This is a genomic window from Paenibacillus sp. FSL R7-0128 (assembly GCF_038002245.1).
Classification (GTDB): Bacteria; Bacillota; Bacilli; order Paenibacillales; family Paenibacillaceae; genus Paenibacillus_AQ; species Paenibacillus_AQ silagei.
Map to the genome: position 1 here is coordinate 6,742,748 of NZ_JBBOCD010000001.1, position 461,373 is coordinate 7,204,120.

Consider the following 461,373-nt stretch of genomic DNA (forward strand, 5'->3'; position numbering starts at 1 on the left):
ACAGATTAATATCGTACGGTTTGACTTCTGCCTGCACAGCCTCCACATATTCTGCGGTTCTGGCTGCTGCGCCTGCCCGGACTTCCCCGTGAACCAGCGGGGAAGAGGACAAGCCGGAAGGTGTCCGATGGCTGGCATGCCGGCCAAGTCCTGCGGCATAAGCCGCAGCCCCTTCTCCGGCGAAGGAGCCGGAGGACATGGCCCAGGCTGCATTGTGGCTCCCGCCTCCTGTGAATCCGCCGCAGATCAGCTCGCGGGTAGCCGCATCCCCTGCTGCGTACAGGCCGGGAACCCCTGTACCGCACTGCTCATCCGTGATCCGAATGCCGCCTGTGCCGCGCACGGTCCCCTCCAGCCGCAGAGTTACCGGGAAGAGGTCCTTGAAGGGATTAATTCCCCGCCGGTCGAACGGCAGGAAGAAATTCGTCTGCGCCACCCGCAGCAGCGGCTGCAAGGCCTCATCGGCTCCGTCCAGCTTCGCGAACACCTGGCGGCCCGCCAGCAGATTCCTGGCAATGACCGAGCGGCCCTTCTTGGAGCCCGCTCCTTCCACCACGCTGCCGTCCTCATAATAGAAGCTGGCATAGCTGTAATATGCGGTCTTCGTTACAGAGGAGAAGGTCGGGCAGATCGCATAGGCATTGGAGAACTCCATGCCGGACAGGCTTGCCCCTGCTTCAGCAGCGAATAAGTAACCATCACCCGTCAGGACGTTGCAGCCCAGCGCCTTGCTGAGGAAAGCGCAGCCCCCGGTAGCGATAACCACCGCCCCGGCATGCACACTCCAAGCTTCTCCGTTCTGGGTCTGCACGCCGGCCGCTCCGGCTACCCCGTGCTCATCGGCGAGCAGCTCCAGCACGGGACTGTGGTCCAGAATCTTCACACCTGCCTTCTTTACCAGCTTGCGCATCAGACGCATATATTCAGGTCCCTGCAGGCCCCGCCGGTATGGATTGCCTTGCTCATCCACCGGGAACGGATAGCCGCTGACGCCCAGTCTGTTCATATTCTCATAAGTACGGTCCAGCACCCGGTCCATCCAGCGGTGCTCTGCCAGCTTACCGCCCATAGCATAACGGCTGGCCTTCGCGGCCTCGCGCAGCTCCTCCTCCGGCTTCACGTACCATACTCCTGTGCCCGACGGGGCAGTCGCGCCGCTGGAGCCGCAGTATCCTTTATCGGCCAGAATCACCTTCACTCCCTTGGCTGCGGCTGTAAGTGCCGCCCATGTTCCTGCCGGACCTCCGCCGATTACCAGTACATCTGCCGTCAGTTTCAATGCTTCCTTCAGTGCCGGTTGGCTCATGTTGTTGCCCCCTTGGTTTCATTAGCGTTAGCGTTGCATTAGCCCGTCTTCAACCTTGATAGCTGTCACGCCAGTACAGGAATTTGCGTTCGATGACGCGGAATAGAGAATCGATTAGCTTGCCGACCACGGCGAAAATAAGTATTCCGACAAAAATCACTGCCGTATTGGAATTCTGCTTCGCTTCATTAATGAGAAATCCAACCCCGGACTGTGATCCGATCAGTTCAGCAACCACCAGACCGATCCAGGCCACAGCCATCGACAGGCGCAGTCCCAGGAGAATGCCGGGCAGCGCAGCCGGCAGGATCAGCCGCCGCACCTTCTGCAGTGGACTGAAGCCCAGTACCCGGGCCACTTCGAACAGCTTGTTATCCACTCCCCGGATGCCCATGAAGGTATTAACATAGAGCGGGAAGAAGGAGCCGCTCATGATAATAACCACCTTCGAGATCTCGCCGAAGCCAAACCACAGAATAATTAGCGGGGCAATCGCCAGATGCGGAACCAGCCGCAGAATCTGAACACTCGGGTCCAGCAGATAGGCTGCGCTGCGGAACAGGCCGGTCAATGTCCCCAGCAGCAAGCCGAGAATCCCTCCAATCAGGAACCCGATGCCCGCCCGTCCAATGCTGACACCCACATGATGGACGAGTTCTCCCTTAACGGTCAGATCCGCAAATGCAGAGAGGATCGTCAGCGGTGCCGGAAGAAACTCCGGCGAGATCCAGCCTGCGCTCCCGGCAAGCTGCCACACGGCCAGCACCGCTACGGGAATGGCTGCCCCGGCTCCCCAGTCATACAGAAGCTTTTTCCAGAATACTGAATCTGTCTTTCTCTTGTTGTTAGCCGTAGTAATTGAAGCAGTTCCGCTATAATCACGGGCTTCCCTTACCCCCTTGGCTGTCTTGATTATGGCTTCGATCCCTTCACTCATGCTGTTCTTTCCCTCCTATCCCTGATAACTGTCCCGCCACCGGAGCAGATGCTGTTCAATCAGGCGGACAATCGTGTCACTCAGCAGTCCGACAGCGGCAAATACAATAATTCCGACAAATACAACAGGCGTATCGGCAAACTGGCGGGCATCTGACATCATGTAGCCGATCCCCGAGGTAGAAGCAATAAGCTCCGCAACCACCAGTCCCAGCCAGGAGAGTCCCAGCGACAAGCGCACCCCGAGCATAATATTCGGCACCGCCGCAGGCAGCACCAGCCTTACAATCTGCTTCCCTCTGCTGAAGCCAAGCACTCTGGCTACCTCAAACAGCTTGTTATCCGTCCCGCGTATACCGATAAAGGTATTGATATAGACTGGGAAAAACGCCCCTTTGGCAATCAGCAGCACCTTGGATTCTTCGCCGATGCCGAACCAGAGAATGAACAGCGGCACTACGGCAAGGCTCGGAATCATGCGGATCATTTGCAGCGAGGGGTCCAGCAGCTTCTCCGACCGGCGGAATAATCCGACCAGGATGCCGAAGAACAGACCGAGCCCGCCGCCAAGCAGAAATCCTGACAATGCCCGCACGACACTAATTCTCAGGTTGCTCCATAAATCCCCGGTAGACGCCAGCGCAATGAACGACTGGGCAATCGTATAAGGTGTCGGGAACAGCATCTCCGAGATCACTCCGTAATAGCCCAGAATCTGCCACAGGATCAGCACCCCTGCCGGAAGCAGCAGCCCCAGACCGGCAATGACCACTTTTCCGGGTCCATCAGGCTGTCCGGTTTTTCCGGCATTCCCTACAGCTACAGTCCGCTCTGCCATGGCTGTCCCTCCTTCTGAATTAATTAATATATTCTCATGGATTAAGTCGGATATTAATTAGCACTTACCCTCACTTTTCCACAATAAGCATCTGGATTCACTTTATATTCCGGCCCCGTCCTTCAGCTCAAGCTCATCCACCTTCTCGAAGTAATTCAATACCTTGAGCCGCAGCTCTTGAAAGGAGGTTGTTGTTTTGGAGCGCGGATACGGCAGGTCTATGGGAACGATCTTACGGATTCGGCCGGGACGAGGCTCCAGAATCACCACCCGGTTCCCCAGGAACACGGCTTCATCTATATCATGGGTCACAAAAATCATCGTCGTCCGGTTCCGCTGCCAAATGTCGAGCAGCACCGCCTGCATATGCGCCCGGGTAAAAGCATCCAGCGCACCAAAGGGCTCATCCAGCAGCAGAACCTTGGGACTGCGCAGCAGTGCCCGGGCAATCGCTACCCGCTGGGCCATCCCGCCCGACAGCTCACGGGGATAGGACTTCTCGAAGCCGCTGAGCTTCACCAGCTCAATCAGCTCATCTACCCGCTGCCGGATATCCGGCCTGCCCAGCGGCAGATCCGAGGCAATATTCTTCTCTACCGTAAGCCAGGGAAACAAGCGGTGCTCCTGAAAAATAAACCCCTTATCGATTCCCGGCCCGCTGATCGCTGCCCCCTCCAGGGTAACACTGCCGGTATAGCCGGTATCCAGACCGGCAATGATGCGCAGCAGGGTGCTTTTGCCGCAGCCGCTGGGTCCAATCACCGTGATGAACTCCCCCTCCTGCACCTCCAGCTCGACATCCTCCAGCGCCTGCACCTTGCCTCCAGCGGTATCAAAGTGCTTATTCAGTTCTGTGATAGACAACAATGCCTCTCCCATATCTGCTCCTCCTTCTGGCTGAATTCCCTTAGCAACAAAAAACAGAGGGACCTCGCGCAACAATCACGCAGGCACCTCTGTATGAACAGTCGGTAAAATATAATCCAAAGTAAGTTGATTGGAATTTGTAAATTTAAAATATCATCCATCAGGTAATCTGTCAATAAAAATACACAATATCCGGGCGGATTAATTTGATTTACTGCTGACATTCTTCTGAAACTATGAAACAGTAACGATGAACCAGACAATGTTAATAGCTATTCGCAAACTTCCACTCATATACTTACAATTAGTAAGTAATTGTGATATACTGGGCTATATCCTTGCACTAACGGACAAGCTTACAAGTAACTGCTGCTCACCATTCTGGATGATAAGGGGTCTGTACCATGAACAATCAAGGGAATACACAAGCTAATGCGCAAGCAAATACACAAGCGGATGCTCAAGAAAAAGAAGCAAGCCTGCCGGAGTTTGAATTCGGCATTTATACATTGGGCGATATTGTTACCGACTGCCATACAGGGCAGCGGATCAGCCCCGCTCAACGCCTGCAGGAAGTCATTGCAGCCGCGAAGCTGGCCGATGAAGCCGGACTGGATGTATTCGGCGTAGGCGAGCATCACCGGCTGGATTTCGTAATCTCATCGGTGCCCGTTGTCCTGGCAGCTATCGCCCAGGTTACACAGCGGATCAAGCTTACCAGCGCTACGACCGTGCTAAGTACCATTGATCCGGTCCGTGTCTTCGAGGACTTCGCCACCCTGGACCTCTTGTCTGGCGGTCGGGCCGAGATCATTGCCGGACGCGGCGCTTTTCTGGAATCCTTCCCGCTGTTCGGCTACGAGCTGGAAGATTACAAGCAGCTGTTCAGCGAGAATCTCGACCTGCTGCTCACACTGAACCAGCATGAAGTCATGAACTGGAAGGGCAAATTCCGCTCCCCGCTGCATAACGCCGAGATCGCTCCACGTCCGCTGCAGCAGAGACTGCCGCTCTCGGTCGGCATCGGCGGTTCAGCCGAAAGTGCCGAGAAGGCCGGGGCCCTTGGCATAGGCATGGCTATCGCTATCCTGAGCGGCAGCCCGGAGCCCTTCCAGAATCTGGCCGGCACCTACCGCCGCGCCGGGGCAGCCGCCTGCCACCAGCCGGAGGACCTGAAGATCGCCATCACCAGCCATGGCTACATCGCCAAGACCTCTCAGCAGGCACTGGATGAGTATTACCCTTATTACTACAGCTACCGTAATGCGATCAGCCCGCGCCCCGGTCAGGAGTACCGGATCTCCCGCAGCGAGTTCGGCCGGTTCACCTCGCCGGACAACACCCTGGCCGTGGGCAGCCCGCAGCAGATTATCGAGAAGATTCTCTATCAGCATGAGCTGTTCGGCCATAACCGCTTCATGACCCAGCTAGACATCGGCGGCCTGCCTTACGCCAAAGTAGCCGCCGCTATCGAGCTGCTCGCCACCGAGGTCGCCCCGGTGGTGCGCCGCGAGGTTGCGAAGAAGCAGCGCGGAATTTCCTCCGCGCAATAGGGGCCATTGCGCTGGATGGGGGGTCGTCTAACTGATTGGCTCATTTAGCTAACATCTGGTGGATTCAGGGGCACTTGTGCTCCTCATTCGCTCATTTAGCTAACTTTTGCTCGATTCAGGGGCACTTGTGCTCCTCATTCGCTCATTTAGCTAACTTTTGCTCGATTCAGGTGCACTTGTGCTCCTCATTCGCTCATTTAGCTAACTTTTGCTCGATTCAGGTGCACTTGTGCTCCTGATTCGCTCATTTAGCCAACTTTTGCTCGATTCAGGGGCACTTGTGCTCCTCATTCGCTCATTTAGCCAACTTTTGCTCGATTCAGGGGCACTTGTGCTCCTCATTCGCTCATTTAGCCAACTTTTTCTCGATTCAGGTGCACTTGTGCTCCTGATTTGCTCATTTAGCTAACTTGCACTCCTCATCCAGCCTACCTTCAGCCCACCAACGGGATTTATCCCTTTAATCCCCCCGTCCAGCCCACTTTTCAGCGTCACCAAAGGGATTTATCCCTTTAATTCCCCCGTCCAGCCCACTTTTCAGCGTCATCAATGGGATTTATCCCTTTAATTTCCCCATCCAGCCCACTTTCAGCGCCATCAATGGGATTTATCCCTTTAATTTCCCCATCCAGCCCACTTCCGGCGCCACCAATGGGATTTATCCCTTTCATTTCTCCATCCAGCCCGCTCCCAGCGGAGTCCACATATCACCCTAATTCCTTATATTAGTTTGAGTTCAAGACCCGGCTGACGGAGGATGCCACGGATGTGAGTGAGCAAGCCCATCAGGAGAGCGCATAACTTCGCATTCCCTAAGTCGTTGGCCGCCGTTCCTCAAACAGCAAAAAAAGCCCCCAGCGATTGCTGGGGACCTGTTCAATAGTATGATTTAGCCAATATTCAGGCAAATGATGGCTTGTTATTATCCACTTTACCGCTGACCAGCTTCTTGTACTCGTCGTCTCCACCCTCCACGGATGGTGCCAAATACACGCTTGACGCTGAGGGCGTAAGCTTGGGGCCGGATTTGCGTCTGGAGCGGCCTTTGCCTCCCGCGCTGTTGCCGTCACCGCTTGCAGACCGGCGGACAGTACTGGATACACTAACGGCATTCTTCATATTCTTCATCCTGTTAGTCCCCTCCCACTAAATGATTGACGGTGCGGAACAAATCCCGGTTATAGGCCACGACTGCTGTAATGTCCTCTCCCGATAATCTCTGATTTCCCGAGAAGTGCACGGACAGCACATGGTTCTCCCCTAAAGGATAGCATAGGATATATACCTCCGCAACTTCCGTACGCTGTAAAAAAGTCCATTCTTTTGCCAGAAAAGCATCCAGCACCCCTGGCTTCACGCTTCCGTCCTCGAAGGCGGCGAACGGATACATCTGCCCGCGTCCCACATTGCCGCCGACCTGCTTCAGGCCCGCTTCCGCTTCGGCCCGCCACATGGCGGCTCCGATGACCCGGCAATCCTCCGGGGGCAGGAATGAATTGCGGACGGCTTCGCTCAGTGCCTGATATTTCTCGGCTGCCTGGGGTGGCGTTACATTATTATTATATTGCCAAAAGAAGTGAAGGATACTTTCTTTTCGCCTAAGCTCTGCCCGAAGCTGCAACAGCTCTATAGCCGGGTCGTGGTACATCCCCTGCGCCTGAATGCTGTCGATGATCTTGCCACAGCTTACATCCACCGCTGCTGTAACATTCTCGTGCTGCCACTCATATTCCAGCGGGGTTAGTCCCGACAGATCCGACAGCAGATGATACTCTTCCACATTCTCACCCGGAATCAGATCACTGCGCGCGGGTACCTGATCCGGCAGCAGGCAGAAGACCCGGCCACGCCGCAGCCGCGCCCAGAACAGGCCCATTTCGAACTGGGTGTTGTCCCGGGTCACATAATAATATTTACCCCTAATCCGGGCTACATCATCCGGCGAGAACACAAAGACGGCAAAATCGCTGATATCCAGATTCCGCTCCAGCGCTTCCATGGTGTATTCATTCGGCCGGAAAGCAGCGGCATACCACGGATGGACCTCAGCGGTCCGCTTCAGCTGTTCGTGGATAGCCCTGGCATAGCGGATAGATTCTCTGGAAGAACCAATGAATAATCTAGGTCTGATCACGGCGGCACTCCTTTGTCTGTTTCCCCAATATGTAATAATTATACAGACATTTCCTGCCAACGAATAGGGCTTCAGGCGATATTGGGCAGCCGCAGAGGAAGATGATCAGATGCGTTGTTAGCTGTATTTGGAGTAGGTATTTATCTTCAATTTTAAATTTTCGGTGTTCTCCTGCCGATGAAACGGGTAATAGATTGTTATCTCTCCGGGAAATGAGGATTTATTTGTATGCGACAAAAATTACATACTGCAGTCCTGTCAGCCTGTTTGCTGACTTCATCCATACTGGCACCTGTCCTGCCGTCTTCTACCGTTTATGCTGCAACTGCTTACACGGCCAAAGTGTACGCTAGCTCCCTGAATGTACGCAGTGAGCCTGCTGCAAGCGCTGCCGTCACAGGCTCTCTGGCTGCCGGAGCCACCGTTACCGTCACTGAAGAGCAGCATGGCTGGCTCAAGGTCCGGGCCGGCTCTGTCTCCGGCTGGGTAGCCGGTTATTATCTGAAGCGTACCAGCGGAAGCTCGTCCACCAGCACTTCTTCCGCCAGCACCTCTTCCAGTGCCACCGCCTCCAAGGCATCGGCCACGGCGGCGGTTAAGACCACATCGGCCTCCAGCGGAACGGCTGTCGTGACCGCATCTTCCCTGCGCATCCGCAGCGGGCCGGGAACCGGCTATGAGGTGGTCGGTTCCCTGCAATCCGGCAACAAGGTGACACTCCTGCTCCGGCAGGGAGAATGGTCGCGGGTCCGCACCGCCGGAGGAACCGTCGGCTGGGTATCCTCCGGGTATCTGTCAGGCGGAACTGTCCGCAGCGCAAGCACTATCAGCTCAAATAGCCAGACTCCGAGTGTGGTACGGAAATCCGGCAGTATCCGGGGCAAGCTGATCATAGTGGACCCCGGCCACGGCGGCACCGATCCGGGCATGCTCGGGACAACCTATAACACGATGGAGAAGGATCTGACGCTCCAGACCTCCCTGTATCTGCGGGATTATCTGACCGCCAAGGGAGCCAGAGTGGAGATGACCCGGACCCGCGGGGACCAGAAGCCTGCGCTCTCCCAGCGGGTGCAGCTTGGGCGGTCGCTCGGTGCGGACGCTTTTGTCAGCATTCATTATAATTCATCACCGAAGAATGTCTCCGGCACGCTGACCTTCTTCTATTCGCAGCAGAATGACCTGCGGCTGGCCCGGGCAGTGGAGACCCGGCTGGGTGAGGGCATCGGCCTGCGCAGCAACGGCCTCTCCTTCGGCGACTATCATATTCTGCGGGAGAACCCGCTGCCGGCCACCCTTGTAGAGCTGGGCTTCCTGTCGAACCCGTATGACGAATCGATTGTGCGCAAGGCGTCTTATCAGCGGAAGGCAGCTCAGGCGGTCGCTGAGGGAGTGGCCGATTATTTCAACAAGTAGCCAAGAATCAGAGGCTGATCTCCCGGATGTTAAGCTCCGTTCTTTTGCTGAGGTCAATATATTCATCCCCGATGCGGATCAGCGGAGTCTCGATGTCATGCGGGTTCAAGTAGACAATCTCGCCGACCCGGCCATCGGTTAGGACCACTTCACGCCCAACAGACCGCTTCACGATATTTTCCAGAAAAACGGTTACAATATGCGGGTCCAGCGCGCCGAAGCTGCCTCTTCTCATCTGATCCACAATCATATGGAACGGCGTCGGTTCATGATACGGGCGCTTGCTGGACATCGCATGAAAAATATCCGCCACGGCCACAATTTTGCTGTACGGATCGATCTGTTCGTCCTTCAGCCCCAGCGGATACCCCTTCCCGTCATTTCGCTCATGATGCTGAAGCGCCACCAGGGCAATGCGTGAATTGGCTCCGGTGGTTTCTTTGAGGATCTCGTAGCCGTAGACCGTGTGCTTCTTCACCTGGGTGTATTCCTCGTCCGTCAGCTTGCCGGGCTTATTCAGCAGCTCTGAGGGTATCTTCAGCTTGCCGATGTCATGCAGGGTTGCAGCCATGGAGAGCACGGACAGCTCCGCTTCACTCATCTCCAGCCATCTGCCGATCAGGGTAGAGAGCACTGCAACGCCGATGTTATGCTCATATGTATAATCATCCTTGCCCTGCACCGAATGGAACAAGGCGAAGATATCCGGGTTGCGCGAGATCTCCTGGATGACCGGAAGCACCTCCTTGCGGATATCCGCCAGCGGGATTTTGCGGGAGATTCGGTAAGATTCGAATAATTCCTTGGACAGGTCCACTGTACTGTTGACCATCTTCTGGTAGGGGGGCGCCTGGTCAGCCTCATCTGCAAAAAGAATGTCGAACCTGTCGATTTTTTGTTTGCGGATAAGCTCCAGATGCTCGGCATTCAGTCTGCTTCCTGCCGGAATTACAGTCACTCCGTAGGCATTAATCAGGTCATTCTTAATCGTTCTTCCCAGATCATTGTCCATACTATCCAGCCCTCCCCAATAACCGCAGCTATGTATTTATTGCCCATATAGCTATTATCGGTTGCAGGCCGGGAAATACTGACAGGCAGTCCGTGAACCTTACATACTCAGGCTTCTTCCTCCTGCTTGCGGTATTCTCTTGGCGTGATTCCGGCGTTTTTTTTGAAGACACGGCTGAAATACTTCTCATCCTCATAGCCTACCAGCTCCGCGATCTGTGACAGCCGCAGATTCGTATTCTGGAGCAGTGTCTTCGCCTTCTCCACCCGGAGGCCGGTCAGATAATCCGACAGATTCTCCCCGGTGATCTGCTTGAACTTGCGAGATACATTCTCCCTGCTGATGAAAAAGCGTTCCGCAATATGCTGCAGCGTCATCTCCTGCGCATAGTTCCGGTCCAGGTACTCCCTGATCTCCTGGACGAGCCGGCTATCCGGCGTCTGCGGGCTGCCCTTGGACAAGTGGTGAAGCAGCGATTTCAGCCGGCACTGCCAGTTCTCCACCGAGAACAGCCCTTCAGCGTCATAACAGCGCTCCAAGCTAATCTCTGCCTCCGGCCGCCAGCGCTTCAGAACGTCCAGCATCTCCGTCTGCTGATGCAGCAGACTGCTCTCCGTGAGCAGCGGCAGCCCGGCCAGATGTCCGGCCCACTCCTCCGCCACCCGCTCCATCCGTTCCAGATCGCCGGACAAGACGGCGACTCTAAGCTTGTCCAGCCGTTCCTCCAGGCCGTAGTCGTTCACAGGTCTACTCCCTTCCCCACGCTTCCTGAAGAGATGAATACGCCCGTCCCGCTGCAATAGATTCCGTTCCGCAAGCGCCTGGCCTGCCTGTTCCAAAGCTGGCCGCAGCCCCTCCGGCAACGGGTTCAGCGGACTAAGCCCGATATCCAGCTGAACACCGAACGCCTGGGCGATAGCTTCATTCATGCGGGTAAGTATCTCCTCCGCCTGCACTACAGCGCTCCACAGCAGCACTACAAGCTCGCCCCCGCCCTGCCAGTTGCGGAAGGCGTAGCCGCTCTGGCCCTCTGCCATCACTTCATTGCAGACATTGGCCAGCACGAAGGCCGTCAAGGCCACATCACCGCGAAATCTCTGGAGCAGATGACAATCTGCGCCTTGCAGCGGGATGACGGCGATCCTGCACTCCTGCGCCCCAATCGGCATTCCCAGCTCTTCACAGAGGGCCAGCTTCAGCTCATGGAACGAGGCCTGTCCGCTCACCAGATCGGACAGCATCTTGTCCCAGTAGAGCGGACGCAGCGCGTTGAGCTGCATGTTCTGGCGCTGGCGCCGCTTCCGTTCCGCCTCCTCCTCCATCCACAGCTTGAAGGCATGCTCCGCAGAGGCAATCAGCTGCTTGCTGTTCAGCGGCTTCAGCAGATAATCCGTACCGCCGTATACGATAGCCGGCTTCACATAATTGAAATCCTGATACCCGCTGATGACAATCGTCTTCGTATGCGGATAATGACGGTGCAGCCATTCCAGCAGCTCCGCCCCGTCCATCAGCGGCATCCGCATATCCGTGAAGACGACAGCCGGCTGATGCTCCTGCATAATCCGTGTCGCCTCCTGCCCGTTGGTTGCCTCATAGATCCCAGAGATGTTATAGCTGTCCCACGGAACAAAATACCGGATGGCCTCCCGCACATGCTTCTCATCATCTACAATCAGCACCTTCATCTCAGCCGCTCCTTCAAGAAATAGTCTCTATTCGCAAAAGCCGCCGGAATTAACCGTCGATCTCCTCCAGCGGAATAATCAGCGTAACAGTAAGCCCCTGGCCGTCTTCATTATTCTTAAGCTGCATCTCCGCTGCGCTGCCGAACTGCAGCCGCAGGCGGGCCAGCACATTGTACAGGCCGATCTCCTCCTGGTCCGGCTGGCTGCTGCCTCTGAGGCAGGCCGTAATCTCCTCCAGCCGCTCCGGGCTCATGCCCCGGCCGTTATCCTTCACGGCAAGCACCAGCCTGGCCGCCCCGTCCAGCCTGCACTCTATCTGGATCAGCCCCCCGCTTATCCCGTCAGCGAAGGCATGCTTGAAGATATTCTCTACAATCGGCTGCAGGATCATCTTCGGCAGGATCAGCTCCAGAGTCTCCGGCCCCGCCTCGACCGCAAGCTGCAGATTCTCTTCGCCGAACCGCTCCGTCTGCAGAATCATATAGTTCTGCACATGCTCAATCTCATCCCGCAGCGGCACCTGGGTCCGCTCGGTATTCATCGAATAACGCATCATACTGCCCAGGGAATAGATGAGATCATACACCTTCGGCGCATTATAGCGCAAGGACAGGCTGGCGATGGATTGCAGCGCATTGTAGAGAAAATGCGGGTTCACCTGGGCCTGGAGCGCCTTCAGCTGATTCGTCTTGTTCGCCAGCTCCAGCCGGTATTCCTTAACGATCAGCTCATTGATCGTGCGGGTCATGCCGGTGATCTTGCGGGTGAGGAGCCCGAACTCGTCCTCCCGCTCGGCATCCATATGCGCATCCAGCTGGCCGGTCTGCACCTTCTGCGTGAAGTGAATCAGCTTCTTGATCGGACGGGTGAAGCCGATCGAGATCAGCACGGCACTGATGCCTCCGATCAGCAGGAACAGCAGTCCGATGCCCATATTGAACCGGGTAATCACCCTTGCGTCTGTGTACAGATCCTCATAGGGCACCAGCTTGATAATGCTTCCGCTGAACAAAGGGGCCTTGATCTGCTTGTACATTACGATCCCCTGGAAGCCGTCCTTCTTCCAGGCGAAATGCCCGCTGTCCTGCTCTGCGGGGAGACGGCTCCAGCCCGCTGCGACCGGCTTCCCGATCCAGTCCGGATCGGAAGCGAACAGCGCCTCGCCTTGCTCATTCAGCACATACAGGCGCTCTGTGTCCGAATTGTACATCGACTCCACGATCCCCTCCAGCTCCCCCAGCGTATAATCGATCGACAAATCTGCCAGTACGCTGTCACTAGGGGTCCGGTAGATGGGAAAATGGGCCGTGAAGACCGGCACGCTCCCCGGCTTCAGATTGGGGAAGCCGGACTTCACTCCGTACTGATGATCCATATGCGTCACTTCGAGATACGGGCGGTAAGTCCCTCCAGCCTGCCCCTCCGCAGCATAGCTGGCATTATCCTCACGGCGGAAAAATCCCTTAAGCAGCAGATTGGACTGCCTGGCGGCCCTCACATACAGATGAATCTGATACGTATTGCGGTCGGAGAGAAACAGATTGTACAGCTGGGTGGAGATGATGGCCCGGGTATCCGGCAGAATCGTGCCGGGCGGGGCCTGGGCAGCGCTTTTGGCGGTAAGCAGGGTGGTATAGAAGGAGCTGGGAACATTGATTCCGCTGTAGAGCGACATCGCCTGCTGGTTCATGCCGCTGAAATAGCTCCGGAGATTCGCCTCCCCCAACGTCAGCAGCTTCGTATTCTGCTTCACGGACTGGTCCGTAACCGACTGCCTCGTATAGAGATAAGAGAAGGTCACAGAGATGCCTGACGGGATCACTGACGCCAGTAGCACTAAGGCCATCAGCCGTGTCCGGATGCTGTTCTTGAACATGGGGGAACCTCCTACAAGTTGTGTGAGCCGTATGGGCTGCAATATAATCCACTTTTCCCGGCATGAAATGAAGTGTTAGCGGTGGCCCGGGCTTTCTATAATCAAGCTGTGAACCCGTAGTTATCTTACCCTAAGGAGAATCCATATGAGAAAAACTCTGCGTATGCAGCGCGGCTGGGGACAGCAAATCGTATTTCTCGGCCCCTGTCTGCTCTTTTTCCTGACCATTGTGGTCACCCCGTTCTTCCTCGGCTTCTACTACTCCTCCACGGACTGGAACGGGCTGGATCTGGACAAAGCAGTCTGGACCGGCGCGGCCAACTGGAAACGGATTTTCATGAATGACGATAAGTTCTGGGAGTCCCTGGTCTTCACCCTGCGCTTCACCGTGATCTCGGTTGTGGCTGCCAACGTGCTTGCACTGCTGCTGGCCTTCATTCTAATGACGACGCTGAAGACGAAGAAGCTGCTCCGTACCGTCTTTTTCATGCCCAATGTGATCGGCGGTATTCTGCTGGGCTACATCTGGCAGTTCATCTTCACCAAGGGCTTCGCTACAATCGGCGAGCTGACCGGGATTTCGTTCTTCCAGCTGCCCTGGCTGGGCACGCCAAGCACCGGGTTCTGGGGTCTGGTAATCGTGTTCGTCTGGCAGACAGCCGGTTATATGATGGTCATCTATATTGCCGGGCTGGCCGGGATTCCGAAGGATCTCATTGAAGCTGCCCGCATAGACGGTGCCCGCGCTCCGCAGCTGTTCAAGAGCGTCTACATCCCGCTGATTATGCCGGCGATCACCATCTGCCTGTTCCTGACGACCTCCAATGCCTTCAAAATGTTCGACCTCAACCTGTCGCTGACCAAAGGCGGACCCGGCACCTCGACTCAGTCGCTGGCCTATAACATTTATGCGGAGGCACTGATCAACAACCGGTATGGCCTCGGTACAGCCAAAGCGCTGCTCTTCTTCGCCGCCGTCTCCCTGATTACCGTCACCCAGGTCTGGCTTACCAAACGAAAAGAGGTGTCCGCCTAATGAACAGCAGCCGCTACCGCCCGGGCAACTTCATCCTCGAAATTGCCGCCATTCTGCTGGCTATTGTCTTCCTGTCACCGTTCTATCTGGTCCTGAGCAATTCGGTTAAAGGGCTGAAGGACATCCTGATCGATGCCGCTTCCTGGCCGCAGGTGCTCCACTGGAGTAACTATTCCAAGGTATGGGATGCCATTAACTTCCCGCAGGCCTTCTTCAACTCTCTGACCATTACGATTCTAAGTGTAATCTTCATCGTCCTGTTCAGCTCGATGGCCGCTTACCAGATTGTACGCAAGCCGACGCGCTTCAATTCCTTCGTGTTCCTGCTGCTGGTCTCGGCGATGATCATTCCGTTCCAGTCACTCATGCTGCAATTGGTCCGGGTGACCAGCCTGCTGGAGCTGCGCGGCGAGCTGTACGGCATTGTGGCCTGTTATCTCGGCTTCGGGATGCCGCTGTCGGTCTTCCTGTTCCACGGGTTCATTAAGACGGTGCCGCTGGAGCTGGAGGAAGCCGCGCGGGTGGACGGCTCGAATCCGTACGGCGTGTTCTTCCGGATCGTCTTCCCGCTGCTGCTGCCGATTATTGTAACTGTCATTATCCTGAATACACTGTGGATCTGGAATGACTATCTGCTGCCTGTCCTGGTGATCGGCGGGAATAAGGATCTGACGACCCTGCCCGTAGCTGTGACCAAGTTCTTCGGACAGTACACCAAGAAGTGGGATTTGGCCCTTGCGGGTCTCGTCATGGCGATCACGCCTATTCTCTTGTTCTTCCTGTCGCTACAGCGTTATATTGTGGAAGGCGTGACTGCAGGCTCCATTAAGGGATGATCACTCGGCCAGCTTTCCTTTGCAGCAATAATATCCACTTTTTCGAGCAACATATGAAGTGTAAGTCATCTATCCATTCCTTTACGCTCTAAGAGCAAGAACCACAGACCAGGGAGGTTATTCTATGAAAAGAAAGTTCGCGTTCATCATGGCAACCGTTTGCACCCTCATTATCGCAGGTTGCGGGAACAGCGGCAATACGAATTCCGCAGGCAATGGAAGCGCTACGAATGCTCCTAACGCGTCAACCGAATCCGCAGCACCGGAAGCCGGCAAAGCGCCTGCCAAGGATGTCACGATCAAGATGTTCCAGTTCAAGGTGGAGATTGCCGAGCAGCTGAATGCACTCGCTGAAGAATATGAGAAGGAGACAGGGGTGAAGGTGGAAGTCGAAACGCATGGCGGCGGTGAGGATTACGGCGCGCTGCTGAAGGCGGAGATTGCCTCCGGCTCTGAGCCTGAGATTTTCAATAACGGCGGGTATACTGCTCTTGTTCCTTATATGGACCGTGCCACTGACCTGAGCAATGAACCTTGGGCCGCCCAGTTGATTCCGACCGCCAAGACACCGGCAACCGTAGACGGCAAGCTCTATGGTATGCCTATGAATGTAGAAGGCTACGGGCTGATCTACAACAAGGATCTGTTCGCCAAAGCCGGCATAACGGAAGAGCCCAAGACACTCCCGCAGCTCAAGGATGCCGTAGCCAAGCTGAAGACCGCCGGCATCACGCCGTTTGAAGCGACCAATGAGTGGTGGTCGATGGGGATTCACCTCGTTAACGTGGGCATGGCGCACCAGCCTGATCCGAAGCAGTTCATTGACGATGTGAAGGCGGGCAAACAGACTATTAAGGGCAATGCTGTCTTCAAGCAGTGGCTGGATCTCGTAGATGTGATCTTCGATAATGCCCAAGATAACAAGATGACTACCGATTACGCGACCCAGGTGGCTGAATTCGCCTCCGGCAAGGCCGCCATGATGCTGCAGGGGAACTGGACGCAAGGCGATATCGACAAAATCGATCCGGCGCTGAACCTGGGCCTCCTCCCGCTCCCGATCAATAACGAAGAAGGCACCATCCTGGTAGGCGTGCCTAACAACTATATCGTGAACAGCAAATCCGCACATCCGGAGGAAGCCAAGGCCTTCCTGAACTGGATGGTCAGCTCGGAAACCGGCCAGAAGTATCTGACCAAGGAGTTCAAGTTCATCCCGGCGGAAGCAAATATCACCGCAGACGCTGCTGATATCGGCCAGGTTGCCGTTGCCGTGCAGGAGAAATCCGGGAACGCGCTGGGCTGGAACTGGGATATGTTCCCTGACGGCGTGACCCAGGGCTTCGGCGCTGCCATGCAGGAATACCTCGGCGGCCAGCTGAACCATGATCAGCTGCTGGAGAAGCTGGATAAAGCGGTGCAGGATATTGTGAAGCAATAGGGGGCTAATCCTTTAACAGAAAAGAGGTGTCTTCAGAAGCCGGCAAACGGCAATTGAGACACCTCTTTTGTTATGCGCATGATTTACGTACGATGCTCGGTGAGCACGCTCCGCTGTTTAAGAGGGAAAGTTACAAACACAGATTCAAGTGCACTTCTGCTCTTCATTTACGTTCGCCGCTATCTCTTGCCAATTCTGAGCGTTTTCTCTCACCGACCGATTGTATGGATAGCATTGGAGCATGGAGCCCATACTTCATCGCAGCAGCACCGATTGTATTCGGATTTCCGCATAGAGTCACTCTACGAATCCTTCACCCTTTACTGGGATTAGGTTTGTTCAGAATCCGCTCTATTCATAACAGCGCACTTCATACACCGCCGCAGAGGGGTCGCCGTTCGTAGCTTCGATCACGATCCGCAGCCTCTCCGTCCGGATGGAGTCCGGCAGCGTATGACGCACATGACGCTGATAATTATCCGTGGCATGAATGACATCGTTCCACTCTCCGCCCGTCCATGACTGGATACGGTACTCCTTCACACACTGCGGATCACGGTAGAAGGGCCCGTAGGCATGGTACTCACGGAATATATGTCCGGCGAAGGTGATCTCCACCGTACCTATCTGTTGTTCTTTTTCCCAGGATAGCTGCACCCACTGCGGCAACGGCTGCACAGGATCGGAGCGCCAGAGGTTGGTGTAGCGGTAAGGACGGGTAACCCCGCTCACAATATTCTCTGCGCCGAACGGCTGCTGCGGTGGAGCGATGCGGTAGCTCATCGTCATGCCCTTCTCGAAGCGCCGCATTCTGCCGCCGCCCATCTCGAAGGCGCTGATATGGCCGGGGATTATCGAGCCTGCCGCATGCCAGATGACCTGGGGATTCGCGGCCAGATCCAGCCGGATATACCTGCCCGGCTTCAGCCCCTGTGCAGCTCCGGCCGGGCTGGCCCATTCGATCCAGTGCCTGCCTCCCGGCGGAACGGTCAGGGTGCAGGAGGCCAGCTGCCCCTCCTCTGGCTCCAAACGGTAGTCCCATATATGGTCCACCTGGAGCAATACAGCTTCCACCTCCTGCGGCTGGTCCGTAATGTTGCTCAGGCAGACCGCCAGGCTGTCGAGCTGCGGGGAGGACACGGCGATCCATTGGCCGCGTCTTCGAAGCAGCAGCTCATCCTGCCCGCTCCAGTCCTTGCGGTCATTCCATTCGCTCAGCTTCGGCAGGTAAGTCCCGGTCTCCGGCCCTGCGCCGTAGACCGCTACCTCGCTGCTGGCCGAGACCGCAGCCTGCCGGGCCAGATCACCCGCATCGCGGTTCTCTGCGTTCGGCAGGAAGCAGCCGTCGCGCAGCAGCGTCTGCTGCAGCTCCTGCATGCCCTCCGTGGTCATTGCCTTGATGCCGATGTCCTTCTTCAAGGCAATGGCCGCTGCGGTTCCGGCAGCCTGGCCCATCAGGGCGCCGGTTGCCATGACGCGCACAGTTCCCAGCGCGGCGTGCGTCACGCTGACATTGCGGCCGGCCATCATCAGATTATCCACATCCCGGGCCAGCATGATGCGGAAGGGGATGCCATAGGGGCCGCAGTAGCTTTTGACCGCATAGTCGGAAGTCTCGTTGTAGCCTTCGGAGCTGGCATGCTCACTGGTCGCGGCCAGCAGGCCGCCCGGGGTATGCAAATCCAGGAACCAGCCGCCGTAGGCGATCTCGTCCTCGAACACCTTGCGGTTCACCGGATCATGCTCGGTCATGAAATATTCGCCCATAATCCGCCGGCTCTCCCGCTTGCCCGGCACCTGCCCGATCCAGTCCAGCGCGTAGTTCGCCGCAAGCTCCTTCGTCCGGGGATCACGGTTTTTGATCCAGTCCCAGATGCCCAGCGTATGCTTAGTCAGCTCATGCCGGATATCCTCGGCTTCCGTAATCGTATGCCAGGGCACGCCGATCTCGATCCACCAGTATCCGCTGCGGATATCGTAGGGTATGCGACCCTGGTCGTAGAAATACGCCGCATCCTCATATTTGGTGGCCCACTCCGGGGCTGTGTAGGGCACCGGCCGCCCCATATCCTTGGCCTTGAAATGTATCGAGTTCCCCATCGTGTCCCCGCTCGCCTGCTCGGGCGCATGAGGCTCGTTGAACTCGTCCCGCCCTTCGGTGCCCATTCTCCACTCACAGCCGGCGAGATCGGCAATCACGCCATCCCCGGTGCAGTCAATGAACAGATCCGCCGTGATCTCCAGATTCGTCTCCGCATTAGCAACCCGGGCCAGGATAGACTTAATGGTCTTGTCATCCTTCATCACGACCTCATGAACGGAGGTATTCAAATGAAAGGACAGATTCGGCGTGCTTAAGGCCATATCATACATCGTCATATCCCAGACGCTGTTCGTCCAGCCGTTCTCGGTAATCTCCTCATGGTTGCGCGCCCGCTCCTCGATGAACAGCTCGGAGATGATCCCTGTCTCCCTCGCGTACGTATGAAAGGCCGCTGCCCCGTGGAGCGTCACCCGGATCTCCGACGAGCTGTTGCCACCGAATACCGGCCGGTCCTGAATCAGGCAGGTCTTCGCCCCGTGCCGGGCAGCAGCAACGGCTGCGCAGAATCCGGCCATTCCCCCGCCGATTACTGCGAACTCATACTGTTCCTTTTTGTGCATCATAACGTCATCCCTCTCCTGTTTGTAACTGCAAATTTGCAGCACCTTAGCTCCTCATCTCTTAACTCTCCAACGCACCTCTTAGCTCCAGCTCCCTAGCCCTCCAGCTTTCCAACTCTCTAACTCTCCAGCCCTCCAACTCCTCAACTCCTCAGCCTTTAAGCCCCGTACTGGCAATCCCCTCAACGAACCAGCGCTGGAAGACGGTAACCACGAGCACAAGCGGTGCCAGTGCCGATACAGAAGCGGCCATAATCAGCGGATAATCCGTGCCGTTCTCATCCGTGAAGGTGGTCAGTCCAAGCGGGATGGTGAACAGATTGCGGTCCCGCAGCAGAATCAGCGGATTCTCATATTCATTCCAGTGCCAGGTGAACGTCAGGATCAGCAGGGTGACCAGCGCCGGCTTCGTCAGCGGAAGACAGATCTGCCAGAACATCCGCCAGTACCCGACCCCGTCTACCCGGGCTGCTTCCAGCAGCTCGCCGGGCAGCGTGCTGAAGAATTGCCGCATGATGAAGGTACCCAGCACCGTGAACATCCCCGGCAGAATAATCGCCAGATGCGTATTGACCATACCCAGGCTGTCGAACAATATGAACCGCGGGACAAAGAACACCTGGGCGGGAATAATCATGGTTGCCAGATACAGCAGGAAGATCGTCTCCTTGCCGCGGAACCGCAGCTTCGCGAAGGCATACCCGGCCATCGAGCTGGTAATCAGCGAGCCCAGTACCTGGAAGAAGGTGATTTTGACTGAATTCTTGTAATACACACCGAAGGAAACGGCCCCGTTCCAGACCTTCTCATAATTGGCGGTGTTCAGCGTATCCGGAATCCATTCGATCGGATAGCGGAACAGCTCCGAGGTGTTCTTGAAGGATGCCGAGAGCATCCAGATAAACGGCAGCAGCATCACAATTCCGATCAGAAGGAATCCAGCTGTAATCGATATTTTTGCGGCCACCAGATAAGTACTGCGCTTGTTCAACTACCTCACCCTTCCTCCCTAGAATTGATCCTGCCAGTTTTTCTGCGAGCGCCACTGCACCAGCGTCACAACGAAGATGAAGAGGAACAGCAGCCAGGACACCGTGGCTCCGTAGCTCATGTTCCGCAGCTCAAAGGCCTGCTCATAGATATACAGCGCAAGTACGCTGGAGGAGCGCATCGGCCCGCCACCCGTCATCACCTGCACCGAGGCGAATACCTGAAAGGATGAAATAATCAACGTAACCGCTGTCAAAAAGGTTGTCGGCTTCAGCATCGGCACGGTGATGTACAGAAAGCTTTTCAGGCCGCTGGCTCCATCAATCTCTGACGCTTCGTACAAATCCTTGGAAATCCCCTGGATACCGGCCATATACAGAATCATTGCATAGCCGATATACGTCCAGATGGTCATGATTATGATTCCCGTGAGCGACCAGTCCGGACTGGACAACCAACCCGGCGGATGGTCTATTCCCAGCGCTTTCAGCACCGAGTTGACCGGGCCCTGGGAAGGATTGTAGAGTACCCTCCAGACCACGGAAATGGCCACAATGCTGCTCATATACGGCAGAAAAATCATGGTACGGATCGCTGTCTTCATATAGACGAACCTGTTCAACACCACGGCCAGCAGCAGGCCCAGCACCAGCGCCACAGGCACACTTGTCAGGGAGAACACTACGTTATGCAGCAAGGATCTCCAGACAATGGGATCGCCCCCAAGCTTGAGGATATTGTCAAGACCGGCGAAGCTGAAGCCGTCCATTCCTTTGAGGTAGTCCCAGTCCGTGAAAATAAGGACGAAGCTGAACACCATAGGAAAGAGGATGAAGGCGGCAAAGCCCAGCAGGTTCGGAAGAATAAACAGATAACCGGCAATATTCTCCCTCGTTTTTTCTCTCATACACTCAACTCCTTTTACCAGTATTATAGAGGCGGGGCCCCGCTCCCTGAATGTCATAAACTGTGCTTAAACCGTGATATTCTTTGGAGTTGCCTGCTGCTGAACCGGCGGTTCAAAAAAAGCCGCTCCCCTACATTCAGGGAACGGCCATGTATCGTATTCATCTGTCTCAGGGGTTGCACCCGGTCCTATTTCGCCGCGGCAATCGCCTCGTCAGCCCGTTGCTTAATCGTCTGTACGGTAGTATCCAGATCCTGCGCATCCATGAAGTACTTCTCGGCTTCTTCCATGAAGGCCTTGCGCATCTCGGTCAGCCCCGCCGTCTGGGTGATCTCTGTATTCGTATACTGGGTGTTCAGCAGCTTCACGAAGGATTCCTTGTCAAAATACTGGGCCTTGTCGCCCATAATGGCTTCCGCCACCTGCGCGACATCGGCCTTCTTGCTGGAAGGAATACGTCCGCCGGGCAGCATTTCGGTATTCCCCTCGGTGAGGAACCAGCTCAGAAACTTCATCGACGCCTCCTTGTTCGGGCTCTTGGCATTGATCGAGGTCATGTCATTCAGCTTGCTGTTGTTGATATTGCCCCCCGCCGTCCACTGCGGCATTGGCGCAAAGGCAATCTGATAATCGCGGTTCGGGTACGCGGTGTCATCCTTGATATAGCGGACAAAGTAAGCGGATGTATAGGTTGAAGCCGCTCTTCCGTTCAGCAGCTCATCCTGAGGCTGGGCTTTGTTCGCTACCCCTTCCGCATAAGGCATCACATTCTTGCCGTCAATGAGCTTTTTCTGCAGCTCAAGCCCCTTGCGGAATGCTTCATGCCCGAAGTTGGATGTGCCGTCGGCGGCATAATAAGCATCCTTCGGCTGGGCAGAATTCAGCACATCGAAGGCAATCGGCTCCCAGGTAGGCGTGAAGAACGCCCCGTACTGTCCGTCCCGGGTCAGCTTTCCGGCCAGTGCTGCGTAGTCATCCCAGGTCCAGCCCGGCTCCGGGACGCTCTCTCCGATAGCATCCAGCGAAGCCTTGTTGAAGGCGATGAACTTCACATCCCTGGACCCCGGAAGGTTATAGATGGTTCCGTCGACCTTCGTAATGTTCTCCGAGCCGATGATTCCCTCCAGGTCGAACCCGCTGGACTCGATCAGCCCCTCCAGCGGCTCTACCATACCGGCCTTAATGCGCCGTTCCAGATGGGCGTCCGCGTAGCTGACAAATAAGTCAGGAGCATCCGTATTCGACAGGAGCGCCGTCTCCAGCTTCACATTGCCCGGATCATCATTCACGAACCGGACATATTCCACCTGAATGTCAGTGTTCTCCGCGTTCCAGCGGTCTACAACCGCCTTGGGCCCGTTCTCTTCAGGCACGCCGCCCCACCATTTTAGTGTAACCGTTTTCGAATTCCCGGAGGTCTGTGCGCTCTGCTGCGGCGTATTGCCCGGTTCGCCAGCCTGACTCCCGTTATTGCCTCCGCAGCCGCTTAACAGCACACTTGCCAGCAGGACAGAGGACAGGCTTAATGTGAATCCACGCTTCATTATGATTTCCCCTTTCGTTAGTTGAACAGTAAGCACACCTTAGTTATAACAAAGCGCTGCCCAATAACGAACGGCTTATTCTTTGGTCTTCGAGGGATTTTCCAAGCTGGATGGCTTGCGGCCGATCACAGTTTTGCGGTATTCCAGCGGAAATAATCCCTCTATCTTCTTAAAATACTTACTGAAATGATTGGAATCGGCATAGCCGACCATTTCCGAAATTTCATAGATTTTATAGGTGGGATTGCGCAGCAGCTCCCGGGCCTTCTGCATGCGGATCTGCGTCAGATAATCCACAATCTTCACACCTGTCTCCTTCTTGAACATGACACTGAGATAATTCTCGGCAAACCCCGTCCTTCTGGCCAAGTCGGCCACCTTCAGTGAACTGGCGTACTCCTCCTCCATGATGGCGATCATCTGCTTCACCTCATCACGGTATACCGGCTGGCTGTTCCGTCCCGTCAGGGTTAAGGCTTCCGGAAGCCAGCCCAGAAACCAGCTGCCGATCTCCCCGAGCGTCTCCGCGTTGCGGATCACATCGAAGGGGTATCTTCCCTGATGCTCGGGCATGACATACAGAATATCCCCCGACTGCCCCATATGCCGGAAGACCAGATGCAGCCACTGCAGCCACTGCTCCCTGACCCAGGCGGCCCCCATCGCCTCTTCCGCCTGCAGCCGGGCAGTCCAGTGCCGTAATTCCTCCAGAATCACAGCCTCTTCCGCCGTTTCCAGCAAGGTATCCCAGTGCCCGCTTCTCAGAATACTCACCTTGGGCTGAACTTCTCCCGCCCCGGCCAGCGGGTACAAGATATGACGGTCTTCATGAAAAAACCGCCGCCCGAGCGTCAGCTCCGCCTGCCGGAAGCCTTCATTTAACTGATACGGGCTGCAGCTGTCCCCGGACACGCCGAAGCTTACATTGACCTTGGCAAAGGTGCTGCCTGCAGCCTTAAGCTCATCCAGCATCCCTTCCGCATAGGAGCCGGCCAGGATCACCAGCTTGCGGTTATGCATATCCACCAGCTGGCACTTTTCATATTTTTTCAATATTTCCGCAAAAATATTGCTGACCGTATAGATGAGCAGCTGCTCACTCTGGAACCGGTTCTCCTCCAGGACCTGCCGGTAATGGTCGACACCCGCCACAATCACCCGGCAGCCCTCCAGGACGAACGCCGGAAGGTTCCCGTCCCGCTGCAGATGGTCCACCTCCAGCCTCGACCTTTGCTTCACAAGCAAGTCAAGCAGCGTCAGCTCGGCGGATTTCGACTCCAGCACCTTGATCCGGTAATCCAGCTTATGCTTCTCCGAGCGCTCCTGTTGTTCACTGTGGAAGGACTGCTGAAGCCGCTTGCATTTATCAAGCAGCTCTTCCGGCGTATAAGCCAGCTTCAGCGTATAATCGGCAGCCCCCAGCCGCAGCGCCTTCTGCACATATTCAAAGTCATTATGGTTGGACAAAATAATAAACTTTATCTCCGGCCACTTCACCCGGACATGATTCATGAGATCAAGGCCATTCATCTCCGGCATCCGGATATCGGACAGAATGATATGGCAGACTTCGCGTTCCAGCAGCTCCAGAGCCTCCACGCCGTTCGCGGCTTCACCGATAATCTCAAAGCCGTGCTCCTCCCACTTAATCAGCGTCTTGAGCGCCACCCGCACCAGAATTTCATCATCCACAATCAACACGCGTGTTGTCATCCTTCAAGCTCCTTCCGATAAGGAATCCGCACCGTCACCTGAAGTCCGCCCCCGTCCGGCCGGGACAGGAGGATGCCGCAGGTCTGCCCGAAGTGGATTTTGATTCTCCTGTCCACATTCAGCAACCCGATGCCGCTCGTCTTCACATGATCCTGCTGCAATTGATTAGAGATTACCTGCATGGTCTCCTCAGAGATCCCCTTGCCGTTATCCCTAATATGAATGAGCAGGTAGGGACCGGTGCATTCCGCCTCGATGCGGATATGCAGCGGCAGCTGCGAGCCATGGATAATACTGTTCTCCACCAGCGGCTGGAGCGTGAATTTCAGCACCGTGCAATCCAGCAGCTCTTCCGCAACCTGAATAGAGACGGTGATGTCGTCGTGGTACCGGATCTTCTGCAGTGACATATACAGCTCCAGATATTCCAGCTCCTGCCCCAGCGTTACGAATAGCGTATTCTGCTTCATGGAGAACTCCATCAGCTTACCCAGCGCGGTAATCATATCGCTGACATTGCGGTTGGTCCCCGAGAGCATGGCCATCAGCTTGATGGAATTGAGCGTATTGAACAGGAAGTGGGGATTAATTTGTGCCTGGAGCGCCTGAAAATGCGCCTCCTCCTTATGCCGCTGCTCCTCCGCCACATGATGGACCAGTTCCTCCAGCTGCGCGACCATTTTATTGAAATGGCTTCCGAGTACGGCGATCTCATCCTTGCCGCGCACCTCAACCTTGGTGCTGAAGTTGCCGCTGCCCACCCTGCTCATGGAGCGCACCAGTGCATAGAGCGGCTTCGTCAGGCGCAGCAGGATGTAGATCACGATCATGATCCCCACGCCGAAGAACAGCAGGAACAAGGCAATGGACTTCGTCCGGGAGTTATCCAACTGGGCGGAGAAATCCCCGATCCGCTGCAGGGAGACAATGGATATGCCCACCTGCGGGACTGAAGCCGCATTCATTAGATAGGTTTCCTTGCCCAAGGACAGCTTCCTCGTTACAGACGGACTCTTCCTTAAGTCTTCCAGCTGCTCCGGCGTCAGGGAATACTGCTGCTTGCCGTATATATCATACAGGGCTCCGGCCGTGTCCATCACCAGCAGCTGCGTATTATCGGGCAGCCCTTTGGCGGGGATGCCATAGAATTGACTCACTGGAATGGCTACTACACTTAATCCCCAGTTACGGATGGAGGATTCGAACGCAAAGGAACGCGACAGCAGCATGAACTCCTTATCCGGCGCATTCTCGGTATACCCCAGGGCTGCGGGCAAGCGGTAGACCCGCTCCCAATAGGGATAGCCCTTCTGCTCCATCCCCGTCTTGAACCAGGGTTCGCGGATAATCGTACCCGTTGCCTGGCGGTTGAAATTGTATAAGGTCGTCACCACACTGCCCTCCGCATCGACAAGTCCGATGAAGGCGCTGTTATCCAGCAGGATATCCCTTAAATAGCCCATCTTCTTCTGAATTTGAAAAATAGCCCCCATCGCCTCCGCATTCCCGTAGTCCCAGTTGAAGGTATTGGAGCCGAAAGACTGGGCCATATCCGCCTCCAGCAGATAAGTCGCCTGAATCATCCGTTTAGCTTTATCATTAATCGTCAAGGCTGCCTGCTCGATCAGGCTCTGATTGGCAGCATACACTTCCTGCTCCACCACGCTGACCGATGTTGTGAAGTAGCTGTACAGCACGATCAGCGTCGGCAGGGCAATCACGATGAGTACGGTAGCGATCAGCTTGCTGCGGATCGAACGCAGCCCTCTCCAGCTTCCGGTTATGGCGGCTTCCTCCCTGGCTCTGCGACCTGTAATCCCGAAATATCTTAAACACATTAATTATAGCAAAGGATAGGCCGTGCAATGAATGGGATATACTGTTTAAAAACAGGGGAATTCTGTTTCGGGTCAGGCACATCACCTGTGATCAGCAGCGCCAGCAGCAAACAGAGCAGCGACCCTCTTAGGAGGACCGCTGCTCTGTTACAATACACATGCTTCAAGTTCAATGCTTTACACAAACATCTCCACAACCAGGAACAGGTTCAGCGCGACCACCAGGGCGGAGATCATCCAGCCGAGGATGGTGGTGATCCGGTGATTCACCAGTCCCTTCATGATCTTGCGGTCGCTGGTGAAGATCACGAGCGGAATCAGGGCAAAGGCAATCCCGAAGGAGAGGACGACCTGGCTCATGACCAGTGCGCTGGTAGCATTAATGCCCATGGCGATGATAGCCAGCGGGGGGATGATTGTAATCGCCCGCCGGAGGTAGAGATTAATTTTTTTATTAATGAAGCCCTGCATGACCACATCACCGGCCATCGTACCAACCGACGAGCTGGATAGCCCTGCGATCAGAAGGCCCAGGCCGAAGGAGACTGCCGTCACGGGACCGGCCAGATTGCGGAACTGCTCGAAGGCGACATCCAGATCCTGCACCACCAGACCGTTCTTGAAGAACAGCGCGGCCGCCACAATGACCATCGCCATATTGACCGCACCGGCAATCAGCATCGCGATAAGGATATCGATGAATTCCAGCCGGAAGATCTGCTTCTTTTCCCGTTCATCAATCCCGACGATCCGGCTCTGGGTTAGCGAAGAATGCAGATAGATTGCATGGGGCATTACGGTAGCTCCGAGAATTCCCGCTGCCAGCAGGACGCTGTCCACGCCCTCGAACCTTGGAGTGAACATGCCGGCAACCACACTTCCCGCATCCGGCTTCGCCATAATGACCTGGAACGCAAAGGCCAGCACCACGATCATCACCATCCCGGCGATTCCGGCCTCCAGGGTACGGTACCCGCGCCGTTGTAATTCCAGAATCGCGAAGGAACCCACTGCGGTAATCAGGGCCGCTGGCAGCATCGGGATGCCGAACAGCAGATACAGTCCGAGCGCGGCCCCGATAAACTCGGCCAGATCGGTTGCGATAATGACCAATTCACTCTGTATCCACAGGAAGATGGATACGCCCTTCGGGAATTTCTCCCGTGCGACCTCCGGAAGATTCTTGCCGGTGGCAATGCCCAGCTTGGCGGATAAGGATTGTATCAGTACAGCCATCAGATTCGAGGCAAAGATGACCCATAATAACAGGTAACCGTATTTCGAGCCTGCCGTAATATTAGTGGCAAAATTGCCGGGGTCCAGATAAGCTACGGAAGCTATAAAAGCCGGGCCCAGAAAAGGAAGAAGTCTCTTCAGTCCTTTGACATCTCCATTAAGCACGGATTGTGCCGAATGTGTATTGATATGACCTTTTAGTATAGGGGATGATTCTACTGCGGTATTTTGCTCCATCATGTTCTGTCCTCCTCTTGCCCGGAAAAAGTTGTCTATACACACGAAAGTTTCCCTGGTGCAACATTTGATCTGGTTTTATTATAATCCGCAAGTTGAGAATTGTAAATGTATTTTCATTGGGTTTTCATGTAATGTCTCGACCCATATTATGTAAGGCCACTCTGTTAAGTGAGGCTCTTGCCGTATGTTATTACCCGCTCCCATTATCGAGTTGACTCCTCTGCCGGGGGTGATTGTACTTTGTGCAGTAGATTACACAATAATTTGCGATAAAACTCACTCTGTTGTATTTCATACATTTGATTTTCGTTTTTTTGTTTTCAAAGGCCATTTTCCCAGTAATCTGCTGTATAAGCTACAATAAAAGCTGCTTTTTGGTCGATTATAATGAAATTTAATGTACAAAGTGCAGCCAACGCTTTACTCCCAACCCGATATTTCTCCCACTTGTCGACCATTAGCCTGGCAGACGCATACGCAAATCAGCGATCCTCCAGTAACAGGAGCACCGCTGCTTGTGTAACATTCTAAACTTTTTAAGAAGTTAGCCTGGCATAGCCCGCACAACCCGCCAAATTCTAGATTCATCCACTACTTATTCGCTGCTGCTTACGTGTCCTGCGTTGCCCTTCCAGGTGTCCTTAAGCGGAACGATTCGGTTGAACACCAGCTTCTGAGCTGTGCTATGCTTGCTGTCGATGCAGAAATAGCCGTGACGCAAGAACTGGTAGGTGTCCCCGGGCTGAGGGTTGCCCGCAAGCGGCTCCAGCAGGCAATCTGTAAGCAGGGTCACGGAACCCGGATTGATGTATTCCTCCCAGCTCTCTCCTTCCTGCTTCGGCCCGTTGTTATCCGTCAGCAGCTGCTCATACAGGTATACGTCACTCTTCAGCGCATGAGCAGCCGAGACCCATTGCACAGTCCCCTTCACCTTCCGGCCGCTTAGAGGGCCGCCGCTGCGGGTCTCCGGGTCGTAGGTACACCGCAGTTCGAGGATTTCTCCCGTCTCTGCGTCCTTCATGACTTCATTGCAGCGGATAATGTATCCGCCCTTAAGCCGCACCTCACCGCCTGGGACCAGTCTGCGGAAGCCCTTCAGAGGCACCTCCATGAAATCGGCCCGCTCGATGTAGAGCGTGCCGGAGAACGGTACTTCTCTTGAACCCAGCCCGGCATTCTCAGGGTTGTTAGGGATCGGAAGCAGCTCAGAGGCCCCGGCGGCGTAATTGGTAAGCACGACCTTCAGCGGGTCCAGTACCGCCATGACCGCCGGCACCTTCGCCTTCAGGTCCTGTCTCAGGCAATGCTCCAGCAGCGAGAAATCCACCATCGCCGTATTGCGGACCATGCCGATCTCCCGCACGAAGGCCTCGATGCTCTCCGGCGTGAATCCCCGTCTGCGCAGCCCGCTGAGCGTAGGCAGGCGCGGATCATCCCAGCCGTCCACGAAGCCTCCGGCTACCAGTGCCCGGAGATGCCGCTTGCTTGTAACCACTCCGGTCAGGTTCACCCGGCCGAATTCCCTCTGTCTCGGCGGTTCCGGGGTGCCCAGCTCGTTCAGCACCCATTCGTACAGCGGCCGGTGATCCTTGAACTCGATCGAGCAGAGCGAATGCGTCACCCCTTCCAGCGCATCCTGAATCGGATGGGCGAAATCATACATCGGGTAGATGCACCAGGCAACGCCCGTGCGGTAATGCGCGGCATGAATAATCCGGTACAACACCGGATCTCGCAGATTCATGTTCGGCGAGGCCATGTCGATCTTGGCCCGCAGCACTTTAGCGCCATTCGGATAGCTCCCCGCACGCATCTCCCGGAACAGCCGCAGATTCTCCTCCGGCGTTCGGCTGCGGTAAGGACTGTCCTTCCCCGGCTCGGTTAAGGTCCCCCGGTAAGCCGTTACCTCTGCTGCCGTCATATCACAAACATAGGCTTTCCCCTTCAGAATGAGCGTCTCTGCCCTGCGGTAGAACTCCTCCGAATAATCGGAGCCGTAGTAGATGTGTTCCCCGGGACTGCAGCCCAGCCATTCAAGGTCACGGATGATCGCTTCCACATACTCCTTATCCTCTTTGAGCGGGTTGGTATCATCGAAGCGCAGATGGAAGCGTCCGCCATATTTACGGGCGATCCCCATATTCGTGTGGATGGCAAAAGCACTCCCGATATGCAGATAGCCATTGGGCTCCGGCGGAAACCGGGTGCAGATCTCCCGGCTGAAGACTCCCGCCTCCACATCTTCACTAATCAGCCTATCCATATAATTCTCCGGCAGAGCCGGTCCATTATTCTCTGTCATTCCAATCTCCTCCTGTTCATGGGTGGTACGCCGCCTTATCTGGATACAACAAAAAAGAACCTCACCTCCAAGACCGTAAGTCTTGGGGACGAAATTCTCGCGGTACCACCCCAGGTTCATTAATATGTCACCATATTAATCTCATCAAGTACGGCGCTGCCGTCCGGCAGGCTTATACTCTAGCTCTGTAACAGGAGCTCCTGTCGTACCATCCCCGGCTGCTGCCTGGTTCCGGTAAGCCGCTCAGAGGCTTGTTTCCATCCAGTCTTCCCTGCTCCTTCACACCAGCCGGAGCTCTCTGTGAGGGAAGAACCTGAATGTACTCTTCTCGTCATCGCGTTTGCGTTATTGGATACAGAATAACAAAACTCACAACGGGTGTAAAGGGCTGCACCGGACTGCCGGGAGCAGCAGCCTAAGCCTCTGCCGGGTCCTGGCTTAGCGCCGCGAGCAGCTCCAGCGCTTCCTCATGCTCCGGCTCAATCAGCAGCGATCTGCGCGTATAATCCAGCGCCGCCTCATCATCCTCCTGCTCGTAGCTGCAGATCGCCAGGCAGTACAGCACGGTAATTACCGGCTCCTCCTCACTGGACTGGAGCGAATGCTCCAGGAAGCGGCGGGATTCCCCGTACTGCTCCATCTCGAACAGCAGCAGGCCGCAGTCCAGCGCCAGATCATACTTTTGCGGCATCGGGTAGAAGCCCCGCCACATCCGGTCGATCCCCCGCTGAAGGTCCAGCAGCTCCTCGTCGCTGGCATCCGGCAGCAGCGCAGAGATCCGCTCGGCACTCTGAATGAACAGCTCCGCGTCATAGCCCCCCAGCCGCCAGAAGGCCAGGATCTGCTGCATGCCGATGGTGTCGTAATTCTTATCGATCCACACCTTCAGGCTGAAGAAATCATCCGGCCCGAACCGCTCGACAAACCGCCGGTAGGCCAGCCGGGTATGCGGATGCAGCATCGGCTCCTCCAGCATCAGGATGCAGCCCACATTGAGATTTTTATAATGATGCTGCGTGAACTGGGATTGTGCGCCCTTCCGCTCAAAATAATGCACCAGCGCATGATAATTCGCTGTAAGCGAGATGCTTCCGTGATGAATCAGCTTCGGCGGCTCGGCAAACTCCCAGTTCTCCAGACGGTGGTCTCCCTTATCGGCAGTGAGCAGCAGGAAGCTTCCCCGGGAGAGTGCACCCAGACGCTCCATACAGGACAGGGCTGCCTCCGGGAACAGCACATGTGAATCCTCCAGCTTGTCCAAATAGAACGAGATCACTTCATGATAAGGATACGAGCTGTCCTCATAGCCCGCTGCACGCTTGTAATGGTATTCCGGCACCAGATCACGGAGCACCTCGGACGGCCCCATGGTAGCAGACTGCTCAGGATATTTCAGCGAGACCTCACATTCATAGATCTTGCCTTCATCCACATAGAGCAGCTCCTGAGGGATACTGTCGAAGAAGTAGTTGGCGATCACCATCAGCGGCTGCCCCAGCTCCCCTGGCTTAATTACCAATCCGCTCTGCGTTAAGCTCAGCTCCGTATCCCGGACCGCATCGAAGCGGGCAAAGTCCAGCATTCCCTGTTCTACAAAAGGCTTCAGCCCCTCATGCTGCTGCCAGCCCTCAATGTTTTTCCAGGGCAAATCGCTCATCACATAGCGGAACGGCGGCAGCGGCACGCCCGCATACTGGATCAGCTCACACAGCTGCTGGAGCACATGGAACGCCAGACGCCCCACACCTGCACCCAGCTCCAGTACCACTACCGGCTCTGTAGTGAATCCCTTCTGCGCACGGTCCTGAAGAAAGCCGAAGATGATCTCCGCATACGCTGTTCCAATCATCGGATTGCTTGTAATATACTGCGGAACCTGGTCGTTGGCCCAAGCCTGGAGCCCCAGCTGTTCATAGTAGGTGCGCTGCAACTCCCATATAGGCGCTTCGCTGAAGCGGTAGCGTTCTTGTCCACTTAATGTCATTGGTTCTAACCCTGCTCTCTGATTATCGTACGGATCTTTGTCCGGTAGTCAAATATTATCACATTTGCGCATATATTTTCTTGAAATGCTGTGCGTTCCAGAAAGGAGCCTATGTGATGAATCCTGAGCATCCCCGTTCTCCAGGCCAGCCCGTCATTCCCCAGCCCATACGCAGTGACGGTGCAGGCAATATCGACCTGGGTCCACGTGACATCATGCGCGACCGGGAGAATCCCGACATGTTCGTTCCTCCGGTCACGGACAACGGGCTGATCCCGAATCTGAAGTTCTCGTTCTCCGACGCCCACATGCAGCTGAATCATGGCGGCTGGTCCCGTGAGGTGACAGTCAGGGAGCTGCCGGTAGCCACTACGCTTGCGGGCGTAAATATGAGCCTGACGCCGGGCGGCGTACGTGAGCTGCACTGGCATCAGCAGGCAGAATGGTCCTACATGCTGCTGGGCAGCGCAAGGATTACAGCTGTGGACCAGAATGGCCGCAACTTCATCGCCGATGTCGGTCCCGGCGATCTGTGGTATTTCCCTCCAGGCATCCCGCATTCCATTCAGGGTCTGGCTGAGGGATGTGAATTCCTGCTTGTGTTCGACGACGGAGGCTTCTCGGATCTGAACACCCTGTCCATCTCCGACTGGTTCGCCCATACGCCGCGTGAAGTCCTGTCCGCGAATTTCGGCATACCTGAAACCGCCTTCGCCTATCTTCCCAAGGAGCAGGTGTACATCTATCAGGACCAGGTGCCAGGTCCAATTGCGAGCCAGCGGATCGAATCGCCTTACGGGGAGATTCCGCTGAGCTTCAAGCATCGGCTGATGGCCCAGCCGCCGCTCAAGACCCCGGGAGGCAGTGTGCGGATTGTCGACTCCAGCAATTTCCCCGTCTCACGGAATATCGCCGCAGCCCTGGTAGAGATTGAGCCTGGGGCGATGCGGGAGCTGCACTGGCACCCGAACAATGACGAGTGGCAGTATTACCTCAGTGGGCAAGGACGAATGACCGTCTTCGGAGGCAACGGCGATGCGCGCACTTTCAATGTAAGGGCCGGGGATGTCGGCTATGTGCCTTTTGCCCAGGGGCATTATGTTCAGAATACCGGCACAGAGACGCTCTGGTTCCTGGAAATGTTCAAGAGCGACCGGTTCGCCGACGTCTCCCTCAACCAGTGGATGGCGCTCACGCCCCATGAGCTGGTCAGCAGCAATCTGCATGCCGGGCCGGAGCTGATGAACGCCCTGCGCAAGGTGAAATGGCCTGTGGTGAAGTACCCGGAGCAGCAGGAGCAGCCGCAGGGAAAGGAGCATGGGAGCAGAAAGGGTAGCGTTGTTACATTTTTCGCAGCTCCAATCACCCCGGGACACGCCAACAACAAAAAGCGGCCAGACTCACCGTCTGCACCGCTTTTTCTTATATCAAATTTCCAGTATATCACACAATTCTCACAGTACTTAGCTATTCACCGGTCACTTCAAAACGCTTGATCCGCTTAGATTAGAGCCACTTCAGCTCCAAATATAGACCGAGCAACGTGATGAACAGTGTGGGAACCGTCAGGATAATCCCTATTTTGAAATAGGAGCCCCAGGAGATCTTCACACCCTTGCCGGACAGCACATGCAGCCACAGCAGCGTGGCCAGTGAACCAATCGGTGTAATCTTCGGGCCCAGATCCGAACCGATAACATTGGCGTAGATCAGAGCCTCCTTCACCAGACCCGCGGCATGTGCGGTATCAATGGCCAGCGCCCCGATCAGCACGGTCGGCAGATTATTCATCACGGAGGAGAGCAGCGCGGCCAGGAAGCCCATCCCCATAGTGGCTGCGAACAGCCCGTGCTTCGCAATTTCGCTGATCATCTCTGCGAGCACATCCGTCAGTCCCGCATTACGCAGGCCATACACCACTACGTACATGCCAATAGAGAAGAAAACAATCGCCCAAGGCGCCCCCTTAACCACTTCCATCGTCTTCACGTAAGGACTTCTGCGGGCCATCAGCAGGAAACAGATTGCGATCACTCCCGCTACCACGGATACCGGAATGTCCAGGAATTCACTGACAAAATATCCGGCTACCAGAAGCGCGAGTACGAACCAGGATAGCCGGAACATCCGCTGGTCCTTAATGGCATCCCCCGGAAGCTTCATTCCGGCGGTGTCATACTCCTTCGGAATGCTGCGGCGGAAGTAGAGATATAAGACCAGAATGCTTGCTCCAAGCGAGAACAAGGTAGGCAGCCACATGTGTCCTGCATACTGCATGAAGGTGATGCCGAAGAAATCGGCAGAGACAATATTCACCAGATTGCTGACGGTCAGCGGCAGCGAGGTGGTATCGGCAATGAAGCCGCTGGCAATAATAAAAGGAAAGACTTTGCGCTCGTCCAGATTCAGCGCCCGGACCATCGCCAGCACAATCGGCGTCAGAATCAGCGCTGCCCCGTCATTGGCGAACAGCATCGCCACGACTGCACCCAGTACAATCACATAGATGAACATCAGCGTGCCGTTGCCGCGTGCCGCCGCCGCCATATGCAGCGCCGCCCACTCGAAGAAGCCGACACGATCGAGAATTAAGGAAATTAGAATAATCGCTACAAAGGCAAGCGTTGCATTCCATACAATCAGCGTCACATCACGGACATCCCCGAAGCTGACCACTCCTGCCGCAAGCGCGAGAATCGCCCCGCCGCAGGCGGACCAGCCAATTGATAAATTCCGCGGCTGCCAGATCACAAAAACCAAAGTCACAACAAAAATCAGGCAGGCTATCACAACCATAATTCAGCCCCCCATTTGATCTGCAGCATTCCCTGATGCACTCCTTACAGTAGATATAAATATAAGCCAATTTATATATACTAAAGCAGCCTCATCCGAAGTACAAGATAAAAATTGCTGGAAGGTTCACCTGCGCTACGCAAGCCTGTTCAGAGACATTGCCGCCCGACCGGCAGCCGTCTGCTGCAATAATATTTATATGCTTAAGTACTAAGTGTATGTATGAATACATAGGCTGGATTAAGGGGAACGAAGCAGCTTCTTGGAGAGGAGATGCAGGTCCGTAAAGAGCCATCCTTGTTACGGGATTGGAGGTTCGGACTACCATGAGTACAGACCAGCTCATCGCACTGCTCGTTCTTGTTATTATGATTGTACAGCTTGCCGTCAAGAAGGATAAATCCTGAATCCTGAATCCTGAAGACAGCAGGCCGCCGAAGAGGCCGGGGGAACCCGGTCTCTTTGGCTGTTATCCTGTTCAGCAGGTTATTTCATGAAAATACGAATCTGGCGTTCGCCCGTACGCTTCATTACCCGGTATCCGTCTGCCGACGATGTTGCTGCGCCGTTTTGATCCGGGCGGCAGTATCCTCCAGGCACGCAAGTGCCGTCATCGCGGACAAGCAGCTTGCCCACGATTCCGACCGCCACCCATTCCTCCCGCTCTTGGCGGGGAATGTACTCCTGCGCGGCATCCCACTCCGGATTAAGTACCGGTTCTGTCTTCGTTCCTGCTTCGCGTACGACATGACCATATTCATTCCTTACCTCCGGGACCTTCACCTCATGATACAGAATCCGGTCCCAATCATCCGTAGCGAACATGCCCTTCCAGCGCAAATCACTCGAATCCGCAACGATAGCCGGTCTTGCGCTAATGACCCCAACAATGTACTCATCTGCCGAGTTGGCCTTACGAACCCTGTCACTGGCGCTATCGAATGTAACGAAATACCCCGGTTCAATGGATAAGCCGTCCGAAGTCTCGAACATTTCCGCATAATCAGCCGCACCTGGAGACATCAGAGTACCATCCAGATACATGTTCCCCGTAAGTCCTTCAATGACTGCCGAGTTAAAAGTCGGCCCTACGGCCAGCCCATTAGCCAGATGCCACGAATAAGGGAACCGGGTGGACCCGTTCTGTCCCATGATATGGGCACCGGTATGCTCCGCCAGTACAACTGTCGCCTCACCCTCGGCATGCGAATTCGGAGCAAGGGCCTGGGTCTGGAGCCCTTCAGCATGCGAAGCCTGGCCGGAAGCTATCGCATCCGCACCTTCGGCATGCGCATAAGGCGCATTCGCCAGAGTCCCCACCCCCTCGGCATGGGAAAAGGAACCGCTAGCCTGTGTATTAGCCCCTTCCGCATGGCCGGAAGCCCCGCTGGCCAAGGTCTGGAAGCCCTCGGCATGGGAAGCGGTTCCGCTGGCTGTCGTATTCTGTCCTTCCGCATGCGCTCCCACATTGCCGCTCGCTGTTGTTGCTAATCCTTCCGCATGCGCTGAAGTACCGCTGGCTACCGTGTTCTGCCCTTCGGCATGCGAGAAATCGCCAAGGGCAGAAGGTCCGGCGCCCTGTGTGATATCTGTTGTTCCGCCTTCCGCATGGGACGCTAAGCCCATGGCGGTGGTTCCCACCCCTTCGGCATGGGAAGCGGAGCCGCCAGCGAAGTTCGGGGCCGGATTCCCAAGCGGATCTAACCCGCCGCCTTCCACATGGGAAGCCCTCCCGCTGGCAGAATTCCCTTCTCCTTCTGCATGCGCGTTGATTGCCGTCGTCTGAGTTGAAGTATTCAACCCTTCTGTATGGGAGCTGTCCCCCCAGGCTTGGGTGCCGCTCCCTTCGGCATGTGCCACCAGCCCGGCGGCCACCGTCATGGAGCCTTCTGCATGAGAGCTTTCACCTGTAGCATTGGTCAAATAACCCTCGGCATGCGCCGCGACTCCGCTGGCAATACTAGTAGATCCTTCGGCATGTGCCGTATCATTAGTCGCCTGGGTCAGATACCCCTGCGCATGCGATGCGCTTCCGCTGGCAGTCGTAGTATTGCCTTCCGCATGCGAGGTTTCTCCGCTGGCCAGCGTGGTATACCCTTCAGAATGAGCTGCTGTACCGCTTGCCGTCGTACTAAGTCCCTCCGCATGCGCAGCGAAGCCGCTAGCTGTGTTCCCTGACCCGCTTCCCATCCTCATCACCGCTTTCTTCGTATTAACATATAATTATGTCGCCGGACAGGCGGCAGCAACGGCGAATGGGACAGGTGATAAATTACTTTTCACTTTCATTTCACTTACTAAAGTTGAGAAACATTAAAAAGTATAGTAGAATGATGACATGAAGAAAGGGGCGGATGAACATGGCCGATGAGAAGAAGATTATGGAAATAGGAATAAGCACGTTTTTGGAAACTACACCTGACCCGGTGACGGGGGAGACAATCAGCCATGCAGAACGGCTGCGGGAAGCTGTCGAGGAGATTGTGCTCGCTGACCAAGTGGGCCTGGACGTATATGGAATAGGCGAGCATCACCGTAAGGATTATGCAGGGAGTGCCCCGGCTGTAGTCCTCGCCGCAGCGGCAGCGACAACCAAGCGGATCAGACTGACCAGTGCGGTCAGCGTCTTGTCTTCGGATGACCCGGTGCGGGTCTATCAGGCGTTCGCTACGCTGGACGGCCTCTCGAACGGCCGGGCAGAGATTATGGCCGGACGCGGTTCCTTCACTGAGTCCTTCCCGCTGTTCGGTTACAGTCTGGAGGATTACGATGAATTGTTCGAGGAGAATCTGGAGCTGCTGCTGGCGATCCGCGCCTCCGAGAAGGTCACTTGGCGCGGTGGGCACCGTCCGGCTATAAATAATCTGCCGGTCTATCCCCGTGCCGTTCAGGACCCGCTTCCGGTCTGGATCGCCAGCGGCGGCAACCCTGAATCCGCTGTACGGGCTGGAACCCTTGGTCTGCCTATCGCCTTCGCGATTATCGGCGGAATGCCGGAGCGGTTCGCTCCGCTAGTGAACTTGTACAAGGAGGCCGCAGCACGCGCCGGACATAATCCGGACAAACTGCAGATCGCCACACACTCCCACGGCTTCGTAGGTGAAACTAACGACCAGGCTGCGGCCTTATTCTACCCGTCCACCCAGGCACAGATGAATGTCATCGGCCGCGAACGGGGCTGGGGCGGAACCTACAACCGCGCAGCCTTCGATGATGCCCGCAGCTTACGCGGAGCACTTTATGTCGGTGACGCAGAGTATGTCGCCGAGAAGATCATTCTGCTGCGTAAGAATCTCGGCGTGACCCGGTTCTTCTTGCATGTGAATGTCGGCTACATGCCGCACCGCGAGGTCCTGCGTGCCATCGAGCTGCTAGGCACCAAGGTTGCCCCTATCGTGCATGCGGAGTTAGCCCGTACTGAGGGGAAATAAAGTCCGGCTTCACTCTAACCGGGAATATTTTACTCTATCCGGAACAAAATCACCCTGAGGGCTGCGCGCCACTTATCCACAACAGAAGAAAATCATAATTTCCTAAACAACAAGAAAGCCTCAAGCGCCAAACGGTGCTTGAGGTGTTTTTCGTTGAAAACTAAGACTCCACCAACGCTTGAATCACAGGATATGAAACCAGATTCCGGTCCCTGTACGCCGCCGTGATTACATCCTGATGAGAGCTTAGAATCCCATTTTGCAGCAGCACCGCCTTGATTCCCCTTTCGGCAGCCCCGTTATAGGTGAACAGAACGCAATGCTCGGCGGCATAGCCGGAGAGAATCAGCAGATCGATGCCTTGCTCCCGCACAAGCTTTTCCAGATCCGTCTTCCAAAAGGCATTCGAGTATTCCTTCTTCACGTTGAAATCCGTCTCCTGAACCTCAACTCCGGAGAGGATCGCGAACTTCGCTTCCTCAGAGGGCTGCATCCCTTCAATGTCCTGAATATGAATCACGGCATGGCCCTTGGCCCGCAGCAGCCCGGAGACATAATTGATATACTCGCAGGCGCGGTCAATCTCCTTCTGCTCCACCCCGCTGACATGGACCTCTTGCAGATCAATAATTAACAATCCGATTTTCACTCCTGCTTCCCCCTATCCGCTTATCCTTCAACATTACCCGATGCCGGCTGTTCATTCAACCAACCGCATACAAAAAACTGCAGTAGAATGATCCACCGGAATGGACCTTCTCTGCAGTATGGTTTGTCTTCACAGCTATCCTGATCCGGTTATTCTTTGACTCCGCCCAGTGCTACACCTGCGATAATATAACGGGACAGCAGGAAGTAGACTATGAACAGCGGCAATGCGGTCAGCGCCAGCCCCATATAGATAGAGCCGAATTCCGTCTTGTAGATGTCCCCGCGCAATAAGCTGACCATGATAGGCATCGTATATTTCTCCTTCTGAGTAAGGAGGATTAACGGCATGAACAAGTTGTTCCAGTTGGCAACAAAAGCAAAAATGGCTTGTGTCGCAATGGCCGGCATCATCAGCGGCATAATAATCCGGTTGAAGGTTTTGAATTCACCAGATCCGTCAACACGAGCAGCTTCCACGATCTCAATGGATAGTGTAGCGAGCAGGTATTGACGCATGAAGAACACCACTGCAGGCGCTGCAATGGCCGGCAAGATCAGCGGAAGGAAGTTGTTGGTCCAGTGCAGCTTATACATGAATTGATAGAAGCCGATCGCACTGGCTTGGGAAGGAATCATCATCACGCACATAATGAAGGTGAAGAACGCGCCCCGCAGCTTCCAGCTGTAGGTTACCAGTCCGTAAGCAGCCAGTGAGGAGAAGTAGACGGTACAGAGCGTTGCACCGCTGGCAATAATGAAGGAGTTCATGAAGCCTTGCAGTGGATCAAAGCTCTTGTCGAGCAGCACCTTCAGATTGCCCATCATGTGGCTCGAGGGGAGCAAAGAAAGTCCGCTCTGGATCTCCGGTGTAGAGCGTGTAGCGTTCACGAACATAATCCAGAACGGCAAAATGCTGAGTACTGCCAAAGCGATGCAAACCACGTAGATAATCGTCTTGTTGACAGTTTGGGTGACTTTACTGCTTTCCCGATTCTTCTCCATGGATTACACCTCCCTAGCCGCTGCCTGAGCAGCATTTCTGTGTGTTTGTTTTTGGATCTTCTTCAACTTGGCTGCGTCCCGGTCACGCATCACGTAGAACAGAAGGCCGGACAGTACAGCAGAAATCAGGAACATGATCATACTTGCGGCTGCAGCACGGTTATACATGTAGCTGCCCTTGAACGCCTGCCCGTAGATGAACATGGACGTAGTAAGCGTAGAGTCATCCGGTCCGCCCGCCAGGAATAATTGCGGAATATCGAACATGGTCAGACCGCCGACCATTGAGGTAATCAGGGTGAACAGCAGGATGGTACGCAGACTCGGCAGGGTGATCCGGAAGAAGGTCTGGAACCCGTTCGCGCCGTCAATCGCCGCCGACTCGAACAGCGCCGGGTTAATCCCCATTACGCCTGCAATCAGGACGATCATCGTGTTCCCGTACCACATCCAGAACTGGATGAAAGCGATAATGCCGCGGGCTGTCGTCTTATCCTGCAGGAAGAAGATCGGAGAATCACTCCAGCCCAGCATCTGAAACAGGCTGTTGACCGGACCCATAGGATATGCGAACAATGTACTGAACAGCACGGCAATCGTACTTGCAGTGATGATATTCGGCATATAGAGCAAAACCTTGAACAAGCCTTGTCCTTTGACGTTAAGCCGCTTGTTCGTGAACCAGGCGGTCAGCAAAAGCGCAAGGGCCATCTGCGGAATAAAGTTGGTAATCCACAGGAGGAAAGTATTGATCAGGGACTTGCGGAATGAAACATTATCGAACAGGAGATCCTTGAAGTTCTGGAACGGGTTATCAAGGATATGTATAGGCTTCGGAATGAGCCCCTTCATATCCGTGAACCCGATGACTGCTGTATACAGAATCGGGTACAGCGAAAAAATCAGAAAGGCAAGTACAAATGGAAAAGTAAAGATATAGCCGAATTTCGCATAGCTGACATCCTTGCGGCGCATGCTCTCACCTCTTTAGTTGATTATAGGGGCGGGGATAATCCCCCGCCCCCTTCGAATTCCTCTTATTCGCTTTCAATACCCAATTGGTCTTTGACTTGCGACTTGAAGGTTTCGATTGCTTTTTCCTTGGTCTTATTGCCTGCAGTGTACTCACGTACCTGTTCGCGCCAGGCTTTGTTAATCGTTTCGTCGAATTGGGTCAGGTTCTTACCTGAAGCGTTCGCGTTGGCCGGAACGAAGACGTCGAACATGTTCTGTCCGCCGAGCAATGGAACTTCACCATTGGACTTGGACATCACCACAGAGGAAGCTACGCTATCCTTCGTGCCTTGTTCGCCCGCTTTCATCGTACCGTTAGCCCAGTAATACTGGAGGCCCGTCTCGGAACTGTCGAGCGTAACCCATTTAACGAAGTCTGCAACGGCTTGCTTCTTCGCTTCATCCTTGGTTACTTCGGCATTGGCCAAGAGCCAAGTACCGCCCCAGAAGAAGCCAGTAGTCGGTTCAGTTACAGCCCAGTCGCCGTTGGTATCCTTCACCTGACCGTTCATCACGTAGTTGATGAGCCAAGCCGGACCGAAGAATCCGAAGATAGGTTGAGCGCCTGCACCGGACATATCGGCATACCATGCTTCTGTCCAGTCTGTTGTATCGTTATGATAGCCGTTGTCTTTCAGCTTTTTGGAGAGATCCATGAATTCTTCACGCTTCGGATCGATGTGCAGCTTGCCGTCCACGATCCAGCCCTTGTCCGAGCTATTCTCGATCGGGTGCCAGATATCGCCGTCGCCGGATACGATACCATAGCCTTTAGCCTTCAACTTCTTCGCTGCATCGAAGAATTTATCCCAGCCGGGCCCAACCTCTGTTTTGATCTTAGCCGGATCATCGGTTCCGAAGACATCCTTGGCAATGGAGCGGCGATAGATGAAGGCACCGCCTGTAGCCTGGTAACCGAGGCCTTTCAGATGACCGTCAAGGCTGCTGCCGATATCTACAGAATACTGGGCGATGCCAGCATCTTTTACCATTTGATCATCAAGTCCGAGGTCTGCATAATTTGCAGCATAGGTGGATGCATCGCCTTGCGTGTATTTAAGTACAAATGCGGATTCCGCTGCGTAAATATCCGGGGCATCCTTCCCGCCGCCTGCCAGCGCCTGGTCAAGTGCAGGCTGATAAGCACCGTCTGTAGTTGCAATTACCGTAGTTTTGAATTCCACATTCGCATCAGGATGCGCTTCCATATACTTCTTGGTCATGTTTGGAATTTCGTCGGTGAAGCTCCACAGATTGATCGTTACCTTCTCACCGCTACCCGCTTCCGGAGCTTTGGTAGCCTCTGCAGCATTCGATGCGGCCGGAGCCGTTGTCGCGGCTGCGCCGGATGAGCTGGAATCCGAATTCCCGCCGCCGCATCCTGCCAGAGCAGATGACATCACGAGTACTGTTGAGAGCCCCGTTAAAACACGCTTCATACTTTTCATACTTTGCCTCCCCTTTTATATTCATCCTCGGTTTTTTGTAACCGCCTTCATATTATAGTGCTTGTCCTTCTCTCGCATAAGGAACCCCTCATTGGGAAAAATACCACTATTTATGGATTTTGCTCTAAAAAGTACAAAAAAGACGCCAGGGCTATATGCCGAAGCGCCTTAACACATAGGAGAAGAATCAATCGTGATGGATCTCTCTACTCTTCATAATTCTTGCCAGAAGCAGGCCGTCGCTAAAATAGTATGCCTCATTCCTGGCAATGATAGATGGGTATAGGCTGACTGCAATGGTCCAGCCGTTCAAAACGAGGAAAATCAGCGGAAGGAAATAATTGTCTTCGTTGCCGATTCCCATTGTAGTATAAACCAGAATTATTGCAGCAAGCTGGAACAGTACCCCGCCAAGAGCAAATATGGAAGAACGCAGCCTGCTGACCTTGTCACTGCTCCCCATAAGCGTTAACCCGCCGAAGCCATAGCAGAAAATAAATAAAGTTCCGCCAAAAGAGACCTGCCAAAACGGCTTTCGTTCTCCAATGGTTACTAATGGTACAGGATAGCCCACGAGTTTCCCAGCCAAATAATGCCCAAGTTCATGAATCAATGTGACCAGATATTTTAACAATGTCACCATAACCGTAAGGAACACCGTATTCACCACTGACGGCTCCTTAATGGATAACAGGAGAATAAAGACGATAAACAGCATCACATATGCAAATGTCCGATTCAAGCAGAACCCTGCCTTTACGAAATATTTTTCACCATTAACGAATAATTATCTTCATTCATTCTATCTAACTATGGCCTATTGGGGTATAAGTAATTAGTCGCCCGAGCTGAGAATGCTGAAACTTGTCATCATTCCTAACGTAGATTTGAACCATACAGACAAAGAAACACGGGAGAGGAGCTTGTACCTGATGGAGTATTACCGCCGCAATAGTTCAGACACCCTGGAAGAAGTCAACAGTTCCGCAAGCGGGCTTACGTCTGCTGAAGTAGACAACCGGCTGGCCAAGGAAGGCTACAATGAGTTGAAGGGTAAAGCGAAGGACCCGCTATGGAAGCTGTTTCTGGAGAATTTCAAAGATCCTATGGTCATTGTGCTGCTCATCGCGGCTACAGTTCAGATCGTAATGGGACATATTATGGAATCCGTTATCATCTTCGTGGTGCTGATTCTGAATGCTGTAATCAGTGTAGTTCAGACCCGGAAGGCGGAGAGCTCACTGGACGCCCTGCGCAAAATGTCCGCACCCGAAGCCAAGGTCATGCGGGACGGGGCCTTACTGTCGATTCCGGCAAGGGAGCTTGTCCGGGGCGACATCGTCTTCCTGGAAGCTGGCGATTATGTGCCTGCGGATGGACGGATTATTGAATCCGGGAGTCTGCGGATTGATGAGGGCATGCTGACCGGCGAATCCGAAGCCGTCGATAAGCATACCGAACCGATCCTGCAGGAGGCTCCGCTGGGCGACCGGCGCAACATGGCCTTCAGCGGTTCGCTGGTCGTCTATGGCCGGGGAACGCTGGTCATTACAGGAACGGCACTCGGCACCGAGCTCGGGAAGATTGCCGGGCTGATCGAGAGTGCCGAAGCCAAGCAGACGCCCTTGCAGCGCAAGCTGGAGAGCTTCGGCAAAAAGCTGGGGATCGCCGTCCTGTTGCTGTCGGTGCTGATCTTCGGCATTCAGGCCGCACGCGTCTGGCTCTCGAATGACACGGTGGACACCACCGAAGCCATCCTGAATGCCCTGATGTTCGCTGTAGCAGTAGCCGTTGCCGCTATTCCCGAGGCGTTGTCTTCTATCGTGACCATTGTACTCTCCGTGGGCACGAATAAAATGGCCCGGCAGCATGCCATTATCCGTAAGCTGCCTGCTGTAGAGGCACTCGGATCAACGAGCGTCATCTGTACGGACAAGACCGGGACGCTGACCCAGAATAAAATGACGGTTGTCGATTATTTTCTCCCCGGAGGGCCAGAAGAGCAGTTCAAGCTGAAGGCCGATGACTGGTCGGAGGAAGCCCGCAAGCTGCTGCATATTGCCGTGCTCTGCAACGATTCCAACATTAATGAGGAAGGCAAAGAGCTGGGCGACCCGACCGAGGTAGCGCTGATTGCCTTCAGCAACAGCAAAGACAGGGATTACCGCGAGATCCGCGATAACTTCCCGCGCGAGGCCGAGCTGCCGTTCGATTCGGAACGCAAGCTAATGACCACGCTGCATACGTTCGAAGGACAGAAAGCTCTGCTTACCAAAGGCGGCCCGGATGTTCTGTTCAGCAGATGCTCCCATGTCCTGCTGGAGGGCCAGGAGGTTCCGCTGACGGCAGAGGTCCTGGAAAACTTCAATGAAGCGAATGAACAGTTCTCCGGCAGAGCGCTGCGCGTGCTTGCTTATGCCTATAAGAACGTGCCGGACACAGTGACTGAGGTGGGGCTTGACGATGAGCAGGACCTGGTGCTGGTCGGCCTGTCGGCGATGATTGACCCGCCGCGCGAGGCCGTATATGGCTCTATCGCCGAATCGAACAAAGCCGGTATCCGCACAATTATGATTACCGGGGACCACAAGACTACGGCCCAGGCGATCGGCCGCGACATTGGGCTGATGGCAGAGGATGAGATCGCCGTCACCGGCCAGGAGCTGGATGCCATGTCCGATGAGGAGCTGGACAACAGACTGGAGCAGATCGGCGTGTATGCCCGGGTCTCCCCGGAGAACAAGATCCGGATCGTCAGGGCGTGGCAGCGTAAGGGCAAAATCACCGCCATGACCGGGGACGGCGTCAATGATGCCCCGGCACTGAAGCAGGCCGATATTGGGGTTGCGATGGGCAGCGGAACCGATGTCGCCAAGGATTCGGCGGCTATGATCCTAACGGATGATAACTTCGTATCCATCGTCAATGCGGTGGCCGTGGGCCGGACGGTGTTCGATAACATCAAGAAGGCGATCGCCTATCTGTTCGCCGGCAATCTGGGTGCGATTATCGCCATCCTGTTCGCCCTGATCTTCGACTGGATCAATCCGTTCACGGCCATTCAGCTGTTATTCATTAACCTGGCGAACGACTCCCTCCCGGCGATTGCGCTGGGCATGGAAAAGGCCGAGCCGGATGTAATGAGCCGCAAGCCGCGGGACATCAGCGAGGGCATTTTTGCAGGCGGGATGATGCAGGCAGTGATCACCCGCGGTCTGCTGATCGGGATTGCCGTGATTATCTCCCAGTATATCGGGCTGCAGCATTCGGATGAAATGGGGATTGCGATGGCCTTCACCACGCTGATTCTGGCGCGCACCCTGCAGACCTTCGCTGCCCGCTCCAACAGCCAGACCTCTGTGGAGGCCGGCTTCTTCAGCAACAAATATGTAATCGGCGCGGTCTTGATCTGCTTTGCCTTCTACGGCATTGCGGTCCTGCCAGGTGTCAGAGAGATCTTCTCGATCCCTGCCACCTTCGGGATGAACCACTGGCTAACCGCCACCGGACTCGCCCTAGGCGCAGTCATTGTGATGGAGCTGGCGAAGCTGATCCGCCGGCTGCTGCCTGCGAAGCAGGCTGCTTAAGCTAGGCTAAGTTAACGAACCTTAATAACAGCAAGAAGCCTGCACTCCCGGCATGGGGTGCAGGCTTTTTATACTCAATCACTTCTTCAAATGATAAGGCACTGTAGTGACAATCACATCGCTGCGGAACAGCAGACGGGCGCGTATCAGCAGACTCGATTGATTATGAAGGATATTATGCCAGCCTTTCTTTGGAATGAACTGTGGAATAATTACCGTTACCCTATGGTTCAACTCTGCGGCCTTCCAATTCACTTTATCAATAAACTTGGTCAACGGCTGTACAATGCTTCTATAAGGAGTATACAGGGTTACTAACCTTACGTCCGGCTGCCACTTTCTCCACTTCTCCTCGAACACCGCTTCATCTTCCCGCTCGAAGGGCACGTAGACGGCTATAATCTGCTGCGGAGACAGCGACTTGGCATATTCCAGGGAGTTCATCACGACATGAGTGATTCCGGCGACCGGCACGATAATCACATTGCCTTCAATCTTGATCGTTTCCTCACAGGTAGTAATTCTAAGCTGATCCGCAATGGCCTCATAATGCTTATGAATCCGGTGGAACACCAGAAGCAGAATCGGCAGAAAGACAAATACCGGCCATACCTGAGTAAACTTGGTCATGAAGAACATCATCGTCACAACGAAGCTGATTAGAGCGCCAACGGTGTTGATGATGAACTTTTGCACCCAGCCTGCTGGCTTTTCCCGGAGCCATTTCACCATCATTCCGCTCTGCGACAACGTAAAGGGAATGAACACACCTACAGCATATAAAGGAATCAGCTGCTCCGTTTTCCCCTCAAAGACATAAATCAGAACCATGGACAGAACACCCAATATGATAATACCGTTGGAGTAACCCAGCCGGTCTCCCCGCATGGTGAACATTCGCGGAATGAATTTATCCTTGGCAAGGTTCACAGCCAGCAATGGAAAGGCGGAATAGCCGGTATTGGCAGCCAGTATCAGGATTAATGCAGTCGTTCCCTGGATAAAATAGTACATCGCATTCCGGCCAAAGGTTTGCTCGGCAATTTGCGATACCACAGTGACGTCAGCACGGGGAGCAATCCCGTAATAATAGGCTAACACCACAATGCCTGAGAACATCACGGCCAGTAACACTCCCATGGCGATTAAGGTTTTGGAGGCGTTGGACGCTTCCGGGCTTTTGAAATTCGGTATGGCATTGGAGATCGCTTCGACCCCCGTTAACGCAGAGCTCCCGGAAGAAAATGCGCGCAATAATAGAAATAGGCTGATCCCCGCTACCGGAGTACCCAGTGAGGTATGCAGTTCTGCCGGAACGTTACCTGACAAGATGTTGTACAGACCTGTACCAATCAGGATGAATAAGGCCAGGACGAATAAATAGACCGGATAAGCGAGGACGGAGGCAGATTCCGTGACCCCTCTTAAGTTCAAAATCGTGATCAGAAGCACAAAAGCAATGGCAATCACCACTTTATGCTCATGCAGGCTTGGAAACGCTGAGGTGATGGCATCCGTACCCGCCGAAATACTTACAGCCACCGTTAAAATATAGTCAACCAGCAGCGAACCGCCGGCTATTAACCCCGGATACTTGCCCAGGTTCTCCTTGGACACCACATAGGCGCCCCCGCCGTGGGAATAAGCAAAAATAATCTGCCGGTAGGACAGAATGAGTGCGGTCAGCAGGATCAACACACCCAGCGCAATCGGGATCGAATACCAGAAGGCGGCTGCCCCAATCGTAACCAGAACAATCAGAATCTGCTCCGGCCCGTAGGCAACGGATGACAGCGCATCTGAAGACAGTATAGCCAGCGCTTTCTTTTTATTTAACTTTTGCTCTCCCAATTCACTGGACTTTAAGGGCCTGCCAATTAAAAATCGTTTTAAAAATGAAATCACTCGGTTTCACCACTCGCTTATTATTTGTAGGATCTTGTTTGTACCCCATCTGCTCCCATTCTCGGACACAACAAAAAGACCACAGAAGAATGTTCTGTGACCTTCAACATATCATGTCCGGCATTAATATAGCGTTAAGGATTACGCATAGATATTAAGATTGCATTAAGATATTGAGGCTGGCTGATGGACCCATAGCCTCCGCTTGTTCGGCTTCAGGTGTGTCCCAGTCTAGCTTTTGAATAAGTGCTTGAATATCTTCCACGTGCTATCCCTACTTTGCAATAGTCTATTCCCTCTGTTCTTCCACCCAAGTTCCATCCTTATAGATGAAATAACGGGGATTCCCCTCCCGGTCGCGTGCAACAATCTCTCCGGCAGGCCCTTCCCCGCTCTCCTCCATCACTTCAAATGAAGCCTCATCCCCGGCAGGGAGCTTCCGGTATACTTGCTCCAGCCCGTCTTTTCCCGTCTTGCTGCGGACAACGTCACTCTTAACGGCAAAGATCATATTCAAGTCTAAACGGACCTCTCCGCCCAAGACAGGCAACACCCCAAGCACCCTTCGCTGGGAGTCGATGACGTCAAACCCCATTTTCCAAAAATCACTCAGCTTGTGAATCTGATAATCCCCGAGCGAATACACCTGAACGGCTGCCTGTGGAGTGAGTGTGAATTTACGCGGAAGCCCTTGTTCCAGTTGCATTAGCATGGCAAGCTTAAGACTGAGATACAGGACAATAAACACAGCACAGCCCGTACTTAGCACCCGTCTCCTGCCCAACGACACCGGAAGCACAAAACTCATAACCCCCACTAACATAGGCATCCAAACCGTAGGATCACCAAGATAGATCAAGGGCAGAGTATAAGCTTCGCTGGACAGCGGATAGACCAAATGGACCCCATGTCCCAAATAATCCACAAGAATATGCCCCAGCACACTCCCCGCTAGACACAGATATAACTGGGTATACGAATATTTTTTCAGCAGCAGCCTGAACAGGAACACAATCGGAACCATAACCAGCCCCATGACTATAATGGAATGCGACCAAGGAGATACATACCTGTTCCCCAACAGATCCGGCACAATTCCAAGGAACGAGGTCAGTCCGAGCAGAACCACTTTTTCCTTAAAAGAAATCGCCTTGCGCATAAGCACAATCGATACAATAAAACTGCCCGTAAGCAGATGTGTAGCAATATGCATTGCCAATATCATAGACACCTGTAATCCCCCCGCTTTGGTTGTTAAGCTTCACTACTCAGAGCCTGGCAAGTTATAAACAAACGGAGCGGGGAAAAGGTTCATTTGCCTAGTTTATTCTTATATGTTTGTACCGTTATACTCATTCTGTACGGTTAGCTTAACGAAGCCCCTGGACCTTCAACCCCTCTGAAGCATCCAGCGTCACTTCACAGACATCTGTCCTGATCGTTAGCGGATGCGGATAGGCTTCCTCCTGATCAGACATGAACCAGACCCGGCCTTGCTTCACAGCAATAATCAGCCCATGCTCGTCACCGGCAGCAGCGAACTGGTTACTATAGTCCTGCCAAGGAACGATCCCTACCCGGGATAGCTTAAGGAGTGCTTCCTCCACATCGGGTACAGGCAGACCAATCTCACTGACACATAACAGACTGGCCGGAGAAAAGGCTTCATTGGCGGAATTGTTCAAATTGTGCCGGGCAATCAGCTCTACAATGTTACCTGACGGATCATAGAAATAGATGGAATCGGCATTCCAAGACTCGAAGCGCACAACCTCCTGCCCTTCGTCGGGAATGACAGACACCTTAGGAGTAATCCAGCGCAACGCTTCATTGATCTGGTTCTCAGGAATATTAAAGGCAAAATGATATTTCGGCTGTCTGCTTGGGTTAGACTCAGTAAAGGTTAGAGTAGACACTCCCGCTTGTACACTGAAGCAGGCTGAATGTTCCTGGACTACCGTCAGCCCAAGAGTATTCTCATAAAAGTATTTCATTTCTTCTAAGGTATGGGTCCACATCTCTACTTCTTTTATCATCTAGGATCACCTCTGTTTGTGGCATAACAGCCAGATCTTTGCTTCCATGGTATCCATGAAGAGCATTGAAGTCAAACCCGCATCTGCAACTTCTGTGCAGCATCCGCGTCCATAACAATATGGAAAATCTATCTATTCTCTGAAAACAATAGGACAATCGAACATTACAGGAGGTTTCTATATGCGCTATATGGCAGCAATTGTGCTGGCGGCAGCTCTGCTCTCAGGGTGTCAGGGGGCAGACAAGGCCGGTGTGAACGGCTCTTCCCCGTCCCCATCCTCACCCGCAGAAGGGTCACCCACGGCTATGTCAGCCACACCTACCACTTCAGCACCTTCAAGCGAGGAGGAGCCGCTGCTCTATATTGAGCAATTGAAAGTGATCGGCGGCGGTGGACAACTGATACAAGTGAAGTCGAACAGCGATATCGATAAAAAATCATTGGAGCAAGCGATAAAGAATAGTCTGCAGACCAGTGATCCCGAGACTGAATTCCGTTACACGCTGGAATGGGAGTCCCCGCGGTTTTTGCAAATCCGCCTGCATCTCGATGAGGGCAGTGTCTGGTCCGGGACGTTCAATCTGGACGAAGCCGTCACCACAGACGGGCGCAAGTATGCTAGTACAGAGCAGCCGTACCGTAACACGGTAGTGATCAGAGCTGGAGACGGCGAGGGCAGTCTGTTGTTCCAAGGCGTCACCTCCGGTACCCGGCGCGTAGTACCTGCCTGGAACACGGGCTGGATCAAGTCCATTCAGACCCGGGAATCGGTTGCCGCTTCCTATCTGTTCTACGGACAGGAGAAGCATCATCTGGTGCACGCCCTGACAGGCGAGGCGCTGGAGATTCCGGTTTTTGCTCAGGAGAAGGATGCCTACGGCAATGACTATGGTTACCATGAGATGTATTCTGACCGCTTCTATGGGGACTTTACTTATATGATCTCAGGCAATAAGACGCTGTATCGGGTAGACCTGAAGGGCTTCACCCGTACGAAGCTTCATGTATTCAGCAAGCCGGTCTACGGCATGTCCTCCTCGCCTGACGGCAAGCGCATAGCTGTATTAACTGCTCATGACGAATACATTGGACCTGGGGCGGACCTGACGGTGCTGGATCAGAAGGGGAAAATACTGCATTCGCAGCAGAACGCCGCCTTCATCTCCCATAGTGACGGCTTCCTGTTCGTCTATTCTCTGACTTGGGAGGACGATTCAAATCTGATCCTTCCCGCAGACAGAGGTGAGCATAACCCGCTTGGACAAGTCCGTTACAACACCGGAAGCGGAACGTCCACGGTGATGCAGGATCAGCGGATCACGGACCAGCTAAAGAAGGATCTCGCAGAGCATGAGCGTCAGCCGCATAATGACCTGTTGCTATCCGGGCTGAATTGGTCACCCGACAACCGATTCGCAGCCTTCAAATCCGGCACAGGCGCCATTCAGGTGTACGACACACGGGAGCGGACCTTTACGTTTGTATCCGCAGGCACATTGCTGGGCTGGATGCCGGACGGAACGCTGGCCTGGGCGGATATTAAGGATCATGTGTATACCTTTTGAGTAAAAGTGACGGACATTGAGATCATATCCTATATCTAGTTCCGCAAAAAGCCTGCAATCCCGGTATGGGGTTGCAGGCTTTTTAGCAGAAAAGAAACCTGAATCGCAACAGCGAACGCTACTTCTTTATGCTCCACTTTCCTATCTAAAACTGGTCTGTTATAAATTTTTGTGTAATGAAGTGAGAATAATGAATGGTATTTTGCATCTTAGAAGTAGAACAGCAGGAAAGGAGGATTACAAATGAATGACAGGGAACAGGAGCTTAGCATAATCCAGGATATTTTAAGAGGAAATAAGGCCTCCTACACTTTCCTGGTAGACAAATACAAAAACAAGATTTATGGCCTACTTTTAAAAATGGGTGCCTCTTCTGAAGATGCAAAAGATATGACACAGGAGGCCTTTATAACAGCTTATCGGAAGCTGGGAAGTCATCGCACAGACCGAAGTTTTGCAGGATGGATTTATACCATTTCGATTCATATCTTCCAGAATAGATACAGAGGAAAAAAGCACCAGGTTCATCTAGAAATCACAAACGATCTCTTAAGCTCGTTACCTGATCCGGAAAGTGAAGCTATACATCAGGAGAATAGAAAAGAGCTCTCCGTTCTAGTCAACAAGCTTCCAAGCAAATACAGATTAATGATACTACTGAGATATACAAATGACCTGACTTATGAAGAAATGGAGCAAATTACAGGGTACAGTATTAATCAAATCAGAAACGGATTGCATCGGGCTAAAAAAAGACTTCATAAATTACTCATAAAGGAAGGGGTGAACTTAAATGAAATGTTGGAGCATTGCGGAGATGGAAGAGTATCTCATTAGGGGGCACCTGGATGAGTTGGAGAAGCATATTGAAAACTGCCCGGGTTGTTTGGCTCGTTATAATCAGCTCCTGCAAGAACAATCTGAATTCTCTGATGCCCTATTCCCGGAAGTATTGCCTTCTTCATTCACAAACAAAATCATGGATGAAATACAAGAAACCGTAATAGAACCTGTTGGAGATCCAGTGCAAACGAATCTCCCTTCTAAAAATTCTCCTCACCGGACACATAGAACCTTACAACGATGGACGGCTGTTGCGACGATTCTTATATTGTGTGGATCCTTAGTATTTGCAAGTCCATCTATAGCGGAATTCGTTCGATCCATGTTTTCATCTAACGCCTCGTTAGACCCTGGACTGCTACAATCCAGAGAATTAGGGCTGATTCAAGATCCAGGAATAAATGTTAGTAATCACGGTTACAGAATTCAGGTAAATGAAGTTTCAGCAGATGCGGTCAGACTCACCATAGCGTTGAAGATCACTGACCGTTTTGGACAACCGATTAAAGACGGATTTGATCCAGAGAAACTTATCGTTAAAGATGAGCAAGGAAATGAAGTCGGCTTAGGGAGTGGGATTGCAGGATATGCTGGTGGTGTATATGTTTATAAATATACTTATAAAGGGGAACTTACTTCATCAACAATTATTGTAGAAAGCCATATTGATCAGATCAAAGAAACCAAAGGGAACTGGAAATTTTCTTTTCCTGTGGATTTGACTATAGCAGCTTCTCTGACTACTGTAGATGAGTTGAACGAGCGTTATGTTACCCCAGAAGGCCTGACGATTCAAATGGACAGACTGACCCGTACCCCGAGCGGAGTTAAATTGGAGCTTACAACAACACTAAGCCAACAATTAAGAAATAAAGTTCCGTCTGATATGGAAGAAAAGCAGAAGCTGATGTTTCACTTTGAAGATGAACAAGGAAAAATAATATCACAAGTTAATGGACTGGGTTCTTTTAATATGTTGGTGGGAGATATATCAGAGCGTACTGAAAAAGGGGTTCATTGGGCTTATACCTTTATTGATCTGCCTTATGATACACAACACATAAAGATGGTTTTAGATGGATACTCCCTACCCGAGAAGAGCGAGGGTTCCATAGTCATTTATCCATCAAAGCTAAGCAAAGAAAATGCCGTATTTAATAATTCTGGTGATATAGTAAGGTTCAAATCCTTTAAAATCACTCAGGACCCTGATCAACAAGCAGCAATAGCGGCTGGAGTTATCGAGAATCAAGAACCAAAATCGGCGGGAGTTTTCGAAATTAAGGGTGCCTATGTAAATACGGGCAATCCTGATATTGATAAGTGGCAAGCCATTGATGATAAAGGCAATAATTATCCTGTAGAATTTCGAGGGAGCACGAGTCTAGAAGAGAAAGAACAAGATGGAATTTTCATCGTTAAAGGGTTAAACAGTATACCAATGAGATTAACTTTACTTCGAAGTATTGTTGATCGATATTATTCAGATGTTCAATGGTCTTTTGACCTTCCAAGAGGCAAACCAATCCCCGGATTGAAAAACAACGAAACCAAATAATTGGCAGTAATGAGAAAACTACATTTTGACACTAATATTGATTTATTCTGAGAAGGAACAACGCAGAGTTGTTGATTACAACTCTGCGTTCTCGATTATCCATTTATCCGTTTCTCAACCTTCAGCGCCAGTGTTAATGCGCCCTCGGTTTACACATCAGCCAACCTATACCTTTTAACTATACTTCTCCCCAAAAAATCTCAGTCTCATATTCAAATGGAACCACACCGCCCTGATTATGCCTGTCAAATATATTCTGCAGCTCTGTCATCATCGGATTGTAATTCGGATGTCCGGGAACAGGGCTATAGGAGGAGGATAACAGCCGGCCGCTCAGACCCTCGAAATCGAACTCCTGAGTCATTTCAAACTGGCTTTTATGCATCGTATTCTCTTTAAAAAAAGAGACAAGCATCGCCTGAGAAATGTTTTTATGATTCACTTGTTCATAGTCGGTTCCGTAGGTGTGAAGCAGTTGATCGTACTCTTCACGAAATGAAGTACCGTTTGTAAGCCGGGAATTCCATATGAGTATGACTTTCCCGCCAGGCTGTAGTATTCTGCGGAACTCCGTTTGCGCGGCTTGCCGGTCAAACCAGTGAAATGCCTGCGCACAGACAATAAACTCAACCGACCGATCCGGTAACCCGGTAGCTTCCGCAGACCCTGATCTACTCTGGAAGCTCGGGTTTCTGTTGAGCCTTTGCTCTGCGGCTTCACGCATGCCCTGATTGGGCTCGACCGCGATGACCTCGCTGCCGCGTTCCAGAAGCAGCTTGGACAGGCTCCCTGTGCCTGAACCGATATCTGCTATTTTACTGTTCGGGCGCAGACCAATATTGTCGTACAAATAATCAATAGCCTTTTGTGGATAGCTTGGGCGGTACTTCAAATAGGAATCGACCCGGTTCGAAAACCTTTCATCACTGTTCATCGCTGTTCACTCTCCTATTTTGTTTTCTTCGGAAAACCGTATACGAATAGTATCACACCAATTAACGTAAGGATTGGGACAAAGATATTATCGAAGAAGCCTGCGATATGAGTATTAGGCTGGACATCGTACATTTGCGCTTGGTATAACGCAGAAATTTCATAATTTCGAGCGATCAATGTACCTACACGTTCGATCGTGTAGATTAATGCGGCCGTAATCAGAAAGGCTGCCCCTAGTTTTCTGTATAAGTCGTTGCCCATGGAATATTATTGCCTCCTCTACCCTTGATCGATTAATTTAGTTACGGTTTCACCACTCCGCCCGGAAGCTCGGAAGCCGGCGGCCAGACGATGGTTCCGCTGCGGTTCATGTACCCTCTGATTTCCTCGCGAGTATCTGGAACCAGCAGGGTGATTTCTGCCAGTTCGCCTTTAAAATCAGCGGCCCAATAGAGTTGCGGCTTAACCACGAAGCGTCCGGAGGTATTAATATAGCCGTACCTCTGCCCCGGGCTTGCCGGTGCCAGACCACCCTTGAACAAACCTCCAGCCGTGAATCCCTGAATGACCTTGGCGCCCTTCTTATTAATATAGAAGGTGGCTCCATTGCGCTCGACGAACGCCAGACCTTCCGAGAACGGCTGGGCCATGCTGAACTGCGGCTTAATCAGGTAATTGCCTGTTTTGTCGATGTATCCGTATTTGCCGTTCACATACACAACTGCCGCCCCGCCGGAGAACGGTGTGGCGTAATCATACCTTGGGGTGATGCGAAGCTTGCCGGTGGTGTCGATATAGCCGTATTTGCCGCCAACGGCAAGTGTAACGGCCGCCATGCCTTCCGAGAAATCAGAAGTAAAGCTATATCTGTAAGGAACGATAAGCTTGCCCTTCGTGTTAATGTAACCCGAGGCTTTACCCATATTGACCCGGGCCAGACCTTCGGAGAAATTAAATGCCCGGACATAGATTGGCTGTATGGCCACCTTGCCTTGGCTATCGATATACCCGTACCGGGTCGCCGTGGCCCCGCCGGCGAGTTGAACCTTCGCTGTATACAGCGCGCGGTCATTATACAGAATACCGGCATCTCTCAGCTTATATTCGAACAGCTTCGTACCGGCCGAACTGAAATAATATTGCTTTTTGGCTGCATGGTCCTCGACATACACCGTCCCTCCGGGCATTCCTGAGTAACCATAACTATCATACACCGCTTCAATAACCACCTTGCCCTTGCCGTTGATGAAGCCGTATTTCCCGTTCACTTCAACCGGATATAATTGATCTGCTGTCTTGGCCTGCACAGTACCAGCACCGGCAGCCTGGGCCTTGTCCTGCGCTGGACCCGCTACGCCTGCACTGAACACCATCGTCGTCATTAGTAGGGTTAAAGCCAGTTTCTTTAACACTTGCGGTTCACACTCCTTTGAGACTATTTTCCATTCTTTATGTATAGACGGCGATTGTACCGGTTTTGTTGTGCATGATTTGGAAGAAAAAATAGGGCTGCCCCAAGCAGCCTCTCGTGGCTATCGGGACAACCCTGTGTAATTCCAATCAGCGAATCTCGCCTCTGGAAGCAATCAGCTTCTGATACCAGTAGAAACTCATCTTACGGATGCGGCGCAGCTCCTTCAGGTCGAACTCCTCGCGGTCTACATAGATGAAGCCGTACCGTTTACTGGAGCCCTGGTGGGTGCTGACCAGATCAATCGCAGACCAAGGACAGAAGCCGAACACCTCTACTCCGTCGGTAAGCGCGAGCTGAATTTGCTCAATATGCTTGCGGAAGAATTCAATCCGGTACGCATCATTTACCGTTCCGTCTTCTTCCAGCTTGTCGAATGCCCCTAGACCGTTCTCCGTAACAATCAGCGGCAGGTGGTAACGGGAATAAATCTGGCGGAGCGTTGTTCTGAAGCCCACCGGATCAATCTCCCAGCCGAATTCTGTGGTCTGAAGGTTAGGGTTCACTGACCCCCGGTATGCTCCCGGCTCGCCAACGATTTCGTGCTGATCGCCCGTGTGGGAGAAGTCGTTGCCATCATTTTTGCTCTCCCCAACGGTCTGCGAAGTGTAATAGTTGAAGGCGATGAAGTCCGGATGGCCTTGCCGGAGGATGTCCATATCCTCTTCCTCAATCTTCGGCTCATAGCCCTTCTCCACTAGATAACTCCAGGCAATATGGTTATAACGTCCATAGACCGCCATATCCAGGTAGAGCCAATTGCGGATCGCAGCATAGTTATCTGCGGCCAGCATATCCTCTGGCTTGGAGCTGGCCGGATAGATCACACCGATGTTGGGTGCAGGACCAATCTTCGCTTCAGGCAGCATCTGATGGCACAGCACCATGGCCTTTGCCTGCGCAACAAGCATATGGTGGTTCTGCTGGTAGAGCTCTTTTTGCGGATCGGTCATATTCTCATTCAAGGTTCCGATCGATCCCGGATGCAGAATCAGCATATTCTGTTCGTTGATGGTCAGCCACCACTTTACGCGGTCCCCGTAATTCTCATACAATGTCTTGGCATATTGTTCAAAAGCATCGATCGTCGCCCGATTGGACCACCCTCCACGCTCTTCAAGCCCGTAAGGCAGATCGAAGTGGTACATCGTGACGATAGGCTCAATGCCGTATTTGAGCAGCTCGTCAATTAGATTGCTGTAGAATTCAAGCCCCTTCGGATTGACAGCACCGTCTCCATGCGGATAGATCCGGCTCCAGGCGATGGAGAAGCGGTAGGCTTTGAAGCCCATCTCTGCCATAAGGGCCACATCCTCTTTGTACATATGGTAGTGGTCACTGGCTACCTTGAAGTCCGTCACCCCTTCCACATGGTTGGCCAGATCAATCACCGAAGGCCCTTTGCCGTCCTCATCCCAGGCACCCTCCAGCTGATAAGCCGAAGTGGACCCGCCCCACAAGAAATTCTCTGGAAAAGCGTGAAGTTGTTTGTGCAGCATACCTTATTCCTCCTCAGTCTTGTATTAATCCACCAATGTCAAAAGCACTTCGTTCTGCTCAATCTGCTGCTGGTCCGTTTCGAAAATCTCGACTTCTTTGGTCGTCAAGGTTACGATCACCGGCGTAATCGTCTGATACCCGGCCGCCCGGATCTGCTCCAGATCGAAGCGGATCAGCAGATCACCTTGGCTCACCCGGTCACCTTCCTTGACCACTGGTGTGAAGTGCTTGCCTTTCAGGCCAACCGTATTAATTCCGATATGAATCAGCACCTCTGTTCCGGCTGCGGACGTGATGCCAATGGCATGACCTGTCGGGAAAATGGAGGTCACCGTCCCGTCCACAGGGGCTACCGCTTCTCCAATTACAGGATCAATCGCCAGCCCTCTGCCCATGGCCCCGGTGGAGAATGCATCATCCGGCACTGTGCTAAGCGGGAAGGCTGCGCCGGTCAGCGGGCTGAAGATCAGTTCCTTTTTCAAGTCCACCACTGGTGCTGCCGGCTTGTCCGGCTGAATCTGTTCAGTTACTGTTGCTGGAGCGGAAGCCTCCAATTTGTTCTTACTCTCATATCCGAACAGCCAAGTCAGCAGCAGCCCTGTACCCATGGAGACCACCATCGAGACAATGAAGATCGACATCGGCTGCTCCACCGGAATCGAGAAAATATTATGGAACACATACGCCGTATACAGCACACCGAAGTGTCCGTTAATCGCTCCGCCCAGTGCCCCGGCAATAATAACGATTGGAATCACCCGCTTGTAGCGGAGAATCAGGCCGTACACAATCGGCTCGCTGACACCGGCCAGCAGTCCGGTAATCCCGGAAGAGGCGGCGATACTCCGCAGGTTCCGGTCTTTCTTGGCTCTCAGGAAGATCCCGAAGGCCACCCCGATCTGGGCGAATACCGCCGCTGAAGCCATCGCTTCAATCGGGTCACCGCCGTTCGCAATATTTTGCAGCGTGATTGGAGTGAAGCCCCAATGGAGTCCGAACACGACCATGAAGGTCATTCCCCCGCCAAGTACAACGCCCGACAGGATGCCGCTTACGCCAATCAGCCAGGTCACACCGGAAGCAATCCAGTCGCCGACACTTGTACCGAATGGACCGAAGGCGATCACCGACAGCGGCACCATGATCATCAGGGAGAGCATCGGAACCATGAAGATTTGCAGATCCTTGTGAATGATCTTCTTCAGCAACTTATCCAGTAAGGCATAGATGCTGATCGCAATGAAAATCGGGAAAACGCTGGAGGCATAACTGACCATCACCACCGGAATTCCGAGGAAGGAATGTCCCCCATCCCCCTCCAGCATCGCCGTAAAGTTCGGTTCCATTAGCGCTGCGCCGATTGCTCCTGCTACGTATGGGTTCGCTTTTAACTTGATGCCCAGGGTAATTCCCAGGAAGATCGGCAGGAAGTAGAAGACGGCATTGCCGGCCGCAGACAGAATCTTGTAGGCATCGCCTGAATCAGACATCCAGCCCAGCAACGTAAGTACCGTCAGCAGTGCCTTCAGCATCCCCGATCCGGCCATTACAGGAATCAGCGGGGAGAAGCTCCCTGAGATGATCTCGAACACCTTCGATACCGCCGAGGTCTTCTGGCCGGAATTCTGCGTATCTGTGGAGGTGCTGGACAGGAAGCTGGTGCTTTTGACAATTTCGGCATATACATTCGCTACGTTGCTTCCCACGACAACCTGGAATTGCCCTCCGCTCTCCACCACGGTAATGACGCCCGGATGCTTCTCCAGCGTCTCCCGCTCGGCCTTCTTGTTATCCTTGAGGCTGAATCTCAGCCGGGTGGCACAATGGACTAGGTCGTTAATATTCTGTTCTCCGCCTACGAGACGGATGATGTCTTCCGACATTTTTCGGTTATCCATGCTGATTCTCCTTTGCTTTACCGCCAAAAATGGGCATAAAAAAAACCTAAACGAAAGTTGTGAGATCACACCGGTGTGATCCACATCTCGTTTAGGTATCGCCTGCTGTAGCAGTAACAATCCTTAGATTTAAGTTGTGACTCCAATATAGCGGATTAAGTAATCGTTTGCAAGCCCTTTTTGACTTCCTTTTTAATCCAACGGGTTCATATCTCTTGAGGTTACCCGCTGAATATGAATCGTCAGATAGACCTTCTCGTCAATGGACATGGCATTCCCGTACGTCTGCTCCAGGTAGCGGTTGATCTTGCCCGTACACGCAAAAGCCTGCGGAAATTTCACCTTAATCTGATCGTACAAGAAGTTGTCGCCTAATGCGGACCGCTCCTGTTCCCCGCTGATCATGCGCTGGAGGAAGTACTGAAGATGGGTGAGGAACCGGGAATAATTGAACGAATTCTCATTAAGCTTAACCTGGTATTCCTCCGTCAAAATGCTGAAGATATCGCTCATCGCCTTGGTCACCTCGACCGTCCGCTGCATCTCCTGCCCATCCTGCCGGGCATTGACGAAGTGCATCGCAATGAAGCTCGCCTCATCCTGATCCATCTCGATGTCAAAATGCTTGCGGATTAGACTCAGCGCCTGCACACCGATAGCGAATTCCTTGGGATAGAACTTCTTGATCTGCCAGAACAAGGCGTTCTTCAGATTCATCGACTTCCGGTAGCGGGCAATCGCAAAATGAATATGGTCAATTAATGTGATATAGATATTGTCATTGAAAATGTCGCCCATCTCCGCCTTGGCATAAGCGATAATCTCATCGGCCAGCGAGAAATATTCAACAGACGTCTCCCCAATCAGATCAATCAATTTGCGCGGAACCTTCTCAGGTTTGAGCATGAAGGTCTTCTCGATCCGTTCCTCTTCGACCCGCTGCCCCGCCTTCTTTTTAAAGCCTAATCCGTTCCCAATGACAACGTATTCATGTCCGACCTGATCTTCAGCCCGAATCACGTTATTATTGAATATCTGCCGGATAATCATGGTGCTTCACCTCTTCTGTATGACTCCCTGAAAATATATCCTAAGATAACACAGTGGTGTTAGAAAAGACAAGGGGTGGGGGCTTCCATTCCGGCCTGGACGGCTGCCACTGCTGCCTCGGCTTGGCTTACATCGCTCTCCTCCAGACGCCTCCAGCGCTAGGGGTGAATCCGCATCCGGTATAAAAGGAAGTATGCTTGACATCATAGGTCAGGGTGACAATCTCTAGTCCGAAACGCTCCGCTTCCTGAAGCAACCTCTTTACCAGAGGTTGCCCCAATCCCTTCCTCTGATATTCAGGATGCACCAGGATGTCCTCCATATATCCATGCTGCAAGCCCATTCCGGCAACATAACCGAACGCTACAAGCTCCAAATTCCTCTCATCCCGTACCCCCGCCCAAAAGTTACAGCGCTCGAATACCGCCGGGTAATCCGCCTGCCTGCCCTCCCACCCCGCCAGTTCTCTTAACATTGGTACTTCATGGGGTTCGATTGGGGGATTGATTATGACCTTAAGGTCCATGGGTGTGGCTCCTTTCGTATCTTCAGTTTAAAATTGAGCAAAATCACTGTGGATGATAATCAGCGAATCCCGAAATCAGAACTCTAGACCCTTTAGTGACGCTATCCACCTTCCACGTTCCTTTCGCGAATACTAGCGAGACTATCCGATCTTCTGCGTATTGGTCTTCACCTGTAAGACCATTTGCCACTATCACAGACTGCGAAAGTGTAGCAGCATTCTTACTAGTATAAACGGGTAAAGTGACAGGCGCTTCATAAGTACCCGCTGTTTCCAATCCTTTGTTCTGAACAATAGACTTCATGAATCTATCCGTGAAGTACGGTTTTAAGGTTGAATTTACATTCTTAATGGAGGATACCTTTGAGGCTTGATTTAATTTATCAGATAGGAGCTTCAAACGCGCGTCAGAAATTTTATTTTTTTCCGGAATTTGAATGGGCGGGGTCTCCATATGAACAACCAATCCTTTGTTGCCCATTGTTACTGCAGCTTGTTTAGACAGTTGGTTCCACATTACCGTTGCCCCTAACGACTGACTAACAAAACGAAGAGGAACATAAGTTGTTCCATTGATGACTTGTGTTGCAGTATCCAAATCGACATATTTCCGTGACGGTGTATCTGGAGTTTCACTCGATGGAGCAGATTCAATAATCACACGTTTGAAATTTGCCGCAAGCCATATCGTCGAATTCCCGTTTTTGATTTTAACAACTTTATCTGTTTGAAACCATTCCAAACTTGCGCCAAGATTTTCGGAGACAGCACGTAGGGGGATTAATACTCGACCATTGTTTATTTGACCATTGTTAATCGTTGTAGATGTTTGTACCTCAGCCGCATAACTAGACCCAGTTGTTAAAGATAGCATAAGAAATGCTGATGAAAGCAATGCAATTGTCCATTTTTTTATCATAATATTTCCTCCTCTTAAATAATTCACCACAAATTACTCTCACGTATCTGATTTCTCTATAAAATACAATTCGGTCAAACAGAAACTCCCCACAAAGTATCAGGCCTTATCTCGCCTGTCTACCATATGGGGAGCTAATCAGTACAGAAACACTGTCTTCTTATGGTGTGAATCAGCCTTTACTATGAAGAGTTATCAGGTAACCGTCCGGATCAGCGAAGGTAAAGGTACGTCCGAATGGACCGTCGATGGGTGCGGATGTGATTTTCACGCCTGCTGCTGCGAGTTTATCGTGAATGTCTTGCGTATCCGGGGCATAGAGCCATAGCGCAACACCAAGTCCAGGCTGAGTCCCCGTACTGAGTTCGACTCCCGGCATGAGGTCACGAAGTGCAAATGCAATGGGCTTGGTGTCAAAAACCACCGCATGAGGCGGGCCCGCCTGTGAACGGACGAGTCCAAGATAGTGTTGATAAAATTCAGCAGAGCCTTCAAGATCGCTTACCTGAAGGGAGATGAAATCGGGTCCAATAGCTGACATAATATAGCCTCCTAATATTCGCGTTTGTAGGTTAATATAGTCTTCATTATAACCACCCTTCCTGACAACGTTATGTCAGTAGCTGATGTTATACATTATTGCACTATACAGAAAATCTGCTGCCCCCTCTTTGAATTGATTGAAATAGTTGTTGAACCGGGCATCGTATTTGTAATTATGGGCAATACAAGCTAGCAACTCCGCATCACACGGCATGAATTGAATTGGAATTATTTTCCACTCTTCAATCAATTGCTGGACTTCATCAGAGGAAGGTTCCTGACCGGAACAAGCCACAATTCGCTTGAATATTTCCTCAAAACTGGAGAAGTATCTCTCTTGATCCTCTGCCGACATCTTGGCCATCACTTCATCATAGGCATGGTACGCCTCTGTTTCTCCATAAATAATCTCCGCCTCATTCGCATACTGTTCCTTCAAGGGCAGGATCGGAGAATGGTCGAAAATATGCAGAGTACTAACATCATTCCCTGAAACATATTCATCCAGAGCTGTCATGATATTTACCAGTCTTTGTTTTTTTGCTAATAACGTTTGTCTGTGCTTCTTCAATACTTGCTTCTGTTCTTCCCGGGTCAGCTTTACAATGTCCGCAATTTCTTTCAGGGAAAAATCCATTTCCTTCAAGATCAGGATGGTTTGCAGTTTCTCCAGACTGCTGCGGTCATATAAGCGATATCCTTTTTCCGTTAGCTGTGCCGGTTTAAATAAACCAATTTTATCGTAGAAATGCAGAGACCGCGCCGTAATGCCTGTAATCTGAACGATCTCTTTAACCGCTAATAATGGTTTCTTCATCCCAATATCCCTTTACTTCTTCCAGTATTTGCGCAGCAGGCATTATGGTAGCCTCCCAAATTGTCTTGCCTGTTTTTCTCAAGTAATACTTGATTAGATGATACCCGCATGCGTAACCAGCACTGTAAGGCATATTGACCGGCTTAAAGTTCTGAAGCTCCGCAAGCTCGTCACCGTAAAGATACGGGGCAAAATGATGAAATCCGGTTAGTTGAAGCTGCTCGCGGAGCACGGGCTTAATACGCCTGTTAAGGGTTTCCGTATCAGTTCTAGTTACCCAAGGCCCCAGCAATTCTTCACCAAACAGGGAGGTGGCATAATTCTCCGCTAATCCTTCACTTACAATAAGCTCGCCCAGATCAACAGTATGGTCCCACTGAATGTATTGATAGCGGACATTATGGTTGCATTCATGCGCCAGCGCTGCTTTTATCCGGGAAAGGGTATGCTGATTGGGCAAGAGCGTAATCCAGATAAACCCGGGAATCCCCCCAAAGCCGCTATACCCTTCGTTGATAATCAAGGCACGACTCCCCGGATCTCCCAGTTGGATGGTGAATAAATAATCAGATACAGGAAGACTTATTCCATGTTCGATAAATTGACGGAGGCTCGTGGTTACGGCTTGCTCACACCCGGACCAGAACGAATTCACAGAGATCCACTCGACCTCAGGTAAAATATTCGGAGTCATCTGCTCAGGTGCACGGTTCATCATACTATTAAACGAAATCACGTCGAAACCTTTGGCTTCTTCCGCTCTAAAAGGAATCTGTTGAATTTGCCATTGTTTCATAAAGGGAGCCAACATTTCGTGTCGGAATAGCTCCTGCTTGTCTTCCGGCGAGGCTTGAATCACCTTTTGATAAATGTGGTCTGAACGCAATGCTGTTATATTCATCTTAGTCACTTCCAGTCATCTATTCTTACAGTGAATTATGCACTATGACGCAACGTCATAGTCAAGCACATAGCAAAAACTCCCCATAGAGTTAACAGGTTTAACCATCTCACCTGCCTGCCATATGGGGAGCATCCACTTACAGAAGCCTGTTCTTCATGCCGTTAATTAGGCTCTTTTACGCAATTTCTGAAATGCCGAGTATTCCTGATTGGACTTAATGTAGTGTGAACTACCATCCACCTAAGAGGTGGCGGCTTCTTGGTCAATGAAGCTACTGCTCCAAGTTTACCCAAGCTCAAAGGCTAGTCCCTAGCCCAATCATTGCAATATCACATTGCTAGTTTCAGTAGGTTTTGAGCAGCGTTTACATCGCGATCATGATGCACGTTACATTCTGGACAAGTCCACTCTCGCAAGGCGAGATTCTTCACCTCTGCGTTCTTATAACCGCAACAGGAGCAAAGCTGACTGCTTGCATAGTGCTTTGGGGCAATAATAAGTTCTCTGCCATACCATTGAGCCTTATATTCAAGCATCGAACGGAACATACTCCAAGATACCTCGCTAATCGCTTTTGCAAGTTTGTGATTCTGCATCATATTCTTTACACGTAAGTCTTCCATCACGATAACTTGGTTTTCGTTTATCATTTTGGCAGACGTTTTATGCAAGAAGTCTTTACGCTGATTCGCTATTTTTTCATGTAGCTTGGCAGCTTTCAGCCTAGCCTTATGACGGTTATGGCTTCCCTTCTTCTTCCGCGATACATCCTTTTGCAGCTTCGCTAATCGCTTTTCAGACGTACGCAAGTATTTAGGATTGGATATGATTTCGCCATTTGAAGTCATAGCAAAGTCTTTCAGCCCAAGATCAACGCCAATCTTCGTATGCATTTTGGGCAACTGGACGATATCCGTTTCAACCAATACGGAAGCATAATACTTTCCCGTTGGTGTTTTTGAAATCGTGCATGATTTGATCAGCCCCACGAATGGGCGGTGCAGCTTGATTTTAATGCCAGTCTTTAGCTTTGGAATCTTGAGATATCCATCCTCTATAGCCACGGTTCCATTTTGGTTATTCGTTGTGAAGCTATGATTATTCGTCTTCTTGCTCTTGAATTTAGGAAATCCCGTTTTCTTATCCCGAAAAAAATTCTTATAAGCCTTATCTAAATTCAGTTGTGTATTCGCTAAGGCAAGGCTATCGACTTCTTTCAGCCAGTCGAATTCCTTTTTGTATTGTGCGGGTGTATTCCTCAGCATCGTTTCCGTTTGCTTGTAATGTTCAATTTTATCTGCAAGCATTCTATTGTAGATGAAGCGAACGCATCCGAACACTTTAGCGAAGTAGTGTTGTTGCCCATGGCTTGGATAGATACGGTATTTGTAGGCTTTCAGCAATGGCGATCACCCTTTCACCCCTTGGGTTTCGATGTATTTTTGAATGACGTCTATTGGCGCTTCACCCGTGGTAAGCAAGCAATAGGAGCGTGACCAAAAAGCCTCTTTCCAAAGTGATTTTCGGACGGTAGGAAACTCCTTCTTGATCAACCTAGATGATGCACTCTTATAAGCGTTGAGAAATTTAGAAATGTCAGTATTAGGATGAGTTTTCATTAGGATATGAACGTGATCCCTGTCATGATTCCATTCCTGCAAAGTCACATTGTAAGTAGGCTGAATGGATGCAAATATCTCTTTCAGACGTTCGGATATGGGATCTGTAATGACTTTCCTACGATACTTGATGACTAGAATAAGGTGAAAGTGAAGGGAGAACACTGAATGGTTATTTGAGTCTAATTTCATTAACTTCACTGACCTTTCCAAGATACGACTGAATACTTTAATTATAGCATCTTAGGCGGTTAGAATCCATGTAGATTAGACCGTTTCCATTCATCCCCCACTTAAAGAAGATAGGGGAATTCTGTCAACTGATGGTTAAAATCTGTTCGGCGCATTCTGCCGGATTCAGCTCTTCTGTGTTCACTTCGAGGTCATATTCATCAAAGCCATAGACGATGTCGAACTGTGCATCCGCCAGTCCAATCTGCCGGTCCCCTCTGGCCTGCTCTCTTCGGATAAGCTCTTCCCGGGAGCATAGGACACCAACAAATAGCGTAGTAGTCCGATCAGCAAAATGATCCCAAAACTCATTAAATCTCTTATCGTTGTCGAATACGGTATCCACGATGACATTGAATCCCATTTCCGCTAACAGCTTAATCGTCGAATAGTACACGGAGACTATGGAGTCATCCAGTATTTGCGAGACCGCCTGATGGTCTATTTCCCGTACAGGCTCGTCTGGAAATTTATAATTAATGAAATCATTGTAATTCATGAAAAAATCATCAATCGATACATGATAAAATGGAATCTCTTTCTGCTTTATCAATTCAGCCGAAATGGAGGTCTTTCCGGAGCTTGAAGTTCCATTTAGAACAAGCAACATGCCTTTATTCATTTCGCCGCCTTCCTTTCACCGGATAACCGATTTCCTGAATGTCCTCTGCCAGATCAGCAAGGTCCAATTCTTCGTTTAGCCCCTTCAGCATCTCCTCATCCAGCGGCTCCATGTCGAAGATTCGCTGCACCAGCGAACGGTCCAGTGAGATCTCGTAATATTCCTGGGCCCAAGTATAATAATAATCCGCTTTGCCAATTAAAAGCTCCAACAGCTGGTAGGCCTCAGCCTCCAGTTCCTTGCCTGCAGACCACGCCCGGCCGCCCTGCTTCCATGTGCAGAATGTGGTCGTATCCATCATAAAGGCAGGTTCTTGAAGGAATCCCTCAAAATCGTCAGGCACGCCTTGCAGCACATCTTGCGGACCGTACATCCGGCCAAACTGGCGGTCATATCCTTTGATAATCAGCCCCTCCGGCTGAAACAGCGCAAAATAGTGCTCCCTTCACCGTCCCGCATTGAAGCCATTTGTTCATTTTTATCCCAATGGGCATTGTACGAATAATACCGGTATTCCCATTCCGGCATAAGGATGGCCTCCAGCATCGCTGCCGCCTGGAAAATACATCTGCTCTCCTCCACGTCCGGAAGCCGGTTAATGAAGTGTGAATCCGTCATGAGTTCCCTCTCCTCTATCCCCTCTTGCAAGTCATTCCCATTATAAACCATAGGCGATAGAGGAAGGAACTCTCAGCCGGATCAGTTAAACCCGCCGTTGACGCGAATCGTCTGCCCTGTAATCCAGCGGGACTTATCACTGACGAGCAATTCGATTACATTCGCAATGTCCTCCGGTTCGCCAAGCCGTCCAAAAGCATTCATCCGGCGGAAGGAATCCACCAGCTCCTCAGATTTCCCGTTCAGGAATAGCTCCGTCGATACTTGCCCGGGTGCCACACAATTCACAACGATATCCTTCGCTCCGAATTCCTTCGCTAACTGGCGGGTTAACTGCTCGACTGCCCCTTTGGTTGCGGCATAGACGCTATAGGTTGGCAGCATCGCTCCCGATACAGAGGTCGAGAAGTTAATAATCGTTCCGCCCTGCTCCATATGCTTCATCGCTTGCTGACAGGCGAAATAAGTGCCTTTGACATTGACAGCAAATTGACGGTCGAACATCTCCTCTGTTACGTTTGCGATAGGCACACATTCCATAACTCCGGCATTATTCACCAAAATATCGATGCGCCCGAATTGCCCGATTGTCTCCGAGAACAGGGCTTCGACCTCACTCACCTTGCTTACATCGCCTTGAACGGCTATCGCTTCCCCGCCAGATTCCTTAATAGTTTGCACGACCTCGTCCGCTTTTCCCCGGTTAGATGAATAATTGACAGCCACTTTTATTCCTAACCCGGCCAGTTGAATGGCGATTTGTCTTCCAATACCCCGTGACGCACCTGTAACGATGGCTACTTTTCCGTTCTGACTCATTAGGACCACTCTCCTTAATCTCGTTTTGGCCGGATGATTATCCTGTTGGCCTTATAGATTCATTGTAAAGCAATCGAAGAGCATTTCGTTATAACAGACCTGTTCACTTCTTGCCTATTTCTCTTCTAATCGCTATGATTAACAGCAAACCCCACGTATACGGGAAAAGGAGGCTTCTAACTTGAAAGATTCATTGCGGACCAAGCCGCTTTTACAGCAATTGGCTGCCCTGATCCTTCGCCATGCTCCATCGGCAGGCACCCACCAGACGCATATCCCTTCCTTGCAGTTGATGCACGCCACGGATGCAGCGGAACCGCTGGAGTCTGTCTATAAGCCGTCGATCTGTGTCGTTGCCCAAGGAGCCAAAGCAGCCACCCTGTCCAGCGAAACTTATCATTACGATCCTTCCACTTACCTGGTCACTTCGGTTGAACTGCCGATCAACGGAAGAATAACCGGAGCTTCGCCTGATCATCCGTTTCTGGGCATCAAGCTAAGCTTCGATCCTGGCACCATCCTGGACATTGTAAAAGAGATGAATGACTCCACCCTAGTTCCGGGTGAAACATCGCTTGGGATAACGGTTGCCCGAACCTCTGAGCCCTTACTTGCAGCCATCGTACGGCTCATTCAATTACTCGACGCGCCGCAGGATATTGCCATTCTGGCCCCGCTCGTGATCCGCGAAATTCTCTATCGCGTTCTTCAGAGCGACCAAGGCGCACACCTGCATCAATTCGCCATCATCGGCAGCCATGCGCACAGGATTGCTCAAGCCATTCAAGTGATCACTAAGCAATATTCCGAGTCCCTTGTTGTTGAACAGCTTGCAGAGTCTGTGAATATGAGTACATCCGCCTTCCACAAGCATTTCAAACGCGTTACCGCCATGAGCCCACTGCAATACCAGAAGGTTATCCGTTTGCAGGAAGCCCGCCGCCTCATGCTAACCGAATCCCTCCAAGCCTCCGATGCCGCCTTCCGCGTAGGCTATGAGAGCCCCTCCCAATTCAGCCGCGAATATGCACGCCAGTACGGGAGACCTCCGATGTCGGATGTCCAGGGGATTCTTGGGTTATCTAAGTAGCTAACTTCTTCAGACCTAGCTGTTCACGTAACGACATCCAGCTTTCCGTCACGGTCTGATGCGCTGTATCGATCACGATGTGGTCACGGTCCCAAGCCTCGTAATGTCTGTTCTTCACCTCACTCCAAGTGGGGAGGGTAAAGCCGGGAATATCCGTTGTACGAGTGGTAATTCGATGCTTGTGTGTACATTCGTCCGAACAGACCACTTCGATTTCGACAAACGGAATTCCTAGAGACTCTGCTACATTACGCCAAGCTTGGCGGGTATAGTGAATGGGATTGACCGTGTCCGCGATCACGTCCAGACCCAAAATGAGATTCTGCCTCGCTATCTCGTAACAAACGATGTAACCCTCAGGTCCATCAACCTTACCCCCGGCCACGCGCATAGCCTGTTCTACAACATCAACCCGAAGATACGGTGCCCGAAGTTCGCTTGCTAAAGCTGATGCTAATGTAGACTTACCGGTGCCTGGCAACCCGCCGAAAATATAAAGCATATGGATTCCCTCCTTCATGACAACCTGTTTACTGTTCTATGCCTACTGTCTCTTTGAAAATGATGATACCTTAACTACCCTAGGCCCCTCAGGATGTAATCGTTTACACATCATAGCAGACTCTACCGGATTTAACGATGAAGTTTGTTTTTTTGTACCTTTTCATCAAAAATGAGCCGTCCTAATTTCTCAGGACGGCTCAAGATGAATTAACTTAATCGATGAATATTTTCATATCAACTTTGATCAAAAAACATATCCAATTTCCCAAATCCTACTCCACAGTAACACTCTTAGCCAAGTTTCTTGGCTTATCCACATCATGACCCAGAGCCAGAGACGCATAGTAAGCCAGCAGCTGCAGGGTAACTACAGACAGCGCAGCGGTAAGCAGCGGCAGGGTCTGCGGGATCACGAAGACCTGGTCAACGGAGCGGAGCAGGTCGTCTTTGTGCTCTTCGTGGGTGATGGCCATGACATGGGCGCCACGGGCTTTTACTTCTTTGATGTTGCTGACGGTCTTCTCCAGCACAGATTCCAGGGTAGCCAGAGCGATGACCGGAACACCTTCTTCGATCAGTGCCAGGGTACCATGCTTCAGTTCACCCGCAGCATAGGCTTCCGAGTGAATGTAGGAGATTTCCTTGAGTTTGAGCGAGCCTTCTTGAGCTACTGCGTAATCTACGCCGCGGCCGATGAAGAACAGGTGCTTGTGCTCAGCGATTTGCTCAGCGTAGGCTTTGATCGCGTCTTTTTGACCCAGAATGACTTCAACTTGCTCCGGTAGAGACTGCATAGCGGCCAGAATCTTGGTAACCTCAGCATCAGACTGTGTGCCGCGTACTTCAGCCAGATACAGACCCAGCAAAGTGAATGCGATCAACTGGGAAGTGTAGGCCTTGGTCGAGGCTACAGCGATCTCTGGACCAGCCAGCGTAACCAGAACACTGTCTGCTTCCCGGGCAATAGAGCTGCCCACTACGTTGGTGATCGCCAGCACATGGGCTCCGTTTGCTTGACCTTCACGAAGAGCAGCCAGTGTATCAGCAGTTTCACCCGATTGGCTCACTACAATAACCAGTGTCTCCGGAGTTACGATTGGCGAACGGTAACGGTATTCAGAAGCAATATCATTCTCTACAGGAATGCGTACCAGGGACTCAATCAGGTTACGTCCAACCAGACCGGCATTATATGCAGTACCGCAAGCTACCACCTGGATATTGCGGATGTTCTTGATTTGTTCTTCTGTCAGGTTAAGCTCAGGCAGAATGACTTTGTTGCCTTCCGCATTCATCCGTCCGCGCATGGTATCGCGGTATGCCTTAGGCTGCTCGTGGATTTCTTTCAGCATGAAGTGCTCATAACCGCCCTTTTCTGCGGTAACGGCATCCCAATCGACAGTAATCATTTCCCGAGAAATAAAATTGCCTTCAATCGTCATCAGTTCGACAGCATCCCGTGTCAATACAGCCATTTCGCCGTCGTTCAGAATATATACGTTACGGGTGTATTCCAGCAGTGCAGGAATATCGGACCCGATAAAGTTCTCGCCTTCTCCAAGACCTATGATCAGCGGGCTGGCTTGACGCACAGCTACCAGCTTATCCGGTTCATATTCAGTCAGTACACCCAGGGCAAACGCTCCGCGCATGTAAGAAATCGCCTGCTGTACAGCCTTAACGATATCTCCCTTGTATTCACGGGCAATCAGGTGGGAGATGACTTCTGTATCTGTCTCCGAGGTGAAGTGGCATCCTCCGGCAATCAGTTCTTCCTTGAGATCCAGGTAATTCTCGACAATCCCGTTGTGTACTACCGAGAATTTGTGGCTGTTGTCAGTGTGAGGATGGGAGTTCTCATCGGACGGCTTGCCGTGTGTTGCCCAGCGGGTGTGGCCGATGCCGGCACTTCCTGTCAGTGGAGTCGCATCCAGACGGGATTCCAGGTTCGCCATACGTCCCTGTGCTTTTACCACCTGCAGACCATCCTTCGTGAATACGGCAATCCCTGCGGAATCGTACCCGCGATACTCCAGCTTCTTCAGACCCTCTACCAAGATCCCCTGCGAATTCTGATTACCAATATATCCTACAATACCACACATTATAATTTCCTCCGTCCAATTTATCGTAATTAGGCGCGCATGAGGAAAGAAACGTGCCGTGCGGCATGTTTTGAAGAAAAGCAAATATGATGTTGTCCATTACACCCAACATGATAACCTGTCAATTACATCGTTAGTCACGATTATGCACAGTCTTCTCCTCTGCCGTGGCAGAACCGTTTGCGTTCCTGCAAATGCGCATACCCATGATTTGTACATCTTTAAGTTAGCACCCACAAAAGCGTTGTGTGCAAGGTCGCCCTCGCATTTTCCGCTTCCATTTACGGCTCTGGTGCATCACCGGGAGGTCCCCGCCGAACATTTCGAACACCTCCACCTCGTCAGCTTACATCTGCCGTGATCCGTTCAGACCGTCCTGTACTGCTTACGCAGCCACCGGTCCTCCCTTCTCTCCCGCGCAAGATCAAGCTCTGGCGCTTGTGTTGCAATAACCTTACAATCCCCGCTTTCCTTCTGGAATGACACTTAGTCTATTATATGCACCTCAACCCGTTTTTGCAACGATGTGGCGAAGAAAACCTTTTTCATCCATTTCACACTTTTTCCAAACAGCCATGACCACATTAATCATTCAGCCGGTGAATGAATCGGATTGATCCATCCACCGGCTACCCGTTCCTGCTACTTCAGTGAGTGATTACACCAGCTCGCGCTGAACCACTTCAACAATCTGCCCTACAAAAAGATCCAGCTCCGCCTTATCCGGCCCTTCGGCCATTACACGGATCAGCGGCTCGGTTCCCGAAGGACGCACCAAGACACGCCCGTTGTCGCCCAGCTTGCTTTCCACTTCTATGATCGCGGCCTCAATGGCCGGATTGTTCGGATAATTGGTTTTGTCCTGCACGCGCACATTGACCAGCACCTGCGGATATTTAGTCATCATGGACTTCAGTGTGCTTAGCTTTTTGCCGGAAGACTTCATGGTATTCACCAGTTGAATCGCAGTCAGAATTCCGTCACCTGTAGTATTATAATCCAGGAAAATCACATGGCCGGATTGCTCCCCGCCCAGATTATAGCCGCCGCGGCGCATCTCTTCCATCACGTAACGGTCGCCGACAGCAGTCTTCGCTGTATTCAATGACAGTTTCTCTGTTGCCTTGTAGAAACCGATGTTGCTCATTACTGTAGATACAATGGTGCCATCCTTCAGCTTCCCTGCACGGTTCATCGCATCCCCGCAAATGCAGAGAATGAAGTCGCCGTCCACCTCGTCGCCGTTCTCATCGATAGCGATCAGGCGGTCCGCATCCCCGTCAAAAGCAAGCCCAAGATCCGCACCATGGCGCAGCACCTCTGCACGCAGAGTCTCCGGGTGTGTGGAGCCGAAGCCGTCATTGATATTAAGCCCGTCCGGCTCTGCCCCAATGGCAATTACTTCTGCGCCCAGTTCCTTGAATAATCGCGGTGCCAGCTCATAGGCTGCACCGTGTGCGCAGTCGAGCACCACCTTCGTGCCCTTGAAGCTCTGGTCGATGGTGGTCTTCAGATACTCCAGGTAGAGATATTTCGCTTGATCATCGACCCGCAGCGTGCCCAGACCCGATCCTACCGGACGCGGCAGCTCATCGTGCTCGGCATCCATCAGCTCCTCGATGCGCAGCTCCGTTTCGTCTGTCAGCTTGAAGCCGTCTCCGCCAAAGAACTTGATTCCGTTATCCTCCACGGGATTATGTGAAGCAGAGATCATCACTCCGGCATCCGCCTGGAGCAATCTTGTGATATAAGCAACAGCAGGTGTAGAGACTACACCCAGACGGATCACATCTGCCCCAATGGACAACAAACCCGCAATGAGTGAAGATTCCAGCATTGGACCCGAGATCCGTGTATCCATGCCGATGACCACTTTAGGCTTTTCCACATTTCCTGCCAGCACATATCCCCCGCAGCGTCCAATACTGTAGGCCATTTCTGCTGTTAATTCACGGTTAGCCACCCCGCGTACGCCATCTGTTCCGAAATACTTACCCATCTTTTTTTCTCCTTTAGAATACGCTGCTTCAGCTTAATAAATTATAGTATGAATGATTCGATAATTCGTGTATGTCAGGTGCATATAAATAGACTTTTACATGCCCGGAAGGTTACGTTCCGCCCGTACTGTCGGCATTATTGCCGCTTGCGGGCGGCGTTGGTTCAGCAGTCTCCGGCGGAATATGTGTCGGCGTCGGGGTCTCCTCTATAATCTCGGTGGTGTGCTCCGGGGTTGGCTCTACGAGCGTCTCGTCCCCGGATGCAGGCTCAGCACTGGGCTCCGGCGTAGGCGTCGGGATAGGGCTACTGTCCGGCACGGCAGTCGCGGCCGGAGCAGCAGGCGCTACCAGCTCCACCTTCGCAACAAGCTGCGAGGCGGCATTCTCCAGGGTAATGAACCGGGGGAGCGACACCTGCAGCGTAATATCGTAAACACCGGCCGTAAGCCCCACGACATCTGCAACCACACTGATGCTATCCTGGTCGAGCTGGTCCAGCAGTGTTGGCGCACCTGATAGGGTCAGATCCATAGTGGCGCTTCCAGGGTCTATGACACGGGCTGTCAGCCCGCTGCTGACGCCCTCCAGCTTAATGGGGATAGCAGAGAGGGTCCGCTGGGTAATCTCCGCCGCAGAGACCGCTACGGTCATTGCCGCAGGTTCAATCCTGCCTGTGCCCTCCGGCGGCTTAAGCTCCAGCTTCATCTGCTCAGTACCCGCATTCTTGATAGCGCTCAAATCCAGGACAGCCTCATACGAGGATAAGGTCTTAAGGGTCTCTGCACTGCCGTACACCGTTACCATATCCTGTTCAGGCGTTACCCTGGACAGCACTAGTGAACCGGGCAGACTTCCGGTGAAGCTGATGTCTAGCGGCAAGGTTTTGGATGGGAGGGTAACAGGCACTTCTACCGCTACTGTAGAGGGTTCAATGACCGCATCCTCCAGCTCATTCCCCTTACTGTCCAGAGCAAAGAGCTTCAGCCTCTTCTCACTAAAAGTCTCATTCTGCCCCTCCAGTTCCACCTTCCCCTGCACCTTCGCTACCCGTCCAAGATCACTTGCCGGAAGAGTAACCTCCACGGATACCGGGTCAATCACAGGACTGCCTACTTCATAGCCTGCTGCCGGCTCTCCCGTAATATTCAGCGAGACGGGAAAAGACTTCGTCGTCCGCGGCTCGATATGCACATTCACCTGATTCGGGACCATAGCTTCCAGGGTTACACCACTCGGAGTCGAATACATCAGCGGAAGCGTGTTATCACCGGGCTTCACATCCTTCAGATCCAGCCATACCCGATAAGCATCGGAGAATTTATAGGTCAGATCGGACTTTTTGCCCATTACCTCCATCCTGACGCTGTCCACATCCTTGGTCAGTACATAATTCTCACTGTCGAAGCCCTCAATCTCCACTTTGACATTCTCAATCGTCTTCGATTCGTTATTAACCGTAGTCTGGTACGTTGGCGCTGTATCCACATGCACAATAGTCCACAGAATAATCCCCAGAGCCAGGGCAAGGATCTTGTTGAAGTTATTGTTCTTCATCCATTTATCCATTGTCTTTATTCCCCCTCCGTTTCCAGAAAGCGGAGCTCTTCTCCATCAGGGGCGAGCTGGTTGCGCTCAGCTCTTGGTGCAGCTTCGAGATCAGGGACTCTTCCTTGATATCCCGGACAATTTGTCCATTGATGGCCAGCGAGATCAGGCCGGTCTCCTCAGAGACGACCACAGACACCGAGTCTGCCACCTCACTGATACCGATTGCGGCCCGGTGCCGGGTTCCCAGCTCCTTGCTGATGAACGGATTCTCCGAGAGCGGCAGGTAACAGGCTGCCGCAGCGATCTGGCCTCCCTGCATAATCAGCGCTCCGTCATGCAGCGGCGTATTGGGGATGAAGATATTAATCAGCAGCTCGGAGCTGACCTCAGAGCGCATGGCGATCCCGGATTCCGTATATTCATTAAGCCCCGTGGCCCGTTCGAATACGATCAATGCCCCGATTTTGCGGACAGCCAGATAATTCACGGCTTTAATCACTTCACCGATTAATTTACTGATCTCCTCATCATTCTCCGCATTCCGCCCGAAGAACTTGCCCCGGCCGAGCTGTTCCAGCCCCCGCCGCAGCTCCGGCTGAAAAATAATAAAAATCGCGAGTATCCCAAAAGTAAACACCTGGTTCATCAGCCACCTCAGGGTATACAGATCCAGTAGAGTACTGCCGCCCCAGATGACGACCAGGACCATAATCCCCTTCAGCAGTTGAACCGCCCGCGTCCCGCGCACCATATTGAGCACTTTATAGATAATGTAGCTGACAATTAGAATATCAATTATATCTTTAATGGATTCTTTCCATGTAAGGTCGGTAAAGTAGCTCATGGCCGAAAACCCCCGTGATTTCAAATTAACTGGGTTTATGTAAATTGTCTGTTAAGCTTGAATCTTATTCTAGGTTATAACGTTACGCCTCCGGTTGCAAGTTTGGCGGCTGGTAAATTGATGAACCTGTCATTTCAGGCAACAAAAAAGCGCCATCTTTCCGGAAAAAGAGGCGCAAATGAGTTATCTGCTACAAGCGACCAACATTTAGCTATCGGTAGGCAACTTCAGAGAACATGTTCGTCACTTTATACCAGATCCAGCTTACGGCTTGGTCTATACTTTTGACTTGCCCGGAGATATGGGCGGTTGAAGCCTGATACAGCGAGCCGTCGATGACCGTTACGTTTCCGTTGACTTCCCCGTAGACTTGAGTCTTACCGTTCTCCACCGTCAGATCGCCGGAGATAATTTTGCCGGAGGGTACAATCACCGTATTCCCCTTGATCACAACCTGGTCGAGGTCTGCCCCTCTAACCACAAGCTGCCGATCCTGATTCCAAAAAGTTACAGAGCTCATCAGCATCACAAGAATGAACATAGACGCCGCCGTCAGGGCCGGATGCCGCTTGATCCAGGTGATGAAGGCTCTTTCCTTCTTGGGTTTCGGTAATGAATCCATAATCCGGCCAACCAAATCCTCCGAGGCCACAGGTGTCTGGTGCATCAGGGAAAACATCAGCATATCGGTCTGTTCCAGTTCTTTGAACCTCGCACGGCACTCCGTACAGGATAAAAGATGCTCCTTCAATTCCCTCTGCTGCAGGTCGGGCAAGTCGTCATCCAGGTAGTCGTGCATCATAGAGACGGCCAGTTTGCATTCCATAGGAGCCAATCCTTTCATACGTGCTAATTTAGTGCATAAGACTTGCTTAACTTACATACGTCCCTGCAATGCAGGAGTTTCATAAAAAATAATCTATTTTTACAATTTGGGTCCTAACTTCTTACGTAAAAACTCACGGCCACGATGCACCCGGGTCTTGATCGTCGTTACAGGCATATCCAGCACATCGCCGATCTCCTGAAGCGACAAATCCTGCAGATAGCGCAGAATCATAACCGACCTGTACTTCACGGGCAGGCTGTCGATGGCTTCATAGATGAGTCTCTGTGTCTCCGAGAGCAGCAGCTCCGTCTCCGGGGTCACATTATCGCTCGGAATCATCGAATACCCGTCAATCCCCTCCTGGTCGTTCATCTCGGCATCCAGGGAATAGGTCGGGCGACGCTTACGCAGCCGGTCAATGCAGAGGTTCGTGCCAATCCGGTAGATCCATGTCGAGAACTTCTGCTTATCATCATACCTGTCCAAATTTCTGTAGACGCGCAAAAAAGTCTCCTGAACAACATCCTCCGCCTCATGGCGGTTATTCAGCATACGGTAAGCCAAATGATAAATTTTGTCTTTATATAGTTCCACAAGCTCGGCAAATGCCCTTTGGTCACCCTTCAGGGCGAGCTTTGTCAGTCTGCCTTCCAGATTCTCCACCTGTTAACTCCCCCAGACTTGCCGCCCTTGGACTTTCAGCTCTTCGAAGACCACGGTACAAGCATTTAAATCGTAAATCATGTGCTTGCAAAAATCAAGGTTTGTATTGTTACCTTCTATATAATGTGCTGGAAAAGCTTGCTGCCGGGTTGCTGGCGGCTGATCGCTGGAGGAACCCCCTGGCCCCCCTGGCGGCTGATTAGTCGGGGGCTGCGCAGAACATTTGGACTTCCGGTCGCTGTTATTGGCAGATTTCTTGATTGGAACCGCACGCTGCGGTTGAAATCTGCCAATAAAGGCGAACGCTATCGCTCCTACAGTTCCAAATTTCCGCTCCGCCCCCTCCATCAGCCTGGTTCCCCCCACTGCTTTTCTTGTTGCCCAGGTATATCTCAGGCAACAATGGGGTGGGGCATGGGCTCGGCCGGGTCTGCGACTCCCGGCCTCCCTTCCTTTACAACAAAATCCTCCTAACACATAGAGCATGACGTTGCCTTATGCCCCTCTTAGGGCAGCACCCCACTGTTTTGCATCCACCTGCTTTATCCTCATTCTATTTCTATTCGGTTTTTCACATACATTGGCTCATATGTGCCTTCGTGACCGCCAATTCCTATAAAAAAAGCCCACCTCCGGTTAGGAAGCGGGCGGGGAATTCTGAAGCGGCTTAGGGCAGGCTTCAAAGATTCAAGACCGAAAGACCAGGGCCTAAGATCGGAAAATCAAAACCTTAAAGTGGCTTCGCCGACTTTGAGATCCAAAACCTTAAAGCGGCTTCGCCGACTTTGAGATCCAAAATCCTAAAGCGGCTTCGCCGACTTTTTAGATCAAGATCGTCAGAGCGGGTACTCACAAACCATCAGCCGGTATTCCGAAGACCGGCAGCAATACCATTGATCGTGAGCAGTACCTCACGCAGCAGCTCAGCGTCATCCCCCTCAGCCTCACGCAGGGCGCGAAGCTCGGCGAGGAGCTGAACCTGGAGGTAGCTGAGCGGATCAACATACGGATTGCGCAGGCGGATGGATTCCTGAATGACCGGAACATTATCCAGAATGTCCTGCTGGCCGGTGATCTGGAGAATCAGCTCGGAGGTCAGCTTGAACTCAGCCTCAATCTGGCCGAAGATTCGCGCACGTGCTTCCTCGTTCTTGCCCATTCCGGCGTATTCCTTGGCGATGACAAGATCCGCCTTCGCAATAGCCATCTGCAGCGTATCGATCAGGGTCGTGAAGAATGAGAAGTTCGCATACATATGCTGCATGATCTTCATATTCTCTTCCTTGCCCTCATAGAAGCTCTGCAGACCAGTTCCGGCGGCATACCATGCTGGAAGCAGATAACGGCTCTGCGTCCAAGCGAATACCCAAGGAATCGCACGCAGGTCCTCGAAGCGCTCGCTATTCTTCCGCTTCGAAGGGCGTGAGCCGATATTCAACTCGCCTACCTCCGGCAGCGGGGTTGATTCTTTGAAGTACGTCAGGAAATCCGGATCACGGAAGATCAGATCCTGATACTTGTTCAGCGAGACTTCAGAGATACGGGCAATAATCTCATCCCACTTGGCTTCGTACAGATCCGCTTGCGGCGATCTGGCATGAATAGCGGCCGTAATCAGAGCGGATGTCGCCTGCTCCAGACTGCGGTAAGCAATGCCTTTCATCGAATAACGGGAGGAGATAACCTCACCCTGCTCGGTAATCTTAATCCCGCCGCCGATGGTGGAAGCCGGCTGGGCCAGAATGCTCCGGTTGAGCGGCATACCGCCGCGTCCCAGGGCGCCGCCCCGTCCATGGAAGAATTTCAGCTTAATGCCGAACTCATCGGCAGTCGCTGTGATCTGCTTCAGGGCCACTCGCAGCTCCCAGTTCGCGGTAACGACGCCGCCGTCTTTATTACTGTCGGAATATCCCAGCATAATCTCCTGCAGATCATTCATCGCACGGACCGCATCGCGGTAGATCGGCATGTTGAGCAGCGTACGCATAATCTGCGGCGCATCATGCAGGTCGTCAATCGTCTCGAACAGCGGCACAGCCTGCAGAGTACAGACTACCGTACCGTCGTTGTCTTTGCGGAACAAGCCGACTTCCTTGGAGAAGACCATAACCTCCAGAATATCGCTTGCCGCCTCCGCCATACTGATCAGATAGCTTGTGATACACTGCTTGCCGTATTCCTCCTGCGCCTCATAGATCGCACGGTATACCGCCAGGCATTCCTCTGTCCCTTCACTATACGACTGGTAAGGGGAAGTCAGCGGACGCGGATCATTCAGCAGCTTCTCCAGCAGCACAATCTTCTCTTGCTCCGACAGCTTGGAGTAATCCGGTGTAACATTCATCTTGGCCAGAACCTCTGTCATTGCATTCTCATGCTCCTGGCTGTGCTGGCGGACATCCAGCGTAGAGGTGTGGAAGCCGAAGAGCTCCACCTGACGAATCAGCTTCTTAATGTAGGTATCTGCTACATAATCGGCGTAGTGATGCCGCAGGCTGCGGTCAATCACGTTCAGGTCGTCGATGAATTGCGCCGGGGTTGCGTAGCGCTCTGGTGTTCCTTTTTTCTCATCGTCCAGCACATTCTGTGTCTTGGAGATCATATAGCTGAGCTTAATCCGGTAAGGCTCGTTATCATTACGCCAGGCATCGACCCGGTTAAGATTGATAATATTCCGGTCTGCCTCAATCGATTCCAGCAGTTCCGGCGTCACATTCACAATGCTTGTACTAAAGCTCAGGTACTGCATCAGCTCGCGCATAATACGCTGGTATTCACGAATAGCCAGCTTGCGCTGCAGACGGAGGGTCTGCAAGGTAACGGATGCCTTCACGGAAGGGTTGCCGTCGCGGTCTCCCCCGATCCATGAACCGAAACGCAGATAGGTCGGTACGTGCCAGTTCTGGCCCGGATAATATTTGCTCAGACAGCGCTCAAGCTCCTGATATACATCCGGCAGCACTTCAAAAATCGTCTCATGGAAGTAATACATCCCGTTACGCACTTCATCCAGCACCGTTGGCTTACGGTCACGCAGTTCATCGGTCTGCCACAAGGTAATAACCTCATTCAGCAGCTTCTCCCGGAGCTGTTCCCGTTCGCGGAACGTTAGCGTCGGATTATCCAAGCCCATGACGTCGTCGGAGATCCGTTTGTGGATATCGAGAATCGCACGGCGCATAGCTTCAGTAGGGTGAGCGGTCATAACCAGCTCGAGTGACATGCCGCTCATAATCTCAAGAACCTCTTCGTGGGAGAAATCCCGTTCGCGAAGCTCCTGAACCGCGCTCTCAATCGACCCCGGCTGTACAGTCTCCCCGGCAGAACGTTCGTAGTCGCGTTTACGGCGAATCCGGTGGTTCTGCTCGGCGATATTCACCAGCTGGAAATAAATCGCAAAGGCACGGATCACCTGATGGCGATTCTCCGGGTCCAGTGAGCTAATCAGCTCTTTAAATTCGTTGTGCAGTTCAGGCAAAAACAATGAGCGCAGCGATTTGCTGGTCTCCCGGATTTTCTCCACAATATCCAGCAGTTCGTTGCCGCCTTGGTGTACCAAGACTTCGCCCAGTATGTTCCCCAGGAACCGTACGTCCCGCCGCAGCAGATTGTTGGAGTTGCTTTTGCTAACGGTAGTCGTAAGTTCGGTCATGCTGCTCCCCCCATCCTCTTCCGGATCAATGCTCTTAACATTGTCTATTTGAAAAGCTTCCTCATATCATACAATAAAACCGCCCGGAAATCTTCAACTTTATTGCGCGGTAAAGCAGTGCAGTGATTTCGATTATACACCAAACCGGCCATTTATGCAGTCCCAAAAAATTATGTATTTCTTCCTGGTATATTCTCTCTTTGATATGTACTTTATGCAGTGTTCATGTGAAGTTATATGACGTAAAACGACAAAAACAGCCAGCTCCGCAGAGCCGGCCGTTGATCACAGGTTAACTTTTATTTCATTGTGTGCCCTGAGCGGTTGTTGAATGCCAATTCGAATAATCCGGTAGCCGATAACCCGGCCAATCCGCCTGACCATAGACGCAAGATCAACTCCAGCTCTGTAAAAGGATACGCCGCCGCTCCAACCAGCAGCCCGATGCCAAGTCCGATAAAAGGGATGCTGTTACGCGGCAAACGGGTATTATTTTTGATCAGCTGCACTAGGGTAAGAATAAAGACCGACAGGATTGAGGCAAAAGCCAATACATTATCCAGCAGTTCGCTGTTCATCATGAGATTGCTCCTTTCTGCGGGATGGTGGTGATATCAACGGTGTTGGCAGCCGGATGGTAGGCAATCTGAGCGCCCAGTGCCTCCGCAATTTTACGTGCAGGAACATAGGTAACCCCATTCTCCAGCCACCCGTCCGCAATCTTCCTCCCATTCACCTGTACTGCAACTTTCATCTGAGTCCTCATCGCTTGTTCCTCCTTGGGCTTGATGCGTTCAACCACCGCCTCCACGGCCGCAGCCGTAGGCTTTTTCCCCGTTCGCAGATCTGCCAGACTTAATCCGAAGCTCATCTGCAGATGCGGGTAATCCTTGAAGCTGGTCCAGTCGCCGCCCCATTCGAACCCGATGGCCTTAGCGTGCTGCACCACCTCCAGCCAATCCCGGGTCCCATTCTGGTTCTCATCCCTGTTCATATCCCAAGAGACACTTGAACCATCCGGAAGCAGCAGCGCAAAATCCGCCGCCAATCCATAATTGTGATAGCTGTACCCGCCGCGCGCATTCGTCACGATTGCTCCCGGCCGGGTTCGCCCCTGGGCATAGAGCGCATCCTGTTCGGCAATCGTCCGCAGACCTTGCGTGATCAGGATGGGAACTCCAACAGCATAACTGCGTTCAATCAGTGCAGTCGCTGCGGCAAGGACGGCGGGATGAAGTCCGGACAGGCGGGCAGCGGATTTATTCAGGACTTGAGCCAGCGTCAGCATGCGATTCCTCCCCTTTCCTGATTTCAGAGAGGACCACGAACAGATCCCGGCGTCTGGTGTACATCAAGAGGGTTAGAATGACTAGCCCTAGGGTCGTTCCCGTCTGGGCAATAGCCCAGGCATCCGATTGCAGCGAGCTTCGTATAGCGTCCGGGGCGGGAGCGGAGCTGAATCTGATCCAGAAGGCCACCGCCATTTTTACCGTATACGCCCCGAGGAAAAAGAACGCCGCCAGCATAAACAGACTGACCACGCGCACCCGGAATCTTCGGCGGAAATACAAAAAAAGCGCAGCCATCAGCAGCAGCGCACAGATAAAGGATATAGAATAGGCCAGTAACAACACAATATCAATGCTGCTCATCTTCTGCCCCCCGATCATAGATTAGGAACTCGGCGAACCCGTTGTTCCTGATTTCATCCTGAATGTCCTGAGAGACATTCTTGTACCTGCGGATAGAGAGCGAAACTTTATGTCCGGCAAGCGCCAGCCTCCGCTCTCTGTCCCGGTGCAGGGGCGATAGACGCTTGATCCACGCACTCAGCACGTTATCCCCCCCTGTCTTCTTCATTAATACTATTACTACCCGTATGGTTGCCCGCGGAATGGTCTATCTTCAATCGCTGCAGGACTTCAAGCGTGGGTGCCATGAAGTCTGACCGCTCTTTGTCGAGGATATTCTGCAGCCGGTCCCGGTCTTCCTCAGCACGCTCCAGCAGTTCACGCGGCACCAGATTCCCCTTCACAATTGACCGTAAAAGCACAAGCATAATCATGAGCAGAATCAGAGCGATGATATAAGCCAGTCCATACTTATCCGCAAGCGGCAGCAGCTTCTCCAGATTCGCAACATCGTTGCTGTCCATTGCTTCACTCCCTTCTGTGTGGTTATTAAAGTGGTTATTAAAGTGGTTATTAAAGTAGTTCTATAAGACGCACTTAAGATTTAAACTTGAAGCTTCATCGTCACTGTGGTGAATATTTGGACTTAGCCCCCGGACGAGTCCGAGGGCAAAATAAAAACGCCCTGAGCGGCGCCTGTGGCAATCTACTCTTCAGTTACAAGGAACGTAAGTCCGTTCTCCACCAGAATCTGCTTGACCGCAGGCTTCAGCGTAGAGGGGACCTCGCTATACTTCGTCTTCCCCAGCATGACGCGTTGTGCGAAAAATAATGCCATTGCTCTCACCACCTTTCTATAATAGAGGTAATGCGCAGGTTAGATCCGCTGAACGATTACGTGTAGACTTGCGTGGCCATCTCCGCAATGAGATCCTCAATGAAATCCGCCCGTTCGCTTAGTGCGTTATTCTGCGCCTTTAGCCACAGATTCTCCTGCTGAAGCTGTTCCATCTCCGTAAGTACCGGCGGCTTATTCGCTTCTTCTTCTTGATACGCTTCCCACGCCGCCTGTAATTCAGCCTCTGTCGGCTGTGGCGCGTCCAGATTCCAGACGGCGATATATGGGCCGCGCTCCACCAGATCATAGTCCTCGCCTTCGATCAGCAGATTATAGTCAATGCCATGGCGGTAGTGGACGCCCTCTACGAGTTGTTCGCCGATTTCTGGCGGCTTGATCTCGTAGCGTACCTGGCCCTTGGTTTCGGCTTCCGGCCGCAGGACGGGTTCTGGGCCGTTGTCTTGGACGATGAAGTCGTGCATGGGGTTGGCAGTTGGGTATAAATAGTTAATTGCTTGTGCTAGGTTCATTTATTCATCTCCTTTATGCAACTCGAATTAAAGATACATGTGTGTATGGATCATGAGCAGAAATAGAAATATTTTGAGTAGGGTTTATGAATATTTCTACGTACTCTCCCGCACTAAGGCGCAAAAGCGAAGATCCACCCAATGATAGCCCTAATTGACTCGCATCACTCGTCTGTTCTATTAAAAGTCCATTTAGATTCCCATTTACGAAAGCTCCAATAGCGGCCCGCCCTGCTCCTGAATTAGATATCGCTACACGGACATTCAATAGATATACTCCCGTTTCAGGAGAAACAAGTCGACTGTTTGCTATGTCCGCAACATTTTTAATACTGTAAAGAGACTGGTTTAATGTAACCTTGCCCCATACTCCAGCACTTAACAATTGGTCAGAGAGAGGCTTCATTTCAGCCATAGGCCGATTTAATGTTGTATTATCCCCCCATGGGTTAATAACCCCAGGCCCCATTGAAATAGTTGCTCCATTTGAGGTATATGAAACTCCCGACAAGGAATTTCCATCTCCACCGATTTTCGCCGATTCCATTGCATAATATGCGTTAGAATTCGAAACACCAGAACACCAAATTACGTAGACATTTGACCCACTGCGAGCCAATATAGCCGCCCATTTATTAGATATAGTACACGTTGCAAGAACTGCAGTTCCGCCATAGATAACGAACGCAGAGTTTGAATTATCAACTGCTAACGCTGAACATTTATTAAAATATGTCCAAGAGCAATAACTAAATTCAAAACAATTCGAACTGTTTGTAGTACTGGTAAGTGTAGATAATGTTACAGGAATTGTATTTGCGCTGCCTAAAACATTTAATATATTCACGGTAGCTGTTCCCGAAATGCCAAAAGAACCTTTTCCTGTAAATCCTTTAATTACTATTGTTTCAGCATAGTTACCTGCCGCAACATTAATATTCACATCATGGTTGATTACTTTAGGGAGCGTATTAATTGCTTTTGTAATCGTCTTAAAAGCCCCACCCGCCGTATTAGAAAGCCCGGTGTTATTGTCATTCCCATCAGTACGGACAAAGTAGGTAACATCCGCCGTAGTCTGCTGCGGTGTAGTCACTAGATTCGCCTTGCCATTCCAGGCCGTCTTCTCCGCATCGGTTACGAAGCGGTTGGACGAGTCCTGGACGATGACCGATGGCGAATGCGTGGAAGGATGCACATAATTATTAGCCCCCTGTGCCACGCTATCCAGCTTCGACTTGTCTGCTCCAGCCATCAGCCCGGCAGCAGTCGTGGTCGCAACTGACGTAGACGCCTTGGCATTCCATGCCGTGCGCTCCGCGGCTGTGATGTGCTTGACCGCATCCGCAGAGTGATCCTGCGCGGCCTTGACGGCGGTGTCCAGAATATCCATATTGCCGTTCAGGTCGGTGATATCTACAATGTCTGTACCATCGGGCTTTTTCAGCCCCAGATTACCCGTTGTTTTCATCGCTCACACTCCTATTCATATACTCTTAGTTCATTCCAGGTCTTGCCGTGCGCACCGTTCCAGGTGAGGGACTTCAAGGAGTCCCACCAGGTGTAGCTGTACACGAAGCTATAGTCCAGATGGGCCGGCTTAATCTCTTCCATAATCTGAATCAGCCCTGCCATATTGGCCGGGATACCCAGTGTGCCGACGAAGCGCACCTCGAAGCTGTACGCTTCGGGCACCTCGACTACCTCCACATCTCCCCCGGAAAAAGCAGACGCCGTCCGCCTAATCATTTCCGGCGTAGTTGTTCCGCTGCCTCGCAGCTTGGCCTTGATCATCTCCCGGCGGGTGGCGTAGGACTTGTTCGGATCTGAGGCCAGTCCCAGCATCCGCTCCCAGCGGGACAGCCCCCAGGTAGCGGACTCCAGTGTCTTCTGATTATCACTGTCGGCCATGGCATAAGCCACTTCACCGCAAGCTGCACCGGCGCTGGCCTGCACAGCCTCCATCTCAGGCACGCCCTGATAATAATCTGGCAGGTATTTCATTAGATCGGGAGCGGTAATCTCCGGCCCTTCCCCTGTCACACCATCTGCCGAATACGTCATAAGTCCATAGATACTGTCTCCATAAGCCACAGCTACACCCCCTTCAGCTGATTCCAGGTCAGCGGACCCTTCGGCATATAATCATGGGTATGTGCAGCCGCCGGATAGACCGAAGGCTTGCCGTCCACACCTGACCACGGAACCGTATCCGCAGCCTGGGCATAATCGACTTTACCGTTGTTATTCGTGTCGTAGATGCTTTTCAGCATATCGCCTGTGCTTTGGCCTGCCGCCAGCAGCATATTGCTGCTGCCGCTGCCGATGAACAGCTTACCGCTATCCGTGCAGTAGCCCAGCTCGCCTGCGGCTAGCGTACCCAGCGCACTCTCCAGGCCGCGGCGGATTTGAATCAATGTCTTCCGTGCCATGGTCACCGCCTCCTAGAATGTTCCGCCATCGATAGTGCTTACCGTGAGCTGGTTGCCATTGGCCGAATCGTAGACGATACTTGAGCCGTCAATGTTGACCTCAATCCCCGTCGAGTTTACCAGAATACCCTTACCCGGCTTGGCCGCAACACTGGTTGAGCCGACAATGATCCCGTTGCCTGCCCCGACGGTCAGCGTGACACTGTCCGCCTGCCCGCCGCCGGTAAGACCATTCCCAGCCGTGATCGTCTGCAGCGCGCCGCCCGTCCGCACCCAGGCGCTCCCGTTCCAGCTGTAGATCTTCTGCTCATCGTCCACATAGGCCGTCCAGCCGACAGCCGGAACATAATAAGCCCAGGCACCTGCGGCATATTCCGCAATCTGACTGGTTTTACCTGCCCAGACGCCGGTAGCGCCGGAAGGAATAATATACCGGTCTGCTTCCACGGGACTTACGGGCGGAGCCGTCAGGTGCTGATCCTTCACCGAAGCCTGCGGCTCAATATTATGCTTGGCCAGCTCGATTTCGTTTTTGATTTTTTGCGCGGACCACAGATCCGTAATCGTCGAACCGCCATCGTTAATAATTCGGTGCTTCGCGGCATCGTTAAGATGCGTTGCAATTTCTGCGGCAGTCTTGGTATTCGTGCCGTCCGACACTTTATTGGGATGCCCTGCTGTAAGATCTGCCTTGAGCACCTTGGCATACGTGGAGCCGTCAGCGATATCGTCCACCGTTCCGCTCACATCTGTTAATTTCTGCGCGTTAACCCGGCGCCAGGCGGCCCCGTCATCGAAATACAAATACCCGCTGTTACTCCCGCTGCTCACATAGTATAGACGCCCAACCGAGGCTGCCGCAGGACGCGAAGCTTCGGGACCGGACAAGGCCCGGCCCACCATGGAGTTGGAGCTACCGTCTCCGATATAGACCTCCTTCGTATCTGTACAGAAGCCCATTTCGCCCGCCTTCAGCATCCCGTAAGTGGACAGCTCGGCCCGGGTACCGCGTTTGACCTGAATGGTCTGTGCCATATTACACCTCTCTTCTAAAAGATCCGCCGTCAATCAGACCGGCCTGTTTATACCGCTCCAGTTCACGCTGCGTAGCCGTAAGCCCGCCCTGTAACTGGTTCACATCATCCGCTTCCACAGTGTCTCCCGGTGTCTCGTAAGTCACATAGACTTCGGGCACATCCGCATAGATATTAATGAGCCGCCGCCAAGGGGCCTCATCCGGGAAAGAGACCGAGTAATTCCGCACCTCTGTCCCGCTGAAGCGGGAGCCTGTGTACACGGCCAGCGTCTCATTGTTAATATTGTCGTGGGCCAGCAGTCCGCTGAATACACCACTCGTAAGCCGAAGCTTCTCCTCTACAACATGACTGCCGCCATTTGCCTTTTTGTTCAGCTTATCCTGAAAAACATCGATCTGCTCCGGATATCCCATACCTACACCTCCAGTACGACATTGCCGAACAGCGGCACTTCTGTCTCAAGCAGAGGGATATTTGCCGTTCCGCCGTTCAGCTTCAGCCCGCTATAGTCCACTACGCCCTCCGTATTCAGCAGCAATGCGCCAATGACCGATTGACTGATATAGGTAGCGGCAAAAGCCTTCTCCTTACGATACTTCTCCAGGAGCGCCGTAAAAGCTTGAATAACCGGCTGCAACGCATAGCCGGCTGCCAGCGTAACCTTAGCTGAGACATCAACCACCTTGCCTGTGGCCGATTCCACCGTCACCACCGCGCCCACCGGAGCCTGGCCCTCGCCAAGGCCCGGCGCAGGGTCAATGAACTGCTGCACCTGGGAGACCAGCAGCGGGGAAGCAGGCTGATGCTCCGCGTTCACAATGACCACCTTGACCGTCTTCGGTCCGGCCCACAGCGGGAAGACCCGCGCTCCCCCTACGCCCTGGATCTGCTGTGCCCACTCCATGTAATGATATTTATTGCCGCTCGTTGCAGGCCGCCGGGCCGAATCGAAGTACCGCTGCCGCAGCGCTTCATCCGTCTCCGCATCCGTGCCGGGAACCAGCAGGCCCGTAACCTCCCCCCGGGCCAGTCCCGGGATATAATCAATCGGCAGCAGCGCGCCTGAATACTGATTCCCCTCAGCCCCGGCAGTCTCACTCTCCAGGCGGTACGTCCCGGGAGCAAGCTTCTCCGCAGCACTATAATGGAGCAGCCCCAGGGAGAATCGGCTGCCCAGCGGAATGTCCAAGGGCTGTTCGCTGCTGGTATAAAACCTCGCGCCAAGCTGCGCTTTGCCTGCGGGCTGACGCTTCAGTCCCGTCCAGGCAATGGTTCGTTCCAGATATTCGCCGTCCGCCGTATCCGGGAAGAACAGATTATTGCTGACCTCAAGCTCCAGATACATCTGGGCCATTTCAGCCGCCGCCGGCGCAAGCGCATCATAGATAATACTTCCCTCACGCTTGTCCAGCCCCTCTGGAACCCGATCCAGCATGCGTTCCAGCAGAGCCTCGTACGTCTGATCCTCATACATTACCAATCCCCTCCTTTCTCAGCTCCACATCGCCATATACCGTTACAGCCGTACAGCTGAAGCTTACCGTATCCCCTTCAAAAAGAATCTGTACCTCCTCAAGCGCCTGAATCCGCTCATCCTGAAGCAGCGCATCGCTGATCAGCCGGCGCAGCTCCGGCCGGGCCAGCAGCCTGTCCTGACCCAGCACCAGCTTCCACTCCGTTCCGTAGTCCGTGCTATAGATCAGGTGCTCATAACGGCTGGTTTGCAGCACCTTGATTGCTGCCTGCTTCACCGCTTCGAGTCCGTCTACCCGCCCGCCGATCCGCCCCCGCTCCCAGTCCATCCGGTACGTCAGGCTCGGAGCATTCCCCGCAGCGGTCACATTCCCTTCCAGAGCTCCCGTCACCGGACCGGATCTGCCTATCGCCGGAATCATAGGTCCACCAGCCGATCGAGGACAATATAGCTCTGTCCGCCTTGCATCCGCACGAGCAGCACGCGGTCTCCCGCTTCAAGTCCACGCCGCAGCAGGATCTCCCGGCCTTCGATCACAGCCTTGCTCTCCATCACGGATTCAACCACCACCAGTGCGGCTCCTGTCAGCAGCAGCCGCTGCTCCACCTGAATCTGCAGCGGCTGTGCCAGAACCACCGTCCCATAAGACAAAGCCACCGGATTCGTATTCGATACAGCTCCGAGGCTTGCCTGTTTAATAATATCGAGCATGTTGTCTACACCACCTTAATGTCTAGGGACATCGTATGCTCCCCTCCGGAAATTTTATGGCTGCATTGATCCACCAGGAACAGCTGTGTCTGGAATTCATCCAGCAGCACGTAGATGAAGTTCCCCGCCCTCACCCGTATATCGCCAAGAGCCTGCACAGAGAGACTGACCTTCTCCCGGTTGTGCTGCTTAAGCAGATTGCCTGCCTTTTCCTGAATCTGCGCAGCATTCGCATTATCGTCCGCCTTCTGGTAGAGATGCAGGATACCCCAGCGCTTTACATTTTCTTTATCTGTGACCGGATAGAACTCGCGTTTACCGGTTTTTTCGTTGTCCTGGTAGAGTAGAATCGTATTGTACGTATTATCGTCGATGCTTCTTTTCAGCGAATAATCGTACAGGTAATGGCCTGCCCCCAGAATCACCTTTAGCAGCATGGACTGCGGACTGCGCAGCGTCAGCTTGCCGAAATCATCATAGAACGCCATCAGCTGGCCCTTATACTGCAGCTCACTGCCGACCGCACCCATAATAATATCAAGCAGCTTCTTGCCGTCTTCGATCAGCGAGGGGATCTTGTACTCCGCCGGTTCCAGTAATCCAAGCCGCAAGCCGCGGTCCTTGGCAATGGTACTGATGACCTCAGCCGCAGTAACATCCTGAAGCACATAACTGCCATTGCCCAGCAGATAGCGGATCTGATCGTACGCCGTCAGCTTGATCTCCTGATTCGCACCCGTGTCGATACTGAAGACGAAGCCGTAGAATACATCGACTCCGTCTCTGCGGAACTGCACAATATCCCCGTTGCTGATCGCGAACTTTTTATGCTGATACATCCCGCTGTCCACCAGCGTAAGCTCAAGCGTTGCAGGCTTGCCGGTCCGGGTGGTTTTCCACGTGATATCCGTAACGATTCCGGCAATATTCCAGATGGCGCCTTCCTTATTAATTATGATTAATTCCATCGCCACGGCCTCCTAAGACAGCTTGATCACTCGGCCAATTTTGAGCTTCTTCAGTTCGCTGTCCGAGATATTGTTCAGCTTTTGCAGCGTTTTGGATTTACTGCCGTCACCGAGCAGCTTTTGGGCCACCGACCAGAGCGTATCCCCGGCTTTGAGCGTATAGGTAGCGGGCGCTGCCTTCTCGCTTGCCCGTTTCTGCTGCTTCTTCACTTCACCGGTGCTGCCTACCTTCACAGCTAACGCCTGATAGAACACATACTTTTTGAGTCCAAGTGTATAATCGATATCCCCCGAGGACCCCGCACTGAGCTTCCAGGAGAAGTTCTCAATACTGACCGCCATATTAATGCCAATATCCCCGGTAAAAGTCTGTTGCGCCTGCGCCCTGGCCTGCCTCAGCCAATCTGGGGTCTGCGTATTCTGCACATTCGCCGATTTCAGCCCTGAAAAAACAAACCGGACCGGCCTGCGGCTGAGCATCCATTTGCGAATCAGCTCTACATACTCGTAGGGTTTCAACAGCTTACCGGCATTCTCTCCGGAGTACACCACAAACGGATAATACTGTGCCGGGAACATACTCTCAATCGTAATCTCCGTCAGCTTCGGATATGCAATCGCGTTGATTTCACCAAAATCCACAATCGTATAGCTTTTGCCATCGCTGTTCTCCTTGATCTCCAGCGTCTCAGGGTTCACCGGAAGCCGGATCACCTCTTCATAATTATTGAAGCTCAGATAGAATCCATACTCCTCCATGTTACGTGTACACCCCCTGCGCCGTAGAGACGAACTCCTCTTTCAGCTTTTGCCCAATCTTCGTGATGATGGAGTCAATATCGCCCGAATTATTAATATTCCCTGTTGTTACCTGCACCGTTGGCGTTAGCTCAACAAAATTCTGAATCGACTGAATCTCCGCCAGCTCCCGCAGCATATCCAGATCATCACTGGAGATATCGACCTTTTCATTGATCTTGCCTACCTCGCCCACCTTGTTGACGTTGTTCAGGCTGCCGTTTTGGTTGGCGAAAGCATTAGTAGAACCTCCCGGGATATTCTTAAGAGACTTAGGGTTAGTTAACTCCTTGGCTTTATCCGCCATTTGTTGTCCCTTATCCATGAAATTGTTCATGGCATTCTTTCCTATTTCATTCCCCTTGCCATATGCCGCTTTTGTATCCTTATAATCTGTTAGCTTGGATATTTCCAAAACTACCTTGTCTGCTGGTTTATATGCTTCAAGGCCTTGACGATATTTCCCAATAATATCACTGGCACCATGAGGGGTCTCCGGTTCCTCTACATCTAGTTTGACCTTACTGATCCCTAATGTGTCGAAGAATGGAATGTTGCTCAGCATATCAACCAGTGAGTTGAACTTGTCGAGCACCCACTGAATAGCCTTAGCCATTACCTTCATGAATCCTCCGGCGAATCCTTCTGCGCCTACAGCAATACTATACATAACATCCAGCGCACCAGCGGCAAGACCATAAAAGAATCCCTGTACTTTATTGACAGCTGAATTAAATATATAAACTAACACATCGCCAGCCAAAGTGAAAAAATTCTGGATACCAATGGCTATATTCTGCACAACTGCAGCCAGGTAGTAGAACGATCCCACAATAAATCCAATCACCTCGCCCGCCGAGACGCCAAGATGCTGCAGAATCATCAATAAGACTGCTATTACGGCAATGACGATTAAGATCGGCCAGTTAGCCACCAGCCAGGCGGCAGCAAGCATATAGACCTGAACAATCATGGCTGCCAGGAAGACAACGGCTATCGCTTCAAGAATAGGCTTAATAAATGACCAGTTATCCTGAACCACCTGAGCCAGCCATAATAGCCCGTCAACCACCATTGAGATCACATTTGCTATAAAAAGAAACCCGTTAGCCATCGCATCAATAAGCGGCGCTAGCTGCCCTGAAGTTAATGCTGTGTTAATCGTATCCATTACCGGCCGCAGAGCACCTAGAGCCTTGGTGCCTATCTGCCCAAGGGCAAGATCAATATTCTTATTCATCTTGTTCCAGTTGGCAATATCCTCAGGCAGTGCAGCTTCCTTCACAGCCTTCTCCCCGAAGGACTTAATCGCGTTAAAAGGCTTAACCACATCAGCTGTTTTGAGAAACTTCATGATCTTGGAATCGCCGCCCGGTGGAGATGGAGGTGGCGGCGGTGGAGGTGGCGGCACCGGGTCTTTCTTCAAATTAATCTTCGGCTTCGGTAGGACCTCGGGTACTGGCGGTTTAACATCCTCTTTTTTCACCTCAGGCTTTTTTTCTTCCTTTTTCTTTTTTTCTTTAAGCCCTTTCCACCAGTTCACTTTTTTGGCCTCTTCTTCCTTCGTCTTCTCTACAGCAGGCGAGGCCTCAAGCATTCGGACCCCCAACTGTTGGGATTGCGCAGCCCTTTGGCTTTGCTGCATCACCACTGTTCTGGACACATCCACTTTGACAGGCAGCCGTTTGAAGCCTTCCAGCAGCGTGTCATTAATCTGTTGCAAGGATTGAATGATCCGATCCTCTGCACGGATGATTTGTTCACTGGAACGTTTCACCGCCGCCTGAAAACCTTTTACCGACCGGTTAACCATGTCGAGATTATTATTCATCCGCAGGCTTTGTTTGTGGACGGCTTTCCAGATCGTAACCGACCTGCGCGAGATAATGACTGCTTTGGAGCTATCGATTTCCATTCTTTCACCCCCTTCATCTCTTTTTCCCCTTGCTCCGTGCGCGCTCCCGCTTCTCCTTGTCAACGCGTACAGAGATCATGGCATAGATCGCCGCGCGTTCGCGGACGGAGAGCTTCATCAGCTCATGTGGGAGAATATGCAGCTCATGGAGGGCGTAGTAGGCCAGATTGGCCTCACCATCGCCCTCGTTGATTAGTTTTTTACGTCATCCACCAGCTCGTTCATATCTGTGGCGAAGCCGTTCAGGGCCTGTACCCGTTCCCCAAGCGCAGCGAATTCCCCGGGCAGCAGCATTTTGCGCAGCAGCGATTCGGCGCCCATCACCCCGTAGGAGCGTTGAAGCTCCGTATTCTTCAGATCCGGATGCACAATGCTTGCCGTCATCAGCTTCGCCATATATTCATTGGGATCAATATCCGTAGTGTAAGTGCCGTTCTTTCCTTTGACCTTGCGGGTAGCCGCCTTGCGGCATTCCTGGTTCTCTTCCTCATTCATACTGCGCAGCTTCCAGACGGCAGGGTTACCTTCCTTGTCCTTGAACCGCAGCGAGACCGCGAATTCCTCTGTTGTATCACAAGCCGCATTTTGCGCAAAAAACAAACTTAATTCACTCATGTTGTTCCTCCCGGATTCTTATTGTGTTAGGGCAGCGAAGAGGCCCGCCGCAGAATACCGCCGCGCAGCGGCCATGGCTTCAATGAATATCCAGATACTTTGCGGCGCCTCCCGAACCTATTCATTCAATTACTCTTTTACAACCTGCGGATAGCCCGCTTAAGCTTTATTGGCCGGCATTAGCCGGAGCCGCGAAGGGCTGCACCAATTCCACATCCTCGAAGGTAAAAGCAACCTCTTCCTCCAGCGCATCCGACTCCGTATCCAGAGAAGCCATAATGACACTGTCCAGGTTGACATCCTTCAGCATGATGCGCTGAGCGCCCACGGTTGAGGACGGATCTTCATTGGTCACGATAATGCTGAAATATTGGTCTATCCCAGTCTTCATGTACTCCAGCATCATCTGGCGGAAACGGCTCGTCATATAAAAAATCGTCATCGTACCGCTGCCCGACCAGCCGGTCGCCTTATGCTGCACCCCGCGGCGTCCAAGCGTCTTCACTTCCGCCTTCTGCTTCTCTACAGTGGCTTCCAGGGTTTTAACATAGAACATTTCTTCCGTCTGTCCGTTAATCGTGGCATACGCCCGGCCCTCCTGGCCGGACAGCGTATCGCTGGCTCTCAAGAATGTCATCTTAGACCACCTTCACTTTCATATATACTTTTTCTACGGAATCTACCGGCTTCACAGCTACCTCCAGCACTACGCTGTCACTGTCCGCTCCAGGAGTCACTACAATATCGCTCTGTGCATTGAAGTTCTCAATCGCACCAAGGTTCTGCAGATCATTCATATAAGTGACGCACTGCGACCAGAACAGCGCACGCCCGTCCTCATTATTCGGCAATTTGCCAATGAAGTAGCTCTCAAAAATCCGCTTCAAATCACCAGCGATCCCATCCAGCACCCGCAGCACGCGGTTCTTGGAGAAGGCCTTACCTTTGTCTGTGGAGAAGGAGGTGAACGTGTTAATGTCCTGCTCCACTACTGCACGGCCTCCGCTATAGGTGAACAGCAGCTCTCCGTCTGTAAGTGCTTCTACAGTCTCGGAATGGCTGAAACGCACATCCGCATCTACAGCATCGTCATAGGCCTGATAAGTCAGAGATTCGTTCACAGCAGCGGCGGCAGTTGCCCCCGCAACCCAAGCCACGGCATGAGCTTTATCCACTACCGTTCCATCACTCAAAATGACGCCGTTCGCCACACTGATGATGCCTTCATGGTCAGCCGTAGCGTAATCGGACAAGACCGCCTGCACCTTCTTGCCTTCCGTATTACGCAGACGCTTCACATAGGCGCTATACAGGGACTTCAGCGTGTTATCCTGCGATACCAGACCTACCGTCTGGAAATCCTGAACCTCCAGCGCCGACAAGAACGCACTATGCTCCGCATTTGTGACTGTTCCATTCGCTCCGCCTGCCAGCGGCAGTCCAGCGGTCACCGTCAGCGCACCGGCTTCATTCGGCTTAAATTCTACATAAGCGTTCGCAACCAGATCGGCAGCAGCACTTACCGTCTGCTTGTCCACTTCTGCCCCGTCCAGCAGCGTCCGGACATCGAACTGATTAGTGTCATCGATATTTTTCTCGATTACTACCTTAAGTGAATTCCCGCGTTCTCCGCCATACCGCGCAGTCGCCTGAATTCCGTTATTGGTCACAGCAGCCTTCACACCCTGATTCAGACGGTAGAGCAACAGTGTGCCTGCCCGCTTCAGCACCTCTCTTACCGGCAGCAGCTCTGCTGCCGTGAGATCGTAGCCCAGCTTTTGCTGAAAATCATCCTGTGCCGTAAGCTTTAGAATGACTCCCGCAGGCCCCCAAGGCAGTGCAAGTGCCAAGGCAGCCGTACCGCGTTCTCCCATTTTCCCTGCCACAATACCGTTCGAGGCCACATTTACGTATACCCCCGGACGCACCTTGTTTTGTGTTGTCCATGTTCCTCCAGCCATTAGATAACCTCCTTATTTAGATACAGCTCCATCAAATGCTTAGCCTCTTCCAAGGTGTAGCTCCCGTCCTCTTGCAGAACTACCTCCAGTACATCCTTTTCCTTAGGGCCGAACAGGGCCGAGTTCCTGATCTGCTTTTTCCCAAAAACATCCGGTCCCCCGCTCCCGCGTCCCTGCTCACTTGCCGTCATTTCCTTAGAACTCATTTCAGCCGCGCCCCTTCTGTGAGGTGTCCCATCAGCTCTGCCTCTTCCTCCGGCTGCTTCTGCTTCTGGAGATAGAGCATATAGTCCACGGTGAACAGCGCCCCCCGTCCCTCTGCTCCGGCCACCCAGGACTGGCGCACCACCCGATAAGCGGGATTCACACTTTCTCTTGCGTCCAGCGCCTCACAGAGCCCGTCAGCTATAGCCTCTGCATCCAGCAGACTGCCTTGTTCATAGCGGATACCGAAGCGGTAGACCGCCATGTATCTTCCTTCACGCTGCCTGTCGTAGGTTGCCGAGAGCAGCTCCAGCCTGAAGTAGGCTGACTGCGGCTTATCCCCTTCCACATATACAGGAATATCCGGGAAAAACTGCTCCAGCGCAGCAGTGATATTCCCCCGTAGATGTTGTACCGTCATGATTTCATTCCTCTCATGATTAGATGTGGTAATCCCTCCTGCCTTTCTTGAAGTCACCCGCGGATTCGATTCAGGAAGAATAGGACCCGTCTTGTATCCGGCAATGACCGAAGGAGCTTTCACCGCGCTTGTCTGCCGGCCTGTCTTAGGCTTCGATGAGGTGGAGCATTCATGCTCCTGCGGTGTCCTTCTGCTTCATTTGCCATGTTATAATCATAGACCCCCTGAGACCTTGCGCAGGCGCTATTACAGAGGAATTAGCGATAACTTCCGGTGGTACTAGGGATGGTAAAAGGCGGTCACCTCATCTGAAACAAAAAGCCGCATCACCCCGGCGGGCAATACGGCCATGTCGATTACATATGGTAGCTGCATGTTGTCAAAAGGATTTCTGCTCCTTAGACACGTTCCCTCCAGCCGGGGTCTTCGTGAGCGTGGCCAGAGACAACAGCTGCAGATCGGCAAGCGCCAGCGCCATCTTATAGAACGCCTTCGACCTTATTTTCACATAAGTATCCTTGCTCACCGGAGGATCGAACACATGATTGTATATCGTGTAGTCGTAGCTCTCCTCTCTGCGCATGTATCTCTCCCGCACCAGTTGTTGTTCCCTCTGGGTAAGCCGCTCTACAACCGAATCAATCACAGCACAGTACGCCCGTCTTGCAGCAGGCACATCTACATTATGCGTGGCAATCGCTGCTGTCTGATCAGTAACCGTATGGGTTGCGCCATGGAACCGTTCCGTATAGGAGTACGTAATCCCGGCCTCTTTAGCCTCAAACGTTACAGATTTGAAAATCCGGTACTTCTCCAGCATATTCTCTATAGTGACCTGAGTCCGGCGGCGGTCAAGCTCGGGCAGCGAAGATAGAATCATCATTTATACCACTCCTTAGATGTTATACAGATTTAAGAACTTTGTTGCGGACCTTTCCGGCCAAATGTGTTAAAATTCTACTTGTTCGTATACTGTTCGCCTTTTTTCATAATATACCACTTATCTACCAATTCAGTAAAACCTCATTTTAGCCCGTTTTGCAGCACAAACAAGCTAAATGCATGCCCATTCTTACCTTTTGGCAATAATAGACTCTTTATTGTTTACCTATTGGCATAAATAGCTTATAGTAAGTACAACAGCTTTTTAGGTGATTAGGGATAAGGAGTGGTTATCGATGGCAGAGGAATTCGGATACTATCTGAGACAGCTTCGGGAAGGAAAGGGATTGACCATTAATCAGCTGGCAGCGCTTGCCGGTATCAGTGGAGCCCAAATCTCACGAATCGAGAATGGATTACGGGGTGTCCCCAAGCCGGCTACCCTGCGTAAGATTGCTGAAGCGACCGATGTGTCGTACGAGGAGCTGATGGGCCATGCCGGTTATTTAACCGAGACGGAGAGCAGTACAGAGGGCGCTGTGCCTGCCTGGGCCACCAGCAAGGATAAGCGGGACTTCCGCCAAATGCTGGAGGATGATGGTGAGCTGATGTTTGATGGAATTCCCCTGAACAAGGAGGATAAGCAGCGGATCAAGGACGTATTAACCGGCTTATTCTGGGAGGCAAAGCAGATGAACAAGCGGACCAAGCCCAAGCACGATCCAGGCAAGGAGTAAGTACCAGGCAATCCAACTACTATTAACATGCTGCGGGTGAAGAATATGGATGAGCTAATCAAGCGTTTGGTCAAAAAATACAATACCAGCAGCCCCTTCGAGCTGGCTGAAGCACTGGGGATTCACATCCGGTTCATGCATCTGGGTGACGGCACCAAGGGCCTCTACTATCGGAAGTTAAGAAGAAGGTTCATCGTCATTCATAACCAGCTGCCGCTGGAGTGGCAACGATTCGTATGCGCCCATGAACTCGCGCATGACCGTCTGCACAAAGGGGTCAACCGTTTTTTTCTGGAGGAGAATTCGTATTTCTCGCCAGGCAAGCTGGAGCGGCAGGCTAACCTGTTCGCGGTTAAGCTGCTATCGGTCGGCACTGCCATTGAGCAGGATGAGTCCCTACAGAGCTATTATGCAAGGATTGGCATCCCGGCTGAGGTTGTCTTTTTTTTAGACGATTAAAGGAACATACGTTCCTTTAATGACGCAACAAAAAACTCTTACCGCAGTAAGAGTTCATTGGCCAGCCGTAAGCTGTTCGATCGGGATGACACGATTTGAACATGCGACCCCCTGGTCCCAAACCAGGTGCTCTACCAAGCTGAGCTACATCCCGAAACTATGAAATTATTATGGAGCGGGTGATGGGAATCGAACCCACGCTATCAGCTTGGAAGGCTGAAGTTCTACCATTGAACTACACCCGCAAAGGTGAAATATCGGGATGACACGATTTGAACATGCGACCCCCTGGTCCCAAACCAGGTGCTCTACCAAGCTGAGCTACATCCCGTTAATAATTAATGAAGTAATAATGGCGCGCCCTGAGAGATACGGATGCTGCGCATCCGATTGCGAAGTAATCCTATCGAAGCCTATGCTCCAACGAACTCGTTCGAATCTAGAGGACACTTTGAATATTCAAGAAGTAATAATGGCGCGCCCTGAGAGATTCGAACTCCCGACCTTTTGATTCGTAGTCAAACGCTCTATCCAGCTGAGCTAAGGGCGCAAAAAATTTGGAGCGGACGACGGGAATCGAACCCGCGACCCTCGCCTTGGCAAGGCGATGCTCTACCGCTGAGCCACGTCCGCAAATAAGTGGTGCGCGTGAAGGGACTTGAACCCCCACGTCTTACGACGCCAGATCCTAAGTCTGGTGCGTCTGCCATTCCGCCACACGCGCATGAATCAATACAAGTGAGCCATGAAGGACTCGAACCTTCGACACCCTGATTAAAAGTCAGGTGCTCTACCAACTGAGCTAATGGCTCATATTTGGCAGGGGATATAGGATTCGAACCTATGATGACGGAGTCAGAGTCCGTTGCCTTACCACTTGGCGAATCCCCTACAATAGATACCTATATAATGCCCACAATCTCCCTCAAATATCAAGAACATTATGGTGGAGGCTGAGGGGTTCGAACCCCCGACCCTCTGCTTGTAAGGCAGATGCTCTCCCAGCTGAGCTAAGCCTCCATATGTATGGTGACTAATAAGGGTACTAGTTAAAAATGGTGACCCGTATGGGATACTCTTCACTCCATTACGAGATTGCGAAGTATTCCTTACGATGCCTATGCTTCAACGAACCCAGGGATTTCTCATCCCATAAAAAATGGTGACCCGTATGGGATTCGAACCCATGTTACCTCCGTGAAAGGGAGGTGTCTTAACCCCTTGACCAACGGGCCTTAAAAAATTTGTGGAGCTCTCAACCGGATTCGAACCGGTGACCTCTTCCTTACCATGGAAGCACTCTACCTGCTGAGCTATGAGAGCATGGCTCCCCGAACAGGACTCGAACCTGTGACAACTCGATTAACAGTCGAGTGCTCTACCAACTGAGCTATCAGGGAATATTGTCCGCTTGGCAACGTCCTACTCTCCCAGGACCCTTCGGTCCAAGTACCATCGGCGCTGGAGGGCTTAACGGTCGTGTTCGGGATGGGTACGTGTGGAACCCCTCCGCTATCGCCACCAAACGGGCATTTACAGCGTAAATGCTTCAGGAATTTGATTCCTGAAAACTGAATCCGAAACGAATCTGCGTTTGCCCTTCTTACGGGGCCCCCGGAAAGTACTCGGAATCCGCTTCGTCAGCTTCATCTTCACTTTTTGGGGTAACTTTTGGATAAGCCCTCGACCGATTAGTATTGGTCAGCTCCATGCATTGCTGCACTTCCACCTCCAACCTATCTACCTCGTCGTCTTCAAGGGGTCTTACATACTGGGAAATCTCATCTTGAGGGGGCTTCACGCTTAGATGCTTTCAGCGCTTATCCCGTCCGTACGTAGCTACTCAGCCATGCTCCTGGCGGAACAACTGATGCACCAGCGGTACGTCCATCCCGGTCCTCTCGTACTAAGGACAGCTCCTCTCAAATTTCCTGCGCCCACGACAGATAGGGACCGAACTGTCTCACGACGTTCTGAACCCAGCTCGCGTACCGCTTTAATGGGCGAACAGCCCAACCCTTGGGACCTACTTCAGCCCCAGGATGCGATGAGCCGACATCGAGGTGCCAAACCTCCCCGTCGATGTGGACTCTTGGGGGAGATAAGCCTGTTATCCCCAGGGTAGCTTTTATCCGTTGAGCGATGGCCCTTCCATGCGGTACCACCGGATCACTAAGTCCGACTTTCGTCCCTGCTCGACTTGTAGGTCTCGCAGTCAAGCTCCCTTATGCCTTTGCACTCTGCGAATGATTTCCAACCATTCTGAGGGAACCTTTGAACGCCTCCGTTACTCTTTAGGAGGCGACCGCCCCAGTCAAACTGCCCGCCTGACACGGTCCCCGTACCCGATAAGGGCACTAGGTTAGAACCTAGATACGATCAGGGTGGTATCCCAACGGCGCCTCCGCAGAAGCTTGCGCTCCTGCCTCCACGGCTCCCACCTATCCTGTACAGATCGTACCCAAATTCAATATCAAGCTGCAGTAAAGCTCCATGGGGTCTTTCCGTCTTGTCGCGGGTAACCTGCATCTTCACAGGTATTAAAATTTCACCGGATCTCTCGTTGAGACAGCGCCCAAGTCGTTACGCCATTCGTGCGGGTCAGAATTTACCTGACAAGGAATTTCGCTACCTTAGGACCGTTATAGTTACGGCCGCCGTTTACTGGGGCTTCGGTTCACAGCTTCGGGTTTAACCCCTAACCGCTCCCCTTAACCTTCCAGCACCGGGCAGGCGTCAGCCCGTATACTTCGCCTTACGGCTTCGCACAGACCTGTGTTTTTGCTAAACAGTCGCTTGGGCCTTTTCACTGCGGCCCCCTCGGGCTATTCACCCTACCGAGGCACCCCTTCTCCCGAAGTTACGGGGTCATTTTGCCGAGTTCCTTAACGAGAGTTCTTCCGCGCGCCTTAGAATTCTCTTCTCGCCTACCTGTGTCGGTTTGCGGTACGGGCACCTTCTCCTGACTAGAGGCTTTTCTTGGCAGTGTGAGATCATGACCTTCGCTACTATAATTTTCGCTCCCCATCACAGCCCAGCCTTAACGATGTGCGGATTTGCCTGCACACCAGCCTCACTGCTTAGACGGACATCCATCAGTCCGCGTCACTACCCTCCTGCGTCACCCCATCGCTCATAGCGGATTACGGTGGTACAGTAATTTCAAACTGTTGTCCTTCGACTACGCCTGTCGGCCTCGCCTTAGGTCCCGACTTACCCTGAGCGGACGAGCCTTCCTCAGGAAACCTTGGGCTTTCGGCGGATCAGATTCTCACTGATCTTTTCGTTACTCATACCGGCATTCTCACTTGTATACTCTCCAGCGCTCCTTACGGTACACCTTCAACGTATATACAACGCTCCCCTACCCCAGATGCAAAGCATCTAGCCATAGCTTCGGTGGTGTGTTTAGCCCCGTTACATTTTCGGCGCAGAGTCACTCGACCAGTGAGCTATTACGCACTCTTTCAATGGTGGCTGCTTCTAAGCCAACATCCTGGTTGTCTGTGCAACTCCACATCCTTTCCCACTTAACACACACTTGGGGACCTTAGCTGATGGTCTGGGCTGTTTCCCTTTTGACAATGGATCTTAGCACTCACTGTCTGACTCCCGGCAAGAAGTAAATGGCATTCGGAGTTTGACTGAGCTTGGTAACCCTTGCGGGCCCCGCACCCAATCAGTGCTCTACCTCCACCACTCCATTCACCGAGGCTAGCCCTAAAGCTATTTCGGGGAGAACCAGCTATCTCCGAGTTCGATTGGAATTTCTCCGCTACCCCCACCTCATCCCCGCATTTTTCAACATGCGTGGGTTCGGGCCTCCAGTGCGTGTTACCGCACCTTCACCCTGGACAGGGGTAGATCACACGGTTTCGGGTCTACGTCCACATACTGAGTCGCCCTATTCAGACTCGCTTTCGCTGCGGCTCCGGCTTCTCACCTTAACCTTGCATGTTAAACGTAACTCGCCGGTTCATTCTACAAAAGGCACGCCATCACCCATAAAGAGGCTCTGACTTTTTGTAAGCACACGGTTTCAGGTTCTATTTCACTCCCCTTCCGGGGTGCTTTTCACCTTTCCCTCACGGTACTGTTTCACTATCGGTCGCCAGGTAGTATTTAGCCTTAGCAGATGGTCCTGCTGGATTCATACGGGGTTTCACGTGCCCCGCACTACTCGGGATCCGTCTCGGAGAGAACACAGTTTAGGCTACAGGGCTTTTACCTCTATCGCGGGCCTTTCCAGACCTCTTCACCTACTGAATTCCTTTGTAACTCCATGTGAGACGTCCCACAACCCCAAGAGGCAAGCCCCTTGGTTTAGGCTGTTCCGCGTTCGCTCGCCGCTACTGACGGAATCACTATTGTTTTCTCTTCCTCAGGGTACTTAGATGTTTCAGTTCCCCTGGTCTGCCTCTGCATTTCCTATGTATTCAGAAATGAGTAACTGCGAATTACCACAGCTGGGTTTCCCCATTCGGACACCCCCGGATCAAAGCTTGCTTACAGCTCCCCGAGGCAGTTTCGTTGTTCGCCACGTCCTTCGTCGGCTCCTGGCGCCTAGGCATCCTCCGTGTGCTCTTAGTAGCTTAACCAATGCGTTTTCCCTAAGGAAAATCGCTAGTATCGCCATTAATATGAAACTTGTTTACACAAGTTCAGCTTAAAGGAATGTTCTAAAACGCAAATTCGTTTCGGTATCCAGTTTTCAAGGATCAAGTTGCTGTTATTATGAAACAATCACGACTGTGATGTTCGAAATAACAGACAATGTGCATATACTGTTGTAAAACATGATTGGTGGAGCCAAGCGGGATCGAACCGCTGACCTCCTGCTTGCAAGGCAGGCGCTCTCCCAGCTGAGCTATGGCCCCATATAATCACCCCAAAAAAAGGTTAATTCCGATTACTTTTCGGGGACCCCAGCTATTCAATTTAGATTGTTATATGGTGGGCCTTGGTGGACTCGAACCACCGACCTCACCCTTATCAGAGGTGCGCTCTAACCAACTGAGCTAAAAGCCCATATAACAAAACTTGCAGTAGTGAAGCAATCAATGAATTGATTGTTCGCTTGGCGGCGTCCTACTCTCCCAGGACCCTTCGGTCCAAGTACCATCGGCGCTGGAGGGCTTAACGGTCGTGTTCGGGATGGGTACGTGTGGAACCCCTCCGCTATCGCCACCAAACGCATACGAAAGAGACTTGCTCTTTCAAAACTGAACACGAGTGAGTGTTCGAACCCGAAGGTTCTATTGTGGAAGCAAAGCTTCCGATTTGAATGTTTCCGTTGCAGGAAACGATTCTCCATAGAAAGGAGGTGATCCAGCCGCACCTTCCGATACGGCTACCTTGTTACGACTTCACCCCAATCATCTACCCCACCTTCGGCGGCTGGCTCCCTTGCGGGTTACCCCACCGACTTCGGGTGTTGTAAACTCTCGTGGTGTGACGGGCGGTGTGTACAAGACCCGGGAACGTATTCACCGCGGCATGCTGATCCGCGATTACTAGCAATTCCGACTTCATGCAGGCGAGTTGCAGCCTGCAATCCGAACTGAGACCGGCTTTGCTGGGATTGGCTCCACCTCGCGGCTTCGCTTCCCGTTGTACCGGCCATTGTAGTACGTGTGTAGCCCAGGTCATAAGGGGCATGATGATTTGACGTCATCCCCACCTTCCTCCGGTTTGTCACCGGCAGTCACTCTAGAGTGCCCAGCTCACCTGCTGGCAACTAAAGTCAAGGGTTGCGCTCGTTGCGGGACTTAACCCAACATCTCACGACACGAGCTGACGACAACCATGCACCACCTGTCTCAACTTTCCCCGAAGGGCACCTGATGCATCTCTGCTTCGTTAGTTGGATGTCAAGACCTGGTAAGGTTCTTCGCGTTGCTTCGAATTAAACCACATACTCCACTGCTTGTGCGGGTCCCCGTCAATTCCTTTGAGTTTCAGTCTTGCGACCGTACTCCCCAGGCGGAGTGCTTACTGTGTTAACTTCGGCACCAAGGGTATCGAAACCCCTAACACCTAGCACTCATCGTTTACGGCGTGGACTACCAGGGTATCTAATCCTGTTTGCTCCCCACGCTTTCGCGCCTCAGCGTCAGTTACAGCCCAGAAAGTCGCCTTCGCCACTGGTGTTCCTCCACATATCTACGCATTTCACCGCTACACGTGGAATTCCACTTTCCTCTTCTGTACTCAAGTCACCCAGTTTCCAGTGCGACCTCAGGTTGAGCCCAAGGTTTAAACACCAGACTTAAATAACCGCCTGCGCGCGCTTTACGCCCAATAATTCCGGACAACGCTTGCCCCCTACGTATTACCGCGGCTGCTGGCACGTAGTTAGCCGGGGCTTTCTTCTCAGGTACCGTCACTCCGGCAGCAGTTACTCTACCGGACGTTCTTCCCTGGCAACAGAGCTTTACGATCCGAAAACCTTCATCACTCACGCGGCATTGCTCCGTCAGGCTTGCGCCCATTGCGGAAGATTCCCTACTGCTGCCTCCCGTAGGAGTCTGGGCCGTGTCTCAGTCCCAGTGTGGCCGTTCACCCTCTCAGGTCGGCTACGCATCGTCGCCTTGGTGGGCCGTTACCCCACCAACTAGCTAATGCGCCGCAGGCCCATCCCCAAGCAGCAGATTGCTCCGCCTTTCATTCTTCTCTCAGGAGAAAAAAGAAATTATCCGGTATTAGCTACCGTTTCCGGTAGTTATCCCAGGCTTGAGGGCAGGTTGCCTACGTGTTACTCACCCGTCCGCCGCTAAGTTTGAAAGGAAGCAAGCTTCCTCTCAAACTCCGCTCGACTTGCATGTATTAGGCATGCCGCCAGCGTTCGTCCTGAGCCAGGATCAAACTCTCCAAATTGGTATTTAGAAAGAGCGATTGCTCATTTTCAAACATCTGACGAGAATTCACATTCTCATTTTTGGATCTCACCGAAGTGATTTCCCACTCACTCGTTGTTCAGTTTTCAAAGATCAATGTCTCATTTTAGCTCTTCACCGCATCTCAGCGGCGACCTTCATAATATATCATAGTGTTTCGTTGTTTGGCAAGCTTTTTTTTGAAAAAGTTATTTTTCATTATTTCTTGCCTGCGTCTTCTCTTTAAACATTCAAAAGGAGCGCGAGATATAATGTATCATGTCGGCTCCCTTTTCGTCAAGCTATTTCATTCATTTTATTTATTCCGGTTATCAGCCTGCTTCAGCCTAGTGCTTGAACTGAGAAGAACGTCCACCCCATGCATACTTAGACAGCTCTTTCTGTGGAGCAAATCGTGCATACATACGGAAAACTGTTTTATATCGATTGGCAATCGCATGCCTAATGTTCTGATCTAAACGCTGATCACTCATATCCAGTAGCATCTCATCCAGCTCTTTGCGCAAAACATAGTCCAGCTCCTTGCATTCCTTCTCATTGAATAACATCCCCAACATATGCTTGGCCTCCTTCATGAAATTCATAATTATCCAAAACCATCAAACGCCGTTTCATCTCACTCAAAAAAGCCATTTGATGTGGGAAGCTCTATTGAAGTGCTTACACTAAATTAACCGGAGTATTGAACCTATAACCATTATCATAAGAAAATTCCATTTATGGACTCTCTTTATTCAACCTGGCAGCAGATCCAAATGTTTCGGCTTTACTGTTATGCACAATTCCCCAAGATTTTATGATAAAAGCCAAAATGTAATTGTGCTCTCGATGATTGCTGCCACAAATAACAGAATCACAATCCAGACCGAAGCGGTGAAGGTCTGCCGCATAAAGGCCTGCCAATTCATTGCCCCTTCCCCGCTCCGCTTCATCGCTCCAAAGAGTGCAGAGAGCACCTTACTGCCGAACTTCAGCCCAAAGGCGCAGGCAATGATGATGGCCGGAATCTCAATGATGCCATGCGGCAGCAGTCCTTTTACAATCAGCGTGAACAGATCCTGTCCCTGTATCGCGGACAAATGAATCAGATAGCCGATAACGGCACCGTTGATGAGCAGGAAGAATGCCGGCAAGAGGCCGAATAAGGCGCCCAGATAAATGATGACTACGCTTTTGATACTATTGTTCAGAAAAATGAATACAAAAAAGCTCCACTGCGGATTGGACGACTCTCTAAGGTTCCCGCTAATCTTACTGATCCCCTTCAATTGCTCATTCAGCAGCTGCTGAAGACTACCTGTGCCGAGCCAGCCCAAGATTCCCCCGGCTATGAACAGGATTGTAGCCATTAGGAGCGCTGTGCGAATTGTCCTTAGATCCTTAATAAATGTATTAAAAGATAACATGCGTACCTCCTGATTTGGATTCTGCCGAATTGCATTTCGTATGGAATGATTCATATCTAAGGTCATAAGCGCCCTGTACGAGCATACATTTAGAACAAACAAGCATTTCGCATGGGAGAGGAGCGCTGACATTATGAATTCTTTTTATGTATTTAGCGGCAAAAAGATCAAACGGTTCCTGTACATTTTTGCTGCTGCGCTTCTTACCGCCGGCGTTGTCTATGTGGAGAGGGGCAATATCACCGTATTCTCTGAAGCTGCCCCTTCTGCCATTTACAGTGTGCCGACGGAAAAGAAGCTGATCGCCTTAACCTTCGATATCAGCTGGGGAGAGAAACGGCCTGAGCCGATTCTGAAGGTGCTGGAAGACAAGAAGGTGGATAAAGCGACATTCTTCCTATCCTCACCTTGGAGCAAAACCCATCCTGAGATCGTTACAAGCATCAAAGACGCCGGGTTCGAGATTGGCAGCCACGGTCACAAGCATGTGAACTACAGTACGCTAAGCAATGATGAAATCCGCACGCAGATTAGTACTGCCCATACAGTATTGACGGAGCTAACCGGTTCTCAGCCCAACCTGATCAGAATGCCTAACGGTGATTTTGACAAAAGAGTCCTGCAGGTGGCCACCGATCTCGGCTATAAAGTCATTCAATGGGACACGGACTCACTGGACTGGAAGAACATCGGTGTGGATAACATCGTTAACCGTGTAACGAGCAAAGCCCATCCCGGAGATATTGTGCTGCTGCATGCCAGCGACTCCTGTAAACAAACGCATGAAGCCTTGCCTCAGATTATTGATAAGCTCCGCAGCCAGGGGTATGAGTTCGTAACCGTCTCTGAGCTAATCAGCCAAAGCAGTGCAAACGGTAAGGAAGTCCGCGATTCCGCCTTGCTGAATAATGGCCTGGAAGACGCTGCAGGAATGTAACTCCCTTTCCTTTACCTGTGTATGGCATCAGTGACGCGGTGAGATCAGCTGAGAGATATCAGGCGTCGGTGTATTCAGCTTCGGGTAACTCAGGTCAAGCCCCTCCAGCGTTTTGACCACAATCTTCATGGCCAGATAGTTGCGGTACCAGCGGTGATTCGCCGGAATCCAGTACCATGGAGCCTTATCTATACTGCTCTCCTGGAAAACATCCTCATACGCCTTTTGATAATCGTCCCAGTATTCGCGTTCCTGCAGATCACTGGCATCGAATTTCCAGTGCTTCGCCGGATCTTCAAGCCGCTCCTTAATCTTCTCCAGTTGCTTCTCCTTAGAGATATGCAGAAAGAGCTTAATGACCGTCGTTCCCTCTTCCGCCAGCATCTCCTCGAACTGGCGGATGTAGCGGAACCGCCGCTTGGCATCCTCCTTGCTAAGACTGCCATGCACGCGGGGCACCAGCACATCCTCATAATGCGAACGGTTGAATGCGGCAATATAGCCTTTGGGCGGGGTCTTCATATGAACTCTCCACAGGAAATCGTGCGCTTCTTCCTCCAGTGAAGGCTTCTTGAAGCTGGTTACGATGAACCCTTGCGGATTGATGCCGGAGAAGATGTGTTTGACGGTTCCGTCCTTACCGCTTGAATCCATTCCTTGCAGGATGACCAGCAGCGAATGCTTTTTCTGTGCAAAAAGGATATCCTGCAGCTTGACCAGCCGTTCCTTCAGCTTCTCCATTTTGGCTTCGGCTTCTTCTTTGGATTTGAAGTCTCCCCGTTCATCAGGATCGAGGTCCTTCAGGCGTGTTTCACTGGTGTCTTTTATCATATAGCGCTTGATGTTCATATATTCCCTCCTCCACTCTGTTCTTTAAGATTAACCTCTTCATCTTCATTCTAACCGCTCCCCACAGGCAATGCCAAAACCCCGCCTCCCTGGTTGTATACAGAGGGGCGGGGTTTTGAGCATGTTGCTATGGTCAGATTGTGGCCGGCTTCAGTACACGGTGCAGCATCAGAATCTGGAAGGCATTACAGGCGATAAGTGGTACAAGAATAAAGATGGTGGCGCTGTCCACGCCGATCCGCAGCACACCGATAATCTCCACTATAGTGATGGCTGTCATGAAAAAAAAGGTCGGGACCCAGGCTGATGCGTTCGTGCTGCGCATTTTGAGCCAAGATACAATAAGTGCAGTGAACAGAATAGCCACGCCTAGCGTCAAATCCGTCCGGGCGCTCTGGTCTCCGCTGACAAAGGTGCGCAGGAACATCAGCTCAAACAGCGCCAGCACGGCCAACACCAGCTGTATGTAACGCCACGCCTTGCGCGGGAACACCCCGATGCCCGTATAGTTGAGGATCAGATAAGCAAAAAATCCGAGCTGGGCGTATACGCTTACAAGCACTCCGTAGCCCAAAAGAATCAGGGAGTACAGGAGAAGATCGGCAGTGCCTTTAAATTGTATACCGCCATTCCCTATCTGCAGAGCAAGTCCAGCAATGACAGCCCCGCCTGCACCGATCAAAAGCGTGGTCCAGAACAAATAAAACCATTTTCTCAAGCTCAGCACTTCCACCTCCCCGTGTCAGATTTATTTTACCAAGGTTACCGTCAAAAAACCATTCCGCTTCAACATAAATGTGCCCTGGCGCGGCATACTACAATCAGTAATTCTATAAAGGAGGGCAGCGCCAATGAAATGGAGGGCTATCTGGTCTGGAGGCTTGGCACTTGGCTTGATAATCACCTTGACGGCCTGCGGGGGCGAACAGAGCAGTTCTTCTTCGGGACAAGGCGGATATAAGGAAATGAAGACGATGGTTGTCGATATATTGAAAAGTGATGAAGGGAAAAAGGCTGTAGAGGAGGCCTTGTCTACTCCAAGCTCAGAAGAGGGCAGCGCCGCCAGCGGCTTAAGCATGAAGATGATGCCTATGCAAACCACGGAGCAGATCCGGCTCGCTGTTAAAGATACCCTCACCGCGCCGGAGTATCAGAAGGAAATTGAAAAAATCATGACTGATCCGCAGTTTGCCGGCGATTTCGCCAAAGCGATTAATAAACAGAGCAAGGAACTTCATCTTCAATTGATCAAGGACCCCACTTATCAGAAGTCGGTTGGAGAAATTATGAAGTCGCCCGAAATGACGAAAATGTTCCTCGATCTTACGAAGACTCCGGATTACCGCAAGCAGTCCATGACGATTATGCAGGAGGCTATGCAGAACCCGCTATTCCGTATGGAAGTACTTACGCTTCTCAAATCCGTGGTCCAGGATGAACTGCAGCCTAAGGTTGAGAAAAAGGATGGGGGTAAAGGCGGCAGCGGCGGGGAGGACAAGCAGGGCGGTGACAGCCAGAAGCAGGAAGGCGGAGACGATTCCGGTTCGGGTTCTTAACCTCTTATATTTTAAAATAAGGCCTTGCCCCGTGGATGGGACATGGCCTTATTTGTTTATTTGTTTATGTGCGTTCAAGGTCAAAGGGTGATTATTGCTCGTACTTGGCAATCAGCTTGTCTGCAATGTCTGCGAACAATATTCCTGTAGCCGTATCCGCCTTATATATTGACGGTGAGAAGTCCGGCTCGGAAATATGGTTGTCCGGGGCACCCAGCGGCACCTGGGCCAGCAGCTCTGTATGCAGCGTTTCCGCCAGACGGGCTCCGCCGCCTCTGCCGAAGATATAATCCTTTTTGCCGCAGGAGGAGCATTCGTAGTACGCCATATTCTCAATGACGCCAAGAATCTCATGCTCGGTCTGCAGAGCCATAGAGCCTGCTCTCGCTGCCACAAAGGCAGCTGTAGCATGAGGGGTAGTGACAATGATCTCCTTGCTGTGCGGCAGCATCTGGTGGACATCAAGGGCCACATCGCCCGTACCTGGAGGCAGATCCAGCAGCAGGTAATCGAGTTCCCCCCAGCCGACATCGGCGAAGAACTGGCGCAGCATTTTGCCAAGCATCGGTCCTCTCCAGATCACCGGACTATTCTCTCGGATGAAGAAGCCCATCGACATGACCTTGACGCCGAAGCGTTCTACCGGAATAATCGTTCCTTCTTCCACGATCGGCCCTTCTTCAATTCCCATCATGTCCGGGATACTGAAGCCGTAAATATCTGCATCGATCAGGCCGACTCTCTTGCCCTTACGGGCCAGTGCCACGGCCAGATTCACAGTTACTGTTGATTTCCCGACCCCGCCCTTGCCGCTGGCGATCGCGATGAAGTTCACCCCTGAGTTCTCGTTAATCAGCTCATGCCCCTCAAGGCCTGCTGCGTGTCCTTTGAGCTTCTCCCCTTCATCTGAATCCGGCTCGTCCCCGCTGCCCTCTCCGCGAAGCATAGCCCGTTCATAATCGGTGGCATCACGCAGGCGGATATGAATCTGTTCTGCCCCGCCCGCCGTAAGCAGGTCACGTACCTGCTGCTCCAGCTCCATCCGCTTCTTCTCATCCGAATCCAGACATACGATGGATAACGAAATACGGTCCTCTTTGATCATGATATCGCGGATTAACTGTAGTTCGATCAGGCTTTTTCCGGATTCCGGGTCTGTAAGCGGCTGTAAAAGTTCCTGAATTTGTTCCCTGGTCTGCATGGAAAGCACCTCTGTTCCTATCCGGCGGTAAGCCCCGGGATTTGTACCTATTATAGCATTACCCCCGGAGGGAAGAGTAGTCCCACCCTATGCCGCTATGGCTGCTCGGAGCTGTACCGCAGGATGCCCCGGTAGATGCTGGTTGCCACCTTCCGCTGATACAGATCATCCCCTAGGAGCAAGGACTCCTGAGGATGTGACAGGAAGCCTACCTCAACGAGCACGGACGGCATCTTTAACACTTTTAACAAATAAATGGTATTCGCCGTCTTCGCCACGCGGTCCGTATTCTCAAGTGTAGCTCTCAGCTCATCCTGAACCAGCCCGGCCAAGGCCTTGTTCCTCTCGCTGCTTGGATAATAGAAGGTCTGCGCCCCGCTCCAACGGTTGGAGGGAATACTGTTCATATGTACGCTGACAAACAGATCGGCGCCCTTCTCTTCAATGCTCCGCACCCGCTGCTTCAGATCCTCCGTCTTGCGTCTTGCGTACCCTTTGGTGCTGTCCTGGGCCAGATCATAATCGCCTTCACGGGTCATCACCACAATCGCCCCAGCCTGCTGCAGATAATCGCGCAGATACAGCGACACGGAGAGATTGATATCCTTCTCAATCAGGCCTGAGCGGCTCACTGCTCCCCCGTCCGGTCCCCCATGACCTGCATCAATGGCAATCACCTTGCCGGAGAGCGGCAGGCTCCAATAATTGACCGTCCTCGCAGTCGGCATGTCGTAGGCAATGATTCCGATCATTATCGTGAGCAGCACAGCGCCCAGGATACCTTTTTTGATGCTGCGCCAAGAGATCCAGACCGAGACTTTATGCTTCTGCCCTCCAGACATAACAAAGACCCCCTCGTCCCGATAGATTCTACTCATCTATATGGGACAAGAGGGCCAAATAGTACTGGCTGTCAGGAGTTTACAGAGACTTCCGGTGACATACCTTCAATCAGAATCTGCGCCACCTCAGGGCGAGTGAATTCAGGAGGCGGACACTGTCCGTCACGCAGCAGCGCACGTACCTTCGTACCGGAGAGAGTCAAGTGCTGGTCAGACGGATGCGGGCAGGTTTTGCTGGAGGCCATATTGCCGCACTTCACGCAGAAGAAGCTGTGCTCGAAGAACAGAGGCGTGATGCCCAGCTCCTCGGCGGTGAAGTTCGCAAAGATCTCCTGCGCTTCATACGTGCCGTAATAATCACCAACACCCGCGTGATCACGGCCGACAATGAAGTGTGTACAGCCGTAATTCTTGCGCACCATGGCATGGAAGATGGCTTCACGGGGGCCCGCATAACGCATCGCTGCCGGGAAGACGCCAAGGAAGGTACGGTTCTCCGGATAATAATTCTCCAGTAAGGCCAGATAACTCTTCATCCGCACGTTGGCCGGAACATCATCCGACTTGGTCTCACCAACCAGGGGATTGAGGAACAGAGCGTCTACAACCTCCATAGCGCATTTCTGGATATACTCATGGGCACGATGTACCGGGTTACGCGTCTGGAAGCCTACAACCGTTCTCCAGCCCTTATCGGCGAAGATCCGGCGGGTCTCGGCGGGGTCAAAATAGAATTCAGCGAACTTCTCCGGCTGCGGGCGGTTGAGCACCGTTATAGGTCCGCCTACATAGGTTGCCGGCCGGGACAGCAGCTTACTGACTCCGGGATGCGCGGGATCGGTTGTTTTGAACACATTGTGCGCCTCAACCTGTTGGTCTACCGTATAAATACTCTCAATATCCAGCAAACCGTAGATGATATCATCGTGTTCGCCTTTGAGTGCCACTCTGTCGCCTATTGCAAGAGTCGCTGCCTGCTCGTCACCTATAGCCAGCGTAACCGGTATACTCCATACGGTTCCGTTAGCCAGGCGCATATTGCTTACTACCGAGTGATAATCCTCTTCGTTCAGGAATCCGGTGAGCGGCGAGAAGGCACCTACACCAATTAAATCCAAGTCAGATAAGGTCCATGTATTGAGGGCAATCGATTGATGGCCTGAAGCTTGCTTCAGCAGTTCTTCTCTCTCTTCTCCGTCTGCGATGCGCCGGATCAGCGTTCCTCCGTGAGGAAGTATTGAAGTCATCCCTGTTCTCTCCTCCTGTGCAATGCCTGTGTAGTGCTGTATAGAGTGCTGGTAATTTAGTGCGTGCGGGTAAATAAGTGCGGATAAATTAGTGATCATATCTGAGCGATATTTATTTAGGCGTGTCTTATTTGTGTAGTCCGCATTCTGTCTTGTCCGAACCGGACCATCTGCCGGCACGCGGATCTTCACCAGGCATAACAGCCCGGGTGCATTGCTCACAGCCGATACTCGGGAAATTTCGGTCATGCAGCGGATTGTAGACTACATCATTCTCGCGGATATAATTCCACACATCCTCTGTAGTCCAGTTCGCAATCGGATTGAACTTGACCAGCCCGAACTTATTATCATATTCTATCTTCTTCGCATTGGCCCGGGTAGGAGCCTGATCCCGGCGAATCCCGGTAATCCAAGCGTCGTATTGTGAGAGAATACGGGTCAGCGGTTCTACCTTACGGATCGCGCAGCACTGGTTAGGGTCAGTATTCCATAGGGCCTCCCCATACTGCAAGGCCTGCTCCTCCACCGTAATCTGCGGAGACACCCGGACGAATTCCATCCCGTACTTATCAGCCATAATATCTCTAGTCTCATAGGTTTCCTTGAAATGATAATCCGTATCTAAATAGAACACATCTGTCGAAGGACTCACCTTCTGGATCATATCCACCAGCACTACATCCTCCGCCCCGAAGCTGCAGGCAAAGGTTATATTCGGAAAGGTCTCCACCGCCCAGCGGATAATCTCCTCGGGAGAAGCATTCTCCAGCTCTTCCGCTTTCACTTTGATTAAATCCTCTTTCTCGAGCAGGTTCATCTTAGTTTCCTCCATCCGGATATCGTCAAGATCGAAACCTACGAGGCTAATCCCGACTAATTCTATAAGATATAGTATATCCGTTTATCCGGCGAAGTCAATGGGTTTTGTTCAATTTGGAATAAAGTTTGGAGTGGAATTTAACCCTGATCAAGATTAACTTGGTTTAAGACAAAAAAAGACCTCTCCGTTTCTGGAGAGGCCTTTTTGATGGATGAAATTAATATCTCATTTTGGAAATTAAAAAACAAAGTGTGCCTAATCCAATTTGTTATTGTTTGATATTTGGTCAACACTACTTCGGCTCTTTAACTGATTCATAATTAAAACTCCAGTTCTTCTGTATCTAGATTAATCCGGTAACCGCTTGCTGCTGCGAAGTCCTCGCCATACTGACCATACCCCAATTTAATTACCCCAACCGATTCAGGTACTCTCTGCACAAGTAATTTAAAGGATTCAAAATCCTGCTCTTGCGTAGTTTCGATTACATCACCAGATCTTTCCCCAGTATCTACGAGGACATTTCCTGTAGACTTTTCATAATAAATTTTCCTACCAATATTCATTATCTCAATCCTTTCTCAGCCCCATGCTGACCATAAATAATTTTGGGTAGCGATTTGATTGTAGCTATTGGATATGGTAATTCCATTATCTAAAATAGTAACATTGGCACTTATAGATCCTCCGGAATCATAAACGCTTAAAATCTCTCTGCTATAGGGAGAGGCTAAAATTGAACTATCGATAAAATAGCCCCAAATATTAGTCCATGATTCTCCATTGGGATTATAAGAAAATGAAAAAACTTTAGGCCTGAATCCTAACCCTGAAATTGTAATTGATCCACCTGCCCATATGATTCCGCTTGCCGAAGATATAGGTTTTAGATTTCCAACAACTCCGAATATGTTAACTCCACTTCGAATGTTACCAGAAGTAAAGTTTCCATTAGTAATTGCAACTGATGCAATACCTGCACCAAAACCGCTACTCGTGAGATATGCCCCAGTAGGAAAACCAAGGGACAGTGCACCAGCTCCGTTAGTCCATGAAGTCACAGCCTGTTGGTCATTCGTTCTATTCGGAATATTACCTTTCATCCCAAATATAGATTTCCCTGCAAGTACATTTTCAGGCAGCATGTCTGCAGAATCAGCAGAAATCCAGGTAGATCCATTATAATATCCCGCAGGGGGACGAAAGTGCACTTTGGCATACGGATTATTATAAGCTCCCACTGGCCAATATGCCGTTTCCTGTGGAGGCATATTGTTATTTTCCGCTGATCTGTTTGGCATTGTTCCTAAACTGCCAGCAATAGTTGTTCCATTTAATACTTTATCCACAGGAACCGCTACTCCAGAGATCGAAATAGCGCTACTATAAAATCCCGCTGGTTTTGTTTGTACATTAGCGTTTGGGGTTATTGTTCCACCAGGACCATTATTACTTATTTCTCCGTTCACGACTCCATTCTCTGTGCCAATAGAATACCCACTTAAAACATGGGATGCAGTTGCTGTACCATACTCACCCCCTTCACCCTGTAAGATAAAAGCCGTTCCATCATAGACTACCGTGTACACCCCGCCCTGCACCAACGGCGGGTTATTGCCGTTTGGCTTTTTGATGGACTTGGCCCCCAGGCCATTGACGTTAAGCGTGATCGGGCCGGAGGTGGATGATAACGCCTTAAAGGATAGCCGCTGCCCAGATGCAAGCGTCACAATAGGTGGGTTTGCGGAAGCAGTGAAATTAGGCGAGCTGCCCGCGATGGTACCAAGGTAAGACAAAGAACCCTGAACCACTTCGGCCAATGTTTTACCTGCGTGAAGGTCGGCATCAAGACCACTGCCTGCACCGTCATTCTCTTCTGTCCACATTTTGAACCAATTGCTCCAACTGCCGGAGCCCCCTACATTAGTCGGATTTCCTCTACGATACATAGGGCCAAAACCCGTGTAAGGATATACAATCTGTGTTATGGTATCTGAATTGGGTGCGTGTAACACAAGCATCTGTCCGTAATAATAATTCGGACCAGGGTGATTCTTCATTGCGGATGCCATCAGTCTATAAACTCCTGTCGACACAATTGTGTTAAGGTCTGCATCTCCTGCAACAGTATCGGTCCGCATATAGTTGATCCCATGAAGTCCATCTAGCAAGTCTGCTTCCAATCCACTTCCTGAACCATCCACTGTAATTAATTTGGAAAGCACATCAGCAGCAGTGTACTTTGCAGAGTCGAGCGGAACATACCCTAATGAAGCCCCCATGACTGGGTTGTTATGAATACCGACCCCGATATCGCCTGCAGTCACAACAGGTAAAGCTATTTGAACCACATCACCAGCAGTTGCAAATATAGCAGGGGCACCATTACTGTACCCACTGGCCGCAACTTCAACTCGCTCAATGTGTACCCATCCATCCGCTGTGGTTAGTTGCACATGAGTAGCCTGAGTTACTCCGTTCTTCTTCAGTCTTCCACTCTTATTAATTATTACTCGTGTGCCTGACTTTACACGTATCCAGAATGAGGTAGTAAAACTCTTGTTAAGCCCACCTGCTGGTAAGGTGCCATTAGCTGTCATCAAATTGGTTGATGGTATAGTACCATTGGGGTTACCTGTACCGCTCCCCATAGTGTAAGACGCTATATGGTATTCTGTACCGTAACGCGTGCCTACACCTCCTGCAATTGATCCTATGCGATTCAGTAAGCTTGTAATATCATCAGTTAAAGCATTCCTTGTACCTCCGAAGGTAGAATTATCAAAATAGAATTTCCCTCCGCTTGACACACTTGTTCCATTCATTGGTGTGAAAAATCGGTTATTGACAAATGTGTCTGAGCAATATATGTCATGAGCACCATTTTCTGGGCCTACAAACCTACCAGAGTCCCCCAGTATGTTAGTTACACTTCCAAAGGGTAGATTATCGACGGAAATATTAGCTGTAGCATCCAGACCAGCATAACCTCCGGCTGCATTTTTCTTATTGGAATTCTCATTTTCAACCCAAGAATTCCACGTTCCACCTGTGATACGACGAGACCAGCCGATGAAAGTGGGAGTCAGTACGACCTCTTGAATAACGTTTCCCGCATCAATGGCCCGTACTCTAAGGTAACCAGATGGTGTAGCAACGGGACCGTTTTGCATAACTGACCCAATAAGGGAGTACTCCCCAGATTGAAGAATGTTATTGAAGTCTGAAGATAGTAGGGCTCTGCTATATCCAGTCTTTTCCGTCAATTTGAACTTTTGAATCGTATCAGGCAACGCCGAAGCATCAGCGATCTCCAGCTTCAGATTATCGACCTTGGCCTCGATATAATCATCAGCGAAGTCCTGTCGATCATTATCCTGTCGCAACTCCGCGACACTCTGGACCACCTCGGAGACCACGCCGCCCAGGCCCGTCCGCCAGCTTGCGGCGACCTCTGTGACGTTAGCCGTGAGCATGAATTTGTCCCGGGCCAAATAAGTCACATAGTATGCGGCTTTAGAGTCATAGTCTTCTGGAGCGAGTGATGCCGTAGCTACTTCGTTGGGAACCGTAAACCTCCACTTTGGATCAATATCTGCCCCTCTATAGACCGCTAACATCTTAGATGATAGCTTGCTCAGCCGGGCAGCTCCCCAATAGCTATCCGTTTGTGCAAGAATATAGTATCTTCCTGAATCTAACTTCGGAACAACGGACTCCCTTTGAATTACGCCCGTCTCCACGCTTATCTGATTGCCACCCGGATGGAGCGTAATACTTCCCTCAGCATTGGGAAGCGATACTGGCTGCGCCGCCTGTGCCAGCATGTAATCCAGCGTATACGGCTGCCAGACTGTTGTAATAGGTGCCTGTGCTGCCGGCACTGTAGTCACAGCACCGGCATTGCTGGTAGCTCCGATAACTGTCCACGTCTTCATGCCGCTTCCATTGTACGGAGTACCAAAGGTACCGTTATTCATACGGTATCCATAAAAATAGGCTGAAATTTCAGCTGCTGTTGGGGAATAACTAGCTCCCCAACCACCGTCAGTATTAGCCACCGAAAGATAAAAGTCCCTTCTGCTAGACGCTTCTGTAAAATACGCTTGATCTGCGTCTGTCATACTAGAAACAGAGCTGAGAATACGTCCGTCATATTTCATGGCTATAAAACTGTTATATCTGAGGGCTCCCTCTAAACCTGACAAATACACCCTTTTCACATCTCCTGAAACATTTCCTGCAAGCATCCAGGGGGCAGACCCACTCAGAATCCGCTTTTTTACCCGCTCCAAATACATCCACTCAACCCCTGCACTATACACACTATCCCGAACATCCCCTATCTGCCCAAGGGTGACAGGGAGAACAACGGACTGCGGCTCTGCTGGTGTAAAAGGTGTAGTGGTGCTGCCAAGTTCGATCTGAATATTATCATAGCGTTTGGTTTGCGCAGTGGAAGTTGCGACTGATCCATAAGCGAACAAGATTATTTCAGTTTCACTGCCTGAATTAAAGCTGATATTTTTAGCTCCAGTACCAGAAAGTACTGCCCCTGTAATACCACTATAGCCCTCATCACTGCCTTTTCTCACACTGATTTGCGGCGCATCCGAGCCTGCAACATTGGTTAAGACTGCTGACAAGGTATACACCGTATTGGGTACGACTGTATAGCTCTTTGATCTCATATAGCTGTACGCTGCTGTCCCAGAGGTGACAGTTATACTACTTTTAGCTAAATCCTCAATCAACGCTGTTCCAGCGCCATTCCCTAGCGAATAGCCCCCGCCACTGTACAGGTTACGTCCCTGCTTAGTGACGGAAACACCTTGAATGTGCTGCCTACCCGCGACAAATGGGTAGTAGTCATCAAAGTTATCGGCTGTTAGTGATGTACCAATACGATCATATTCGTCCTTAGAAATCTCATAAAATCGGAATCCTGTACCAATCGCAGACTGGAACGAGAGGTTTGCTTCTCCAAACACCTGTAGGTGGAAGTAGAATTTTGTCTTTCCTGCGAGTTCGAGCGGGCCCACTTTTCCGAAAGACGTTTTCCACTGTCCGGGGCCACCAAGCGTTACAGAGTTACCTGCTACCGTCCCGTTCGGAAGCGTTCCTGTACCGAACTCAAATAATGCCCGGGCAGACACCGCCTCCACTACTTGGATGTCAATGGCGAACACATAATACTTTGTCGGGTCAATTTGACCATTAGGAAGTAATTGGTATCCCGTACCACTTCCAGCGGTTGATCCTGTATAAGCTACTTGGATTGTCTCTACGTCTGAGTATTTGGTGGAGAATGTATCTCTTGAAACGGTGGAATTTCCCCCATTAGCCATAAAATCTGCTGCTTTATTACGAAAAATAAGATTAGCCAGTGTGCGCCCATGTACCACCAAATCCAATTCACTACCGTTCTGGTCCGCCTGGATCACTGATGTGCCCGTCCCCAGGGTTTGGGTCAGATCTACCCGGCCTAATTGACTAGAATCGGCCTTGGCATTCCAAGCGGTCCGTTCTTCTGCTGTAATGTGGACCGTTGTATTCCCGGTATGACTCGTTAAATTGGCTTGAACTGCATTTGCCTTAGTACTTGCATCCGTTGCAGCAGCAGCCTTCACCGCATCCGCCTTGGCCTGCGCTCCTGCAGTTGTCTCTTTGGCGTTCCATGCGGTACGCTCCGCTGCCGTCAGGTGCCGGGTAGTATCATCCGCATGCGCCTTAGCCGCCTCCAGTGTTGTTGCAGGCGCTGTCCTCCAGGAAGATTTGCCTGTAATCGACTTGATCGTGTTCGCCAGCCAACCCAGCAGATTGGTGACGGTGCCGCTGTCTCCTGTTGGCGCTGTCGTATCTGAGATCGTCCGGTTTCCAATAACCGCATCCGTGGCAGTGCCTGCCCCGCCTGCTCCTGCGGTGATCCCGGCCAGCTTATTCTTCTCAGCCGTGGTGTAATCATTAGCAGACAACCCCTTGCCAGATACCTTATCCACCTTGGCGTCAGCAAGAGCGTCCAGTTCGGTCTTCTTCGCAAACACCAGCGACTCATCAATGACTGCGGTAATATTGGCGGCTGTGCCTACCACTACGACACAATCGAACGTTTTCTCGATAATGTCTGATCCGCCGCCTGGTGGAATGTAGTCTGCGGTTACTCCGGCATTAGCGTAGGCGTAGAGAATTTCCCCCGCATCCGGGTCTTGTGCGAAGACTCCTACTTCACGCCAGTAAAATCCTGTAGAGACATCCGCGTTCCGCAGCACCGAACCAATAATCGCCTTATTAGGCGGCTGTGTGGTTATTCGTGTAATCGGCAAACTGATTTTTTGCGAAATCAGGCCATTCATCGCCGGAACAGCTTGTCCTGTAAGTGAGCCGTCGCCTACAGCAATGCGGGTATAATTCAACTTGCCCCCCGCTTGGGCTTTCCCTTGCAGCACAAGACCTTTATTGGTCAGTGTCATGCCTCCAAATACTGCCACATGATTCCCTCCCTAAATCTGAATATGTTCCCCGAAATGTAAAAAGCCGCCCAAATAAAGAGGCAGCGGCTCCGCTTGTGAAATAGTGACGCTATCCAGTACAGCAGACAACCGCTTAACCGCATCAACAGCGGCAATGAATTCCTGAGCCCGTGCAGCAGTCACATCTGCATTGTTGGTGACCACCCGGAAATGATAAGGATCTCCTCCATATTGCCACCATTCTTCCACTGCACCCTGGCCAAACAGGATGGCGATCAGATCTTCTACTGCACCGGCAGTCCCTTTGTGCCTATGAAAGGGAATTGCATTTTGAATCAGCAGCTGCTTCTGTTCAACAGGCAGAGCCGGATCATAATACGGCGGCTTGAATTGCCAGGCCAGCTCATCCGTTTCCGCATCTGTCCATTCCGCTGACCGGCTGAATATATTCAGACCGGCGATCATAGCGGTTGTCTCTTGCAACTGTATATCTAACGCAGCCGCGGCCGCGGCCATGGCAGGGTCCTTACGAATGGAAGGCGGGAGCAGATCGCTCAGGCTTAGGGTCTGGATATTAATCATCTGCCAGCCCCCCATAAGTCAGTGCCGTTGTGCCGGATCGAGCCACTTGGGTTGCGGACATGGTTTTATACACGGGCTCTGTTACCGTCACCCGTAGTGTCCCGGCAGCCATAATACGGGATATTAGCTCTGACGGGTTGATATCCCGGCCAAGCTTGGAGCGCTGCCATAGCTGATAAGCAGCAACAGCTGCCGATACTGCCGCCTGGATACCCGGAACCTCAGCAGCCCGGCTGCGGCTAATATAATAGGTCAGCGCAGTATTATAACTGACAGGCTGCGGCGCACTCACGGTTACCTGATCTGTCAGCGGCCGGATTCCCCTGTCCTCCAAAGTCTCGGCAATTGAATTCAGGACATCCTCGTTTGGAATCTCCCCCTCTGCCAGTAACGGAACCACGGTTACACGCCCGGGCGCCGGAGAGAAGGCATGAACATCCTTAATTGCCGAGGAAGCGGACTTGGCCCAGAATTCATATGCTCCCTGAGGCCCGGCCGTTGAATATGATTCCGGCGCATGGCGTATGCGTTCCTTGAATGCTTCATCTGTCTCAGCAGCAGCGCCGCCAGAGCTGGTGGTCAGATTCGTTACCGACTGGACAAAAGGCAGCGGGTCCATTAGAACATTAATCTGCCCGGGCAAGAACCCGTTCCCTGTTGTCCCCGATTCGGAGCATTTTGCCTTGATCATTCCCGCAGTCTCTCCCGGAGGAATCTCCAAGTACTCCATGGTTATAAAATAAATCGTGCCCTTCCCTCCCTGTACTCCGACGCGTGTCCCTGCCGGTATCGGGGTCGCTGAAGCCAGCGGGATGGACAAAGCAAACTCAAGCGTAACGATTGCCGCAGATGCCTCTAACCGCTTCGATCCTTGAAAAGCCCCCATGTGATCCAATAATGTTCCGGAGGCATACCGCAGTAAATTTCCTTTGGCTGTCTGATTGATCAGCACCTTTTGCTGGATAATCACCGCTGCGAGCGAAGACAAAAAAAGCCGCACCGGATCGGCAGGCTGTAGAGTGCGTCCGGCAAGGCCTTCATATACAGTGATGACATTCTGCTGTATGGCTGCTGCATCCTCCTCCGAAAAGCGGATATCCGGTAATTCAGCATATTCCAATTCCTACTCCTCCTCTGCCAGGCTATATTTCAATACAACGGCCAAGCTGCCTGTAAGCTGTTCTTCTATATCCTTGTGAAAAGAAATATCGGCCACGATTGCGCGCGGCTCCTGCTCTGTAATGGCTGTGATGATCGCTGCCGTCAGGCGGGATTCAGCGATGTATGCCGGTTCATCAATAATCGAGTAGTCCAGACCAACTCCACGGGCCAACGGTGCGCTCCCAAGCGGAGTAGCCAGGATCATCCTTATATTCTGAGCCACTTCCTCTGCTACTGTTACCGGGCTAAAATCAATCAGGCTAGGCTGAGTCATATCAATGGTATACATCATTTCACATACTCCTCAAGCGAGATCGTGACCTGTGCGTCCAGCACATTGCCGATGCTATCCAGCCTGTTCCAATCCTGCGACAGACTGCTGATCACCCATAGCCCAACCCCGACATTCTTGCGTCCTATGATTAACGGCATCGCTTTGCCGGCACGGTCCAGCTCGGTAAGCCTGTCAAGCTCTTTGCGCGGATTAAGGCCAAGCGCCGCCGAGAAATGAACCGAGAATGAAACCGAATCTGCGCCCGGTCCCAGAAATTCCTTCTTGGGCTTCTTGCCGATAATGTCATGCTGCGCCCACCGGCTGGAGCTGCTGCGTTTGAATTCATCTATGGTACGAATGGCGCCTTCCGCAACGACAAAGACCACCGGGCCTAGACTGCCAATTTTATTCATCTTATAATCTTGCTTCTGGTCATTACTGCCCTTATTGCTCATCCGGTTCTGCCTCCTCCATCATGAACTGAGCTGGCAGACAGCTTGCCGGTAACCGTCAAGTCTCCCTCGATCAGCACCCCGCCGGTTGCCTTAACATTCAGCTTCTGGGCTGTTCGGTCATAATAGACATAGCTGCCATCCTCAAACCATACTCCCCGCTGATCCTGGGTGCCGGAAGGCTGACCGTCATCCGCAAAATAGGTTCCCAAACAGATGCCAGCGGAACGCGCATGATTCAAAAAAGCACACACGACCCGCTCTCCCGGCAACGGTACTGCATTGCCTTTTCCCCAGCCGCCCGGTGTTAGAACCGGTAACTCGGCGGAAACTATATCATCGCGGTCTGCAAAAGTAACCCTGACACTTCCGGCTGCCAGATTAGCTGTAGATACCCTGCCAATAAGTATCACCATTCACCACCCCAATACTTTACGAATGTCCAGACTGGTTGTATATCCGCTGCTTCCAATTGAGTGCCTTGCCGATTCAATAATGTATTTACCGTCAAACCGCTTCCAGCCTTTGATATTAATCGTGAGTCCTGTGGCCATCCTTAGATCTCCCATAAGCGAGAGAGTACCTTTGCCGCCCTCTTTATTCTTTTCCCGGAGCCTTTTACGGGCCAGCCGCATAGCATCTGCTTGCGAGTCGACCTGTTCATTAATCTTAAGAATTGGACCGCTCTTAGGCGCGCCTTGAGGGGTATACGTGGCCTTCAAGGACTCTTTGCCCTGTGATGGAGTATACGTCACTGTACATGCCCGGAAAGCTGCAAAGGCAGTATTATAAGTGAAGCTGTAATCTGTCACATTAGTCTCCCCCCGCACGATCGTGGCCACCGCTTCTTTCTGTTCATATTCCTGTTCATCAAAAAGCACCAGGCTTCCAGAAGATACTTTAATCGCGATACCTTCTTGTGTAGCTGTGTTCAGCAAAAAGGCCAAGTCCGACACCTCCGACTGCTCCAGCCGATCATAAGAGGGGTTGTCCTGTGCCTCGTAGATTAATTTGAGCTTCGCGCGTTTGGCTACTTGGGCAGCTACTGTTTTCAGATTGGTTTTCTCCCAGCTGCGTGAGCTGCGCTGCATCCGAACTTCGGAGGTCACGGGAAGCGAGACCGCCTTAATCGAGATCGTGTCGGGAGGACCGCTAAAATCAATACTGTCTACCTCAAAGGTGCCCAGCGGAAGCTTCTTAATTTCACCCGGCTTGTCCCAGTTGACCGTCCGTATCGCAGCAACCAATTGATCGCCTTCAACCGGTGACCAAGGCCCCTGCCAATTGCGCTCCCTGTCCTCAAGCGTAACTGTAAGATCATCTAACGAACCCGAGGCAGCATCATTATACTGAAAGTCTGTCAACGATTTAGTGATATCCTGCGTAACGTCCTTTCCGTTATAGCGCAGCTCGAATACCGCTCTGCGTGCATCCTGCATAAGTTCCACGTGCTTCACTCCCTTCGCCAAGGAGGTAATGAGCTGGATATGTCGGAGGGCAGCTCCGGTACATTCAGTACAATATTGCCTGAGAATACACTGACAGCAGCATGTGCCGGATTAGCATTCAGGAGCAGCGTCAGGAAACGGGCATCTCCATAGATTTTAAAAGCAATCCCATCCCACATATCGCCTTGTACCGTTCTATAGATCATTGGAAGCTCACCCGCCTCTGTTGCACTAGCATCGACTTGAACCGGCGTTCGAATCCGTCCTCAGACTGCCTTAAAGCCTCCCGTACCTGTTCAGCTACAGATTTATCGCCACCCTGAAGGGTTACACTAGGCGCCCAAGTTACATGGATATCCCCATTGTTAACGGAATTATTATTATACCCCATTAAATCATTTGCCTTCTCAAGCAAAGACCTCGACCGGGGCTTGCGGTTTAAGGGAATAGCAATTTCAGGGCCAGCCTCACCAAAAATAGAGGGCACATATGCGATACCGCCTTCAGCGTATTCTGCAATGCTTGGCCCACCATAGAGCGGGTGGTATGGTTTCACTTTCGGTTTGACACCTTCTTTGCCTTCTCCCCCTGGAACTCCAGTAGCATTCGGAACTTTCCCTATCTGCTCCCAAATAAGCTGCAAATTCACTTTCATTTCAGCAGGCAGCTTATCAAGCGCAGCGTTAAGAAGCATCACCTTATCCAGAGCCTGCCTAAATCGATCTTGTTCAGCAACAGACATATCCTTGTACTTGGCTGCTTGCTCTTGCAAGGTACCACCAAGATCAAGTTCAATTATTTTTTTCTGAGTATTATAATAATTGACCAGACCATCTTCTGCCTCTTTCCTATCACTATCTGTTTTCTTAAGTTGGTTGTTCTTCTTATTAATGGATTCCTCCATTTTAAAATAGTCATCTTCAAAGTGATCTATTATTGTATAATCTTTCCCAGTCACTTGGCTTGCTTTTTTAGAAAAAGCTAAAAACTTCTCGCCTTTTTGATTAGGATCGAGATCACTATATTCTATTTCGTTGTACTCCTCCATAAGCACGACGTAGTCCCTATACTTTACCTTCATCTCCTCATAGGCGGCACTTTGATCTTTAAGATTCTGAGTCAGCTCTGAATAATTATTCTCCAATTCAGGCAATTTGGCTTGTGCAGTAAGGGCCTCATGTTCTAGTTCACGACGTCCCATTTCTTCTCGGGCTTTGGCAATATCTCCGACAAGACCCATCTGTTCTCGGAATTTATCATTCTTGGAGCCTTCAGCAGACAAAATATTAGGATTCATATCGATAAGTGTTTGCTCTACATCCTTCAGTTTTCGTCTGGCTTCTAACAATTCATCAGCTGGAGTTCTTGCATCCTTAATCTTCCCTGTCAATCGGTCATGCTCAGTGATTAGATTCTGGGTTTTGGAATTAGCCTCCTCAATCGCTGAATAATTAGCATAGGATTCACCCAGCACATCCCCCATATTCAAAAGCTCCTGGCGCGCATCCTCCTGATGCTTTTTGAAGGCGATGACACCGGCCGTGACCAGTCCGACACCGGCAACAGCGAGACCTACGGGATTCGTCAGCAATCCCAGTGCACCTGCAAATCCTCCAGCCGCTCCGCTGGCCGCGCTGGCCGCCTTAATGATCGTGGAGAACCCCTGAACAATCTTCACTGTTTTTGTGGCCAGCATCGCAGCAGGAACAGCGAGACCGATGACCATCAGCACTTCTTTGTTGTCTGACGCCCAGCTGGTCAACCCCTGAAGTGCAGGCATCACGCTCTCTCCCAGAGGAACCACAAGACCGGACATCAACTCCCGCCCTATGGCTGCAAACTGCTCGGTTAGCGTATTATCCTTAATCGCAGACACTTCATCCATCGTCTGCCGGGTCATATCAAACTGATGCCGAGTCTGGCCCAGCGACAACACCGCTTTGTTACCTATCTCCTCAAACTGAGACCCGAATATAGCGCTGGCCAGGGCCGCTTGATGAACCGGATCTTTAATTGCTTTTAGTTTCGCAATCAACTGATTCATGGCATCCTTACCGGTCATAGACCCGTCTGCCAGCCCCTTGAAGATTTCATCCCCATTGCCCATTGTCTTGCGCAGTTGAAGCATGGCCTTGCTCGCCGAATCTCCGCCCGCCTTCAAATCCTTGACCAGGGCAACAGCTCCATTCTTCCCGGCCACTTTCACCAATTCGCCGAATTCCTTCGACTTCGTTCCGCCACTTACAAGCGCAGCACTGAATTGATTCAGCTGCTCAGGTGCAAACAGCTCATAGACAGCGGCCTTTGTGGAATCCGAACCCTCTTTTACGGTGGAGCTGAATTTCTTCACAAGCCCGGCAAGACCCTCAAGGGAATTCCCCCCATTGTCCATGCCAGAGCTTAATAATTCAAACATCTCGTCAGCAGAATATCCCATCTTCTTGAAGTCAGCGCTGTACTTCTCTACGGCACTTAGAAGCCCGCCGGATGTGTTCATGCCCTTCTGCGCACCTTGGGCCATCAGATTATAGGCCTGCTCTGAAGAGATGCCGAACTTTTGCATCATCGCGTCAACGGCTTGTACTGAGTCTGATATATCCCCCTTAAAAACATCGCGATACGTCATAGCCGTCTGGGTGGTCTTCTCCAGCTCATCTCCGGTTTGGCCCAGAACTTGCTGTACCGTTCCAACCGCCTCACCGATATCTTCGAAGTTTTTACCGTAATTCTGACTGTACAGGCTATCGGAGATTTCTTTCATTCCGCTCATCTCAGCGGCGGTTAATCCGGTTGATGCCTGAAGCTGCGCCATTGCCCCGGCAGAATCATTTACAGCCGTCCAGACGGCTTTTAGGGGTTCAACCGCTTTAGTCAGCATGGAGAAATCCACTTTTTCGAAAGCAGCCTTAAGTTTGTCACCAAGTTGTTCGGCTTCGTCGCCAGCGTCCTCAGCATCTCCGCGCAGTTGATCGAAGTAGCCTGCCCTGGCCAGCCCCTTAAGCACGTCTTCCAAATCCTTAATTTGCTGTTCCACTTCCTCAACAGAGCGGGGAACATTTGGATTCACCAATACATTCAACCGGACAATAAGCTCACTGATGCTGCTTGGATTGCCTGAACCTGAACCTGCCATAAGTTACCTCCCTTCTTTAATTCTCGCCACCCGCTCTGCCCAATCCCCCAGTTCCTCAACAGGCAGGCCGAGAAAATAGGAGATTGGAGTATGGGTAAGCATGGCCAAAGAGACGGCGATGTCTTTGATCCCATCGCCGTCTCCGCAGCCTACAGCAGCAAAAAACTTTGTGCCTGTAAGGTCAGTTTTGTGAAATCCTTAGCAGGCAGAGCTTTAATCAGCCCCACATGAACACCAGCAGCCCTGGCCACAATATAAGCCTGATAAGCTTTATTGGTCTCTTTAATCAATTCCCCGCCAGATTGACGGGCAGATTCCATCTGATATTGCCGGTCACAGGTAAGGATGTCCTCACCGGTTAACTTGTCAAAATCAATACTCAGGCTTTCAAACGTATCGCCCTCAAAGTTGACGGGCCGGGCGAAAGTGTATACTTCCGCTCCGGTCTCCTCCAGTTCTTTTGTTCCCATCATGCTCTCTCCTTATAGACCAAGATTCTGTTTAGTAGCCGCAAGGTAATCCACTTCGTATACTTTATGAATGTAGTTATACTTATCAATTTCCAGTACCTGAACACCATCCAGGGTGACCTTCAGATAGTTAACCGAGAAGTTGTTGGTAGTATCCATTGCTGCTCCAGTCTCCAGATTACCGAGTGTCAAGCCGAGCGGTCTCGCCCGAACAGTAACCTTGAACGGCACCTCGCGGTATTCGCTTGTCGCAGTATCGAATGTCTGAATGGAAGCACGCAGATCCAACGTGTGGACCTTGGGTGCCAGTAGAGTGGCTGCTGCATTCTCAATCGTACGCCATTTAAGCGCCAGACTCATCGCTCCCGTATACCCTGGAGAAGGCGCCGCCATTTCTCCGGCAATCCCGCCCCCTTTGATGGTATCTACCAGGTACGTAATTTCCGGCAGAGTCGCGGTTGCTGTTCCCAAGTAATCGACGGCATTCAAGTACACTGAATAATCAATAACCCGTTCTGATCTTTTTGGCATTATTGCTCCTCCTTCTACGCTACCAGCGCAGCTAAATATGTTGTGTCGTATTCAAGCAGGAAGGAAATCTCCTGTGCTGGTCCAGGCGGGGTAAGATGCAGATGGAATGTAATTTTACCGGCCATCAGATCTGTCACCGGATTCTCGGCTTCATTGAAGTCTACCCGTCCGCCCAGCAGTGCTCCTGATGCCGTCAGGCCATTCAGCCAAATGTTAACGGAATCCGTAACCGCAGCAACCAGTCGCTTGTTCATCGGATCATCCACCTTCTGCATGTAAGTCAGAATGAGACTGTTTCCGATCCAATTGAACATCCGGCGGACCGGAATAAAGCTATCTTTAGGATCGGTTACGCCCGGATACGCAGCGGTGTTGTTCCCCCAGCTCTTCCAGCCGCTTGTTCCCAAATTAAGTGCTGTTACAATGCCTGCACTATTCAGGAAGCTGGCCTGATCAATTCCGAGGAATTGGCTTGTCCCATCGGATAGTGCAGTGCCATCCGCTTGCAGAGGCTTATTTGAAGGCGATACAAAAGGGATACCGCCATTATCGGCATCCGCCGCAGCAATAAGGCCGGCAAACTGAGTGGAAAAATGATATTTTTTATCCCCAAGCGTCAGCATCGGGTAAGCAGCAACTTGCAGAGCACCCGTATAGCTATTGTTAGCTTTCCAAGTACCGACCTCTGTATAAGATCGGGATGGATCAATATCCGTCAGGGCAATCGCTTTGAAATTCCCGTTAATATTTCCGGCCTTCGCCTTCATCACTGCGGCAACTGCAGGCAAATGCGACCAGCCCGGGGCCAGCAGTAGATCCGGAAGGATCCCGAAACGCGGGTAAGCCTGATGAATCAGTTCAAAACCAGTGTATTCACCCGAAGCGGTTACGCCTCCAATGATATCCTCAGCTTCTACAGCACCGGGATTCAGTTTGTCATATCCCACAGATAGCTGATCTGCACTTGCTGCAATGGCTCCAGAAGACTTCGTTGTAATCAATACATGACCATTCTCATCAAAAGCAGCTGTGTAATCCGTACCGGACACATAAGTGGAAGTGCCATCTGAAGATTTAACAACCAGCGTTGACAGCAGCACGCCTTCGGTCTGCACGGTTGCCAGCCGGTTACTGACTGCCACCGTTTCAGGAGCAACCGTTGTCTTATGGATAGCCGGGTCAAGCACATTGACCAGGATCATTGGAGCTCTCTCGTACAAGGCAAAATGAGAATATACTAACTCACTCAGCGTGTATTTTGACCAGTCTTCACTATATCCTAGAGCCGCAACGGCTTCCGCGTAGTTATTCACAAGCACGGGAGTATTAACGGGTACAGCCTTCGTCGCCAGATGGAGCGGAGCCGTACCTACTGCAAAAGGAATACCGCTTGTTGCTTTTGCCGGAGCCAGAACCGAAGTTGATTGTTCAATAATGCTTACACCATGTTTAAATGCCATTGATTAGTTCCCCTTCCCTAGAAGCCTTTGATAGACTGTATATTCAGCGGTACCCGCTTGAAGGATGCGCTCCTGCACTTCCGTCATTTCATCAACAGGTACAATCAGTTCTGCCACATCCGGCTGTTCAGCCATTAACGGCGTTAAATAAGATGGAATACCTGAACGGAATACGGTGGATTGCAGCAGTTGACCGCCACGCAGGTTAGGCCCCAGATAAATCCGGATCGTCTCCCGCTGGGTTTGTTTCTGGTCTTCATTTTCAATAGAATTCACAATACTACCTCCTGTCGAATTTGGGGCAATGCCCAGGTTGTTGTAAGTTCGCCCCTCCAGACTGCTGAAGGGTGCTCTTCGTCAAGCTTCCATGTCCAACTGGCCTCCAAACTGAATTTCTGTTCAAGAACTCTCTGGCGCAATAGCAGGATACGTACCCGCTCCATCAGATTAAGCAGCTCAACCAGGCCTGTGTCATCTTCAGAATAAGTACCAAATTGAAGCTTCATTTGAATTTGCCCTTGGCCAGAATCTCCTTCACCCTCAGCAGGCCGAATCATAATTACCGGATATACCGGATTTACGCTTGTATTCGGTGAAAGATATCCAAGCTGCACTGGGGGCACGGGCTGCGTATCATCAGCCAACTCCTTTTGCAGAAACTTTTGAATGGCCAAAATTAATAATGTGATGGTCACTGTCGCCCTCCTTATTTACGTTAGTTAACCTCCCTTCTATTTATTAGGGGCTTTCACTAGACAAACCCATTTAATTATTTATAATAAGCTCACTTTGTTAGATAAGGGACCTATACTCCTCCATTACGGAGCTGATCTTTTTTTGTGCCCGCTGGATGTACTCACTTACACTGCCTGCCGAAATCATGAGCATTCCAGCAATAGCAACATGCGAGAATCCTTCACCGTTAGCCAGCATATAGCACTCCCGCTCCCTTCTGCTTAACAGCCCCAATACATATTCCAATTGAAAACATTGATCCTCAGTGAGTCCTTCAGAAGGAACTGCATTGAACCCGGCGGTAAAGTTCTGCATACGAACCGGCTCTAACAGAATTTCCCGCTCATATCCCGCACGCCGTTCAATCCCCCGCTTGTTCCCCGGCCGCCGGCCGCTGCTCAGCCACTCAATCACATACTTGCAGTCACTGACCATTCCGGCGATTACCTTCTTATCATCCGCATCTGCATTTCTGTATAATTGCTCTACACTCTTTAAAGAAATTTGATATTCCGGAAGCAGTTTTTGCACAAAATTCGAATCCAGAAGTTCCAAATCCTCCTGCTCTATACACCACATGTTTACTCCCCCCTTATCGAAAATAGATTTAAATATACTCAATTTCGTATTTTTAAATCATAATATGCTCAATTACGCATTATGTCAAGCCTTGTACCCGAAATAATACGAAAATGCATATTTACATTTGAATTCAAACCTTTTACAATAAACTTAAGAATACGAAATAGCGTATACACTGATGGATTTTGAGGAGGACTGCGTGTGCAACGGGCTGAAGTCTTAAAGCGATTAATCGAGGAAACCGGCCTGAACACCAAGGCTTTTTCAGAAAAGGCAGGAATTCCTTATACTACGCTGAGGTCTATTCTAATTCGAGGTGTCGGAGGAGCTTCTGTTGATAATGTTCTTAAGGTTTGCCGTGCTTTAGGGATCACTACCGAAGAAATGGATCGTCTGGCCAATGGAGGCGCAGAAGACACTTCGTCTTCATCATTATCTGAGTTGTCTGAATTTGAAGCTTTTTTAAACAATCCGGAGCATGGGCTATTTTTCAAGGATTACCTGGATGCACCCGAGGAGCGTAAACGCGAAATGTTAACCTTCTGGCAATTCATCAAAGACCAAGAAAAGAAAAAAGCCAATTCTTCAGACACCAATTAAAAAGTAGTACAAATCGTGGTTTCAGCCAACGGGCTGATTCCGCATATCCATATATACGAACATACATTCTATTTTGGAGGTTTATTATGTTTATTCATTATACAAAAACACATTTGGAACATTTCGTGGAGGACCTCTACATAACACATTCGATTCTGCAACCAGAGGACATCACGATTCCTAAGCTTTCAGAGGAGTTAGATGTGCTTGTTAATTATGCGCCGATGACAAGCCGTGCCTATGAGTCCTCATTAGGTGTACGTTATATACTTCTGGATAATCGGAATTCTCCTATGAAGCAGCGGTTTGATTTTCTGCATGAGCTATGCCACATCCTGAGACACGCTGGCAATCAGACGGTAATGCCTGTCCCCTTCATCAAAGCTCAGGAGGAGGATGCCGAGAAATTCGTTCTTTATGCTACTTTGCCCTTTTTTATGCTCCAAACGTACAGTTTATCCGATGAATATTCTATTGCAGTTCAGCAGATTTCAGAGCTCTTTGGTGTACCCATAGATATGGCCAAAATCCGGTTTGATCAAATCTTACGTCGGGAGTATGAAGGAGAAATGTGGCCTAAGAAGAGAAAAGAGCATCCGTATGCCTTTTATCAAGCTGAAGAGGAATGGTGCCAAGCTTCGGATCAACCAGCAGTCTTTGCCTATTATGATCCTCACAGCACTTTGGATGGCCCCGATCAGCTTATTGTCTGTCTTGATCAACACACGTTATCTACACGAACTGAATGGAGGATTCCTTTAGAGGAGAGGTTTCAAGAAATTGAGCTGGATGCCCTGAGGAATTTCGAACTTGCGCCAGCCGCAAGGGGAGATCTGATCTGCTTCGATGGACAGCTTACCTTACAGCTTCACCAGCTTGTACACCGGTATGGTTCATCCAAACGAAACTTTGTGCTCCAAATGAGAGATGTTGAACAGATCTTTGAAGCGGATCAAAGTACAGTACGAAGATTTCTGTGAGGGGTAACAAAAACAAAGCTCCCGGCCAATAGGCCAGGAGCTTCTTTTCCTTGAAAACAAGGGAATATTAACGTTTCGAGAACTGAGGTGCGCGACGAGCAGCTTTGAGGCCGTATTTCTTACGTTCCTTCATACGTGGGTCACGTGTCAGGAAGCCGGCTTTCTTCAGCGTACCGCGATATTCAGGGTCTACTTTGAGCAATGCACGGGAAATCCCGTGACGGATTGCGCCAGCTTGACCAGAAATGCCGCCACCATGTGCAAGTACGATTACATCGTAGCTGCCCAGAGTTTCAGTCAGGTTCAAAGGTTGTCTTACGATCATTTTCAGTGTTTCAACACCGAAATATTCGTCCATCTCACGTTTGTTAATGACAATGCGTCCTTCACCCGGTACAAGGCGAACACGTGCTACCGAATGTTTACGACGACCTGTCCCATAGTATTGTACTTGTGCCATGAAACTGTCCTCCTTTATTCTTATCCGCGAAGTTCGTAAACTTCAGGTTTTTGTGCTGCATGTGGATGTTCAACGCCTGCATATACTTTGAGTCTCAGCTTCATGTGATTACCTTGACGAGTCTTAGGAATCATACCATGAACTGCGAATTCAATCATACGCTCAGGTTTGGTCTTGAGCAGTTCTTCCGCAACGGTAACTTTCAAGCCACCTGGGTGCATCGAGTGACGGTAGTATTTCTTGTTTTGCATTTTCTTACCTGTGAGGTGAATCTTCTCAGCGTTGATAACAATTACGAAATCACCAGTATCAACGTGTGGAGTGAATTGCGGTTTGTGTTTGCCGCGGATCAGGGCAGCGGCTTCGCTTGCCAAACGGCCAAGTGTTTTGCCTTCGGCATCAATGATGTGCCAATTGCGTTCAACTTCGTTCGGCTTCGCCATGTAGGTGGTACGCATGAATGTTTCCTCCTTGTTCTCGTACGAAAATCATCTGTTTCGTATATCTTGTTTCGCGATTGAATTACAATTTAGTGAGTTAAAAAAATTATTTGTTGGCATTTCCTTGATCGGGGCTGTGGGATAGCCATCAAGAAAACACAACTTTTATATTACAGTATAAACATGACAAGCGCAAGCGATTTTTAAACAATCAGTACTTATTTTCATAAAAAATATAGTATCGGCCGTTTAGTCGTCTATCTCGTCATATTCCACACTCCAGAGTGCCAGCCCCTTAGACACAGCCGTAGGTCCGGCCGCTGCACGATCACAAGCCGCAAGAATGACAGGCATTCTATCTGCGCTGATTTTACCTTGCCCCACCTGCATCAGCGTGCCCATAATAATGCGTACCATATGCTGCAAAAAGCCACTGCCTGTAATATAGGTATGGATCACTCCCTGGTCAGGAGAGCCCGGGCGGCACATACTGCGGTCTACTTCAAGATAAGCCTCATAAATGGTCCGCACATGCGAAGTCTTGGTAGACTTCCTGGACGCAAACGAGGTGTAATCATGGGTCCCCAGCAGCGCGCTTAGCCCCAGCTCCATTGCAGGAACGTTCAGCTTCATCGGATGATGATGCTGCCAGCGCCGCTGGAACGGGTCCGGGAACCGGTTGCCGTTAATCGTGTAGCGGTAGGTTTTACGCTTCGCCCCTCTACGGGAGTGGAACGAGAGCGGAACCTCAGCAGCCTCAGTAACCACGATATCCTGCGGCAGCCTGGCATTCAGCGCCAGACACCAGCGCTCCAGCGGAATCTGTGAGGAGGTTATGAAGTTAAAAGGTTGGCCATAAGCATGCACCCCTGCATCAGTCCGTCCTGAGCCCGTGATTTTGAGCGTCTCACCGGTCAGATGCTGAATTGCATGCTCCAGCTTGTCCTGAATCGTATTGCCCTGAGGCTGGGTCTGAAAGCCATCATAGTGGGTACCGTCATAATTGACTTTCATCAATAGATTGCGCATTTCATTCTCCTGTTGGTCCATATACTTAATTTATTCTCAAAAAAAAGAGCCCCGGCGGGAGCTCCTTCTACTCTATACAAGGTGATTCCCGCGGTTATTTGCACGGCAGGGTACTATGCCCTGCAGTACAATAACGTTAAATACGTAAAGCGTACATCCGGAAATCATGGCTTGTGAAACTACGCGCGGTCTACCAGTTCAAGATAAACCATAGGCGCAGCATCGCCACGGCGAGGTCCCAGCTTCAGGATACGAGTGTATCCGCCTGGACGCTCTGTGTAACGTGGAGCAATGTCAGAGAACAATTTTTGGATTGCATCTTGTTCACCATCTACAGTCTCACGACGAACAAATGCAGCTACTTGACGGCGAGCATGAAGATCGCCCTTTTTCGCTTTAGTGATCAGTTTCTCAGCGATGGAACGAACTTCCTTCGCTTTGGCTTCTGTTGTCTGAATACGTTCGTATAGGAACAGATCCGTTACCATATCGCGGAACAAAGCTTTACGCGCGCTGGAATCACGGCCCAATTTTTGGTATGCCATTTGTTTTCCCTCCTTCACTCAAGTCTCAAGAACTCCGGGGTCCTATTCTTCTGTACGAAGTCCCAAACCAAGTTCCTCAAGCTTCTCTTGAACCTCTTCCAAAGATTTGCGGCCCAGGTTACGAACCTTCATCATATCTTCTTCAGTTTTCGTAGTCAGCTCTTGCACGGTATTAATACCGGCACGTTTGAGGCAGTTGTAGGAACGGACAGAAAGATCAAGCTCCTCGATCGTCATCTCAAGTACTTTTTCTTTTTTGTCTTCTTCTTTTTCAACCATAATTTCGGCGTCTTTCGCTTCATCCGTAAGACCTACGAACAGAACGAGGTGCTCGTTCAAAATTTTGGCTCCAAGGCTAACGGCTTCTTCCGGTCGGATACTGCCATCTGTCCAAATTTCCAGCGTCAACTTGTCGTAGTTAGTCACTTGACCAACACGGGTATTATCAATACCGTAATTCACACGTGAAATAGGAGTGTAGATAGAGTCAACTGGAATTACACCAATTGGCTGATCGTCGCGTTTGTTCCGGTCCGCTTGGACGTAGCCGCGACCACGGCCTGCAAAAATGCGCATGTGCAGTCTCGCGCCAGGTCCCAGCGTTGCAATATGAAGATCCGGGTTCAGGATCTCAACATCGCTGTCCGCACGGATATCACCCGCGGTAACGATGCCTTCTCCTTCAGCATCAATCTCGAACACTTTCTCTTCATCCGAATGAATCTTCAGAGACAGAGCTTTAAGGTTCAGGATGATTTCCGTCACATCTTCCATTACGCCGGGAACGGTCGAGAACTCATGCAGAACGCCGTCAATTTGGACCGAAGTCACTGCGGCTCCCGGAAGGGAGGAAAGCAGGATCCGGCGAAGCGAGTTCCCCAGAGTCGTGCCATATCCACGTTCCAGCGGTTCAACTACGAATTTCCCATAGGTCCCATCATCATTGGCTTCTACGGTCTCAATCTTCGGCTTTTCGATTTCTATCACGAGTGTACCCCTCCTTCAAACGTCGCTCCTATATGAAACAGTCACCCCATCAGGTGTATCATGTAGTATGCCTAAACACCTATTATTAGCAGATGCGTCAGAATTATACCACAATCACAATTCTGATTGTACTAAACGCGGCGACGCTTCGGCGGACGGCATCCATTGTGAGGAACTGGAGTAACGTCTTTAATGAGGTTTACTTCAAGACCAGCGGCCTGAAGGGAACGGATGGCTGCTTCGCGGCCCGCGCCCGGTCCTTTAACCATAACTTCAACGGACTTCATGCCGTGTTCCATAGCTGCCTTAGCAGCTGTTTCGGCTGCCATTTGCGCTGCAAATGGAGTCGATTTACGGGAACCTTTGAATCCTTGACCGCCGGAGCTTGCCCAGGAAATTGCATTTCCGTGGGGATCCGTGATCGTAACGATAGTGTTATTGAACGTGGAACGGATATGTGCCACGCCAGACTCGATATTTTTCCGGTCGCGACGTTTCGTACGTACGACTTTTTTCGGTTTAGCCATTGTCTCTTATCACCTCTTCTTATTTCTTTTTGTTTGCTACAGTACGACGCGGGCCTTTACGGGTACGAGCATTGGTTTTGGTACGTTGACCGCGAACAGGCAATCCACGACGGTGACGAACACCGCGGTAACAGCCGATCTCAGTAAGACGCTTAATATTCAAGGAAATTTCACGACGAAGGTCACCTTCAACCTTAACCTCTTTGTCGATCGTTTCACGCAGTTTGCTGACTTCATCTTCCGTCAAATCACGGACACGTGTGTTAACGTCAATGCCTGTTTCATTAAGAATTTTCTGGGAAGTCGTTTTACCGATTCCGAAAATATAAGTCAAGGCGATCTCAACGCGCTTATCACGTGGCAAATCCACTCCAGCTATACGAGCCATTTTACGCTACACCCCCTTCTTAACCTTGTTTTTGTTTGTGTTTCGGATTTTCGCAAATTACCATAACAGTCCCTTTGCGGCGGATGACTTTGCATTTTTCGCAAATGGGCTTTACAGAAGGTCTTACCTTCATGTTAATTACCTCCTCAAAGTTTTGCGAAGCAAAACTTTTGTTGTAGTTCCCATCTATTTACGGTAAGTTATACGGCCTTTTGATAAATCATAAGGCGATAACTGCACGACCACTTTGTCTCCGGTTAGGATACGGATAAAGTGCATCCGCAATTTCCCGGACACATGGGCAAGTATTTGATGACCGTTCTCAAGCTCAACCTTAAAAGTTGCGTTAGGCAACGGCTCAATAACCGTTCCTTCTACCTCAATGACGTCTTCCTTAGCCACAGTTAGTCTCCTTTCTCATTAGCACTTTTTCCAGCGGGCTGGCCATACTTCATCACTGCAAACCGCAGCTTTCCGTTGGTGACCCGGCCGGTTTCTTCCAAACTGTCTACAATCTCACTGCTGATGAAGGGTATGAGCTCCAAATGCTGAATATTCTTCTTCTTTGGGCTGTCAAACTTACGTTTGTCCCCATCAGCAATATATACAAATCTGCTATCCACAACTGCGATAACAACGGCAGCCTCTCCGGCATCCTTGCCTTTGAGAATTCTCACGATTTGACCAACCTGCGGGCTGCTCCCAGTATTCACGTGAAGATCACCTACGCATTCAGTTTTGTGAAAATTTCCATGCCGTCCGGTGTAACTGCTACTGTATGCTCGAAGTGAGCGCACAGTGAACCGTCTACCGTAACGACCGTCCAGTTATCATCCAGCGTTCTGACATAACGTTCTCCAGCGTTAACCATCGGCTCAATGGCGAGTACCATACCCGGCTTCAGACGTGGTCCGCGGTCCGCTATGCCATAGTTCGGAATTTGCGGTTCTTCATGCAGTTCTGCCCCAATGCCATGACCAACATACTCGCGGACAACGGAGAATCCGGCGTCTTCAATGTATGACTGAATGGCATGGGAGATTGTAAACAAGCGCACATCCGGTTTGACTAACGCCAGTCCAGCGTACAGGGAGCCTTCCGTGACGTCCAGCAGACGCTGAGCCTCTTCGGAAATGCTGCCCACCCCGTATGTCCAGGCGGAATCACCGTGATAACCACGGTACTCTGCACCGATATCCAGCGTAACGATGTCGCCTTCTACCAGTTTGCGTTTCCCTGGAAATCCGTGCACCAATTGTTCGTTGACTGAAGCGCAAATGCTGGCAGGAAAACCGTTGTAGCCTTTGAAAGACGGCACAGCACCCTGACTGCGAATGTACCCATCGGCGATTCTGTCGAGCTCACCGGTAGTAATGCCTGGCTGGATAGCTTCAGCAATAAGACGGTGACTCTCGGCAACAATTCGACCAGCTTCCCTCATAAAGACAAGTTCCTGTTCGGATTTGCAAATGATCATTACATTAACCCCGCAGCATAGATACGATTTCAGAAGAAACGACATTGATTTCGTTTTCTCCGTTGACCTGACGCACAAGACCTTTATCGTCATAAAATGCAAGCAGCGGCGCTGTCTTGTTATCGTACTCATCCAGACGCTTGCCTACACTTTCTTCGTTGTCATCCGGACGCTGATACAATTCTCCGCCATCAATGTCGCAGACGCCTTCTTGCTTCGGCGGGTTAAAAATTAAATGGTAGGATGTTCCGCATACTGAGCAGATCCGGCGTCCGGTAAGACGCGCCATCAGCAGTCCGCGGTCCACATTCAAGTTGACAACGTGATCCAGTGAAGTTCCAAGCCGGCTGAGGATTTCTCCCAGCGCTTCCGCTTGCGAAAGGGTTCTTGGAAAGCCATCCAATAAAAAACCTTTTTCGCAATCGGACTGCTGCAGCCGTTCTTCGACGATTCCAATAGTCACATCATCAGGTACAAGCAACCCTTGATCAATATAAGATTTGGCCTTAAGTCCAACCGGTGTGCCTTGCTTAATAGCCAAGCGGAATGCATCACCAGTCGAAATATGAGGAATACCCAACTCTTTTACAACAACAGCGGCTTGTGTTCCCTTGCCTGCCCCAGGAGGGCCCATGAATAATATGTTCACGATTCTCTTCTCCCCCCGAAAGTTCGCCACCAAGCAAGAAACAGCACAATAGGTACCGGGAAGTTTAAAGCCTTAGGTACTTCTCCGGAACCTATCGCCTATTTATTGATGAAGCCTTTGTAATGGCGTTTGATCAATTGGCTCTCGATCTGCTTCATGGTATCCAGCGCAACACCAATTACAATCAGCAGTGCCGTACCACCAATCTGCACTTGCTTCGGTAACCCGGACAACGATCCAAATAATACTGGCAGTACAGAGATTAATGACAGGAAGAGCGCACCGGACATGGTCAGACGCGACATAACTCTAGTCAGATATTTCTCAGTAGCCTTACCTGGACGTATACCTGGAATGTATCCGCCATTCTTTTTCATATTGTCAGCCATTTGCTGCGGGTTCATCTGGACAAACGTATAGAAGAACGTGAATCCGATGATCATGACTACATACAGCAGCATGCCGAGCGGCTTGGTATGATCCAGATTGGCCGAGACCCATTTAGCCCAAGCGTGGGTGGACCAGAAGCTCGATAAAACGACCGGGAATTGAAGCAGTGAAACGGCGAAGATAACAGGAATTACACCAGCCGCATTAATTTTAAGCGGAATGTGCGTATTCTGTCCACCGTACATTTTGTTACCGACTACGCGCTTGGCATATTGTACAGGGATTTTACGGATACCTTGTTGAACAAAGATCACCCCGACAATAATCGCAACAACCACGATCAGTACAATAACGACTTTAAGAATATTCAGGAACATCTGACCCGGCTGAATGAAGCTTGATTGCGCCGTAGTGGTGATATATCCCGGAAAGGCGGCGACGATTCCCGCAAAAATCAGGATCGAAATCCCGTTTCCTATACCCTTTTCAGTGATCTGCTCACCTAACCACATCAAGAACGATGTACCCGCCGTCAATATGATCGCAATAAGCAGGTAATCCGCAAAGGTTGCATTTGGAATCATCTCAGTGCCATAAATCCGGTTAAACCCGATAGATGTGGCAAACGCTTGGATCAAACCTAGCACTACTGTGCCGTAACGCGTAATTTGCGCCAGTTGCTTTTTCCCGTGTTCCCCTTGCTTAGCCCATTCGGCAAACTTAGGGACAACATCCATCGAAAGCAATTGAACGATGATGGATGCTGTGATATACGGGTAAATGCTGATCGCAAAAATCGAGAAGTTTTTGAGCGCTCCGCCCGAGAAGGTGTTCAAAAGACCCATCAAAGCGTCTCCGCCCTGATTTGTTGATTCCAGTACTTCTTTGTTCACACCGGGAACCGGTACAAACGAACCGATGCGGTAAATGATCAGAACGAACAGGGTAAACAGGATCTTTTTGCGCAAATCTTCAACATGCCATATATTCTTAAGCGTCTTGAACATTAGATCACCTCGGTTTTACCGCCGGCAGCTTCGATTTTCTCTACCGCAGATTGAGAGAACTTATTTGCTTTGACAGTCAATTTAACAGCCAGTTCACCATTGCCGAGAATCTTGATGCCGCTCTTAGTGTTGCTGACAACACCAGTTTCAAGCAAAAGCTCAGGAGTTACTTCTGTTCCTTCTGCAAAGCTATTCAGATCTTCCAGGTTCACAATCGCGTACTCTTTACGGGTAGGATTGACGAAACCACGTTTAGGCAGACGACGATAGAGTGGGTTTTGTCCACCCTCGAAGCCTGGACGTACACCACCGCCGGAACGGGAGTTTTGACCTTTGTGTCCACGGCCCGAAGTTTTACCGTTACCGCTACTTGGTCCACGACCAACGCGGTTGCGTTCTTTCCGTGATCCAGGAGCTGGAGCAAGTTCATGTAACTTCATCGTTTGCACCTCCTTATGTTTGTTAATTTATGCGAGGCTTATTAGCCTTCAATTTCAGTAACGGACAGCAAGTGGCTCACTTTGTTGATCATCCCGCGAATTGCAGGAGTGTCGTTGTGAACCACGGACGAGTTGGTTTTGCGCAGGCCGAGCGTCTTAACAGTAACACGTTGTGTTTCTGGACGTCCAATTACACTGCGTACGAGGGTAATTTGCAATTTAGCCATTGACGTTCCCCTCCTTAACCGCGTAATTCTTCGACAGATTTGCCGCGAAGCTTCGCGACCTCTTCAATGCGCTTCAGACGGGAAAGTCCCTCTAGAGTAGCATTGACCATGTTCATGGAATTCGAAGAACCCAAAGATTTTGTCAAGATATCGCCAACGCCTGCCAATTCAAGCACCGCACGAACCGGTCCACCAGCGATAACGCCGGTACCTTCGGATGCTGGTTTCAGCAGAACGCGTCCTGCGCCGAAATGTCCAGTAACCAGGTGAGGAATCGAAGTTCCTACGATTGGAATGTGGATCAGGTTTTTCTTGGCGTCTTCAATGCCTTTACGGATGGCATCCGGAACTTCGCCGGCTTTACCGATACCAGCACCAACGTAGCCGTTGCCGTCGCCCACAACAACAAGTGCACTAAAGCTGAAACGGCGTCCGCCTTTTACAACTTTTGCAACACGGTTGATGTGTACAACTCTTTCTGTCAGTTCTAAACTGTTCGGATCTACACGCAAGTCGTTAACCTCCTTTTAGAAATATTCTAGAATTCAAGACCAGCTTCGCGAGCTGCGCTAGCCAGAGCCTGAATCCGTCCATGGTACAAGTATCCACCGCGGTCAAATACAACCACTGCATAACCCTTTTCTTTGGCGCGCTCAGCGATCAATTGACCCACTTTGCTTGCAGCTTCAACGCTGCCGCCATTTCCGATTGTAGCACTCAATTCCTTATCAAGTGTGGAGGCCGATACGATAGTAACGCCAGTCACATCATCGATCAGTTGAGCGTAGATGTGTTTCGAAGAACGGAACACATTCAAACGTGGACGCTCAGTAGTACCCTGGATCTTCTTACGAACACGCAGGTGTCTTTTGAGACGAGCCTTGTTTTTATCCTCTTTTGTAATCATGACTTCCCTTTCACTCCCTTCAGTTTGCCGTAAACAGCTTCACTTTAAGATGCACGGGGTATCTTACAATTAAGGTAGAGCTGGTTATTTCTTCTTACCAGCTTTACCTTCCTTGCGGATGATACGCTCGCCTTCATATTTGATACCTTTACCTTTGTATGGTTCAGGTTCACGTACGGAACGAATTTTGGCAGCATAAGCGCCAACGCGTTCTTTGTCAATCCCTCTAACGATGATCTTCGTGTTCGCAGGAACATCGAACTCGATACCCGCTTCCGGTGTAATTTCAACCGGGTGGGAGTAACCAACGTTCAATACGATCTTATCTCCGGATTTGCTTGCACGATATCCGACCCCAACCAGTTCCAGAGATTTCGAGAAACCTTCAGTCACACCACTCACCATGTTGTTGACAACGGAGCGGGTTGTGCCGTGAAGTGAACGATGCAATTTGTTGTCCGACGGGCGAACAACAGTGATTTCGTTATTTTCAACTGTAATCTTCATGTCTTTATGAAGCTCACGAGTCAAAGTGCCTTTAGGACCTTTTACTGTAATAACGGCGTTGTCCAAAGTGACATCTACACCGCTAGGTACTGCGATTGGTTTGCGACCAATACGAGACATGTGTTGCACCTCCTTATCTTGTGACGTTTATTACCAAATGTAGCAGACAACTTCTCCGCCGGATTTAGATTGACGAGCTTCTTTGTCGGTCATAACTCCCTTAGATGTGGAGATAATCGCGATTCCAAGACCACCGAGTACACGAGGCACTTCATTGCTCTTCGTGTATACGCGAAGACCTGGTTTACTGATTCTTTTCAGACCAGTGATAACGCGCTCCTGGCTTGGGCCGTATTTCAGGAAAATACGGATAATCCCTTGTTTGCTATCTTCAACGAATTCAGCATCACGGATGAAGCCCTCACGCTTCAAGATGTCCGCGATTTGTTTTTTCATAGTAGAAGCAGGCATTTCTACTGTCTCGTGACGCACAGTGTTGGCGTTACGAATACGAGTAAGCATATCTGCAATAGGATCAGACATAGTCATGTGTGTAAACCTCCTTCCCGTTTATAAACTTCTTACCAACTTGCTTTTTTCACGCCAGGAATCTGGCCTTTATAAGCTAATTCACGGAAACAAATTCTGCAAATTTTGAACTTTTGCAGTACCGAATGTGGACGACCGCAACGCTCGCAACGTGTGTATGCACGTACTTTGAACTTAGGCTCGCGTTGTTGTTTAACTTTCATTGAAGTCTTTGCCACTTAGACTGACACCTCCTAAACATTTTCGGAGAAATGGATGATTCTTATTTTGTGAAAGGCATTCCCAGCTGATTCAGCAGCTCACGGGATTCCTCGTCCGTCTTAGCAGTCGTTACAATAACGATGTCCATACCGCGAACCTTATCCACTTTGTCATACTCGATTTCCGGGAAGATCAATTGTTCTTTAAGACCCAGTGTGTAGTTACCACGGCCATCAAAGGCTTTGCTGGAAACACCACGGAAGTCACGAACGCGTGGAAGCGTTACGTTGATCAATTTATCCAGGAAGTAATACATACGCTCGCCGCGCAGTGTTACTTTAACCCCGATCGGCATATTCTCGCGCAGTTTGAAACCGGCGATGGATTTCTTAGCTTTAGTGATAACCGGCTTTTGACCAGAAATCAGTTGCATATCGTTAACTGCAGCGTCAAGTACTTTGGAGTTTTGAACAGCGTCACCTACACCCATGTTGATGACGATCTTCTCGATCTTAGGCACTTGCATAACTGTTGTGTAGTTAAACTTCTGCATCAAAGATGGTGTGATTTCATTCAGATAACGTTCTTTCATTCTTGCTGCCATGAAGATTTACCTCCTTTCATTAGGACTGTATTAGTCGATAATCTCTCCGGATCTTTTTGCTACCCGAACCTTCTTACCGTTATCTAGTACTTTATAGCCGATACGCGTAACTTTCCCGCTCTTCGGATCAATGTGCATTACGTTAGACACATGAATCGAAGCTTCCTGTTCGATGATTCCGCCTTGCGGATTCAACTGGTTAGGCTTCTGGTGTTTCTTCACCATGTTCACGCCTTCTACCAGGACGCGGTTTTCACGAGGATAAGCAGCGATGACACGGCCTTTTTTACCTTTGTCTTTCCCGCTGATCACAAGCACCACATCATCTTTTTTAACGTGCAGTTTATTGTTATGGGATTCCAGAACTTTTTTAACTCTAGGCATTGATTACACCTCCTATAACTGACCTTTTCAAGTACAACCGAGCATCACTCGGATTTTTAGATTACTTCCGGTGCCAAGGAAACGATCTTCATGTAGTCCTTGTCGCGAAGTTCGCGAGCAACTGGTCCGAAGATACGTGTTCCGCGCGGGCTTCTGTCGTCTTTGACAACAACAGCTGCATTTTCGTCGAATGCGATGTAAGATCCATCTTTACGGCGTACCGAACGTTTTGTACGAACAACTACCGCTCTAACAACATCACCTTTTTTGACAACGCCGCCTGGTGTTGCTTGTTTAACGGAACAAACGATCAGATCGCCGATTGCTGCTGTACGGCGTCCAGTACCACCCAGTACGCGGATACACATCAGTTCCTTCGCACCAGAGTTGTCAGCCACATGCAAACGTGTAAATGGTTGAATCATTATTATTTTCCTCCTTCCGGAAAGGGATCTGCTTCATGTCTTAGATGATTACCGCTTTTTCTACCACTTCAACCAGTCTCCACCGTTTGTCCTTCGACAATGGACGAGTTTCCATGACTTTCACGACATCACCAATTTTAGCTACATTCTCTTCATCATGTGCCTTGAATTTCTTCGTGGACTTGATGCGTTTGTGATACAGATTGTGCTTTTTATAGGTTTCAACAGCAATTACGATGGTTTTATCCATTTTGTCGCTGACTACTTTACCGATCAGCACTTTACGTGCATTACGCTCTTCGCTCATAATTAGCCTCCTTCCTGATTACGGATTATGCATCCGCCGTCACTTAACTAATCCCAAGTACTCTTTGATGGATAACGGTTTTAGCACGAGCTATTTCCTTACGCACATCACGAATCCGAGTCGGGTTATCCAGTTGGCCTGTTGCCAATTGGAAACGGAGATTGAAAAGTTCTTCCTTAAATCCGGCGATTTTCTGTTCAATCTCAGCAGTGGTTAAGTTGCGAAGTTCATTAGCTTTCATTTGCTTCACCACCCAATTCTTCACGTTTCACAAACTTAGTCTTTACAGGCAGCTTGTGAGCGGCAAGACGCATCGCTTCACGAGCGATTTCTTCCGACACGCCTCCGAGTTCGAACATAATCTTACCCGGTTTAACTACAGCTACCCACTTCTCAACGTTACCTTTACCACTACCCATACGAACCTCGAGAGGCTTCTGAGTGATTGGCTTATCCGGGAAAATCTTGATCCAAACCTGACCGCCACGTTTGATGTAACGTGTCATTGCGATACGAGCAGCTTCGATCTGACGGTTAGTGATCCAAGATGGCTCCAGTGCCTGCAAACCGAATTCGCCGAAGTTAAGTTCGGTTCCGCCTTTTGCCATACCCTTCATGTGACCGCGTTGTTGCTTGCGGTGTTTAACGCGCTTTGGTACCAACATGATTAGTTGCCTCCTTCCTGAGCAGCTTGTTTCTTAGCTGGGGGAAGAACTTCTCCACGATAAATCCATACTTTTACGCCGATACGGCCGTAAGTTGTATGTGCTTCAGCTGTTCCGTAATCGATATCAGCACGAAGCGTATGAAGTGGAACTGTTCCTTCGCTATAACCTTCTGAACGGGCAATCTCAGCGCCGCCAAGACGTCCGCCAACCTGAGTTTTAATTCCCTTTGCGCCGGAACGCATAGTTCTTTGAATCGCTTGTTTCAGAGCACGACGGAACGATACGCGACGTTCCAGCTGTTGTGCAATGCTTTCAGCAACAAGAATAGCATCCAGTTCAGGGTGTTTGATTTCATTGATGTTGATGTGTACTTTCTTACCGCCGGCGATAGTTGTAACTGCGCTGCGAAGTACTTCTACTTCTGCTCCGCCTTTACCAATTACCATACCTGGCTTGGCAGTGTGAATTGTAACGTTCACTCGGCTTGCCGCTCTTTCGATCTCGATGCGGGAAACAGAGGAATCTTTCAACTTGCCTTTAAGGTATTCCCGGATTTTGACGTCTTCCATTAAAAGAGTACCGAAATCTTTGCCTGCATACCATTTTGATTCCCAATCGCGAATAATACCGACTCGGAGTCCGACTGGATTTACCTTTTGACCCACGTGTTATCCCTCCTTATTTCTCAGATACCACCAAAGTAATGTGGCTGGTACGTTTATTGATCCGGCTTGCGCGGCCCATGGCGCGCGGACGGAAACGTTTCATTGTAGGACCCTGGTTAACGAAAACTTCGCTTACGAATAAGCTGTTAACGTCCATAGAGTAGTTATGCTCAGCGTTCGCAATCGCCGAGTTCAGTAGCTTCTCAACAACCGGAGAAGCGGACTTCGGAGTGTGGCGAAGAATTGCAATTGCTTCCCCCACTTGCTTGCCGCGAATCAAGTCAACAACCAGTTTCGCTTTACGAGCGGAAATCCGCACCGATCTTGCATGTGCTTTTGCTTCCATTGTTTTCCCTCCTCTCAAACGAAGACGTTAATTATCTTCTGGTTTTCTTATCGTCACCCGCGTGGCCTTTGTAAGTACGTGTTGGCGCGAACTCGCCCAACTTGTGACCTACCATATCTTCCGTTACGTATACAGGCACGTGTTTGCGGCCGTCATATACACCAAACGTATGTCCGATAAACTGAGGGAAAATGGTTGAGCGACGGGACCAGGTTTTTACTACGACTTTCTTGTCTGACTCGTTCAAATCCTCAACTTTTTTCAGCAGGTAGCCATCGATGAACGGCCCCTTCTTTAAACTGCGACCCATGTGTGAATCCTCCCTTCATCCGGTTCTTCAAAACCGCGAATCGACGCTTCGCGCTTAACTAACTTCCCTGAAGCGTCTTATTTCGTGCGGCGGCGAACGATATATTTATCAGATGCTTTGTTTTTCTTACGCGTTTTGTAGCCGAGGGTTGGTTTGCCCCAAGGTGACATTGGCGATTTCCGTCCGATAGGAGCGCGGCCTTCACCACCACCGTGTGGGTGATCGTTAGGGTTCATGACAACACCGCGTACTTCAGGACGACGTCCGAGCCAGCGGCTGCGTCCGGCTTTACCAATCTTGATCAGTTCGTGATCTCCGTTACCTACGGCTCCGATAGTCGCACGGCAAACGCTGAGGATTCTGCGAACCTCACCCGAGTTCAAACGAACAGATACGTATTTATCTTCTTTACCCAGCAGCTGAGCTTCAGTACCTGCAGCACGAACCAATTGTCCGCCTTTGCCTGGTTTCAACTCGATGTTGTGGATAACTGTACCTACCGGGATGTTGATCAACGGAAGGCTGTTACCAATTTTGATGTCCGCAGCAGGGCCGGACTCAACTTTGTCCCCAACTTTAAGGCCTTTAGGAGCGATGATATAACGTTTCTCTCCATCAGCATAGTGGATCAAAGCAATATTGGAAGTACGGTTCGGGTCATACTCAATTGTAGCAACGCTACCTGGTATGCCGTCTTTAGTCCGCTTGAAGTCGATGATACGGTATTTACGTTTGTGTCCGCCGCCATGGTGACGAACCGTAATTTTACCTTGGTTGTTGCGTCCGGCATGCTTGAACAGCGGGGACAGCAACGATTTCTCTGGCTGGTTTGTTGTAATTTCTTCAAACGTAGACACAGACATGTTGCGTCTTGCCGGAGAGGTCGGTTTGTACTTTTTGATTGGCACTATAGTTTCCTCCTTACTTTAAGAGTATTATTCTACCGCTTCAAAGAACTCAAGCGGCTTGCTGTCCGGGCTAAGCTTCACGATGGCTTTTTTCCACTCCGGAGTATAACCGGAATATTTGCCGTAACGTTTCAGTTTACCAGGTACGCGCATTGTGTTCACACTAACGACTTTTACTTTAAAAATAGCCTCGACAGCTTTTTTGATTTCGGTCTTGTTAGCACGGATATCCACTTCAAAAGCGTACTTCAGTTCGCTCATGTATTCGGATGTGCGTTCCGTAATCACTGGACGCTTGATTATATCACGAGGATCTTTCATTACGCGAACACCTCCTCTACCTTCAGAACTGCTTCTTTAGTGATGATCAGTTTGTCGTACGTCAGTACGTCAAGAACATTGATGCCGTCAGCCGCTACGAATTTCACCCCAGGGATGTTACGAGCGGAAAGTGCTACGTTGTCATCATAGCTAGGAGCTACGATCAGGGCTTTGCTGCCCACTTTAAGGTTGTTCAGAATCGCTGCGAATTCTTTCGTCTTCGGAGCATTCAGAGTCAAGCTATCCAATACGATGATGTCATTCTCAAGCACTTTTGAGGACAACGCGGATTTGATGGCCAACCGGCGAACCTTCTTAGGCAATTTCCAGGAATAGCTGCGTGGTGTTGGTCCGAAGACTACGCCGCCGCCTTTCCATTGTGGAGAACGAATGGAGCCTTGACGAGCACGACCTGTACCTTTTTGTTTCCAAGGCTTACGTCCGCCGCCACGCACTTCAGAGCGTCCTTTTACTTTATGTGTACCGCGACGAAGGGAAGCTCTTTGCATAAGTGCAGCTTCATGCAGCACATGTACGTTCGGTTCAATACCGAAAACTGAATCACTCAGTTCAACTTCGCCAACTTCGTTACCACTAGTATTGAAAAGTGTTACTTTTGGCATTTCATGTTCCTCCTTTCTTCAGTAATTATTTCTTAACGGTTTGTTTAACTTTCACGAAGCTGTTCTTAGGACCTGGAATAGCGCCTTTAACCAGCAGTACATTACGTTCTACGTCAACCCGGATGATTTCAAGCTTTTGAACCGTTACGGTCGTGTGACCCATATGTCCTGGCAGGCGTTTGCCCTTAGGAACACGGTTAGCCTGGATGGAACCCATCGAGCCCGGTCTTCTGTGGTAACGCGATCCGTGTGCCATTGGTCCGCGGCTTTGTCCCCAGCGTTTGATGTTACCCTGGAAGCCTTTACCCTTCGAAGTACCTGTTACGTCAACAAACTCGCCTTCAGCGAAGATGTCAGCCTTAAGCTCTTGTCCAACCTCGAGTGACCCGAGGTCAACACCGCGAATTTCGCGAACGTAGCGCTTAGGTGTTGCATTTGCCTTTTTGGCGTGACCCTGTTCAGGCTTGTTGGAGCGACTTTCCTTTTTATCGGAAAAGCCCAACTGCACTGCTTCATATCCGTCGATATTCAGGTCTTTCTTTTGCAGTACCACACAAGGTCCAGCTTCGATAACAGAAACCGCGATTACGTTACCTTCTGGAGTAAACACTTGAGTCATACCGAGTTTTTTTCCTAAGATACCTTTCAATGTTGACACCTCTTTTCTTTTCCTGATTACTTAATGAATTACAATTTGATTTCGATATCTACACCGGACGGTAGATCCAAGCGCATCAAGGCATCCACAGTTTGTGGTGTTGGGTTCACAATATCAATCAAACGTTTGTGAGTCCGTTGCTCAAACTGTTCACGGGAATCCTTGTACTTGTGTACCGCACGGAGAATGGTAATGATTTGCTTCTCAGTTGGCAGCGGAATCGGCCCGGATACACCAGCACCCGAACGTTTTGCTGTTTCAACGATTTTCTCTGCGGATTGATCAAGAATTCTGTGGTCGTATGCTTTCAAGCGAATACGAATTTTTTGCTTTGCCATTTTAGTCCCTCCTTCTATCGCCCAATTTATTATCGGACATACTCCGTGAAAATTTTCTGACGTCGACCTCATGGCAAAGGGGCCGGGTGTGTCAGTAACCTCTCACATCATCGCAACGTCTCAGAACAACATTTATTATTATATCTAATAGGCGGCTATATTGCAAGAGCCTTTGCAAAACAAATCACCTTTTCCAGAAAAAAAGTTTAAAAATACACGGTTTTATCTGAAAATTGTTAATGACTGATTTCAGCGAGCTGAATTAGAGTCTCCATCTCCAAAATATTTACAGTTCTTTTATGCATAGCGATGATCTTCAGCGCTTCCAGCTTGTTCAGCTTACGGCTTAGGGTCTCGGCAGTAGTGCCGATCATCGCTGCCACTTCTTTTTGCGCCGATGGGAGATCCACGGAATGTCTTAAAGCTTGCATTGTCAGAGCTGATTCTGGTAGATTCCTCGTGTACAAGTAGACTAGAAGCCGGGCTAACCGTTTTTCCACTTCAAACATATGCAGTGCCCCTGCTGTTTCTTCCGCCAGATGCAGCTGCTCACTAACAGACATCAGAAAGCTAAACGCCAGGCCCGCATTCTGCTCCAGCAGGGGAATGAAATCTTTCCGGTGCATCCGGCAGACCACTCCACTCTCAATAATCTCCGCCGTTACATCATTATTTTTATTGTGAAGCAAGGCAAACTGACCGAAATAATCCCCCGGGAAAAGAAAACGGAGAATATGCTGCTTCCCTTCTTTACTGTTCTTCGTCAGTTTGATAAGCCCGCTCTTCACCACAAACAAGGCTTCAGACGGCTCCCCTTCTCGGCAAACTTGGCTACCCTTTTTATATGAATGGGATTCTGTGATTGATTCTATGATAACCAATTCTTCATCGGACAAACTCCTGAATACCGGAACCTGGCGCACACAGGCATGAGAACTGCACGTATTGCATTCCATACATCATTCCTCCTCTACTGTCGCTTATCCCACCATATCAATGATCGAAGCGCTGCCGGGTGACTGGACGCACAAATTTTCATAAAACTTGATCTATATCAAGGATTAACGCGCCGGCTGTCTATACAATAGGTTCATAGAGAGAAAAGGAGTTGATGGGCTTGCAGCAATACACTTTTGAGGACATGCGCCAGATGAATAGAACAACTCTGGGCAATATGGTACCCCTTGAACTATTCCGGACCATCCGTCTAATTGGAATGAACCAGGGATTGCCGTTAGGCGGAAAGGGAACGACTGTGACCATTGGCAGAAAGATCGGCGAGAGCCTGCCTGTCCAGTCCGTGGAAGAGCTGCTGCAGATCTTTGAGGAGCTCAAAATCGGGATTCCCCGAATTGTTCATTCCGATGAGCGCAAAATTAATATCGCTGTTGACGATTGCTTCTGCAAAGGACTACCTTCCCTTGAAGATGAAAGAATGGTCTGTGATCTGGAGGGAGCTATCATTGAAGGTGCTCTGTGCCGAATTCTCGGCCGCAAGGTTTCAGTGAAAGAGATCAAATGTAATGTCACCGGTCATCAGCACTGCGAGTACGAAGTTAAGCTTTAAATAATACTCATATAATGAAAGCAGGGATTTATAATGGAAAAGAAAACACTAGCTGAGGCTGTACAGTATCAAGAGGAACGCTTTACCAAAAAGATCATATTCCAAAAAGGCGATAGCGTAGTATTTGTGCTTAATTTCATGCCTGGGCAAAAGTTGCCCGTTCACAAGCACCCCGGAGCAGATGTGTATATCCTCGCCTTACACGGTGACGGTACCATTCATGTTAATGAGGAAGAGTTCTCCTTCATCCAAGGAGAGACCATCTACATTGCCGGTGACGAGTCATTCGCTTATACGAATAATAGTTCATCGCCGTCCAGCCTGCATGTGGTTTTATCCAAGTTGCCAAGTGCGGACTATGCGAAGGAAATCTAATTCTCAATCTTATCTTTAAAATAAAACAGGCCCCCTTCAAATGAAGGGGGCCTGACTTATATTCAGTCTATCCTAACGGATAGAGCCTGAATTATTTCTGGATGGAAGCTACGGAACCGGCACCAACTGTACGTCCGCCTTCGCGAATGGAGAATTTAGTACCTTCTTCAATAGCGATTGGGGAGATCAGCTGAACAGTTACAGTGATGTTGTCACCAGGCATAACCATTTCAGTACCTTCTGGCAGGTTGATGATGCCAGTTACGTCAGTTGTACGGAAGTAGAACTGTGGACGGTAACCAGTGAAGAATGGTTTGTGACGTCCGCCTTCTTCTTTAGTCAGAACGTAGATCTGAGCAGTGAACTCAGTGTGTGGCTTAACGGAGTTCGGCTTAGCCAATACTTGGCCACGCTCGATGTTGTTACGGTCAACACCACGCAGGAGTGCGCCGATGTTGTCGCCAGCTTGAGCGGAATCAAGCAATTTGCGGAACATTTCCACGCCAGTAACTACAGACTTCTTAGTTTCTTCGTGAATACCAACGATTTCGATTTCTTCTCCGACTTTAACTGTTCCGCGTTCTACGCGACCAGTTGCCACAGTACCGCGGCCAGTGATGGAGAATACATCTTCGACAGGCATCAAGAAAGGCTTGTCAGTCTGACGTTCTGGAAGCGGGATGTATGTGTCGATCGTTTCGAACATTTCAACGATCTTCTGTGCATACTCGCCATCAGGGTTCTGCAGAGCTTCACGAGCAGATCCACGAACGATTGGAGTGTCATCGCCTGGGAAGTCGTATTCGCTAAGCAGATCGCGAACTTCCATTTCAACCAATTCAAGCAACTCTTCGTCCTCAACCATGTCGCATTTGTTCAGGAATACAACGATGTAAGGAACGCCTACTTGACGGGACAGCAGGATGTGTTCACGAGTCTGTGGCATAGGGCCGTCAGCTGCGGATACAACCAGGATCGCTCCGTCCATTTGCGCTGCGCCAGTGATCATGTTTTTAACATAGTCGGCGTGTCCAGGGCAGTCTACGTGAGCGTAGTGACGGTTAGGAGTTTCATATTCAACGTGAGCGGTGGAGATAGTGATACCGCGTTCGCGTTCTTCAGGAGCCTTATCAATTTGGTCGAATGCTACAGCAGCACCACCGTATTTTTTGGACAATACAGTTGTGATTGCAGCAGTCAGAGTTGTTTTACCATGGTCGACGTGACCAATAGTACCGATGTTAACGTGCGGTTTGTTACGTTCAAACTTTGCCTTTGCCATTTGAACAGTTCCTCCTTATTGTGGGGTCCATATATTTGAGCCGTCCGCCTATTTGCAGTTCTAAGGTGACTTAAGTGTTATACCCGGACGGCAAGTTAAAAATTAAGCTTATTCTCCGCCTTTGTTCTTGGCTACGATTTCTTCAGCAATGGATTTAGGTACTTCTTCATAGTGAGAAAGCTCCATTGAGAATACGCCGCGTCCTTGAGTACCGGAACGGAGTGTTGTGGAGTATCCGAACATTTCGGACAAAGGCACCTTCGCACGGATAATTTGCGCTCCACCACGGGAATCCATACCTTCGATTCTACCGCGACGGGAGTTCAGCATACCCATTACATCGCCCATGTATTCCTCAGGAACAGTTACTTCCACTTTCATGATTGGCTCAAGCAATGCAGGTTGACATTTTTCTTTTGCAGCTTTAAGCGCCATCGAACCGGCAATTTTGAACGCCATTTCGTTGGAGTCAACATCATGGTAAGAACCATCTACGATGGTAGCTTTAACGTCAACAAGCGGGAAGCCTGCAATAACGCCGTTCTTCATTTGCTCTTCAATACCGGCAAGTGCAGGAGCGATGTATTCTCTTGGAACCGAGCCACCGACAACTTTACTTTCGAATTGGCTGCCAGTACCTGGCTCGAGGGGTTCAAACTCAACCCATACGTGACCGTACTGACCGCGACCGCCGGATTGGCGAACAAACTTGCCTTCTACGCGGGCAGATGCCTTGAACGTTTCGCGGTAGGCAACCTGCGGTTTACCCACATTGGTTTCTACTTTGAATTCACGACGCATACGGTCGATGATGATGTCCAAGTGAAGCTCACCCATACCTGCCAGGATGGTTTGGCCTGTTTCTTCATCAGTGTGAGCACGAAGAGTAGGATCCTCTTCAGTCAACTTTCCGAGAGCAACACCCAGTTTATCTTGGTCAGCTTTGGTTTTTGGCTCGACTGCGATTTCGATAACCGGATCTGGAAAGTTCATGGATTCCAGAATGATCGGATGCTTCTCGTCGCAGAGTGTATCGCCTGTGCTAGTGTCCTTCAGACCAACGGCTGCCGCAATATCACCAGCGTAAACGATGGAGATTTCTTGACGGCTGTTCGCATGCATCTGCAGGATACGCCCAATACGCTCACGTTTGCCCTTAGTAGCGTTAATTACATAAGAACCTGATTCCAGGATACCGGAGTATACACGGAAGAACGTGAGTTTACCAACATAAGGGTCTGTCATGATCTTAAATGCCAAGGCACCGAATGGCTCTTCATCCGAAGGATGACGTTCCGCTTCTGTTCCATCCTCCAGATGACCCGTAATAGCCGGTACATCCAAAGGTGAAGGCAAGTAATCAACAACAGCATCCAGCATAAGCTGAATCCCTTTGTTCCGGTAGGAAGAGCCGCAAATTACTGGGAAAATTTTAACTTCAACTACGCCTTTGCGCAGAGCAGCTTTGATTTCCGGAATAGTAATTTCTTCGCCTTCCAGGTACTTCATAGTCAGATCTTCATCAAGTTCAGCAACTTTCTCGATCAGCTCGAGACGCAGTTCCTCAACCTTTGCCAAATATTCTTCCGGAATATCCGTAACTTCAATATTTTGGCCCAAATCATCTCTGAACATATGTGCTTTTTGCTCAACGAGGTCGATGATACCTGCGAAATCATTTTCTGCACCGATTGGCAGTTGAATAGCAACTGCATTGGCTTGAAGACGATCACGCATCGTTTCGATAACGTTAAGGAAATCCGCACCGATAATGTCCATTTTGTTCACATATGCGATCCGTGGAACGTTGTAACGGTCAGCCTGTCTCCATACGGTTTCGGACTGAGGTTCTACGCCCTCTTTCGCACTAAATACACCAACTGCCCCATCCAATACACGCAGGGAACGTTCAACTTCAACGGTGAAGTCAACGTGTCCTGGGGTATCAATGATATTGATGCGGTGACCCTTCCATGCAGCAGTTGTAGCAGCGGAAGTAATCGTGATTCCGCGCTCCTGTTCTTGTTCCATCCAGTCCATTGTAGCAGCACCCTCGTGAACTTCACCGATTTTGTGCGTACGGCCTGTGTAGAATAGAATCCGCTCAGTGGTAGTAGTCTTACCAGCATCAATATGCGCCATGATCCCGATATTACGTGTATTTTTTAAGGAGAACTCTCTTGCCATGAAATGGATCTCCTTTCAAAATAGAAGTTATTTGAACGACTGCAATCCTACCAACGGTAGTGAGCAAACGCTTTGTTCGCTTCAGCCATCTTGTGTGTGTCTTCACGTTTCTTAACGGAAGCGCCTGTGTTGTTGGAAGCATCGATAATCTCAGCCGCCAAACGTTCTTCCATAGTCTTCTCACCGCGGTTGCGTGAGTAGTTTACAAGCCAACGTAATCCCAAAGCAGTACGTCTTTCAGGTTTAACCTCAATAGGTACTTGGTAGTTAGCACCGCCGACACGACGAGCTTTAACTTCCAATACAGGCATGATATTCTTGATGGCAGCTTCGAAAACTTCCATCGGCTCTTTACCTGTACGTTCTTGAATCAACTTGAACGAATTGTACAAAATGCTTTGAGCGACACCTCTTTTACCACCCAGCATAATACGGTTGATCAAACGAGTAACCAACTTGCTATTATACAATGGATCTGGCAATACATCTCTTTTAGTAACTGGACCTTTGCGTGGCATGGATATCCCCCTTTCTTATATGGTTATTATTCTGATAAGCTCATCTTATTTCTTGACTTTAGGACGTTTCGCACCATATTTGGAGCGAGCCTGCATCCGGTTAGCAACACCTGCAGTATCCAGTGCACCACGAACGATGTGGTAACGAACTCCTGCAAGGTCCTTAACTTTACCTCCGCGCAGCAATACTACACTGTGCTCTTGAAGGTTGTGTCCGATACCCGGAATGTAAGCAGTCACCTCAAGACGGTTCGTCAGACGAACACGGGCATACTTACGAAGTGCTGAGTTTGGTTTACGTGGAGTCATTGTGCCTACACGAGTGCATACACCGCGTTTCTGCGGAGCGCTCAAATTTGTAGCCTCACGCTTGAGGGCGTTGAACCCTTTTTGAAGAGCGGGAGATTTGGATTTTTCGATTTTGGCTTGACGGCCTTTACGAACCAATTGATTAATAGTTGGCATGTTGTGCCACCCCCTTCCTGAAATGATAGTCAATTTACAAACATTAAGTCCACAGACCCAGGTGGTTCATAAAAAGACAAATGAAAAGTCCTTGCTGCCGAAGTGTACCCCGGTACAAAAACGTTCTCTTGCTGCTATTGTTTTAAGACGGCTGCCATCGCAGCACCAACTTCTATACCGCAGGCCTTGCCCAAATTCAGCATCGTGTCCACATAAGTGACCTTCACACCTTGTTTGTTGCAAAGCATTACAATTCTGGAAGTAAGCCGTTGATCTCCGTCCTCTGCCACATAGACTTCTGCGGCTTGGCCCAACTCCACCGCCTTAACGGTTTGCTTGGAACCGATCTTGACCTGAGCATCCTGTAACCCTCTGTCATCAGTCATGAAAATCATTACCTCCACTGAATAAGAATGACAAGACTACTCACGCACCTTAGACATATTAGCATCCTCAGCACATGATGTCAAGAAAAACGACAATAAATTTATTAATAATCACAGCAGACAGCCGCGTCACGCCAGATTTCTGCGTGACGCGGATACTGCTTGCCATGAGTATTCAATTATTCAGCGGGTACCGGCTCTAAAGCTTCTTCACTGCTTTCAGCATTCGGATCGCTCAGCTTCACATTACGGTAACGATTCATGCCTGTACCTGCAGGAATCAGCTTACCGATGATTACATTCTCTTTCAGACCGAGCAGCTTATCCACTTTACCCTTAATAGCTGCATCTGTTAAGACGCGGGTAGTTTCCTGGAAGGATGCCGCAGACAGGAATGAATCAGTTTCCAGGGAGGCCTTGGTGATCCCGAGCAGAACCGGTTTGGCGACTGCTGGTTCATTTCCGGCAAGAATAGCTTCCTTGTTGGCTGCTTCATATTCATGAATATCCGCAAATGCACCCGGCAGGAGACTGGTATCTCCGGCATCGATAATACGGATTTTGCGCAGCATCTGCTTGATCATAACTTCAATGTGCTTATCATTGATTTCAACGCCCTGGTTACGGTATACACGCTGTACTTCTTGCAGAATGTAGTTCTGTACCCCGCGGATCCCTTTGATACGCAGCATTTCTTTAGGGTCAATTGAACCGTCTGTTAATTCATCGCCGGCCTCAATCTCCTGGCCTTCGCTGACACGCAGACGGGAGCCGTAAGTGATGGAATACGTTTTGGACTCTGCTTCACCCTGGACTTCGATCTCGCGGCGGTCCTTGGTTTCGCGGATTTCCTTAACTACCCCGTCAATCTCACTGATTGTAGCCTGACCTTTAGGGTTACGGGCTTCAAACAGCTCCTGGATACGCGGCAAACCTTGCGTAATATCGTCTCCGGCTACACCGCCGGTATGGAACGTACGCATGGTAAGCTGTGTTCCCGGTTCACCGATGGATTGTGCGGCAATAATACCGACAGCCTCCCCGATTTCCACGAATTTACCTGTTGCCAGGTTACGTCCGTAGCACTTCTTGCAGACACCGTGACGGGCACGGCAGCTCAGTACAGAGCGGATCTGCAGCTTGGTCACGCCAGCATTCACGATTTCTTCAGCCTTATCCGAGTCAATCAGATCGTTACGGTGAACGATGATTTCCTTCGTCTCAGGATGACGGACGGTCTCGAAGGAATAACGGCCTTCAATACGGTCGTAGAGATCCTCAATGACTTCCTTGCCATCCTGAATCCGGCTAACCATGAAGCCTTTATCAGTACCACAATCTTCTTCACGGACAATAACATCCTGCGCTACGTCAACCAGACGGCGTGTCAGGTACCCGGAATCCGCTGTACGCAGCGCTGTATCGGCCAGACCTTTACGCGCTCCGTGAGTGGAGATAAAGTACTCGAGGACGGTTAGGCCTTCACGGAAGTTCGCTTTGATTGGCAATTCAAAGATTCGGCCCGAAGGTGTTGCCATCAGACCACGCATCCCACCGAGCTGGGTGATCTGCGATTTGTTACCACGCGCCTTGGAGTCGACCATGAGCATGATGGAGTTGAAGCGGTCCATTGATTTAAGCAATACGTTAGTCAGATCATCCTTGGTCTTCGACCAAATCTCGATAACGCGGTCATACCGCTCATCATTGGTAATCAGACCACGGCGGTATTGATTCGCAACCACATCAACCTTAGCTTCGGATTCCTTAAGAATGGTAGCTTTTTCTTCAGGCACGATAACATCCGATACGGCAACCGTAACGCCGGAACGTGTAGAGTACGTAAAGCCGAGTTGCTTAATTTTATCCAGAATCACTGAAGTCTTGGTGGTGTGATACGTCTCAAAGCAGCGGGCGATAATGAGGCCCAGATATTCTTTACCTACAGCACTGGCTTCCGGAGCTGCCATGATCAGTTCGCGGACATCCGCACCCTTTTCATAGATGAAGTACTTCTCAGGAGTTCCCTGCAGCAGGTTAGTTTTGGTAGCTTCGTTGATATACGGGAAGCTGCTTGGATAGATTTCGTTGAAGATAATCTTACCCACAGTAGTGATCAGCAGAGCATTCTGCTGCGCTTCTGTGAAGCTGGTTTTACCCAGAGCCTTAACAGGAATAGCAACACGTGCATGCAGACCTGCAGTTCCGCGCTGATAAGCAGAGACCGCTTCATTCACGTTACGCAGGATCATCCCGGTACCCTTTTCTTCCTTGTTGTCCATGGTCAGGTAGAACGTACCAAGGACCATATCCTGGGAAGGGGTAACGACCGGCTTACCGTCCTTAGGGTTCAGGATGTTACCGGACGCCAGCATGAGAATACGGGCTTCAGCTTGAGCCTCAGCGGACAGAGGAACGTGTACCGCCATCTGGTCACCGTCAAAGTCGGCATTGTAAGCCGTACATACGAGCGGGTGAAGACGGATCGCGTGACCTTCTACCAGAATTGGTTCGAACGCCTGGATACCCAGTCTATGCAGCGTAGGGGCACGGTTCAGCAGAACCGGATGCTCTCTGATTACCTCTTCAAGCACATCCCATACTTCAGGACTTACGCGCTCAACCTTACGCTTCGCGCTCTTTATGTTGTGGGCTAGCCCTTTGTTAACCAGTTCTTTCATTACAAACGGTTTGAACAGCTCCAGTGCCATCTTCTTAGGAAGACCGCATTGGTACATCTTCAGGTAAGGTCCTACGACGATAACCGAACGGCCGGAATAGTCAACACGTTTACCGAGCAAGTTCTGGCGGAAACGTCCCTGTTTACCTTTCAGCATATGGCTGAGCGATTTGAGCGGACGGTTACCTGGTCCTGTTACAGGACGGCCGCGGCGGCCGTTGTCAATCAGCGCATCTACAGCTTCCTGAAGCATCCGTTTCTCATTCTGAACGATAATGTCAGGCGCGCCGAGGTCCAGCAGTCTTTTCAGACGGTTGTTCCGGTTAATTACACGGCGGTACAGGTCATTAAGGTCAGACGTAGCAAAACGGCCGCCATCAAGCTGAACCATTGGACGAAGCTCCGGAGGGATAACCGGGAGTACATCCATGATCATCCAGTCAGGCTTGTTGCCGGAGTTGCGGAAGGCCTCAATGACTTCCAGGCGTTTGATCGCCCGGTTGCGACGCTGGCCTTGAGCCGTACGCAGCTCTTCTTTGAGGAATTCCAGTTCTTTATCGATGTCGATATCCTGGAGCAGCTTTTTGACAGCTTCTGCACCCATGCCGGCCTGGAATCCGTAGCCATATTTCTCACGGTAGCTGCGGTATTCTTTCTCGGACAAGAGTTGCTTCTTCTCCAGCGGAGTTTCCCCTGGATCAGTTACAACATAAGATGCAAAGTAGATAATCTCTTCGAGCGATCTAGGAGACATATCCAGCGCCAGACCCATACGGCTTGGAATACCTTTGAAATACCAGATATGAGATACAGGAGCAGCAAGTTCGATGTGGCCCATACGTTCGCGGCGGACTTTAGCGCGGGTAACTTCCACGCCGCAGCGGTCGCACACTACGCCCTTATAACGGACGCGTTTGTATTTACCACAATGACATTCCCAGTCCTTTTGCGGTCCAAAAATACGTTCGCAAAAGAGACCCTCTTTTTCCGGTTTCAATGTACGATAGTTAATGGTTTCCGGTTTTTTAACTTCTCCGCGGGACCAAGAACGAATTTTTTCCGGGGAAGCAAGCCCGATTTTCATAAATTCAAAATTGTTAACGTCCAACAAGGAGCAACCCTCCTTAACCTATATCCTGATTTAGTACCACAGCCCTCTCTTGACGCTGAAGTCAACAGAGGGCATGGTCCTTTGTGTAATGAAATTAGTGGCTTGCTGGTGAACTACTCTATGCCGACTTCTGCGCCTTCCAAATTGAGGCTCAGCTTATCGCCTGACGTCTCGTCCTCATCGTCCAGTTCCTTCATCTCGATCTCCTGCTCGTCACCGCTGAGGATTTTGACATCCATCCCGAGCGACTGCAGTTCCTTGATCAATACCTTGAACGATTCCGGTACACCCGGTTCTGGAACATTTTCACCTTTGACAATGGATTCGTACGTTTTCACACGGCCGACCACATCATCGGATTTCACGGTCAAAATCTCTTGCAGTGTATACGCCGCGCCGTAAGCTTCAAGTGCCCACACTTCCATCTCCCCGAAACGCTGTCCGCCGAACTGAGCTTTACCGCCCAGTGGCTGTTGTGTAACGAGTGAGTAAGGACCTGTAGAACGGGCATGAATCTTATCGTCAACCATGTGCGCGAGCTTGATCATGTGCATGACGCCGACAGTAACCTCACGCTCGAAGCGCTCGCCTGTACGTCCGTCATACAGCACTGTCTTACCATTACGCTGCATACCGGCTTCTTCCATCGTATCGAACACGTCATACTCACGGGCTCCGTCGAATACCGGAGTAGCCACGTGGATACCCAGACGCAGTGCAGCCATACCGATATGGACTTCAAGCACCTGTCCGATGTTCATACGGGAAGGAACGCCCAGCGGGTTCAGGACAACCTGTACCGGCGTACCGTCAGGAAGGAACGGCATATCTTCTTCTGGCAGGATACGGGCAACGACACCCTTGTTACCGTGACGTCCGGCCATCTTGTCACCTTCAGAAATTTTACGCTTCTGGGCGATGTAGACACGAACCAGCTGATTCACGCCAGGAGGCAGCTCATCGCCGTTCTCACGTGTGAATACTTTGACGTCAACGATAATACCATCACTACCATGCGGAACGCGCAGGGAGGTATCACGAACTTCACGGGCCTTCTCACCGAAGATCGCATGCAGCAGGCGTTCCTCAGCAGTCAGCTCAGTTACACCCTTCGGAGTAACCTTACCTACCAGAATATCGCCGGCATTGATTTCCGCACCGATACGGATAATTCCACGCTCATCCAGATTGCGAAGCGCCTCTTCACCGACGTTAGGAATATCACGTGTGATCTCTTCAGGTCCGAGCTTCGTATCACGGGCTTCGGATTCGTATTCCTCGATGTGGATCGAAGTGTATACATCTTCCTTCACCAGCTTCTCACTCAGCAGGATCGCATCCTCGTAGTTGTAGCCTTCCCAAGTCATGAACGCAACGACTACGTTGCGACCAAGCGCAAGTTCGCCCATTTCTGTGGAAGGTCCATCTGCCAGGATGTCACCTTTTTTGACGATATCCCCACGTTTAGCCAGTGGACGCTGGTTAATACAGGTACCCTGGTTCGAACGCATGAATTTGTGTAATTTATATTTAACGATATCGCCTTTGACTTCCTTGCCTTCAACTGCCTCAACACGGCGCAGCCAGATTTCATTGGCAGAGGAGCGTTCGATAATACCGTCATATTTGGAGACAATACATACGCCGGAGTCTTTAGCAGACTTATGCTCCATCCCTGTCCCTACAAGCGGAGCCTTAGGAATAAGAAGCGGAACAGCCTGACGCTGCATGTTCGATCCCATCAGTGCGCGGTTGGAGTCATCGTTCTCAAGGAACGGGATGAGCGCCGTTGCGACCGATACGACCTGTTTTGGCGAAACGTCCATGTAGTCTACACGGTTGCTAGGCATAGTAGTGATGTTGTCTGAATCCTTGTTGTAACGAACGATAACCTGGTCTTCCTTAAAGGAGCCATCCTCATCGATCAGTACATTAGCCTGTGCAACTACATAGTTATCTTCTTCATCGGCAGTCAGATAATCGATTTGCTCAGTTACCTTACCTGTCTTCGGATCTACCCAACGATACGGAGCTTCGATAAAGCCGTATTCATTGATGCGGGCGAAGGTGGACAAGGAGTTGATCAGACCGATATTCGGACCTTCTGGAGTCTCGATAGGACACATACGGCCATAGTGACTGTGATGGACGTCGCGGACTTCAAAGCCTGCGCGTTCACGAGTCAGACCGCCGGGTCCGAGTGCAGACAGACGGCGCTTATGCGTAAGCTCGGCAAGCGGGTTCGTCTGATCCATGAACTGGGACAGCTGCGAACTGCCGAAGAACTCTTTGATCGATGCGATAACCGGACGGATGTTGATCAGCGCCTGCGGTGTAATCGCATTGGCATCCTGAATCGACATTCTCTCGCGGACTACGCGCTCCATACGGGATAGACCGATCCGGAACTGATTCTGCAGAAGCTCACCTACAGAACGCAGACGGCGGTTACCCAGATGGTCAATATCATCCGTGTTGCCGATACCATGCAGCAAATTAATAAAGTAGCTGATTGAGGATATAATATCAGCCTGAGTAATATGCTTAACCGATTTATCAATGTTGCCATTGGCGATCAGTTTGATGATACGGCCTTCTTCGATTGGCGAGAATACGTCAATGGTCTGAAGCGGAATATCTTCGCTGTCCATTACACCGCCGGTTACACGGTAGTTTTTGGCAGCCATACTCTTCTCGAAATAAGGAATCAGCTCATCAAGCAGGCGGCGGTCCACCATTTGGCCGGATTCTGCCAGGATTTCTCCGGTAGATTCATCAACCAAAGGCTGTGCCAGACGCTGATTGAACAGACGATTCTTAATATGCAGCTTTTTGTTGATTTTGTAACGGCCTACATTGGCCAAATCATAACGTTTCGGGTCAAAGAAACGTGCGACGAGCAAGCTCTTGGCATTATCAAGTGTAGGTGGTTCGCCCGGACGCAGACGCTCGTAGATTTCAATAAGCGCCTTCTCCGTGGAATCCGTGTTGTCTTTATCCAGCGTGTTGCGAATATATTCATCATTGCCAAGCAGTTCCAGAATTTCAGCATCACTGCCGAAGCCCAGAGCACGCAAGAGGACTGTTACCGGGATCTTACGAGTCCGGTCGATACGGACATACATGATGTCCTTAGCGTCGGTCTCAAGCTCCAGCCAGGCTCCGCGATTTGGAATTACTGTGGCGGTGTAAGTTTTTTTGCCGTTCTTATCCACTTTTGTGCTGAAATAGACGCTTGGAGAGCGAACCAACTGGCTGACAATAACCCGTTCCGCACCATTGATAATAAAAGTGCCGGTTTCCGTCATCAGAGGGAAATCTCCCATGAACACTTCCTGCTCTTTAACCTCACCGGTCTCCTTATTGATGAGACGCACCTTCACACGCAGAGGTGCTGCATATGTTACGTCCCGCTCTTTAGCGTCGTCAACCGTGTACTTCGGTTCACCCAGGCTGTAATCAATGAACTCTAGTACCAAATTCCCTGTGAAATCCTGGATCGGCGAGATGTCCTGGAACATTTCCCGCAATCCTTCCTCCAAAAACCAATCATAAGATTTTTGTTGGATCTCGATCAGGTTCGGGACCTCGAGTACCTCGTTAATTCTCGCATAGCTCCGCCGAGTGCGTCGACCATACTGAACAAGATGTCCTGCCAACTTTACTCACCCCTCATGTCTACTCACTTAAAAATTGATTGCGAACCCTTGTTTGGACCCGTATAATGGAACCATAACACAAGGATTCAGCCATAAATACAGAAAAGCCCCTTATCGAAATCTTTCGAAAAAAGAGCACATCTATCCACGGCCAAAATACTCCTTATCCAGTAGATTTGCCCAAAACGTGCGTATTATACGTCACCAGGCTACAGTTCATGCGCTATTATCTATTGCCCCGGCGACCTTCGCCGTGACAGGAACATAGAGAACGGAATTCGCAAAAACCTGCCGTGCGGCATGCGCTTACCGGGCGACAATATATCACTTGACATTTCAGCAAACTAAAGACATGGAGCCTAGCTTAATACTGACATTTTATAATAATACCACTACGGACATCGCATGTCAATGAGTATTATTATTTATTTTTGAGCTTTTAAGATTCTATAGCCCTTGTCTTTCCCTACTTCTTCTACCACTGCAAACATACTCTCCAGCTTGGCAACCGCCGACGGCGCACCCTGCTTCTTCTGAATGACAACCCACAGACAACCGCCCTCATTCAAATGATCATACGCCTGTTCAAAAATCGCATGCACTACGGCCTTGCCGGCGCGAATCGGCGGGTTGGTTAGAATCACATCGAAGGTCTGCCCCTCTACTGCCGATAGCACATCACTTTCCATCACCGTAACATTGCGGATTCCATTATGCTGCGCATTCTCGCGGGCAAGTTCTACCGCACGGCTGTTGATATCAATCATCGTTACATGTCCCTTGGAAGCGAGATGCGCCGCACTAATCCCTATAGGCCCGTAACCACAACCCACATCCAGCACCTTCGCATCCTCCGGAATCTCCATCGCCTCAATCAGAACACGGCTGCCATGATCAATATCTCCTTTTGAAAAAACACCGGCGTCGCTGGTAAAGCGTAGGCGTTTGCCTCTCAGCTCCGTATCGATGCTGCGTCTGTCATGACGCGCTTCCGGCTGCTGCGAGTAATAATGCTGCGACATACTATCCTCCCTTTCACGTTGAACTACACATACCTGCAAGGCTCCCTTATAGAGCAACCCCCTTGAACAAGTTCAAGGGGGTTGCGGAAACCGGAGAGAATGACTTCTGCCCCGGGGCAGTACCTATTGAATCAACTTATTTTACTTCTACAGCTGCGCCTGCTTCTTCCAATTTTGCTTTGGTAGCTTCGGCTTCTTCTTTGCTTACTTTTTCTTTGATTGCTTTTGGAGCGTTGTCTACAACTTCTTTAGCTTCTTTCAAGCCAAGACCTGTGATTTCGCGAACGATTTTGATAACGTTGATTTTGGAAGCGCCAGCGCTTGTCAAAATTACGTCGAATTCGGACTGTTCAGCTTCAACAGCTGCTACAGCGCCGCCAGCTGCTACTGGAGCTGCTGCAGTTACGCCGAATTCTTCTTCGATTGCTTTTACCAGGTCGTTCAGTTCCAGTACGCTCATGCCTTTAATTTCTTCTAAGATTGTTTCTTTGCTCATGATTGAACCTCCATTATATTTGAATTGGTATGTGGTCTTGATTATGAAGCTGGAAGCAAAGGCTTACGCGCTTTGTTCTTCTTTCTCAGCAACAGCTTTAACTGCAAGCGCGAAGTTGCGCATTGGAGCTTGAAGCACGCTAAGCAGCATGGAGAGCAAACCATCGCGGGATGGCAGTTCAGCCAGTGCTTTCAGTTGGTCCGCATCGATAACTTTACCTTCTACAACGCCGCCTTTCAGTTTCAAAGCGTCGTTCTTCTTAGCGAAGTCATTTAGAATCTTAGCTGCTACTACCGCATCAGTCTCGCTGAATGCGATCGCTGTAGGACCCGTCAGGACAGCGTCCAGATCAGTCAGCTCAGCTGCCGCAGTTGCACGGCGAAGCAATGTGTTCTTCAGGACTTGAAACTCAACGCCAGCTTCACGAAGCTGCTTACGCAGTTCAGTCACTTGCGATACGTTCAATCCGCGGTAGTCTGCAACAACAGTGGAGACACTGTTCTGCAGTTTGCCAGTCACAACATCAACCGCATCCTGTTTAGCTTGGATTACTTTTGCATTTGCCAATTATATACACCTCCTGAAAATTTATGTCACGGCGGTTATTCCGGAGAAACTCCGCCGTTCCTACGCAGGCATTAGAAAAGCCTCCGCAGATTCACGAAGGCTTGATAAAACGGAAAGTTAATCAGGCGAGCCTGGCACTTTTTGTTTCTATCACAACACCTCGGTAGGAAATTAAGCCCTACGGCACCTACTGTCTACGGTAAGCATATTCACATTTAAGATTGATCACCTTAATGTTTACAACTGTTATAGATTATCAAAGATAACTCGAGGAGTCAACCTTTAATTATCTGAAAGCAGCCGCGTTCACACGAGCGCTAGGTCCCATTGTGGACGAAATAGCGATGCCTTTAAGGTATACACCTTTGGCAGCAGCCGGTTTCGCACGGTTCAGAGCGTCCATAAGAGCTTTAAGGTTCTCGTTCAGTTGTTCAGCGTTGAAAGACACTTTGCCGATTGGCGCGTGAATTTGGCCCGCTTTGTCAAGACGGTATTCGATCTTACCGGCTTTGATTTCTTGAACAGCCTTGGTAACGTCGAAAGTAACTGTACCTGCTTTAGGGTTAGGCATGAGACCTTTACCACCGAGCAGACGACCCAGTTTACCGACTTCACTCATCATATCAGGTGTAGCTACGCAGACGTCGAATTCGAACCAACCCTGTTGAATCTTGTTGATCATATCAGCATCACCAACAAAATCAGCGCCAGCAGCTTCCGCTTCCTTCGCTTTTTCACCTTTTGCAAATACAAGCACGCGTTGTGTTTTGCCTGTGCCGTGAGGCAGGACAACAACACCACGAACTGCCTGGTCTTGTTTACGCGGGTCTACACCCAGACGAACTGCTGCTTCAACGGTTTCGTCGAATTTGGCAGTTGCCGCCTTTTTCACAAGCTCTACAGCTTCTGAAGGCTCGTAAGTCGCTTCGCTGTTGATCAGCTTCGCGGATTCTTGGTACTTCTTACCATGTTTAGCCATGAAATGTTCCTCCTTTGTGGTATTAGCGGAAATTCCTCCCACATATTGCGGTCATGAATGACCGGTTCATCGAATACATATTAGTCTTCGATTGTGATTCCCATACTGCGGGCAGTACCTTCAACCATACGCATTGCAGCTTCAACAGATGCAGCGTTCAGATCGGGCATTTTGGTTTCAGCGATTTCACGAACCGCTGCGCGGCCCAGCTTCGCTACTTTTTTCTTGTTTGGTTCACCGGAGCCTTTTTCTACTTTTGCAGCGATGCGAAGCAGAACAGCAGCCGGAGGAGTTTTGGTGATGAAGGTAAACGAACGGTCTTCAAATACTGTAATTTCAACCGGGATGATCAGACCAGCCTGGTCGGCAGTACGAGCGTTGAATTCCTTACAGAATGCCATGATGTTGACACCCGCTTGACCTAACGCCGGACCTACTGGAGGCGCTGGATTCGCTTTCCCTGCAGGAATCTGCAGTTTCACCATTTTAATAACTTTTTTAGCCATGAGTGACACCTCCTTGCGTAAATAGTGGTATTCGAATGCTAAACAGCATTCTCCCACAAGAAACCCTTGTGCTTGTTATATCTTCTCCACTTGAGTGAAATCCAACTCCAGCGGGGTTTCCCGTCCAAACATGTTGACATGTACCTTGATCTTGCTTTTGTCTGCCAAAATTTCTTCCACGGAGCCCACAAAATTCGCAAATGGACCGACCATAATACGTACGGATTCCTTAATTTCGAAATCAATCTTCGCTTTAGGTTCAACCATGCCCATATGCTTCAGAATCTGTTCAACCTCTTCGGGTAGCAGAGCGGTAGGCTTAGAGCCCGAACCAGTTGAACCGACAAATCCGGTAACGCCCGGTGTATTGCGGACAACATACCAGGAATCATCAGTCTGAACCATTTCGACCAAAACGTAACCAGGGTAAACTTTGCGCATGACAGTTTTTTTCTTGCCATCCTTGTTTACCAGCTCTTCTTCCATAGGAACAAGAACGCGGAATATTTTGTCTTCCATGCCCATGGACTCAACGCGTTTTTCCAAATTGGCCTTGACCTTATTCTCATACCCGGAATAGGTATGAACAACGTACCATCTTTTTTCCATATCAAGCCACCTGGGACCTCTCTAAATAATCGCTTCAATCACAGCGGAAATACCGATGTCCAGAACCCAGAAGTAAAGAGAAATAACTACAATTGTACCGAGAACGATCAATGTATAGTTCTTCAGTTCTTTACGGCTAGGCCAGCGAACCTTTTTGAGTTCACTCCAGCTCTCAGTGAAAAAGGAAAACAAAGACTTGAAACTACGTTTCACGCCGACTACACCTCCAAAAGACTATCTGGTTTCGCGATGAGGAGTTTGCTCGTTACAGAACTTGCAAAATTTCTTCATCTCCAAGCGGTCGGGGTGATTTCGCTTGTTTTTGGTTGTTGCATAGTTTCTTTGTTTGCAACTTGTACAAGCCAAAGTGATAATTACCCGCATGATGTGCACCTCCCGAAGACGTACTTCTAATCATCAAATTAGAAGACGTAGATATTGATTCAAAAAAAAGCCGCGAATTTAGGCCTACCTAAAACACTTTAGCATAATATCAATGTCTGTGTCAACGAAAGTTTCCCCCATCGCACTGGGTAATTCCGGGTGCTGTAGCCTTATGCCATAAGTCATCTTTGATCCTGTTTCTTCTTTTACCGCTAGCTGTCTTCCATAATCATTATGCTGCAATCCGCTTGTGTATAAACCTGCCATCATCCAACGTTTCAGCAATTGTAAATTCGTCGTATCCAAATCTAGCGGACACTAAAAAAAGACTCGAGTCCCGAGCCTTCCTAGTCATTATATCATTAATTGTCACGCACTTCCAGATATCTTTCCAATTTACGTTTCACACGCTGCAAAGCATTGTCAATGGACTTCACATGCCGCTTCAAATCCTCGGCAATCTCCTGATAGGAACGTCCATCCAGATAGAGCATCAGAACCTTGCGTTCCAGATCACTCAGAATCTCAGCCATCTTATCTTCCAGTCCGATGAACTCCTCCTGGTTGATAATCAGCTCTTCCGGGTCCAGCACCTGACTTCCGCATATCACATCCATCAATGTCCGGTCGGAGTCCTCATCATAGATGGGCTTGTCTAACGAGACATATGAATTAAGCGGAATATGCTTCTGGCGGGTAGCGGTCTTAATGGCGGTTATAATCTGACGGGTAATGCACAGCTCGGCAAAGGCCTTGAACGATGACAGCTTGTCACCCTTGAAGTCACGGATGGCCTTGTATAAGCCAATCATGCCTTCCTGCACAATATCTTCACGATCTGCCCCGATCAAAAAATAGGAACGGGCCTTGGCACGCACAAAATTACGGTACTTGTTAATTAAATGCTCCAATGCGCCACTGTCGCCACCACGGAAGATCTCGACAATTTCTTCATCACTTATGAAATCATACTCGGACAGCATTATTTCCTTGAGGTCGACACTCACCAAGAATCCCCCCGGCTGCAACGCAAGACACATCGTTACTTCTCGAAATATAGGAACAGTATATATTATGTTACCTTACACCGTCAACCGGATTTGTCCAAAAACAATCTTCAATAACATATTATGTCATTTTCTCGCGAGGGGCAACTGCTATTCCTGTCCTACTGCCTGCGCCAGTCCTCCAGCCGTTTACGTGTCTCCGGCGGCAGCTTGTCTTCAAGTGAGTGACGGGTTCCGCTCACGCTTCCCGGCTCGATCGCCTTCTTCACCTGCTTCTGGTTCTCCTCAATCTCAAGCCTCAGTTCCCTGGCTGAAATCCGGAGTGCGCCCTGGGCAAAAACGACATGCTGCTCCACAAAATCGCTGGTGGCTACCGAGATCTGTCTGCGGCGGTGCGTGAATTCCCCAACCAGCCGTTCGATGCATTCATCTGCCGTTTCCTTCTCCTTGGTGAAGAAGACCTGGATCTTCCCTTGTTCAAACGACCTGCCCAGTCCCGGCACACGGTAGGCATCGAATACGGCAATGACGCGCAGCCCGGAGAATGCCTGATAATCGGCCAGCATATCGAGCAGCCGGTCGCGTGCCCCCTGCATACCGGTCTGCGACAATGCCGCAAGCTCCGGCCAGCCGCCGATCATATTGTATCCGTCCACGAGCAGGATATCGCGCCAGTCTGCCATAGTTATCCCTGTTCTTGGCGGCGGCGGAGTACCTCGTACATGATTACGCCCGCTGCTACTGAAGCATTCAGAGAGTTGATTCTTCCGGCCATCGGCAGCTTAAGCAGCACATCGCATTTCTCACGGATCAGGCGGCCCATCCCCTTGTTCTCATTGCCGATCACCACTGCTACCGGCCCGGTGACAATATCCGATCCGAACAGATTCTGATCGGTATCCACATCCGTGCCGACTACCCAGACTCCCAGCTCCTTCAGCCGGTCAATGGTCTGTCCCAGATTCGTTACGCGGGCCACAGGCACATATTCGACTGCACCAGCCGAGGTCTTGGATACGGTAGCTGTAATCTGCGCAGAGCGGCGCTTCGGCACAATGACTCCGTGCACACCTGTGCAGTCAGCCGTACGCAGGATAGACCCGAGGTTATGCGGATCTTCAATTTCGTCCAGCAGGAGCAGGAACGGCGGTTCTCCCTTGGCTTCAGCAATTGCCAGAATATCAGCAACCTCCGTGTAGGCAAAAGGCGCCGCTTGCGCCACCACTCCCTGGTGCTGAACGCCCGGTGCAAGCTGATCCAGCTTACGCTTGTCTACATGCTGAATAACAATGCCCGCCTTGCGCGCTTCCGCAACGATAGGTGCGGTCAGGTGCTTTTGTGCAGTTTCAGCGATCCATATTTTGTTGAGTGTACGTCCTGCTCTAAGGGCTTCAAGCACCGAATGCTTGCCTGCCAGTATTTCCTCTTCAGTTCTCAATTCTTCCATTGTTTTATCTCCTGTTCTGTATACTCACTTGGGGCGGTGCATCATATATTCGATACTGCTGTGAACAAGCTCCTGGATTCTCGCTTGCTGTCCTGTGTAATATAAATAGCCGATCATGCATTCAAAAGCAGTGGCGTGGCGGTATTCCAGCACATCCGCATTTTTGGGAATGCTGCCGGATTTGGCATTGCGCCCCCGTCTGACCACATCCTTCTCATCCTCGGTGAGCACCGGGTCCAGATAAGCAAGAATGTTGCTCTGAGCTCTGGCGGAGACAAGTCCGGTCGCCGACCGGTGCAGATGCTGGGGGCGCAAATTAGGCAGCGAGATCAGATACTGCCGGACTGCAACTTCGTAGATAGCGTCACCTGCATAAGCAAGGACGATTGGAGGCAGCAGATGGGCCGGCTTAGAGGGTTCATACGGGAACCAGGCGCGGTTCAGATCAAACAGCCCGTTCATTTGCGCCGCCACCGCATTCCCTGTGGAGTATCTTCCAGCAGAATTCCCAGCGCATTCAGCTCATCGCGGATTTCATCCGACCGGCTCCAGTTCTTGTTCTTGCGCGCTTCCACACGCTCTGCAATCAGGCGTTCCACCTCTTCACTTTCCACTTCTTCCTCAGCCTCTACCGTGAGGCGAAGCACCGCATTCATCTCGGCAAAAGCCTTCAGCAGCGCGGCGAAGTCAGCCGGATTCGCCTCAGGATCAGCAAGCGTAAGGTTCGCCAGGCTCACCCAGTCGAACACCGCCGTAATAGCGTCCGGTGTATTGAAATCATCCTGCATCCGCGCATGGAAGTTGCTAAGGATAGCGGCCAGCCGCTCCGTAACCTGCAGACTTGCCTCACCCTCTGCCCCCTCCGCCGACAGCTCAAGGCGGTGCTTCACATTGCCTTCTGCCAGAGCGATCCGCTCTACGCTTTTCTCAGCAGACAGCAGTGCTTCCTCGGTGAAGTTCAGCGGATTGCGGTAATGGCTGGATAGCATGAAGTAACGGATAGCACCCTGCTTGAAGCGCGCGCGGATATCCTTCACGAGGAGGCCATTCCCCAGCGACTTTGACATTTTCTCGTCACCGATATTCAGAAAAGCATTATGCATCCAGTAATTCGACAGCGGTTCACCCGTCAGCGCTTCGGTCTGGGCACATTCGCATTCATGATGCGGGAATTTCAAATCCTCTCCGCCGCCGTGAATGTCGATCGTTGTACCCAAATATTCACGCACCATCGCCGAGCATTCAATATGCCAGCCTGGACGGCCCTCTCCCCATGGACTGGACCAGTGCACTTCGCCCGGCTTGGCTGCCTTCCAGAGTACGAAATCCTCCTGGTTCTCCTTGCGCGAATCCACCTCGACACGGATACCGAAGCGCAGCTCCTCCAGATTCTGGCGGGACAGCTTGCCGTAATTGGCAAATTTCCCGGTACGGTAATACACATCTCCGCCGTTCTCATACGCGTAGCCTTTGTCTTCAAGCTCCTTAATGAACTCGATAATCGTGTCCATGCTCTCCGTAACGCGCGGATTCATCGTCGCCGGCTTCACGCCCAGCCCGGCCAGATCCTCCTGGTAGGCGGCAATGAACATTTCAGCAACCTCGGCTACGGTGATGTTCAGCTCCTCCGCCTTGCGGATCATTTTATCATCCACATCGGTGAAATTTGTCAGATAGCGGACCTCATTACCAAGCGTCTCCAGGTAGTTGCGCACCATGTCAAAAACAATGACCGGTCTTGCATTCCCGATATGCATATAGCCGTAGACCGTGGGTCCGCAGACGTACATCTTCACCTTATCCGGCTCCTGCGGTACAAATTCTTCCTTCGTGCGCGTCATTGTGTTGTAAATGTGCAAAGCCATTCTTGTCCCAACCCTTTCTATTGTCCCCGGATTTCTGAAATGCCGGTGCTCTTAAATTTCGTAATCGCCGATATATTGCTGGCTTTCGAGCCGCCGCTGTTCCTGCTTCTGCTTATCTTCAGCACCCATCTTTTCTCTTAGCTCCTCAATCTCCTTCTGCAGGAACTTAAGGGAATCGATTAGCGGGTCAGGCATCTTGGTATGATCCAGCCGGTCGGATACACGTTCGCCGTTACGCTTGACTACACGCCCGGGATTGCCGACTACCGTGCTGTTGTTAGGCACTTCACGCAGCACGACTGCGTTAGAGCCGATATTAGAATTATCGCCGATCCGGAAGGAACCCAGTACTTTGGCACCAGAGCCGATGACTACATTGTTGCCGACGGTAGGGTGCCGCTTGCCTTTCTCTTTGCCGGTCCCCCCGAGTGTAACTCCCTGATAGATAATAACATCATCGCCAATCTCACAGGTCTCACCAATGACAATACCCATTCCGTGGTCAATAAACAACCGGCTGCCGATGACCGCGCCCGGATGAATCTCCACTCCCGTCATGAATCGGCTGATCTGCGAGACCATGCGTGCCAGGGTAAACCAGCGGCGTTTATAAAAAGAGTGGGCCATCCGGTGTGCCCAGATCGCATGAAGCCCGGCGTAGGTGAAGACGACCTCGAACCTGCTGCGGGCAGCGGGATCATTGTCGAATACTGCCCGAATGTCCGACTTGATATGCTTAAACATCGCGGTTCCCCTCTTCTTTGGATGCTATATTTCAAGTTACATTCTTATATTTCAACAAAAAACGCCCCTGCAGCATGATAGCTGCAGAGACGTTTAACCGCGGTCCCACTCTGCTTGAACATTCGTATATGCCAGAGCTGTTAAACTTCGCAGCCGCTGTATCCGGTGTTCCTCTTGGTGTCTGTAACGGCGACAGCCCGGCACAGTCTACAGCCCCGCACAGGGACATTCAACCATGCAGCTCACAGGTGCATCTTCAGCGGCAGACAAATGAATAACTCCCAGCCTGCTAGGGCATTCGCCCTTAAGCGGTTATTCTCTCTGGTAATTGTCTGTACACGCCTACTTTTCCTGATCCCAGCTATTCTTATATCCTTCTATCTTAGCGAAAAGCCGCAGAACTGACAAGGGTCTTCTCCCCCCGCTTGTCCTGCTTAAGCGCCTTTGATTTGTGATTTCAGGCGTTCGATCACCCGGCTGCGGCCAAGCAGCGCAATCGTTGCATTCAAGTCGCGGCCATGCATCTGTCCGGTAAGAGCGACACGAATCGGCATAAACAGCGCTTTGCCTTTGTGACCGGTCTCCTTCTGCACTTCCTTGATTAGAACAGCCATATGCGGGGCGCTGAAATCTTCGGCAGCCTCCACTTTGGCCAGAAATGCGGACAGCACTTCAGGAACCTGAGCTTCGGCAAGCACCCCTGCCGCTTCGGTCTCCAGCTCCAGGTGGCTGCGGAAGAACAGCTCGGAGAGGGCGACAATATCCGACGCAGCTGTCATTTGCTCCTGGTACAGTGCAACCAGGCTCTCCGCCCAGCTCTGCTGCTCCTCACTGAGCACCTCAGGCAGACGGCCCGCCTTCTGCAAATGAGGAATGGCAAGTGCAGCAATCCGCTTAGGATCGGCATGCTTGATATAGTGATTGTTCAGATGCGCCAGCTTGTTCGTATCGAACACTGCCGGACTCTTCGACAGACGGTCCGCCGTAAAGATCGAGATCAGCTCTTCCTTGGTGAAGATCTCCTCTTCACCCTCAGGTGACCAGCCCAGCAGGGTGATGAAGTTGAATAGAGCTTCCGGCAGGTAGCCGAGCTGATCGTACTGTTCAATAAACTGAATGATCGATTCATTCCGTTTGCTCAGCTTCTTATGGTCATCGCCGACAATCAGCGTCATATGTCCGAAGAGCGGAGCTTCCCAGCCCAGTGCCTCATAAATCATGAGCTGGCGCGGAGTATTGGAGATATGATCTTCTCCGCGCAGCACATGGGAGATAGCCATCAGATGGTCATCCACCGCTACAGCGAAGTTATAGGTCGGAATACCGTCCTTCTTCACGATGACGAAGTCACCCATTTCTTTGCTGTTGAACGAAATGCTGCCTTTTACGATATCATTGAAGGTATAAGTGCGGTCTTCCGGAACAAGGAAACGGATGCTGGCCACGCGTCCCTCTGCCTCAAAGGCCAGGCGCTGCTCCTCGGTCAGATTACGGTGTTTGCCGGAATAACGCGGGGTTTCGCCGCGTGCCGTCTGCTCCTCGCGTTCAGCCTCCAGCTCTTCCTCTGTGCAATAGCAGCGGTAAGCCAGACCGCGGTCCAGCAGATCCTGCCAGTAGACACGGTACAGATCCAGACGTTCAGTCTGGCGGTAAGGCCCGTATTCGCCGCCTACATCCACGCTTTCATCCCAATCGATTCCCAGCCACTTCAAATACTTCAGCTGGCTCTCTTCACCTTCTGCAATGTTGCGCTTAAGATCCGTATCTTCGATCCGGATAATGAATTTGCCGCCCAGATTGCGGGCGAACAGATAGTTAAACAAGGCTGTTCTGGCATTTCCGATATGTAAATGTCCCGTAGGGCTCGGTGCGTAACGCACCCGAACTTGATCCGCCATGGGTTTCCCTCCGCTTCATATTGGTTGAAATCAGGCCTTTACTTACGCTAAAGCCATCTCACGATGATATCACATCTTGCAGCAGACAAACAATAGATTGGGCGGCAATTCCCTCTCCGCGCCCTGCGAAGCCAAGCTGCTCGGTCGTTGTTGCTTTTACATTCACCTTCGATACGTCAGCGTTCAGCGTGCGGGCAATAATCTCCGTCATCTGCGGAATATAAGGTGCCATCTTCGGTTGTTGCGCTATGATGGTTGAATCGATATTCCCCAGCCGGTATCCGCGCTCACGCGCAAGTGCCCATACCTGCTCCAGCAGCTTCAGGCTGTCTGCATCCTTGAAGGCCGGATCGGTATCGGGAAAATGTCTGCCGATATCCCCAAGGCCCAGCGCTCCCAGTATAGCGTCGCTTACCGCATGCAGCAGCACATCCGCATCGGAATGCCCCAGCAGCCCCTTCTCATAAGGAATCGTCACTCCGCCGATAATACACGGCCTTCCCTCGACCAGCTGGTGTACGTCAAATCCTTGTCCTACAGCAATCATCTGTGTCCCTCTCCCCTGCTTCTTACTGTGAATTCAGCGAAATCCAAGTCCTCCGGCGTCGTGATCTTAATATTCATGTAGCTTCCTTCTACAACTGACACGGTAATGCCGCTGCGTTCCGCCAGACTGGAATCATCTGTCCCGAGAAAACCGTCCCGCTCTGCCTCCTCATAGGCGGACAGCAGATCGGACAAACGAAAAGTCTGCGGGGTCTGAATCGCCCACAGACTTCGCCGGTCCGGCGTTGACAGCACCTTGCCTTCACTGTCGACCTGCTTGATCGTATCCTTAACCGGTACTGCAAGCACCGACGCTCCGGCGGACTGCGCCCGCTCGTAGCAAGCTTCTATCTCGCTGTCCTGTACGAACGGCCTTACCCCGTCATGAACCATGACCCAATGGGTCTTAAGTTCATCCAGTCCGCGGCGTACCGAGTGCTGGCGCTCCGTTCCCCCGGGAATGACCGCAGCCACTTTATCCAGCTTGAAGGCTTGTACCCACTGCTTACAGCGCTGCACATCCTCTTCCCCGGTGACAAGCACAATCTCGGAGATCAGCTTATGCCGCTGGAATACCTCCAGGGTATGCACGAGTATCGGCTTGCCCTGCAGCAGCAAATATTGCTTGCTCTCTGCCGTTCCCATCCGGGTTCCTCTGCCTGCCGCTACGATAACGACGCCAACACTGTTTGACATGCTTTCGGCTCCTGTCTTTCTTTCACGTATACTCCCATCATAACGTGTTTGGCTGGCATTTCCAAGCCCGAAAGGGTGCTGCCGGAGGCCACAGCTGAACTTATTGTGCTTTTTCCAGAAGCTTCGGTTTGGCAAAAATCATCCGTCCTGCCGATGTCTGCAGCACGCTCGTCACCAGAACCTCCATCGTAGTGCCGATATAATCCCGGCCGCCCTCCACCACAATCATCGTGCCATCGTCCAGATAGGCTACGCCTTGTCCATGTTCTTTGCCGTCCTTAATCACCTGAACAATGATCTCTTCGCCCGGCAGAACCACCGGCTTCACTGCATTCGCCAAGTCATTAATATTCAGCACCGACACTCCCTGCAGCTCGCATACCTTGTTAAGGTTAAAGTCGTTGGTAACGACCTTGCCGTGCAGTACTTTCGCCAGCTTGACCAGCTTGCTGTCCACTTCTGAGATCTCCTCGAAATCCCCTTCATAAATCAGCACCTTAACGTCCAGCTCTTTCTGAATCTTATTCAGAATATCAAGCCCTCTGCGTCCGCGGTTACGCTTCAGCAGATCCGATGAATCCGCAATATGCTGCAGCTCCTCCAGCACGAACTCAGGAATAACAATCGTGCCTTCGATGAAGCCCGTTTTACAGATGTCAGCAATCCTCCCGTCAATAATCACGCTGGTATCGAGGATTTTATGCTCCTGAGTTCCACGCTCCTCCGGTTCAGCAGAGCGTGCCCAGCGTCCGGTATTCCAGAGCGAAGCCAGCTCCTCCTTCTTCTCCAGCCCGATCCGCAGGCCCATATAGCCCAGAGCAAGCGTGGCAGCTACCTGCAGCAGCTCCCCTGCTTTGCCCAGCCAGGACATGGCGGGATACAGCAGCAGAGACAGCAGCAGACCTCCCGTAAGCCCTGCTGCACCTGCAGCAAGCTCATTCATCGGGATACCCGAGCAATACGCAACCATCTCCCGCAGCTTTGAACTTGCCCATTCCGCGCATAAAGTCCCCGCAATCAGAAAAATAATGGCACCCAGCACCGCAAACAAAATGCTTCCTTCCATAGGCAAGCTATCCTCCAGTTTCCCAAGGCCTACCGGGAACCCTCTTTCTGCCGCGTGATATAGCGAATAACCGGACCAGGCTCCACAACACCCGGCAAGTATCAAAACAGACTTTTTCCACATAACCTCGCACCTCCTTTTATTCATCCATCAATCCTCTATACCTCACCAGTATGTTCCAATTTTTAGGACGATAATCCGGGGGCGCGTTATTTTTTCTGCAAGCCCCGAATTTCGTCCGGTTCTGTTGCCGTAAACTGCTATTCCTGGTTGAAAATGAGGGAGACCCTGGCATATAATGAATTCAATTCGAACCCAGGGGTGAATGGAAAATGAGCGCACCAAGTTTACAGGCCTTCCAGGATCAAGTCTCCGAACTGCTGCTCCGTCACCGTAGTCTTCTGGATGTCATGTCCAAGAACGGACAGAGCAGTGCTTCCGTCAACCGGGCTGTCGTCAAAGCCATTACCGAATGCGGCTGCATTCAGCTGCATGCCACCAAGCAGGTCTTTGAGCCCACTCTAGGCCTTGAGCAAGCCAAGGAGCTTGCCGGAACCCATCTGGCAGGGGAGCTGTGTGAGAACTGCCGGGAGGTCATTGGCTCCGAGCTGGGCCGCGAGCTGTTCTACATGTCTGCACTCTGCAATTTGCTTGCTATCAATATGGACGAGGTTGTCGCCAAGGAATCGCAGAAATGCGCAACACTCGGGTTGTTCAACTTGTCCTGAGCAGACCGTCCGCGCTCTCCTTCATCCATTCCGCCAGCTCCGGGGGAACCGTATTCCGTATAATACTTCCCTTCCCGCAGGCAGCAAAAAGGCATTGCACTCTCCTGATATTCAGGAAAGGCAATGCCTTTTGTATATAGCGGTCTATGAATGAAATAAGTTCTGAAGAAGGGCTAACCGTTCTTGGAATGATATACCTTATCCTCTGAGCGTCTTCTGCGGCGGCGTTGCCGGCGGACCTTAAACAGCCCTAAGCTCTGTCTGAAGCCATATAAGGCGTACAGCGCCAGAAGTCCAAAGATCAGCTTGGCAATCTGTTCAGGGAAGACCACCGCAACAGCTACAGCGATCACGATAACTACAGGTGCGCCTATAACCGCTTTTTTTGGAAAACCAATCTTCTTGAAGTTGGGATACTTCACTGTGCTGACCATCAGATACGACAGCAGCAGGGTAGCCATAATCATGAATGGTGCAGATACATCCTTATGGAAAAGTGCAAGCGTGGCCAGAACCCCGCCCGCAGCAGGAATCGGCAATCCTACGAAATATCCCGGAATCCCCGGGCGGACATTGAACCGGGCCAGACGCAAGGCTCCGAATACAGGGAAGATCGCTGTGACGGTCCATCCCAGTGCAGGATTCAGCTCCTGCAGACTTGTTAAATACATAATCAGCGCCGGGGCGACTCCAAACGAAACTACATCGGATAGAGAATCCAGCTCCTTGCCGAATTCACTCTCACATTTCAGCGCACGGGCCATCCGGCCATCCAGCCCATCGAGCAGCATCGCGATAATCACCATGATAGCGGCCATGCTCAGCTTGCCGTCAAACGCCATCATGATACCAAACATTCCAAGCATCAGATTACCAATCGTAAAAAGACTTGGAATTGATTTTTGTATCATTTCTTCACCTCAATTTTCCTACTTGTACTGCATGGGACTGCAACATTACGTGATTGTATGGTATTTACATTTGTCTGTCAATAAGAACTTGTTTCTGGAGCCGCTTCAGCCCGTCCTGAATATTGCGTGCGCGGACCTCGCCAATGCCGTCCACTTCATCAAGCTCAGCTATGCTTGCCTTCATCAGGTTAGGCAGCATTTCGAAGCGTTCCACCAAATTGTGGATGATTACATTCGGCAGCCGTGGAATCTTGTTCAGCAGGCGGTAACCACGCGGAGTTACAGCTTCTTCGGAGGAAATGGCTGTTGAGGAATAGCCCAGCAGGCGGGCAATATGGTTGTCATCCATCAGTTCATCATCGCTGCTGCGCTTCAGCCCGGCAATGATCTCACGAATCTTCTCCTCCTGCTCTTCTCTGGCATAGTCTCTGTACAGCAGCCATGCTTCTTCCTCTGTATTTCCAACCAATTCTTCCATCTGCATACTGATCAGCCGGCCTTCATTGCCAAGCTCGTTGATGTAACGCTTAATTTCCATTTTGATTCTCAGCACCATCTCCACGCGCTGGATCACACCGACGACCTCGGCCACCGTCACAAGCCCCTCATATTCAGAAGCGGACAGGTTGGTCAGCCCTTGTGTCAGAACGGCTCTGTACTTCTCCAGGGTCTGGATCGCCTGGTTGGCTTTGGCCAGAATCGAACCGATTTCCTTGAGTGCGTAACGGATGGAGCCCTGATACAGCGTAATAATATTACGGCGCTGGGAAATGGAAACGACCAGCTTGCCGGTCTGCTTCGCTACCCGTTCTGCCGTCCGGTGCCGGATTCCTGTCTCGATCGAAGAGATCGAGGAATCGGGGATCAGCTGCGTATTGGCGTACAGAATCCGCTTCAGATCCTCGCTCAGAATAATCGCTCCGTCCATTTTGGCCAGCTCGTATAAATAGTTTGGTGAAAAATCGCAGTTAATGGAGAAGCCGCCATCGACAACCTCCATGACCTCCGGACTATATCCGACAACAATCAGTGCCCCGGTCTTCGCGCGAAGCACATTCTCCAGCCCTTCCCGGAAGGGTGTTCCGGGTGCAGCCATTCTAAGCAGATCATTCATATTATCTGATGGATTATATTCTTTCATGTCCCTGTGCCCCCTAATCTAACGCGACCGCTAGTGCCTGTGCTACTGTGCTGACGCCTATAATCTGGATATCCTGCGGATGCTTCCAGCCCTTCAGACTCTTCTCGGGCATAATGACCCGCCGGAAGCCAAGCTTGGCCGCCTCTTTCACCCGCATCTCTGCGCGTGATACCCCTCTCACCTCACCGGTAAGCCCTACCTCCCCGAAAAACACATCATACGGCTTGGTCGGAAAATCACGGAAGCTGGAGGCAATGCTGATAGCGACAGCCAAATCCACCGCCGGCTCATCCAGCTTCACCCCTCCCGCAACGTTGAGGTAAGCGTCCTGATTCTGCAGGAACATGCCCATCCGCTTCTCCAGTACAGCAATGATCAGCGCCATCCGTTGATGATCCATACCTGTGCACATTCTGCGGGGCGAAGGGAAATGTGTCGAAGCCACCAGCGCCTGCAATTCAACAAGAACGGGTCTTGTGCCCTCCATGCTGGCTACCACCGCTGACCCGGCCACTCCGAGCGGGCGCTCAGACAGGAACAGCTCCGACGGGTTCTCCACCTCGGTCAGCCCGATTTCCCCCATTTCAAAGATCCCGATCTCATTGGTGGAGCCGAAGCGGTTCTTCACTGCCCGCAGCAGACGGTACGTATGATGGCGCTCCCCTTCAAAATAAAGGACACAATCCACCATATGTTCCAGCATACGCGGGCCGGCAATAGCGCCTTCCTTCGTTACATGACCAACAAGCACTGTGGCGATCCCCCGGATCTTGGCGATCCGCATGAATCTTGTCGTACATTCCCGCACCTGTGCTACACTGCCCGGCGCACTGGTTACCTCCGGCATAAATACAGTCTGGATCGAGTCAATGACCAGAAATTGAGGCTGAATCTGCTCAATCGCTTCCTCAATGCTCTCCATGTTCGTCTCACATAGAACGTACAGTTCCGCAGACAGCGCTCCGAGGCGGTCGGCCCGCAGCTTGGTCTGCCGCACAGATTCTTCCCCCGAAATATACAGCACGCGCAGCCCTTGTGTAGTCAGGGCATGCGAGGTCTGCAGCAGCAGTGTCGATTTCCCGATTCCGGGGTCGCCTCCGACCAGCACCAGCGAGCCGGGAACGATCCCGCCGCCAAGCACGCGGTTAAGCTCACCGATGCCCGTCAGAATACGGGGCTCCTTGTCACTTTCTATATTTATGATCGATTGCGCCTTTTCTTTACTCTGAAAAATAGGTGCATTCATGCCTTGTGTTTTGACTACGCTTTCCGTTTCCTCTACCATCGAGTTCCATTCCTGGCAGCCCGGGCACTTTCCGAACCACTTCGGTGATTCGTAGCCGCACTCGGTACAGAAAAATTTTGTTTTAGGTTTAGCCATGTGCACTCCTTACCGTCCGAACTTGCTAAAATTGCGGATATTTTACTCTTATTCAAAGTTTACCATTTCTGCACACTGAACGGAAGGACACTTAAGATCTAGTTTTTATTTGCATCTTCTTTTAGGCGTGTTTGAGTATGTCTGAGGGACGAAAACAAGTAAAGCTCCCGCCCCTCTATACGGAGGAGCGGGAGCTTTGTTTCATTTTCCGGAACAATTATTCAGTTTCGACTGTTTTCTCCAGGGAGACCTCGGCCGGTGCTTCAACGGTGGTTACGACCAGTTCGCCGTTCACCTCATCAATGTTCAGGGAATCCCCCTTCTTGATGTTGCCCTTGAGCAGCTCTTCGGAGAGGCGGTCTTCGATATGCTTCTGAATCGCCCGGCGGAGCGGACGGGCACCGAAGGCCGGATCATAGCCCTCTTTGGCAAGGAATGCTTTGGCGCCGTCAGTGAGCAGGAAATCTACATCGTACTCACGCAGACGCTTGCGCAGCTCCTCGGACATCAGAGTCACGATCTCTGCGATATGCTTCTCATCCAGCGAGTGGAAGACAATGATCTCGTCGATCCGGTTCAGGAACTCAGGCCGGAAGCTCTTCTTCAGCTCTTCCATAACCTTGCCCTTCATGTTGCTGTAATCCGCGCCCGCATCCTGTACTGCGGTGAATCCAAGCGTCGAATTCTTCTTGATCGCCTGTGCCCCTACGTTCGAGGTCAGGATGATCAGGGTATTGCGGAAATCGACCACGCGGCCCTTGGAATCGGTCAGACGGCCATCTTCCAGTACCTGCAGCAGAATGTTGAACACTTCAGGATGGGCCTTCTCAATCTCATCCAGCAGTACAACCGAGTAAGGCTTGCGGCGCACCTTCTCTGTTAATTGTCCGCCTTCTTCATACCCTACATACCCTGGAGGCGCTCCGACCAGCCGGGAGGTGGAATGCTTCTCCATGTACTCCGACATATCGATGCGGATTACCGCATTCTCGTCACCGAACATCGCTTCGGCAAGCGCCCGCGCCAGCTCGGTCTTACCAACCCCGGTAGGTCCGAGGAAGATGAAGGAGCCCATCGGACGTTTCGGGTCCTTCAGACCCGCACGCGCCCGGCGGAGTGCCCGGCTGACCGCCTTAACGGCTTCGTCCTGGCCAATTACACGTTCATGCAGCAGGGCTTCCATATTCAGCAGGCGGTCTGTCTCTTCTTCCTTCAGCTTGCTGACCGGAATGCCGGTCCAGCTGGCCACCACCTGTGCGATATCCTCAGGTGTAACCTGGGAATCGGTGCGGCCCTGCTTTTCTTTCCACTGGTTCTTCGTAGTGTCCAGCTCTTCACGAATCTTCTGCTCGGTATCGCGAAGTGCAGCAGCCTTCTCGAACTCCTGGCTTTGTACTGCGGAATCCTTCTCCTTGCGGATATCATCCAGACGCATTTCCAGTTCCTTCAGATTCGGCGGGATGGTGTAAGAATTCAGTCTTACCTTAGAGCCTGCTTCATCAATCAGGTCAATGGCCTTGTCTGGCAGGAACCGGTCAGGAATGTAGCGGTCAGACAGCTTGACTGCTTCCACAATGGCTTCATCTGTAATCTTCACCCGGTGATGAGCTTCGTACCGGTCACGAAGACCGAACAGAATCTGTACAGCTTCCTCAGGGGAAGGCTGATCCACTGTGATCGGTTGGAAGCGGCGCTCCAGCGCGGCGTCCTTCTCAATATATTTGCGGTATTCATCAAGCGTTGTGGCACCGATGCATTGCAGCTCACCACGGGCGAGGGCAGGCTTCAGGATGTTGGAGGCATCAATCGCGCCTTCCGCACCACCCGCTCCGATCAGCGTATGAAGCTCATCAATGAACAGCACGATGTTGCCCGCCTGGCGAATCTCATCCATGATTTTTTTGAGGCGGTCTTCGAATTCACCGCGGTATTTCGTACCAGCCACTACAGAACCCATATCGAGGGTCATGACACGTTTGTCGCGCAGCGTCTCCGGAATTTCATTGTTGATGATCTTTTGGGCCAGACCTTCGGCAATCGCCGTTTTACCAACCCCAGGTTCACCGATCAGCACCGGATTATTCTTGGTCCGGCGGCTCAGCACCTGAATGACACGCTCAATTTCCTTGCTGCGGCCGATCACAGGGTCGAGGTTACCGTCCTTGGCATAGGCCGTCAGATCGCGGGCCAGGCCGTCCAGTGTTGGCGTGCTGACGTTAGCCGGAGCTCCGCTGTGGCTGGAGGTGGCTTCACTGCTGCCCAGGAGCTGCAATACCTGCTGGCGGGCCTTGTTCAGGCTAATTCCGAGATTGTTCAGCACACGGGCTGCTACGCCCTCTCCCTCGCGGATCAGACCGAGCAGGATATGCTCTGTTCCCACATACGTGTGACCCAGCTTGCGGGCCTCGTCCATGGACAGCTCGATCACCTTCTTGGCACGAGGAGTATACGCGATGTTGGTCGGTTGTTCCTGACCTCTGCCAATCAGTGTTTCCACTTCATCCTGTATCTTCTCCAGACCCAGACCAAGTCCGATCAATGCCTTAGCGGCAATGCCGTCTCCTTCACGAATCAGTCCGAGTAAAATATGCTCTGTCCCAATGTTGTTGTGTCCCAAACGTACGGCTTCTTCCTGCGCCAGCGCCAGCACCTTTTGTGCGCGTTCCGTAAATCTTCCAAACATCATATCTCCTGCACCTCCACGGATAATAAATATCTATAATTTAATGTTGTGATCCCAGTGTCTCCCGGAGCAGCTTCGCCCGGTACATATCGCGTTCAGTAGGCGACAGCTCGTCACCGAACAGCTTTTGCAGAAAGCCCGGCTGAGTCTTGACATTCAGCTCATTGAGCACTGAAATCGAAGGCCCTTCCAGAATCCCCAGATCTACACCAAGCCGCAGATCGGAGAGCCGCTGTGCCGATTCTTTCAGTTCCATCACAGCAGCATAGGCCAGAATTCCGTAGGAGCGCTTGATACGGTCCGTAATCCGCAGAGCGGAATCGACCAGCAGGCGTTCGCGGGCGTTGCGCTCATGCTCTATAATCTGTGTGACTACGCTGTGAAGATTCTCAATAATCTCATTTTCGGTCTGTCCAAGCGTAATCTGGTTGGAGATCTGAAAGATATTCCCTACTGCTTCGCTGCCTTCACCATAAATTCCTCTAACGGTAAGCCCCACCTGATTAACTGCGGACAAAATGCGGTTGATCTGATGCGTCATCACCAAGGCCGGCAGATGCACCATAACCGAGGCTCTCAGCCCTGTTCCCACATTGGTGGGACAGCTTGTTAAGTAGCCTCTGCGGTCATCGAAGGCGTAATTGACAGCAGCCTCGAAAATATCATCGATGGCGGTTGCCCTTACCCAGGCTTCTCTGACCTGCAGCCCCGGGAACAGGCATTGAATGCGGAGATGATCCTCCTCATTGATCATAATGCTGACCGACTCGTCCTCATTAAGAATGACTGCCCCGCCTTTGGAATCATCCGCCAGGTTAGGACTGATGAGGTGCTTTTCCACCAGTACCTTTTTGTCCAGCTCACCCAGCTCATCCAGTCTCAGCAGCTCGAAGCTGCCGAAGTCGGCCGAAGCTTCACCCTGAAATACGGGGGCAAGCTGCTCCAGCACCTCCTCCGACTGCTCTCTTGAAGCGAGCAGCGGGAACGGAAGATGCTCCAGATTACGGGCGATCCGCATACGGCTGCTGATGACAATCTCGGAATGGCTGCCGCCGCAGCGCATCCAGTCACTCAGTGCTTGTTCGGTAAACCGGAGACTTGACATGCCCGGATCCCTCCTATATATCAAAGACTTTACTCTTGTGGCATTTCTTTTTCAAGCTTGCGGATTCTGTCCCTCAGCTCAGCTGCGGTCTCGAACTCCTCCTGCACAATACTCTGCTGCAATTCATGCTTCAGCTCATCAATCTGGCGCTTGCACATAATCTGTGCGCCCGCCCGCTTGGGCAGCTTGCCGACATGCGCTGTACTGCCATGCACCCGCCTGAAGAGCGGGTCAAGCGTACTGTCGAAATACTTATAACAGGAGCTGCAGCCGAACCGTCCCAGCTTGCTGAACTGTGAATAGGTCATGCCGCAGTTTTCACAATGCAGCCCCTGCACACTTTGTGCGGCTGCTGACTTTCCCTTGCCCGAGCCTTCCAGATCCAGGAGACCGGAAAGCAAGCTGTGGATAGAGAAGCCTCCCGCAGTTCCGGGAATCAGTTCACCCTTCTCCCGCGCACAGCTTTCGCAGATATGAAATTCCGTCTTTTCCCCGTTCACAATCTTCGTGAAGTGGAGTGTAGCCGGTTTGACGCCGCATTCCTGGCATAGCATGAGCGGTGTCCCTCCTTACCATTTGACAAATTATTTGCCCAATAAAGAGATTAGCATAGCCTTCATAAGCTTGGCACGAATCTCATCCCGGTACGGCAGATTAACCGTCAGGCATTCCCGGGAAACCGCAGAACGCATCAGACACGCTTCACGTTTGGAGAGGAAACGGGCCTCCTCCAGCTGATAAATCAGCCCTTCGGCAGAATTCTGATCAATATCATTCCCTATCGTGGAGTTCAAATGTGCGTATAAGGCGACATTCTGAGGCAGCTCATAGCGCTGAATCCGGATATATCCGCCGCCGCCGCGTTTACTCTCCACCACATATCCCTTTTCCAATGTGAACCGTGTGCTGATGACATAATTGATCTGTGACGGGACACAGGAGAACTGGTCCGCCAGATCATTGCGCTGAATTTCCACCGTACCTTCGGGACTTTCATGCAAAATATTCTTCAGATATTGTTCAATAATATCGGAGATATTACGCATCACTCATCCTCCAGTGTATAAGCATTGGTTAAATCTGTGCTGCGCCAACGCCTGCCGTCAGAGACATGCTCTTAAGAACTTAACCCGGGCAATGTAATAAGAATCGGCTGCAATAGCCTCTGCCCTGCGCTTTTCTCTAAATGTTACATTCCTGAGAACGATGATATCCGGCCTGCGTTGACTTTGACTTTCTTTGACTTTTTCATATTATAACATATTCTCGCTGAATGCCAAGGGGTTACTCTTATTTTTTACGTTTTGGCTGTATTGTATTCCGGTTGCCTGCTTCGTTCACTGAAATGGAGGCGTTATGTATAGGACAGCTCCTCCCTCCCAGGGGAAGAGGAAGAGCCGTTCTCTGTCAGAAAAAATCGAATAATGCCGTCTCGGCCTGCGGAATCAGCGCTTCAAACCAAGCTGTCGCCTCAGCAGTCCCGGATAATTGTCCGTACTTTGCCGCCTGAAGCGGACGCTTGTATCCCATCAGCAGCACAGTAAGCGTGCCGATACTGCATTCCAGGTCAGCCTCTGACCGCTCGCCCTGAATCCGGGTGAACGCCGCTCCCCCTTGCTCCGACACAGTCCACCGCCATAACCCGTTGTTCCATGACGCATGCTTATCTTCAATATAAAGCACCCGCTCCCGGTCACCCTCCGGCACATTGAAGGTCATGTTCTCCACAAAAGCCTTAGCATTGACGATACGCGCCATGAAGTATGGATAATTCTCCTGCGCAATCCGCGGATCGGGAAGGAGGAAGGGAAGAATATCGTCAGCAGGCACCAGCTTCAGCTGTGCAGCCGTAATCATGGAGTCATGATTGGCCAGGAAGGTCCACAAGCCCTGGCGGGCAAGTTCGTTCCCATAGATAAACTCATCTATGACCAGCTCCTGCTGCACTATTTTATACAGCACATAGCCCTCCGGTTCACCCTGCTCTGAATAAAACACACAGGAATGCGTATCGTCATCAAGCACACTTTCCTTCCACCAGGTCTCAGTGCGCTGGAGAGTCCCGTTATACTTCATAGCGAATTGGTCGTACAGCTGCTGAAATACTGCAAGATCCGGGATATCGCGCTTCACGCTGCCCTTAATCTCCGTCTTGTGCGGGAACTTCCCTACCGGAAGAGTATACTTCTTATATTCACAGTAGATCTCCCAGCCGAATTTACGGTAAAAGGGAATCAGGAACGGATGCAAAAAGGACAATGTCTGACCGGCTTCATTCATCGTCTCGAGCGCATGGGTCAGCAGATGGGCTACATAACCCTGCCGGCGGTTCTCCGGCCAAGTGGCTACACCGGCGATGCCCCCCATAGAAATGGGCTTGCCTTGTATATATACCTCTAACGGAAGAAGCGTCAGCTTCGCACCGATACTGTCCCCTTCAAAAATCGCCCAGGTTTGTTCCGGTTTGAAGCTCTCCTTGGCGCGTACTCTGTCTTCTGCAGAAACCTTATACTTAAAAGCATATTCGGACAAGCTTAAGCTGTCCTCAAATTCTCCGGCACGTAATTGCCTGATTTCCATGCTGTTCCCTCCGTTACATTCCATAAATTAGCTCCAGATATTTGCTTAATAGAGAGTATAACAAGCCAAGCCGCCGGATGCTAATAAAGGCTGGCCACCAGTTGCAAAAAGAATAGTTATCCACAGCTTTTGCACAGCAAAGCAAAAAACCGGAAAGAGTTTCTTTCCGGCTCAAAAGAGTTATCCCCGATTACATTTTATCTATCCACAATATTCACTTTTTATCCACAAAATCGGTGTATTACTTATGTTTTCGCTTGACTCATCCACAATATTGTGCGTAATTCCTCCATGATCCGGGGATCATTCTGTTCCTGTAAAGGTATCCACATGTGCGCAACTTTTCTGTACTTACTGAAATCTATCCACAGCTTTTCCACAGCCCTGCCCGCACGCAAAAAAACCACTGTCGATTGCTCAACAATGGCTCATGTGCTTGGCAACGTCCTACTCTCCCAGGACCCTTCGGTCCAAGTACCATCGGCGCTGGAGGGCTTAACGGTCGTGTTCGGGATGGGTACGCGTGGAACCCCTCCGCTATCGCCACCAAACGGATTTTTTCCGGTCGGCTTACTCCCTGAACTTCTTCAGGAAAATAATGAACCTTCCAAAATAATCGCTACAGAAAATATCAAACCATCGGTTTAACTTCCTGCCAGGCTTGATCGCCTGAAAACTGAATCCGAAACGAATCTGCGTTTGCCCTTCTTACGGGGCCCCCGGAAAGTACTCGGAATCCGCTTCGTCAGCTTCATCTTCACTTTTTGGGGTAACTTTTGGATAAGCCCTCGACCGATTAGTATTGGTCAGCTCCATGCATTGCTGCACTTCCACCTCCAACCTATCTACCTCGTCGTCTTCAAGGGGTCTTACATACTGGGAAATCTCATCTTGAGGGGGGCTTCACGCTTAGATGCTTTCAGCGCTTATCCCGTCCGTACGTAGCTACTCAGCCATGCTCCTGGCGGAACAACTGATGCACCAGCGGTACGTCCATCCCGGTCCTCTCGTACTAAGGACAGCTCCTCTCAAATTTCCTGCGCCCACGACAGATAGGGACCGAACTGTCTCACGACGTTCTGAACCCAGCTCGCGTACCGCTTTAATGGGCGAACAGCCCAACCCTTGGGACCTACTTCAGCCCCAGGATGCGATGAGCCGACATCGAGGTGCCAAACCTCCCCGTCGATGTGGACTCTTGGGGGAGATAAGCCTGTTATCCCCAGGGTAGCTTTTATCCGTTGAGCGATGGCCCTTCCATGCGGTACCACCGGATCACTAAGTCCGACTTTCGTCCCTGCTCGACTTGTAGGTCTCGCAGTCAAGCTCCCTTATGCCTTTGCACTCTGCGAATGATTTCCAACCATTCTGAGGGAACCTTTGAACGCCTCCGTTACTCTTTAGGAGGCGACCGCCCCAGTCAAACTGCCCGCCTGACACGGTCCCCGTACCCGATAAGGGCACTAGGTTAGAACCTAGATACGATCAGGGTGGTATCCCAACGGCGCCTCCGCAGAAGCTTGCGCTCCTGCCTCCACGGCTCCCACCTATCCTGTACAGATCGTACCCAAATTCAATATCAAGCTGCAGTAAAGCTCCATGGGGTCTTTCCGTCTTGTCGCGGGTAACCTGCATCTTCACAGGTATTAAAATTTCACCGGATCTCTCGTTGAGACAGCGCCCAAGTCGTTACGCCATTCGTGCGGGTCAGAATTTACCTGACAAGGAATTTCGCTACCTTAGGACCGTTATAGTTACGGCCGCCGTTTACTGGGGCTTCGGTTCACAGCTTCGGGTTTAACCCCTAACCGCTCCCCTTAACCTTCCAGCACCGGGCAGGCGTCAGCCCGTATACTTCGCCTTACGGCTTCGCACAGACCTGTGTTTTTGCTAAACAGTCGCTTGGGCCTTTTCACTGCGGCCCCCTCGGGCTATTCACCCTACCGAGGCACCCCTTCTCCCGAAGTTACGGGGTCATTTTGCCGAGTTCCTTAACGAGAGTTCTTCCGCGCGCCTTAGAATTCTCTTCTCGCCTACCTGTGTCGGTTTGCGGTACGGGCACCTTCTCCTGACTAGAGGCTTTTCTTGGCAGTGTGAGATCATGACCTTCGCTACTATAATTTTCGCTCCCCATCACAGCCCAGCCTTAACGATGTGCGGATTTGCCTGCACACCAGCCTCACTGCTTAGACGGACATCCATCAGTCCGCGTCACTACCCTCCTGCGTCACCCCATCGCTCATAGCGGATTACGGTGGTACAGTAATTTCAAACTGTTGTCCTTCGACTACGCCTGTCGGCCTCGCCTTAGGTCCCGACTTACCCTGAGCGGACGAGCCTTCCTCAGGAAACCTTGGGCTTTCGGCGGATCAGATTCTCACTGATCTTTTCGTTACTCATACCGGCATTCTCACTTGTATACTCTCCAGCGCTCCTTACGGTACACCTTCAACGTATATACAACGCTCCCCTACCCCAGATGCAAAGCATCTAGCCATAGCTTCGGTGGTGTGTTTAGCCCCGTTACATTTTCGGCGCAGAGTCACTCGACCAGTGAGCTATTACGCACTCTTTCAATGGTGGCTGCTTCTAAGCCAACATCCTGGTTGTCTGTGCAACTCCACATCCTTTCCCACTTAACACACACTTGGGGACCTTAGCTGATGGTCTGGGCTGTTTCCCTTTTGACAATGGATCTTAGCACTCACTGTCTGACTCCCGGCAAGAAGTAAATGGCATTCGGAGTTTGACTGAGCTTGGTAACCCTTGCGGGCCCCGCACCCAATCAGTGCTCTACCTCCACCACTCCATTCACCGAGGCTAGCCCTAAAGCTATTTCGGGGAGAACCAGCTATCTCCGAGTTCGATTGGAATTTCTCCGCTACCCCCACCTCATCCCCGCATTTTTCAACATGCGTGGGTTCGGGCCTCCAGTGCGTGTTACCGCACCTTCACCCTGGACAGGGGTAGATCACACGGTTTCGGGTCTACGTCCACATACTTAGTCGCCCTATTCAGACTCGCTTTCGCTGCGGCTCCGGCTTCTCACCTTAACCTTGCATGTTAAACGTAACTCGCCGGTTCATTCTACAAAAGGCACGCCATCACCCATAAAGAGGGCTCTGACTTTTTGTAAGCACACGGTTTCAGGTTCTATTTCACTCCCCTTCCGGGGTGCTTTTCACCTTTCCCTCACGGTACTGTTTCACTATCGGTCGCCAGGTAGTATTTAGCCTTAGCAGATGGTCCTGCTGGATTCATACGGGGTTTCACGTGCCCCGCACTACTCGGGATCCGTCTCGGAGAGAACACAGTTTAGGCTACAGGGCTTTTACCTCTATCGCGGGCCTTTCCAGACCTCTTCGCCTACTCTATTCCTTTGTAACTCCATGTGAGACGTCCCACAACCCCAAGAGGCAAGCCCCTTGGTTTAGGCTGTTCCGCGTTCGCTCGCCGCTACTGACGGAATCACTATTGTTTTCTCTTCCTCAGGGTACTTAGATGTTTCAGTTCCCCTGGTCTGCCTCTGCGTATCCTATGTATTCAGATACGAGTAACTGCGAATTACCACAGCTGGGTTTCCCCATTCGGACACCCCCGGATCAAAGCTTGCTTACAGCTCCCCGAGGCAGTTTCGTTGTTCGCCACGTCCTTCGTCGGCTCCTGGCGCCTAGGCATCCTCCGTGTGCTCTTAGTAGCTTAACCAATGCGTTTTCCCTAAGGAAAATCGCTAGTATCGCCATTAATATGAAACTTGTTTACACAAGTTCAACTTAAAGGAATGTTCTAAAACGCAAATTCGTTTCGGTATCCAGTTTTCAAGGATCAAGTTGCTGTTATTATGAAACAATCACGACTGTGATGTTCGGAATAACAGACGATGTATCCAGTATTTCAGACATACAAATAGATGAAGTTTGTTGGTGGAGCCAAGCGGGATCGAACCGCTGACCTCCTGCTTGCAAGGCAGGCGCTCTCCCAGCTGAGCTATGGCCCCGCAAATTCCATCAAAACCGAACAAATGGAAACGCTCGAGGCTTTACGAAGTAAAGCCTGCTTCAGGAAGTAATCTTCCTGAAGACTTTTATTTGAATGTCTTCATTGCAGAAGACGATTCTCCATAGAAAGGAGGTGATCCAGCCGCACCTTCCGATACGGCTACCTTGTTACGACTTCACCCCAATCATCTACCCCACCTTCGGCGGCTGGCTCCCTTGCGGGTTACCCCACCGACTTCGGGTGTTGTAAACTCTCGTGGTGTGACGGGCGGTGTGTACAAGACCCGGGAACGTATTCACCGCGGCATGCTGATCCGCGATTACTAGCAATTCCGACTTCATGCAGGCGAGTTGCAGCCTGCAATCCGAACTGAGACCGGCTTTGCTGGGATTGGCTCCACCTCGCGGCTTCGCTTCCCGTTGTACCGGCCATTGTAGTACGTGTGTAGCCCAGGTCATAAGGGGCATGATGATTTGACGTCATCCCCACCTTCCTCCGGTTTGTCACCGGCAGTCACTCTAGAGTGCCCAGCTCAACCTGCTGGCAACTAAAGTCAAGGGTTGCGCTCGTTGCGGGACTTAACCCAACATCTCACGACACGAGCTGACGACAACCATGCACCACCTGTCTCAACTTTCCCCGAAGGGCACCTGATGCATCTCTGCTTCGTTAGTTGGATGTCAAGACCTGGTAAGGTTCTTCGCGTTGCTTCGAATTAAACCACATACTCCACTGCTTGTGCGGGTCCCCGTCAATTCCTTTGAGTTTCAGTCTTGCGACCGTACTCCCCAGGCGGAGTGCTTACTGTGTTAACTTCGGCACCAAGGGTATCGAAACCCCTAACACCTAGCACTCATCGTTTACGGCGTGGACTACCAGGGTATCTAATCCTGTTTGCTCCCCACGCTTTCGCGCCTCAGCGTCAGTTACAGCCCAGAAAGTCGCCTTCGCCACTGGTGTTCCTCCACATATCTACGCATTTCACCGCTACACGTGGAATTCCACTTTCCTCTTCTGTACTCAAGTCACCCAGTTTCCAGTGCGACCTCAGGTTGAGCCCAAGGTTTAAACACCAGACTTAAATAACCGCCTGCGCGCGCTTTACGCCCAATAATTCCGGACAACGCTTGCCCCCTACGTATTACCGCGGCTGCTGGCACGTAGTTAGCCGGGGCTTTCTTCTCAGGTACCGTCACTCCGGCAGCAGTTACTCTACCGGACGTTCTTCCCTGGCAACAGAGCTTTACGATCCGAAAACCTTCATCACTCACGCGGCATTGCTCCGTCAGGCTTGCGCCCATTGCGGAAGATTCCCTACTGCTGCCTCCCGTAGGAGTCTGGGCCGTGTCTCAGTCCCAGTGTGGCCGTTCACCCTCTCAGGTCGGCTACGCATCGTCGCCTTGGTGGGCCGTTACCCCACCAACTAGCTAATGCGCCGCAGGCCCATCCCCAAGCAGCAGATTGCTCCGCCTTTCATTCTTCTCTCAGGAGAAAAAAGAAATTATCCGGTATTAGCTACCGTTTCCGGTGGTTATCCCAGGCTTGAGGGCAGGTTGCCTACGTGTTACTCACCCGTCCGCCGCTAAGTCTGAAAGGAAGCAAGCTTCCTCTCAAACTCCGCTCGACTTGCATGTATTAGGCATGCCGCCAGCGTTCGTCCTGAGCCAGGATCAAACTCTCCAATTAGGTTTTTCCGAGCGGCTGCTTCACCCGAATCACTTCGAGGAAATAACCATCCGAAAACTATCGAAAAGAGCGATTGCTCATTTTGAAACTGACGATTCATTGAATGAATCTTGTAAAAATTAAAGCGTTCCATTTGTTCAGTTTTCAAAGAACTTGCTCCCGGCATTTCAACGTTATGTCTCTTGCACAGGAATTATATCATATCATTTTATTACGTTTGTTGTCAACTTATTTTTCTTCCGCCGCTCAATTCAGCGTCGATGTCTCATAAGCACAAGAGATAATATATCACGCGCTCCAAGCGTTTGCAAGTCTTTTTTTATAATAGGATTAAGCACTGCTTTTTTTGAGTTAATAATGAATAGTTCACCGCAGCCCTGCACAAATTGATTCCCATAATACTTCATTTGTCGCTACAATAGAATTTATCTTCGTATCCATAGATAACTTATTTATTAACTGTTCCTGAAAGGAGTTCAAATGTCCAACAAGACCCTGTCTCAAGCTCCACCCGGCCCTCTGGGGGAATCACGCAATCTGCAGCAGGCTACCATCTACCGTATTTTGCTTGCTGTTAGCTTTGTTCATTTATTCAATGATTCCATTCAGGCACTGATTCCGGCGATGTTCCCTGTACTAAAGGATAACCTGGTGCTCTCTTATGCCCAGATCGGCTGGATTGCGTTCGCGCTGAATCTCACCTCTTCGGTGATTCAGCCTATTATCGGCTTCGCCGCTGACCGGAAGCCGCATCCGATCCTGCTCCCGCTGGGGATGTGCTGTACCTTTGCCGGGGTGTTCCTGCTCGCTTTTGCAGGTAATTATGTATTAGTGATTGTATCCGTAATGCTTGTGGGCTTCGGATCAGCTGCGTTCCATCCGGAAGGGATGCGTGTGGCTCATATGGCTGCCGGTCAGCGCAAGGGGCTGTCGCAATCTATATTTCAGGTGGGCGGCAACGCCGGCCAGGCCTTGGGTCCTCTATTAATGAAGTGGGTATTCATTCCCTTCGGTCAGATGGGTGCTCTCGGCTTCACCGTTATCGCCGCTGCCGGAGTCGCCATCCAGGCCTATGTGGCCCGCTGGTACCGAGAGATGCTGGATGCCGGATACACCTTCCGCAAAAAGTCAGCGTCACGCTCTATCGACCCTGCCCGCAGCAAACGTATTCTGATTACAACGGTTATTCTGGTCTTCATCGTATTCGTGCGATCCTGGTACGGCGCCTCCATAGGCGGCTATTATGCCTTCTATTTAATGGACAAATACGGGATGACGCTGGATAAGGCTCAGATCTATATCTTCATCTATCTCGCTGCCGGCGCTGTCGGCACCTTCTTCGGGGGCCCGCTGGCAGACCGCTTCGGCCGCCGCAATCTTATTCTGGTGTCGATGATCGGGACGGTGCCGTTTGCGCTGGCCCTGCCTTTTGTGAACCAGTTCTGGGCGGCCGTGCTGCTGATCATCTCCGGGTTCATTCTATTATCCAGCTTCTCCGTCACTGTGATTTACGCTCAGATGTTGTATCCAGGTAATATCGGTACGGTCTCGGGTCTTATTACCGGCCTTGCCTTCGGGCTTGGCGGAATTGGCTCTGTCGTAATTGGGCATCTGATCGACACGATCGGAATAGCCACGGTGTTCGTGGCCTGCGGCTTCCTGCCGCTGCTCGGTCTGCTGGCCCTGCTGCTGCCCGGCGACAAGAAGCTGGAGGAATGGGCAGCGGAATAATCCGCTGAATCTGGATAACGGCAGAGAATTATTCAAGGGACACTTTTTGCGTTACAATTAATTAAAACTTGAATTAATCACTCTAAGGTGGAGGCACCAGAGGAGGCTAAGCGCTTGAAAAACTTACTTACAACCCTTCGCAAAGGATACGGCAAGAAGCTCGTCTCGATCCACACGTGGAATGCCTGGCTGGTCTTAATCCTTGCCGTTAGTGGTCTAATGCTGGTAGGCGGCTTCTGGAGAGAGCTGCTGGGGGAGGGCAGAGTGTGGCTGAAATGGGGCCATATCGTGTTCGGTCTGGCGCTGTTGATCCCTGTGGTCTATTATCTGCTCCTGGCGGCGAAGCACTGGAAGCGGCTCAAGGGTAAACCTGCGCAAAAAGCCAACGTCCTCTTCGTGCTGACGCTTTTGATCGGCTGGCTGATCTCAGGGGTTGTGCTCTGGCTGTTCAGGCTTGCCGGGCCGAGAGCAGCGAATACTGCGTTATTCATTCATGATCTGCTGACCTGGGTCGGCCTGCCCGTCATCATCTATCACTCCATTACACGGGTGAAGTGGCTGAAGGAGCCCAAGAAGCGCACGATTGTGGCAGAAGCTGTACCTGTTGAAGAGGCCTCTTCTCCCGCAGGACGGGCTCGGCGCGCGGCTCCTTCTGAAGCCCAGCCTATGTATTCACGCCGCGGGTTCATTAAGGTTGCGGTAGGCGCAGGGCTTGCTGTCACGCTCGGCCCAACTTTTGTCCGCTGGATCGGTAAATCCCTGCAGTTTCCCGGCACAGCCGACTATGCGGCAAGCAATGCCAATGCATTGGTTCCCGATCCTATTCCGCTGGCAGAATCTGCACCTCCTATCGGCGGGGGAGCCGAGGGCAGCTTTCGCGTATATACAGTCACGGCCATTCCCGCATTCGACAACTCCAACTGGTCTTTTACCATTGATGGCCTGGTGGATAAGAAGCTGAGCTGGAACTGGGAAGAGTTCGTCAAGCTGCAGCGCGAGGTGCAGGTCAGTGATTTTCACTGCGTAACAGGCTGGTCTGTGTACAAAAATACATGGGAGGGCCTCCCCCTCTCAAAGCTGCTCGATATGGCCGGTGTGCAGCCTGGGGCCGTCATGGTCAAGTTCTACTCGGGAGACGGTGTCTATACGGACTCACTCACTCTGGATCAGGCGAGGATGGACGATATCATGGTGGCTGTGATGCACGATGGCAAACCTATCCCCAATCAGCTCGGCGGGCCGGTTCGTCTCGTTACTCCGCAAATGTATGCTTATAAATCAGTCAAATGGCTGAACCGGATTGAGTTAATCAATGAAGATTATGTCGGGTACTGGGAACAGCGGGGATACGATAAAGATGCCTGGCTGCCGGGTGCGAAGCGGGTATAATGTAGCTTCTGTCCTCTATTTCAGAAAAAACCTCCTTTCCCAATCCGGGATTTGGAGGTTTTTTGTTCTTGCTTAATGGATCACAGGCTTTTGAAGGAAGCGTCGTACAGGCGGAACATGGTTTTGTAGCCGGACTCGTCAATCTTGATTCCGACATCCAGACGCCCCGATATTTCCAGCGGACCAGAGGTGTAGCGGAGCTTACTGCCTTCAGGAACAAACACGATCATAATCTTGTTCCAGTAGGTCTCATCCCCATTATCGAACGGACACTCTGCACCCGGTTCGGGAATAAGCAGAAACCAGTTTTTCTCAAAAGAAAGGACCTCACCCATGAAGCCCTTAATGGTAACCTGCTGTCCGCTAAGATCCCAGAAGTGCTCTGAGGGCCGGGTCTGATCGTCTCCGTCAAAAAAACCGTTCCAGTCTATGGCCTTATTCCCTGTGGAGGCAGCACTCACGGTAGCCGCTGCCGCAGACGGTGACGGTGATGGGGATACGCTCAATGCCGGAGCAGATCCAGCCTTGACGGGCTCTGCTTCAGCGCTGCTCCCCCGGTACCCTTAGACGCTGCCGCTGGGCGGGGGCTTTGTACAGAAGAAGAGGCGGCCGGACTCGGCGTAATGGTTACATTCTTCCCGGAGGGCTTCCGGGTAGCCGTTCCAACAGGTGCAGCAGTAGGCGATGGAGACGGCTTGAACGTAACCGTCACCTTGGTCCCGGTATCCGTACCTTTGGATGGAGCAGCGGATGCAGCAACTCCGTCTTTGGCTGCTGGAACAGTGGCCTGCGGGGAAGGGGATGCGGACGACTCAGCCTCCGCCGTGACTTCCTCAGTGCTCTGCGGAGTTTCCACCACCGCCGCAAAGGACTCCCCGTTCCCATTAGCAGCAGTATTCTGGCCACATGCCTGAAGCAGCAGCATACCTGTCACAGCTCCCGACAGCAGAAGCATTCTTCCTTGTAGTCGTATCAATTGAACGTACCTCCTATGATTTGAACAAGGCGAGCGGATGCATCCGGTACATCCGGAAGGCCGGTCCAAGCGAGGACAGCAGACCTATAGCCAACGCCCCAAGCACAATAAACCAATGCTCCGGTGTCCAATGGTAAGGCTCGATTTGAATGCCCGCCTGCGAGAACAGCATGTCCTTGAGCAGAAAGGCACAGAGATGACCGATCACAAGCCCCGAGATGAGTCCGGTTGCTGTTACCACCAGGCCTTCTGTGGTCAATGTCAGCAATACATAGGCCCGTGATTTTCCGAGAAGACGTAGTATTCCGACATCCTTGGTCCGCTCCGAGGCTGCTGCAACGAGAGATAATAGAATCGCAATACCTGCGAGAAGTACACAAATGGCGGTCAGCATCCCCAGCAGCCGGGAGCCCTGATCCACTGCATTCAACACCTCGGACACGGCCTTGCTGGTAAACGCCGCCTGGACACCATTGCTGCCATCGAACGCCTGCTTCAAATCATGGGCCCCCAGCAGACTGGCCGGCTTAACCAGCACCGCCGTAATCTCCCGTTCCTCAGGGGACAGCCCGTGCACAACCCAGGCATAGTCTACTGTCGTAAAGACCGCACGGTCATCCGGAGTATGGAGTTCTGGAAGAATACCTGCTACCCTGTAGCGAAAATCATCATGGGCATGCCCGGCTTGCTCTCCCGTCCCCTCATCTTCGGCTGCCGCATGTCCTCCTGCTTCTTCGGCCTCATGATCACCTTCATGCTCAGCCGCTGCGGATTCGTGGTCTTCTCCCTGCACAAGTCCATGCGCCCCCGCAAAGGTATCGCCTACCTTCAGTCCCAGCGACCGGGCCACGTATGAGCCTACAATCGTATCACCAGTATCGGCATACATCTTGCCTTCCTGTAGCCGGCTGCCACCGTAACGGGTGAAGAAATACCCGGAATCTATCCCGACAATCGGATAGCCCTTGTAGTTGTCGCCCGTAGTCATCGCAAAGGCAGCTTCCACAGACGGGTCACGCCGGGCCTCATCCAGTACAGCGAGCGGGATATTCCCGGTTGGTGCACCGATATGATAAAAAGTATTGAGCACCAGTTGTGTCTCACTGCCCGCTGCGCCTATGACAAGATCAAAGGGGCCATAGCCTTTCTTAGCCCCCTGCTCAACACTCTGACGGGATAGAACAAGTAAAACAATAAAGGCAACTGTAACCGACACAGCACACACGGTAAGCAGAGACAGGAACCGCCGGTGCAGCACATTGCGGAGGGTGAGCCGGAACAGGCTCATAGTGAAATCCCCTCCCTGTCTATCCCGCTGAACGAAGACCGCTGCCGGGCTAATACCTCCCGGCGTACTTCATTGATATCTTGAATGTTCAAGCGGCGTGGAAACCGTTCAGCCATATTGAGGTCATGGGTTACCACGATTAAGGTGTGTCCATGGGCCTTGCTAAGCTCCAGGAGCAGAGAGGATATCTCATCGGCCGTCTCCCAGTCCAAGCTGCCTGTCGGTTCATCTGCCAGCAGAAGCGGCGGGTGATTGATCATGGCCCTTACAATAGCAACGCGCTGCTGCTGCCCGCGTGAGAGCTGGGATGGCAGATGCCTTCCGCGGCCCCCAGGCCCACCTGCTCCAGCCAGCCGTCCACTATGCGCCGTCTCTCCTTTTGCGGAAGCCGGGCCGTCATGGCAATCTCGACATTCTGCCGAGCGGTCAGCGAAGGAATCAGATGGAAGTCTTGAAGCACATAGCCTATAGCAGAAGCACGGAAGGCATCGCGCTTCGCCTCAGTTAACTCGTGAAGCAGCTGCCCATCTACGGTAATTCTGCCGCTGCTGCACTCATAATGCCGCTGATCAGATGCAAAAGCGTGCTTTTACCGGACCCGCTGGGTCCGGTAATGGCTACACGCTCTCCTTTTTCAACATTCCACCGGGGGATATCGAGGATCGGCACAGCTCTGCCGTCCACTTTGAATTGTTTGGTCAAATTCTGAATCTGGAGCAATAAGAGCCACTCCTATCTGAGCACAATGCGTTCGGACAGCGCATCCCAGGTTAAGGTCGTGCCCTTCAACTGGTTGAACGCACTAAGCGGAAGGTAGAGTACGTTGTTATCCACATCCACCGTGTATGCGGCCGCTTTACTGTTCAGCTTCGCTGTTTTACCGGTCAGGTCGACTTCAATCGTATTCTTTCCAATAGTAAGCTTGGCAGCAGAAGTGCTCCCTGTATAGGTTCCTCCAAGCGCCTTCACCAGAGCCTGAGCCGGATAGAGCACTTCATTGTCGCGGCTGATTTTGAATTTCGGATAAACATATTTCGACTGCAGCTCTGCGGAACGCTTGTTCAGATCCAGTCCCAGTATTCCCGCTCCCATAGTTGCGATCTGCGTATTGTCAATCTGCCCCTTCACCTTGTCAGCAATCGGGCCATACGCCCACACCCCAACATCCACCGCAGAGTGGCCGTGACCCGACCAGCCGACCAGCAGGCGCTTGGAAATCACTGCATTATAAGCGCCTTCCCGTTTGTACGAAGAACCGTCACCGTTCATAATCTGGGTAACTTCTTCATCCGTCAGATCTGTAATCCAGGTGTTTGCCGTTACGATTTTGCGGATCTCTTCCGGTGTCTGTGCTGCTTCAAGATCGGCTGCCAGACTCTCGGAGGAGTGCTTCTGCTTATTCCACAGATCGATGTTGATCTCATAGATATTGTCACGCGAGAGTGAGAGACCGCCTGTCTCATGGTCAGCAGTAACCACCACGGAGGTATTGCCGTTTTTCTTCGCAAATTCAACCGCTGTCTTGAAGGCTGCGTCGAAGTCGAGCGCTTCCTGCACGAGGGTCGGCAGATCGTTGGCATGACCGGCATGGTCGATACGCCCGCCTTCAATCATCATGACGAAGCCGTCTTTATCGGTGGACAGAATATTCAGTGCCTTGGAGGTCATCGCCGAGAGGCTTGGAATTTCCGGAGTGCGGTCTGGAGTGTAAGCCACATGGGAGTTACCGAACAAGCCTAACACCTTGGTATTCTTGGAAGTAAGGGCATTTAAGGCTGCGGTATTCTCAACAACCGTGTACCCTTTGGCTTTGAAGTCAGGCAGCAGGTTCTTATCCGTACGTTTGCCCTTCTCATCTTTGGTCAGGAAGAACTGCTTCCCGCCGCCCATGAGCACATCTACACCGCTCTCCAGGTACTGCGAGGCAATCGCCGATTCATTGTCACGGTTACGGACATGGGAAGCGTACACGGCAGGTGTGGCATGGGTGATACGGGCAGTGGTCACAAGGCCGGTGGCCTTGCCCGCGCTCTCAGCAGCTTCGATAATGGAAGCAAAGGGCCTCGAGACATCCTCATTAGAGACGCTGATGCCTGCGTTATAGGTTTTATGGCCTGTAGCAAATGCAGTACCAGCAGAGGCGGAGTCTGTAACGATCCCGGAAACGATTTTACCGCTGTCCTCTCCCCGGTCTGCATATGTAGTAGCTTGTCCCACGTAGTATGGATCGAGGTTCAGGTGCTTGACTCCCTTGGTATATTGCTGAAAATATCTTGCCGCAGACACTTGGGCCGGGCCCATGCCGTCGCCGATCAGAACGATAAGATTCTTAGACTGGGCCTTGGCAGCGCCCCCGGAATTAGCCGGGCTCTTGGCCGCCCCTGCAAGGGTTGCTCCTGAGACTACGGCTGCCGCCAATCCTCCAAAAATCATGCCCCTCATTAACTTGTTCATCATATACCCCTTTCCTCATTGTGACGGTTCTAATCCCAAGCTTACCTTGGAAAGATTAACTAACTGTCAAAATAAGTATGGAGTTGTATTAAATTATCAAATGTTCACATGAAAGCGGAAGGGTAGCCGTCTGCACAACAAAATCACCCTACCAGGTGACAACTACTGGTGCCTTATCCCCGTACATCCGGCCCGTTCACCCTCGCTTGCCGCAATGTGGTCAGTTTTTCGATTACATCCGGCCCGTTCACCCTCGCTTGGCGCAATGTGGTCGGTTTTTCGATTACATTCCGCCCATTCACCCTCTCTTGGCGCAATGTGGTCGGTTTTTCGATTACATCCGGCCCGTTCACCCTCACTTGGCGCAATGTGGTCGGTTTTTCGATTACATCCGGCCCGTTCACCCTCGCTTGCCGCAATGTGGTCGGTTTTTCGATTTCCTATACATCAAAAAAAAGCCCTGCGCCCCTCCGCTCATAAGCAAAGGAAACACAGGACCTATATATTCTCTTACATCTCTAGCAGCCGGATCAGCTCGTCTTCATCCTCAATGACTTGAATGCCGAGCTGCTGGGCTTTGGCCAGCTTGCTGCCCGCCTTCTCCCCGGCGATAACCAGATCCGTCTTCTTGGAGACGCTGCCGGATACCTTCGCCCCCAGAGCCTCCAGACGTTCGGCGGCTTCCTCGCGGGTCATTTTTTGCAGGGAACCGGTGAGGACGACTGTTTTGCCGCTGAAATAGGTATTGGTATTAACTACACGCGGAGCTTCAGGAGCCTTGGCCTCTACCCCCAGCGCCCGCATACGGTCGATACTAACCACTACGAACGGATCGGCAAAATAATTCACGATGCTCTCCGCCACAATTCCCCCGATATCCGGCAACCCGGCCAGTTCCTCCGCTGTAGCAGACATGACGGCTTCCAGGCTGCGGTAATGGTCGGCCAGCATTCTTGTCGTGGCTTTGCCGGTATTAGGAATACCAAGTGCATAGAGGAAGGATGCCAGATCTCTGCCTTTGCTGTCTTCGAGTGCCTTCAGCAGATTCGCCGCCTTCTTCTCTCCGAACCGCTCCAGCTTCACCAGCTGGTCGAAGGTTAGCTCATACAGATCCGCAGGCTCCCGTACACTAAGCTCCTCATGCAGCTGAGCCGCTGTCTTCTCACTGAACGTCTCGATATCCATGGCATCTCTGGAGGCAAAATGGGTAATCCGGCTGACAATCTGCGGCTTGCAGTCAAGCTTGTTATTGCAGAACAGATGAGCACCGCGCATCTCCAGCGGGAACCCGCAGGCCGGACACTCTTCGGGGAAGATAATCTCCCCGCCGTCACTCTCTTCTGTCACCTTACCCAGAATCTCGGGGATGACATCATTGGAGCGGCGGATGAACACCCGTGTGCCCAAGGCAAACTTCAGATTCTTGCGCTCAATATCGCCCACGTTGTTAAGGGTGCAGTTCTGCACCGTAACCCCGGCTAGTTCTACAGCCTCCACCCGCGCGAGCGGCGTGACCTTGCCCGTGCGTCCGACATTCCAGCTGACCGACTCCAGAATAGTTGTGGTCTCTTCCGCCTCGAATTTATAGGCTACGGCCCAGCGCGGGAACTTGTCGGTATAACCCAGCGCCTCACGGATGCGGAAATCTGTGACCTTAATAACTGCCCCGTCAATCAGATAATCCAGACCGGAACGGCTCTCTTCAATCTCTGCCAGTTGCTCGGTTACATCATCGAAATTGCTGAAGTAGTTGAGGTAAGGGTTAACCTTGAACCGGTTGCTGCGCAGGAAATCCATCATCTCCTGATGATCGGCGAACTGTGCGCCTTCTGCATACCCCACATTATAAAAGAAAGCATTCAGCCTGCGGTCGGCAGTCATCTTGGGATTCAGGTTGCGCAGCGCTCCCGCCGCACCATTGCGTGCATTCTTCAGCGGCTCTGCTGCGCGGGTATTATAATCCGCCAGTACTGACAGGTTCATAATCCCCTCGCCCTGCACTTCAATAACGCCTTCCTTGAACGGAATATTCAGCGGAACGGACTTGATCGTCTTCACCTGAGCCAGAATCCCCTCACCTGTCACCCCGTTGCCACGGGTAGCTGCTTGTACGAGCGCCCCATCACGATAGGTCAGGTTCAGCGTCAGGCCATCGAACTTCAGCTCTACGGCATAACACGGCTCCGGCAGCGGATTCTCCGGGTTCTTGGTATTATAATCATTCACCAGCTTCAGCACACGGGTGTTCCAAGTACGGAGCTGTTCAATATTCTGCGCCTTGTCCAGACTCCACAGCGGTGCCAGATGGCGGTGCGGTGTGAAGCCCTTCAGCAGCTCCCCGCCTACCCGCTGGGTTGGGGAATGCGGCAATACAATTCCGCTCTCCGCTTCCAGCGCTACCAGCTTGTCGTAGAGCACATCGTATTCCTTGTCGCTGATCTGCGGAGCATCCAGCGTATAGTAGTGATAATTGTATTGATTCAGCTCGGCTACAAGCTCTTCCATCGTGAACATCATATCCATCCGGCATATCCCTCCGTCAAATAGGTTTCCTACGGTTAGCGTGATCCAAAAGCACTGCCGTTAATCGCAAGCTTGATTTATTCAACTTTGGTGATCGGCGCAAAGCCGGCCAGCAGCCGCTTAACGCCTACCGGCGCCGGGAAGGCAATCTGCAGCTCCGTATCGTTGCCGCTGCCCTTCACGGCCACAATGGTGCCGGTGCCCCATTTGCCGTGGGCGACCTTGTCGCCCGCTTTGAAGCCTCCGGCCTCCGCAGCCGCCCCGGCCCCGCCCGTCGTGCGCTGCGCGCCTCCGGTCGTCACCACCACACGGCCCGCGCCAGGCACCGCGCTTGCCGAGCTGCCGCTGCCGAAGCTGGCGGACCCGCCGCCTCCCGGCGCGTTCCCGGCAGCAGCGGTGCGGCTGCCGAAGTTCCCCCGGCTGCCTCCGCTTCCGCTGAAGCCCCGGCCGCCATAGGCACCGCCAGCCTCCGCGCCTCCGCGCCGGAAGCGGTCCGATTCACGGACAGTATCTTCCTTCAGCTCCTCCGGAATCTCCTCCAGGAAGCGGGACGGCGCATTCGCGTTCGTCCGCCCGAACAACGTGCGCATCCGTGCGCAGCTGAGGAACAGCTGCTTCTCCGCACGGGTAATGCCCACATACGCCAGCCGGCGTTCTTCTTCCAGTTCATCATTGTCCTGGAAGGCACGGCTGTGCGGGAACACCCCTTCCTCCATCCCGATGATGAAGACGGTCGGGAACTCCAGCCCCTTCGCGCTGTGCATCGTCATCAGCACCACCGCATCACTGCGTTCTTCTTCATCATTCACGCTGTCGATATCCGCAACCAGCGCCAGATCGGTCAGGAAGGAGACCAGCGACTTATCTTCATTGTTCTTCTCGAATTCCATCGTAACGGACAGGAACTCGTCAATATTCTCCAGGCGTGAACGGGACTCCAGCGTATTCTCATTCTGCAATTCAAGGCGGTACTGCGACAGCTCGAGAATCTTCTCAGTCAGCTCTGTCACCGAGAGGAATTCCACCATCCGGTGCAGGGCTTCAATCATATCGTAGAATTCCACCAGCGTGTTGCGAGTGCGTCCGGCGAACCCGAGATCATCCACCGTCTGCAGCGCCCGGAAAATCGAGACGCCCTGGGCCGCAGCCGCTGCCGCAAGCTTCCCAACAGTTGTATCCCCCAGCCCGCGCTTCGGAACATTGATAATCCGCGTCAGGCTTATATCATCATCAGGATTGGACAGCAGGCGGAGATACGCCAGCAGATCCTTGATTTCCTTACGGTCGTAGAACTTGATCCCCCCGACGATCTGGTAGGGAATATCTGATTTGATCAGAATTTCTTCTATTACACGGGACTGGGCGTTCGTACGGTACAGAATCGCATGGTTCTGGTAAGCCTGCCCCTGCTTCACATTCTTGCTGATCTCCCCGGTGACGAAATATCCTTCGTCATGCTCAGTGTCACCGCGGAACACCTTAATCTTCGCGCCTTCATCGGAGTCGGTCCACAGCTTCTTCGGCTTGCGGCCCGTATTGAGGGCAATCACGCCGTTGGCGGCATTCAGAATGTTCGAGGTGGAGCGGTAATTCTGCTCCAGCAGAATCGTCTGGGCTTCGGGGTAATCCTCTTCGAAGTTCAAGATGTTCGATATATCCGCCCCGCGCCAGCGGTAGATGGACTGGTCACTGTCCCCGACCACGCAGATCCGGTGGTGGCCTTCAGCAAGCATCCGGCAGAGCATGTACTGCGCCCGGTTCGTATCCTGATACTCATCGACATGAATATACTTGAACTTCTTCTGATAGAAATCCAGTACATCCGGCTTCTCCTTGAACAGCTCGATCGTCTTCATAATCAGGTCATCGAAATCGAGAGAGTTATTGCTTCTCAGCCGGTGCTGGTATTTGGAATACACCTTAGCCACCAGGCCTTCAAAATAATCGCCAACCTTCTGCTCATACTGCGCCGGTGTAATCAACTCATTCTTATTCGTGCTGATGACGGCCTGGATGGCCTTCGGCTCGAACTTCTTGGTGTCGATGTCGAGATCCTTCATACAATTGCGGATGACGGACAGCTGGTCTGTCGAATCCAGAATGGAGAAATTCGAGGTGAAACCAATCTGATCGATATCCTTCCGCAGAATCCGCACACACATGGAGTGAAAAGTGGATACCCAAATATCCCGGCCCTCCGGCCCTACCAGCTTGGAGACACGATCCTGCATCTCTCGGGCGGCCTTATTGGTAAACGTAATCGCCAGAATCGCCCACGGCGGTGCCTTACGGTTCGCGATCAGCCAGGCAATCCGGTGGGTCAGCACGCGGGTCTTGCCGCTGCCTGCGCCAGCCATGATTAGCAGGGGTCCTTCAGTTGCTTCTACAGCCTGACGCTGCGGGGGATTCAGACGGCTTACGGCGTCCTGTATGTTAACAAGTTGCATGTGTTACATGCTCCTTTCTGAATATAAGCTACGCTCATGATCTATCAATTCTCCCAGTCCATCTGCGGTGTATCCCGCACAGCCTGGACCGTCAACAGCGCTTGCTCCACATTGCTATAAATAATATTGCCGACCACTACTGTATCACATAGCGTGGCTACATGCATGGCTTCCTCTGGACCTGTAATTCCGCCTCCGTAGAAAAGCTGGCTGTGCTCAACCACTTCCCTGACCTCGCGCACAATCTCCAGATCTCCGTAACGTCCGCTATATTCAAGGTAGACCACCGGGAGGTTCATCAGCTTGTCTGCAATCTGCGCATAGGCTCCCGCACCAGCCGCATCCAGCGAGCAGTCGGCACCGGTCAGGCGCGCTACCGAGGAATCGCTGTTCAGCACAATATAGCCCTCTGTCAGCAGCAATTCCCATGGGATCAGACTGCCGAAGCGTTCAATCGCCCGGCGGTGATGGCCGAGAATCCATGAAGTATCGTCAGTGTTGAGCACCATGGGAATCATATACAGGTCAAAACCGGGCACAGCGGCCTCCAGATCCGAGATCTCCAGTGCGCAAGGCAGGTCATACTGCCGGATTCTCGCAAGCAGACTCACCGTATTCTCATAAGTCACGCCGGTAGAGCCGCCTACGATAATCGCATCGGTTCCCGACTGGCACACAGCGGCCAGCTCCTTGTCACCAAGCACACGGTCCGGGTCCAGCTTGAATACATGCCGCCATGGCCTGATCATTTGCCGCATCTCGTTCATCTTTGTCCATCCTCATTGTTCATCTAAGTGAATATACACACTCCTGCGCACGCACAATCCGTATCTCTAGTCTAAGTCAGTACGAAGGGGAGTGTCAATTTAAAAGAGAACAAAATGCGAACATTTTTTCGCATATTTGCCTTAGCCTTCTCCTCGATCAGCGGAGACCCTTGATCCGGTTCAAATCATTTTCCGGGACAAAATCAGTATAGAATCCATTGACGCCCAGCCGGGACAGCTCCACAATCTCCTGCTCATCGTTCACGGTATGCACGTAGACTCTGGCGCCCGCTTTTTTCAAGTTACGCACGAAGCTCTTGGTAGCCCTGGTTGTCGGCATCGTGATGTCCACGCCGGTCTGCTTGACGAATTCAATGACCACCTCGTCGCTGTCCTCTGTCTGGTATAGGGTATAGATGATTTCCGGAAAAGCGTACACCTGCTTCACAACCTCCAGCATCTCCCGGCTGTAAATCTGCGGAACAATCCGCTCCAGCAGCGCTGGGTCCTTCTTCCGGGCGGCTTCTACAATGAGCTGAAATTGCTTCGTTACCTGTTCCGGTTCCAGCTCCTTCGTGTCCGTAACAATATAGGTATCCGGGTAGATCTCCATCAGATTGACGATTTTCTCAATATCCAGCGGAGAGTAGAGCTCCAGCACCGGGCTGTTCATCACTTCATCGTGAGTCAGCACCTCCCCCTGCTTGTCAGGAGGAAGAACCTCCTGCTGACCCAGCTTTTTACTCATACCTGAAGTCCATTCATGACGGGCCACGAGCTGTTCATCACTGGTCAGCAGCAGGTCCGCCTCAAAGATCCGGGTCCCCTGCTCATAGTTCGCAATAAAAGCGTCCTTGGTATTGGTATACGCCTTGTCATTGATTCCGCCCATGGCATGGGCAATGACCCTGTGGGCCGCGAAGCCTGTAGCTGGCTGTTTTTCTTTTCCTCCAAGCATCAATACAAGCAGAAGTGTAACAGCCCCGATCATAGTAATAGAAGCAATAAGCTTTGTTCTCTTCATGATGGCAGTCTCCTTTGCAAGTAGTAGAGAGTCGGCTGAAAAAAGCAAAAACGGCTGTGTCATCCTCAAGGGGCAGCAACCGTTTTTTAGCGGAGAATAGAATATAGATAAGACCGTGTATTAATAAGCGTTCTTGAAGCCATTACGAATAGTCTTGGCAATAATCCGGATGTCGAACAGCAGAGACCAATTCTCGATATAGAAAATATCATGCTTGATCCGGTCCTCAATCGAGGTATCCCCGCGCAGACCGTTACTCTGAGCCCAGCCGGTAATCCCCGGCCGTACATGATGCTTAACCATATACTTCGGAATCTCGCCGCGGAACTGCTCTACAAAATAAGGGCGCTCCGGCCGCGGACCAACCACACTCATCTGCCCGAACAGCACGTTGAAGAATTGCGGCAGCTCATCCAGACTCGTTCGGCGGATAAACGTACCAAAGCGGGTCCGGCGCGGATCTTCCTTCGTGCTCCAGCCTGTGTCCACCTCACCGTCCGTCTGCATTTTCATGGAACGGAACTTGTACATCATGAAATTACGGCGGTTCAGCCCCACCCGCTCCTGCTTGAAAATCACCGGTCCCGGTGAGGTCAGACGCACTCCGAGCGCAACAATCAGCATCACCGGAGACAGCATGAGAATGGCGAACAAGGCGAACAGAATATCAAACGCACGCTTTGCCATTTTGTTCCCGGCCATATCCAGCGGAATATCGCGCACATTAATCATCGGCATTCCGGCAAAGTTATCGAAATACGGACGGGCCGGCAGGTAATCGAAGAAATCGGGGATAATCAGCGTCCGCATCCCTGCCTTCTCACAAGTAGCAATAATAGCGGGATATTTCGAGTGGGCATCCAGCGGCAGCGCCAGAATCACCTCATCGACAGGGAGCATCTCCAGCATAGCCTCCAGCTGATCCACGGTACCCAGAATCGGCTTATACCGCTGCTCTTCAATACCATCCCATTGATGGAAGTCATCCAGGAACCCGATGGCCTCATAGCCCAGCTCCGGATACTGCTCCAGGTTGTTATAGAATCTTTTACCCAATGTGCCTGCTCCAAGAATCAGGACGAACTGGCGGTTGAAGCCTTTTTCACGCAGCGACTTCAGCATCTTCTTCAGCACATAACGGTACAGCATAATGGACAGAATATTGAAGCCCATGTAGATTGCTAGGTATTGCCGGGAGATATCAATTTCTCTCAGGAAGAACATCAGGCCCAGCAGGATAAAGATCCCCATGGCATGAACCTGAAAAATCTTGATGAATTCATCAATGAACCGCTTCTTCCGCTTAGGCAAGTATAGAGACACTACAATACCGATCAGTACGGCTATGGCCCCATAGATAATACTCCAGTACCCATAGGATTCTATAGGCAGCGTCCGGTAGGATTCCAGCAAGCCGCTCTTGAACTTCAGCCACCAGGCCGCAAGGAAGGACAACTGGATCACGATAAAGTCGGCTACCATATATAGTTGGGTCAAAAATTTTTGATTCCGGCGAATCATAATCTCACCTCAGCCTTCGATTCATTGCGGATACCGGCTTCCCCGGGAACATTCAGACTCTGCGCGGGTGTAGGTACCTTACGCGGGGCAATCAATGCGTTGCGCAGCAGTGACAGAGTGAACTTAACGCCGACGCCCGCATAGACCGCTCCATTTATCATACTGTTGTAGCGGCTGCTATAATGCTTCTTATGAAATAAAATCATGGCCCGGTGAAACTCATACACAATCTTGAACGGTCTGCGGCGCGCGCTGCCACCCTTCAGATGTACGATGGATGTCTGCGGATAATAATAGATCCCCCAGCCCGCTTCCTTGATCCGGTAACACCAATCCAGATCCTCTCCATACATGAAAAAGGTCTCATCCAGCCCGCCCACCTGCTCAATCGTCTCCCGCCGCAGCAGCATGAACGCTCCAACCAGACAATCTACCGGATATTCATCGTCCGGGTCCAGATAACCGAGCTGATAGCCGTTAAACTTCGGACGGTCCGGGAACAGCTTGCTGAAGCCAAAGGCATAATAAAAGGACGCAGACGGTGTCGGAAACCCTCTCCGGCAGGCCTTATCCAGCGACCCATCCGGCAGAATCACCTTACACCCGGACGCGCCAAGATCCGGACGGCTATCCATGAACGCAAGCATGGTCTCCAGCGTATCCTTACGGATCACTGTATCCGAATTGAGCAGCAGCACATAACGCCCGGAAGCGACCTCCATCCCCTGGTTATTCCCCTTGGCAAAGCCTACATTCTCCGAATTGGCGATTAACAGCACCTCCGGGAACTCCTTGCTTATCATCTCCACCGAGTTATCCTGGGAGTTATTATCTACTAGAATAATTTCATAGGAATACCTTGTCTCCGAATCATATACCGACCTCAGACAATCCATCGTCAGGCGGCATGTGTTGTAATTTAGAATCAATATACTAACATCTACATTCACTGCTATACTCTCCTGACAAATATAGTAATCTATCGACAATTATTATAACACAAAAACCCCGCTGATAGGCAGCGCCTGTTCAGGGAGGTTTTTACAAGGCTATCAGTCATTCCCCGGCAGGCTTGACTCTCTCCTGAATATACCGGCGCTTGCGCTTCAGGGCTGCTCTCTGTGCAAAAAAGGATTTCCAAGCTCCCAGCAGCTTAGGCTCTTTCAATAGCGAGTAGCCATGTGCGGCGATCTCGTAAGGAAGAGAATTTAGCAGAGTGAGCAGCAGTGTGCGGGAGGGCTCGTTCTTGTATATCATTTTATACCGATTAATATAAGAGATCCGCTTGATGAACATCGCTTTACCACTCCGGCCGGACGTCTTCCACCCCCGCTCATGGTAGCCTAGCGCTTCCGCATCATAGTAGGCCTTCCAGCCGAACAATTCCGCACGCCAAGCCACATCTACATCTTCCTTATACGCAAAAAAATCCGCGTCGAAAAACTCCCCCTCCACGCTGATATCCTCAATCATCCGCCGCGAGTACATCGCCGCTGCACCGGAGACACCCAATACTTCGCCAGACTCATTCCACTGGTCAGCAGGCTCTCCCGCTCCACGGTCAAACGCCCTCCGCGCCTTATTCATCCGCAGTCCGGTACTGTCCACCAGCGAATGATCCGCCTTCAGCAGCAGCTTGCCTGTGGCACTCCCGATCCGGCAGTCCGCTTCCATCCGGGCGACCAGCCTGGATATATAGTCCGGGGCCAGCGTAAGATCCGGGTTCAACACCAGCACATAATCGGTCGTAGTGCCGGCAATCGCCTGGTTGTGCGCAGGGGCGAAGCCGGTGTTATGTTCATTTTCCAGGAGGACTAGGGTTGGGGGAGGGGGGCTGTCTTTAGAATCTCCATAGTTGGTTGCTGCTTCGGTTGTAGATAAGGTTGCTGTTATGTCAACGGAGTATAAAGGATCTAAGCGCGTATGCGCTGAACTCTGACTACGCTTATGGTGGAACGCTCTGACCTTCTCAGCTGAACCATCCGTGGACGCATTATCCACCACCACAATCTTTTTGACCGGATAATCCTGCCCGAGCACAGCCGACAAGCATTCCGCTATATCATCTGCGCTGTTATAAGTAACAATATGCACACTGACCGTTTTAAGTTTCATGGGGTACCTCGAGTTCCATATATTCATTGTTCGAACCTGTTACTCCCCATTATAACGAAAAGAGAGGTGCCGGGCCATGGAAGGTTGTTCAATTGCCCCCACCAATACTATCAAAACACAGCAAAACCCCTAACCATTAAGATAGATTAGGGGTTCTTCAACATAACCTGAGCTACTTCAGCTCCAGCAAAAATTCTCTCAGCCCTTCACGCCATGGACGGATATCCTGGAATCCGTTGGTACGGATCGCCAGATGCTCCATCACAGAGTTGCGCGGGCGCGGCGCTGGACGGGGAAATTGCTCCGTAGCACAAGGCTCAAGTTTCGCCGTGAACTTAAGACCCAGTAATTCTTCAGCTTCAACGAAGATCGCCTGAGTGAATTCATACCATGTGCAGGAATCACTATTGGAGGCATGGTAGACTCCATACTTTTCCGTCTGGATCAGCTCCAGCAAGAATCTGGCCAAGTCCACAGTGTAGGTAGGCGAGCCTTTTTGGTCATCAACAACTTGCAGCAGCGGCTTTTCCTGCCCCAGCTTCAGCATGGTTTTAACAAAATTATTGCCGTATTTGCCGTAAACCCATGAGGTGCGTACGATGAAATACCTGGAAGATAACGACTGAACCAATACCTCTCCAGCACGCTTGGACTTCCCGTAGATACTCTTAGGATCGGTATTATCATATTCATGGTAAGGCTGCTCCCCCATGCCGTCGAACACATAATCCGTGCTGATATAGACCAGCTTAGCCCCTGCCTTCTCAGCAGCGAGCGCCACATTGCGGCTTCCAGTAGCATTAATCAGGTACGCTGCATCCACATCAGTCTCAGCTGCATCCACCGCCGTATGAGCCGCACAATGAATGACCGCATCGGGAGCGAACGCACCAATAGTCTGCTCACACTGGTCCAGATCGGTAATATCCATCTCCTGACGGTCACAGCCCAGCACCTCATACCCCTGCTCTTGAAGCAAAAGCATAAGATCTTGCCCCAGTTGCCCGCCAGAGCCTGTGACAAACACCTTCATCTTCGCCATTACAGAGAATCCCCCAGACGGGTACCGTACTGGAGTGCGGCATATTTCTGGTATTCGCCAGACTGAATGCGGGTCCACCATTCTTTGTTGTCCAGATACCATTGAATCGTTTCCTTAATGCCGGTTTCGAACGTGTGCTTAGGCTTCCAGCCCAGCTCATTCGTAATCTTCGTTGGATCAATGCCATAACGGCGGTCATGTCCGGGACGGTCCTGAACATACGAAATCAGCGAATCCGGCTTACCTAGCTCTTGAAGCACTGTATTCACGATATGCACATTCGTCCGCTCATTGTTGCCGCCGATGTTGTACACTTCACCATTCACGCCTTCATGAATAACCAGATCAATTGCGCTGCAGTGATCCTCAACATACAACCAGTCACGGATATTCATGCCGTCTCCATACACAGGCAAAGCCTGATCTGCCAGCGCACGCGAGATCATCAGCGGAATCAGCTTCTCCGGGAACTGATAAGGACCATAGTTATTTGAGCAGCGCGTAATATTAACCGGCAACCCAAAGGTTTCATGATAAGCACGCACCAGCAAGTCTCCGCCTGCTTTACTTGCAGAATACGGGCTATTAGGCGTAAGTGGTGTTTCTTCTGTGAAGAGACCTGTAGCACCAAGCGATCCATAGACTTCATCCGTGGACACTTGAACAAATTTAGTAACACTGTATTTCTTAGCTGCATCCAGCAGCACTTGAGTGCCCAGCACATTCGTCTTCACGAACACTTCCGGCTCCAGAATACTCCGGTCTACGTGAGACTCCGCAGCAAAGTTAACCACTACATCTACACCGTCACCGATCAGCTTATCCATCGCCGCGACATCGGTAATGTCTGCTTTGACGAACGTATAGTTCGGATGATTCTCAATGGATTTCAGGTTCTCCAGATTCCCTGCGTAAGTCAACGCATCGACATTGACGATCTGGTAATCAGGATGTTGCTGCAGCATGTAGATTACGAAGTTGCTGCCGATGAAGCCGGCCCCGCCGGTGATTAGGAGTTTCATTTGTTGACCACCTTTTGTTCTAATGTTATTAATTAAAGCTAAGCCCCTGATCATACATGATATGCTGAAGAATGTCTCCTGGGACTAGAGGAAGCCTACTTGTATAGCGTTTAGAGGAAACAACACAACCTATAACCCATCCTCCTGTTTTCGCATAATTCCCACTTGTTAATTGACAGTTGAGTAAAACTATCAATCCAAACTCAACTTACCCTTCTTCTCATGGATTATAGGGTATCCAAGCCTTCATCTTTATAAAACTTACTAATATAATTATGAGAAACCAATAAACCCGTTATTATAACCTCAAATTGAATTGATAAACAAATAAGATCCGTTACTTGAAGTATATCCAAAAATAATAATCCAATCATCTAATCAATGAAGTTTCAACATTGTCTGTCCCATTTTATAACACCGGTACCCTTCGATTTATATATTTTTCATCTTGTAATTCCATTTCCAAATCTTCCACACTTAGAATTTTATAGCGGTTGTGTCTAGCTATTGGAACAAAAACTCTTTCTAATGCGTGTGCTAGAGTTCCATCCTGCAAACCTTTTTCAGAATCAAAATCCTCTGTTGTAATATTTAATTTTTTCAAGGCACTAATAGCTTTTGGATTAAACCAAAACATGGTACCTGCAAAAAATCTCAAAGAAATTTCTTCTGGCGTAAGCCCTACCTTCAAACAAATTTCTTCAACTTTTTCTTTATTAGCACCCCAGAACTCCTCATTAATTAAATAAGATTGTTCTGGTCCGATAATCCCCATACGCGAGTCATTTTTAAATTGATTTATAATAGATAAAACTCCGCTTGTAGAACCTAATAATTCACCATAAATATGCTGTCTCCAATTGGTTCCTTGAGTACTGTATAAACTTTTTTTGGAATGAACCTTACAAATGCTCTTATATCTATCTAAAATTCCAGTATTAAATAGAGAAAGAAAAGGAGCAACATCCCTTCCTTTATTCTCAACACAATAAACATAAACATTAGCATTAGTAAATCGTTTCAACTTCTTTTCAACTTCAAAAGCAGCCCCTAAACTTACTACTGAAATATATAAATCGAAGTTAACCGGTATATTCCTTAAGTAAGAAACAATTTCTTCTAGAAGTTCCATATAAAACAAATGGAGGACGACGGCAGTTTGATTAGAATCATCGATTAACCGGCTGGAGAGATTTTCAACAGAGAAAAAAAGCTGCGTTGATGTTTGGCTAGAATCAATCAATACATCATCAATTTTCTTTTCTTTATAAAAAGATGCTTTGTTCATCATGTAGGCTTCCACCTCAAGTGCATCTTCTCCACCTTTATTCTTAATGTACTCTATTGCTTCTGGATAATCCCGGACAGCCTCCCACTTGCAGATTGCAAACTGGTCATAAATATCTTTCCACAGCAAATGGCAGGCGTTTCCTTCTCTCAAATACTTCAAACTAAAAAAGCTTAGCACTATCAATTTCCAATTTTTATTCTTATAGCTATTAAGCAACGCATGTCTATAACTTTTAGTTGACCATTTAAAACAAGAACCTACAAGCAAAGAATGACTGATCGCACTTTGAGACATACCTATCTCATATTTAAAAATAATATCCATTTTCTTGTCCAGTACCGACACATTATCCCAAAAATTTTTAAACCATACACTAACCAACGCCTCTTTTTTCAGCACAACAAAGAAGCTCTGCACATGATAATTAAATTGATAAGAATCTACTAAGCCACAAATATCATATATACTTTCATCAACAATCCTCAAGACTTTATCAATACTGAAGGAAGAAGAGACAAAGAAACTATCATTTAGAAGTATCAACTCATCATAAATATAAACATTATCAATTCTCTCTATCCCATGTTTATAACTGTAAAAATCATATCCAACGTTTTCTCTAACATAGCATTCAACTTTAGGAGGCAACAGCTTTAACTGATCATTGTTTAAGTTTGTCGAAACCATTATTATCCGGTCACAAACTGTTTCAAGATGCGTTAAAAGCTTTAGTACATTATTAGATAGAATTGCGTCTTTATCATAGTGCGCAAATACAGCGATTCTTCTCAAAGTACTACCTCCTAACCCGCTTATATATCTTTTTGGTCAGATTAAACAATCTCGGATACCTTCTCAACTTGTATTTGATTTTATCTTTTGTAAAATAGGTCCAAGCAGTTTTGTCCTGCAATTTCATATTCAAATTTCTATTTTCGTTTGCATAAAAAATCGACATATTAATAGCCCTATTGTATTCATCAGTAAAGGTTTTCATCTCATTATTAGTAAGTGTTATATGCTCAATAACCTCTTGCAAATCAAAGTCTTGTTTCTGCAACGCCTTTGATGTTGCTTCAAGATAAGCATGACCATATTTTAAATCAGGCTCAAGATGACAACCCTCCCCCCATTCATTCCAAGCATTAATAAAAATAAACTGTTCGTGTTCTGAATTAGTATTTTCGGTGTACTCAACTAGATATCTCAACCAATATCTATATAGAGCTGGAGATGAGTTTATAATAGAATGCGGATTGTTCTGTCTGCGAGCCGTGTTATCCCAAGAAGGAATTATTCCTCTGTACCAAGTATAGTCCTTGGACTTAGCCTGAATTCCTTGAGCTGCCACTTTGGGATAATCAACAATCCCCCCAGCAAAATTCGGATTGGTTATATTAGGCATATTAGAAGGTCTATTTTCTGGTGTTATAAACTTGTGCGGTGGAAATTCAATTGCTGAATCAAACCCCCATTCCGTAGGATCCTCTATCCCATAAAATTGCACTGCACTCAAATGAATATCCTTAAAACCAGCTTTTTTGGCTTCTTCTCTCCATATACGCACAGTGTTTTTCATATCTGGAAATAGATCTACCCTGTAGACTATAAACATTGGTTTTCCGTCAACTTTAATATAACGTTCATCTTTAAAAACAGGTATCAGACTCCTAATTAAGTTACGATCATCCTCTGGAGTATGATTTTGTTCCAATAAAATTTCTTTATCTAAACCATCCCATGTACGCGTCCAATTCTCGTTAGCCCAGCAAAAGCAGAATGGAAAATTTATATCCGAAGCAAAATATTGATCTAGTGGTTTCTCTAATATCCTTCTACCATTGAACCAATAATAATAGAAACAAAAACCATAAACACCATATAACTCAGCCATTTTTGTTTGCTCTCTCATAACTTCCACGTTACTCAAGTCGTAGAATCCTAGATCCTTGGGTACATGCGGCTGATAATGGTCAGGAAAATTAGGTTTTCCCTTTGCAACATTTGTCCATTCAGTAAAACCTTTTCCCCACCATTGTGAATTTTCTTTAACATGATGATATTGTGGTAAATAAAAAGCTATCGGCTTCGCTTTGTTCATTTATATCCTCCATGTGGCTGTTTTAGGTTTCAGACGAGTCAAGAACTTCTTCCGTCTGCATAGATATGCTTTGAGGGCTATCATCTATTTGTCCCACGCCATTATTAATTCCGCCCAAATAACTGTTAATTTCGTTCAAGCATAGATTAAAATCAAATTTATTAATTTTCAGGTCAATATATATTGAAAGTTCTCCTTTATGCTCAATAGGTTGGCTGTCTAATAAAAGTTGAGGATCATCAGACATAGAAATAAAATCAATGAAAGTATCATCAGAATTTAATCGTACAAGTCCTATAGCATCGCTGATATTCATCGGTATCAATGCCACTTCATTTTCAAATTTAAATATTAAATCTTTTTTTATCTGAAAAATTGAAGGCCTATTCCCTATATCCAATCTAATTTTTCCTATCGAGCAATTTGGTATTTTAAAACAATAAGTTTGAAATTCATCACTATATGCAAATTTAGCCTTCCTTGATTTAGACTCATTGAACCCATCATTCTCACTTGCCCAGTAAAGCTGCAAATAATCCTCATTTTGTTCACTTTCAATGTTAACTGCTGGATTCTCATATAACGAACTAATAGAAATGTTCTTTGGAAGCTCTTCATTACTACATACAGCAATTATATATTTCCCTTGTTTTTGAGAATTTGTTGTGTTAATTAACCTGATATTTTCTTTCGAGTCATCATTCCGGTTAGCAATTAAACCGTATACACTATAGTTTTGATTGTAGAAATCAACATATTTAAACTGCTTCTCCAAAAAATCTTTATATTCAGAAAAATAAAACTCTTTTACGTGATAAGGATTTCTATGATTAGGCACATCAGAATATAAATATTTATCAGGCGTTGACATTACTAGAATACCATTATTTTTCAAAACCCTATTTGTTTCCTTTAAAAATTTATCTTGTATTACTTCATCGACATGTTCAATTGTCTCAAATGACACGATCATATCAAAAAAATCATCTTCGAAATCCAAGTTTTCTACAGAGCCTTGCTTATAATTCAAATTATATCTATTATATCGTTCTTTAGCATAATTAATAGCCTCGTCGCTAATGTCCACTCCCCAAACATGTGCTGCCTTTCTCGCTAAAATAGCCGTTCCAAATCCTTCACCACATGCAATATCCAGAATATTCTTCCCACTAGCCATTTCCATGATAGCATTATATCTATGCAAGTGTTCTGTCTCAATTTCTCCTTCAGCTTTCCCTAAAACGAACCGTTCGCCAGTATACTCCATTCAGCACCTCTCCTCAAAAATACTATTCTACAACTACAAATTCCTTCTTATATTTATAAAGCTTTGTATCAGCTTCAATCTCTACCAGAGAAAGGTTATAGCTCGGGTTGTTAACAATGATTTTTTTCACATTAGTTAACCAAGTGAGAGTAATATGATTTTCTTGTGTACCTTGAGCAATTGCAGGGCTTAGAAGATAGTCACCTTTCATTATTCTTGGAAGCCTAAAGCTAAAAATTATCTCAACAACATCGCCTTTCTTTGCATCAAAATTCGCACCACTTTCGATGAAGGTGTTCACGGCAAATAAAGATACTCCTCTATTACTTTCCCAAACAAACCCAGCAATCAAATGATCCATATCTTCTTTAATATTAGCAACAATATGACAGTCATACGTATTATCAACATCAAGTTCCTCTGTTATTTTATCCTTACTGTCTGAGAGAAAAAACGAAACAATTTCAATGCTATCTGAAAAAACGCTATTCTCTCTCGGATCAACCTTTGGAAATTTTGCAAGTTGGACAGCACCGTCATTTAATTTAATGTTGTTATATTCAAAACTTCCTATTAGTTCACTGTTTATTTCATTATTCTCAGCAAAACGCTTATTAAGGTATTGTGCACAAACTATTTCTCTATCATCATATAAAACCTGTGATGATGCATCCAGCCATAAAACCCTGCTACACATTTGTCTTATACTTCCAATATCATGTGATACAAAAATAATAGTTGTATTTTTTTCCTTAAGCTCATCAAATTTTTTAAAACACTTATTCTGAAAGAAAATGTCCCCTACACTCAAAGCTTCATCGACTATTAGAATATCGGGTTCAACATTAATGGCAACAGCAAATGCTAATCGTGCAAACATACCACTAGAATATGTTTTCACCGGTTGGTTAATAAAATCTCCAATGTCAGCAAATTCAAGAATTGCCGGAATCTTTTTTTCCACCTCAGCACTGGAATATCCCATCATAGTTCCGTTCAGATAAATGTTTTGAATACCAGTGAATTCCATGTTAAACCCTGCACCCAGTTCCAATAAGGCAGAAACCCTACCGTTAACCGTCACCTCACCCGAAGAGGGTGAGAGCACACCAGTAATAATCTTCAATAACGTTGACTTTCCTGATCCATTCTTACCAATAATACCTACAGTTTCTCCTCTTTTTACATCAAAGGAAATATCATTCAGTGCATAAAAATCTCTATGAAAGCACTTTTTCGAAATACTTAATGATTCTTTCAATCTGTCAATTGGTTTGTCGTACAATTTATAAATTTTACTCACATTCTTAATATTAATTGAAATATCGCTCATTATTGTAACTCCTCACAATACATCTGAAAAATGCATTTTTAACTTTTTGTAGACAATAGTTCCAATTACGAAATAGATAAGTGTCAAATTCCAGAACCATAATGTCTCATTCATTTTTTCCCAAAACCAGACATGATTAAACATTGCGTCTCTATATCCTTCTACCACATAATACATTGGATTTAATTTAAAAACCCAACGCCAGTTTTCAGGGACCATCTTGTAGTTCCACATAATTGGTGTGACCCAAATTCCAAACTGCATTACAATGGCTACTATTTGTCCAAAATCTTTAAAGAAAACAACTATTGAAGAAGTGATGTAACTCAAAGAAGTTGTAATAAAGATGAGACATAGTACATAATAAATTAGTTGAAGGCTATACATTGTAGGGTATTCACCATACGCTAAAAATATCAATATCATGACCGCGATAAAAAAGAGATGCACAAAAAAGGAAGATAATATCTTTACAATTGGCAAAATACTGATTTTAAATAGTACCTTTTTCACCAAATAACTATATTCAAAGAAACAGTTTGTCGCACTAGTCATCGCTTCATAATGAAAAAACCAGGGGATTAATCCAGACATCAACCACAAGATAAACGGAACCCTTTCCACTTGTCCAGAACGAAATCCAACCTGAAAAACTGCCCAATAAACCAGTATAGTAACAATAGGTTGAATAAACGCCCATGTAATTCCTAAAAATGAACCTGCATATTTCATTTTAAAATCATTAACAGCTAAAGATGTAATCATTTTCCTGCTATTAAAAATCTCCTTTAAAAATCCATTGAAACTAAACATACTTTATTCACCTATACTTTCTTTAGACCAATATAAACCGCCTGCTTTGTCATTTTTTACATAGATTCCAATTTTATATTTTTTATTCTGCGAATTTTCTAATACTATTCTCGATACAAAACCTGTTGAATCTAAGTTCCCCCCCTCTCCAAAATAAGCGGTCACATCTTTACGGATTTGGGAATCAGAGTCAAAAAAGGTTAATTGATTATTTTTCTGATCTTTAAGAACTATATAAATTTCACTTGATTCATGGGAGACCCCTTTCAAGAACGCCCAACCTTTGATCTTTACATAACCTTCTCCATTCCTTACTTCTTCTATATTGGCTTTAACTTCATTAGTAGATTGAACCAATTTTAAATCTGTCCTATTGTTCATAATTTCTAAGATTTCAACTTTTTTATTTTCAACATTTACTGACATACTTGAAAGATTAAGTTTTTTCTCTGATCCATTTTCAATATAAAACCCAATTCTATATGAACCTTTCTCAACCATACTCATATCAATCAGAGTCTCCAAACCTGCGTTTTCTATTTTGTTTTGTTTATCGTTTAATGCATCAGGTAAGTCTGCACGAAGTACTTTTTCAGTGTCAAATATATACTGTGACTCACTGGAAACTAGCGTTATATACACTTTTTGTTGTGTTGCATCAATGTCATTAATGTACGCCCAACCATTTATATTAAGAAGTTCTTTAAACTTTATTTTTCTTACTCCTATATTATCTATTCCTGCATTAATATCCTTATCCCGATCTGGCAGTGATACATTATAGGCTTTCGCACTCCCAAAGACATGAGTAATCTCGAAATATATTAAACTCAACATTCCCAACATAAGTATTATAAGTAGTGTTTTTCCCTTTTTCATGCAAGTTTCCTTCTCTTCTTTTGTATTTATGTTCCTCACATTTAATCAAACAATTCCTACAACCATTTTGTCGCATCAAATTTAGTATAAGGTAAAAATTGCCTTCCGTCATGAAATGACGAATATAGTTCTTTTCTATCATTTATTTTAATAAACCCATTTTCCCTTCCTTGTACTATGACTCTGCATTTTTCAGTAAGCACATCCCCCAACAAAAGTTTGACTTGGTCATGAAATAATAAAAAAACATTTTCATGTTATTACATCCAATTAAAACCTTAACATGGTTTAATCAAACAATAGAAATATGGGTAGACATAGAATATTAAAGATAAAATAATCAACGAGCATACAGAAACGCCCCTATTTCTAGCAACAATTAAAACAAGCCAAAAATCTTCGTCTTAGTCTCAAAAGAAAGTTAAGCTTCAGGCTATACTTATTGTTAAATCTGAAATATAGAGTTGTCCAGTGGTGGAGGAACATTCATTATGCTAAAATATCCTCGTACCTACAGATAAAGGAGATTATAAACGTGTCGAAACCAGTATACGGTAAAAATGCGGTTCAGTCGAGAAATGTTGAAAAGATATCCAGTTACATATGGGCGTTAGCGATAGGGTTCATTGTTTTTTTGGTCTGGGCCCCGTTTCAAGTGGGATTATTTAATGGGCAGCAGATTGACTTTGAGAAGCCGATCTATCTGTCTTCACTCCTAAGCAGCCTCTTGTTGCTGGTGTGGGTAGGCCTATACTTCACCAAGTTCAGACTTGAGGGACAGCGTGATGCGCTGGCTGTGGCCTCGCTGCTGTTGCCTGCTACCTACGCATTGTCGCTTATTGGCGCTGCTTCGCATTATATGGCGATGAACCTGCTGTTTGTGCAAAGCATGTACGCCGCAATATTCATTATAGCGTTATATTTGCTTCAACAAAAGCAACTAAATGTTGTCATTCAAAATGCTATTCTGGCGATTGCGTATTTCATCGTAGGTTTCGGTCTGCTGAACTGGCTTGGGAGCTGGAAATTCGCTGGTGGGCTGGTAGGCTGGTTCTCCAATACGGTGCGTGGTGATAAATATTTGGATGCAGTCATGACGGACTCTAACGGGTTGCGTCTGACCTCTATTTTCCAGTATGCCAATACTTATGCTGCCTTCCTCATGGCCTTCCTGTTCGTGGCGGTATATGCCCTGGTACGCTCCAAAAAGTGGTATGGTACGCTGACGCACAGCTTCATGCTGGTGCCGATTATTGTATCTCTGCTGCTGACCTTGTCCCGTGGGGGACTTGTCATGCTGCCTGTAGTGTTCATCCTGCTTCTGCTGTTCCTGAAGCCTGCGCAGCAGATTCTCTGGATTATTCATCTTGCGTTGTCTGGCCTTGCGGCTCTACTGGTCACTAACCCGCTGACTACTCTTGGAACAGAGCTGAATACTACTTACACCTCATCAGCAGCACTTAAGGCCTGGGCCTATCTGATCGGAGCCTCCGCAGTAGTGGCCGCACTAGGATGGGTGATTCAACGTTATATTGCACCTTGGCTGCATGAGAAGCTGGGAGGCTCAGAAACCCGCAAATTCACAGGACTATGGATTCCACTCGGCTCAGTCGTGGCTGTAGCTGTCGTTGCTTTCCTGCTGATTGGGACCAGTGTCCGCAGTGTATTGCCGGATAACATCGAGACGCGGCTGGAGAACATTAACTTCAAACAGCATAGTGTACTTGAACGGTTCACTTTCTATAAAGATGCCATGAAGGTAGTAAAGGATTATCCGGTTCTCGGGTCGGGCGGGGGCGGCTGGTCCGCATTATATGAAGAGTACCAGAACAACCCTTATATAAGCCGTCAGGTTCATAACTTCTTCCTGCAGTATTTGATCGAAGTTGGGATTGTCGGGTTCATTGTATTTATGGGCTTTATCGGATATATTTTCTACAAATACATCCGTGCCTACCTGAAGCGTGACAAGGATGAGTTCCATAACGGGTTCTTTTTCTATATTATTGCACTGTCAATTCTAATACACAGTCTACTGGACTTTAACATGAGTTATGCGTTCATGGGTATTATGGTGTTCATCGGTTTAGCTGGTATGGGCGCTGTAATGGATAACAAACCGCTCCGCCAGAGCTGGAATAAAGCCGGAATTCGGATGGGATACATGGCTGTACTGACCATCGGGACGATATTCCTGCTGTTCCTGTCGATCAACTACATCGGGTCCAGCGATGCTGCTCTCAAGGGTAAAAATTTAGTTTCGGTTAGTACTTCTTATGAGGAGATCAAAACTCCTTTGGTCAAAGCATTAGATGCCCGTCCATACCATCCGGAAGCAGCATTATACTTGTCCACTCTTGACATGCAGGTATTCAAGCAAATTCAAGATGAGCAGTATCTGTCTGAAGCATCCAATGTGTTGACGCGCGCTCTGAAAGATGAGCCTTACAACAAAAATCTATTGGCTCAATTGGCCAGCTATTACGATCTGAAGGGCCAACCTGACATGGCATTGGCAGTATACAGTGACAATGCCTACAAGTTCAACTGGGATATCACGTGGTATGAATCATTGATTACCCGCGCCCAGACACTTGCTACAGCAGCTAGTGAGCAGAAGGATGAGGCCAAGAAACAGGAATACCTCACCGCTGGACTGGATGCGTATAAGCATGTTGTGGATGGCGTAGAGCATTTAAAAACCTTGCCTCCTGAGCAGCTGCAGGGCCGTCCTTTCTCAGTTACCCCTGCCATTGCACTAAATGTGGGTAAGCTACAGGTCATCTCAGGACAAAATGATGTGGCTGCTGCTACGTTGAAGCTTGGTTTAAGTGACGATTACAGTGATACCGCTAACCGCGAAGTAGCCCGCTGGTATTTGGCGGCACTGAAGAAAGCAGGAGCAGCAGTCGATCAGCCAGTCTATGACAAGCTGGTTGCCGCAGATCCGGCTGAGGCCGCAGCCATTGAGGCTGTTGTGAATACGCAGTACTGATCGGAATAACAAAACGGATATTCAAAAAAGCGGCTTACTGCCTGAGTACAGTGGGCCGCTTTTTTATGATGATTAAAGGGGGGAAAGCAATAAGTATGAACATAAGTGTAAATAGATTGAACTTGAAAATTCATGTTAAGTGAAAAGTGGCGGAGGAAAATTTGGGAACTGAAGGAGCGGTAGCGACCGGAATTCCTAACACAAAAAATCTCTCTAGTCACGACCAATCCCAAAACATAGTTTTTTACCTGCTAATCAGTCTCTCCTCGTTCTCAATAACTTCCTTCAAATACTCTAGCAGCCCTTCCTTAAGCTCCTCATGCTGAAGCGCGTAATGAATGCTTGTCTGGATAAAACCCATCTTCTCGCCGACATCATGTCGTCTGCCTTCGAAGTCATAAGCTATAATCCGCTCCACTTCACTTAGACGGGAGATCGCATCCGTAAGCTGAATTTCCCCACCTACACCTACCTGCTGTTCACCGAGCATATCAAAGATACGTGGAGTCAGTATATAACGTCCCAGGATCGCCAGGTTGGACGGAGCGTCCTCACGCTTAGGCTTTTCTACAAGCCTGTTGGCTTTATAGACACGTTCTGCTAATTCAGATCCGTCTACCACCCCGTAACGGGAAACATCCTCCCAAGGTACGGGTTGAACGCCGACGATGGAGGATCTGTACTGCTCGTACACTTCGATCATCTGCTTCAGGCAGGGCTTGTTCGACTCCACGATATCATCCCCCAGCAGGACGGCAAAGGGCTCGTTACCGATGAACTTCCGTGCACACCAGATAGCATGTCCCAGGCCGCGCGGTTCTTTTTGGCGGATATAGTGAATGTCGGCCATCTCTGAGGATTTGCGTACCGACTCCAGAAGTTCCCACTTCTGCTTCTCTGCCAAATTGAATTCCAATTCGAATGAATTATCGAAATGGTCTTCGATTGCGCGCTTGCCTTTACCCGTCACAATAATGATATCTTCAATCCCAGAAGCAACTGCTTCTTCCACAATATATTGAATCGTTGGTTTGTCTACGATGGGCAGCATTTCTTTGGGCATCGCTTTGGTCGCAGGCAGGAAGCGTGTTCCCAGACCGGCAGCGGGAATAATCGCTTTACGGATCTTCATCTCATATCTCCTTTAACAGATATACTCATAATCTCAATTATAACAGTTCCTGCTGATTTTGGGCAGTATACTGAGGCAGGGACAAATAGGGACAATGATCTCTGGGTGAACGCCCGGCGTTGACGTTCCCAATGGATGTTGATATAACAGCACTATACAGCACTTCCATTCGAAGAGGAGGGTATCCATGTTAGACTTATCCAGTCCGGTATGGCAACAGCTGCACGGCCCTTTTGGTACGGCTGAAGCGGTACCCGGGTTATTGCAGCAGTTGCAGGACGATTATACCAAAGAAATTAAGGACGAGCTGTACTGGGAGCATCTGTTCCATCAGGACACGATTTACAGCATCACTTTTGCCGCATTGCCTTATTTGTCGCAGATTGCCACGCAGTCGGATGATCCTGAAGTTCGATTGGATATCTACGTGACCTGCGGGATCTTCGTGACGAATCAACTAACAGTGCAGAGCGGAAATCTTCCTTCTGAGTTTGCTCACCAGAACCCGCCGCTTGCTGAGGAGCTTGTCCAAGAGATTTATACGGCCTACCTCACTGCTATTGAATACCTGGGCAAACTGTCGGAAGAGATCTTCCGCTATGCGGAATCGGCACAAAAGGATGACCAGGAGAAGCGATACATCCTCGCTGCGGATGCTGCTTACCGGGGAGATCGGGCAGTAGCGGGTATATTGTTGACCTATTCGGAAGGCGATGAATACATGGTCGGATGCCCGAGCTGTTATGAGGAAATGTATATCTGGCCGGATGAGAACAGCCCCGGGATGACCGCCTATTCTGACGACCCGGTATTCAGCGGCAAGGAGAATGGTCAAGCTGTTACGCCTTCCGAGATTGGCAGTGTCCGGCCGGAAGACAGCCCGTTAGCACGCCTATGGCAAGCAGCTCATACCATCAAGAACGGTCAGCTGATGGAGCAATTGCCTTATCTCACCGGAAAGGTGAACTGCCCGGCCTGTGGTGAAGCTCTGGACATCTGGCCGGAGCTGTTGCCGTTGTAAGGGAGCACGGGTGGATAAAAGACTTGGCGGGATAGTTAGGGATACAAAAACAGACCCGGCAGAATCGGGAGCCATCTGATTGGATGGCCCCGATTTCTGCCGGGCCTTTTATTATGGCCTTAGCCAGTTATATGCGTGAAACACACGAAACCAGCCCTCTTGCGATTGGGTATGATTCATTTACTTCGCATTCACCAGTTGCCCGCGCGTAACGCCAAGCTGGTTGGTAGCCTTCAGGCTCTTCCAAACCTGGGTGCCGGAGATTTCGCCACGTAGTGCGCGGCTGTAGAGGCTGATAACCTCTGCCACCTGCTCTGGGGTCTCCTCCAGGAACTCAACACGGAAAGAAGCTACGCCTAGCTCACGGAAGTGATTGAGGTATTCAGCACCCGACTGCTCTACCGCGTTATAGACGGTGTTGCGGCAGCCTTCATCCACACGGACGGGATGGGACATGCCGATGCGGTCCTGTAAGGACGCACGCTGCTCCTCACAAGGACGGCCACAGTTGGTGTAGTCCGTGCCTTCACTCATGAAGGTACAATAGACGCAGTGTTCTGTATGGAACATCGGCAGATGCTGGTGGATAACAACCTCCATGCGGGAGGTGTCACTGTGCCCGAGCAGATCGACCATCTGCTGAATGTTCAGGTCATACGACGGTGTCACCCTGTCACAACCGGCGTCCAGGAACAGATCCACGGCTCTGTGATTGGCGATATTCAGCGAGAAATCGCCAATCAGCCGGGGATGCACAGCATCCGGGTGCTCCATCCGGTGGCGCAGGTAATAATACAGCGCACCGGTGTTGCGCACCAGCACAGCATCCGGCTGCAGCCGCAGGATGTTGGCATGGTAGCCGTTCTCGTTCGGCATATGGATGCGCGGGGTGGCCAGCGCAATGCTGGCCCCAGCAGCCCGCACAGCGTCTACTGCCGCCGGGAACTGCTTGATGAACTCGAAATCGGCGTAAATATTCGTTACGCCGGCTTCGAGCGCAGCCTGCACCTGCGGCAGGCTGCGGCACAGCGCGGTGAGCTCCGCTTCACCGCTGCCCGCTGCGGCGCCCCTGCGGGACGCGCTGCCGTACACCTCAACCTCCCGTTTCACATACACGGGAGGCTTCGGGCGCTCGCCAGCAAGCAGCTCCACCGCCTGGCGGCGGATGCTGTTCAGCTCGCGCATGGGCACGATCACGTCGCCTTGCAGATGCGACTCCAGCGCTTCAAGCTGGAACAGGGTCCCGCCCAGGCGGCCGAATTGTTCTTCCAGCAGCGCGGTATCCATCGGACGCTTCTGCGCTGCCTCCAGCGCCAGCTCCGAATCCACACGGACAGTGACGTTCTTCTGAACGTCTGTCCACCAGGTCGTCAGCTTCTCGCCTGCGCAGCCCTGCACCCGCACATGAACCGGGAATACCCGGTACGGCTTCTCGGTCTCGTAGGACTGGCGCAGCGCCTTGTCCAGCGCCGGGTCATTCGTCTTCCAGATGCGGTCCCCCACATGCAGACGGCGTAGATCTACGTCATTACGGCCCGGAACGATATCAATGATCCAGCCCTCACCGGCTTCGCCTTCCAGCTTGACACCCTTGCGGCGCAAATCGTAGATGCGGCCGCCTTCTTCCTTCTTCGTCGGATCTCCGGCGTCGAACACAATGCCGTCTCCGCGTTTAAGCGGAGCATGGATACGGCAGACTACTCCATCACGCAGGATCTGCTCCACGGTGCCCAGGTACACCCCACGGCTCTTGGGGAAGGTACCATCGACTAATTTCTTATTATTGGTGCCTTCAAGGAAACCGTTCGTGAACCCGCGTGAGAAGCTCTGTTGCAGCTCACGCATATCCTCCTTCGAGGTAGGCGTCCAGTTACCTTCAAAATACTTATCGATCGCCTTACGGTACTTACTGACCACATTAGCGACATACTCCGGGGTTTTGAGCCGGCCTTCGATTTTGAACGAAGTCACTCCGGCTTCAATCAGCTCCGGCATCAGGTCGATGGCAGCAAGATCCTTCGGAGACAGCAGGTAAGTCACATCGCCCATCGGCTTCACTTCACCGTCAATCATCAGATCATACGGCAGACGGCAAGCCTGGGCGCATTCCCCGCGGTTCGCCGAGCGTCCGCCCCACATTTCAGAGGTTAGACACTGGCCCGAGTAGGATACACAAAGCGCACCATGCACGAAGACCTCCATCGGCAGGCGGGCTTGTTCGCCAATCGTGCGGATTTGCTTCAGATTATTTTCACGGCCGAGTACGACGCGTTCCAGCCCCCAAGGCTTCGTGAATTCCACCGCTTCCGGCGAGGTAATAGTCATCTGCGTAGAACCATGAATCGGGAAGTCCGGCGAGATCTCGCGGATCATCTGCACCAGCCCCAGGTCCTGAACGATAACGGCATCCACACCCGCATCCACGCAGGCATCAATCAGTCCCTTGGCATCCGGCAGCTCATTCTCGAACACCAGTATATTAAAGGTCAGGAACCCCTTCACTCCATAGCTGTGCAGAAACGCCATAATCTCCGGCAGCTCGTCCATCCGGAAGTTGTTCGCTCTGGCCCGTGCATTGAATTTCTCTACGCCAAAAAAGACTGCATCCGCCCCGTTCGCCACCGCTGCACGCATGCAGTCCCAATCTCCCGCCGGAGCCAGCAGCTCTACGTCTTCTCTGCGTATTCCTTGCTCTTTCATTTATATCCTCCCAAACCGCCTGTTCGGCGGGTCATTTACAGCTTTTTAACTTATTAATTGTATCAAATATCACAGCTGTCTGCCAGTAAAATAGAAACACTTGGGTTTTGCTTTCCCTAGGGATCTATCTTAAAATAGGCCAGGAGTTCCTGCTTGAATAGACAAATGAAGAAGAACCAGCGTAAAATATGAATAGAAAAGAATAAATACGCAAAAGATCTCACGGTTCCCAAAATTTATATGCAGCAAAAGGAGAGTTGAAACAGTTATGAAAGGCATAATTCTTGCGGGAGGAAGCGGCACCCGGCTATACCCTCTCACAATGGTAACCAGCAAACAATTACTGCCGGTCTATGATAAACCCATGATTTATTATCCTCTGTCCACATTAATGCTGGCAGGCATCCGAGAAATTCTTATCATCTCTACCGCCGAGGACACTCCACGGTTTGAGCATTTGCTCGGCGATGGCTCGCAATTCGGAATTTCACTGCAGTATATCGTCCAGCCGAGCCCGGATGGATTGGCACAAGCCTTCATTCTCGGCGAATCTTTTATCGGTGAAGACTCTGTGGCTATGATTCTAGGTGATAATATATATTACGGCAACGGCATGACTAAGATGTTGAAGCAAGCTGCCGATAAAACAAGCGGGGCGACTGTATTTGGCTACCATGTTCCCGATCCCGAACGTTTTGGCGTGGTGGAATTTGACGGAGACGGCAAGGTCCTCAGCATCGAAGAGAAACCGGAGCATCCAAAATCTAATTATGCGGTTACCGGCCTTTATTTTTATGACAACCGGGTAATTTCTATTGCTAAGGAAGTTAAGCCGTCACACCGTGGCGAGCTGGAAATCACTTCAATTAATGAAGCCTATCTGAAGCTGGATGAGCTGGATGTTGCCTTGCTTGGACGCGGGTTTACTTGGCTCGATACCGGAACCCACCAGAGTCTGGTGGATGCCACCAACTTCGTCAGAACGATTGAAGACCATCAAGGGATCAAAATCTCTGCACCCGAAGAAATTGCTTATGTTAATGGCTGGATCACCAAGGAACATCTCCTGGAATGCGGACATAAGCTGAGCAAGACCGGATACGGCCAATATTTAATTAAGGTCGCTACAGGTAAAATCCAATTTTAAACCATAGAAAGAGTGGATACGATGAAGTTTATCAAAACCCATCTGGAGGACGTTCTCGTCGTTGAACCGGCAGTCTTCGGAGACCATCGCGGCTGGTTCATGGAGACCTACAGCGAGGCTAAATTCCATGAACAAGAGCTCCGATATCAGTTCGTTCAGGACAATCAATCCTATTCCGCTGTAAAAGGCACTCTGCGCGGACTTCACTTCCAGCTAAACCCTAAGGCACAGACCAAGCTTGTACGTTGCACACGCGGTTCGATCTTTGATGTAGCTGTCGATATCCGTCAAGGCAGTCCTTCATATGGCAAGTGGTTTGGCATTGAACTGAACGCCGAGAACAAGAAACAGCTGCTCATCCCCAAAGGGTTCGCCCACGGCTTCATGACACTAACCGAGGATGTTGAAGTTCAATACAAATGCGATGAGCTATATGCGCCTGAATGTGACGGCGGTATTCTGTGGAATGACCCCGACATTGCCATTGAATGGCCGATGGATGTAATTCCTGTACTGTCTGCTAAGGATGAACAAGCGCCGCTGCTAAAGGATGTTACGCATAATTTTGTGTATTAACCAAATAAAAAATTTTAGTTTAATTCAGCAAAAAACGTCCCGGCTCTTAGTAGCCTGGGACGTTTTTCGCTGTTTTTCCACTTACTCAAGAAACTAATTACCCTTCTACTCCCCCACCCACCCAAACGACCCCTGCACCCGCTCCAGCACCGCCTGCTGGCTCGCCGTAGCGTTGGCGGTGTTCAGTGTGATGGTGAGCGTATAGACCACCTCATTGCGGCTGAACACAATAATCTTCGTGCTCGCCGGGATGCTGTTCTTAGTCTGCTCTACTGTGAGTATGGTGGCTGGCATACCGGCAAAGGTGGTTTCTGTGACGCTTTTTACCTGCGGGCCCTTGGGATCTTGCTTGGTGTTCTGGTAATAGCTCTGCAGCTGGCTGACGGCATATTCCGGCGTGACCTCAGGGCTGGCGTAGAGCTGGAATCGGCCGCCGGTGAAGCGGTATTCCACGCTCTGGCTCTCGAAAAGATCCTGAACCGGGCTCCACAGCCGCGGAATCTCGAGCTTGTAGCCGTAGGTCTTGGAGATCTTGGTGACCGACTTCTGGCTGAGCTGGGTATAATCCTCTGACGCCAGGCGTCCGAAGTTACTCTTCGTCTGGGCAAAATCAATATCGATCGAGTTCAGTACCTCTGTAAAGCGCGCCTGATCACCACTCTGCCCGGGCCCGGAAGCCGCAACATATTCAAAATAATAACGGTACCCGTTCTTCAGCAGCAAAATCTGATATTCGGTACTCCACCCGCTGCCTGGGTTAAGCCCGATCTCGTTAATCAGCACCGGTTCACCGGAGACCTTGCCCGCTACGCTGTCCTTCAAGGTATAGGCCTCAGCCACATAGGTGTCACGGAGCTGAGACAGCAGTTCCTGGTTCCAGCTTGCCAGCGTGGAGCCCGCAGGGGCGGAGCTTACTTTTACACGCAGATAACTCCCCTGTTTGCCCGCATAGTAGAGCTGCTGGTCATCCGCACTCCAGTCGGCAGGGACCTTAAGCGCAATCCCATAGTCATCGTTGTAGCCTTCGCGCAGCCCGTTGCGGACCGTGGAGAGATCGCGGATGCTCCGGTCGGATGCGTCAAAAGAGGGCTGAAAAGAATTCAGCAACGCCGCATATTTGCCCAGATCCTTATAATTGGCTGCATTGTCATCTGTCAGATAGATCTCATACAGCCTGCCTCCGGCATAATATTGCCTGCCCTCCCAGAGCGCGCCGCTCGAATCCTTGCTCACGGTCCGGGCGTAAGGAACCTTGGCCTTAGACACAGCCTCCCGGTCCAGCACAATCTCCCCGCCCTCCTCCGAGGAGCGGACCAGATTCTCCAGCAGCCCTTCGGGATCAAGAGGAACGGCGAGCGGCGAAGCATGCACCTCCAGATAGTACCCGTTCTCTGCACTCGTAAAAGTCGCTACGCTCTCATTCCCTCCACTGTCGCCCACGACCAGCCCTGGCGGATAGTTCATGCTCCACTCCAGATAACTGTTGCCGATCCGGGTTTTGCCAGCGTCACTGTCAATCCCGCTTTGCGCTTCTATGCCTACTGCTGCCACTGGGGGAGATATCGTAACTAGTATCCCTCCGCCCTCCGCCGGAGTCATCCGCGCACCCAGCACTCCAGCTACGAATCTCAGCGGCACCATCAGCACACCGGATACCATGCGCGGCGGCGCGGCGAGCTTGATTTTGACACCATCCTTCCAGGCAGTCATGCTGCCTATCGTCATCGCACCGGTATGCGGCCCGTACATAACCTTCACCACATCATCGCCTTGCAGGGAGACGGTGCTGCCGAAAGCTTTTTTGAAAATACCCAGCGGGACCAGCAGCGTTCCATTCTCAGCAAAAGGCTTCGGAATCGTGACCGGCTTCCCGTTAACCGTTGCAGAAGCACTGCCCGCTTGAAGACTAAGCTGTAGCAGAGCCCCCTCCGCCGCCTGGGCCCTTCCCGCAGGAAAGAGACTGAGCAGTAATAATAGCACTACAATAACAGACACTCCGCGCCGTAGATGTGCCAACCTCCTCCCCCGCCCGGCTGTACCTGCCGCCTCCTCACTCTGTCGTCTGATCATCGGTCTCCCCCTCCGTCTTAGCGGCACTCACCAGAGGGTCGCCTTGTCCAAGAACAAGGCTTCTGGCTACGATATCGCCTTCACTCTGCATCAGCAGCTTGACCACTGCCCCCGGCTTGTACTGTCTGAATAACTCATTAACATCGACAAGTGAAGTTACCCGATGTCCGTCTATGGCATACAGTGCATCTCCCGTAGTGATTCCTGCCTTGCGCGCTTCTGCCGTAAGCACCTTCGTCACCGTCAAGGGCTCCTGCCCCGGCAGTCCGACAATTACGGGCCAGCTCTCCTCAAGCTCAATTCCGAGGCTCGGACGCCGGACCTCTCCATATTGGAGCAGCTGATTCATGATGTACTTCACCGTATCTGCGGGAATCGAGAAGCCCATATTTTCCACACCCACAGCTGCAAACTTCATACTGTTAACCCCGAGTACCTCCCCCTTCATATTGACCAGCGGTCCTCCGCTGTTGCCGGGATTGATGGCCGTATCGCTCTGGATCAGCCGGTACGCCGCATCTACCGAACGGTTAAGACCGCTGATCACGCCTACAGTAGCCGAATTTCTCAGGGAAAAAGAGATCGGTGTCCCGATCGCTATAACCTTTTCGCCTACCTGAAGATTGGCGGCACTGCCTGCGAAGGTTGCGGGCTTTAGGGCTTTGGCTTTGATTTTGACCAGTGCAAGATCACTGAATTCATCCGAGTATGTATCTGTGATGTTATAGCTCGTCCCGTCTGAGGTGACCACTACCGCCTTCTCCAGCCCAGCCATCACATGGGCATTGGTAATGATCCATCCGTCTGCTCTGACGATAATCCCCGAGCCGTGGGTCAGATTGTAACGGTCATCCGGTCCGCCGGTTTCTCCTCCCGCTTTGCCGATAATGCCGACTACAGACGGCGAGACTCTGCTTATGATTTGCGGAACCGGGTCTGCTGTTGCGGGCTGGCTCCATTGCCCCTTGCTCTCCTTGTGCACCGTACCTGCTTGTCCGGCCTTCATCACGTTGACAGCCGCGCCTCTCTCAGCCTCTAATGTTCCTATCCCGCTGTAGACCGCCCCATGAACAACACCGGCTGGACTTACGAATCCCGACAACACCAACAGTATAGTGCCCAGCAGTACTACCCTACTCCGGGCAGTCCAGTTCCTCCCCATTCCCATGGCTCTCCCCTTCTTCCCTGCACAATATGTTCCAAATGGAAACGGCATTGCCTTTCTTTTGAAAGGACGTTACCGTTTCAGCGAGAAAGATAATGATAATTATAGCGCGAAGCATATAGATTCTTTTCTTCAAAAAAAGACGCCTTTAGGATCGCCGCTGGCGGTAAAGGTGTCTTTAAGATGAGCTTGCATCTGAGGTTATGTGTGTCTTACTCTAGCTGAACCAGTTCATAATCATTGCATAATCGGATACCACAAAAACCAGCAGGCTTACCACTGCAAAACCAATGGCAAATTTGTTCTTCTGCGGAGCTCTAAGCAGCCGGACCACACCGATAAGTATCAGGATCGTGAATACAATCATAAACGCATCGAAGGTATGAAATTTAGACGGTTCTTGCGCGGCAGCTTCTGCAAGCAGCATGGCAATCCCTCCCTGAGAGTGTTGTCAAGCAAGTTTCTCTAATCCATATCACCTTCTATGTTATCGTTACCATTTCCGTCACGCAATAGAAATATTTTAAAAACGGCGTATTTGTCACAAAAAATATTCCTTATGGCTAAATCACGCCTCGGATTGGCGATATTCATCATTGACCGCTGTTATTTTTTTAATTTTCAAGGAGCCAATCCACCTCAATCCAGCCTACAGCTGCTGCTATCATTCAACGTAAAAGCTTCTCATTGAATCTTACGGCGGACATGCTGTAGATATGCCTGTTTGGACTTGGTGGACTGAGTGGACTGGCTGGACCTCAATACTACGATTACAATACTTTATCACCTTTAATTAAATCTTCATTGATGAGCGCTAAATCGCTATCCACCATCATCTTGATCAATTGCTCAAATGTAACCTCCCGTTCCCAGCCTAGCTTTTCTTTAGCCTTGGAGCAATCACCAAGCAGTAGATCCACTTCAGCAGGTCTAACAAACCTCTGATCAACCACAACATAATCTTTCCAATCCAGTCCTACATGCGTAAATGCGATATCTACAAGTTCTTCAATCGTATGCGTCTCCGCAGTCGAGATTACAAAATCATCCGCTTTATCCTGCTGAAGCATCAGCCACATCGCTTTAACATAATCCCCTGCAAAGCCCCAATCTCTTTTTGCATCCAGATTTCCCATCCGGAGTTCCGTTTGCAGACCCAGTTTTATTCTCGCCACAGCATCAGATACTTTGCGGGTTACAAATTCAATGCCACGACGTGGCGATTCATGGTTGAATAAGATCCCAGAGCAAGCAAACATGTTATAGCTTTCTCTATAATTAACAGTAATCCAGTGACCATAAACTTTAGCCACACCATATGGACTTCGTGGATAAAATGGGGTCGTTTCTTTCTGCGGTGTTGCTAATACTTTACCGAACATTTCACTGCTTGAGGCTTGATAAAATCTCGCTGCCGGTTTAGTCAAACGCACCGCCTCGAGCAAATTGGTAACACCCATTCCAGTAGCTTGAGCAGTTGCAACAGGTTGAACCCAGGAGGTTGCTACGAAAGACTGCGCGGCCAGGTTATAGACTTCATCCGGATCTGAGATGCTCACCGCTCTCATCAGTGACCCCTGATCCAGCAAATCTCCTTCAATAAATTCGATTTCATTCTTTAGATGTCCGATGTTATCCATAATTGGTATACTTGTTCTGCGGCGCAAACCAAATACTTTATATCCTTTTGACAACAGAAGCTCTGCCAAATAAGATCCATCTTGTCCTGTAATCCCTGTAATTAATGCACGCTTTGTCATTTAAATCCCCTCATTTTCATAGGTAGTAAGGCTTACTGATACCTATTAACAAAGCCTGCAGAATATGTCTAAGCGCTTTCTTGTCCAGTACAATTATAAAAGTGAAAGCAGCCCAATTGTTAATCATATCTGGAAAGAACGGTGACCCCTTCTTGAAATACATCGAATTTGGAATCGGAAACACATGGCTGGTGCGAACAGAGATTGAACAGCCGGATGGGACAGAGGTCGAAGTACAGGGGATCGTCCGGCCAGTTATCTTCCGTTCCTTCTACATCCGCGTCTGGATCGGAAGAACCGTCTGGATTGTAGACTCACGGGAAGGGTTCAAACGGGGATCTAAAGCTACCCGCCGTTTTAAGATTATCTTGGGCATCCGCAGTGAGTTGTAGCGGGGAGCAGACACTATAAATTACTGATCGGGCAGCATTGCTGTTGCGTGTGTTTTTGCTTACCGCCGTAGTGTGAGGGCGAGGGATATTTAGTGGAATTAGTACATCTAGTTTGGCGCAACCGTTGCATTTATATCAAATAGTTGGAAAAACAACACTTGTTGAACCCGATTTTTGGTGAATATACAGAGTTCTATGGAGAGAAGTGTACTTTTTCCAACTACGTTAGTCCAACACTCCGCTTCGGCAGTATTAAGTGCCATATTTCCAACTACGTCCGCTCTATAGCTTAGAGACTCAATAGAGGGCATTCTGACTCCCCAAAACTTATCAGCACTTGTGAAACCTGCCGCAATATTAAAATACCCCGTGCCCCCTTTGTAAGAAGGGGGCATGGGGTATTCGGGTTAATGAGGTTATTAGGTTTTATACCGCTCTTCCTACAGTTACACCGTCTCCGAAGGCTGCAACTCCATAGCCTGCGTACGTTCCGTATCACGGATCAGGACAGGCTTCAGGTAGCGGCCCGTATAGGATTCCTCCACACTGATCAGCTTCTCGGGCGTCCCGGTCGCAAGGACCGTGCCGCCGCCGCTGCCGCCTTCCGGTCCCATATCAATGATGTAGTCGGCTGTCTTGATGACATCGAGATTATGCTCGATGACCAGAACCGATTCGCCGGAATCGACCAGGCGGTGCAGTACCTCAAGCAGACGCCCGATGTCGTCCACATGCAGACCGGTTGTCGGCTCATCCAGGATATACAGCGTCTTACCGGTGCTGCGGCGGTACAGCTCGGAAGCCAGCTTCACACGCTGGGCCTCACCGCCGGACAGGGTGGTTCCCGGTTGGCCGATGTTGATATAGCCCAGGCCTACATCCAGCAAGGTCTGCATTTTGCGGTGAATTTTCGGAATATTCTTGAAGAACTCCGTTGCATCCTCCACCGTCATCTCCAGCACATCCGAGATATTCTTGCCTTTATATTTCACTTCCAGCGTCTCGCGGTTATACCGTTTGCCTTTGCAGACCTCACAAGGAACGTATACATCCGGCAGGAAGTGCATCTCAATCTTGATAATGCCGTCTCCACGGCACGCCTCACAGCGGCCGCCCTTCACATTGAAGCTGAAGCGCCCCTTCTGGAAGCCACGCACCTTGGCCTCGTTCGTCTTGGAGAACAGATCACGGATATCATCGAACACACCTGTATACGTAGCCGGATTAGAGCGCGGTGTACGCCCGATCGGGGACTGGTCAATTTCGATGACCTTGTCCAGATTCTCCAGGCCGCGGATTTCTTTGTGCAAGCCGGGACGGACCTTGACCGCCTTGTTCAACTGGCGGGCCAGACTTTTGTAGAGAATCTCATTAATGAGCGAAGACTTGCCGGAGCCGGATACGCCGGTTACCGCTGTGAAGACACCGAGCGGAATTTTTACATTCACATTCTTCAGGTTATTCTCCTTCGCTCCACGGATCTCGATCCAGCGTTCATTATCGGTTGGCCGCCGCTTGGAAGTCACCGGGATGAACTTACGTCCGCTCAAGTATTCACCGGTCAGGGAACCCGGGTCCTTCATAATCTCCTCCGGGGTCCCCTGAGCAATGACCTGTCCGCCGTGTTTCCCGGCACCCGGTCCAATGTCGATAATATAGTCAGCCGCCATCATGGTATCCTCATCATGCTCAACGACGATGAGCGTATTACCGAGGTCGCGCATATGGGCAAGCGTGGCAATCAGCCGGTCATTGTCCCGCTGATGCAGGCCGATACTTGGCTCATCCAGAATATAGAGGACACCCATCAGACTGGAGCCGATCTGGGTAGCCAGCCTGATGCGCTGGGCTTCCCCGCCGGATAATGAGCCTGCTGCCCGGCTAAGGGTCAGATAGTTCAGCCCCACATTCACCAGGAAGCCGAGCCGGCTGCTGATTTCCTTGAGGATCAGATTGGCAATCGCTGTTTCTTTCTCACTAAGCTTGAGATCTGCGAAGAAGTCCAGACAATCTCCAATCGAAAGATCCGTCACATCCGCAACATTCTGCTCATTGATGGTCACCGCCAGAATCTCTTTTTTGAGCCGCTTGCCCTTACAGGAATGGCAAGGCTTAGCGCTCATGAAGCCTTCAATGAACTCACGGATTCCTTCGGAGGCTGTATCGCGGTACCGGCGCTCCAGATTCGGAATAATGCCCTCAAAAGCAACCAGGGCGTCTTTGCGCTGGCCGAAGTCATTCTCATACCGGAAACGGATCTTCTCGCTGCCTGTTCCGTGCAGCAGCTTGTTCATATGCTCCGGCGACAGGCTGCTTACCGGTACATTCTGCGGAATCTTGAAATGCTCGCACACCGATTTCAGGAACTGCGGATAGTAGTTCGAGGTACTGCCTGTCCAGGCCAGGAAAGCTCCTTCTTCGATGGATTTCTCTGTATCCGGGATCAGCAGATCGGGATCGACAACCATATTCATCCCCAGCCCATCACATTCAGGACAGGCTCCAAATGGACTGTTGAAGGAGAACATACGCGGCGCCAGCTCTTCTATGCTGAATCCGCAGACCGGACAAGCAAAGCTTGCACTGAACAGCAGCTCTTCCTGGCCCATCACATCAACGAGAATCTGACCACCGGACAGCTTCAGCGCAGTCTCCAGGGAATCGGTAAGCCGGGTCTCAATATCATCCTTAATTACAATCCGGTCAACAACAACCTCAATCGTATGCTTTTTATTCTTCTCCAGTACAATATCTTCCGTCACTTCGCGCAGCTCACCATCCACACGTACACGGACGAAGCCTTGCTTCGAGATATCTGTGAACAGACCCTTATGCTCACCCTTACGGCCGGAAATGACCGGGGCCAGAATCTGCAGACGGGTCTTCTCCGGGTATTGCATGATCCGGTCCACCATCTGTTCAACGGTCTGCGAAGTGATCTCTATGCCATGATCCGGACAATGCGGATGGCCGATCCGGGCAAAGAGCAGCCGCAGATAGTCATAGATTTCGGTAACCGTCCCTACCGTGGAACGCGGGTTACGGCTAGTCGTCTTCTGGTCAATTGATATGGCCGGGGAGAGTCCGTCGATGGAATCTACATCTGGCTTCTCCATCTGGCCCAGGAACTGGCGCGCATAGGCAGACAACGACTCGACATACCGGCGTTGACCCTCGGCGTAGATGGTATCGAAGGCCAGGGAGGATTTGCCCGAGCCGCTCAGTCCCGTCAGCACGACGAAGCGGTCACGCGGAATCGTTACGTCGATGTTCTTGAGGTTATGGGCCCTCGCGCCCTTGATTACTATACTTTCATGTGCCAACGGTACCTCTCCTTTAAGGGGAATTTAAAATGGAAAAACATTTTGGGAAATATTTTCGATCCCTCCCAAACCCTCCCTTCCAAGGGAGGGCCCCAAGGGTTGCACCCTCTGGACACCCGCAAACTTGGCGGAAGGAATTAGGCGGGTGGATGGACGACTACTGTGGCATTAGGCCCGCTAACCCCTACGGGGCCGCTATACTTACAGAGCAGGGTACGGCTCGCTTCCGCTTGCCGCAGACGCTGTCCCTTCGGGATACGCGCTATGGCTTAACTGCACACTCTCCCTGCGGGATACGTGCTTAGGGCTTGAGTGCACGCTGTCCCTTCGGGATTCGCGCTAAGGGCTTAACTGCGGGCTGTTCCTGCGGAATGCGCAAAGAACTTTAACCATACTATCTTCAAAAGGAACGGCCTGAATAGCGCCGTTCCCTGGATCGTTAACTTCTCGGCCGGGTTACTCTGCCCGTAGCTCAAGCAAGGCATCACGCAGCTCGGCGGCGCGCTCAAATTGCAGGTTCTTGGCGGCATCCTTCATCTCGGCCTCCAGACGCTGCATCAGGCTCTGCTTGTCTTTCTTGTTGAGCTTGCCGCCAACACCAGTGAGGTAATCAGCCTTAGACTCGGCCACCTTGGTCGCCTCGATGATATCGCGCACCTTCTTGTTGATGGTCGTCGGGGTAATCCCGTGCTTCTCATTATGGGCGATCTGAATCTCACGGCGGCGCTGGGTCTCGCTCATGGCCTTCTCCATGGAGTCCGTAATGCGGTCCCCGTACATAATGACCCGGCCCTCCGAGTTACGGGCGGCACGGCCGATCGTCTGGATCAGCGAACGCTCGGAACGGAGGAAGCCTTCCTTGTCAGCATCCAGAATCGCGACTAGCGACACCTCCGGCAGGTCAAGACCTTCTCTGAGCAGGTTAATACCGACCAACACATGGAAGGTGCCTAGACGGAGATCACGCAGAATCGCCATCCGCTCCAGTGTCTTGATATCGGAGTGCATATAACGTACCTTGATGCCAATCTCCTTGAAGTAGTCCGTCAGGTCCTCAGACATCTTCTTCGTAAGGGTGGTGACGAGAACACGCTCATCGCGTTCTACCCGGTCACGGATTTCATTGATCAGATCATCGATCTGCCCTTCGGTAGGGCGCACTTCAATGATCGGATCAAGCAGACCGGTAGGACGGATAATCTGCTGGACCATCGTATCGCAATGCTCCATCTCATAAGGTCCAGGTGTTGCGGACACGTATACAATCTGGCTCACCTTGTCTTCGAATTCCTCGAATTGCAGCGGACGGTTATCCAGTGCAGACGGCAGGCGGAACCCGTGTTCTACAAGGACTGTCTTACGCGCACGGTCACCGTTATACATCGCCCGGATCTGCGGCAGCGTCACATGAGACTCGTCAATCACAATCAGCATGTCATCCGGGAAATAGTCCATCAATGTATAAGGAGTCGCTCCCGGCTCCCGGAAGGTAAGCGGACCGGAATAGTTCTCGATCCCTGAACAGAAGCCGACTTCCTTCATCATCTCGATATCATAACGGGTCCGCTGCTCCAGCCGCTGGGCCTCCAGCAGCTTGCCTGCTTCACGGAGCACAGCCAGCCGCTCCTCCAGCTCACGCTCAATATTGACCAGCGCTACACGCATGGTCTCTTCCTGGGTAACGAAGTGAGACGCCGGGAAAATCGCGATATGATCGCGTTCGCCGATCAGCTCGCCTGTCAGAACATCAATTTCCGTAATCCGTTCGATCTCGTCTCCGAACAGCTCTACCCGGATCGCATGCTCGCCCTGGGATGCCGGGAAGATCTCAACGACATCCCCGCGCACACGGAACGTACCGCGCACGAAATTAATATCATTGCGCTGATACTGGATATCTACGAGCCGGCTCAGAATCTGATTACGCGGCTTCTCCATTCCTACACGCAGCGAGAGCAGCAGGCTTCCGTATTCCTGCGGCGAACCGAGACCATAAATACAGGACACACTCGCCACAATAATGACATCACGGCGTTCGAACAGCGAGCTTGTTGCCGAGTGGCGGAGCTTGTCGATTTCTTCATTTATGCTGGAGTCTTTCTCAATGTAGGTATCGGAGGAAGGAATGTACGCCTCTGGCTGGTAGTAATCGTAGTAACTGACGAAGTAATCCACGGAATTGCTCGGAAAAAATTCTTTGAACTCACTCGCCAGCTGCGCAGCAAGCGTCTTGTTGTGCGCAATAACCAGCGTGGGGCGGTTCAACTTGGAAATCACTTGTGCGATGGTAAAGGTCTTGCCTGTACCGGTCGCTCCCAGCAGCGTCTGGTGCTTTTTGCCCTGCCGGATGCCGTCCAATAACTCTTCTATGGCATGAGGCTGATCGCCCTGGGGTGTATACTCGGACTCCAGTTCAAAAGTCTTCGTACTGACGACAATATCACTCATTTGCCCGTCTCCCCTCTATCGTCTAGAATATATGAATATATTATAATTTTAACCCTAATCATCCTTCATCCATACCAAGCTGAAAAATATGGAAGATAGGAATGCACGTTCCCGTTTATTATACAGCGTTGCCCAGACTGTTGCAAACCATAATATATAGAAATTTAAGGAGCCTGAATTTATGGATTTCATTACAATACTCGGCCTGCTGGCCGGAATTGCCGCTATGATCGGCGGTTTTCTGTGGGAGGGCGGCAGCCTGTCCGGCCTGCTGCAGCCCAATGCTGCCCTGATCGTATTCGGCGGCACCCTTGCGGCTGTACTCATCAGCTTCCCGGCGTCCAAGCTCCGCAGCATTCCGGCGGCGCTCCGCCTGGCTTTTGGCAGACAACGGGATACCAGCCGGGAACAAGCCGAAGAATTGATTGCTATGGCTGCACTAACGCGGCGCGGCGGTGTTCTCGCCCTGGAGAAACGAGCGGAGGAACATCCCGACCCCTTCACCCGTGAAGGCCTGTTTCTGATTGTCGACGGCAATGACCCGGATCAGGTCCGGCAGATTCTGGAGCTTGGGATGGATGCCAAGGAACTGAAATATGAAGGCTATGCCAAAATATTCGAAGCCGCCGGCGGCTATGCACCGACCATGGGCATTATCGGTACCGTTATGGGCCTGATCCGGGTTCTGAGCAACTTAACGGACCCTTCGAATCTGGGCGCGTCCATTGCCGTAGCTTTTACAGCAACGCTCTATGGCGTAGCCAGCGCCAATCTAATCTTTTTACCCATTGCCTCCAAAATCAAATCCCGCAGCCAAAGTGAGCTAGGCACCATGGAGATGCTGCTCGTCGGCATTCTGTCCCTGCAGAACGGGGACCACCCGCATCTGGTCCGTCAAAAGCTGGCCCCTTTCCTGGCAGACGCCCCTAAACGCAGCGCCAGCACCAGCACCAGTCCGGGAGACCCGTTATGAGACAAAGAAACCGCCGGCAGCACCGCGCCGCCGCAGGGAAAGAGAGCCGGGACCGCTGGATGATTACCTATGCGGATCTGATCACGCTTCTGCTTATTTTCTTCGTGATTCTGTATGCCATGAGCAGTCTCGATTCGCAGAAATATGCCATTGTCAGCGGCTCCTTATCGGATACCTTCAAGAGCGGAAGTACAGTACTGGAAGGCGGAAGCGGCGTTCTGGAGGGCAATCAGGGCATTACAGGGACTGACGTTTCGAAGGGTCATAATGAAGACGGCAGCACCGCTGACACGCCTTCGGCCACAGACTCTGGGGATGCGAACGGACTCAATGGACACGGGGCAGATACACCTGCAGCCGGACAAGAAGGAGATGGGGCTGGACACCAGCCGTCTGCGCGCGAGCTTGCTTTTCGTGAACAGGAGGCGAAGCTGGCTGCGCTTATGGGCGTTATCACCCAATACGTGGAGGAGAATAACCTGGGTGAGCAGATTTTTGTTGCCGATAAGCCGCAGGGCATTGCGATCACGCTCAGTGACCGCTTCCTGTTCGATGCGGGTAAGGCTGAGCTGAAATCGCCTGCACTCCCTGCACTGCGCCAGCTCTCCGGCCTGTTCCGCGGCATCGGCGCCACCATCAGCATCGAAGGCCACACCGACAATGTTCCCGTGACGCCAGGCTCAGTGTACAAAGACAACTGGGAGCTATCGGGCGCCCGGGCGCTGTCGGTCCTGCGCTTTTTTCTGGACAAAGAGGGGCTGAGCCCCGATACCTTCCAGTACGCGGGTTATGCCGATACCCGGCCTGCATATGATAATGCGACCACCGAAGGCAGACAGAAGAACCGCCGGGTCGAACTCATTGTTCTGCGCCAGCTGCAGGAGACGGAATAATATACAGACGCAAAAAGACAGACCTCTCACATTAGTAACATCTAATGTAATAAAGAGAGGTCTGCCGTATTAACATCCGCTTCCGCAAATAAGCTAACTTTTATTCCCCAACCAGTTCCTTGTACGCAGCCGCATCCAGCAGGCCGGTTACTGCCTCTGCGAACTCAGCATCAAGCTCCAGCTCAAAAATCCAACCGTCTCCGTAGGGCTGATCGTTGATCAGCTCCGGGCTGGCCTCCAGCGCATCGTTGATCTTGGTCACCTTACCGGATACGGGTGAATATAGCTCCGATACCGTCTTCACGGACTCAATACTGCCCACGCTGTCACCAGCGGAGATTGCCGCGCCGACTTCCGGGAATTCTACAAACACGATATCGCCGAGCAGATGCTGCGCATGATCCGTAATCCCTACACGTACTACGCGTCCCTCGCCCTGCTGCGCCCACTCATGCTCTTCGCTGTATAGCAGGTTGTCAAGCACTTCACTCATGTCCAAGCCGCCTCTTTTCCGTAATTGGAGTTCTAAATTTAGTTATAGCCTAAGTTATCGGCTTGCCTAATGTCAATATAACTGACAGTAAAATTAAATTTGTCAACTTTTTGACGTTTTTTGATTGACAGGGCGGAGGGTTACCCGGTTTAATGGAGTCAGTAGAAAAACATATGGTTTGCGAATGATGGCATAGGGAGAGACTGTCTCACAGGAAGACAGCGCCGAAGGAGTAAGCCCGGGATGGGTGAATCTCTCAGGCAAAAGGACCTTTGCCGGACGCATCTCTGGAGAGCATCCGGATGCCTGCGCCGCAGGCTTCACGGATCACCAACGGGGAAACCTGCGCTGCAATGCAGGGTAACTCTCAGGTACCAAGGACAGAGCGAAAGTCCATTTATGCATACGTGCATAATGGCTTTCGCCTGTCCTTTTTCGTATGTAATCAAAGCCAAGGGAGTGACGAGATGGAGTCTTTGAGAAGAACGCCTTTTTATGATCTCTATGCCGCGTATGCGGAGTCCAGATGTATTGATTTTGGCGGCTGGGAGCTGCCGGTTCAGTTCACAGGGATCGTGAAGGAGCATGAAGCCGTCCGCAATCAGGCCGGACTGTTCGATGTCTCCCACATGGGAGAATTCATGGTTACCGGAGAGGGCGCAGAAGCCTTCCTCCAGAGAATGACCACGAATGATGTCAGCCGCTTGGAAGACGGCGCGGCGCAGTATACGCTGATGCTCTATCCAAGCGGCGGAGTGGTGGACGATCTGCTCGTATACCGTCTGGGCGAGGAGCGTTACATGCTTGTCGTCAATGCGTCGAATATCGACAAGGACTTCCAGTGGCTGCAGGAGCATCTCACCGCTGAGTTCAGCGGGGTCACTCTGAACAATGTCTCGGATGAGACCCTGCTGCTTGCCTTGCAGGGACCGCTGGCTGAGACCATCCTTGCCAAAGTGACGGACGCTCCTCTAACGGAACTCAAGCCTTTTCACTTCATCGAACACGCCGAGGTCTGCGGCGTCAGCGTCCTGCTCTCCCGCTCCGGATATACCGGTGAGGATGGCTTCGAGCTGTACGCTCCTGCTGATACGGCGGCTACCCTCTGGAAGGGCCTGCTGGAAGCAGGCGCTCCGCATGGCCTGACTCCTGCCGGACTCGGCGCACGCGACACGCTGCGCTTCGAGGCCAAACTGCCGCTGTACGGCCAGGAGCTGTCGGCGGATATCACTCCACTCGAAGCCGGTGTCCAGTTCTTCGTGAAGTTGGATGCAGGCGACTTCATCGGCCGTGACGCCCTGCTGAAGCAGAAGGAAGCCGGTCTGCCCCGTCGTCTTGTGGGCCTGGAGATGATCGACCGTGGCATTCCCCGCTCCCACTATCCCGTATACGCGGATGGAGTGAAGATCGGTGAAGTAACGACAGGCACCCAGTCCCCGACCCTGAAGCGGAATCTCGGACTCGCCCTGCTGGATACTGCCTATACGGAGATCGGTACAGAGGTGTACGTAGAGATCCGCGGCAAGCAGCTCAAGGCTGCCGTCATCAAAGCCCCATTCTACAAAAGAAGCCAAGGAGTGAAGCCGCAATGAAGCACCGCTATCTGCCTATGACCGGGCAAGACCGCGCAGAAATGATGGAGACCGTAGGCATACAGTCCATCGATGAGCTGTTCGCCGATATTCCGCAGTCTGTCCGTTACCAGGGAACCCTGCCGATGTCCGGCGCCCTGGATGAGTACGCACTGCTTCGCCATATGAAGGGGCTCGCCGACAAGAATGCCGATTTCGACACCCACGCCAGCTTCCTCGGTGCCGGATTATACGATCACCACGTTCCGGTCGTCATCAACCATGTGATTTCCCGTTCGGAATTCTATACCGCCTATACCCCTTATCAGCCGGAGATCAGTCAGGGTGAGCTACAGGCGATCTTCGAATTCCAGTCCTATATCTGTGAACTGACCGGGATGAAGGTCGCCAATGCCAGTATGTATGACGGTGCAACGGCCCTGTCCGAAGCGGCTGTGCTGGCCGCAGGTGCCACCAAACGCAAGAAGCTGATTGTCTCCCGTACGGTTCACCCGGAAGCGCGTCAGGTGCTGCGTACCTCCGCCAACGCCTGGGGCCTGCAAATTGTAGAGATTGATTATGCTGACGGGGTAACTGATCTCGCCAAGCTGGCTGAAGCCATCGACAGCGATACGGCTGCCGTTCTGGTTCAGTCGCCCAACTTCTTCGGCGGTATTGAAGATCTGCGCCAGATCGAGCCGCTGATCCATGCGGTCAAGGGACTGCTCGTGGTCAGCGCGAACCCCATTGCACTTGGCGTATTGGAGTCCCCCGGACGGCTTGGCGCAGACATCGTAGTCGGCGACGCGCAGCCGCTGGGTATCGCCGCATCACTGGGTGGACCCACCTGCGGATTCTTCGCAGTGGCCGAACCGCTCATGCGCCGGATGCCGGGCCGGATCGTCGGCCAGACCGTTGACCGGAATGGCAAGCGCGGCTTCGTGCTGACGCTCCAAGCCCGCGAACAGCATATCCGCCGGGAGAAGGCGACCTCAAATATCTGCTCCAACCAGGCGCTCTTGGCGCTGTGCGCTTCCGTCTACCTGTCCGTGATGGGCAAGGAGGGCATGCGCGAGGTGGGTGAGCTGAACATCCGCAAGAGTCACTATGCCGCTGGGCGGCTGGCTGAAATCACCGGCGCTGAGCGCGTCTTCACGGCCCCGTTCTTCAATGAATTTGTCTTGAAGCTCCCGGAGGGCAGCAGTGTGAGTGCAGTGAACTCCAAGCTGCTGAAGGAAGGCTATCTGGGCGGTTATGACTTAGGCCGGGATTATCCCGAGCTGTCCGGACATATGCTGGTTGCCGTAACGGAGAAACGAAGCAAGACCGAAATTGACGAATTCGCAAGCGCACTGGAGGGCTGTGTATGAAACCGGAACAAAGTCTGATTTTTGAATTAAGCCGTCCCGGCCGCTCGGCCTACTCCCTGCCTCAATGTGATGTGCCGCAGGACGAAGGCATTGACTCCCTCCTTCCCGAAGGGCTGCTGCGCAGTGAGCCGGTCGTACTGCCGGAGGTATCCGAGGTGGATGTCATCCGCCACTATACCGCCCTGTCCCGCCGCAACTTCGGAGTCGATAACGGCTTCTATCCGCTCGGCTCCTGCACTATGAAATACAACCCGAAGATCAACGAGGATGTCGCCCGCTTCCCGGGACTCTCCAGGATCCATCCGTACCAGCCGGAGGAGAGCATCCAGGGTGCGCTTGAACTGATGTACACGCTGCAAAAGGATCTCGCCGCCCTGACCGGCATGGATGCCGTATCCCTGCAGCCTGCTGCCGGAGCCCATGGCGAGTGGACCGGCCTGATGATGATCCGCGCCTACCATGAGAGCCGCGGAGAGGTCCGCTCCAAGGTCATCGTGCCCGATTCCTCGCACGGCACCAATCCAGCAAGTGCCGCCGCAGCGGGACTCGACACCGTGACCATCCCCTCCAACGACAAGGGAATGGTCGATCTCGAAGCGCTGAAGGCAGCTGTCGGCAGCGACACCGCCGCGCTGATGCTCACGAACCCGAGTACTCTTGGACTCTTCGAGACGCAGATCGTCGAGATCGCCGCAATTGTCCATGAAGCGGGCGGCCTGCTCTATTATGATGGAGCGAACTCCAACGCGATTATGGGCATTACCCGCCCGGGCGATATGGGCTTCGATGTCGTGCATCTCAACCTGCACAAAACGATGAGCACACCGCATGGCGGCGGCGGACCGGGAGCCGGACCGGTCGGCGTGAAGGCGAAGCTGATCCCGTTCCTGCCGCAGCCTACTGTGGTCCGCAGCGAAGACGGCAGCTTCTCGCTGGACTGTGGCGGGCCGGAATCGATCGGCCGCGTCAAAGCCTTTTACGGAAACTTCGGGATTCTCGTCCGTGCTTATGCGTATATCCGTACCTACGGTCCCGACGGCCTCCGCGAGGTGTCCGAGAACGCCGTGCTGAACGCCAACTATATGATGCACCGGCTGGCTCCTTACTTCGAGATTCCCTTCCCGGGCGTCTGCAAGCATGAATTCGTCATGTCCGGTAAGAACCTTAAGCAATACGGTGTACGTACCCTCGATGTAGCCAAACGGCTGCTCGACTTCGGCTATCATCCGCCAACCGTCTACTTCCCGCTGACGGTAGAGGAATGTATGATGATTGAGCCGACCGAGACCGAGAGCAAGGAGACGCTCGACGGTTTCATTGAGACGATGATCCGAATCGTTAAGGAAGCGGAGGAAACCCCGGAGATTGTCATTAACGCACCGCATACGACTGAAATCAGCCGCCTGGATGAGACGCAGGCCGCGCGTAAGCCGGTACTGAATTGCTCCTGCGGTTAACCTTCTGCCTTTCAGTAAGAAATAGAAGGATAATGGATAGCGTAAAACATATAAATTCTATATTTTCAAATAGCCGGGTCAGGGATACATTAGTATCGCTGACCGGCTATTTGATGTATGTATCTGATGCAGATTCCTCCGGCTACGGCGTAAGGCGCTTCACGAACTGGAAGCGGTCATTCACCCGCATTTTACTATAGATACTCTTCAGCATATTGCGCACGGTGCCTTCACTGATCCCCAGGTCGCTTCCGATATGCAGCGCACTCTTCTCCATCAGCCATAGCCTTGCTACCTCCTGCTCCCGCGCGGTCAGCTTATACTCCAGTAATGTGGATTCAAGCCGGTACTGCTGCATCTCCGGGTTCTTTTCCATCCACTTCTCCATAATATTCTCAGCAATCTGCTGCACGAATGGAATGGCGAATTCAATCGGCTCTCCTCTATTAAAAGAAATATCAACATACCCGTAAACGCTATCATCATCCTGCAGCGGAGCGCATACACAGTTCCAGTCGCGGAAGGTCTGATCCGTATGCTCCGTTCCCCGCACCACCCCGATGCAGTTCATCTCCATCGCCAGCGATACGGCATTCATCCCCGCCTGCTGCCTGCTTAAGCTGACCCCCGGACGCAGCTCCGCCTGCTCCATCTCGGCCTGCGTCTCCGAAGAAGAATAGACCAGCTCCAGAATAGTCCCCGCCTTGTCCGTCAGGAACACCACATATGGAATCGAGAGCAGCTGGCTTAATTTGTTCATTTCACTGCGGATCGAAGAAATCATAGCTCTATGGTAGATATGCTCCCTGGATTCTTCGGAAGTACCCGCTACGGACATTCCGCTCTGGACATCAACTTGGGGTGCATCCAGCGGCCGGAAGGCTTCAAGTTCGCTTGCTTCTAAATCCCCAGGCATACTCCATGCTCTTGATTGATTAAAGACTCTCACAAACGATCCCTCCATTTTTACCAATTACTATATAATCAATTTTAAAAGAAAGCATTATAACATACAATTACGGAATAATGAACATTCAGTATTGGATCTGTAAATCCCCGCGTTAGCGCTGTAAAATGTAGAAATCTGTTCACTCTTATATTTCTACATCATTCCAGGAGGTTCGACATGCTTCGCATCGGCTATCTATCGGCTGCCCTTAATCTGGCTACCGCCATGGTGTCATTCCTGCGCTTCGGAAGTAATTATGCCCTGCTCATCATGGCCAGCTATTCACTCTTAACCCTTGCGGGATATCGGCTGCTGCAGAACAAAAGAACATTATATCTGATCCCTCTGCTTACCTTCAGCTGTTCATTCCTCTTATACAACGTGACCTATGTATTGTTGAAGCAGATTAACCTCGTAGACCTGTATGCTGTAGACTGGAGACTTGAAGTTCAGCTGGCGCTTCCCCTGCTGGTAGGGTTCGCCGTCCAGACTATCCTTAAGCGTAGCGGCAAATCCCGACTGGTGTAGGCTATACGGGGCTGCCGCTTTTTTTTGCAAAATCGACCTAATCTGATAGTTTTCGACATCGGCTCAGTGATATATTTACTCTTACGTCATTCAGAGCGCTGAGGATTCAGTATTTTTCTCCGCAGCCATCTGCGGTAACGCTTTCAACGTAATGAACAGGAGGGTTAAGCTTGAGTATGATTGAAGCCAAAGGGCTGAGTAAGTCCTTTATGCAGGCGGTGAAGGAGCCGGGCCTTAAGGGAGCGGTGAAGCATCTGTTCCTGCCCCGGCATATCGAGAAGGTGGCCGTCAAGCCAGTGGATCTGAGGATTGAAGCGGGGGAGACGGTGGCCTACGTGGGACCGAATGGTGCCGGTAAATCGACCACCATCAAGATGCTGACCGGCATTCTGATGCCTTCCTCCGGGAGTATCTCGGTGAACGGGATCAATCCGTACCGCAAAAGAATGGAAAACGCCGCCCAGATCGGCGCAGTCTTCGGGCAGCGCACCCAGCTATGGTGGGATATTCCGATTGCCGAGTCCTTCTCGCTGCTGAAGGATATCTACCAGATTCCGGATGCCCTCTATAGGAAGAACATGGACTTGTTCACCGAAATGCTCGGGATGAGCGAATTCATCCACCTGTCCGCGCGGAAGCTCTCGCTGGGTCAGCGCATGCGTGCCGATCTGGCCGCAGCCCTGCTGCATAATCCGCCGATTCTGTATCTCGATGAGCCGACGATTGGCCTTGACGTATCCGTGAAGGAGAAGATCCGCGGGTTCATTAAGCAGATCAACCAGGACCACCAGACTACTGTGATGCTGACAACCCATGATCTGGGCGACATTGAGGACCTGTGCAAGCGGCTGGTCATTATTGATCACGGCGCGATTATTTATGACGGGACGCTGAGCGAGGTCAAGGCCCGCTTTGCCAAAAACCGTATCATCTTCTTCCAGGTACGCTCCCCCATGCCCGAATTGTACGAGCTGCTGGAGCAGAGCCCGGGGCTGAAGCTGGAACAGCAGAGCAGCCAGGAGTTCTCGGTCACTTTTGACCGGTATGAATATACCGCCAGTGAAGTGGTTAGCCGGGTGATGAAGCATGGGGAGGTACTCGATTTCCGCATGGAGGACACCCATATTGAGCAGGTCATTAAGGCGGTCTATGACGGACATCTGGACCTGAACGAGCACCGGGGAGCAAGGGGGCAGGCACACCATGACGACAGCAGCCCGGCTTAACAAATACAGAAGCATTGCCAATCGCTCTCTGCAAAATGTGATGGCCTACCGGAACTCCTATATCATTAATTTACTCGCAAACTCAATTAATCTGGTCGCGATCTTCTTCCTCTGGCAGGGAATCTATGGCGGGCGCGAGGCGGTGGGCGGCTACTCCTGGGATCAGATGAAGACCTATCTGCTGGTGACCTTCCTGGCCAATTCCGTCTTATCCTGGTATTCCGAGACCGCTATCTCCGGCAAAATCCTGGACGGCAGCGTCGCCATGGACCTGCTGAAGCCGATTGATTTCCAGACGACCCGATTCGCCGAGACCTTGGGTGCCAGTCTGCTGGAGGGGGCGATGAGTACGGTTCTGCTGATCGTGTTCGCCACCTTCCTTACCGGAGTGACCTTCCCCCACTCGCCGATCGTCTATCTGCTGTTTGCGGTCAGTCTGCTCTGCGCGGTTGTGGTCAAATTCGGCGTGGTCTATCTGGCGGCTCTGTTATGCTTCTGGTCGACGGGTTCACTGGGGATTGTCTGGACGCGGATTGCGCTCACTAACCTGCTGTCGGGCGCGCTGGTGCCATTGGCCTTCTTCCCGGACTGGCTGGAAAAGCTGGCGCTGCTGCTGCCCTTCCAGGCCATCATTCATACGCCGACGATGATCTTCCTGCAGCAGGCAGATACGTGGGAAAGCCTGCGGCTGATCGGGATTCAGCTCTTTTGGGGGGCAGGGCTCTGGATGGCGGGCAAAGCCATGTGGAACTGGGCAGTCCGCCAGGTGACCATTCATGGAGGCTAAGGCGGAAGGAGGACGCAGAATGAAAATATCGCAAATGCTCTATCTCTATAGAAGGCTGTATGTGCAGCAGCTTAAGGCGATTCTGGAGTATAACAAAGACTTTTACATCCTGATGTGTTCGGCAGCCTTGACGCAGGTACTCGGGTTCGTCTTCCTGTGGGTGATCTATGACCGGATTCCGGATATTCAGGGCTGGCAGTTCTGGGAGGTTACCTTCATGTACGCTATGATCTTCCTGACGGAGGGGGCGGGTTCGCTGTTCTTCGAGGGCAGCTGGCGGCTGGGCAGGCTGGTCAACACAGGGGAGCTGGACCGTTATCTACTGCGGCCGGTGCCGGTGGTTCTTCAGGTGTTCTGCACGGGGATTGGGATTAACGGACTCGGCAATCTGCTCATCGGCGGGGTGATCATCTGGCAGTCGCTTGTGCACAGCCCTATCCACTGGACAGCGGGCAAGGCCGCTATTCTTATCCTGTTATTCGTCACAGCGGTCATTATCCGGGTATCCATTAACCTCATGGGTAACTCGGCGGCCTTCTGGATTCGCAATGCCGGGAATGCGTTCCCGCTGATGGTACATAATCTGTCTGATCTGGCCAAATATCCGATTACCCTGTTTCCGCAGGCGATCCGCATCTTCATTTCTACGGTGCTGCCCTATGCGTTCATCAGCTTCTACCCGGCAACCTATATTTTCGGCAAAAGCGGCTGGTCCGGCTGGTGGCTCCTCGCCCCTGTCGCGGCTATCGGAAGCGCGGCAGCGGCTTACGGAGTCTTCCGGTACGGGCTGTCCCGGTATGAGAGTACGGGGAACTGAATGTTAGTGTAAATCACCTCTAACGCGCGATAAACAGCCGCTTCTCCAGATCTAAATCGTATACCCGTGGCTTCAGCTCCGGGTCACCGCCAGCACCCTCAGGCGAGTGCACCACTAACTGTTCGTTCTGGTTGGCCGGGAACGGCGGCAGCTCGGAGTAGACCAGCGTATCGTGTACGATTTCTCCCTGCTTGAAGGATAAGGGAAATACTTCTCCGCTTATCTTATTGACCGCAAAGGCGTAAGCAACCAGTCCATGCCCGGACTTGTATTGGGGAGCAAGCAGATACACTTCTGCATTCTTGAAGCTGAATTTATCGAACTCCAGGACCTGGTCTGATGGGCGTACGAACAAGAAGGCAGGCAGCTTAAGCAATACCTGGTCCTGCTTCCCCGACCGGTACACGATGGAGTAATCAGCCTGATACGTCTGCTCCCCTTCGAGACCGTCATTGCTGGATGCCTCCAGATGTCCCCGCTCTTCGGAGCTGCTTGCGATCATCAGCAGCTCGCCTTGCCCTGCTGCGCTTCTCGCGCGGATGGTTCCACTGGCATTAATAGAATCGACAACCACAGAGCCGGCGATACCCTCCAAGGGGAACTGGCTGGTGAGGCCAGCTGTAGTTATCGGAGTCGCTGAGGATGCAGTTTCTGCATCTGCTGGTGAAGCACTTGGTGCAGATGAAACAGTCTGTGCAGGGGCAGTAGGAGTTGCCGATGGAGACGCAGAAGCAGATGCCAAGGCAGACGGAGCCGATTCTGCCCCCGGCGTACCGGTGACGGATGTATTTTGGCTGCTGCACCCCAGCAGCAGGCTAAGCGACAGGACCGTGCCTGCTGCCAGTGTTGTAGCTGTAGACCGGATTGGACTCATTCCCCTCTAATCGTTTTTTGAGTACAACCCATTATATAAGATTATCACGGTCCACAAATTTAGAGATTGTCTTATTTTCTTTAAAAAATAGTCACATTCCTATATACCGGACTACTTCAGATAAAAGACCTCCCGCAGCGGCACCATCGGAACCGCATCGTTGAAATCGAAGGAACCCTCGACCATCTTCGAGGTGATCGCATTCCAGCGGTTGCAGGCCTCACTCCCGGCGATGTAGGCGAATGCGGCTTCTGTATTGTCACATTCAAAGCAATAGAAGAACTGGTTGCCGTTCTGAAAAATAGAGTAGTTACGGATGCCCGCCTTGCTGTGCTCCTCCAGAATCTCCGGCCACGGCTCCAGATGCATCTGTACGTATTTCTCTAAGTATTTCTCTTTCACCTTCCAGGTCCAAGCCAGCTTATTGCTGCCCATCCTCGTATCCCCCTGTCATATCTTCCTTTGATTCGATCATATCACATAATTATATAATTTGAATATGTCCGATTTAGACATGGAGGGCAGCAAAGATACGCTTCGACCTCAGGTACTGATTCCGGCTTCATTCGGACGAAGAATGGCAGAGCCAATCGCCAGCAGAACGGCAGCCATCAGGCCCAGGATCGCAAACGGCATCCACAGCTCGTTCCAGCCGCCACCGGTCGCGGCAATGTCTACCGCTTGTATCGCCCATTTCTGCGGTGTAAAGTTGGCCAGCTTCTGCATATATTCCGGCATGATGGAGACGGGCCAGAAGCAGCCTCCCAGCATGCAGGTAGGGGTAAGAATCAGCGAATTCAGCATCCCGGCATTGCGCGGATTGCGGATCAGCCCAGCAACGGTGCTGGCAATCCCCATGGAGACCAGCATGAAGGCCGCCAGAACCAGGAAGTAGAGAAAGAGCGGCATCTCATAATCGTAGCGGAGCACCCATTTGCCCAGCACCAGCACGACAAGGATCTGAATCATTCCTACAAGAAAGCTGCCCAGGAAGTTGCCAAGCGCAATTTCATAGGAACGGACTGGAGCGCTGAACATGCGCATCATGGTACGCCCTCTGCGGTCATCCGTGATCTGGGAGACGGAGCTGGTCACCAGCGCCATCAGGAACATAAGCGTCATCCCTGTAACTACGCCCAGGGTCTGCCGCGGATAGAGATCATAATCGGTACGGGTGCTGCCCACGTTGTGCTGCTCCGACTGCTTCAGTACAGCAGCGAGCTGCGCCTGCATATCGCCTGTTCCTCCGCTGGCGGCAGCAACGGTATGTGCTGCTTCGGCAATTTGAGCGGCAGTGGCGGTGATCTTCATCTTCATCATGATTGAGCTTTCGCTTGCCCGAAGCTCATAGATGCTGATCTGCAGCGGGTCCCCCGCCAGCAAGGCGGCAGTGTACCCGGCAGGAATGAACACCCCCACCGTTCCCTCCTGCTTAATTGTCGCTTCCTTCAAAGCGGCCTCATCCCTGCGCGGCTCGAACTTATATTCTCCGGCCTGCTCCAGCTCCGCAATCAAATGTCTGCCGGCTGCTCCCGTATCCGAGTTGGCATATAGAACGGTTGCCGGTCCCTCCGCCATCCCTCCGGTAAGGGAGATAATCGCTGCCACCACTATACCGGGAAGCAGAATGAATACCATAAGTCCCCTGAAGGTGCCAATGCTTCGTCTGATCATATTCCAGGCAATGATTAATATTTTATCCACGGTAACCCACCTTCCGGTATGAGACAATCACTGCCGCGAACAAGGCCGCGCTGATGAAGCACATCACCCACAGATTCGGCAAAAGCTGTTCCAGACCGGAATGCAGCATCATCCGGATGACTGCCTGCTGCACCCAATGGTTAAGCGTGAATGCACCTGCACTGTTCACCCAGGAATCGGGAAGCGGCGCCATTCCGCCGCTGACGAAGGTCATCACTATAGTCAGGACACTAATGATGTTCGTAGCCGTCGCCGAGGTCCGGCTGAAGAGGCAGATCAGTACGCCCAGCGTCATCGAGGCGGCAATCATCAGCAGACAGAACAGCAGCAGCAGTCCCGGGCGGTTCCCCCAGTAGACGCCGAACAGCCAGTCAGACAGCAGAATAATCGTAAGGCACTGCAGGATGCTGACCAGGCCTACGCCGAGCATTTTGCCGATGAATAGATGACTGTCTTTTACCGGCATGGAATGGATTCTGAACAGCGTATGGTTCTCTTTATCGTTAAAAAGTGAGGCTGTCACAGTAAGTCCGCTATACATCAGGAACATCAGCAGCATGGACGCTGCATAGAACTGGGCCGCCGAATAGGTCTTCCCGCCATTGTTCAGATCCCCCAGCACCACCCCCGGCTTCCCGGCAGGTGCCGCAGTCGCTGTAAGAGCCTGTGGTCCAAGGGTTACGGCTGCCGCCTGCTTATAATTCAGCTCCATCAGCAGATTGTCGAAGGCTGTTCCGGCGACCCGGTTATCGTCATGGCTCCTGCCCAGAATGAACTCCAGGCTCGCTTTCTTACCGCTCTGCACCTCCTGGTCGAAGCCCGGGGGAACAATCACCCCATAGGCATATTTACTGGTACGCAGCCCGCTCTCCGCAGCTTCACGGCTCTCTGTCTTGACAGGAATAATGAGCCCCTTCACCTCAGCCGACTCCAGAAAAGCCGTAAGGATCGCAGATGCCTCTGCCCCTCCGCCTCCGCTATTCACAATAGCTACACGTACAGGCTTGATTTCATCTGCCCCCTGTACCCCGACCACCCCGGAGAGCGAAGCGCCCAAGAGGAAGATCAGCACCAGCGGCAGCAGAAACATATTGAGCAGCAACGTGCGTGAACGGAGCTGTCTGCGCAGCTCAAATTTCATAATAATCCAGGTATTCACGTTTCTCCCCCTCTCTAATCCCGCAAGGTGCGGCCGGTCAGACTAAGGAACAAGGTCTCCAGATCCGGCTCTTCAATATTCAGGGAGGCAATGACCCCTTCGTGCTTGGAGAAAATAAACAGAATATCCTGGAGCGCACTTTGCGAGGAGGGAAGATACAGCTCTATCGCATCCTGCACCGCTTCTACCCGGTTGATCCGGGGATGCTGCCCCAGCTCGTTCACTAAGGCAGGGGTGATGCCCGCTGCCTTCACAACAATTTTCTCCTCGTGGGCCACCCGTTCGCGCAGCTCGTTCTCCGTACCGCAGGCAATAATATGCCCCTGGTCCATAATGGCCACCCGGTCACAGATCGCAGCGACCTCCTCCATATAATGGCTGGTGTAGATCACCGACGACCCCATCTTATTCAAAGCCTTCACGGATTCCAGAATATGATTGCGTGACTGCGGATCAATGCCGACCGTGGGTTCATCCATAATAATCAGGCGCGGCCGGTGCATGATGGCACAGGCGATATTCAGCCGTCTTTTCATCCCTCCCGAGAAGGTTGACGGTTTATCCCTCGCCCGGTCGCTTAGGCCGGTGAACTCCAGCGCTTCTTGGGTCCGCTCCTTCAGCAGTTGTCCGCGCAGCCCATAGAGTCTGCCGAAAAAGCTTACATTATCGCTTGCCGTCATATTCTCGTATAATGCCAGCTCCTGGGGCACAAGCCCGATGCGCTTCTTCACCTCAAGCGGCCGCTCCCGTACAGACAGCCCGTCGATAATAATATCGCCGCTGTCGGCTTGAAGCAGCCCGCAGATCATGCTGATGGTCGTGCTTTTCCCGGCACCGTTCGGGCCCAGCAGGCCGAAGATTTCACCCTCCTGTATATTGAAATTCACGTGATCCACAATTAGCTTACCGTCATATCTCTTCACAACATCGCTCAGTACTGCTAGTGCCATTGCCGATGCCCCCTGTTCCTTCATTCTCGTATTCTTATTGTACAGTAGGGCGGACACAGCCGAAGGTACTAAAGGTCATGATCCAGAGGTGACGAAAGTCATCTCCTGAAGGGCAGCACTCTTATGCTAAGATGGTTATACCTGAGAAGAATGTTGACCGATTAGGGATATTTTATCTAAAAGGATGAGCTTACTTGACCAGAGAACTTATTCTGCTGCGCTACAGCCTGCTTATAATCCCGGCGATCCTCTCGATTCAAGTCTATGAATTCGCGGACTATGACTGGTTCACTTTGCATTTCATGCTGCTGATGCTGCTGGTCACACTGGGTGCAAGGCAATCCGGGCCTCTCTCCACACTGACCGGAGGCATGGAGCTGATCCTCACCGCCTGGCTTTGTTACGAATACGGGCCTCTGATGGTTTTTCCGGCCTTGTCTGCGGTGATCTCCTATACCCGGCGGCAGCCCAAGAATACGGCCCTTCCCTTCTTCTGTATTCATCTGGCCCTGCTGAATGCCGCCCTGCTTCATGGTGCTCCGGCAGTGCTTGTGTTCACGAACCTTACCTTCCTGCTGTGTGCCGGCTTGAATCTGCTGCTGCTCCGCACAGGACGCGGGCGTGCCGATACCTTATTCCTCTATGATGAGCTGCGCAAAAAGCATTTCGAGCTGGAAGAGGCCCGCGCAAGGCTCCTCCAGTTCACCTCGCAAATAGAGGTGGCTGCGCAGGCAGAAGAACGTGTGCGGATCGCCCGCCAGCTGCATGATGACATCGGCCACCGGCTGATCCGGGTCAAGATGATGACCGAAGCGGCCATCCACACCCTCCCTGCCGCACCGGAAACGGGACTCCAGATGATGAACCAGATCCGGGATCAGCTCTCGGGCAGTATGGACGATATGCGTGCGGCGCTGAAGCGGATTAACCCTGCTCCGCAGCTTGAAGGAGCCTATGCGCTGGACCGGCTGCTGGAAGAAGTGGGCCGCGATACAGGTGTTTCCACCTCCTATACGGTGCAAGGGATTCCTTATCCGCTCTATCCGAGCCTTCAGGTTGTGCTGTACACCAATGCCCGGGAGGCCATCACCAATGCGCTGCGGCACGGGCAGGCCAGCTCCGTATGGGTGGAGGTCACCTATACGGAGCATGAGGTGCGGATGGAGACCGGCAATAACGGGAAGCTGCCCGAGGAGGAGGCTCTGTACAAGCTGCACCATACTGGCGGAATGGGCCTGAAGGGCATGCACGAACGCAGCGCCCTGATTGGCGGAACGCTGGAGCTGCGGCTGCAGCCGCAGTTCACGGTCATCACCCGGCTGCCCGTGTATCGGCAGCCGGAGGGAGTGCTGCGCTGAATAGGTGCGGCAGGGGTGAGTGGGGGCAGGGGTGAGAGTGTGGGGCAAGGGTGAGAGTGAGGCTGTGGGAAGCTGGCTATAGCCATAGCGTACATATAACTGACGGGGAACTGATGGGAAGGCGGATCGAGATACAGGTGTTATATGCTAACAACTTGTGGATCTGGGGGGAACTGCTCCCTCTCTGGCAGAAGCAAGTGGAAAAACGTATCTTAATTTAACTGTTTCTGATGTTTCCAGGGTATTAGTTGGAAAAACAGCATCTACTGTCGATGATTTTACTGCTGCGGGGCAGATTGGGAACAATTAAGTGTTGTTTGTCCAACTGTTGTCCCCAGAGAGGCCACTCGTTGATCAGCAAGTGCTCAAAATCCAACTAAGAGATGGAGCCAACCGGGAGATCATACACCACACACTCATCAACTTAGCCGGGGACGGGCAGCGGGAGTATATTCACAGATAAGAGGTGCTGATTCATGATTAGAGTATTGATTGTTGACGATGATTCTTTTATCCGCGAGAGCCTGAAGGTATTGATCGGGCTGGATGCCGGTATCGAGGTGGCCGGAACCGCAGGGAATGGCCGGGAGGCCTTCTCCTTGCTGGGGGAGCTGCCCGGCGGAGCGGATGTTGTACTCATGGATATCCGGATGCAGGGATGTGACGGGGTGGAAGGCACACGGCTGATCAAAGAAGCCTATCCGGCCGTAGCCGTCCTGATGCTGACCACCTTCGATGATGACGAGTATATTATTGAGGCTCTGCGCGCCGGGGCGAGCGGATATCTGCTCAAGAACATCCCGCCGGACCGGATCATTCAAGGCATCAAGACCGTACATGAGGGCAATATGCTCATTCATCCCGAGATTGCCCGCAAGCTGGCGGGCTTCCTCCAGCCATCCGCGCGTCAGGAAGCTCCCGAGGCTCAGCCGCTTGCTTCCTATGGCCTGACCAAGTCCGAGCAGGCAGTCATCACCTCCATTGCAGAGGGACTCACCAACAAAGAAATCGCCGCCAAGCTGTTCCTGAGCGAAGGCACCGTCAAAAACTATATTACCGACATCCTCAGCAAGCTCGGCGTACGCGACCGGACACAGATTGCGATTCTGTATCTGAAGAGTACGCAGGGGAACCATTGAGCCACAGAAATGCTATCTCTCGCCAATTCTAAAAGTTCCCTCTCACGGATCGCTTGTATGAATCGCATTGTTGCACATTTTGCAGGATTCTTCTAAAAATGTTACGGACTACGGGTACATTGTTACATCATTTGCAGGAATTCTGGTGCTTAGTGCGACTTAGCGTTGGATTTGTTGCATTTCATGTAAGCGTGTTGATTTGCCAAAAAAAGGGACAAGAAAGGCCGCCATTTCGGGTAATGGTAAGTACGACCAAACCAAACCGAAATGAGGCGACCTCATGAATAATAATACCCCATTCCTGGCCGTGTTCAAACAAGTATTAACTCCGGAAGAAGTCGAAATGGTGACTGGGCAAACCAAGAACTACGAGGATACAGGAATCAAAATGACTGTCGGTGTGTTGTTCGACTACTTTATCCAAGCCTGCTACCACAAATGGGATGGCTTTCGTCAAAGTGCTCGGGTGGGCTCGAACTACGATTTGCCCAAGGTTCATTACTCCACTCTTTCGGGCAAAGCTGGTGAAGTGCCTTACGATATCTTCAAGCGTTTGTTTCAAATGCTCGTCCAGAAATGTAACCGGCAAACCCGGCGGCACCTGAATCTGCCTAAAGATCTTCTGCTTATTGACTCTACGACGGTTACGGCGGCAAACTCCCGTATGTCTTGGGCTCCATATAAAAAATTCAGAGGAGGTATCAAGCTGCATGTGGCCTTCTCGCATGGACAGCATTCACCCGTGAAGGTGGTCGAATCGATTGCCCGGCGCAATGACGCTCCATTTGGAGAAGTCTTGGCCGATAAGGACTACCTTCTAGTCCAGGATCGAGCGTATGGAAAAATCGGTCGATTGGATCAATATGTGCAGCAAGGTCAGTCCTTTGTGATTCGTTTGAAAGACAATCTCCATTTGGTGATGCCGCGAAAGCTTCAGCGACCGGCGGAGGGAGATAGCAAAATTGTACGCGATATCACCTGTTATATCGGTCAAGGGAAACACCAATCCGCCCAGCGCCACCGCGTCGTTGAATTTGAAAATGACCGGGGTGAAGTCGTAAGGGTTGTGACCGATTTGAGAAAAGAGTCCGCTCATGTGATTGCTGAAATTTACAAAGCACGCTGGGAGATTGAAGTCTTTTTCCGCTGGGTGAAACAGCATCTGAATGTCCCTTGTCTATTTGGAACCACCGAAAATGCAGTATATAGCCAATTGTTTGTGGCCCTTACCGCGTATGTGCTTCTAAAATACATTTTTGATGAAGTTCATCCGAAGGTACCGGTCTTTGCTAAGCTGACTCTTTGGGAATTTATGCAGTACTGGCGTATATTTAATCTTCCGCTGGAGTGGCAGGTTCAGCTTAATCAGCTCAGGCGTAAAGAACATTTAGGTGTTTTTGTCATCCCATAATATGGGTAATCAACACGCCTGCATTTCATGCAAGATTTCAGCCTCGGCCGCTTCTATTGGTCATTATTCCTGCACTTCTTGCAGGATTTCTCTACAATGTTGCGGGTTGCGGAGCATAGGCCCCCCTCTTCGCAGCAGCACCGATTGCGTTCGGTTTTTCGCATATATGAGGTCCACAAGCCCCCATGGTTGCGCATTGTATTCGGTTTGTCGCATACATTCCAGGTGCCTCACATCACTTCCTTATCAAATATAAAAGGCCCATTCCCCTGAACTTAGTTCAGAAAGAACGGGCCTCTTTAACCTTCCGCGCCAGCAGCCGCTGGGGGAACCAATTACGTTGATAATCATCCGTCAGACGCCGGCAGATTCCTGCTTGGCCTCTGCCGGCGGCGTCTGTTTGACCTCCGCAGGCGGCGTCTTCTTCGCCCGGCCCAGCCGGTCGCCCTGCACTCCCCGCTGCCGGATGCCTGTCCGCATCCCGATGATGCTGAAGATACTGGACGGCTTGGTCTCTGCGGTGATGCCCCCGTCCGGGTCCGGCACCAGAATGATGCCGAGCTGATGATGGTCCCCGGCATAGATCGCGCGCTGCAGATACTTGCTCTCGCCTTCGCGGTTCTGCACCTCCAGCTTGCAGAACGCGGGGTTCATGCGCAGCGCTTCATGCAGCTGCGCCGCGCTGGTCAACAGGACCCCGTTGACCTTCAGCAAGATCTCGCCGGGCAGGATGCCCAGCTCCTGCGCGGGGCTGCCCTGCAGCACGGCCAGCACCTTGCGGCCGGCCGGGGGATGCACGAAGATGGGGCTAAGGCTGCGCTCCTCCAGAGCGCTGTACCAGCTTAACCCTTCGTGCATCAGAATGGCCGCGAGCGCCGCGACAACCGTCAGCGGGCTCCATAGGTCCGCAAGCAGGCTGAGGCCGAGCAGGACGGCGCTGTAAATCAGCAGCCGTCCGAACGTCCGGGCCGCCTTGCGTCCGGGCAGCATGCCCTGGGTCATCTCGCTGAAGCCGATGATGACCGGCAGCGAGACCAGGCCGAGGCCCCCGCCCAGCAGCGGATGCCACGGCAGCTCACCGATTCCCGTGCCTGCGGGAATCAGCACGAACAGCGGCAGCGGCCAGAAGGCCTGCAGCTGGTAGCCTCCCACCACCTTGCCGCGCTTGCCGGCAAGGAACAACGGCGTCGCCAGCCGGGGCCCCTGCCAGCGCGCCAGCAACGCCTCGGCCACGTGGAGCAGCGCGGCGAGCGCCAGCAGCGCCGGGATGTCCATCTCCCGCACGGCACCGGCAACCGTTCCGGCGGCTCCGCTCTGCAGCGTCCCAGGGAAGAACGACAGCACAAACTGCACGATTCCAAGCGCGCCTATGGCATACGCAAAGCATAAATAACGCACCCGAAACAGCATTAAGATAAGGCTGACTACCCAGATACAGGCAACAGCCATATAAGTCACTGATACTCCCAGTGCAACAGCGGCAAGGGAGACCACCAGTCCCATGAGTCCGCCAGTCCACACGGTCCGCCAGGTTTCTGGTCCCCAGCTATGCAGCTTCACATGAATAAGCTTCCGCTCCAGGGCCACCTGTCTGCGGTAATATAGGGCAATAAATAGAATAGCGATATAGTAATAGGGCTGAATCAGCAGATGAAGGACTGCTGTGCCCCAGCTGGTCAGCAGCTCCGGGAGTACATTCAACGGTTCGCACACTCCTTTTCATAGCCTATAGCAAATAGGGATTATCTGCGCGCCAGCACAATATATGCTGTTTTTCACATACATTCGGGCCACAATTAAAAACAGAATTAAATGATAATATCCCATTCAAAGAAAAAAAGAAGGCTGAAATCAGCCCTCTTACTTGTTCGACGCCGCAGCCTTGATTTCCTTCTGAATTTCTTCGATCCCCTTATTCCGCTGATTGTCATTCACCGGATCTTGGATGACCTTAATCAGCGCCAGCTCCAGCGCTTCCGCGGTCTTGGCATCAATCGAGCCTGTCGATTTCAGCTTGGCTGCGCTCTGGAATTTCTTGACCGCTTCTTTGGTCCCGGCATCGAAATAGCCGTCCTTGCGGCCCGGTTTGTAGCCTAGCCCATCCAGCATGGTCTGCGCACTTTTGACATCTGCATTGTTCATATTATATTGCAGCGTAACGCTCTTGTTAATCGGCGCCACCGAGAAGTAATCCGGCTGGGCTACGGCGATATCCGGCTTAATGCCCTTGCCGTGAATCCAGGTGCCGTCTGGCGTCAGCCACTTGGCAATCGTAATCTTTAGCAAGCTTCCGTCACCGAGCTGCTCCTCGAAGCTGGTCTGCACGGTGCCTTTGCCGAACGAATTCTCCCCGATCAGCTTGGCTCCGGCAGATTGCTGCAGGGCTCCGGCCATGATCTCCGAAGCGCTCGCGCTGCCCTTGTTCATCAGCACGACTACCGGATACTTTTTGCTTGATCCCTTCGAGGTACTGATCTCGCGCCGCTTGTTCTTATCCTCCACCTGTACGATGGCTTTGCCGGAAGGAACGAACTGCTCAACCATCTCAATGACGACCGGAAGCACACCGCCCGGGTCATTGCGGACATCAATAACGAGTCCCTTCATGCCCTGCTTCTCCAGCTTCGTCAGCTCTTCCTTGAACCGCTCCGAGGTGTTCTGTGAGAACTGCGTAACCTCGATCACACCGACATGCTCCTTCTCCATCTTCGCATAGACCGTCTCCAGTCTGACATCATCACGGGTGATGACGAATTGCAGCGGCTCTGCTGTTCCGGTCCGCTGGACCTTCAGGGTCGCCTTGCTGCCCTTGGGACCGCGGATTTTGGCTACAGCCGCATTCAGCTCCAGCCCTTCCAGCGATTCACCATTAACGGAGAGGATCACATCCTTGGCTTGAATACCAGCCTTCTCTGCCGGTGAGCCCTTGATAGGGGAGACTACAACGACCTTACCGTTGTCGGAGGAGACTTCAGCGCCAATCCCCGAGAAGGAGCCTTCGATGCTCTCCTCGAACCGCTGTGCCGTCTCCTTGCCCATGTAGTTCGAATACGGGTCGCCCAGCGCTTCCATCATTCCGTTGACCGCACCGTCAATCAGCTTCTCCCGGTCGACCTTCTCATAATAATTGCTCTCGATCAGGCTAAGAGCGGTACCCAGCTTCTTCGATTCCTTCTCCTGTAGTCCGGCAGTCTGCAGGACCGTTGCCAGCCCTTCACCTGCGGCTTGTCCGAATACCTGTACATAACCGGTCACGCCAAGGGTCAGCAGACTGCCGCACAGCAGTGCCGCGACAATCATAAAGGCCGCAGTGCTTTTCTTTAACATGATGTTCCCACCGTCCCTTCTTGTCCATCTTAACACCAGCATGGGCCCGTTCCATGAGAAACGGCATCTCTTCCAGTATATGCCGCAGCATGAAAATATATTTATCAGTTCAGCCAAACTTATAATTTATCCGCTTAGTCCACTTACAGATAAGGCATAGGATTCACCGGTTTCCCGTTGATCCGCACTTCAAAATGCAGATGCGGGCCGGTGGAACGTCCGGTTGAGCCGGATTCGGCGATCGTCTGTCCGCGCTCCACCCGTTGTCCCTGGCTCACCTTGATGCCGCCCTCGCGGATGTGTCCGTACAGCGTCCATACCCCGCCGCCATGATCAATAATGACACAATAACCATAACCGCTATACCACTCCGCTAACACAACCGTACCGGAATCCGCCGCATGGATACTCGTACCCTGCGGCACGGCAAAGTCTATACCGGTATGCAGCTTGCCGACTTCATGCGTCACCGGATGGGTCCGGTAGCCAAAAGGAGAAGAGATCCGCGCGTAGCCCACCGGCCGCAGGTAAGGACCGTCTCCGCCCGAATAATCTTCTGCGCTCGCAACGGAGGAGCTGTCGCCGCCGGAAGACTTGGAGGCCTTCGCCTTCTCCGCCGCCTTGGCTGCGGCTACTGCCGCCCGGCGCTGCGCCTCAGCCTTCGCGGCTGCCGCTCTGCGCGCTGCTTCCTCCGCCTTAATCTTGTCCTTCTGCGCTTCCAGCGCAGAGCGGCTGCTGGCCAGCTCTACCAGCTTGGCATCCTGCTCAGCAGAGATGACCTCCGAATTCTCAATCTCCTCATCATAATAAGCGATGAGCTCCTGCTTCTCCGCTTCCTTCTCCTTCAGCATACTGCGCTGGGCTTCCAGATCGGTATACAGCTGCTTCGCTGTTGCATATTGCCCTTCCAGCTCCTGCTTCTTGGCAATCACCGTCTGCTTGTCCAGCTTATGCTGCACCAGCAGATCCTGATCCTGATCCACGATCATCTTCAGGGAATCGGCCCGGTCCAGGAAGTCAGAGAAGCTGGTCGAGGACAGCAGTACATCCAGATAGGAGACTGCGCCATCCGTGTACATAAGACGGACACGGGATTCCAGCAGTTTTTCGCGGGAGGCCACGCGCGCCTCAGCATCATCCAGCTCCGTTGCTGTCACGGTAAGCGACTTCTCCGTACTGGCAATTTTGCCGGATATCGTGGTCATCTCACCCTTCACCTGGGCAATCTGCCCCAGCACATAGTCCAGATTCAGCGTGGTCTTATTCTTATAGTGCTTAGCCTCCTGATTACGGGAGTCCGCCTTCTCCTGCGCCGCCTTGGCCGCCTGGACCTCCTGCTGCAGCTGCTTCAGCTGCTTATCGATTTCGGCAACGCTTGTTTTCTTCGCATACCCGTCAGAGGGCCCGAACATTGTGACAGCCAGCAATATTACGGCCATTCCGGCAGCAATTCTTTTCAACTTGCACTCTCCGTCCTTTGTTCAATAATGTGAATAATACAGGCTATACCTTCAAGAACTTGCGGATCGACACCGTGCTGCCCCATACGCCAATCAGCACCCCGAGGCCCACCAGCAGCCCGCATAGCAGCAACCAGATATCCTCGAATGGAATCAGCTGCAGTCCCAGCATCGGATCTCCCTTCACGGAAGCCACCAGACTGCTGTAACCGGCGTAGAGCGCGCCCGAGGTTACCACTGAACCAATCAATCCGATCAGAGCACCTTCGATAAAGAAGGGCCAGCGGATGAAATAATTCGTTGCTCCCACGAGCTTCATAATGCCGATTTCCTTGCGGCGGGCGAGGATCGTTACCCGGATAGTATTCGAGATCAGGAACATCGACATCAGCGCCAGTCCTGCTACAAAAATAAACCCGATATTCCGCACCGCCTTGGTCACCTTGAATAAAGTCTCCACAGAGCCTTTACCGTAGTTCACCTTGTAGATCGGCTGCTCTTCATGCGTCTTGTTCAGTGCTTCTATCTTCTCCGCTACAAACGGAACCGTGGTCGGCTCAATCACTTCAACGAGCAGCTTGTCCGGCAGCGGATTATTGTCTTCATCGAAGCCTTCCAGGAGCTCGGCGGCATCCGGCCCCATATCTTCACGAAATTCCTTCAAGCCCTGTTCTTTGGAGACGAACTCCACCTTGCTGACTTCCGGCATATTGCCGATTTCGTTTTCCAGCTTCTCCCGCATCTTCTGGTCCGTATTCAGCGTCAGATGCACATTGATCTGCACCTGGCTGTCTGCTTTGTCCGCAATTTGATTGACGTTGAGCACCAGCAGGATGAACACTCCGAGTACGAAGAGAGAGACAACGATGGAAGTGATGGACGCCACCGACATCCAGCCGTTGCGGAATACGTTTTTGAAGCCTTCCCGCAAATGCCGCAAGAAGGTTTTAAAACTCATAACCGTATTCCCCTCTCAATTGGTCTCTGACGATCGTTCCATTCTCAATCGCTAGCACCCGTTTGCGCATTTTGTTCACAATATCCCGGTTGTGGGTCGCCATAACGATCGTGGTACCGCGAAAATTAATCTCATCCAGCAGCTGCATAATGCCCCACGAGGTCTCCGGGTCCAGATTGCCGGTAGGCTCGTCCGCAATAATAACGGAAGGATTGTTGACGATGGCTCTGGCAATCGCGATACGCTGCTGCTCCCCCCCTGAGAGCTGTGAGGGCTCACGCCCCGCCTTGCTGCGTAGTCCCACCAGATCGAGCACTTCATTCACACGCTTCTTGATAATCTTCTTCGGCGCCTCAATAACATCCATCGCAAAAGCCACATTCTCATACGCCGTCATCTTCGGCAGCAGCCGGAAATCCTGAAAGACCACACCGATATTGCGGCGCACATAAGGGATCTTACGGGGCTTCAGCTTGCCGATATTGAACCCGCCTACGGAGATCTGTCCTTTGGTGGGCGTTTCTTCTCTATAAATTAATTTCATGAACGTTGATTTCCCTGCGCCGGACGGTCCGACAATGTAGACGAACTCATTGCGGTCGATTTTGACCGATATTCCCTGCAATGCATGGGTCCCGTTAGCATAGGTCTTCCATACATCCTGCATCTCAATCATTTTCTCACTTCCCGATTCTGACATCTTCCGCCGGGCCACCGGGCCGGGGGAGCTTCCATAAACTGCATGATTATCGCAGGCGTATCTATTGTAACAAATCCATAACCCCTTGAGTACCCGAAAGTTTTACCGAATCCTTACATATACATAAAAACATCAGGTTTCGCCCCCATAGAAGGAGAGATTATTTATGAAAAAAATACACGCCGCTCTCATCGCGGGTTTCGGTCTGATGCTGGCCGGTTCGCTGGCTGCCGGAGGACTTCATCTATACGGGACCCAACCTACCCTACCTGCAAACACCGTTATCGCTGGCTGGGAGGTTGGCAGAATGAACATCGCTGACGTAGCGGCCGGAATGGATGCAAGACTTCAGGCGCTGGAAGCCACTCCACTCATGCTGAAGGCAAAAAATAATGCCGGACTCCAGGTTACCCTTAAGCAGGCAGGTGTGACCTATGAAGCCGGGGACTTCCTCCATGCGCTGAAGACGCTGTCGGACGGCACGCTGATGGAGCGGGTACAAGCCCGGCGCAGCTGGTCCGGCAGCTGGAATATGGAGATTCAGCTGCAGACTGCGCAGCTCAGAAGTCTTTTGAATCCCGAATGGGAGAAAGCCTCCTTCGGCGTTCCGGTCGATGCGGTCCGGCGGATCACCGGAGATGACCGGGTCGTCTATACGCCGGGCACCTCCTCCTACGAGGTGGACTGGCAGGCGCTGGAGCTTGCGATGCAGGCGGCGGTGCCCACCCGGTTGGCCGCTGACGGCACACTTCAGGATCAGCAGATTCAGCTGGAGGTTCCCCTTGCCGTCAAGCAGCCGAAGATCACACTACAGGCGCTCAAGGATCAGGGCATCGATCGCAAAATCGTCCAGTTCAGCACCTCCCTCGGGGCCAGCGGCCCCGGGCGCAGCTTCAACGTGGAGGCGGCCGCCAAAGCTGTAAACGGCACGGTGCTGCCGCCGAATGCGGTTTTTGATTACGGAAAAGCGATCCAGAAGGCCCAGACCGAATACGGCTTCCGCGAAGCCCCGGTCATCGTGAACGGCAAGCTCCAGCCCGGCACCGGCGGGGGGATCTGCCAGGTCTCCAGCACCCTGTATAATGCCGCGCTGCGCTCCGGGCTGGAGATCGTAGAACGGCGCAACCACTCGCTTCCGGTCAGCTATCTGCCGAAGGGGCAGGACGCCACTTTTGCCGAGGGGTATATCAATTTCCGCTTCCGTAACAACACCGGCAAATATCTGATCATTAAATCCGAAGTCCAGGGGCGCACGCTGACCATCAAGCTGTTCGGCACGTTCCCGAAGAACGTCACCTATTCCATTGAATCCAGAACCGTCGAGGTGCTGCCCCCTACAGATAAATATGTGAGCGATGCCTCGCTCCCCAAGGGCGGAACCCGGGTACTGCTTGCCGGCAAAACCGGCTATGTAGTTGAAACTTACATTACCCGCCACGTAGATGGTAAAGCCGTAGAAAGAAATCTGCTCTCCCGCGATACCTATTACGCCCAGAAACGTGTCATTGCCATCAACCGCGGCGGGATGAGCAAATCCGATCAGCCCGAATCCCCGCGCAGACAGCTGGTCGAGGACGGCGTGAAGGTGCGGTAACTTCCATTTTCCTCAAAATGTATAGCAAGCAGAAACGGCTGTGCCCTCCTTATGATAAGGTCGGCACAGCCGCTCTTTATGAAGTGTTAGACGGACTGAAGCCTCTGTCTAGAACAAAGTATCCGGTGACATGTCAATTCTCCAGTAACCGTTAACCTTCTTCAGCTTCACTGTTACTACCTCGGACGACCCGTTCGCTCCTTCCGCAGGTACAGTCAGCTCGAACACTGCCGCCTGTGCAGTCTTGGAGACCATCCGGGCAGTCGCTCTAGTGAAATCCAGCGAGTTGCCCAGATCGGAATTGACCTGCGCCATTCTGCCCTCATGCTCCAGGAACTGTGTCTGAGCGTAGAAGGCGGCCGCATTATGCGTGAACCCTTTCTTGATATAACTCATCAGCTGCTGCTTCGAGCCCAGATCACTGGACAGATAGCGGTACTCCTGTGCTTTATAAGTGAACAGCTCCGGGTTGAATACATTACCTCCCCGGCTGGCATACGTATATAGCTTTTTGGCATGAACCACCAGCGGAACAACACTCCGTTCAGTGAGATTGTTAATGGTCGCCGGCCCTTCCTTGCCCGGTGCAGACGCCGCAACCGTTCTTACGCCCTCAATGCTTGCCACCGGTGAAGCCGCAAGCGCTCCGCCCCCTGCAGAGACAAGACCCAGTGATAATGCCAGTGACCCGATCATCCATTTTTTGTTCTTCATCTTGAACGCCTCCTCGTATTCCTGTGTGGTAGCCTGAAGCGTACTTCAGACTAAGCTGCTGCGATAAGTACTGTATAACATTACAATAGCCCGTAAGCTGTAATACCCAAACCACCTGGGGGTATAAACGGGTAATGGGGGAAATGCGTAAAAAAACTCCGTTCCCCATAAAGAGGAAGCGGAGTAACTTATAAATTAACGGCTAGTTATTTTCGCTCATCGAGATTGGTGCAGGATTCACATCAGCAGCAGTTGGAGCTTCACCTTCCGCACTCTCGGCATCCTCGAAGTAGGCTGTAAACGAGACATTCGCCGTGATAATACTGGAAGTTCCTCCTGCACCCCCGCCGTCCGAGGACCGCTGAAATGTTAATGTATCGACATTCACTATGCGGGGCAGCTGTTGCAGTGCACTCAGCCAATTACTGATACTAGAATAATCCCCCTCGACTACAGCCGTCATAGTGAGCGGCTTGACCGTGGGGTATACCGCCGTACCTGAACCTGTCATTGTCTGAATCGGATTCTCTTGACCTATACTGAAATTGACATCCTTTAGTTTCGCCCCGGATACTGATCCGATAGAGCGCAGATCCAGAATCATTTGTTCACTGTTGTCACCTTCCGGAAGCTGGGTGAGCAGTGCAGCCTCTTCGGCTTGCTGTGAGGTGTCGTTCTTGCGTTCATCAATTTTGCGCTCAAGCAGGCTATTCTGTTCATTCAACTGGCTCAGCTCAGATTCCTGATCTTTGACAGTTCGGCTGGTAGGCTGTAGACCAAGCATGAAGAAGGCGAATAGCAACAAAAACAGGATAAGCACGCCCAATGTAATAGGTGACCTGTATTTATTAATTTGTTCCATTGCCATCCCCCTCCCCTGACGCTGCCTGTTGGTCTATTCCAGCTGCTGTATTATCAGCCTTCGTTTTTAGTAAGCTCACATGATAAACCGCAGTATACGCACCATATCCTGAGACCGAACCGGACTGTACGGTGGTATCCCCTTCTGTCAGCTTCTGAATTTCGGCTCCCTTGGTTAAAGACATTTTGCGCAGATTGGCCAAATAAATCGAGGAAGCTTCCATACTCGGCACTCTTAACGTGAGATCGATGGAATCATGATACGTATAGTTTATACTTCGCAGCAAGCTATCCTGCGGCAACCCCGCGGATAGCTCATTCAATACAGGTACAATAATTGTCCTATATGCGAGAATTTCATCCACTGCAGCTTTTCTATTCAGAATCCCGGAACTTCCATTGATCTTGGCGAGTTCGCTTTGAAGCATCAGTGAGCGGTCCTGGGCACCCTGGATTTGTTGCTCGTTCTCTGCGATCCGCCCTTTATTCGTTGCAAAGAATATACCGACTCCTACCGCACCGACCAGCCATATTCCAACAAGAGCGACAGCAACATACGGGAAAAGTATGGCCTCCCGGTCTTCACGTGGCAGCAGGTTAACAGCAAGGGTATTACTATCCTGCAGGGCTGCCCCGGCAGCTATACGATAATCATTCAGCTCTGGATCAGGAGTGCTGTCTCCCGCGACATCTTCCAGTCCGATCGTTGCTACCTCAAGCTCCGTCAAGGATTGTTGCAGCTCCTCAAGCAGCTGGTTGCGAATCTGCAGTGGACCTGTAATCAGAACACTTTGAATTCTCGTGCTTCCGTCATGAAGACTGTATTGATAGAAGTTCAGCATGCGCGAGATTTCAGCGGTGATCTCCAGCATCCGCCCAGGCGCAAGTAAACTGCCGGCCAGACTAGCAGACGTTGCCGCAGCTTCTCTCATATATTCTATCCCAGCTTGTACAGTGGGCTGTATACCGCTGTTCAAATCCATTTGATTAATGGTTCGGATAAACACCGGATTACCGCTGCGAAACATGTATACGTCAAGAACATTCTGCTCGATATTAATAAGCATCGTATCCTCAAACTCTGCCTTGCGGCCAATGGTCAAGCTACGGGCAAGTGCAGTTGCTGCAATCTCCACAGTACCTACGCGCAGACCCGCTCCTTCAAGCACATCAATATAATCTTGAATCGGCTTCCTGGGGGCAGCGAACACCAGGAGATGACTGTTCTCCTCATCCACATCAATCGTGACATAATCATAAACAGGGCTTTCAAAGGGCAGATGCATCCCCGTCTCTACTTCCAGCTTAACAAGCTGCTCTACTTGCTTCGGATTAGCGCTGGGAATACTCATTTTACGGATGATGATCTGCGATGGCGGAATCGACAGCGAGATCCGTTTACCGCGCAGTCTCTCAACCTTTACCCAGTGCTTGACCGTTTCCAAGAGAGCTTCACTATCGGCTACCTGATTCTCAACAATTAATCCTGGCGGGAGCGGAAGGTAGCGCTTTTTGCGTACTTCCCATGACTTTTTGTTCTTAAAGCTGATATAGCGGATTCCCGTCTGCTCAATCGCAAGACCGGCCACCGGGTTCTGAAGTCCAAGCATAAGCCATAAGCCTCCTAATGAATAAGCGAGAGATACCCGCCGATAATCTCTGAACCATAACCGTAAGCAAGTAATGCACCTAGAGCAAGCCAAGGACCAAAGGGAACGGGCTGACCGCGCTTAGCGATACCTGCCAATTGGAGTGTACCGCCAACCAGTGTACCTAATAGACATGCTGCGAAGAAGGCAAGCAGCACATTAGGGCACCCTATGACCAGTCCCAGCAAAGCGAACAGCTTGAAATCCCCCATCCCCATTCCGCCAAACCAGGCAAAGGGTAGAATGATTGCTCCACCTACAGCAGCACCTAGAAGAGATAACCATAAAGGTCCTTCAACATTCAACAGAGTGAGCACTAGCAGGAATGGTGTGAAAAACAGCAGGATTTTGTTCGGTATCAGCATATATTTGAGATCAGCCACCGTCACAATAACAGCCAGACTCGACAATAGGATCGCAGTTACACCTCTAATGCTTACGCCGAATTCCAGATAGGACCACAGGAACAGCAGCGCGGTCGCAAGCTCGCCTAGCGGGTACAGCATGGATACTTTAGCACCGCAATGCCTGCATTTACCACCGCTGGCCAACCAGCTGAGTACCGGCACCAAATCCCGCGGCTTCAGCCGCGTTCCACAACCGGTGCAGTGCGAAGGAGGATGATTGAGAGATTGTCCAGCTGGCACACGCAATGCGACAACGTTATAGAAAGAGCCTAGTATTAGCCCGAGCAGCGTGATGTAAACAGCTATAACGATGGTCATAGTACATTCCTTTTGGGTATGGGATGGTGTAAAAAAGGAACCGGAATGATCCGATTCCTTGATAAATTAAGTAAGATTGCATGGATTACTCACATAATCTTTAAGGATTTGTTACTGGCGCTGGTGTAGCCGGACTTGACTTTAAGACCTCTGAAGCTGTATAACTGCCTCCAGCTTCTGTTTTACCTGTATCAATTGTAATACTTGATTCTGATTTGGAACCTAGTGGCTTTGGTGCTATTTGCACTGAATCTAATTGGCCTTGGTTTGTGAAAATAACAATACCACCCTTAATAGTAGCTTTTGAACTTGGAAGACTCAAATCAGTATCCAAATACCCTTCTGTCTGCATTTCAGCAATAGTAACAGTTACAGCTGTATTATCATCACTGAACTTACCATCTCTTTCACCAGCGATGTATAGTCTAGCCGCATCATAAATTTGGCGGGCCGTAGCTACGTCAGAGTCTTTTTTTGTATCCGAAATAATATTCCCGATCAAAGGAATCGCAATAACCGCAATAATCCCCAGGATAACGATAACCGCCAATAACTCGATCAGCGTAAAGCCCTTCTGGTCTTCCTCTTTACTCAATCTCTTCTTGATTGCATTTGCTAACATTTGATTTCCTCCTAAAATATAATAATGAAGTTTTGGATGATTGCTTGCGTTAGATGTTCTAAGGTGTTTGTTCGTTATATCTGCATTCGTCAGTACGAAGGCTATCTGCCCCCGCCCGGCGTCACCCCTCTCAAAGATGTCTCATCACATATTGCTATAGATACTGAACATTGGCAGCATAATGGCTGCTACAATCACGCCGACTACTCCCGCCAGGAAAGCTATCAATAACGGCTCAAGCAAAGACTTCAGCCGGTCAACAGTGTTTTCCACATCCATCTCATAGAAATCTGCTATTTTAGACAACATCTGGTCGAGCGCGCCCGTCTCTTCACCTATGGCGATCATCTGTGTAACCAGCGGCGGAAAGACCCAGGCTTTTTTCAAAGGTTCCGACAGAGGCTTTCCTTGTCTGAGTGAGTCCCCTGCGCTGCGAATGTATTTTCCAATCACCTTGTTGCCCGCAATTTCTTCAACAATCGCCAGCGATTGCAGAATCGGCACTGAACTGGCATACAGCGAGGAGAAGGTTCTGGTGAACTGCGCAATAGAGCCCTTCTGATTAAGCTTCCCGAACACAGGCACCTTCAGCTTGGCATAATCCAATGCGTAGGCCCCCTTCTCTGTACGCTTCGTTATTTGAAAGGCTACTATGATCACAATCAGACCGATCAGCCAAAAATACCATTGCCCTTGTATACTCTTGCTAAGCACAAGTACCATCTTGGTAATAGCCGGAAGCTCTGCATTCATCGACTCAAACATGGTTACGAACTGCGGAACGATAGCCCACAGCAGATAGATAACAGCCGCCACCGCCATAACACCAACGGTGATCGGATACATGAGCGCAGATTTGATTTTCTCAGTGGTCGTATGCTGTTTCTCAAAATACATCGCCAGCCGTTCCAGCGTTCCTTCAAGATCCCCGGTTTCCTCACCCGCCCGTACCATACTCACGAACAAATGCGGGAATATCTTTTTGTGATCCTGTATGGCTTGCGAGAAAGCTATTCCCCGCAAAAGGCTCGAACTGACGTCCTGCAGCGCTTTAGCCAGCGGCTTGCTGTCTGTCTGCTCCGCCAGGATTCGGGTCGCATCTACGATAGACACACCTGCACGGATTAACGTAGCGAACTGGCGGCAGTAAATAATGAAATGAATGGTTTTCACCGGATTACCGATATAAATCTCCATCGACAGGATAGAGTTTTTCTGCTCATTCAGTGAGAAAACAGTAAGTCCCCGCTTGCGGAGTTCCTCCATGGCAATGGACTTATCTTGTGCCGTAAGCTTACCTTTGAGCTGTTTGCCCGCCGGAGTCTTAACCTGATATTCAAATTGAGGCATCGGAATTCACCCCCGCAAGATAGGTTTTAGCTGCCGATGTGTCAATTAGCCCTCTAGCCAGACATTCACGGATGTTCATCTCCAGCGTATGCATCCCCTGGGCCTTACCCGTCTGCATGATATTCTTGATCTGATGTGTCTTCTCGCTCCGTATCATATTCCCGACTGCGGGCGTATTAATCAGAATCTCAGTTACACTGATTCGCCCCTGACCTTGAGAGCGGGGGAACAAGCGCTGTGAGATTACTGCCAGCAATACAGAAGCCAGTTGCAAGCGGATTTGGTTCTGCTGATGTCCGGGAAAGGCATCGATAATCCGGTCAATTGTCTGTGGTGCATCTGAGGTGTGCAGGGTTGCCATGACCAGGTGGCCGGTTTCAGCTGCGGTTACCGCTGCTGATATCGTCTCCAAGTCGCGCATTTCTCCAAGAAGTATGACATCGGGATCTTGCCGGAGTACCGCCCTAAGGCCAGTTGGAAAGCTGGCCGTATCGCTTCCAATCTCTCTCTGATCGATAATGCAAGTCCCATGGCTATGTAAAAATTCAATCGGATCTTCCAGCGTAACAATATGTTTCCGTTCACGGCTGTTAATATGATGGATCATTGCCGCTAATGTGGATGACTTGCCGCTCCCTGTCGGACCTGTTACCAGAATCAGCCCCTGCGGCTTCAGCGCCAGTGATGAAAGTATCGGCGGAAGCGCCAGCTTCTCCAGGGTCGGAATGTCAGCCGGAATACTCCGGGCAGCAATACTGATTCCCCCTCGCTGCCGATATACGTTCACGCGGAACCGGACTCCGCCTTCCAGCGGGTAAGAGAAATCATACTCACCCGCCACCCGGAATTCAGATTCTCTCTCGGGACCAAGCAGGTCAAGGGCCATCTGTTCAGCCTCACCAGGACCAATGAATGCTCCCTCCACATTCTCAAGTCGACCGTCAATCCGCAGCACGGGAGGTGAGCCCACGGAGATATGCAAATCAGACGCTCTGGAGGAGTGAGCCAAGTGCAGGAGCTGTATAATCGTTCTAGTTGAAACTGGCAATATGTCTCCCCCTAATCATTAATGGGATACTGTCTCCCGCAGCACTTCCTGCAGAGTGGTCATCCCTTGCGATACTTTAAGCAGACCATCTTCCATCAGTTGGACCAGGCCGCCTACTTTAGCAGCAGAGCGCAGCTCTTCTACGGAAGCGGAGTCGGTAACCAATTGCCGCATATGATCATCGATAGTCAAAACTTCATGAATGGCAAGCCTGCCCCGATAGCCGGTAGAATTGCAGCTTCCACAACCGCTTCCCCGGTGAAGTATATCTGTTCGGAGTCCGTAACTTTCAAGCATAATCGCTTCCTGCTGGGAAGGCTTATAGGTCTCCTTACAGTCCGTGCAAATTTTGCGCACCAGACGCTGGGCAACGACACCGATCAATGACGAGGCAATCAGATAGGGCTCAACACCCATATCGCGCAGACGGGATATGCTGCTTACAGCATCGTTAGTATGTAGTGTTGAAAGTACCAAGTGTCCTGTCAGTGAAGCCCGGACCGCAATTTCAGCTGTTTCGGTATCCCGGATCTCACCTACCATGACGATATTGGGGTCTTGACGGAGTATAGAGCGTAATCCCGCTGCGAATGTAAGGCCGATGGCCGGATTAACATGCACCTGATTAATCCCTTCAAGCTGATACTCCACAGGATCTTCAACCGTGATGATGTTAACAGTCTCCTGATTTAATTGGCTGAGTGCTGAATACAGTGTTGTGGTTTTTCCGCTGCCGGTAGGTCCTGTAATGAGCATGATGCCATACGGACGGCCAATCATTTCCTTGAACGCTGCCGCATTACCATCGCTGAATCCCAGCGTGTCCACTGCCTTAATTCCGGTGCTGAGATCCAGCAGCCGCAGTACAATTTTCTCTCCGTACATCGTCGGCAATGACGACACCCGAATGTCGATCATCTTGTAGTCGAATTGCATTTTGATCCGGCCATCCTGGGGAAGGCGGCGTTCCGCTATGTTCAGCCGCGCCATGATCTTGAGTCGGGCTGTAATAAATCCCTGCATCTGCTTGGGAATCAGCCGCTCGGTACGAAGCGTTCCATCAATCCGGTAACGGATGAGCAGGTTATTCTCGCCGGGATCGACATGTATATCAGATGCCCGCAATTGAACCGCCTGTTGAATCATCTGATTAACAAGCCGGACAATGGGCGAATCCTCGTCAGTAATTTCTGTCTCTGTAATCTCTTCCTGTGTCGGCAGCTCGATCAGCATCTGGTTCATAGAGTCGCGCATACCATAGTGTCTTGCAATAGCACGCTGCAATTCGTCTCTGGTAGAAATAGCCGGTTCAATCCGGAATCCTGTACTCATCCGCAAATCTTCAATTGCGAAATAATCCAGCGGATCTGCCATCGCTACCATCAGCTTCCCCCCTTCCTTCAAGAAAGGGAGAACCTGATACCGCTTGGCCATACTTTCCGGAATAATCTGTGTAATCGCCGGGTCAATATGGTATTTATGCAAACTGACATGAGGGATACCCAACTGGAATTCCAATACCTCAATTAATTGCTGCTCTGTAATGTATCCTTGCGAAATCAGCAGGTCACCTAATTTGCGTTTGGTCTTACGCTGGTCTACCAACGCCTCCTGAAGCTGTTCCTCTGATATAATTCCGTTCTCTACCAGCAAATCTCCCAATCTCTTTTTTATGATTGCCAACCGCAGCTCATCTCCATGCCATGTGGATTATGTAGATCATCGGTTCGTATCTGCATCAAAGTACCTATTTCAAATTTAAAAAATAAATTTTTAGATAAATAACTTTAAAATATAATTCTAAAGACTCAAATTTCGAGGTATATTTACACATTCCATCATTGCCTATCTGTGAAAATTATCCTAGAATGATATATAGCATATTATAGGTGATCTTACAATAATTTTAGGAAAAAATTCAATTTTACGAGTTTAGACAACTGATATTTTTATTGATATACGGGGAGTGATGGGGATGAAGATGCACAAGTCCAGAACTATGTTTTTTAGCCTTATTTTTATTCTGGTAATCCTGCTTGTCCTTTCAATCAGGACAATAGTCACATCAGTAAATGCAGAATCTTTTGTCTACCCGATTCGAATCTTGGAAGTTACAGACACTGGGACCAGCGAACTCTCACCACTTGTCGCCAAAATGGCAAACGTAGAGCTAAGCACACTAAGCATGAAGCGCTTTGTCGCCCAGCGAGATGATATTGACGGCAAGTATGATATGTTCTATCTTGGCAAAGGCACCTACAGCCCAAGCGGTGTTTCCAGCAAGTCTACCGATTCACAGGCAGTCCGTGCAGCAGCACATGCAACTTCGGGAGTGATGAATGACATCACCGTATTGAAGGCCCAGGAAATCATTAAGAATTACATTGAAAAGGGACTTCTGGTCATGTTCAATAAACAGCCCTTTGAGACACAAACCGATAGCCAGACCAGTATCCTTTTTAATACATTCAGCAAATATCTCGGAGGCTCGTCTTCAAAATCAAATGTACTTTTCATAAATAGCACAGAATTGCCAGACTGGATCAATGCACTGAAACAAGGAAATTCAAAATATTCTCAAATGCTAAATCAGCGGCCGAGATTAAGCATAAATAACAAAGATTCAATTATCGATTACACCACTGACCAAACTCACATTTATCGTCCAGGCGATAAGCTGAATTTTAATTTCACTGTACATAATGTTGATGATTTCAATACCCGCCCCATATTAGCCAAGCTATATGTCAGTGTTGATAAATCTATTCCAATGACTGAATCTCAAGTCGTAGAAATTAAAACTCTGAATGATGGTCCAAACGGCAGTATTACCTATACACTCCCCAACACGCTTTCCGGATTGATATACTGGAAGCTTGAAATTACCGATCATCTTAATCAAAGCAAACTCAAAGATTATAGTAGCGGGACGATCCGTTTCCGCGGCAAACAGACAGTAGTGAATGTCCTTCAGATTATGCCTACTATAAGTAATTCTGAACGAAACAGTAGTCTGCTTGATCCGAATAATATGGATTCAAGCTTCTTGAAGACAGATGATTACGAATTGAATATCAGTACGAAGACCATTACCGAATTCAACAATTATGTATCTGCTAAATACAAGCAGGACAAGACTTACGGTCTTAACGGCGTTTACGACATGCTGATTTTCGGATTCAGAGATTCTTATAATACAAATGCGGCTATCAGTAATCTTGCAGCTGAAGGGGTAGTGAATTTCACTCAGGTCACCAAGCAGAGCGTCATGTTTACGCATGATACGGTTTATCGGCCAGACAGTAATTGGGTAAAATATTTCAAGGAAATTACAGGACAAATTGAGCCTTTGACCAATCTCGGATTAAATGCTCCGAATACCTCCAGAACGGTTACACCGGTTAATGACGGTTTGCTTACCCAGTTTCCATTTTATTTGAGTTCAATTGACAAAAATAACAACCAAAACAACATTCTCACGCCGGCAGTTGCCAATACGCATAATCAGTATTACACATTGAACTTGGAAGATCCGACGGTTATTCCATGGTATAACATCACCGGCAGCAAACGGGATGTGAATGATAGCTGGAATCACTACTATACCTATTCCAAAGGAAATGTAACCTACTCTGGGACTGGCCATATATTCGTTGCCAACAGTACGGAGAAGTTTCCACTCTGGGAGCAAAAACTGTTCGTAAACACCATGTACCGAGCCTACCTTGGCTCTAACCACAAGCCGGAAATTACAGTAAATATGCCTCGGGAGAAAGATCTCATTCCGACCTATCAGAATGAAATCACTGTCGATTACAAAGTGGAAGATCCTGACCTGAATGACCGGGAGTTATACACATCCATTCGCTTCAAGGCAGGAGATAAGTATTTAACTTCCATAGGAATGGCTGAAAAAGAAGTGTTATCTGGAAAACCGGTTCACCAGACATTCACTAATCCGCTGCCGGAAGGAGGAACGTTAACTGTTGAGATTTCAGCCCGGGATAGGCAGGGGGCCCTGGCTGACATGAAGACGATTTCAATTGTTATATTGAAATCCAGTGCCAATCTGGAACTTTCACGAACCTTATCTTCCAACGTCAGCCCTGATGGAGTTATTGGCAGGAATGAGACATTTACCATGAACTATGTAATACAACCCAAGTCTGTCCACCTTGACCAAATAGGTACAGCGGATCAGGCCTTCCCATCACAGGTTATTTCCAATATCGAATTTCAGGAGCAACTGCCTGCCAATCTGGAACCTGTAGAAGAATGGCCTGAGGGAATTGAAGCCTCTAATAATACTGACGGAGGATACACTTTAAACAAAAAGCTTGGAAATATACAGTATACCTTGAAGACGGTAGACGGCAGTCAGACTTTTGTTCCCGAATCCAGCAAGCCGCTCTCAATCACTATTAAAGTTAGAGCTGCCGTCACTGGAGTCTACAACCTGGATTATGGGCGAGTCAGCTTTATTGATATCCATGCTGATCCTGACGCCCTGCCAGTGGTATCGTCCCAACCTTCTCCAAGTCCAACTGCCAGTTCTCCCATAGGTCCTGTCTTTAATCCGGCCGTTTCTTCTTCAGGCTCAGTACTCGGGATTGCTGGAGATTATAATGCCTTTGTATTTGGAGACGCCAAGGTAACTGCAACTGTAGAAGGGAATCTTGCAGCGAAAGGAAATACAACGGCACGCGCAGTCGATATTAACAGAGTTCTAGGTAGTAAGGTCCCCTATGCCATTGTTACTGGCGGTGATTTAGATTTTCATAATGGACATGTGTACGGCAATATCCTGCATCAGGGAAGCTTTAACAAGGTAGACAGCGGGACCATTGAGGACGGCACTTATGCCAGAGGATCTTTAATAGATTTTGATGCAGCTGAATACTATTATAAGAGTTTGTCAGATCAGTTAGGGGCCGCTGTACCTAATGGTACACAGGAATCTAAGTACGGAGGAATGTACCTTCATGGTAACGGAACTGGCACCGATGGCTTAGTTAATTTCAGAATTACTTCCGAGGACTTCGCCAATGTAGGCTGGACAAACACAGAGAATCTCTCGGGCAAAAATATAGTATATACCATTACGGGTCCCGAGGTTAATGTGAACAAAGCATTTGGCCTTCCAAGCGGTGTCACCGGCGGGGACCATATCATCTATAACTTTCCGAACGCTGAGAATGTTTCAATCTCTAGTGTTCAGCTTTATGGCTCGATTCTTGCGCCTAGAGCGAAGGTAACCTTCACCAACGGTCAGGTTCACGGTAATGTGATCTCCAAGTCGCTGGACGCATCTTCACTGCTAGGTAATCTTCCATATAAAGGTCCTCTTCCGGTTACACCACCGGCGGCTACACCTACAACAGCACCAACACCAACTGCATCACCGACACCAACTGCATCACCGACTGCCTCACCTATTCCGTCGTCCAATCCGCTTAATCCGACCTACATTAAGTTCCCGGCCACCGCACTTACGGTGATTGAGCGCATAACAGACCTAACTGTAGAGGATGCGACCCTGCTGATTGGTGACGAACAAATGATGTCGTGGACGATTAAACCTGCTAACAAGTCTGATGAAGCCTTACGCTGGAATTCAAGTGATGATAATATTGTCCATGTAGACTCGAGTGGTATCGTTACAGGACGGAAGGCTGGTACGGCCACCATTACAGCATCCACTATAGATGGAAGCAATCTGTCGGACACTGCTGTAGTAACAGTTCTTAATCCCACATTAAATATCATCGGGAAGGATGCAGCGAAAGCAGATGAAACTGTAAGATTAACCGCTGAATACCGGCAATCCCATGAAACCGGTCATCAATATTATTGGTCAGCAGTAAATGCTCTGACTGGACAGACTGTAGCCGCAATAACGGGGGTTCCATCCCATCCATCAGAAGCTGACTTTAAGATTAGACAAATCGGCAGCTATACCATTAGTGTTATTGTTAAAACCAATCAGAATCCGGATGGTATTGCTGCAACAAAAAATATCACGGTTGGACTGAGTGGCATAAGCATCTCCGGTCCTACTCAACTGTACATCAATGATAGTAAAACATTGACTGCAATAACAGATCCACTGGACACCGGTGTTGCCAATTATGAGTGGAGCTTAGTCAATATTGAGGATCTGAAATATGCGGGCTTCGTAAATGAGGAGAAGCATACGGTAGCTTCTCTAACTACATCCAGTCCTACCGTTAACTTCAAAGGGACAGACATAAAAGATGGAGTGGGCATTGTTGTCAAAGCTGCTGGAATCTCTAGCAGTACCTTTGTGATAAAAGTATTGGAAGAACCCGATCTGATGTTCGACCCAAGTTCAGGGGTAATTAATGTAGGTACGAGACTTGAACTGCTCTCCAATCTGTATACCACTCCTTATGGGGCTATTCCTGAATATATTATCCCTAAACTACAATGGTCCATAGTGGGCGGAACTGCTTCAGCGATTGATTTAACGTCTAAGGGTGTCGTAACAGGAATTAATCCTACTAAAGCAGATCAACCTGTACAGATCCAAGTCAGATACCAAACAATAAATGGCGACTATAAAACAGCCGTTTATACATTAACTGTGTTGGGCGCCCAAGCCTCTGGTGATAACCGATACTAAGAGGAGATTGTCCAGTTACGACTCATATGATTTTCACCAAATTAAACAGCCTTGATTCCAAGTTGGAATCGAGGCTGTTTTTTATTTGTCTATTTACTTTGTGGCTTTAATTCGACTGGCCCGGCATTAATGCTGATCTGCTTGACTCGCGGCAGGCCCACCTTTTGATGCTCAAATACCTTCTCATTATAACGAATACTGAACCTAGAAGCAGATGGATCTGGCTGATTCTGATCTTCGAAATTAAATTCGTATTTCCCCGGCTCATTGATTACACGTTCTCCGACCACTGCATTGATCGTAAGAGTGCCTTTAGCAAAGAACCCTCCATTTAGTGAAAAAATCGATCCGACTCCGTACAGTTCCGCTGTGCTGTCTGTATAGAAAAAGGCTTGCAAATTCGTAGCCTTCTCTTTAAACTCATCCACTCTATTAAGTAAGACCGGGCCTTTGGAGATCACGACCAGTTCTTTCTCATCTTTTCCTGAAATGCTTGCATTAATGATCTTTGTCTCTCCAAGAGTATACAAAGTAGAGTCGAATTTTACATTCCCCTCTATATACAAATCTCCCATCACCAGAAGATTTGCTTGTATGGTAATCCAGTTACTTGGATCACTGTTGACCAGCTTAAGATCTCCGTTGATGATAACCCAGTTGGAGGGCTGCTCGCCGGGATTGTCCATACGATTGGCTTTAGAGATATCTGTAATATTATTTAGTGAAGTACCATCAAGATACAAACTGCCATTATATATCGCGCTGGTAGACAAGTTGGCTAACTTTAGCCTAAAGGCCTCAAAAGCCAGCTGATACTGCTCCTCCCGCCAAGCCTCTAATTCATCTCCCTCCATCTCTTCATTCTCAATCTGGTCATAATCACTTCGTTGGGGCATCTTAAGTACTTCTGGGATCTGGTTACTTGTTCCATCAGGATTAATGAAAGAGCTTACCAGCCTTTGTCCTCTTTCTGTCGGAGTTTCATTAGATTCCTCAGGTAATCTGAAGCCATAGTATACATTTGAGAAATTCCGTTTATTCGCCGCTGATCCCGAAGCTTCTGAAATCTTATCTAAAAAAGAGTCCTCCACATCGATTTGTACTAAAGTCTTTTTTTTCTTGATCAGCGAGTTTTCGTATGTTTGCTTCACCCTTTCATTAACCAACTTATATTGTTCGCCCCCTGTGGGCACATCCACATAACTTCCTCCGTTCCAATACTGTATCTCATTAAGCGATTGTATGTGGGCCTCTCCTTCGAGCAAAGGATAGAGCGTGGGCTGATTTAGCTCTCTCCCATTATGCATATAGAAGGCAAGAGGGCTAAGTTTCAGTTGTCCGCCAGCATACAAATTCCCCTTAATAAATGGAGCACCGTTCAGAATAACATCTCCTTCAGATCCTAAAGAATAATTTAAGAAGTCGGGGAAAGTTGTAACGGTTACTCTCTGCTCCAGATTCCGGGAGATGCCGTTCACATCTGCACTGGCTTGTATCACCACTGCATATTGACTCCCGGAAGATGCCGATTCATCTAGAGTTATACTCGTAATACGGTTGGCTGCCCCATTGATACTGGTTAAAGACCGGAATCCTGAGGCCTGATCTTGCAGTTTTTTTAGAAACTGTTGAATGTCGCTATTTAACTCATTCTGTGGCCGATCAATTCCCTGCTGCAGCATCTGGTTTAATTTCTGAGTCATATAAGCAATAACCTCGTCTATTTTTTTCTGGGCCAAATGCAGACTCTGTACATCGTTCTCGCGGGTCTCTGCACGCTTTGCCCCTCCTACTGTTGCACTAAGCACTCCTACACCAAGGATGGTTAGCAGCAGGACTATAAACATAACCAGGACAAGCACTGACCCCTGTTGTGAAGCCAGTCTCTTCTTCAAATCAACTTCGTGTTCGCCAACGCACCTTCTATTCCCTTGATTACGCATCTCCTCCCTCCTAATATCCAAATTGGCTTTTTAGTTCCAGCATATTTTCTGAGCTGCCTTTGTATTTCAATACCAGATCAATTTCAATGGTCCCCGAGCCGCAAAGTGAGCTGATTGTACATTCCCGCCCGTCTGCCGTATATGCGGTAACCTTGGAATCGCCAAGTTCTGAACGAACTGCAAGTGGTGAATTTGTTCCCTGTTCGGTTCCGTTACCAGATATAATTATTTGATTCCCCTCGACTATAATCGCCTCTTTCTTTTCCCTGCCGCTCCGGCTGAGTTCTATACCCCCATTAATGTTCTGAACCTTATCTGGTGCATATGTATAGAGTTTAGTAATTATAGCTGACATAATTAAATCGGCCTCATCCCGGAGCTCATTCTGAATTGTAATCTTGTCGTAGCTTCTTACACCAAACATGGTAAGTCCAGAAATAATGCCCGCGATCATAGCAAACACTGTAAGTGATGCAATCAATTCAATCAAAGTAAATCCCTGCTCCCGAGATTGCATATGCCTAACGAATTCTTTCATCGGTGATATACCCCTCCACCTTTATGTCATATACCGGCTGATTCCCCGGATCTACGCGTCTTACTTTCACCAACACGGGAAGAAGATATTTTTGCGAATTAGACAGGTCAATGGAGGGAGCACCGCTGGAAGGCGAAGGCTCTTCTTTCTTTTTCCATAACTCGGGCTGGTATACCACATCAATCTGATAGGCAATTCCATTAACTACGGGATTCAGAACACTAGCTGGAGAGCCTGTAAAATTAATAACATTCGTTAATACACAGCCGCTGCTCTTACAGTCTTCTGCTTTAATAACAGCATCGGAAAGATGATCTATAAAATACTTATTGATCTCACCAAAATCCTGCTTCTCCATATAAAACAAAGCGTTCCGCGCCAGATTGACCATGATCGTCTTGTTCTGATTCGACTTGGAATAGGTCATGGCGTGGGTGAAGTATGAGGTCAGCACCAGGGACACTATCGACAAAATGACGATGGCGGCCAGCACCTCGATTAAGGTGAAGCCCGCTTCCTTGCCCCGCTCGCGGCTGCGGTTCCATGGGTCTTTCCAGGACATTGTGTTCGCTCCCTATACTCTATTGAAATTCAAATTATGGGTTTATCCATGTCTTCAGTCCTGTGTCCTTGCATGTTTATATGAATCTTTCTACCTACTTCCATTATATTCTTTCTCCTCCGGCAGCAGCAATGCTTGCGGACAATAAATCTGGAGAAATCTACAGTTTATATCAGGTAGGGGCTGTGCTATCATGTGGGCAGAAAGGGGATACGCAAATGGCTTTGATTGAATGTAAATTTTATTCGGAGGTGCTGGGGCTCAGTACTTCGATGACTGTCATTCTGCCGCAGCAGACCACTACGCAGATCGGAATGAGTAATGTCTCCAAAGGGACCTTACACCCCACCCTGTACCTGCTGCACGGCCTGTCTGACGATGATTCGATCTGGCTGCGCCGGACCTCGATTGAGCGTTATGTAGCGGAGCTGGGCATCGCTGTTGTTATGCCGCAGGTCCACCGCAGCTTCTACACGGATATGGAGGCGGGCGGCAAGTACTGGACATTCATTAGTGAGGAGTTACCGGCACTGGCCCGTTCCTTCTTCCCTTTGTCGGCCAAGCGCGAGGATAACTTCGTGGCGGGATTGTCGATGGGAGGTTATGGGGCAATGAAGCTGGGACTGCGCAAGCCGCAGGACTGGGCCGCAGCAGCGAGTCTGTCCGGGGCACTCGATATGGCACACAATTTCTTGAACTTTGAAGATCCATCGCAGAGAACCAAGGATTATTTGCAGATTTTTGGGGACAAGGACATTGCTGGCACTCCGGAAGATCTGCTATGGCTGCTAGAGGAAGTGAACCGCTCCAAAGGGCCGAAGCCGCTGCTCTATCAGTGCTGTGGAACCGAGGATTTCCTGTATGAGGATAATCAGGTCTTCCGTAAGGCCTGCTCCAAGACCAAGCTGTCTCTGACCTACGAGGAAGGGCCGGGCGAGCATGAGTGGGGATACTGGGATACCAAGATCCGCGATGTGCTGAAGTGGCTGCCGCTGGGGAAGTAGAGATTGTGATATTGTAAGCGGTATCGAATGAACCCTGGCCATTATATTTTCAAAAAAAGGGATCTGGACAATCATCCAGCGCCCTTTTTTTATGGTCACCCGCGTAATTACGTACTGCTCCCTGCCAGCAGGTTAACGATGATGTCCATTTGTTGTTCTACCGAAATCGGATCACTGAACAGGAATTGATTGAAGTCAATATTGTAGATTTTGCCCGCTTTCCCTGCCGGTGAATTCTGAATGAGCTTATCCACTTTCTTCAGCTCTGCCTCCGCCCCTTCATTCACTGCGAGAAATAGCCGGTCACCGATGAAGTCAGGAATGACCTCGCTGGAGATCTCCCAGGTCTCTCCGTGAATGACCTCTTTCTCCACCTTTTCGGTCGGCTTCAGGCCCAGATATTTATACACGATGTTGCCGCCCAGATTGGTATCCCCGTAAATGAAGACGGCACCGGAACGCACATTTAGAATGGAGAAGGTTTCGTCCGGTTCGATGTAGGGAGCGATTTTTTCTTTGGACTCTTTTATTTTTGCTGCAAAATCCTTGTTCCACTGCTTCGCTTCCGTCTGCTTGCCCAGAATATCCCCGAACATTTCGACATCCTTGACCGGATCATTATACTGCTCCACTACAAGGGTTGGTGCAATCTGGCTCAGCGCCTCGTATCCTCCTTCGACCACCTCCGCGAACGGGGCTGTTGTAATAATCAGATCAGGCGCAAGCGACAGGATCTTCTCCGCATCAGGCGTAGAACCTACATCTTCAATATCCGACACATCGCTTAACAGCGGATTGTTCAGAATGAAGGTTGTTGCTCCCACCGGCTTCACTCCAAGCGCCATCAATTCCCCCAGATGAAAAAGACTGACGACCCGCTGAGGCTTCACGGGAATCTCGGTCTCCCCCTTTAAATGCTTGTAAATACGTGTATCTGCGGCCTCGCTGTCTACAGCCGTACTGGTGGGAATAGGCTCAGAGGCTGCCTTTCCAGTGTTGTTGCCTGTCTGACATGCACTTAGAAATATGGCTGAACATAACAGCAGCGCAGCCCCTAAGGCCGGTCTTGAAAATCTGAACATCGATGTGTCCCCTTCCTCATTTAACTGATAATAATTCTCATTATCATTATGAGAAACAGGCTTACCAGATACAATAGACGATTTCAGCAGATGTAATGGATTATTCTGAACGGTATGCTTGTTATTCTCCCGGAATCGCTGCGGCGAGCAGCCGGTATGCTTTTTGAACAAACGGCTGAAATAATAGACATCGGCATACCCCACACTGCCTGCGATTTCCTGAATTCGGGCTTTGGATTGCAGCAGCAGCTGCTTGGATCTGCGGATTCGTACATGGATCAGATAATCGATAGGACCGAACCCAAGCTGACTCTTGAACATGCGGAACAAGTAGCTCGTACTGCAGCTGCACATTCCGGCCAATACCTCTGCGGTAATCGGCTCACTGTAATGCTCATGAATATAGTGAATGGCTTCAGTGACTACACCCGGTCTGCTGGTCCCCTGAGCCGAGGAGTGAATTTGCCGCATAACCTCATATACAAATTGATGAAAAACCGTCTGTGCCTCCAGCTTCTCCAGCGAGGCGGTATGCTGCCACAGACGATTCATTGCCTGGCACTTCTCCTGCAAGGGCAGCAGTGTATAGGGAGTGAAGGCATACGGCATATTGAAGCTCTCCTGGTCCTCTGGAAATAGACTGTCGGCTTGATAGCGAATGAAATAACAGACAAACTCGTTGTCCAGTGGCATCAGCCCGAGCACCGTTTCCTTGCCGCCATGCAGAAGAGGCGCAGACCGGGTGGAATAGACCGTCCCCGATAGACTTACAGTCGCCTCGCCCTGCACGGTCAGCAGGAAAAAACCCGTAGCCGCCACATCATGCTCAGGCACCGTTCCTGCTTGCGCAGCGAATAATTGAACCTCCAGCAGCCTGACCGTAGTACGGCTCCAGCATTCAATATGGGCTTCCCAATCCATACCTTCCCCCCTATTGTCTATTGAAAAAAGACTGCCCTTCTGCAGCTTCCGCTGCAAATGACAGTCTCTAATGCCTTCAGTAATCCTCTGCCTCCAGCGGGCAGTGCAGACGACCTGCATATAGGTTACACGGCTCCGCCATGCTGCTTCACCCATTCACCCGCAGCTGTCAGGTCCGCTTCGGCCCGCCCGATGGCGGCCTGCACCTGAACCGTGGCGGTACCGCCGTAGACATTACGGGCGTTCACCACGGCCTCCGGCTGGAGCACCGCATAGATCTGATCGTCGAACAGCGGCGAGAACTGCTTGAATTCGTCCAGCGTCAGATCCAGCAGGAACTTGCCCTGGTTGATGCAATACAGGACGGTCTTGCCGATCACCTCATGCGCCTGACGGAACGGCAGGCCTTTGCCCACCAGGAAGTCAGCGATATCGGTCGCGTTGGAGAAGTCCGTGTTCACCGCTTCACGCATCCGCTCCTTGTTCACCTTCATGGTGGAGATCATCGGTGCGAACAGCTGCAAGGCCCCTGTAAGGGTAGCTACTGTATCGAACATGCCTTCTTTATCTTCCTGCATGTCCTTGTTATAGGCCAGCGGCAGCGACTTCAGCACGGTCAGCAGTCCGATCAGGTTGCCGTAGACACGGCCTGTCTTGCCGCGTACCAGCTCCGGCACATCCGGGTTCTTCTTCTGCGGCATGATGCTGCTGCCGGTGCAGAAGGCATCATCCAGCTCCACGAAGCTGAATTCCGTGCTGCTCCACAGCACCAGCTCTTCGCTGAGCCGGGATAGATGAGTCATCACGAGCGATGCATTCGCCAGGAACTCCACGATGAAGTCGCGATCGCTGACCGCATCCAGACTGTTCTCATAGACCCCGTCAAAACCAAGCTGCTCAGCCACAAAGTGGCGGTCAATCGCGAACGTGGTTCCCGCCAGCGCCCCGGCACCCAGCGGCAGCACGTTAATCCGCTTGTAGCTGTCGGTCAGGCGCTCCGCATCGCGGCGGAACATCGACACGTAGGCCAGCAGATGATGCGCGAACAGAATCGGCTGTGCCCGCTGCAGGTGTGTGTATCCTGGAACGATGGTCTCCAGGTTATCCTTGGCCTGCCCGATCAGCGCACCCTGCAGCTCGTGCAGCAGCGCGACCAGCTCAACCACGCGGTTACGCAGGTAGAGGTGCATATCTGTCGCCACCTGATCGTTGCGGCTGCGGCCGGTGTGCAGCTTGCCGCCGACCGGGCCGATCTGTTCGATCAGGTTCTTTTCAATATTCATGTGGATATCTTCATCGGCAACCGAGAATACAATCTCCCCCGCACGCACCTTGTCCAGCACCTTATTCAGCCCGGCCTTGATCGTCTCCACATCCTCCAGCGGCAGAATTCCGCATTTGCCCAGCATCGTGACATGGGCCAGACTGCCCTGCACATCCTCTTCCGCCAGCACTTTATCGAACTCGATAGAAGCCGTATATTCCTCTACCAGCTTGTTCGTTCCTTTGGTAAAACGTCCGCCCCACAGCTTGCTCACCTGTTGTTCCTCCTCGATAGACGTTAGAAGGGCCGCCCCTGTCCGGTTGGGAGGAACGGCCTTCTTGTGTCCGCTTTTATATGCTGCTACTTATTTATTGGATTCTGCTACGCCCGCCGATACCTTCAGACGCAGGGCATTCAGACGGATGAAGCCGGTCGCATCGCCCTGGTCGTAGGCCTGGGTAGGATCTGCCTCCATAGTGGCGATATCCGGGTTGTACAGGCTGACCGGACTCTTCACTCCGGCGCCGATGATGTTGCCCTTGTAGAGCTTCACGCGTACCGTACCGGTCACATTCTTCTGGCTCTCCTTCACCAGGGCCTGCATTGCAATCCGCTCCGGTGCGAACCAGAAGCCGTTATACACCAGCGTGCTGTAACGGGTGATCAGGCTGTCACGCAGGTTCATCACTTCACGGTCCATGGTAATCGATTCCATTTTACGGTGAGCGGTGAACAGAATCGTGCCGCCCGGAGTCTCGTACACGCCGCGGCTCTTCATGCCGACAAAACGGTTCTCGACCATATCCACGCGTCCAATCCCATGCTTGCCGCCCAGCTCATTCAGCTTCTCCATCACTTGCAGCGGGGATAGCGCTTCGCCGTTCAGCGCTACGCAGTCACCTTTGAGGAAGTCCAGCTCCAGATATTCCGCCTCGTCCGGCGCATCCTCCGGCGCATTCGAGAGCAGGAACATTTCCTTGTTCTCCGGTGCGCTTGGATCGAACCAAGGATCTTCCAGCACGCCACTCTCATAGCTGATATGCAGCAGATTGCGGTCCATCGAGTACGGCTTAGCCGCTGAGGCTTGTACCGGAATACCGTTGGCTTCGGCGTAAGCGATCATCTCCGCACGGCCCGGGAACTGGTTGCGGAACTCTTCCAGACGCCAAGGCGCAATTACCTTAATGCTCGGTGACAATGCAGCGGCATTAAGTTCAAAACGCACCTGGTCATTCCCTTTACCTGTAGCTCCATGGGCAATGGCTGTAGCGCCTTCGGCGATAGCGATATCCACCATGCGCTTGGCGATCAGCGGACGGGCAATGCTGGTGCCCAGCAGATATTGTCCCTCATAGAGTGCGCCCGCCTGAAACATCGGGTAGATGAAGTCATTCGCGAACTCGTCGCGCAGATCATCGATGTAGACTTTGGAGGCGCCGGTGGCGAGTGCTTTTTCCTCCAGACCGTCCAATTCTTCCTTCTGACCAATATCCGCTGTAAAAGCAATAATCTCCGCATCATACGTTTCTTTCAGCCATTTCAGAATGACTGAGGTATCCAGCCCGCCGGAATAGGCGAGTACAATTTTTTCTTTTGGCATGGGGGTTTAGCTTCCTTTCGGTGTGGAGGGTGATTATAAGATCAACTTCAAGCTTTGCGTATAGACATCCGGTGCTTGGACGCAGCTGCATGAAATGTTTGGACTTCCGGCCGCTGTTGTCTACAGATTTCTTGATTTATACCGCTGTTCGCAGTTGAAATCCGTAGACAAAGGCGGACGCTGACGCTCCTACAGTTCCAAACTTTCACTTCGCTGCTATGCACCGGAAATCCAACGCTCCGTACCTAAGTTTATCTTATATATGTGTTGTGTATATATAATTAAATTACTTCAACCCAACTCTTGCTGAGGGTTGGCTGTGCCCGATTAAGGTGCCCTGGGTGGACTTAATTGCAATCTGTACAACTAAATTGGCTGATATAACGCCGAATGTGCGTTTAGCTGTAGTTCGTGCAATTAAAATGCCTCTATACCTGAATTCTCGCCCATTCGGGCAGATTTAGTTGTACAAACTACAGTTAGAAGAGAAAAATCTTACTTTTCACTGTTTTTAATTGCACATAATACACTTATCTCTGAAAGTCCGCTTCGAACGTCAACTTCATACATTAGCGCATTTGTGGAATGAACTCATATCTGGCCTCCTGATGGCTCTGCTAGGCTACATCTGCATCTAGCCCATCAAAGCCGCCATAAGCGCCTTCTGCGCATGCAGGCGGTTCTCCGCCTGATCGAAGATCACGGAGTTCGGGCCGTCGATGACGCCGGTGCTGACCTCTTCCTCCCGGTGGGCCGGCAGGCAGTGCAGGAACAGATAATCGCTCTTCGCGCCTTTCACCAGCTCCTCGTTGACCTGATAGTCCTTGAACGCCGCTTCACGCGCCAGCTGCTCGGCCTCGAAGCCCATGCTTGCCCAGACATCCGTATAGATCACATCAGCGTCCTGTACCGCCTCCTGCGGGCTGCGGGTCACAGTGATGACCGAGCCTGTCTCCTTGGCGATCTCACGCGCCTCGGCCACGACAGCCTCGTCCGGCTCGTAGCCTTCCGGTCCGGCAACCGCGACATGCACACCCAGCTTGGCGCCACCGATCAGCAGAGAATGGGCCATATTATTGCCGTCGCCGATGTACGCCAGCTTGAGGCCCTTCAGCTTGCCCTTGTGCTCGTATACAGTCTGGTAGTCTGCCAGCACCTGGCAGGGATGCGCAAGATCGCTGAGGCCGTTGATTACAGGCACTGAGGCATACCGCGCCAAATCTTCCACTTTATCATGGCCGAACGTACGGATCATGATACCGTCCAGATAACGCGACATGACCTGGGCGGTATCACCAACCGTCTCGCCGCGGCCCAGCTGAATATCATTTTTGCTTAGGAACAGTGCATGTCCGCCCAGCTGATACATCCCCACTTCGAACGACACCCGTGTACGGGTAGAGGATTTCTCGAATATAAGGCCGATCGTCTTCCCCAGCAACGGCTGGTAGACCTCACCGTTCTTCTGCTTGCGCTTCAGCTCAATCGCGAGGTCAATCAAATACGTGATTTCCTCCGGGCTGTAATCATTCAGCTCCAGCAAATCACGGCCTTTGAGCTGTGCGGCAATCGTCTCTGTTACGCCTGGTGTACCGTGACTCATCAATTTGCCTCCCCGTTTACTTTGTTAGCATAAGTATGAATTAGTTCCGATAGGATGTCCACCGCCCGATCAATTTCATCGGTGCTGACATACAGATTAGGCAGCAGCCGGATCACATCCGGACCAGCCTGAACGAACAGCAGTCCGCGCTTCTGTCCGGCGAGAACGATCTCGGCTACCGGCTCCTGGCACTCGATGCCGATCAGCAGGCCTTTGCCGCGAATCTCCTTCACAAAAGAAGTGTCCGCCAGCTTCGCTCTAAGCTGTCCGCTTAAGTATTCGCCCATCTCCGCCGCCCGCTCGGGCAGCTTATCTTCGAGCATGGTCTCAATGGTTGCTTCCATCACCGCTGCCGCCAGCGGGGTGCCGCCGAAGGTACTGGCGTGGCTGCCCGGGCTGAAGGCCTCGCGCAGATAGCCTTTACCGAGCATCACACCGGCCGGGAAGCCGCTCGCCACACCTTTGGCCAAGGTGAAGATGTCCGGCTCAATGCCGTAATGCTGATGAGCGAACAGCTTGCCCGTACGGCCCATGCCGGTCTGCACCTCGTCCACGATGAGCAGCAGCCCGTGCTCCTTGCACAGTGCCACAACTCCATCCAGGAATTCCTGCTCTACTACAATAATGCCGCCTTCCGCCAGCACCATCTCCAGCATAATCGCTGCCGTATGCTCCGTAATGGCGGCTTTCAGCGCCTCCAGATCATGCAGTGGCACTGTCTTGAAGCCCGCCGGAAGCGGCAGGAAGCCTTCCTTGACCTTTGCCTGCCCAGTGGCTGTCAGAGTAGCCAGCGTACGGCCGTGGAAGGACTGCTCGAACGTAATGACTTCGTAGCGGTCAACACCTCTTACCTTCTGGTGATACCGGCGCGCCAGCTTGATGGCCGCTTCATTCGCTTCCGCTCCGCTGTTGCAGAAGAAAACCTGATCCGCACAGCTATTCTCTGTCAGCAGCGCAGCTACCCGGTCCTGGCCCGGAATGTGGAACAGGTTCGAGACATGCCACAGCGTATCAATCTGCTCCTTGAGCTTCGCACCGACCTTCTCCGGCGCATGGCCCAGACTCGTTACCGCAAGTCCGCACATGAAGTCCAGATACTTGTTACCCTGCTCATCCCATACCCAGCTGCCTTTGCCTTTGACCAGACTGAGGTCATATCTGGCGTAAGACGGGAATACCGCACTCAGCTTGGCAGGAGCGGCCCCCTGCCCGTCCGTTCCCGCTGAACGTTCCTGCAGCGCCCCTGTCAAAGAATTCTTGTCCGTTTGCGTAAGCTCACTCATTCTTAGTCACTCTCCCACCATGCTGCTGCCGGCTTCCCGTCAGCGCGTCTTATTATTCTTCCAGCCTATCTATGCTCTTACAATCCGCGTGCCCAGCGCTTCGCCCTTCAGCACCCGGCTGAGTACACGCGGCTCTTTGCCGTCTACAATAATAACCTCGGACACCTGGCCCTGGATGCAGTCCATCGCGGCACGCACCTTGGGAATCATTCCGCCGTAGATTTCGCCGTTCTCAATCAGCGCTTCGATCTGTGCCACCGTTACGGACGGAAGCACCACCTTCTCCCCGTCCACCGTCCGCATAATGCCCGGCACATCCGTAACCACGATCATACTCGGTGACCCTATATAAGAAGCCACCGCTCCGGCAGCGGTATCCGCATTGATGTTATACCGCTGTCCTTCGCCGTCTACACCGACAGGTGCAATCACCGGAATATAGCCCATCGCGAGGATACCCGTCACAATCTCCGCTCGAACACCGGTCACTTCACCCACCAGACCCACTTCATCGTGATTGGCCACCGGGTGCGCCATGATCAGGTTGCCGTCAACGCCGGACAACCCGAGTGCCTGCCCCCCGCTGGCCTGAATTCGGCGGACAATCGCCTTGTTGATGCTGCCGGACAGGGTCATCTCGACCACATCCAGCACCTCTTCCGTCGTTACCCGCAGACCGTTCACGAAGCGGCTCTCAATGCCGAGCTTCTCCAGATTGCCGGAGATCGCCGGGCCGCCGCCATGCACGATTACAGGCTGATTTCCGCTGGCCTGAAGCTCGCGCAGATCCTCGAAGAATGAATCAGGCAGCGCCGCCAGCGTACTCCCCCCGCATTTCATTACGAACAGCCCGGCGGCCTCCGCCTGCGCCTGAGGCTCTATCGGTTCTACTGTCATCTCCCTGCCCCCTGTACGTAAAAGCTTAGTCGGCTTTCGGCCGCTGTTGTAATCCGGTGAGCCTATCTGCACTACGTGCGGTAAGCCGCATTAATCCGCACATAATCATAAGTCAGGTCACAGCCCCAGGCTGTAGCCTGCCCGCTGCCGTCTGACAAGGTTACCGTGATCAGCACGGTATCGCTTTTTTGCAGATAATGCAGTGCCTGCTCCTCATCAAAAGCCACCGGACGTGATCCGCGCAGCACCTCGATCTCTCCCAGCTTAATATCTACCCGCTCCGGCGATACCGGAACGCCCGCGCGCCCTACGGCCGCGATAATCCGCCCCCAGTTGGCATCCGCGCCGAAGATCGCCGACTTCACCAGGCTTGAGCCGACCACGGTCTTGGCAATCGCCGCAGCAGCCTCATCATGCACCGCCCCGTTCACCTGCACCTCAATCAGCTTCGTGGCCCCTTCGCCGTCACGGGCAATCGCCATGGCCAGGCTCTGGCACACATGGGTGAACGCCGCTGCAAAAGCCTCCCAGTCCGCATGCAGCCGCGTCAGCTTCTCATTACCGGCAAGACCGCTGGCCATAGTGACCAGCATATCGTTCGTACTGGTGTCACCATCCACTGTAATCATATTAAAAGTAGTGTTCGTCGCGCTTCGCAGCAGACTAAGCAGATCCTCGCCGTCAATGAGCGCATCGGTGGTCATGAAGCCCAGCATCGTCGCCATATTCGGGTGAATCATCCCGGAACCCTTCGCCGCTCCGGCAATCGTAACCTCAGTACCGCCTACCGTTACTTTTACGCAGCTTTCTTTTTTGACCAGATCGGTAGTCAGAATGGCCTGGCTGAATTCCTCCGCACCGGCAGCGCCCGCGTCCAGCTTCTCCGGCAGTCCGGCAATCCCGCTGCGCACACAGTCCATCTTCAGCAGTTCCCCGATTACTCCCGTGGAAGCGACAGCAACATCCAGCTCATTCACGCCCAAATAACGGGCAGCCGCCGCACGCATCTCATATGCATCCGCCTCGCCCTGGTCCCCTGTACAAGCATTGGCGTTACCGCTGTTCACGATTACCGCCTGCAGCGTTCCGTCCGCCAGACTCTCCCGCGTAACCTTCAGCGGAGCCGCCTGAAACACATTGGTCGTATACACCGCAGCGGCCGTAGCAGGCACCTCACAGAGAATTGCGCCGAGGTCATTACGCTCAGTTTTTTTGAGACCGCAGTGCAGGCCACCGGAGGTGAAGCCCTTAGGTGCAGTAATACTTCCGCCTTCTACGACGGTATATAGTGGTTGCTCACTCATGATATTGTTTGACCGCTTGCGCTTATGGATACACTGGTGTGTAACCAAGCCCGCGGGTTTCCTCCCATCCCATCATCAAATTGAGGTTCTGAATCGCTTGCCCTGCGGCGCCTTTAACGATATTGTCGATGACCGACACAATGGTAACCCGTCCGGTACGTGCGTCTGTGGCGAAGCCGATATCGCAGTAATTCGAGCCGCTGACTTCCTTCGTCGCCGGAACCACGCCGGGCTCACGCACCCGCACATACGGTCTGCCTGCATAATATTTACGATATAAATCTACGAGTTCCTGTTCACTATGTTCACCATTCAGTCCGGCATACATCGTAGTCATAATCCCCCGGGTCATCGGCACCAGATGGGTAGTGAAGGTTACGGTGACTTTCTCCCCGGCAATATCGGTAAGCACCTGTTCAATTTCCGGGATATGCTGATGCTTGTTGATTTTGTAGGCTTTGAAGTTCTCATTCATCTCGGCAAAATGCACCATCAGGCTCGTTCCCCGCCCTGCCCCGGACACCCCGGATTTCGCATCAATAATGATGCTGTCCGGCTTGATCCAGCCTGCCTCCAGCGCCGGAACCAGCCCCAGCAGCGTAGCTGTCGGGTAACATCCCGGATTCGAGATAAAGTCCACTCCGGCCGCACGTTCGCCGTACACCTCGCATAACCCGTATACCGCCTGCTCCAGATACGCTGCCGGAGGAGCCGGATGCTTATACCACTGCTCATACTCCGCACCATCCTTGAGCCGGAAGTCCCCCGACAGATCGACAACCTTGAGTCCTGCCTCAAGCAGCCCGGGCACCAGCTTCGCACTCACTCCTGAAGGGGTAGCAGTGAATACAACATCCGCTCTGCTTGCAATCTCTGCTGCATCTACACCATCCAGCTTACGCTGCACCACTCCCGTGAGATGCGGAAAACCCTCCTCAATCGGCGCACCCGCACTCGAAGAGGAAATCACTGAAGTAATCTCTATATCAGGGTGGCTCTGCAGCAGCCTGATCAGCTCCACGCCCCCATAACCCGTTGATCCGACAATCGCCGCTCTCAGCTTGTCTGTCACTGTCATCCCCGCTTCCCGTTTCTCATTTCTATCATTATCGCTCATGCATAACCGTCCTGCAAATATGTATTATTATACGACCGAATTAATATAAATACAACACGTTGCGTTAACTTTATTCAGCTGGCGCACAAGAAGAAACGCAGGGTTATCCTATTCACTACAATATATCAAAAGAAGCGCAGAGCCCCCTTAAGGGAGTCTACGCTTCTCTTTTGAAACCTTCGCCCAGCACCTCATGAGCCTCGGTAATAATCACAAATGCAGCCGGGTCCACCGAGCGGACGATCGCCTTGAGCCTGGTAATTTCATTCTGGCCTACCACGACCATCAGCACCGTACGGTTATCCCCGGTATAGCCGCCTTGCGCATTCAGTTTGGTCAGCCCGCGGTCCAGATCATTCAGAATCGCCTGCGAGATGTCCTCTGTGTGATCCGAGATGATATACGCCACCTTCGTGGTGCTGAAGCCCACCTCCAGCGCGTTGATCACCCGGCCGGTGACGAACAGCCCGATCAGTGCATACATCGCCTGCTCCATCCCCAGCACAAAAGCCGCCAAGGTAATCACCGTACCATCCAGCAGCACGACAGACAGCGAGAAGCTGAAGCCGGTTAGCTTTTGAATAATCTGTGCCGCAATGGTCAGTCCGCCCGTAGAGCCGCGCCCCCGGAAGACGAGGCCCAGACCGAGACCCACACCAATTCCTCCATAGATAGAGGCCAGGAGCGGATTCGTGGTCGGCACAGGCCCGTCCTTCGTCAGGAAGATAAACAGCGGCAGCACAAAGCTGCCCAGCAGAGAGCGGATGCCGTACTGTTTGCCGAGGAAGATTACGCCGAGAATGAAGAGCGGAATATTAAGCGCCCACTGGGTAAAAGCAGGCTCTGCCCCAAACCAGGCCTCAGCCAGTACCGACAGCCCCGACACCCCGCCGGATGCAATCCGGTTCGGGAGGAAGAACAGGTTGAACGCCAGCCCTGTGATCAGCGAGCCGATCAGAATAAGCGCAATGTCCACCGTATGACGCAGCGGTCCGTTCAAGGGAATGAGCGGAGGTTTGTTGCGTGAATTGATTTTTTGCATGGTTGGCCGGACTCCTTTATGTTCAGACAAAAATTCCTACACCTCCGAAGACGCGTAGGAATTTGATTACTTTTATTCAGCTTCCGTCTTGATCTGGCTCCGCAGATACCCGTCAATGAACCCGTCCAGATCCCCGTCCATTACAGCTCCAACGTTGCCTGTCTCCACAGAGGTGCGGTGATCCTTCACCATGCTGTAAGGATGGAATACGTAGGAACGAATCTGGCTGCCCCAGGCAATCTCGGATTGTTCCCCGCGGATCTCGTCCAGATGTGCCTGCTGTTCCTGGATTTTGCGCTCATAGAGCTTGGAACGCAGCATCTTCATCGCCTGCTCCCGGTTCTTGATCTGGGAACGCTCATTCTGACAGGTGACCACCACGCCGGTTGGTATATGCGTAATCCGCACCGCGGAGTCGGTAGTATTGATGTGCTGACCGCCCGCGCCGCTGGCCCGGTACGTATCAATCTTCAGATCCTCTGTGCGGATATCCACCTCGACATCGTCTGCAATCTCCGGTACCACATCGCAGGATACGAAGGAGGTATGCCGTCTGCCTGAGGAGTCAAAAGGCGAAATGCGCACCAGCCGGTGCACGCCCTTCTCTGCCTTGAGGTACCCATATACATTGTGGCCCTTAATTAACAAAGTTACACTCTTGATTCCCGCTTCATCGCCCGGCAGATAATCCAGCACATCTACCTTGAAGCCCCGCTTCTCCGCCCAGCGTGTGTACATGCGCAGCAGCATTTGGCCCCAGTCCTGAGACTCGGTACCGCCTGCCCCCGGATGGAGCTCCAGAATGGCATTCAGCTTATCGTACGGCTGATTGAGCAGCAGCTGCAGCTCGAACTCATCCACTCGGGCACTTATACTGCGGATCGTTCCGGCTATCTCTTCAGCCAGTGCGTCGTCGCCTTCCTCATCGGCCAGCTCCGCCATCATGGCAGCATCGTCATAATCCTGCTGGAGCTTCTCAAATTGATCAACCACCGACTTCACGGCATTCATCTCGCCAATCACGCTCTGCGCCTGATCGGGATCATCCCAGAACCCGGGAGCCGCCATCTTCTCTTCGAAGTTCGCTATCATCTCCAGCTTCAGGTCTAAGTCAAAGTGACCCCCTAAGGTTGGTTAATTTCTTGCCCATTTCACGCAGGTCCTGCTTCACATTAGGATCGATCAATTGGATCACATCACCTTTCATAATTGAATATTGCGCCGGGCTGCCGGTTTGGGCTTACCGGTATGGACGGCCATCTATGCTGCTGTAGCTTCGCTTCAGCTGCTACATGGCCAGGTGTACGCCGTAACTGCGGGAAATGTTTGGACTTTCGGCCGCTGTTGTGCCCAGATTCATTGATTATACCGCATAGCGGATAAAATCCGGGCACAAAGGCGGACGCTACCGCTCCTGCAGTTCCAAACTTTCCCTCCGTTACTTCCACCTCAGCCATAAAACATCTGAACATTCCCGTCAGCCGCACAGCTGTGCGTCCGGACCACTCCAAGCCCAAAAAAGCAGCCGGGCCGCAAACGGGGAGTCCCCCGGGCCCAGCCGCTTTTTATTGTCATTATAACCTAAGTGCAAGTGCACAAAACAGGAAGTACGATCGGGTGAAAGGTACTCGCAGCTTAACGCCTGCTCATTATTTCACCAGACAGTAAAACAGCTATCATTAGCTCTACTATATCTTATGCCTGACCGTGGCAGTTCTTATACTTCTTGCCGCTGCCGCATGGGCATGGATCGTTACGGCCAACCGTAGATTCCACATGCACCGGACGCTTCTCAGCAGGCTCTGCGTTGGTGGAGATCTTGTCTTCCTCCACTACCGATTGGCGCTCCTGATTCGTCTCGATGTGCGCCTTCATAATGTAGGTCGCCACTTCCTCCTGAATGTTCGCTGTCATGGCGTTGAACATCTCGAAGCCCTCGAATTGGTATTCGCGCAGCGGATCGGTACCGCCGTAAGCACGGAGGTGAATCCCCTGACGAAGCTGATCCATGGCGTCGATATGATCCATCCATTTGCTGTCTACGGAGCGAAGCACAATAACCTTCTCGAATTCACGTACCAGCTCAGAGCCAAGACGCTCTTCACGTGCAGAATACTTCTCAAGTACACGGGCGAAGATGAATTCGATCATTTCATCTACTTCTTTGCCCCACAGATCATCGCGGGTCAGCTCATTTTCTTCCAAAAGCTTGCTGTTCACATAATCCGCAACCTCTTGCAGCTCCCAGTTCTCCGGGATATCGTCACTGCAGTGTGCATTCACAATACGGTCGATAACCGGCTTGATCATTTCCACTACGATGTCTTTGATATTGTCCGACTCCAGAATTTCGCGGCGCTGCTTGTAGATAATCTCACGCTGCTGGTTCATGACGTCATCGTATTGCAATACGACTTTTCGGATGTCGAAGTTATTGCCTTCTACCCGCTTCTGGGCAGATTCAACAGCCTTGGTAATCATACGGCTCTCAATCGGCTGATCTTCCTCGAATCCAAGACGGTCCATCATGTTCAGCACATTGTCCGCACCGAAGCGCTTCATCAGCTCATCACCGAGGGACAGATAGAACTGTGTCGAACCCGGGTCGCCCTGGCGTCCGGCACGGCCGCGAAGCTGGTTATCAATCCGGCGTGATTCATGGCGTTCTGTACCAATAATATGCAGGCCGCCAACATCGGTTACCCCTTCGCCCAGTACGATATCCGTACCGCGTCCAGCCATGTTCGTGGCAATCGTTACGGTTCCCGGCTGACCGGCATAAGAGATAATTTCGGCTTCAGCAGCATGATGCTTCGCATTCAGCACCTGGTGTCTTACACCCTTACGCTTCAGCATTTCAGATACGCGTTCAGAGTTCTCAATCGATACCGTACCTACCAGCACCGGCTGATTCTTCTTGTGGCGTTCCACAATTTCAGCGACAACAGCGTTGAACTTGCCGTTTTCACTTTTGTAGACCACATCCGGCATATCAATACGCTGATTCGGCTTATTCGTAGGAACCTGAAGAACCTCAAGACCATAGATCTTCTTGAATTCCTCTTCTTCCGTCTTCGCAGTACCCGTCATGCCGCCTAGCTTGCGGTACATCCGGAAGTAGTTCTGGAAGGTGATGGTAGCCAGCGTCATACTCTCATTCTGGACTTCAATCTCTTCCTTCGCTTCAATAGCCTGGTGCAGCCCGTCGCTGTAACGACGTCCCTGCATCAGACGGCCGGTGAACTCATCGACGATCATAACCTCGTCTTCATTCACCACATAATCGACATCCCGGCGCATAATAGCGTTCGCCTTCAAGGCCTGTACAATATGATGGTTCAAGGTAACATGGCTATGGTCATACAGATTCTCTATCCCAAAAGCACGCTCAGCCGTAGCCACGCCCTTCTCAGTGAGCGCTACAGACTTCACCTTGATATCCACGGTGTAATCCTCTTCGGCAGTGAGCTTCTTCACGAAACGGTCTGCTGCATAATACAGCTCTGTCGATTTCTCAGCCTGGCCGGAGATGATCAGAGGGGTCCGCGCTTCATCAATAAGGATGGAATCGACTTCGTCAATAATACAGAAGTAGAGCGGGCGCTGTACCATCTGTTCCTTATAGAGCACCATGTTGTCGCGCAGATAGTCGAATCCGAATTCATTATTCGTGCCGTACGTAATATCGCAGGCATATGCCGCTTGTTTATCATTATGGTCCATGCCGTTCAGGTTCACCCCAACGCTCATGCCCAGAAAGTTATAGATTTGTCCCATTTGCGCACTGTCGCGCTGAGCCAGATAATCATTTACGGTGACGACATGCACGCCTTTACCCAGCAGCGCATTCAAATACACCGGCAGCGTTCCAACCAGTGTCTTGCCTTCCCCGGTCTTCATCTCGGAGATCCGGCCTTCATGCAGCGCCATACCCCCAACCAGCTGAACGTCAAAATGCCGCATGCCCAGCGTCCGTTTGGAAGCTTCGCGTACGGTAGCAAAGGCCTCGGGAAGAATCTCTTCCAGGGTCTCACCTTTCTCAATACGGGCGCGGAATTCCGCTGTCTTCGCCTGCAGCTCTTCATCCGTAAGCGATACGAAATCCGGCTCCAGCCCATTAATTACTTCGACCGTCTTCATCAGACGTTTGACATCCCGTTCATTAGTGTCGCCAAATATTTTCTTAACAAGTCCTAGCATGGTTAACCCCTTTCATGCAACACAGATGGTGGAACCGAGCCCATCCTCATAGATTGAAAGGGCCATATATGATTTCGATTCCGCTGCTTCATAAATTGTAACAGTTTGTAAGAGAAGCCGCAATACAAGCCGCCCTAACCTTATTCTGTATAATCCCCTTACATGAGGACAGAAGATGGCATTTTAATGAAACTTCTATATATACGCACAAGAGCCCTATTCGCTTCAGGCGAATAGGGACTCGTCTAATTGTCCACGTTAGGCTGAACCGAAGCCCTTGCTTATTCCAACAATTCCCGGTCCAGAGGTTAGTTCTGCTCGATCAGACCGTACTTCCCGTCATCGCGTTTGTATACTACGCTAACTTCGGAAGTGTCAATGTTGGAGAACACGAAGAACGTATGTCCAATCATGTTCATTTGCAGAATCGCTTCTTCCACATCCATAGGCTTCAAGGTGAACCGTTTGTTCCGCACAACCTCAAGATCATCATAATCCTGTTCCTGCTCTTCAACAGCAACGGCGCTGCCCGAACCTTCAACGAACAAGGTCTTCAGGCTGCCTTCCTGACGGAACTTGCGATTAAGCTTAGTCTTGTGCTTGCGGATCTGACGTTCCAGCTTGTCCACTACGGCATCGATGGATGCATACATATCATCGCTGCGGTCTTCCGCACGAAGCGTCACACCAGCTAGAGGAATTGTCACTTCCACCGTATGAAGGCCGCGAACGACGCCAAGCGTCACATATCCTTCAGAGGTAGGGGGTGCTTCGAAATACTTCTCAAGTCTGCTGAGCTTCTTATCAACATAGTCTCTCAAAGCGTCGGTCACTTCAATTTGTTGACCTCGAATGCTGAATTTCATAAGGCACTCCTCCTTTGTTTACTTTTCCATTATAGCAAATTGTCAGGGCTAAGTAAAAAACAAATCATGACAGACTTTACATTCACCTAACAATAGATGTAACAGACCTGCCGTAACAACAAACGGCCCGGTTCGAGCATAAAGCCGCCCTCGCCGGACCGAATACTGATTGCTGTATTATTTCACGCTGAAGCCTAGATTATGAATGATTGCATTCATCAAGATTACTTATTTCGTGTGAATCCGCAGAAGCTCTACAGGTGACAAGGTGCCATTAGAATCAGTGATAAAGAAGACTTTATACGCTGTATTGGCAGTGAGTCCAGTCAGGTTAATGCTGTGTTTCACAACTGGATTACCTGTAAGAGTACCAGCCCAAGGCGCTGTTAATGTAGCACCCGCACTGTTCTGTGCGTTAGCAATCTGCATTGCCGTTGGATCAGCATCTGTTGCCTTAACCACCACATATTTCAGAGGGGTTACCGGTGTACCCGTCTGCCCGTAAGCAGCATATACATCCGCAGACACTGTTGTTACATTGGTGATCCCCACCTGAGCGACCGACCATGCGCTGCCTGGTGCTGTTTTCAATTGAAGCGGCGTTACGCCGGACCAGTTACCAGAAGCGTCAGCCAGGGCAACGTAAACGGTATAATCCGTATTTGCAGTCAGACCATACACCGAGAAAGCAACGGATGTGCCGCCAGTAGCCGCAACTTGGCCGAAATGAACGCCTGCTGTTGTAGCATTAATCAGTCCGTCTTTCACTTGTGCTGCAGTTGGTGCGGTTACGTTCATGCTGTATGGAGCAACTACATAATACACGGCTCCTGTTACAGAAGGCGTAACATATACATCAGCGGTAACCGAACCTACATGGCCGTAAGTCACGTTGCTTACAGACGGCAAGGTAACGCTACCGCCTCCGCCACCACCGCCGCCTCCGCCAGTGCCGCCACCACTACCGCCGCCAGGAGCTGGAGTAGCTGTTGGGCTGGTGCTTGGCACAGGTGTTGCAGAAGGAGCCGGTGTTGCTGTCGGTGCTGGTGTAGGCGTTACTCCGCCTGTAGCCGGCTTATGCACAACTGAGTTGCTTATAATTCCGACCGCTTCGGCACGGGTAAGGGATTTCTTCGGACCGAAGGTTCCATCAGGATAACCGTTAATGATCTTCTTCTCAGCCGCTGAGGCTACGGCCACCTTGGCCCATGCCGCAATCTGGGCATTATCCTTGAACTTAAGCGGAGTAGAGCTTGTACTCAGCTTAAGCAGCTTGGCAGCAATAACTGCTGCTTCCTGCCGGGTGAGCGGGTTGTTGGCCCGGAAGGTATTATTCTCATACCCGCCAATATAACCGGCCTTCACAGCTTTAGCCACTTCACTGTAGACCCAATTGGATTTCTTCACATCCGTGAAGTTAAGAGTAGCTGCTTCGGTGAACCCGAACAGACGATTAATCAGTGCCACATATTCACCACGGGTAATTGCCTTATTCGGCTTAACCGTTCCGTCAGGATAACCACCCAGGTATCCTTTATCCAGCCAGCTCTGCAGTTGCTTCTGCGCCCAGTGTCCTTGAATATCCTTAGGTGCAGGCGCTGCGGACACACTTCCCAGTGATCCAAGCAGCATTGAAATACCAAGTACTCCGGCCGTAAGGCCACGCCACAATTTCTTCATTCTTTTGTTCATCCTCCTGTGAGTGTGATGGGCATAGGCTTCACTGCATGACTTCTTACCAAAAGATCTTTCGGAAGCATACGCCTAAGCAATAATGAGAGTGCAGACTAGGCAACAAAAAAGCCCAACGGTTTCTATTACCCATATTTTGGAGGATGTTAACATTTTTCCGTAACTAATTTTTACAAAGTGTCCAATTTAGGACTCTTTTCATCTCGAAATGTAGGCCATTTACTCGAAATTGAGAATATTTATAAGAAGAATGTAAGAACAGAGTCATACGGCCCCTCCTTACAAAGAACACCTCTCGAACTCTTACCCCCAGCTTTATGCACAGTTTATCCACAACAGATAAAGTCACATCATTAGACAAAAGTAACTTTATTCACTGCATAAAAAAGACCCAAGGGAGATCCCTTGGGTCTAACGCTAGCGTTGTCTCAATTGCTAACCATCTACCATATATGTAGGTCGGCTTCGCCGGATGATTATAATTTGATGACGTTAGCTGCTTGTGGTCCGCGTGCGCCTTCAACGATATCGAACTCTACGGATTGGCCTTCATCCAAAGTCTTGAAACCGTCAGTTTGAATCGCGGAAAAGTGTACGAATACGTCGCCACCATCGGAAGTTTCGATAAAACCATAACCTTTTTCTGCGTTAAACCATTTAACTTTACCTTCCATTGACTAAACATTCCCTTCGTCATCAGATGAACGTGAGTCTTGCTCACAATTCGACTATACCACCGCAGCTTCTCTATTGTCAATTGGAATAGTAAATGATTACTTTCAATAATTTACCAGGGTACAATCGGCATCAGAAATGGATAGAATTCGGTAATATAAGTTACAAAAAAAGGAGCAGACGCTTGTAAATACCCGCCTGCTCCCCGACTGAAACAGGGGAAATCTATTATTTTTTTCGATCCATGAGAATGCTGTCTGGAGTATAGGCTGTCTCGTAAGCGTTGCGTTGGGCTTTGGCTTGATTGCGTTTTTGAAGCCCGTCTTTGGCTTCCAGCCGAAGGGCATTCATCCGGGCCACGATGGCCGGGTCATGCTCCAGGATTCGACGCAATATCTCTTTTTGCGCTGGGGTCATCTGACAATTCTCGACTTCTCCCCCAATGGCTTCGACAAGTTTCTGGCGTTGTTCTACGAAAGCTTCTAGTTCTTCGTAGGTAGCGTCTTCCAACTGATAGTTCATGGCTCGGGTCAGAACTTCAAGCTCCTGCAACAGATTATCCATGCTGGAGGTCTTGTCCAGCAGTCATTTTAGCAGCTTGTGCAAATGTTAGACGCAAGTCTATAAGATAACCAATGGCCTCCTCAGCCTCAGCCTTGGATTTCTTAATATTGGATTGGATAAAAAGATAGTTAATATATTCATACAGAGGTGCCAAGGTTTTGGCAACTTCATAGTTTCTGTCTAGAGTAGCAAGAAGCTCATTAACAATAGACTGAGCTTTTCCTAAAAAAGTACTAACTTTTTCAAAATCTTGCTCATCAATTCCTTCAATACCAGTCTTTGCGAAACGCACAGCTCCGTCAAACAACATTAGCAATAGTTGCGCTGGGCTAGAAGTTTGAACTGATGATTGGCGATACTTATCATAAGGAGATGTTATCATTGCATTCACCTTTCTCTTCTGTAGGCTTATGAGGACATATAGCTTGCCAAGCTCGATGATTGACTATTATAATTACTGATTGCGGTCTCCATTGCCGTAAAACGTTTATAGAGATTGTTTTCGTAATCATCTAGCCGATCTTGAAGAGTTGATATGCGCTTTTTGTAGTCAGCCAATTCTTTTCCCATTGTGCTGTCTGTTTTAAACGTAACAGTAACATCAGAAGAAAATTTAGAAGTACCAGCTTTTATTGACATCTTCTCTATTTCATTTGTCATTAGGGTCGACAGCTTACTAATAAGTCCCGTTGAACTATCAGACCCACCTTGGAAAATTGTTGTGACTGCCTGAGGATTGTCAGTGAGTGCCTGTTTCAACTTATCCTCATCAATGTACAATTTACCGTTCTCGTAGTACTGTCCGGTCGTAATCCCATATTGACTTAGCTGTCCAAGTTTTTCAGATATAGCATTTCGCATTGACGAAATTGTCGATTTAAGAATTTGATCATTTTTTAATAACCCGCTCTTAGCCTTTGTTTCCCATGCTTCTATCTGACTCTCGTTCATTGCTTCCTTCTGTTCATCGGTTAATGGAGTGTAGTCCTTGTACCTTTCTTCATTAACCTTTGTATTTAAAGAACTAAGCAAAGAATTATAATCTGAAACAAAACTTTTTATGGATTCCAGAGCCTTTTTAGGGTCATTGGATGTTGTTACTTTGGCCGCAGTCGTTGACTCAGACAGCAGAGTAAGATTCACACCATTGAGCTTGAAGCTGTTGCTTGCAAAGGTAAGTTCAGTTGAATCAACCTTGATTATTGCAGGCTGATAAGTTGTAATAGCACCCGATACTCCACCGAATAGTTTCTGAAAAGTATCATCGGAACCAATTGTTAGGGTTCCAGAAGAGCTATAATTCTTGGACTCTATAGATAGTTTGCCAGTAATTTCGTCAAATTTCGCTGTTGCATTAACACCAGTGGTGCTGTTGATCTTGCTTATTGCTTCGGAGATACTTAAACTGCTGGAGAGGCTAATTGATATATTATTAACAGTTATATTATAAGCACTTGAGGAAGTAGTGCTTGTATTTAACTTCTGCAAGTCAGCCAAAGTAGAGCTGGAAGTAAGGCGTGTTCCGTCACTTTTAGTCATGGTTGCTCCAGCCGTAGTTGCTGTTGCTGGCTTAGCAATCTGAGTGACTACAATGTTCATTGAGCCAATATTGGCCTCCGCTGTAGCTTCAGCCTTAAGTGAAGCTGTTTCTCCTGATACCGTGGCAATTTGGGTATTCATAGCTGCAGATCTTTGGTATGCAGTAAGTTTGCTAGTTTTAAAATCCACAAGCTTACTATTAATCTCACGAAAGTTATCTCTCTGCCACTCCATAACTTGCTTCTTTTGCGTGAGTTTATCAAGTGGTATTCTTTTGGCAGTCATCATCTGTTTAACAATGGTATCAACATCTATACCCGATGCCATGCCGCTTACACGAAGAGTCGCCATAATTTAATCCTCCTTTTTTATACTTTCTGATCAATAATAATACCTGCAATCTCCATCATATTAGCCACAATATCCAAGGTTTTCTCTGGGGGGATCTCTCTAATCAACTCGCCAGTGTCTTTGTTAAGAACTTTGACCATAATTGCCTTAGTCTCCTTATGCACGCTGACTTGCAGCGTGGTTTCAGGCCCTTCAAGAGCTTTTAACACTTTCTCAAGGGCCCTTACAGTCTGCTCTTCTCCGGTAGAAACGGTCACTCCCTGATTCTCCAGCCTCTTAAGCTGAATGCTATTATGTACACCCTCTAGTCTTACGACGTCTGCTTCATTTGACTTAGGGCTAGCTTTGACTCTTCCATAATCTGAACTCGAGTTAGTGTAGCCTGCAGTATTTGATAAGCGGACATCCATAATAGTTACCCTCCGTAGCAAAGTTTATACTATATTTATCGGTTATTATTGCAAGAATTGAAGATGCAACACCAAATAATACCGGTCTAAGCAATTAAATGTTTCAATCCAGCTAAACATCTCACATCTGCTCACAATGAAACAGCCGCCAAGGATACCTTGGCGGCTGAAAAACTATTACTATAATATAAATTAATCTTAACGAAGCAATTGCAGAACGCCTTGCGGCTGTTGATTCGCTTGAGCCAACATTGCTTGAGCGGCTTGAGCCAAGATGGAGTTCTTGGTCTGATCGCTCATTTCTTTAGCCATGTCAACATCACGAATACGGGATTCGGAAGCAGTCAAGTTCTCGGAAGAAGTGTTCAAGTTGTTAATGGTGTGATCCAAACGGTTTTGGTAAGCACCCAGTTTGGAACGTTCAGCCGAGACTTTTTCAATTGCATTTTGAATAGTAGTCACCGATGTGTTAGCAGTAGCTTGGGAAGTCACACTAATACTTCCTACTCCAAGTGCATCAGCTCTCATATCATTGATACCAATGCTCATGTTTTGATCTTGGTTAGCACCAATTTGCATCTTCAAAGCATTATTAGTTCCTACTGTTAAACTAACATTAGCGTCTGCTGTAAGTGTAAATTCTAATCCTTTATAGTTACCAGAGGTTACAGTGATTTTATTACCTGATGCTGAGTAAGATCCACCAAGTTCTCCTGCTCCTGAAACTGCATCTGTTCCCGATGCGGTTGTTGCCGTTGTTGCTGCAAAGACTCCTGTTCCTGCATTTGTTGTAATGGATGCTGCTGAACCTTCTTCGTTACTTGTGAAGGTAAAGCCAGTAGTACCTGCCCATGTCGCAGTGACACCAGTTGTTGCGGAAGCATTATTAAATGCGTCCAGTGCATTTTGCACAGTATCAGTTGCTAGGAAAGAGAAGGATGTACCATTAACGGTTAGTGTGCTTGCTGCTCCTAATGCTGTAGTAGCATTAGCAAGAGCACCCGATGTGTTATCGGATTTAGTAGCCTTCGAAGCCAAAGTAAGATTAGCAGCGGTAAGATTAATCGTTCCAGATTGTGTATCCGCTGTACCAGTCAAATTAGCAGCAGTTCCATTACTTGCAACTACAGCAACACCAGCACTACCGTTCAACAACTTCTTAGTATTAAACTCAGTTGAGTTACCGATACGGTCAATTTCACTTGTCAACTGATTTACTTCTTTTTGGATTTCAGAACGATCACTTGTAGTGTTAGTGTCATTGGCGGATTGTACTGCCAATTCACGCATACGCTGCAGAATGCTGTGAGTTTCGCTCAATGCACCTTCAGCTGTCTGAATCAAAGAGATACCATCTTGAGCATTACGGGAAGCTTGATCCAAACCGCGAATTTGACCGCGCATTTTTTCGGAGATCGCCAGACCTGCAGCATCATCACCAGCGCGGTTGATGCGGAGACCGGAAGACAGCTTCTCGATGTTCTTGCTCTGATTGGAAGTGTTAGTAGACAGTTGGCGTTGCGTGTTAAGTGAAGCAATGTTGTGATTGATAATCATTATAAATTTCCTCCCTGAAATTGAGTTAATCCACATCCATGTGGTAGCACTGATTGTTAAGGTCGGCCGCCCTGCCAATCCGTGCCTATTATATATATCGTCCGCACGCAGACATTGTTTATAGCTTTTTTGCAATTATCATAAATTTATTTTGATTTCAATCGGTTAATCAAATTATTCAGGCTACTTGTTGCAGGTGCTGCCGATTCTTGGTTGCTTTCTTTAATCGACAAATAAACCTCTTGCCGAAAAATATCGACATGTCTCGGTGCAGAAATCCCAACCTTAACGGTATCTCCTTCTACACTGAGAATAGTTATTTCAATGTTGTCCTGTATAACAATTGATTCACCCTTTTTACGTCCTAGTACTAGCATGAGGGCTCCTCCTTCGTTGGGCCTTGAGTCCATAGTAGTTGCTGGGTTGAATATGCTGTTTGGTGCAATACAACCTGTTTGCCCGCTTTGTTGTCTGGATTAAACACAATCGGAGCAAGGAGATTTAATGTGGATTCTTCCAGCGTTTCTCTGAGCGTTACAATAGTACGGACCACTACAGATTTTTGAATTTCCAATTCCTCTGCTTCTGCTTCAGGTAATTCAAATTCATAATGAGGAAAAAAAATAAACGGATTTGTTAACAAAAAAGCAAGTTCCGCCGTTTTAAGCGACTGTAAGTAGGAAAACTGCCCTTCTTCTAGATCAATTATTGCAAACTCCGTCTCCTGTTCAAACCCTGGAAGGCCTTTGGGAAAGTGATATATCTGTTCATCCTTAATGTTGAGCACTCCTAATGCCGATGTTTCTATATTCATTGTTCTCAGCACTCCTCTTCCTTATTCTTCTTAGCAAAAAAGCTATAGATGGCTGAAACAATCCATCTATAGCCTTATAATCTAGAACTTGTCATCAATTATCTTCGGGGTAAAGGTTAACGCAGGCATTTGTCGCATATATATTTCTACAACACTTGGAGTATACTGTATTTGCGGTGCATTTTGCTTAACATCAATCTTGACTTCAGCCTTCTGATACTCAATTTGTACCGAATTAGCCTTAATATCGATATCCACATTATCATAAGCAGCCGGGCCACGAATTTCTGGATATGATACTGGCTGCCAATCCTCCCCGTATACTTCAGCAATAGAATTCCCTGGCTTATGGAAATTGGCCATCCGCTCACCTTGCTCCATTCTTTTAGCAATACCTTGAAGCCAAAGTTGCTCTACACCGGAATAAATACGCTGGCTCATTTCACGATATGTCCCGCCGGTATAAGCTGCACGGGCCTTAGACTGATCAATGATGACATCAGGTCCTGGAGAGCGTATATCCCATTGTCCCGGTGTTGTTGTTATCTGCATGTCGGCATTCGGCTGACTCATAGTAAGACTTCCGGGTTTTGTATTCATTCCAATCAGTGGTGGCGTGTGAGAAATCTGCACGGCTACCTGCATGGAGAAAGCACCTCCTGCTTATCTAATGAAATCTACCAGGGTCGATTGAATAATTTTCGCTCCAACCGACAAGGAGGCATTATAAATATTTTCTTGAACCTTGGATTCCGTCAACAACGCTGCATAATCTCCATCTTCTGTTTTGGATTGCAGATCTGTCAAATTGACTTCTAAGTCTCCTAAACGATTACTCATAAGTTCAATCCGGTTTGATTTGGCACCAATATCCGCTTGTACAGCCAATATTTTATCACTTCGGCTATCTAAATTGCCTAATTGTGAGGATACTTCCGCTGTATTACCACTGGCTAGTGCAGTAGATATTTTATCAATGGTTGCGAAGATATTATCGCTCTCATTTCCTCCAAACACTTCGTTTCCCGTTATATTTATTGGAAGTTGTACGCTCTCTCCAACCGTATAATTCAAGAGTCCGTTGTCAGTTATAACCGCGGACGCACTTGAAGTGTCCAGGGTTCCGTCAGCACCAGTGGAGAACTTATAAGGCTGCTCCGTATATTGTTGACCATTAAAGATATACTTCCCCTTGAACTGGCTGTTGGCAATATCAATTAATTGTTCCTTAAGCTGCTTCACTTCTGCATTAATACTATCTAGGGCTTCTTGAGGATTCGTTCCATTCGCTCCCTTAACTGCCAGCTCTCTAAGCCGCTGTACAACATTGCCCGTCTGTGAAAGAACCGTATCGTTAAACTCCAGCCACGAAGTAGCATCATCCACATTCTCTTGATATTGTTCATTTGCTGATAGCTCAGCACGATAACGAAGTGAGTAAGTAATCCCTACCGGATCATCGGAAGGCTTGTTAATTTTTCGCCCGGTTGCTAGCTGTAGTTGTGTATCGTTCATCGTACGGGCATTGCGGTTCAGGTTAAGCAGAAGCTGTGAATTCATCATATTAGAGGTTACACGTAACATCGCTTAAATCCCCCTTTCTTATCGGCCTACGGTCCCTGTAGAGTTGATCAATTTATCGAGCATTTCATCATAAGTCGTCATAAACCTCGCAGCAGCGCTATAAGCATGTTGGAATACTAGCATATTCGACATTTCTTCATCCAGCGAGACACCGCTGACCGATTGACGGCGAGCATTTACCTGTTCTACCAGGTAATTAGAATTTTCTGTCTGGCGGGTAGCCTCTTGGGATTGAATCCCGAGTTGCCCCACCATCGATTTATAGAAGGAACCTGCTGTCGCCTTAATTCCAGTAGTAGGTGATGTAAAAGAACCCGATTGTTGATTGGCTAACAAAAGCGCCAGAGTGTTATTCCCTTTGACAACTGATTCAGAAGTACCTGTTCCCACAGTTCGGAGCGAGGTAGCTATTAAATTGGTGTCCGAGGCAATTTCCGTATTAAATGTGATATTTCCAGCCGTGATAGCACTTCCGTCACCTATAATCGTAAATAAAGGCTTACCGGGATTGAGTGTGCCATCCATGGTATAACCCAGTTGATGAAGACCATTCAGCCCTTTCACCGTTGTCTTCACATCAGCGCTTAAAGTAACACCTTTAGGGAAAGGTGTACCGGCTGTGATTGTGGTCGTGGTCCCACCTGCTTGGGGAATTATTACATCAGTAGTTAGTACCGTACCTTCTGGAAGGATAGATCCCTTGGGGAGAGTAATCTCCATATCACCGTTAGCAATCGTATTCGCAATGTTATCAAGCTGCTGCTTATAATCCGCAACATACTTCTGACTGGAAGAGATCATACCGTGTACTTCTCCAGTTTTTAGATCCCCTGAAGCAAATGCAGTGTTAAGGAATGCACTGTCTACTGTCGCAGATACAGCGGCTCCTTGTACAAGCTGTTGGCTGCCAAGCGAAATGTTATAGCCGTATTCGGTATCTACTACACTGACATTAGCAATCTTGGAGAGCTTATCCGTCAGCAGGTCACGTTGATCCCGCAGGTCATTTGCTTTGTCTCCCATGCTCTCAATCTTGAAAATAGATGAGTTCAAATCCGCAATGGAAGCTAAATACCCCTGTATCTCAGTACCTTTGACTGCTACATTGGAGGCCAAATCCGTATCAAGGTTGCTAAGCTGTCTGCTCATATAATTAAGTGCATCGGTCATGGCCTGAGCAGTCTGGACTACGATCTTACGGGAAGTGCTGTCCTCCGGATTCTTACTGAGGTCCGACCAAGATTTCCAAAAGTTATCGAGCACTGTACTTATGCCTGTATCTGATGGTTCTTTAAAGATCGATTCCAGCTTATCCAATGTATCCGATTGGATGGTCCAGCTCCCCAAAGCTGAATTCTCGCCCCGGTATTGGGTATCCAGGAAAGTCTCACGAATCCGGTCAATAGAGCCAAACTCTACCCCTGTACCCAATTGTCCAGGAACTGTAGAGTTGTTAAGACCATAAGCTTCAATCGGAATAGATGCTCTCATATTCACACGCTGGCGGGTGTAGCCCTCCGTGTTGGCGTTGGCAATGTTGTGGCCGGTGGTATTGAGCGCCGCTGTCTGGGTAAACAGGCTTCGTCTTGCGGTCTCGATGGAGTGGAATGTGGATGTCATGCTACTTGTTCCTCCCTTGTGATTGCTGCGGTGAGCGCAGCTCAGCGGATAACCTGATTATCCACGGGCATCAAAAATACCCGGCCGAGTCACACTGCTGCCCTTGTCGGACGGATGATGGTATGTCATTTCCTGATTTGGTCTTCCGACCAGCAAATCCAGGGAATAATCTATAAAGGTAAGCGACTGCTCAATCAGCTTCTGGTTCAGCTCATTGGCCTTTTTTAATTGCTGCAATGTGCCGGAAAGCTTCTGCTGAATATGCAGCAGGCGCGATTTGTCATCGGGATCAAATACAAGGCGGGACAGCTCGGTTAGATTCAGATTCAGATTGGAACGGATTCCAACCCCCTGCAAAAACTCGAATGCCGCTTCTGCACGCCGTTCTTCCAGCTGTCCGATCACCTTCATCAGCTTGGACTCGCGGTTCAGGATATCAATGAGACCCTCTACCTTGTTGTCCATAATGGTCTGTTTCTTCACTGCGGCCAGATCCAGCATCTGCACATGCGCATCGTCCAGCCGCTCAAGCAATTCTAATAATGTTGTAAGTGCCATGGGTGTGTTCACCTAATTCTCGGAGGATTGCTTAAAGTAGGGGGCGAGTGTCTCAGCGAGCTTGGCTGCGTCAACCTGGTAGGTACCTGCGGATACTTGCTGTTTCAGGCTCTCGATCTTATTCGCACGTTCCGTGTCAATCTTGCCGCTCTTCTGTGCCTGGAGCAGCTTAATGGCCTCATCCGAAATCGATACCTCATCCTTGCGTGTACTCTTCTTCATCTGTTCCTGCCTTTGCGATTCCGCACTTCGTTGGTATGGATTAATCGCATTGATTCGTCCGGCATCGTTAATTTTCATAACTTCACCTTCCTTCTGTAATAAAAAAGCCGATAATCTTTACTAAGTTTATCGGCCCCTGTTGAAACATTCTTTATAGCTGCAAGCGTTTTTTTTGCAGAATTGTTTAGTTGCGGAACTTGTCCACCGCGCGGTAAGCACCATCTGGAGCCTTCTTGGAAGCGCTCGAGTCTGCACTTTCCTTGGCTGCATTGGCAAGGTCCTTGGTCAGACGGCTGCGGCAGCTGTCGCACATATGCCCGTCCCGGATCAGGGTTCCGCATACCTCGCAAGGGTACATCATATTGGGTGCATTGGCTATGGAAATCCGGCCCTCCCGGATAAAACGCGTGATTTCCTTGATGGAAATATCGGTGGCATCGGACAGTTCCTGTATGTTGGTGCCTCTATTTTTGCGTAAGTATTCTACACAGATTTCGTACTCATGCTCTAACTCTTTGATGCAGGGCTGGCACAGGTTCATCAGGTTCTTGACATATAACCGGCCGCATCTCGGACAATTGTCTACATTCATATCTACCGCGGCTCCCTTCTATCATTCTGCACAACTCATGAATCGCTTATGCTACTAAGATTACATGATCGCCGAAGATCCGTCTATGTTTAGTATCGGTCAGGGAAGCGGTTTTATTGAATTCCGGAACGGCGGCAGCTACTAGGAACGCGCCCAGGTCAGAGAGTAGATTTCAGCAAGGCAATTCTGGCTGCGGCAGAGCTGCTGAAGCGCTTCGGCGCAGGCACGAATCGTACTTCCGGTAGTGTAGATATCATCGACAATGATGATTTGCAGGGGACGCTGCTCAAGCTGATGCGTCGCACGGGAATGTAGGTGTTCCTTCAGACTTTGCAGAACCGCCGAATCTATATTTCCGGCAAAAGCATGCTTCATATCGGCCAGCCGCTCCCTTCTGCTTTTGAAGCTCTGCTTGGCAGTGTGATGGGTGCGGACCAGCAGCGGAAGCTGAGGGATTCCCCTGCGCAGGGATACTACTTCCGCCAGCCGCTCCGCCTGATTGAAGCCCCTCTCGGACAGACGGACATCGCTCACAGGCACAGGGACCAGCAAATCGGCTTGCCATAGGTTAGAACGCATACGAAGCTTTGAATGCCATATCGGGAATGGTTTACTAAAAAAGTTGCTTTGTAGCGCTTCATTCAGTTGTTGTCCACTCTGTTCGTGTTGCAGCAGCGCGTATGCCCTGTCCAGCATCAGACCGAGCAGGGGCGCGAGCCGCTCATTCCCCCGGTATTTATACTGGCCTAATATTTCACGCATTTCACTGGTGTAGGCTACTGCACTCCGATTGCACCGGATCGGTATGGGTCCATGGCTGCGGCTGCAATCGGGACAACCCACATGTCTTCCGCAAGTCTGGCACCGGGGAACGCGAATCCATGGAATGCTGCTCTGGCAGTGCAGGCAGATCTCAGGCCATTCAGGGGAAGGGCAGCCTCTGCGGCCGCAAAACAGACATTCCGGCTGCGAAGGCGCGATTAGGGAGCGGGCTTGATTCATCCATGATGACAGGGAGCGCATGGTAATCCTCCTTGTAAAATATGGTGTGTGGAGTTCAAAAGTTCAGCATGTATAGCATTCAAAATGAGGGGAGCCGGGCATTCACAGCTATTTCCAGGGAATCCTCACAAAATCATTAAGACTTGAGATATCCTTGTCTGCGGGCGATAGCGTTCATACTGCGGATCTGTGATATGGCGGCGCGCTGCGAGCGGGTCCACTCTGCAGAAGCGAAGATGACGTTGCCTGCCGGATCATCCTTGGAGCGGCCCGCCCGGCCCGCCATCTGTACTAAGGCCGCCTCATCAAATAGTCCGCTGTCTGCATCCAGAATAAATACATCACTATGCGGTACCGTGACCCCACGCTCCAGAATCGTTGTCGTTACCAGCAGGGAAATGGTGCCATCCCGGAACTTCAGCACCTTCTCTGCTCTCCCCGGGTCTTGAGAGGAGGTGCCCTCTATAGAAATTTCGGGAAACATCCGCCGCAGAAGCTGCAGCAGTCCCTCAATATGGGCTATCCGGGAGACGAAGAGGAAAATCTGCGCCTTACGGTCAAGGGACCGCTGCAGCGCTGAACGCAGTCCTGCCGGAATTCTGCCCTGCTTCAGGCAGCGATGAAGCGGCGGCATCCGGATATGGCGCGGAACCGGCAAGGGGTGGCCGTGAAAACGGACCGGGACCCTCGCATGCGGCAATCTGCCGGAGCGGGCATGACGCTGAAGCTCCGCAGGCGGTGTGGCGGAGAGTAGGATGAATCGTCCGCCGGGCTTGCAGACCTGCCTTGCAGCATAGTCCAGCATAGGGTCGTTGTGATAGGGAAATCCGTAGATATCAATTCGCACACGATAACGAGATTTTCTTCTATATATAAAGTAAAAAAAGACCATCCGGTTAAGGATGGCCTACTGTAGAAACTCTCTTACACCTTCGATTGGAATAGCGAATGAATACCCTTCGGCTGCTCCCCGCATGATCCCCACTAGCTTCCCACGGTCATTAATAAGTGGACCACCTGAGTTCCCATGAATGGATTGTGCGTCCGTCATGATGGCAGTCCAGCGCTCACCGGAGGTCATGATGCAAGACCGGGAGATGTCTACAATAGCACCTTCGGAAAAGCTCCAGTGTGCAAGCCCCTGCGGCTGGCCTACGGTCATGACCTGCATGCCGGGGTATATTTGTGTGCCTGACAATGCAAATCCATCTGCGGCGCTGTCAATGCGTATGAGCGCGAGATCCACAGATCGGTCAATGCGCAGCAGCGTTCCGTCATGCACTACATTGTCGTAGGTGGTCACATCAATGTGCAGCGCACCCGTATTGCTGCCGACTACGTGAGCATTGGTCAGCAGCAGTCCATCACCGACCAGCGTACCGGTCCCGATGCCTTGGATTCGCGTACCCTCGAATCGTGAGGTATAGTATGCCGTGACGATGGTTGTATTGGCCCTAGCAGTTTCAAGCTGTGCTTGGAAGGTGTGCTGCTGGTTATAGGGATATGCGCCAGCGGAAACAGGCATAAAAAAAGTGACCAGCAGCATAATGCATATGCGCTTGATCACTTAGTTGTACCTGGATTGTTTTTGATAAGTTCGAAAAGTCCGGTTGCTGATAGTCCGGCGAATGCTCCGGCCCACAATCGCGGAGCTAAGTCAAGGTCAGTGAAGATGTACCCTGCGGCACCAGCTGCCAAGCCAATCACAAGCCCGATGATGGGGATAAGGTTTTTCGGCAGGGTAACGGTAGCCTTAACCAGATTTAGCAGCGCTACGACAATCACAGACAGAGCAGAGGCAAAGGCCATGACTTGCAATAACAGATCATTCATTTGTCACACTCTCCTTTGGGTAAATTAACACTCGTTTGGTGTTGATGGCATCCGGGTCCAGAAACACGCCGCGAACTATGCCGAGGTCCCGCAGGTCCGTCCCTTTAATGTAGCTGGTGCCATCGTAGTTTTTCGTATCAACCTTTGTGTCACCGACATAGATACTGCGCAGCGCGTATGACCATCGAGCGCCCAGAGCGTTCAGGATTAGCTTAGCTGGCACCCAACTCTTTCCTTCAATCAGCAGTCCCTCATACGGTACATCGTTCAGTAGCACATCTACCGGATACGTTCCGGCTGGGGTAGTCCGCACTCCGTACTTCACGCCCAGGTATTCGCAGATGCCTTGAGCCATCGCTACGGCAAGCCGATTTTGGAACTCTTCATTAAAGAGTAATTCCTCTTCTGCTTGGTTTGTCAGGAATCCAGGTTCGATCAGAGCTGCGGGCATAGTCGTGTTCCGGCATACGGAGAGGTTCTGATACCGGCACTTGCGGTCGGCCAGACCAGTCACGGACATCAGATATTTATGAATGATCGTTGCAAATGGTTTGTCCATATCCTTCGTATACAGCGTCTCAGAGCCTTTAGCAGGTGGTTCCCCGGCATTTGCATGGATAGACAGGAATACGTCTGCCCCTGCCTTATTAGCGATCTTGGCGCGGTCTACAAGCTCCACGAATACGTCTGTTGAGCGAGTGAGGATTACGTTAATCTCCGGGTTCTTCTTCAGCAGCTCATTGACCTTCAGGACCATGGAGAGATTAAAGTCCTTTTCAAACTTCTTGGTTACGCCTACTGCGCCGGAGTCTTTTTTGCCATGTCCGGCATCAAGTATGACTGTCTTCATCGGGTACCGCCTTTCCGGGCCTATGCCCTCCTGTGATCTCATTGAAGATAAATTTAAGTTCTTCAGAACATACTTCCTTGAATGTCCAACACCACGGTATTCTCTTAGGGGCAGGAATGGATCTCCGCCCAATTTTACGACCTGTTTGATTGTCCACGCCTTAAACTGAACCTCCTCGCTCCGGAAATATGGAAAATGCCTCTCCAGGTAATTTCTGAAGAGGCGCATTCCGCTGATTCGTCCGATTTGATACACAGTGAATATGATCAATCCATCCCACTTGAAGTTATCCGCAGTTTTGTACAGGAAGTATGGCAGGTCGTAGAACACAAACTGAATTATTGCCCACATCTACCGGCACCACCTCCGGGTCAAGTAACTCCGCCATCTCTGCCCCGTATAGGTGCGTGATCCAGTCCAGCGCCCACGCGGTTAGGCCGTCTTGGAATTCGGTTTCGTCAAAGTCAATCGAATAGCTCATCTTTAACCTCTTCTCTGAATTCTTCTCTTACCTCCTCATATATCTCTTTAATCTGTTCAATCATTTCTTGATCGGTCCCGCCTTCAATTTCAATAATACGTTTAGTAATTTCGCCCCCCATATCTTCCTGAAGCTTCTCATAACGTTTCTGCGGAATATTGATGGTTTCACCGTCTTGTGTGACACTTTTGAATGGAGCAGCCGGAGCAATGGACTGATCTCCAGTTCGTACAATCAAATCAGCAATAAATTCAGCGGCAGTGCTATAGTTTGCAACTTCTGATTTATACGGATTAAGATGCTGACCGGCGAATCCTTCCGAGTATCTTTTTGTATTGCCTAAAGTGTCTTTACTTGGAGGTAATGTTTTAGATAGACCCGGTATACGCGACTTGTAATATGTCGATATATCGCTTTTAATCCCTTCGTTGTACGTTGTTTTACGCTGAATAGGATCTTGTCTTCGTGCTTCTTGTGCGAGTGCTGAAGGGCTGAAAGACTTAATGTACGATTCTACAATGCGCACAACCACATTTGCTGACTTGTCGCCCTGTGAACCGGTATACTGCGGCTGGAATGTGTCTTGAACACCTTTAAGTGAAGTCATACCAAACAGGGAGTTATAAGATTCTTTACTGGCTCCCAATGTCTTATTTAGCACATTTCCTTTTGCATCTTGATACCCCGCGCCCATGGCTAACGGGAAGGCCAATGGCTGCAACTTGTTATAATCAAACTGTTTATCGCCTTTTTGATACTTGGCTGCTTTTTCTGCGGCTTCGGCACCTTCTCCGTCAAGAAGCGCGGTCATGTATCGTTTGGTGGCAGATGTATTAAACCTATATTTTGCGCGGCCGGCTTGTTCATTAATACTGTTTACATCTTTGTTGCCGGTGTCGTTCGCCCCGGTAATGATTCCTATCCGCGCCAAGTAGAATCCCAATGCGCTCATGCCTACACCCGTGATGCCCATGGACAAAGACCGTATTGCTTCATACTGGGAAGCCTTAGAAGCACTGGACAATTGGATCAGTCCTTTGACAATCCCTCCTGGGGATGCCGTGACTGCCGTAGAAGCGATATTAAGTGGAGTACGGACAAATGGTACAATCGCCGTCACGACAGGTTTTACAGGCTTTGGAGCAGCATTCAGCCAATTAGCTGTTTTTCCCCCCAAGGAATCTGAACGCTGGAAGGTGGTGGATTTCCCTCTGAGATCAGCGCGTTCAACCGCTTCAATCGGAGGATCATTGATGAACTTTCTCACATAATTTTCAATTGCCTTCTTATCAGAGCGTTTGATTCCGTTATTGATGGCATCCAGATACGCTGCTTTTCTTAACTCTGCTTGATACACAGCGCCATATGTGGCATAGTCAGCACCCTTTGCAACTGCACCTAATGAACGCTCTAAGAGAGAAGGGATGACCGTCAATGGATTTTTAAGACTTTTAAATGCTAGTCCGCGAATCTCATGTACGTTTTGAATACCAGCAGGATTAACACCAATAGCTCCTGCCTTTCCGCCAATTTTTGCATGTTTATAGTATTCAGCTATGAATCGTAAAGGGTTTGTTCCGTACAATGTAGCGTTTCTAGGTGTCTTAAGTGTGGCGTGCATGCCAATGTCAATCATGGTATGCAGCACGTTAACCGTGGCGTGATACGATGCCATGAGTGGACCGGAAATAGCATTGATTGACTGTGTGGCATCATTTAAAAGCATCGAGATGTAACGCAAGGCTTGCACTTTGTTCCACGGTGTTGATTTCTCATAGTTGTTCAGAATCTTTTGCATCGCCATGTCTGCCTTGATTTTGTCAGTCCCTTGAAGTTCAGTCAGGCTCTTGGACAGTTTGCGTAGCGATTCAATATCCCCCGGCGTAACCTGCGGGTTAGCAGCGACATATTTTTCCACAATGCGTTCTTGCTGGTTCATCGAAGACTTACCAGTGATCCGTTTAAAGGCGTTGTCGGCCTTGATAAAGTCACCCTCAATAGATCCCTTGGTGACGCTGCCTACAAGTTCCTGCGCCTTCTCAAACACCTGTCGGGCAATAGGGCGAATATCCTCACCGAATAGCTTCACAAGGTCCTCTGCGTAGGTCTCAGCCTTGATGATTCCCTTACCTACCTTCGCTGCAATTAGAATAGAGTAATCGATCCATTCGTCTACTGGCAGGGAGTTGAGGCGACCACGGCGTTTATTAATACGCGCCTGCGCTGCGGCTTCTTGCGCTTCCAAAAACGACACTACTTTGTCACGTTTGCGCGTATCCTTCAGTTCTTTCGGCAACTTATCTTTTACAGGTGATTTCTTTTTCAAACCAGCTTTTTCCCTTGCAACGTCCATCATCTCTTCAATTTTGATCATATCTTCTTTGGTTGCTGCTCCTTTTTCAAGGCGGTTAAACGCATCCGATAATTCATTCTCGCGTAACCCTGCACCGTCAGCATCTAAATATTTTGATGCCTCTTGTTTGAACTCTACGCTGTCCGCGACTATAACTTCCATCTTGTTCGCTTTTGCTTTACGAATGAGGTTTTGGAGTTGCCCTTCTGGACTCATGCGCTTGATTAAAGAACCGGCTTGGGACGTTTGACCAGCTTTGGTGAGGTCTGAAGTCACTTTATCTAGCGCAGCTAATGCTCTGCCGAATAACGCTTCTTTTAGGTCTGGATCATTTGTGGCGTTGGCTAATTTGTCCAGTTCTTGGGATACCCTGTATCCGGTAGCAATTCCTTCTTTACCTTCATATTTGTTAGCCATGAACCTGGATTCAGCCATTTCAAGGTTCCTCACGTTATTGTTAGCGAGTCGGTTCGCTTCTTCATCTTTAAATATGGTGTAAACTTTGTTGTTTGAATTTTCGACTTTAGCTTTTAATCCAGAAGAAATATTGCCGCTTTGTTCGATTGTTTTATAGTTGGCCCGGATCCCCGGCGTTTTCTTTTCGGGAGCCGAAGAGAGTTTGGATACTTTCTTCACTTCTGTGACAATCGTTTTCTTTGCCGCAGGTTCTACTTTCACCTTCGCTTTAACCTCTGGCGCTGGTTCAACCTTCGTCTTAATAGGTTCAACCGCTGATTTCAATGGTTTTACATAGCTTGACTTCTCGGGAGTGGCCTCCGGGAATAATTTACTCTGGTCAAAATCTTTGCTCATTGCAAAATCTATATCTTCCTGTGTCAAGGTTTGTTTGGTGTTTACTTTATTTAGGATCTCTTGCTCGCGAGTTAATGTGTTGGTTCTTAACTTGCCTTCTGATACTGTACCAGCAGTACCTTTTCTGCCCAATACTTGCGTTGGTGCTGCGGCATCAGCAAACACTTGCGGCGCTGAACTCTTAACGGGATTGCCTACACCTGCCACTTCACGCATTTCTTGATTGGCCCGTGCTGATCCTACCATGCCTTTCTGCGGAACAGTGGTACGTTTCGGATACGCCAGATCAATCAGTTCATTGAGGCTCGGGTCCGTGCGGTCGGCCATTTGGGACCAAAGGTTTTCAAGCTCAATATCTTCTCTGCCGGGACTAAACGAACGTTTCTGAGCTTCAGCAATGAGGTTTTCAAACTTTTGTCGATATACATTAGTGCGTTGTTCAATCCGCGCTGTCGTGGCCGTGCTGCGTCCAGGTGGCAGGGCCAGCAGTTCAGGTGATTGCGGCAGCGCTAAAGGATTGGTTTCAGGCAGGTTTGTCTTGATTTCGTTTTGCCGTACAACCTCTGCTTGCGGCGTATTCACTGCCTCTAAGGTTTCTGCTACTTCGCTGTCAGAACGTCCGGCCTTCTTCATAACTTTTCCAAGCGCTGTTGTGAATCCTTCACTGACGATGGAACCGGCATAACCAAGACCTAATCCTGCACCCAATCCGATTTGTGCATTATTAATGACTTCTTGATTGCTATCCTGCCCGTTGATTAATCCTGCTGCTACATTTTGGAGTGGTCCTGCAAGGGTTTCACCAACGGTTCCCGCTGCTACTCTTCCTGCTATCTCCGAGCTTCCTTTAGGGATTAACCCCCTGTTAATTAAGGAATTAGCGGCATAGTTAACATATTTCTGACCAATACCAGTATTAAGAACCTTGTTAGCCGCCTCATAAGGGGCCATATTGGGTCCAGAACCGACCGGCGCACCTGTGGGAGTGATGAATGGTGTAACAAAGTCGTTAATGGCATCAGTAACCTTGTCAATTACAGGGAACTTTGTTGTGTCTCTTCGTGTCGCACCTGAATTTCCAGCGAAAGCCCGAGAAACTGCAACCCCTGCGGGATTACCCTGTGTGATGTAGTTCATGATGTTGGCATAGGCTTTGACTGCGTCCGGCACGTTGTCGTCTGCAATTTCCTTCTTATTGATCTCGTATTGCGAGATTCCCGGGATATCTGAAGCATTTGCCGGTCCGCGTCCAGTCTGTTGTACCAAGTTTGCAGCAGGGACTTTATCTTTGAGCGTGGACTGTATGCCCTGGCCGGTTTGGATAAGGTTTGCAGCAGGCAGTTTGTCCTGGAATGCGGATGGCTGAGTTTTCTGCGCCTGTGCTGCTTTGAAATCTACGGCATATGGTTCCTTTTGTGCTGCCGGCTGTTGGGAGGGCTTCATCACACCGGACAGCGTATCTTTCAGCACTTGATTTGTGACACTGGATTTCTGCTGCTGTTCAGGTGTTTTCACTTCTCCACGCAGTTCTTTCTTTCTCCGTTCAATGAAAGAGGAGGCACTCTCTGTGCCCCCTCCGTTTTTTTCGCGTAATTCTCTTTTACGTTTCTCTACAAACGATTCGACTACCATTTCGTGCCTCCTCACTTGGAAAACTTGTTGTAATACGTGGTTACGCCCTTAACCCAGTAATCATTGAGTCCGTTCGGATCGTTCGCCGCACCGTTTGGCGCATATTTCTTCTGGATCTGTTCGATGGTTGTCAATCCCTTGTCGATGTAATTACGCTTAAGATTGGAGGCCATCTTTTCTATCCCCTCTTCAATGCTGTCGAAGGTCATAAGTCCGTTCTTGCCCATCATGCCACCTACGTTATTCTTGGTTTTTACCGCGTTGCTGGTTCCGTTTCCTGTCTCATGGACAGCAATAGCAGCCAACAAAGCAGGATCAATTCCGTACTTCGCACCAACAGAAGCGAATATATCACCGGTATTTTTAAGTGACCCACCCAGTGATGTGTTGAGTTTAGCCCCACTAGCCGTAGCCGAGGGGCTAATTACTCCCCCTTTGAGGGTACCGCCCCGCCCCATGTCAGGCCGTTTGCACGGTAGGCACGGTACATTTCATATTCAGACATATCAGAGTTTACAATATACTCTTCTACCACATCAGGATTTTTTAATGCGCCGGTCTTTGTATCCCTCACTGCCAATTTCTCAATATTGGACTGGTAGTCTTCATATGTTTTCCCCGCTGCCTTGGCTTCGGTCTCCTGCAGTTTTTGCAATTCGGCTTCTGCGGTCAGTACCTTTAACTGATCCAGCCTAGCATCAGCATCCGATTGATAAGGAATTTTCCCGATTTCAGCCACACTTTTACGTAATTCTTCTAGCTTCAGTTTCGCCGACTCAGAATAGTTAGATGCGTCAATACTCTTCATTGCCAAATCCAGCGCAGCTGCTTGATTCGTGGTGCTGTTCGGGTCTGTCAACTGCGTCAGTTGGTAGGCCGCAGCATCATTGCTGATCTTACCCGACTGCACTTGCTGCTGTAGCTGCTTGATTTGTAGTTGTGAAGTCTCTGGATAGTTAGCAAGGTCGATCTGTGCAATCTGGTTTGCAATTGCCTGTGATTGGTTGTTAAGCAGTTGTCCTGCGGTAGAGGCTGCATTTGCTGCTCCCTGCATGGTTTGTTGTCCGTTCAGTACTCCAGTTAAACCAGCAACTTGGAGGTTATACTGCTTCTCAGCGCTTTCCAACTCTGCGGCCTTACTTTCAATGTAGTTACCCGATTGATTGCGGAAGGCATTAGCTTGAGCGTATGCGGCTCCCGTAGCGTCTGTAAGCGCCTCTTGGGTGTAATGGTCCTCTATTGTGTTATTGCGTTCATTTTGAGCCGCTTGGTAACCTGTAGATCCGTCCCATGCTGTAGGAGCGTTATTACGGTAAAATGATGCCGTCTCCAGTTGGCGGTTATCTTGCTCTATGTTATTCGCATATTCATAGCGGCGGTTCAGCTCGGTTTCCTGTGACTGTGCTGCGGCCATCATTGCAGCCAGTTCACGCTCATACGCTGCGGTTGCGAGGGAACGGTAATCCTTCGGAACCACCTCTTCTATTGGTGTCTCCGCTGATGTCTCTGCGGTGGATGTAGGCGACTTTGCTCCCATGCCATTGATGTAACTGCGGAGTTGATCCGCGCTCATACCCTTGACCATTGCGGCGGTGTTCGGGTCCAGTTGGGCATATAAAGGGTTGGCCTGTGAGGCGACATAATTTTTATTGGACGCATTGTAATTGTCCTTCAGATACAAAATGTCATTCAGCGTCTTACCTCCCTGGGCCACATAGTTCGTTGTAGGCACTGAAGTTTTAGGCGTTGTCATTGCTGTAGCCTGTGGTACTGCCGCAGACGCGACATTTGATTGTGGTACAGTTAAAGAAGAAACCGCAGCTTTAGGGGCAGCAGCAGGGGTATACAAAGCATTTTTGGTTGATGTCACTGGTGCAGTGGCTTTCGCATTTTCTACACGCTGCGGCGCTTGAGCTACCGTTGATTTAGGTGCGGCAGATGGTACAGGCGCTGTTACCTTCTGCACCGCTGGTGTGGCTGCCTTATAGGCTGCGTTATTTGCTGCGTTTCCTGTATTGGTTAAGGGGACACCCGCTGACGCCTTACGTTGAATCTCCGCTTGCATTTGTGATGGGGTTAATACTGCCATGACAACACCTCCTTTGTACTAAAAAAGGCCCCTAAAGTTATTTAGGTAGCCTTGTATTGGTATTTGATTGTTGCGCAGTAGGGTCCTACTATTCAAGTACGTCAACGGCACTTTCAAACTCCGGCAGCGTCTTGAGATGCTCATAACCCTGTTTAATGAAGTTCTCTGAACCCTCATCAATTGAAGGCGAAAAATAATAAGCTTGTTGGCGAATAAGCTGCTTTCCCTCTTTGAAAGAGTCGCGACTTACATAGGAGTCCAGATGAAACATTAGATTTTCCTTATTTCCCATCAGTTCCCCGATACGGTGATAAGCATCCTCTACGGTGATTCCGCTGTCCAATTCGATATTAATCTGCAATGCCATCATGAACCCTCCCTATATTAATGATGCCATACGTCCACGTACCATCCACGGGCTGCGGGATCTATGGTAGCCGCCGTAATATTTCCAAGGCGAATGGTCACGGTATTTACTGCACTCACCCAAGCGCCTCCATAAACAAGTCCCGCCTCAATTGTCGTATTAGGTGACGCAAATACCGTATCTCCGATTGCCGCACCGTTTACAGTGATTGTAACTTCCCCGGTCGATTGTGCCGCGATAGGGGCAAAGTCCCGGCTTCCAAGTGACCAGTAATGGGCCTTGATGATACTGCCTGCTCCAATTCTTAACTGCATCACTTCGCGTGTAATGACCCCGCCATTCTCGTGAGCGTCGCGAATAGATATCGGAGTAGCAGAAGTTCCTGTTAAGGCTTCGGTTAAGGCGCGGTCTGTGGCGTTTTGATATCTGCGCCAGACCCCACTAATTGTATTGTCCGTAGTCACCATCTCTTTAAAGGATAGTGGAGTTTTTACGTAGAAAGGATAATCAGTCTGCTGTCCATCGCTCCCGATAATGAGATTACTTGCGGACCCGTTGTTAATATAGCCATCGAATACGATGCCCTGCCGTGATCCAAAAGCAAGATTTTGTCTTGTTCCAGCATCGAATATGAATTCACCAGACGTATTTGCTTCACAATATGGGGCAAAAAATTTGTTACCTCTGGCCCCAGTGTATAATCTTACACCACAGCCCCCGTTAACTTGACAGCATACACCGTAAAACGAATTGTCTATAGTGTTGCCTAAAGCAATCCCATCTCCGCCATTCCCGCGTGCATCCAAGCCTACCAATACCCCTGCGTTTGTGTCAGGCAGCCCAGCCGGTCCGTGATGCACATACACCGCATGTCTGGTATTGGCAAGAGAGATAAGGTTTGTTACTCTCCAAAGATTAGTATTAGAGCCGATGTCGTCGCCGATACGCAGACCGTCGCGTCCTAGATTGGTTACTGATACTGAGTCCACAACACATCTACTTGCGGACAACACTATGCCGTCTCCGCTATCACTGTTACTACCTGCAATCTGCATGTTTTTTATCATTGAACCGGGTTTTTTGAAAGTGATGGCGTCAAAATTTCCGTCTTTCAAAATACATGATGGTGCGTAGTTAACTGCGCCCTCGTTGGTGGTGTATCCCTTTCCTAGTAGACACACTCGCTTTATAAATACCAGGCCCTGCAATATTTTGAAAACGCCATCCGGGACCAGGATATTCCCCCCGGAATCAGGTAATGCGTCATGTGCGGCCATAATCGCTTGGTAGTTATCTGTGACACCATCTCCCACAGCTCCGAACGATTTAATGTTTAGCGTAATATCCGCCAACTGTTCATCAATTTGATTCAACCTTACGTTGATCGTAGCATCAGATATTGGGTTTAAGATAGTTGGATCAATCTCATTAGCACCAACAACTCCTGGTAGGATCATTCTGCGGCTCACTGATCCATTTGCCATTTTACCTTCTGTTATTGTGAAGTTTGCTATTTTGGCTGCCGTAACTACTAATTCTGCAAGCTTGGTCAGAGTAATTGAACCGTCTGCAAGTTTATCTGCAGTAATGGACAACGCTGCATACTTTGGATTTGTGATTGCATTATTTCGGATATGTCGGGTAACAATCGTTTGGTCTGGAATCAACAACTCACCCGAAATTGGGTTAATGAAGTTAGAGAACAATGCAAAGTTATCGTTGATAGCCTGCACAATGTCCTGCAAGGCCGGGTCGATAACACCTGATTGAATCGTATTACCAGGCGTTGTTGTGGCGTAATACGCGTTCAGGTTCGTTGTAGGTACGTTTCCCATGTTAACCTCCTATACCCGATGCCGTTCCTTCCACTCTGTAGCGGAGGATTTCAATCGGTTCGTCTCTGTCGTTGCTGAAGATAATCTGTGCATATTTGGCTTTTTTGTGAAGCTTTTTGCGCTTGACTTGGTTGATATTGTCCGTGTAATTCAGGTTAGCGTATTGGGCTTCATCGTAGGCCGACACATCATATACGCCGATTTCGTTGAATATCGCCTTGTCCAGCAACAATGCGCCCGCACCGTACACAAACTTGATGTCCAGCGAGGACTTGATGGTGTACATGGCTGATTCAACCTGCATGTAGTGAAAATATGATGATTCACCGGTGAACTCCGCACTCAGCAGTCCTGTGGCAATGTAGAATTTCACTGTGGTTCCTGACGACTTAGCTACTTGGTCCCAGTCTGTGTACAGTGTCTCGTCCAGTTTGTGCAGCAGGCCCGTGGTATTGCCGAAATACATCGCCCCGGCAAACTCCGTCAGTGACTTTGTGGACCATGGCAAGCGCCACAGGTACCACTCTTGATTTTGCACATCGTAGTTGAAGATGTAATGCGTAGATCCCCGGTCAATCGCCAGTTTCAATCGGCCGCTCAAAGAGTCGAACACCACCACCGCAGCAGATTTTTCAGCATCCGTGAACCCAAATTTATTAAAGTCAATTTTGTTGTCCATCAGGTTCCGTGTGCTGTACTGCCGTGTGCCGGACGTTTCCACGTTGTCAATGCCTGTATCGTATATTTCATTCATGCCGTTGTCAGAGAGGTAGGCGACCGTCTGCTGGCCTGTAGGATAGGTGATCTTTGCGAACCCTCGGGAGGATATGTTTCCGTTATTGGTGTTGAGATACAGATTAGCTTTAAACGGAACATCAGTTGACACGCCATCGTCAAACGTTTCCCCAGATATCACGCCCCACCCCCTGCGCATAGGCAGCAAACATAACCCGCCGAAGTCAATCCCTGGTCCGGTTACATAGTCGTTGTCTCGTATAAACCGGAAGTATTGTACATCCCCCGGGAAGTAGTCGTAATGATATCGCTTGGAGTACCACACCAAGTCTGTACCATCTGACACAAACACATGGCCCGTAAATACCCACACATACTTCAATCCGCGGGCATTAATCGTTGACAGTTTATTCACCGGAAGTGGCGGAGTATCGTCCACAGCAGGAACCACGTTTTTAACCTCCGTGCCGGTGTATTGCTGCAAGCTGCCTCCACTCGTCAGTAAGAGGTTTGATACATCTGCATAGTCGGTATACCCTACGCCAAACACATCGGAAGAGGTAAATGCGTTCGTCATTGTCTGAGCCGTCAGTGCCCCCGCAGAGTACTTGTACAATGTACTCCCCGATACAGCGAACAGGTCAGGCGCTACGCTCGATGCTGTGGATTTGTAGGGTATGAGGTAGGTTAATGGTCCACCTAATGCCGAAGTCGTTACAGGTACGCTACCAGGGCGCTTGCCGATGGTGTTCACGGACTTAAGGCAAGCATCCAATGCTAACCGCTGTGACCCGGCAGGAAGTTGTCCCGGGTTCAGCGCTGAGTTCATTCCAAGGGATGGCGTGATTTCAATTGCGAATGGGGTTTCCATGGTTTAACCTCCAAAAGCAACATCTACTGTGTTGATTGACGGTACATAACCGCCGCTTGATGTGCCTCTTCCATCAATATTGGCCTGTACTGCAATCTTCAGATGCGTTTGAGACAAATTCATGTAGTGCATGACCAAATCTTTAGCCGTTGGGCGGCTCTCCAAGATTAACCCGGCCACATAATAGCAGAGTCCCATCGAACCAGCATCCGGGAACTGTACGGGACTTGTGAGCGCCGCCACCGGTGCAGGATAGGCCAAGTATTGCAGTATGTGGTTGCCCGCAGGCAATGGATTTGTCACAAGCGCGAAGCCCTTGATATGAATTGGCGTATTTGTCGCTTCTCTCCACCATCCCCGGGTATCTGCGAAGGATACTCTCTTTTGCATATCTCGTCCGTTCGGGTCAAGGATGCGAAGTGGAGAGTAGATATCTGAAATGTCCGTCCCGCCGATTTGGAACACCGCATAGTCGTCAGAGGAAATATACAACGCATCGGAGTTTTTTTGCTGATAGGCAATGTGCGCAAGCTTTCTCAGCGCTTGATTCATAAACTGGAAGATGTACGCATTCTGTACGTTCTCTTCGTCTCCGATTTCCTCCAGATAAGATTGCGCGAGTTGCTTGATAGTTGACACTAAATCAGACGCATAGATCACCAGTGCACCACCGTTCTGCCTGTGCTGGATTTGTTTTTACGCTGCATGTCCATGATGAAGTTCGTTTTTCCTTCTTCCCAGCGCTTCAAGTACCGGTCTGATAAGGTTTTGTCTTGAATATTCAGCGTTGGCAAGAGAAGTATCATCCCGGCTGCGTAGAAGTGAAGCAAATCATGATATTGTGGATCAATCTCCGGTACGTCTGCGTCATTCACAAGCGTTGTGGCATATTTGTAATAGTAATGTGTCAGTAGACGGTCTTCCTGCGGTGAAGGTTTGAGTATGATATTTCCATTCTCGATGGAATAACCGAATTGGTTTGAAGTCAGATCAAGTAGCGGATAGGTCGTGATGCAGTAATTTGGCGGCTGATACAGCAGTTCACCGGGTGACTTGAAGTTACTTGGTAGCGCATATGTATCTGTACCGTTTAGTACGGATATGGTCTGCACTCCCCGGAGCCTTGCACCTTCCACTAATTGATTTTGCGCATCATTCATCAGATCATCCATGTGGTAAGAGTCGGTGTACATTCCACTGGTGGATCGGAAGATTCTGGCCCGTATTTCAACAAGTGACGGCATTACACACCTCCTACATACTTGGTCGCTCCGCTTTCCCGGTTGTAGTCATACGCATTGACAAACGCTTCACGTGCTTCTTTGGCAAAGTCTTCAGCTAGATCGTTCGTTTTACGTTCAAGTTCACGTTTACGGGCAGATTCGTTAGCTTCAATTTCCGCAATCGCAGAGTATCCTTCTTTAGCTACGCGCCGAATCTCACGGTAAACCCGTTGATCAAGCGTTTCAAATCCGATTTGCGGTATTTTCATCACAGCTGTTTCGGTCATTGTGTCCATAATCAGCCATGAATTGTCCTTTGGTCTCCACATAATGTATAATTCCGGGTCAAATTCTTGTAGTTGCTGCTCAATTCCGTTCACATCGTTGATAAAAACCCGTTGATATCCTGCAAAATAGTGTCTGTTCATGCTTCCTCCTATAAAGAAAGGGGGCATATAGCCCCCAATGTATTAGTAACCGGTTGGAACGGTGATATCTGTCAGCGCGCCATATGCATTACGGGCGAAGCAGACCATTGTGTAGTACCAGAATGCAGTTGCTTCGTATGCGGCCACGTTAGGAACGCGGGAGAACATCGAACCATCCTCATCCAGCCAATCCAGTTCAGACGTTTGATACCAGCCCAGGTCGTCAAAGTTACCAGCCCATACGGTTTTAGAAGGCATATCGCGGTCAACAACCATCGGCATACCGTCAAATTCAAGCGCAGTATAACCACCTTCAAGTTCCATCGGCTTCACATAGCGTTTGTTCACGGTCAGCAGTGCTTCATACGCTGCACGCACGCCGTAATCAGCTGCCAGCCAGTCCACCTTTTTACCAGATGCAAGGTCAACGTAATCAACCAACTGTCTCAGCAGGGCATCAGAGATAGCACGCGGTGTGCCGCCATTTGCCAATACTGTTGCTTTCCACCATGGATATGTCGCTACATCCAGCGTTTGGAGCGTTGTGGTTGCGGAGATAATACCTCCAAGGCCCATAGGGTCCAGTCCATAAGTGCCGGTTACCACCGCGATGTCTGTGGCTGCTGTGGTCACTGCTGCTCCAGAGATTGTGATGGTCTTAGCTACCGGGTCAATTGAGTTTACCGTGCGGCCTGTGACCGTTGGAGTGCCACCAGAGTTGACGATATCAATGATCTGTCCGAAGTGGAAACCGCGAACACTGTCAACGGTCAGCGTGTTCACCGAAGTGTTTACTGCGAATGTTGCCAACCGGCCCGTTCCGTTACCGAATGTAGCACGCTGTACATAGCGCTGAAGGTCCTTGGTCAAACCCTGTACCTCTGCTGTCATTTCCTTCAGGTAGGTGGCAGAGTCCTTTTTGGTCGCCTGGATCAGTGCATTTGTGACTTGTAAGCGTCCATACACATAACCCACATTACCTGTGGATTTCTTGTACTGCTGGTTACCGGCTGTAGGCAGTGTGCCTGATTCTGTACCAGCACCTACGCCGGAGTTACGGCCGTAGTGGTGGGAGATGGAGAAGTTGTTACCGCCACCTTGTACTGTCTCAGCCTTTTGAATCAGTTTCATGGCGAAATAGTTTGAACCGTTATTTACTTGCTCCCGGATCTTTGGAAGGTAGTCCGTTTTTAGTGCGTCTGCAATTGTGGTTAAATTAGCTGCCATTTGTCATATCCCCTTTAGGTTTGTTGGTTTGCGGCCATTCGTGCCGCCACTCGTTTATTAATGTCGTTCCAGCCCATCTTGCTGGTATCCTCAACCACAACACCGGGAGTTCCTGCGCCTTCTACCTTTGGAGCCGATTTGCTTTGCAGATACTCTTTCACTGCGGATTCTTTCGCAGTCTTAAGTTCAGCCTCTAGCTTTTCAGCTCTCATAGCTTTATAGGCAAGGTTTAAACTCTTTTCGATATTGGTTGGGTCATACGTCAATTCATTTTCGATCATGAATTTGTTCAGCTCTTCGGCATTGTGGTCCTTGCCTTCAGTAAACTTGGTCAGTGTGTCGAAGTATGTCCGGGTTTGCTGCTCCTGCTGCTGAAGTTGCTCCAGTTGATCAGCTTTTGCAGCCTTCTGTTCCAGCGTTTCCAGGCGTTTCTGCATTTCGGGAGAGATTTGGTTGTCTTCTGCCCGGGACTGAAGCTTGCTCATTTCAATTTGTTCCTTGAGTGTGAGCGCGTCCAATCCGTTTTGTTCTTGCAAGAATTGGCTTAGCTCTTTATGAGTGTCATAATCCTTGTATTTCTCGTTAACCTCCGCATCCCATTTGCTACGTTCAGCAGCAAGGCGCTTCGCAAAGGCCTTTTCGAAGTTGTTTTGTTTCTCGGGTTCGGCGGCAACCTCTTCATTAGCGCCCGATTCGGATTCAATAACAGCTTCAGGTGTTTCGGTCACCTCGGCGGCAGGTGTTTCTTCTACGCCCGATTGTTCAATGATTTCTTCATCCATGGTAGTACCCCTCTCTGTGCGGCGACCACAGCTAGTTAACGCCCGACATAATGTAAAGATAGATTAGGCCGCGCACTGGTCTGTACGCGGCCCGTTATTGCCTCATTCCAGCCGTTTGTAAGGCTGTCTGAGCTTTCATTTGTTCGCTCTGCATCTTAGATTGGTTATCCATCGACTTCAGCTCTACGGCTCTGCCATGCTGTTCTGTGGCTTCTTTGCTCTTGCCTTCTTGTTCCTGCTGAACCGCAGCTTGTTCGGCTTGCTGCTGGGCAATGATTGGGGCTTGTAAGTAATCGATGTGTTCTTGCACATGAGCATCAACAAATGCTTGCATTTCCGGTGGTAATTCCTCGTATTCTGAGGACTTTCGGAACATATTGTGGTTGTAAATATGGATATCATGGTCGTAGAAATCCCGGACAATTGGCGCTCCAGGAATAGCAGGTGGTTTAGGAATAGCCTCTGGATTAATCCCGGCCATTTGAGCCTGTTGAATAAGTGCTTGATACTGCTGCTGATCGTTGGTGTATTGCATGACCTCCATAACCATCTGCTCGTTCTCAGCCATTTCAGCGAATATCTTGTTTTCCATCTTCGATTTGTTCTCGTCCAGTTGGTTTTGTTCAAAGAGTTCGTTCGCATCCCCCAGCCCCATGAGTTTGAGGAAGGCATTTGCGTCCGGCGTGCCCTCTTTATTGACGATTGCCCCTGCGCCCCATAGTGACATGATCCGGTCCTGCTGGGCTGACTTCATCTCTGGTAGGGACGATCCTTGCACAATGTTGATATCTTCTTCACCACTGAGATCTGAACCCGTGAATGACACAAGTTCAATCTGATTATCCGGTCCTAAGATCCGGCCCATACGTTCCTCGGTGTAATGCTTCTTCATCAGCTTCAGAACACGCTTGAGAACCTTCTTCATGCCGCGCTCATAGTTTTGAGAGTTGACCGCAAGCTTCTCATTCTCTTGCTCGACCATCAAGGACAGGCCAGAAGCTGTATCAAGCCCTGCTGGTAGTCTTCCGGTGGTGATTTCACGTGCGCCACTCATGTCGTCAATCAGACGGTTGTAGTACTCAATAAGCCGATCAAACCCATTCGGGATTTCTGCACCTGGAATGCGTTCTGGCTTTCCTCCGGCTGTAGCGTTGTAATGGATAATTCCACTGATTTCATCGTTTAGTTCTTCTTCATCCACATTCGAGCCTAATGGTATAGCCCATTTGGTACCGCCCATCTTCTTCATGTTGGTAGCAAACATCGTCAGTGAAATGTTCAGACTTCGCTGAATCGGAAGCATATTCTCGATGAATGATTTATACTTCACTGTGCCTGGGATAGGAATGTCCCCGAACAGGACGTATGGCAAATCTCCGGCCTTTTCGTCCTTGTCTAAGAACTCAGCGCGGGTTGTGGTAATCTTTAATCCGCCCGGGTACTTCTTGCAGGGTTTCATCCATAACTCCCGCACCATTGCCATGCGTTTGTTCTTACGTGAAGCAAAGTCGCCGCCTAAGTTGCCCAAGTTATTGTTCGTGATATCAAAGGATGGCGCGTATGTAACGGTGTCGTCTGGCGAAACCTCTTTACCATACGTTTCCTTGATGTAATCAACGTCTCGCGGCTTCTCTTCCACGATCCAGCGTATTTCATCTTCCGTGGTGGCTGCGGGGTCAATGTACAAGGTGAGAGGATTACAGATACGCATCTTGATTTCACCTGTGTGGATGGGCTTCTGATCATCCTCGTAACCCGGATCTTCCTCGCCGGGCGTGATATCTTCACCTGCTTCAGCATCGAAGAACACTTTAGCAGCGCACCATCCATCTACGTTTCCGTATAGGAATGAATCACGCGTCTTCAGGTCGACTTCTTGCTCATCCCACCACACATGCAGGAACTTGGTCGCGGCCTTGGCTGTCTCTGCCCGGTCTTCATCGTTCGTGTCTGGCACAACATCGTATTTGATGCGGTTCTTCGTCTGTTTGGCAAGCTTAGTCATTACCCGTGGCTGAATCACGTTATGAGTAATGCGCTCCTGTCCATCCTGCGGCAAGGATCTCACTGAACGTGCTGTATTGTCCCAGCCAATCCATTGATTGGATACATAGTAATTCAGGTTGATGATCATCTGCTTTCGGTTGGCGTAATCTTCACCAGTCTTCAGTAGCTCATCAACTTTGCTGACCCATTCGGATTCAGTCATTTTACCGTCTTCCAAGGTTTCACCCCCTTTCATGATGCCGGATTAAGCTTCCTTCCTTGGCCTGCCGCCCTTGTTCTTTGGCTTATCCTCGGTCAGCGATGTCAGGGTGATTTCGTACCCTTCTACCTTCACTTCATCAATCTTTACGGGCAAATAAGAAAAGCGCGGATCAATGTCTCCCGCGCTTTCTCTCATACTCTCTTCACTGTCTGCCACTCCGTATTCCGTGGTGTTACCCACGCTCAGTGTATATAATTTGTCCATTACACTACCTCCAGGGTTACAACCTCTTTGGGCTGCTCATTTTGGGCCTTGATGATCTTGGCCTCTTGGTGCTTCAAGTGATCGAAGGATGGGGCTTGTATGCGGTCTATGAGCTTCTGTCGCTCCTCGTACCACTGCTGTCGTTCTTTATCAAACGAATCACTGCGCTCTTTGTCGTAGTGCATGTAGAACGCCGTAATCGTTATGCAGGTGCATCCCAATATGATCATGCTTATCATACAGCCGTCATTCCCTTCTTCTTTTTGCCGATGCTCTTGATGTTACGTCTGGCTCTCGCTTCCATGCTGGTGTCCAGATCAGGCTTATCAGGTGTGCGGTCGCGGAAATCAAGCGCTTCATCGTTCATCATGTATCGCACAGCGTCAATACTGTGGTTGTTCTTGTCGGGGTAACCAGCCTTGTAGTTGCCATTAGCATCCCGTTCCAGTTCGTATGTCAAGAACTCTCTGGCTGTATCGGGGCAACGTTTGTCATCAATGATGATGGCTTCAAGGCTCTGAAGGAACTGGACACCGTATTCAATGCTCCCCGGCCCTTTCTTTACGCCCACGACTCTTAATCCATACTGAATCAGCTGGCTGATGCTTCGCGGCTCTGCGGAGTCCGCATATATCATTTCATTGCGCGTGTTCTCTTTCCTGATATGCTCATATGCCGGTAGCAGATCCATACGCACCTTGAACAGCTCATGATAGATGTACAACCGCTTGCGTTTGGCATCGTAATGCCCGGCCACATATGCAAGTGGGTCAGCGGCATAACCGAAGTCTAATCCTCGCTTAAAGTTGGTGAACTCTTCAATCTCTCCGTCCCCAATCTCTCGTATCTGCACATTATCGAATACCTCACCGCCTGTACCCACGACTTCACCAAGATATTCATGCTGGTAGGCCAGTGGCTTCGTCTCTTTCAAGTGTTCAGCCTCAATGATGAACTGCTCACCCAGCCACTCTCTCGACACGCTGAGATAGTTTGTATGGCTCACAAGCCTATCAATACGTGTATACTTCTTCTCGGTGTTCACCCAGCTGTTAGCGGACCGTGGAGGGTTGTAAGAGTAGAACACAGTGAACTTCTTACCACCGCGCATTAACGACTGGTTGATCATGCGGATCTCTTCCATGTCCGTGAACTCGTCTAGCTCTTCAAACCAGATGAACTTACAATATCCCCGGCTGAACTTCATGGACTTTATCTTTTTGGGCTTATCAGCACCCCGGAAGCGAATCTCTTGTCCGGTCGGAAGGTAGGTCAGAGATAGTTTCGCTTCAGGCATGTCCCAATACTGACCCACACCTAACGATTCTATCGCCCATATGAGCTGATCCTTTACCGAATCATTTAGCGTATCCTTAACCTTCCGCAGCACTACGGCGTTTGCTTCTGGATCGCTCATAATCCCAAGTATGAGGAATACACTAATTGCGGATGATTTGGTACTACCACGTCCACCAGACAACCAGTAGTGCGTGTGTTTTCCGTCTACCACATCCCAGTACACATCGTAGAAGGATGGAGCGATAACATTCGTTAGCTTGGTGCTACTTTGGCCTAGGGATGTCATTTATGATCTGCACCCCCACATCTCCACTGTGTTCGAGTTCTTGCTTATCCCGCCATTCTTTAGGCTTGCGGTTCTTCAACCAGAAGATCAACGCTGTCGTATTAGGATGGGCCATCTTTGTAGACCGTTCAAATCCATCCTCTGTTTCTTTCGTCTCTTCGTACTGATATCCAAGCGCCGCCTTAAGCAAGGCGTTCTCGACCATGATGTCAATGACTTCCTTGCCCTTTTTTAAGGCATCAACCAATTCAGGATACTGTTTCTTATATTCGCACCATGATGTTGTATTCACATCAAGGTTTGCGCATATCTGAGCCTCCGTTAACCCATCTCTGCACCACGCTTCAATAAGCAGGAGTTTAGGCTGCACGTGTGAATCATATTTGCTTGGTCTGCCTCCTGCCATTGTGTTCACCTCCCTCTAATCACTTATTTACGATATAACACCCGTAATTTTGGAGACTTACTATTCCTGTAACAACGTAATTGCGTAGGTTATTCTCTATCCTTTGGCTCGATTGTAGTAATTACTAGTAGATTATCTTCTACACAGCAGTCATCAATCTCGTGTCCACTGTATTCCGTGCCCTTCAAGAGCGCATTAATTACCTGATCCCACGTGAACTGGTGCTTCATCTATCTCACCACCTCGATCACTATAGTCATCATAATGATAAATACCAATGTCAAATACCTGTCTGAATGCCTCATTGCGGCCTCGCTTCGCTTAGTATTTCGGTCGTCTCGATGGCGCTACGCGCAAATGCAAAAGAGAGCAACGGCATTATGCCATCACTCTCCACTAGTGCTGGGTACACCGGAGCCAGCGCGGACGTTTCCACTTTGTCTTCCTCTCCCCGGTTACGTTCTGGGAGCCGTGTATGCAAACCATCCCTAACATCGAAGTGTGCGCATTAGCGCGTTATGGATGGGTGTTGCTGGTGTACACCGAAGGATGGAATCGAACCACCAGTCACGGTTTTGGAGACCGTTGGTTTACCATTAACCGACTTCGATAAAATGTAGCGCCAGCCTAAGCCAGCGCCAAGGGAAGGAGTGAATCATCCAAGTGAGATGAAAGTGACAAGAAACAGAGTGGGCGGCGACTGCGCAAGTAGCTATCTGCCGCCCATGCCCATGTTTCTTATACTACTATTTTAGCATTTCGTATGGGTAATTTGTGGGCAATAATGGGGAAGAAATGGGTAATTACGCCGAAGGCTTGAGGTCTTCAAACATGTGGTCCAGGTTGTTGATCTCCATGTAATCCTGACTGATCGGCAGCAGCGCTTTGCATAAGCTGTTGATTGCCTTTTTGTGCTGCGTGGATACCGTCTTGCGATCCTTGTGAAGCTTATCCGCAATCTCGCCAAGGTTTAGTCGGTTGCGCTCCATGTACTTGTCTCTGATGATCGACCGTTGTTCGTCACTCAATACAAAGTCTACAGCTGATTCCAGCAGACCGACAACACGTGTGTATCTTTCCCGGTCATACCATGTGTTGTAGTTACTGATGTACATAGGCTTTCTTTCTGCGTACACGTTGCGATTGGTATATCTTGCTTCTTGCTCTCCCCCAAGATTCATCAACGCGAATTTGTATGAGCGATAATCTGCCAGCAGTTTAATTACCGTGTTGTTGTCCATGTTCTCCCTCCTTCAGTGGTTCTGTCGTAATAAACGCTACTTCCCTGAATCCCTCTATGCGCCTGTACGTTTCACTTATCCATCCCAATGATTTGATGGTTGAGCGATTGATCGACCACCCTTGCCGTTCCTCGTCATAGTAGATAAGCACATGCTCATTCTTGCATATGACTAGCATGGACTCTTCTGGTTTCATGCTGCTGTGCTTGATGATCATGTGCTCACCTCCTAATCGTTTATCTTCTTAAGCAACCGATCTAACGGATTCGATCTGGGCGACTCTGGCCTTGAGCTCTTCAAACTCTTCGCGTGTAACTGGCGATCCAGCCACTGTTGATGCCTCAGCAGCCAATCCAGGCTCTGCGGTGTTCTCGTCTTCGTCGCTACGAAAGGCAGGTACAGTGATTAAGTCGCTACCCACGGAAATATCGCTCGCATGATCTTCTTCAGCAGTGGCTGCGGTTCGAAACGATGGAGCTTCTTCGCTGGTCACCACCCGGTATCTCCCTCTCATATTTGTGGGGTTCTTGAGGTCTCCAGTCATGGTGAAGTAAGGGATTTCAATGGTTTCGTCCGTTGCAGCAAGTTCCGCTAGGTAGGTGTCCCGGCGAATATCGTCTTTCCAGCGGAGATTATAGATAATTGGCTTGGATTCCTCTTCTTTCTGACGCTGTTCTAGCCATTTTTCATGAGCAGAACGTACGTCAACCTCTTCAACCTTCACGGCCGCAGCTGCACCGATAGCAATTTCCTTGCGGAGATCATCCACTTGGCTGTTCAACCGTTCCACTTCAGCCTTTTCTTCATCAAGCAGTCGGCTTGCATTCGTCAAACGGGTGTTCAAGTCGCTGATTTCCAGATTTTGAACGCTCAGATCATGAGAGAGTTCTTCTTTTTCCTGTTGCAGCTTATCATTCTTCTCTTGCAGCGCGGTAATTGCTGCTTCCAGCGCTTTGGAGTTGGCAAGTTCAGCCTGTTTCATCTTTGACACGGCGTTCTGTATTACAGCATTCACGTAGTTGTAAGAGGTCTCCGCGCTTTCCGAACCGTAGTTCAGGAATAGATCCTTCGGGTCCACGCCTTCGAAGTCCAGACTGTCCATAAACTTCGCAACCTCACTGGTGACTGTCTCTTGCTCAGCAGCTTTCGAACGTTCCTCCAGTTCCAACTCTGCGGTTCGGTTTGAGATCCGATTAAACTCATCCCCCGGTGGGAGTTCTGCTAATCTTGTCTTCAATTCTTGCAGTGTCGCCGTTGTCAAATCCATTAATTTCACCCTTTCGGCTCATATACGTTTGTTTAACTGATTATTACCTATATTATACACTATTTCCCGCCACTATTGTACAAATATCTTTCATTTACTGCTGATTACTATGATTTTAATCATGCTGTTTTGAGATCAATCCCTCCCTTATGGAGTATCTTGCAACCCTCTGTGTATACGACCACAGGAGGCTCGTACAGCGCCCGTAAGCTGCGTTGGTGTGTTTGCCTGTCCAAGGTGATGATCGTTCCTCTATGGGCTCCACAGTCGTCTATAAGCTGATATCCGCTGCCAAGGTTGATCCATGCTACTCTCATGCGATCCACTCCTCAATTTTAATTACAATGCGAGCTTCATCTGCATAATATTTATTCGTGATTAGTCCGACCACTTGGTTATCATCTTCATAGGCTATCTTGTTGAGCGAGTCCATTACCCCTTTGGCTGCGTTGTCGATGTCCGGCTTCACTACTGGCCGATATTTACCTTCTGCCGCCAGCTGGCGCTTCTTCTTGCTGGTATCCTTCGGTAAAGGGTAATAAAAGTCCGCAGTCACTGTAATGGGCTGTTGCATCGGTGTCTTGATATGCTTCCTCGCTTCGTAGCCTAGCAGTTTCTTATAGTCCAGATACCTTTGTGCTGCCTGGTCCTTCCACTTTCCCTTTTGCGTCATCCTTACCGCGCCCATTGGCTTTACTTTTATCTCGAACTGTATCAGGTATACCCTCCCCTTTCTTTTTGAAGCCCCGGAAGTGATTCCCCGTCTTCCGCAGGGGCATAATCGGTGGACCGTACTTGGCTATCATCTCTGTGTACTCCTGTGGCGTCATCTGCCGGGTGACACACTCACTGTGTACGATCTCCCTGTTCGGCGGCGGGAATGAGGACACTACCGGCATAAGGGGAGATACGGCGGTGCTGTTTCTTAGCGCTGGTCATCGGTTATGACCTCCAGTTCTGTGATTGGCACCGGATGGAACCGTGCGGAGTTATCAAGATCAACAATTACCGTAGGTGCTGGAATATATACTCCACTTACTACTGTCCCCATTCCATAAATACCATGTAGCACTCTGTCTCCGTGTTTTGGGGTGTCTGGCTGTACTGGTGGTGTGGGGGAAAAGGTGCCGTCTTCTACTCGTTGTTCCACAATGTCAAGCATGTCGCGTTTTCCGCTACTGTAGTCATCATATGGATTCGTCTTGAGCTTTTTATATTCAGCATTCAGCCATTCCAGCAGCTTATCTGCGTCTATCAGTTTCATGGTCTGTCTTCCTCCCCTGGTAGGTTGATCCGGTAATAAGTCAAGCTGCCGTCTTCCTTGATCTTCACCAACTCACCCCTTTTAATCATCTTCTCTGCTTTGACATTCGCAATCTTGAAGGGATAGGAGTACCATCCGTCTATCTTACGCTGAGTGGTTATCTGGTAACATGCTCCGTTGAACATGATTACATCGTTTGCGTCTAACACTATGGTTTTTCTGCCGCATTTCACTTCCATGTGGGTTGTTCCTTTCTTTATGGGGAGCCTGGGATCGGCCCCCGCTTCGCTGGGATTATTCTGTCGATTGATGGCCTCCGGCCGGAGGATTACCGTATTGCTGCTTCTGGTACAGCGCGAATTTCCGTTCCCTCTCTTTGAATGCTTCGTAATCAAGCCATGTGTAACTGACACCTTGTAATATATGGTTATCACATCCGCACTCACAAATCTGATGTACAGAACCCTTCGCTGCTCGGAAATCTTTCTTGTATAGTGGCTTCATCATCACTCCGCATCTGGCACATTCGAAAGTCATACCGCGATTGGTTATAACTGCCTTCCTGCCTTTTGCCGGAGGAGCCAAGCATTCTTCAAACGTGATCAGTGCCGTGCTCATATCCTCTTCTCCCCCTTATACCTCATCAATGATTACATCTGGCCCATCAAGCATCCAATACTGTGTTGCATGACCATCACTAAAGGCTTCGTCAAGCACAGCCTGGATCTTGGCGATGTGTTCCGGCGTTATGCAGTCATTCGCCCGTTCGTCCCAATCTTCGTACATATCTTGATATTCATTTTCAATGTATTGGTCAATCATGTATTTAGCATCAGGTTTCCAAACCCTAGGTTCAGTCACTATCCAAGTGTGGTCCGATTTTTTCACTTCACCTGCTGCTATCATCTGCCGAAGTTCCAACGCAGTTACCGTTTCATGATAATCTTCATAGCTCAACATAGTGTCATCTGGAATTTCAGATAAAAGTACTGTTGCCATCGTGTATCCTCTCCCTTTGGGGTCTATGCCCCCTAATTAGCGCTTTCCTTCCACTTCTTGTATTCTTCCAACTCCCGGCGAAGCGCCTCGTTCTCCTGCTTCAGCGTCCGGCTACCCTTACATGTGGAGTGGCGCATATGGTCGCCTGTCCAGGCTATTTCGTCCTCATAGACTTGCCATCCGCAGATATAGCAATCTCCCAATATACAACCACTCGACATGTGTCTCTGCCCCCTTATAAGTTAAGCCCTATACGGCCTCCGCTAAGCTAAGCTGATTCGGTCGCTACGGAGGCCTGACGGCCGTTTAAAACATCTGTCCATGATCCCCGGTCTGTTTATTGGCCCAGCACACGATATCTGATTTGGCGCGAGAACAATCTGCTGGCGTAAGTACATTCGCATCTTGCATCTGTTGAATTGCTTCAAACCAAAGTTTTTGTCTCGCCAGTATCTCTTCCCTTGTGAGTGTCATTGGTTATCTCCTTCCTCACCCAGCCGCAGCATGGTAGGGCGCGGGCAGTAGTAATCTACAATCTGTGACTTACCACCACGGGGAACAGCGATGATAAAGCGCTCAAATTTGGTATACCATGTGTCAAATTTGATCTGTGCAAGTTTCAACCCGATTGGAAGAAACGTCATAGCGTTATAGTCTGATGGCACAATAGCATGCACTATCCCCTGCTTTGTCTTGGTGCTACCTTGGCTCTGGCTGGTCCATTTGACCGTATTACCTACTTTGATTTGAGTTGTCATGATTTATAAGCCCTCCTTGGGTGCTGGGGTATCTGGGTATAGAATCGATAAAGTATTCTTCATGAAGTCCATCATCAGGCTTCCACCGATCTCTTTTGAGTCGTAGAGTGGATATTCCTTAATGCAGTGTTCCAGTGATTCTTTCAGTATCCGCTCTCTCCGACCGCGCTCTTTGGCTTCTTGGAGCCAGTAGGGAAGAGCTGTCTTGTGCTCCTGAAGTGCTTCAGCGTCAATGCCCTCCCATATGGTGCTCATTAATCCTCCACGCTGCCAGACAGCCGTTGCGCTCGATTCAAGCGTCAACCACTTCGAATCTTTGACCGCCTCGCACATCTCCATATCCTTTTGCCAGTCCCTCGACGGTGTTTGGGTCATTGGGGGTTTACCTCCTCAACTTCAAGTTCACGAATCTCAGGATCTTCCACCTCTTTGGAACATTGATGGCACACTGACACATAAGCTTCATCGCTGTCCCACGCCATTCTTTCTGCTTGTTCCTTCGTATCTGCCTCAAACTCTCCGATGTATTTAGTTGCTACTACTCTTCCGTAAATTCTGAACTTTGGCATGTTATATCCTCCTTAGTGGGAGAGGAGGGTTACTCCTACTCCCTTAATGATATGGTTCGGCTTGGGCCTGTGCGGTCGTCTCGATGCCCTGTCGGCCTAGTGCATCAGATATAGCATCCACACCCGCCTATGTCGCTTAAATCAATCTTTGTTTGCAGCCCCAGCCCCGTATCCCACTCTTCCCGAAGCTCCCGAAGTGAGACGGGATAATCTATCTTATTGATCGTTCGAGTTAGGATAGTTATGTCCGTGCGTTCAAGGTATTGCTGCATCTCCAGTTCTTTCGCTTCGTGATAAAGGTACAATTCTCGGTTTTCCTGAAGCAGATTGATAAAGTGTCCCTGCCCCCCCCTGACGCAGAAGCCGCCGCAGTTGTTATGAGCAAATCCCATATTGTATAGCCGTGGTGCTGGGATGCCATATTGCTTCAATCCGTGCAACATATCCGATTTGTAAAGGTATGGCTGCTCTGTCATTGGGAACCAGCAATCATACGGCGACCATCCCTTCTCTATGCCGCCTATCCGGTGCATTTCGGTCCAGTCGATACCGAAGTATAGGATTGCCTCATCTGGCTTGTATCGTTCCTTCACCCAGCGTCTGGACAACTTCTGTTTCAGCTCCTCCGAACATTGCGCCACTCGGCTGTTGCCAATCCACTTACGATCCCGGAACACTTCCCACGGATCTCGGCTATCTGAAATCCAGTGGAGTTGTGGGATATAGTCCATAGCATCCGCCGCCAGCGCCGTCAGGTAATCTCGCCGTGCATCCATATCCTTTTCAACGTCAGGTATCGCTCCGCATAATTTTAAAAGGTAAACCGGCTTTGGTAGGTCGAATAGGCAAGCTGCGGACTCGATCATAAAACGGTAGAGGTCTTTATCCTCAATCAGTGTGTCGGTGAACAGTAACAGCATATCTTCAGTTCCGTTATTCTCAGCATCTCTTACTGCTGTCATCATGCTGCCAACTCCGCCGCTGTAACTGTGTATACGGATCATCGTTCTTTCTCCTGGTAGATGATTACAGCACATATCCTATGTTCAGTAACATACGTAGGTACAGCAGTTCCCACTAGCAATATGTCCACTATTGAACAGGTAGGATGGTTGTGTTTCCATCCTTCTAAAGCTTGACCGATTCTCAATGCACTATCTTCTACTGAATCAAATTTCGTATTTTCGTATTTATTCATTTCCTTTCGCCCCCTGTAGCGTGATATATGCCGCCTCTGCCCTCTCAAATGGGATGTGGTGTACCTGTGTCATGGCTGTGTCTCCCCTCCAAGTGCTGCGCGGGCAATAGCTCCTTTATCTCCTTCAACAATGAGAAATTCGTGGTTATAGTCTCTTGCGTAAAATTCCAGCGCCTCCCGTTGCCGGGCTATGGTCTGTTGTGCCTCTGCTAACTGCTCTTTCATAGCCGCCCGGTTGTCCTTGTATGTTTCAAGTGCTTCCTCATACAACTCTACTTTCTGCTTCAATGTGATAATGTCGCCCTCTGTCTCTTCTAGAGCAGCCAGCGCTCTATTTAAGTCTCTGCTTTCTCCGCCCAAATAACTGCACATGCTATCAAACACGGACATGATTCCAAGCGAAGCGCCTTGCACCTCCAACTCCTTGCGAAACATTGCACAGGTGGATTTAAGCGTTTCTGGTGTCATATCGTCTCTCCTTCGTTGTTAGATGATGTAAGTAGTGCGTTCCGGGCGATCTTCCCGCCATCCATCATTATTTGCGTTGGGATCACATTTCTATATTCGTCCATCTCCCATGCGTGGTTTTCCCTGTTTGCGTAGAACGCTAGGGCTTTGTCCTTTTCTTCTAGGAGAGATAGGAGGTAGCCAAGTTCCTCTACTGTCAATACTGCTAAGTATGTTTTAGGGTTCTTAGTGAACATTTTATATTGGCGTTTTATCACTGTTAGTTTATTCATGGGAACCCCCGATACGGCCCCCGGCTGGAGCCTGAGTGGATTCTGTCGATTGATGCCCTTCGGCCTGTGCTGCTCCTTTTATGCGTTTAATGGTGGTGCGAGCCAATTCCCCACGGTCCTCCAATATATCTGGTGCTTCCCAATAAATATCTTTTTCCTCATCATCAAGCCATCCTGACTTCTGTGCATATGGTTCTTCATCTCCGTACCATTCCAGCGCCTTTACTGCTTCATCCATTTGTCTCTCTGCGGCTTCCGCCACCGAAATCAATCTTTCTATCTTCTCCATTAGCGTTCTTGTCAGTAATGTTACCGGCAGGCGGCGTGAGATTACTTCCTCGCAAAATTTCTCATAGTCTGCTTTTATTTCTGCTATGTTAGTCATTCCCTTCACCCTCTCACCTTCATAAGCTATTCCTCATCTTCATCTTCCAAATCAGCGCATTCATCGCAAATATCATCGTAGTGGCTTTCTTCGGGATAAAATATCTCTCCACACAAAATGCATTGGTTCTCTATCACACAATATCACCTCACCTTCTGTGTGCCCCGTAGAGCGCTTAAAATGTGTAACCATCATAAATACCTGACCTTGCGGCTTTATCGCCTGTGTGGGGCTTGTATTAGATGCTGCGTCCGAATATGCCGCGTATCCTCTCTTCACTGATACCCCAACGGCTGTTTAACGTGCGGAAAGATTGGTGTTCGATGCTGCAATAGTATTCTGTCATCTGGCACTCTCCAAATTCGTGATGCTGAACTTTTACATGCGGACCATCTTCTTGGAGTTCCTCGCTGCAATAAGCACACTTCATCCCTTTCTCAATCCCCTTCCCCAGCACTTCATAATTGGATTGATGATCAGAACCTCTTGGGTGTCTAAGTCATATACCGGAGGTTCGTAGTATGATCCCGGGTCCATACAAACGATCTCTCCGGCGTGGCATATGATGCCGATCGGTTTTGCTCCGAACTCTTTCTCGTTGTAAGCAACCGGATATTTGTAATCGTTTGGATAGTCCCATTCTCCTGGATGGTCAACCGGCATGTAGCGGTAGTTGATATCGCCATATTCGTACTTCATCCCTGTTTCCTCCCTTGTTATCGCGCGTAGTGGCTCCGTAAACTCCGGTTACCCCCTCTTGAGTGGTTACTCTCTGCCACGATGTACTGACTTCCCACATCGTTTACACCGTTGATTCCACATCTTCATGTTGTAGTCGTATTTATGACCGAATAATTTGCATAGGATCTTCATAATTCATGATCCTTTCCTTTTGTCTGGCAGATCATGATGTGTAATATCCAGATCCAGAAATTTACCGTATTGTTTCAGGTTGATCATTTCTGCTGTGCCTACGCTGCCATTTCGGTTCTTTGCAACAATGCATTCGATTATGTTCGGTTTCTCTGTCGCCTTATCGTAATAATCATCACGGTAAAGGAAGGTGATAGTGTCTGCGTCTTGCTCAATGTTACCGGACTCTCGTAGGTCGCTGAGCATTGGTCGTTTGTCCTGCCGTTGCTCTACGCCGCGACTAAGCTGTGCCAATGCTACCACCGGACAATCATTTTCCCGGGCCATCTGCTTCAAGCTAGTGCTGACATATCCAACTTCCAGGTTGCGACTGTCAAACTTTTTACCGCCGCTGATCAACTGCAAATAGTCGATGTAAACGATTAGTTCCGAATTGCTTTTCTTGAGTTTCCTTACTGCTGACCGTATTTCCTGAATGCTAAGTCCCGGCCTATCGTCAATGTATAGATTCAATTCCACCATTTCTGCATAAGCAATTACGTATTTTCCCCATTCTTCATCTCTTAACTGGCCTGTCTTGATTCGTTCTCCCTCTATGTTGCACTCAGCTGCAATCATCCGATCATATAACTGATTCTGCGGCTGTTCTAAGCTGAATATGGCTACCGTCACCTTCTCTCCAGCGTTTTTCCTGGCATTATTCAGCATCATGGCTGTCTTTCCCACTGATGGACGGGCGGCAATGATGTTTAATGTTTGCTTCTGCCACTTACCAGTGATCCTGTCCAGTGCCTTACCGGCTGTGCTAAGTCCAAGTGACTTTTTGGAGTATTTCTTTTCCTGTAGTTGTTCGTAATGGTTTTCTAGGCCTTTACTTATGTGCACAAAACCTTCTTTAGTTCGCGCTTGGTCGCTGATGGTTTCTGCAATTCCCATGAGTTCGGCTGAAAACTCTGCTGGATTCCCATATCCCGCGCCGTAAATCTCATGAATCGCACGCATTCCGGCACGCATCAAGCTTTTTTCTCTAACAATTCGTTCATGCTCCGTAAAGTTCGCCACGGTATCAATGGATTGGCTCATTTGAAGCAGATACCCCGTACCGCCTATCTCTTGAATTAACTCACCAAGCCCAGCAGTGATCATTACGAAATCTACTTTTTTCTCACTGTCCCGCAGCTCTACCATCTGTTCGAAGATGATTTTATGCCCACTGTGATAAAACTGGTCCGGCTGCAATGTTGTTTCGTAAATCAGTTCAGGCGACTTCAGCACCGAACCAATTACAGCTTGTTCGGCTTCTAAGCTGAAGTATTCCATTCTGTACCTCTTTTCTCTGCAATCTTCTTTTGCGCCCATTCTTCACGAGTCATACCGTCTCTGACCCATGGTAGTTCACTCGGAATACTCTTGCGTAGTTCTTCCTGTTCCTGAATCATTTTCCGGGTTCGCTCAATCTCTCGCTTTCCTTCGATCCGGGAGTTAGGCTTGATGATTGCTGCGATTGATGGCAGATATTCTACGCTTTCTGTGTACTCATCAACATTAGCTCGCACATTCTCATAATCATGAGGAATAAGTTTTTTAATCCAAATCTCTGCAATGCTCTTATCAACCTTCCAGTTTGGATAACAGGCTGCTAATTCCTTGAATAATTCCTTGGCCTGTTCTCTTTCCATGCTGCACCTCCTATAGGTTGTCTACAAAGTCTAGTCTTCCGGGAGTTTCCGGGAAATTCTTAACATTGTCTAACGATTCCTTTTTTGTCTTACCTTCCTTTTTCAGTCGTTCTAAGATGGTAATTGCGTATGGTACATTCTTGTTTTCTGACTGCTTAATGGCTGATTCGATCACTTCTATATCGAAAATGCCTATGTAAGCGCAGATTTGTTCTAACTGGAACGTCCCTTTGCACTCAATCTTGTATTTATTTATTAGTTTTAAGATGATTTGAGGATAAGACACGACATTCCCTTCTGTTCCGTTCTGTTCAGTTCTATTCCCTTCTGTTCTGTTCAGTTCAGAGGGAACATTTGAGAAGTTCCCGGAAGTTCCCGGAATCTCTCCAATTTCTGGTGGATCGGGATGCTTCGATCTAGTTCTTTTATGCAATCCTTGCTGATGATCATCAAAATTTATCACTTGGATGTATTTGTCACTTTCAACCTGATACCAGATAATCAAACCCGCATCATGCAGTTCTTTGATCGCTCGTTCAATTTCCCTTATGGACTTATCCATCATAGGTACGACTAACGCCTTAACCTTTGCGGGAGATCCTGTAAGTCTTCCAAAGTCATCCGTGTGCGGTATGATCCAGGTGAAAAGCAGCATATCGAATACGTCCGGCAGCATGTTTACTTTCTCTGAAATGCTGATGCTCTTGCTGATCATTCGTTTTTCAGCCATTCCTTACACCGCCGTTCGTTCCGGCGTAAAAATCTTCTTATCAGCTTTTTCCTCGATTGCATCCAAGATGAACTCTTGCATGGAAATTCCTTTTTCAACGCAGTAGAGTTTCAGTTCCTTGTGAAGTTCTTCGGAAAGTCGCAGAGGATAAGATTTCAATTTCATGACTTCAACCTCCCTTTATTCTTTGAGTTAAATATATCACTATACCGTTAATTAATCAACGGTAACGTTAAACTTTATCTTATACCGTTTACTTATAAATGGTTATGATTATGATAGGTATAGGTGATAAGTGATGATTAAAAGCAATCTTGCTATGCTTATGGCGGAAAAAAAGATCCGCAGTTTAAACAAATTGTCGAAAGAAACGGGTGTGAGCGGTCCAGCGCTGGCACGTCTTTATGATGGGACAAATGTACGCATCGACTATTCCACCATTGAAGCGCTCTGCCGTTTCTTCGATTGCAAAATCGGAGACCTCATAGAATATGTTCCTGACTAAGCACTCTGCCTCTCTAACTCGTCAATCTTCTCCTGTGCAAACTCAATCATATGCTGATCCCACTCCATCCCTCCTACGTCACCGTAGCGTTTCGCCTCTTCTAGCGCTGCGGTGTATACGGAGATCACTTCGTTCCACATGGCGATTTTTCTTTCATGCGCTTACCCCTTTCTTCTGCTTCCGGCGCGCCCGGACTTCCTTGTCCAGTGTGACCGCGATCTTCAGCAGCTTTTTCCCTGTCGCACACTTGGTGTTACAGTGCTTCTGTAGCCGGTTGTATGATGGCTGCGCCCACTTCTTGTCAACACGCTTCGGGCATACTTTGCAGGCCTCTAGCAGCCGATCCATGTCCTGTAATGTTTCTTTACGGCTCATATCAGCACCGCCAGTGCCGCAGCCAGGGCCAGCAGGGCCATGCTCACACGCAGCAGCATGTCGTTTAAGGTGGGCAGCGTCTCTTCCCGGGTGGTGCATATGGTTCCGTGCTGGTCACGGGTTACGCGTTGTTTCATGGGTTCTCGCCTCTTCCAGTAGATTTGTTAACACTTCAGTCTGACTATCATCCATGCTCCATACCACACGCAGCTCGTTTGCCCCTAGAGAGCGTTTTAGCCTACGTTCCAGTAAAACTACCAAGTCGATGAATGATGCCTGTTTGGCCTGTTCTAGCTCGTCTGTGAGCGTACCGGATAATGATGCCAAGAAACGTTTGAACATCAGGCTTCCTCCTTGTAACTCCAGTAGTTTTTACCGTTACCCTCGCTGTAGTAGAGCCGCAGCATCGCGCCGTATTGTTTCTTCCACTGCCGGCCCTCAAACTCGTTATCACACCAATCGTGACACGTTCCCTTGAAGCCATGTGTGCCGCACAGGTTCATGATGTTGGCCGGATCGTAACCCGGCCCCATGTGTGATGCTTCAAGAATGTGAGCCTTGCTGAGATCCTTGGATGTACCACAGCGCTCACAGACTGGTACATCAGTGTCCTTAAGCTCCATAGAGCGACGATTTACTTCGGACCTAACCTCGCCCGTCACTTTGGTGATCGCGCCTCTCAGGCGGTTGTGGCGCTTGTGGTGGTCAAGTATGCCCTCGCGCCATGGGGCTACCTTCTTTTTGGGCTACCTTCTTTTTGGGCTTCTTTCGCATGGGCTACGCTCCTTTCTGGTAGTTATTCAGAAGGTTGATAAACTCGCTGGCCTCTTTCTTGGTAAGCTCCTTGATGCTCTCCCGGCCCCCAATCTCGGAGATCATGCGGCGGAAGTCGTCTTCATCAATGCCTTTATCCTTCTTAAGCTTGTGACAGTAGGAAATCTGTGCCGTGCTTATCAATCCCTGCGGCCCTGTGCCTGCGCTGGAGCCATTATGTTGTGCTGCTGGTGAGTTAGTTTGTGATGGTTCTTTAGGCGCTGCTGGAGTCTTTGTAGAAGGTTTAGATGGTGGTGGTGCGTCTCCGTCCATTCTCTGTTGGAACGCATCCGGGTCGTCTTTGTCCGTTGCGATGTTGAAAAATTTGAGCATGAAGTATTTTTCAGCATATGTTAATGCCTTGCCTACGCCTTTTTCACCAGCGATATCTACGCCTTGGGCATACCACAGTTTGGTTACTTTCTCATCGGGATTATCAGCATTCACCCAGGTCATAGTCATATCAAGCTCGGTGAAATATGTGGTTGTTCTCTTGGTGATCTCTCCGTTTGATCCCTTAAATTCAATGTCAGATCCCGACACCTGATGTCCTGTAATCTCCGGCTCTAGGATCAGGCCCATTTCATCCATTTTTGAGCGTACCGCAGCCAAAACTTGGCTACTCGGCGTGTATTTGTATTGAGAACCTTCAGTCGCTTTCTGTAGATATGTGACAACTTTTCTGACCTCAACCAACTTTTGATAAAGGTTCAGCGGTTTGATTTCTTCGCTCATTCTGGCACCTCCAGTTCATAAATTATCTTCACAGGTTGAGCATGGTAATCCTCCGGCACATCCGGCGCGTAATACCCATGTAGGAACGCGTCTACGTCCACCACGCTGCCCCAGCGGTCTACGGTCATAAAATCTGTCTTGCGCTCACCACGGACGTTCAGAAACGATCCGTCCCGGTGCTGTATGACATACCGGATACGTTCGTCCCGGGTCTTCATCTGAACGGTTCCTCATAGTGTTCAACCTCGCTCGTCAGCATCGCTACTTGCTTTAATAAATCCTCGTTTTCATGTTCGAGTTGTTGGATATAATCAGAGAGTTGGGCCAAATCTTTGAAATCACGCATCTGTCATTCCTCCTAAAGTTTTGTTATACTGAGATTGAATATTTTAATATGCGACTAACACGGGCGGCCCTGCTATGGCTGCCTGTTCTCGTTTCCACACTCTTGCGTAGTTCTTGAAGCATGTCATCACCCACCGTTTGTCATTCGGTCTCTGTTTCGCCAGTTCCAGGTATAAGGTGCGGTCCTGCGGGATCATTTATCACCCATTGCAGGTTGTGTCCAAGAATACAAAACCTCTGCATCATTCCACCATTCATCAATTTCCGAATCGTTGTATTTGTACACGATCAATGCAGTTTGATTTTCTTTTCTACGAACTTCAACTTTGTGTTTAGCCCAACTATTCTTGAAACTAGGAATGTTATAGGCCGTTACCATAAAACCGCTACTGCTGCCAGAATCAAAAGGCCTAACGTCTGCAAAAACTCCATCACCACTATGTTCAGTTTCAATCCTGAAGTTTTGAAAGTTTGTAATATTCATTTCATTCACTCCCCTGTAATGGTTTAAAATATCGGCTACCGTCTTAAGCAGTTTCTTTCAGCTCTCTTTCCAGATAAGTTCTACCGTTCTCCATTTGCTTCTGAAACTCGTCATAAGGCATGATGAACGTTGGTTTGTATCCCCGGTAGTGTAGTGCGTTTATCAATCCTTCGTAGTCTGGAGCCGACCAGCAGAAGTGCCGGCCGCACTCCGTATCAACGATGTACTCTGTCTCAGCTTGCATCGTCAAACCCTCCCTCAAGTCTCCGTACCATTACTGGGATCTGGCAATCTACTGCCTCCAGCATGCACGATTGGCAGTGTGGTTCGTGGTGATCGTATACCTCATATTCAGCTGGGCGGCCGCAGCCACATTTAGGCTCATTTGGAATTTTGAAAGTGTACACCGATGTGAGTCGTCTAATCTCCGATTGCTTCTTAGCCACTGTAAATTCCCCCTCGAATGAATTTCTTGCTTACTGCCTCGATCCGGGCGCAAATGTCGTGCTGCCACTCTGTGTCGTCCGTCTCAAACGCTTGTTGTGACGCGATCTTGATCTTGCCAAGCTCGAACATTACGTCTGCGTTAATCTGCATGCAGTCGTGAAACTCAACTTGCTCATCTGCCGTCAGCGGACGCTTATCAACGATCGTGTGAAGCTCAGCCAGCCGCTGGTGCACCGGTAGTACCACGAGTTCAACCAACCTTCTTCTCCCCTTTCACGTATGCCTCCATCAGCTGCTTGCGGTACTTCAAGTTCATCCGCGCTAATCTCACGTGCAATTTGTACCACGCCTGCGGTGATAATCCAGGGTTTTTGCCTTGTGGTTGCAGTTTCATGCTGTAGCCTCCTTGGAAGTTTTATCCTTTTAAGTCGATTGGTGTCGGTATATAATTGATACTAGATTGATAGATTAGTAACCTATGCCGCCTTTAAAAACTTGTTAATGAAGTAGATCTGACCTTTTCCGGTCACTTTGGAGGTGTATGTTAGCTTAATCGTCCCGTCTGAGCTACCGCGGTGACCTGTTTTGACTTCGAACAATCCGAGTTCCATAGAGCGTTGTGTAGGTCGGTTGTACTCAGTACCTGATTTGATCAGATATCCCTCTTCGCGCAACCATTTGTACAGCCGGTGTTCGCCGATCTCTACGCCCTTCTGTCTCAGTAGCTTTGCAAGGTCAGCCACCAGGATGGAGTCTTTGGAGATTTCCACCGATTCTGCAAAGTGAACTTTCGGCTTGTCGGCTTCAATCTTCTGCTGCAGCAGCCTGTTCTTCTCTTGCTCCGTCTTCATCTGGTTAGCCATCTGGATGATGAAGTCAGGGTCAGTGAGTACCTTTTCAATAGTGCTTGGTGTCATGTATGCGCCGTGCTGCCGGATACTTGGGATGACTTCGTGTGTAATCCAACGTTTAAACTGTTTGGCTTCAGGTTTACGGCTGCCGAGGATTAGGGAGTATAGGCCGGATTCGTTAACGATGGTTACATTTTGTTTTCCACCAAGGGTGTCAGTTGAACTTACTCCCTTTTCGTCTTCATCTAGACGATCAATTGCCATGCGACTATTTGTAAGTTCAAGAACATCACATACATCTTTAGCAACAAACCATGGTTCACCGTTAATCACCGTGCTGCGGACTTCTTGATTGCTGTACATGAATTTTTGAATTTGATTCATTCAATTCACTCCTTTTTCAAATAATTGGTTGTACAATACAAGAATTGTTGGATTTTGTTCATACATAATCAATCACTTATGCAGGTGTTTTTTCGCCATTTTGTTGCACTTGTGTTCCATCATTGTAAAAAAAAATATCCCGTGGATCTCTGCCAAGAACATTAGATATGGAGATAAGTAGTCTGCCAGAAGGTTCTTGACCGTTAAGCTCAATATTAGTAATTGTCTGCCTTGATGTCTTAGATCTCCTAGCAAGTTCCGCTACCGACATGCCTCTTTCTTCTCTAATGGTTCTGAGCTTGTTGTCAAACATGTGTAACACCTCCTTGACTACAATGTAGCACATGTATTCCAAAATAGTCAAGTATGTTTTCCGTATAATTTATTTAGTTTTTGTTATACGTGGTGTAAAGTAAGTATTACACGCAGTGAGAATGATTTTCTTATCATAATTTAAGGAAAAGGTGGTTTGAAATGTCTTCATTGGGCGAGATTTTAAAGAATCTTAGAGGGAAGGAATCATTGCGTGACGCAGCGGATCGTATAGGAATCAGTCATACGTATTTGAGGATTTTAGAAAAAGGGGTTGATTTAAGATCTGGTAATCCTGTAAAGGTAACCGCAGACACACTTAAATTAATATCTGACGCTTACAACTACCCTTACAATCAATTGTTACGTGCAGCTGATATCATTGATGATGAAACGAGAGATGAATTGATCGAGGAATCTAAAATGAAAATTGCAGAGGAAATAATTAATTTGCCTGAGGATAAACGGAAAATAATAGAGGACCTGCTACGTACTTTTAAAAATAATTAGCCGGCCCCATTTAGGAGTTATTTTATTAATTGGATATGATATTTAATCGCTTCTGTAAGTTTCGGAGCATTTATTAAGATTGAATGTTCTAACAGAACCATCAATTCTTCACCGCTTGTCCTAAGTATAATTTCGTTTATTTCATCATTAGACATGGCATCTAGCTCCGTTCTGTGCTGATTAAATTCATAATAAGCGAACGAATGTTCTTTATCAACTAAAATTTGTGTTATTGTGAGGCTCGATCATGGGTTACAAACCTGGTCGTTGCCTAATCACTGAAAGACTTAATGATCTGAGAGAAAACCAACAATGGCTCAGTGAAAAGTCAGGGATTAGTAAATCCCAAATATCCGATTACGCGAATAATCGAAGAACTATGTCACTGGGGACGGCAAAGACGATAGCAACCGTTTTAAAATGCCACATTGATGATTTGTATAAGTTTATTCAGGATTAGGCTTGGGCAGCTACGCTGCTCCGACCCGGGACGAAGTTCGCGAGATGCTGTACTCAGAAGAACTACCTATACATATTGTGAATCAAATCACCTACTTTGTAAATAATTTATGCTGTTAATATAACACCATATACTTGAAAACGTTGTCGAACGCGGTCGAACGATTGTGTGGTTTGGACCCCAGTAACGGGGTTGATTTTTCACATCAACTCTGCTTTGTTACATTTGTGTGGGTACCATCGACAAATTTCACCACGGACCCATTATTTTTTATGGATTTTATATTTTCGACTCTCCTATTGTTGATCACTTTATGGCCCATCATTTCGTATCCGTACTTCCCGCAGATCAAGGAAACGTCCGCTAGAGTCGTCACAGAAATATAAGAACCGTGCGCTGTATGAAATGCCAATACCTTGGCCGAGTGTTTGGTGCGTTCCCATAGATCTATGTAATTTATCTCTTCGAGCAAGTCAAGCTCCACAAAGTCGTTGTCAGTATCGTCTCTACCGTACATCTTTACAGCGATCATTTTCATGTTGTTCCCCCTAGATGTGATACCTCATTTTAAGGGGAATTCAGGAAATAATCATTGTGTAAAATATGACAAGTAAATTATAGTAAGTGTTGGGAAATAACGAGGAACACATAGTAAATACCGCAGCATATGCGGATATTAGGGGGAAATAGTGATGAGAAAATTTATTATATGTGTTTTTGTGTTATTGATGATTATGCCATCTTTAACTTTTGCAAAATCTTCGAATCTAACCTTGTCTATAAATGGAGTTGCTATATCTAAAGGTGCACCACCTGTAATATTAAACAATTCAACTTATATACCTCTGAGAAGTTTATTCGAAAATATAGATTTCACAGTAGTGTATTATCCTGAGTATAAGTCAGCACTTGCTTCTTATAATAAAGGCCCCTTTGAAATAGCCTTTACAATAGACTCAGATAAAGTTGAGGTTCGCACGACATATTTAAATTCAACTAGTAAAATAGTGAAAATATCAGGTAAGCCAATACTAATAAAAGGATCCGTTTATGTTCCTATGAGGGCTTTTAGTGAACTACTTGGTTCAAATGTAAATTACGATAAATATAAATATGTAGTGTATTTTAACTCCAGTGTAGAGTCAATACGAAATAAGATTTATCCATTGGTTTCACTGAGTATAGATGAACCAAGTTCAATAAATAATTTAGATAAAGGGATTAATGACACAAAGAAAACTTTATCAGCTAAAGAGATAGCGCTACTAATGGATCGAGTTGGATATGTTGTGTCGTATGATATTCAAGGAAATGCTGTATCATCAGGATCTGGGTTTACGTTATCTGGGGGGATTTTTATAACAAATCATCATGTAATAGAGAACAGTTCAGGAATTATGGTAAAAATAGATGGTGTGGTTTACGATTCTCATGGATGGTATAAATTTGACAACCCAGCAACTGATATCTTCGGGGTTTTTCTTTCAACCTCTTACAACGAAAACGGCGGAATTACTGGAAGTTCTCCTTATAAGTTTTTAAATTACAATGTTAATTTGCCTGAAATTGGAGACAAAGTTTATGCGATAGGTAGTCCACAGGGATTAGAAAACTCGCTTTCAGAGGGGATAGTTTCAGGAATAAGAACAATTGATGGCGTTACTACCATTCAACATACAGCTGATATTGATCATGGTTCTTCTGGTGGTGCATTGATTGATGAGTATGGGAATGTAATAGGCGTGACTAATGCCGGCATTGGTGGAGGTAATCTAGAATTTGCAATTCCTATTAAATATGTAATTGATGAAGTGAATAAACTCTAATTTTAATTACGGCCATACTCAATCCGGGTATGGTCTTTTTGTTACCCCTCTTCTACAATACAGACATAGAGAGTAAGGAGTGATCCAAGTGAAAGCAGGGATATACATCCGGGTATCGACAGACGAGCAAGCAGCTGAAGGATTCTCGATTGACGCACAGAAGCGCCGGCTGCTGGCCTATGCCGATTCTCAGGACTGGGAAGTCACAGAGGTATATATAGATGATGGATGGTCCGCGAAGGATCTGAAGCGCCCTGAGATGCAGCGTATGATCAAAGATGTGGAGATACACGCGTTTGATGTGGTTCTGGTGTACAAGCTTGACCGCATGACCCGTTCGGCTAGTGACTGTGATAACCTCATCAAGATGTTCGAGTCCCACAACGTCAAGTTTCAGAGCTGTACGGAGTCGTTTGAGACACGCACAGCGACAGGTAGACTATTTATCCGCCTAGTGGCGGATATCGCTCAGTGGGAGCGTGAGAACACAGCAGAGCGTGTACGCATGGGTATGGAGCAAATGGTGCACGAGGGACGGCGGCCGGGAGGTCCGGTGAACTTCGGGTATGACAAATTTGAAAAACTGGTTCAAGAGGAATACATGCAGAATCGGCTGGTAAGGAAATTTTACCTGGAGGGATTGGGACTAAAAGGCGTGGCAACCAAACTGAACGACATGGGCCTGCTGCGCCGCGGATACCGTTGGACATCATTCAGCGTCTGGTATATCCTGGATAACCCTTACTATGCCGGTAAACGGAGGTACGGAACGAAAAAAGCAAATGGAAAATACGCACATCGGAAAATGGAAGATCACGTTGATGTGCTGATCGTGGATGGGACACAGGATTTAACCTTTACCTGGGAAGAGTATATGGAACATAAGGAAGAAATGAAGCGCCGATCATTCACCGGACACTCTAAGGTACGAGAGTACTGGTTCAGCGGTGTACTCAAGTGCAGCAAATGCGGAGGAAAGATGTCAGGCCGATATCACCAAAATAAGCGTCAGGATGGAAGTTACAATAAGATACTTTCCTATATATGCACTGGCCGACAAACGGGTAAAGGGTGTACCATGCCGATGTTCCGTCAGGAACTGGTGGAGTCGCTGCTGCTGGAATGGATTGGTGAAAGGTTATCCACAGATTATTCAGCTATCCGGGAACTGGCTGCAACCGCTGAAGAGGATCCGGTAGTTGATCTACGCAAGGACTTGGCGAGGGAGTTAGAAAAGGTCAGAGACCGGCGCAAGAAGTGGCAGCGCATGTATGCTGATGATCTGATATCTCAGGAGGAACTGCGGGAGCACAATGCCGATGAAAAACAGAATGAGGAATTACTGATGGCCGAACTTGCAAAAATGCCGGATGTCCACATAGAGGATTATGCAGAGCAGAACGAAATCTTATTTGGCCTGCCGGAAGTGTGGGACCAGATGGATGATGTGGATAAGCATGAAATGATTCTGGATATCTTCAAAGAGATCGTGTTATACACACCACTCGATAAAGCACATGGCAAGAAAGGAAAGTTCATTCCGGCATCCATTCAGAGTGTTATTTTCAATTAATCGTGTGTAGATTGTTATGTACGGTAACGCATCGATCTCATCGATGATGACCAGATCAAAGGCCTGGTGAAACCGCAGCAGCTGGTGCGTGGTCGCCAGCGTGATCCGGCTGCGGCGCAAGCGGTCCTTGCTGCCTCCGTACAGCACGGCGGGGACATCCGCCGGGAAGGCCTTGGCCAGGCGCGGCGCAAGCTCCAGCACGACGTCGCGCCGCGGCGTGGCGATCAGCGCCCGGCCCCCGGCCGCGAGCGCCGCCTCCAGGAGCGGGAAGACCATCTCCGTCTTCCCCGCGCCCGTCACTGCCCAGAGCAGGAACCGCTCTGGGCCTCTTGCGGCAGAGCGCCTGCGCGGCTCCGCCAGGAACCCCAGCGCAGCAGCGGCGGCCGCCGCCTGCGCTGCGCTAAGCCCCCACCGGCGTGCCGCTACGGTGGGGGACACGCCGGCCGTGCAGCGCACGGCCGGCAGCGGTGCGCTGCGCAGCAGCAGCGCGCAAGCCCGGCTGCGCCCCAGTGCGAGGCAGGCCTCGCAATAGGCGCAGCCGGCAAGGCCGCACGCGGCGCAGGCCGTGCGGCCCGTGGGCACGCTGCCGCAGCGCAGGCAGCGCGGCACTTCGCGGCGGCGCAGGCCCAGCCGCGTGGCGCCCGTAGGGCCCAGGACGGCGGCCGTAAGCCGCAGCCGTCCCTGGAGATAGGCGAGCTGCGCAGCAGCCCGCCAATTCTCCGCCAGCTCCGGGAGCTGCTCGGCCACCAGCGCCTCTGCTTCACCCTGAAGCAGCGAACGCCCATCCAACGCCGTAACCAGGCGGTCTGCTCCCGCTGCAAGCACCGCCGTTCCCCGCCTCCGTAGGCTATCCTGTTCGTTCCCTCTCCAGCTCTCCCTCCTACTTCCCCGCTTGATAACCCGTTCATTCTCCCACTCCTTCTCCCCGCCGCTGTCCCTCCCACTCGCCCACTCGCTCCCCGCTTCATCTCCCCATTCACATCCCTCTCCAACTCTCTGCTCAGCTACCTCCGCCTTACGCTCCCCGTTCCAGCCAACCCTCTGCCCATTCCCCCAGATACCCTCCAATCCCCCATCCCCGCTCCATCCCCTGTCCTCCGGCAGCCTACACAACTCAGCCTCCTCAAAAGGCCAACCCGCTCCCCGTCCTCCTCCGGCAGCCTGCTCCGCCCGGATCTCCGCCTTCAAGAGAGCTGCGGCGTATTTCCTCCAGGCTGCCTCATCCCAGCGCTGCATCTGGTTCGTGAACTGGCAGGCTGCTGCCAGCTTCACCGCCCAGCCCATCGGCAGTGACCTTGAGAGCAGCACAACCCGGTCCGCCGTTTGACTTCTCTGGTCTGCCCGCTGACTTTTCCGTTCTGCCGCTTGGCTTTCCCCGTTTGCCAATCGACCTCCCCCGTCCACCCATCGACCTCCCCAACCCACAACCCCCTCCGCCTCACCCGCCCACCATAATTCATCCACCGCCAGATTCAATGAAATCCGGGCCTGCCACTGTCCGCCCTGCGCCACCACATACACAGCCACCTTCAATTTCATTGCCTCCTTATCTTTTAGAGCACGCCAAAAAGCACACCGCCCCATTCCTGGAGAGTGTGCTTCACCCGTAACTTACATATTTAGCTGTCATTCGCAGGGCTTGGATGGGGATTTCCCGCTTCCCGGCAACCGCATCATCCGCAGCGGCAGCAGCGGCTCCTGAACCCGCAGGTCAACCGTAACTCCCTGACGGAGTTCTGCCCTATCCGCGAGGCCGAAGAACGGCACCGCAGGTGCAAATTCAATAGAAGAGTTATGATAAGCCATCCGTGAGGCTACCGCCATGGTCCTGTCTTCTGAACCGTCATCCACCAAGGTGATCTGCAGGGGCCTGCCGATCCAGCAAGCATACACTGCAAAAACCCTGAGATACCACTCCACCACGGCCTCATGATTACGGGTAATCAGAATATAGTGAAGCCGCTTACCAGTCCGTGCTGCTGCCCGGGTCTCTTCCCGATGATGCAGGAGTTGAACAAGGGCTGCTGCGGATGCATAAATAGAGATAATCCAGATTAACTGGGCGATCATGAAGATGCACCTCCCTCTTATACCCACACTATATGCCGGTGATAAAAGGACGGTGACAGCCCATTAGCGCGGGAGCCCACCCGCCAGTTCAACTTAGGGTACATATTTAAGTTAGCATTTTGCAAAATTCGAATAGAGTGCGGACTGAAACAATACTATGGCTGCAGCTCTCAGCTGCATACAAGTTATGTACCGTTTATAAGGATCATTAGGATTCTCCAAAACGCTCAGTTAAAAGTTTATGAGGGAAGCTATAAAGTTACCCAGCCGTATTTGATAGAATTAATTACAGCCTGCGTACGGTCGTCCACTTCCATCTTTTGCAGAATACTGCTGACATGGTTTTTGACCGTCTTCTCACTGATAAACAGATATTCCCCAATCATCTTGTTACTCTTGCCCTCCGCCATCAACCGCAACACCTCTGCCTCGCGGCGGGTCAGCGGATTGTTATCGCCTGCAACGAATTTGACACCGGCTTCCTTCACGGCCGTCTCGGCCATAGCGCCAGTCTCGTTAAGGTACGTCATGCGCCGCAGCTGATTAATCAGCTTGCCGGTTACCTTCGGATGGATAAAAGCATGCCCCTCGCATACAGAGCGGATCGCATTAATCAGCGACTCGGCCTCCATATCCTTCAGCAGGTACCCGTTCGCCCCCTTGCGCAGCGTCTCAAACACATAGCTTTCATCATCATGAATCGAGAGGATAATCACTTTGACATCCGGGAACATTTCACGGAGCTTTTGCGTAGCCTCCACGCCGTTCTCAATCGGCATATTGATATCCATCAGCACGATATCCGGCTTATTGCCGTTGCAGAATTCAAGCACCTGGATGCCGTCCCCGCATTCGCCAATGACCTCGATGTCATCCTCCATATTCAAAATACGTTTAAGCCCTTCACGAAACAATTGATGATCATCGGCCAAAAGAACTTTAATGGGCGCTTTGCCAGAGTTTTGGTTCTCCATCACATTACTCCTTTCCCTTTTCCACATTCGTCGGAATGTGAATTACGATTGTTGTGCCCTGGTTCTCGGCTGACTGTATTTCCATTCTTCCCTCCAGCAATTCCACGCGTTCGCGCATACCCACCAGACCAAAGCTTTCCCGGTTGGCTTGTTCACTGATTTTTTTCACATTGAAGCCTAAGCCATTGTCTTTCACGACAATCTTGATCAATTGAGCCTGATAAGTAATCTCTACCAGTACGTAGCTTGGATAAGCATGCTTCGCCGCATTGGACAGACCCTCCTGCACCAGCCGGTATACCGCCGCTTCCATTGCCGAGGACAAACGGTGCTCCTTCCCCCTGGTTTCAAAAGAGGTGCGGATCTTCGTCTTCTCCTCATAATCATGCACATACTTCCGCAGAGTCGGAATCAGCCCCAAATCATCAAGCGCCATCGGACGCAGGTTGAAAATCACCTTGCGCATTTCTTCCAGGCTGTATCTTACCTGCCCCTTTAAGTCTATTACTTCGGCTTGTACCAGCCCAAATTCCTGCTTTACCAGCATTCTTTCTACAATTTCCGTCCTTAGGACTAGATTCGCCAGCATTTGAGCAGGACCGTCATGAATTTCCCGGGCAATTCTTTTCCGTTCCTCTTCCTGAGCCAGGATTATTTTGAGTCCAATCATCTGGCGGTTCTTCGCAGATTCGACAATTCGCGTCACTTGACCTAGTTCTCCGGACAGATATTCCAGGACAACGCTCATTTGCGAACCAATCGATTCGGCACGTTCTACAGAATTTTCGACACTGCGCACCCGCATTTGCAATTCATCGCGTCTGCTCCGCAGATAAGCCTCCCTCTCCCTGGTCATCATCAGCTCCAGCTGCAGCTCCGTCGCCTTCTCATAGGCAATCCGGATATCCTTCTCCGTGTAGCGGACAAAATCCCGGCTGACCTCTGTCAGCCGGATCCGGGAGCGGTGGTACTGCTGCTCCAGCTTGTCTACCTTTTGCAATGTTTCATCCGTTTCTTCCATGACCCGCTGCAGTTCTTTGTTGAGTGCAGCAAGCTCATCGCGTGCCACCTGCAATATTTCGAATATCTGATACTTGCTGCTCTCCATCACGTCGATGGTGTTTTTAATCACCCGATCTATCGCATCGGCTTGAAATTCCACGGATGCTTGCCCCATTTCTATCGAATCGTATTAAAGGCTTTCCTTTATATTAACATATCACGATTCGATAGTTACGGTCTTAGTGTTCTGTTCCCATTTTACAGTGAGTCCGAGCTGTTCTGTCACGAGTCGAAGCGGTACTAAAGTCCTGGCATTCAGAATCATCGGTGCTACTTCAGCACTCTGCCGCTTCCCGTTCAGTACGAACTCCTTCTTATTCACGGTCAGATCCAGCGCCTTAGAGCCCCGGAGGACCATAATCTTCTTAGTCTTCGCATCCCAGACCGCATTGCCGCCGAACGCGTCCAGAACATATTTTATCGGCACATACGTACTGCCGTCCTTCACGATCGGCGCAACATCAATCGGCCGCTTGGTGCCGTTAACCGTCATCGCCTTGCCTCCAATGCTCATCGCCGCCGTCCCTTTGGGCAGTCCCGCCTCACTGGAGAGCGATGGCATCACGAAGGAAATATTATCAAAAGCCACTGTCCCTGTCTTGGCCCGTTCATCCTGGCCTTCTTCTACATTTACCACGTAAAGTCTCTTAAGGGAAGCTGGGAATTTAATCCCTGAGCCGGACAGATCGATATTAAGCGTCTTCCAGCCGTTCCAGTCGATAACTTTCGCCAAATCAATATAGGCCGTCTTTCCGCTGGCATCTGTCAGCTCGGCACGCATCCAGTTCAGGCTCATGTCCCCCATCACATCGACTGACATGGAGGTTGCCGCCGCCGGAATATCCTTGCCCTTTGTACCGTTGAACTGGGCGTATGCGTACATTTTACCGGTGCCTGCACTCATATCGTAGCTAAGCGATAAGACCTTCGAGCCTGCACGCTCTGCGCTGCCCGCAACTACTGCTGCTGTTCCAGTAACCCCTGCCGCATTGGTTGTGAACGCGAACGGATAATTGGCATTCTCGAAATCCTCCCACGCCGTAGCAGCTGCAGTAGACAAGACAACCGCCGTGCTGAAGCCGTCATAGCGGGCAATCGCATATCCGGTAGTTACGCCGGGATCGACTGACTCCACTTTAAGCTTGCCGTCCCCCACACTTCCTTTGAAGCCGATAAACTCCCACTTCAGTGCGGTTGCCGGAACAGCTATCGTTGCCCCGCTCTTCGACACCGCGCTAACCGGAACCGATACAGTGGCTCCTGCTTGCAGCGGTGCAGTTGCTGTACCTGCAATCAGGCTGGACAGGTCTTCTCCGCCCAGAACGGTGACCTCGGTCTCCGCACTCGCTGTTCCGCTGGTCGCCTTCAGCTTGACGGTTCCCGGCTTGACGGCCGTGGCTTCGCCCGCATTCACAGTCACACTCCCGCCGCTTGCGGTCCAGGCCGGATTAGCCGCCGCTACATCCACCGGATTGTAGTACGTATCATAGCCCTTCAGGGAGTATGTGGCCTTTTGCCCGATTAACAGTACCGAGCTGCCGCTGATCTTGATTCCTTTCACTTCACCTTGCGGAGCAGAAGTATATACTCCCACGCCGTTAACGATTGTGCGCTGCTCCTTGCCGTATTCGGTATTGAAGGTAAGCGTAGTCGAGGTTTCAGCCAGCGGGCGGTCTACCATCGTTGTAGAGCCCCCTCCGTCCAGATTAATTCCTTTCCACACCCCGATATTCGTCATGAAGGATTGCAGCTCTGTCAGCGACAGACCCGCACTATTGCTGTTCTTCTCAGCTGCAATGACATATACGTACCTGCCATCCTGGGAATAGCCCAGCGCTGTACGCGCCCGGTACCCGCCAATGCTGCTTGTAGAACGGGAGAACGACGACGCCTTGCCGTTATTGACCAGAATCGTATGCCCCCCGATCATCATCTGCAGCGTAGAAGGATCGAGCTCCTGCTGGGTGGTTTTGGAACGGAGCAGATAGGTACTGTTTATCTTTTGTCCTACAACCAGATGTGCCTTGACGAACTCGGCAGCCAGCCCGTGCGTCCGCAGAATATAAGCCCCTTTGGGCACGGTCACCGGCAACGCCGAATCCAGCGAGATCTGGGTAATCGTATCATTCTCTACCAGCACCTCTGTTGGTGTAGTAGAACTGCCCTTAGGCCGCTCCAGCGCTGTCCACGCATCTGTGTAGATATAAGCGGCATTAGCATGACTGTAAGTCGAGCTGCCGCCTTCGGGATTGTAGGCCCCTTTGTTGATGCCGGACAGCGGGAACTGGGAACCATCCTCTGCGGTCAGCATCCCCTCAAACGTATATTCATCAATGATAGGTTTACGGTCCTTGGTTACTGCAAAAGCATACATTCCGTTTAGCTGTGAAGGAGTGGACACCAGCACACCGCCCGATACCTGACCGCCAATCGGCGCACCTTCTCCGCCGGTATTGAAGTAATCCCCGTTCACCGCCGCGACGGCTCCTGTCTCCGCCGCCATGCCCCCTGTGCTCTGCCGTGTCGTCAGATTCCCGCCTTTGCCGGTCATGACATCCAGAGAGACATAAGGATTATTCAGATCGACACGAATGACGCTGGCCAGTCCTGTGGCACTCTTACCTGAACGCACTGTGGTAAATTTATATTTCATCATCATCGCACCGGAAGTGATAACCTCTTCACTCAGCTTTGTCGCCGAGAAGGACGCTGCTGCTTGTGCTACCGGCGCAGTGCTTGCGCCCAGCCATCCTGCACCTTCACTCCCGACAACCGGCATGATCCAGATTACACCCGCCAGGGATGCAGCAATCCATTTTTTAGCAGGCGACCATTGATTTCCCCGTGTTGACTCAGTACTCTTTTTCCCCATGAAAAGCTCATTCATTTCAGTGTAACTCTCCCATCTATTTGTACTCTTCTACTTCGCTATCAAGACCTGGATATCAGTTCATAGTAATAGACTATACCTTTAATAGACTGAATTCAGCTCGAAAAGTTGCGAAAATTGGAGAGAACTAGCAGGTTTTACCGGATGGGCAGAGTCACGCTGGAGCTGTCCAGGTATGCCAAAAAAGCACCCGGCCCATAGACCGGATGCTCTGCTTAACTATACAATTCCCTTGCTCTTACAAATAACCTGCTGTCTTCAGCATCCGCTGCAGCATGACCGCAGCCTGCCCTCTGGTAGCATTACCCTGCGGCTGGAATTGCGTGGTGCTGACTCCCTGAATAATCCCCGCCTTGACTGCCTTGGCTACAAATTCGATACTCTGGCTCAGAATCCTCGCCCGGTCCTTGAACGGGCTAAGCGTATCCATTACCGATGCACTTAGCGTTACAGGCTGCCCCGTATACTCCAGCGCCCTCACCATCATAATCGCCATCTGCTCACGGGTAATTTTATCCTCCGCGCGGAAGGTCCCGTCCGTATTGCCGGTGATGATGCCGGCTTTGGCTGCGGCTTCTATGAAGTCACTTGTTTGTGTAAAAGGACGTACATCCTTGAACTGGGAAGCTCCACCGCGTACTGCCTGTAAACCTAAGCCCCGGCTGAGCATCACAGCGAACTCAGAACGAGTGATCGGCTGATCAGGCTTAAACGCAGTTCCATAGCTGCTATCGATGATATTTTTGGCGGCTAACTCTGCTACAGCAGTCTTACTCCAATGTGAGGTCATATCTCCAAAGGTACGCAAGGAAATGAACACCCCCACCACCTGGTTACCATTCGTGCGTGCACTAACAACGCTATTACTGCCCACTGTAGCAATTTGGGCCGGCAAATAAATAGCATCATTATATGTCGAATCTACTCCGGCAGCCATCGTTTGTGCAGAGTTAAGTACAGCAGGGTTACGAACAATGTACTGTCCTGTTACATTTAATTCCTTGGCATTGGAGTAGTTATCTTTAATTGAACCGGTAAGACGTAAATCCATAAGACCGGTAACGTTACGCATCGCCTGGCTTCCGATTTTTTGTTCGAACGAATAGAACGTCCCGCCCGGAACACTCTCCATACGCAGCACAAGTGAGACCTTATTGATATCTGTTCCCAAACCAGCAATTAGCGAATTGACATCAATGTCGCTTAGTTTTACACCATACATTTGATCTCCGTACCGGATAATCAGTTTTGCATTCTTGTTGCTTGTGGCTGCATCCGATAGAGCTTTTAATGGAACGGTAACATAGGCTGATTTCTCTGTAGAGGGAACCTCGAATACCAACTCATCCGTACCTGCAAGCTTTAGATATTGATAACTGGCAGCCATACGCTCTGCATTCAGATCATATCTTTTAACCATTTGTTTGTAGACCGAAAGATCTGTAACCGCAAGAGCAGAATCACTCTTCAGTAGCGGGTACTCCTTGCCAAACTCACTGGCAGGCAGGGTTCCGAGGTAAGAAGGGCGGCTTCCATTGCCCGTTACACCAGTGGTCAGATTCTGAACAGACAAGGAATTGAAGGACGGAAGAGAGTTACCATTCGTGTCTGTAATCATCCCCGCACCCGACAGGTAAGAGAGCTCCACCTTTTGCCCGGCCGTCACTGCTTGCGAGAGATTCAATTTCAAAAGAGTTCCAGACAGGCTGAAATCCTGAACATCAATGCTGCTTCCATCAGCCTTAATCCCAAACTGATTAACATACAATTTCGAAGATGACTGCATGCTCTTATTAAAAGTAACATTAAGTTCGTTGCCCTTCACTGTAGCTACGCTGATCTCCGATACTACCGTGGCTGAAGTTACAGACACTGGCTGAAGATCAACATAGGCTGCACGATTACCATTCAGATCACTAAGTCCAAGAGTACCTGGAACATAGGATACCGTCACTGTTCCGTTAACTGGCAAAGCAGTCTGAAGGGTCAATGTAGCCTGCGATCCACTTACCGATACATTGGTAACATAGTTTGGTTTGCCGCCAACCAGTACAGAGAACTGGCTATTCATCGGTAAATTGGTTGTGGACAGACCTTCGTTATAATTCAGAATGATTTTATTGCCCGCACCCGTCGCATTCTGGAACACCGGCGGCACATTATCCTTACTATTGCGGATGTTAAACTCAGCGAAGTTTGCAATATTCTGCCCCAGAGAGCTAACCAGCGGATACGAACCGGCGTAGTAGGATACCCGGACCGACTCCGAATTGCCCACCTCGGAACCCACTGTTAAATAAAGGGTGTTGCCGCTGGAGCTGATAGAATTCACCCCAAGCGAATACCCGTCAGTTGTTACCACAAACTGATCATACGCATATGGAGAGACCGTTTTGAGCGTATCATTGAAGGTCAGTGTCACTGTTCTGCCAGTAATTCTGCCTTCTTTGGGCGTAGGGAGCGCCGATTCTATAGTATTAGTGATCTGCTGTCCAGAAAAGGTAGGCGCAGCATTCCCGCTCGTATCCTGAATCGTCCGCACGCCGCCGGTATAGCTGATTTTTACATTCTGCCCTACAGCGATGCCTGTGCTAATCACTACAAATACACTGTCTCCTTGAATATAGGCACTCTCAATATTCCGGGTTTCCTCATTAACGGTTACCCCGAAGCTGGAAGCCAGCAGCGCCACTGAAGCGTTAAGCGACTCATTATACCTCAGGCGGATCGTCCGGTTGTTCTCCAGCACTGCACTCGTCAGCGAGGGTGGAGTTTTATCTATGGCCACAGTGCGGAAGCTCCAGGACTTGGTACCGCTTAATCCCTCATACTGCACGCTGGGGTCTGCGGCATCCGTGAACGCTCCTTTGGCGATGTCGATATAATAGATCGTATCTGATTCCAATGCTGCCGTCGGCTTGATTAAAAACTCCTTGGCAGAGGCGCCCTGCTGAACTGTCGCTGTCACTTTAGATCCATTGCTTTTGTACAGAACAACCCCGTTCGTGACGGTGCTATTATTGATAACATCCCGGTTGAAATTAACCGCAATCGTTTTGGAGATATCTACCGACTCACTGCGGTCCGCTGGTGTTAACGCGGCTACAGACAGACTTGTCAGTGATGCCGTCGTGAACGTCCAGGAGTACGGACCTGAGGCCGGAAAGAGATGACCATCCTGATCATAAAAAGCACCCTGCGGTATTGTCACAGTATATAGCGTACCGCTCAATAGCGGTGAAGCTGCGGAGGCTGGCAACAGAGTTATTGTCGAGCTTCCCCCACCGGTAACATTCGTTGAATTGACATTCAGCCATCTTGTTCTAGGGTCCCCTGCACCTGGAGAGACCGAGATTACTCCAGAGGCCGGACTCATCGGGCGGTCGAAGTATAGCTTAAGGGCTCCACTAACCGATGCGCCAAAAGATGCATTGGCCGGAGCCGTAGATGCAGAGATAGTACCCGTGCCGACCGTGGAGAAGCTCCAGCCGCTGCCGCTTGCTATCCCCTGATAGGTTGTATTATTAGCATCCTTGAATGCATAAGCGTCGATAAGCACATAATAATTCCCGCCGGACGGAAGCTTATTAGCCAGTGTCAACGTCACCGTTGTCGAGGAATCTGCACTCTGGAATGCTACGCCAGGTTCTCCATCTCTGATCGCAAACTCTTGTATAACCGCGTTATCCGCTGACGAGAGCAGCCTGACGCTGCCTCCTCCGGCTGTAAGGACTCCAGATAAGCGAATACTCAGCTCCGTTAAGCTACCTGCCTCTACTCTGGAATTGATGGCAGGAGACATGCTGCTTGCTGTAATCGCCGGATTTACCTCCGGAGCTGTCGTGAACTTCCAGCTTGTTGCCGCAGATTCATTGCCTGCGCTATCCTTGAACAGCCCCTTAGGCACACTTACGCTATATGTTTTGTAGGGAGCAAATTTAAGGCTGGCGCCTAGCTTGATCTCGTAGCTTGACGAGTTTCCGATTAGTCCTGCACTCCCGACTGCAATTTCCGTAAATACCGTTTCGGCATTTACATCTGTAATGGTGATTTTCCCGGCTTGCGGGATCACCTGGCGGTCAAAGCCAAGCCCCAGCGAAGCCCCGACATTTACAAAAGCAGACCCGTTCGCAGGAGAAATGCTGATTCCGAATTCCGAAGCGGCGTATACCGCTGATGTATGTATACCGATAGCCGGACTGCCCAGACCAAGCAGCAGATTGCCTGCAATGATAATTGCCGTTCCTATTCTTAATTTCTTTCTCATTCTTAAAAAACCCCTTTCAGCCCTTCCAGCACTTCTTGTATTTGTATACTGTTATATTTCGGCTAAAGGGCTTCCAAAGTTTAGAAGATGACGGCTGCGGGCACATCGGCTTGCTTTTTCACAAAAAAAAGCCCACACATCACCCTCTTCATGAGGACTTCTGTATGGGCATATTTATTCTTAATTTCTTAGATTCCAGACTGGGCCTTTAACAAATCCGCCTTATCTACGCGTTCCCACGGAAGGTCCACATCTGTGCGGCCAAAATGTCCATAAGCTGCTGTCTGTCTATAGATAGGCTTACGCAGATCCAGCATCGAGATGATTCCCGCCGGACGAAGATCAAAGTTATCGCTGATCAGTTGAACCAGCTTCTCCTCACTGATCTTGCCCGTTCCATATGTATCCACATTGATCGATACAGGGGTAGCAACACCGATAGCATACGCCAATTGAATCTCGCACTTGTCAGCAAGGCCGGCAGCGACCAGATTCTTCGCTACATAACGAGCCGCATAGGCTGCAGAACGGTCCACTTTGGTCGGATCTTTACCGGAGAAGGCTCCGCCGCCGTGACGGGCATAACCGCCATATGTATCCACAATGATTTTGCGTCCAGTCAGACCGGCATCTCCTTGAGGACCACCAATAACAAAGCGGCCAGTAGGATTAATGAAGTATTTAGTGGCTTCATCCAATAGCTCAGCCGGAACAACCGGAAGAATGACATGCTCTTTGATGTCTGCCTGAATTTGTTCAAGGGTAATTTCTTCTGCATGCTGGGTAGACACAACAATAGTATCCACACGCACCGGCTTGTCGCCCTGGTACTCAATCGTAACCTGGGTTTTGCCATCCGGACGCAGATATTTCAAAGTTCCATCTTTACGGACTTCCGCCAGACGCCGGGCAATCCGGTGAGACAGGGCAATCGGAAGCGGCATAAGCTCAGGTGTCTCATTCGTAGCGAACCCGAACATCAGACCTTGGTCACCGGCACCAATGTTAGCAGTCTCTTCAGCTAATGACGCAGGGTCCCGATGCTCAAGAGCAGCGTTTACACCCTGGGCAATGTCTGCCGATTGCTCGTTCAACGAGCTAAGAACCGCACAAGTATTATAATCAAAGCCAAACTTCGCGCGGGTATAGCCAATTTCCTTAATAGTATTACGTACGATTGCCGGAATATCCACATATTCAGATTTAGTGCTAATTTCCCCGATGACAAGCACAAGACCTGTTGCTACAGCTACCTCACAAGCTACACGGGCATTAGGATCGTTAGCAAGAAATGCATCTAGTACCGCGTCGGATATCTGATCACAGATTTTATCGGGGTGTCCCTCCGTTACGGACTCAGAAGTAAACAGATGACGCCCTTTGATCGACATATACAACAACCTCCCATATTGTTGATCTGACACTGTATTCAAGGGGGCTCCCTAGTAGATAACAGGCCAAATATAAGTAGTAGAATAATAATGGCCAATGCCTGTTTTATTCAAAAAATGAACCTTTTCCGGATGGAAAAGGTCTACGGCCTTCCTCAAAGGTCATATTATCTTATTTACCGGTGGCTGTCAATTGAAGCCAGTTATGCGAAAAGAGACTGCTCTGCCTGTTTGATCAACCTCTTTGTGATTTCCCCGCCAACAGATCCATTATCTCTGGAGCTTAGATGTCCCAGATATGGAGTACCTCCAGAAACACTTGCTCCGCCAATCGTCCCCAGCTCAGAAGCAAACTCCGTATCCATCCCTCCGCCGTACGAAGCTCCATATAATCCGAATTCAGAAGCAATTTCATATTGCATTTGTTTCAGCATTGCCCGGCTTTCTGGTACCACACTGCGATTTGTACGTGCCATGTTACAGCACCTCCTGCGAATTTTTTTTAAGATTACAGGTGGTATTGTGTACGAATCGCAAAGGCCTGAGTCGGCTTAATGTTTGTCAACTGTGGGAATGAGTTCCGGTGTATATGGAGGTCCAAAATAGGGCATTCTTTATATAGAAAGAAAAATGTCGATTGAAGTGTTCTTAAAAAAAGATTGCAGCTATTTCAGAGTATATGCTCCACGGACCATAACAACGATTTTCATCGTTTGACCGTCCTGTACAGCAATTCCACGGCCATCCCGGGGGAAAGATAATAGATGATTCATAGGCGCAGCTACACCATTCGCCAAATCGACACCATCCGTCAAATCAGCTACTCCATTAGCATCTTGGGAATAAATAACCGCTTTGCCGGCGCGAACAATAAATTCAGCACCCGCCCCGGCAATCAGGGTTTGTCCAGGTTTCACATCAACGATTTCGCTGGCATTGCCCGTATTGCCTGTGTCACCCGAACCGGAAGCCGGCGCTTTGGTTGGAGCTGTGGTTGCAGCCGGTGCATTAGTTGCAGTAGCAGCCGGAGTCTGAGTAGGTGGACTAATTGTTCCACCCTGCAAAGCCTTCTGAATCTGTTGGTCCACATAGCTCTTAGTAACCACCGGGTCCTCAGCCGTTCCTGGCTGTGATCCAACACCGGCGCCTTCAGCCGTTAAGTTGAGCATGGAGCCTGCCCACAGGCCACCTGCCAGCAGCACTGCGGACATCGTAACTTTCCAAGCCGTCTTCAAAAGTAATTCCTCCTCATAGTGGGATAAATGGCTATAAAAAAAGAATAGCCTCCGAAGAGGCTATTCTTTGCTTCGGTAATCGGAGATTACTTAGCGTAAATTTCGTTAGTGTCGTCTTTAATAACGTTTCCGTCACCATCAGTGAACGTAGCGCCTTTAACGACTTTAACAATAATTCTGTTAACTTCATTAGCGTTAAGGTCAAGCTCCTCAAGGGCACCTGCTTTAGAATCAATGATTTGTTTCGAGAACTTAACAGACCATTTACCCTTGTCAGAACCGTACTTGATTTCAGTAACCGAAACGATATGTTCTTTCTTAACAGCCTGGTTATCAACAACATCATTGTTGATAAAGAACTGCAGGTTACTTGTGAGGTTCTCTTTGGTAAGACCAACTACATCTTTAGAGAATCCAAGGATCAGTTCAGTGGAGCTTCCTCCAGATACTGCTGCAGTGTTAAGGGTCGGTTTAATTCTGCTAGTCAGCTTACCCTTAGCTTTAGCTTGTGTACCATCAATGCCGTTACCAACAGTGTCAGTAACTCCGCTTACGATGAACTCGTAATCAGTTTTAGTGGTCTCAATTGCACTACTAGGAATCTTAATAGTTACGCGAGCATATACAGGATTCTTCGTAGATCCAATTGTATTACCATTAGAATCAAGAGTAGTTACAGATGGGAATGATCCAGCTGGAAGTGCTTTACCGTCCAGTGTATAGCTGTTTGGATCAATCAAAGTCGCACTATTCAGACCACTTGGATCCTTCAGATCAACTGTAATGGTTGCTTCGCCATATACAGTATTAGTAACGCTGTCTCCGCTAACTTTCACACTGTCAATGAATTTGATCGGTGTTGCGCCAGCAGTTGGCAGGAACAATTCTGGTCCCTTATCATCAGTGGAAGAAGCTCCCAGAGTAACATCCAATACTTGTGCAGTATTTTCGTTGCCACTGTAAGATTTATCTTTCACCAAACCAGCCGGTACACGCAGAGTGTACTTACCAGCAGCTACAGAAGCTGGAACTGGAAGGACGATAGTTTTTTCGTTGTTTTTCTTGAATCCGGTAGTTGGAACAATAATGGATTCACCAGTTGATTCACTGATCAGGTATACAGTACCCTTACCAACATAGTCAACATCCTTAGTGAATCTCAAGGCAATACCTTTGTTCGCTGTAGTTGTCGAGTAAGTTACATTAGTCACTGTTGGAGCCACTGTGTCCTTAGTGAATGTGATGGCTTGGTTAGAAGCCGTTCCCAGGATGTTGCCCAGTGTGTCCTTAACATTAGCACCGAACACAACTGAACCGGTGAAAGTGTTGCTGGATGGGAATGAAATTCTAGGCGATTGCAGAGTGAACTTCTTGCCATTCTCAGAAGTTAGAACAGAGAAAGTACCTTGGCTTTCACCAGAAGAGTTCAGCAAACGAACGTTACCTACCAGAGATGCACGGTCTACTGTTTTATCGAATTCAACTTCGATAAATCTGTCACTTACCGGAGTTACGCTCTTAATGACAGGAGCTGCAACATCGGAGGTAACTGTAACTGTAGTTTTTGTAGGATTCGGTGTAATGGTATTTCCTGCATAGTCAGATACATTCTGCAGAGAAACATCATAAGTTTTACCACTATCCAGTGATCCGCCAGTCAGTTTGAATTCATCATAAGTAGCAGTAGTAGCAGTAGCTTGAGCAGATACACCGTTAACGTAAGCTACGATACCCGTAGTTTTTACTGGCTCGCTAAATTTAACATAAACATCTTTAGTGTTTGTTTTCGCAGCAGCAGTTGTAGATACAATAGTCGGAGCTACTGTGTCAGCAACATTCACAGTCTGAAGGAAAGCTGGAATGGATTCTGCAGAAGTTGTGCGAATATCACCACTAATTTCGATGTTGTAGTTACCCTTAAGGAACTTGATAGTTGGAACGTTAGCCAAGGTGATTACAGCCTCAGTATTATCGGCATTGAATGTCACATTAGCGTTAACTGCATCATTGTCCTTAGTGCCAACCTTAGTGATCTTGATAACTTCATCAAGCAGTCTGCTGGATTCAGCTACAGTATCAGTGTCAATTGTGCGATTGAACTTAACAACTACTTGCTTCGAGTTTGGAGTTGTTACAGAAACAACCTTAGGAGCCTGCAGAGTTACTTTTGCAGTATAGTCCTTTTCAAGGTGTTTGAAGTTGATTGTTTGTTCAACACCTGCTACCAGAGCAGTTGTCAATTCAACGTTTGCAGTAGTTTTGTCAGAGAAAGTTACAACTACTTTGGTTGGGCTTACTGCTTCAGCAGAAGCTACAGTCAATGTAGGAACTTTACCGATTTGGTCAGCATAGTAAGCTGTTTCAACTACCAAAGAACGAAGAGCGTTAGCTTTGAAGTTGGCAGTTTTCTCTACCAGACCAGCGTTGATAACTGCTTGCGCATAGCCCTTAGCCCATACAGATGCACTGTTATCAGTTGTAGTTGGTTGTTCCAGCTTAAGAGCGATAGCCAATACTTTAGCTACTTCTTCAACTGTTACTTTACCGTTGTAGTTGAAGATACCTTTAACAGTATCTTGACCCTGCATCAATCCTGCTGCAGTAACTGCTTCGATGTAAGGAACAGCCCAGTTTTTAGCGTTGTAACCTTTATCGTTGTAAGACAACTTGCCAGTTACTTCAGTAAGACCGAACAATTTAGTAACGATCTTAGCGAATTCTCCGCGAGTCAGATCTTTATCAAGATGAGCCTTACCATCAGGGAACCCATTAACAACACCCTTTGCTGCTAAAGCATCAAATGCTTGTTGTGAAGTTACCTTTGCTGTTTCACCAAATGCTACAGAGGCAAACATCGAGAATGCCATTGCTGTAGATAATGCTACGGATAAAATTTTCTTCATAACCTTTTTTTCTCCTCCTTGGACATTCATAAACTGGGATTTTTCTTTAGTTGTGTAGCTCATATCACTCATTTGTCGAGCACCCCCTTTCCCGAGTTGAGCAGATTAAGTATAAATAATGTCTGTGACGGGTATCACAGAAACTTGTAAACAGCTTCAAGGCATAGTAATACTAGATTCCTAATTCTACCTAAGTATTATACAATGTGCCTCTAGTCACGTAAAGCTAATTTTTCCATTTAGCAATGAACAATGCCTTGAGGGCATTCCGCAATTGCCTTGTGCAAGTGACTCTACACCTTAAACGCAATAGTTTCAAAAAAGTTGCGCTTTGGTTAAAAAAACTTTTTCTGCCCTGCTGTATCCCTGCCCCGATACTCTAGAAGATACAATATGTATGTTCTACTAACTATTGTTAATGTTGGGTGGCTACGGGAATCAGTATAGCATAGAGGCATTCCAAACGTCATTAAACAATATTTGCTAAGTTCATAAACAAATATTGCATACTAAATGTGATTTTTTTGTTGACCAACATTCGAGCTAATAAGTATATACCCACATTGCAGCAGGGTTAACACGTTCCCGGATAATGATTGACATAAAGAAAGGCTACTGAGATCAACTCAGCAGCCTTACCTTCAATTCAGTATATCCAGGGCTAACGAATCTTCATCGATAGCTGTATTAACTCCTGGCGCTTCTCAGGGCTTGCATTTACATTCTCATACATGGCATCAATCGCCGCGCGGTTCTCACGGTAGGTCTTCTCATGCTTGATGGTGCTATGGGACCAATCGATCAAAGCATTCTCAGCAATAACAAGTTCATTATAAGCATCATGGAAGCCAGTTGCTTGGACAAGCTCTTCCATTACCTCCTGAGTGATCTCCTGCAGAGCCCGCTTCGCTGCAATTTCCTTTTCCATAACCTTTGCTCTATTCTCAAACATATTCTTTGCTTTCGTGTAATCCAATTGTGCTTTTGATAAAATCGGTTTCATCGATGGCTTTCACCTTTCACGTAAAAATGGTTTCTTTGACATTGTAACGCAAATGGGAGCAGATTACAAAGATGTCCGAATGGTAATTTAACCTGAATAAGGTTTTTACTCTGGGACTGTTACTGCCTAGCTCAGGGTTTTAGGGAAAATTGTAGTGCTTTTCTTCAAAAGCTCCACAGCTATTTTACCAGCCTCAGCTCTTGTCATATTGGCTTTAGGATTAAAGTTGTACGAAGCCTTCTTTTGTCCCGTAGTGGTCACTTCAGCCCCATTCATAATTTTAGCCTTTGACACGGCCTGAACTGCGGCTAATGCATAGGACTCTATCTTACCGGAATCCAGGAAGGACTTGGCTACTGCATCCTTTAATTTCTGATCATTAACCGGCAGCTTCAGCTTGAGTGCTCTGGCAATCATCACAGCTGCTTGCTCACGCGTAATCGGTTGATCTGGACCAAATACCCCATCGGTAAGTCCAGTCACAATTCCGGCTCTGGATGCTGTCTCAATATGTTCATAATCCCAGGTTACTGAACTGGCCCCTGGAACCAAATCTGAATAGGTCTTATTACTATCGTAGTTAAGCGGCAGATTCAAGCCCTTAACAAGCAGGGTCGCGAACTCTCCTCTTGTTGTCTGATCGTCTGTGCCAAACTGTTCAAAACGAAGATTATTCATGATCCCCTTGGAATACAGGGCATTAAGAATGTTCCGGGCCCATTGGTGATTCGTAATATCGTTATAGCCACGGCTCATTTTCATAACCTTGTAATAACCAAATTCATCAAACGGAACACTGATTGTATGCTTGTTGGTATCCACAGTACCACCAATATTCACCCATTCACGGTTGGAGTTATATTGGAATACAGTTACAACGGTCCCCGCATCGTCAACGACATTGGAGTCAAAGGCCAGGGTTAGTTTCCCCCGCTTGGACGGTGTGATCTTGCGTTCTGCCGGAGTCTGCGGATCACCGAACAAACCATCTACAGAATATGGAGCCAGGCCATTCGTTGCAGGAATGTACCCTCCAGTCGATACTGTACCCAATTCGCCCAAGCCTCCGCTAATCCAGTACACATCGGATATTCTTACGAAGTTACTGCTCTCATATGGAGAACTGAAACGAAGTGAGAATTCATCGGGAATGGTCCAGTTAGGAATTCCGCTCTCTTCAAATGTTACCGGGAAGCCGATGACATTGCCATAATCGTTACGGCGTTCGACCACACCTGTTGTCGGTTCAGCAATACCGAAGCGAAGTTTGGTATCAGGATAGAACTTCTTCAGATTGCGTGTATCTGTACTTTGCATTACAGTCCCTTTCGGGAAGGTCAATTCTAGCTTCTTATTAAATACACTGTATTTGTCCGCTACCTTAGGCGCCATGTATTGCGAATCAACTGCTACAGTGCCCGTATAGAATATTGAGATAGTATCTGTACTTGTACTGCTTCCTCTGACAATTTGAATTTTGATGCTGTTTGCCTTATCTGGCTTCAAGCCTACGTAATCCAGAACGAACCTGCCCGGTCCCAGATCCGTTCGCTTAACGGCCTGCTCTTTGTCAATAACTACACTTGTAGCTCCCTCAGCCTCAATATCAAAATGAACAAAGTTCTTGTTCACAACATACTGAGTCCCTACAGAGGGCTGAGGAGACAGAATGCGGTAAGCACTGACCTCCCGGATCAGCTCCAGTTTCTGACTAGTCTTGGCACCCGTGCTGTTGATCAGTTCCAGCGTATAGATGTAGGTTCCCGGTGTATCATTGGTGAGATCCTGAATCCGCATTACGAAATCCTTCTGACTGCCGGCAAAGCTGGTAGTATAACGTTGATCCGCAAACACCGGGCTTGCTGTATTAGCAGCACTGGCGTTAGCCGGAATATCAAGCGACAATATATTTTTGGTACCCATGTTCAGATTCAGCTTCACTGCCCCGCTGCCTCGCAGCACCAAATCATAGGTTTTCAGACTAGTTGTATACTTTGTATCATTATAAATAAAATCAGGTGTCAAATTGAACAGCTTCGTGAGCAGTACATCCGTTGGTCCAAAATTAGCGTCCGGGAATGTAGGTCTTCCTGTGCCTAAGGCCGGCTGGAATTTGCTGATGGTTGATACATTCTCATCAAGAATATAGACACGCAGTTCCTTGCGGACCTCACGAACCTGTCCTTTTTCATCTACCCCTGTTCCTGTCAGGACAATTTTGTTCTCCCCGAATACAATAGGGCCTGCACTTGCATCAATTTTTAAATCTACAGAAAAAGCACCATCACTTGGATTTGGCCACTTCTCTGTTCCTGTAGGTTTTATTTTCAACCCATTCACATACATTTCAGCCAGGAAGTAGCTGCTACCCAGATTAAAGTCGATATATTGTCCCTTTACGTTCAATACTTTGCTCTCGCTGGAGTTAATTACATAAGTCTGCCCATCCGTAAGGTTGGATACATAAATGTAGCTCTTCGAGGCAAAAGAAATATTAACATCCTTGTTTGAGGATGAGCCATCTATCTTGAACCGGACGGTCTGATTCCCGTTCTGGAAATCCGTAATTTTAAAGATATGTTCTGTTGGCGATACCGCCTTTATCCATTCCGGCGCTAAAACTCTGGTGGACAAAGGCAAATAGCTTGCAAGCAGCTTTACAGGAGTGGTTGTCATAGCTGTATTGGTTTTAACCAAGATATAGAATTCTCCAGAATCCACCTTAGCCCCATTCAGCGCTACTCCGGCAGGTACTGTCCCTGTTGTTCCGTTATATCCAGGCAGATACTTCATATCTGTAATTACAATGTTATTCTTCATATACTGAAAATCAATGGACCGGTTAACGGTCTTGGTTCCATACGCTACTGAAAGATTGTGCGTCTGCTTTTCTAAACGGTTGGCAGGTGTTGCATTATCCTTTGTTAAGGTCAAAGGGATTTTAAATGTTACCAGCCGATAAGCAGGCGAATCCTTAATTGGAGATGGCACCAAAATTTCACCATTGCCTACTTTTAACTCTACAGTACCACCACTTCCAAGGGTTAATCCTTCCCCATATTCAATAGCGGGTACTGCACTATCCAGCTTCACAACTGCCGAACCGCTGAAAGGCACTCCGGCATTGTCTGGAACCATCATCTGGACAAATAGGCTGGCAGTATCTTTATCCTCTGTCATCACTGGCTGATCACCGTACAAGAGGTCCTGCCCTTGACCGGTACTATCTCCTAAGTACATAGCGACTATTGGGTTCTTCTCATCATAATAGAAAATTGAATATTGAAAGCTGAGTGTGTCAGAACCATTCTGTACAACCAGCTTAAGGCTGTTCACCCCAGGCTTAAGCTCCATACGCTGGGAAAAGAAAGTGCCATCCTGCAATAATGATGTGCTTGAAGCAGTGCCATCATTAAGGGAAACCGTAACCTTGGTGGCATTCTGCGCTTTACCTTCAAGTGTGATTTCCTTGTTGGCTACGACTAACTGTGCGCCTTCATTTAGATTCAGCTTCTCTGATCCTCCAAGAACCTGAAGCTTCTCCACATAAGGAACCTTATCGAAGAGAACGTAAAATGCTTCTGAGCGGTCATTGCTGCCTTGCGATCCGGTCAATGTAATCCGGTTCATACCAGGATACAAGGTCAGATTGGCACTGAAACGGTTATCGGGGCTGTCAACATCCAGTTGGACCACTCCCGGTGTTACGTGTGTAGGATCTTCCAGCCATTTGTTGTTCTGCTGATCCCAATTTAATAATTGTACATTTGCTCCGAGTGTAGAACTGGTTACCTTTGTAAAGGTACCTGTAACTGTCAGGCTTGCATCTGTCACCTGCAATACATTATCTCTGGCAATTTGCAATGACGGCACTGAAGATGATGGAAGTAAAGTCAGATCAACCGTATTCCGAAGCTTTTGATTATCCGGTGTAAAGTAACTGGTCGGCTTATCTGCAGCCGCCGCAATATTCATAAGTCCCGGCGGGACTAAGGATACCAATAAAGCGAACAGAAGTGTCCAGATAAATGTTTTTTTCATGCGCTGCATGTCATTAACCTCTCCCTTTTGTTGATGATAATTATTTTATCGGTCCAGCAGCCCATAATATGAAGGACTCCGCCCAACTTTTCTGTAAGCGGCATCCAGATCTGCAATAAGACAAAAAAAAGAGCGTACCCTTATGGAAGGATACGCACCGATATTTAATGAAACAATTTGTGAATCGTATTCAGCTTCAAAAGAAATTATAACTTACTGCCCCGCTCTTGCCCAACCTTCATCCGCATTCTCAAAAACAAATCAATCACCGGGCGCTTGGTCTTGCTGATGACGCCGGTGATCTCTGCGCCGATCTGCAGGAAGAAGAGCATGACGCAGATGACTACGAAGGTAACCCAGTTGGCTTCGTAGAGCGAAGCAGAGGTCTGGATGACTGCCAGGATACCGAAGAATGCGGCAATGCCGTAGATGATCAGTACCGTCTGGCGGTGGCTGAAGCCGAGCTCGCGCAGACAGTGATGGAGATGGCCTTTGTCCGGAGCGAAGATCGGCTTCTTCTGCAGCTTGCGCCGGACGATGGCGAAGAACGTATCCGATAACGGAACTCCGATAATCAGGAGTGGTGTGATGAATGAAACCACCGCAATCTGTTTGAAGCCGAGGAGTGCAAGCAGTGCCAGGCAGAAGCCCAGGAACAGCGAGCCCGTATCTCCCATGAAGATTTTGGCGGGATGGAAGTTGAAGAACAGGAATCCCAGTATGCTGCCCAGAAGCAGCAGACAGAGCAGGGCAACCATGGTGTTCCCCATCAGGAAAGCCATGACAGCAATCGTAGCAATGGCAATACCGGATACGCCTGCTGCAAGCCCGTCCAGCCCATCGATCAGGTTCACGGCGTTCGTGACGCCGACAATCCAGAAGATCGTCAGAGGGATGGCAATCCAGCTCTCTAAGGAAGAATAGCTATTATGAAAAGGAATATTTACGAAATCTACCGTGATGCCAAACCCGAAAACTACAATACAGGCAGCAGCAATCTGGCCCAGCAGCTTCACTTTGGCTGATAGCTCAAAACGGTCATCCAGACCGCCGATCAACACAATCAGGCCTCCGCCGCATAGCAGCGCTTTAATGAAATTAGCCTCCCGGGGAGTGAAGTCATACGGAATAATCGGTAATACGGCAAGCAGGCCTAACACAAACGCCAGAAATATGCCGAGTCCGCCAAGGCGGGGCATGATCTTCGTATGCACTTTCCGGGCATTTGGCACATCTGTCGCACCGATCTTAATGGCGAATTTCTTCACGAACGGCGTCAAAAGCAGTGCAAGCCCCATGCACACAACGAATCCGGCGATGTATATGATTAACATGTGAAAAGTCGACCTCCATTTCTCTACCGCATTGAATTATACGCTGAACCAAAAACAAATTCCAATACTGTTTTTAGGCGATACCACGGATTTTTTCAGTAAATTTCCTCATTTTACTGGTCTTTTGTCACTTTATCTTTCTCTCGTACCACTTTTACTGCGAATTTCGGCAGCGCAAGCATTCTTTTGTAACGTGTAGGTTCCTTGAGCAGCCGGTATAACCATTCTGCCCTTAATTTCTGGAAGGCCACAGGGGCACGGCGGCTCTTGCCGGAGATCACATCAAAGCTCCCGCCGACACCCATCATCACCGGGATCTGCAGCCGGGCTTTGTATTTGGCGATCCATGGCTCCTGGCTGTCCGCTCCTCTGGCAACAAAGAGCAAGTCAGGCTTCGCTTCAAGGATTCCGCCCACAATTTGTTCATCCTCTGCCGGACCAAAATACCCGTCATGATATCCTGCGATGACAATACCGGGATATCTTGTTTGTAACCGGGAAGCCGTCTCGCGAATCACCTCAGGGGTTGAACCGAGCAAATATACTCTCCAGTTATAGCTTTCGCCTTGGTGCAATAATTCATGTAAAAGATCAAAGCCCGCTACACGCTCAGCTACAGGCTCCTGACAATAATTCGCGGCCCACACCACTCCGGTTCCGTCAGGGACAACCAGCTCTGCTGATTTCATAATTTCCATATAAGATGGATTCTCCAGCGCCGCCATGACCATAATCGGATTGGCAGTAATTACCTGATGAGGCTCACGCTTATGAACCGCCTCTGTCAGATAGGAAACGGTGGTCTTCATATCCGCCTTGGATACTCGTATGCCAAAAATGGGTACTGTCGGTAATGCGCTATCTGCTTTCACTTGTCACTCATCCTTTACGGCCGAAATATTGGACAATTCGCCGGGCCGGTGCCTCTGCCTCTTGGGTGAGCGCGGCAATCAGCGGCTCCCGCTCCTGCTTCCATCGCTCCCCTGAGCTCAGCAGCTCCAGAAGCCCGGCAGCCACCTTGTCTGCCTCCAGTGTATCTGTCTTGCCTACCGGCTGACAATCCACCCGCCCAAGAAAATGATCAATCTTCGGATCATAAGAGACGCCCATCAGCGGAACACGCTGTCCCGCAGCATAGATAAGGCTGTGCAGCCGCATACCTATAAGCGCCTGGCACTGGCTTACCTCCCGCAGCATCTGCAGCGGATGAAGTGCATCCTCACGGATCGTTACCGATCCCCCATTGTCTTCTATATTCCGGCCCAGCTTCTGCATTACATAGCGGGAAGCCTCATTGTCTGCAGAATGATGGAAGGGCAGAAAGCGTACATGGAGCGGTTGCTCCGCAGAAGCCTTCACCAGGCCTTCAGCCAACGCGTCCAGCTCCTTACGGGACTGCTCCCAGAAGCGGACAGAGACACCTACAGTAGCGGGCACAACTTGCAGCCCGGAGCTATGTGTATGCCCAGCTACCGGATCTGCTCCTGTATGTTGTTCCGGCTTCATATCCTTAGGCAACTCCAGACCCATAACCGGGTCAGGTACTACCTCTACCTTATCAATAATAAGCCCCATAGACTGAAGCAGCAGGCGGGACTGTTCATCCCGCACGGAGATATAGGCACATTTCCGGAAAATCGATTTGATCAGCGGATGAAACAGCTTGCGGTTCACCGGGCCGATTCCCTGGGAATAGATAAATACCGGCTTCCCCATCCACTGGGCCAGCTTGATAATACCAAGGTAATACGGAATGGTCTTGCTGCTTGTAACATCCTGAAGCAGGCTGCCGCCGCCGCTGATCAGGCCCGCACTTTCTGATATTGCTCTGCGGACCTCTCCCAGCTTCATCCGGTGTACAGATTCCACCCCGTACGTGGCAGCCGTCCACTCCGGATCAATGGATAAGACCACAGGTGCAAGCGTTATTCCGGCGGCCTGGGACTGCTTGCGCAGAGCATTCAGAATCGACTGCAGAACGGCTTCGTCTCCGCTGTTGCGGAAGCCGTAGAAGCCGGAGATTACAATTTTTTGAGGAGTGGTGACCATCGTTTCCAACATCCTTCCGCAATCTGCCATACCCCAACAGCGATAATACCGATGATCAGGCCGAGTCCAAGACCCAGGAGTCCGCGGATCAGCGAGATCAGCACAGGTGAATGAATATGAGCAAAGGTATCCACCATAGACAACTGCCCAATAACAGCAATAATCATGATGAAGGCTGCACTCCGGTATTTATAGGCCAAGAATGCGCCGAGGATAAAGAGCGGATGCGCCAGCAGGAATTCCTTGTTACGCGGTCTTACCCCGACGGTATTCTCCAGGAAGACCCGAAGGATTTTCTCCGGTGCACTTACACTTCCGGCATTCCCGGTCCGGCTCAAATAATACATCCCCACGATACCGATCACACCGGCGGCAATGACCATAGCGAGTGTAATCGGCGTCCGCAGCAGCTTACCTGTCTTGTTAAAGGCAAACTCTCCACGGTACAAAAGCACATACAGTGCAGTAAGCCCGATCGGGGCCAAATGCAGCAGACTTACCCCGCGGAACTGTTCCAATACCAGGGCATAGGTAATATTATTCAGCAGCGCAATGACGAAAGGCACCGCACTGAAGGTGATTAAAGCGGTTTTGACATACAGGACGAGACTATGGGTCAGACGGCGGCGCGGGCTCATTACGGCAAAGGTTAACGGATTGGCGCGTAAAGGAGGGCCCATCTCATTAATTTTGCGGATAGCCAGCACTATAGCCAGGGTAGGAGCACTTATGGCTACGGCAAGCGCAAGCGCCTGTTCAAATAATGCCGGCTTCAGAACCAGCAGTCCTGCACTTCCAACCAGTCCAAGCACCCATACAGGCAGAGTAAGCCAAGGGATGAAGTAGGAGAACAGCAGCGCAACCATAGCCACCGCCCCGATTACCGCAATCAGCTTGAAGTAACGCTGGAAGGAGGAATCGCTCACATCAAAGGCTGTAGCCTGTCCAATCTTGAAGCCGTTCGCCTCAATCTTGGCTACCGCACCCTCAGGTCCGCTGAGACTCTCAATCAGGTTATCCAGCGTATCTGTGATAGCAGCCTTCTTAGTGTCTCTGGAAGGAATCGTATTCAGATAGATCATACGGATATTGCGGTCTTTGGTGCCCAGCGCGAACCGGTCTGCGATCACTTCAGTCTTCAGGCTGGAATCCGCCTCACTGAGTGAATACAGGCGCGCCACGTTGTAATCCAGCATATAGGCCAGCTTGGAGAAGCCCTTCTGTTGAACCTTAATATTCTCGATTGCCGCAATTCCCATCCCGTGCTGCTTCAGGAGATCGGCGAAGACGGTCAGACTGCCCGTATCCGCATCATCGGAGTACCCTTTGACAGACTCTCCTTCAAAAAGAATCCGCTTGACGCCAAGCTCGGCGTAACGGTCCAGCAGCTTCTTCACGGCATCCTGATTGTATGCCAGAGAGTCTACAAGCCGGGGCACAATGTTGAAGCCCTTCCCGTGCAGCATTTCCAGTGTAATCGGGTCCGGCTGCAGCGGCTTGAGCGTTGCATCCTCCAACGGCGTCTGGATGATCAGCCCCTGCTGGCCGCGGTAGTTCCATTCTTCCGTCCGGATGTCCAGTCTGCTGAAGGCATCGCGGATAACCGGTGAGAGCATTTCACTGTTCTTCGCACTGGTAAAGAGGACATATGTATAGTTCTCATTCTCCGGAATCACAGTATCGGTAAGATTGGCGATATCAGACGCTCCCCAGATCATCAGGCGGCGCGCCTTGCGGAAATCCTCCAATGTATTTTCATAGATAGCCATACTCTGAACACCGGCTGCCTTCAGCCGGTCTAACTGCTCGTTGATATAATCCTGCGGGTTCTCCCGGTAGCTCGCAACCTCAACCAGATCGCGGTAATCAAAGACAAACTCAACCGATTTGGAAGACTTCTCTGTCTGTAGACGGTCGTATACGACCGGAAGTGCACCGATCAGTCCTATCACCATAATGATCCATAACCACTTGCGTGATGCTATATTCCAGCGTTGCCATTTCTGCTGCACCAAAGTACCTCCTCTTTCACTTTAAAGCTGATTGCCTTACATCACAGCTGCCGACCCGACCCTCTTGCCACCGGCAAATTTAAGCGGAAACGGAGGTCTGTCCATCTGGAGCAGCTCCGTTTCCGCAGGGAAGTTATCTATTGCTTATTATTTCCCGTCTACCCGTGCCATAACCTGACTGGTCAATTCCGCAACCTTGTGCTTGGCGTTGTCCAGGGATTCACCCACCACGGCAAAATACACTTTGATCTTCGGTTCCGTGCCGGAAGGGCGCAGGCAGAACCACGAGCCGTCCGACAGCAGATATTTCAGCACGTTTTCCTTAGGCAGACCGTCCAGTCCCATGGAGTAGTCCAGCACCTGCGTTACGGATGCCCCGGCGATTTCGTGCGGCGGGCTGGTCCGCCAGTCATTCATGATCCCCTGAATCTGGGCCACTCCGTCCTTGCCCTTCAGCGTGCGGGATTCCAGGCTCTCCAGGAAGTATCCGAACTGTGCATACAGCTCTTGCAGCACATCGTACAGGGTCTTGCCCTGGGCCTTGTAATAGGCACCCGCTTCAGCGATCAGCATTGCAGCAAGGACTGCATCCTTGTCACGGGCATAGTTGCCGGCCAGATAGCCGTAGCTTTCTTCATATCCGAACAGATACGTATACTCGCCCGACTGCTCGAACTGGTTCATCTTCTCCCCGATATATTTGAATCCGGTCAGGGTGTTGAATACCGTAGCGCCATAATGGCTGGCTACAGCAGCGCCCATCTCACTGGTTACAATGGTCTTGACTACAGCGCCGTTAGCCGGCAGCTTCCCTTGTTCCTGTAAACGGCTCAGGAAATAATGAATCATGAGCGCGCCGGACTGATTCCCGGACAGCACTACAAATTCGCCTTCGTTGTCACGAACCACGGCACCCATACGGTCAGCATCCGGATCTGTACCGATCAGCAGATCCGCATTCAGCTCTTCGCCCAGCTTCATCGCCAGGGTGAAGGCTTCACGTTCCTCCGGATTCGGAGATTTCACGGTAGAGAATTCGGAATCCGGCTGTTCCTGTTCAGGAACTACATGTACCTGAGTGAAGCCGATCTTCTCCAGTACACGGCGGACCGGAAGATTGCCTGTCCCGTGCAGCGGTGTATAGACAATGGAGAAGTCACGGCCCAGCGAAGAGGCAATCTCTTCACGGCTGACACTTACCGCAGCAACCGTATCCGTAAATGCCTCGTCCGCTTCGGCCCCCAGCCAGTGCAGCAGGCCTGCACTCTCTGCAGCCTCCTGAGACATGCGCTTCACTCCGTTGAAGGAGTCCACATTCAAAATATTAGCAATAACCTTCTCCGCTTCATGCGGCACCAGCTGTCCGCCCTGGGCATTGTAGACCTTGTATCCGTTATATTCAGGGGGATTGTGGCTGGCAGTGATTACAATGCCTCCAGACGCCTTCAAATGACGGACGGTAAAGGATAACTGCGGCGTAGAACGCAGGGAAGAGAACAGGTGGGTCTCAATTCCGTTGCCGGCGAGTACAAGCGCAGCCTCCAGCGTGAATTCCGGCGAGAAGCGCCGGGAATCGTGGGCGATAACCACCGAGGGTCTGCCTTCTCCCGTATGCTGTCCCAGAATGTAATCAGCGAAGCCCTGAGTAGCCCGGCCGACTGTATAACGGTTCATCCGGTTACTGCCTGCTCCGATGACTCCGCGCAAACCGCCTGTACCAAATTCAAGATCTCTATAGAATCGCTCTTCCAGTTCCTTAGGTTCACCGGCAAGGGCCTTCAGCTCTTCTTTGGTGTTCTCGTCGACAGAAGGGTCCTGCAGCCAGCGTGTCAGGGTCTCCTGCGCCTTCGGGCTTAATCCAGTCATGTCAATCTCTCCTTCTCCATCTATAATATATAAGTTTATAACAGGAACTAGCTGAGTGCGAACATAATCTCGCCGGACGCTACCGTCTTGCCGTCCACCTTGGCAGTGGCTTGTCCTTTACCGATACTGCCTTTAAGCCGGGTAATCTCTACCTCAAGCACAAGGGTATCGCCGGGAACAACCTGTCCGCGGAAGCGGAAGCCGTCAAGCCCGGCCAGAAAACCGATTTTGCCCCGGTTAGCTTCTACGCCAAGAATAGCCACAGCGCCCACCTGAGCCAAGGCTTCCGTAATCAGCACACCCGGCATCACCGGGAAGCCAGGGAAGTGTCCGGCAAAAAACGGCTCATTTACCGTTACATTTTTGATGCCGACTGCCCGTTTGCCCATTTCTATTTCTGTAATTTTGTCCACCAGCAGAAATGGGGGCCGGTGGGGGATTATTTCTTGAATTTGATTGGTATTCAGCATGATTAATAAAGCTCCCTTCGGTTGTAACCGCGTCTATGAACCTCCGCCTACAGCAGCACTTTTGTTTTATTCTCCGCCGTCTCTGCATAAATATGGACAGCTTCGGCAAAAACTATAATTATCCTTCACCACCTGCAGCAGTGGAGGTTAAGATAAGGGGCTTTCTCCACCGCACGCGGCAGCATGGCGGAGAGGGCCCTTTTTGGCGCTCTTAGGGCACGCCATCATTATACATTTTTCAGTATAAAAAAGAAAACTCCCCTGCACAACAAGGGAGCCTCCGATATCGGTATGCCATAACACTTTAAGGTGCGAACACCAGATCATATACATGCTTCCACGTACTCCACAGGAGCACATCACTTAGTTCCTTTTTGCCGAGGATCACATACCCTACGACCAGCCCGCCTCCAAGTGCGGCAACCAGCAGCAATGGAATCAGGAACCACTGAATAATGGTCCAGGCCCTAATCCTGCGCCGCTTCACCGGCTGCTGCTGCTCCTCTTCTGCTTTCTGTGCAGTCTTAACCTTCTCACGACTCATTCCTTCACCTCACGCGCGCATGTTATTAGCCAGGCCCAGCATCTGGTCACTGGAGGACAGCGCCCGGGCAGCAAGCTGATACGTACGCTGAATCTGCATCATCTCCGTCATTTCCCGGCTCAGATCCACGTTAGAGGATTCCAGATAGCCTGAACGAACGCCTACATCCTTCGCTTCGCCCGCTGCTCTTTGCACGAATGCATCCCGAGTAGTCACACCCTCAGCTAATACATAGAAGTTACCATCCACAGCTTGCAAAGCATTCTTGCTGAGCGGCTCAACAATCATTAAGCTGCCTGCCAGGACAGGCGGCTGTTTCTCATCCGTCTTAGTCCACACCTGCCCGCGCTCATCAATAGCAGCACTTACATTAGCCCCTACGCTGAGCGGAGTACCGTTAGCACCCAGCACAGGATTGCCGGTATTGTCCACAAGAATCATCTTATCCTTATTGGCCGTATCCGGGGTGAAGTGGAAATTCCCCTGGCGGGTATATGCCGTTTCACCGTTCACCTGAACGCCGAACAATCCATTGCCTTGAAGCGCCAAGTCCGTAGGCTTCCCTGTCTCCTGGAGCGTGCCTTCCTCCCAATTACTTGACACTGTAGGCACACGCACACCAAAGCCGATATTGAAGCCCAGCGGCATGCTGCGCCCAGGCTGGTTATAATCCTTGGATTGCTGCTGTACACGGGTAAGCACATCCTCGAACGAGCCTTGCTTGCTCTTATAACCATTGGTATTCATATTGGCAATGTTATCCGCTATAATATCCAGCCGCTGCTGCAGACTGGCCATTGAGACAGAAGCACCGATTGTCGAGTTGTTCACAGGTCTAACCTCCTACTAGCTTGATAAGAAGAAACTGGCTTACACCATCAGTAATGGTCCATGCAGCCCGGCTATACCCGGCCGACTTCATTCACGGCCTTCTGCAGGCTGCTGTCGTAGAACTGGATCACTTTCTGATTCGCTTCATACGCGCGGTAAGCGGCGTTCATATCCACAGTGACCTGAGTGGCATCCACATTAGAGTTCTCAAGGTAGCCCTGGCGTACCTGCAGAATATCCGTTCCATTAGAAAAGCGGATGTCTGCGGCCTCGGCATCATCAGCATGGAAGACCCCGTTGCCGTCACGCACCAGCTCCTGCGGTCTTGTGACGACGCTGATTCCGATCCGGGTGCCTGAAGGCTGCCCGGTCCTATTATCAATCAAATTACCTTGCCCGTCCACTTTAAGGTTATCCTGGGGCCCTGTCAATCGCAGTGGATTGCCGTTACTGTCGAGCACCTTGAATCCGCCAGAACTAAGCACTTCCCCTGTAGGAGCAACTGTAAAGCTTCCGTTACGTGTATATAAATTATTGCCTTCATTATCTTGAACCGTAAAGAACGCCTGGGGCCGGTAAGTAACCTCGCCATCCGGACTGATATATTTCCCCGAGCCGTCAAAAGCAAGATTGGTACCCGGATTTTCCGGGTCTGGAACCTGCAGATCGGTAGACAGCGCAAAGTCTACGCTTTTGCCGCTCTCAATAAGGTCGCCCTGCAGGTATTGGGAGACGGACTGCTCGGCAAAAACCCCGGTATTGATCCGTCCGACAGTCTTAGCAGCGCCCCCGTTCATCGCGGTGACCAGCACCTCGGGAAAAGCGTGGCTGACACTGTCGACCTGCTTGTACCCCGTAGTATTTAAATTGACCAAGTTCTGCGTCGCCGTATCATGTCTGCGCTGCTGCGTCACCATTCCTGCTGCGGCTGTATATAATCCTCTGAGCATGAGGTCAGTCCCTTCCTGGAATCTGCTGTTCTCCCTTATTATCGGCAGGCTAGAACTTTTTCTTAACCACCTTGTCCAAATGATCCAGCATAATTCCCGTGCCCTTGACGACGCAGTGCATCGGATCTTCAGCCACCCAGACCGGAACATGCAGCTGTTCGGAGAGCAGCTCGTCCAGTCCGTTAAGCAGGGCGCCTCCGCCGGTCAACACCACTCCACGGTCAATAATATCTGCCGACAGCTCAGGAGGCGTACGCTCCAGCACCGACTTGGCCGCAGCCACAATCGACGAAACCGGGTCCCACAGCGCTTCCTTCACCTCGCCGGATGAAATGGTAAGAGTCTGAGGTAATCCGCTCACCATATCACGCCCGCGGATGTCCATCTCTGCCTTCATGCCGCCCGGACGTACCGAGCCGATGGTCACTTTGATATCCTCCGCCGTGCGTTCACCGATCAGTAGCTTATATTTCTGTTTAATATATCTTAAAATGGCATCGTCGAACTTGTCCCCTGCGATCTTAATGGAAGAGGCGGTAACGACGTCGCCCATGGACAATACGGCTACATCCGTCGTTCCGCCGCCAATATCGACGACCATATTTCCGCTAGGCTGATAAATGTCCATTCCTGCGCCAATGGCTGCAGCTTTGGGCTCTTCCTCCATGAAGACCTCTTTGGCCCCGCTGCGCTCTGCCGCCTCACGGATGGACTTCGTTTCCACAGATGTAATATTGGTGGGAGCACAAATCAAAATACGGGGCCGTGAATACCAGGTCCGGCCGCCAACGCTGTCAATAAAGTATTTGAGCATCATTTCCGTAATGGCAAAGTCGGCGATTACACCGTCACGGAGCGGACGAATCGTCGTTATATTTCCAGGTGTCCGCCCGACCATCCGGCGTGCCTGTTCACCAACCGCAAGGACCCGCTTCGTATCACTTTCAAGTGTGACCACGGAAGGTTCATCCAGAACGACTCCCCTTCCCTTGACATGAATGAGCACGTTGGCTGTGCCGAGATCGATTCCGATATCCTTGCTAAGCATAATGAAAGAGCCCCCAAAGTGTTATTTTAAATGAGAAAAGAAGATTGTACCAAATTTAAAAATACCATACTTTAGGGGGTGAGTACAATGGACTAAACCTGAATTATAGCGCGAAAATCCGAAAATCTTATGGCTTTGAGGCTACGGCAACCTCACGCTTCTTACCTGTCGTTTTCTTATATTTAATTTTTGTGGCTTCTCCCCCCCGAAGATGACGGATGGACTTGTGATATTCGAGAATGTGCTTCACCTGATCAGCCAGATCCGGATTAATTTCCGGCAGCCGTTCGGTTAAATCTTTGTGCACCGTGCTTTTTGAAACGCCAAATTCCTTGGCTATGGTCCGGACCGTGTGCCTGGTTTCCACGATGCAGCGTCCGATTTTAATGGTACGTTCCTTGATGTAATCGTGCACGCTCCCGCCTCCCAACTGTGAATAGTTTGGTACATTATATGAGGGGCGGGCCTATATATTCGCGCTTTCAGGACATGACAAGCTCAGGAAGGCTCATTTTATTTGTCGGACAACCCAATTCACTGCATTTCACGGCCCCATTTCCAGAATAGAACCTGCCGGACTGTCCATTTCAGGTAGAAAAAAAACAGGAGGCTTCCGCCCCCTGCTGATGCTGATCATTCGGCTTAGCGCTGCGGAAGCAGATCCGAAGGATTCACAATCTTGCCGTCCTCATGCACTTCAAAGTGCACATGGTTGCCAAGACCCTTCTCCATCTCATTGCGTCCCGCTGTAGCCAGTGTATCGCCCTGCTTCACTTCGTCGCCCTGCTTCACTTTGGTTTCACCCAGACTCTGATAGACCGTCTTCAAATCGCCAGGGGAGGTAATCTCGATTACCTTACCCAGTACAGCAACATCTTCCACTCTGGTGACTTCACCGCTGAGCGCCGCCTTCACATCAAACGTCTTGTTGTCCTCACGGGCAATATCAATTCCGGTGTTGGTGACAAAGGTATTGTTGTACTGAACCATCGCCGCAATATGATTCTCTTCCGTGCCGTTCTCATCGTAGTACGGTTTGACCACTTCCACTTCACTCGGGCTTGCTACAGGCCAGACCAGGCTTTCGGCTGATGCGACAACTTCCAGGGCTTCGGGATCACCGTTTGCGGCTCCGGTTTTGCTGCCGGCCTCACCTTGGGATACTACCGCGGCGTTGTCGGGATTCAGCGGCTTCTGGCCGGCATCCTGATAGACCCACACCAAGGTTAGTATAAGTGCCGCTGCCGCCGTGTAGACTGCCGGGAATACCCACCGTTTGGATAACAGTCTGCTCCATGAAGAAGGCTTGGCGCCTGAATCTCCCTGCTTGTTTTTGAGAGATTCATCATGGGTTGATTTGATTTTGTCTTGTTCATTCATATGGTTATCACCTCAGTAACCAGTGTTACCGGGCGCTTCGCTTTTATACGTATCTTGCAGATTATTTTTTCAGGAGAGTTGAGATTCCGGTAAAAGAGACCCCGCTGTAGTAGTGTTTGAGAATCTGGGTCGCGGTCTTGCCCTCTTTCGCCATTCCGTTCGCCCCCCACTGGCTCATGCCGACACCGTGGCCGTTACCATACGTGGTGATCTGCACCTTCCCCGCTTGGCGCTTCCAGGTGAACTGGCTCGAGCGCAGCCCCAGCTTCTCTCTCACTTCCCGCCCGGTAAATACCTTCCCACCGATAGAGATCTGTTTGATCCGGTGGCCGGCTGTAAGCGACAGCACCTCCGCTGGCAAACTGGTGGAGGATTGAGCGGAGACCGGCACTGCCTTGCCCGAAGCTCCCAGACTGGCTGCTACCGGAAGGTCCTTGGTTCCAAGGCCCAGCTTACTGCGCAGCTCCGAATTGCTGAAGGTGTAGCTTACCGCCAGGTTCGGGGTGATCTGCAGCTCCCACGGGCTGGCTACACTGCGCAGGTAGGGAACCGCAGCATTCCAGTACTCCTCGGAGTTCTCCGTATACCCTCCGCTGGAGGCGAAGAAGGAAGCCGTGATCGGCTGCCCCTGATAGGTCATGATGGTCCCGCGCGTCTCCAAGACCGCGCGGCGGATCTTCGCCAAGCCGGCGCGCTTGCTGCCGGACGCCCAGTCCCGTTCCAGCACGGCCTGGGATACGTAAGCCTGATGGCTTACCGTATCGCTCACATCCGCTTCGGGAACGGGGACCCCGCTGTGGTCGCCGGCGGCCAGACGGCGGGCAATGAACGTGCGGGCCGCAACGGCCTGCGCCTTGAGCGCTTCGAGCTCAAATTCGGCCGGCATCTCGGCCGCCAGTACGCCGCTGACGTATTCCTCCAGCGGCAGGGTCTCTATTTGTCCGCTCCGCGACAAATAGACGGAGACCTCCGGCTGCGGCGCCTCTGCGGCAGCCGGTGCCGGCGGCGCCGGAACGGCCGTGGCCTGCGGCACGGCCGGGGGCGCCGGCGGCTGTTGTCCCCCGCGCTGCGGGACAACAGCCAGCGGCAGCAGCAGCGCCGCCAGCAGGGGCGCTGCCAGCCAGGCGGCGGGGGCCAGCCGCCGCAGCGGGTGTGCGCCGCGCCGCGCGCGCGCTACGCTGCGCGGACGCTTCAGGATGCGGCGCAGGTTGATTAACTCTTTCATCTCTATGGCTCCTTCCGTAAGCACCGGTGATTCTTATAGATATGAATTTGCGGCACCTGCTAGAACGGGATTTTGAGAGAAAGAGAGTTGCGGAATCCCCCGGAACATATAAGCTATTTCTCCAAAAAAAGGACCAGCCGCATAGCAGCTGGTCCTAATATTTTTAAGAATAACTATTATACCCAAGACGGCTGAATCTGGAAACGGGGTCTGATCTCTTCGGCTTTGGAGGATTCGCTTCTGGCCGGTTCGGGCTTAAGCGCTTCTTCCTTCGCAGCAGGAACAGCCGACTCTTCCATGGAAATACGCCATATGTCCGCACCAAGTCCTGACAGCTTCTCAGCCAGGTGCACATAGCCGCGGTCAATGTGATGCGTTCCGCTAACTTCTGTAGTGCCTTCCGCCACAAGTCCTGCCAGAATAAGCGCAGCACCTGCACGCAGGTCCGTAGCACATACCTTAGCGCCGACCAGACTGGCATTGCCCGTCACGATCGCAGAGCGGCCCTCAATCTTGATCTCCGCATTCATGTTGTGGAATTCATCCACATGCATGAACCGGTTCTCGAAGACGGTCTCTGTCACTACGCTGGTTCCTTCCGAGCGGAGCAGCAGCGCCATCATCTGTGACTGCATATCTGTCGGGAATCCCGGGTAAGGTAATGTCTTGAGATCGACAGCCTTCAGCGGCTTGTCGCTGATGACACGGACTCCGTTCTCATCCGGGATAATCGTAACGCCCATTTCCTCCATCTTGGCAATCACCGGACCCAGATGGTCGGCAATAGCTCCCTCAACATACACATCACCGCCTGTAATCGCCGCTGCCGCCATGTAGGTTCCAGCTTCGATCCGGTCAGGAATGACATGATGTCTTACGCCATGCATACGCTCTACGCCTTCAATCCGGATTACTCCGGTTCCGGCTCCGCGCACAATGCCGCCCATCCCGTTCAGGTAATTGGCAAGGTCGACAATCTCCGGCTCCTTCGCCGCATTCTCAATCACTGTGGTGCCTTCGGCAAGCGCGGCAGCCATCATTATATTTTCGGTCGCACCTACGCTGGCCACATCCAGATAGATCTTGGCTCCGCGCAGTCTCCCGTTACTTTTCGCATCAATATAGCCCTGGCCCAGACTAATCTCGGCCCCAAGCGCTTCAAAACCCTTCAAATGCTGGTCAATCGGCCTAGTTCCAATGGCACAACCGCCAGGCAGAGAAATACGAGTATGCCCCATACGGGACAGGAGTGGGCCCATAACCAGGAAAGAAGCCCTCATTTTGCGTACCCATTCATATGGTGCTTCACAGGAAGTAATATTAGTGGCATCTACTTCAATCACATCGTTCTGGTATGTAATACCTGCACCCAGAGATTCCAATACCTTGTTAATCGTCATTACATCGTCTAACGGAGGTGCGTCCACAATGACGCTGACTCCTTCTTCTGCCAATAGAGAGGCGGCTATGATCGGTAGTACGGAATTTTTTGCGCCGCTGACTTTCACGCTCCCGGTCAATCTGTTGCCACCGCGGACGATAAATTTGCTCATTTCGGTTTCCCTCCGCGTCCATTATTTCTGAAATTAATTTTGAGGTTAAAATTCGTCTGTTAAGATATTGAATATTCCGCCATTGCGTCTTAGGTGCAGATTCCTTGCTTAACTTCAGTGTTGACATAATAAAACCTTATTATTCGACACTTTTTTCACTATGTTGGCCTATACAGATATAACCAAAGCCGCTGCCGTTAAAACATCCGTGCGATAAGTCCGCTCCAGCCCAGGTAATCAAGCAGGAACCCGGCCACGAAGTGACCCAGAACAATCGCCAAGAGCAGGTGCAGCAGTCTGCCCTGAGGGCTCTTGGGATATCTTATGACCAAATCCAGCTTAAGGTTCTGAAGTGACCACCAGGATAATGCAACGCAGATCAAAGAGATAATCATCGAAATCATATTACTGGTGCCGATCGCACCCGACAACTCAGCGGATAAGCGTGTGTTCATATTAGCCCCCTGTGTTAGGTACTCGGAAATCGACTCTTATATCATACTTGTGCAGGGGAAAAGAATCCAGTACTTTTACGAAATTTTAAACAATTGGGTCTTTATATGCAGATCTGATGACGATATGTTCATAATCTGCTAGATTCTCGCAAGCAAAAAAAGCAGTCAAGCCCAGGGCTTGACCGCTTATCTGCTACTGTTGTCCTTTGCCGGTCGAAACTTTGATCCGCGTTACAGCACGCTGCAATGCCAGCTCCGCACGGCGGTGATCGATCTCATCCTGCTTGCTTTGCAGCTTAAGGCGGCGCTCAGCCCGCTCCTTAGCCGCTTCAGCGCGCTCCACATCAATATCCCGGGGCAGCTCAGCACTTTCAGCCAGCACCGTTACCTTATCTTTGTGCACTTCAACGAAACCGCCATGCACAGCGATGGAGACTGTAACGCCGTCCGCCTTAACGCTAAGCGGAGCAACCTGAAGCGGGGTGACGAGCGGAATATGTCCCGGGAGAATCCCCAGTTCACCATTCACACCGCGTACCGTCAGACTGTTCACTTGCTTGGAGTAGACCAGATGCTCCGGAGTAACTATTTCGAGCAAAAAGGTATTCACTTCCATTCCTCCTCAAAGCTTTACAGAATAAAGCCCGATCCCCCAGCATAAGCATGCTTAGGGTTACAACGTTTTCGCTTTTTCCACGGCTTCTTCAATCGTGCCTACGAACAGGAACGCTACTTCCGGAAGATCATCATGCTTACCTTCCAGGATTTCCTTGAAGCTGCGTACGGTTTCTTTGATCGGCACATATTTGCCCTTGAAGCCGGTGAACTGCTCTGCTACGTGGAAAGGCTGGGACAGGAAGCGCTCAACCTTACGGGCGCGGGCCACAATGACCTTATCCTCTTCACTCAGCTCATCCATACCGAGGATGGCAATGATATCCTGAAGCTCGGTATAACGCTGCAGCAGCTGCTTAACGCCTTGTGCCACGTTATAGTGCTCTTCGCCGACGATTTCCGGTGCCAGCATCCGCGAGCTGGAAGCCAGCGGGTCAACCGCAGGGAAAATCCCTTTTTCGGAGATTTTACGCTCCAGGTTGGTCGTTGCATCCAAGTGGGCAAATGCCGTAGCCGGTGCAGGGTCAGTGTAGTCATCCGCAGGCACGTAGATCGCCTGGATGGATGTAACAGAGCCTTTCTTCGTGGACGTAATCCGTTCCTGCAGCTGACCCATTTCTGTAGCCAGCGTAGGCTGGTAACCTACCGCAGATGGCATCCGGCCGAGCAGGGCCGATACTTCGGAACCCGCCTGGGTGAAGCGGAAGATGTTATCGATAAAGAGCAGCGTATCGCGGCCTTCCACATCACGGAAATATTCCGCCATAGTCAGACCGGTCAGTGCTACACGCAGACGTGCGCCAGGAGGCTCATTCATCTGTCCGAAGACCATGGCCGTTTTCTTGATTACGCCGGAATCAGTCATTTCGTGATAGAGGTCATTCCCCTCACGTGTCCGCTCGCCAACGCCGGCGAATACGGAGATACCGCCGTGTTCCTGTGCGATGTTGTTGATCAATTCCTGGATGGTTACTGTTTTACCTACGCCGGCACCGCCGAACAGGCCGATTTTACCGCCCTTGGCATAGGGTGCCAGCAAGTCGATAACTTTAATTCCGGTCTCCAGAACCTCTGCCTGAGTTGACAATTCATCAAAGGTAGGAGCCAGACGGTGGATTGGGTTTCTAGCCGCCACCACTTCAGCACCGTTATCGATTGGATTACCAAGTACGTTAAATACGCGGCCAAGTGTTGCTTCACCCACAGGAACCGAGATTGGCGCTCCCTGGTCAATAGCGTCAATCCCGCGAACCAGTCCATCTGTAGAGGACATGGCGATACAGCGCACCAGGTTATCTCCAAGATGATTGGAAACTTCAAGAGTCAGATCCATGCTGCGGCCATCGCTGAGGCTCGCAACTATTTTGATGGCGTTGAATATCTCGGGCAGCTGGCCGCGTTCAAATTCAATATCGACAACCGGACCCATAATGCTCACAACGCGTCCTTTGTTCATCTTCATTTCCCTCCTCGAAAGCTGTTACATATGGACCTTAAGCCCACTCATATTAAGACTGCGCGTTCGCACCAGCCACGATCTCGGTAATTTCTTGCGTAATGGCCGCCTGACGGGCACGGTTGTACGTAAGCCTAAGTTCTCCGATCATTTTTGACGCGTTCTTCGTTGCACTGCCCATCGCTGTCATCTTGGCTCCCAGCTCGCTGGCCTTGCCGTTCAGAAGAGCACCATAGATTAAAGTTTCGGCATATTTCGGAAGCAGAACCTCCAGCACGCCTGCAGGTGAAGGCTCGTATTCATAAGCAGCAGATGCTCCGTGATGCCCGCCTTCCCCAACGCCTTCCATAGGCAGAAGTCTGTCTACAGTCGGAACCTGGCTGATCGCATTAACGAACCGGTTGTAGCAAATGTAGATCTCATCATAGACGCCTGTCTCGAACTGGTTAACCGCCGAATAGGCAATCGACTTGATGTCGGCAAATTTCGGGGTATCGGACAGCTCGGTGATTTCTTCTACAATGGGATATTCACGGCGCCGCAAAAAGTCACGGCCTTTGCGCCCGATCACAAACAGCGCATACTCATCCTTGGACTTATGGCGTTCTGCGATCAGCATCGTTACTTTACGCAGAATATTCGCATTGTAGCCGCCGGCAAGACCTCTGTCCGAGGTGATGATCAGATAACCTGTTTTTTTGACAGGCCGGCTGACCAGCATCGGGTGCTGGAGATCCTGCGTACCGGCAGCAATACTCGAGACGACCTCTTTCAGCTTCTCTGAATACGGACGGGCTGCTTCCGCCTTCTCCTGCGCCTTACGCAGCTTGGATGCAGCGACCATCTCCATCGCTTTGGTGATCTGTCTGGTGTTCTGAACGCTCTTAATTTGACGTTTAATATCGCGCATGCTTCTTGCCATGATTTCACCACCTTAGAGCTTTGACGTAGGTCAAAGCTAACTTCGTAAGCATAAGCTGAGCTTTGGCGTACCAAAGCTAACTTCGTAAGCATAAACGGTAAACTCTATATATTAGCTTGTAGCAAAGCCTCTTTTGAATTTCTCGATGGCATCCTTGAGCGCTGCTTCGTTGTCTGCTGTCAGATCCTTGGTATCCGCGATGGATTTCAGGATTTCAGTTGCACTGCTGTCGATAAAGGCCAGGAATTCCTTCTCGAAACGCTTAACGTCCTTGACAGGAATATCATCCAGATGTCCTTTGACAGCGGTGTACAGACTAAGCACTTGATGTTCAACGCTAAGCGGCTGGTTCACACCCTGCTTCAGAATCTCCATCATACGCGCGCCGCGGTTCAGACGGGCTTGCGTTGATTTGTCCAGATCGGAGCCGAACTGGGAGAAGGCTTGAAGCTCACGGTATTGAGCCAGATCCAGACGCAGGGAACCGGCGACCTTCTTCATAGCTTTGATCTGTGCGGAGCCCCCTACACGGGATACGGAGATACCTACGTTGATCGCCGGACGCTGACCGGAGTTGAACAAGTCGGATTCAAGGAAGATTTGGCCGTCTGTGATCGAAATTACGTTCGTTGGAATGTAAGCCGATACGTCAGAAGCCTGTGTTTCGATGAATGGCAGTGCGGTTAATGAACCACCACCAAGCGCATCGCTAAGCTTGGCCGCACGTTCCAGCAGACGGGAGTGCAGATAGAATACGTCACCAGGGAAGGCTTCACGGCCCGGTGGACGGCGGAGCAGCAGGGACAATTCGCGGTAAGCCGAAGCTTGCTTCGAAAGGTCATCATAGATTACAAGCACATGCTCGCCCTTGTACATGAAGTATTCGCCCATAGCGCAGCCTGCGTACGGAGCAATATAGAGCAGCGGAGAAGGCTCGGAAGCCGACGCGGTTACAACGATAGTGTAATCCAGCGCGCCATGACGGCGGAGGGTTTCTACTACCTGTGCTACAGTAGATTGTTTTTGTCCGATAGCAACATAGATACACTTCATCCCGTTGCCCTTCTGGTTGATAATCGCATCAATTGCAATCGCAGTCTTACCTGTCTGACGGTCACCAATGATCAGCTCGCGTTGTCCGCGGCCGATTGGCACCATGGCATCGATTGCTTTTAGACCCGTCTGCATCGGTTCGTGTACCGACTTGCGGTCGATAACCCCCGGTGCGTTATGTTCAACCGGACGGAATTCTGTAGTAGCGATCGGTCCCTTGCCGTCAAGCGGCTGGCCCAGTGCATTCACTACGCGGCCCAGCATGGCTTCGCCAACCGGAACCTGCATGATCTGACCGGTACGTTTAACCTGATCGCCTTCGCGGATCTCTTTGTATTCACCCAGAATAACAACACCGACGTTGCTTTCTTCCAGGTTAAGCGCCATGCCTACTACCCCGTTGGAGAACTCCAGCAGTTCCCCTGCCATTGCGTTTTCCAGACCGTAGACACGGGCGATACCGTCGCCGACTTGAATGACGGTGCCAATTTCGGCCACTTCGATATCGGCTTTATATTGCTCAATTTGACTTTTGATCAAAGTGCTGATCTCTTCAGGTCTGATGCCCAATATCCTCACCCCTATCTTCTTTGCTTATCATTAAAGGATTTCTCAAGACGCGTAAGCTTACCGGCCAGACTTCCGTCATACAGCGTATCGCCGATGACGACCTTCAGTCCGCCGAGCAGGCTTGTATCGACAACATTGGTTACACGAATCTTACGGCCAGTAAGCTGGCTGAATTCAGCCGCAACACTGTCCTGTTCTGCCTGGTTCAGGGAATAAGCGGAATAGACAGTAGCGTAGCCAATGCCAAGGGCATCCCCTTCAATCTTGATATACTTAGCCAGCAGCTCTGCGAAAATATCGGTTCTGCCCCGCTTTACCAATAACTCAACAGTGTTCATTACGGCTTCCGAGACTTTACCTTGAAGTGTTCCGCGAAGCACATTCAGCTTGTCGGATTGCGAGATGCGGGGTGCCAGGATAAACCGTTTCACCTCTGCATCGTTATCAAGCACTTCAACGACTAACTTCAGCTGTTCCTCCACTTGAAGCGTAATGCCTTCATCCACCGCTACACTGTACAAGGCTTTGGCATAGCGCCCGGCAACTACCGTGTCGCGGCTCATGATCGGCCTCCTACCTCTTTGAGGTATTGATCAACAAGCTGTTCCTGTTCGCCGTCAGCTGCAACTTCCTTCTCAAGCAGCTTCGAGGCAATGCGGACCGAGGCTGTACCCAGCTCGCTGCGCAGCGCTTCTACCGCCTTGTTCTTCTCGTTCTCAATGTCACGTACCGCTTCGTCTTTCAGACGGCTTGCTTCCACGTGAGCCTGCTCAAGAATCTTGTCAACCTGGTTGTTGCTGGTAGCCTGGGACTGCTGAATGATAGCCTGTGCCTCTTGGCGTGCCTGCTGCAGGGCTTGCTTCTGCTCTTCCACATAAGCGACCGCCTGCTCTCTGGTCTTGGCTGCTTCATCCATTTGCTGCAGCACCATTTCGCGGCGCTTCTCCATAATTCCGAACAGCTTGCTGAAGGCAAATTTGCTGAGCAGGAAGTATAGAATTACGAAAGCAGCAATAGAAAATACTATATTTGTCCAAATGATATCCACTGAGGTCACTCCCTTCCGTTACCGCGGCTTGCGGACATATACAAAAGTAAGGCGCGGATGGCACTTGCCCTCCCCGCCAAACCGTAAAAACGGTTTATTAAGTAAACATGATCAGGAACGCGATAACTGTAGCGGCCAAAGGAATAACTTCCACGATACCTACACCGATAAACATTGTTGTCTGCAGTGCGTTACGTGCTTCCGGCTGACGGGCGATAGATTCCACCGTCTTGCTGACGATCATACCGTTACCCAGACCTGCGCCGAGTGCGCCCAAACCAACCGCGATTGCTGCTGCTAAAAATTCCATTTGTAAATATCCTCCTTTAATTTCGGTTCTTTTTGTAATGTCTTAATAATATAAAATCTCCCGCGAAGGTTTCCGGCACCTGCCGCTATCCTCACGGCAGCTTATTAATGCGCTTCTTCCTCGTGGATCGTCATCTGTGCGATGTAGACCATCGTCAGAATCGTAAAGATAAAGGCCTGAAGCGCCCCGACAAAGATACTGAAGCCCTGCCAGATGGCCAGGAACGGAATACTGAACAGTCCCAGCTTCAGAATGACGGTAATCAGAACCTCGCCGGCAAAAATGTTAGCGAATAGACGAATGGCAAGCGCCACTGGCTTCGCCAGGTTCTCAATGATGTTCAGCGGCAAGAAAATTGGAAACGGCTCAATATAATGTTTGAAATAATGCTTGCCGTTCAGCTTGATACCTAAATAGTTCATGAGTACAAACACAACGATCGCAAGTCCTGCGGTTACGTTGATGTCTGCAGTCGGCGATTTGTACCACAGAATCTCAGCATGCGCGCCATCGGCCAGGTTCTTAGTTGCTTCGATAACATGTCCGAAGACTGTAACCGGACCATCGGCCTCTGTAATAACGGAAAACGGCAGACCAAGGAGATTGGAGACGAAGATAAACAGTATCAGCGTCAATCCCAGTGATATGTAAGGCTTTCCCTTCTTCAGATCCATGGCGCTGCTGATCAGTCCCTGTACAAATTCAACCACCCATTCCATGAAATTCTGGAGCTTGGACGGATTCTCAACCGACAGGTTGCGGACGGAGAGCATGACCAGTACGAACACTATCACCGAGCTGATTACCAGCATCAGCACAGCAGACAGGTCAATCGGTATTCCGCCAACATAGATTAAAGGCATTTCGTGCATAGTATCATCCCCCTTTCTCTTTAATATGGCTACAGCTTATTCTTGATTCCTAGATATATCCCCACGGGAATAGCCAGAAGCTGGGGGATGAACAGGCCGATAATCGTTGCCTCCAGCGAGAAATGTTCGTATTTGACTGAGAACATGGTCACCAGAATTCCAAAACTGATTCTTGTAGCAAAACCAAGGCTGAAGGAGCTTTTCCCTTGCTTCGCCACCGCTGCTGTCACTCTTCTGACCTTAAGGGCTAGATAACGGAAATTAACCAGTCCTGCCAGCAAGCCGAGTGTCATTCCCAGAGTAACTGCACGGGTCTCATGATGGAGAGCCCACCCCATTACCAATCCTGCCATAATGATTACTGTCACCCTGGTGACGATATTGATTACGGGAGTCATATTATCCATTTTGCTCCCCCAAAAAATTTTTGATTAGCAAAGCAACATTCACAACTCCGAGAATCAACCCGGTAATTGTTCCGATAGCCAGCCAAAAGGCAGGTCCGTCCATCAGATTGCGCAGCCACTTTGCCACAAAAAAGCCTATTACAATGTAAGCGGTGAGCAAGCTGCCCGCACCCCCGAGTACTAGAGCCGTACGCCCCAGTCCAGGCTCATTCTTTGGTTCCTTCATAGGCTACAATCCCAACTAATTTTACTGAATATCCAGACTCTTTGTCAATTCACAGAAAATTGCCCAAAATCGCATGAAAATATGAAAATAATCACAGCAAAATACACCAAAACCATATAAACCGTACAGTTTAACTGTATGCTGCTTTTATTAACCTTAGTATATTAGTTGTCTTGCTCTGTTTTATCATTTGTGAACATTGTGTGAAATTCTTCTGGACGTTCTTCAGCGGCTCCGAAATGGTGCAAAATCGCATTGACAATTCTCTCGGAGGCTTTGCCGTCTCCATACGGGTTGGCGGCCCGGCTCATCGACTGATACAGGTTCTGATCGGTCAAAAGAGCATGTGTCCGTTGATACACCTTCTCCTCGTCCGTTCCCACAAGCTCCAGTGTTCCGGCCTCGATCCCTTCCGGGCGCTCGGTTGTATCACGCAGCACAAGCACAGGAACTCCAAAGGAGGGAGCTTCCTCCTGCAGGCCGCCGGAATCGGTCAATATCAGGTGGGTATGCGGATAAAAGTTATGCAGGTCAACGACATCCAGCGGATCAATCAGCTTGATTCTAGGGTGTCCGCCGAGGATCTCATGCGCCGGTTCCTTGACTGCGGGACTCGGGTGCACGGGATACACAATGGCTACATCTTCAAATTCATCAGCGATTCTTTTGACTGCACGGAAAATATGACGGTGCGGTTCGCCTTGGGATTCTCTGCGGTGCGCCGTCATCAAAATAAGTCTTTTTCCTGAAGCAAAATCAAGGACCGGATGCCGGTAGTCCGGCTGTACGGTATATTGAAACACATCGGTTACGGTATTGCCTGTGATATAAATACTTGATTCTTTTTTGTTCTCGTGTCTCAGGTTGCCCGCTGACCAATGGGTCGGAGCAAAATGCAGATCAGCAAGCACGCCTGTCAGCTGACGGTTCATTTCTTCCGGATAAGGCGAAAGCTTGTTCCATGTCCGAAGACCTGCTTCCACATGCCCAACCTGAATCTGCTGCAGGAAAGACGCATAGCTGGCCAGGAAGGTGGTCAGGGTATCGCCATGTACAAGCACGAGGTCCGGCTTCACTTCGCGGAGCACCGGCTCCAGGCCTTCGAGCACCCGGATCGTGATCTCATTGAGCGTCTGGCGGTCCTTCATTACGTCCAGATCATAATCCGGGGTAATCTTGAACACCTCAAGCACCTGATCCAGCAGCTCCCGGTGCTGCGCAGTTACACAAACAATCGATTCAATCTGCTCAGGATGTCTGTTCAGCTCCAGAACCAGAGGCGCCATCTTGATTGCCTCGGGGCGCACTCCGAAAATCGTCATTACTTTAATTTTGGACATAAGCCCTTCCCTCTCTTCTGAAAACCGCGGTCTATTGGGTTTGTACTATTATTATCTGTTATTATCTGTGCTTCTTACTTGGTTCCGTACAGTCTGTCCCCGGCATCTCCGAGGCCCGGAACGATATATCCGTGATCATTCAAATGATCGTCAAGCGCTGCAACATAGATATCCACATCCGGATGAGCAGCTTGTACAGCCGCAACACCTTCCGGGGCAGCAATCAGGTTCATCATCTTGATCTGAGTGCAGCCGCGGTTCTTAAGCGAGGTAATCGCCGCAATGGCAGAGCCGCCTGTAGCCAGCATAGGATCGATTACGATCAGCTCACGTTCCTGGACATCCGTAGGAAGCTTAATGTAGTACTCCACCGGCTGCAGGGTGTCCGGATCACGGAACAGGCCTACATGACCTACCTTCGCCGCAGGAAGCAGCTTAAGAACACCTTCCAGCATGCCAAGACCGGCGCGCAGAATCGGAATCAGCCCTAGCATTCTTCCCGAAATCACCTTGCTCTGCGTTTCCTGCACTGGCGTCTGCACCGTAATGGTCTCCAGCGGGATATCACGTGTAATCTCATAAGCCATAAGTGTTGCTACTTCATCGACATGCTCCCTGAAGTCTTTTGTGTTGGTCCGCACATCGCGAATGAATGTCAATTTGTGCTGAATCAATGGATGATCGCAAATCACCAATTTTCCCATGTTGTCCCTCCGGTAATTGTAAGTCTTATTTATAGCCAAAGTAAGCGCTGTGCTTCTCAGGTGGCTAAATCCTATCTATTATATCATCACCAAGACTGCTTTTCACCTACAGATAGACGGATCCGCGAGTCCTCCGGCTTCCTGCAGACTCCCAGCCCATGGAAGCTTAAGTCAATATATCCACCTCTTTGGATATAAAACAAAGCTTAGTCTGTACGATTGAGCGCTTTTAATACTATTCACAGTTCTTTCACTACTTTTAATGAAAGTTCCATGAACTTTCATGTAACTTTCAGTATAATCCAAACGTTTTCCCGGCAGCCATTTGTGAACATTATGTAACAGCAACGCAGCAAATAAAAAGCCTTTGCGTACTTCCGGCGGAACCGGGTACGCAAAGGCGATTATTAGAGGACTCTGATTAATACTGCAATCCAGGGTAAATCGGATATTGTTCAGTCAGCTTGGCTACCTCACGGGCCGCCTGAGTCAAGTTAGCTTCATCCTGCGGATTCTTCAGGACAGCAGCAATAATCCGGCCGATTGTAACCATAGCCTGCTCATCCATACCGCGTGAAGTAACAGCCGGTGTGCCGATGCGGATACCGCTGGTTACGAATGGGCTAGTCGGGTCAAACGGAATCGCGTTCTTGTTGACTGTAATTCCGATGGAATCCAGCACCTTCTCAGCGACCTTGCCGGTAATGTTCAGGTTGCGGGTATCCAGCAGGATCAGATGGTTATCGGTTCCACCGGATACAATATTAATACCTTCGCCAACAAGGGTCTCTGCCAGTACCTTGGCATTCTTAACTACGTTCTCGGCATAAGTCTTGAATGAAGGCTGCAGCGCCTCACCGAACGATACGGCTTTGGACGCAATCACATGCATCAAAGGTCCGCCCTGGGAACCAGGGAAGACTGCTTTATCAATCGCGGCAGCCCATGGCTGTCTGCACAGAATCATCCCGCCGCGCGGACCGCGCAGAGTTTTGTGCGTAGTTGTAGTCACGAAGTGGGCATGAGGAACCGGACTCGGGTGAAGACCGGCAGCTACCAGACCGGCAATATGGGCCATATCGACCATGAACAGAGCGCCCACATCATTCGCAATCGAACCGAGTGCGGCAAAATCAATCGTACGCGGATACGCGCTCGCACCGGCAACGATCATTTTGGGACGGTGCTTGAAGGCGGCTTTGCGCACTTCATCATAATCGATCAGGAAGGAATCCTCTTGTACGCCATAAGCCACGAAGTTATACAGAATTCCGGAGGCATTCACCGGGCTGCCGTGGGTCAAATGGCCGCCATGCGCCAGATTCATACCCAGTACGGTATCGCCAGGGCTAAGGGCAGCAAGATATACAGCCATGTTAGCCTGTGCGCCGGAATGCGGCTGCACGTTGGCATGCTCTGCACCGAACAGTTCCTTGGCACGGTCACGGGCCAGGTTCTCTACGATATCCACATCTTCACAGCCGCCGTAGTAACGCTTGCCGGGATAACCTTCGGCGTATTTGTTCGTAAGCACGGAGCCCATGGCCTCCATGACGGCTTCACTTACAATATTCTCTGAGGCAATAAGTTCAATGTTCGCACGCTGGCGGCTCAGTTCGAGGCCCATCGCTTCCAGTACTGCCGGGTCACTTTTACGCAATTGTTCCATGTTTCTAATTTCCTCCCTGTAACTCTGATTTATGTGGTATTAGTTAAAACCTCTCACTTCAGTCACAATTCACGGAACCGCTAGTCTCAGGCGTGCGGTACACGGCCCGTTCCCCGCCGATCAGCGGCGGTCTGCTCCATGCGGCATTTACCCGGGCAGCCCCGATATACCGCAGGCTAGGCCGGTAAGGTACGGCAATCCGGCGCAGATGCATGCCAATCAGGGTCTCCCCGATATCTATACCGGCATGAGCTTCAATCGTCTCTGCCAGTACTGGATCTGTCATGGACTGGTAGGCCGCAGCAGCCATGGAGCCTCCGGCTCCCGGAATGGGCACAGCCGACACCTCTCTAAGGCGAAGGGATTCCAGCAGAGCGCGTTCCATCACCAGCGAACGGTTCAAATGCTCGCAGCATTGATAGACCGGGTGAAAACCAAATTCATCCGCAATCTGCGTAATCCCATCCAGCAGCTGCCGCGCAACCTCCAGCGCACCGCCTGTCCCAATCCGCTTCCCTGCCACTTCGCTTGTGCTGGCTCCGACGACCAGGATCTTCCCCGGACCGAGCTGGCCCGCTACTGCAAGTTCACGCGTTACCGCAGCAGTGGCTGCGGCCAAAGAAAGCTCCCCGCCGCCCGTTAGCTGCTGCTCTGCAGCCGCCATACCGGATAAGCGGTCATCCCCTGACTTCTGCTTCAGGACTTCCTCCATCTTACCGCCCCCTTCAACCGTTTCTGATTTCCATGGAGATGCAACTTTTAAACAAAAAAGAGCAGTCCGCAGGTTGAACTGCGGATGTGCTCTTTTGCCCAGGCGACCGGCCGTTTATTCCAGGTGCTCCATCGTGGTTTCATCCACACTTGTCGCCAGTTACACCGGAACCGGATCATATTTATTACATCTTAAGGGATAGTCAGCAAAAAATCAACCACTTCAAAGCCGTCTCAGCGATTCAAGCTTATCGAGCAGACTGTACAGCGCCGTACGGATCTCGGCAGCCGCCAGCTCGTAATCTTCACGCGAGCCGCCGAACGGATCACTGATATCGAAGCTGGGGATACGCTGGCGGATCTCAATCATCCGCTGCATAGCCGCAGCGTCCGGCTCGGTGCCCAGGGCCAGATTCAGCTCCGCATCTGCATACAAGCTGTCCAGCTCCCGGATATCGGCGTTCACGGATTCCTGCGTCTGGACATATTCCTTAAGGGTATGGGTCTTGGTAACGGCGTCAGGAAAATATTGCAGCAAGTGCCGCTTATGCGCTCCTGTCAGGGTGAGGATCAGATCGGCCCAAGCCACTGCCTCCCCGTTCAGCTGTGAGGATACGATGCGGTCCTGAATCCCTTCATCCTGCAGAATGCCCGCAGCATGTCTGGATATGGAAGTACCCGGGACAGCAGAAACTCCGGCAGACCGCACCTCCACATGAATGCCCCGCTCCTTCGCAAGCTTCCGCAGAAGCCCTTCGGCCATGGGACTACGGCAGGTATTACCTGTGCAGACAAATAAAATATGCAGCAACCTTTCCACCTCCGGTAAACATTATAATTTCGGTATTAAGCAAGCTTAAAAATTATGGGTATTGCCGTTATTGTATCAAAAGATGAACATCAAGCCAAACGCCAGGAGAATGGCTCCGCCCAGCGCTTCCCCGTACTCTCCGAGGCCCCGGCTCACCCGCCTGCCCAGCAGCAGCCCTGTAATGGACATAACACCGCCGCAGGCACCGAAGGCCAGCACGGTTAGAATAATACTATTCACAAACATCCCAAGCGAAACCCCGACCGAGAAAGAATCCACACTTACACTGAGCGAGATCAGCAGCATGCCCCACACTGTCCGGTGATCCATCTGCCGGCTGCTGCCGCCGTCGTCCTGACGGAAGGAGTTGAACACCATATGTCCGCCCAGCAGAACAAGCAGGCCTCCGGCAGCATAGGTGGTAACCTGTCCCAGCAAATGCCCGACATAGCTGCCCGTGAACAAGCCCAGCAGCGGCATCAGCACATGAAAAAAAGCAATCAGCAGACTAAGCTGCAGCACATGCAGCAGACGGATGCCCCTCATCCCGATGCCCACGCCAAGCGAGAACGCATCCATCCCCAGCGCAACTGCCATAATGGCCACTGTTACTATCTGGCCCCAGCCCCCATGTATTCCGCCCCAGCCCCCATACATTCCGTCCCAGCCCATGAATAACCCTCCACCCTGAGTCCGTAAGTTCTTGTACAACAACGATATGCGGACAAGATGGTATTCATGACTGCGGGGTGGATGGCAGGGCGGGGGCGAAGGGACCCAGGTTGCGTAATATCAGGTGTATCCGAACATTCATTTTCCAAATTTATCGAAGTATTCCTTTGCCTTTTTGAGGATGGCCAACTCTTCCTCCATCTCGGCTAGCTGCCGATTGCGTTCCTTCAGTTTCCGTTCAAGCTCTCTGAGTTTGTCCTGATCGGCTTCCTGATCCTTTCCACTCATAGCAGCACCTCCACGTTAATCTTATGAGTTCCAGTCTATTAGCAGGAGGACATGGTCCATACCATCCTAACAGCAACTGACTACCCGGCGTCGATCACTGATTCTCCAGCGGCTTTCATCAGCCGGTTCATGATGGCTGCGCCGAGGCCCGTGACCGGGCAGGCCTCGGCCAGAATGTACGTGGCCCCCGCTTCATCGAAGCGCCGCAAGGCGGCATACAAGAAGCGGGCGGCCTCCTCCGGCGAGGACAGCGAGCCGAGAGACACCGTGCAGGCGGCCGGGTCGGCGGGATACAGGGCCCTATGCTCCTCGAAGAGGAGCAGGCCCGTGATCTCGCCCGCCCGCTGCGCCGCCTGCAGCAGCCCTGCGGCGGTCTCCGCCACGCGCTGCGCGGAGGAGCCGCGAACGATGCCAAGCGCGCCGCGCGGGGCATAGTGCGTGTACTTCATGCCCGGCGCGCGCGGCGCCGGGCTGTTGCCTTCGGCCGCCTGCGCAGCAGCGCCGGCTTCGCCGCCGCCGGGCACGGCTGCCGGCGGCACAGGCACGGACCCGCCGCCGGATGCACCGGCAGGCGTGTCCGCCCCGGCGGCCGGCTCCGCTGCGGCCGCTTCAGTGCCGGTCACCGCCGCGAGCTGCTCGGCGGTGATGCCCCCGGGACGGAGCACGGCTACCGTCCCGTCCGGCTGCACCTGCACCACGGTCGACTCCAGGCCGACCCCGGCCGCGCCGCCGTCCAGAACCCCGCCGATATATCCGGCGAGGTCTTCTAGCACATGGGCGGCCAGCGTCGGACTCGGCCGCCCGGAGCGGTTGGCGCTGGGCGCGGCAACCGGACAATCCGCCGCGCGCAGCAGCGCAAGCGCCACCGGATGATCCGGCATGCGCACGCCAACCGTATCCAGGCCCGCCGTCACCAGCGGCGAGAGGACGCCGGGACGGACCGGCAGCACCAGCGTCAGCGGGCCGGGCCAGAACGCATCGATCAGTGCCTCGGCCACCGGATGCACCTCCGTCACCAGGCGACCGAGATCCTCCCGCCGGGCAATATGCACGATCAGCGGGTTATCGGAGGGACGGCCTTTGGCTGCGAATACCGCTTCTACCGCTGCGGTATTCCGCGCATCTGCGCCCAGTCCGTACACCGTCTCCGTCGGAAAGGCCACTGTCTCCCCGCTCCGCAGCAGCGTTGCCGCTTCCGAGATCATGCCCAGGTCACTCGTGCTCACCGGCAAACCGTCAGAACTCTCCGTTCCGCCATCCGTTCCCTCCTTGCCGGAAGCAAGGCTCCAGTACAGGGTGGATTCTATATGACCGCTACGGCGCTGGGCAGCGAACGGTGAATGCTTATCTTCTGTCATCTATCATCACTAGCTTTCTAAATTGAATTATTACGCAAGTGAAAACGGCTTTTGCCGTCCTTTTTAAGGACGGTACCGTTTCAGCGAGAAAGATAAGGATAATTATAGCGCGAAGCATATAGATTCTTATCTTTGAACAAAATCATCCGACCGGATGAATGGGATTACCTGCGCGTCAGCACAATGTATGCTGTTTTTCACATACATTCGGCCCATGCGCCTGCGTGGTAGCCAATGTATGCTGTTTTTGGCATACATTTGGGTCATACTCCTTCGCACCAGCACAATATATGCTGTTTTCCACATACATTCGGCCCATGCGCCTGCGTGGTAGCCAATGTATGCTGTTTTTGGCATACATTTGGGTCATACTCCTTCGCACCAGCACAATGTATGCTGTTTTCCACATACATTCGGTCCATGCGCCTGCATGTCAGCACAATGTATGCTGTTTTTGGCATACATTTGGGTCATACTCCTTCGCACCAGCACAATGTATGCTGTTTTCCACATACATTTGGCCCATGCGCCTGCGTGTCAGCACAATGTATGCTGTTTTCCACATACATTTGGCCCATGCGCCTGCATGTTAGCACAATGTATGCTGTTTTCCACATACATTCGGCCCATATGCCTGTACCAGCCGATTGTGCTCGGTTTTAGACACCTTGTCCACAACAGGAGGAAACAATAGTTTCCTCTACACTCAAAAACGGCCCCCTCAGGTGGAGCCGCCTCTGCTCAAGTTCTGCAATCATCGTACCATATCCGGCGCAAAAACTGTAGAATCCAAAATACGTTTACGCCATGCTTTTCAGGACATTCAGGCGAACAGCCCGCAGATCCAGCTCCAGATATTCTTCAGCAGCTCCCACACGAAGAACTTCACCTTCGGTGTCTCAGCAGCATCACCTGAACTTCCTACCTTGTTAGTTGAATCAGAGAGACTGGATACTGCCCCTTGCGCTGTTCCATCCGCCGCCTTCACCTTCGCACCGTCTCCCGAAGCCTTGGCTGAGACCTTAGCCGCCTCCCTAGCCCCCGCCTTCGCAGCAGCCGGTTCCGCAGCCGCAGCATCTCCTGTTCCCGCATCGATGAAGCAGAGCGGCGGAAACAGCACACACCACCAGTTCTGCCCTTTGCCTGCTCCAAGCGTGACCCGGACGGCCTCGTATTCTCCGGCTGGGTAGACCCGTCCGCCATACATTTTGGTCGGAAAAGGAACCGTGCCCAGCTCCACCTGATAGCCGTACTCAATCCCGCGCTGCGTCAGCTCTCTGCCCACCAGCTCATTCAGCTCCGGCAGATGATTACGGATCAGGGCACGGGCCTGCTCCAGACTCTGCGGATCTTCCAGCCCGGCCACCCACTGATTAATCTGCTCCACGATCCGGTCACGAATCTGGCGCTTGACCAGCTGATCCCCGGTGCCGTCCGAATTCGCCAGAATACGCAGGCGGATCGACTCCTGCGGGATGGATACCTCTGCTACGGCAGCATCGCTTTTTTGGCCTTCCCAGGCCATCATCAGAATCATAAAAAAACAAATTAAAATGGCAGTATACTTAAAGGTAATCCGCAAGGAATCCCCTCGCTCCAGCTTATAATCCTCCATCTTCCGCAGCCCCTCTCCCTCTGAACCTCTTATGTTCCCAGTATGTCCAGGAATGAGAGACTGCAAACCTATTAATCTATGATTTATGAAGTAGAGACGGCAACACCTAGTTTTTGGACAAAAGAGATTTGCCCTTCGCCTCCGGCTGCGGCAGCGGAAGATCATCCTCCACATCCTGCCCGTAGAGCCTTACGCTCATCGCAATCCCCATACAGGCCATATTAATCAGCAGCGAGGTTCCGCCGTAGCTGATGAACGGCAGGGTAATGCCGGTCAGCGGCATCAGTCCGGTCATCGCACCGATATTCTCAAGAATCTGATACAGCAGCATCGCTACGATCCCGACAATCAGGAGCGGCCCGCCACGGTCCCTGCATTCTAGGGCAATCAGGATTAATCTGTGGATCAGGATAAAAAAGAGCATCAGCAGCGCCGCTGCGCCCAGGAAGCCGAATTCTTCCCCAATCTGCACAAAAATCGATTCCGAATACAGATACGGCACACGGTTGCTCTGTACGGAGCTGCCCTGCAAATAGCCTTCTCCCTTAAGGCCCCCGGAGCCAATCGCCGTCTGGGCATTTTTCGTCTGATAGCTCGCCGTGCTGCTCGCCAGCTCAGGCACGAGCCAAGGATCAAACCGGCTGACGAAGTGATCCCGTCCCAGCGTTTTTTCAATGAAATCCACTGTCTGTTCGTGATAGTTGATATAGCACAGGATGAAGCCCAGAATCGCTCCGCCCGCGACAACTAGACCGATCAGCGCATGCGAGAATTTGATACGCCCGATCCATAGCAAGCCAAGCAGGATTACGATATAACTAAGTGCATTGCCCAGGTCATTCTGGACGATGACCAGCGCGCACGGCATGAATGCAATCAGACCCAGCGGCACGACATCGCGCCAGAACTGGAGCCGGGTTTTATTTTTGCGGACAAGCATGGTGGTCAGAAAAATAATCAGAATCAGCTTAAACAGCTCCGCCGGCTGAATGCTTAAATCTCCAATACCGATCCAGCCCTGGGCGCCATTCTTCACCTTGCCGAAAAAGCTGACCGACAGCAGAATCCCGATCCCGGCGATGTAAATGTAGAGCCCGTACCGCACCAGCAGGCGGTAATCGAACAGGGTGATCAGAATAAAAGCGATAAAACCCAGCGCGTAATATTTCAACATGGTGATATGCATACCATCCAGACCGTCTCTTCCGTGAGTCACGCTATAAATGGAGAAGATACAGATCCCCATCAGCACAATCAAAATAAGCACAATGCTGCCGTCTATTCTTTTGATTCTCTGCAACATAAGGATAACCCCTCAACCTCTCCGGATTAGGAATCCGCCCGCTACACCCAGCCCAAGCTTCAACCCACTAATTTCCATTGTAATTCAATTGGGAGCTTTTATTCAATTTTTCTATTTCTGCATAGCTGACCCACTACGCCCTCCTTCTAAGTATGTCAGCCCAGGTGGAAACGGATTTGCCGTCCATTTGCAAAAAAATACCGAAACCCTTCGTAAACGAAGAATTCCGGTATGGATGAAGCATCCCGCTTCCCTAAATGCGCGGGCTTTATTATTCTTAATAAGTTAACTTCTCTTGGCGGAAGCCGGGGAAGAATACAGCGCAGGACTCGGCAGATCCTCCTCCACCTCTTGCCCGTGCAGACGTACGCTCATGACAAGCCCTATGCTCGCCATATTGATCAGCAGTGAGGTTCCCCCGAAGCTGATGAACGGCAGCGTAATCCCGGTCAGCGGCATCAGGCCCAGGAAGGCCCCGATATTCTCAAAAATCTGGTACAGCAGCATCGCCACCACCCCGACGATCAGGAACGGCCCGCCCCTATCCTTGCACTCCAGTGCAATTAGTATCATCCGGTGAATGAGGATAAAGTACAGCAGCAGCACCAGCGCCGATCCGACAAAGCCATATTCCTCCGCAATCTGGACAAAAATGGAGTCCGAATAGGTGTATGGTACACGGTCGGTCTGCACCGAGCTGCCCGTCATGTAGCCTTCACCGCTCATTCCGCCGGAGGCGATGGCCATTTTGGCGTTTTTCGTATGGTAGATCGCCTTGGCTGTCGCCTTATCCGGTACCAGCCACGGGTCGAAGCGCTCGATCCAGTGAGAGCGTTTGATATCTACCAGGAAATCCTTAATTTCATCGTGATAATGAATATAGCTCATAATTCCGGCAGCTGCAGAGCCGCCTATAACCAGCAGTCCGATTAGCGCATGGGTGAACTTAATATTGCCGATCCACAGGAGACCGATCAGAATAACGATGTACGAGAGCGCATTCCCCAGGTCATTCTGGCTGATTACGATGACAAACGGCATGAGACTGAATAATCCCAGCGGAACCACATCACGCCAGAACAGCAGCTTATTTTTATTTTTGCGGACAAGCACAGCTGCCAGGAACAGAATCAGAATCAGCTTGAACAGCTCCGCCGGCTGAAGACTGAAGCTGTTGCCGAACTTGATCCATCCCTGTGCGCCGTTCTGCTCTGTGCCCACGAAGCTGACCAGGATCAGAATGCCAATCCCCGTGATGTACACATATAACGCATATTTTACAAGCAGGCGATAATCCACGAACGTCAGCCCGATAAAGGCAACAAAGCCCACGATATAGAATTTGATCATCTTAATATGCGACCCGTCCAGCCTCTCACGCCCGTGGGTCACACTGTATATGGAGAAAATGCTGACCACCATCAGCAGCACAAGAATCACCAGGATAACGCCGTCAATCTTCTTAATCTTCTGAAGCATATTCTGTCTCCTTACTCAGTACTGGTTCTTCCCGTTCTTGTCTCCCGGCAGCCGCCCAGGCAGAAGTTCCGTCACGTCTATTGTAAAGGAAGGGACCGCCTAAATACAATTTCCATCGTTTGGGGGTACTCTGTCAGACGAACAGCCGTGCCGCCTCCCCTCCAGCGGACTGAGCGGACCTTATTCGCTGCAAAAGCACCTTCCCGGAAGTTATGCGGACAGAGAGGACGCTATTCGTTCAGTTGGTTGCTCAAACAGGCTTGTTTACAGGTAATAAGGTCTTCTCAGTCCACAAGAGTTGGTCATTTCGCGTTATTTGAGCAAATAGCGTCTTCTCAGTCCGTTCCCCGTCCTCACCGTGCTATCCCGAGCACATGCCGGGGAATCCCGGCGAGATCATCGATGGTGATGATCTCGTCCCAATGTCCGGCTGCCCGCAGCAGTCCGGCTACCTGCCCGGCCTGCCCCTGGCCGAGCTCAAAGCCGACCAGGCGCGGCGGAGCCGGGAGCAGCGGCAGCTGCTCCATCATGCGGCGGTACGGGTCCAGCCCGTCCCCGCCGCCGTCCAGTGCCGTGCGCGGCTCATGGTCGCGCACCTCGCGCTGCAGCCCGGCGATGTCGCCGCCGGGGATGTACGGCGGGTTGGAGACGAGAATATCCGTCTCCAGCCCCGCGAACGGCTCGAGCAGATCGCCGAGCCGCAGGTCCACTGCCGTGCCGTGCCGCTGCGCATTGCGCCGGGCCACGGCCAGCGCGCCGGGCGAGATATCGCCGGCGCAGACCCGCCACGCCGGCGCTTCCGCCGCCAGCGTGACGGAGATGGCTCCGCTGCCGGCGCCGATATCGACGGCGGTCAGCGGCCGTGCGGCGCCGGCTGCGCCCGCGCCGCTCTCCCGGCGGGCTGCGTTGCGGCCTGCCCCGCTGTGGGCGGCTGCTTCATCCGCAGCCGCCATAGTTCCCGGTGCGGCTTCGTCCCGCACCCCTCCAGCCTCACCGCCCGCAGTTGTCCACTGCCCGTCTCCTTCAACTTCACGTGCAGCTTCGCCCCGCCCCCCAGCCATTCCGTCCGGCCACAGCTCCGCGCCGTACTTCAGAATCGCCTCGACGAGCAGCTCCGTCTCCGGGCGGGGGATCAGTACATCGGGCGTGACCTCGAAGGCACGGCCGTAGAATTCCTGCTCGCGGGTGATGTATTGCACCGGTTCCCCCGCCGCCCGGCGGGTCACCAGCGCTTCCCATTCGGCCTTGAGCGCCGGTGGGAACGGATCAGCCAGCGCCATATAATAAGCCGCCCCGGACAAGCCCAGCACATGCTCCAGCAGGAGCTGACTGCTGCGCTGCGGCTCCGTAAGGCCGTGTCCGGCCAAAAAAGAAGAAGCCTCCGCAAAGGCTTCCCGGATGCTTTGCAATTCCGACATGACGTAAGAGTCGTGTTTCAAAGCATTATTCTCCTTTTTCCATCAATTCTGCTTGTTCCGCAATCGACAGTGCGGAGATAATCTCGGTAATATCCCCGTTCATCACCTGATCCAGACGGTGAAGGGTTAAGCCGATCCGGTGATCCGTCACACGGCTCTGCGGGAAGTTGTAGGTACGGATACGCTCACTGCGGTCACCGGTTCCCACCTTGCTTTTACGTTCTCCGGAGTACTTCGCTTCCTCTTCCTGACGCTTCAGATCCGAGATCCGGGTACGCAGCACCTTCAGCGCCTTATCCTTGTTGGAGTTCTGGGACTTGCCATCCTGGCAGGTAGCCACGATCCCCGTAGGTACATGGGTTACACGTACTGCTGATTTGGTCGTGTTAACGGACTGTCCGCCCGCGCCGCTCGAACAGAAGGTATCGACACGGATATCTTTGTCATGAATCTCGATTTCGAAATCTTCCGCTTCCGGCATTACAGCCACGGTAGAGGTAGACGTATGGATACGTCCGCCGGATTCTGTGGTAGGTATGCGCTGCACACGGTGTGCGCCGCTTTCGAATTTCATTTTGCTGTAAGCGCCGCGCCCGTTAATCAGGAAGATCACTTCCTTGAAGCCGCCGAGATCATTCGTGTTCACATCCATCAGCTCCACGCGCCAGCCCTGAGTATCGGCATAACGGGTATACATCCGGTAGAGGTCAGAGGCGAACAAGGCCGCTTCGTCCCCGCCGGCTGCGCCGCGGATTTCAACGATTACGTTCTTATCGTCGTTAGGGTCCTTAGGCAGCAGGAGCAGACGAATCTTCTCCTCAAGAATGGCCTGACGCTCGGACAGGTCATCGATCTCCATCTTGACCATTTCTTTCATTTCATCATCAAGCTTCTCGGCCTGCATCATCTTCGCGGCTTCAAGCTCTTCCATTACGTTCTTATATTCGCTATACGCCTCGAAGGCGGGCTGCAAGTCGGATTGTTCTTTGGAATAGTCCCTCAGTTTCTTACTGTCGCTTGCAACATCCGGGTCACATAGCAGTTCACTGAGTTTCTCATAGCGGTCCGCCAGGGATTGCAATCGGTCCAACAAGGGAATTCACCTCTCCTGATTCAAATTCTTCGTTCATTATTAATTAAAATTGTTGCTACAACTGAAGTAGATATACGACTTTATATTATACCACCACAAGCCTCAATTGGCTACAGTACATGCGGCGGGCCGGGGATTTTTTTAAATTTCGATTCTGTATGATCTTATGATGTTGAGCCTCCGGCCAGCTTATACACCGGCACCGAGTCCGAATGACGCAAAGAAACCATCCAGCAAGCAAAACCCTCTACTCCTGAATGGCCTCTCTATAACAAGCGAAAAGTATCTATACGTTGAACCGGAAATGCATAACGTCGCCGTCCTGCACCAGATATTCCTTACCTTCCAGACGCAGCTGCCCGCGTTCCTTGGCACCGTTCATTGAACCTGCCGCCACCAGATCGGTGTAAGCTACAACCTCCGCCCGGATAAAACCGCGCTCGAAGTCCGTATGAATCACGCCCGCTGCTCCAGGGGCCTTGGTGCCCTTGCGGATGGTCCAAGCACGAACCTCTTGAACGCCCGCAGTGAAATAAGTGTACAGTCCCAGCAGCTTGTATGCCGCTTTGATCAGACGGTTAAGTCCGGATTCCTGCAGACCCAGCTCCTCCAGGAACATCTCCTTGTCTTCTCCTTCCAGCTCTGCAATCTCCGCTTCCACCTTGGCACTGATCGGCACGACTTCAGCGTTCTCGGCTGCTGCGAATTCACGGACCTGCTGCACATAAGGATTCTCCTCGGCAGTCGCCACTTCATCCTCGCCCACATTCGCCGCATACAGCACGGGCTTCAGGGTGAGCAGGTGAAGATCACGCACGATCTGGCGCTCATCGTCAGACAACTCCAGACTGCGTGCAGGCTGGTCCTGATACAGGGCTTCCTTCACACGCTCCAGTACTTCTACTTCCTGGGCGTATTTCTTGTCGCCGCCCTTGATGTTTTTGCGGGAACGCTCGATTCGCTTCTCCACGCTCTCCAGGTCAGCCAGAATCAGCTCCAGGTTAATCGTCTGGATGTCGCTGATCGGATTCACCTTGCCGTCTACATGGGTCACGTTCTCATCGACGAAGCAGCGCACCACATGAACAATGGCATCCACCTCGCGGATATGGGCCAGGAACTTGTTGCCCAGGCCTTCGCCCTTGCTCGCACCGCGCACCAGTCCGGCAATGTCGACGAATTCAAAAGCGGTCGGAACCGTCTTGTTCGGCTGTACCAGCTCCACCAGCTTATCCAGACGTTCGTCCGGCACTTCTACAACTCCGACGTTCGGGTCGATGGTGCAGAATGGATAGTTGGCGGATTCTGCGCCCGCTTGTGTAATTGCATTGAATAATGTCGATTTGCCTACGTTGGGAAGTCCAACGATACCTGCTTTCAAAGCCATTTATATGACAACTCCTATTTTCGGTTGGTTTGATCACCGCATGAAATACCGAACTGATCTCAAACCATTATATATTAGAACAAATTCTCCAGCAACAGCAGAAGTCAAGCGGACAGCAAAATACCCCGCAAAGGGGTCTGCCTTACCTATAGGGTTTTGGACATTGTGATGTCTGTAACCTGGAAGCCCATTTTCTTGTATAGCCCGAAGGCGCGTTCGTTATGTCCGAAGACATGCAGGCCGATCTTGGCCGCCTTCAGCTTCCGGGCTTCTTCATCCAGCAGGAGCAGCGTCTGCTTGCCATAGCCCCGGCCCTGGAACGGCTCGAAGATATAAATGTCATAAATGAACGCCTCCCGCACCCCGCGGTTCTCGGTCACGTTGAACCAGATATAACCGGCCCCAGTCCCCGAAACGTCCTCTACTACCGAATAGAAATAAGCTCCCGCCGTATTGAGGCCTTGCGGCAGGTAGCGATTCATCGATTCCTGGGCCTGCGCTAACGCTGTATCTGCCTCCCAGGCACCGGCTTGTACTTTCTCTTCTGCGTAGTCGCGGGTAGATTGCTTCAAGAACGACTGAAACGCAGATTCGTCCATCGGGACCAATGTAATCGTCATTTGGATACCTTCCTTCGGTTCTGATTATAAAAGCAAGCCTGGTGTCAACGCCGGACCAGACGCGGCGTTCCGCGCAGTGCGGAGAGGTCAGGTGCGCCGATACCGAACATCACCGTCCGCAGCTCCAGCTCTACCTGGGCCAGCGCCTGATCCAGCGCCTCCTCGGAGCTAACCGCCGGACCCAGCAGCCCCCGTCCGAAGCCCGCCAGATCGGCGCCAAGGGCCAGCGCCTTGGCAGCATCGACGCCGTGCTTCAGTCCGCCGCTGCCGATCAATGCCCCGCGCGGGGAGACTGCGCGGACCTCGGCAATGCACTCCGCCGTGGGAATCCCCCAGTCGGCGAAGGCCTCCGCTGCCGCACGCCGAACCGGGTCGATGCTGCGGAACTTCTCTACTTGGCTCCATGAAGTGCCGCCAGCCCCGGCTACATCAATGAAGGCAGCGCCAGCCTGATACAGCCGGGCGGCTGTATCGCCGTCAATCCCCCAGCCTACCTCCTTGATCCCCACTGGAATCTCAAGGCTCCGGCATAATGCCTCTATCCGCTGCAACAGGGAACCGAAGCCAGTGTCACCCTCGGGCTGGAATACCTCCTGCAGCCCGTTCAGATGGAGAACCAGCCAATCGGCTCCGGCAATCTCAACCGCCCGGCGGCATTCTTCAACCCCGAAGCCGTAAGCGAGCTGCACGGCTCCGACATTGGCAATGACCGGAATCGTGGGTGCATTGGCCCGCACATGGAAGGTAGCAGCCAGCTCCGCGCGTTCTACAGCCGCGCGCACCGAGCCGACGCCAAGCGCCCAGCCCCGGCGCTCCGCCGCTTCGGCCAGCCGCTCATTGATCTTCCCTGTAGCTGCGCTTCCCCCGGTCATGGAGCTGATCAGCAGCGGGGTACGCAGCGTACGGCCTAAGAACTCAGTCCCCAGTGAGATGGTATCGTAATCCAGCTCCGGCAGCGCGTTATGGCGGAACCGGTACTGCTCGAACCCGGTTGTAATTCCGTTACCGGCCACATCTTCATTCAGGCAGAGCCGTACATGCTCAATCTTCCGTTCTCCGGTTCTGGAGTCGGGCAGCAGAGATTTATGTCCGGCATGGCCTGAGCCTGCTGCCTCCTGACCTGGCTGGGGCCCTGTTCCTGAGGGCTTCACAGCGCTCTGCGGCACACCGTTTCGCGGCATATCATTCATGCTGTCTTCCTCCGTTTCTGCTTCACTTTTCTCAAAAAAGAACAAAATCATCCTACGGAGAATGTATGCTGTTTTCAACATACATTCGGCCCATGCGCCTGCCTGCGAGCACAATGTATGCTGTTTTCCACATACATTTGGGCCATACGCCTGCGTGCGAGCACAATGTATGCTGTTTTTCGCATACATTCGGCCCATGCGCCTGCGTGCGAGCACTATGTATGCTGTTTTTCACATACATTCGGCCCTACGCCTGCCTGTGAGCACAATGTATGCTGTTTTCCACATACATTTGGGCCATACGCCTGCCTGCGAACACTATGTATGCAGTTTTCCACATACATTCGGCCATACACCTGCCTGCGAGTACTATGTATGCTGTTTTTCACATACATTCGGCCATACGCCTGCGTGCGAGCACTATGTATGCTGTTTTCCACATACATTCAGCAACAAAGACACTCTACGAGTTATTCAAAGACGGGTGCCGCCCCTAAAAGGCGGCGAAACCGTCTCCACTTGCAATATATCCCGCTCCACAATTACCTTCCATTATAGCACAACTATAGCATAACCCCGCTCGACCGTTGAACGCTGGCGGGGCACTTACTCTTCATACATGGCTTGCAATATATTCGCCCACCAGCCTGCCGGACAAGGACACCACAGGGGTTCCCCCGCCGGGATGCGTGGTTCCGCCCACATACCACAGTCCCTTAACATCGCTGGAACGGTTGCCCGGGCGGGCGAAGGTCTGCTTCACCGTATTGGAGGATATCCCGTAAATAGCTCCCTGATGCGCCAGCGTATCGCGGGCAATATCCTGCGGAGTATAACGCTCCAGCACATCTGCGGACGACAGCCCGCTCACACCGTGGCTCTCCAGTACAGACATTACCCGCTCCCCGTACGCATCCCTCTCCTCACTCCAGTCACAGGCCGGGCTCAGATAAGGCGCATTAGCCAGAATGAACAGGTTGCTGCCGCCCGCAGGCGCCAGCTCAGGCTCGGAATAACCGGAATGGCATACATACACTGTCGGCTGCTGCGGCGGACGATTATGCTCGAAGATATCCTTGAATTCCTGCTCGTAGTTCTCCGGGAAAAACACCGTATGATGCAGCAGCGCATCATACGTGCGCGGCACACCCGCCAGCGTTACCAGCCCCGACAGGGAGGGTTCGTAGGCTTCAATCTTGCGGTCCGTCATTCCAGGACGAACCGTTTCCGGCAGCAGCATCCGGTTGATGCTCAGGACATCGCCACCGGCAATCACGGTCTTGGCCGGGTAGAAGCCCTGCGCCGTATCCACACCTTCCACCGCACCGGAGACTACGGAAATTCCCGTCACCTCCGTGCCTGTAATCAGCCGTACGCCCAAATTCCGGGCGAGTGCAGACAGACCGCTGATTAATTCATAGGTGCCGCCCTTCACCCCATATACGCCTTCCTGAATCTCCAGATGACCAAGCATGGCGAAGATGGAGGGGGAGCGATACGGCGATGATCCCACATAGGTGGCATAGCGGCCCAGCATAGCCAGCGTATTCGGGTGGCTGAAGTAGCGGAGCAGCAAGCTATGCAGGCTGAGAAAAGGCCTTACGCGCACCAGATCCCGCACAAGGGAAGGCGAGAGCTTATCCCTCCAGGATAGCAGCAGCCTGTTCAGGAACTGCTTCTCGCTGAGCTGATACAGCCGCGAGGCTTCCTCCAGAAACTCCGGGAACCGCGCAGCATCCGCCGGGCTGTAGGAAGCCATCTGCTCCCGCATTCGCCCGGTATCCCTTGAGAAATCGACAACCCTGCCGTCTGCGAAGACATTGCGGGTGCGCGGCTCCAGCTCATAGAGCTGGACATAATCCTCCATGCGGGCTCCCGCAAGCTCATAGAGCGAGCGGAAGACATGGGGCATCGTAATTGTACTTGGGCCACGGTCGAAGGAGTAGCCCCCCGCCTGCATACGCTGCAGCTTGCCGCCCGGATGCTGCTGGCGTTCCAGCACAGTGACTTCCCAGCCCGCCGCGGCAAGGGTGACCGCACAGGACAGCCCCCCAAATCCGGCGCCTATGATGACTGCCTTCGGTTTCATCCATAACGCCTTCCTTTCCATTCATAGCCTGCGCGCGTGCGGCTTCCGCGCCAGGACGCCACAGCAATCAGCGACAGGCAGAGTATACTCGCCGGAAGTAGGAGACAGAACCAGAACGGCTGCCGACCGGCAGCATCGCTGATCCGTTTCACGGCCAGACCGGCAAACAGCGCAGCAGCGGGCCAGAGCGCCGCACTGGGCTGTCCGCTTAGGGCATAGTACAGAACGGCGGCGGCGGGCACCGCATACAGCGACAGATATGCAATAAGCACACCCAGCAGCAGCAGCGGGCTGCGGCCGATGCCGGCATAGATATTCTTCCGGTAGCCATTCCATACTTGCCGGGCATTGTGATACATCCGCATGAACACCTGCTCCGTAACATCCATGAGCGCCACCGTTCCGCCCGACCGCTTCACGGCTCGGGCCAGCGCCATATCATCCACCAGCTCGCTGCGGATGGCTTCATGCCCGCCGCAGCTGTCGTAACTGTCCCGGTGAATCAGGATGAAGCCCCCATGCGCCGCAACAAACCGCGGATCTCTGGAGCCGCGGACCAGCGGAATGGGCAGGTGGCAGATGATGGTGAAGACCATCAGGGGAACAACCAGCCGCTCCAGCCAGGTTCCGGTCATCTGCCGGGGGAAGCCGGTAATCATGCCGCCGCCCGCTGCTTCAGCAGCAGAAAGCGCCGCCTGAAGCGCCCCGTGCTGAAGACGGACATCTGCGTCCAGGAACAGCAGCCAGTCTCCGCTTGCCGCTTCTGCAAGCTGAGCGCAGGCATGGGACTTGCCCAGCCAGCCCTCCGGCAGCTCCCTTCCCTTCAGAACGCGTACTCCGCTGCCCGCTGCAGCGGCAATAGCCCCCGTTCCGTCAGTTGATGAATCATCCAGTACAATAATCTCCACCCCGATTCCGCCGGTGTTTGAGGCCAGTACAGAGGAGAGGCAGTCCCCAATATTATCCGCTTCATCCCGGGCGGGGATCAGTACCGATAAGCTCAAGGCCCGTGAGGATGCCGTTGCTTTTGCTGGCAGCGCCTTCGCCGCTCTTGTACCGACCGCTGCCCCCAGCTTGGGGAGCTGCGCTGCATTCCATATTGCGAACAATAGCTGGAGCAGCACAATACCGGTTACAGCCTGAAAGAATACGTTCATCCTCTCCCACCGCCCGGCCGCAGCAGGTCAAGCCATTCATTGGTAGATCTCCCCCGGCGGAGCAGCGGCCTGAATTCATCCGGCATATAGCCTTGATGGTTAAGCACTCTGCTGCGGTGGGACTCCAGTTGTCCGCCAAGAACAGTCTCCAGCGTACGGGCTACCCTTGAGCGGTCCATCTCCGCCCAAGGGAGCAGCAGCGGCGCACCGGCCAGCAGCGTAGCCTCCGGCTTCGTATGCCGGAACAGGCCGTGGTATAGCGTCACTGGGACTACGGCCGTCTGCGGACTGAGCCGCAGCGCCAGGGCCGCCCCTTCCTTCAGGCTCAGCGGCCGGTGCTCCAGCGGCCGGATTTCCCCTTCAGGATACATCCAGACGCTCTCTCCCGCCTGAAGCAGTCCGGCTGTATACCGCAGCGAAGCCCGCGCATCCCCTGGACTTCCAGGGTTAATGGAATACGCGCCAAGCTTTCTGAAGAAGGCATACTTCCGGAGCTGCTCCTCTTCCATCATGAAATAATGACGCTTCCCCGGCAGCTTCCCTGCGGCGTGATAGGCCAGCAGGCCGTCCCACCACGAGCTGTGATTCATGAGGTAGAGAATCCCCCGCCCGGCAGCGGCAGCGGGCTGAAGCTCTCCGCTGATTCCAATGAAGTGGAAATGTCTGCGCAGCAGGTACAAGGAATTATAACGGTAGAATAACCAGTCAAACCTTCCCGATGGAACGGCTTCCAGCATAGCGTAGACTCCCTTCGGCCAAAGCGGCGCCTGCTCCGGCGATCACCGCGCAGGCAGGCAATCCCTCTGTCAGGCTGATCAGACCGAACAGGATCAGGATCGCCTGATACAGGCGGGTGCCCCGGCGGGCAGCCAGGCGGGTGAACGGCACAGCCGGGAGCAGCATAGACAAGGCAGCGCCTGCAATCAGCCAGCCGCCGAAATTGCTCCAGGGCACTTGGTAGAAGCCCCCGCCGCCCTCCCAATGCCAGAAGTTCCTGGCATGGGCAACTGGATCGAGCACCAGATCCATCAGGACCGTCCAGAAGCCTACCTGCACGGCCCGCAGCAGCAGAAGCCGGAGGCCGCGCTGTCCGAAATCATGGCTGATCAACACGGCATTACACACAACAGCAATCCAGGCGAAGCCCAGGGTAACCGGCACACCAAATAATAAAGGCCCGAGAATAGTAGAATAATTATAATCCCCAAACAACCTGCCGGAATGCACGCCTACCCATTCGACGGCCATTCCGCCTAACCAGATAAGAGCCGCAGCATACCAGAATCGCTTGGTCATCCGGCCTCCTGAAGAATTGACTGACCAGTCAGACATGAAGGGTTTGAATTGCCCCTTGATTAATAAGTCCAGCCCGTAGACACCATAGAATACGAGAAATAATCCGTTAGAGAACTTCAGACTATCCGGAATTCCGAACACGATCAGCAGCAGCGCTCCGATGGTATACCAGATCCAAAAAAGGGTTCGGACCATCGCTAGACCACCGCAGTTCTTACACCGGCATAACGCACGACCGTACGCTGGAACAGCTGAAGCTTGGCTTCATCGCTGACATAGGATCTTTTGCGGAAAACATCATACCCGTCTGCCTCCACAGCATCCAGAATAGCAGCATAGAAGGATGCGGCAAGTTCAATGGCCAGACCGCTCTCCAAAGGATACGTGTGCACATGCTCCAGCCCTCGCCGGAACCAGTCCAACGCTTCTGTCCGCAGCTCCTGGATAACGGCAGTGAAACGGTGATTGACCTCCCCGTTCTCCAGCTCCTGCTGGCTGTAGCCATGTCCCTCCATCACCTCAAGCGGCACATATCTGCGTCCTCTTCTGAGATCCTCACCCACATCGCGGATGATATTGACCAGCTGCATTCCTATCCCCAGCGCAATTCCTGATGTCCGTGCCGCTTCACTCTGATCATCCCGCAGAACAGGCAGCAGCATCTCCCCTACCGTTCCCGCTACAAGATAACAGTAATCCTTAAGCTGCTCCATCGTGTCATAGGCTGTGAAGGTAAGATCTCTAAGCTGTCCCTCCATTTGCAAAAGGAACGGCTCACGCTGAAGCTGCGGGAAGCTGCTGAACAGCCAGCGCAGCGCCGGCCAGATGAAATGCCCGTCCGCCTGCTCCAGATTCATGAAATGCTCCCGCAGCTCATGAATGCTGTATGGCGCGCCTTCCGGCTCATCCACACTATCGTCTATAATCCGGCAGAAGGCATAAATAACATGCACCGCTTCACGCCTGGGACTTGGCAGAACATCAAACGCCTTATGGAACGAAGTGGACCCTTTCTTCATCAGTTCCTCACATTGCTGCAGTATCCTTTCATCCATGTACGCTCATCTCCTTTATCATTTCCTGAACGGCAAGCTTCGCTCCCTGCATCACGATCGGCACACCGCCGCCCGGATGGACGGAAGCACCTGCGGCATACAATCCCTTGAGCGGATAAGGCTTCGGCTGGGGCCGGAATACCCCCGACTGGCTCAGCAGCGGTGCAATACCGAAGCTGCCCCCGCCATACATTCCTTCCTGCTCCGCATCGGCAGGCGTTCTAAGCCTGCGCCAGATCACACTCGCGGCAAGCCCGGGGAAGCCCCGCTTCTCGGCATCTGCCATGACTTTATCGGCTAGTGCTCCGGCTATTTCCTCCCAGTTCTTATCCGGCGCCGCCGGGACGGGAACAAGGAAATACAGCACGCTCTGTCCGGGAGGAGCTGCACTATCGTCCAGCGCTACCGGATTAAATACATAATAAGAAGAATCCTGAGGAATTTGTCCCCGGTCAAACAGCTCATGCAGGCTGCTATTCAGACTATCCGGCAGGAAGAACTGGTGCACCAGCGACTCCGGCCAGCGCTTGTCTGTGGCCGCATAGATCAGCAGACAGCCCGAGGAGGGCTTCCAGCTTCCGCGTTTTATGGCCTTGGGCGATACGGATCTGCCCTTATTCGCCGTCACAACCGGTGCCTGTTCCTGCTTGAACACACCAGGCGGCAGCAATTGCTCTACATTCGGGAAATCTCCATTGTACAGAACGGCATCATAAGGAATCGACTGCCCCTGAACAACAACCCCGCAGCAGCGGCTTCCTTCAACAACCAAGGATTCCACCTCAGCGCCCGTATGAATCTGTACCCCGCGGTCTTCCAGCTCCCGGGCCATGATCTGCGGCAGCGTCCCGTATCCGCCCTTCAGCATCCAGATGCCGAAGGCATGCTCGGCGTAAGGAAGCATGGTGTAGATACCGGGTGTGCGGAAGGGCGCTCCTCCAATATAGAGGCTCTGCAGGGAGAACGCATCCTTAAGCTCCTCATTGCGAAAATATTGGCCGATCGCAGAGCGCAGATTCCGGTAAGCGCGCAGGCGGACCATCAGCGACAGGTTAGCCGGACTAAAGAATTCCCGCCCGCTGGCATAACCCCGCTCCAGGAACGATGTCCGCCCCTGCGGATACAGCACTGCCATGTCCTTCATGAACCGGGTGAAGCCCTTGCCCTCTCCGGGATAGAGCCGGTCAATCTCCTCCGCCTGCGCCGATGCACCTGCAAATTTGGTTAACACACGCCCGCTTCGGAAGTGAACCCGGTAGAGCGGATCACAGCGCAGCAGCTCCAGGCTGGATCGCGGAAGGCCGCCTTCCTCCAGAATACCGAGAAGCATCTCCGGCAGCAGCACGATGGTAGGGCCGCGGTCAATCCGGTAGCCGTCCTGCTCTTCAAAGGCCACACGCCCGCCCGCTTGGGGTGCCCGTTCATAGATCACCACCTCATGTCCCTGACGGGTAAGCAGCAGCGCCGCCGTCAGCCCGCCGATTCCGCTGCCTACGATGGCAATGCGGCTCATAACGGAACCCCCGCACCTGCGCCGGGCGCACCCGCCTGTACGGTGAACCGCCCCCGCACAGCCTGGTCATGCTCCCGCAGCAGCCGGGCGCTAATCTTGGCCGACTCGAAGATCGTCGGCAGGCCGCTGCCCGGATGGGTTCCCCCGCCGACCAGCCAGATGCCGCGTACCTCCTCGAAGGTATTATGCGGCCGCAGATGCATCATCTGCCCGAGATTATGAGCCAGATTGAAGGTGGCCCCGTTATATACATTCTGCTGGTTCTGCCAGTCCAGCGGAGAGAAGAACAGGCTCTCTTCCACGCGTCCGGCGATTCCGGCCAGCTGCGGGATCTGCTGCAGCCGCTCCATCATCCAGTCCTCCACCTCAGCTCGCTCTTGCTCCCAGTTGATATCGGCACTCAGATTAGGCACCGGCATCAGCACGTAGAGCGAGGACTTACCGGGAGGCGCCAGTGTCTTATCGATGACTGACGGATTATGAATATAGATAGAAGCATCCTCCGACAGAACGCCCAGCTCCGTGATCTCTTTGACATTACGCCGGTAATCGTCCGCGAAATGAACCGAATGATGACTGAGGTCCACCTCTCCATCCACACCGAGGTAGAGCATGGCGGTGGAACAGGAATATCTTTTACGGGCAATCTTGGCAGGGGTGTATTTCTTCAGAAGACCGGGCTCGAACAGCTGGGTCATTGCAGATCCAAAATCTGCACCAATCACAATATAATCCGCATCCACCTTCTCCCCGTTCACCAGCAGCAAGCCTGCGGCCTGCCCTTCCTTGACGATGATGCGTTTCACCCCGCTTTCGGTATGGACCCGCCCGCCATGCTCCTGGATGACCTCAGCCATAGCCTGAAGCACACGGTTAATACCGCCAGTCGGATGATAGAGGCCGTAACGGTGCTCCATGTACGACAGAATCGTGAAGGTGCCCGGACACTCCCAAGGCGACATTCCCAGATACTTGGCCTGGAACGTGAACGAGAACCGCAGCCGCTCATCATCGAAATAACGGGACAACCGGTTATACACGGTGTCTGTAGCGTTCAGCTTAGGCAGCGCGTGGAACACATCTCTTTTAACATAATCCCCTAACGATTGGAACGGACGCTGCAGCAGCGGGATCACCCGCTCCAGCTTGTCGGCTTCTTCGGCCATGAACCGGCGGTAGCCGTTGCCATTGCCCGGGAACAGCCGCTCAATCTCCTCGGCCGTCTGATCCTGGTTCGTAGAAGGCGTAAATACGGTATCTCCAAAATGCAGTGAATACAGCGGATCAAGCGGTGTAAGCGAGACATAGTCATGCACCGAACGCCCTGCCAGAGTGAACAGCTCCTCTAACAAATGCGGCATCATCAAGAAGGTGGCTCCCCGGTCAAAACGGTAGTCTCCCAGCTTCAGCTCGCCTGATCTTCCGCCAACTTCTGCCTGTTGTTCATAGAGATCTACTTCATATCCTTCGGCGGCAAGCAGCATGGCGGCGGCCAGCCCGCCCGGTCCTGCGCCGATTACTGCGACTTTTGCGGTAGCTGTGGTTCGGATCAAGCGACGTCCTCCTTCGTTCAAACGTTATACAAAAACTATACAATAGTGATACAAATATCATACATACTTTGCCGGGCCATGTAAATATCATCCGCCGGACTTCCAGCAATTTGGTTGCTAGACTTGTCCATAGCAAAAGAACCGGACAGCCCTGTACAAGGGTTCTGACCGGTTCCTATGGAATCTACTTCAATTAAAATCCGCTATATTTGCTAAGCCCTATGCCGGATTCCGGCATATTCCTGATCGAACCAGGCTTGCCATTTCTCCGGCGGCTCCGCCATCACATAGGTGGCGTTGGTATCCTGGAGGCTGATTGCCTCATAAGCTCTACCGCCCGCAATGAGCTGCATCTCCGGGTACAAGCTGCCGAGCCGTTCAAGCAGCTCCTCCGTATAGGGGACCAGCGTACCATTGGTAACGGATAGGCAGACAGCTCCGATCCGCTCTTGCTTCTCCAGCAGCTCCATCACACCGTCCTCGGGGGTATTGGCCCCCAGATAGATGACTTCAACCCCGTTTCTGCGCAGGAACAGCGAGAACAGCAGCAGGCCGACCTGGTGATGCTCTCCTGCCGGGCAAAAGGCAAGCACCTTGTGCAGATGGGCATACACCGGGAACACGTGAAAGAACTGGGACAGCCGGTTCGAGATCATATGTGTCATATAATGCTCCTGGGCTACGGTTGCCGTCCCTTGCTCCCAGGCATCACCAACTTTCACCAGAACAGGCACCAACACCTGATGGACCATCGCCTCATAGCCGTACAGGGAGAACCCGAAATCGATCAGGGCATCGGCCCGCTCACCCTGGATGTCGAGCAGCGCTGCATAGATCTGCTGCCTCATTTTGTCCAAGGCATCCTTGGGGTCACCGCCCGCAACGGACAGCCGTTCATCCAGGTCCTTCTGCTTATGCTGCTTCAGCATCCGCACAGCATGTGAGATACTGATGCCCTGTTTATCGGTCTGTTCCTTCAACCAGCGAAGGTCCTCAATATTCTCTTGGTTGTACAGTCTATAGCCGGACTCGGTACGTTCCGGGACGACAGCCTGATACCGGTTCTCCCACGCCCGCAGAGTGACAGAGGGAATATCGAGCATTTCGACAACCTGTTTGATGGAATACACGATGGATCTCACTGCCTTCCTGTTTACACTGAATACATTTGAAGATTCAAACCTTATACAAATTATTTACACTCATTATACAATTGCATCTGTGTTATGTCACCAGAACTTGTATGATGCAGCTTGCAGGTACGGCGCGGATGAACAGGAGCGCTATGTGCAACACTAGATTTTTCAGGGATTTTGCCGTCAGCTGCTTCACTTCTCCTTAGCGGGCGTTATAGGTATTTACAATGCCGGGCTACCTTATAGCCGCTCTAGCCCCGCAGTAGACCCAGGAGGATAACTATGAATCAAGGCCGCCATCCCGTCACACCCGAAAAGTTACAGATCACGCTGGCTTCAGGTGCAATTACGGCATCCCGCCACAAGCGTCAGACGCAGTTCTTCCTGCGCCGCCGCTCCAGACTCCTGCTGACCCTGATCCTTCTTCTCCTCTGGCTGGCCGGGGTGATGATCTATCAGACCCATAAGCCGCTGCCGCCCGGACTTTCTGCGGAGAGCCCTGCTTATAAGGTGAGTACGGTCGCCTTCTGGCATGATCTGACCTATCAGGACAGCAGCGGGAAGCAGGCAAGGGAAGAACAGATTCTGCCCAGAATCCTCCAGATTATTGAAGAGTCCAGACAGTTCCTCGTGATCGATCTGTTCCTGTTCAATAACTATACCCATACAGACCAGCAGTTCCCCGCTGTCAGCAGACAGCTTACCGATAAGCTGCTTGCCCAGAAAGCCGCCTATCCCGCCATGGAGATCGCCTTCATCACCGATGAGGTGAATACGAACTACGGCTCTGCGCCTAATGCTCTCCTGGAAGAGATGAGAGCTGCCGGTATTAAGATCATCATGACAGATGTAGACGGTCTGCGGGACTCGACTCCTGCCTATTCTGCGGTCTGGCGCACCTTCATCCAGTGGTTCGGACAATCCGGCACCGGCTGGATTCCGAATCTGATGGCCAGCGGAGGGCCGGACATTACCGCACGTTCCTACCTGAAGCTGCTCAATGTCAAAGCGAACCACCGCAAGGTCGTGCTGAGCGAGAACACCGCCCTGATCTCCTCCGGCAATGTGCATGATGCCAGTGCTTACCATTCCAACATTGCCCTGGAGGTGCAGGGTCCAATCCAGGAGGATATTCTGCGGAGTGAGCAGGCGGCGGCTAATCTCTCGGGAGCCGGTCCCTTGCTGAGCAAGCCGCCTGAATTCAAACCGCCCGCCGCCGCATCCGGGGAACCTTCGCTTGAAGTCCGCTATCTGACCGAAGGCAAGGTATACAAATTTGCCCTGGATGGTATCGCTGCGGCAGGACCCGGGGATGTCATCTGGATGGGTATGTTCTATCTGGCGGACGACGGAATTATCGATGCCCTGCTTGCCGCAGATGCCCGCGGCGCCCAGGTGAGACTGCTGCTTGATCCCAACCAGAATGCCTTCGGACGGGACAAAATCGGCATCCCGAACCGCCCCGTTGCGATGGACCTGGACCGCCGCTCCGAAGGAAATATCCTGATCCGCTGGTACAACACAGGCGAGGAGCAGTATCACAGCAAGCTGATGTTCATTGCCAAGGCGTCAGGCGACTCTACCCTGCTGGGCGGATCAACGAACTTCACAGCTCGTAATCTGGACGACTATAACCTGGAGAATGACCTCTATGTATCCGTTCCGCGGGAACAGCCGCTGTATGCGGAGGTGGAGGGCTACTTCAACCGGCTATGGAACAACGAGGGCGCTGAATACAGCCTGCCGCTCACGGAATATCAGAGTGACGTCACCTGGTTGAAATACATCCTCTACCGGATACAGACCCGGCTTGGATTCACAACCTTCTGATGAAACAACAAAAAAACGGTACCGTCCTTTTGGGGCACGGTACCGTTTTTTTGTTTCAGTCCGCTTGTCCGCTTACAGCAGCGGAGACATCAGCCGGGCTGCGGATTCCAGCAGCCGCTCCAGCAGTCTTTTCTCCATGAAGGTCTCATGGACAATCTGCCGCGTGGACTGCAGGTCACGCTCGAAGTCTGCAACAATGCGCGAGACACTCTCGGTCTGCAGCAGCAGCGCGTTCACCTCAAAATTAAGATGGAAGCTGCGCATATCCATGTTCGCTGTTCCAATCGTAGCAATCTCCCCGTCTGCAATCAGCAGCTTGGAGTGGATGAAGCCCTTCTCATATTCATAGATCTTCACGCCGGACTCCAGCAGCGCCGGGAAGTAGGAATGGGAGGCCAGGAACGGAATCCATTTATCCGGCTTGGCCGGGAATAGCAGGCGGACATCCAGCCCCGACATCGCCGCCACACGCAGCGCAGTCAGTATATCCTCATCGGGGATGAAGTAGGGACTGGCGATCCAGACGGATTTTTCCGCAGTAGTAATCATGGAGAAGAAAATATTCTTGAGCGCACGCCGCTCATTATCCGGGCCGCTGGCAATAATCTGCACCGCCCCGTCTCCGGTAGTGAAGCGAAGCTGAGGGGAGAGGTAGTCCTGCTCCAGGATTTTCTCGCCGGTCGTGTGCATCCAGTCCTGCAGGAAGATAATCTGCATCGTCCGCACCGCTTCGCCCCTCAGCAGCATATGTGTGTCCCGCCAGAACCCGTAGGTCTTGCTGCGGCTCAAGTACTCGTCCCCGACATTCAGCCCGCCCATGAAGCCGACATCGCCGTCGATGACCACGATTTTGCGGTGATTGCGGTAATTCACCCTGCTGGAGAAAAAGGAGGTGGAGTTGCCGTAAGCAGCCACCTGCACCCCCGCATCACTGAGCTCCTTAAGGAAGGCTCTGGAGAGCTGAATGCTCCCGACCGCATCATACATGAACCGGACCGCCACGCCTGCGCGGGCTTTCTCAATCAGAATCTGCTGAATGCGCGTGCCGATATGATCTGCCCGGAAAATATAATACTCCATATGGATATGATGCTGCGCCTGCCGCAGCTCCAGCAGCAGTGTCCCGAAGGTCTCCTCCCCGTTGGTCAGGATGCGCGACTCTGAATTGAAGGAGATCGGCGTGCGCCCGAGCCGTTGGGACAGGCCCAGCAGCTTCTGCTGCGAGGGGCTGAACACCGACCAGTCCTGGTGCATCCGCAACGCATCGTTCTCAATCCGTTCATAGGCCATGAGGTCGCGCTGGGCCTTCTTGTCATACTTGCGCCGCTTGAATACATTCTGCCCGAACAGGAAATAGAACACCAGCCCCAGCACCGGGATCAGCGCAAGCAGCAGAATCCAGGACACTGTGGTGGAGGGATTGCGGTTCTCCATGAAGATCCCCAGCGCGACAGAGATGACCGTCAATGTGGAAAATATACTGATAATCGTCCCGGCTGTACTGCCGAACACGCCAAATCCAAAATAATAAAAAGCCAGCAAAGCCGCTATAATGACTATTGCCTGCAGTCCTCTTCTCATATGTACCCTACCTTCTCATTCCGCCGATTCTCACCAAAATGACACATTTATATCTTACATGAAGAATCCGTTTCTTCCTACTGAAACCTGCAAATTTGTATTGCTGCAGGATATATAATATAATCTCACTGACCAATCAGTCAAATATAGAACTGTCTAGTCAGAACGGGGGCTTATATCGCCTTGACCGCTAAAAGCATGACCAAAAAAGAACAAATCATTAAGACCGCTATGCAACTGTTCGCTGTAAAAGGCTCCTCCTCCACCTCCATGCAGGAGATTGCCGAATTATGCGGGATCTCCAAAGGAAGTCTGTATCTGATCTTCAAATCCAAAGAAGATCTGGAACGCAGTATATACATCTACTGCTTCCAGATGATTCATGATCCGCTGCAGCAGGAGGAGCAGGCTGCCGGCAGAGAGCCCCGGGAGATGCTGCGTAACCAGCTCGAAATTCTGCTTAGTCATGTATACGAGCTGCGCGAATTCCTGCAGCGCCAATTCCAGGAGGTGGCCGGCCGGGGTGTGGCCGAAATTCCCGATTGGGTGAAGCAGAACAACACCGCCCTGCTGCGCTGGTTCCAGCAGAAGCTGGAGCTCATGTACGGGCCAGAGATTCTGCCCTATGCAGGCGAGCTGTGCGTACTCAGCCACGGCATGATCAGCTCCAGCATCAAGCTGCTGTTCGGTCAGGAGACTGTTGTCTCCATCCCTGAACTGGCTGACCGGCTGGTGGACTGGCTGGACATTATGGTCTCCGGCCTGCTTGCAGGGAAGCCCGCCCCTCTGATCTCTTCCGCAGTCCTCGCCGGATGGGCTGAGGGTCAAGGAGAAGGACCGCGCCAGAGCCCGCTTCAGCTGATTAAGGCGATGAAGCTCCTGCTCAGTGAAGCGGACGGAATACACCACGAGCATGCCGAAGACGGCCTGGAGTCCCTTAGCATTCTGGAGAACGAGATCCTAACCTCCCAGCCCCGGAAAGCGATCATTCAAGGGATGCTGGCCAATCTTGAGGGGTACCCTGGGCTATCCGGCGAGCTAAGTCAATTGAAGAAAGTATTCGCTCCTTATATGCACACTTCCTGCGGATTTCATTAAGCGAAGCGCAGATGCGGCACGCCTGTAATATCAAGATTAAATGTACTGGAGGTTCTTTTTACTGATGAAAAGCCTAATTAATTTCTCGCTCCGCAACAAATTCGCCGTCTGGCTGCTGACGATCATTATTGTCTTCGCCGGTCTGTACAGCGGATTGACCATGAAGCAGGAGACCCTGCCTAACATTAGTATCCCTTATCTCAGCATTACTACTATTTATCCAGGAGCCGCACCCGAAGGGGTCGTGAATGACGTCAGCAAGCCGCTGGAGCAGAAGCTCCGCAACGTAGACGGCGTGAAGATGCTGACCTCCACCTCTCTGGAGAACGCCTCCAGCGTCACCATTGAGTTCGACTACGGCACGAACCTGGACAATGCTACAGCAGCAGTGCGGGAAGCCTTGAACGAGGTGAAGCTGCCGGATGAGGTGCAAAAGCCGCAAATCTCGCGCTTCAGCCTCAGCTCGCTGCCGGTCATCTCCCTCAGTATCTCTGACGAGAGCTCCGGCGATCTGGAGGAGCTGACCCGGGTTGCCGAGAATGATATCCGCCCGGCACTGGAGGATATCGAAGGCGTCGCCTCTGTGCAGATTGCCGGACAATATGTCAAAGAGGTCTCCCTGAAGTTCAATCAGGAGAAGCTGAAGCAGTACGGACTGACCGAGGATACGATCAAAGGCATCATCCAGGCCTCCTCCCTGCGGGTGCCGCTCGGGTTGTTCGAGATGGACAAGTCACAGAAGGCTGTTGTCGTTGACGGCAACATCACTACAGTGGAGGATTTGCAGAATGTCAGCATTCCGCTGGTTCCTGCTGGTCCTGCGGCGGGTGCTGCCGGAGCCGGTGCAACTGGCATGCCTGGCACAGGAGCCGGGGAAGCAGGCAGTGCAGCTCCAGGCGGTGCTAGTGCTGCTGGCGGCACCAATGCTGCGGCTGGCAGTACCGGGGCTGGCGCTGGCGCCATGACCGGGCTGCCGACGGTGAAGCTGAGCGAGCTTGCCACTATCGAGGTAGTCGGCAAATCGGAATCCATCTCCCGCACCAACGGCAAGGAATCCATCGGGATTCAGATTGTGAAGGCCAATGATGCCAACACCGTCGATGTCGTGAACGGGGTCAAGGACAAGACAGAAGAACTGAAGAAACAATACAAGTCGATGGACCTCACCGTGCTGCTGGATCAAGGCAAGCCGATTGAGGATTCCGTGAACACGATGCTGTCCAAGGCTGCCTTCGGCGCCCTGTTCGCCGTGCTTATCATCCTGCTGTTCCTGCGCAATATCCGTTCTACTATTATTTCTATTATCTCGATTCCATTATCCCTGCTGATTGCAGTATTATGCCTGCGGCAAATGGATATTACGCTGAATATGATGACGCTCGGCGCCATGACCGTAGCCATCGGGCGGGTAGTCGATGACTCCATCGTGGTCATTGAGAACATCTTCCGGCGGCTTACGCTGTCCGGCGAGAAGCTTCGCGGCAGAGAGCTGATCAGCGCGGCTACCCGTGAGATGTTTGTGCCGATTATGTCCTCAACCATTGTGACGATTGCCGTCTTCCTGCCGCTCGCCTTTGTCAGCGGGATGGTCGGTGAGCTGTTCCTGCCGTTTGCCCTCACTATGGTATTCGCGCTGCTGGCTTCACTGGTGGTTGCCATTACCCTGGTGCCTGCACTGGCCCATACCCTGTTCCGTAATGGACTCAAGAAGGGGAAAAAGGGTCACGAAGACAAGCCCGGCGCATTGGCGGGCGGGTATGTCCGAATCCTGGACTGGTGTCTCTCGCATAAGCTGATCACCTTGGGTGTTGCTGTCCTGCTGCTGGCAGGCAGTCTGTTCCTGATCAAGCCGATCGGCGTCAGCTTCCTGCCTTCCCAGGAAGAGAAGAATGTTACGCTTACCTTCTCCCCGAAGGCCGGTCAGACTCTGGAGGATGTGAAGGCGCTGGGCCTGAAGGCGGAGAAGTTCATTCTGGCCCAGAAGCATCTCGACAAAATGCAGTATTCCATCGGGGGCAGCAGCCCGTTCGGAATGGGCTCAGGCAATTCAGGCTTGTTCTATGTCACGTATGACAGCAACACGCCTGATTTCGATACCGTGAAGGAGAAGTTAATTGAAGGCTTGAGCCAAGAGGTGCCGGATGGCGTGTGGGGCGATCTGTCCGGCATGGCCGGAGGCGGGCTCGGCGGCAGCACCCTTACTGTTAACATCTTCGGCGATACGCTGGAGCAGCTCAAACCGGTAGCCGATGACATTGCCGGGATCGTTCAGGGAGACACCAAGAACTTCAAAGACGGGAAGACCAGCCTCTCTGAAGCCTATGATCAATACACCATCGTCGCTGACCAGGCCAAGCTTAGCTCACTGGGCCTAACGGCCGGACAGCTTGCGATGAAGCTGAGCCCTGCCGGAACCCGGCCTGTACTGACTGAGGTAGAGCTGGACGGCAAGAATTACAAGGTCTACATTGAGACGGACAAGGATTCCTACAGCAGCATTGAAGAAATGAAGGCCGCCACGCTCACTTCTCCACTGGGCATTACTGTACCGATTGGTGAGGTAGCAAGCATTGAACAGGGCCAGTCCCCGGATTCCATTACCCGTGAAGACGGCAAAATGAAAGTCGAGGTAACCGCCGATATTATCTCCAGTGACATTAATAGTGCCTCCAAGGCTGTGCAGGACAAAATAGAGGCTCTTGATCTCCCGGACGGCGTGACCATCACCTTCGGCGGAGTCACCGAGCAGATTAATGAGACCTTCGGGCAGCTTGGCATCGCCATGCTGGCGGCTATAGCAATTGTATACTTCGTGCTCGTAGTCACCTTCGGCGGCGGTCTGGCGCCGTTCGCCATCCTGTTCTCGCTGCCGTTCACAGTCATCGGCGCTCTTGTTGCCCTGCTCCTGGCTGGCGAGACCTTGAACGTCTCGGCACTGATGGGCGCACTGATGCTAATCGGTATCGTGGTCACCAATGCAATTGTTTTGATTGACCGCGTAATCCATAAGGAACAAGAGGGAATGTCTACACGCAAGGCGCTGCTTGAGGCCGGGGCTACCCGCCTTCGCCCGATTCTCATGACTGCGCTCGCTACTATAGGCGCCCTGCTGCCATTGGTTACAGGCCTTGAGAACAGCGCCGGAATCATCTCCAAGGGACTTGGCGTAACCGTCATCGGCGGTCTCGTCAGCTCCACGCTGCTGACCCTGGTCGTTGTACCGGTGGTGTATGAGTTCCTGATGAAGTTTCGGAGTAAGAAGACTTACGAATAAATAGGGGATGAACTGCAATTTCAGTTATAAGAGCTGATCGTAAGAACATAGCGTAAAGCTCAGACATCACTACGGTGGATATTTGGACTTCCGGCCGCTGTTGTCTCCAGATTTCCTGATTTAGACCGCTTGTTGCGGTAGAAATCCGGAGACAAAGGCGGACGCTACCGCTCCTACAGTTCCAAAATCCCCCTCCGATCCTACACGCTTTTTGTATTTTCTTTCAATCAAAACCTATAAAGTGAAAGCTTAAGTTCAAGACCCTAGGAGCAGAAATAAGGCGCCCTTCCGAATTGATGGAAGGGCGCCTTATTGAGTATGGATGCTTATTACGCCATGGCCGCCGCGCTGCTCTCCAGCGAAGCCTTCCAGGCACGCAGCATGTGCAGATCCTGCGGCAGGAATTCCTCCAGCATATGGCTGAGTCCCAGATACAGCGGGCTGTCGGTGGCAGCGTTCATTCTCGCACAGAATTGTGGAGTCCACTTCAGCAGATGCTCCTCAAGGAATCTCTCCTGGATCTCCAGAAGCTCCGTCGCACTGCGGATCGAGAAGCTGTTGTACAGCATCCGTTCATGCAGCACGGCCATGAATTCCAGTTCAATGGCAATATGGTCGTCGGCTTCGCCGCTGCACTTCTTGAAGACAATCCCCGCCGAAGCGTACACATCCGAGAGCACGTTGCAGAATTCTTCCTCACGGCCCAGCTGAGCCGCTTCACGGGCCACGAAGGAACTGACGGCCCGCTCATTCATCAGACGTTTGTATTCGAGTTTCTCTTTCTCACAGATGGCCGGGAGCATAGACGGCTCCTGGCTGCACAGGTAACGCTTCAATTCACGGCCGCCTTCGGTCATCTCCGCAGCGACACTCATCTCACGGTTACGGCTCCACTGGGCGACCAGTGAGAGAGATGGTTTTCTTCCATAGAAGTCCACCAGCAGCTGATATATTAATCCCCGACTCTCCAGCCAGCGGCTGCAAGCCTCCGGCACGACAAGCGATGGAACAGTTGGTATGGTCATTTTGCAAATCCTCCCTACATAGTTTGCCGGATACCCGGGGTATCCTTAGGGATCGCCGCCTGAGCCTTCCGGTATCATAGCTGTGCTTCGCAAAAGTAAAAGTATCTAAAGTTTGAATCTTCCGCACCTAAATTATATCGAATATGATAAGCGCTTTCGGTGAGCATTCTATGACCATTCCCTGGAATTGTCGCACTTTTGTCATAATTAGGCTGCTGCTTTGGCCTTCTGTCCCCCTATGCTTTAGATTGTCCGCTGTGCATTGACGCGGCGGAATGGTTTCTTTAAAATTTAAACTAAAATCAACAGGTGAAGGAGCAACGCCATGGAGCCGCTGACTGACCCTTTTGGACGCATACATGATTACCTACGCATCTCGGTTACTGACCGCTGCAACCTGCGCTGTATCTATTGTATGCCCGCCGAAGGAATGCAATTCCAGCCGCAGGACGAGATTATGAGCTACGAGGAGATTGCCGCTGTGGTGGAGGCGCTTGCGCCCCTGGGCCTGCGGAAGGTCCGGCTGACGGGGGGCGAACCGCTGGTCCGCAAGGATCTGGAGAAGCTGGTCTCTATGATCGCCGTCATACCCGGCATAGATGACATATCATTGACGACGAACGGGCTGATGCTGCCAGCCAAAGCGGCTATCCTGAAGCAGGCCGGGCTGTCCCGGGTGAACATCAGCCTGGATTCGCTGCGGCCGGACCGCTTCTCGATGATTACCCGCGGCGGCGATGTTGCCAAGGTGCTGAAGGGAATTGAAGCCGCAGAAGCCGCCGGCCTGTCCCCGATCAAGCTAAATGTCGTGCTGATGAAAGGCATTAACGATGACGAGATCAAGGACTTCATCGCCCTGACCCTGAACAGCCCGCTGAATGTGCGGTTCATTGAATACATGCCGATTGGCAGCGCCAGCGATGCCTGGCGGCAGACCTATCTGCCGTTGGAGACTGTAGTAGAGGCCTGCAAGGAAGCGGGCTGGACCACCGAGGAGGCCGACATGCCCTCCGGGAATGGCCCTTCCCAGAACCGGCGGGTCACCGGCGCGAAGGGAACCTTCGGGCTGATCCACCCGGTCAGCGAGCATTTCTGCGACAATTGCAACCGGCTGCGCCTGACCGCCGACGGCAACATCAAAGCCTGCCTGTACTGGCAGGACGAATATAATGTGCGCCCGCTGATCAGCTCCCCTGCGGCGGTGCAGGCCCTGTTCCGCGAGGCGCTCGGCAACAAGCCGCATAATCATGAGATGGCGCTGGCCCTGGAGCACAAAGCCCAGAGCCATACCCCCACCGCCCGCCGCATGTCGCAGATTGGGGGGTAAGACGCACGGAGACAAATGTAACAGGCCCATGAACAAGTTCATGGGCCTGTTTTAACTTTTTATAATCTTAAACATGCATTTAGGAGTAGAACACATTCATAGTAGTATCAAAGCTTGTGAATGCTTCAGCCCGACTTCGGAATATCCGAAATCGCAATCTCGAAATCGACGGATATCGTCCCCCGGATCACTTGCTGCTCGCTGTCTAATTTGGCGGATAAGTCTACGCTTTGCATAATCACATCATCGCCTTTGTACCGCTTGCGGGATAGATAGTAGGTCGCCAGCTCGCTGCAGAATTGGGTGTAGTTTTTTTCATGAATGAACTTGTTGTGCTCACCAAAGATACTGTAAACCTTCCGGTAAGGAATGTAGTCCGCAAATCTCTGTATCACATGATCCACGTCCCACTTATACTGATTAGCCAATTGAACGATCTTGAACAGCGCCATAAAAATCTCGTTCTCACAGGTGGAGATATACTCTATATATTCTTCCAGCACCTCAATCTGCCCATCCATTAAGCGGTAAAGGTACGTATTCGCCGTTCCCCATTCTATATATTGAGCCTTAATACGCCTTGCTTCTTCGTCATCTTCCCGTATCCAGCTATGATCCATGTACTGAGGTACCATATCCAGTGCGGTTTTATAGTCGCCCAGCTCTTCATAAACACAGGATCTCATAAGCTGAGCATATAAAATATATGTATACAGCGGCTTTTTATAAAATTGATTGCTACTATGCTTACGATGCACTTGTCCGTGGAGTTCATATTGAACAGTGGCGACTCTTAGCAGTTCTTCTACAGACTGAGATACTTTGTCCCACGCCTGAAGCCCACTGTATAAATTAGCCAACTCTTTCAGCGCATCCAACTGATTGACTTCGTCCAGCTTATCGACATAATTCTCTAATATAGTAGCAGCGATTAGATTTTTCTGGGGATCATCGCCCAGATTAATGAGGAAGAGCCGATACTGGCAGAGCGCCAGCCGTTCGGAATGCTGGTATTTCTCGCTGGCTCCCACATTTTCGTAGATTAGTGCTGCGGCTTGCCAGTTTTTCTGCTCAAATAACTCCTCCGCAACCTCGAACAGCAGCGGTGCATACAGCAGATTATCCAGTAAATTCTGTGCCACCCGCTCAATGCAATCCAGACGCGATAGCGCCGCGCATTGCAGCAGGAATGGCCGTAAACGCCGCCAAGTCGGTGTCGAATCGTATAAACATTCATCAACATACTGACTGTAAAAGTAATCCTCCGGCAGTCCCATCCCACTTGTCACGCGGGTCAGATGGTTCATCGCCAAGGCCTGCTGGCCTTTCATTACCCGGCTGAGTGTGCCGGAATGAATTCCGCTGGCAATCGCAAACTGATTAATAGACAGTTTATGTTTTGTGAGATACGCCGCTATCTCGTCTCGAATTTTGACTGTATGCTCCACAGCAGTTACCACCTTTTTTATACACGTGTCCAATGGAACTTATCTCTGACTCTCCGATTGTTTGTTGAAGCACTGTTTAAGCAGGCGGCCTTTTATTCATCCGGTAGGCATTATCGTACGCATTGAGCAGCTCATCCAGCACCACGGATTGCCGCAAGACCTCAGGATGATTGAAACCGCCATATTGAATATGTAATGTATGAAGCTTACTTCTGGCTTGCTCTATGCGAATTCTAACGATTGCTGGACTATGCATGGGAATCCCGCCTCCTTATGCAACATTATAGATTTTTATGTAAAACTACAAAATAATGGACTGATTGCATTATCTGTTAAAGTGAATATATTGACAAAGCTCTGATGCGATAAGAGTTGTCCATAAAAAAGACGCCTCTGCATTAGCAGAAGACGCCAGAGATGATACTGTTATTACTGCTTGCGCTTATTCAGCCGCCCGCCCCATGACCCATGGTTTGAATCGTTTGTTGTTGTATAGGTTTGCCCACTAAGTCTGCTACAGGTATAGTAATCAGTACAACAATACTAAACGAGGCTAGCATTAATAGGAGTTTTCTTTTCATTTGCATCCCGCACCTCTCTTATTAATATTTTGTATTGCAGTTGCTCGTTTTCCCCGGCAATATGCCTGTTCTGCTCGAATAAATCAACACACTTGAAGATGATACTCTCATTGTTAAGTTTAGATGATGATTCCAAACTTTGTAGGATATATCCAATACCTTCACTTCGCTTATTCCGCAAATAATAGACTCCCAATTCAACAAGAAATCTGGCATGTTGGTCCGCTTTAATCTGCTGATTGTACACTCCAAACTCAGTGAGATGTATCCTGTAAGGCATGTAACCCGCGAAGCGTTCCAGAATAGAATCTACATTCCAGTTATACAGGTTTGCAGATTTCACAATATAAAATAAAGCTATGAAAATCTCTCCTTGTTGCGTGGAAATATAATTAACGTAATCATCTAATACCTCTAACTGTCCATCCAGTAAGCGATACAAATAAGTATTAGCCTTACCCCATTCCTGAAATTGCGCTACAGTCCTCTTGGCTTCCTCACTTTCTTCATGTATCCAATCTACGTCCAAATATAAAGGTACAAGTTCAAGAGCCTTTTTATATTCTCCGCATTCTTCGTATGCATTTGCACGCATTAAATGGGCATACAATATATAAAAGCAAAGAGGTCTTTCTCCGCTCTTCACTGCCTCTTTATATTTCGGGTTACAATACAGATCATAACGGATTGTCGCAAGCCGAAACAGTTCAAGAGCAAGCTCATTTACTTTACTCCATAACTGCAATGAGTAGTAGACATCCATCAAATTCTTCAGCCCATCCAGCTGGTCCGCCTCATTCAGGCGCGGAATGTAGCTCTCGAACAGGGTAGCCGCGCGCAGGTTCGTGCTCTGGTCATCACCCAGGGCAATCTGGAACAGGCGGTATTGGCAGGTGGCCAAGCGTTCAGAATACTGGTATTTCTCACTGGCGCTAACGTTCTCATAGAGCAGTGCAGCCGCCGGCCAGTGGCCCTGCTGGAACAAGCCTTCCGCAACCTCGTACAGCATGGGGACATACGTCAGATTATCCAGCAAGTTCTGCACCAGCAGCTCAATACAATCCGTACGCCCCAGTTCCGCACATTTCACAATGAACGGGCGAAGCCGCCGCCAGGTCGGTGCCGAATAATAGAAGCATTCCTCGACATATAAGCTGTAAAAAAAATCCTCGCCAAGCCCCATTCCTGCAGTGATTAACTCCAGATGGCTCATGGCAATGGGCTGATGGCCATTAATAATCCGGCTCAGTGTCCCGGAATTAATGCCAGATCTTATGGCGAACTGATTAATGGACAGCCCCTGCTGGGTTAAATAATCTGCAAGCTGGTCTCGAATCATGACTGCAGGCTTCAAAGCAACACCACCTCCCACATTCCATAATTTAGAACATTATGTTTATATCTGTATGGTAGATGATGGGATTTCAACCGTCAATAGAATAGAGTCAAATAAAACAACTATAGCTCGAAAGTGTGAAGAATTCGAAACAGTTTGGCAAGCGGCTTGCCGAATCTTACGGATACAGGCCGAAACTATGTTAAACGGCACTCTTTTTCCAAAAAGGTCCAGAGCATACATAGAGGTATCCAAGGATCTACAAGATTGCTACAAGGGGGAGCGTTTATGAGAAAAATCGGCATCATTTCAATTTCATTAATACTATTACTTGTTTTAATATATGTTTTAGTCAGACCAAATCCTGAGATTGTTAGCGTCACTCTTACTTCTGAAACAGCTGAAACTACTTACACTGATAACGATAGCATCCGGGTATTCAACCATGCTATAAGAACTGTGAAAAAAGTACGCGGGGCTGTTGATGTGGGTCCGCCAACGTATCGAATGAATGTTACTTAAGCGGATACCGAAGTTGTGAGATTCAGCCTTTATTTAGATTTCAAAACCAAAAGTGGATTTTTGATTAAAGATAGTAATAGCGAAAAAATGTTGAAATTAAAAGATCGCAGCTCTAAAGAATTAACAGATCTATTGAGCAGAGACTAATTAAGGGGAATCACTTAGCCATACAACAGCCCCCACAGCTGAACTCCCATGTAGACGGCGATCCCCCAGATCAACAGGGCGGAAACGGTATTCAGCCCCTTCATAACCTTGCCGGAAGCATCCAGCCTGCCGAGCTGGCGGCCCGCTGCAGCAAGACCCAGGAACCAGAGCCAGGAGACGGCCACTGTCGCCGCCGCGAAGGTCCAGCGCACCGCACCGTCGTATTGCAGCGAGCTGGTCCCGATCACGCCCACCGTATCCAGCAGGGCGTGCGGGTTCAGGAGGGATACAGACAGCGCATAAAGGATCTGTCCCTTCGCTGAGAGTCGGCCCGACTCATCCTTCACCGGAGCAGAGCGCCAGATTCTCCAACCCATAAAGGTAAGAAACAGAATGCCTGCCCCATATATAACAGGCGTAACCCAGCGCAGCGATAAAATGACCAAGGAGACTCCGCCGACTGCCGCAGCGATAAGCAGCGTATCGCATATCGCTGCCGTCAGTACGACAGGCAGTACACTACGGAATCTGGTATGCTGTGCCCCTTGATTAAAAACGAATATATTCTGCACGCCCAGCGGCAGAATCAGCCCGAAGGCCAGGATAATTCCATGTAGAATGGCCTGTACCATTTCTTTTCCTCCTTATATCTTCCTTGTGATGTTTCCCGGTAAACAAGCCTCTCAGGCTTCCTCCAGTTATAGCCTACTGATCGTACCCTGCCATAGCAGCAGCCGTAACCATCCAAGTTTTTGGACACATACCAACCAAGACGAATGAAAGGGGAGGAATCATGGTAGACTGGGAGAACGAAAGAGAGAAGGAAAGCAAGCTAATGAGGGATTATGTTAGTCAACAGCGGCTGTGAGGGGGGGACAATCGCTCGGTAGCCTGCGCAGTGAGCAATGTGTTCGGTTTTTCGCATACATCGGGCCGGTTACCTTAGTAGTGACACAATGTATGTTAAGAACAACATACATTGTGGCGGCACGCAGGCGCATGGGCCAAATGTATGCGAAAAACAGCATACATTGTGGCGGCACGCAGGCGCATGGCCCAAATGTATGCGGAAAACAACATACATTGTGGTGACACGCAGGCGCATGGGCCAAATGCTCCACAGCCCCCTAAAGAAGTTGGAGTCCTCCCCCACAAAAATGTAGACTAGATATAGGAGGAGGATGAACGGTATGGGACACTTAACAGGAACAAGAGAGAAGGCTGCGCAAGAGGTGTTGTCTGGCATTAAGGCAGCGGTGGTTGCCCGAAAGTATGGGGTGACTCCATCGACGGTGAATCAGTGGGTGAGGGACTACCGAGAGGCCCATGGAGAACAAGATCATCCGTATCCTCAGGAGCAGGTGGAGGAACTGAAGCGCCTCCTGGACGTGGAGCGGAAATACGAGAAGGCCGTCAAGATCCTCGGCGAAAAGGAGTTAGAGATCGAGATTCTGCGTGAACTGCTAAAAAAGCCAACCCCTGCTTATCCGAAAAAATCGAGGTAGCCGACATGTTCATTAAGCAGGGGAATACCGCAGCGTTGGTACTACGTCTCGTGGGGCTAGCAGAGTCTACGTATTACGACCGTAAGAAACGCAAGAAGCAGGATGCACAGGCCGTACCCCAGGGGCGCGGAAGACCCGTACCCGGCTATTCCCTGACCGAGTCTGGAGAGAAGATTAGCGACGAGGAAATCCAGGAATGGCTGCTGGAATTAATCGCTGGAGAGGAGCACGTGTACGGGTACAAACTGCTGGCCAAGTGCTTGTGGAACCAGCACGGGCTGAGGCTCAATCACAAGAAAAGCTACCGGCTGTGTCAGGCGCTGGATATCCTGCAGCCGCAGCGTCACAAGCGTTTTAAGCATCCTCGGAAGCTGCCGGAGAACCGGGTCATTACAGGGGCGGGTCAACTCTGGCAGATGGACATTAAGTACGGTTACGTGGCGGGCCAGGGCAGGCATTTCTTTGTCCTGAGCATTATCGATGTGTTTACCCGTGTCATCGTCGGCTACCACCGCGGATCGTCGTGTGAGGCCAAGCACGCCTGCCAGACGCTGGGACGTGCCATGGAGCAACACTGCGCCCCTGACAGCGCACGCCCGGTGATCCGCACCGACAACGGCCCACAGTTCGTCAGCCATCTGTTTGGCGACATGTGTGAAAGCTGGGAAATGACCCACGAACGCATTCCGCCTCGAACGCCGGATTTAAATGCTTTTATTGAATCGTTCCACAGTAATATCGATCGGGATTTATTCCGCAAAGAAGCCTTCGACACGTTCGAAGAGGCCTATGAAGCGGTGGACCGGTACATGGACTTTTACAACAATCGCAGAATGCATACAAGCCTTCGGAACATGCCGCCAGTTACCTTTGCGGAGTGGGTCCAGACTCTAGAAGACCGCTCCAGTTTCTTCTGGCCGAGAGAAAAAGCGAAATAAAGAGCATATCTACAACAAGTACCGATTTTATACGGAGGACTCCGGGATAAGGGGGTCGCACCGAATGTATGCGAAAAACAACATACAGACATTGTGGCGGCACGCAGGCGCATGGCCCAAATGTATGCGGAAAACAACATACATTGTGGTGACACGCAGGCGCATGGGCCAAATGTATGCGAAAAACAACATACAGACATTGTGGCGGCACGCAGGCGCATGGGCCAAATGTATGCGGAAAACAACATACATTGTGGTGGCACGCAGGCGCATGGCCGATGTGTTCAGTTTTTCGCATACAATGGAGCCGGTTGCCTTGGCAGTGGCACAATGTATTCGGTTTTTCGCCCTTGGCATGATAACTGCTAATTGTCTACAATCATTCGTCCGGAAGGAGCCTGCCCTTGACACATTCACAACGCTCCAACCATACAGACTTAAGCACGCCCGGCCAATCCGTACATTCGGAGGCTTCCCGGCCCGCAACTCCTGAAGCGCAGCAAGCGGGCGCTGGCTCCGGTCTGCCGGACACCTGGAAGCCGGACCCGGCTTCTCCGCTGCCGCTGCATGGTCAGATCTACGCCTACTTCCTGGCCAAGATCAGCACCGGGGCCTGGCCTGCCGGTATGCGTCTGGCTCCGCAGCGGGAGCTGTCCCGCCAGCTTGGAGTGAACCGCAGTACGGTGGTTACAGCGCTGGGGCAGCTGACCGCCCTCGGCCTGATTGAAGGCAGACGCGGGGGCGGAACAATAGTTACAGGCATACGTTCTGTGCTCCCGGCTTCCCTTGGTTCCGCCGGAGAATGCGGAGAAGACGGGGAAGAGGTGCCCCCTGAGCCGGAACACTCAGGCAACTGGAATGACTATGTGGAGGAGGGGATTCACTATCCCAACCTGCCCACCATCCAGGACATTAACCGGCTCGAATATGAGCCGGGTCTGATTCGACTAGGGACCGGCGAGCCTGCGCCCGAGCTGCTGCCCGGGGCAGCAATGAACCAGGTGCTGGCCGGACTCGCGCAGCGCGTTCTTCCTCCACTCTCCTATGAGGAGCCGCTCGGTAGTCCGGCGCTGCGGGCGGCGGTTAGCCGGTTACTAGCCCGGAGCGGCATTACCGCTGGCACGGACTCCATTCTGATTACCTCCGGTGCCCTTCAGGGGCTTCAGCTCATTGCCCTCGGGCTGCTGCCGCGCGGCTCTTCTATCCTGCTGGAGAAGCCGTCCTATCTGTATTCAATTCATGCCTTTCAGTCTGCGGGGGTGAAATTCAGCGGCCTGCCTATGGACGGGCGTGGTCTGATCCCGGAATACCTCACGGCTGAGGCGATCCGCACTAAGGCGGCGATGCTCTACAGCATCCCTTCCTTTCATAACCCTACGGGAATCCTAATGGATAAGGGGCGCCGCCAGGAGCTGATGGAGGTCACAGGCAGACTTGGGCTGCCCATTCTGGAAGATGGGGCCTACCAGGAATTATGGCTGGACGCTCCCCCTCCGCCGCCGCTGAAGGCGCTGGACCAGGAGGGACGGGTCCTGCATCTGGGCACTCTGTCCAAGGCCGCCAGCCCCGGTCTGCGCATCGGCTGGATTGCCGGACCTGAGCCGGTAGTCCGGCGGCTGGCCGACATCAAGATGCAGAGCGATTATGGCGCAAGCTCCCTGTCTCAGCTGGCTGCCGCCAGCTGGCTTACGGGCGGCTATCATGAAGAGCACCTGCATGTGCTGCGCGGCAGACTACGCGCGCGCCGCGACCACATGCTTGAGCTACTGCAGCTCCATTGCACCGGACTGGCAAGCTGGAACGTACCGGCAGGAGGCTTCTATATCTGGCTGTCTCTCCACGAGGCTGTCCCTCCGCGCAAGCTGTTCAGCGCAGCGCTGCGCGCCGGACTGCTGCTGAATACGGGCGATCTGTACGACCGCAGCGACGGCAGGCATCTCAGGCTGTCCTACGCTTATGCCTCTGCGGCTGAACTGGAGCGCAGCATCCCCCTGCTGGCAGAGCTGATCCGGCGGGGACTGTGATTGAGACAGCACAGACGGATTCAACCGAGTACGGCTGCGTAAATAGCCCCGCACCCATGACAGTATGATCTGTCTGTCCTGGGTACGGGGCTATGCTGTTCGGATGGGAAACCCTATCCACCCCAAGGTCTAACGGACCGGAGAGACTTTATCCCCACGAAAATGCCACTTTTTGCAGTGTAACGGACTCAGGTGGCCTTATTGTTTCAATCTGAGACGTTTCGGAGCCGAAGTCTAAAGGATAAGGCCTGTGGAGTCCGTTACTCGCCCAGTTGGCGACTTTCTTCCCAAATAAGAGCACCTCAGTCCGTTACGCTAAGCCAACGCCCCTGAAGAACACCCCCGCTTAGAAAAGATGTAATTTGAAGGGGAGTTGCTTCTACTCCACTATTTTAAACCTGACACTGTACTAATTTAACCGGCCTCCTGGCCAGTGAATATCCGGCTGAAGTACCGGCGCTGATTATTCGCCTGAACGGCGGGTTCATGGCTCATCCGCTCTGCTGCGGCAGCCGCACGATGAACGCCGTCCCCTCTCCGGGACGGCTCGTTACGTCTACGCTGCCTTCATGGAGCTCCACGATCTTCTTCACGAGCGGGAGGCCCAGCCCGCTTCCGCTCCCGCTGCTGACGCTTCTGGACTTGTCTGCCTTATAGAACCGTTCGAAGATCCGCGCCAGCTCTTCTTCGCTCATGCCTATCCCGCTGTCCCTGACCTCCACCTCGGCCCATTCCCCCATGCTGCGCACAGTGACGGTGATCCGTCCGCCCTGGGGGGTGAATTTGATGCTGTTATGCAGCAGGTTGGTCCATACCTGGCTCAGCAGATCCTGCACCGCAGTCACGGTGGTCTCCTGAAGCTCGGCCTCCACCTCAATCTCCTTGCCCAGCCACTGCGGCTCTGCGGCCAGGATCATCCCCTGCACTTGCTTATCCAGCCTATAAGGCTTCCGCTCGAACGGGAAGCTCTCTGCCTCCAGCACGGACAGCTTCAGCAGATTGTCGCTCAGGCCGGACAGACGGCGGCTCTCCGCTTCAATAATATCCAGGTAATGCTTGCGGATCTCCGGACTAAGGTTCTCCTCTTGCAGCGCGGCAGCGAACCCGCGGATCGAGGTCAGCGGCGACTGAATCTCATGGGATACGCTGGCGATGAAGTCCTGCCGCATCAGCTCCATCCGGCTCAGCTCACTCGCCATTTCGTTAATCCCTTCCACAATCCCTCCGAACTGCCGGTACTGGCCGCTGTTCTCCAGTTCAATCTTGAAGTTGCCTTGAGAGATCTGCCGCATGGCTGTAAGGATCGGCCTATAGAAGTTCTGATCCTTACCGCGTGTAGCGAAGGCAATCATCGCCCCGCAGACGAAAAAGATAATAATCTGCATCGCCATCACAAACAGGTGATACCCATATTCGGAGAAGGACCAGTGAAAATAATGGACCAGCAGCCTTGAGCCGAAATAGCTCCCGTTCCAGGTGATAAAGAACATGCTCAATAGTCCGGCTATAGGTCCAACTATTTTGACTTTCTCCCATATCTTCTTGGCTCTGTGCTTCATGCCTATCCCTCCAGCCGGTAGCCAAGCCCCCGGATCGTGCGAATGGAGAATCCGAATCGCTCCTGCGGAAACCGCTCGCGCAGACGGCCTACATGAACATCCAGCGTCCGCTCATTGCCTTCGTAATCGTAGCCCCAGATCTCTTCAATCAGCCGGTCACGGGTCAGCGTCTGCCCCCGGTAACTGGCCAGCTTGAAGAGCAGCTCGAATTCCTTCAGCGGCAGCGTGAACTCGCCATGCTCGGACAGCACCTCATAGGTGGCGCGGTTCATCCGCAGACTGCCAACGGTAACACTCTGGGCGGCCGAAATCTGGTAACGCTTCAGCAGTACTTTGACCCTGGCGATCAGCACAGGCGGCTCAAACGGCTTGACCAGATAGTCGTCTGTGCCCAGCTCGAAGCCTTTGACAATCTGCGAGGTCTCCCCTTTGGCCGTCAGCATCAGAATAGGGAAATCATACCGCCCCCGCAGCTCCCGGCACAGCTCCCAGCCGTCCATATTCGGCATCATAATATCAATGATCGCCATATCCGCCGCAGTCTCTTCGAGCAGCCGCAGCGCCTCCAGTCCGTCAGAAGCACTCAGCACCTCGGCTATCCCTTCAGCTCTCAGGAACACTCCCACCAATTCGCGGATGTGCGGATCGTCGTCCACTACCAGTATTTTGACCATAGTCTGTAGAACCCTCCTCTATTCCTTGGCTCAGAAGCTCAGGTGTATTCAGCTGCAGCTGCTGCTCGGCGAATTCACGGTACAGCTCATGGTCCCTCAGCAGCTCCTCATGCGTGCCTTTGCCGGTGATCCGGCCCTTCTCCATAAAAATAATCTGGTCCGCATTCACCACCGTAGCTAATCTGTGAGCAATCACAATCGTAGTCCGGCCCTGCATCAGATTGCCCAGCGCCTTCTGCACTACGGCCTCCGACTGGCTGTCGAGGCTTGAGGTAGCCTCATCGAGCATGAGAATCTTCGGATCGCGCAGCAATGCTCTGGCGATGGCAATCCGCTGCCGCTGTCCGCCGGACAGCTTGACGCCGCGTTCACCGACATCCGTGTTGTACCCGTCCGGGAGTTCTTCAATGAAGCCGTCAGCGTAAGCCATGGCCGCAGCCCGCTTCAGCTCCTCCTTGCTGATCTCGCGGTCCAGCCCGTATCCGAGATTCTCGGCAATGGTACCGGCCAGCAGCGGACTTTCCTGTGAGACATAACCGATTCTCTTCCGCCAGGATTTCAGAGAGAACAGCGAAGCCGGTTTGCCGTCCAGCCGGATGACTCCGCCCTGCGGCTCATAGAACCGTTCCAGCAGCGAGAACAGGGTTGTTTTACCGCCGCCGCTCGGGCCGACAATGGCAGTCACCTGACCCGGCAGCATAGTGAAGCTTACCTTGCTGAGAACCTTCTCGCCCGTCTTGTATCCGAAGCTGAGATCTTCCACTGCAATCGGACCCTCTGTGCCCTCAGCCTCTTCCACACCTTCATACACCTCTTCCTCTGCAGCAAGGGTCTCAATGATCCGCTCGGAGGCACCCTTGGCCTTCTGGAGCTGGGTAAAGAATTGCGTCAGCTGTGTCAGCGGCATAATAATCTGGATCAGATACAGAATAAAGGCGACCAGTTCGCCGGCGGTGAGCGCCCCTGAGGATACCAGCATCCCGCCATAGCCGATAATGACCACCAGCAGCATCATGAAAACGAAGGAGATCAGCGGGCTGATCAGGGCGCTGATCTTGCCTTCACGAATCCCGAAGCCCAGCAGGTTCATGATCCCTTGCCGTCCGGCCTCATATTCCTTCTGCTCCGCTCCCGAGGATTTCACCAGCCGGATCTCGGACAACACACCGCTGAGCACAGCGGTGAAGGAGGCCGTCTCGTCCTGCGTGCCTTTGGAGATCTTATACATCTGCCGTCCCAGCGGCACCAGAATGAGCGCCGACAGCGGGAGCACCGTGAACAGCACCAGCGTCATTTTCCAGTTCAGATAGAACAGCACCAGGACAGAGCCGACAATGGAGATGAGGCCGGTGAACAGACTGGCCAGATGCTCCGAGATCAGTGTCTTGAGAATTCCTGTATCATTAGTCATCCGGCTGACGCTCTCGCCTGTCCGGTTCTCATTGTAGTAGGAGACGGGCAGCACCAGGAATTTGCGCCACAGCCTGTCACGAAGCCCGGCCACAACTTTTTGCCCGATGGCATTCAAAAGATAGATCGAGACTCCGCCGGCCACGGTCTGCGCAATGAACGCTCCGGCGATGCCGGCAATCTGCAGCTTGCTGACAGAAGCCAGCGAGAAGCCGTCCACCAGATTCTTCGTGAACATGGGAATGACCAGACCGACCAGTGTCGAAATGATGCTGAGGCCAAGGGCCAGCGCCAGCAGCAGATAAGATGGTTTGGTTTCGTGCAGCAGCTTCAGGAACGGCCTCATGGCCGCGCCCTGCTTCTGCGGTGCCTGCTTGTTTGTCATAAGGAATCCCCTTTTCCGGCAGATAGATGTATGGAGCAGTGGCGCCCCGCTTCCGCCTTAGAACCCAGAATAACTGACCTATGTAAACTGAAGTTAAACAGATATTTTGCCATTGATTTGTAGTTCCCCATAAAAGTTGGTTTGTATCCCTTTTCAACAAATGTTACAGTGATATCAGCGGCATCATAAGACGGCCACAGCAAGAATGCAAGGCATCCTAGCGGGAAAGGAGTGCAACGTTTGCGGGATCAATCCGATAAGCAGCTGTCTTTCACCTCTCTGAAATGGTTCAACTTCTTCGTATATGGAACGGTTGTCCTCTTCACCAGCTTCTTTCCCTTATATCTGCAGGATGTAGGGATGAATAAGCTGGAGATCGGGAGCCTGATGTCTGTAGGCGCACTGGTCTCCATTATTGCCAACCCCTTCTGGGGCATCTGGAGTGACCGGTATCAGAATATCCGGCGGATTGTCCTCGTCATGCTGACGGGAACGCTGGTCTTGACCCAACTTGTCTTTCAGGCGAATACATATGAAATGATCTACATATCCATTCTGTTCTTCTATTTCTTCCAGGGGCCCCTGTTCGCCCAGAGCAACACAATGATTCTCAGCTATATTGACGGAACCAGCCGCAGCTTTGGCTCTTTCCGGCTATGGGGATCACTAGGCTGGGCTTTCACCGCCATCCTTGCTGGTCCCGTAATTGAATGGGCCGGCATCTCTGTGCTGTCCTATCTGTTTGCATCACTGCTCTGTGCGGCGATGATTGCACTAATCACGCTGCCGAAGCTGGACCATTCGATCGGAATTGCCCCCTTGCCCTTCAAAGGCATGAGCCAGATCTTCCATAACCCGTTCTTCCTGTGCTTCATCCTCTTCGGCATCCTGGTCTCGATTCCGAATACGATGAATAACACCTTTGTGTCACTGTACATCACGGAGCTGGGGGGAAGCAAGACCATGATCGGTCTCGCTGTGTTCCTGTCCTCCATCCTGGAGATGGGAGTGCTGCTCCTGTGCAATTACGTTCTCCGGCGTAAAATCTCTGTCCTGCTCGCCTCACTTACGCTGGTCAGCGCGCTGTTCTTCCTGCGGTGGTGGCTGATGGCCGATGCAACGACTCCGCTGCAGGTCGCACTTATTCAGGTGCTGCACTCCATTACCTTCGGCGGCTTCTTCTATGTCGGAACCCAGCTGACTATGCTGCTGGTGCCAAAGCCCTACCGTTCCTCGGGACAGGCTCTCTACACGCTCACCTGGAGCGGAATCTCCGGCATTCTTGGCGGCGTCCTCGGCGGCTGGATGTATCAGACCCTCGGCGCGCAGACGATGTATCAATCCGGTGCGCTTCTTGCCCTGTTCGGGGCGATCGGCTTCGGAATGATGTGGCTCACTGTCATTCGCGGCAGCTACCGCCCTCCGGCTGATCCCGAGGACGAGCTGGCGGAAGACTAGGAATACGCACAACTGGAAACGGCTTTGCCGTCCTTTAAAGGGACGGTACCGTTTCAGCGAGAAATAGAAGGATAATTTATAGCGTAAAACATATAAATTCTTATATTTGGATACAGCAAACAGGCTTGGCCTCCCGGCGGGAGACCAAGCCTGCCTGCTTATATGCAGCTCTTCTAGCCTTTTTTGGGCTGGAAGGAGCTTTTGAGGGATACAATCAGATTGAACACCAGATGCTCCGGCGACGAATACTTGCTGTCTACGTTGAAGTACCCGTGACGGAAGAACTGGAACTTGTCCTGCGCCACACTGTTCTTCAGCCCAGGCTCCACGAAGCCCTGCAGGATCTCGATGGAATTCGGATTCAGCTGATCCAGGAAGGTTGGCTCCGGCTTGTCAGCGGAAGCTTCCAGACCTTCTACTTCTGCATCCGTCTCCGCCTCTTCGGCAGAGATCAGCGGCTCATACAGGCGGAATTCCGCCGGTACAGCCTGGCCTGCATCTACCCAGTGCAGCGTTCCCTTAACCTTGCGGCCGGTGAAGCCGCTGCCGCTCTTCGTCTCAGGATCATAGGTACAGTGCAGCTCCACCACTTCGCCGTTCTCGTCCTTGATGAAGTCGTTGCACTTGATGAAATAAGCATTCTTAAGACGCACTTCATTGCCGGGGAACAAGCGGAAATACTTATTCGGCGGAATCTCCATGAAGTCATCGCGTTCAATATAGATCTCACGGGAGAACGGAATCTGGCGGTTGCCCATCTCCGGGTTCTCCACATTGTTCTCAATTTCGAAGTATTCGGTCTCGCCTTCAGGATAATTCGTAATAACCACCTTCAGCGGCCGCAGCACAGACATCGTCCGGGGAACCGTCAGCTTGAGATCTTCACGGATGAAGTGCTCCAGCATCTGCAGGTCCACCAGCCCCTGGCTCTTCGAGATGCCGGTCTCATGCACGAAGCTGCGGATGGCCTCCGGTGTATAGCCGCGGCGGCGCAGCCCGGAGATCGTCGGCATGCGGGGATCATCCCAGCCGTCCACATGGCCTTCATCGACCAGCAGCTTCAGCTTGCGCTTACTCGTAACGGTCTGGGCCAGATTAAGGCGTCCGAATTCATATTGATGCGGTGCAGCCTCCATGTCACATTCCGCGACTACCCAGTCATAGAACGGGCGCTGGTCCTCGAACTCCAGGGAACAGAGGGAATGGGTGACATGCTCAATGGCATCCTCCAGCGGATGTGCGAAGGTATACATCGGATAAATGCACCATGCGTCGCCCGTATTATGGTGATGGGAGTGGGATATCCGGTAAATG

The 461,373-nt window shown here is 50.9% G+C and carries 436 protein-coding genes, 16 tRNA genes, 7 rRNA genes, 2 pseudogenes, 3 riboswitches and 2 other annotated features (2 of these 466 only partly in view); of the genes and pseudogenes, 59 read left to right on the forward strand and 402 right to left on the reverse strand.

The window, feature by feature from the left end; all coding sequences use genetic code 11:
* The 4 genes from NST26_RS28545 to NST26_RS28560 all read right to left on the reverse strand — a co-directional run.
* Nucleotides 1–1,306: the 5' portion of an FAD-binding protein gene (locus NST26_RS28545; RefSeq protein ID WP_340980414.1), read on the reverse strand. 302 nt of this gene lie to the left of the window's left edge; the window shows 1,306 of its 1,608 coding nt (coding positions 1–1,306); it begins with the start codon at nucleotides 1,304–1,306; its stop codon lies beyond the left edge, outside the window.
* Between the two features lie 49 nt (nucleotides 1,307–1,355).
* Complete coding sequence (locus tag NST26_RS28550; RefSeq protein ID WP_340980415.1) at nucleotides 1,356–2,243, reverse strand: ABC transporter permease; 888 nt, start codon at nucleotides 2,241–2,243, stop codon at nucleotides 1,356–1,358.
* A 15-nt stretch (nucleotides 2,244–2,258) separates the two neighbouring features.
* The gene (locus tag NST26_RS28555; protein ID WP_076084666.1) at nucleotides 2,259–3,080 is read right to left on the reverse strand and encodes an ABC transporter permease; all 822 of its coding nucleotides are present in this window, start codon (nucleotides 3,078–3,080) and stop codon (nucleotides 2,259–2,261) included.
* A gap of 102 nt (nucleotides 3,081–3,182) precedes the next feature.
* Nucleotides 3,183–3,959, reverse strand: coding sequence for an ABC transporter ATP-binding protein (locus NST26_RS28560; protein ID WP_340980416.1), 777 nt, complete (start codon nucleotides 3,957–3,959; stop codon nucleotides 3,183–3,185).
* A 392-nt stretch (nucleotides 3,960–4,351) separates the two neighbouring features.
* Here NST26_RS28560 and NST26_RS28565 point away from each other — a divergent pair, with 392 nt between their 5' ends.
* Complete coding sequence (locus tag NST26_RS28565; RefSeq protein WP_340980417.1) at nucleotides 4,352–5,500, forward strand: LLM class flavin-dependent oxidoreductase; 1,149 nt, start codon at nucleotides 4,352–4,354, stop codon at nucleotides 5,498–5,500.
* 512 nt (nucleotides 5,501–6,012) lie between these two features.
* Here NST26_RS28565 and NST26_RS28570 read toward each other — a convergent pair.
* The 3 genes from NST26_RS28570 to NST26_RS28580 form a co-directional block, all read right to left on the reverse strand.
* The gene (locus NST26_RS28570; protein ID WP_340980418.1) at nucleotides 6,013–6,171 is read right to left on the reverse strand and encodes a hypothetical protein; all 159 of its coding nucleotides are present in this window, start codon (nucleotides 6,169–6,171) and stop codon (nucleotides 6,013–6,015) included.
* Between the two features lie 229 nt (nucleotides 6,172–6,400).
* Complete coding sequence (locus NST26_RS28575; RefSeq protein WP_036730425.1) at nucleotides 6,401–6,628, reverse strand: hypothetical protein; 228 nt, start codon at nucleotides 6,626–6,628, stop codon at nucleotides 6,401–6,403.
* A 4-nt stretch (nucleotides 6,629–6,632) separates the two neighbouring features.
* Nucleotides 6,633–7,634, reverse strand: coding sequence for a TIR domain-containing protein (locus NST26_RS28580; RefSeq protein WP_340980419.1), 1,002 nt, complete (start codon nucleotides 7,632–7,634; stop codon nucleotides 6,633–6,635).
* A 228-nt stretch (nucleotides 7,635–7,862) separates the two neighbouring features.
* On the opposite strand from NST26_RS28580, the gene NST26_RS28585 reads away from it, so the two are divergent.
* Nucleotides 7,863–9,050 (forward strand): N-acetylmuramoyl-L-alanine amidase, encoded by a 1,188-nt coding sequence (locus tag NST26_RS28585; RefSeq protein ID WP_340957899.1) that lies wholly within the window; start codon nucleotides 7,863–7,865, stop codon nucleotides 9,048–9,050.
* Nucleotides 9,051–9,057: 7 nt separating this feature from the next.
* Here the strand turns inward: NST26_RS28585 and NST26_RS28590 are convergent, their stop codons facing one another.
* The 3 genes from NST26_RS28590 to NST26_RS28600 all read right to left on the reverse strand — a co-directional run bounded on the left by NST26_RS28590 (nucleotide 9,058) and on the right by NST26_RS28600 (nucleotide 13,626).
* Entirely contained in the window at nucleotides 9,058–10,062 is a 1,005-nt protein-coding gene (locus NST26_RS28590) for an HD-GYP domain-containing protein (RefSeq protein ID WP_036730433.1), read from the reverse strand.
* A gap of 107 nt (nucleotides 10,063–10,169) precedes the next feature.
* On the reverse strand, nucleotides 10,170–11,750 hold the full coding sequence (locus tag NST26_RS28595; RefSeq protein ID WP_340957898.1) for a response regulator: 1,581 nt from the start codon (nucleotides 11,748–11,750) through the stop codon (nucleotides 10,170–10,172).
* A 49-nt stretch (nucleotides 11,751–11,799) separates the two neighbouring features.
* Complete coding sequence (locus NST26_RS28600; RefSeq protein ID WP_339251451.1) at nucleotides 11,800–13,626, reverse strand: sensor histidine kinase; 1,827 nt, start codon at nucleotides 13,624–13,626, stop codon at nucleotides 11,800–11,802.
* A 145-nt stretch (nucleotides 13,627–13,771) separates the two neighbouring features.
* On the opposite strand from NST26_RS28600, the gene NST26_RS28605 reads away from it, so the two are divergent.
* The 3 genes from NST26_RS28605 (at nucleotide 13,772) to NST26_RS28615 (ending at nucleotide 16,939) form a co-directional block, all read left to right on the forward strand.
* The gene (locus NST26_RS28605) at nucleotides 13,772–14,662 is read left to right on the forward strand and encodes a carbohydrate ABC transporter permease (RefSeq protein ID WP_209876702.1); all 891 of its coding nucleotides are present in this window, start codon (nucleotides 13,772–13,774) and stop codon (nucleotides 14,660–14,662) included.
* Nucleotides 14,662–15,498 (forward strand): carbohydrate ABC transporter permease, encoded by an 837-nt coding sequence (locus tag NST26_RS28610; RefSeq protein WP_340957897.1) that lies wholly within the window; start codon nucleotides 14,662–14,664, stop codon nucleotides 15,496–15,498. Before NST26_RS28605 ends, NST26_RS28610 begins: the two co-directional genes overlap by 1 nt.
* 124 nt (nucleotides 15,499–15,622) lie before the next feature.
* A complete protein-coding gene (locus NST26_RS28615) occupies nucleotides 15,623–16,939 on the forward strand; it encodes an ABC transporter substrate-binding protein (protein WP_209876700.1) in 1,317 nt (438 codons plus the stop codon).
* Nucleotides 16,940–17,290: 351 nt separating this feature from the next.
* Here the strand turns inward: NST26_RS28615 and NST26_RS28620 are convergent, their stop codons facing one another.
* The 9 genes from NST26_RS28620 to NST26_RS28660 all read right to left on the reverse strand — a co-directional run bounded on the left by NST26_RS28620 (nucleotide 17,291) and on the right by NST26_RS28660 (nucleotide 32,357).
* Entirely contained in the window at nucleotides 17,291–19,606 is a 2,316-nt protein-coding gene (locus tag NST26_RS28620) for an FAD-dependent oxidoreductase (protein WP_340957895.1), read from the reverse strand.
* A 148-nt stretch (nucleotides 19,607–19,754) separates the two neighbouring features.
* Complete coding sequence (locus NST26_RS28625) at nucleotides 19,755–20,594, reverse strand: carbohydrate ABC transporter permease (RefSeq protein WP_339251460.1); 840 nt, start codon at nucleotides 20,592–20,594, stop codon at nucleotides 19,755–19,757.
* Nucleotides 20,595–20,612: 18 nt separating this feature from the next.
* Nucleotides 20,613–21,500 (reverse strand): carbohydrate ABC transporter permease, encoded by an 888-nt coding sequence (locus tag NST26_RS28630; RefSeq protein ID WP_339251462.1) that lies wholly within the window; start codon nucleotides 21,498–21,500, stop codon nucleotides 20,613–20,615.
* Between the two features lie 188 nt (nucleotides 21,501–21,688).
* The gene (locus tag NST26_RS28635) at nucleotides 21,689–23,044 is read right to left on the reverse strand and encodes an ABC transporter substrate-binding protein (RefSeq protein WP_340957894.1); all 1,356 of its coding nucleotides are present in this window, start codon (nucleotides 23,042–23,044) and stop codon (nucleotides 21,689–21,691) included.
* 75 nt (nucleotides 23,045–23,119) lie between these two features.
* On the reverse strand, nucleotides 23,120–24,757 hold the full coding sequence (locus tag NST26_RS28640; protein ID WP_340957892.1) for a response regulator: 1,638 nt from the start codon (nucleotides 24,755–24,757) through the stop codon (nucleotides 23,120–23,122).
* Entirely contained in the window at nucleotides 24,754–26,595 is a 1,842-nt protein-coding gene (locus NST26_RS28645; protein ID WP_340957890.1) for a sensor histidine kinase, read from the reverse strand. The genes NST26_RS28640 and NST26_RS28645 overlap by 4 nt, the downstream gene beginning before the upstream one ends.
* A 177-nt stretch (nucleotides 26,596–26,772) precedes the next feature.
* Complete coding sequence (locus tag NST26_RS28650) at nucleotides 26,773–28,068, reverse strand: Nramp family divalent metal transporter (protein ID WP_339257628.1); 1,296 nt, start codon at nucleotides 28,066–28,068, stop codon at nucleotides 26,773–26,775.
* A 598-nt stretch (nucleotides 28,069–28,666) separates the two neighbouring features.
* The gene (locus tag NST26_RS28655) at nucleotides 28,667–30,373 is read right to left on the reverse strand and encodes a glutamine--tRNA ligase/YqeY domain fusion protein (RefSeq protein ID WP_340957889.1); all 1,707 of its coding nucleotides are present in this window, start codon (nucleotides 30,371–30,373) and stop codon (nucleotides 28,667–28,669) included.
* Nucleotides 30,374–30,454: 81 nt separating this feature from the next.
* Nucleotides 30,455–30,717 (reverse strand) — a binding site (T-box leader).
* 71 nt (nucleotides 30,718–30,788) lie between these two features.
* Nucleotides 30,789–32,357 carry a tetratricopeptide repeat protein gene (locus NST26_RS28660; protein ID WP_340957887.1) on the reverse strand — a complete coding sequence of 523 codons (1,569 nt, stop codon included), beginning with the start codon at nucleotides 32,355–32,357 and terminating at the stop codon, nucleotides 30,789–30,791.
* A 116-nt stretch (nucleotides 32,358–32,473) separates the two neighbouring features.
* Here NST26_RS28660 and NST26_RS28665 point away from each other — a divergent pair, with 116 nt between their 5' ends.
* Nucleotides 32,474–33,853, forward strand: coding sequence for an oxalate decarboxylase family bicupin (locus NST26_RS28665; RefSeq protein WP_340980420.1), 1,380 nt, complete (start codon nucleotides 32,474–32,476; stop codon nucleotides 33,851–33,853).
* Between the two features lie 10 nt (nucleotides 33,854–33,863).
* Here NST26_RS28665 and NST26_RS28670 read toward each other — a convergent pair whose 3' ends face one another.
* Together NST26_RS28670 and NST26_RS28675 are read right to left on the reverse strand one after the other, a co-directional pair.
* Nucleotides 33,864–35,153 carry an arsenic transporter gene (locus tag NST26_RS28670; protein ID WP_340957885.1) on the reverse strand — a complete coding sequence of 430 codons (1,290 nt, stop codon included), beginning with the start codon at nucleotides 35,151–35,153 and terminating at the stop codon, nucleotides 33,864–33,866.
* Nucleotides 35,154–35,639: 486 nt separating this feature from the next.
* Nucleotides 35,640–37,343 (reverse strand): peptidase G2 autoproteolytic cleavage domain-containing protein, encoded by a 1,704-nt coding sequence (locus NST26_RS28675; RefSeq protein ID WP_340957884.1) that lies wholly within the window; start codon nucleotides 37,341–37,343, stop codon nucleotides 35,640–35,642.
* 170 nt (nucleotides 37,344–37,513) lie between these two features.
* Between NST26_RS28675 and NST26_RS28680 the strand changes: the two genes are divergently transcribed.
* On the forward strand, nucleotides 37,514–38,584 hold the full coding sequence (locus tag NST26_RS28680) for an LLM class flavin-dependent oxidoreductase (protein ID WP_340980421.1): 1,071 nt from the start codon (nucleotides 37,514–37,516) through the stop codon (nucleotides 38,582–38,584).
* A gap of 160 nt (nucleotides 38,585–38,744) precedes the next feature.
* Here the strand turns inward: NST26_RS28680 and NST26_RS28685 are convergent, their stop codons facing one another.
* The 5 genes from NST26_RS28685 to NST26_RS28705 form a co-directional block, all read right to left on the reverse strand.
* Complete coding sequence (locus tag NST26_RS28685; RefSeq protein ID WP_076081778.1) at nucleotides 38,745–39,233, reverse strand: cysteine hydrolase family protein; 489 nt, start codon at nucleotides 39,231–39,233, stop codon at nucleotides 38,745–38,747.
* A gap of 149 nt (nucleotides 39,234–39,382) precedes the next feature.
* Complete coding sequence (locus NST26_RS28690; protein WP_340937860.1) at nucleotides 39,383–40,237, reverse strand: carbohydrate ABC transporter permease; 855 nt, start codon at nucleotides 40,235–40,237, stop codon at nucleotides 39,383–39,385.
* A gap of 3 nt (nucleotides 40,238–40,240) precedes the next feature.
* Entirely contained in the window at nucleotides 40,241–41,212 is a 972-nt protein-coding gene (locus tag NST26_RS28695; RefSeq protein ID WP_036730473.1) for a carbohydrate ABC transporter permease, read from the reverse strand.
* Between the two features lie 62 nt (nucleotides 41,213–41,274).
* Nucleotides 41,275–42,699, reverse strand: a complete 1,425-nt coding sequence (locus tag NST26_RS28700) for an ABC transporter substrate-binding protein (RefSeq protein WP_036730475.1) — start codon at nucleotides 42,697–42,699, stop codon at nucleotides 41,275–41,277.
* A gap of 187 nt (nucleotides 42,700–42,886) precedes the next feature.
* Nucleotides 42,887–43,366 (reverse strand): site-2 protease family protein, encoded by a 480-nt coding sequence (locus NST26_RS28705; RefSeq protein WP_340980423.1) that lies wholly within the window; start codon nucleotides 43,364–43,366, stop codon nucleotides 42,887–42,889.
* 265 nt (nucleotides 43,367–43,631) lie between these two features.
* Here NST26_RS28705 and NST26_RS28710 point away from each other — a divergent pair, with 265 nt between their 5' ends.
* On the forward strand, nucleotides 43,632–46,286 hold the full coding sequence (locus tag NST26_RS28710; protein ID WP_339314990.1) for a cation-translocating P-type ATPase: 2,655 nt from the start codon (nucleotides 43,632–43,634) through the stop codon (nucleotides 46,284–46,286).
* Between the two features lie 78 nt (nucleotides 46,287–46,364).
* Here NST26_RS28710 and NST26_RS28715 read toward each other — a convergent pair whose 3' ends face one another.
* From NST26_RS28715 to NST26_RS28725, 3 genes are all read right to left on the reverse strand, one after another.
* On the reverse strand, nucleotides 46,365–48,191 hold the full coding sequence (locus tag NST26_RS28715; RefSeq protein WP_036730481.1) for an APC family permease: 1,827 nt from the start codon (nucleotides 48,189–48,191) through the stop codon (nucleotides 46,365–46,367).
* Nucleotides 48,192–48,480: 289 nt separating this feature from the next.
* The gene (locus NST26_RS28720; RefSeq protein ID WP_339314992.1) at nucleotides 48,481–49,416 is read right to left on the reverse strand and encodes a metal-dependent hydrolase; all 936 of its coding nucleotides are present in this window, start codon (nucleotides 49,414–49,416) and stop codon (nucleotides 48,481–48,483) included.
* A 145-nt stretch (nucleotides 49,417–49,561) separates the two neighbouring features.
* The gene (locus tag NST26_RS28725) at nucleotides 49,562–50,227 is read right to left on the reverse strand and encodes a VOC family protein (RefSeq protein ID WP_339311671.1); all 666 of its coding nucleotides are present in this window, start codon (nucleotides 50,225–50,227) and stop codon (nucleotides 49,562–49,564) included.
* A 181-nt stretch (nucleotides 50,228–50,408) separates the two neighbouring features.
* Between NST26_RS28725 and NST26_RS28730 the strand changes: the two genes are divergently transcribed.
* From NST26_RS28730 to NST26_RS28740, 3 genes are all read left to right on the forward strand, one after another.
* Nucleotides 50,409–51,794, forward strand: coding sequence for a hypothetical protein (locus tag NST26_RS28730; protein WP_340980424.1), 1,386 nt, complete (start codon nucleotides 50,409–50,411; stop codon nucleotides 51,792–51,794).
* Between the two features lie 243 nt (nucleotides 51,795–52,037).
* On the forward strand, nucleotides 52,038–52,631 hold the full coding sequence (locus NST26_RS28735) for an RNA polymerase sigma factor (protein ID WP_339311674.1): 594 nt from the start codon (nucleotides 52,038–52,040) through the stop codon (nucleotides 52,629–52,631).
* The gene (locus NST26_RS28740; protein ID WP_340980425.1) at nucleotides 52,612–54,195 is read left to right on the forward strand and encodes a DUF4179 domain-containing protein; all 1,584 of its coding nucleotides are present in this window, start codon (nucleotides 52,612–52,614) and stop codon (nucleotides 54,193–54,195) included. Before NST26_RS28735 ends, NST26_RS28740 begins: the two co-directional genes overlap by 20 nt.
* Nucleotides 54,196–54,373: 178 nt before the next feature.
* Here the strand turns inward: NST26_RS28740 and NST26_RS28745 are convergent, their stop codons facing one another.
* The 17 genes from NST26_RS28745 to NST26_RS28825 all read right to left on the reverse strand — a co-directional run bounded on the left by NST26_RS28745 (nucleotide 54,374) and on the right by NST26_RS28825 (nucleotide 68,668).
* Entirely contained in the window at nucleotides 54,374–55,129 is a 756-nt protein-coding gene (locus tag NST26_RS28745; protein ID WP_340980427.1) for a class I SAM-dependent methyltransferase, read from the reverse strand.
* A 14-nt stretch (nucleotides 55,130–55,143) separates the two neighbouring features.
* A complete protein-coding gene (locus NST26_RS28750; RefSeq protein ID WP_340980429.1) occupies nucleotides 55,144–55,392 on the reverse strand; it encodes a hypothetical protein in 249 nt (82 codons plus the stop codon).
* Between the two features lie 41 nt (nucleotides 55,393–55,433).
* On the reverse strand, nucleotides 55,434–56,543 hold the full coding sequence (locus tag NST26_RS28755) for a WG repeat-containing protein (protein ID WP_340980430.1): 1,110 nt from the start codon (nucleotides 56,541–56,543) through the stop codon (nucleotides 55,434–55,436).
* A gap of 148 nt (nucleotides 56,544–56,691) precedes the next feature.
* A complete protein-coding gene (locus NST26_RS28760; RefSeq protein WP_340980431.1) occupies nucleotides 56,692–58,101 on the reverse strand; it encodes a glycoside hydrolase family 1 protein in 1,410 nt (469 codons plus the stop codon).
* Between the two features lie 24 nt (nucleotides 58,102–58,125).
* Entirely contained in the window at nucleotides 58,126–60,000 is a 1,875-nt protein-coding gene (locus NST26_RS28765) for a beta-glucoside-specific PTS transporter subunit IIABC (RefSeq protein WP_340980432.1), read from the reverse strand.
* 192 nt (nucleotides 60,001–60,192) lie between these two features.
* The gene (gene licT, locus NST26_RS28770) at nucleotides 60,193–61,050 is read right to left on the reverse strand and encodes a BglG family transcription antiterminator LicT (RefSeq protein WP_340980433.1); all 858 of its coding nucleotides are present in this window, start codon (nucleotides 61,048–61,050) and stop codon (nucleotides 60,193–60,195) included.
* A gap of 127 nt (nucleotides 61,051–61,177) precedes the next feature.
* A complete protein-coding gene (locus NST26_RS28775) occupies nucleotides 61,178–61,576 on the reverse strand; it encodes a GNAT family N-acetyltransferase (protein WP_340980434.1) in 399 nt (132 codons plus the stop codon).
* Between the two features lie 43 nt (nucleotides 61,577–61,619).
* The gene (locus tag NST26_RS28780; protein ID WP_340980435.1) at nucleotides 61,620–62,495 is read right to left on the reverse strand and encodes a stalk domain-containing protein; all 876 of its coding nucleotides are present in this window, start codon (nucleotides 62,493–62,495) and stop codon (nucleotides 61,620–61,622) included.
* A 172-nt stretch (nucleotides 62,496–62,667) separates the two neighbouring features.
* Nucleotides 62,668–63,036: a VOC family protein gene (locus NST26_RS28785; protein WP_340980436.1), complete on the reverse strand. Its 369-nt coding sequence runs from the start codon at nucleotides 63,034–63,036 to the stop codon at nucleotides 62,668–62,670.
* Nucleotides 63,037–63,111: 75 nt separating this feature from the next.
* Complete coding sequence (locus NST26_RS28790) at nucleotides 63,112–63,855, reverse strand: MerR family transcriptional regulator (protein WP_340980437.1); 744 nt, start codon at nucleotides 63,853–63,855, stop codon at nucleotides 63,112–63,114.
* Entirely contained in the window at nucleotides 63,830–64,756 is a 927-nt protein-coding gene (locus NST26_RS28795) for a DUF2268 domain-containing protein (protein ID WP_340980438.1), read from the reverse strand. Before NST26_RS28795 ends, NST26_RS28790 begins: the two co-directional genes overlap by 26 nt.
* Nucleotides 64,757–65,088: 332 nt before the next feature.
* Complete coding sequence (gene tnpB, locus NST26_RS28800; protein ID WP_340980440.1) at nucleotides 65,089–66,162, reverse strand: IS200/IS605 family element RNA-guided endonuclease TnpB; 1,074 nt, start codon at nucleotides 66,160–66,162, stop codon at nucleotides 65,089–65,091.
* Nucleotides 66,163–66,168: 6 nt separating this feature from the next.
* Nucleotides 66,169–66,570 (reverse strand): IS200/IS605 family transposase, encoded by a 402-nt coding sequence (gene tnpA, locus NST26_RS28805; RefSeq protein WP_340980878.1) that lies wholly within the window; start codon nucleotides 66,568–66,570, stop codon nucleotides 66,169–66,171.
* A 124-nt stretch (nucleotides 66,571–66,694) separates the two neighbouring features.
* Nucleotides 66,695–67,231 (reverse strand): chloramphenicol phosphotransferase CPT family protein, encoded by a 537-nt coding sequence (locus NST26_RS28810; protein WP_340980441.1) that lies wholly within the window; start codon nucleotides 67,229–67,231, stop codon nucleotides 66,695–66,697.
* On the reverse strand, nucleotides 67,224–67,532 hold the full coding sequence (locus tag NST26_RS28815; protein ID WP_340980442.1) for a hypothetical protein: 309 nt from the start codon (nucleotides 67,530–67,532) through the stop codon (nucleotides 67,224–67,226). Before NST26_RS28815 ends, NST26_RS28810 begins: the two co-directional genes overlap by 8 nt.
* 104 nt (nucleotides 67,533–67,636) lie before the next feature.
* On the reverse strand, nucleotides 67,637–67,849 hold the full coding sequence (locus tag NST26_RS28820) for a hypothetical protein (RefSeq protein ID WP_340980443.1): 213 nt from the start codon (nucleotides 67,847–67,849) through the stop codon (nucleotides 67,637–67,639).
* 81 nt (nucleotides 67,850–67,930) lie between these two features.
* Complete coding sequence (locus tag NST26_RS28825; RefSeq protein WP_340980444.1) at nucleotides 67,931–68,668, reverse strand: SDR family oxidoreductase; 738 nt, start codon at nucleotides 68,666–68,668, stop codon at nucleotides 67,931–67,933.
* Between the two features lie 181 nt (nucleotides 68,669–68,849).
* Here NST26_RS28825 and NST26_RS28830 point away from each other — a divergent pair, with 181 nt between their 5' ends.
* Nucleotides 68,850–69,758, forward strand: a complete 909-nt coding sequence (locus tag NST26_RS28830) for an AraC family transcriptional regulator (protein ID WP_340980445.1) — start codon at nucleotides 68,850–68,852, stop codon at nucleotides 69,756–69,758.
* On the opposite strand, the gene NST26_RS28835 is transcribed toward NST26_RS28830, so the two are convergent.
* From NST26_RS28835 to NST26_RS28990, 32 genes are all read right to left on the reverse strand, one after another.
* Entirely contained in the window at nucleotides 69,751–70,260 is a 510-nt protein-coding gene (locus NST26_RS28835; RefSeq protein ID WP_340980446.1) for an AAA family ATPase, read from the reverse strand. The genes NST26_RS28830 and NST26_RS28835 overlap by 8 nt on opposite strands.
* 274 nt (nucleotides 70,261–70,534) lie before the next feature.
* Nucleotides 70,535–72,367, reverse strand: a complete 1,833-nt coding sequence (gene glmS, locus NST26_RS28840; RefSeq protein ID WP_340980447.1) for a glutamine--fructose-6-phosphate transaminase (isomerizing) — start codon at nucleotides 72,365–72,367, stop codon at nucleotides 70,535–70,537.
* A 658-nt stretch (nucleotides 72,368–73,025) separates the two neighbouring features.
* Nucleotides 73,026–74,366, reverse strand: a complete 1,341-nt coding sequence (gene glmM, locus NST26_RS28845) for a phosphoglucosamine mutase (protein ID WP_036724506.1) — start codon at nucleotides 74,364–74,366, stop codon at nucleotides 73,026–73,028.
* A gap of 112 nt (nucleotides 74,367–74,478) precedes the next feature.
* Nucleotides 74,479–75,933 (reverse strand): CdaR family protein, encoded by a 1,455-nt coding sequence (locus NST26_RS28850; RefSeq protein ID WP_340980448.1) that lies wholly within the window; start codon nucleotides 75,931–75,933, stop codon nucleotides 74,479–74,481.
* Entirely contained in the window at nucleotides 75,926–76,759 is an 834-nt protein-coding gene (gene cdaA / locus NST26_RS28855; protein ID WP_036724507.1) for a diadenylate cyclase CdaA, read from the reverse strand. Before cdaA ends, NST26_RS28850 begins: the two co-directional genes overlap by 8 nt.
* A gap of 211 nt (nucleotides 76,760–76,970) precedes the next feature.
* A complete protein-coding gene (locus NST26_RS28860) occupies nucleotides 76,971–77,585 on the reverse strand; it encodes an anti-sigma factor family protein (RefSeq protein ID WP_036724508.1) in 615 nt (204 codons plus the stop codon).
* Between the two features lie 99 nt (nucleotides 77,586–77,684).
* Entirely contained in the window at nucleotides 77,685–78,251 is a 567-nt protein-coding gene (gene sigW, locus NST26_RS28865) for an RNA polymerase sigma factor SigW (protein WP_036696241.1), read from the reverse strand.
* Between the two features lie 859 nt (nucleotides 78,252–79,110).
* The gene (gene ppc / locus NST26_RS28870) at nucleotides 79,111–81,903 is read right to left on the reverse strand and encodes a phosphoenolpyruvate carboxylase (RefSeq protein WP_340957871.1); all 2,793 of its coding nucleotides are present in this window, start codon (nucleotides 81,901–81,903) and stop codon (nucleotides 79,111–79,113) included.
* 299 nt (nucleotides 81,904–82,202) lie between these two features.
* Nucleotides 82,203–82,481 (reverse strand): holin, encoded by a 279-nt coding sequence (locus NST26_RS28875; RefSeq protein ID WP_200869530.1) that lies wholly within the window; start codon nucleotides 82,479–82,481, stop codon nucleotides 82,203–82,205.
* Nucleotides 82,481–83,191: a M15 family metallopeptidase gene (locus NST26_RS28880; protein ID WP_340957870.1), complete on the reverse strand. Its 711-nt coding sequence runs from the start codon at nucleotides 83,189–83,191 to the stop codon at nucleotides 82,481–82,483. The genes NST26_RS28875 and NST26_RS28880 overlap by 1 nt, the downstream gene beginning before the upstream one ends.
* Entirely contained in the window at nucleotides 83,163–83,555 is a 393-nt protein-coding gene (locus NST26_RS28885; protein ID WP_340957869.1) for a hypothetical protein, read from the reverse strand. Before NST26_RS28885 ends, NST26_RS28880 begins: the two co-directional genes overlap by 29 nt.
* Nucleotides 83,542–83,739, reverse strand: a complete 198-nt coding sequence (locus NST26_RS28890) for a hypothetical protein (RefSeq protein ID WP_036696237.1) — start codon at nucleotides 83,737–83,739, stop codon at nucleotides 83,542–83,544. Before NST26_RS28890 ends, NST26_RS28885 begins: the two co-directional genes overlap by 14 nt.
* 1 nt (nucleotide 83,740) lies before the next feature.
* Nucleotides 83,741–84,058, reverse strand: coding sequence for a hypothetical protein (locus NST26_RS28895; protein WP_340751553.1), 318 nt, complete (start codon nucleotides 84,056–84,058; stop codon nucleotides 83,741–83,743).
* Between the two features lie 182 nt (nucleotides 84,059–84,240).
* On the reverse strand, nucleotides 84,241–84,372 hold the full coding sequence (locus NST26_RS28900) for a hypothetical protein (protein WP_340957868.1): 132 nt from the start codon (nucleotides 84,370–84,372) through the stop codon (nucleotides 84,241–84,243).
* 56 nt (nucleotides 84,373–84,428) lie between these two features.
* Nucleotides 84,429–84,902, reverse strand: a complete 474-nt coding sequence (locus NST26_RS28905) for an XkdW family protein (RefSeq protein WP_340957867.1) — start codon at nucleotides 84,900–84,902, stop codon at nucleotides 84,429–84,431.
* Between the two features lie 13 nt (nucleotides 84,903–84,915).
* The gene (locus tag NST26_RS28910) at nucleotides 84,916–86,373 is read right to left on the reverse strand and encodes a hypothetical protein (RefSeq protein WP_340957866.1); all 1,458 of its coding nucleotides are present in this window, start codon (nucleotides 86,371–86,373) and stop codon (nucleotides 84,916–84,918) included.
* Nucleotides 86,374–86,384: 11 nt separating this feature from the next.
* On the reverse strand, nucleotides 86,385–86,996 hold the full coding sequence (locus NST26_RS28915; RefSeq protein WP_340957865.1) for a YmfQ family protein: 612 nt from the start codon (nucleotides 86,994–86,996) through the stop codon (nucleotides 86,385–86,387).
* Nucleotides 86,997–86,998: 2 nt separating this feature from the next.
* The gene (locus NST26_RS28920; RefSeq protein WP_081751111.1) at nucleotides 86,999–87,334 is read right to left on the reverse strand and encodes a hyaluronate lyase N-terminal domain-containing protein; all 336 of its coding nucleotides are present in this window, start codon (nucleotides 87,332–87,334) and stop codon (nucleotides 86,999–87,001) included.
* 12 nt (nucleotides 87,335–87,346) lie between these two features.
* On the reverse strand, nucleotides 87,347–88,369 hold the full coding sequence (locus tag NST26_RS28925) for a DUF2793 domain-containing protein (RefSeq protein WP_340980450.1): 1,023 nt from the start codon (nucleotides 88,367–88,369) through the stop codon (nucleotides 87,347–87,349).
* Between the two features lies 1 nt (nucleotide 88,370).
* Nucleotides 88,371–88,784, reverse strand: coding sequence for a phosphoglucomutase (locus NST26_RS28930; protein ID WP_340980451.1), 414 nt, complete (start codon nucleotides 88,782–88,784; stop codon nucleotides 88,371–88,373).
* A 2-nt stretch (nucleotides 88,785–88,786) separates the two neighbouring features.
* Nucleotides 88,787–89,845 (reverse strand): baseplate J/gp47 family protein, encoded by a 1,059-nt coding sequence (locus NST26_RS28935; RefSeq protein ID WP_340980452.1) that lies wholly within the window; start codon nucleotides 89,843–89,845, stop codon nucleotides 88,787–88,789.
* Nucleotides 89,838–90,266, reverse strand: a complete 429-nt coding sequence (locus NST26_RS28940) for a DUF2634 domain-containing protein (RefSeq protein WP_340980453.1) — start codon at nucleotides 90,264–90,266, stop codon at nucleotides 89,838–89,840. The genes NST26_RS28935 and NST26_RS28940 overlap by 8 nt, the downstream gene beginning before the upstream one ends.
* Nucleotides 90,263–90,556, reverse strand: coding sequence for a DUF2577 domain-containing protein (locus tag NST26_RS28945; RefSeq protein WP_209879675.1), 294 nt, complete (start codon nucleotides 90,554–90,556; stop codon nucleotides 90,263–90,265). Before NST26_RS28945 ends, NST26_RS28940 begins: the two co-directional genes overlap by 4 nt.
* Before the next feature lie 5 nt (nucleotides 90,557–90,561).
* Nucleotides 90,562–91,524 (reverse strand): XkdQ/YqbQ family protein, encoded by a 963-nt coding sequence (locus NST26_RS28950; protein ID WP_340980454.1) that lies wholly within the window; start codon nucleotides 91,522–91,524, stop codon nucleotides 90,562–90,564.
* Between the two features lie 12 nt (nucleotides 91,525–91,536).
* Nucleotides 91,537–92,283, reverse strand: coding sequence for a LysM peptidoglycan-binding domain-containing protein (locus NST26_RS28955; protein ID WP_076081822.1), 747 nt, complete (start codon nucleotides 92,281–92,283; stop codon nucleotides 91,537–91,539).
* A 1-nt stretch (nucleotide 92,284) separates the two neighbouring features.
* Nucleotides 92,285–94,237 carry a hypothetical protein gene (locus NST26_RS28960; RefSeq protein ID WP_340980455.1) on the reverse strand — a complete coding sequence of 651 codons (1,953 nt, stop codon included), beginning with the start codon at nucleotides 94,235–94,237 and terminating at the stop codon, nucleotides 92,285–92,287.
* 192 nt (nucleotides 94,238–94,429) lie between these two features.
* A complete protein-coding gene (locus NST26_RS28965) occupies nucleotides 94,430–94,852 on the reverse strand; it encodes a phage tail assembly chaperone (RefSeq protein WP_036696211.1) in 423 nt (140 codons plus the stop codon).
* 166 nt (nucleotides 94,853–95,018) lie between these two features.
* Nucleotides 95,019–95,489 (reverse strand): phage tail tube protein, encoded by a 471-nt coding sequence (locus NST26_RS28970; RefSeq protein ID WP_036724540.1) that lies wholly within the window; start codon nucleotides 95,487–95,489, stop codon nucleotides 95,019–95,021.
* Nucleotide 95,490: 1 nt separating this feature from the next.
* Complete coding sequence (locus NST26_RS28975) at nucleotides 95,491–96,813, reverse strand: phage tail sheath family protein (RefSeq protein WP_340957856.1); 1,323 nt, start codon at nucleotides 96,811–96,813, stop codon at nucleotides 95,491–95,493.
* Complete coding sequence (locus NST26_RS28980; RefSeq protein ID WP_340957855.1) at nucleotides 96,813–97,019, reverse strand: hypothetical protein; 207 nt, start codon at nucleotides 97,017–97,019, stop codon at nucleotides 96,813–96,815. Before NST26_RS28980 ends, NST26_RS28975 begins: the two co-directional genes overlap by 1 nt.
* On the reverse strand, nucleotides 97,016–97,438 hold the full coding sequence (locus NST26_RS28985; RefSeq protein ID WP_340957854.1) for a phage tail terminator family protein: 423 nt from the start codon (nucleotides 97,436–97,438) through the stop codon (nucleotides 97,016–97,018). The genes NST26_RS28980 and NST26_RS28985 overlap by 4 nt, the downstream gene beginning before the upstream one ends.
* A 379-nt stretch (nucleotides 97,439–97,817) precedes the next feature.
* A complete protein-coding gene (locus tag NST26_RS28990; protein ID WP_340958222.1) occupies nucleotides 97,818–98,318 on the reverse strand; it encodes an ArpU family phage packaging/lysis transcriptional regulator in 501 nt (166 codons plus the stop codon).
* Between the two features lie 298 nt (nucleotides 98,319–98,616).
* Between NST26_RS28990 and NST26_RS28995 the strand changes: the two genes are divergently transcribed.
* Together NST26_RS28995 and NST26_RS29000 are read left to right on the forward strand one after the other, a co-directional pair.
* A complete protein-coding gene (locus NST26_RS28995) occupies nucleotides 98,617–99,057 on the forward strand; it encodes a helix-turn-helix domain-containing protein (RefSeq protein WP_036724549.1) in 441 nt (146 codons plus the stop codon).
* 45 nt (nucleotides 99,058–99,102) lie between these two features.
* On the forward strand, nucleotides 99,103–99,516 hold the full coding sequence (locus NST26_RS29000; RefSeq protein WP_036696270.1) for an ImmA/IrrE family metallo-endopeptidase: 414 nt from the start codon (nucleotides 99,103–99,105) through the stop codon (nucleotides 99,514–99,516).
* A gap of 80 nt (nucleotides 99,517–99,596) precedes the next feature.
* Here NST26_RS29000 and NST26_RS29005 read toward each other — a convergent pair.
* The 20 genes from NST26_RS29005 to NST26_RS29100 form a co-directional block, all read right to left on the reverse strand.
* Nucleotides 99,597–99,670 (reverse strand) — tRNA-Pro (locus tag NST26_RS29005).
* A 17-nt stretch (nucleotides 99,671–99,687) separates the two neighbouring features.
* Nucleotides 99,688–99,761: transfer RNA gene (locus tag NST26_RS29010), tRNA-Gly, on the reverse strand.
* Between the two features lie 12 nt (nucleotides 99,762–99,773).
* A tRNA-Pro gene (locus NST26_RS29015) sits at nucleotides 99,774–99,847 on the reverse strand.
* A gap of 142 nt (nucleotides 99,848–99,989) precedes the next feature.
* Nucleotides 99,990–100,066 (reverse strand) — tRNA-Arg (locus NST26_RS29020).
* A gap of 8 nt (nucleotides 100,067–100,074) precedes the next feature.
* Nucleotides 100,075–100,149: transfer RNA gene (locus tag NST26_RS29025), tRNA-Gly, on the reverse strand.
* 7 nt (nucleotides 100,150–100,156) lie between these two features.
* A tRNA-Leu gene (locus NST26_RS29030) sits at nucleotides 100,157–100,240 on the reverse strand.
* A 15-nt stretch (nucleotides 100,241–100,255) separates the two neighbouring features.
* Nucleotides 100,256–100,328: transfer RNA gene (locus NST26_RS29035), tRNA-Lys, on the reverse strand.
* Nucleotides 100,329–100,333: 5 nt separating this feature from the next.
* Nucleotides 100,334–100,407 (reverse strand) — tRNA-Gln (locus tag NST26_RS29040).
* 53 nt (nucleotides 100,408–100,460) lie between these two features.
* A tRNA-Val gene (locus tag NST26_RS29045) sits at nucleotides 100,461–100,536 on the reverse strand.
* Nucleotides 100,537–100,676: 140 nt separating this feature from the next.
* A tRNA-Glu gene (locus NST26_RS29050) sits at nucleotides 100,677–100,751 on the reverse strand.
* Nucleotides 100,752–100,763: 12 nt separating this feature from the next.
* A tRNA-Thr gene (locus NST26_RS29055) sits at nucleotides 100,764–100,839 on the reverse strand.
* A gap of 1 nt (nucleotide 100,840) precedes the next feature.
* A tRNA-Asn gene (locus tag NST26_RS29060) sits at nucleotides 100,841–100,916 on the reverse strand.
* A 9-nt stretch (nucleotides 100,917–100,925) separates the two neighbouring features.
* Nucleotides 100,926–101,042: ribosomal RNA gene (rrf, locus tag NST26_RS29065) — 5S ribosomal RNA — on the reverse strand.
* A 145-nt stretch (nucleotides 101,043–101,187) separates the two neighbouring features.
* Nucleotides 101,188–104,114 (reverse strand): 23S ribosomal RNA (locus NST26_RS29070).
* A 203-nt stretch (nucleotides 104,115–104,317) separates the two neighbouring features.
* Nucleotides 104,318–104,393: transfer RNA gene (locus NST26_RS29075), tRNA-Ala, on the reverse strand.
* Nucleotides 104,394–104,467: 74 nt separating this feature from the next.
* Nucleotides 104,468–104,544 (reverse strand) — tRNA-Ile (locus NST26_RS29080).
* 47 nt (nucleotides 104,545–104,591) lie between these two features.
* Nucleotides 104,592–104,708 (reverse strand): 5S ribosomal RNA (gene rrf / locus NST26_RS29085).
* 124 nt (nucleotides 104,709–104,832) lie between these two features.
* A 16S ribosomal RNA gene (locus NST26_RS29090) occupies nucleotides 104,833–106,392 on the reverse strand.
* Together the 16S, 23S and 5S rRNA genes with 14 tRNA genes alongside form the textbook arrangement of a ribosomal RNA operon.
* Before the next feature lie 346 nt (nucleotides 106,393–106,738).
* Entirely contained in the window at nucleotides 106,739–106,969 is a 231-nt protein-coding gene (locus NST26_RS29095; protein ID WP_036692450.1) for a hypothetical protein, read from the reverse strand.
* Nucleotides 106,970–107,206: 237 nt separating this feature from the next.
* Complete coding sequence (locus NST26_RS29100; RefSeq protein ID WP_036721766.1) at nucleotides 107,207–107,818, reverse strand: stage II sporulation protein M; 612 nt, start codon at nucleotides 107,816–107,818, stop codon at nucleotides 107,207–107,209.
* Between the two features lie 133 nt (nucleotides 107,819–107,951).
* Between NST26_RS29100 and pdaB the strand changes: the two genes are divergently transcribed.
* Nucleotides 107,952–108,755, forward strand: a complete 804-nt coding sequence (gene pdaB / locus NST26_RS29105) for a polysaccharide deacetylase family sporulation protein PdaB (protein ID WP_036721768.1) — start codon at nucleotides 107,952–107,954, stop codon at nucleotides 108,753–108,755.
* A gap of 27 nt (nucleotides 108,756–108,782) precedes the next feature.
* Here pdaB and NST26_RS29110 read toward each other — a convergent pair whose 3' ends face one another.
* Together NST26_RS29110 and NST26_RS29115 are read right to left on the reverse strand one after the other, a co-directional pair.
* Nucleotides 108,783–109,604 (reverse strand): PPK2 family polyphosphate kinase, encoded by an 822-nt coding sequence (locus tag NST26_RS29110; protein ID WP_340980457.1) that lies wholly within the window; start codon nucleotides 109,602–109,604, stop codon nucleotides 108,783–108,785.
* A 133-nt stretch (nucleotides 109,605–109,737) separates the two neighbouring features.
* Complete coding sequence (locus NST26_RS29115; RefSeq protein WP_076081762.1) at nucleotides 109,738–110,328, reverse strand: KinB-signaling pathway activation protein; 591 nt, start codon at nucleotides 110,326–110,328, stop codon at nucleotides 109,738–109,740.
* Nucleotides 110,329–110,455: 127 nt separating this feature from the next.
* Here NST26_RS29115 and gerD point away from each other — a divergent pair, with 127 nt between their 5' ends.
* A complete protein-coding gene (gene gerD / locus NST26_RS29120; RefSeq protein ID WP_036721773.1) occupies nucleotides 110,456–111,160 on the forward strand; it encodes a spore germination lipoprotein GerD in 705 nt (234 codons plus the stop codon).
* Nucleotides 111,161–111,251: 91 nt separating this feature from the next.
* Here the strand turns inward: gerD and NST26_RS29125 are convergent, their stop codons facing one another.
* The 20 genes from NST26_RS29125 to NST26_RS29220 all read right to left on the reverse strand — a co-directional run bounded on the left by NST26_RS29125 (nucleotide 111,252) and on the right by NST26_RS29220 (nucleotide 132,568).
* Entirely contained in the window at nucleotides 111,252–112,361 is a 1,110-nt protein-coding gene (locus NST26_RS29125) for an Mrp/NBP35 family ATP-binding protein (protein WP_340957852.1), read from the reverse strand.
* A gap of 95 nt (nucleotides 112,362–112,456) precedes the next feature.
* Nucleotides 112,457–113,203 carry an N-acetylmuramoyl-L-alanine amidase CwlD gene (gene cwlD, locus NST26_RS29130; protein WP_340957851.1) on the reverse strand — a complete coding sequence of 249 codons (747 nt, stop codon included), beginning with the start codon at nucleotides 113,201–113,203 and terminating at the stop codon, nucleotides 112,457–112,459.
* Nucleotides 113,204–113,274: 71 nt separating this feature from the next.
* Nucleotides 113,275–114,450, reverse strand: a complete 1,176-nt coding sequence (gene sat / locus NST26_RS29135; RefSeq protein ID WP_036721781.1) for a sulfate adenylyltransferase — start codon at nucleotides 114,448–114,450, stop codon at nucleotides 113,275–113,277.
* Nucleotides 114,451–114,577: 127 nt separating this feature from the next.
* Complete coding sequence (locus NST26_RS29140) at nucleotides 114,578–115,270, reverse strand: phosphoadenylyl-sulfate reductase (protein ID WP_036721783.1); 693 nt, start codon at nucleotides 115,268–115,270, stop codon at nucleotides 114,578–114,580.
* A 323-nt stretch (nucleotides 115,271–115,593) separates the two neighbouring features.
* Nucleotides 115,594–115,839, reverse strand: a complete 246-nt coding sequence (locus tag NST26_RS29145) for a hypothetical protein (protein ID WP_340957850.1) — start codon at nucleotides 115,837–115,839, stop codon at nucleotides 115,594–115,596.
* Between the two features lie 15 nt (nucleotides 115,840–115,854).
* On the reverse strand, nucleotides 115,855–121,761 hold the full coding sequence (locus tag NST26_RS29150) for a phage tail-collar fiber domain-containing protein (RefSeq protein ID WP_340957849.1): 5,907 nt from the start codon (nucleotides 121,759–121,761) through the stop codon (nucleotides 115,855–115,857).
* A 12-nt stretch (nucleotides 121,762–121,773) separates the two neighbouring features.
* Nucleotides 121,774–122,325 carry a phage tail protein I gene (locus tag NST26_RS29155; RefSeq protein ID WP_340957848.1) on the reverse strand — a complete coding sequence of 184 codons (552 nt, stop codon included), beginning with the start codon at nucleotides 122,323–122,325 and terminating at the stop codon, nucleotides 121,774–121,776.
* Nucleotides 122,318–123,445 (reverse strand): baseplate assembly protein, encoded by a 1,128-nt coding sequence (locus tag NST26_RS29160; protein ID WP_340957847.1) that lies wholly within the window; start codon nucleotides 123,443–123,445, stop codon nucleotides 122,318–122,320. Before NST26_RS29160 ends, NST26_RS29155 begins: the two co-directional genes overlap by 8 nt.
* A gap of 3 nt (nucleotides 123,446–123,448) precedes the next feature.
* A complete protein-coding gene (locus tag NST26_RS29165; protein ID WP_339251581.1) occupies nucleotides 123,449–123,778 on the reverse strand; it encodes a GPW/gp25 family protein in 330 nt (109 codons plus the stop codon).
* Nucleotides 123,775–124,215 (reverse strand): phage tail protein, encoded by a 441-nt coding sequence (locus NST26_RS29170; protein WP_235191732.1) that lies wholly within the window; start codon nucleotides 124,213–124,215, stop codon nucleotides 123,775–123,777. The genes NST26_RS29165 and NST26_RS29170 overlap by 4 nt, the downstream gene beginning before the upstream one ends.
* Complete coding sequence (locus NST26_RS29175) at nucleotides 124,212–124,628, reverse strand: phage baseplate assembly protein V (protein WP_340957845.1); 417 nt, start codon at nucleotides 124,626–124,628, stop codon at nucleotides 124,212–124,214. Before NST26_RS29175 ends, NST26_RS29170 begins: the two co-directional genes overlap by 4 nt.
* Entirely contained in the window at nucleotides 124,629–125,651 is a 1,023-nt protein-coding gene (locus tag NST26_RS29180) for a phage late control D family protein (protein ID WP_340980879.1), read from the reverse strand.
* A gap of 14 nt (nucleotides 125,652–125,665) precedes the next feature.
* Complete coding sequence (locus NST26_RS29185) at nucleotides 125,666–125,866, reverse strand: tail protein X (protein ID WP_209878878.1); 201 nt, start codon at nucleotides 125,864–125,866, stop codon at nucleotides 125,666–125,668.
* A complete protein-coding gene (locus NST26_RS29190) occupies nucleotides 125,863–128,793 on the reverse strand; it encodes a phage tail tape measure protein (RefSeq protein ID WP_036721800.1) in 2,931 nt (976 codons plus the stop codon). The genes NST26_RS29185 and NST26_RS29190 overlap by 4 nt, the downstream gene beginning before the upstream one ends.
* Before the next feature lie 149 nt (nucleotides 128,794–128,942).
* Entirely contained in the window at nucleotides 128,943–129,263 is a 321-nt protein-coding gene (locus NST26_RS29195; protein ID WP_051477757.1) for a phage tail assembly protein, read from the reverse strand.
* Nucleotides 129,264–129,275: 12 nt separating this feature from the next.
* On the reverse strand, nucleotides 129,276–129,794 hold the full coding sequence (locus NST26_RS29200) for a phage major tail tube protein (RefSeq protein WP_036721803.1): 519 nt from the start codon (nucleotides 129,792–129,794) through the stop codon (nucleotides 129,276–129,278).
* 14 nt (nucleotides 129,795–129,808) lie between these two features.
* Nucleotides 129,809–131,254, reverse strand: a complete 1,446-nt coding sequence (locus tag NST26_RS29205) for a phage tail sheath family protein (RefSeq protein ID WP_340980458.1) — start codon at nucleotides 131,252–131,254, stop codon at nucleotides 129,809–129,811.
* Between the two features lie 3 nt (nucleotides 131,255–131,257).
* A complete protein-coding gene (locus tag NST26_RS29210; RefSeq protein WP_036721808.1) occupies nucleotides 131,258–131,530 on the reverse strand; it encodes a hypothetical protein in 273 nt (90 codons plus the stop codon).
* Nucleotides 131,527–131,949, reverse strand: a complete 423-nt coding sequence (locus NST26_RS29215) for a hypothetical protein (protein WP_051477758.1) — start codon at nucleotides 131,947–131,949, stop codon at nucleotides 131,527–131,529. Before NST26_RS29215 ends, NST26_RS29210 begins: the two co-directional genes overlap by 4 nt.
* 97 nt (nucleotides 131,950–132,046) lie before the next feature.
* Nucleotides 132,047–132,568, reverse strand: coding sequence for a sigma factor-like helix-turn-helix DNA-binding protein (locus tag NST26_RS29220; RefSeq protein ID WP_340980459.1), 522 nt, complete (start codon nucleotides 132,566–132,568; stop codon nucleotides 132,047–132,049).
* Between the two features lie 204 nt (nucleotides 132,569–132,772).
* On the opposite strand from NST26_RS29220, the gene NST26_RS29225 reads away from it, so the two are divergent.
* Both NST26_RS29225 and NST26_RS29230 read left to right on the forward strand, forming a co-directional pair.
* Complete coding sequence (locus tag NST26_RS29225) at nucleotides 132,773–133,171, forward strand: helix-turn-helix domain-containing protein (protein ID WP_340980460.1); 399 nt, start codon at nucleotides 132,773–132,775, stop codon at nucleotides 133,169–133,171.
* A gap of 86 nt (nucleotides 133,172–133,257) precedes the next feature.
* Complete coding sequence (locus tag NST26_RS29230; protein WP_340980461.1) at nucleotides 133,258–134,151, forward strand: ImmA/IrrE family metallo-endopeptidase; 894 nt, start codon at nucleotides 133,258–133,260, stop codon at nucleotides 134,149–134,151.
* A gap of 67 nt (nucleotides 134,152–134,218) precedes the next feature.
* Here the strand turns inward: NST26_RS29230 and rpsI are convergent, their stop codons facing one another.
* The 35 genes from rpsI to NST26_RS29405 all read right to left on the reverse strand — a co-directional run bounded on the left by rpsI (nucleotide 134,219) and on the right by NST26_RS29405 (nucleotide 152,394).
* Entirely contained in the window at nucleotides 134,219–134,611 is a 393-nt protein-coding gene (gene rpsI, locus NST26_RS29235; protein ID WP_036692433.1) for a 30S ribosomal protein S9, read from the reverse strand.
* Nucleotides 134,612–134,631: 20 nt separating this feature from the next.
* The gene (gene rplM, locus NST26_RS29240) at nucleotides 134,632–135,069 is read right to left on the reverse strand and encodes a 50S ribosomal protein L13 (RefSeq protein ID WP_209878867.1); all 438 of its coding nucleotides are present in this window, start codon (nucleotides 135,067–135,069) and stop codon (nucleotides 134,632–134,634) included.
* 231 nt (nucleotides 135,070–135,300) lie between these two features.
* Nucleotides 135,301–136,080 carry a tRNA pseudouridine(38-40) synthase TruA gene (gene truA / locus NST26_RS29245; protein ID WP_036721814.1) on the reverse strand — a complete coding sequence of 260 codons (780 nt, stop codon included), beginning with the start codon at nucleotides 136,078–136,080 and terminating at the stop codon, nucleotides 135,301–135,303.
* A 179-nt stretch (nucleotides 136,081–136,259) separates the two neighbouring features.
* Complete coding sequence (rplQ, locus tag NST26_RS29250) at nucleotides 136,260–136,625, reverse strand: 50S ribosomal protein L17 (protein ID WP_019908254.1); 366 nt, start codon at nucleotides 136,623–136,625, stop codon at nucleotides 136,260–136,262.
* 42 nt (nucleotides 136,626–136,667) lie between these two features.
* Nucleotides 136,668–137,612 carry a DNA-directed RNA polymerase subunit alpha gene (locus tag NST26_RS29255; protein WP_036692422.1) on the reverse strand — a complete coding sequence of 315 codons (945 nt, stop codon included), beginning with the start codon at nucleotides 137,610–137,612 and terminating at the stop codon, nucleotides 136,668–136,670.
* A 131-nt stretch (nucleotides 137,613–137,743) separates the two neighbouring features.
* Entirely contained in the window at nucleotides 137,744–138,139 is a 396-nt protein-coding gene (gene rpsK / locus NST26_RS29260) for a 30S ribosomal protein S11 (RefSeq protein WP_020427052.1), read from the reverse strand.
* Between the two features lie 19 nt (nucleotides 138,140–138,158).
* Complete coding sequence (gene rpsM, locus NST26_RS29265) at nucleotides 138,159–138,527, reverse strand: 30S ribosomal protein S13 (RefSeq protein WP_036721817.1); 369 nt, start codon at nucleotides 138,525–138,527, stop codon at nucleotides 138,159–138,161.
* A gap of 19 nt (nucleotides 138,528–138,546) precedes the next feature.
* Entirely contained in the window at nucleotides 138,547–138,660 is a 114-nt protein-coding gene (gene rpmJ, locus NST26_RS29270) for a 50S ribosomal protein L36 (protein WP_003322638.1), read from the reverse strand.
* 53 nt (nucleotides 138,661–138,713) lie between these two features.
* The gene (gene infA / locus NST26_RS29275; protein ID WP_018753971.1) at nucleotides 138,714–138,929 is read right to left on the reverse strand and encodes a translation initiation factor IF-1; all 216 of its coding nucleotides are present in this window, start codon (nucleotides 138,927–138,929) and stop codon (nucleotides 138,714–138,716) included.
* Nucleotides 138,930–138,931: 2 nt separating this feature from the next.
* The gene (locus tag NST26_RS29280; protein WP_036721819.1) at nucleotides 138,932–139,240 is read right to left on the reverse strand and encodes a KOW domain-containing RNA-binding protein; all 309 of its coding nucleotides are present in this window, start codon (nucleotides 139,238–139,240) and stop codon (nucleotides 138,932–138,934) included.
* An 11-nt stretch (nucleotides 139,241–139,251) separates the two neighbouring features.
* On the reverse strand, nucleotides 139,252–140,004 hold the full coding sequence (gene map / locus NST26_RS29285) for a type I methionyl aminopeptidase (protein WP_036721822.1): 753 nt from the start codon (nucleotides 140,002–140,004) through the stop codon (nucleotides 139,252–139,254).
* Between the two features lie 4 nt (nucleotides 140,005–140,008).
* Nucleotides 140,009–140,653 carry an adenylate kinase gene (locus NST26_RS29290; RefSeq protein ID WP_036721823.1) on the reverse strand — a complete coding sequence of 215 codons (645 nt, stop codon included), beginning with the start codon at nucleotides 140,651–140,653 and terminating at the stop codon, nucleotides 140,009–140,011.
* 98 nt (nucleotides 140,654–140,751) lie between these two features.
* Nucleotides 140,752–142,050 (reverse strand): preprotein translocase subunit SecY, encoded by a 1,299-nt coding sequence (secY, locus tag NST26_RS29295; RefSeq protein WP_036721825.1) that lies wholly within the window; start codon nucleotides 142,048–142,050, stop codon nucleotides 140,752–140,754.
* Complete coding sequence (rplO, locus tag NST26_RS29300; RefSeq protein WP_036692409.1) at nucleotides 142,050–142,490, reverse strand: 50S ribosomal protein L15; 441 nt, start codon at nucleotides 142,488–142,490, stop codon at nucleotides 142,050–142,052. Before rplO ends, secY begins: the two co-directional genes overlap by 1 nt.
* 41 nt (nucleotides 142,491–142,531) lie before the next feature.
* A complete protein-coding gene (rpmD, locus tag NST26_RS29305; RefSeq protein ID WP_019908243.1) occupies nucleotides 142,532–142,717 on the reverse strand; it encodes a 50S ribosomal protein L30 in 186 nt (61 codons plus the stop codon).
* Between the two features lie 14 nt (nucleotides 142,718–142,731).
* Nucleotides 142,732–143,229 (reverse strand): 30S ribosomal protein S5, encoded by a 498-nt coding sequence (gene rpsE, locus NST26_RS29310; RefSeq protein WP_036652980.1) that lies wholly within the window; start codon nucleotides 143,227–143,229, stop codon nucleotides 142,732–142,734.
* Between the two features lie 26 nt (nucleotides 143,230–143,255).
* Nucleotides 143,256–143,624 (reverse strand): 50S ribosomal protein L18, encoded by a 369-nt coding sequence (gene rplR / locus NST26_RS29315; protein WP_036692407.1) that lies wholly within the window; start codon nucleotides 143,622–143,624, stop codon nucleotides 143,256–143,258.
* Nucleotides 143,625–143,708: 84 nt separating this feature from the next.
* Nucleotides 143,709–144,251 (reverse strand): 50S ribosomal protein L6, encoded by a 543-nt coding sequence (gene rplF / locus NST26_RS29320; protein WP_036721827.1) that lies wholly within the window; start codon nucleotides 144,249–144,251, stop codon nucleotides 143,709–143,711.
* A 30-nt stretch (nucleotides 144,252–144,281) separates the two neighbouring features.
* Complete coding sequence (gene rpsH, locus NST26_RS29325; RefSeq protein WP_036692403.1) at nucleotides 144,282–144,680, reverse strand: 30S ribosomal protein S8; 399 nt, start codon at nucleotides 144,678–144,680, stop codon at nucleotides 144,282–144,284.
* Between the two features lie 32 nt (nucleotides 144,681–144,712).
* On the reverse strand, nucleotides 144,713–144,898 hold the full coding sequence (locus NST26_RS29330; RefSeq protein WP_036589425.1) for a type Z 30S ribosomal protein S14: 186 nt from the start codon (nucleotides 144,896–144,898) through the stop codon (nucleotides 144,713–144,715).
* Between the two features lie 44 nt (nucleotides 144,899–144,942).
* Nucleotides 144,943–145,485, reverse strand: coding sequence for a 50S ribosomal protein L5 (gene rplE / locus NST26_RS29335; protein WP_209878863.1), 543 nt, complete (start codon nucleotides 145,483–145,485; stop codon nucleotides 144,943–144,945).
* Nucleotides 145,486–145,515: 30 nt separating this feature from the next.
* The gene (gene rplX, locus NST26_RS29340; protein ID WP_019908235.1) at nucleotides 145,516–145,869 is read right to left on the reverse strand and encodes a 50S ribosomal protein L24; all 354 of its coding nucleotides are present in this window, start codon (nucleotides 145,867–145,869) and stop codon (nucleotides 145,516–145,518) included.
* Nucleotides 145,870–145,925: 56 nt separating this feature from the next.
* Entirely contained in the window at nucleotides 145,926–146,294 is a 369-nt protein-coding gene (rplN, locus tag NST26_RS29345; RefSeq protein ID WP_036680556.1) for a 50S ribosomal protein L14, read from the reverse strand.
* Between the two features lie 40 nt (nucleotides 146,295–146,334).
* On the reverse strand, nucleotides 146,335–146,601 hold the full coding sequence (rpsQ, locus tag NST26_RS29350; RefSeq protein ID WP_036692400.1) for a 30S ribosomal protein S17: 267 nt from the start codon (nucleotides 146,599–146,601) through the stop codon (nucleotides 146,335–146,337).
* Nucleotides 146,602–146,644: 43 nt separating this feature from the next.
* Nucleotides 146,645–146,842, reverse strand: a complete 198-nt coding sequence (gene rpmC, locus NST26_RS29355) for a 50S ribosomal protein L29 (protein WP_019908232.1) — start codon at nucleotides 146,840–146,842, stop codon at nucleotides 146,645–146,647.
* Nucleotides 146,832–147,266, reverse strand: a complete 435-nt coding sequence (gene rplP, locus NST26_RS29360; protein ID WP_020427064.1) for a 50S ribosomal protein L16 — start codon at nucleotides 147,264–147,266, stop codon at nucleotides 146,832–146,834. Before rplP ends, rpmC begins: the two co-directional genes overlap by 11 nt.
* A gap of 2 nt (nucleotides 147,267–147,268) precedes the next feature.
* On the reverse strand, nucleotides 147,269–147,934 hold the full coding sequence (gene rpsC, locus NST26_RS29365) for a 30S ribosomal protein S3 (protein ID WP_036721832.1): 666 nt from the start codon (nucleotides 147,932–147,934) through the stop codon (nucleotides 147,269–147,271).
* A 13-nt stretch (nucleotides 147,935–147,947) separates the two neighbouring features.
* Nucleotides 147,948–148,280, reverse strand: a complete 333-nt coding sequence (gene rplV, locus NST26_RS29370) for a 50S ribosomal protein L22 (RefSeq protein WP_019908228.1) — start codon at nucleotides 148,278–148,280, stop codon at nucleotides 147,948–147,950.
* Nucleotides 148,281–148,311: 31 nt separating this feature from the next.
* The gene (gene rpsS, locus NST26_RS29375; protein ID WP_036721834.1) at nucleotides 148,312–148,590 is read right to left on the reverse strand and encodes a 30S ribosomal protein S19; all 279 of its coding nucleotides are present in this window, start codon (nucleotides 148,588–148,590) and stop codon (nucleotides 148,312–148,314) included.
* Between the two features lie 77 nt (nucleotides 148,591–148,667).
* A complete protein-coding gene (gene rplB / locus NST26_RS29380; protein ID WP_036692392.1) occupies nucleotides 148,668–149,498 on the reverse strand; it encodes a 50S ribosomal protein L2 in 831 nt (276 codons plus the stop codon).
* A gap of 27 nt (nucleotides 149,499–149,525) precedes the next feature.
* Nucleotides 149,526–149,819, reverse strand: coding sequence for a 50S ribosomal protein L23 (gene rplW / locus NST26_RS29385; protein ID WP_019908225.1), 294 nt, complete (start codon nucleotides 149,817–149,819; stop codon nucleotides 149,526–149,528).
* Nucleotides 149,819–150,442 carry a 50S ribosomal protein L4 gene (rplD, locus tag NST26_RS29390; protein WP_036721837.1) on the reverse strand — a complete coding sequence of 208 codons (624 nt, stop codon included), beginning with the start codon at nucleotides 150,440–150,442 and terminating at the stop codon, nucleotides 149,819–149,821. The genes rplW and rplD overlap by 1 nt, the downstream gene beginning before the upstream one ends.
* A 25-nt stretch (nucleotides 150,443–150,467) precedes the next feature.
* On the reverse strand, nucleotides 150,468–151,091 hold the full coding sequence (gene rplC, locus NST26_RS29395; RefSeq protein WP_036721840.1) for a 50S ribosomal protein L3: 624 nt from the start codon (nucleotides 151,089–151,091) through the stop codon (nucleotides 150,468–150,470).
* A 38-nt stretch (nucleotides 151,092–151,129) separates the two neighbouring features.
* Nucleotides 151,130–151,438 carry a 30S ribosomal protein S10 gene (gene rpsJ / locus NST26_RS29400; RefSeq protein ID WP_017692074.1) on the reverse strand — a complete coding sequence of 103 codons (309 nt, stop codon included), beginning with the start codon at nucleotides 151,436–151,438 and terminating at the stop codon, nucleotides 151,130–151,132.
* Nucleotides 151,439–151,674: 236 nt separating this feature from the next.
* Nucleotides 151,675–152,394 carry a Crp/Fnr family transcriptional regulator gene (locus NST26_RS29405; protein ID WP_340980468.1) on the reverse strand — a complete coding sequence of 240 codons (720 nt, stop codon included), beginning with the start codon at nucleotides 152,392–152,394 and terminating at the stop codon, nucleotides 151,675–151,677.
* 194 nt (nucleotides 152,395–152,588) lie between these two features.
* Between NST26_RS29405 and NST26_RS29410 the strand changes: the two genes are divergently transcribed.
* Both NST26_RS29410 and NST26_RS29415 read left to right on the forward strand, forming a co-directional pair.
* Complete coding sequence (locus tag NST26_RS29410) at nucleotides 152,589–153,005, forward strand: V4R domain-containing protein (RefSeq protein WP_340980469.1); 417 nt, start codon at nucleotides 152,589–152,591, stop codon at nucleotides 153,003–153,005.
* 33 nt (nucleotides 153,006–153,038) lie between these two features.
* Entirely contained in the window at nucleotides 153,039–153,380 is a 342-nt protein-coding gene (locus NST26_RS29415; protein WP_036721849.1) for a cupin domain-containing protein, read from the forward strand.
* Between the two features lie 91 nt (nucleotides 153,381–153,471).
* On the opposite strand, the gene tuf is transcribed toward NST26_RS29415, so the two are convergent.
* The 25 genes from tuf to NST26_RS29540 all read right to left on the reverse strand — a co-directional run bounded on the left by tuf (nucleotide 153,472) and on the right by NST26_RS29540 (nucleotide 179,623).
* A complete protein-coding gene (gene tuf, locus NST26_RS29420) occupies nucleotides 153,472–154,662 on the reverse strand; it encodes an elongation factor Tu (RefSeq protein ID WP_036721850.1) in 1,191 nt (396 codons plus the stop codon).
* A gap of 108 nt (nucleotides 154,663–154,770) precedes the next feature.
* Entirely contained in the window at nucleotides 154,771–156,849 is a 2,079-nt protein-coding gene (fusA, locus tag NST26_RS29425; protein WP_036721851.1) for an elongation factor G, read from the reverse strand.
* 47 nt (nucleotides 156,850–156,896) lie between these two features.
* Nucleotides 156,897–157,367 carry a 30S ribosomal protein S7 gene (gene rpsG, locus NST26_RS29430; protein ID WP_020427074.1) on the reverse strand — a complete coding sequence of 157 codons (471 nt, stop codon included), beginning with the start codon at nucleotides 157,365–157,367 and terminating at the stop codon, nucleotides 156,897–156,899.
* A 45-nt stretch (nucleotides 157,368–157,412) separates the two neighbouring features.
* On the reverse strand, nucleotides 157,413–157,832 hold the full coding sequence (gene rpsL / locus NST26_RS29435; RefSeq protein ID WP_036721853.1) for a 30S ribosomal protein S12: 420 nt from the start codon (nucleotides 157,830–157,832) through the stop codon (nucleotides 157,413–157,415).
* 134 nt (nucleotides 157,833–157,966) lie between these two features.
* Nucleotides 157,967–158,218: a ribosomal L7Ae/L30e/S12e/Gadd45 family protein gene (locus NST26_RS29440; RefSeq protein WP_036692367.1), complete on the reverse strand. Its 252-nt coding sequence runs from the start codon at nucleotides 158,216–158,218 to the stop codon at nucleotides 157,967–157,969.
* A gap of 179 nt (nucleotides 158,219–158,397) precedes the next feature.
* Nucleotides 158,398–162,009: a DNA-directed RNA polymerase subunit beta' gene (rpoC, locus tag NST26_RS29445; protein WP_036721855.1), complete on the reverse strand. Its 3,612-nt coding sequence runs from the start codon at nucleotides 162,007–162,009 to the stop codon at nucleotides 158,398–158,400.
* Nucleotides 162,010–162,122: 113 nt separating this feature from the next.
* Nucleotides 162,123–165,668 (reverse strand): DNA-directed RNA polymerase subunit beta, encoded by a 3,546-nt coding sequence (rpoB, locus tag NST26_RS29450; RefSeq protein ID WP_036721858.1) that lies wholly within the window; start codon nucleotides 165,666–165,668, stop codon nucleotides 162,123–162,125.
* 425 nt (nucleotides 165,669–166,093) lie between these two features.
* Nucleotides 166,094–166,690 carry a class I SAM-dependent methyltransferase gene (locus tag NST26_RS29455; protein WP_036721860.1) on the reverse strand — a complete coding sequence of 199 codons (597 nt, stop codon included), beginning with the start codon at nucleotides 166,688–166,690 and terminating at the stop codon, nucleotides 166,094–166,096.
* Nucleotides 166,691–166,826: 136 nt separating this feature from the next.
* Nucleotides 166,827–167,186, reverse strand: a complete 360-nt coding sequence (rplL, locus tag NST26_RS29460; protein WP_036721862.1) for a 50S ribosomal protein L7/L12 — start codon at nucleotides 167,184–167,186, stop codon at nucleotides 166,827–166,829.
* A gap of 63 nt (nucleotides 167,187–167,249) precedes the next feature.
* Nucleotides 167,250–167,753: a 50S ribosomal protein L10 gene (gene rplJ, locus NST26_RS29465; RefSeq protein ID WP_036721864.1), complete on the reverse strand. Its 504-nt coding sequence runs from the start codon at nucleotides 167,751–167,753 to the stop codon at nucleotides 167,250–167,252.
* Between the two features lie 64 nt (nucleotides 167,754–167,817).
* Nucleotides 167,818–167,971 (reverse strand) — a sequence feature (ribosomal protein L10 leader region).
* A gap of 68 nt (nucleotides 167,972–168,039) precedes the next feature.
* Complete coding sequence (rplA, locus tag NST26_RS29470) at nucleotides 168,040–168,732, reverse strand: 50S ribosomal protein L1 (protein ID WP_036692357.1); 693 nt, start codon at nucleotides 168,730–168,732, stop codon at nucleotides 168,040–168,042.
* 80 nt (nucleotides 168,733–168,812) lie between these two features.
* Nucleotides 168,813–169,238 (reverse strand): 50S ribosomal protein L11, encoded by a 426-nt coding sequence (rplK, locus tag NST26_RS29475; protein WP_019908208.1) that lies wholly within the window; start codon nucleotides 169,236–169,238, stop codon nucleotides 168,813–168,815.
* 75 nt (nucleotides 169,239–169,313) lie between these two features.
* The gene (gene nusG / locus NST26_RS29480) at nucleotides 169,314–169,847 is read right to left on the reverse strand and encodes a transcription termination/antitermination protein NusG (protein ID WP_020427084.1); all 534 of its coding nucleotides are present in this window, start codon (nucleotides 169,845–169,847) and stop codon (nucleotides 169,314–169,316) included.
* Nucleotides 169,848–169,868: 21 nt separating this feature from the next.
* Nucleotides 169,869–170,060, reverse strand: a complete 192-nt coding sequence (gene secE, locus NST26_RS29485; protein WP_036692354.1) for a preprotein translocase subunit SecE — start codon at nucleotides 170,058–170,060, stop codon at nucleotides 169,869–169,871.
* A gap of 21 nt (nucleotides 170,061–170,081) precedes the next feature.
* The gene (gene rpmG / locus NST26_RS29490) at nucleotides 170,082–170,231 is read right to left on the reverse strand and encodes a 50S ribosomal protein L33 (RefSeq protein ID WP_074086515.1); all 150 of its coding nucleotides are present in this window, start codon (nucleotides 170,229–170,231) and stop codon (nucleotides 170,082–170,084) included.
* Between the two features lie 362 nt (nucleotides 170,232–170,593).
* Nucleotides 170,594–171,238 carry an RNA polymerase sporulation sigma factor SigH gene (sigH, locus tag NST26_RS29495; protein WP_036721868.1) on the reverse strand — a complete coding sequence of 215 codons (645 nt, stop codon included), beginning with the start codon at nucleotides 171,236–171,238 and terminating at the stop codon, nucleotides 170,594–170,596.
* Nucleotides 171,239–171,399: 161 nt separating this feature from the next.
* Entirely contained in the window at nucleotides 171,400–171,921 is a 522-nt protein-coding gene (locus NST26_RS29500; protein WP_036692346.1) for an NYN domain-containing protein, read from the reverse strand.
* Between the two features lie 2 nt (nucleotides 171,922–171,923).
* A complete protein-coding gene (gene rlmB / locus NST26_RS29505; RefSeq protein WP_076081731.1) occupies nucleotides 171,924–172,685 on the reverse strand; it encodes a 23S rRNA (guanosine(2251)-2'-O)-methyltransferase RlmB in 762 nt (253 codons plus the stop codon).
* A gap of 24 nt (nucleotides 172,686–172,709) precedes the next feature.
* A complete protein-coding gene (locus tag NST26_RS29510; RefSeq protein ID WP_036721873.1) occupies nucleotides 172,710–173,147 on the reverse strand; it encodes a Mini-ribonuclease 3 in 438 nt (145 codons plus the stop codon).
* Entirely contained in the window at nucleotides 173,144–174,550 is a 1,407-nt protein-coding gene (gene cysS / locus NST26_RS29515; RefSeq protein WP_340980475.1) for a cysteine--tRNA ligase, read from the reverse strand. Before cysS ends, NST26_RS29510 begins: the two co-directional genes overlap by 4 nt.
* A gap of 51 nt (nucleotides 174,551–174,601) precedes the next feature.
* Entirely contained in the window at nucleotides 174,602–175,294 is a 693-nt protein-coding gene (cysE, locus tag NST26_RS29520) for a serine O-acetyltransferase (protein ID WP_036721878.1), read from the reverse strand.
* Nucleotides 175,295–175,728: 434 nt separating this feature from the next.
* Nucleotides 175,729–177,192: a glutamate--tRNA ligase gene (gene gltX, locus NST26_RS29525; RefSeq protein WP_036721880.1), complete on the reverse strand. Its 1,464-nt coding sequence runs from the start codon at nucleotides 177,190–177,192 to the stop codon at nucleotides 175,729–175,731.
* 58 nt (nucleotides 177,193–177,250) lie between these two features.
* Nucleotides 177,251–177,739 (reverse strand): 2-C-methyl-D-erythritol 2,4-cyclodiphosphate synthase, encoded by a 489-nt coding sequence (gene ispF / locus NST26_RS29530; protein WP_076081728.1) that lies wholly within the window; start codon nucleotides 177,737–177,739, stop codon nucleotides 177,251–177,253.
* Nucleotides 177,736–178,434: a 2-C-methyl-D-erythritol 4-phosphate cytidylyltransferase gene (ispD, locus tag NST26_RS29535; RefSeq protein WP_036721883.1), complete on the reverse strand. Its 699-nt coding sequence runs from the start codon at nucleotides 178,432–178,434 to the stop codon at nucleotides 177,736–177,738. Before ispD ends, ispF begins: the two co-directional genes overlap by 4 nt.
* Nucleotides 178,435–178,534: 100 nt before the next feature.
* Nucleotides 178,535–179,623 (reverse strand): PIN/TRAM domain-containing protein, encoded by a 1,089-nt coding sequence (locus NST26_RS29540; RefSeq protein ID WP_339251625.1) that lies wholly within the window; start codon nucleotides 179,621–179,623, stop codon nucleotides 178,535–178,537.
* 209 nt (nucleotides 179,624–179,832) lie between these two features.
* On the opposite strand from NST26_RS29540, the gene NST26_RS29545 reads away from it, so the two are divergent.
* Nucleotides 179,833–180,228, forward strand: coding sequence for a hypothetical protein (locus NST26_RS29545; protein ID WP_036692322.1), 396 nt, complete (start codon nucleotides 179,833–179,835; stop codon nucleotides 180,226–180,228).
* 173 nt (nucleotides 180,229–180,401) lie between these two features.
* Here the strand turns inward: NST26_RS29545 and pssA are convergent, their stop codons facing one another.
* From pssA to NST26_RS29605, 12 genes are all read right to left on the reverse strand, one after another.
* Nucleotides 180,402–181,139 (reverse strand): CDP-diacylglycerol--serine O-phosphatidyltransferase, encoded by a 738-nt coding sequence (gene pssA / locus NST26_RS29550; RefSeq protein WP_036721891.1) that lies wholly within the window; start codon nucleotides 181,137–181,139, stop codon nucleotides 180,402–180,404.
* A 64-nt stretch (nucleotides 181,140–181,203) separates the two neighbouring features.
* Nucleotides 181,204–182,280, reverse strand: a complete 1,077-nt coding sequence (disA, locus tag NST26_RS29555; protein ID WP_209878849.1) for a DNA integrity scanning diadenylate cyclase DisA — start codon at nucleotides 182,278–182,280, stop codon at nucleotides 181,204–181,206.
* Nucleotides 182,281–182,293: 13 nt separating this feature from the next.
* Entirely contained in the window at nucleotides 182,294–183,661 is a 1,368-nt protein-coding gene (gene radA, locus NST26_RS29560; RefSeq protein WP_036692317.1) for a DNA repair protein RadA, read from the reverse strand.
* 217 nt (nucleotides 183,662–183,878) lie between these two features.
* Nucleotides 183,879–186,347 (reverse strand): ATP-dependent protease ATP-binding subunit ClpC, encoded by a 2,469-nt coding sequence (gene clpC, locus NST26_RS29565; protein WP_076081724.1) that lies wholly within the window; start codon nucleotides 186,345–186,347, stop codon nucleotides 183,879–183,881.
* A 37-nt stretch (nucleotides 186,348–186,384) separates the two neighbouring features.
* Nucleotides 186,385–187,449 carry a protein arginine kinase gene (locus NST26_RS29570; RefSeq protein ID WP_036721897.1) on the reverse strand — a complete coding sequence of 355 codons (1,065 nt, stop codon included), beginning with the start codon at nucleotides 187,447–187,449 and terminating at the stop codon, nucleotides 186,385–186,387.
* Nucleotides 187,450–187,478: 29 nt separating this feature from the next.
* Entirely contained in the window at nucleotides 187,479–188,003 is a 525-nt protein-coding gene (locus NST26_RS29575; RefSeq protein ID WP_340957833.1) for a UvrB/UvrC motif-containing protein, read from the reverse strand.
* 30 nt (nucleotides 188,004–188,033) lie between these two features.
* Complete coding sequence (locus tag NST26_RS29580; protein ID WP_036721901.1) at nucleotides 188,034–188,495, reverse strand: CtsR family transcriptional regulator; 462 nt, start codon at nucleotides 188,493–188,495, stop codon at nucleotides 188,034–188,036.
* Nucleotides 188,496–188,856: 361 nt separating this feature from the next.
* Entirely contained in the window at nucleotides 188,857–190,029 is a 1,173-nt protein-coding gene (locus tag NST26_RS29585; RefSeq protein ID WP_340980478.1) for a GNAT family N-acetyltransferase, read from the reverse strand.
* 434 nt (nucleotides 190,030–190,463) lie between these two features.
* Nucleotides 190,464–190,580, reverse strand: a 5S ribosomal RNA gene (rrf, locus tag NST26_RS29590).
* 225 nt (nucleotides 190,581–190,805) lie between these two features.
* Nucleotides 190,806–193,734, reverse strand: a 23S ribosomal RNA gene (locus NST26_RS29595).
* Nucleotides 193,735–193,950: 216 nt separating this feature from the next.
* Nucleotides 193,951–194,026: transfer RNA gene (locus NST26_RS29600), tRNA-Ala, on the reverse strand.
* Nucleotides 194,027–194,153: 127 nt separating this feature from the next.
* A 16S ribosomal RNA gene (locus NST26_RS29605) occupies nucleotides 194,154–195,714 on the reverse strand.
* 480 nt (nucleotides 195,715–196,194) lie between these two features.
* Between NST26_RS29605 and NST26_RS29610 the strand changes: the two genes are divergently transcribed.
* Entirely contained in the window at nucleotides 196,195–197,445 is a 1,251-nt protein-coding gene (locus tag NST26_RS29610; RefSeq protein WP_340980479.1) for an MFS transporter, read from the forward strand.
* A gap of 114 nt (nucleotides 197,446–197,559) precedes the next feature.
* Nucleotides 197,560–198,834 (forward strand): molybdopterin-dependent oxidoreductase, encoded by a 1,275-nt coding sequence (locus NST26_RS29615; RefSeq protein ID WP_340980480.1) that lies wholly within the window; start codon nucleotides 197,560–197,562, stop codon nucleotides 198,832–198,834.
* Nucleotides 198,835–198,914: 80 nt separating this feature from the next.
* On the opposite strand, the gene NST26_RS29620 is transcribed toward NST26_RS29615, so the two are convergent.
* From NST26_RS29620 to NST26_RS29650, 7 genes and pseudogenes are all read right to left on the reverse strand, one after another.
* The gene (locus NST26_RS29620) at nucleotides 198,915–199,340 is read right to left on the reverse strand and encodes a hypothetical protein (RefSeq protein ID WP_340980481.1); all 426 of its coding nucleotides are present in this window, start codon (nucleotides 199,338–199,340) and stop codon (nucleotides 198,915–198,917) included.
* On the reverse strand, nucleotides 199,337–199,810 hold the full coding sequence (locus NST26_RS29625; protein WP_340980482.1) for a hypothetical protein: 474 nt from the start codon (nucleotides 199,808–199,810) through the stop codon (nucleotides 199,337–199,339). The genes NST26_RS29620 and NST26_RS29625 overlap by 4 nt, the downstream gene beginning before the upstream one ends.
* Before the next feature lie 13 nt (nucleotides 199,811–199,823).
* Complete coding sequence (locus tag NST26_RS29630; RefSeq protein ID WP_340980483.1) at nucleotides 199,824–201,098, reverse strand: ABC transporter permease; 1,275 nt, start codon at nucleotides 201,096–201,098, stop codon at nucleotides 199,824–199,826.
* A complete protein-coding gene (locus NST26_RS29635) occupies nucleotides 201,095–201,358 on the reverse strand; it encodes a hypothetical protein (RefSeq protein WP_445323347.1) in 264 nt (87 codons plus the stop codon). Before NST26_RS29635 ends, NST26_RS29630 begins: the two co-directional genes overlap by 4 nt.
* Before the next feature lie 3 nt (nucleotides 201,359–201,361).
* A pseudogene (locus NST26_RS34120) lies at nucleotides 201,362–201,451 on the reverse strand (hypothetical protein); the annotation flags it as partial.
* 32 nt (nucleotides 201,452–201,483) lie between these two features.
* Nucleotides 201,484–201,782 (reverse strand): annotated as a pseudogene (locus NST26_RS34125) (ATP-binding cassette domain-containing protein); the annotation flags it as partial.
* A gap of 48 nt (nucleotides 201,783–201,830) precedes the next feature.
* Nucleotides 201,831–203,552, reverse strand: coding sequence for an alkaline phosphatase (locus tag NST26_RS29650; protein ID WP_340980881.1), 1,722 nt, complete (start codon nucleotides 203,550–203,552; stop codon nucleotides 201,831–201,833).
* Nucleotides 203,553–203,720: 168 nt separating this feature from the next.
* Here NST26_RS29650 and NST26_RS29655 point away from each other — a divergent pair, with 168 nt between their 5' ends.
* Nucleotides 203,721–204,032 carry a hypothetical protein gene (locus tag NST26_RS29655; protein ID WP_155991148.1) on the forward strand — a complete coding sequence of 104 codons (312 nt, stop codon included), beginning with the start codon at nucleotides 203,721–203,723 and terminating at the stop codon, nucleotides 204,030–204,032.
* A 30-nt stretch (nucleotides 204,033–204,062) separates the two neighbouring features.
* Here the strand turns inward: NST26_RS29655 and ligA are convergent, their stop codons facing one another.
* From ligA to NST26_RS29730, 15 genes are all read right to left on the reverse strand, one after another.
* Nucleotides 204,063–206,075: an NAD-dependent DNA ligase LigA gene (gene ligA / locus NST26_RS29660; RefSeq protein ID WP_036721079.1), complete on the reverse strand. Its 2,013-nt coding sequence runs from the start codon at nucleotides 206,073–206,075 to the stop codon at nucleotides 204,063–204,065.
* Nucleotides 206,076–206,152: 77 nt separating this feature from the next.
* On the reverse strand, nucleotides 206,153–208,522 hold the full coding sequence (gene pcrA / locus NST26_RS29665; RefSeq protein ID WP_340980488.1) for a DNA helicase PcrA: 2,370 nt from the start codon (nucleotides 208,520–208,522) through the stop codon (nucleotides 206,153–206,155).
* Between the two features lie 44 nt (nucleotides 208,523–208,566).
* Nucleotides 208,567–209,280, reverse strand: a complete 714-nt coding sequence (locus tag NST26_RS29670) for a heptaprenylglyceryl phosphate synthase (protein WP_340980882.1) — start codon at nucleotides 209,278–209,280, stop codon at nucleotides 208,567–208,569.
* Nucleotides 209,281–209,446: 166 nt separating this feature from the next.
* A complete protein-coding gene (locus tag NST26_RS29675; RefSeq protein ID WP_340980489.1) occupies nucleotides 209,447–210,313 on the reverse strand; it encodes a phosphatidylinositol-specific phospholipase C/glycerophosphodiester phosphodiesterase family protein in 867 nt (288 codons plus the stop codon).
* Between the two features lie 120 nt (nucleotides 210,314–210,433).
* Nucleotides 210,434–211,834, reverse strand: a complete 1,401-nt coding sequence (locus tag NST26_RS29680) for an undecaprenyl-phosphate glucose phosphotransferase (protein ID WP_340980490.1) — start codon at nucleotides 211,832–211,834, stop codon at nucleotides 210,434–210,436.
* Nucleotides 211,831–212,784, reverse strand: coding sequence for a glycosyltransferase family 2 protein (locus tag NST26_RS29685; RefSeq protein WP_340980491.1), 954 nt, complete (start codon nucleotides 212,782–212,784; stop codon nucleotides 211,831–211,833). The genes NST26_RS29680 and NST26_RS29685 overlap by 4 nt, the downstream gene beginning before the upstream one ends.
* Nucleotides 212,785–212,890: 106 nt before the next feature.
* Nucleotides 212,891–213,949, reverse strand: a complete 1,059-nt coding sequence (locus NST26_RS29690) for a glycosyltransferase family 2 protein (protein WP_340980492.1) — start codon at nucleotides 213,947–213,949, stop codon at nucleotides 212,891–212,893.
* Nucleotides 213,950–214,121: 172 nt separating this feature from the next.
* Nucleotides 214,122–214,982, reverse strand: a complete 861-nt coding sequence (gene rfbD / locus NST26_RS29695) for a dTDP-4-dehydrorhamnose reductase (RefSeq protein WP_340980883.1) — start codon at nucleotides 214,980–214,982, stop codon at nucleotides 214,122–214,124.
* An 8-nt stretch (nucleotides 214,983–214,990) separates the two neighbouring features.
* The gene (rfbB, locus tag NST26_RS29700; protein WP_340980493.1) at nucleotides 214,991–216,013 is read right to left on the reverse strand and encodes a dTDP-glucose 4,6-dehydratase; all 1,023 of its coding nucleotides are present in this window, start codon (nucleotides 216,011–216,013) and stop codon (nucleotides 214,991–214,993) included.
* A gap of 409 nt (nucleotides 216,014–216,422) precedes the next feature.
* Complete coding sequence (locus tag NST26_RS29705) at nucleotides 216,423–218,096, reverse strand: rhamnan synthesis F family protein (protein ID WP_340980494.1); 1,674 nt, start codon at nucleotides 218,094–218,096, stop codon at nucleotides 216,423–216,425.
* A gap of 4 nt (nucleotides 218,097–218,100) precedes the next feature.
* Complete coding sequence (locus NST26_RS29710) at nucleotides 218,101–219,405, reverse strand: glycosyltransferase WbsX family protein (protein ID WP_340980495.1); 1,305 nt, start codon at nucleotides 219,403–219,405, stop codon at nucleotides 218,101–218,103.
* 22 nt (nucleotides 219,406–219,427) lie between these two features.
* Complete coding sequence (locus NST26_RS29715) at nucleotides 219,428–220,672, reverse strand: class I SAM-dependent methyltransferase (protein ID WP_340980496.1); 1,245 nt, start codon at nucleotides 220,670–220,672, stop codon at nucleotides 219,428–219,430.
* A gap of 22 nt (nucleotides 220,673–220,694) precedes the next feature.
* Nucleotides 220,695–222,005: an ABC transporter ATP-binding protein gene (locus NST26_RS29720; protein WP_340980497.1), complete on the reverse strand. Its 1,311-nt coding sequence runs from the start codon at nucleotides 222,003–222,005 to the stop codon at nucleotides 220,695–220,697.
* A 12-nt stretch (nucleotides 222,006–222,017) separates the two neighbouring features.
* Nucleotides 222,018–222,818: an ABC transporter permease gene (locus NST26_RS29725; RefSeq protein ID WP_340980498.1), complete on the reverse strand. Its 801-nt coding sequence runs from the start codon at nucleotides 222,816–222,818 to the stop codon at nucleotides 222,018–222,020.
* Nucleotides 222,819–222,821: 3 nt separating this feature from the next.
* Nucleotides 222,822–223,697, reverse strand: a complete 876-nt coding sequence (locus NST26_RS29730; RefSeq protein ID WP_340980499.1) for a hypothetical protein — start codon at nucleotides 223,695–223,697, stop codon at nucleotides 222,822–222,824.
* A gap of 535 nt (nucleotides 223,698–224,232) precedes the next feature.
* Between NST26_RS29730 and NST26_RS29735 the strand changes: the two genes are divergently transcribed.
* The gene (locus NST26_RS29735) at nucleotides 224,233–226,692 is read left to right on the forward strand and encodes an O-antigen ligase family protein (RefSeq protein ID WP_340980500.1); all 2,460 of its coding nucleotides are present in this window, start codon (nucleotides 224,233–224,235) and stop codon (nucleotides 226,690–226,692) included.
* Between the two features lie 244 nt (nucleotides 226,693–226,936).
* On the opposite strand, the gene galU is transcribed toward NST26_RS29735, so the two are convergent.
* The gene (galU, locus tag NST26_RS29740; RefSeq protein ID WP_339311798.1) at nucleotides 226,937–227,824 is read right to left on the reverse strand and encodes a UTP--glucose-1-phosphate uridylyltransferase GalU; all 888 of its coding nucleotides are present in this window, start codon (nucleotides 227,822–227,824) and stop codon (nucleotides 226,937–226,939) included.
* A gap of 187 nt (nucleotides 227,825–228,011) precedes the next feature.
* Between galU and NST26_RS29745 the strand changes: the two genes are divergently transcribed.
* The gene (locus NST26_RS29745) at nucleotides 228,012–228,845 is read left to right on the forward strand and encodes a hypothetical protein (RefSeq protein ID WP_340980501.1); all 834 of its coding nucleotides are present in this window, start codon (nucleotides 228,012–228,014) and stop codon (nucleotides 228,843–228,845) included.
* Between the two features lie 180 nt (nucleotides 228,846–229,025).
* Here NST26_RS29745 and NST26_RS29750 read toward each other — a convergent pair whose 3' ends face one another.
* Entirely contained in the window at nucleotides 229,026–231,545 is a 2,520-nt protein-coding gene (locus tag NST26_RS29750) for a DUF3656 domain-containing U32 family peptidase (protein ID WP_340980502.1), read from the reverse strand.
* 268 nt (nucleotides 231,546–231,813) lie between these two features.
* On the opposite strand from NST26_RS29750, the gene rfbA reads away from it, so the two are divergent.
* Nucleotides 231,814–232,692, forward strand: a complete 879-nt coding sequence (gene rfbA / locus NST26_RS29755) for a glucose-1-phosphate thymidylyltransferase RfbA (RefSeq protein WP_339220632.1) — start codon at nucleotides 231,814–231,816, stop codon at nucleotides 232,690–232,692.
* 21 nt (nucleotides 232,693–232,713) lie between these two features.
* The gene (rfbC, locus tag NST26_RS29760; protein ID WP_339220634.1) at nucleotides 232,714–233,268 is read left to right on the forward strand and encodes a dTDP-4-dehydrorhamnose 3,5-epimerase; all 555 of its coding nucleotides are present in this window, start codon (nucleotides 232,714–232,716) and stop codon (nucleotides 233,266–233,268) included.
* 105 nt (nucleotides 233,269–233,373) lie between these two features.
* Here rfbC and NST26_RS29765 read toward each other — a convergent pair whose 3' ends face one another.
* The 4 genes from NST26_RS29765 to gmd all read right to left on the reverse strand — a co-directional run bounded on the left by NST26_RS29765 (nucleotide 233,374) and on the right by gmd (nucleotide 238,263).
* Nucleotides 233,374–235,338, reverse strand: a complete 1,965-nt coding sequence (locus tag NST26_RS29765) for a stalk domain-containing protein (RefSeq protein WP_340957789.1) — start codon at nucleotides 235,336–235,338, stop codon at nucleotides 233,374–233,376.
* Nucleotides 235,319–236,500 (reverse strand): S1C family serine protease, encoded by a 1,182-nt coding sequence (locus NST26_RS29770; protein WP_340957786.1) that lies wholly within the window; start codon nucleotides 236,498–236,500, stop codon nucleotides 235,319–235,321. Before NST26_RS29770 ends, NST26_RS29765 begins: the two co-directional genes overlap by 20 nt.
* A 220-nt stretch (nucleotides 236,501–236,720) precedes the next feature.
* Nucleotides 236,721–236,930, reverse strand: a complete 210-nt coding sequence (locus tag NST26_RS29775) for a hypothetical protein (RefSeq protein ID WP_036721132.1) — start codon at nucleotides 236,928–236,930, stop codon at nucleotides 236,721–236,723.
* 343 nt (nucleotides 236,931–237,273) lie between these two features.
* On the reverse strand, nucleotides 237,274–238,263 hold the full coding sequence (gmd, locus tag NST26_RS29780; protein WP_340957784.1) for a GDP-mannose 4,6-dehydratase: 990 nt from the start codon (nucleotides 238,261–238,263) through the stop codon (nucleotides 237,274–237,276).
* 152 nt (nucleotides 238,264–238,415) lie between these two features.
* Here gmd and NST26_RS29785 point away from each other — a divergent pair, with 152 nt between their 5' ends.
* Nucleotides 238,416–238,655 (forward strand): DUF3977 family protein, encoded by a 240-nt coding sequence (locus tag NST26_RS29785; protein WP_339251707.1) that lies wholly within the window; start codon nucleotides 238,416–238,418, stop codon nucleotides 238,653–238,655.
* 446 nt (nucleotides 238,656–239,101) lie between these two features.
* Here the strand turns inward: NST26_RS29785 and uvrA are convergent, their stop codons facing one another.
* Together uvrA and uvrB are read right to left on the reverse strand one after the other, a co-directional pair.
* Entirely contained in the window at nucleotides 239,102–241,978 is a 2,877-nt protein-coding gene (gene uvrA / locus NST26_RS29790; protein ID WP_340957780.1) for an excinuclease ABC subunit UvrA, read from the reverse strand.
* A 456-nt stretch (nucleotides 241,979–242,434) separates the two neighbouring features.
* Nucleotides 242,435–244,426: an excinuclease ABC subunit UvrB gene (gene uvrB, locus NST26_RS29795; RefSeq protein ID WP_076080117.1), complete on the reverse strand. Its 1,992-nt coding sequence runs from the start codon at nucleotides 244,424–244,426 to the stop codon at nucleotides 242,435–242,437.
* 181 nt (nucleotides 244,427–244,607) lie between these two features.
* On the opposite strand from uvrB, the gene NST26_RS29800 reads away from it, so the two are divergent.
* Together NST26_RS29800 and NST26_RS29805 are read left to right on the forward strand one after the other, a co-directional pair.
* Nucleotides 244,608–245,399, forward strand: a complete 792-nt coding sequence (locus NST26_RS29800) for a flagellar motor protein (RefSeq protein WP_036721143.1) — start codon at nucleotides 244,608–244,610, stop codon at nucleotides 245,397–245,399.
* Nucleotides 245,396–246,292 carry a flagellar motor protein MotB gene (locus tag NST26_RS29805; RefSeq protein ID WP_340957777.1) on the forward strand — a complete coding sequence of 299 codons (897 nt, stop codon included), beginning with the start codon at nucleotides 245,396–245,398 and terminating at the stop codon, nucleotides 246,290–246,292. Before NST26_RS29800 ends, NST26_RS29805 begins: the two co-directional genes overlap by 4 nt.
* Before the next feature lie 100 nt (nucleotides 246,293–246,392).
* On the opposite strand, the gene gcvH is transcribed toward NST26_RS29805, so the two are convergent.
* Nucleotides 246,393–246,785: a glycine cleavage system protein GcvH gene (gene gcvH, locus NST26_RS29810; RefSeq protein ID WP_036721148.1), complete on the reverse strand. Its 393-nt coding sequence runs from the start codon at nucleotides 246,783–246,785 to the stop codon at nucleotides 246,393–246,395.
* 184 nt (nucleotides 246,786–246,969) lie between these two features.
* A riboswitch (glycine riboswitch) is annotated at nucleotides 246,970–247,067 on the forward strand.
* Between the two features lie 3 nt (nucleotides 247,068–247,070).
* A riboswitch (glycine riboswitch) is annotated at nucleotides 247,071–247,171 on the forward strand.
* An 81-nt stretch (nucleotides 247,172–247,252) separates the two neighbouring features.
* On the opposite strand from gcvH, the gene gcvT reads away from it, so the two are divergent.
* Genes gcvT through gcvPB form a run of 3 tightly spaced genes read left to right on the forward strand, consistent with a single transcriptional unit; the run spans nucleotide 247,253 to nucleotide 251,183 of the window.
* Entirely contained in the window at nucleotides 247,253–248,377 is a 1,125-nt protein-coding gene (gene gcvT / locus NST26_RS29815) for a glycine cleavage system aminomethyltransferase GcvT (RefSeq protein WP_036721150.1), read from the forward strand.
* Nucleotides 248,374–249,726 carry an aminomethyl-transferring glycine dehydrogenase subunit GcvPA gene (gene gcvPA / locus NST26_RS29820; protein ID WP_036721151.1) on the forward strand — a complete coding sequence of 451 codons (1,353 nt, stop codon included), beginning with the start codon at nucleotides 248,374–248,376 and terminating at the stop codon, nucleotides 249,724–249,726. Before gcvT ends, gcvPA begins: the two co-directional genes overlap by 4 nt.
* A complete protein-coding gene (gene gcvPB / locus NST26_RS29825) occupies nucleotides 249,723–251,183 on the forward strand; it encodes an aminomethyl-transferring glycine dehydrogenase subunit GcvPB (protein WP_036721152.1) in 1,461 nt (486 codons plus the stop codon). The genes gcvPA and gcvPB overlap by 4 nt, the downstream gene beginning before the upstream one ends.
* Nucleotides 251,184–251,325: 142 nt before the next feature.
* Here the strand turns inward: gcvPB and NST26_RS29830 are convergent, their stop codons facing one another.
* Nucleotides 251,326–252,099, reverse strand: a complete 774-nt coding sequence (locus tag NST26_RS29830) for a helix-turn-helix domain-containing protein (protein WP_036721154.1) — start codon at nucleotides 252,097–252,099, stop codon at nucleotides 251,326–251,328.
* A gap of 210 nt (nucleotides 252,100–252,309) precedes the next feature.
* Here NST26_RS29830 and NST26_RS29835 point away from each other — a divergent pair, with 210 nt between their 5' ends.
* The 4 genes from NST26_RS29835 (at nucleotide 252,310) to NST26_RS29850 (ending at nucleotide 255,490) form a co-directional block, all read left to right on the forward strand.
* Nucleotides 252,310–252,660, forward strand: coding sequence for a hypothetical protein (locus NST26_RS29835; RefSeq protein ID WP_339251725.1), 351 nt, complete (start codon nucleotides 252,310–252,312; stop codon nucleotides 252,658–252,660).
* A 170-nt stretch (nucleotides 252,661–252,830) separates the two neighbouring features.
* Nucleotides 252,831–253,886, forward strand: coding sequence for an ABC transporter ATP-binding protein (locus tag NST26_RS29840; RefSeq protein ID WP_445323348.1), 1,056 nt, complete (start codon nucleotides 252,831–252,833; stop codon nucleotides 253,884–253,886).
* Nucleotides 253,864–254,673 (forward strand): ABC transporter permease, encoded by an 810-nt coding sequence (locus NST26_RS29845; protein WP_340957772.1) that lies wholly within the window; start codon nucleotides 253,864–253,866, stop codon nucleotides 254,671–254,673. Before NST26_RS29840 ends, NST26_RS29845 begins: the two co-directional genes overlap by 23 nt.
* A 19-nt stretch (nucleotides 254,674–254,692) precedes the next feature.
* On the forward strand, nucleotides 254,693–255,490 hold the full coding sequence (locus NST26_RS29850) for an ABC transporter permease (RefSeq protein ID WP_209868346.1): 798 nt from the start codon (nucleotides 254,693–254,695) through the stop codon (nucleotides 255,488–255,490).
* A gap of 19 nt (nucleotides 255,491–255,509) precedes the next feature.
* On the opposite strand, the gene NST26_RS29855 is transcribed toward NST26_RS29850, so the two are convergent.
* Nucleotides 255,510–256,064, reverse strand: coding sequence for a hypothetical protein (locus NST26_RS29855; RefSeq protein ID WP_340957768.1), 555 nt, complete (start codon nucleotides 256,062–256,064; stop codon nucleotides 255,510–255,512).
* Between the two features lie 34 nt (nucleotides 256,065–256,098).
* Here NST26_RS29855 and NST26_RS29860 point away from each other — a divergent pair, with 34 nt between their 5' ends.
* Complete coding sequence (locus NST26_RS29860) at nucleotides 256,099–256,374, forward strand: hypothetical protein (protein ID WP_036721162.1); 276 nt, start codon at nucleotides 256,099–256,101, stop codon at nucleotides 256,372–256,374.
* A 101-nt stretch (nucleotides 256,375–256,475) separates the two neighbouring features.
* Here the strand turns inward: NST26_RS29860 and NST26_RS29865 are convergent, their stop codons facing one another.
* The 4 genes from NST26_RS29865 to NST26_RS29880 all read right to left on the reverse strand — a co-directional run bounded on the left by NST26_RS29865 (nucleotide 256,476) and on the right by NST26_RS29880 (nucleotide 260,177).
* A complete protein-coding gene (locus NST26_RS29865; RefSeq protein ID WP_340957765.1) occupies nucleotides 256,476–256,799 on the reverse strand; it encodes an L-rhamnose mutarotase in 324 nt (107 codons plus the stop codon).
* Nucleotides 256,800–256,907: 108 nt separating this feature from the next.
* Entirely contained in the window at nucleotides 256,908–258,068 is a 1,161-nt protein-coding gene (locus NST26_RS29870) for an ABC transporter permease (RefSeq protein WP_340957763.1), read from the reverse strand.
* Entirely contained in the window at nucleotides 258,061–259,227 is a 1,167-nt protein-coding gene (locus NST26_RS29875) for an ABC transporter permease (protein WP_340980503.1), read from the reverse strand. Before NST26_RS29875 ends, NST26_RS29870 begins: the two co-directional genes overlap by 8 nt.
* Before the next feature lie 14 nt (nucleotides 259,228–259,241).
* On the reverse strand, nucleotides 259,242–260,177 hold the full coding sequence (locus NST26_RS29880) for an ABC transporter ATP-binding protein (RefSeq protein WP_076080085.1): 936 nt from the start codon (nucleotides 260,175–260,177) through the stop codon (nucleotides 259,242–259,244).
* A gap of 194 nt (nucleotides 260,178–260,371) precedes the next feature.
* On the opposite strand from NST26_RS29880, the gene NST26_RS29885 reads away from it, so the two are divergent.
* From NST26_RS29885 to NST26_RS29895, 3 genes are all read left to right on the forward strand, one after another.
* Nucleotides 260,372–261,535 (forward strand): sensor histidine kinase, encoded by a 1,164-nt coding sequence (locus tag NST26_RS29885; RefSeq protein WP_340957758.1) that lies wholly within the window; start codon nucleotides 260,372–260,374, stop codon nucleotides 261,533–261,535.
* Nucleotides 261,536–262,011: 476 nt separating this feature from the next.
* Entirely contained in the window at nucleotides 262,012–262,674 is a 663-nt protein-coding gene (locus NST26_RS29890) for a response regulator transcription factor (protein WP_036721177.1), read from the forward strand.
* 280 nt (nucleotides 262,675–262,954) lie between these two features.
* Nucleotides 262,955–264,085, forward strand: a complete 1,131-nt coding sequence (locus tag NST26_RS29895) for an IS4 family transposase (protein WP_340953257.1) — start codon at nucleotides 262,955–262,957, stop codon at nucleotides 264,083–264,085.
* A 354-nt stretch (nucleotides 264,086–264,439) separates the two neighbouring features.
* Here NST26_RS29895 and NST26_RS29900 read toward each other — a convergent pair whose 3' ends face one another.
* From NST26_RS29900 to ftsE, 5 genes are all read right to left on the reverse strand, one after another.
* Nucleotides 264,440–265,786, reverse strand: a complete 1,347-nt coding sequence (locus NST26_RS29900) for a PDZ domain-containing protein (RefSeq protein WP_340957755.1) — start codon at nucleotides 265,784–265,786, stop codon at nucleotides 264,440–264,442.
* Nucleotides 265,787–265,945: 159 nt separating this feature from the next.
* On the reverse strand, nucleotides 265,946–267,412 hold the full coding sequence (locus tag NST26_RS29905) for a S41 family peptidase (RefSeq protein ID WP_036721180.1): 1,467 nt from the start codon (nucleotides 267,410–267,412) through the stop codon (nucleotides 265,946–265,948).
* Nucleotides 267,413–267,555: 143 nt separating this feature from the next.
* A complete protein-coding gene (locus NST26_RS29910; protein ID WP_340957752.1) occupies nucleotides 267,556–268,872 on the reverse strand; it encodes a murein hydrolase activator EnvC family protein in 1,317 nt (438 codons plus the stop codon).
* A gap of 43 nt (nucleotides 268,873–268,915) precedes the next feature.
* Nucleotides 268,916–269,830 (reverse strand): permease-like cell division protein FtsX, encoded by a 915-nt coding sequence (gene ftsX, locus NST26_RS29915; protein WP_036721183.1) that lies wholly within the window; start codon nucleotides 269,828–269,830, stop codon nucleotides 268,916–268,918.
* Nucleotides 269,820–270,506, reverse strand: coding sequence for a cell division ATP-binding protein FtsE (gene ftsE / locus NST26_RS29920; RefSeq protein WP_036721184.1), 687 nt, complete (start codon nucleotides 270,504–270,506; stop codon nucleotides 269,820–269,822). The genes ftsX and ftsE overlap by 11 nt, the downstream gene beginning before the upstream one ends.
* A gap of 190 nt (nucleotides 270,507–270,696) precedes the next feature.
* Here ftsE and NST26_RS29925 point away from each other — a divergent pair, with 190 nt between their 5' ends.
* Nucleotides 270,697–272,124 (forward strand): VanW family protein, encoded by a 1,428-nt coding sequence (locus NST26_RS29925; protein WP_340957749.1) that lies wholly within the window; start codon nucleotides 270,697–270,699, stop codon nucleotides 272,122–272,124.
* 108 nt (nucleotides 272,125–272,232) lie between these two features.
* On the opposite strand, the gene NST26_RS29930 is transcribed toward NST26_RS29925, so the two are convergent.
* The 8 genes from NST26_RS29930 to NST26_RS29965 form a co-directional block, all read right to left on the reverse strand.
* Nucleotides 272,233–272,838 carry a DL-endopeptidase inhibitor IseA family protein gene (locus NST26_RS29930; protein WP_340957747.1) on the reverse strand — a complete coding sequence of 202 codons (606 nt, stop codon included), beginning with the start codon at nucleotides 272,836–272,838 and terminating at the stop codon, nucleotides 272,233–272,235.
* A 202-nt stretch (nucleotides 272,839–273,040) separates the two neighbouring features.
* Nucleotides 273,041–273,700: a type 4a pilus biogenesis protein PilO gene (gene pilO / locus NST26_RS29935; RefSeq protein WP_340957745.1), complete on the reverse strand. Its 660-nt coding sequence runs from the start codon at nucleotides 273,698–273,700 to the stop codon at nucleotides 273,041–273,043.
* Nucleotides 273,687–275,309 carry a pilus assembly protein PilM gene (pilM, locus tag NST26_RS29940; protein WP_340957742.1) on the reverse strand — a complete coding sequence of 541 codons (1,623 nt, stop codon included), beginning with the start codon at nucleotides 275,307–275,309 and terminating at the stop codon, nucleotides 273,687–273,689. Before pilM ends, pilO begins: the two co-directional genes overlap by 14 nt.
* A 14-nt stretch (nucleotides 275,310–275,323) precedes the next feature.
* Complete coding sequence (locus NST26_RS29945) at nucleotides 275,324–276,073, reverse strand: prepilin peptidase (protein ID WP_340957740.1); 750 nt, start codon at nucleotides 276,071–276,073, stop codon at nucleotides 275,324–275,326.
* A 100-nt stretch (nucleotides 276,074–276,173) separates the two neighbouring features.
* A complete protein-coding gene (locus NST26_RS29950; protein ID WP_340957737.1) occupies nucleotides 276,174–276,695 on the reverse strand; it encodes a type II secretion system protein in 522 nt (173 codons plus the stop codon).
* A gap of 144 nt (nucleotides 276,696–276,839) precedes the next feature.
* Entirely contained in the window at nucleotides 276,840–278,045 is a 1,206-nt protein-coding gene (locus NST26_RS29955; protein ID WP_209868376.1) for a type II secretion system F family protein, read from the reverse strand.
* Nucleotides 278,032–279,093 carry a type IV pilus twitching motility protein PilT gene (locus NST26_RS29960; RefSeq protein ID WP_245367887.1) on the reverse strand — a complete coding sequence of 354 codons (1,062 nt, stop codon included), beginning with the start codon at nucleotides 279,091–279,093 and terminating at the stop codon, nucleotides 278,032–278,034. Before NST26_RS29960 ends, NST26_RS29955 begins: the two co-directional genes overlap by 14 nt.
* 18 nt (nucleotides 279,094–279,111) lie before the next feature.
* Complete coding sequence (locus tag NST26_RS29965) at nucleotides 279,112–280,776, reverse strand: GspE/PulE family protein (protein WP_340957732.1); 1,665 nt, start codon at nucleotides 280,774–280,776, stop codon at nucleotides 279,112–279,114.
* 292 nt (nucleotides 280,777–281,068) lie between these two features.
* Between NST26_RS29965 and NST26_RS29970 the strand changes: the two genes are divergently transcribed.
* The gene (locus NST26_RS29970) at nucleotides 281,069–285,736 is read left to right on the forward strand and encodes a DUF5057 domain-containing protein (protein ID WP_340957729.1); all 4,668 of its coding nucleotides are present in this window, start codon (nucleotides 281,069–281,071) and stop codon (nucleotides 285,734–285,736) included.
* An 89-nt stretch (nucleotides 285,737–285,825) separates the two neighbouring features.
* Here the strand turns inward: NST26_RS29970 and NST26_RS29975 are convergent, their stop codons facing one another.
* Genes NST26_RS29975 through NST26_RS29985 form a run of 3 tightly spaced genes read right to left on the reverse strand, consistent with a single transcriptional unit; the run spans nucleotide 285,826 to nucleotide 288,779 of the window.
* On the reverse strand, nucleotides 285,826–287,679 hold the full coding sequence (locus NST26_RS29975; RefSeq protein WP_340957727.1) for a hypothetical protein: 1,854 nt from the start codon (nucleotides 287,677–287,679) through the stop codon (nucleotides 285,826–285,828).
* A 10-nt stretch (nucleotides 287,680–287,689) separates the two neighbouring features.
* A complete protein-coding gene (locus NST26_RS29980; RefSeq protein WP_340957725.1) occupies nucleotides 287,690–288,217 on the reverse strand; it encodes a PulJ/GspJ family protein in 528 nt (175 codons plus the stop codon).
* Nucleotides 288,201–288,779, reverse strand: a complete 579-nt coding sequence (locus NST26_RS29985) for a type IV pilus modification PilV family protein (RefSeq protein ID WP_340957723.1) — start codon at nucleotides 288,777–288,779, stop codon at nucleotides 288,201–288,203. Before NST26_RS29985 ends, NST26_RS29980 begins: the two co-directional genes overlap by 17 nt.
* Before the next feature lie 218 nt (nucleotides 288,780–288,997).
* Between NST26_RS29985 and NST26_RS29990 the strand changes: the two genes are divergently transcribed.
* Nucleotides 288,998–289,783, forward strand: a complete 786-nt coding sequence (locus NST26_RS29990) for an alpha/beta hydrolase (RefSeq protein ID WP_340980505.1) — start codon at nucleotides 288,998–289,000, stop codon at nucleotides 289,781–289,783.
* A gap of 107 nt (nucleotides 289,784–289,890) precedes the next feature.
* Here NST26_RS29990 and NST26_RS29995 read toward each other — a convergent pair whose 3' ends face one another.
* The 71 genes from NST26_RS29995 to NST26_RS30340 form a co-directional block, all read right to left on the reverse strand.
* On the reverse strand, nucleotides 289,891–291,786 hold the full coding sequence (locus NST26_RS29995) for an AraC family transcriptional regulator (RefSeq protein WP_340980506.1): 1,896 nt from the start codon (nucleotides 291,784–291,786) through the stop codon (nucleotides 289,891–289,893).
* Nucleotides 291,787–291,911: 125 nt separating this feature from the next.
* A complete protein-coding gene (gene argH / locus NST26_RS30000; RefSeq protein ID WP_340957720.1) occupies nucleotides 291,912–293,324 on the reverse strand; it encodes an argininosuccinate lyase in 1,413 nt (470 codons plus the stop codon).
* A 90-nt stretch (nucleotides 293,325–293,414) separates the two neighbouring features.
* A complete protein-coding gene (locus tag NST26_RS30005) occupies nucleotides 293,415–294,650 on the reverse strand; it encodes an argininosuccinate synthase (RefSeq protein WP_209868392.1) in 1,236 nt (411 codons plus the stop codon).
* A 634-nt stretch (nucleotides 294,651–295,284) separates the two neighbouring features.
* Nucleotides 295,285–296,253, reverse strand: coding sequence for an ornithine carbamoyltransferase (gene argF, locus NST26_RS30010; RefSeq protein ID WP_339251784.1), 969 nt, complete (start codon nucleotides 296,251–296,253; stop codon nucleotides 295,285–295,287).
* Complete coding sequence (locus tag NST26_RS30015) at nucleotides 296,253–297,536, reverse strand: aspartate aminotransferase family protein (protein ID WP_340980507.1); 1,284 nt, start codon at nucleotides 297,534–297,536, stop codon at nucleotides 296,253–296,255. The genes argF and NST26_RS30015 overlap by 1 nt, the downstream gene beginning before the upstream one ends.
* A 69-nt stretch (nucleotides 297,537–297,605) precedes the next feature.
* Complete coding sequence (gene argB / locus NST26_RS30020) at nucleotides 297,606–298,433, reverse strand: acetylglutamate kinase (protein ID WP_340980508.1); 828 nt, start codon at nucleotides 298,431–298,433, stop codon at nucleotides 297,606–297,608.
* Between the two features lie 71 nt (nucleotides 298,434–298,504).
* On the reverse strand, nucleotides 298,505–299,737 hold the full coding sequence (gene argJ / locus NST26_RS30025) for a bifunctional ornithine acetyltransferase/N-acetylglutamate synthase (RefSeq protein WP_340980509.1): 1,233 nt from the start codon (nucleotides 299,735–299,737) through the stop codon (nucleotides 298,505–298,507).
* A gap of 22 nt (nucleotides 299,738–299,759) precedes the next feature.
* Nucleotides 299,760–300,815, reverse strand: coding sequence for an N-acetyl-gamma-glutamyl-phosphate reductase (argC, locus tag NST26_RS30030; RefSeq protein WP_445323384.1), 1,056 nt, complete (start codon nucleotides 300,813–300,815; stop codon nucleotides 299,760–299,762).
* 196 nt (nucleotides 300,816–301,011) lie between these two features.
* Nucleotides 301,012–301,896: a YitT family protein gene (locus NST26_RS30035; RefSeq protein WP_339251791.1), complete on the reverse strand. Its 885-nt coding sequence runs from the start codon at nucleotides 301,894–301,896 to the stop codon at nucleotides 301,012–301,014.
* Nucleotides 301,897–301,968: 72 nt separating this feature from the next.
* Nucleotides 301,969–303,103, reverse strand: a protein-coding gene (gene prfB / locus NST26_RS30040) for a peptide chain release factor 2 (protein WP_340980510.1) whose coding sequence is annotated in 2 segments (ribosomal slippage) — nucleotides 301,969–303,009 and nucleotides 303,011–303,103 — 1,134 coding nt in all. Because the reading frame shifts where the segments join, the coding sequence is not laid out codon by codon here.
* A gap of 488 nt (nucleotides 303,104–303,591) precedes the next feature.
* Nucleotides 303,592–306,096, reverse strand: a complete 2,505-nt coding sequence (secA, locus tag NST26_RS30045; RefSeq protein ID WP_036721232.1) for a preprotein translocase subunit SecA — start codon at nucleotides 306,094–306,096, stop codon at nucleotides 303,592–303,594.
* Nucleotides 306,097–306,404: 308 nt separating this feature from the next.
* Nucleotides 306,405–306,962 carry a ribosome hibernation-promoting factor, HPF/YfiA family gene (gene hpf / locus NST26_RS30050; RefSeq protein ID WP_036721235.1) on the reverse strand — a complete coding sequence of 186 codons (558 nt, stop codon included), beginning with the start codon at nucleotides 306,960–306,962 and terminating at the stop codon, nucleotides 306,405–306,407.
* Nucleotides 306,963–307,190: 228 nt separating this feature from the next.
* On the reverse strand, nucleotides 307,191–308,642 hold the full coding sequence (locus NST26_RS30055; RefSeq protein ID WP_340957713.1) for an S-layer homology domain-containing protein: 1,452 nt from the start codon (nucleotides 308,640–308,642) through the stop codon (nucleotides 307,191–307,193).
* A gap of 488 nt (nucleotides 308,643–309,130) precedes the next feature.
* Complete coding sequence (locus NST26_RS30060; RefSeq protein WP_036721237.1) at nucleotides 309,131–309,328, reverse strand: cold shock domain-containing protein; 198 nt, start codon at nucleotides 309,326–309,328, stop codon at nucleotides 309,131–309,133.
* A gap of 229 nt (nucleotides 309,329–309,557) precedes the next feature.
* The gene (locus NST26_RS30065; protein ID WP_036721240.1) at nucleotides 309,558–309,893 is read right to left on the reverse strand and encodes a flagellar protein FliT; all 336 of its coding nucleotides are present in this window, start codon (nucleotides 309,891–309,893) and stop codon (nucleotides 309,558–309,560) included.
* Nucleotides 309,886–310,275, reverse strand: a complete 390-nt coding sequence (gene fliS / locus NST26_RS30070) for a flagellar export chaperone FliS (RefSeq protein WP_036721243.1) — start codon at nucleotides 310,273–310,275, stop codon at nucleotides 309,886–309,888. Before fliS ends, NST26_RS30065 begins: the two co-directional genes overlap by 8 nt.
* Nucleotides 310,276–310,301: 26 nt before the next feature.
* Nucleotides 310,302–311,783 (reverse strand): flagellar filament capping protein FliD, encoded by a 1,482-nt coding sequence (gene fliD, locus NST26_RS30075; protein ID WP_340957712.1) that lies wholly within the window; start codon nucleotides 311,781–311,783, stop codon nucleotides 310,302–310,304.
* Nucleotides 311,784–311,800: 17 nt separating this feature from the next.
* A complete protein-coding gene (locus NST26_RS30080; protein WP_340957710.1) occupies nucleotides 311,801–312,193 on the reverse strand; it encodes a flagellar protein FlaG in 393 nt (130 codons plus the stop codon).
* Nucleotides 312,194–312,391: 198 nt separating this feature from the next.
* Nucleotides 312,392–313,750, reverse strand: a complete 1,359-nt coding sequence (locus tag NST26_RS30085) for a flagellin N-terminal helical domain-containing protein (protein WP_340957708.1) — start codon at nucleotides 313,748–313,750, stop codon at nucleotides 312,392–312,394.
* A gap of 146 nt (nucleotides 313,751–313,896) precedes the next feature.
* Nucleotides 313,897–314,127 carry a carbon storage regulator CsrA gene (csrA, locus tag NST26_RS30090; protein ID WP_036721254.1) on the reverse strand — a complete coding sequence of 77 codons (231 nt, stop codon included), beginning with the start codon at nucleotides 314,125–314,127 and terminating at the stop codon, nucleotides 313,897–313,899.
* A complete protein-coding gene (gene fliW / locus NST26_RS30095; protein WP_340957703.1) occupies nucleotides 314,121–314,564 on the reverse strand; it encodes a flagellar assembly protein FliW in 444 nt (147 codons plus the stop codon). The genes csrA and fliW overlap by 7 nt, the downstream gene beginning before the upstream one ends.
* Nucleotides 314,565–314,645: 81 nt before the next feature.
* Nucleotides 314,646–315,209: a DUF6470 family protein gene (locus tag NST26_RS30100; RefSeq protein WP_340957701.1), complete on the reverse strand. Its 564-nt coding sequence runs from the start codon at nucleotides 315,207–315,209 to the stop codon at nucleotides 314,646–314,648.
* An 18-nt stretch (nucleotides 315,210–315,227) separates the two neighbouring features.
* Nucleotides 315,228–316,148 (reverse strand): flagellar hook-associated protein FlgL, encoded by a 921-nt coding sequence (gene flgL / locus NST26_RS30105; protein ID WP_036721260.1) that lies wholly within the window; start codon nucleotides 316,146–316,148, stop codon nucleotides 315,228–315,230.
* Between the two features lie 18 nt (nucleotides 316,149–316,166).
* Complete coding sequence (gene flgK / locus NST26_RS30110; protein WP_036721262.1) at nucleotides 316,167–317,768, reverse strand: flagellar hook-associated protein FlgK; 1,602 nt, start codon at nucleotides 317,766–317,768, stop codon at nucleotides 316,167–316,169.
* 57 nt (nucleotides 317,769–317,825) lie between these two features.
* Nucleotides 317,826–318,326, reverse strand: a complete 501-nt coding sequence (locus NST26_RS30115; RefSeq protein ID WP_036721264.1) for a flagellar protein FlgN — start codon at nucleotides 318,324–318,326, stop codon at nucleotides 317,826–317,828.
* A 12-nt stretch (nucleotides 318,327–318,338) separates the two neighbouring features.
* Nucleotides 318,339–318,626: a flagellar biosynthesis anti-sigma factor FlgM gene (gene flgM / locus NST26_RS30120; RefSeq protein WP_036694667.1), complete on the reverse strand. Its 288-nt coding sequence runs from the start codon at nucleotides 318,624–318,626 to the stop codon at nucleotides 318,339–318,341.
* A gap of 106 nt (nucleotides 318,627–318,732) precedes the next feature.
* The gene (locus tag NST26_RS30125) at nucleotides 318,733–319,140 is read right to left on the reverse strand and encodes a TIGR03826 family flagellar region protein (RefSeq protein ID WP_036694666.1); all 408 of its coding nucleotides are present in this window, start codon (nucleotides 319,138–319,140) and stop codon (nucleotides 318,733–318,735) included.
* A gap of 141 nt (nucleotides 319,141–319,281) precedes the next feature.
* Complete coding sequence (locus tag NST26_RS30130) at nucleotides 319,282–320,163, reverse strand: ComF family protein (protein ID WP_340957695.1); 882 nt, start codon at nucleotides 320,161–320,163, stop codon at nucleotides 319,282–319,284.
* A 115-nt stretch (nucleotides 320,164–320,278) separates the two neighbouring features.
* Nucleotides 320,279–320,989, reverse strand: a complete 711-nt coding sequence (locus tag NST26_RS30135; protein ID WP_340980512.1) for a helicase-related protein — start codon at nucleotides 320,987–320,989, stop codon at nucleotides 320,279–320,281.
* Nucleotides 320,990–321,049: 60 nt separating this feature from the next.
* Nucleotides 321,050–321,709 carry a S1C family serine protease gene (locus tag NST26_RS30140; protein WP_340980513.1) on the reverse strand — a complete coding sequence of 220 codons (660 nt, stop codon included), beginning with the start codon at nucleotides 321,707–321,709 and terminating at the stop codon, nucleotides 321,050–321,052.
* Nucleotides 321,706–321,975, reverse strand: coding sequence for a holin (locus NST26_RS30145; RefSeq protein WP_340980514.1), 270 nt, complete (start codon nucleotides 321,973–321,975; stop codon nucleotides 321,706–321,708). Before NST26_RS30145 ends, NST26_RS30140 begins: the two co-directional genes overlap by 4 nt.
* Complete coding sequence (locus NST26_RS30150; RefSeq protein ID WP_340980515.1) at nucleotides 321,968–322,825, reverse strand: N-acetylmuramoyl-L-alanine amidase family protein; 858 nt, start codon at nucleotides 322,823–322,825, stop codon at nucleotides 321,968–321,970. Before NST26_RS30150 ends, NST26_RS30145 begins: the two co-directional genes overlap by 8 nt.
* Before the next feature lie 464 nt (nucleotides 322,826–323,289).
* Nucleotides 323,290–328,104 (reverse strand): hypothetical protein, encoded by a 4,815-nt coding sequence (locus NST26_RS30155; RefSeq protein ID WP_340980516.1) that lies wholly within the window; start codon nucleotides 328,102–328,104, stop codon nucleotides 323,290–323,292.
* 11 nt (nucleotides 328,105–328,115) lie between these two features.
* Nucleotides 328,116–328,562, reverse strand: a complete 447-nt coding sequence (locus tag NST26_RS30160; protein WP_445323349.1) for a glucosaminidase domain-containing protein — start codon at nucleotides 328,560–328,562, stop codon at nucleotides 328,116–328,118.
* Complete coding sequence (locus NST26_RS30165) at nucleotides 328,529–330,193, reverse strand: hypothetical protein (protein ID WP_340980517.1); 1,665 nt, start codon at nucleotides 330,191–330,193, stop codon at nucleotides 328,529–328,531. Before NST26_RS30165 ends, NST26_RS30160 begins: the two co-directional genes overlap by 34 nt.
* Nucleotides 330,194–330,281: 88 nt before the next feature.
* Complete coding sequence (locus NST26_RS30170) at nucleotides 330,282–330,563, reverse strand: hypothetical protein (RefSeq protein WP_340980518.1); 282 nt, start codon at nucleotides 330,561–330,563, stop codon at nucleotides 330,282–330,284.
* A gap of 14 nt (nucleotides 330,564–330,577) precedes the next feature.
* Nucleotides 330,578–332,395, reverse strand: coding sequence for a glycosyl hydrolase family 28-related protein (locus NST26_RS30175; protein WP_340980519.1), 1,818 nt, complete (start codon nucleotides 332,393–332,395; stop codon nucleotides 330,578–330,580).
* Between the two features lies 1 nt (nucleotide 332,396).
* Nucleotides 332,397–333,707 (reverse strand): hypothetical protein, encoded by a 1,311-nt coding sequence (locus NST26_RS30180; RefSeq protein WP_340980520.1) that lies wholly within the window; start codon nucleotides 333,705–333,707, stop codon nucleotides 332,397–332,399.
* 297 nt (nucleotides 333,708–334,004) lie between these two features.
* Complete coding sequence (locus NST26_RS30185; protein WP_340980521.1) at nucleotides 334,005–334,661, reverse strand: hypothetical protein; 657 nt, start codon at nucleotides 334,659–334,661, stop codon at nucleotides 334,005–334,007.
* Nucleotides 334,658–335,245 carry a phage adaptor protein gene (locus NST26_RS30190; protein ID WP_340980522.1) on the reverse strand — a complete coding sequence of 196 codons (588 nt, stop codon included), beginning with the start codon at nucleotides 335,243–335,245 and terminating at the stop codon, nucleotides 334,658–334,660. Before NST26_RS30190 ends, NST26_RS30185 begins: the two co-directional genes overlap by 4 nt.
* Nucleotides 335,245–335,652, reverse strand: a complete 408-nt coding sequence (locus tag NST26_RS30195; RefSeq protein WP_340980523.1) for a 2,3-dihydroxybenzoate--AMP ligase — start codon at nucleotides 335,650–335,652, stop codon at nucleotides 335,245–335,247. The genes NST26_RS30190 and NST26_RS30195 overlap by 1 nt, the downstream gene beginning before the upstream one ends.
* Nucleotides 335,653–335,694: 42 nt before the next feature.
* Nucleotides 335,695–336,879 (reverse strand): phage major capsid protein, encoded by a 1,185-nt coding sequence (locus tag NST26_RS30200; protein ID WP_340980524.1) that lies wholly within the window; start codon nucleotides 336,877–336,879, stop codon nucleotides 335,695–335,697.
* Between the two features lie 14 nt (nucleotides 336,880–336,893).
* Entirely contained in the window at nucleotides 336,894–337,661 is a 768-nt protein-coding gene (locus tag NST26_RS30205; protein WP_340980525.1) for a hypothetical protein, read from the reverse strand.
* Between the two features lie 94 nt (nucleotides 337,662–337,755).
* The gene (locus NST26_RS30210) at nucleotides 337,756–339,885 is read right to left on the reverse strand and encodes a portal protein (RefSeq protein ID WP_340980526.1); all 2,130 of its coding nucleotides are present in this window, start codon (nucleotides 339,883–339,885) and stop codon (nucleotides 337,756–337,758) included.
* 27 nt (nucleotides 339,886–339,912) lie between these two features.
* A complete protein-coding gene (locus NST26_RS30215) occupies nucleotides 339,913–340,134 on the reverse strand; it encodes a hypothetical protein (protein ID WP_340980527.1) in 222 nt (73 codons plus the stop codon).
* On the reverse strand, nucleotides 340,134–340,364 hold the full coding sequence (locus NST26_RS30220) for a hypothetical protein (RefSeq protein WP_340980528.1): 231 nt from the start codon (nucleotides 340,362–340,364) through the stop codon (nucleotides 340,134–340,136). The genes NST26_RS30215 and NST26_RS30220 overlap by 1 nt, the downstream gene beginning before the upstream one ends.
* 5 nt (nucleotides 340,365–340,369) lie before the next feature.
* Nucleotides 340,370–341,719: a PBSX family phage terminase large subunit gene (locus NST26_RS30225; protein ID WP_340980529.1), complete on the reverse strand. Its 1,350-nt coding sequence runs from the start codon at nucleotides 341,717–341,719 to the stop codon at nucleotides 340,370–340,372.
* Nucleotides 341,697–342,125 carry a transposase gene (locus NST26_RS30230; protein WP_340980530.1) on the reverse strand — a complete coding sequence of 143 codons (429 nt, stop codon included), beginning with the start codon at nucleotides 342,123–342,125 and terminating at the stop codon, nucleotides 341,697–341,699. Before NST26_RS30230 ends, NST26_RS30225 begins: the two co-directional genes overlap by 23 nt.
* Before the next feature lie 540 nt (nucleotides 342,126–342,665).
* Nucleotides 342,666–342,736, reverse strand: a tRNA-Trp gene (locus NST26_RS30235).
* Nucleotides 342,737–342,928: 192 nt separating this feature from the next.
* The gene (locus NST26_RS30240) at nucleotides 342,929–343,366 is read right to left on the reverse strand and encodes a sigma factor-like helix-turn-helix DNA-binding protein (protein WP_340980531.1); all 438 of its coding nucleotides are present in this window, start codon (nucleotides 343,364–343,366) and stop codon (nucleotides 342,929–342,931) included.
* On the reverse strand, nucleotides 343,344–343,583 hold the full coding sequence (locus NST26_RS30245; protein ID WP_340980532.1) for a hypothetical protein: 240 nt from the start codon (nucleotides 343,581–343,583) through the stop codon (nucleotides 343,344–343,346). The genes NST26_RS30240 and NST26_RS30245 overlap by 23 nt, the downstream gene beginning before the upstream one ends.
* A gap of 27 nt (nucleotides 343,584–343,610) precedes the next feature.
* Entirely contained in the window at nucleotides 343,611–344,633 is a 1,023-nt protein-coding gene (locus NST26_RS30250) for a hypothetical protein (RefSeq protein WP_340980533.1), read from the reverse strand.
* A 313-nt stretch (nucleotides 344,634–344,946) separates the two neighbouring features.
* On the reverse strand, nucleotides 344,947–345,306 hold the full coding sequence (locus tag NST26_RS30255; protein ID WP_340980534.1) for a RusA family crossover junction endodeoxyribonuclease: 360 nt from the start codon (nucleotides 345,304–345,306) through the stop codon (nucleotides 344,947–344,949).
* A gap of 252 nt (nucleotides 345,307–345,558) precedes the next feature.
* Entirely contained in the window at nucleotides 345,559–345,897 is a 339-nt protein-coding gene (locus tag NST26_RS30260) for a hypothetical protein (RefSeq protein ID WP_340980535.1), read from the reverse strand.
* The gene (locus NST26_RS30265; RefSeq protein WP_340980536.1) at nucleotides 345,894–346,292 is read right to left on the reverse strand and encodes a hypothetical protein; all 399 of its coding nucleotides are present in this window, start codon (nucleotides 346,290–346,292) and stop codon (nucleotides 345,894–345,896) included. Before NST26_RS30265 ends, NST26_RS30260 begins: the two co-directional genes overlap by 4 nt.
* A gap of 238 nt (nucleotides 346,293–346,530) precedes the next feature.
* The gene (locus NST26_RS30270) at nucleotides 346,531–346,896 is read right to left on the reverse strand and encodes a hypothetical protein (protein WP_340980537.1); all 366 of its coding nucleotides are present in this window, start codon (nucleotides 346,894–346,896) and stop codon (nucleotides 346,531–346,533) included.
* 32 nt (nucleotides 346,897–346,928) lie between these two features.
* Nucleotides 346,929–347,117, reverse strand: a complete 189-nt coding sequence (locus NST26_RS30275) for a hypothetical protein (RefSeq protein WP_340980538.1) — start codon at nucleotides 347,115–347,117, stop codon at nucleotides 346,929–346,931.
* Between the two features lie 249 nt (nucleotides 347,118–347,366).
* Complete coding sequence (locus NST26_RS30280; protein ID WP_340980539.1) at nucleotides 347,367–347,654, reverse strand: hypothetical protein; 288 nt, start codon at nucleotides 347,652–347,654, stop codon at nucleotides 347,367–347,369.
* A 3-nt stretch (nucleotides 347,655–347,657) separates the two neighbouring features.
* Complete coding sequence (locus NST26_RS30285; RefSeq protein ID WP_340980540.1) at nucleotides 347,658–348,029, reverse strand: hypothetical protein; 372 nt, start codon at nucleotides 348,027–348,029, stop codon at nucleotides 347,658–347,660.
* Nucleotides 348,026–348,223: a hypothetical protein gene (locus NST26_RS30290; protein WP_340980541.1), complete on the reverse strand. Its 198-nt coding sequence runs from the start codon at nucleotides 348,221–348,223 to the stop codon at nucleotides 348,026–348,028. The genes NST26_RS30285 and NST26_RS30290 overlap by 4 nt, the downstream gene beginning before the upstream one ends.
* 104 nt (nucleotides 348,224–348,327) lie before the next feature.
* Nucleotides 348,328–349,227 (reverse strand): hypothetical protein, encoded by a 900-nt coding sequence (locus NST26_RS30295; protein ID WP_340980542.1) that lies wholly within the window; start codon nucleotides 349,225–349,227, stop codon nucleotides 348,328–348,330.
* Nucleotides 349,224–349,421 carry a hypothetical protein gene (locus NST26_RS30300; protein WP_340980543.1) on the reverse strand — a complete coding sequence of 66 codons (198 nt, stop codon included), beginning with the start codon at nucleotides 349,419–349,421 and terminating at the stop codon, nucleotides 349,224–349,226. Before NST26_RS30300 ends, NST26_RS30295 begins: the two co-directional genes overlap by 4 nt.
* A gap of 69 nt (nucleotides 349,422–349,490) precedes the next feature.
* Nucleotides 349,491–349,889, reverse strand: a complete 399-nt coding sequence (locus NST26_RS30305; RefSeq protein WP_340980544.1) for a hypothetical protein — start codon at nucleotides 349,887–349,889, stop codon at nucleotides 349,491–349,493.
* Nucleotides 349,886–350,161 carry a hypothetical protein gene (locus tag NST26_RS30310; protein ID WP_340980545.1) on the reverse strand — a complete coding sequence of 92 codons (276 nt, stop codon included), beginning with the start codon at nucleotides 350,159–350,161 and terminating at the stop codon, nucleotides 349,886–349,888. Before NST26_RS30310 ends, NST26_RS30305 begins: the two co-directional genes overlap by 4 nt.
* Nucleotides 350,154–350,546 carry a hypothetical protein gene (locus NST26_RS30315; protein ID WP_340980546.1) on the reverse strand — a complete coding sequence of 131 codons (393 nt, stop codon included), beginning with the start codon at nucleotides 350,544–350,546 and terminating at the stop codon, nucleotides 350,154–350,156. Before NST26_RS30315 ends, NST26_RS30310 begins: the two co-directional genes overlap by 8 nt.
* A gap of 426 nt (nucleotides 350,547–350,972) precedes the next feature.
* Nucleotides 350,973–351,245 (reverse strand): hypothetical protein, encoded by a 273-nt coding sequence (locus NST26_RS30320; RefSeq protein WP_340980547.1) that lies wholly within the window; start codon nucleotides 351,243–351,245, stop codon nucleotides 350,973–350,975.
* A gap of 66 nt (nucleotides 351,246–351,311) precedes the next feature.
* Nucleotides 351,312–351,419, reverse strand: a complete 108-nt coding sequence (locus tag NST26_RS34130; RefSeq protein ID WP_445323350.1) for a DUF1660 family phage protein — start codon at nucleotides 351,417–351,419, stop codon at nucleotides 351,312–351,314.
* 3 nt (nucleotides 351,420–351,422) lie between these two features.
* Complete coding sequence (gene dnaB / locus NST26_RS30325) at nucleotides 351,423–352,739, reverse strand: replicative DNA helicase (protein WP_340980548.1); 1,317 nt, start codon at nucleotides 352,737–352,739, stop codon at nucleotides 351,423–351,425.
* Entirely contained in the window at nucleotides 352,721–353,098 is a 378-nt protein-coding gene (locus tag NST26_RS30330; protein ID WP_340980549.1) for a hypothetical protein, read from the reverse strand. The genes dnaB and NST26_RS30330 overlap by 19 nt, the downstream gene beginning before the upstream one ends.
* Before the next feature lie 10 nt (nucleotides 353,099–353,108).
* Nucleotides 353,109–353,828, reverse strand: a complete 720-nt coding sequence (locus tag NST26_RS30335) for a hypothetical protein (RefSeq protein ID WP_340980550.1) — start codon at nucleotides 353,826–353,828, stop codon at nucleotides 353,109–353,111.
* 3 nt (nucleotides 353,829–353,831) lie between these two features.
* Nucleotides 353,832–353,993: a toxin-antitoxin system HicB family antitoxin gene (locus NST26_RS30340; protein WP_143186250.1), complete on the reverse strand. Its 162-nt coding sequence runs from the start codon at nucleotides 353,991–353,993 to the stop codon at nucleotides 353,832–353,834.
* A gap of 133 nt (nucleotides 353,994–354,126) precedes the next feature.
* Here NST26_RS30340 and NST26_RS30345 point away from each other — a divergent pair, with 133 nt between their 5' ends.
* Nucleotides 354,127–354,333, forward strand: coding sequence for a helix-turn-helix domain-containing protein (locus NST26_RS30345; protein ID WP_340980552.1), 207 nt, complete (start codon nucleotides 354,127–354,129; stop codon nucleotides 354,331–354,333).
* Here the strand turns inward: NST26_RS30345 and NST26_RS30350 are convergent.
* The 14 genes from NST26_RS30350 to NST26_RS30415 form a co-directional block, all read right to left on the reverse strand.
* Nucleotides 354,330–354,473 (reverse strand): hypothetical protein, encoded by a 144-nt coding sequence (locus NST26_RS30350; RefSeq protein WP_340980554.1) that lies wholly within the window; start codon nucleotides 354,471–354,473, stop codon nucleotides 354,330–354,332. The genes NST26_RS30345 and NST26_RS30350 overlap by 4 nt on opposite strands.
* A gap of 13 nt (nucleotides 354,474–354,486) precedes the next feature.
* Entirely contained in the window at nucleotides 354,487–354,708 is a 222-nt protein-coding gene (locus tag NST26_RS30355; RefSeq protein WP_340980555.1) for a zinc-finger domain-containing protein, read from the reverse strand.
* On the reverse strand, nucleotides 354,705–354,845 hold the full coding sequence (locus NST26_RS30360) for a hypothetical protein (RefSeq protein ID WP_340980556.1): 141 nt from the start codon (nucleotides 354,843–354,845) through the stop codon (nucleotides 354,705–354,707). The genes NST26_RS30355 and NST26_RS30360 overlap by 4 nt, the downstream gene beginning before the upstream one ends.
* Nucleotides 354,823–355,050: a hypothetical protein gene (locus NST26_RS30365; protein WP_340980557.1), complete on the reverse strand. Its 228-nt coding sequence runs from the start codon at nucleotides 355,048–355,050 to the stop codon at nucleotides 354,823–354,825. The genes NST26_RS30360 and NST26_RS30365 overlap by 23 nt, the downstream gene beginning before the upstream one ends.
* Nucleotides 355,050–355,331 carry a hypothetical protein gene (locus NST26_RS30370; RefSeq protein WP_340980558.1) on the reverse strand — a complete coding sequence of 94 codons (282 nt, stop codon included), beginning with the start codon at nucleotides 355,329–355,331 and terminating at the stop codon, nucleotides 355,050–355,052. The genes NST26_RS30365 and NST26_RS30370 overlap by 1 nt, the downstream gene beginning before the upstream one ends.
* A 154-nt stretch (nucleotides 355,332–355,485) precedes the next feature.
* Nucleotides 355,486–356,256 (reverse strand): ERF family protein, encoded by a 771-nt coding sequence (locus NST26_RS30375; protein WP_340980559.1) that lies wholly within the window; start codon nucleotides 356,254–356,256, stop codon nucleotides 355,486–355,488.
* Nucleotides 356,253–356,474 (reverse strand): hypothetical protein, encoded by a 222-nt coding sequence (locus NST26_RS30380; protein ID WP_340980561.1) that lies wholly within the window; start codon nucleotides 356,472–356,474, stop codon nucleotides 356,253–356,255. The genes NST26_RS30375 and NST26_RS30380 overlap by 4 nt, the downstream gene beginning before the upstream one ends.
* Nucleotides 356,471–356,602: a hypothetical protein gene (locus tag NST26_RS30385; protein WP_340957589.1), complete on the reverse strand. Its 132-nt coding sequence runs from the start codon at nucleotides 356,600–356,602 to the stop codon at nucleotides 356,471–356,473. Before NST26_RS30385 ends, NST26_RS30380 begins: the two co-directional genes overlap by 4 nt.
* 192 nt (nucleotides 356,603–356,794) lie before the next feature.
* Complete coding sequence (locus tag NST26_RS30390; RefSeq protein ID WP_340980562.1) at nucleotides 356,795–357,085, reverse strand: hypothetical protein; 291 nt, start codon at nucleotides 357,083–357,085, stop codon at nucleotides 356,795–356,797.
* Nucleotides 357,086–357,128: 43 nt separating this feature from the next.
* Nucleotides 357,129–357,329, reverse strand: a complete 201-nt coding sequence (locus NST26_RS30395) for a hypothetical protein (RefSeq protein ID WP_340980563.1) — start codon at nucleotides 357,327–357,329, stop codon at nucleotides 357,129–357,131.
* A 194-nt stretch (nucleotides 357,330–357,523) separates the two neighbouring features.
* Nucleotides 357,524–357,790 (reverse strand): DUF7667 family protein, encoded by a 267-nt coding sequence (locus NST26_RS30400; protein WP_340980565.1) that lies wholly within the window; start codon nucleotides 357,788–357,790, stop codon nucleotides 357,524–357,526.
* Nucleotides 357,783–357,926: a hypothetical protein gene (locus tag NST26_RS30405; RefSeq protein WP_340980566.1), complete on the reverse strand. Its 144-nt coding sequence runs from the start codon at nucleotides 357,924–357,926 to the stop codon at nucleotides 357,783–357,785. The genes NST26_RS30400 and NST26_RS30405 overlap by 8 nt, the downstream gene beginning before the upstream one ends.
* Before the next feature lie 82 nt (nucleotides 357,927–358,008).
* A complete protein-coding gene (locus NST26_RS30410; RefSeq protein WP_340980567.1) occupies nucleotides 358,009–358,767 on the reverse strand; it encodes a phage antirepressor in 759 nt (252 codons plus the stop codon).
* A 76-nt stretch (nucleotides 358,768–358,843) separates the two neighbouring features.
* Nucleotides 358,844–359,080: a helix-turn-helix transcriptional regulator gene (locus NST26_RS30415; protein ID WP_340980568.1), complete on the reverse strand. Its 237-nt coding sequence runs from the start codon at nucleotides 359,078–359,080 to the stop codon at nucleotides 358,844–358,846.
* A gap of 161 nt (nucleotides 359,081–359,241) precedes the next feature.
* Here NST26_RS30415 and NST26_RS30420 point away from each other — a divergent pair, with 161 nt between their 5' ends.
* Both NST26_RS30420 and NST26_RS30425 read left to right on the forward strand, forming a co-directional pair.
* Complete coding sequence (locus NST26_RS30420) at nucleotides 359,242–359,589, forward strand: helix-turn-helix domain-containing protein (protein WP_340980569.1); 348 nt, start codon at nucleotides 359,242–359,244, stop codon at nucleotides 359,587–359,589.
* Between the two features lie 247 nt (nucleotides 359,590–359,836).
* On the forward strand, nucleotides 359,837–360,049 hold the full coding sequence (locus NST26_RS30425; RefSeq protein ID WP_340980570.1) for a helix-turn-helix domain-containing protein: 213 nt from the start codon (nucleotides 359,837–359,839) through the stop codon (nucleotides 360,047–360,049).
* 205 nt (nucleotides 360,050–360,254) lie between these two features.
* Here NST26_RS30425 and NST26_RS30430 read toward each other — a convergent pair whose 3' ends face one another.
* Nucleotides 360,255–360,587 (reverse strand): hypothetical protein, encoded by a 333-nt coding sequence (locus NST26_RS30430; RefSeq protein WP_340980571.1) that lies wholly within the window; start codon nucleotides 360,585–360,587, stop codon nucleotides 360,255–360,257.
* 154 nt (nucleotides 360,588–360,741) lie between these two features.
* On the opposite strand from NST26_RS30430, the gene NST26_RS30435 reads away from it, so the two are divergent.
* Nucleotides 360,742–361,875 carry a trypsin-like peptidase domain-containing protein gene (locus NST26_RS30435; RefSeq protein WP_340980573.1) on the forward strand — a complete coding sequence of 378 codons (1,134 nt, stop codon included), beginning with the start codon at nucleotides 360,742–360,744 and terminating at the stop codon, nucleotides 361,873–361,875.
* A gap of 88 nt (nucleotides 361,876–361,963) precedes the next feature.
* Entirely contained in the window at nucleotides 361,964–363,448 is a 1,485-nt protein-coding gene (locus NST26_RS30440) for a recombinase family protein (RefSeq protein ID WP_340980574.1), read from the forward strand.
* Here NST26_RS30440 and NST26_RS30445 read toward each other — a convergent pair.
* The 61 genes from NST26_RS30445 to NST26_RS30745 form a co-directional block, all read right to left on the reverse strand.
* On the reverse strand, nucleotides 363,368–364,975 hold the full coding sequence (locus NST26_RS30445; RefSeq protein ID WP_340980885.1) for a DEAD/DEAH box helicase family protein: 1,608 nt from the start codon (nucleotides 364,973–364,975) through the stop codon (nucleotides 363,368–363,370). The genes NST26_RS30440 and NST26_RS30445 overlap by 81 nt on opposite strands.
* Nucleotides 364,976–365,074: 99 nt before the next feature.
* The gene (locus NST26_RS30450) at nucleotides 365,075–365,518 is read right to left on the reverse strand and encodes a hypothetical protein (protein ID WP_340957567.1); all 444 of its coding nucleotides are present in this window, start codon (nucleotides 365,516–365,518) and stop codon (nucleotides 365,075–365,077) included.
* Between the two features lie 251 nt (nucleotides 365,519–365,769).
* The gene (locus tag NST26_RS30455; RefSeq protein WP_036699238.1) at nucleotides 365,770–366,492 is read right to left on the reverse strand and encodes a response regulator; all 723 of its coding nucleotides are present in this window, start codon (nucleotides 366,490–366,492) and stop codon (nucleotides 365,770–365,772) included.
* Between the two features lie 4 nt (nucleotides 366,493–366,496).
* A complete protein-coding gene (locus NST26_RS30460; RefSeq protein ID WP_340751347.1) occupies nucleotides 366,497–367,654 on the reverse strand; it encodes a sensor histidine kinase in 1,158 nt (385 codons plus the stop codon).
* Nucleotides 367,655–367,711: 57 nt separating this feature from the next.
* Nucleotides 367,712–370,426, reverse strand: a complete 2,715-nt coding sequence (locus NST26_RS30465; RefSeq protein ID WP_340958202.1) for a stalk domain-containing protein — start codon at nucleotides 370,424–370,426, stop codon at nucleotides 367,712–367,714.
* A 256-nt stretch (nucleotides 370,427–370,682) separates the two neighbouring features.
* Nucleotides 370,683–374,711 (reverse strand): Ig-like domain-containing protein, encoded by a 4,029-nt coding sequence (locus NST26_RS30470; protein ID WP_340957566.1) that lies wholly within the window; start codon nucleotides 374,709–374,711, stop codon nucleotides 370,683–370,685.
* 188 nt (nucleotides 374,712–374,899) lie between these two features.
* A complete protein-coding gene (gene metK / locus NST26_RS30475) occupies nucleotides 374,900–376,102 on the reverse strand; it encodes a methionine adenosyltransferase (protein ID WP_076084485.1) in 1,203 nt (400 codons plus the stop codon).
* 203 nt (nucleotides 376,103–376,305) lie between these two features.
* Nucleotides 376,306–376,578, reverse strand: coding sequence for an alpha/beta-type small acid-soluble spore protein (locus NST26_RS30480; RefSeq protein WP_036721686.1), 273 nt, complete (start codon nucleotides 376,576–376,578; stop codon nucleotides 376,306–376,308).
* Nucleotides 376,579–376,767: 189 nt separating this feature from the next.
* Complete coding sequence (locus NST26_RS30485) at nucleotides 376,768–377,337, reverse strand: hypothetical protein (protein ID WP_036721688.1); 570 nt, start codon at nucleotides 377,335–377,337, stop codon at nucleotides 376,768–376,770.
* Between the two features lie 86 nt (nucleotides 377,338–377,423).
* Entirely contained in the window at nucleotides 377,424–380,312 is a 2,889-nt protein-coding gene (locus NST26_RS30490; RefSeq protein WP_051477751.1) for a DUF4469 domain-containing protein, read from the reverse strand.
* 589 nt (nucleotides 380,313–380,901) lie between these two features.
* A complete protein-coding gene (locus NST26_RS30495) occupies nucleotides 380,902–381,243 on the reverse strand; it encodes a hypothetical protein (RefSeq protein WP_036721689.1) in 342 nt (113 codons plus the stop codon).
* Between the two features lie 126 nt (nucleotides 381,244–381,369).
* Nucleotides 381,370–385,293, reverse strand: coding sequence for an S-layer homology domain-containing protein (locus tag NST26_RS30500; protein ID WP_036721691.1), 3,924 nt, complete (start codon nucleotides 385,291–385,293; stop codon nucleotides 381,370–381,372).
* Nucleotides 385,294–385,490: 197 nt separating this feature from the next.
* Nucleotides 385,491–386,618, reverse strand: coding sequence for a glycosyltransferase family 4 protein (locus tag NST26_RS30505; RefSeq protein ID WP_036721693.1), 1,128 nt, complete (start codon nucleotides 386,616–386,618; stop codon nucleotides 385,491–385,493).
* A gap of 113 nt (nucleotides 386,619–386,731) precedes the next feature.
* A complete protein-coding gene (locus tag NST26_RS30510) occupies nucleotides 386,732–387,490 on the reverse strand; it encodes a WecB/TagA/CpsF family glycosyltransferase (protein WP_036721695.1) in 759 nt (252 codons plus the stop codon).
* 7 nt (nucleotides 387,491–387,497) lie between these two features.
* Nucleotides 387,498–388,667 (reverse strand): polysaccharide pyruvyl transferase CsaB, encoded by a 1,170-nt coding sequence (csaB, locus tag NST26_RS30515; protein ID WP_036721697.1) that lies wholly within the window; start codon nucleotides 388,665–388,667, stop codon nucleotides 387,498–387,500.
* The gene (locus NST26_RS30520; protein ID WP_036721699.1) at nucleotides 388,640–390,679 is read right to left on the reverse strand and encodes a DUF5693 family protein; all 2,040 of its coding nucleotides are present in this window, start codon (nucleotides 390,677–390,679) and stop codon (nucleotides 388,640–388,642) included. Before NST26_RS30520 ends, csaB begins: the two co-directional genes overlap by 28 nt.
* Nucleotides 390,680–390,826: 147 nt before the next feature.
* A complete protein-coding gene (locus tag NST26_RS30525) occupies nucleotides 390,827–392,545 on the reverse strand; it encodes a phospho-sugar mutase (RefSeq protein WP_340957557.1) in 1,719 nt (572 codons plus the stop codon).
* A 47-nt stretch (nucleotides 392,546–392,592) separates the two neighbouring features.
* Nucleotides 392,593–393,015: a 3-hydroxyacyl-ACP dehydratase FabZ gene (fabZ, locus tag NST26_RS30530; RefSeq protein ID WP_209988942.1), complete on the reverse strand. Its 423-nt coding sequence runs from the start codon at nucleotides 393,013–393,015 to the stop codon at nucleotides 392,593–392,595.
* Nucleotides 393,016–393,319: 304 nt separating this feature from the next.
* A complete protein-coding gene (locus NST26_RS30535) occupies nucleotides 393,320–393,559 on the reverse strand; it encodes a DNA-directed RNA polymerase subunit beta (RefSeq protein WP_036699259.1) in 240 nt (79 codons plus the stop codon).
* Nucleotides 393,560–393,568: 9 nt separating this feature from the next.
* Nucleotides 393,569–394,390, reverse strand: coding sequence for a flagellar hook-basal body protein (locus tag NST26_RS30540; RefSeq protein ID WP_340957552.1), 822 nt, complete (start codon nucleotides 394,388–394,390; stop codon nucleotides 393,569–393,571).
* A 71-nt stretch (nucleotides 394,391–394,461) separates the two neighbouring features.
* Nucleotides 394,462–395,340 carry a flagellar hook-basal body protein gene (locus tag NST26_RS30545; protein WP_340957550.1) on the reverse strand — a complete coding sequence of 293 codons (879 nt, stop codon included), beginning with the start codon at nucleotides 395,338–395,340 and terminating at the stop codon, nucleotides 394,462–394,464.
* 49 nt (nucleotides 395,341–395,389) lie between these two features.
* Nucleotides 395,390–396,388 (reverse strand): rod shape-determining protein MreB, encoded by a 999-nt coding sequence (mreB, locus tag NST26_RS30550; RefSeq protein WP_036699265.1) that lies wholly within the window; start codon nucleotides 396,386–396,388, stop codon nucleotides 395,390–395,392.
* A gap of 127 nt (nucleotides 396,389–396,515) precedes the next feature.
* Nucleotides 396,516–396,803 carry a sporulation transcriptional regulator SpoIIID gene (gene spoIIID / locus NST26_RS30555; protein WP_019915029.1) on the reverse strand — a complete coding sequence of 96 codons (288 nt, stop codon included), beginning with the start codon at nucleotides 396,801–396,803 and terminating at the stop codon, nucleotides 396,516–396,518.
* Nucleotides 396,804–397,030: 227 nt separating this feature from the next.
* On the reverse strand, nucleotides 397,031–397,768 hold the full coding sequence (locus NST26_RS30560) for a M23 family metallopeptidase (RefSeq protein WP_339251872.1): 738 nt from the start codon (nucleotides 397,766–397,768) through the stop codon (nucleotides 397,031–397,033).
* Nucleotides 397,769–397,829: 61 nt separating this feature from the next.
* Nucleotides 397,830–398,993 (reverse strand): stage II sporulation protein D, encoded by a 1,164-nt coding sequence (spoIID, locus tag NST26_RS30565; RefSeq protein ID WP_340957549.1) that lies wholly within the window; start codon nucleotides 398,991–398,993, stop codon nucleotides 397,830–397,832.
* A 176-nt stretch (nucleotides 398,994–399,169) separates the two neighbouring features.
* Nucleotides 399,170–400,546, reverse strand: a complete 1,377-nt coding sequence (gene murA / locus NST26_RS30570) for a UDP-N-acetylglucosamine 1-carboxyvinyltransferase (RefSeq protein WP_036699206.1) — start codon at nucleotides 400,544–400,546, stop codon at nucleotides 399,170–399,172.
* Nucleotides 400,547–400,743: 197 nt separating this feature from the next.
* Nucleotides 400,744–401,001 carry a DUF1146 family protein gene (locus NST26_RS30575; protein WP_036721718.1) on the reverse strand — a complete coding sequence of 86 codons (258 nt, stop codon included), beginning with the start codon at nucleotides 400,999–401,001 and terminating at the stop codon, nucleotides 400,744–400,746.
* 193 nt (nucleotides 401,002–401,194) lie between these two features.
* Nucleotides 401,195–401,611 carry a F0F1 ATP synthase subunit epsilon gene (locus tag NST26_RS30580; RefSeq protein WP_036699230.1) on the reverse strand — a complete coding sequence of 139 codons (417 nt, stop codon included), beginning with the start codon at nucleotides 401,609–401,611 and terminating at the stop codon, nucleotides 401,195–401,197.
* A gap of 63 nt (nucleotides 401,612–401,674) precedes the next feature.
* On the reverse strand, nucleotides 401,675–403,072 hold the full coding sequence (gene atpD, locus NST26_RS30585) for a F0F1 ATP synthase subunit beta (RefSeq protein ID WP_036721719.1): 1,398 nt from the start codon (nucleotides 403,070–403,072) through the stop codon (nucleotides 401,675–401,677).
* A gap of 52 nt (nucleotides 403,073–403,124) precedes the next feature.
* Nucleotides 403,125–403,994, reverse strand: a complete 870-nt coding sequence (gene atpG / locus NST26_RS30590) for an ATP synthase F1 subunit gamma (RefSeq protein WP_076084536.1) — start codon at nucleotides 403,992–403,994, stop codon at nucleotides 403,125–403,127.
* 111 nt (nucleotides 403,995–404,105) lie between these two features.
* A complete protein-coding gene (gene atpA, locus NST26_RS30595; RefSeq protein ID WP_036721723.1) occupies nucleotides 404,106–405,617 on the reverse strand; it encodes a F0F1 ATP synthase subunit alpha in 1,512 nt (503 codons plus the stop codon).
* 11 nt (nucleotides 405,618–405,628) lie between these two features.
* Nucleotides 405,629–406,180, reverse strand: a complete 552-nt coding sequence (locus NST26_RS30600; RefSeq protein WP_036721725.1) for a F0F1 ATP synthase subunit delta — start codon at nucleotides 406,178–406,180, stop codon at nucleotides 405,629–405,631.
* Nucleotides 406,177–406,665, reverse strand: a complete 489-nt coding sequence (atpF, locus tag NST26_RS30605; protein WP_036721727.1) for a F0F1 ATP synthase subunit B — start codon at nucleotides 406,663–406,665, stop codon at nucleotides 406,177–406,179. The genes NST26_RS30600 and atpF overlap by 4 nt, the downstream gene beginning before the upstream one ends.
* A gap of 97 nt (nucleotides 406,666–406,762) precedes the next feature.
* Nucleotides 406,763–406,975, reverse strand: a complete 213-nt coding sequence (gene atpE, locus NST26_RS30610; RefSeq protein WP_036699216.1) for a F0F1 ATP synthase subunit C — start codon at nucleotides 406,973–406,975, stop codon at nucleotides 406,763–406,765.
* Nucleotides 406,976–407,079: 104 nt separating this feature from the next.
* Nucleotides 407,080–407,847 carry a F0F1 ATP synthase subunit A gene (gene atpB / locus NST26_RS30615; RefSeq protein ID WP_036699217.1) on the reverse strand — a complete coding sequence of 256 codons (768 nt, stop codon included), beginning with the start codon at nucleotides 407,845–407,847 and terminating at the stop codon, nucleotides 407,080–407,082.
* Nucleotides 407,848–407,876: 29 nt separating this feature from the next.
* Nucleotides 407,877–408,254: an ATP synthase subunit I gene (locus NST26_RS30620; protein WP_036699219.1), complete on the reverse strand. Its 378-nt coding sequence runs from the start codon at nucleotides 408,252–408,254 to the stop codon at nucleotides 407,877–407,879.
* Entirely contained in the window at nucleotides 408,247–408,480 is a 234-nt protein-coding gene (locus NST26_RS30625; protein WP_076084545.1) for an ATPase F0F1, read from the reverse strand. The genes NST26_RS30620 and NST26_RS30625 overlap by 8 nt, the downstream gene beginning before the upstream one ends.
* A 164-nt stretch (nucleotides 408,481–408,644) precedes the next feature.
* A complete protein-coding gene (gene wecB / locus NST26_RS30630; protein ID WP_209868448.1) occupies nucleotides 408,645–409,820 on the reverse strand; it encodes a non-hydrolyzing UDP-N-acetylglucosamine 2-epimerase in 1,176 nt (391 codons plus the stop codon).
* 74 nt (nucleotides 409,821–409,894) lie between these two features.
* Nucleotides 409,895–410,524: a uracil phosphoribosyltransferase gene (gene upp / locus NST26_RS30635; protein ID WP_036721735.1), complete on the reverse strand. Its 630-nt coding sequence runs from the start codon at nucleotides 410,522–410,524 to the stop codon at nucleotides 409,895–409,897.
* Between the two features lie 421 nt (nucleotides 410,525–410,945).
* The gene (gene glyA, locus NST26_RS30640) at nucleotides 410,946–412,193 is read right to left on the reverse strand and encodes a serine hydroxymethyltransferase (RefSeq protein WP_036721737.1); all 1,248 of its coding nucleotides are present in this window, start codon (nucleotides 412,191–412,193) and stop codon (nucleotides 410,946–410,948) included.
* A gap of 58 nt (nucleotides 412,194–412,251) precedes the next feature.
* A complete protein-coding gene (locus tag NST26_RS30645; protein ID WP_340980886.1) occupies nucleotides 412,252–412,857 on the reverse strand; it encodes a TIGR01440 family protein in 606 nt (201 codons plus the stop codon).
* 137 nt (nucleotides 412,858–412,994) lie between these two features.
* Nucleotides 412,995–413,078: riboswitch (ZMP/ZTP riboswitch) on the reverse strand.
* Nucleotides 413,079–413,127: 49 nt separating this feature from the next.
* Complete coding sequence (locus NST26_RS30650) at nucleotides 413,128–413,715, reverse strand: low molecular weight protein arginine phosphatase (protein ID WP_036721738.1); 588 nt, start codon at nucleotides 413,713–413,715, stop codon at nucleotides 413,128–413,130.
* Nucleotides 413,716–413,790: 75 nt separating this feature from the next.
* Nucleotides 413,791–414,387, reverse strand: coding sequence for a manganese efflux pump MntP (locus tag NST26_RS30655; protein WP_235191729.1), 597 nt, complete (start codon nucleotides 414,385–414,387; stop codon nucleotides 413,791–413,793).
* Between the two features lie 138 nt (nucleotides 414,388–414,525).
* The gene (locus tag NST26_RS30660; RefSeq protein WP_339251888.1) at nucleotides 414,526–414,675 is read right to left on the reverse strand and encodes a hypothetical protein; all 150 of its coding nucleotides are present in this window, start codon (nucleotides 414,673–414,675) and stop codon (nucleotides 414,526–414,528) included.
* Between the two features lie 80 nt (nucleotides 414,676–414,755).
* Nucleotides 414,756–415,880 (reverse strand): L-threonylcarbamoyladenylate synthase, encoded by a 1,125-nt coding sequence (locus NST26_RS30665; protein ID WP_340980887.1) that lies wholly within the window; start codon nucleotides 415,878–415,880, stop codon nucleotides 414,756–414,758.
* Between the two features lie 976 nt (nucleotides 415,881–416,856).
* Entirely contained in the window at nucleotides 416,857–417,648 is a 792-nt protein-coding gene (gene spoIIR, locus NST26_RS30670) for a stage II sporulation protein R (protein WP_340980579.1), read from the reverse strand.
* A gap of 106 nt (nucleotides 417,649–417,754) precedes the next feature.
* A complete protein-coding gene (locus NST26_RS30675; protein ID WP_036721745.1) occupies nucleotides 417,755–418,951 on the reverse strand; it encodes an FtsW/RodA/SpoVE family cell cycle protein in 1,197 nt (398 codons plus the stop codon).
* Between the two features lie 285 nt (nucleotides 418,952–419,236).
* On the reverse strand, nucleotides 419,237–420,430 hold the full coding sequence (locus NST26_RS30680; protein ID WP_036721747.1) for an FtsW/RodA/SpoVE family cell cycle protein: 1,194 nt from the start codon (nucleotides 420,428–420,430) through the stop codon (nucleotides 419,237–419,239).
* Nucleotides 420,431–420,783: 353 nt separating this feature from the next.
* Nucleotides 420,784–421,869 carry a N5-glutamine methyltransferase family protein gene (locus NST26_RS30685; protein ID WP_445323351.1) on the reverse strand — a complete coding sequence of 362 codons (1,086 nt, stop codon included), beginning with the start codon at nucleotides 421,867–421,869 and terminating at the stop codon, nucleotides 420,784–420,786.
* A gap of 4 nt (nucleotides 421,870–421,873) precedes the next feature.
* Nucleotides 421,874–422,941 (reverse strand): peptide chain release factor 1, encoded by a 1,068-nt coding sequence (gene prfA, locus NST26_RS30690; protein WP_209868464.1) that lies wholly within the window; start codon nucleotides 422,939–422,941, stop codon nucleotides 421,874–421,876.
* 286 nt (nucleotides 422,942–423,227) lie between these two features.
* On the reverse strand, nucleotides 423,228–424,328 hold the full coding sequence (ychF, locus tag NST26_RS30695; RefSeq protein WP_209868465.1) for a redox-regulated ATPase YchF: 1,101 nt from the start codon (nucleotides 424,326–424,328) through the stop codon (nucleotides 423,228–423,230).
* A gap of 146 nt (nucleotides 424,329–424,474) precedes the next feature.
* The gene (locus NST26_RS30700; RefSeq protein ID WP_051478076.1) at nucleotides 424,475–424,948 is read right to left on the reverse strand and encodes a GNAT family N-acetyltransferase; all 474 of its coding nucleotides are present in this window, start codon (nucleotides 424,946–424,948) and stop codon (nucleotides 424,475–424,477) included.
* A gap of 44 nt (nucleotides 424,949–424,992) precedes the next feature.
* Complete coding sequence (fni, locus tag NST26_RS30705) at nucleotides 424,993–426,138, reverse strand: type 2 isopentenyl-diphosphate Delta-isomerase (protein WP_340980581.1); 1,146 nt, start codon at nucleotides 426,136–426,138, stop codon at nucleotides 424,993–424,995.
* Between the two features lie 613 nt (nucleotides 426,139–426,751).
* Nucleotides 426,752–428,227 carry a phytoene desaturase family protein gene (locus tag NST26_RS30710; protein WP_340980582.1) on the reverse strand — a complete coding sequence of 492 codons (1,476 nt, stop codon included), beginning with the start codon at nucleotides 428,225–428,227 and terminating at the stop codon, nucleotides 426,752–426,754.
* Nucleotides 428,224–429,384 (reverse strand): glycosyltransferase, encoded by a 1,161-nt coding sequence (locus NST26_RS30715; protein ID WP_340980583.1) that lies wholly within the window; start codon nucleotides 429,382–429,384, stop codon nucleotides 428,224–428,226. Before NST26_RS30715 ends, NST26_RS30710 begins: the two co-directional genes overlap by 4 nt.
* Complete coding sequence (locus NST26_RS30720) at nucleotides 429,381–430,121, reverse strand: lysophospholipid acyltransferase family protein (RefSeq protein WP_340980584.1); 741 nt, start codon at nucleotides 430,119–430,121, stop codon at nucleotides 429,381–429,383. Before NST26_RS30720 ends, NST26_RS30715 begins: the two co-directional genes overlap by 4 nt.
* Complete coding sequence (locus tag NST26_RS30725; RefSeq protein WP_340946519.1) at nucleotides 430,090–430,875, reverse strand: carotenoid biosynthesis protein; 786 nt, start codon at nucleotides 430,873–430,875, stop codon at nucleotides 430,090–430,092. The genes NST26_RS30720 and NST26_RS30725 overlap by 32 nt, the downstream gene beginning before the upstream one ends.
* Nucleotides 430,876–430,877: 2 nt before the next feature.
* Nucleotides 430,878–431,735, reverse strand: coding sequence for a phytoene/squalene synthase family protein (locus NST26_RS30730; RefSeq protein WP_339251908.1), 858 nt, complete (start codon nucleotides 431,733–431,735; stop codon nucleotides 430,878–430,880).
* Nucleotides 431,728–433,248 (reverse strand): phytoene desaturase family protein, encoded by a 1,521-nt coding sequence (locus tag NST26_RS30735; RefSeq protein WP_340980585.1) that lies wholly within the window; start codon nucleotides 433,246–433,248, stop codon nucleotides 431,728–431,730. The genes NST26_RS30730 and NST26_RS30735 overlap by 8 nt, the downstream gene beginning before the upstream one ends.
* The gene (locus NST26_RS30740) at nucleotides 433,245–434,801 is read right to left on the reverse strand and encodes a phytoene desaturase family protein (RefSeq protein WP_340980586.1); all 1,557 of its coding nucleotides are present in this window, start codon (nucleotides 434,799–434,801) and stop codon (nucleotides 433,245–433,247) included. Before NST26_RS30740 ends, NST26_RS30735 begins: the two co-directional genes overlap by 4 nt.
* A 212-nt stretch (nucleotides 434,802–435,013) precedes the next feature.
* The gene (locus NST26_RS30745; protein WP_340980588.1) at nucleotides 435,014–435,931 is read right to left on the reverse strand and encodes a MerR family transcriptional regulator; all 918 of its coding nucleotides are present in this window, start codon (nucleotides 435,929–435,931) and stop codon (nucleotides 435,014–435,016) included.
* A 288-nt stretch (nucleotides 435,932–436,219) separates the two neighbouring features.
* Here NST26_RS30745 and NST26_RS30750 point away from each other — a divergent pair, with 288 nt between their 5' ends.
* A complete protein-coding gene (locus tag NST26_RS30750) occupies nucleotides 436,220–437,767 on the forward strand; it encodes a phospholipase D family protein (RefSeq protein ID WP_340980589.1) in 1,548 nt (515 codons plus the stop codon).
* Nucleotides 437,768–437,839: 72 nt separating this feature from the next.
* Here the strand turns inward: NST26_RS30750 and cls are convergent, their stop codons facing one another.
* Entirely contained in the window at nucleotides 437,840–439,348 is a 1,509-nt protein-coding gene (gene cls, locus NST26_RS30755; protein WP_209868484.1) for a cardiolipin synthase, read from the reverse strand.
* 183 nt (nucleotides 439,349–439,531) lie between these two features.
* Between cls and NST26_RS30760 the strand changes: the two genes are divergently transcribed.
* Nucleotides 439,532–440,446 (forward strand): TetR/AcrR family transcriptional regulator, encoded by a 915-nt coding sequence (locus tag NST26_RS30760; protein ID WP_340980591.1) that lies wholly within the window; start codon nucleotides 439,532–439,534, stop codon nucleotides 440,444–440,446.
* Between the two features lie 64 nt (nucleotides 440,447–440,510).
* Entirely contained in the window at nucleotides 440,511–443,720 is a 3,210-nt protein-coding gene (locus tag NST26_RS30765) for an efflux RND transporter permease subunit (protein WP_340980593.1), read from the forward strand.
* Nucleotides 443,721–444,049: 329 nt separating this feature from the next.
* Here the strand turns inward: NST26_RS30765 and NST26_RS30770 are convergent, their stop codons facing one another.
* The gene (locus NST26_RS30770; RefSeq protein ID WP_340980595.1) at nucleotides 444,050–444,745 is read right to left on the reverse strand and encodes a TorD/DmsD family molecular chaperone; all 696 of its coding nucleotides are present in this window, start codon (nucleotides 444,743–444,745) and stop codon (nucleotides 444,050–444,052) included.
* A gap of 325 nt (nucleotides 444,746–445,070) precedes the next feature.
* On the opposite strand from NST26_RS30770, the gene moaA reads away from it, so the two are divergent.
* A complete protein-coding gene (gene moaA / locus NST26_RS30775) occupies nucleotides 445,071–446,072 on the forward strand; it encodes a GTP 3',8-cyclase MoaA (protein ID WP_339311879.1) in 1,002 nt (333 codons plus the stop codon).
* A 125-nt stretch (nucleotides 446,073–446,197) separates the two neighbouring features.
* On the opposite strand, the gene NST26_RS30780 is transcribed toward moaA, so the two are convergent.
* The 3 genes from NST26_RS30780 to NST26_RS30790 form a co-directional block, all read right to left on the reverse strand.
* On the reverse strand, nucleotides 446,198–447,520 hold the full coding sequence (locus NST26_RS30780; protein WP_340957519.1) for a helix-turn-helix domain-containing protein: 1,323 nt from the start codon (nucleotides 447,518–447,520) through the stop codon (nucleotides 446,198–446,200).
* A 76-nt stretch (nucleotides 447,521–447,596) separates the two neighbouring features.
* Nucleotides 447,597–447,776: an aspartyl-phosphate phosphatase Spo0E family protein gene (locus tag NST26_RS30785; protein WP_036726170.1), complete on the reverse strand. Its 180-nt coding sequence runs from the start codon at nucleotides 447,774–447,776 to the stop codon at nucleotides 447,597–447,599.
* Between the two features lie 287 nt (nucleotides 447,777–448,063).
* Entirely contained in the window at nucleotides 448,064–449,455 is a 1,392-nt protein-coding gene (locus tag NST26_RS30790) for a helix-turn-helix transcriptional regulator (RefSeq protein WP_339251927.1), read from the reverse strand.
* A gap of 270 nt (nucleotides 449,456–449,725) precedes the next feature.
* On the opposite strand from NST26_RS30790, the gene NST26_RS30795 reads away from it, so the two are divergent.
* The gene (locus tag NST26_RS30795; RefSeq protein WP_340957516.1) at nucleotides 449,726–449,959 is read left to right on the forward strand and encodes a hypothetical protein; all 234 of its coding nucleotides are present in this window, start codon (nucleotides 449,726–449,728) and stop codon (nucleotides 449,957–449,959) included.
* Nucleotides 449,960–450,120: 161 nt separating this feature from the next.
* On the opposite strand, the gene NST26_RS30800 is transcribed toward NST26_RS30795, so the two are convergent.
* Complete coding sequence (locus tag NST26_RS30800; RefSeq protein WP_340980597.1) at nucleotides 450,121–450,738, reverse strand: LysE/ArgO family amino acid transporter; 618 nt, start codon at nucleotides 450,736–450,738, stop codon at nucleotides 450,121–450,123.
* A gap of 558 nt (nucleotides 450,739–451,296) precedes the next feature.
* Here NST26_RS30800 and NST26_RS30805 point away from each other — a divergent pair.
* The 3 genes from NST26_RS30805 (at nucleotide 451,297) to NST26_RS30815 (ending at nucleotide 454,573) form a co-directional block, all read left to right on the forward strand.
* Nucleotides 451,297–451,611: a helix-turn-helix domain-containing protein gene (locus tag NST26_RS30805; protein ID WP_339313488.1), complete on the forward strand. Its 315-nt coding sequence runs from the start codon at nucleotides 451,297–451,299 to the stop codon at nucleotides 451,609–451,611.
* A 5-nt stretch (nucleotides 451,612–451,616) separates the two neighbouring features.
* On the forward strand, nucleotides 451,617–452,549 hold the full coding sequence (locus NST26_RS30810) for an IS3 family transposase (RefSeq protein ID WP_340953811.1): 933 nt from the start codon (nucleotides 451,617–451,619) through the stop codon (nucleotides 452,547–452,549).
* A 404-nt stretch (nucleotides 452,550–452,953) separates the two neighbouring features.
* On the forward strand, nucleotides 452,954–454,573 hold the full coding sequence (locus NST26_RS30815) for an aminotransferase-like domain-containing protein (RefSeq protein WP_340980599.1): 1,620 nt from the start codon (nucleotides 452,954–452,956) through the stop codon (nucleotides 454,571–454,573).
* A gap of 491 nt (nucleotides 454,574–455,064) precedes the next feature.
* On the opposite strand, the gene NST26_RS30820 is transcribed toward NST26_RS30815, so the two are convergent.
* Genes NST26_RS30820 through NST26_RS30830 form a run of 3 tightly spaced genes read right to left on the reverse strand, consistent with a single transcriptional unit; the run spans nucleotide 455,065 to nucleotide 458,601 of the window.
* On the reverse strand, nucleotides 455,065–456,132 hold the full coding sequence (locus NST26_RS30820; protein WP_340957510.1) for a sensor histidine kinase: 1,068 nt from the start codon (nucleotides 456,130–456,132) through the stop codon (nucleotides 455,065–455,067).
* A gap of 2 nt (nucleotides 456,133–456,134) precedes the next feature.
* Nucleotides 456,135–456,806 carry a response regulator transcription factor gene (locus NST26_RS30825; RefSeq protein WP_340957509.1) on the reverse strand — a complete coding sequence of 224 codons (672 nt, stop codon included), beginning with the start codon at nucleotides 456,804–456,806 and terminating at the stop codon, nucleotides 456,135–456,137.
* Nucleotides 456,736–458,601: an ABC transporter ATP-binding protein gene (locus NST26_RS30830; protein WP_036726164.1), complete on the reverse strand. Its 1,866-nt coding sequence runs from the start codon at nucleotides 458,599–458,601 to the stop codon at nucleotides 456,736–456,738. The genes NST26_RS30825 and NST26_RS30830 overlap by 71 nt, the downstream gene beginning before the upstream one ends.
* Before the next feature lie 240 nt (nucleotides 458,602–458,841).
* On the opposite strand from NST26_RS30830, the gene NST26_RS30835 reads away from it, so the two are divergent.
* Nucleotides 458,842–460,059, forward strand: coding sequence for an MFS transporter (locus NST26_RS30835; RefSeq protein ID WP_036726163.1), 1,218 nt, complete (start codon nucleotides 458,842–458,844; stop codon nucleotides 460,057–460,059).
* A gap of 173 nt (nucleotides 460,060–460,232) precedes the next feature.
* On the opposite strand, the gene NST26_RS30840 is transcribed toward NST26_RS30835, so the two are convergent.
* A protein-coding gene (locus NST26_RS30840) for a glutamine--tRNA ligase/YqeY domain fusion protein (protein ID WP_036726158.1) crosses the window boundary here: on the reverse strand, nucleotides 460,233–461,373 show its 3' portion. Its footprint extends 572 nt past the window's final position; the window shows 1,141 of its 1,713 coding nt (coding positions 573–1,713); its start codon lies beyond the right edge, outside the window — the gene reads right to left on this strand; it ends in the stop codon at nucleotides 460,233–460,235.

Coding starts and splice junctions, on each gene's coding strand:
- NST26_RS28550 (WP_340980415.1), bottom strand. CDS start 2,243: ATGAGTGAAGGGATCGAAGCCATAATCAAGACAGCCAAGGGGGTAAGG.
- NST26_RS28555 (WP_076084666.1), bottom strand. CDS start 3,080: ATGGCAGAGCGGACTGTAGCTGTAGGGAATGCCGGAAAAACCGGACAG.
- NST26_RS28560 (WP_340980416.1), bottom strand. CDS start 3,959: ATGGGAGAGGCATTGTTGTCTATCACAGAACTGAATAAGCACTTTGAT.
- NST26_RS28565 (WP_340980417.1), top strand. CDS start 4,352: ATGAACAATCAAGGGAATACACAAGCTAATGCGCAAGCAAATACACAA.
- NST26_RS28570 (WP_340980418.1), bottom strand. CDS start 6,171: ATGAAAGGGATAAATCCCATTGGTGGCGCCGGAAGTGGGCTGGATGGG.
- NST26_RS28575 (WP_036730425.1), bottom strand. CDS start 6,628: ATGAAGAATATGAAGAATGCCGTTAGTGTATCCAGTACTGTCCGCCGG.
- NST26_RS28585 (WP_340957899.1), top strand. CDS start 7,863: ATGCGACAAAAATTACATACTGCAGTCCTGTCAGCCTGTTTGCTGACT.
- NST26_RS28590 (WP_036730433.1), bottom strand. CDS start 10,062: ATGGACAATGATCTGGGAAGAACGATTAAGAATGACCTGATTAATGCC.
- NST26_RS28595 (WP_340957898.1), bottom strand. CDS start 11,750: ATGAAGGTGCTGATTGTAGATGATGAGAAGCATGTGCGGGAGGCCATC.
- NST26_RS28600 (WP_339251451.1), bottom strand. CDS start 13,626: ATGTTCAAGAACAGCATCCGGACACGGCTGATGGCCTTAGTGCTACTG.
- NST26_RS28605 (WP_209876702.1), top strand. CDS start 13,772: ATGAGAAAAACTCTGCGTATGCAGCGCGGCTGGGGACAGCAAATCGTA.
- NST26_RS28610 (WP_340957897.1), top strand. CDS start 14,662: ATGAACAGCAGCCGCTACCGCCCGGGCAACTTCATCCTCGAAATTGCC.
- NST26_RS28615 (WP_209876700.1), top strand. CDS start 15,623: ATGAAAAGAAAGTTCGCGTTCATCATGGCAACCGTTTGCACCCTCATT.
- NST26_RS28620 (WP_340957895.1), bottom strand. CDS start 19,606: ATGATGCACAAAAAGGAACAGTATGAGTTCGCAGTAATCGGCGGGGGA.
- NST26_RS28630 (WP_339251462.1), bottom strand. CDS start 21,500: ATGAGAGAAAAAACGAGGGAGAATATTGCCGGTTATCTGTTTATTCTT.
- NST26_RS28635 (WP_340957894.1), bottom strand. CDS start 23,044: ATGAAGCGTGGATTCACATTAAGCCTGTCCTCTGTCCTGCTGGCAAGT.
- NST26_RS28640 (WP_340957892.1), bottom strand. CDS start 24,757: ATGACAACACGCGTGTTGATTGTGGATGATGAAATTCTGGTGCGGGTG.
- NST26_RS28645 (WP_340957890.1), bottom strand. CDS start 26,595: ATGTGTTTAAGATATTTCGGGATTACAGGTCGCAGAGCCAGGGAGGAA.
- NST26_RS28650 (WP_339257628.1), bottom strand. CDS start 28,068: ATGGAGCAAAATACCGCAGTAGAATCATCCCCTATACTAAAAGGTCAT.
- NST26_RS28655 (WP_340957889.1), bottom strand. CDS start 30,373: ATGACAGAGAATAATGGACCGGCTCTGCCGGAGAATTATATGGATAGG.
- NST26_RS28660 (WP_340957887.1), bottom strand. CDS start 32,357: ATGACATTAAGTGGACAAGAACGCTACCGCTTCAGCGAAGCGCCTATA.
- NST26_RS28665 (WP_340980420.1), top strand. CDS start 32,474: ATGAATCCTGAGCATCCCCGTTCTCCAGGCCAGCCCGTCATTCCCCAG.
- NST26_RS28670 (WP_340957885.1), bottom strand. CDS start 35,153: ATGGTTGTGATAGCCTGCCTGATTTTTGTTGTGACTTTGGTTTTTGTG.
- NST26_RS28675 (WP_340957884.1), bottom strand. CDS start 37,343: ATGGGAAGCGGGTCAGGGAACACAGCTAGCGGCTTCGCTGCGCATGCG.
- NST26_RS28680 (WP_340980421.1), top strand. CDS start 37,514: ATGGCCGATGAGAAGAAGATTATGGAAATAGGAATAAGCACGTTTTTG.
- NST26_RS28690 (WP_340937860.1), bottom strand. CDS start 40,237: ATGGAGAAGAATCGGGAAAGCAGTAAAGTCACCCAAACTGTCAACAAG.
- NST26_RS28695 (WP_036730473.1), bottom strand. CDS start 41,212: ATGCGCCGCAAGGATGTCAGCTATGCGAAATTCGGCTATATCTTTACT.
- NST26_RS28700 (WP_036730475.1), bottom strand. CDS start 42,699: ATGAAAAGTATGAAGCGTGTTTTAACGGGGCTCTCAACAGTACTCGTG.
- NST26_RS28710 (WP_339314990.1), top strand. CDS start 43,632: ATGGAGTATTACCGCCGCAATAGTTCAGACACCCTGGAAGAAGTCAAC.
- NST26_RS28720 (WP_339314992.1), bottom strand. CDS start 49,416: ATGATATTGGCAATGCATATTGCTACACATCTGCTTACGGGCAGTTTT.
- NST26_RS28725 (WP_339311671.1), bottom strand. CDS start 50,227: ATGATAAAAGAAGTAGAGATGTGGACCCATACCTTAGAAGAAATGAAA.
- NST26_RS28730 (WP_340980424.1), top strand. CDS start 50,409: ATGCGCTATATGGCAGCAATTGTGCTGGCGGCAGCTCTGCTCTCAGGG.
- NST26_RS28735 (WP_339311674.1), top strand. CDS start 52,038: ATGAATGACAGGGAACAGGAGCTTAGCATAATCCAGGATATTTTAAGA.
- NST26_RS28740 (WP_340980425.1), top strand. CDS start 52,612: ATGGAAGAGTATCTCATTAGGGGGCACCTGGATGAGTTGGAGAAGCAT.
- NST26_RS28745 (WP_340980427.1), bottom strand. CDS start 55,129: ATGAACAGTGATGAAAGGTTTTCGAACCGGGTCGATTCCTATTTGAAG.
- NST26_RS28750 (WP_340980429.1), bottom strand. CDS start 55,392: ATGGGCAACGACTTATACAGAAAACTAGGGGCAGCCTTTCTGATTACG.
- NST26_RS28760 (WP_340980431.1), bottom strand. CDS start 58,101: ATGCTGCACAAACAACTTCACGCTTTTCCAGAGAATTTCTTGTGGGGC.
- NST26_RS28765 (WP_340980432.1), bottom strand. CDS start 60,000: ATGGATAACCGAAAAATGTCGGAAGACATCATCCGTCTCGTAGGCGGA.
- licT (WP_340980433.1), bottom strand. CDS start 61,050: ATGATTATCCGGCAGATATTCAATAATAACGTGATTCGGGCTGAAGAT.
- NST26_RS28775 (WP_340980434.1), bottom strand. CDS start 61,576: ATGGACCTTAAGGTCATAATCAATCCCCCAATCGAACCCCATGAAGTA.
- NST26_RS28780 (WP_340980435.1), bottom strand. CDS start 62,495: ATGATAAAAAAATGGACAATTGCATTGCTTTCATCAGCATTTCTTATG.
- NST26_RS28785 (WP_340980436.1), bottom strand. CDS start 63,036: ATGTCAGCTATTGGACCCGATTTCATCTCCCTTCAGGTAAGCGATCTT.
- NST26_RS28790 (WP_340980437.1), bottom strand. CDS start 63,855: ATGAAGAAACCATTATTAGCGGTTAAAGAGATCGTTCAGATTACAGGC.
- NST26_RS28795 (WP_340980438.1), bottom strand. CDS start 64,756: ATGAATATAACAGCATTGCGTTCAGACCACATTTATCAAAAGGTGATT.
- tnpA (WP_340980878.1), bottom strand. CDS start 66,570: ATGAAATTAGACTCAAATAACCATTCAGTGTTCTCCCTTCACTTTCAC.
- NST26_RS28810 (WP_340980441.1), bottom strand. CDS start 67,231: ATGAATAAAGGCATGTTGCTTGTTCTAAATGGAACTTCAAGCTCCGGA.
- NST26_RS28815 (WP_340980442.1), bottom strand. CDS start 67,532: ATGATGGATACGACCACATTCTGCACATGGAAGCAGGGCGGCCGGGCG.
- NST26_RS28820 (WP_340980443.1), bottom strand. CDS start 67,849: ATGACGGATTCACACTTCATTAACCGGCTTCCGGACGTGGAGGAGAGC.
- NST26_RS28825 (WP_340980444.1), bottom strand. CDS start 68,668: ATGAGTCAGAACGGAAAAGTAGCCATCGTTACAGGTGCGTCACGGGGT.
- NST26_RS28835 (WP_340980446.1), bottom strand. CDS start 70,260: ATGCTTTATATTTTCGGCGGGTTGCCAGGCACCGGTAAGTCTACATTA.
- glmS (WP_340980447.1), bottom strand. CDS start 72,367: ATGTGTGGTATTGTAGGATATATTGGTAATCAGAATTCGCAGGGGATC.
- glmM (WP_036724506.1), bottom strand. CDS start 74,366: ATGGGTAAGTATTTCGGAACAGATGGCGTACGCGGGGTGGCTAACCGT.
- NST26_RS28850 (WP_340980448.1), bottom strand. CDS start 75,933: ATGGATAAATGGATGAAGAACAATAACTTCAACAAGATCCTTGCCCTG.
- cdaA (WP_036724507.1), bottom strand. CDS start 76,759: ATGAGCTACTTTACCGACCTTACATGGAAAGAATCCATTAAAGATATA.
- NST26_RS28860 (WP_036724508.1), bottom strand. CDS start 77,585: ATGGAATGCAAACTGGCCGTCTCTATGATGCACGACTACCTGGATGAC.
- ppc (WP_340957871.1), bottom strand. CDS start 81,903: ATGACCGAACTTACGACTACCGTTAGCAAAAGCAACTCCAACAATCTG.
- NST26_RS28875 (WP_200869530.1), bottom strand. CDS start 82,481: ATGAACAGCGAACTGCTGGATAATGTATTGGCTTTTGCCTCAATCCTG.
- NST26_RS28880 (WP_340957870.1), bottom strand. CDS start 83,191: ATGCTGACGCTGGCTCAAGTCCTGAATAAATCCGCTGCCCGCCTGTCC.
- NST26_RS28885 (WP_340957869.1), bottom strand. CDS start 83,555: ATGAGCAGCATTGATATTGTGTTGTTACTGGCCTATTCTATATCCTTT.
- NST26_RS28895 (WP_340751553.1), bottom strand. CDS start 84,058: ATGGACAGCAACGATGTTGCGAATCTGGAGAAGCTGCTGCCGCTTGCG.
- NST26_RS28900 (WP_340957868.1), bottom strand. CDS start 84,372: ATGGCATTATTTTTCGCACAACGCGTCATGCTGGGGAAGACGAAGTAT.
- NST26_RS28905 (WP_340957867.1), bottom strand. CDS start 84,902: ATGAACCTAGCACAAGCAATTAACTATTTATACCCAACTGCCAACCCC.
- NST26_RS28910 (WP_340957866.1), bottom strand. CDS start 86,373: ATGAAAACAACGGGTAATCTGGGGCTGAAAAAGCCCGATGGTACAGAC.
- NST26_RS28920 (WP_081751111.1), bottom strand. CDS start 87,334: ATGGCACGGAAGACATTGATTCAAATCCGCCGCGGCCTGGAGAGTGCG.
- NST26_RS28925 (WP_340980450.1), bottom strand. CDS start 88,369: ATGGCACAGACCATTCAGGTCAAACGCGGTACCCGGGCCGAGCTGTCC.
- NST26_RS28930 (WP_340980451.1), bottom strand. CDS start 88,784: ATGGGATATCCGGAGCAGATCGATGTTTTTCAGGATAAGCTGAACAAA.
- NST26_RS28935 (WP_340980452.1), bottom strand. CDS start 89,845: ATGTATGAGGATCAGACGTACGAGGCTCTGCTGGAACGCATGCTGGAT.
- NST26_RS28940 (WP_340980453.1), bottom strand. CDS start 90,266: ATGATTCCGGCGATAGGCAGATCCGGTCCGGTGACGGGAGCTCTGGAA.
- NST26_RS28945 (WP_209879675.1), bottom strand. CDS start 90,556: ATGCTCGATATTATTAAACAGGCAAGCCTCGGAGCTGTATCGAATACG.
- NST26_RS28950 (WP_340980454.1), bottom strand. CDS start 91,524: ATGGAATTAATCATAATTAATAAGGAAGGCGCCATCTGGAATATTGCC.
- NST26_RS28955 (WP_076081822.1), bottom strand. CDS start 92,283: ATGGAGGAGTATGGATTCTATCTGAGCTTCAATAATTATGAAGAGGTG.
- NST26_RS28960 (WP_340980455.1), bottom strand. CDS start 94,237: ATGGAAATCGATAGCTCCAAAGCAGTCATTATCTCGCGCAGGTCGGTT.
- NST26_RS28965 (WP_036696211.1), bottom strand. CDS start 94,852: ATGAGTGAATTAAGTTTGTTTTTTGCGCAAAATGCGGCTTGTGATACA.
- NST26_RS28970 (WP_036724540.1), bottom strand. CDS start 95,489: ATGACATTCTTGAGAGCCAGCGATACGCTGTCCGGCCAGGAGGGCCGG.
- NST26_RS28975 (WP_340957856.1), bottom strand. CDS start 96,813: ATGGCTGGAGGAACATGGACAACACAAAACAAGGTGCGTCCGGGGGTA.
- NST26_RS28980 (WP_340957855.1), bottom strand. CDS start 97,019: ATGAGTTCTAAGGAAATGACGGCAAGTGAGCAGGGACGCGGGAGCGGG.
- NST26_RS28985 (WP_340957854.1), bottom strand. CDS start 97,438: ATGACGGTACAACATCTACGGGGGAATATCACTGCTGCGCTGGAGCAG.
- NST26_RS28990 (WP_340958222.1), bottom strand. CDS start 98,318: ATGATTCTATCTTCGCTGCCCGAGCTTGACCGCCGCCGGACTCAGGTC.
- NST26_RS28995 (WP_036724549.1), top strand. CDS start 98,617: ATGGCAGAGGAATTCGGATACTATCTGAGACAGCTTCGGGAAGGAAAG.
- NST26_RS29000 (WP_036696270.1), top strand. CDS start 99,103: ATGGATGAGCTAATCAAGCGTTTGGTCAAAAAATACAATACCAGCAGC.
- NST26_RS29095 (WP_036692450.1), bottom strand. CDS start 106,969: ATGTTGGGGATGTTATTCAATGAGAAGGAATGCAAGGAGCTGGACTAT.
- NST26_RS29100 (WP_036721766.1), bottom strand. CDS start 107,818: ATGTTATCTTTTAATACATTTATTAAGGATCTAAGGACAATTCGCACA.
- pdaB (WP_036721768.1), top strand. CDS start 107,952: ATGAATTCTTTTTATGTATTTAGCGGCAAAAAGATCAAACGGTTCCTG.
- NST26_RS29110 (WP_340980457.1), bottom strand. CDS start 109,604: ATGAACATCAAGCGCTATATGATAAAAGACACCAGTGAAACACGCCTG.
- gerD (WP_036721773.1), top strand. CDS start 110,456: ATGAAATGGAGGGCTATCTGGTCTGGAGGCTTGGCACTTGGCTTGATA.
- NST26_RS29125 (WP_340957852.1), bottom strand. CDS start 112,361: ATGCAGACCAGGGAACAAATTCAGGAACTTTTACAGCCGCTTACAGAC.
- cwlD (WP_340957851.1), bottom strand. CDS start 113,203: ATGTCTGGAGGGCAGAAGCATAAAGTCTCGGTCTGGATCTCTTGGCGC.
- sat (WP_036721781.1), bottom strand. CDS start 114,450: ATGACTTCAATACTTCCTCACGGAGGAACGCTGATCCGGCGCATCGCA.
- NST26_RS29140 (WP_036721783.1), bottom strand. CDS start 115,270: ATGAACCTGCTCGAGAAAGAGGATTTAATCAAAGTGAAAGCGGAAGAG.
- NST26_RS29145 (WP_340957850.1), bottom strand. CDS start 115,839: ATGAATATTGGTAGGAAAATTTATTATGAAAAGTCTACAGGAAATGTC.
- NST26_RS29155 (WP_340957848.1), bottom strand. CDS start 122,325: ATGATTAATATCCAGACCCTAAGCCTGAGCGATCTGCTCCCGCCTTCC.
- NST26_RS29165 (WP_339251581.1), bottom strand. CDS start 123,778: ATGATGTATACCATTGATATGACTCAGCCTAGCCTGATTGATTTTAGC.
- NST26_RS29170 (WP_235191732.1), bottom strand. CDS start 124,215: ATGAGCAATAAGGGCAGTAATGACCAGAAGCAAGATTATAAGATGAAT.
- NST26_RS29175 (WP_340957845.1), bottom strand. CDS start 124,628: ATGGTGATACTTATTGGCAGGGTATCTACAGCTAATCTGGCAGCCGGA.
- NST26_RS29180 (WP_340980879.1), bottom strand. CDS start 125,651: ATGCAGGATGCACGCAGAGCGGTATTCGAGCTGCGCTATAACGGAAAG.
- NST26_RS29185 (WP_209878878.1), bottom strand. CDS start 125,866: ATGATCTATAGAACGGTACAAGGCGATATGTGGGATGGGATTGCTTTT.
- NST26_RS29190 (WP_036721800.1), bottom strand. CDS start 128,793: ATGGCAGGTTCAGGTTCAGGCAATCCAAGCAGCATCAGTGAGCTTATT.
- NST26_RS29195 (WP_051477757.1), bottom strand. CDS start 129,263: ATGGGAACAAAAGAACTGGAGGAGACCGGAGCGGAAGTATACACTTTC.
- NST26_RS29200 (WP_036721803.1), bottom strand. CDS start 129,794: ATGCCAAAAAGATCAGAACGGGTTATTGATTATTCAGTGTACTTGAAT.
- NST26_RS29205 (WP_340980458.1), bottom strand. CDS start 131,254: ATGGCATTTAAACATGGTGTAAGCATTATTGAACAATCAACTTCGGTT.
- NST26_RS29220 (WP_340980459.1), bottom strand. CDS start 132,568: ATGTGGTGTATAGAGCAGGAGGATTTGGAACTTCTGGATTCGAATTTT.
- NST26_RS29230 (WP_340980461.1), top strand. CDS start 133,258: ATGTTTATTCATTATACAAAAACACATTTGGAACATTTCGTGGAGGAC.
- rpsI (WP_036692433.1), bottom strand. CDS start 134,611: ATGGCACAAGTACAATACTATGGGACAGGTCGTCGTAAACATTCGGTA.
- rplM (WP_209878867.1), bottom strand. CDS start 135,069: ATGCGTACCACCTACATGGCGAAGCCGAACGAAGTTGAACGCAATTGG.
- truA (WP_036721814.1), bottom strand. CDS start 136,080: ATGCGCAATCTATTGATGAAAGTCAATTATGACGGTACCCACTATGAT.
- rplQ (WP_019908254.1), bottom strand. CDS start 136,625: ATGGCATACCAAAAATTGGGCCGTGATTCCAGCGCGCGTAAAGCTTTG.
- rpsK (WP_020427052.1), bottom strand. CDS start 138,139: ATGGCTAAACCGAAAAAAGTCGTACGTACGAAACGTCGCGACCGGAAA.
- rpsM (WP_036721817.1), bottom strand. CDS start 138,527: ATGGCTCGTATAGCTGGAGTGGATTTGCCACGTGATAAGCGCGTTGAG.
- rpmJ (WP_003322638.1), bottom strand. CDS start 138,660: ATGAAGGTAAGACCTTCTGTAAAGCCCATTTGCGAAAAATGCAAAGTC.
- map (WP_036721822.1), bottom strand. CDS start 140,004: ATGATCATTTGCAAATCCGAACAGGAACTTGTCTTTATGAGGGAAGCT.
- secY (WP_036721825.1), bottom strand. CDS start 142,050: ATGTTCAAGACGCTTAAGAATATATGGCATGTTGAAGATTTGCGCAAA.
- rplO (WP_036692409.1), bottom strand. CDS start 142,490: ATGAAGTTACATGAACTTGCTCCAGCTCCTGGATCACGGAAAGAACGC.
- rpmD (WP_019908243.1), bottom strand. CDS start 142,717: ATGGCTAAATTGCAAATTACCCTCGTACGCAGTGTAATTGGACGTCCA.
- rplR (WP_036692407.1), bottom strand. CDS start 143,624: ATGATTACAAAAGAGGATAAAAACAAGGCTCGTCTCAAAAGACACCTG.
- rplF (WP_036721827.1), bottom strand. CDS start 144,251: ATGTCTCGTATTGGTCGCAAACCAATCGCAGTACCTAGCGGTGTAGAT.
- rpsH (WP_036692403.1), bottom strand. CDS start 144,680: ATGACTATGTCTGATCCTATTGCAGATATGCTTACTCGTATTCGTAAC.
- rplE (WP_209878863.1), bottom strand. CDS start 145,485: ATGGCAGCAAGAATGAAAGAACGTTATCTGAATGAAATCACACCATCT.
- rplX (WP_019908235.1), bottom strand. CDS start 145,869: ATGCCTAGAGTTAAAAAAGTTCTGGAATCCCATAACAATAAACTGCAC.
- rplN (WP_036680556.1), bottom strand. CDS start 146,294: ATGATTCAACCATTTACACGTTTGCATGTGGCTGACAACTCTGGTGCG.
- rpsQ (WP_036692400.1), bottom strand. CDS start 146,601: ATGAGCGAAGAGCGTAATGCACGTAAAGTGCTGATCGGTAAAGTAGTC.
- rpmC (WP_019908232.1), bottom strand. CDS start 146,842: ATGAAAGCTAATGAACTTCGCAACTTAACCACTGCTGAGATTGAACAG.
- rplP (WP_020427064.1), bottom strand. CDS start 147,266: ATGTTGGTACCAAAGCGCGTTAAACACCGCAAGCAACAACGCGGTCAC.
- rplV (WP_019908228.1), bottom strand. CDS start 148,280: ATGGAAGCAAAAGCACATGCAAGATCGGTGCGGATTTCCGCTCGTAAA.
- rpsS (WP_036721834.1), bottom strand. CDS start 148,590: ATGGGTCGCAGTTTAAAGAAGGGGCCGTTCATCGATGGCTACCTGCTG.
- rplW (WP_019908225.1), bottom strand. CDS start 149,819: ATGAAAGATCCTCGTGATATAATCAAGCGTCCAGTGATTACGGAACGC.
- rplD (WP_036721837.1), bottom strand. CDS start 150,442: ATGCCAAAAGTAACACTTTTCAATACTAGTGGTAACGAAGTTGGCGAA.
- rpsJ (WP_017692074.1), bottom strand. CDS start 151,438: ATGGCAAAGCAAAAAATTCGTATTCGCTTGAAAGCATACGACCACAGA.
- NST26_RS29405 (WP_340980468.1), bottom strand. CDS start 152,394: ATGGAATGCAATACGTGCAGTTCTCATGCCTGTGTGCGCCAGGTTCCG.
- NST26_RS29410 (WP_340980469.1), top strand. CDS start 152,589: ATGAATAGAACAACTCTGGGCAATATGGTACCCCTTGAACTATTCCGG.
- NST26_RS29415 (WP_036721849.1), top strand. CDS start 153,039: ATGGAAAAGAAAACACTAGCTGAGGCTGTACAGTATCAAGAGGAACGC.
- tuf (WP_036721850.1), bottom strand. CDS start 154,662: ATGGCAAAGGCAAAGTTTGAACGTAACAAACCGCACGTTAACATCGGT.
- fusA (WP_036721851.1), bottom strand. CDS start 156,849: ATGGCAAGAGAGTTCTCCTTAAAAAATACACGTAATATCGGGATCATG.
- rpsG (WP_020427074.1), bottom strand. CDS start 157,367: ATGCCACGCAAAGGTCCAGTTACTAAAAGAGATGTATTGCCAGATCCA.
- rpsL (WP_036721853.1), bottom strand. CDS start 157,832: ATGCCAACTATTAATCAATTGGTTCGTAAAGGCCGTCAAGCCAAAATC.
- NST26_RS29440 (WP_036692367.1), bottom strand. CDS start 158,218: ATGACTGATGACAGAGGGTTACAGGATGCTCAGGTCAAGATCGGTTCC.
- NST26_RS29455 (WP_036721860.1), bottom strand. CDS start 166,690: ATGTCGCAGCATTATTACTCGCAGCAGCCGGAAGCGCGTCATGACAGA.
- rplL (WP_036721862.1), bottom strand. CDS start 167,186: ATGAGCAAAGAAACAATCTTAGAAGAAATTAAAGGCATGAGCGTACTG.
- rplA (WP_036692357.1), bottom strand. CDS start 168,732: ATGGCTAAACATGGTAAGAAGTACCAAGAATCCGCGAAGCTGATCAAC.
- rplK (WP_019908208.1), bottom strand. CDS start 169,238: ATGGCTAAAAAAGTTATTAAAATGGTGAAACTGCAGATTCCTGCAGGG.
- nusG (WP_020427084.1), bottom strand. CDS start 169,847: ATGGAAAAAAGATGGTACGTTGTTCATACCTATTCCGGGTATGAGAAT.
- rpmG (WP_074086515.1), bottom strand. CDS start 170,231: ATGCGGGTAATTATCACTTTGGCTTGTACAAGTTGCAAACAAAGAAAC.
- NST26_RS29500 (WP_036692346.1), bottom strand. CDS start 171,921: ATGGCAGACTGGCGCGATATCCTGCTCGTGGACGGATACAATATGATC.
- rlmB (WP_076081731.1), bottom strand. CDS start 172,685: ATGGAAGAATTGAGAACTGAAGAGGAAATACTGGCAGGCAAGCATTCG.
- NST26_RS29510 (WP_036721873.1), bottom strand. CDS start 173,147: ATGAACGGGCTGTTTGATCTGAACCGCGCCTGGTTCCCGTATGAACCC.
- cysS (WP_340980475.1), bottom strand. CDS start 174,550: ATGGCTTTGCACATTTACAACACAATGACGCGCACGAAGGAAGAATTT.
- cysE (WP_036721878.1), bottom strand. CDS start 175,294: ATGTTTAAGCATATCAAGTCGGACATTCGGGCAGTATTCGACAATGAT.
- gltX (WP_036721880.1), bottom strand. CDS start 177,192: ATGGCGGATCAAGTTCGGGTGCGTTACGCACCGAGCCCTACGGGACAT.
- ispF (WP_076081728.1), bottom strand. CDS start 177,739: ATGATTGCTGTAGGACAAGGATTTGACGTACACCAGCTGGTCGAGGGA.
- ispD (WP_036721883.1), bottom strand. CDS start 178,434: ATGTCAAACAGTGTTGGCGTCGTTATCGTAGCGGCAGGCAGAGGAACC.
- NST26_RS29540 (WP_339251625.1), bottom strand. CDS start 179,623: ATGTGGAAAAAGTCTGTTTTGATACTTGCCGGGTGTTGTGGAGCCTGG.
- NST26_RS29545 (WP_036692322.1), top strand. CDS start 179,833: ATGAGCGCACCAAGTTTACAGGCCTTCCAGGATCAAGTCTCCGAACTG.
- pssA (WP_036721891.1), bottom strand. CDS start 181,139: ATGATACAAAAATCAATTCCAAGTCTTTTTACGATTGGTAATCTGATG.
- disA (WP_209878849.1), bottom strand. CDS start 182,280: ATGAAAGAATATAATCCATCAGATAATATGAATGATCTGCTTAGAATG.
- radA (WP_036692317.1), bottom strand. CDS start 183,661: ATGGCTAAACCTAAAACAAAATTTTTCTGTACCGAGTGCGGCTACGAA.
- clpC (WP_076081724.1), bottom strand. CDS start 186,347: ATGATGTTTGGAAGATTTACGGAACGCGCACAAAAGGTGCTGGCGCTG.
- NST26_RS29570 (WP_036721897.1), bottom strand. CDS start 187,449: ATGTCAAGTCTCCGGTTTACCGAACAAGCACTGAGTGACTGGATGCGC.
- NST26_RS29575 (WP_340957833.1), bottom strand. CDS start 188,003: ATGCTATGCCAGGAATGCGGCGTCAAACCGGCTACACTCCACTTCACG.
- NST26_RS29580 (WP_036721901.1), bottom strand. CDS start 188,495: ATGCGTAATATCTCCGATATTATTGAACAATATCTGAAGAATATTTTG.
- NST26_RS29585 (WP_340980478.1), bottom strand. CDS start 190,029: ATGGAAATCAGGCAATTACGTGCCGGAGAATTTGAGGACAGCTTAAGC.
- NST26_RS29610 (WP_340980479.1), top strand. CDS start 196,195: ATGTCCAACAAGACCCTGTCTCAAGCTCCACCCGGCCCTCTGGGGGAA.
- NST26_RS29630 (WP_340980483.1), bottom strand. CDS start 201,098: ATGAGCCTGTTCCGGCTCACCCTCCGCAATGTGCTGCACCGGCGGTTC.
- NST26_RS29635 (WP_445323347.1), bottom strand. CDS start 201,358: ATGATCAATCACCCGCCGCTTCTGCTGGCAGATGAACCGACAGGCAGC.
- NST26_RS29650 (WP_340980881.1), bottom strand. CDS start 203,552: ATGAACAAGTTAATGAGGGGCATGATTTTTGGAGGATTGGCGGCAGCC.
- ligA (WP_036721079.1), bottom strand. CDS start 206,075: ATGGATATGATGTTCACGATGGAAGAGCTTGTAGCCGAGCTGAATCAA.
- pcrA (WP_340980488.1), bottom strand. CDS start 208,522: ATGCAACTTGTTAACATACAGGACGCCGTAAGCCGTCTGAATCCCCCG.
- NST26_RS29670 (WP_340980882.1), bottom strand. CDS start 209,280: ATGCGGCAAATGATCAGGCCATGGCGGCATGTATTCAAGCTGGACCCG.
- NST26_RS29675 (WP_340980489.1), bottom strand. CDS start 210,313: ATGAAGAGAACAAAGCTTATTGCTTCTATTACTATGATCGGGGCTGTT.
- NST26_RS29680 (WP_340980490.1), bottom strand. CDS start 211,834: ATGATTCGCCGGAATCAAAAATTTTTGACCCAACTATATATGGTAGCC.
- NST26_RS29690 (WP_340980492.1), bottom strand. CDS start 213,949: ATGAAACTTAAAACGGTCAGTGTGCATATTGTTACTTATAACAGCGCA.
- rfbD (WP_340980883.1), bottom strand. CDS start 214,982: ATGAAGGTGTTTGTCACAGGCTCTGGCGGGCAACTGGGGCAAGATCTT.
- rfbB (WP_340980493.1), bottom strand. CDS start 216,013: ATGAAACTCCTAATCACCGGCGGGGCCGGCTTCATCGGCAGCAACTTC.
- NST26_RS29710 (WP_340980495.1), bottom strand. CDS start 219,405: ATGAACAAAGCGAAGCCGATAGCTTTTTATTTACCACAATATCATCAT.
- NST26_RS29715 (WP_340980496.1), bottom strand. CDS start 220,672: ATGGAGTATACTGGCGAACGGTTCGTTTTAGGGAAAGCTGAAGGAGAA.
- NST26_RS29720 (WP_340980497.1), bottom strand. CDS start 222,005: ATGAGCGATATTTCAATTAATATTAAGAATGTGAGTAAAATTTATAAA.
- NST26_RS29725 (WP_340980498.1), bottom strand. CDS start 222,818: ATGTTTAGTTTCAATGGATTTTTAAAGGAGATTTTTAATAGCAGGAAA.
- NST26_RS29730 (WP_340980499.1), bottom strand. CDS start 223,697: ATGAAAAAGGGAAAAACACTACTTATAATACTTATGTTGGGAATGTTG.
- galU (WP_339311798.1), bottom strand. CDS start 227,824: ATGAAGATCCGTAAAGCGATTATTCCCGCTGCCGGTCTGGGAACACGC.
- NST26_RS29745 (WP_340980501.1), top strand. CDS start 228,012: ATGTTAGACTTATCCAGTCCGGTATGGCAACAGCTGCACGGCCCTTTT.
- NST26_RS29750 (WP_340980502.1), bottom strand. CDS start 231,545: ATGAAAGAGCAAGGAATACGCAGAGAAGACGTAGAGCTGCTGGCTCCG.
- rfbA (WP_339220632.1), top strand. CDS start 231,814: ATGAAAGGCATAATTCTTGCGGGAGGAAGCGGCACCCGGCTATACCCT.
- rfbC (WP_339220634.1), top strand. CDS start 232,714: ATGAAGTTTATCAAAACCCATCTGGAGGACGTTCTCGTCGTTGAACCG.
- NST26_RS29765 (WP_340957789.1), bottom strand. CDS start 235,338: ATGATCAGACGACAGAGTGAGGAGGCGGCAGGTACAGCCGGGCGGGGG.
- NST26_RS29770 (WP_340957786.1), bottom strand. CDS start 236,500: ATGGGGAGGAACTGGACTGCCCGGAGTAGGGTAGTACTGCTGGGCACT.
- NST26_RS29775 (WP_036721132.1), bottom strand. CDS start 236,930: ATGCTGCTTGCAGAAGCTGCCGCGCAAGAACCGTCTAAATTTCATACC.
- gmd (WP_340957784.1), bottom strand. CDS start 238,263: ATGACAAAGCGTGCATTAATTACAGGGATTACAGGACAAGATGGATCT.
- uvrB (WP_076080117.1), bottom strand. CDS start 244,426: ATGAGTGATATTGTCGTCAGTACGAAGACTTTTGAACTGGAGTCCGAG.
- NST26_RS29800 (WP_036721143.1), top strand. CDS start 244,608: ATGGATTTCATTACAATACTCGGCCTGCTGGCCGGAATTGCCGCTATG.
- NST26_RS29805 (WP_340957777.1), top strand. CDS start 245,396: ATGAGACAAAGAAACCGCCGGCAGCACCGCGCCGCCGCAGGGAAAGAG.
- gcvH (WP_036721148.1), bottom strand. CDS start 246,785: ATGAGTGAAGTGCTTGACAACCTGCTATACAGCGAAGAGCATGAGTGG.
- gcvT (WP_036721150.1), top strand. CDS start 247,253: ATGGAGTCTTTGAGAAGAACGCCTTTTTATGATCTCTATGCCGCGTAT.
- gcvPA (WP_036721151.1), top strand. CDS start 248,374: ATGAAGCACCGCTATCTGCCTATGACCGGGCAAGACCGCGCAGAAATG.
- gcvPB (WP_036721152.1), top strand. CDS start 249,723: ATGAAACCGGAACAAAGTCTGATTTTTGAATTAAGCCGTCCCGGCCGC.
- NST26_RS29830 (WP_036721154.1), bottom strand. CDS start 252,099: ATGCCTGGGGATTTAGAAGCAAGCGAACTTGAAGCCTTCCGGCCGCTG.
- NST26_RS29835 (WP_339251725.1), top strand. CDS start 252,310: ATGCTTCGCATCGGCTATCTATCGGCTGCCCTTAATCTGGCTACCGCC.
- NST26_RS29845 (WP_340957772.1), top strand. CDS start 253,864: ATGACGACAGCAGCCCGGCTTAACAAATACAGAAGCATTGCCAATCGC.
- NST26_RS29850 (WP_209868346.1), top strand. CDS start 254,693: ATGAAAATATCGCAAATGCTCTATCTCTATAGAAGGCTGTATGTGCAG.
- NST26_RS29865 (WP_340957765.1), bottom strand. CDS start 256,799: ATGGGCAGCAATAAGCTGGCTTGGACCTGGAAGGTGAAAGAGAAATAC.
- NST26_RS29880 (WP_076080085.1), bottom strand. CDS start 260,177: ATGGCACTAGCAGTACTGAGCGATGTTGTGAAGAGATATGACGGTAAG.
- NST26_RS29890 (WP_036721177.1), top strand. CDS start 262,012: ATGATTAGAGTATTGATTGTTGACGATGATTCTTTTATCCGCGAGAGC.
- NST26_RS29895 (WP_340953257.1), top strand. CDS start 262,955: ATGAATAATAATACCCCATTCCTGGCCGTGTTCAAACAAGTATTAACT.
- NST26_RS29905 (WP_036721180.1), bottom strand. CDS start 267,412: ATGTTAAAGAAAAGCACTGCGGCCTTTATGATTGTCGCGGCACTGCTG.
- ftsX (WP_036721183.1), bottom strand. CDS start 269,830: ATGAGTTTTAAAACCTTCTTGCGGCATTTGCGGGAAGGCTTCAAAAAC.
- ftsE (WP_036721184.1), bottom strand. CDS start 270,506: ATGATTGAGATGCAGGATGTATGGAAGACCTATGCTAACGGGACCCAT.
- NST26_RS29925 (WP_340957749.1), top strand. CDS start 270,697: ATGAAAAAAATACACGCCGCTCTCATCGCGGGTTTCGGTCTGATGCTG.
- NST26_RS29930 (WP_340957747.1), bottom strand. CDS start 272,838: ATGAAGAACAAAAAATGGATGATCGGGTCACTGGCATTATCACTGGGT.
- pilO (WP_340957745.1), bottom strand. CDS start 273,700: ATGGAACAAATTAATAAATACAGGTCACCTATTACATTGGGCGTGCTT.
- pilM (WP_340957742.1), bottom strand. CDS start 275,309: ATGCTTGGACTTCAGAACCCGGTGGCCGGTCTTGCGATTGAGCAGACG.
- NST26_RS29945 (WP_340957740.1), bottom strand. CDS start 276,073: ATGACCATCGTTATAGCTGTTTACATCACGCTGCTCGGGCTAATACTA.
- NST26_RS29950 (WP_340957737.1), bottom strand. CDS start 276,695: ATGTTAGCAAATGCAATCAAGAAGAGATTGAGTAAAGAGGAAGACCAG.
- NST26_RS29955 (WP_209868376.1), bottom strand. CDS start 278,045: ATGCCTCAATTTGAATATCAGGTTAAGACTCCGGCGGGCAAACAGCTC.
- NST26_RS29970 (WP_340957729.1), top strand. CDS start 281,069: ATGAAGATGCACAAGTCCAGAACTATGTTTTTTAGCCTTATTTTTATT.
- NST26_RS29975 (WP_340957727.1), bottom strand. CDS start 287,679: ATGCGTAATCAAGGGAATAGAAGGTGCGTTGGCGAACACGAAGTTGAT.
- NST26_RS29980 (WP_340957725.1), bottom strand. CDS start 288,217: ATGAAAGAATTCGTTAGGCATATGCAATCTCGGGAGCAGGGATTTACT.
- NST26_RS29985 (WP_340957723.1), bottom strand. CDS start 288,779: ATGTCCTGGAAAGACCCATGGAACCGCAGCCGCGAGCGGGGCAAGGAA.
- NST26_RS29990 (WP_340980505.1), top strand. CDS start 288,998: ATGGCTTTGATTGAATGTAAATTTTATTCGGAGGTGCTGGGGCTCAGT.
- NST26_RS29995 (WP_340980506.1), bottom strand. CDS start 291,786: ATGGATTGGGAAGCCCATATTGAATGCTGGAGCCGTACTACGGTCAGG.
- NST26_RS30005 (WP_209868392.1), bottom strand. CDS start 294,650: ATGCCAAAAGAAAAAATTGTACTCGCCTATTCCGGCGGGCTGGATACC.
- argF (WP_339251784.1), bottom strand. CDS start 296,253: ATGAGTCACGGTACACCAGGCGTAACAGAGACGATTGCCGCACAGCTC.
- NST26_RS30015 (WP_340980507.1), bottom strand. CDS start 297,536: ATGAGTGAGCTTACGCAAACGGACAAGAATTCTTTGACAGGGGCGCTG.
- argB (WP_340980508.1), bottom strand. CDS start 298,433: ATGACAGTAGAACCGATAGAGCCTCAGGCGCAGGCGGAGGCCGCCGGG.
- argJ (WP_340980509.1), bottom strand. CDS start 299,737: ATGAGTGAGCAACCACTATATACCGTCGTAGAAGGCGGAAGTATTACT.
- argC (WP_445323384.1), bottom strand. CDS start 300,815: ATGACAGTGACAGACAAGCTGAGAGCGGCGATTGTCGGATCAACGGGT.
- NST26_RS30035 (WP_339251791.1), bottom strand. CDS start 301,896: ATGCAAAAAATCAATTCACGCAACAAACCTCCGCTCATTCCCTTGAAC.
- secA (WP_036721232.1), bottom strand. CDS start 306,096: ATGCTAGGACTTGTTAAGAAAATATTTGGCGACACTAATGAACGGGAT.
- hpf (WP_036721235.1), bottom strand. CDS start 306,962: ATGAAATTCAGCATTCGAGGTCAACAAATTGAAGTGACCGACGCTTTG.
- NST26_RS30055 (WP_340957713.1), bottom strand. CDS start 308,642: ATGAAGAAATTGTGGCGTGGCCTTACGGCCGGAGTACTTGGTATTTCA.
- NST26_RS30060 (WP_036721237.1), bottom strand. CDS start 309,328: ATGGAAGGTAAAGTTAAATGGTTTAACGCAGAAAAAGGTTATGGTTTT.
- NST26_RS30065 (WP_036721240.1), bottom strand. CDS start 309,893: ATGGATAATCTGTTGCAGGAGCTTGAAGTTCTGACCCGAGCCATGAAC.
- fliS (WP_036721243.1), bottom strand. CDS start 310,275: ATGATAACATCTCCTTATGATAAGTATCGCCAATCATCAGTTCAAACT.
- fliD (WP_340957712.1), bottom strand. CDS start 311,783: ATGGCGACTCTTCGTGTAAGCGGCATGGCATCGGGTATAGATGTTGAT.
- NST26_RS30080 (WP_340957710.1), bottom strand. CDS start 312,193: ATGGATGTCCGCTTATCAAATACTGCAGGCTACACTAACTCGAGTTCA.
- NST26_RS30085 (WP_340957708.1), bottom strand. CDS start 313,750: ATGATTATCAATCACAACATTGCTTCACTTAACACGCAACGCCAACTG.
- csrA (WP_036721254.1), bottom strand. CDS start 314,127: ATGCTAGTACTAGGACGTAAAAAGGGTGAATCAATTGTTATACAGGAC.
- fliW (WP_340957703.1), bottom strand. CDS start 314,564: ATGAATATAGAAACATCGGCATTAGGAGTGCTCAACATTAAGGATGAA.
- NST26_RS30100 (WP_340957701.1), bottom strand. CDS start 315,209: ATGCAGGTAGCCGTGCAGATTTCTCACACGCCACCACTGATTGGAATG.
- flgL (WP_036721260.1), bottom strand. CDS start 316,148: ATGTTACGTGTAACCTCTAATATGATGAATTCACAGCTTCTGCTTAAC.
- flgK (WP_036721262.1), bottom strand. CDS start 317,768: ATGACATCCACATTCCACTCCATCGAGACCGCAAGACGAAGCCTGTTT.
- NST26_RS30115 (WP_036721264.1), bottom strand. CDS start 318,326: ATGGCACTTACAACATTATTAGAATTGCTTGAGCGGCTGGACGATGCG.
- flgM (WP_036694667.1), bottom strand. CDS start 318,626: ATGAAAATTAACGATGCCGGACGAATCAATGCGATTAATCCATACCAA.
- NST26_RS30125 (WP_036694666.1), bottom strand. CDS start 319,140: ATGAATGTAGACAATTGTCCGAGATGCGGCCGGTTATATGTCAAGAAC.
- NST26_RS30130 (WP_340957695.1), bottom strand. CDS start 320,163: ATGCGCTCCCTGTCATCATGGATGAATCAAGCCCGCTCCCTAATCGCG.
- NST26_RS30145 (WP_340980514.1), bottom strand. CDS start 321,975: ATGAATGATCTGTTATTGCAAGTCATGGCCTTTGCCTCTGCTCTGTCT.
- NST26_RS30150 (WP_340980515.1), bottom strand. CDS start 322,825: ATGAAGACAGTCATACTTGATGCCGGACATGGCAAAAAAGACTCCGGC.
- NST26_RS30155 (WP_340980516.1), bottom strand. CDS start 328,104: ATGGTAGTCGAATCGTTTGTAGAGAAACGTAAAAGAGAATTACGCGAA.
- NST26_RS30160 (WP_445323349.1), bottom strand. CDS start 328,562: ATGGGGCGGGGCGGTACCCTCAAAGGGGGAGTAATTAGCCCCTCGGCT.
- NST26_RS30165 (WP_340980517.1), bottom strand. CDS start 330,193: ATGGCAGTATTAACCCCATCACAAATGCAAGCGGAGATTCAACGTAAG.
- NST26_RS30170 (WP_340980518.1), bottom strand. CDS start 330,563: ATGATGGCATTGCAGATTAATATCGAATTGGACAGCGGAATCACCGTA.
- NST26_RS30175 (WP_340980519.1), bottom strand. CDS start 332,395: ATGGGAAACGTACCTACAACGAACCTGAACGCGTATTACGCCACAACA.
- NST26_RS30180 (WP_340980520.1), bottom strand. CDS start 333,707: ATGACGAACGCATTTACCTCTTCCGATGTGTTTGGCGTAGGGTATACC.
- NST26_RS30190 (WP_340980522.1), bottom strand. CDS start 335,245: ATGCCGTCACTTGTTGAAATACGGGCCAGAATCTTCCGATCCACCAGT.
- NST26_RS30195 (WP_340980523.1), bottom strand. CDS start 335,652: ATGAACAGACACTATTTTGCAGGATATCAACGGGTTTTTATCAACGAT.
- NST26_RS30200 (WP_340980524.1), bottom strand. CDS start 336,879: ATGGCAGCTAATTTAACCACAATTGCAGACGCACTAAAAACGGACTAC.
- NST26_RS30205 (WP_340980525.1), bottom strand. CDS start 337,661: ATGGATGAAGAAATCATTGAACAATCGGGCGTAGAAGAAACACCTGCC.
- NST26_RS30215 (WP_340980527.1), bottom strand. CDS start 340,134: ATGGACAAATTATATACACTGAGCGTGGGTAACACCACGGAATACGGA.
- NST26_RS30220 (WP_340980528.1), bottom strand. CDS start 340,364: ATGATCATATTGGGATGCACCTGCATAACGATTACGGCGTTCTACATG.
- NST26_RS30225 (WP_340980529.1), bottom strand. CDS start 341,719: ATGACATCCCTAGGCCAAAGTAGCACCAAGCTAACGAATGTTATCGCT.
- NST26_RS30230 (WP_340980530.1), bottom strand. CDS start 342,125: ATGGCAGGAGGCAGACCAAGCAAATATGATTCACACGTGCAGCCTAAA.
- NST26_RS30240 (WP_340980531.1), bottom strand. CDS start 343,366: ATGGACAACAACACGGTAATTAAACTGCTGGCAGATTATCGCTCATAC.
- NST26_RS30245 (WP_340980532.1), bottom strand. CDS start 343,583: ATGATCATCAAGCACAGCAGCATGAAACCAGAAGAGTCCATGCTAGTC.
- NST26_RS30250 (WP_340980533.1), bottom strand. CDS start 344,633: ATGGATTTGACAACGGCGACACTGCAAGAATTGAAGACAAGATTAGCA.
- NST26_RS30255 (WP_340980534.1), bottom strand. CDS start 345,306: ATGACGCAAAAGGGAAAGTGGAAGGACCAGGCAGCACAAAGGTATCTG.
- NST26_RS30260 (WP_340980535.1), bottom strand. CDS start 345,897: ATGAAACTGATAGACGCAGATAAGCTGCTGGAATGGCTGAATGCTGAA.
- NST26_RS30270 (WP_340980537.1), bottom strand. CDS start 346,896: ATGGCAACAGTACTTTTATCTGAAATTCCAGATGACACTATGTTGAGC.
- NST26_RS30275 (WP_340980538.1), bottom strand. CDS start 347,117: ATGTCGAGTGGTTGTATATTGGGAGATTGCTATATCTGCGGATGGCAA.
- NST26_RS30280 (WP_340980539.1), bottom strand. CDS start 347,654: ATGACAACTCAAATCAAAGTAGGTAATACGGTCAAATGGACCAGCCAG.
- NST26_RS30285 (WP_340980540.1), bottom strand. CDS start 348,029: ATGACCCAAACACCGTCGAGGGACTGGCAAAAGGATATGGAGATGTGC.
- NST26_RS30290 (WP_340980541.1), bottom strand. CDS start 348,223: ATGCCAAAGTTCAGAATTTACGGAAGAGTAGTAGCAACTAAATACATC.
- NST26_RS30295 (WP_340980542.1), bottom strand. CDS start 349,227: ATGATCCGTATACACAGTTACAGCGGCGGAGTTGGCAGCATGATGACA.
- NST26_RS30300 (WP_340980543.1), bottom strand. CDS start 349,421: ATGAATAAATACGAAAATACGAAATTTGATTCAGTAGAAGATAGTGCA.
- NST26_RS30305 (WP_340980544.1), bottom strand. CDS start 349,889: ATGACACCAGAAACGCTTAAATCCACCTGTGCAATGTTTCGCAAGGAG.
- NST26_RS30310 (WP_340980545.1), bottom strand. CDS start 350,161: ATGAATAAACTAACAGTGATAAAACGCCAATATAAAATGTTCACTAAG.
- NST26_RS30315 (WP_340980546.1), bottom strand. CDS start 350,546: ATGACTAACATAGCAGAAATAAAAGCAGACTATGAGAAATTTTGCGAG.
- NST26_RS30320 (WP_340980547.1), bottom strand. CDS start 351,245: ATGAAGTACGAATATGGCGATATCAACTACCGCTACATGCCGGTTGAC.
- NST26_RS34130 (WP_445323350.1), bottom strand. CDS start 351,419: ATGAAGATCCTATGCAAATTATTCGGTCATAAATACGACTACAACATG.
- dnaB (WP_340980548.1), bottom strand. CDS start 352,739: ATGGAATACTTCAGCTTAGAAGCCGAACAAGCTGTAATTGGTTCGGTG.
- NST26_RS30330 (WP_340980549.1), bottom strand. CDS start 353,098: ATGGAAAGAGAACAGGCCAAGGAATTATTCAAGGAATTAGCAGCCTGT.
- NST26_RS30335 (WP_340980550.1), bottom strand. CDS start 353,828: ATGGCTGAAAAACGAATGATCAGCAAGAGCATCAGCATTTCAGAGAAA.
- NST26_RS30340 (WP_143186250.1), bottom strand. CDS start 353,993: ATGAAATTGAAATCTTATCCTCTGCGACTTTCCGAAGAACTTCACAAG.
- NST26_RS30345 (WP_340980552.1), top strand. CDS start 354,127: ATGATTAAAAGCAATCTTGCTATGCTTATGGCGGAAAAAAAGATCCGC.
- NST26_RS30350 (WP_340980554.1), bottom strand. CDS start 354,473: ATGTGGAACGAAGTGATCTCCGTATACACCGCAGCGCTAGAAGAGGCG.
- NST26_RS30355 (WP_340980555.1), bottom strand. CDS start 354,708: ATGAGCCGTAAAGAAACATTACAGGACATGGATCGGCTGCTAGAGGCC.
- NST26_RS30360 (WP_340980556.1), bottom strand. CDS start 354,845: ATGAAACAACGCGTAACCCGTGACCAGCACGGAACCATATGCACCACC.
- NST26_RS30365 (WP_340980557.1), bottom strand. CDS start 355,050: ATGTTCAAACGTTTCTTGGCATCATTATCCGGTACGCTCACAGACGAG.
- NST26_RS30370 (WP_340980558.1), bottom strand. CDS start 355,331: ATGGAGCTTAAGGACACTGATGTACCAGTCTGTGAGCGCTGTGGTACA.
- NST26_RS30375 (WP_340980559.1), bottom strand. CDS start 356,256: ATGAGCGAAGAAATCAAACCGCTGAACCTTTATCAAAAGTTGGTTGAG.
- NST26_RS30380 (WP_340980561.1), bottom strand. CDS start 356,474: ATGAAGACCCGGGACGAACGTATCCGGTATGTCATACAGCACCGGGAC.
- NST26_RS30385 (WP_340957589.1), bottom strand. CDS start 356,602: ATGCGTGATTTCAAAGATTTGGCCCAACTCTCTGATTATATCCAACAA.
- NST26_RS30390 (WP_340980562.1), bottom strand. CDS start 357,085: ATGAATATTACAAACTTTCAAAACTTCAGGATTGAAACTGAACATAGT.
- NST26_RS30395 (WP_340980563.1), bottom strand. CDS start 357,329: ATGCAAGCTGAGACAGAGTACATCGTTGATACGGAGTGCGGCCGGCAC.
- NST26_RS30405 (WP_340980566.1), bottom strand. CDS start 357,926: ATGAAACTGCAACCACAAGGCAAAAACCCTGGATTATCACCGCAGGCG.
- NST26_RS30410 (WP_340980567.1), bottom strand. CDS start 358,767: ATGAATCAAATTCAAAAATTCATGTACAGCAATCAAGAAGTCCGCAGC.
- NST26_RS30415 (WP_340980568.1), bottom strand. CDS start 359,080: ATGTTTGACAACAAGCTCAGAACCATTAGAGAAGAAAGAGGCATGTCG.
- NST26_RS30420 (WP_340980569.1), top strand. CDS start 359,242: ATGTCTTCATTGGGCGAGATTTTAAAGAATCTTAGAGGGAAGGAATCA.
- NST26_RS30425 (WP_340980570.1), top strand. CDS start 359,837: ATGGGTTACAAACCTGGTCGTTGCCTAATCACTGAAAGACTTAATGAT.
- NST26_RS30430 (WP_340980571.1), bottom strand. CDS start 360,587: ATGAAAATGATCGCTGTAAAGATGTACGGTAGAGACGATACTGACAAC.
- NST26_RS30435 (WP_340980573.1), top strand. CDS start 360,742: ATGAGAAAATTTATTATATGTGTTTTTGTGTTATTGATGATTATGCCA.
- NST26_RS30450 (WP_340957567.1), bottom strand. CDS start 365,518: ATGATCGCCCAGTTAATCTGGATTATCTCTATTTATGCATCCGCAGCA.
- NST26_RS30455 (WP_036699238.1), bottom strand. CDS start 366,492: ATGGAGAACCAAAACTCTGGCAAAGCGCCCATTAAAGTTCTTTTGGCC.
- NST26_RS30465 (WP_340958202.1), bottom strand. CDS start 370,426: ATGGGGAAAAAGAGTACTGAGTCAACACGGGGAAATCAATGGTCGCCT.
- NST26_RS30470 (WP_340957566.1), bottom strand. CDS start 374,711: ATGAGAAAGAAATTAAGAATAGGAACGGCAATTATCATTGCAGGCAAT.
- metK (WP_076084485.1), bottom strand. CDS start 376,102: ATGTCGATCAAAGGGCGTCATCTGTTTACTTCTGAGTCCGTAACGGAG.
- NST26_RS30480 (WP_036721686.1), bottom strand. CDS start 376,578: ATGGCACGTACAAATCGCAGTGTGGTACCAGAAAGCCGGGCAATGCTG.
- NST26_RS30490 (WP_051477751.1), bottom strand. CDS start 380,312: ATGAGTGATATGAGCTACACAACTAAAGAAAAATCCCAGTTTATGAAT.
- NST26_RS30495 (WP_036721689.1), bottom strand. CDS start 381,243: ATGAAACCGATTTTATCAAAAGCACAATTGGATTACACGAAAGCAAAG.
- NST26_RS30500 (WP_036721691.1), bottom strand. CDS start 385,293: ATGCAGCGCATGAAAAAAACATTTATCTGGACACTTCTGTTCGCTTTA.
- NST26_RS30505 (WP_036721693.1), bottom strand. CDS start 386,618: ATGTTAATCATATACATCGCCGGATTCGTTGTGTGCATGGGGCTTGCA.
- csaB (WP_036721697.1), bottom strand. CDS start 388,667: ATGGTCACCACTCCTCAAAAAATTGTAATCTCCGGCTTCTACGGCTTC.
- NST26_RS30525 (WP_340957557.1), bottom strand. CDS start 392,545: ATGACTGGATTAAGCCCGAAGGCGCAGGAGACCCTGACACGCTGGCTG.
- fabZ (WP_209988942.1), bottom strand. CDS start 393,015: ATGCTGAATACCAATCAAATTCAAGAAATAATCCCCCACCGGCCCCCA.
- NST26_RS30535 (WP_036699259.1), bottom strand. CDS start 393,559: ATGAGTCGTGAGAAGGTTAAGACTGCACAGAAAGCAGAAGAGGAGCAG.
- NST26_RS30545 (WP_340957550.1), bottom strand. CDS start 395,340: ATGCTCAGAGGATTATATACAGCCGCAGCAGGAATGGTGACGCAGCAG.
- mreB (WP_036699265.1), bottom strand. CDS start 396,388: ATGCTTAGCAAGGATATCGGAATCGATCTCGGCACAGCCAACGTGCTC.
- NST26_RS30560 (WP_339251872.1), bottom strand. CDS start 397,768: ATGAATGAACAAGACAAAATCAAATCAACCCATGATGAATCTCTCAAA.
- spoIID (WP_340957549.1), bottom strand. CDS start 398,993: ATGAAAGAGTTAATCAACCTGCGCCGCATCCTGAAGCGTCCGCGCAGC.
- murA (WP_036699206.1), bottom strand. CDS start 400,546: ATGAGCAAATTTATCGTCCGCGGTGGCAACAGATTGACCGGGAGCGTG.
- NST26_RS30575 (WP_036721718.1), bottom strand. CDS start 401,001: ATGAACACACGCTTATCCGCTGAGTTGTCGGGTGCGATCGGCACCAGT.
- atpD (WP_036721719.1), bottom strand. CDS start 403,072: ATGAACAAAGGACGCGTTGTGAGCATTATGGGTCCGGTTGTCGATATT.
- atpG (WP_076084536.1), bottom strand. CDS start 403,994: ATGGCAAGAAGCATGCGCGATATTAAACGTCAAATTAAGAGCGTTCAG.
- NST26_RS30600 (WP_036721725.1), bottom strand. CDS start 406,180: ATGAGCCGCGACACGGTAGTTGCCGGGCGCTATGCCAAAGCCTTGTAC.
- atpE (WP_036699216.1), bottom strand. CDS start 406,975: ATGGAATTTTTAGCAGCAGCAATCGCGGTTGGTTTGGGCGCACTCGGC.
- atpB (WP_036699217.1), bottom strand. CDS start 407,847: ATGCACGAAATGCCTTTAATCTATGTTGGCGGAATACCGATTGACCTG.
- NST26_RS30620 (WP_036699219.1), bottom strand. CDS start 408,254: ATGGATAATATGACTCCCGTAATCAATATCGTCACCAGGGTGACAGTA.
- NST26_RS30625 (WP_076084545.1), bottom strand. CDS start 408,480: ATGAAGGAACCAAAGAATGAGCCTGGACTGGGGCGTACGGCTCTAGTA.
- wecB (WP_209868448.1), bottom strand. CDS start 409,820: ATGTCCAAAATTAAAGTAATGACGATTTTCGGAGTGCGCCCCGAGGCA.
- upp (WP_036721735.1), bottom strand. CDS start 410,524: ATGGGAAAATTGGTGATTTGCGATCATCCATTGATTCAGCACAAATTG.
- glyA (WP_036721737.1), bottom strand. CDS start 412,193: ATGGAACAATTGCGTAAAAGTGACCCGGCAGTACTGGAAGCGATGGGC.
- NST26_RS30645 (WP_340980886.1), bottom strand. CDS start 412,857: ATGGCGGCTGCAGAGCAGCAGCTAACGGGCGGCGGGGAGCTTTCTTTG.
- NST26_RS30655 (WP_235191729.1), bottom strand. CDS start 414,387: ATGGGCTGGGACGGAATGTATGGGGGCTGGGGCGGAATACATGGGGGC.
- NST26_RS30660 (WP_339251888.1), bottom strand. CDS start 414,675: ATGAGTGGAAAGGATCAGGAAGCCGATCAGGACAAACTCAGAGAGCTT.
- NST26_RS30665 (WP_340980887.1), bottom strand. CDS start 415,880: ATGATCTCGGAAGCGGCAACGCTGCTGCGGAGCGGGGAGACAGTGGCC.
- spoIIR (WP_340980579.1), bottom strand. CDS start 417,648: ATGGAGGATTATAAGCTGGAGCGAGGGGATTCCTTGCGGATTACCTTT.
- NST26_RS30675 (WP_036721745.1), bottom strand. CDS start 418,951: ATGTTGCAGAGAATCAAAAGAATAGACGGCAGCATTGTGCTTATTTTG.
- NST26_RS30680 (WP_036721747.1), bottom strand. CDS start 420,430: ATGCTTCAGAAGATTAAGAAGATTGACGGCGTTATCCTGGTGATTCTT.
- ychF (WP_209868465.1), bottom strand. CDS start 424,328: ATGGCTTTGAAAGCAGGTATCGTTGGACTTCCCAACGTAGGCAAATCG.
- NST26_RS30700 (WP_051478076.1), bottom strand. CDS start 424,948: ATGACGATTACATTGGTCCCGATGGACGAATCTGCGTTTCAGTCGTTC.
- fni (WP_340980581.1), bottom strand. CDS start 426,138: ATGAATGATATGCCGCGAAACGGTGTGCCGCAGAGCGCTGTGAAGCCC.
- NST26_RS30710 (WP_340980582.1), bottom strand. CDS start 428,227: ATGAAACCGAAGGCAGTCATCATAGGCGCCGGATTTGGGGGGCTGTCC.
- NST26_RS30715 (WP_340980583.1), bottom strand. CDS start 429,384: ATGAACGTATTCTTTCAGGCTGTAACCGGTATTGTGCTGCTCCAGCTA.
- NST26_RS30720 (WP_340980584.1), bottom strand. CDS start 430,121: ATGCTGGAAGCCGTTCCATCGGGAAGGTTTGACTGGTTATTCTACCGT.
- NST26_RS30725 (WP_340946519.1), bottom strand. CDS start 430,875: ATGGTCCGAACCCTTTTTTGGATCTGGTATACCATCGGAGCGCTGCTG.
- NST26_RS30730 (WP_339251908.1), bottom strand. CDS start 431,735: ATGGATGAAAGGATACTGCAGCAATGTGAGGAACTGATGAAGAAAGGG.
- NST26_RS30735 (WP_340980585.1), bottom strand. CDS start 433,248: ATGAGCCGCATTGCCATCGTAGGCAGCGGAATCGGCGGGCTGACGGCG.
- NST26_RS30750 (WP_340980589.1), top strand. CDS start 436,220: ATGAATCAAGGCCGCCATCCCGTCACACCCGAAAAGTTACAGATCACG.
- cls (WP_209868484.1), bottom strand. CDS start 439,348: ATGAGAAGAGGACTGCAGGCAATAGTCATTATAGCGGCTTTGCTGGCT.
- NST26_RS30765 (WP_340980593.1), top strand. CDS start 440,511: ATGAAAAGCCTAATTAATTTCTCGCTCCGCAACAAATTCGCCGTCTGG.
- NST26_RS30770 (WP_340980595.1), bottom strand. CDS start 444,745: ATGACCATACCAACTGTTCCATCGCTTGTCGTGCCGGAGGCTTGCAGC.
- moaA (WP_339311879.1), top strand. CDS start 445,071: ATGGAGCCGCTGACTGACCCTTTTGGACGCATACATGATTACCTACGC.
- NST26_RS30785 (WP_036726170.1), bottom strand. CDS start 447,776: ATGCATAGTCCAGCAATCGTTAGAATTCGCATAGAGCAAGCCAGAAGT.
- NST26_RS30795 (WP_340957516.1), top strand. CDS start 449,726: ATGAGAAAAATCGGCATCATTTCAATTTCATTAATACTATTACTTGTT.
- NST26_RS30800 (WP_340980597.1), bottom strand. CDS start 450,738: ATGGTACAGGCCATTCTACATGGAATTATCCTGGCCTTCGGGCTGATT.
- NST26_RS30805 (WP_339313488.1), top strand. CDS start 451,297: ATGGGACACTTAACAGGAACAAGAGAGAAGGCTGCGCAAGAGGTGTTG.
- NST26_RS30810 (WP_340953811.1), top strand. CDS start 451,617: ATGTTCATTAAGCAGGGGAATACCGCAGCGTTGGTACTACGTCTCGTG.
- NST26_RS30820 (WP_340957510.1), bottom strand. CDS start 456,132: ATGAAGCACAGAGCCAAGAAGATATGGGAGAAAGTCAAAATAGTTGGA.
- NST26_RS30825 (WP_340957509.1), bottom strand. CDS start 456,806: ATGGTCAAAATACTGGTAGTGGACGACGATCCGCACATCCGCGAATTG.
- NST26_RS30830 (WP_036726164.1), bottom strand. CDS start 458,601: ATGACAAACAAGCAGGCACCGCAGAAGCAGGGCGCGGCCATGAGGCCG.